This window comes from Arthrobacter alpinus (genome assembly GCF_900105965.1).
Taxonomy (GTDB): Bacteria; Actinomycetota; Actinomycetes; order Actinomycetales; family Micrococcaceae; genus Specibacter; species Specibacter alpinus.
Window position 1 is genome coordinate 1033322 of sequence record NZ_FNTV01000001.1, and the last position, 460017, is coordinate 1493338.

Here is a 460017-nt window from a genome sequence, read left to right on the forward strand (position 1 = left end):
GGTTGGACACTAAAAGAATACAAGTTTTGTTTGAGTAATGCCCGGATTGGCGGGGTCGCGCGCGTTGGCGGCCAAAAAGAGTGGACACTAGAACCGTTCCTGTGTAACAATAAACTGGACACAGCGGAACAGAAAGGGATACAGTGATTTCTACCAACACCGGCCTACTAGCGATTGGAGATCTCTGGATGGAACTCAGGGACCGAAAGATGCTGCAGCGGCTCATGATCGTCCAGGGGGTTTCGAATCGTAGCCTCGCCAAGATTGCTGGATGGAAATCACACAGCTACATGAACCGCCTCGTCAGTGGCGAAGCGAAGAACCTAGAGCCGGAGCCGGCTTTGCGCATAGCAAAGTTCCTGGGCGTCGGGGTGGAGGATCTTTTTTTGACCAAAGTGGAACACAATTCTGTACGAAGTGGATCGATATCCACTCCGTATGCGACAAAACACAAGAAGAAGGTGACGGCATGAGTCTGCAACTCGTTGATGATTTCCGGCCGATGTCTGGGCGGATGAAGCCGCGGCTGAATCCGGCGGAGGCGGCGGAAATTTCGCGCCGGCATCCGGTGACTGTGCGTAGGGCTTTGATAGCCGAGCAGCTGCACGGATCACAGTCAGGGCCCGGTGGTCGGTGGCTGATCCGTGAGGAGTGCTTGGACGCATGGATTGACGGCGTGAAGTGCGAGCACCACGTGAACGTAACGCCAATCCGTCGCCGTGTTGGCAAACAGCTCAAGGCTGTCACCCGCAAATAGAGATGCCCCCTCCTACGGGAATAGGAGAGGGCTGTCAGATTTCGCTGTAAAAACTCAATCTAAAGGAATGGTCTCATGAATGATTCCCCTAGGCCCAGCGCGCCCGCTGGCAACTCAGGTACTGCTGTCGAGGTAGAAATACCCGTCGACATGTTCTTCGACGCTCGCGACTACGCCCCGGTTGCGACGGCAGGCGCCAAACCGAAGAAGGACCAGGGAAACGTCTCTCTTGCCCGGTCTCGTCGGTTGACCGCGATTCACAAGAAGCTCGATCAGCTCACGATCGCTTTGAAGCATTTGCGAACCGCTGACGCTGTTGGCCTAGTGACGCAGTCAATGGACGTTCTTGTAGGCATCACTGACCAGTTTCACAAGCAGGTTCACGATCTGGCGAAGCAGGCCGATAACGCGGAGCTTCGCTACGAGGAGTACTTCGAGACTCCTCCTCTAGTACCGCCGGCGGCTGATGTTCCCCCAGCATCAGCCGCCGGTGCTTCAACCCAGTCAGTCGTCACTGTAGTAGTCGCCCCAAAGGTCCGCGGCCTCAATCACCCATCGAGCATGGCCGAGGCCATCAGCATGCGTAGCCAGGCGCTTGCGGCTAACCCAGCCCTCGCAGCCCAAATTGCCCGAGCTTCGGCCGCAGCCCGTATGGAGCAGCGATGAATCTCACTGTTGAGCAGTTGATGGCGCAGGCCATCAAGTTCTTGAAGACTGACCAGCCGAACATGGCGGCTCTCGACATGAAGAAAGCCCTTGAGCTCCTGAAGAAGGAGAAGGCCCATCGCGGGCTAGAGAAGGTATTCGCTTTCTTCGCTCAGATCCGGGACGTATTCATAGGAGCTTTCAACGCGGTTCGAGACGCTTGCTCACAAGCGTTCGCTGCGTTCTCAAGCCTTGCCGAGGCGTTCCAGTCTGACTTTGCTTTGGCGGCCGACCATGAGTAGCTACCGGACGAAGAAGCAGGCCGTGGTGAATTTCCCCAAGTCTGCGAAGTCGGATATCCCGATCTGTGATCTTGACTTCCGCAATGAAACGGAACTGAAGCGCCAGTTGGCCTTGCATGTGAAGCATTTCGGTGGCGGGCAGCGAGTCGAGATTGATACGTCCGCTAGCCAGATCTTGGTTGATGGCGTCCACAAATACAACTTTTCCCTGATGGACCCGCCTCGGCCGCGTCCGTCTGCTGCGGTGATGTTCTGATGGCCGCCGTGGTTCGCCCGTCTGAGCGGGTAGCGTCCCGGCGCCGTCGCGCTTTCCTCTGGCTGCCGTTACTTGTAGCCGGCGCCCTGGTCTCCCTCGCTGGTGGCCCAATGATCACAGTTTTCAATTCCCTTGACACAGCCGGCCTTGCCTTGATGGTGGGCGGCCTCGTCGGGTTCATCCGAGAGGTAGAGAAGTAATGACAACACGCTTTGAAGAAATAGCGATAGAGAAGGTCCGGGCGAACAAGGCCAATATCCGTGAGGACCTTGGTGACTTGGAGCGACTGACGGAGGAGATTCGCACGATGGGCGTTGTCTCGCCCGTGGTTGTGTACCCACATCCCGAGCTTGAAGGCGACTACCTGGTCAAGGATGGACACCGCCGCCGTCAGGCATCCATCAATGCCGGCAAGTCTTTCCTGCCCTGCATCGTTGAGGAAGCTTCGGCGCGGGGCGAGATGGACGACATCGAGGCCATGCTCACCACTGGCCGCAATCACCTCGCACTGTCCGTCTTGGAGGAAGCTCAGGGCTTCCAACGCCTGGACTTGGAGGGCGTAAAGAAGCTCCAAGAACTGGAGGACGCAGGCCAGCCGGGTTTGTATGACCGAGTGGTGGGGGACATCGGAAGCGGGGACAAGCGCTACACGCTGGATCTAGAGCGCACCATTGCCCGGGCCCAGCAGGAGCAGGCCAAGGCGGAGCTGCAGGAACGCATGGAATCACTCGGTGCCCCGGAAGCTCCGGATGATGCCACGTACTCAAACAAGTGGGACTGGGTCCGCGACGTCGAGGGCGAAGAACTGTCCGCCGAAGTTCACGTGACCGCTGGTCATTACTGGTCCATCGCAGGTTACGGGACGCCGGAGATCCGCTGGTACGCACCGTTGGCAGTGGCCAAGCCGGACATTTCGGAGGCGGAGAAGGAACACAAGAAGCAACTCCGAGCACTGAATGCGGAACTGGGGTTGAGCTACACGGTGCGCCGCCAATTCATAGCGAACCAGATCCGTTCCAAGGACGGCGCCGGCGAAGTCGCGGACCACGAGCTGTTGTTCGATCTGTTGTGGGGAGACATTCTCAAAATGGACGAGGAGACCCTGGGTGACATCAGCGGCATTCACAAGCCCTCTGATGCTGAGGGGTACGCCGAGGAGAACGCTTGGCGCGATCGGGTCAAGGTGGTCTTGCAGAAGATGACGTGGCGCCAGCTGGCCCGGGCGGCGACCTATGGCCAGCAGAAAGATACTGACCGGCAACTGCGATTCGCGAAAAACTTCGACCGCACCGTCTACGACTGGTCGAATCGTCGGTCTTGGCTGGAGCAAGCCCAGACGCACTTTGGATACCGGTTCGACCAGGCAGAGCAAGACGTCTTGGAACTGTTCAAGACCAAGGGTGGCAGTTACTCCAGCCGCAGCCTGACAGAGGGCACAAACCGGCGCGTCGAAGAAGACGTCACGGTCATCAAAGATGACGGAGCCGAGCAGTGAGCCCGGGCGCTAAGCAAAAGGAGCTGTTGGCCCTGAACCCGGCTCCGTTGCGGCACGCGGCTGCGGCGTTCCCCATCAAGACAAAGACGTGGATCGCCAAGGACCGTGCCTTTCCAAGGGCGGCGGTGCGCCTCCAGCCCGATGGCAAGTGGCTGCTGCAGCTTTGGCACACGCCAACAATGGTCCGAATGGACGAGAAACCTCTGACTTACAGAAACCGCCTCGCAGCGGTCTTCTCAGGCCAGATCCAAGTGCATGCGGCTAGGTCTCAAAAACACCCGGCCGGACAAATACACCTCCGCGGCATCTCAGGGATGTGGGCCGTATGAGCACTGACAACCCAGACATCAGCATGTTGAAGCGTGACCGCCCAGTACAACCACTGCGTTGCAATTCCTGCAATGCACCCATCAATCCACTCACGGCCGAGTGCCGCTGCAGCGACTAATCAAGGAGTTTTGACCATGAGCATAGAAGTTCTGAGTATTGCCCCAACCCAAGCGTTGACACAGGACCAGCCTGACCTTGTCATGACCGCCAAGGCGTCCGCATGGTTGGACGCTTTGAGGGCTGTCGGAGTCGCCATCGGCACTCGCCCACCCGTGCCGATCTGCGCCTACGTCCTCGTTCGATTCTCAGCCACCGGTGAAGGCGTGACCCTGACCGGAACGGACTACACCACCCGCGTCACCGCTCAAGTCGCCTCTGCCATCGGAACAGGCGCCAAGCAAGGAACAGCGGCAATCCCATACAACTGGCTCCAACGCACCATCCGCACCCTGACCAGGACAGACGCAACCGCTGACGTCACAGTCTCCACCATGGGCCTCATGGGCGAAAGGATGGCCACCGTCAAAGCAGCCGGCTACACCATCCCCCTAGTCACCGGACCAGTCAACGACTTCCCAGACGACGCAAGCCACGCAACCCTCGGCACATTCACCACCAACCTAGACAACTTCCGAGCCACCCTCGACCGCGTCGCCCACGCATCATCCACCGACGACACCCTGCCAATACTGACCAGCATCCACCTCAAAGGCAGCACCGCCGGCGTCCACGTCATGGCAACAGACCGCTACCGCCTCGCCTTCGACCTCCTCAAACTCGAAAACGGCGAAACAACACCAAACTTCAGCTTCAACCTGCGCTCGCAGGTGTGGGGCAAGTTGTCGAGGATTCTCCGAGGGGAAACGATCGGTATATCCGTGCTGGCCACGAGCGAGCGAAGCCGCGTCTTCCCGGGAGCCGGGATCGAAGCTTTGGAGATCCGCACCAAGGGCTTGACAGTGCAGATCGTGGCCACGGATGGCGAGTACCCGAAGATTCAGACCTTGACTCAGTACTCGGCCGGCGCCACGGCAGTGGTGAGCCGCAACGAGCTGCTGAGGCAGGCTCGAATAGCCGAGGAACTGTCGGCACGTAACCTCCCGGCCGAAGTGCACATATCTGCCTCGGGCTTGTCGGTTACTCCCGGACTCGACGACTTCCAGGAAGGGACTCGGGCACCTCGAATTCCTTCAACTTTCTGGGCCCACACCAACACCGTGAGCGACGTGGTGACGGCATTCAACCCCCGCTACTTCCTCGAGGCCGTAAAAGCGTTCGTTGGCGTCGAGGACCTAAAGATCACCCTGGGCGCCTCAGGTGACGGGGTGGCAGTAGCCAAGCCTGTCACCATCACGGCCGCCGACAAGAAACACGACGACGAAGCCACCTTCCGGACCATGGTCATGCCCGTCCGTCTCCCGAATACGGCGGTCTGATCATGAAGCCACGCACAGTCCTCGCCATGCACCTCACACTCGATCAGCGGGAAGCCTTCATTCACTGGTTGCAGGCCAACGGTTGCCGTTGGCAGGTCCCCGCCGAAGCTCGCATCATCACCACCGGCAACTACGTCATCGTGCCGTGCTGGAACATCCGGACCATCAAGCAAGCACGCACCCTCTGGCCCAAGAACATCCGCGACTGGCAGCCAACGGTAAAGGTCCGCCGGTTCAAGATCCGCCATCCTCTCAGTCAGGACTTCTCATGAGGCGCCAAGACGCCGCCGATATCCGCGAAGGCATCCGGATCGCAAAGAAGCACGGCATCACTGCGTTGAGTCGAGTCCGCGCCCAGGGGAACATCCTGACGCTTCGCGCCTACCTCAACACCATGGCCAAGAACGAAACGAAGCGGAGGAAGTTATGAGCTGCACTCATTCCTCGGACCGGGTTTGTGATCACTGCCCGCAGGAGCACCTAGACACCTTCTACCCGAATAGGACGTGAGCATGAGCTCTCAGCGCGACGAGCTGGCCCGGACTCTATCTGCGGCTTGGGGTTCGCAGGACGGCCAAGTCACCCGGGCGGATATGCACGCCGCAGACAGACTTCTCGAGACCGGGCACGGAGCGCTTTCAGCGGTCGATAGCGTTCCGGCGCACCCAACCAATAGCAGCCGTAGCAACGAACAGGATCGCAGCTATGGCAGCCAACCACAGCAACCCCTTCACAGCCACACCAACCACGGCCAAGATCAACCAAAGAGCAAGAAGAACAATCACCAAGGTAGCCATGCGCAGAGCCTACGCTCGACCCCGGACGAATGGAATGGCGCGGACGTAGTGATCGAGGCGCAGAAGTGAGCCAGAGAAAAGGGAGGTCCCGACCCTTCCGGTTCGGAACCTCCCCTGTGTGCAGCAATCAGGCTTTCTTGCGCGTCAACAAACCCCAAATAATCAGGACAATAAACGAACCGCCAATCGCGAGCAACCACGTCGATAGCGACCAGAACGAGTTGATACCAACGTCGAAAATCGCGCTACCAATCCAGCCACCCAAAATAGCGCCAACAACACCAAGCACCAAGGTAGCGAGCCAGCCGCCACCCTGCTCACCCGGTTTGATCGCTTTCGCGATAGCACCAGCAATCAGACCCAAAATAATCCAACCAATGAAACCCATGTCTTTTCTCCGTTCGGATGAAGGTTTTAGTCTCAGCATCAAATCAACGATGCACCCAGCAACCTTACTGAGCAGTAACGCGAACATCAAACCGAGAAGCCCCACGACACTGGGACAAGGAACGCAATGACCACCCCATCACCCGAAGCCGCAGCACGGGCAGAGTTCATCAAAACCGCTATGGAAGACCCTGAAGGCCGCCGCCTAGCGGACGCTGCCGTGGCGCTCGCCACCGATGACAGGAGCTGGACCATATGAGCCTGATCATCATGGCGCGATTACGGCTCCGTGTCCAAGCCCACGCGGCTGAGTTATCCCGCGCTGTTGTGAGTCAGACACCTTCCCAGATCCGTAACCGGCTCGCCTACTTGGTGGCTAATACCGAAGCGTTGTTGGACATCGTCGAAAACGAGGAAACATGAACCCGGATTGCCGCGATGTCAAACACCGCTCCTGTGCTGGTGACGGATGGGACGAAGCCACGGACGCCGCGGCGCCCTGCCCTTGTACCTGCCACGGCCTGACCGAATGGCAAGTCGAGTACTTCGCACGAGTCATGGGCATCACAACAGAAGAAGCCCGTGCGATTGCACACAAGATACTCAACCTCCCCGAAATCGAACCAGCCAAACCAGCGTTCTTGCTCACCAAACGAAGAACGGCACTCAAAGTCAAGACGGCGAGGGGTAAGGGCCCTCCGTCGTCTGAGAGCTGGCGGGGCAGGGCGCGTACTACGAAATTTAGGTCTCAATAATGAAAGCAGGGCTTGACTGGTGTCTTGGCTCAAACAGTCTGACGTCTCCGCGAATCATCCGATCACGCTGCGGGCCTTGGAGATGGAAGATGCGGACGATCGAATACTCAACGAGGTCTATGGCTGGGTGAATCGCTGCGCTACACAGTCCGCGGCACATGACCAGGACTACATAGTGACCAAAGGAACCGCCGTCGCCATGGCCGGCAGCTTCAGCCGGTTCGAGGCTCTGGCAGCGGCAGCGATATTCTGCGGCTACCTTACTGAAGTCATGATCACGGTGGAGGGCGAGAATCGCAAGGCCTTCAAACTTGTGGAGGAGGAAGACCTCTTCCACATGATCCTGAAGGCTGACAAGGACTGGACGCAGCAGCGTCAGGCGGATAACCGCGACTTGGCCAAGACCGGCCCGGTGCGGCTCCGCGACGGGGACGCCTGCAGGTATTGCGGTCGTGTGGTCGGCTGGGGCGCCGACAGGAAGTCCGTGCGCTGGGGCAGCATCGATCACGTTGTGCCTGGCGAACCGGGCACCGTGGCAACGATGGTGGTCTGCTGCGGTCAATGCAACTCCAAGCGCAAGAACGACCCGAACAGTATCTGGAAGACACTACCGATACCGTCCGAGCCGCACATTGGACCGGCCACAGCAGCCTGGCTGACCGATAAGTGCGGCATACCGACCAAACCCACCTACACGCGAATACCCACCGAATCTGTAACTCCTGCACCGGTCAACGGCCAGCAGGCAACTGAGGTACCGCCCGCCGTCGAGCAGCCCACTGTGGCAGTTCCGGTTGAGGACGAGGCAACGGAAGCACCATCCGGCCCGTCCAGCGACTCAGCAGCCAGCACCCCGGACCATGCAGTCGAGAACCTGGGGGAAACGGAGCAACAGCCGGCCCCAGAAATCAAATCAGAAATCAAAACGGATCACGGGTTAATCAGTGATGAGGAGTCTGGCAGATCTGGATATGCCGGGTCGGGTCGGGACGGGTCGGGTCAGGTTGGGTTGGGAGCCATGCTCCCCGCTCATCATGGCTCTGACGCTAAACAACTATCGTCACCCAACTCTTCAGAGCATCCTCAACCATCCGCTCAAAGGAAGAAGAACCGCCGTCGTGCCCGTCAACGTAACCGAAAGGGGAATCCCAATGTTTGATCTGGTGGAGCATGTCCCGATCAAGAGCAGCAAGGTCAAGATCCTGCTCCTTCAGGAGCGGGCAATGGATTCGGTGTGTGAGCGGGCGACGACGCTTCAGTACAGGATCGCAGGTGAGTTCACGTTTCGGGTGATCGAGTTGCCGCTGTCGTCGTATCTGGAGTGCCGTGTGCCTGTGATACCTGCGGAGGGTGGTGTCGATCTTGAGCGATGACCAGATAATGACTTGCACGGCGGATAACTGCCATCGGATCACGAGCCTGTATCTGTGCACCGATTGCATTATCGAGCTGGATGATTTGCTCAAGGATGTACCGGTACTTGTTCAGTTCATGGATGGGCCGATATTCCAGACGAGCGTGACTAAGTCACCTGGTGCCAGCGGGGGAGGGGGTGGCCATGCGAGTTCGAAGCCGCCGATCAACCTTGATGCGTTGCTGCTGAGGCAGTGGCTTTGCCAGCTACCTAGACGGGCTCACGGGGAAGCGATGGAGAACCCGGATGCCGGGCGAACTTTGTTCATGGCTCGGGAGTGGGTAGGACGTGGCCGTGATCTGGTGTGGGGGCCAGAGGACAAGCGAGTGTACGGCGAATGTGAGGAACCCTACTTCGATGGGGGAGACCTGCCATTGGAGGAAGGTGAAGAGCCGGCCCTTTGTTCGGGACGGCTCGCTGCACACCCTGATGACGTGTCGATCAAGTGCCAGGACTGCGGAATGGTTCATCACATCCCTGACTTGCTGTATCGAATAAGGGCCAGGGTTCGTGGTGAGCCGATGCCGCCTCGCGGTGTGAGGGACTACCTGCAGAGGAAGGCGCGGGCGTTCGTCCAGAAAAAGGACTTCGAGAACTGGGTGTACATGGGCATGGTGCCGTACGTCTTGGACAGGGTGAACACCGAGGGCAGGGCGCAGCGGCTCTACTATCCGGGGGATGTCCTCAAGGTATTTCAGGACATGCGTGCGAGGAGGAGAATCGGGGCGTGAAATGTAGTACCCTAAATCCGAGGGGATAGTTGTCTTCGCGAACTTATGCAAAGGCCTTGACGGGTTACCGTCAGGGCCTTTGTCATGTCCGAGGTGGTGGTCCTGCTGACGGCTTCGGGTATTTACAATCCGCCATGGTCCGGCCGCCGTGCGAAGAACGCGCTGGTCAGGGTCAAGGCGCAGGGGCGCAAGGACAAGACGCCATGTTGCATATGCCGCCAACCCATTGACTACTCGCTTGAGTATCCTCACCCGCAGACCTGCAGTGTTCAGCATGTGAGGTCTCAGAAGATGTATCCGCACTTGAGGTGGGACCCGAGTAACTGGGCTCCGTCTCACTTGGACTGTAATAAGTCGGCCGGGTACACCGCTGATACGGGCATGGGAGTGACGTCGGAGGATGGCTGATATCTCCCCGCACAGGATTGAACTCCAATAAAATCCAGCAAGTTGTTTTACGGGAAGGACTCCGCATTTTTTTTCCTCTCCCCCCGGAACTTTCCCCATGAAAATCCCCCAAGAACGTTGAATTGGCGGGGAAAATGAACCCATCTACTCTCCTGCATGGAGACTGTCCCAGGTTGCCGCTGGGGAAAACCCATCTACGGATGACGGACATTAGCCAAGGTTGCGAAATGACGCCGGAGGGTCAGTCTAAGAACGAGGCGCCGGTACGCGCCTACTCCATGCAGGAGCCACCAAACGCGAAAGGGTGAGTCAACGATGCCTCTCAAGATAATCAAGAAGATGATCGGCTCAGCGCTGGACATTGCGCCGTCTCCCGAGTTCGCAGCGAGACTCAAGCGGAACAAGCAATATCAAAAAGTGTTTGAGGCTCCGTCGTTGCTGGACGGCCCGGAACACGTCATCATTGGCGGCCGGCAAGAGGGTAAGACCACTCTGGCCGTGAAGTGGCTCATGGACTGCCCGGAGGGCGTTCAGCGTGTTCTGATTACCCTGAACAACGATATGGCCAAGTCAATCAAACAGGACCTCGGACTACCCGTTGGGGATCCCAGAGTGATCTCATACAAAACATTGTTCAACGGCAAGGTTCTCCCGGGTGTGGAGTACGGCATTGATGAGACCGTATCCATTCTCACGAAAATGCTCGGCCTGCGTGAATTGCCCCGCCTGGTCACAGTTCAGCATGCGGAAGCATGGCAAGGCGTAGGAGGCTCTGGGGTCTGACCACCGGGCACTGACAGCGGGAGGTGTGTCGTGCATGACCGCCCAGCGCTCCGGCTACTCCACGGTGAAGGCGAATCCATCCGAGGTATCGCCAAGGAGAAGCAAGCCTCTCGAAATGCTGTCCGCCGCGCGCTCCGCCCCGGCTCCCGTGACAATTACTACCGGCCGTCCGCGTCCGAGTCGGCCGAGCCGGCCGTTCGTGACGTTCTGGCCGACTATCCGGACATGGTGGTTGCCGACGTCGCCCTGTTGATCGACTGGCGGCACTCCCGCCGGACGCTCTCTGACCTTGTGGCGCGTCTACGTCCGATCTACCTTGATTCATCCCCGGGTCTTGATGCACGCCCGGACGAGACCATCAGGGCGGGCACACTGGCCGCTTCCAGCATCGAGTGCGGCACGCTGACAGTTCAGGAGGTGGCATGGTGAAGAAACGCCCAACCAACATCTCTGCCAGGAACACCGAACCGCCGACAGATCTGCCCGAAGCCGCCGCGACCGTATGGCGCGAGATCATGGCCAGCAGCGATTTAGCCGGCACCGTGGACAGGTCAGCCCTCGAGGCGTTCTGCACACTTATGGCCCGACTCCGAGAAGCCCGCCAGAGGGTCGAGGACGAAGGCATGGTGGTCAAGGATCCCCGCGGGCGCGTCATCCCTCACCCGGCGCTCGCCGTCGAACGCCAGACTGCAGAGCAGATCCGTGCATGGGGAGACCGCTTTGCCCCGCTGGTGAAGCCGGTCCGGAAACGCGGCTACATGGCGGACGCCACGGCAACCTCGATTGCCAACGCCACGCACCTCTCCGCAGCAAAATACGCCGGCCCCATTGCGGCCCTCAAAACTCTCGCCTGGATGATCGACGAAGCCCAGCGCGAAAGCATGGAAGCACTACAAAAAGCCATGACAACCACCGTCCCCAACTACCTCAAGGCGTGCACAGAACTGCAGATCACCCCCGCATCGATCCCCGCACTCGTGGGGGCCGAAACCCCCAAGGAATCAAAGGGCTCAACGGTGACGAACATGCGTGAGGCGGCAGAGAAGCGTCGTGCAGGCTAAGCGGGCCAAGCGTCCGGAACTCTTCGGAGATGAAAAGCCCCGAATCTTCACACCGCCACTGCAGCCGCTCGAACCGCGCTCGCCGGAGACGGAAAAGCGGACGCTTGGTTATGACGTCATTGACTTCGCAGAGAACGCGCTTCACCTGAAGTTGTTTCCCTGGCAGAAGTGGCTATTGATTCACATGCTCGAGCTGCTGCCCGAGGGTGGGCTGCGGTTCCGCACTGTCGTGGTGCTGATTGCCCGTCAGAACGGCAAGTCAACGCTCTCGCAGGTACTGGCGCTGTGGTTCATGATGGTCTGGGGCTGGCCCCTTGTCATGGGCACGGCGCAGGATTTGGAGACCGCCGAGGAAGTCTGGCAGGGCGCCGTTGACCTCGTAGAGGAAGACGACGAGCTGGCCACGCTCCTCAAGCGTGTGGTCAAGGTCAACGGAAAGAAAGCGCTCGAGCTTCATTCTGGCGCCCGCTACAAGGTCAAGGCGGCTAACCGTCGCGCTGGCCGTGGATTCACCGGCAACCTGATCATGCTCGATGAGCTTCGCGAGCATCAGAACTGGGAAGCCTGGGGAGCGATCACCAAGACCACCATGGCCCAGCTCGAGGCTTTGGTACTGGCTCTTTCAAACGCCGGCGACTTGACGTCAGTGGTGCTGAGCTACTTGCGGAAGATGGCTCACGAGGCGCTGGGTGACCCTGACGGGATCTGCGATGAACTGGCAGCTTCCGGACCTACCTTGCTCGACATTGAAGCTCTGGAAGAAGAGGGGGAATTCGACGATGACGATCTGGCCGACTTTGAGCAAGACGAAGACACGCTGGGCCTATTTGAGTGGTCCGCCCCGCCGGGCTGCGGCAAATGGGACCGGGCCGGGTGGGCGCAGGCCAACCCTTCTGTTGGCTGGAATCCGGGCTTCACGCAGCGCACCATTTCCGCGGCGTGCAAGACCGACCCCGAGTGGGTGTTCCGTACCGAGGTCCTTTGCCAGTGGTCAGCAGGAACGCTCACTGGCCCGTTCCCTCCTGGTTCTTGGGACAAGGGCAAGAACGTTCCTGAAGAGGGCCCGGACGGCAAGCCGAGAGTTGCCGAGGCAGACCGCCTCGTAGGCCCGGTATACGCCGGTGTCGACCAATCCCCGGACCGTTCCATGACTTATGTGGCCGTTAGCGGTCATCGAGCAGATGGTGTTGCCCAGGTTGAAATCTGGGCTGGCCGTTATGGCTCGGACTGGGTCAAGGGCTACCTGATGGACGACAAGCGCCGCGACCGGATCATTTCGGTTGCGGGGCAGTCCAAGGGTGCGCCGATTTCACCGCTGATGGAGTCATTGGCGGCGGATCCGGAGTTCACCGTCCCGGTGGTCGAGTGGTCAGGTAGTGATCTGACCGCCGGGTGGGCCGATGTCTTTGACTCGGTCCGTGACGAGACCGTACGGCACAACCCTCAGCCGGTGTTGGACGTTGCCGCGGCTACCGCCGTGATCAAAACGTTCGGCGGCGGAGCCTCCATTCCAGACCACGGGAAATCTCCTGCTGATATTGCCCCGCTCATGGCGTTTACGGCTGCCAAATGGCTGCTGGGGCGTCGAGCGGTGGCACCTCCTCCGCCCCCTCCGCCTCCGGAGGCGGTTCGCGCTTCCGAAGAGAGCGTTTCCGATGCTGACAACGTGGCCTATATGGGCTTCTGATGAAAGGAGCAATGAATGACTGTTCCGACGTCGGAAAAAGGATATGCGGACACCTCTAGTGGCTGGTGGACGGCCCTGGACGAAGAAGAGACACCGGAGCTGCAGTGGCCGAAGAACGTGAGTGTCTACGACAAGATGCGTCGTCAAGATGCTCAGGTCATTTCGGTGCTGCGAGCCGTGACGCTGCCAATTCGGCGCACGTCCTGGCGAATCGATCCCAACGGGGCCAAGCCCGAGGTAGCCCAGCAAGTAGCTGATGATCTTGGACTGGATCTGGTAGGTGATGACGCGAATCGCAAGGTCATCCGTACACGGGACCGGTTCTCGTGGGCGGAGCATTTGCGTCTGTCTCTTTTGATGCTCCCGTTTGGACATTCGGTGTTCGAGCAGGTGTACAGGATCGATGATTCTGGCCGGGCTCGCCTCCGGAAGCTCGCATGGCGTCCACCCAAGACCATTTCACGCATTGATGTCGCTGGTGACGGCGGTCTGGTGGCCATGCATCAGCACGGGTCCACCGGAGGCACCGGCAAGGCTGCGCCTCGCATGGGCGTAGAACAACTCGTGGTCTACGTCAATGACCGTGAGGGCGGGAACTGGCTCGGTCAGTCCTTGCTTCGGCCGGCCTATAAGTACTGGCTACTCAAGGACCGCTTGCTACGGGTCCAGGCACAGACCGTGGACCGCAACGGCCTCGGCATCCCGGTCTATGAGGGTTCCGCTGTTCCTGATTCTGTATCTGGTGAAGACCGGGTCGATCGTGAGAAAAAAGAGATCACCGAGGGGCTCAAGCTGGCCCGCGGTCTCCGCTCCGGTGACAATGCCGGTGCAGCGATCCCGAACTCGGCCAAGCTCACCATGAAGGGCGTCGAGGGAGACCTGCCGGACGCGGATATCCCGATCCGCTACTACGACGAGCAGATTGCCCGCGCCGTCCTGGCCCACTTCCTCAACCTTGGAACCGAGACAGGCTCTTGGGCGCTGGGATCCACATTCGCGGACTTCTTCACCCTGTCCTTGCAGACCGTGGCCATGCAAATTGCGGACACAGTCACCCAACACATCATCGAAGACCTCGTCGATCTGAACTGGGGTCCGGATGAGCCGGCGCCAAAGCTCGTCTTTGACGAGATCGGCTCCCGACACCCTGCAACCGCTGAAGCAATCAAGGCATTGATTGACTGCGGTGCCCTGACAGCTGACGGGGACCTTGAAACGCATCTCCGCACCATCTACGGGCTACCGTCCCTATCCCCGGGAGAGCGAACCAAGATCCGCACCGGAACACCGCTGAAGGCCGCGCCTGGCACAGCAGCAGAAACACCCACGAAAGGACAAACGGCATGACAGTTACCCAACCCGTCCGGCCTGCGGCCGCTGAGCCGGTGCAATGGTACCGAATGGAAGCGGACTCCGCTTCCAGCTCGGCCGAGGTATTCATCTACGGCGCCATCGGCGGCTGGTTTGGTGTCGACGCAACCCAGTTCGTTCGTGACATCGCCACCCTCGACGTCAAAGAGATCCAGCTGCGTGTCAACAGCCCCGGTGGTTCCGTCTACGACGGCGTGGCCATCATGAACGCGCTCAAGCGGCACAAAGCCAAGGTCGTAGCCTCCGTGGATGGTATCGCCGCCAGCGCGGCTTCCTTCATCATCATGGCAGCCGACGAAATCCAGATGGGCCCCGGCTCCGAGGTAATGATCCACGACGCATGGGCCTACACCGCGGGCAACGCCGGCGAACTTACCGACGAAGCCGCCCACCTGGACCGAATCTCCAACTCCATCGCGAGCCTCTACGCCAGCAGGGCAGGAGGCACCGCAGAAGAGTGGCGCGACGCCATGAAAGCCGAGTCCTGGTACTCAGCCAAAGAAGCCGTCGCAGCAGGGCTCGCCGACAGCGTCACGGGCGACACTGCGAACAAGGCCACAGACTCCGTTGACGCCTTCACGGAAGTCTCCAGATTCCTCCACACCGGCCGCGGAAACGCCCCAACACCGTGGATGCCACCAGGACAACAAACGGCCGACAGCGCCACACGCATGCCAGTCAGCGCCGTCGTACAAGAAGCCGCCGACTGGCTCAACACCACCAAGTCTCGTGCAGGGTTCCCTCCCGGCACGGAAAAGCTCGTCGCCGCTCTCGCCGACGAGCCCCACGAACCGAATGCACCGCAGACGGTCAACACCACCAACGCAGGGAAAGGAACTGACGACATGTCAGCAGAAGTAATCAAGGGGCTCCGCGAGCGGATCGGCATCCCCGCCGAAGCAACCCTCAACGACAACGAAATTCTCGCCGCCCTCGATGAAGCGCTCGCAGAGCAGGCAGAACCCACCAACGCAGTCACAGCAGCCGCTGCTGCCGGGACAGTCGTTCTGGACGAGGCCGCTTACAACGAGCTGAAGGACCAAGCTGCCCAGGGCAGTGCAGCCCGTAAGCAGCAGCTCGCAACGGATCGTGCCAATCTGGTCAACGCCGCCGTCAACGACGGACGCATTGCCCCTGCTCGGCGTGAGCACTGGGTGAACACGCTCGAAGCTGATCCGGGCATGGAAGCAGCCCTCGCCGGCCTCGCCAAGGGCCTCGTGCCCCTCGAGGCGGCCGGTTACACCGGTGGCGTCGATGAGGCCTCGGATGAGAATTCCACCTACAGCAAGATCTTCAACACCACGAAGGAGTCCTGACCATGGCTCAGTACCTGCCTGCATTCCGCCCCGGTGACACCGTCACTTTCGAGGTCACCGCAGCGGTGACCGGGGGCCACCCCGTTCAGGTTGGCACCGCAGATCGCTCTGTAGCGCCCGCCATCGCAGCATCCACCACGTATGTGGGAATTGCTGGCCACGACGCCGCTGTGGGCGACAAGGTCACCGTCGAACTAGGCAAGTCTGTCCACCTGCTGGTGGCACTCGGTGCCGTGGCTCGTGGGGCGAAGGTCGAAGCTGCCGGCAGCGGCAAGGTTCGAACCGCCACGACCGGCACGGCCATTGGCCTTGCACTCACCTCGGCCGGAGACGGTGCTCCCGTCCAGGTCCTCCAGTTCTGAGAAGGGAACAACAATGAAGATCTACCCCTACACCCCGAGCCAGCTCGCGGCGGCCAGCGCCACCGATCTGCTGGCCTTCGTCAAGTCCCCGACCCTGCTCGCACGCCGTTTGGGAGAAATCCTCACGGCTCAGCAGTTCATCGGAAACTCTCTCCTGCAGGGTCGATACACCCTGCAGGGCGGCGCTATCGCGGTTCCGTCGAACGAGAAGATCCGTACCGACCGCAGGGCCGAGACCGTAGCTCCCGGCGCCGAGTACAAGCTCACGCCTTTGAGTGCCGAGCAGTACGAGGTCTACACGGGATCCAAAGAAGGTATTGCCACGGAGGTCACGGACGAGGAGGTTGGTCGGAGCCTTCGCCAGCCCATCGATGACGCCATGCTGCTCCTGCAGACTGAGCTGGTGTTCAATGCCAACGAGCTGGCCTTGGGTGTCATCACGTCCTCTGTCACGCAGACGCTCGCAGGTGCTGCGTGGACGAATGGTAAGCAGATCCTCAAGGACGCTCTTCGCGCCGAGGCCACTATTCGCCGTCTGAAGTTGGGCTACTCCGTCGACACGGTAGTTCTCAACAGCCTTCAGTACGCCGAAGTGCTTCCGGAGCTGACGGATCTTCTGCCCAGCTCGGACACTTCGGCGATCACGGGCAATTGGCCGAAGATCAACGGTCTGACGTGGATTGCCAGCGACGACGACGAGATCTCTGATCCGTTGTTCGTGGACAGCCGCCGCCTCGGTGGCATCGCTCGTGAAAACATCCCCTCTCCGGAGTACCGCCCCGTGGGTGGCGATACCGGTGTGGAGATCGCGTCCATCCGTGAACCGCGTGCGGACAAGTCTCGCCTGCAGGCCCGCAACCCGCACGTGCCGGTGGTTACCAACCCCCTCGCTGGCATCTTCCTCACCGGAACAGGAGCATAACCATGGCTGATACATACGTAGCGAAAGCGAACGTCGTCAAGGTATCCGTCGGCCCAGCTGATGGCAATCGCGTGGCTCGCCTTGTCCGGGTCGGCGGGGTGATCCCCGAGGGCGTTGATGAGGAGACACTGAAGGGCCTCGCGAAGCGCGGCTTGATCGAACGAGTGAAGCCGGAATCCACGCAGACGGCAGCAGCAAAGGTTAAGGCCGAGGCCGAAGCAGCTGCCAAAGAAAAGGCCGCAGCCGAGGCGAAAGCCGCGGCTGACAAGGCCGCCGCCGAGAAGGCAGCAGCCAAGTAGCAGGAGGAAGGGGGCGCCATGGATAATCTTGCAGAAGTCGCGGATCTAGAAGGCGCGTGGCGTCCTCTCAACCCGACAGAGACGGCCCGAGCTACGTACTACCTTGGTGCGGTTTCCAGGTACATCCGGCGCCGTTGGAAAGACGTTGACCAGCGCATCACAGCGCAGACTTTGGGCGCTGATGATGTGAAGGATGTGGTGGTGCAGCTGGTGCTGCCGAAGCTGGAAATAGCTCCGGTTCTCAACGCCAAGTCGTGGTCCCAGGGTGCGGGCCCCTATTCACAGCAAGTTTCGTTAAAGACAGACACTCGCGAGATGTTCGAGCTTGAAGACTGGATGGTTTCTGTATTCGAAGGTTTGTCATCGACAGTTGCGCTGCCTGTTTTTCATGCTCCGCCGTCTGGTCGGTACGAGAGTGTGTTTATCTGGCCGGAAGGATGTGAGTAGGCATGTGGTCAATGTTCCCTCTGCCTCACGGTGAGACCATTACGAGGCTACGTCGCAAAATGGTTGAGGATCCGTACTCGGGAGAGCTGACTCAGGGCCGTTGGGAGGACGCTGACGAGCTTTCAATTGTGTGTGCTGCGGTCGCTGCGTCCTCGACCACTGAGCCAGCCTCGCCGAACCGACAAATGGTAATCACGTCCATGAGCGTCTACGGCCCACCTGACATGGACGTCCAGCCGGCGGATCGAATCAGGGACAGTCGTGGACTGTGGGAAGTCTCGGGTGAGAACGCGGCTTGGAAAAACCCGTTCACCGGGTGGCGCCCGGGCGATGAATTCCCACTGAAGAGGGTGGTGGGTTGATGAAATGGAATGAAGGATTCTTCTCTGAGATTCTCAATTCGGCCGATGTCGTGGGCATTGTGACCAACATCGCCAACCAGGTGGAGTCCGTTGCGAAGGCAAACGCCCCTGTGGATACGGGCGCCTACCGGGACACCATTCATGTCGTGGTCAAGCGCCGGGGTAAGCGGACGGTTGCTGCTGTGGTTGCCTCGAGCTCGCATTCAATGCTCGTCGAGTCCAGAACGGGCAATCTAGCCCGTGCACTGGGTCAGGTGGCCGGTGGTGGGTAGCCGGGTCCTGGACTCCGACCTTGAGTTGTTCCTGACTGGGTTCATTCGCGCGGAGTTGGCTCTCATTGGATCTCCGATTGCTCAGGGCGTTTTCGTTTCGAATGCTTTCCCGCCTACGGCCAAGCCCAAGACGGTGGTGGTGATGGATAATGGCGGCCCGTCGACGTCTGTCATTACTCGGCAGTCCCGTCTGGGGGTGACTGTCCTTGCGGGGGATGATCCTAGCCAAGGTGCTGACGCTAAGGAGTTGGCCCGGTTGGTGAAGATGATCATCAACGATTCAGCCCGTACTGATCCGGGCAATCCGGTGGCGGTCGTGGTGAATTCTGCAGGACCGTATCGGATCACCGAGGAAAGCGGCCAGCCGAGCTATTTCATGACGTTTGAGCTGGTCGTTGTCGGGAAGCCTTTCGATTAGCGTCACTGCCCCATCCAATTCGTTTCAAGCCATCCACACCGAGTGGGTGGCATTCCTATTTAGGAGGAAAAACAATGGCTAAAGATTCCAAAGGCAATGATGTTTCCGCCGTCGGTATTCCGGTCACGGGGCGCATGGGATTCGCCCCTGAAGGAACCGCCGGCCCGACCCCGTCCGAGGGTGCCGTAATTGGCTTCACTCTCGATCCGGCCTATCAGGTCCCGGGTCTGTTGACCGACGACGGCGGCCCTGAGTGGACGCTGGAGGCTGACGGTGACCCTGTCGAGTTCTGGCAGGAGGGCTACACGCTCCCGTCAGGGCTGGCTAAGGCTGAGGTTTCTCAGACCTATGCCCAGACGGACGAGACGGTCCGCTCGATCATCCGTGGCCAGGTCGCTGATGAGAACGGGTACATGACGATCGATGCTGGCGGCACCGATACGAAGTACTCGATGTTTTCTGAAGAGATCTTCAAGAACGGCACGATCCGGCGCCGTTGGGCCCCGGATGTGAACGTCCTTTCCGTGAAGGAAGTGAAGTCCAAGCGCGGTGACGTCATGGGCTACGAGACCACCTACAAGATCAACCGTTCTGACCTGGTCGGCGGCAAGCACTTCGGTGAGTGGCTGATCCTGCCCGGCGGTGTTGTCGTGTCCATTTCGACTGCGACTCCTGCGGATGCTGCGGCAGCGGCCACAGTCACGATCACCGGTACCGGCTTCACCGGGACCACCGCTGTCAAGTTCGGCGCGTCAAACGCGACGTCCTTCGCAGTCGTGTCGAATACCTCGATTACGGCCGTGATGCCTGCTGGTTCCGCGGGGTCGGCACAGATCACGGTCACAACCCCCTCCGGGAACGCGACCTTCGCATACAACCGCGGCTAAGTAGCCGCCCCACTAGACCTGATCCCGGCGTCCCTTTGATGGGTGGACGCCGGGGTCAGCACCAACCCATCTCCCACCCATCGTTGAAGGAGTACCACCATGACTACCAAGAATGCTTTGTCTCCCGCTGACCGCGTACCCAGCGACAACCCGCAGGAAGAGGCCCAGTCGCAGGGCTCGACAGCGCCGAAGGGCCGCCCCACGCCCAAGCGTGCCACTGCCAAACCCAAGAGTGCTGGTGCCAAACCGAAGTTCGTTGTTGTCGAGCACGCGTTGAAGTGCCAGACCAGTGAGGGCGAAGTGTCCCTGGATCTGCGATTGCCGCTAGCGGCCTTCGAGAAGCTCTCAGCCTTGGAGGGCATGTCGGAGAACGAATCTCTGCCTTTCATCCGCAATGAGATCATGCCGGCCGACGTCTCAGGGCCGATCATGGCACTCCGCGATGGTGTGGAGTCGATGGATCTGATCATGAAGTGGATTGAGGCCGTGGGCGAGCGGTTCGGTGCGTCCCTGGGGAAATTGGATGGCTCCTCCGCCTCGTAGAGGAGCACAAGACAGCCATCACCTACGACTTTCAAACCCGGTTCACCCTCGACGCTGACGGCATCGGCTCCACGATTGCGTGGGGCCGGGCCATCAGCTTGGTCAACGGGTTGCTGAATGAGCAAGGCACCCACCTGCACGCCTCGGTCAACGGCTGGCAGTACCCCATGTCCATGGACACGATGTTCGCCGGCGCCCTGTACGTGACCGTGCAGAACGCCGTCCTAGGCGAGGGCGAAACGCCCATCACGATGCCGTGGCCGTGGGATGTTCCCGAAGCCCCTCAAGAAGTCACAGCCGACGAGCTAGCAGCGGCGAAAACTACCCTCAACGCGAACTCCGCTTTCGGGCAGGTGCGTCCCCAGTAAGAAAGTGAGGCGTCCTCGATGTCACTAGCCGGTCAGGGTGAAGTTGAAATTGTCCCGGTAATGCCGGGATTCCGCTCCACCGTCAGTAAAGAAGTCGATGGCGCCGGCAAAGAGTCATCAAACCGCTTCGCGACCGCTTTCGGCAACGGCATCAAGGGCCTCGGGGCCTTCGTTGGCAAGTCCCTCGCTGTAGCTGGTGGCCTCGCCGCCACCGTGGCCGCTATCGCGGTCAAGGGTGGCATCAGCCGCCAGCTACAGATAGAAGAAGCCACAGCTAAGATGACGGGCCTGGGCAACTCCACGGACACCGTCAAAACGACCATGGACAACGCGCTCGCCGCAGTGAAGGGCACCGCCTTCGGTATGGGTGAGGCTGCGACGGTTGCATCCACCGCACTGGCCTCGGGCATCAAGCCCGGCCAAGAGATGACCAAGTACCTGACCCTAGTCGCTGACGCGGCCACCATTGCCGGAACAGGCATGGGCGAAATGGGCCAGATCATGGGCAAGGTCACCAACACCGGCAAGGTCACCAACGACGTCCTGAACCAGTTCGGTGACCGAGGCGTGGGCGTCCTGCAAATGCTCGCCAAGCACTACGGCGTGACCGCCGAGGAAATGACCTCCATGGTCTCCAAGGGAAAGGTCGACGCCGAAACCTTCAACAAGGTCCTCACAGAGAACCTTGGCGGAGCAGCCCAAAAATCAGGCAACACCACCAAAGGTGCCTGGAAGAACATGCTCGCCTCCCTCTCACGCGGTGGCGTCACCCTATCCAGCGGCTTCTTCCCGCTCATCAAATCAGTCTTCAACCAAGTAACACTCACCCTCGACGGCATGAACGACAAGATCAAGCCGGCCGCCGAGGCCTTCGGAAAATGGTTCCAAGGCAAAGCCGGACCCTCCATCGAGAACTTCTCCACCGTCGCGCTCGCAGCCTTTGACCGCTTGTATACCCGGATCACGTTGTTTGTGGCCGGGTTCCAACAGGGCATGTCCAACGTTGAAGCATCCGGGCCTATGGGTCGAGTCCAGCGCTTCGGAGAAATCGTAGGCAGCGCTTTCAAAGAAGCGCGCGGCGGGGTTATAGCGTTCGGCGCTGCATGGGCCGCGAATGACGGAGAAATTACCTCCAGCGGGTTCCCCGGGTTCATGGAGCGCCTCGCGAATGCGACGCGACCCATGGTTGATGCTTTGCGAGCATTGGACTTCTCTAGTTTCAGCGCTTTCACGGCCTCTTTGAGCAGTGCGGGTGGTAGTGCTGGAACGGCTCTGGGCAGTATTGGTGATTCGGTCAAGACGTTGTTGCCGGCGTTCAAGTCATTTGGTGAGCAGCTGCCCAACATTGGTGCGGCACTGGTCAAGCTGGGCGGCGTCAGCCTAAACATTCTCACCGCCTCGCTCGCGTTTCTGGCTCAGCATGTGGACACGATCATTGCTTGGATGCCGGCCATCGTTGCCGGGTACATAGCTTGGCGAATCGCGTCCAGTGCGCTGGGTCAGGCCCACCTCGCGTTGACGGCGGCTCAGGTCGCCATGACCCCGGTAAATCTGCTGAACAATGCGGCCCGCATTGTCGCCGTGACATTGGAAAACCAGCAGGCTAGGGCCATTGGAACGACGACCACGGCGCTCAACCTCAACGTCCTCACGATGGCCCGGGCGAGGGCCGCCATGATCGCCAAGGGTGTCGCTGACGCGGCAATGGCGGTCGGTACCAAGGCGGCTGCGGCTGCGCAGGTGGTTTTCAATGCTGTGATGTCGGCAAACCCAATCGGGCTGGTGATTATCGCTATTGTGGCGTTGATTGCCGGAATTATCCTGCTGGTGAAGAACTGGGATACGGTCGTTGCCTTCTTGAAGGGCGCATGGCAGGGATTCGTCACCTGGTTCCAAACCATCATGGCCGGGTTCCTCGGCTGGTGGGGCGGCGTCTGGCAAGGTTTCCTTGGATTTATCGCACCCGTATGGGCGGCGATTCAGCAAATTATCCAAGTCGCGTGGCAGGTCATCGTCACGGTCGTGACGACGTACATCAGCATGGTGCTGACCGTTATTCAGACGGTCTGGGCCGTGATCCAAGTGGTGTTCTCCACTGCGTGGAACATCATCCAAACCATTGTTGCCACTGCACTGGCGATCTTGATCGCCGTGTTCACCGGGAATTTCGGTGCTATTGGAGGGCTGATCGCTTCGGCGTGGGCGAAGATTCAGGGCTACTTCTCGGCAGCCTTCGCGGCCATTGCAGCCATCGTTACGGGTGCCTGGTCGAACCTGACCGGCATATTCACCGGGGCCGTCAATAAAATCGCCGGCCTTCTGTCTGGCGGTTGGAATGCCATGAGAGACACGGTCATGTCCGTGTGGAATGCAATCGTGGCATGGATTGCCGGGATCCCCGGCCGCGTCCTTGCCGGGATCATTGCCATTGCTCAGTTGCATATCCGGATGGGCCAGTGGATCGGCGATGTGAAGGACGCGGCGGTCAACAAGTTCCTCGAGCTCGTCTCTTGGGTCACTGGGCTGCCGGGCCGGATTCTTTCAGCCCTGGGCAACATGGGCAGCCTGCTTGTGGGTGCTGGTGGACAGATCATTCAAGGGTTCCTGAACGGCCTGACAGCCGGGTTTGAGAACGTGAAGAACTTCGTCGGTGGCATCGGCGATTGGATAGCCGCACACAAGGGCCCAGAAGCATACGACCGGGCATTGTTGGTCCCAGCCGGCGGCTGGATCATGGGAGGGCTCAATAAGTCGCTCCGAGCCGGGATTCCTGATCTGGAATCGACCCTGTCCCAGGTGTCAGCAGTGATCCGTACCGGAGTATCGGCCTCACCGTCGTCCAGACGGGCATCAACAACCGCTGGCAGCCAGCAGGCCGTGCAGGCCATGGCCGCGGGTGTGTCCGTGGTTGTCCAGGGCAATGTCGGGTGGGAGCCGGACAAGGTCGCAGACGAGTTGTACACAAAGATCCGGCGTTCCTCGTCATTGGCTAACTTGCGAAGGGTGGCGGTTGCAGTATGAGTGTGAATTTCGCCTATGGTGCCCCGTACGTCCCTCCCATCCCGGGGTTCTTTGTTCCTTGGCAGGGAATCAAGCACACGTGGACGGGATGGGACGGGTCGGTATGGGAGATCAGTGATCCGCGCTCAGGGGCCGCGCTGCTGGCCGATGGGATCGAGGGTCTCGGAATGCCGGAGATCCTCAACTACACCCACGATTCACCAGTGGTGCATGGGGTGGAGTGGGACGGGTGGTTGTCCACGGGCCGCAAGGTCTATTGGAACTTCATCATCTACTCCGGCTCTGCCTCCGACGATCAGCCAAGCTCAAAGGCATGGCTGGCCAGGCACAAGGCGTTCTGGAAGACGATGCGCCCGGGGACCTCTGGCGTGTGGACGGTGGAACTGCCGACGGGAACAGGCACGGTGGAGAAATTCTCACTCCGGCTGCGGTTCGCGTCCGACGGCGGACATTCCTACAGCACGGACCCGTCGAAGCGTGGATGGGAAGCCTACGGGATCGAGATGTTCGCTGAGCAGCCGTTCTGGGAGGGCGTGGAGGTAGTTCAGTCGTGGGATGCCGGGGAGCAAGTCGATTTCTTCGGCCCCACCGGGTTTGGTCCGGACTTCTTCGTTTCATCGTCTGCGCAACTCTCAACGGCAACGGTGACGAATCCGGGAGACGTCGAGTCATTCGCAACCTGGACGATTGTGGGCCCAGCTACAACAGCCGTCGTCGGCATCGGGGCAGACACAACAATCGTGCCGTTCCCAGTGCCGGATGGCTCCAAGCTCGTCATCGATACAGACCCGCGCCGGCTAACCGCAGAGCTTGATGGTGTGGACGTCATGGACCAGCTCACGGAATTCAACTACCCGGCCTTACCTCCGGGAACGGACGTGCAGTTGAACCTTTCCTTGGACGGTACTGGCGGGGTGGAAGCGAAATTCAAGACGTACTACCTGATGGGGGTGTGATGTGGCTGCTGCCCCGTTCAGGATCGATATCTACGATAAGAATTGTCAGTGGAAGGCACCGCTCGGTGATTTGAAGTCAATCAAGGGCACGGTCCGTCACAACGCGATCTCCGAAGCGACGCTCACGGTTGCGGCGAACCACAAACGCACGGACCTGCTGGGAGCACCAGGAGCACGGCTGGGTATCAAGTTGCGGGGCGAGCCGCTCATGACCGGCCCTATCCGGGCGCCCGTTGGCGCAGGACCGGGTGTGGCGGGTGATCTGGTTTACAGCGTGCAGTCCGATTTTAGGATTCTTCACAATGTGGCTGGCTGGCCCGCCCCAGCCAAGCTCATCACTCAGCAAGGCGACGAGGGCGCCTACTATTCGATCGGGCGCCAGCCGGCGGAAACGGTTCTCAAGGACGTGGTGGCGAAGAACGCCATCACCCGCTTAGGGTTCCCGCTGACGATCGCCCCGGATCTGGGCCGCGGTGCCGACATTGAAGCATCATTTCGGATGCACCCGCTCTATGACCGGCTATTCCCGGCAGTGGATACGGCAGGGATCGGCGTCAGCGTCATCATGGCCGGTGGCGGTTTGGTCTTGGACGTCTACGTCCCGAAGGTCTACCCCAACGTCTTGACGGAGCAATCCCGGGTCATTCAGAAATGGTCTTTCAGTGGCACCGCTCCGGACGCCACCCGCGTCGTCATTGGCGGGCAGGGTCAAGGAGACCTTCGCGTTTTCGAAACTCTCGCGGATATCGCGCGGGAAGACGAATGGGGAGACATTATCGAAGTGTTCCGGGATGCCCGAGACACTTCCGACGGCACAACCTACCTCATGCGAGCTCAAGAGACTCTGGACGAAACAGCAGCCCGCGGAACTCTCACCGTGGAGCTGGCCGAAACCGAACGCTTCCGCTACGGCGGGGTCAAGGGAATCCGTGTAGGAGACCTCGCCACGGCCAGCGTTGGCAACAACATCACTGTCACCGACGTCCTGCGAGAAATGGAATTCTCGTGGGACCGCCCCGGCGGCCTGAAACTTTCATCCACCATCGGGCCAAAAGATGACCCCATGGACCAACTCATGCAAGCCATCACCACCCTCGCCCGAGGCGTCCACGACCTGAAAGCAGGAACCTAATGGCCACCCCACCCACCAGCTACGGCTACCCCGGATCTATCAACGCCGCAGCCCTGGCAACCTGGCTACCCGCAGCGGCAGCGGCCCGCTTCTCCGTGGCAGGCGTTGACGATTGGCGCGTCACCACCCAAGGCGGACTGGACAGAGGGATTCGCATCAACGCGGGCACCGGCACTGGTGACGGCATCATGGACGTCACCGCCGAATATGAAACGATGGCCCTTCCCCTGGTCGAGTCCGGCTCCCAGTGGTTCCTGGTCGTCCGGCGCCGGAACTGGTCCGTCCCGGCCACGACCGTCCCGATGATTATCGCCGGTACGTCGGCAAAAGCCATTCCAGCCCGATCAAACACTCCCGGAGTGGAATCGGACCAGCCCCTAGCCTTGTGCCGGGTACAGGCCGGACAAACCGTCGTCCAAGAGATCATCGACCTGCGCTGCTGGGCAGGTAACGGCGGCGTGGTCATCGCGGACATTCTCGCCCGTGACTATCTAGCCCGCCCCGGAGCCGACGTCCTACTCGGCTCCACCACGTGGAGATACACGATCGGCGCACTCGGCGTCTGGACATGGGTAGACCAATCGCCTCTACTACTCCCATCGGCCCCGATCGCCGGAATAGCGAAACCAGACTGGGCCCCACCGAGAACGTGGACCGGGCTCGTCACCGTGTCCAAGGGCGCCGGCGGCGAGAACCGAGAAGCAACATCAGCCACGAACGCCCTAGGCGAAGGTGGCCTCTGGTTCGGGTACAACGGGATACCTTCCTTCTCCGGAATCTACGGCGTCCAACTAACCGGCAAGAGCGGAGACCCTACGTTCCTGCACGTCCCGGCGATCCTGGACGTCAGCGCCACCCGGATCAAGTTCAAGTCCCGCCGCAGCGACAACTCAAACTGGGCAAACGGCTACGGTGCCATCGCACTGGCTGTCACCGTCATCGGCTGGTAAACAACCCCACTTACCCCACCAAGGCCACCGCACGTCGGTGGCCTTTCCTATGCCAGGAGGCACCCATTGCCCGGACCCTACGCCCATGACCCAATCCTCGCCGCAGACCCCTCCAACCCATCACTGGTTGCAGCCAACGCAAGCGTCACCATTTTCGCCGTCGGTGACCCGACCAAGACTCCGGTCACCATCTGGGACCTCAGCCACACCACCCAACTTCCAAACCCGGTAACAACCAACCGGCTCGGATTTGGGCCACAGTTCTCACACGACACCATCCCTCAGCTGGCATGGGAAGGCGGAGGATTCTCCGGCACCTTCAAGTCTTTCAAAGGACTGTGGGAAGACGCCGAAGCAGCAAAAGGCGCAGCCCAAGGCTCCGCAACCTCATCCCAAGAATCAGCAGCATCCTCCGAACTCGCCGCCACCAACGCCGCGACTGGCGTTGCAACCGCACTCGCGGCCACGGTGGCTGAGGCGACGGCTGCCAAGCTGGCCGCACAGCAGGCGGCGGCGTTGGTGGGGGCTCCTGCTGATGTGTCTACGGCGGCCCTGGTCGGGAATCCGGCGACGCTGACAGGAACGGCTCTTTCTGCCGCTATTGGGCTGACTGGCGCGCCTCAAGCCAAAGACGGGCACGAGTACGTGTGGCTTGCGGGCGTGATTCGCAATCTTGGAGATGGCAGCGGCTGGCAGCTACTCCTTGAAGGGTCAAACCATCGGCCCATCGGAATCACTTCGATTGACACAGTCGATGACTCGACCGGTCCTTACGGATACATCCGGGTAAATTACCCTGGTGTTGTCGGCCCCTCGGGAATGACAGTCACCTTCATGGCGGTTCCAGATGAAACGCTTGCCCGCAACGGATTCTCTTGCGGCACTTCCGTCACGCAGACTTACACTGACATCCGCATCAGCCAAGCAGCCCCGGCTGCATCCGACTATGTGAGCTACAACGGTTCCGCGTGGGTTTCGCAAGACGGAAAGCTGACCCCAACATTTTCCGGCGGGATACTGACCCTAGCCCACGAGCCAGTTCCTGCATCGGCCCAGTACTCCATTAACGCAGTAGCGCGCACCGAGTTCTACAGCTTCAATGCGCCACGAGCTGCGGGGACGCTGGACACTGGCAAGTTTTCCCTTGAGGTCCGAGACAACTCGCCTAGAATCGCTGACTACGTTTCCTTTGACGGGACCAACTGGTCGTCACAAGACGGAAAATTTACCGGGTTTGCGTTCGACACCAGCACGGGTGTGTTGACGCTTACTCACGCTGCTATTCCACTGACGGCAACACAGCGAGTCTCGTTGAATCCTCGCGGTGCCACGCGCCCGGTAGTCACCAGCACGACAAGCCCTACTTCAACGACAACACTCAAGATTCAGTTCGTGAACAGTGCTGGAACTGTTTTGCTGACGCCGGACACCACTATGCGCGCATACGTTACCCACGGTGGCGGAACAGGTGAGCTGGTCACGGCCCCTGATGCAAACATGCGCGTCTTCGCATCCCACGGTGGCGGCAACAGGCAATGGAAGCCCAGCGCACTCAACACCATCGTGTACCCCGGCTCGAATATCTGGCTTCTGGGGTTCATGGGCAAAGCCCCTACAGGGTAGATCGTGTCCGGTATCCTTAGCGGGATGCGTCACCTCCTGAGTGGTGTGACACGGATGGGGAATACCTTGAACAAAGACAAGATCGCAGTATTGATAGCTGCCCACATTGGTCTGGCTCTATGCGGGATCTTAGTGGCCTTCGGCCAGCCGATTGCCGGAGTCCTTGCTTTGGTGGTGGTGACGGCAGCACCCTTGTGCTTCCGTATCGGGGTTGTCACTACTGCGGTATGTGTCGCGATCCTTCTCTACGGGGTAGTGGGGGCCATTGGCCTCTACGCGCCAGCAGTCGGCCCGCTTGTTCAAGTAAGCCTTATCGGGCTGTCTGCACTTGGGGCGTTCTGGGGATTGCGATTCGCCATGCAGACGAAGCTTCGCGGCGTCGCTCCGAAGCTAGCCGCAATCTACATGTTCTGCTGTGCCTTGGCGACGGTGGTTTCAGTTTTCGGCAGCGGGATAACATTCGGCCTGCGATCAGGGCTGGCTCTAGTATTCCCACTGCTCTGCGCATTCGCTGTCGCCGGCACTATCTCATCCGGAGCCACTGACTACACCCGGGGTCAAAGGCGGCTATCCATAGTGGCTACAGTCGTTGTCGTTGTCGTTGGAAATGCCGCATTCTCCCTCCGGCAGGCGACAATAGGATTCACCGGCGCTGAAATGGCGGAAATTACAGCGGGCCTCTCGACCTATGGCGTCGGCGACACGATTCGGACTATGGGGCTATTGCCCACGAACCAGGACTTTGGGCTGCTGGCCGCGTGCCTGACCCCCGCCTTGTTCATGTCCGCCGCTCACACCAAGGGCTGGTACCGGACATGGTTGCTTGTGGCTGGTGTTGCATTGGCTGCGGCGATGGCTCTGAGCTTGACGCGAACCTCGCTCATCGCCGCCGTTGCGGCCTTGGTGATCGCTCTAGCTTTGTGGGGCAATGGTGACTTGGTGAAGCGTCTGGCCAAGTATGGGTCAATAGCCGCGGTCTCCACGGTTGCGCTGATATTGATGGTTCAGGCAAGTGGCAACGAGCGAGTGATAACCGCCGTAGATCGCGCACTCACACTGACCGACCTGACCGGAGATCGATCGTTCAACGACCGCCTGGCAATCGTCTACCCTCGTGCCATCCAAGCAATGATCGAGAACCCGTTCGGCGCGGGGTCCGGCTCAGCAGGACCAATGTCGCAGATCCGTCCAGACATTGCGCCTCTTGGGGAGTTGACGACTGACAACGGCTTCCTGATGATTGGTGTCCAGCTCGGGTGGATCGGAATGGTTGTGTTCTTTGCCCTCCTTGTATCCGCGATGGCTTGGCTGGTCAAGAAGGATACGTTCTATGCGATCAGTGCCGCCACGGCTATCCTCGCGCTTATGATCGCAATGATCACTGCGCAGTACTGGACGCTGACAGCACCGGTATGCGTCATCGCAGCATGGGTTGGACTTGGTGTCTCATCGACCAGCAAGACCGCGGATCCGACGCTGCTTGTGAAGCCGAGAGAAAAGCTACTCGTCATCAAGTAACCATGACGAAAGGCCCTGCCAAATGGCGGGGCCTTTTCGTTTATAGAAGTTGTCGGTCGTTAGAACGTGTCGCGGAGTGCGTGGCGTTGGTGCACTGGCATTCGACTGCCGACCATGCAGCTACACCGTCCTCGTACATGGATGCACACCTAAACCGGCGTGGCTTCAATCTCATCCATTTATAGAGCGTGACTGCCCAGGTCTGACGGCTGCCGATTTCGTGGCCACACTCAGGACATACTTCTTCTTCGAAGCTTTCCAATGTTCCCCCAATAGATTATTTGAATCCATAGGATACCCCGAAACTTGAAGCTTCCACTAGCCAATTGGACTATGACTTCTTTGTGACTTGTCCAAATGGGCAGCGTCGGCAGTGGGGCGCGACAAGACCAGCTAAATTCCGAACCCTCCTGGCACATATTCCCCATGGGCTAGACGGTCGTTTTGGTCAAGGAAGGAGAGCTCAGGGCACGGGTCAATGGCCACAATATGTTTGACCACGAACTGGCGGAATGCATCATGTAGTCGTTTCATGCTCAGACACTAGAGCCGGGCGCTGATCACGGACAGAGTGGCCAGTACTCGACCTTGACTCGGAGGTACCTATGTCTGCTTAGTGCCGACGACAGCGGAGTGGCCTGCCTATGCAAGCGGTCTGCACAATCCGGTGGAATCTAAGCGAGGGCGTAGAGCGAAACTGCCACTGCCGCCACAACGAGCAGCCCAAGTCCGACGTACACGGCGATTTGCCTGCGCCTCCGGGATGCCATCTCGCGAACTTGGCGTTCCTGATGATCATATTTTTTCCCCATGTAGCCCACCATACGCACATACCAGGTTGCCCGGGCGAGGTTACGTTTTACACAGGCTGAGATCCGTTTTACGGGCTTGTATCGACCGGTTAAGTTCCCCACCCAAACCACCAGACACCTGGTGGTTTTTCTTTTGCCCGAAAGGGGCTGCAATGACCAAAAAACCCAAGCCGCGCTGGTCTATCATCAACGGCCGGAGGGGAGCGTTCCAAGTCCTGTTCGCCACCGTCTACACACTGGTGAGCGTTAGTTACCTACTGGTCCCTCCCAGCGCCGGCAGATCGTCCGCGCTGTCTTGGCTGCCAGGCGTGCATGTGCACTATCTGGGCTTCATCTGGGCTGTCGTCGCTGTCGTCGGTTTCGTCGGAGCTACATTGCCACGGCCGCGGGATCGGTTCTCATTCATCGGGTTGACGCTCGCCCCTACTATCTGGGGTTTTCTCTACCTCATTGGCTGGATGCTCGGAACTTCCAAGACTGGCTGGGTGACCACTTGCCTCTATTGGGCGATTGCCGGTGCGGTCATGGTGGTCTCAGGGATGCAGGGTCCAAGCGATCGAGACGAACGGATGGCCCGATGACCGTACAAGGATGGCTGACGATAGCTGGGATCGTCGTCACCGCAGTTTTCTCCTACGGCGCATCCCGGTACGCCGGGCGCGCTTCGGTAAAGGTGAAAGAAGTCGAGGTTGACGCCGCCGCCTATGAGCGGGCCGAATCAATCAACGCGGCGATGTTCAAACGGTTGCAGGAGGAGGTGAGTGCCCTCAAGGAAAGCCACGAGAAGCAGGGAGACAAACTGCGCCTACTGCGGGAGGACCTCGACAAGGTAACGCACGTCTTCCGGATCAGCATGAATTTCATTGAGCGGTTCCTGCTCTGGGCCCGTGACGGGTCCTTGCCGCCGATCCCCTCCATCCCGGAACAACTTCGGGAACACCTTGACCCCTCCCTGATTCGGGAGCATGGCAGACAACAAGAACAGAACGACCGACTCTAAGTCACCTAATCCGGGTGGCTTTCCTATTGCCCTAAGGAGGGCTCATGGCTTTCAGTCAAGCGGCAATGCAAGCTTTCGCTGACTACGCGGTAGCGAACTGCAATGGACGCACCCAGGACCTCGCCGGACGTGACCTAAACGTCGACCAGCGATACGGCTACCAGTGTATGGACCTGTGGATTTGGGCCCGGTATCGGCTCGGATTCACCGACAATCTGCCAACTCCGGACGCTGCAGCAGTGTGGGAGATGAACTGGACCGCGCCGACGAACCGCATGTGGGAATTCTTTGACGCGATCACTCCGGAGAAGACAGCGGTGGCCGGTGACTTCGGCATCATGAACCGCAGCTTCTTTGGCAACGGTGTCGGGCACATCTTCATGATCCTCGCCGACCTTGGCAACTCCATTCGGGTGCTCGAGCTGAATGGCCTAGGTGACGGGTTCGAAGACGACAACGGCGGCCAGCACGGCTCACCAGGGCGCATTCATGAGTGGCCCAAAACTTACCTCTACGGATACCTCCGCTGGATCGGCACCCCGCCAGCAGTGGCAGGCCAGACCAGCAACATCACAACAATCCCCACCTACACCGCCGATCAGCAATTCCTTGTTGACCTCGGTCTCGCACTCACTTAGGAGACAGCATGACACCTCAGCCATACCCCGGAAATCAGCAAGCCCTCAAGGACGTGTGGTGGATTTTGTGCCACGAAGACGGACGCAAGTACCTCGCGGATCTCATCGGCGGTACCGCTGCGGATAAGACCCTCAACACCACATTCGACCGCAAGGGTTCTGGTGCCGCCCTTGGTGGCAAGACCAGCCTCGCAGCTGAGGTGGCATGGAAGACAGACGGCACAATTCAGACGTTGAATGCGATTGCCGCCAAAGATGATGCCAGTGTCAAGGCAATCTCGGACACGGTCAAAACGGCACTGGCTGAGGGCGTCGTCAAGGTCGACATCAGCGTTGCCAGCGCACCCGCGGAGTTGAACAAGTGACCGGCCGGCGCGTGCTGACTGTGGACAAGGCTGACGCGCTGCAGCGTGCCCTCCGCACGTTGTGGCAGGGCTTCGGCATGGATGCGCTCATTGCCATCGGCGGCGGGCTGTTGCTGCTGCTCAACACGGGAGATGTAACGTCTCCGCTTTTCTGGGCCGCGGTTGGGGTGCTCGTCGTCAGATCCGTTCTCATGTCCCTGGCGGCGTACCTGCAGCGGCTTGGCAAAGCACCTAAGCCCTTACCTACCCCGCCGCTGCCGGAACCTGACGCGCTGTTGACTGACCAGTACCACGAAGCCGTGGCTCGTGACCGTCACGCTATCTACCCCGACGACGGCAAATAATAACTGACACAAGTAGGCCCCACCGTTTGGTGGGGGCCTACTTGTGTTTAAGAACTAGCCGAGGTCATCGGCCCACATGTCATTGTCGTACTTATCGAATTCGCCGGCTACCTGCTCTTGGTAGTCCCTCTTGTTCCCAGTTGCGGGGGATTCTTCGGGGGCTTCGGTCGGCTGAGGTGTTTCTGTGTCTGGATTCATGACCGTAGCCTAATGCTCTGGCCGGACGCTTACTAGCCGCACACCCTCAGGCAAGGTCCGATTGAGCTGCTGGAAGCCGGCCGCGTAGTCCTGGCATTCAACTCATGTGGTCTCGATGGCGCCCGTCGAGATGGTCTCGAGCATTGCGGTGATGATCATGAACTGATTGTCAGTGTCAGTGGGGGAGTGCATCATGGGTGGGTGAAGAAGCCTGACCAAAGTTTTGCGCACCTGCTGTGGATGGATCGTGTCCAAGCAAGTTGCCCAGATCACGGGCGCATCCAGTTCTTAGAGGGAGACGCACGGCGTTGGGTGAAGGTTGGGAGTATTTACGGGCTGGCCTGTGGATACACGCGATCACTTGTGTATGTGGAATGGACCTCGGCTCTGGTCGGGCATATGTCGGAGTGGTTCCCGGCGGTCGGCGTTCACGGTGTGCCTGACGATGAGTGGCACGGCCTTCCGTTGGTTGAGTGAGGGTTTGTCAGAATCTACACCTGCAGGCGAAATCGTGACTCTCAAGTCGTTGCCACGTTGGCTAGCAAGTTTCATAATTAGAGGGTGTTGACTGTGTGGGACGAGACCGCCAACGAACGGGCCGTCTTGAAGTTGAGCCACCAATGCCAACACAGTAAAGGTAGCCACCGACCCGGAGCAGAGTCGATGGCTACCCTCATGCAGGGAGAGACGGTGCCCACGGCGAGCACCAACACCTAATCGGGGTTCACTCTCACGCTGTGTCCTGGCTCTTGCATCACGGTGATGATCGCGTGTGCCGTAGCGGTGTTGAGGCCGTCTATTTCGATTTCATGGCCATAGAAGTTGTCGCAGTTCCTGCAGGTGTAGTCAACAAACCAAACCCCTGCATCGTTGCGTCGGCGGCGTCGTGCACTTTCAATGAGCACGTACTCATCTGTTTCGCATACATCGCACCAAATTTGGTCCATTTCGCCAGTCTGGATTCGCTCCAGGGCGTGGGGATCTGATGTGTTTTTGCTTTGCTTGAACATCACTTATCACCCTTCCGAAACAAGATTCTGAGACCATAGGGAAACTTAGTGGCACCAATTTTAGACACGCCCTTGTGGCCCGTCCAGTCTCAAATTCCTGCTTTCTGGCACTGAATTCGGATAAATGTGCACACAAGTAAAGCCCCCACCTTCTCGGGTGGGGGCTTTCTTTTCTTTACCGTTCTGGCCGTACACTCACCAGCCGTACACCCTCAGGAAGGGTCCGCTTGAGCTGCTCGAAGCCTGAAGTGTAGTCCTTGCAATCCACTGACGTGACCTCTAGGGCGCCCGTCTCAATAGTCTCCACCAATGCCGTGATAATCATGGGGTAACCATAGCCCGAGGGTGTGACAAACTCACGCCGCCACCGATTCCATGGACCGCACCGACCACGACGCACGGTCTTGGCCGAGCACTAGCTCGAAGGTGACGAGTGGAGACCGTGGGTTGTGTCCGATCCGGGCCTGCACTTGCCAGACCGCAACGTCGATTCGCAGCATCCCATCTTTGGGCGCACGGGTTGTTGTCTCCCACCACGGCACACGCTCAAACCACCGCACAGGCACCGCGCCCACATGCCACGTCCGGCCGTCACGGATGAACGACACAGGCGCACCCGACGCTGTCTCCACTTTCACAGTTTCCATGTCCAGCACAATATGGGCAGGCACTGACAAAGACGGCGGCATGGTTTAGCGTGGACGCATGTTGCGCTGGGATATCTCGTTACACCCGTCGTGGGATCGGATGTACAAGTCTGGGATGACCGTGCGCGAGATCTCCGATCTGACAGGCCGGCCGCTCTCGACCGTGCAACGTCACCTGCAGGTCAGGCAAATCTACGACGATGAGATCCGGCCCATTCATGATGCAGCCAACGCGGCACGCGGCCCAGGCTGGCCCACCACGCACTGGCAACGCCGATACAAAGACACCCAAATCTTCCTAGCCGCCCATGCTCGGCTACCCGCTGCCAGTGGCGATGAGGAAGAATCCTCGTTGGCCCGGTGGGTTGCCCACCAGCGCGCTCTGCATATCCGTGGCGAACTTCCCGACATTCAGATCACGCTGATGGACAAGCTGCCTGGCTGGACATACCGGGAACCCTCGGTGAATCGGGATGAGCACTGGCGAGAACGCCTCGCACAGCTTCACGCATTCGTCGAGGAGACAGGTGCGATGCCGCGCTACAAGCGCTACGACAGCGAAGAAGAGCATAGCCTCGGCGTTTGGCTCCACACCCAACACCAGGGCCGAGCAGAAGGACACCTAAAACAATGGCGGCTGGAAGCTCTCAACGAAGCACTGCCGGGCTGGCACAGCAGCATGTGACTGATTGAGGGGCGGCACCTCGAGCTGGCTGAGCGGAGTCCGCCTTCCGAAGTGACTTTGCACGGGCGGGGGAGTGTGGCACGTTTGTGGCACACTCCGTGATTTGACTTCAAAGTTCAGGCACGAAAAAGCCCTCCTGATCAGCGTTTGTGCTGGTCAGTAGGGCTTTTCTTTCAGGTGGGCGATACTGGGTTCGAACCAGCGACCTCTCCGGTGTGAACGGAACGCGCTACCACTGCGCCAATCGCCCAATGAAGTACTTTAATCCGCGATGCAAAATTAGCTGTACTCCGTGGTGCGTGTAAAACACTAGCTCAAAGATTCCCATGCTCATAATCGGCATTTTCGAATCCCCAGGCGATCGCAGGGGAGTGGTCGGCGTGCTGCGAAATGGTGTGGAAATTGGCCAGTGGGTAAGGGGCGAAAAGCTAAATGTGACGAGGGCCTCATGGGTGAATTTGGCGAAAATCGGCAAAAATGCCCCAAAACGGCACTCTAATGACATGGCTGTAATTCGAATGGTTGGCGAGTAAACCGCGCCAATTCAACGATCCAGGCATCAGGGAGGAGTGGGCCCCCATGCCAGGGCACCCACGATTTGGTGTTTGGGAATGTGCTCGGGTAATGTTTTCACCGCAGCAACACGGACTGCCGAAGCGGAAACGCGGAGGTGTGGAAATGAAGCTCAAGTGGTCGTAGCTCAGCTGGTAGAGCACCACCTTGCCAAGGTGGATGTCGCGAGTTCGAATCTCGTCGACCACTCGTAGGACACCGTTCAGCACTCACGGTGGGGTGGCCGAGAGGCGAGGCAACGGACTGCAAATCCGTGCACACGGGTTCGAATCCCGTTCCCACCTCCATTTGGCTGATCCAAGGTATTTTGCTGTATAGTTCAGCGGGATGCATTGGGCGATTGGCGCAGCGGTAGCGCGCTTCCCTGACACGGAAGAGGTCACTGGTTCGATCCCAGTATCGCCCACGAATGAACTTCATTGTTCGTTCTTTTGATGAAAATCAAACGGTGTAGTGCAGCAACACATGTGGTCGTAGCTCAGCTGGTAGAGCACCACCTTGCCAAGGTGGATGTCGCGAGTTCGAATCTCGTCGACCACTCGTAAGAATGCAGGAAATGCCGGAATCCCCAGGATTCCGGCATTTTCATGCGAGTCTTTTGAAAAAGTAAATATGGGCGATTGGCGCAGCGGTAGCGCGCTTCCCTGACACGGAAGAGGTCACTGGTTCGATCCCAGTATCGCCCACGAATGAATGTCACAGTTCATTTGATGTAGTTCCCTGTGGTCGTAGCTCAGCTGGTAGAGCACCACCTTGCCAAGGTGGATGTCGCGAGTTCGAATCTCGTCGACCACTCCAAATAAACATGAATGCCGAAACCCCCAGGGTTTCGGCATTTTTGTTATCCGGCCCTGTGGGCGCAAGCTCCTCGGCAGCCGGGCCAAGACTTATCCACAGTGGTCAGCCTCGCTGCTGCACACTGTCACACAGGAGTGGAATAGTAGAGGCATGACAGCACCAGCATTGGCACACAGTACCGAATTGGGGCGCATGTACGCCCGTTCCTTGCAAGATCCACCCAAGGTTCCTTCCATCACCACCGTGATCGGCCAACAGGCCACCACCCTGGATGGGTGGATTGGCTATATGGCGGCCACGGCCGTAGCCAAGCACCCTGACCTGGGAACCGCCGTGGGTAACCCCGGACAATTGCGTACGGTGGTTCGTGACAGCTCAAATGCGGCTGAACAATTCCGTGACGCCGCAGCGGCCCGCGGTGATCGCGTACACAACTATTGTGAACAGGTGGCACTACGCGCCCTGGACCGCCCGCATCAAATAGTTGAAGCCCGTGCGGCCCTTGCCGAAAATGGGGAAGAAAACTTTGCGCTTCGTTTTGATACTTGGTGGGACGAATTCCAGGTCAAGCCGATAGCTCCCGAAGTCACCGTCTGGAATGAAACATTGGGCTACGCCGGGACCCTGGACCTGGTCGCGACCATTGGCGGGAAACTGTGCATTATTGACTACAAAACCAAAGGCACGGATCGCAATGGACAGGTCAAAAGCCTGGACGCCAAGGTCGTGATGCAACTTGTTGCCGGAATGAAGGCGGAGGAATCCATTGTGGATGAAGCCGCAGGTACTTGGGAGCCATGGAAGTACGGTCAGGACCCGATCTTGCTCGGCGTGGCCATCGGCGAGACCGAAGTGCGAACCCTGCGCGCCAACCCGGAGGTTCTCAAAGCACATTGGTTTAAATTCGCCTCACTGCGCCGCGTGTGGCAAACGTCATTGGATGCGGCCGCAGCCGGGACACCTTTGCTCGATATTGCGCCGCCGGGGCGGTAACTGACAACTAGACTGGACGGGTAGCAGTTTTGCGATCCCTTTCCGTCTCGCGTCAATACCAAAGTGAGGTGCCCACCCGTGGCTATCCTGAGCATTCGCATCATCGGCGACCCTGTCCTGAGAACCGTTGCCGAAGAAGTGAAAACCTTCGGGCCTGAACTCGCCAAACTCATTGACGACATGCACCAAACCATGGCGGATGTTCGAGGCGCGGGCTTGGCGGCACCCCAGATTGGCGTGAACAAGCGAATCTTCACCTACTCCGTTGACGGCTATGAGGGCCATGTCATTAATCCGATCCTCGTGGCCAGTGACGACCTGGCCCCGGGTGAGCCGGAAGGGTGCCTCTCTGTGCCCGGACTCGGGTTCACCGTCAACCGTCACCGCTGGGTGCGGATCACCGGCGTGGACAAGCACGGCCACCCCATCGACATGGAAGCCACCGGAATGCTGGCCAAGTGCTTCCAACACGAAACCGATCACCTGGATGGAAAATTGTACGTAGACCGCCTCGAGGGCGATGACCGCAAGGAAGCGCTTCGCGCCATCCGCATGGCCGACTACCACGACGTCACTGCCGAAACCGTGGCAAAGCGTGCCCGCACAGTTGGCTCCGCATTTGGTGCAGGCGCCGCCCAATGAGGGTTCTCTTTGCCGGAACACCAGCCGTAGCACTGCCTTCCCTGGAAGCCTTGCGTGCCGCAGGACATGAGATCGTCGCCGTCCTGACTCGCCCGGACGCACCGCTGGGACGCAAACGCGTCATGACGCCGTCGCCCGTTGCCGCCCGGGCAGCCGAGTTGGGCCTGCCCATCATCAAGGCAGACAAGATCGACGCCGAGGCTTCCGCAGCCATTGCTGCCGCAGCGCCCGAGGTTGCCGGCATAGTGGCCTACGGCGCCCTGATTCCACCCAGCGCATTGAGCATTCCCGAGCACGGTTGGATCAATCTCCACTTTTCGCTCCTGCCTGCCTGGCGAGGTGCGGCACCGGTCCAGCACGCCGTTATTAATGGCGACGAGGTGACCGGAGCGTCCACATTCCTGCTGGAAAAAGGCTTGGACACCGGCCCCGTGTACGGAACCATGACCGAAGCCATCCGGCCCACCGACACCAGCGCGGAACTGCTGGAGCGGCTTTCCCACAGCGGCGCCACCCTACTGGCCCAGACCATCGACGGCTTGGGCGCCGGAAGACTGACGGGAGTTGTCCAGCAAGGCGAAATCTCGCTGGCTCCGAAGCTCACTTTGGAGGATGGCCACGTTCAATGGCGTGATCCTGCGTTGGCCATCAACCGTAGGATTCGTGGCGTGACCACCGAGCCAGGCGCCTGGACCATGCTGGCCGGCCAACGGTTTAAGCTTGGCCCCGTGGGCATGCGCACCGACATCACCGGACTTGCCCCCGCACAGCTGCATTTCGAGGCCAAGTCAGTGCTGGTTGGCACCGGCTCACACGCCGTAGAACTCGTGGACGTACAGCCCGCAGGCAAAAAACTAATGAAAGCTACTGACTGGGCACGAGGCCTGGGCAACAAGGAAGATGTGGTGTTTGAATGACCAGCGAGCAAGGCGGACGTTCGAGCCACCGCAACAACCAGCAGGGGAGCGGTTCGGGCCTAGGAGGTGTCCGGCGTCGTGACGATGCGGGACGCGAACGCAACCGCAGCACCGGCCGCAACCGCACCGAAACTGCGCCGGGTGAACGCACCCGTATTGCCGATCCCGCACGGTTGGTGGCCTTTGAAGTGCTGCGCGCCGTCTCTGCAGACGATGCCTACGCCAACCTTGTACTGCCCACCCGCATCCGTCGCCACGGGCTGGACCGCCGCGACGCAGGTTTCGCCACGGAACTGACCTACGGCGCCTTGCGTGCCCAAGGAACGTACGATGCCATCCTGGCCAAATGCGTGGACCGCCCGCTCAGCGAGCTGGACCCGGCCATCCTGGACGCGCTTCGCATCGGGGCCCACCAGCTCATGGCCATGCGCGTACCAACCCACGCCGCCCTGGATCAGACCGTTGGCCTGGCACGTGCCGTGATTGGCGCCGGTCCCTCCGGTCTGGTCAATGCTGTGCTGCGCAAGGTCGCCGCCAAGGAAATGCCCGAATGGTTGGCCGAGCTCACCGACGGTCTCAGCGACGACGTCAAGATTGCCTCGATCGAGCACTCGCACCCGGAATGGATTGTGCGGGCCCTGCGCCAGGCTCTCGTAGCCCACGGCCGTGACGTTTCTGAAATAACTGCCTTGCTGGAAGCCGACAACGCCGCTCCTGTCGTGAATCTCGTTGCCCTGCCCGGCTTGGGAGACCTCACCGAGGCCTTCGACGCCGGGTTCACTCCCGGTGAGCTGGTGAAGGATTCCGCGCTGTCCTCCGGTGGCGATTTGAGCCGACTGGAGAGCGTTCGTGATGGTTCTGTCCGTGTTCAGGACGCCGGCTCACAGCTGGTGGCCCGCGCCCTGGCCGCCGTCGAGATCACCTCAGAACTCGCCGACGGCGAAGAGCGCTGGCTTGACATGTGCGCCGGCCCGGGCGGCAAGGCAGCCCTGTTGGCGGCCCTCGCAGCCGAAAAGGGTGCCTGGATTCTTGCCAATGAGCCCTCTGCCCACCGTGCCAAATTGGTCTCGCAGGCACTCGTTGCCGTTCCGCAGGACACGTGGACGGTTCGCACCGGTGACGGCCGGGACATTGGCACGGAGCACCCGGGATCGTTTGACCGAATCCTGGTCGATGCACCGTGCACGGGTCTTGGTGCCCTGCGCCGCCGCCCCGAATCACGGTGGCGCCGCAAGCTCTCGGATGTTTCCGAGCTCGGTCCGCTGCAGCGAGAGTTGCTCACCTCTGCCCTTGATGCGCTCAAGCCCGGTGGCGTGGTGGCCTATGTGACCTGTTCGCCGCATGTGGCCGAAACCGTGGCAGTTGTTGAGGACGCCATGCGCAAGCGCACGGACGTTGAACTGCTCGACGCCGGTGCCGCCCTTGACGCTGTCAGCCTCAGTGGAGATCTGCGTGCCGGCAACCCGGAATCGCCCATCGCGGCACACCAGAAGATGGCTCAGCTGTGGCCGCACCTGCACAGCAGCGACGCCATGTTCATTGCGCTGATCCGCAAGAACTGACCCGCAGCACCTGATCTGCCCCGCCGGGCTGGGTGTCCCCAAGGCCTAACACTTTGAGGAACGCCCAGTCCGGACATCCCCGCACTGCCCGCACACCGAGAGGTTCCTTCATGACTAACCCAACGCCCACATGCTGCATCAACCCCAGCATTCTGTCCGCTGACTTCGTCAACCTTGAAGCAGAGCTGGGCAGGATCGCCAACGCTGACGCAGTTCACGTTGACGTCATGGACAATCATTTTGTGCCGAATCTAACCATTGGCCTTCCCGTGGTTGAGCGGATCCAGCAGATCAGCCCCGTGCCCCTGGACGCCCACCTGATGATTTCCGATGTGGACCGTTGGGCACCCCTGTACGCGGATGCCGGCCTCGCTTCGGTGACGTTCCACGTGGAAGCATCCAGCGCCCCCATCAAGCTGGCCCGGGAATTGCGGGCCAGGGGTTCCAAGGCGGGCATGGCCTTGCGCCCAGCCACACCCATCGAGCCTTACCTGGACCTTTTGGGCGAGCTGGACATGCTCTTGATCATGACAGTGGAACCAGGCTTCGGCGGCCAGGCCTTCCTCGACGTCACCCTGCCCAAGATCCGCCGCGCCCGCGCCGCGGTCGAAGGTAGCGGCCTCAACGTGGCCATTCAGGTGGATGGTGGCATTACCGAGGAAACCATCACCCGTGCCGCCGAGGCCGGCGCGAATGTTTTCGTTGCAGGTTCGGCCGTCTACGGAACTTCGTCACCGGCTGAGGCCATTGATTCACTCCGTGCCAAAGGCCAACTCGCCTTTCGCTAAAGGTGGCCGGAGGCGCGCGGGAATGAATTTGACCCGGCGCGCCTTACACATAAAGTAAACATTGAGTATGGCAGCTTCAAGGTGTCGTACCATTGACCAAAGCCCGCATCTGCGGGCTAAGAACAAGAAGTATCACGTGCTCCGGGGTCGGTGTAATTCCGAACCGGCGGTTATAGTCCGCGACCCGCGCGCAGCAAGCTGGAAACAGTTTGCCGCGAACGGTTGATCTGGTGAAATTCCGGAACCGACAGTTAAAGTCTGGATGGGAGAAGCACGAACAGTCATGGCCGTCAGGTCAGGGGTGCAGTAGTGGAGTCTTGAACTCTGCCTGGATCCTTGCTTTGAGGCGAGCCTCGCTGTACGTTACCCCCGGAGCCATCGCGGTCTTGAAAGGGTAAAGGTAACGATGGACTTTCTGCGATGGCTCTTTGACGCCAAGCTTGAATTCGCCGGTGGCGGGTTCCTCCTGTGGCGTGAAGTCATAGGCAATCTCTTCGGGCTCGCCAGCGCCCTCGGCGGTATGCGCCGTAAAATCTGGGCATGGCCTGTGGGCATCGTCGGCAACGTCCTGTTGTTCACAGTCTTCATGGGTTCCGTCTTCGGCTCGGCCGATCACGTCAACCTGCTGGGCCAGGCCGGCCGCCAAATCATGTTCATCGCGGTCTCCATCTACGGCTGGCATCGCTGGAACCAAACCCGCCACCAGAAGGGCGACGACGGCACTCACGTGGGCGAGGCGGTAGCCCCCCGCTGGGCCGGGACCCGCGTCCGCTGGCTACTGGTCGCCACCATGATCGCCGGAACGGCCATCCTCACCCCCATCTTCCGGGCCCTGGGATCCTATGAACCGGTGTGGGCCGATGCCTGGATCTTCATGGGATCACTGCTGGCCACGTACGGAATGGCCAAGGGCTGGGTTGAATTCTGGCTCATCTGGGTCGCAGTTGACCTAGTGGGCGTGCCCCTGCTCTTCAGCGCCGGCTATTTTGCCTCAGCCTTCATGTACATCTTCTACGGCGCCTTTACTCTGGCCGGATTCTTCGTATGGTGGAGGGTGCGGCACACCACCGATGCGCAAGCCCGCCGCGTTTCGGTCGACACCACCTTCCCTGACATCACTGTGGGCAATAGAAAGGCCAACTCATGAACTTCGGCAATTTGAACCACGGTTCCTTCGGAACAGACCCCTACAGTTCTGAGAATGAGCAATTTACTGCCGCAGAGATTCTGGGTATGGAAACGGCCCTGTCCGCAGCCCGCCAAGGCGTGCGCGGTTCCAATCCTTTGGTCGGTGCGGCCATCATCGACGCCGATGGCACCTTCCTCGCCATTGGTTACCACCGTGGCGCCGGAACTCCGCACGCCGAAGCCGACGTCATCAATCGCCTCCTGGGCACCGGCGTCAAGCGCGATCTCTCGGCGGCAACGCTAATCATTACGTTAGAGCCGTGCAGTCACTTGGGCCGCACCGGGCCCTGCACCCAGGCCATACTCGACGCCGGCATCGGCAACGTAGTTTTCGCTGTCCGGGATCCCCACCTGCCCGCCGCAGGAGGAGCCGAAATTCTCCACAACGAAGGCATCAACGTCCGCATGGGCCTCATGGCCGTGGAAGCCGAAGACTTGAACCGGCAGTGGTTTATTGCCGTCAAGGAAAAGCGTCCCTTCATCACGGCCAGGCTCGCCCAGACCGTTGACGGCCGCATCGCCGCAGCGGACGGCACCAGCCAATGGATCACCTCGGAAGAGTCCCGTCTGGACTCTCACGAACTGCGGGCCCGGGTCGATGCCATCGTGGTGGGGACGGAAACGGTCTTGGCAGACAATCCCCGCCTGACGGCGCGCGCGGCCGACGGGTCCGACGCCGAGCAGCAGCCCATCCGGGTAGTCATGGGCTTGCGGGAGATCCCGGCTGACGCCGCCGTCCGCGGCAGGGCTGGGACACCCAGCACCCCTGACCGGTTGGGTGCCGATGACTTCCTGGCCCTGCACACCCACGATCCAGCCGAGGTTGTGCACGAATTGCATGGGCGAGGCGTAGGCCACCTCATGATCGAGGGTGGTGCGAAGATCAATGCGGCGTTCCTGGCCAAGGGCCTGGTTGACGAGCTTGTGGTTTACCTTGCCCCAACCCTCCTCGGTGCCGGCATTCCTGCCCTGACCGATCTTGGCATTGGCACCCTTGCCGACGCTCAGCGATGGGAATGGGATGCCACAACATCCGGTCCCGTCGAGTTGCTGGGCCCCGATCTGAAATTGACGCTGATGCCGGCGAAGTCCTCCAGCGAAGAAGGAAACTGAATATGTTCACAGGAATTATTGAAGGCCGCGGAACCGTTGTTCGGATTGAACAACACCCGGAAACAGACAGCGCGGTACTTGCAGTTCAAGCCGGTGATGTGCTTGACGGTATGGACTTGGGCGGCTCGCTGGCCATCAACGGCGTCTGCCTGACCGCTGTGGCGTTGGCTGATGGAACCATCGAAGTCGATGTCATGGGTGAAACTCTCCTGCGCACCACCACCGGCGAATTGCGTGCCGGCGACGAGGTCAACCTGGAACGCTGCGTTGTCGCGGGTGGACGACTGGACGGGCACGTAGTCCAGGGGCACGTTGACGGTGTCGGTGCGCTCGTTGAACGTGAAAATCAAGGCAAGTGGGACAGACTGCGTTTTTCTGTTCCGCGTGAGTTGTCACCGTACATCGCCGAAAAAGGCTCCATCGCCATCGACGGAGTGTCTCTCACCGTGACAGCTGTGAGCCCGGCCAGCGAGCCGGAGCAGTGGTTCGAAGTGGGACTCATCCCTGTGACCTTGGCCAAGACCGGACTGGGTCAGAAGGCAGTGGGGGGCACGGTCAACCTAGAGGTGGATGTGCTGGCCAAGTACGCTCAGCGCCTGCTCGAGTTCAGCACCCTCAACGCCGCTCACACCGGGGGCGGTGCAGCATGAGCCGGGCCCTGACACTTCTGGACCCGGTATCGCTGGCCATCGAGGCCATTGCCCGCGGAGAAGCCGTGCTGGTTGTCGACGACGAGGACCGCGAAAACGAAGGCGACATCATCTTCGCCGCCGAACACAGCACGCCGGCGCTCATGGGCTGGACCATTCGCTACAGCTCAGGGGTCATCTGCGTCCCCATGGAACACTCCGACGCTGACCGGATGGCACTGCCACCCATGGTGGTGGACAACCAAGACGCCAAAGGCACCGCCTACACGGTAAGCTGCGATGCTGCCCAGGGTGTCACCACGGGCATTAGCGCCACAGACCGGTCCCTGACCGTGAAGGTCTTGGCGGACCCGCTCTCTACGCCCCGGAACGTGACCCGTCCCGGGCACATCTTCCCGTTGCGGGCCGTGGCAGGTGGAGTCAGGCAGCGCCCCGGGCACACAGAAGCGGCCGTTGACCTTTGCAAGCTGGCAGGGTGTGCGCCCGTGGGAGTCATCGCCGAAGTGGTGGATGACTCCGGTGAAATGGTGCGCCTGCACGGACTGCGAGAATTCGCTGACGAGCACGGTCTGGTGCTGATTTCCATCGAGGATCTGGTCGAATACAGGGCAGCACGCGAGGGAGAGTCCGCATGAGCAAGCCGGCAGGCGCCGTGACGGGTGGGCCTGTGGTGCAGCTGCCTACCCGCTTCGGAATGTTTGAGGCACAGGCCTGGATCGATGCCGAGACCGGCGCCGAACACCTCAGCCTCACGGCACCGGGTGAATCAGCCACCGGGCCAGGCGAAACAACCGACGCCGACGCACCTCTGGTTCGTCTGCACTCGGAATGCCTGACCGGGGATGTTTTTGGCTCCTACCGCTGTGACTGCGGCGAACAACTGGACTACGCCCTGTCGATGATCAATCGCCACGGTGGCACCCTGCTGTATTTGCGCGGACATGAGGGTCGCGGCATTGGGCTCGCAAACAAGATGCGTGCCTATAGTCTGCAGGAGGCCGGTGCCGACACCGTCGAGGCCAACGAGCAACTGGGCCTTCCTGTCGATGCACGCGACTACACGGCCGCTGCTGAAATTCTGCATTCCATGGGGCTGACCCGCATTGCCTTGTTGAGCAACAACCCGCTCAAGCAAGAAGATCTCGCAAAACACGGCATTGACGTTGCCCGCGTTGTGCCCACGGAAGTCCCTGCGCGGGCAGAGAATCTGCGGTACCTGAAAACCAAACGGGACCGCATGCGTCACGCCTTGTCCATCACCAACACCCCCACTACCTTAAACACTCGGAAAGGACCCACGACATGAGCGGTCACGGAGCACCAGTCATCGGTTTCAACTCGGAAGAAAAGTCACAGGCCGGATCCCTGAAACTGGCCATCGTTGCCGCCAGCTGGCACACGGAAATCATGGACGGTCTGCTGGCCGGTGCCCTGCGTGGTGCGGCCGACGCGGGCATTGAAAACCCGACAGTTGTGCGCGTCCCCGGAAGTTTTGAACTCCCCGTGGCGGCTGCACGGCTCGCGGCCAGCTACGACGCCGTCGTTGCCTTGGGTGTTGTCATTCGTGGCGGAACACCGCACTTTGACTATGTTTGCCAGGCTGCCACCATGGGCCTGACAGATGTCAGCGTCCGCACCGGCGTCCCGGTGGGCTTTGGCGTGCTGACCTGCGACACCGAGCAGCAGGGCCTGGACCGCGCGGGCCTGCCCGGTTCGGTCGAAGACAAGGGTCACGAGGCCGTGACAGCCGCCCTGGCCACCGCCGTGACGCTGGCTCAGCTGGGCGTCTAGAGGCATGTGGCCCAAAACCGTGCCTTGTCCGCTTATGCGAGGTTGCCCAACCACGTGTAAGCGGACAAGGTGCGGTTATGCACCAGATAGCGCTTCTTCGTGTTCACATCGTGGACTTAGGGTGTCTCAAAATCCGCGAACGCAGTAGGAAGCAAGTAAGGTGTAGTGCGTGAAGACCTTCGAATCCCTTTTTGAAGAGCTCAGTGAGAAAGCCGCAGCCCGGCCCGCTGGCTCCCGTACCGTTGCCGAAATTGATTCTGGCGTCCACGGTATCGGCAAGAAAGTGGTTGAGGAAGCCGCCGAGGTGTGGATGGCCGCCGAGTATGAATCGGAAGAAGCCTGCGCCGAGGAGATTTCCCAGCTGTTCTACCACCTGCAGGTCATGATGATCGCAAAAGGTTTGACCCTTCAGGACGTTTACAAGCATCTGTAGCCACATGCCGTGGCGTTTTGTTGTGACCCTGAAGTGGCACGCACTGCCGTGCCGAAACCTTTTGCTTGACCGATCTGAAAGATTTTTATCATGTTGCGTGTAGCCGTTCCCAACAAGGGTTCCCTGTCCGAAGCCGCCTCAGCGATGTTGACGGAGGCTGGTTACCGCCAGCGCCGCGATACCCGGGAGCTGGTCATGGTTGACGTTGATAACAACGTCGAATTCTTCTTCCTCCGCCCCCGCGATATCGCCATCTATGTTGGGGCAGGCACGCTGGATGTAGGCATCACGGGCCGTGACCTCCTCATGGATGCACAGGTCGACGCCGAGGAACTCCTGCCGCTGGGCTTCGCCAAGTCCACCTTTCGCTTCGCCGGTCCGGTAGGCGACTTCAGCAGTGCCGCCGAGCTCGAAGGCAAGCGCCTGGCCACCAGTTACGATGGTCTGCTGCGTGAATACCTGGCCGAGCTGGGCATCAAGGCCTCCGTGGTCCGCCTCGACGGCGCTGTGGAATCCTCGGTTCGTTTGGGTGTCGCCGATGCGATTGCCGACGTCGTCGAAACCGGAAGCACACTCAAGGCTGCCGGCATGGAAATCTTCGGTGAGCCCATCCTGAACTCCGAGGCCCTGCTGATCGGTCGCCGTGGGGTCACCCCGCCGGCGGGAGTGGAAGTTCTCATCCGCCGCCTGCACAGCGTTCTTGTGGCCCGCCAGTACGTCCTGTTGGACTACGACGTGCCGAAGAAGCTCATGGAGAAGGCCACCGCGCTGACGCCAGGGCTGGAATCACCCACCGTGTCACCTCTGCGCGACACCGACTGGGTTGCCGTGCGCTCCATGGTCCTGTCCAAGGACACCAACCGCATTATGGACGAGCTGTATGACCTTGGCGCCCGCGCCATCCTGGTCAGCAACATCCACGCCTGCCGCATCTAGGGGGAGACACCCATGAGTGTTGCCATCAGAGTCATTCCTTGCCTGGACGTCGACGCCGGCCGGGTGGTCAAGGGTGTCAAGTTCCAGAACCTGCGCGACGCCGGCGATCCGGTGGAACTGGCCAAGCGCTACGATTTGGCCGGTGCCGATGAGCTGACGTTCCTTGATGTGACGGCCTCCTCCGGAAATCGTGAGACCACCTTCGACGTTGTCTCGCGTGCCGCTGAGCAAATCTTCATCCCGCTGACGGTTGGCGGGGGAGTCCGCGAGGTCTCAGATGTGGACAAGCTGTTGCGTTTCGGCGCGGACAAGGCCTCGATCAACACCGCAGCCATTGCCCGCCCGGCCGTCATTGACGAGATCACCCACCGCTTCGGCTCGCAGGTCCTGGTGCTCAGCGTTGACGCGCGCCGAACCCAAGGCGGAAACACGCCGTCGGGCTTTGAAGTGACAACCCACGGTGGCCGCAAGGGCACCGGCATGGACGCCATCGAGTGGGCCAAGGAGGCCGCCGACCGTGGTGTGGGCGAAATCCTGCTGAACTCGATCGACGCCGACGGCACCAAGGAGGGCTTCGACCTGGAGCTCATCCGCCTGGTTCGCGCCGCCGTGCACATCCCGATCATCGCCTCCGGCGGTGCTGGCAAGCCGGAGCACTTCCCGCCGGCGGTTGCTGCCGGTGCCAATGCCGTGCTGGCCGCCTCGGTGTTCCACTTCGGCCCGGACAGTGCCATTGCCGATGTTAAGAAGGCCATTCGCGACGCAGGCTACGAGGTCCGCTAGCAGTCCAAACACAAGAAAACCACGCCTTCAATAATTTGGAGGCGTGGTTTTCTTTGTGTCTGGACTGCGAGAAAGCGCGGCTAAAATCCGACGTCGGCCGTCTGGAGAAGTGCCACGGCATCGGGTTGTCCTTCGAAAGAGACCAGAGCATGGCCGGTGCGGCCGTTGGCATGCATCAGGAGCTCCCCGGGGTCGCCGATGATGGCCACGGAGACCGGTGCGCGTTTGGCGACGTGGCGGGGCCCCTCCGGATTCACCAGCACAATGCCGAGATCTACGCTGCGGTACAAGATTGCCGCGCGCTTGACCAGATCCGCCCAGAGCACTTCTGAATAGGCGGCATCGAGAGTGCGTGGTGCCCAGCGGTCTGAGGCGCGGCGAACATCCTCGGTGTGGACGAAGAATTCAATGAGGTTTGCGCTGTGGTCAACTGCCTTCAAGGCGAAGGGTGACAACTTGGGCGGGCCGGCCCGGAACTTCGCCACAAGGGCGGCAAATGTTTCTGAGGTGCTTGATTCGGCAGCAAGCTTTGCAATGGCCTTGTCGGTGGCCTTCTTCCAGGGTTTCAAAACCATGCCCAACCCGGCGCGCGGGTTGTGTTCGCGCAGGTATAAGTGAGCGGCCAGTTCCTGGGTGCGCCACCCGTCGCAGAGCGTGTCGGCACCAGGCCCAGCTGCCAGCAGGGTCTCGGCGAGGACTTCACGGGAAGGTTCTACAAATCGCATCACTTGTGAAATTAGCATGTATTCGCCCGTCGTGGCACCTAGAACCGCCGCGAGGCGCCGCCTAGTTACCTAACCAACCCATCCAACACGACCGCAATTGCTTCGCATCGGGGCCCCGGATGGCTTTTGAAGGCCCGTCTGGCACTAGAATTGGTGGCGATGCCACAAAGCCCAGAACCCCAGTCAACTCCGGTGGAATCCGCCGGGCAGCCGCCCCTCGACCTGCCGGCCGATGTTGCCGCAAGGCTCAAGCACGATGCCGCCGGCCTGGTTGCAGCCATCATCCAGCAGCACGATTCCAAGGAAGTCTTGATGCTCGGCTGGATGGATGATGAGGCCCTGCGCCGCACGCTCAGCGAAGGTCGCGTCACGTTCTACTCACGCTCACGCCAGGAATATTGGCGCAAGGGCGATACCTCCGGCCACTTCCAGTTCGTCAAGTCCGTTGCCCTTGACTGCGATGGCGATGCACTGTTGATCAACGTCGACCAGGTGGGCGCGGCCTGCCACACCGGAACCACCACCTGCTTTGACGGCCGCGAGCTCGCCGCCGTCGTGGGCCATCGGGGCGCTTAGCCCGCACCGGCCCCTCGCTTCATCCACCGCTTGACTCAAGAAAGCCTTTCATTCCATGCAAGATTTAGGTGTCATCAGCCCCTCTCTGGCGGAATTCCGGGAGTTGGCTCGCAGCCGCCGGGTTGTTCCTGTCCATTTGAAAGTCCTTGCCGACGCCCAAACGCCCATTGGCCTGTACCGGTCCCTGGCGGCTGGCGCCCCTGGCACCTTCTTGATGGAATCGGCTGCCGCAGGTGGTGTGTGGTCGCGTTACTCGTTCATTGGCGTGCGTTCCAGCGCAACGCTCACAACCAACGACGGCGGGGCGTTCTGGCAGGGTGAGCCCCCGGCCGGCGTGCCCCTCGAGGGCAACCCCGTGGCCGCCATGGAGGCCACGCTGAAGTTGCTGGCTACCGAACGCTTGGCCGGCCTGCCGCCGTTTACCTCCGGCCTGGTTGGCTTTGTGGGATGGGAGTCCGTAAGGCACTGGGAGAAGCTGCCGACGCCTCCGCCCGATGACCTCCAGCTGCCCGAGCTGGCGTTGAACCTCGTTGCTGACATGGCTGTCCATGACAACAACGAGGGCACGCTCATGTTGATCGCCAACGCCATCAACGCCAACGGAACCGATGAGAACGTGGACGCGGCCTGGCACGACGCCGTGGGCCGGGTCCGCGGCATGGTGGACCAGCTGCGGATCCCGGTTGCCCAGCCCATGTCCGTCCTGGATGTTCCGGCCGCCAGCTTTGCCGACAGTGTTGAAGAACGCTGGGACCGTAATGAGTACCTCAAGGCCCTCGACAAGGCCAAGGTGGCCATAGTTGACGGCGAGGTGTTCCAAGTGGTGGTTTCGCGCCGCTTTGAAATGGTCTGCGAGGCATCCGCACTGGATGTGTACCGGGTCCTGCGCAACACAAACCCCAGCCCTTACATGTACCTCTACAGCTTCGAGGACGCCCAAGGGCAGCCGTACTCGATCGTAGGATCCTCCCCGGAGGCTCTCGTGAGCGTGCTCGGTGAGGAAGTCATCACGCACCCCATCGCCGGCTCACGCCCACGCGGTGGCACCACGGAGGAAGACATCTGGCTGGCCAAGGACTTGCTTGCAGATGAAAAGGAACGCTCCGAACACCTGATGCTCGTAGACCTCTCCCGCAACGATCTGTCCAAGGTCTGCGAACCTGGAACCGTGGACGTCACCCAGTTCATGGAGGTGGAACGTTTTAGCCACATCATGCACCTCGTCTCCACAGTGGTGGGCACACTCAGCCCGGACAAGAGCGCCTACGATGTGCTGGCCGCAACATTCCCGGCCGGCACCCTCTCCGGTGCCCCCAAGCCGCGCGCGTTGAGCCTCCTGGATGAACTTGAACCGCACCGACGCGGCATCTACGGGGGAGTTGTGGGTTACCTGGACTTCGCCGGAGACATGGACATGGCCATCGCCATCCGCTCGGCACTGCTGCGCAATGGCAAGGCCTATGTCCAGGCCGGTGGCGGTATCGTGGCAGATTCAGTCAACGAAACCGAGGCCATGGAAACCGTCAACAAGGCGGCAGCGCCTCTGCGGGCGGTTTATGCCGCCGCCTCACTGCGAGACCTCGATGAAAGCGCGGCTGCACAATCATGACCACGGAACTTCCGCACACAACTGCCAAGCGCGTACCGTTTTGGCAGCGCAAAGCAAGCCTGATCCTGCTGGCGATCCTCGCAGCGTTGGCAGTCTTTGGCACCACCACGCAGACCTGGATCCATGTTGCCATCGCCCAGGGCGAGGTGGCCCAGACAGATCTGGACATTCCCGGCAATAAGGCGGCCGTCGCCGTTTCCGCCCTCGCCATGGTGGCCCTTGCCGGTGCCGTGGCTACCTCCATCGCCGGAAAGGTGGCGCGGATCGTTACCAGCTGCATTGTCTTCCTCAGTGCGGCGGGAATTGTCGCCGTCGTTCTTGGCATTGTGCTGGATCCGGCGGCAGCGGCCATGACCGAGGTCGGTACCGCAACAGGCATTGAGGGCCAGCCCTCGGATGCGACGGCGACCATCTTCCCCGTGCTGGCCATTGTGGCGGCAGTTGTTCTTGGGCTGGCAACGCTCTTGGTTCTGTGGTTTGGCCGCAACTGGAAGGTACGCAGCAAATATGATGCCGCCAAGCAGGAAAGCGCCACCGAATCGGATGGCCCGATCGATGAGATTGACCATTGGGACCAGCTCAGTCGCGGCGAGGACCCCACCGCATAGGTGCGGCACACGTCCGCGGAGTGCGCACCTTTGCGCTTCCACGGACAAGTAATGGCAGAATGTATTTTTAGTATCCGCGTTAAATAGGGAGATTTACCAATGAGCAACAAGTCGGCTGCATCAGTATCCGTACAGGAACCCGTTGATCACAGCATTGAGATTGGTCATGGCAACAGCCCGGCAGCGTGGTCAAGCGTAGGCGTCATGCTGATTGGTGCCCTCGTGAGCTGCGTAGCTTTTGTTATCGGCGAGAGCGCAACCTTGTTGTTCTGGATCGGCGTGGGCGTCATTGTTGTTGGCGTCATCTTGGGCCCGGTCCTGCGTGCTGCAGGCTACGGCGTTGGTGGAAGCAAGCTGAAGAACACCGGCCACTAGCAGTGAGCGTATTGCTGGAGATCGTCGACGGCGTCCGCGAGGACATGCAGGCCCGCCAAGCCCAAGTCAGCCTGGCCGAGTTGCAGGAGCGCGTCAAGCATGTGGCTCCGGCGTTGGACGCCTGGACGGCACTGGGCGGACCCTTGCCTGATCGCAGCGACCTGAAGGTCATTGCAGAGGTCAAGCGCAAGAGCCCGTCCAAGGGTGAGCTAGCCGGGATCAGCGATCCTGCCGCACTGGCGAGTCTTTACCGTGACGGCGGGGCCTCCATCATCAGCGTACTTACCGAGGAGCGCCGCTTCGGCGGTTCCCTGGCGGACCTGGACGCCGTGAAGGCAGCCGTGGACATCCCCGTGCTCCGCAAGGACTTCACCTGCGATGAGTACATGATCTGGGAAGCCCGCGCCCACGGTGCCGATCTGGTGCTGTTGATTGTTGCAGCGCTCAGCGATGAGGAGCTGCGCAGCTACCTGGCCTTGACTCATGAGCTCGGGATGAACGCCGTGGTGGAAACCCACACCGCCGAGGAAATCAAGCGGGCGGTGGCCGTTGACGCCAAGATCATTGGCATCAACGTCCGCAACCTGAAAACCCTCGACGTGGACCGCGGAGTGTTTGCCGCCCTCGCTGGCAACATTCCCGCCGGAGCCATTGTGGTGGCCGAATCCGGCGTCCGCGACGCCTCCGATGTTGAGCATTACGGCGCCCACGGAGCCAACGCCATTTTGGTGGGCGAGGCGCTGGTTAAAGATTCCACACCGCGGGAGCGCATCGCCGAATTCAAGGCCGTAGGGGCTCAAGCAATCAGGACCCGCTGAACTACGCCTTCTCGCGTTGAAGATGCTTGTCTGGGAGGGCTTGTCCGGTAACGGGCAGGCCTTCCCCTTCATTAGGAACCGAAAGATTTTTCTGTAACACCGCGGGTAACCGGCAGCAGCTTGTCCGGCACAACCGCCAATAGATAAATAAGCGCACGATTATTCGTAGAACAGGACGGTGGAACTGATGGCTCATGTGCCAGCAGCTTCGTCTCAGGATCCCGCCGACATGGTGGATCCGGCAACAGCATTCTTGCAGGGCTCGGTCCCTGCCGAATCTACCCGGGAGCCGTCCCTGCGGCACGCTCCCGGACCGTACTTTGGCAGCTACGGCGGCCGTTGGATGCCTGAATCCCTCATCGCGGCACTGGATGAGATTGAGGAAACTTTTGAAAAAGCCAAGGTTGATCCCGAGTTCCTGGCTGAGATTGCCGAGCTGAACAAGAACTACTCCGGCCGCCCCTCACTGCTCACCGAGGCCAAGCGTTTCAGCGCACACGCAGGCGGGGCACGAGTTTTCCTCAAGCGCGAAGACCTCAACCACACCGGCTCACACAAGATCAACAACGTGTTGGGCCAGGCCCTGCTCGCCAAGCGCATGGGAAAGACCCGCATCATCGCCGAGACCGGTGCCGGCCAGCATGGCGTTGCCAGCGCCACGGCTGCGGCCTTGTTGGGCCTTGAATGCGTGGTGTACATGGGCGCAGAGGACTGCCGCCGCCAGGCGTTGAACGTGGCTCGTATGCAGTTGCTGGGCGCCACCGTGGTTCCCGTAACCAACGGGTCCCAGACACTTAAGGATGCCATCAACGATGCCCTGCGTGACTGGGTCGCCAACGTTGAAAACACCCACTACGTGCTCGGCACGGTGTCCGGTGCCCACCCGTTCCCGGCCATGGTCCGGTTCTTCCACGAAGTCATTGGCGAAGAAGCCCGTGGCCAGATCATTGAGCAAATTGGCCGTCTGCCGGACGCCGTCTGCGCATGCATCGGTGGCGGTTCCAACGCGATTGGTTTGTTCCACGGCTTCCTGGACGATGCTGCCGTGAAAATCTACGGCTTTGAAGCTGCCGGCGATGGTGTTGAGACTGGCCGCCATGCGGCCACCATCACCCTCGGCCGCCCCGGCGTCTTGCACGGTGCACGCTCCTACCTTATGCAAGATGAGGACGGCCAGACCATCGAGTCGCACTCCATCTCGGCAGGTCTGGACTACCCTGGCGTTGGGCCGGAGCACGCCTACCTGGCAGATCTTGGCCGCGTCACCTATGAAGCCATCACCGACGTCGAAGCCATGGACGCCTTCAAACTGTTGTGCCGTACAGAAGGCATCATCCCGGCCATCGAATCCTCACACGCCCTGGCTGGCGCACTTAAGGTTGGTCAGCGCCTTGTTGCCGACGCCGAAAACCCGGAAGACGTGGTTGTCATCGTGAACCTCTCCGGCCGCGGTGACAAGGATGTCCAGACGGCAGCCGATTGGTTTGGTTTGCTGGATGAGGACGGAAACGTCAAGGGCACCATGTTGTCCACGCGCACGGCCAAGGGCGCAGCCCATGGTGCCGGCGCAAGCACCGAAGCCACGACGGCAGAAGCCATGGATATCACCGCAGAGGATGCCAGCAATGAGTGAGAGCAACATCAGCCCGGACACCCCTGTGAGCGTTGTCAGCAAGTCTGCTGAAGCAATCGAACGGGCCCGGTCCGCAGGCCGCAAGGCACTCATTGCCTACCTGCCCGCAGGCTTCCCCGATAAGCAGACTTCCATTGACGCGGCCATTGCGCTGGCCCGCAACGGTGCCGACATCATTGAAATCGGTATCCCGTACTCGGACCCCGTTATGGACGGTTCGGTGATTCAGGCAGCAACCACGCAGGCGTTGAACAACGGCTTCCACGTTGCAGACGTTTTCGATGTGGTTGCAGCCATTACAGCCGAAACCGATGCAACCGTTCTGGTCATGACCTACTGGAACCCGGTGATGCGCATGGGCGTGGATGAATTCTCCCGCCGCTTGGCTGAGGCTGGGGGAGCCGGGCTCATTACTCCTGACCTGATTCCTGACGAGGCCGCCGAATGGTTCGCGGCATCGGACAAGTATGGACTTGACCGGGTCTTCTTGGTGGCACCGTCCTCCACGCCCGAACGCGTCGCCATGACCGTTGAGGCTACGCGCGGCTTTGTTTACGCCGTTTCCATCATGGGTGTCACGGGTGCTCGCACCGTGGTCTCCAGCGCCGCTGAAGCCGTGGTTGCCGCAGCTCACGCTGCCGGCGCCGAGCGCGCGTGCGTTGGCTTGGGTGTTTCCAAGGCCGCCCATGTTCGTGAAATTGCAGCCTATGCCGACGGTGTCATCGTCGGGACTGCCCTTGTGGCTGCGCTTCGCGATGGCGGCGTGCCCGCTGTCGCAGCCCTGGCTAAGGAACTAAGCACTGGTTTTGACGCAGCAACAACTGAAGCGGCAAGCGCATGATCGCCGCGTTGGTGCCGCAGGCCGCAGCCGCCGCCATCCCGGCCCCGTCCTGGTCGGGTTTTGATCTTGGCCCGCTGCGCATCCATGCTTACGCGTTGTGCATTCTTGCCGGCATCGTCGCCGCATTGTGGCTAACGGACCGTCGGTGGAAGCGCCGTGGCGGCCCGGAGGGATCCATCTGGGACATTGCCATCTGGGCCATTCCCTTCGGCATCATCGGCGGCCGGCTCTACCATGTGTTCTCCTCCCCGGAGGCTTACTTTGGTCCGGGCTTTGACGGCACGGGCGATCTGTCCCTGATTCCGCAGATCTGGCTTGGTGGTCTGGGTATTTGGGGTGCCGTTGTCCTGGGTGTGGTTGGCGCGTGGATCGGCTGCCGCCGTGCAAACGTGAAGATTTCGGCATTTATTGATGCCGCGGCACCTGGAATTCTTCTGGCCCAGGCCCTGGGCCGATGGGGCAACTACTTCAACCAGGAACTCTTCGGCGGTCCCACCACGCTTCCGTGGGGCTTGAGTGTCTCGCCGGAATTCGTGCCTGCCGGCTACAGCCCCGATACGCTGTTCCACCCCACGTTCCTCTATGAGTGCATCTGGAACCTGCTGGGCGTTGCCGCCCTGCTGCTGATCGACCGTAAGCTGCGTCTCCGCAGCGGACGCCTGTTCCTGCTGTATGCCATGATCTACACGGCAGGGCGCGTCTGGATTGAAATGCTGCGCATCGACACCGCCGAGCAGATCACGCTGTTCGGCATCACCACCCGCCTGAACGTCTGGACCAGCATTTTCGTGTTCCTTGCGGCACTGGTGGTCTTCCTGATTATCACCTTCTCCAACCGCGGCAAGGATCAGGAGTCCGTGTACCTGGCGGCCAAGGCGCCCGCTGCGGAGTCCGCCAAGGTCGACGACGGCGCCACCGCCTCAGCTGGTGCGGCACCGAGCGCCGTGGACGCGGCGGCTGACACTGCCACCGCGGAGCATGCTGCGGGCGACGACACCTCTAGCAAGGATGCTCCCGAAGGCAAGGTGCACGGAGGGAAGCCCTCCGCGGGCAAGTAACCCAAGATTCACCAGCATCTGGCGGCTCTTCTAGCCAGCGGCACTGAGAAGACAATAGAAAAAGGCGGCCCGGGACCACCCGGGCCGCCTTTTTCATGCCTGGCGCACATCGTGGGTGACCAGAAAAGGTACACAGGCGCCTCAAATGGCTCCCATTCGTAAGATTACGCACGATCCCGCACTTTTCCAGAAATCGAGTCTTCATAAATATTACTGATCATGCAGATTGTGTCAGATTCTAAGATACGTATATTTCCACGGTTCGCACGGCTATATAGTAAAAAACGCCGGACGGGAGTTGTGACCCAAATATCCCCCGGCGATTGTGCAAATGCCCTACGCAACACAAGCGGTCGGTTATACGCCACTCAACAGCAATACATCATCAGCAGTACATCAACACAGCAGCACCGTTGAGGAAGATCCGCTTTCCCAACGCACGGGCCAGCGTCGTCCCCACGAATCGCTCTAACAAGGGGAAGGACTAACACGTCGTGACTACGAATACAGCGCGTGACTCCCACAAGACACCGGCCGTATCGCCGTTCACCCGCTTCGCCGGCATGCCGGAGCAGGCGGGACTCTACCGCCCGGAGTCCGAGAAGGACGCTTGTGGTTTGGCCATCGTGGCCACCCTCCGTGGCACTCCGGAACATGACATTGTGCAGAAGGCCCTCGTTGCCCTGCGCAACCTTGAACACCGCGGGGCAGTCGGTGCCGACGAGGGAACCGGCGACGGTGCCGGCATCTTGATTCAGCTCCCCGACGAGTTCTTCCGCGCCGTAGTTGGCTTTGAGCTGCCACCCCTGGGCAGTTACGCCGTGGGTACAGCATTTTTGCCGGTTGAAGACGCTGAGCTCGCCGTAGCAAAATCCGGCATGGAGGCCTTGGCTGAAAGCGAAGGACTTCGTGTTCTTGGCTGGCGCGAGGTTCCCGTTGTCAGCGACATGGTCGGTGCCAGTGCCATCGCGTGCATGCCGTACTTCAGCCAGATGTTTGTAGCCTTGACCAAAGAGCCGGCTCAGCCGCTGGATGCCCGCAGCGCCAACGTCCTTGACGGCAAGGCCTTCCGTCTGCGCAAGCGTGCCCAGCAGAAGTTCGGCGTGTACTTCCCGTCGTTCTCCTCCAAAACCATTGTGTACAAGGGCATGCTGACAACTGCCCAGCTGGAGCCGTTCTACCCGGATCTGTCCGATCCGCGCTTCGCCACCAAGCTGGCCATTGTGCACTCCCGCTTCTCCACGAATACCTTCCCGTCCTGGCCGTTGGCCCAGCCGTTCCGCACCATTGCTCACAACGGTGAAATCAACACCGTGAAGGGCAACCGGAACTGGATGCGCGCCCGCCAGTCCACCATGGCGCACCCGCTGCTGGGGGATACCCCGAGGAACTCTTCCCCATTTGCACCCCCGGTGCATCGGACTCTGCTTCCTTTGATGAGGTTGCCGAGCTGTTGTGGCTCTCAGGGCGTCCCATCACCGAGGCTGTCATGATGATGATTCCCGAGGCGTGGGAAAACCATGCCACGATGGATCCGGCCCGCAAGGCGTTCTATGAGTACCACTCCCTCATGATGGAACCGTGGGACGGTCCGGCCGCCGTGTCCTTCACCGACGGCAACTTGGTTGGTGCCACGCTTGACCGCAACGGCCTGCGTCCGGCACGCTTCTGGGTCACCGATGATGGTTTGGTTGTTCTGGCGTCCGAGGTTGGCGTTCTGGAACTGGATCCGGCAACAATCGTGAAGAAGGGCCGTGTCTCTCCCGGCACCATGTTCCTGGTTGACACCGACAAGGGTGAGCTCATCAGTGATGAGACGGTCAAGGCTGAGATCGCCGCGGCGCACCCGTACGAGACCTGGGCCAAGGAAAACACCATCCAGCTTGCGGATCTGCCGGAGCGTGAGCACATTGTTCACACGAGTTCCTCAGTTCTGCACCGTCAGCGCACTTTTGGTTACACCACCGAAGAGCTGAAGATCATGTTGGGCCCCATGGCCAAGGCCGGCGCTGAGCCGCTTGGTGCCATGGGAACAGACACTCCCGTTGCCGTGCTGTCCGAGCGCCCGCGCCTGCTCTTTGATTACTTTGTGCAGCAGTTTGCACAGGTGACCAACCCGCCTCTGGATGCAATCCGCGAGGAACTGGTTACCTCCCTGCACAGCACGATCGGCCCCCAGGGAAACCTGCTCTCACGCAACAAGGTCACCGCGCCGCAGTTGGCGCTGAACTTCCCCGTGATCGACAACGACGATCTGGCCAAGATCGCCAACATGGAAACCCCGTTGGCAGCCGATGGCTCCGGCGGCGAAAAGATCTCCATGAAGGTCCGCGGCCTGTACAAGGTCGACGGTGGTGCGCCCGCCTTGCGCGCCCGCCTCTCCGAGATTGGTGAGCAAATCTCCGGCGCCATCAACCGCGGCGTGCAGTACATTGTGCTTTCCGACAGGGATTCCTCCGCTGTGTGGGCCCCCATCCCGTCACTGTTGCTCCTAAGTGCCGTGCACCACCACTTGTTGCGCAGCGCCAACCGCACCAAGGTTTCCCTGGTAGTTGAGGCCGGCGACGTCCGCGAGGTTCACCACGTAGCGGTTCTGGTTGGTTACGGTGCCGCCGCCGTCAACCCTTACCTGGCCATGGAATCGGTTGAGGAACTCATCCGCAATGAGGACGTCACCGGGGTCACCCCAAATGAGGGTGTCCGGAACCTGATCAAGGGCCTGGGCAAGGGCGTCTTGAAGATCATGTCCAAGATGGGCATCTCCACGGTAGCTTCTTACTGTGGTGCACAGACCTTTGAAGCCCTGGGTCTGTCCCAGGAACTCATCAACGAGTACTTCACCGGCACCGTGTCCCAGCTCGGCGGTGTAGGCCTTGACGTCATCGCCAAGGAAGTTTCCGCACGCCACATCCTTGCGTACCCCGTTGATGGTGTGGACGTTCCGCACCGTCCGCTCCTTGGTGGCGGCGAATACCAGTGGCGCCGTGACGGCGAACCGCACCTGTTCAACCCGGATACGGTGTTCCGCCTGCAGCACGCCACGCGTGAGCGCCGCTATGACATCTTCAAGAAGTACACGCTGGGCGTTGATGAGCAGTCCAACAAGCTCATGACCTTCCGCGGCCTGCTCACTTTCAAGGACGGACAGCGTCCGCCCGTGCCGCTGGACGAGGTTGAATCTGTCAGCAGCATTGTGAAGCGTTTCTCCACCGGTGCCATGAGCTATGGCTCCATCTCCCAGGAGGCTCACCAGACCCTCGCCATCGCCATGAACCGATTGGGCGCCAAGTCCAACACCGGTGAAGGCGGCGAGGACGTTGAGCGACTCCTGGACCCCGAGCGTCGCAGCGCCATCAAGCAGGTGGCCTCGGGCCGTTTCGGCGTCACCAGCTTGTACCTGACAAACGCCGAAGACATCCAGATCAAGATGGCCCAGGGCGCCAAGCCCGGCGAGGGCGGCCAGCTCATGGCCAAAAAGGTTTACCCGTGGATCGCCGAAACGCGTCACTCCACACCCGGTGTTGGCTTGATCTCGCCGCCGCCGCACCACGACATCTACTCGATCGAGGACCTGGCGCAGCTCATTTACGACTGCAAGCGCGCCAACCCGAGTGCCCGTGTTCACGTGAAGCTTGTCTCCGAAATGGGGATAGGCACGGTGGCTTCCGGCGTGACCAAGGCCAAGGCCGACGTCGTACTGGTTTCAGGGCACGACGGCGGAACCGGCGCCAGCCCGCTGAACTCCCTCAAGCATGCGGGCATGCCATGGGAGTTGGGCTTGGCCGAAACCCAGCAGACGCTGCGCCTGAACGGGCTGCGCGAGCGGGTCGTGGTTCAGGTTGACGGTCAGCTCAAGACCGGCCGCGACGTCATCATCGCGGCGCTGCTTGGTGCCGAGGAATACGGTTTCGCCACGGCACCGCTGGTGGTTTCCGGCTGTGTCATGATGCGTGTTTGCCACCTTGACACCTGCCCCGTCGGTGTTGCCACACAGAACCCCGAGCTTCGCCAGCGCTTCACCGGCAAGCCCGAATTCGTTGTCAACTTCTTCGAGTTCCTGGCGGAGGAAGTCCGCGAACTTCTGGCCGAACTCGGTTTCCGCAGCCTCGAGGAAGCAATTGGCCAGTCCAGTACGCTCGATATCAAGGCCGCGCTGAACCACTGGAAGACCGAGGGCCTGGACTTGAGCCCCATTCTCTCCGATGCTGGCGTGCCGGCAAGTGCTCCGGTGCGTCACCTGACGAACCAGAACCACGAGCTGGACAAGCACTTTGACCAGCAACTGATCACCATGAGTGCCGAGGCCCTGAGCGACCGTGCTCCGGTCAAGATCAGTGTCCCGGTCATCAACACAGACAGGTCCGTCGGTACCCTGTTGGGCCACCATGTGACCAAGACGTTCGGCATTGATGTGCTGGGTCCGGACACGATCGATGTGACACTGACGGGCCAGGCCGGCCAGTCATTGGGCGCGTTCCTGCCGGCCGGCATCACGCTGCGTCTGCTCGGCGATGCCAACGACTATGTTGGAAAGGGCCTTTCCGGTGGCCGGATCACCGTCCGCCCGGACCGCAGCAGCCCGTTCGTGGCAGCTGAGAACGTCATTGCCGGTAACGTGATTGGCTACGGTGCCACGAGTGGCGAGATGTTCCTTCGCGGAATTGTGGGGGAGCGGTTCTTGGTCCGCAACTCCGGCGCGACGGCCGTCGTTGAAGGTATTGGTGACCACGGTTGCGAGTACATGACAGGTGGCCGCACCTTGATCCTTGGCCCCACGGGACGTAACTTTGGTGCCGGCATGTCCGGTGGTACGGCTTTCGTTTTGGACCTGGTGCCCAGCCACGTCAACAAGGTCTCACTGGACTCCGGAGAACTCAAGCTGCTTGGGCTCGACGGCGCCGATCAGGAATTGGTCCGCTCGCTGTTGCAGCGCCATGTTGATGAGACGGAATCGGAGACCGCAGCAGCCTTGCTGGCGGACTTCCCGAAAACCGTGGCTCGTTTCACCAAGGTGCTTCCGCGCGATTACGCAGCAGTATTGGAAACCCGCTTGGCAGCAGCCGAGCTGGGCGAAGACCCGGACGGCGCAACCGTCTGGCAGAAAATTTTGGAGGTCACCGGTGGCTGATCCGCACGGTTTCTTGAACAATCGGGAACGCATCACCCAGACCCGCCGCCCCGTTCCGGTCCGCATCATGGACTGGAAGGAAGTCTACGAGGCACAGGAACAGGGCGTTTTGAAGTCCCAGGCCGGCCGCTGCATGGACTGTGGCGTACCGTTCTGCCACCAGGGCTGCCCTTTGGGGAATTTGATCCCCGAGTGGAACGACCTCACGTGGCGCGGCAAGGGCCAGGAGGCCATTGAGCGCCTGCACGCCACGAACAACTTCCCGGAATTCACCGGGCGTTTGTGCCCGGCTCCGTGCGAATCGGCGTGTGTGCTGGGGATCAACCAGCCTGCCGTGACCATCAAGCAGGTTGAGGTTTCCATCATCGATGAGGCCTTCAACCAGGACTGGGTGCACCCGTTGCCCCCGGCCCGCCTCACGGGCAAGACTGTCGCCGTCGTTGGTTCAGGACCGGCAGGGCTCGCAGCAGCCCAGCAGCTGACCCGCACCGGACACACGGTTGCCGTGTACGAGCGTGACGACCGGATCGGTGGCCTGCTGCGTTACGGCATCCCCGATTTCAAGCTGGAGAAGGAAAGCGTTGACCGCCGCGTGGAGCAGATGTCCGCAGAGGGCACCCGCTTCCGCACCGGCATTGAAGTCGGCAAGGACATTGGGTGGGACGAGCTGCGCCGACGCTATGACGCCGTGGTGGTTTGCACGGGGGCAACTGTGCCGCGTGACCTTCCCATCCCGGGCCGTGGACTCAACGGTGTGCACTTCGCCATGGATTACCTGGTTCAGGGCAACAAGGCTGTGGCAGGGGACGAGCTCGTGGGCCAAATCGATGCCCGTGGCAAGCACGTCGTAATCTTGGGTGGTGGCGACACCGGCGCGGACTGCATTGGTACGGCACACCGCCAGCAGGCCGCCTCGGTGACTACCTTGGCCATTGGCCAGCAGCCGCCGTCGGACCGTTCCGTAGACCAGCCTTGGCCCACCTTCCCGAACCTTTTCGAGGTGGCCAGTGCGCATGAGGAAGGCGGTGAGCGCAGCTACTTGGCGTCGACCGTTGAATTCTTGGGCGAAAATGGTGTCCTCACCGGACTGAAGATCGCAGAGACTGCGTTTGTTGGTGGCCGTCGTGTACCCAAGGAAGGTACCGAACGCGTCATTCCCGCCGATCTGGTGTTCCTGGCGCTCGGATTTACGGGTCCGGAATCGGCTGAATTGACACACCAGTTGCCCGTGACATTGGACTCCCGCTCAAATGTGAAACGAGATGGTTACTACATGTCGAGCCGCGAGGGCGTGTTTGTTGCGGGCGATGCAGGGCGCGGCCAGTCACTGATTGTGTGGGCCATTGCTGAGGGCCGGGCCTGTGCCGCGGCCGTCGATAAGTTCCTCATGGGAGAGACTTTCCTGCCGGCTCCTGTCTCACCCAGTGATTCGGCTATCCGGGTCTAGTAGCAAAAGCGATAGGCTGTCATTAGGCACCAAAGATTTCTGCTGAAACCACACACAAGGTAGGTACATTGAGACGCGCAAAAATTGTTGCGACTTTCGGGCCGGCAATCGCCAGCTATGAAAACACACTTGCGGTACTGGAGGCGGGCGTAAACGTAGCCCGCATGAACATGAGCCACGGCGACTACACCGTGCACCAGAACACGTACGACAACGTCCGTAAGGCAGCCGAGTCACTGGGCAAGCCTGTTGCCATCATGGCTGACCTGCAGGGTCCCAAGATCCGTTTGGGTCGCTTTGCCAATGGCGAGGGCTACGCCCTGGCCGTCGGTGATGTCTTCACGATCACCACCGACGATGTTCCTGGTACCAAGGACATCTGCTCCACCACCTTGAAGTCCCTCACCGAGGACGTCAAGGTTGGCGACATCATGTTGATCGACGACGGCAAGGTGTCCGTTCGGGCAACTGCCGTCGACGCCGTCAAGGTTGTCACCGAAGTAATCGTTCCGGGCAAGGTTTCCAACAACAAGGGCATTAACCTGCCTGGTGTTGCTGTCAACGTTCCTGCCTTGAGCGAAAAGGACGAGGACGATCTGCGTTGGGCGCTTGCGTGCGGCGTGGACCTGGTTGCACTGTCATTCGTGCGTGACGCTGCTGACATCAGCCGTGTTCACGAGATCATGGATGAAGAAGGCCGCCGCGTTCCCGTCATCGCCAAGATCGAGAAGCCGCAGGCCGTTGCGAACCTCGAGGCAATTGTTGATGCGTTTGACGCCATCATGGTTGCCCGTGGTGACCTCGGTGTGGAGCTTCCCTTGGAAGATGTCCCGCTGGTTCAGAAGAAGTGCGTTGAAATGGCACGCCGCTGGGCCAAGCCCGTTATCGTGGCAACCCAGGTTCTCGAATCCATGATCGAGAACCCGCGCCCCACCCGCGCAGAGGCTTCCGACTGTGCAAACGCAGTGCTCGACGGCGCAGATGCAGTTATGCTCTCCGGCGAGACAAGCGTTGGCGCTTTCCCGATCGAGACCGTCAAGGTCATGGCCCGGATCATCGAGGCTGCTGAAGCCGAAGATGGTATGAAGCTCATCCCGAAGCTGGCTTCCGAGCCGAAGACCCGTGGTGGGGTTATCACCGCGGCTGCCGTGCAGATCGCCAAGCAGTTGGATGCAAAGTACATTGCAACCTTCACGCAGTCCGGCGACTCGGCACACCGCCTGTCCCGCCTGCGCCCGGCCAAGCCGGTTTTGGCCTTCACACCTGTGGAGAGCGTACGCAACCAGCTGGCACTGGCATGGGGCATTGAGCCCGTGTTGGTTCCCATGGTTGCTCACACCGATGCCATGACCGAGCAGGTTGACGCAACCCTGTTGGAGAAGGGCTTGGTAGAGGAGGGCGACTTGGTTGTTATTGCTGCCGGTTCCCCTCCCGGACAGGCTGGTTCCACCAACCTGGTCAAGGTTCACAAGGTTGGCGACCTCGCCGACCTGGGCAAGGCTGCAAATGGCGACCGTGCCAACCGCGAAAAGATTGGCCCCTGGCCCACCGACTAGCAGTCGCGGCCCGTTAGGGAACGACGGCGGCACCCACCCTTCGCTTCATGCGTTGGGCGGGTGCCGCCGTCGTACTTTAAGGGAAAGTTTCCGCGGGAACGAAAAATGACACCGATTTCGCTTTCGGATCCTGAAATACCTGGATCCGACAGCGAAATCGGTGTCATTTTAGGCTGGCCGGCCTTGTGAGCCGGTGGTCAAGCCCGTGGAGACCTAGTTGACCTGGTTGATGATGGTCTCGGCGACCTCGCGCATGCTCAGGCGGCGGTCCATGGAGGTCTTCTGGATCCAGCGGAAGGCCTCGGGCTCAGTGAGACCCATCTTGGTGGTCAGGAGGCTCTTGGCGCGCTCCACAAGCTTGCGTGTGGCGAACTGTTCCTGAAGGTCGGAAACCTCATTCTCGAGTGCCTTGATTTCCTCGTGGCGTGAGAGAGCGATTTCCAGGGCCGGGATGAGGTCGGCCGGTGTGAACGGTTTGACAACGTAGGCCATGGCGCCGGCGTCGCGTGCGCGCTCAACTAGTTCCTTCTGGCTGAAGGCGGTCAAGAGCACAACGGGGGCAATGCGGGCCTTGACGATGATCTCAGCAGCCGTGATGCCGTCCATGACGGGCATTTTGACGTCCATGAGGACCAGATCGGGCTTGAGTTCTTTAGCGAGCTCCACGGCCTTCTCACCGTTGTCGGCCTCGCCGACGACGTCGTAGCCTTCGCCACGGAGAATTTCCATAATGTCCAAGCGGATCAAGGTTTCATCCTCGGCAACAATGACACGGCGTGCGGGGGAGGTGGAGGATGACTCCGTCTGTTCAGACACAAAAACTCCTAAGTATGAGGTGAAGTACACCACAATTGGTAAAAATTTGGCCCCTAGAGGGCTTCGATTCCACAAACTACCCTATCTCCATGTAGAGTAGTTGCGCGCACTCGTTCGGAAGCGATTCATGAACAAGAGCGTGATCTTCGTAACAGTGATCATTTGATCGCTTTTGCTAAGGCCCAAGTGGCGGAACGGCAGACGCGCTGCACTCAAAATGCAGTATCGAAAGGTGTGTGGGTTCGAATCCCACCTTGGGCACGCTTGACCCCCTGTTTACAGGGGGTTTTCGTGTTTAAGCGTTGACACGATGTTGACAGCTGTTGACCGGTTGCTCCCCTGAGGGGTCTTGTTATGCGGCGTCCTGGTAATCTAACGCCGATTTAGCTGTTTGTTATTGGCGGCTCCTTGTTGGATGCGTTGGGGATTTTCCCCTACACCTAGTTCATGGTCCGCCGAAGGCCTAACTACATGACTTGGGGTGGCAACCAGGTCAGAACACGAAGATTTCTTCTGTATACAGCCGTCACTGTTCATGCTGTGAGGGTGTCCCCGGCTCGAGACCATTGATTGTCCGAGTGCCGGTGACCAATGTGCGCGCTCACGAGTCCGTACTGGTCCACCCGAATAGTACGAGCAATCATATTGTGCTCATGAAACCGTCTCGCTACCAGAGGGCGCCAATAGACGGCCCCTAATTCCCAGGACGCTAGTAGGCAGAAACTCATGGCCCTTAGCTGGTGTCCACAAAAACAGGCGAGGAATAGACGAAAGCCCTGTCCTGAAGTGGAGGGTTTTTGTCAACGATGTCTCGCTACATCAGTCAACGGTGTCGCTACACATCAAAATTGTTCCTCAGGCGGGAATTGGGCCCACGACCACGAGATTAGAAGGGCAGGCATCCGGTGGCCCCGAGATTGAGGCTAGGAGGAGCGACTCACATGCTGCTGTGCCAGCCAGCCAGTGCTTCGTTGAGGGCTTCCATTCGCCATTGTTTTAAGCTTCCCTCTGCGCGTCTTTGGTGTTGGGTGTGCAGCCAAACCCCGAGGCTATACTCGTGTTCGCTGTCGTAGCGCTTGTATCGGGGGAGACTACCTGTCTCCGTGACGAATGCCTGTAGGTCTGCGAGGCGGTGTCGCCAGTGCTCGTCCCGATTTACTGAGGGCTCTCGGTATGTCCAGCCAGGCAGCATGTCCATGAGCGTGATCTGAATGTCGGGGAGTTCGCCACGGATATGTAGAGCGCGCTGGTGGGCGACCCACCGGGCCAACGAGGATTCTTCCTCATCACTACCGACAGCGGGTAGCCTGGCGTTCGCTGCAAGGAAGATTTGGGTGGCTTTGTAGCGTCGTTGCCAGTGCGTGGTGGGCCAGCCTGGGTCGCGTGCCGCGTTGGCCGCATCGTGAATGGATCGGATCTCATCGTCGTAGATTTGCCTGACCTGCAGGTGTCGGTGCACGGTCGAGAGTGGCCGGCCGGTTAGATCGGAGATCTCGCGCACGGTCATGCCCGACTTGTACATGCGATCCCACGACGGGTGCAACGAGATATCCCAGCGCAACATGCGTCCACGCTAAACCATGCCGTCGTCTTTGTCAGTGCCTGCCCATAGTGTGCTGGACATGGAGAGTGTGGAAGTGGAAACCGCACACGGCGCCCCTGTCTCATTCATCCGGGCTGGCCGGTCGTGGCATGCGGGCGCGCCGCCGGTGCGGTGGTTTGAGCGGGTGGCGTGGTGGGAGACAGCGCAGCGCGCACCCAAGGATGGCATGCTGCGGATCGACGCTGAGGTGTGGATGGTGCAGGCAAGGATCGGGCACAACCAACGCAGCCCCTTGGTCACCTTCGAGCTGATTCTCGGGCACGACCGCGAGTCGTGGTCGGTGCGGTCCATGGAGGCTGTGGCGGCGTGAGTTTGTCACACGCTCGGGCTATGGTTGCCCCATGATGATCACGGCATTGGTGGAGACTATTGAGACGGGCGCCCTGGAGGTCACGTCGGTGGAGTGTCAGGACTACACGCAGGGCTTTGAGCAGCTCAAGCGAACCCTACGTGAGGGTGTACGGCTGGTGAGTGTGCGGCCTGAGCGGTAGTTGGTAGCGACAGCAAGGCCCCACCCTTGAGAGTGGGGCCTTACGTATGTGCACGTTTGCACGATTCCCCATCACCGACGAGCCGACGGCGAACCTCGAACTCTTCAAGTCCCGCCAGGAACACGGCCAACCCAGGATCTCAGTAGTTCCAGCTTGTGGCATTGCCGAAACGGAACTCGTACCCATATCGATCCATGACTTGAGCCTAAACGCCACGTCACTGGGAAGCCCCGGAAACGACCGCGTTCGCCTCCACGTGCAGTGCCAAGATGGAGGAATTTGATGCTGGACGGGCCACAAGGGCGTGCCTAAAATTGGTGCCACACAGCTTCCCTATGGTCTCAGAATCTTGTTTCGAAAGGGTGATAAGTGATGTTCAAGCAAAGCAAAAACACATCAGATCCCCACGCCCTGGAGCGAATCCAGACCGGCGAAACGGACCAGATTTGGTGCGATGAATGCGAAACAGATGAGTACGTGCTCATTGAAAGTGCACGACGCCGCCGACGCAACGATGCAGGGGTTTGGGATGTTGACTACACCTGCATGAACTGCGACAATTTCTACGGCCATGAAATCGAAATAGACGACCTCAACACCGCCACGGCACACGCAATCATTACCGTTATGCAAGAGCCAGGACACAGCGCGAGAGTGAACCCCGACTAGGCCATGGGGCTCGCCGTGGACACTGTCTCTCCCTGCATGAGGGTAGCCATCGACTCTGCGCCGGGTCGGTGGCTACCTTTACTGTGTTGGCATTAGTGGCTCAACTTCAAGACGGCCCCGTTCATTGGCGGTCTCGTCCCACACAGTCAACACCCTTTAATTATGAAACTTGCCAACCAACGTGGCAACAAGCTGGAGGTCATGATTCCGACGTTCCCGAGCCCGCCGGGACTGAGGCCATTTAGCCGGTGAGGGAACTGCCTCGGCTCTTCTTGACGCCTTGACCTGCCCAAGGCTTAGTTGCCCATTTCAGGGAACCCGCTACGGGACGTTGCAAGGACCTATATATCCCGTCGTCAGCTTGTTACCTTTAGCTATGAATGGAGATAAGTTGCGGCAGTCATCAGTCGTGCAGGTGCGGGCGTTCAGGAATAATCGTTTCGTTTTAGCGGCAAGCTTCTTTATCTCCTCCTTTGTGCTCTTTGAACGGGACTCTTCTATCAAAACGTGGGTAGCTGTCGCTGCGCTGGCCCTTGGTAGCTTCTGCGTTTACCAAGCAATTCGGGCTTGGATGGAACTCAAAAGTCGGGAAGGAGACAGTCCAACAGGACAAGAGCACACCACCAACGAGCCGTGAGGAAAAACCAGCGAAGTTCTCTCCTGTGCCCGGAGATGGAACCGCCTGCGGGACAGGTAGTGCCTCCGGCTACCCTGACGCGGATGATGGCTCATGGAGGCGTGGGCGTCAATTCTTTGGATCGAGATTGGGCGTAGTTACAGCGTCGAAAATGGGGTCATCGTGGCGGATAGAGAACCGTCCGATTCCCGCTGCGGCTCCCACTATCCCACCGAGGGCAAGGTGGAATCCACCCAATGTGCCCGGGGATACGAGGAACGCGATAGCGATTCCGAACGCGCAGAAGCTGACGCCGAAGACCAGTACGTGTATCCACTGCCGGGCTACCGGACGAAGTACATATTCGACGAGCAGTGCAAGGGGTGTGCCGACCAGTACGGCGACAAAGAAGCTGCCCATCAGCATGATGGCCCATAGGCTCAAAACCCATGATGCAGTCGATGTGAGCGAATCAATCAAGGCAAGTGTTATGGAAACAAGAGACCAGAAGCCGAAGGCAACGACCCAACCTTTGACGAATGTACGACGCCCCAATCTGGCCCGGTGATGGCCCAGAGGTTCTTGACCCGGACGACGACGCGCCACGACGGCGTTGTTGCCTTGCCAAAAGAACTCGTCTTCATTCTTCTTTCCCCACATATTCACACGCTAGCCCGAAGCGTCCGAAAGTGGAACGTTCAGCGGGACTGTGTTGGGTGAGACGCTCAACGGAGTCCTGCTTTCGGCGTCCGATGCGACGTGAAGGCGAACTGGCTCAGAAATATTGAGCGTCACCCTGGGTTAGGCTCAGTCAATGGATTGGTTTTGGAACACCGTGCTCATAGTTGGCTTCGCCGGTGTCGTCATACGTTCGTTGGTCGCGTTCCAACGTCACCTTTCCAAGCCTGGCGGTCGCACAGGGACTGGTGGGGCAGCAGGCATCGGTTTGATGGAGAGCCTGTTCGCACCATCGAGCTATGAAGCTCGAATCGAGCTAGAACGACAGGGCCAAAAGCAAGCTCCGGCGCCCGTACCGGGGGACCCTTTGCGCACTCTCCAAGTTGCAGTGAACGATGAAGGTTTGCCCTCCCGCGTCGTTTTAGTGCCAACAATTCTCTGCTCTAAGACTCGATTTGTTCGACGGGAAACGGCACGCAAAACGTCCGCAGGGGAACCCCTTCGGGACATTCTGTTTTCGTTGAGCCCTTTGTAGATTTTCGTTGTGCTGTTCCTATTGCTCGGCACTCACGTTTGTTATCCCGGACGGGTTTGTCTGTGGCCAATGGGCCCGCTTGTTGAGGGGGAGTGCGCTATTGGGGGTTTGGATCATCTGAGATGATCGGCCAGCCCTTCTCGTCCACGGGAAAGCTTTCGATGACTTTCATCGTTGATGTGTCGATGATGACGACGGAATTCTTGGGCCAGGATGGATCTGGCACGACTTCAAAATGCACGTAGGAGATCAGTGTTGGCTGGCCGGCGTCGTTCTTGGCCCGGTTTGAGGCGTCAACGATCTGATTCGAGGTTGTATTCACGGCGACAGTTTCCTTTGGCAGGCCTGCCGAGCTTCCCTCCGAGGGCGTGCCATTCCACCATCCTTCGTAACCGCCGATTGCCATGGAATCTTGCGGCCGGTATGAATGATCCGCTGACGAGCCATGGAGACCGATCGCGGCAGCGGCGACAACGGCGACCGTGGATCCAGCGATTCCCAAAATTAGTTTCATTTTCTTCCCCCTTGATGAATGCGACAGCAGGATGCTCGCGCGGTGAACTAGTTCTTTGAATCTTGATGTCGCCGAAGAACGCAGAGCCGCGAGCAAGAGAGATGATCTTGAAATCCCTAGCTCCGGGCCATCGCGAAGATCGGCTCGCCATTGCTCTTCGCGGATGTGCCGCAACCGAGCTGGAGTAAGTGCCACACAAATGCCGAGGAGATATTCTCCGCGGTTCATACCTGGGCCCAGGAGTTGGTGCGCAGGGCCGCGGCGGGACGAGGAGCCGTTTTAGTATCCTTTGCCCGCTGCGTTTTTACATATGCCAGTGCCAGTGGCCGAGCCCCAGGTACCAGTCGGTAGTAGCGGCGACGGGGACCCTTGCGGGCTTCCTCGGTGTCCCATTCCCCATCGATCCACCCTGAAGATTCCAGACGTTCCAGGATTGGATAGATGGTCCCTGGTTTCTTGCCGGCTTCTTTCACGATCTGCAGCCCCCAAACTCTTTCCGCAGATAGAAGCGACTCAAGTACCAGTGCCGTCGCTGGTGTAACCCGACCAATATTCTTCATAGGACAAATCTAACTATATAGATTTAGATGTCAAGTCCTATGTCACTGTTGCCCACATATTTGAGTACCTGCGTCTAGCTGCGCCTAGCGCCAGGTAGGGCATCCTACTGAAAAGGATAAGGAACACTCTGTAACTCCGGGCGAGCAACACTTAGTTGGACTGTGTCGCGCATATTAGGATTCAGTGGTGGTGTTTGAGTCCGGCTCACCAAGCTGGAGATCAAGCATTGTGTCATCGAAGGTGACACCTTAGACCTTGCTTTCCCATACCCGTCAGAGCATCACTTGGCCGAGCGAAACTTGCCCGCGATCTGGGCTAACTACCGTGAACTTGGCTACCGGAGGATGATCTACACGAACACGGTTAGCGTCCGATTCACCCAAGAATTAGCGACAGCCATGGGAGATAGCCCGAGAATCAACGCCGTACTATTGACAGCCAACGACGAGACAAGTTCAGCCCGTTTACGTGGGTGCAGCCAGGGAACTTGAGCTGGCAACGCCACAGTGGGTTCATCGATGTTCCGCGGACAAACGCAGTGTCCAGGGCATCGCCGCCGAAATCCTGTCTCTCACCGGATGGGCTGCTAATCAGCAGCGATAAGGAATTCTCTCTTGGCATTCCGCAATGACGCCTGAGCGGACAGTCCAAGATTCCAATATCGCCTTTTTGGAATCAGAAGGGACGCTTAACAATTGTTATAACTTGCCTTGACGGAGAGAGGCCCCGGAGCCAACGGAATCATGCCCGAAATCCGGCTATGATCCGGACCTACCTCCGCTCCGGAGTCCTAGTTGTCAATCAGGAAACTCGAGGCATCAGCGGCATTTGATCTGTTGTTGCTCGACTCGACCAGCTCCGGTGGTCCCTGAAAAGGCGACTCCTCCGAATTCGACGGTATGTTGCGGTGTATTTTCCTGGCGCGACCTGAAGTTAAAAGCCTCATGGACGGTGAGTTCTCCGACATTTGAGTCCCAATCCAGTGTGTAGGAACCGGCTTCGATTGGTCGGTATCCATCGTCGGTGCTCCATGCGCCCGCCAGCTGGCCTATGCCGGCAGTACCAACGGTATATACCTCGCCCCCGCCTGCCATGAGGAAAGCGGACTCACGCACGACGAGCTGGCAGCCGTCCTGGCCACGGGGATCGAGCATGAAGTTATGCATACCCATATCGGCAAACGCACCCATTGAACTGCCCACCCCGACGGCGGCCACCAGTAAAAAAGTGACGATGGGGCGCGTCCAGCCCCATATTCCACCATTCGCACTGTCACTTCGACGTCTCTTGGCGCGGACCCACAGGAGTACCAGCGAGGCCACAAGTATCACGCAACTGACGATCCAGGTGCGGACGACATGCGAACCAATGACCAGGATCCATCCGTTGAATAAGGCTGTGACGACCCCGAGCCCGAGCAACAAGCAACAAATACTGGGCAAGTCCGCAAGAAATTTTGCTGACTGGTTCAGTTGCTCTTTGGTGTCCACAGATGGAGTCTATCGGGGTAGAGAGGACTCCTGCCGGAGTGGAAGTGATCTGAAACGGGTCAGGCCAGGACGCCTCGTACACCGTCTCGAAGGTGAGGCGGCATCGCTTGGCCCGCACCCCCTGATAGATGCTGCGCCAGCAGCAGGGGTTCGCAGGGGAACGTTTACCGGACACCGTGGACATCCATGGCAACCGTGTGACTACTATGGGCGACATGAGGTCTTGGATGAAGAAGCATCCGGTCGTTGTTGGTTGCATATGCGTGATTGTCGTTTTTGTCATTCAACTGACACTTCTGGTGGTTTGGCATAAGCCGTTAAAAGAGGCCGCACTGCAGGCATCCTTATGGACCGGTTTCATGGCGCTTTGGTGGTTTATCCCCCAGGGTATGCGACGACGGACAGCTCGTAACTTGGAAGCGAAAGGCCAATTCTTGGCCTACATTCGATACCCTCAAGCCCGCCCAGGATCTTTAGATTCTATCTGGGACCAAGGAATTCTCACCCCAAGTTTGGGAGCATTTAGATTTCAGCCCGCGCTTTACGACACCCTTGAGCCCTCCGGGGGTGCCAGAACGTTCACTGTTGTAGAAGTGTCTCGGGTACTCAGGAAACTCAAGAGGCACGATTCAACGTACATAGGAGTTCAGGGTTGCCGAGCCACGACCGTCACCACCGACCCGGAAGTCATCGATATAGCCGCGAGTCCGGCAGCGCTTCAGAAAATCATTGACCATGTTGCCCCGCTGAGGAAGTCCGACATTCCCTAGAACGTGCCCTTTGTCGAACCTTTAACGGGACACTATCGGCGAAGCTATCTCCAGCCGAATCCACTTCCGCAATGAAATCCTGCAATTTGATACGCAAACGGGCAGTGAAGCCGCTGGCGCCTTCGGGCGGATAAGGCCAGAACCCCATTTCCTCGTCGTACACGACGACTCGGAGAAGCAAGTCCGCACTAACGATCGTTGATGACGTGACCGGCTCGCCTTTCGTCGACACCACATCCGAATGGGTGCGCTCGAGCTCACCCGGAGTCAAGATCGCCTCAGGCGCTGGCCGTGCCGCGAGCAAGATCTCTTCCACGATCATCATGTGTAAATACTCGCGGACACCGCAGACCTGGGCCAGAGAGGCGTCTGATCAAGGAACCTCTTGCGTTACAGCGCTTCGGGAGGCAGGAAATTGTGACACCTAAGGTCCACGTCTTAGCAGAGCGTGCGGAGATCCTGACTGATGGATTCGGAACGTCAACGTCTGACGTTTCTCATCTACTTGATCGCCACTTCTTGTAGGCGCTGGGCAGGAAAATAAGGATCAAGACCACTATGGCGCTGCTCGGTACCAAGACACCCGGGTTGGGGTTGCCCGCGGACCCAAAGGCAACGAGCAGCAGGCTAACGATTCCGAGAACTAGTAGTGAGATGTGAATCCAGAACATGGCTCGCCAGAATCTCAAGTCGCTCTGTCGGCTGGCTGCTTCCCAGTCCACCATGACCCAACCCTAGAACGCCAGCAAGAATTTGGATAGCAGCGGAGTCCGTCCCGAAAGGGACGTCCCGTTTAGACGATGCCAAATCGTCCCGCAAGCCGGTCCGGCTCCGGGCGGTTGGATCGCCAAAAGCAATGACGGCGACGGGATAAATGGTGCTGTCCGCAGGGGAACGCTAAGCGGGAACGCCGTTAGGGGATGGGCTGAACTTGTATCCGCATTGAAGCCCCTGCCATGGTGCTCAATTCCCATCGCGCGCGTGTACAGGTTCTAGCGGCCCGAGTCTCTGTCATTGCGACTGCGTCGAATGACAAACAGAGCCAGGGCAGTTACCGAAACGGCCAACAGGATCCAGACGGGAATTAGCCTTGCCCAAGTGGGAGCCTCGACCAGTATCAGGACTACGTTTGCAGCTGCGAAGGCAAGCAAAAAAGCCCAAACGGCCACCACTTGATGGGCTTTCGCTGCTGAGAATCCATAGCTAGTCCTGTCGATTCCGGGGTCGAAAGTTGAATACCTGGTGACGACGGTTCTGGCTCAGACTGTAGCAGCTGCTCTGATTAGAAATGTCTCCCACAGCCTGTGCGTCACTTTTGAGTTGTCCCTGTTGGTCGTATGCCAGAAAGGAACCCTCTACCTGAAGCACGCACCACATCGCACGGTCCCTGCCAGAGGGCAGTCGATCGCTAGTCTTCTTCGGGAGAGAAGCCAAACAATTTCATCATGCGAGGAACTTGGATGATCTCGTAGTCAGGTGCCCTGAAAGAAGTTTCGAACCATTTCACGAAGAATTCCAATGGCCGGCCTGCAGCTTCGGCTTCTGCCCAGGCTATCGCCTCCCTGACCTCTGACGCGTTGGATATTTCGTACTCATCAACAGCCCGGGCGTAGCCAGGTTTAATGGGCCCAGACCAAATACGCGCCCTATATGTAGGGGCATCCGAATCTTCACCGACGTTGTGCTCGGGCATCCAGTGGACGTCCATCCCCTCACAGTAGGGCATCTCTCGATTGACGAGAATGGATCGTGGATGAACTATGCCCACTTTTAGAAGTCGGCGGCACAAATATCAGCACTCGTCTGCACGGCCTTACCGCCTGCGTAGGACGAACCCTTGGTCGGTCGCGATATGACTTTGGAGATTGTGAATACCGCTAGCGATTCAGTTGAGGCGATGGGAGACGACAGTGAGGCTTCGGGGAGTGGGGGTGCGGGGCGACCCCTTCCCAGGAATTGAGGCGGCTAGTACCCTCAGCTCATGGCCGAGGATGAGGTGCCCAAAAGATTACAACCGAAGATGACCCGGGGAGGCGTCCGCGTACAGTTCATTTGGTGGTCAATTTGGACAGCACTGCAATTAGTCATCATCGTCATGAAGCTGGTCTTTGAATCTGTCTGGGATCTGCCGGATTACCTGTTCGTCGCAGCAGTCATCCTAGGTTTGGTTGCATTGGGGTTCCTTTTGTATGTTCGTCATCACGACGGACATTTCTGGGATGCGGAGGACGCCACGAGAGATGATTGGGATCGGCGTGGTCGGGAACTATGACCTAACAGAACCACTGTGACCGGCTGTCTAGCTTTTGCCCAGCAGCCCGCAGTGTGGGCGCGAACTCTTACTCTGCGCGCATAACGTTCTTGCAAGCCGATCTGGCACCGGCAGTTGTATCGACTGATCTGCGGTTTTCAACGCTAAATGTCGCAATCCCAAACGCAATGACTCTCGGTTGACACTGTTTCGCAGGGGAACCTTATCCGGGACAGCGTTGGCGCTTAGTCACTACATCGGGGGTCTGTGAATTGAAACGGTTCTTGGTTTTCCGAAATATGACCCGATCGGCGATCTGAATACGGACCACCAACTGTGTTAGCGACTAGTTTGTGCCCGTGTTTTGACTTCCCCTCGATGTGGACGGCTTTCCTGTCTCCCCGTGGCCGGATGCACGGCACGTTATGTTGGCAAATCGGTGGTGCCGCTTTTGAGAAGAATCCAGTGGCGACGGCACCGGCCTCCATGCAGTGTCCGAGCTCCTCGGTAGGGTGGAATATGACTTGAATTTGGTCACGGGGCATTACTGATTGGTGTGCACTGACAAGCCAGAGCGTCGTTTGGGGGTTCATTTTGGACGAGCAGTTGGCACGGGCATTGGACCGTCACAGGGATGCCGTGGATCAGGCAATTCGCTCGGCAGGGTTGAACTGGGCCGACTGGCCCAACGTCGTTGCGGACGCACCCCTGACCTCCGAAATTCGACTGTCGGCCTTGCAATTCATCCTTTCTGCCGCGGACCGCGGGACAAGTAGCAATATTATCGACAGAGTTCGCAGGCGGCGGCTCCCGTGGAGCGCTGAAACGGCAACCCTGGCTTTGCGGATCGTTGCCGAGGAGCAAGGTTTCGAAGGGCAGCTCTGCCTGGTGGCGCTCCGCGGTGCCGAACAAGTGTGTTTGGCTGGCGGGGCCACCGAAGAATTGCTTGCCAGTGTAAGAGAGCTCAGAGCGGTTCTCGGCCGCCGTCAGTCGTCGTTGGAGAACCTCGGGCCCTTGGACGCCTGGCAGTTGCCCGAGACAGTGGCTTTCATCGAGAGGGTATCGGCGGCGGCAACACACCCCGACCTTCTGGACCTTTCCGTTGTACGCGATGGAGACTCTTGGGGACCGCGTGCCAAAGAGGCAGCCTCCGCATATCCGGCCAGTGACGTTGCCGCGATTGTTAGATCGTTGACGTCACGGGGACCGGCCAAGCCATCGAAGAAGTGGCTTCGGGAGGTAGCCGTTGCCTTGGAATCTCCAGGGGCTTGTGAGCTGTTGGGTTCGTGGCTCAAACTGGCTGCAGACGCTGACATTGTGCCTCCGGATGACCATGCCTCCCATGGCTTTGCTGGAGCCATGCTTTTTGCGCACGGCAATGACGACGTCGTTAGGGCATCGGTGTTCGCGGTCCAACTGTTGGCTGATGAGCAGTGGATGTCCAAAGTTCTGGGAGTTATTGCCCGACGGGCGGCAGCCAGCAGCGGTGTTCCCGGGATGACCGGGGCGCTCTCGTTGGGTGTGGCAACGGCGGCCGTTGAATCGTTGGCCGTTCGAAATGGTGCTGGTGACACGGTTGTATTGCGGGAACTCTTGGAGGATCTAAGCCGTCGGGACTTGATCCGTAGGGTTGGCAAGCACCTAGGGTTGGCCGAGGAGGAAATCTCCCGGCGAGACAACACAGTGCGTTTGGCCAAAGCGACTGCCGTTAGGCGCAGGGCCGATCCGGCCAATCGCGAAGCTAGGTCGTCATTGGACGCGTTGATAAGGCGGTATCTTGCCCCGATATTGAAGCAACACGGATTCACCGGCCAAGGGCGTACTTTCCGGCGCGAGTTTACCGACAGGGTTGATGTCATTGCTTTGGGGTCAGTGGGACTTGATCAACTTAGAGTCGAATACGGATCCCGTTTTGCTACGAGTTGGCCCTCATTTAACGCCGATGTGATAGTCGGGTCCGTCCTGGACATCAGGATTTCCGAGTACCACGGCGTTTCCCAACCTGAAATCGATACCGTGGCGTTGAGGTTAGCCACGCACATCATTCCATTCATGGATTCCATGGGACGCTATGAACTTGTAGCCGCTCTCGCGGAGCACCGGGCCGGCGTTCCCGAGGGGGCCAAATTAGAAATCGGAGCGCACAGCTCCGAGTCCTGGGGGTTTCTTGGCCTCTACGCTTTGTCAGTTGGTGACCGGAGCAGAGCCATAATTCTCCTGACCCGACAATGCGACTTCATACAAAGGCTTTCTGAAACACAACACCCATGTGGGGAAGAACTAGGGATGTGGCGGGCACGACTCAACGAAGCAAAAGACAGTGACTAATAGCCTCGGTTGGTGGCAAATCGCAGCCCTCATAGGAACCCTTACCGGGCACTGTTCTTCCGCTCCCATGGATGAGCGGCACAACTCCGGGTATGCCCTGTGAAATTGCGACACGGAATTGTAGGTTGATGAACATGCGCGCCATCCAAACAGATCACGCAGAGCCACGCTACTCCGAGGATTTCCCCTGCTATCGCGTCAACTTTTGGGTACAACCGCATCCCGGCTATGCGTGGAACTTAGACGCCTATGCGCTGCTTGGGGTCATGGACGTGTCCGAGGCGCTCCGGTGGGTAGACGAGCACGCGGACGGGCGCCTGTTCGAGCTATTTGCAGAGACGGACCTTGAGCCCGAGGGGTCATTTGGGACTCCGCGAAAAACTGGGCTCGTCCGCCTGCTAGGAAGCAGTCCCAATGCCGGTGAAACGGTTGAGATTATCCTCTTTCGATAAACATAATCGACCGTCGATCTGGAGGATCCACTCACCTTGTACGCCGGATATTCCTCGCCACTTTGCCGTCGCTTGTTGTGAGTCGCAGTGGGAAATGTTCCATCTCCTTAGGGCATTCCTATCGACCTGTCCTCTTCCAAAGGGGAACGGCATGCGGGACACTAGTGCGCCAGTTGCACGACGGGAACGGTGGCAGTGTTTCGTGACTGCCAACGATTGACTGTTTGATATCAAACAGTTAGAGTTCTAACTATGGATGAATTGCACGCACCCCCCTCCACCAGTCTCGACCTGTTTCGATGGGTTGGATGGGCATTGATGAAGGCGGGCGAAGACTGGATCCGTGAGCGGGAGCTTAGCCACGCGCAGAGTTTCGTCTTGGGCTATCTTGTGCAGAATCCGGGCGCCATTCAGCGTGATATTGCAAAGGTCTCCCGGACGACGGCGGCTAGTGTTTCGAGCCTTTTGCGGGGGCTTGAGGCCCGTGGACTCATCGAGCGCCGGAGCGAGATCGCCAATGAACGCAGCAAGAACGTCTATGCCACACCCGCTGGAGCAGCGCTGATCAGCGGTTTCGAGGCGGCGATGGCTGCCGCCGAGCAGATGATCCTTGCTCCCTTGGACCAGTCAGAGCAAGCCACGCTTCACTCCCTGTTGAGCAAGATCACGGACGAGCTGCCGCGGCCCACCAGGTAGCAGCCGGGGGCGCACCAGCCCCACATATCCACACAAATTCTTAGCCGTGCCGGCGATCGTCGGTGCGCGCTCGACCCTGCCCGGAAAGGGGACAGCAATGAGCGCAACATCAATCCAAGAGCCACCCGTCGGAGACGCCGACAGGAACCGGTGGTTCCTGTCCTCGGCCCCCATTGTCCGGTCCTTGATACATCTTTGTGTGCCCATGGCAGCGGCGATGATTGTCGGAGCGATCTACAACCTCATCAACGCCGGCGTCATCGGATCACTGCACATCACCGTATTGTTGGCGGCAATCACCCTGGGTTCGCCAATCCTTGGCCTGGTCATGGCGGTCGGCAACGTCTTCGGCGTCGGTGGTGGGGCCCGTATCTCGCGACTGCTGGGTGCGGCAGAGCACGACGCAACCGCCGCCAGCAACATCAAGCGTGTTTCAGCGTTCTCCTTCTGGGGAGCAGTTCTTGCAGGTGCCGCAATCGGTGCCATCGGGCTGCTGATGTTGGACCCCGTTGTGTCTCTTCTGGGCGCCAGCGGCGAAGCATTTACCGCAACCCGGGTATTCGTGGGAGTACTGCTGGCATTTGTGCCTGTACTCGCCGCGGCAGTGTGCCTTGAACAGCTGGTCCGTGCCGAAGGAGCCGCCCGCCAGGTCATGATCGGACTCATCGCCTCCACCATCACCAACCTGCTGTTCGACGTCTTGTTCATCATGGTGCTGCATTGGGGAGTCACGGGCGCAGCGCTGGCAACCGGTCTGGCAAATCTGGCCTTGGTTCTTTACTTTGCCTTTTGGCTGACCCGGAACAGTGAGCACGCAAGTCTTGCCCCGCGCTGGTTCACGCTCGCACCCTCTGTTGTGAAACCAGTGCTCGGCGTTGGGGTCAGCACGCTTCTGCAGTCCGCTTTTCTCATCGTCACGGCCCTGGTGCTCAACAACCTTGCGGCTAGCTACGGCGACGGGCCACTAGCGGCTATGGGGGTTGCTGTCCGCATCGCCCAGGTCCCGGAGTTCCTGCTGATGGGTGTAACGCTCGGGGTGTTGCCGCTGCTGGCCTACTCCTATGGCAAGGGGGACCGGAACCGCCTTTCAGAAGCGCTGCGAAAATCCGCCGTGACCGTTGGCGGTATCGCGCTGATCTCATCGGCGGTCATTTTCACGTTCCGTGACCAAGTGTTCGAAGCGTTTGTCTCCGATCCCTCCGTCTTGGCGATCGGCGTCGTGGTACTCACGGCCCAGCTCGTTGCGATGATTGCCAACGCCTTCACCGGCCTCATCACCTCACTGTTTCAGGCCACCGGACGCGCCCTCGCAGCCACTGTCATGTCAGTGACGCAAGGCATCCTGTTCATCCCGGTGGTGCTTCTCGGTAATCTCTGGTTCGGACTCTCTGGCATCATTTGGGCGCTGACAGCCACAGAAATTGCCGTTCTCTTTACCGGGTTGGTGATGTGGATTGCTTCCCGGCGCGCAATCGAAGGGGGATTGGCTGAAGGCAGTCCGGAGCGGGCTGAAGCTGTGCTTGAGGAGCAAGCGGCCTAGACGGCTTCGCCTAGTGCATCATTCCTCCCGCTCCCTGTTTTGCAAGCAGGGTCATCAGTTTGGTGAGATATGTGCTGTCGCAGGTACCGGCCCACCGAACGGCGGGGGCCGCAGTAGTTATCACCATGGGTGCCGCTCGATCTCCAGGGCAGCTTCGCCATTGTCTCTGTCGTGCTCAGACATCGACACTACAGAATTAGTCAGAAATGGTCGGCACTAGACTTCAGAAGCTGCCACGTCAGCACGACCCTGTCCGCACGTTAACCTTCTGGGGGACAGTGGATGGCAACAAGGACTTGGTCAGGTGGGATCCTCGTAGCGCAATAGCAGCACCGGCGGGGCGGGTGCCGGCTGGTAGGTTCGTTCAATGAGGATGTTCCGGTACGTATATGTAGCCACATTCCTTTTTGCTGTGGCAATCGCCTTCGTCGTGGACCTGCCTATGTGTGCGAAACTTGCTGTTCTTACCTGGACTGCGATCCCAGCTCTAATTCACGAGTACCAGTTAAGGAAGCGAGCCGCTGCTGCTGAGCGGGGTAATTGCTCCTCGAATGCTCTGCCGGATCAGATGCTGCACGCTTACAAAGAAAGTTCCTAGGCAGTGACCAATCGCCCGAAAAGGGAGCCTCCCATGGGACAGTTTTGCGGCGTCGCATGGTGAGAATTTGGGCAGTGTCCATCGAACTCGTCCGACGCGTTGTCGATCTGGGTTGACAAGATCTAGGGATTTGGAGTCCATGGCACGGACAGGGGCGCTCGACCTAGCCACCCCCAGCAATAGTTAGGAGAGGATGGTCGGTATGTCGAGGAATGAGTTTGCAGTCTTTATCAACGGTAGTTACGGCGTTGGGAAATCTTCAGCCTTGGATCATGTCGCGGATCTCATGGCAGCTGCCAAGCGGCCGTTCAGTGTGATGGATGTCGACTGGTTCCATCGATCGTGGCCGCCTGCAGCCGACGATCCGGCAAACATTCTTATCGAAGCCAAGAATATGTCGGCGGTTTGGCAGAATTATCGCGCGACCGGGATCCGGAATCTGGTTGTATCTGGTGTCATAGCCTCAATGGGGGACCACGCTAGGTATTCTGCGGCATTCGGTCTGCGGGTCCGTTCGGTCCGCCTTGTTGCTTCTGAGGAAGTTACTCGTGCGCGTCTCGCTGCTCGTTATAGCAGCGCCCAGGGTCTGAGTCTCGATTGGCATCTTGAGCGGTTCCAGGATTTGAGCGAGACCATAGCGCAAGCTGGGCTAGATGAAATTGTCATCGATACGTCGGTACTGAGTCCGGCGGCAGTGGCAGAGAGTATTTGTGAGCACTTCGATCTAGTGGGCCAAGTCAGTTGAGATTCTGTCCGGTTACTGGCCCTCGAGCGTGGCCACACGATCATTGCTGGCGGATGGTGAACGAGCTGGCTCAGTAACGCGTCTCACCTGACCAGCCCGCATACGAAACGTTGACCGGGCGCTGACAATGTTGTTTGCAGGCGCGTGTTCTACTCGTCGTATTCCACGTCAGCGAAGGCTCTGACTTCTTCACGAAGTTGCTCGGCGATACTGGCACCCTCCACGTTCCACGCTGTTTCGTTTGCAGGCGAGCTCCAACCGCCGTCGTACACGTTCTCCGCATCCCAGGCGTCGTACCATCTGCGAAGTCGAAGCGTGAGGCCCTGCGACAGCCCAAAGTCCGCGGGCTCCATTGTGTATTTCGTCGATCGCTCAGCAGTGCCGTTCTCCCACGGTGGCCACCGATGGCCGTAGTCAGGAAACAGGCGGATGACGCGACGGACGGATTTCTCTGCCATGACCGAAGCCTAAGCAGCAACGATTGATTTCCGCCGTATCTCGGGACAATGGCCCGACCTGAGAACGACGGGCCATTGTGCAAAGCTTGGTAGTTAGTTTGATGATGGCGGGAACGCGTGCCGCCGGCTCACAACCACGACCGCCAGCGCAATCACGATCAGCAATGCGGTTGCCCAAACCAGGGAGTCCGAACCCAGTGAGCCGAGCAGGACGCCGCCGAGGATTCCACCTGCGGCGATGCCAACGTTCCATCCGGTGACCATGACGCTCTGGGCGGCGTCCACGGCGGTATCGGCCACCTGCATCATGGCTGTCTGGAGAAGGCTTGCGGCTCCACCGAAGGCCAACCCCCAAGCTGCAGAGCCAACAAATACAGCAAATGGGGCCTCGGCCAGCAAGCCGAGGCTGATCATGGCGGCTCCGAAGAGGGACGTACTGGAAATCATCAAGGCACGCAGGTGGCGGTCGATCAAGGTTCCGGTGACCACAATGCTGATGAGCGAGCCGACACCAAACACGAGCAGGACTGCACTGACGGCATCACTCATACCCAAGGGGGCCAGGAATGAGGCGATGTAGGTGTAGAACAGGTTGTGGGCGGTGACGTAAAGAACTGCTGTGACGAGTACCGGCACCAACCCACGTAGCTTGAATACCTGCAGCAGAGGCGTTTGCTCCGCTTTGTCTTGTCCCGGCAGAACCGGCAGGACCGACAGCACCCAGACGATGAGAACGGCGGCGAAGAGAGCCATTGTCGCGAACGTGAAGCGCCACCCGATCAGTCCCGTCAGTAATGTAGCGGCCGGTGTACCCACGGCCAGGGCAATAGGTGTGCCGGCCAACGCGATCGTCAGGGCGCGGCCGCGATGTTCCTTGCTGACGATTCGACCCGCTATGCCTGCGATGATTCCCCATAGGACACCGGCAAACATGCCTGCAACGAAGCGCGCCCCGATCGCCACAGCGAAGGTCGGAGCCACCGCGACCGCCAGACTTGTCAGGACGTATCCAATGAGCGCAGCGACAAGCAGGTGACGCCTTGGGAACCGCATGGTTGCTCTGATGATCGGAATCGCTCCCACGATTGATCCGAGGGCATACACCGAGACGAATTGTCCGGCCGCCGATTCGGAGACCGATAGTCCTTGGCTGATTTGAGGAAGAATGCCAGCGGGCATGGTCTCCAACATGATGGTGAGGAAACCGCTGGCAGTCAGGGTCAAAATGTGCCAGATCGGGAAACGTGAAGACCGCTGCGTTTCTTCTAGGCCGTGTTGTACTTGAGTCATAACCTTACAATAAATGGTTGACATTAGTGTCAAGGTCAAGTTGAACGCCCAAGTCCTTTGGAAGGTGCACCGCATGAAAATCGGAGAACTGGCAAAGCTCTCAAATACCCCGACGAGGTCGCTGCGCTACTACGAGGAGCAAGGCCTGATCATCCCGCGCCGCCTAGAGAACGGGTATCGCGAATACGACGCCTATTTGATAGATCGCGCGATGCAGATCCGTGGACTGATCGACAGTGGTGTTCCCACCAAGATCATTGCCCTGATCCTGCCTTGCCTAGACAAACCCCGCGGCATCGTGCCGGAGGACATCGAACCGGAGCTACTGGCCATACTTGGCGATGAACGGGACAAGATGAATCAGCGTATCGACTTCCTCACCCGCAATCGCGATTCCATCGATACCTATATCGAAGCCGCAGAGAAGGCCCTTGCCCGGCGCGCGACACTTACCAACTGAAGGCGCTCCCGAAGGATTCAAACAGCTATCGTGGCATTGCCGCGTTCGCTGTCTACAAGCGGTCAATTCTGGCGCGCCTTCGAGAACTTTGATCACTCGCAGCGATGAGACTGTCCGCTCTGAGTGGCGACTAAGTCATTGTTGGGAATGGTATTCCGGTGTGCCGGTGCTACTTGTGGCTGTTGGCTTCTAGAGCTGCGATGACGGAGGGTAGGAAGCCGGGGTAGGCCTGTTCCATGTCCTCGATTCGCAGGAGGTTCATCCTGGAGGTGCCGATGTAGTACTGGTGCAGTACGCCGGCCTGGCGTAGGGCAGTGAAGTGGTGCGTTGCTGTGGATGCCTTGATGGGTAGTTCGATGGCTCCGCAGCTGAGTGCTTCCTCTGCGCCGGCGAGTTGCTTGAGGATGCTCATGCGTACGGGGTCTGCGACGGCGGCGAGGATGCGGGGGAAATCGAAGTCGGCGATGTCGGGTTCGTCCGTCATCTTCGTGGTTCTTGCCATGGTTGTCCTTCTCTCAGTTTTCGATCCTACTATTCGCCGCCGTCGGCCGGTTAGTTGACTTCGATGACGATCTTCCCGAACGCGCCGCGGGCGAGCTGCTCGTAGGCGGCGTGGGCTTCCTCGAAAGGGTAGACGGTGTCGATGACAGGGTGGATGGTGTGTTCGTCGAGGAATGTGACCAGCTCGCGGAAGGCGCGCAGGTGCCCGACCGCGATCCCTTGAATCTGGGCCTGGTGCCAGATGACGTCCATCAAATCCAAGGTGGTGCTCTGGCCCTGGAGGAAGCCGATGACCGCGACCAGGCCGTTGCCCTTGGTGGCGCGCACTGAATCACGTACGCCGTCGCCGCCGACTACGTCGAGTACGACGTCCACGCCCTGGCCGTCGGTCATCTCCAAGACGGCTGCGGCCAAGTCGGGGGTGGTGCGGTAGTTGATCGTGTCGGTCGCCCCCAGTTCTCGGGCACGCAGCAGCTTCTCATCGCTGCTCGAGGTCACGATGACCCGGGCCCCGAGGGCTGAGGCGAGCTGGATGGCGAAGATCGAGACGCCGCCGGTGCCCTGGATCAGGACAGTGTCGCCGGGCTTGACTTTGCGGTACTCCTGCAGGACGAACCATGGCGTGAGCGCGGCGATCGGCAGGGTTGAAGCTTCGACGTCGCTCATGTCCAGGGGAGTGGGGACGACGTTGTCCTCGCCGAGGATCTGGTATTCGGCAAGCCCTCCGTTGATGGGCCCGCCGGTCTGGAAGTCGGCGTATTCGTTCAGCCAGGGTCCGTCGTGCCAGGTGGAATAGAAGTGGGAGGTGACGCGGTCGCCGACCTTATATTTCGTCACTCCCGCGCCGACGGCGGCCACGACGCCGGCGGAGTCGGCCACCGGGATCAGTCCCTTGGGCATCTTTTCCGGCGCATAAATACCGTCTACCAGGGCCTTGTCCCGGTAGTTCAGCGAGACGGCCGAGACCTTGATGAGAAGTTCCCCGGTGGCCGGTTCGGGTGTTGGAATCTCGTGCAGGTTCAAGTTTTCGAGGCCGAAGTTATCTAGGGTCCAGGCGCGCATATGTGTCCTTTCGTGGGGCGGGGCACCGTGCATCGCCCCTTCTATCCTGAACGTTATTTCGATGTACGTCAAATATGATGATGGTCGAACAATAGTTGTTCCGCCGAATGGCCGGTCTTTATCGGCCTTGGCGGGCAGCTTGGGTAGGCGAACCATGATCCGCCGGGTCTGTATCCACCGATTTGCCCCCTGTAGCAGACTCGTCATCCCGCAAGGAGGTCTGTCCGGTTAGGCGTTCGGCAGCGTCCCGCAAGCCGGTCCCTCACCGGACAAACAGCTCGCTGACCTGCACCGCAATTATTACGCGCTCCAGGACGTCCCGTTTAGGGTGTCCGGTGATGGGGCGTCATACGGTACGGGCTAAATGGCTTTGCGTGATGTTCAGCCGGGCGGGGGAGTGGGCTGGGCATCAATGGTGTTCCGCGTTGGGTTTGGTAGGGCGAGAGTTTGCGCGCGTCGGTAGAAGGTTGCGCATGACATTCCGAGGTCGCGGGTGACTTGGGCCGTGGGTTCTCCGCTTTCTATGAGGCGGATGGCGTTGCGGATTTGGCTGTCGGTGATGCGGCGAGGTCGGCCGCCCAGGTCTTTGCCTGCTGCTCTGCGTATATTGATGGAGTCAGTGATGCGTTCGCTTTTAATTTCGTGTTCCATTTGTGCCAGGGCAGCCATGATGGTGAACAGCATCGATCCCATGGGGGTCGAGGTTTCGACGTCGCCGCCGCCAAGGTTGAGGACCCGCAGACCCGCGCCGCGCTTATTCAGCTCTTGCGCGAAGTTGAGCATGTTCTGGGTAGATCGCCCGAGTCGATCCAGTGTGGTGATGACCAGGGTAACTCCTGCAATCAGGGCATCGAGTGCCCGATCGAACTGGGGTCGCGACGCTCGTGCTCCAGAAGCGCCGTGGTCAATGTAGAGGTCATCGGCCCGGACGTCGGCGGCGAGTAGGTCAGCTTGTTGCCGGTCGGTGGATTGTTGTCGCGTTGGTACGCGCGCGTAGCTGATTAGTTTCGTCACGGGTAGCTCGAAGGTGTCTCGTAACTAATGATGAATACATCAATTCAACCAGTCCTTTAGTAAGGCGACGCGACGACTAGACGTGGCCGTCGTTCTGACTCATGCGTGGCTCTCCGGTTCGGCTCGAAGTGGCGGTTGCGGTACCAGCACTTGTTGGATGGCCGGGGCCAGGACGGCGATCAGTTCCTCGGTTCGTGCCGCGAGGAGTGTGGGTACGCCGATGATCTGCCGGCCAGTGACGACACCGACGAGCATGGATGAGGCGATGCCTGCCCGCAGCGCGGCATCCGTATCCGTGCGTTCGCGGGTTCCCTCGAGGAGTCGGGACTGGATGAAGCTGCGCAGCTGCTCGGCCGCGCTTTCGTTGACGATCGCACCGCGGAGCATCGCCATGAGGGGCTCCGACACTTCGTGCGCGCCCTCCCATGCGCTCAGGTAGGCCCGGACAACCCGCTCGCCCAGGTCGTCGTCGGGTCCTTCGAAGGCCGTATTGAACCGCTCAAGAGCCTCGGATGGAATGGCCATGACGGCCGCGAAGAGCTCGTCTTTGGAGCGGTAGAACTGCATCACCTGGGATGCATCAACAGAGGCGTCCGCGGCGACGAGTCGAATCGTGGTGGCGGCGAACCCGTCGTTCGCAAAACGTGCGCGGGCGGCCTCGAGTATGGCCTGGCGCGTGTTCGACGTTCCAGGCCGCCGCCCCCGGCGCGCCTTGTTTGCCGTGCCGTCCTTCATCGTCATGGTTCAAATCTAGTCCGACCCGACAGTTTTATCAACAGCTGTTGATTTAATGGACTGATACGGCGTAGGCTCGCATCGAATTAAGAGTTGTCCCAGGGTCACGAGCCAAAAGGAGTCCGTCATGAGCGAAGACCAGAAGATGTTCGTCCCATCCCATCCGTTGCCGGCTGCCCGCACCGGTCTGTTGACCGGGTTCGATCCGGGCACCCGAACGCTGGAGGCGGGCTTCCAGGTGGCGCCTCAGTTCCGGCCACTGCCGGTCGATGTCGTGTTCGAAAAGGATGCCGCTGTCCAGTTGCGGGACGGTGTGACGATCCACGTTGATGTGTTCCGTCCCGTCGGTGTTGAAAAGGTACCGGTCATCGTGGCGTGGAGCCCGTACGGCAAGGGCCAAGGGACCTCCGCCAGCGTGATGGGCGTCTTCGGCCTTGTAGGCCTGGACAACAGTGTCGTTTCAGGTCTGGAAAAGTTCGAGGCCCCGGACCCGGCCTATTGGTGCGCGCAAGGGTACGCGGTCTGCAACCCGGATATCCGCGGCGTGGTCGACTCCGGGGGCGACAGCGTACTCTGGGACCGCCAGGAAGGGCGCGACTGCTACGACCTGATCGAGTGGCTTGCGGAACAGCCCTGGTGCACCGGAAAGGTCGGCATGAGCGGAACGTCCTATCTGGCCGTTTCACAGTGGTTCACAGCGGCCGAGCAGCCACCCCACTTGGCGGCGATCAACCCTTGGGAGGGCGTGAGCGATGTCTACCGTGACCTTGTGATGCGCGGCGGCATGCCCGACACCGGCTTCGCTCAGCAACTGCAGGACGGCAGCTTCTTCGGCAAGAACCAGAAAGAGGACATCCTCGCCGAGGCGGAGCGTTACCCGCTGATGAACGAGTTGTGGGAGAACAAGATTCCCGCCTTTGACCGCATCACAGTACCGGCGTACATCGTGGCCAGCTACTCGAACACACTTCACACGGCGGGAACGTTCCGGGCCTGGCGCCGGATCGCTTCAGAGGAGAAATGGCTGCGGATCCACAACGGGCAGGAGTGGCCGGACTACTACGACGAGGCCAACGTAGAGGACCTGCGCCGATTCTTTGACCGCTACTTGAAGGATGAGGACAACGGCTGGGAAGCCACGCCGCGTGTGCGTTATTCAGTCCTCGATCTCGAAGGTGGCGACCGGGTCGGGGTGCCTGCGGACGCATTCCCGCCAAAGGACGTCGTGTCCACGAAGTTCTACCTCGACGCCCGCTCGCGCACCTTGACCACCGACGTGCCGGCCGAGGAGGCCAAGGCCGGCTACGCCGTGACCTCTAACCCGAACGCGGTGTCATTCCTGACCCGGTTCGATCAGGAGACGGTGATGGTCGGCTACCCGAAGGCACACCTCTGGGTCGAAGCGGACGGCGCCGACGACATGGACCTTTTCGTCCTGGTGCAGAAGTTGGACGCTTACGGTACCCCGCTGCAGGCATTCACCGTTCCCAACCAGAGCGCGATGGTGCACGACCTCACCGACCACGGAGCAACCATCCTGCGGTACAAGGGATCCGATGGGCGGCTTCGCGTGTCAGCGCGCCACCTGGACGAGACACTGACGAGCGATGACGTACCAGCGCTCAGCTTCGATCGGGTCCAGAAGCTCTCACCGGGGGAGATCGTCGAGATCGAAATTGATATCTTCCCAATCGGTCTCGCGTTCCACCCCGGCGAACAACTGCGCTTCATCATCAGCTCCCGGAACCTGCTCGGAACACTGATGCCGGGAATTCGCGAATACGTTGGAACCAACGCCGGCAAGCACGTCATCCACACCGGCGGAAACCGCGCCTCGTACCTGCAACTGCCCATTCAGCACATCAACCCGCAGCGAAATCGCTCAGAGGACGGAGCACGATGAACACCGACACGAACGCGCCCATGGAAACCGCTCCGGAGCACTGGGTGCGCCTGGTAAGTGAGGACACCGACGAGAGCATCGACGGCTTCGAACTGTTCTCCGCCCGCCGAGCACTGGGACTGCTGAAGGGGAAGCTCGGACGCGAACGTCTCCTGGAACTCCTGCACGACGAGATCGCGGCCGGCGACGCTTTCCTTCGGACCAGCGTCGAACGTTCCGACGGTCAGGAGAGGACCGGGACCACCAGGCTCCGCGCGCACGGCATTACGGCAGCGCAGTTCACTGCTTGGCTCGGACGCGCCTTCAGCCGTAACGATGTCATGCTGGCCGGACATCCGGAGCACTACTCGATCCACGCGCAGCCAGGTGGCACGGTGAACATCGTCGAGACGCTCGGGGAGTATGTCTGCTCGTTCTTCATGCGCGAGTGGGATGACAGCGTCCTGGTGAAGCGGCCGTCCGACACCAGCGCGAAACCGGCCGGCCGTCGATCCCAGTTGCTCCTTGAGGACGGCACCGTCGTCGGCTCGATCGAGAACGCGTTCGATGAGGAACTCGACGGGTTCACTGCGACGCTTTCGGTGACCTTGCCGGCCATCTGCGGGCCGGATGTGATCCGGCAGCACCTGGAGCACTTCGCGGTGGAGTTCAGGACGTGGATCCTTAGGGCGGCGGCCGCGCCAGCCGGTCCCGAGTCAGTGGTGTGGTGAGCCTCAGGCGCCGGGTCAGCGTTCAGCGCCCGGCGCCGAGGGCGTCGCGGTCGAGGTGCACCAGCCCCCGTCGGTGTTGTCGTCCAGGTGATCGATGCTGCTCGTCCCGGCATTAGGTGACTACGCCAACTAGCGCCGGCAGACCACCGCCACTTACCCCTGCGATTCACAAGACGTAGTTACGAGAACACCTGCCGGGAGGGACTTTGTTGAGATTTCGCGGGATTCGAAGCAGGTGCCGAAGGAGCTAGCCGAAGTCAACGAGATGTCTCATATCCCATGGCTTACAAGACCAAGCAAGCGGCGGCGTAGTCCATATTCTCAGTCCCCGGACACATCGGCGAGCCCTTACCGCCGGATACTGTTCCAATATTCGTCAAGGGCCCGATCGACGGGCCAGTCTCAGGGACCTTTTTCTCAGCCTCACATGTCCCGGGTCCAACTCAGCCAGATTCCACACACCCATCAGGGACATGGCCGAGTCCGTGCCCTTCTGCATGATGGCTAGCGCCAGCCAGTGCCACCACACCGCCTGCGAGACCGTACAGGTTCGCTCGACTGGCCAGTGTGGCATTTGCGTCCGGGACGGTGCCGGCGTTGCCCGGCTCCCTGAGCTGCCCCAAGGCACAGTTGTCAGCTACACCGTCAGCAACCCTCCAATAAGGGCGGCCGGTGTACGGCTGGAGACGCACGGAATGCCGGATACCGTGTCGGCAGGGACAGGTCCCAGGGACCTCTCCTACTGGGCCAATGCTTTCCTTAGATACGGGGCGGTTCGGCTCGTGCCGGCCGGGGCCACGTGTTCGGGCGTGCCGGCCACCATGACACGGCCGCCGTCGGCCCCGCCGGAAGGGCCCATATCAATGACCCAGTCTGCGGCAGCCACGACGTCCATGTCGTGTTCGACCACCACCACCGTGTTTCCGGCTTCCACGAGGCGGTTGAGCTGGTGCAGCAAGAGACGAACATCAGCAGGGTGAAGGCCGGTGGTTGGTTCGTCCAAAAGGTAAAGGGTGTGACCGCGGCGGGCCCGCTGAAGTTCGGTGGCCAATTTGATGCGTTGGGCTTCCCCTCCGGAGAGTTCGGTCGCGGGTTGGCCAAGGCGGAGGTAGCCGAGCCCAACCTCACGCAGGGTTGCCAGGCTGCGCGCGGCAGCCGGAATGTCTGCCAGGAACCCTGCTGCCGCATCCACGCTCAGCGCCAGGACCTGGGCGATGTTCCTGCCACGGTATTCCACAGCGAGTGTTTCGTGGTTAAATCGGGAACCGTGGCAGGCCGGGCAGGGACCGTAGCTGCCTGGCAGAAACAGCAGCTCCACTGCCACCGACCCTTCTCCCAGGCAGCTTTCACACCGTCCGCCGGCGACATTGAAGGAGAACTGTCCTGCGCCGAATCCCCGGACCCGGGCGCCGGGCGTTGCCGCGAATTCGCGGCGCACGGAGTCAAATAACCCGGTGTACGTTGCCAAATTGGACCGCGGAGTGCGCCCGATGGGTCGCTGGTCGACTTGAACCAGCCGTTCGACGGGATCGAGCCCGGCTATTTTGGCCACAACCGGTCCGCGCTGTCCTTCTTGGGGCTCCCGATCCGCAACCTCGCCATCTGCCGGCAGCGAAGCCGACCCAGCCGTGTGCAAATGGGCCTCTGCCGCCTTCGCCACGACCTGCAGCAAGCTTGACTTGCCGGACCCGGACACCCCGGTGACAGCGGTCAGGATCCCCAGCGGCACCTCGACATTAACATTTTGGAGGTTGTGCAAGGTCATGCCTTCCACCCGGACCCAACTGACTGGGGTCCGACGGCGGCGGGCAGTTTCCTTGCCCGCGCCGGCGACGGCGGTCGGTGACGGGGTCCCGAGCAGGAACGGACGGGTCACGGACTCTTCCACCTGCGCCAGGCCAGCCACCGGACCGCTGTAGAGGATTCGGCCGCCGTTCTCGCCTGCCTGGGGGCCCACATCAACCAACCAGTCAGCCCGTCGCACCACGTCCATGTTGTGTTCGACGACAAACACCGAATTGCCCGAGGACTTTAGCTTTTCCAATACCTCCAGCAGCGGTTCGGCATCGGCCGGGTGAAGGCCGGCTGAAGGCTCATCCAGCACATAAATGACCCCAAAAAGTCCGGACCGCAGTTGTGTGGCGATTCTCAGCCGCTGCATCTCACCGGGGGAGAGGGTGGGGGTGGAGCGGCCCAAGCTCAGGTAGCCAAGCCCAAGATCCAGCAGCACCCCCACACGCTGGAGCAGGTCCTGGGCAATAGCTGCCGCAACAGCTTCGCTGCTTCCATTGACAACGGGCACTGCGGCGCCGAGGCGCCGCAGTGCGGCCGCAAGGTCCGTCAGGGACAGGTCATTCATCGCGGCAATATTCGATCCCCCGACCGTGACGGCCAACGCGTCGGGTTTTAGCCCGCTGCCGCCACAGCGGGGGCAAGGTCCGGAGTGCATGAAGGCCAGTGCGCGTTCCCGCATCAGCTGGCTCTTGGAATCTGCGAGGGTGTGCAGGACGTGGCTGCGCGCGCTCCAGAACTTGCCCTTGTAGGGTTTTTCCACCCGGTCTCTTTGCGGGGTGACTTCCACGACGGGATGTTCCTCGGTAAAGAGGATCCATTCCCGTTGCTCCGGTGGCAGCTCGGTCCACGGGACGTCAACGTCATAGCCAAGATGGATGAGGATGTCCCGCAAATTCTTGCCCTGCCAGGCGCCCGGCCATGCCGCGACTGCGCCTTCCCGGATGGTGAGCTGCGGATCCGGCACAAGCAACTGTTCACTGACAGTGTGGGCGATGCCCAAGCCATGGCATTCCGGACAGGCCCCAGCGACCGTGTTGGGCGAGAAAGAATCCGAATACAGGATTTCGGCACCTTTCGGATAGTCGCCGGCACGGGAGAAAAGCATGCGCAAGGAATTCGACAACGTTGTCACTGTACCCACCGAGGACCGGGTGCTCGGCGCGCCGCGGCGCTGCTGCAAGGCAACAGCAGGCGGCAGGCCCGTGATCGCTTCCACCCGGGGGTTGTTGCCCTGCTGGATCAGCCGGCGAGCATACGGTGCGACTGACTCGAAATACCGGCGCTGGGCTTCGGCGAAGATGGTGCCGAAAGCCAGGGACGACTTCCCGCTGCCCGAGATGCCGGTAAAGGCGACAATCGCGTCACGGGGAACGTCAACGTCGACATTCCTGAGGTTGTTTTCCCGGGCACCGCGAACCCGGACATAACCGTCGGACGGTTCACCGAAGACGGGCAACTGTTGCATGGCGGGGTCAGGAGATAGCATTTTCACGACACTAGGCCATTAAGGTTCGCAGTGGAAGTTGTCCACACTTGCCTATGTTCCGCAGGTGGAGGAAGGAAAGGCCAGTCCGGGCGCATTTGCCAAGTCACAGGATAGTGTTGCCGAATTCAGTACAGCGATCTTCGATAGTCGCGAGGCTGCTGCCGCGCTGACTCCAGTTGCCGGCGTCGCACTTGATGTACAGAGGATTCTGGCTGCTCTGCGGCGTAGATTGCGCCCTGAAGACGCCGAGCACCCTGACTGAAACCACCAGGATTGAACGTAGGGTGCAGTGTTGCCCGCTCTGAAACTTTTTTGCTGAAGGTCGGAGGTGCCTCAGCGTCCATCGCAATGAGATCACTGGATAAGTAGGACTTAGGAACGGCTAGATTTTTTGCGGTCGACTCGCTAGCGTGGGGCCTAGTATGGGCGTTGAAGACCGTCGGGTTTGAGAGGAGTTCGAATGGTTTCCAAGAAAATTTCCACTGCAAATTTAGGCTCAGAACCTTCTTCTCGACGGCATAAACACTGCCAATACTGATTGTTCCAAAACCGCCACCTAAGGCCTGAGTAAGCCAAACCATCAAAACTGCACGGCGTCGACCGAACCCACTGGACTGACGGGTGCAGGGTACGGGACAGCGCCAGATGACATCAGTCAGGTGTCATAGCCGGAGTTGTCGCTAGGAAACTAAGACAGGAGCGTGGAAAATGTCGACCAAAGAATTTGCCGACGGTAAGTCTATAGGCGAAGAACCCGATGATCATGAGGGCGTTGAAACAGCTCCTCAATCAGGATCAAGAGATGTTGAATCGGACCCGGCCCTCAACGATGGCTTAGGTCAGGATTGGTCCGATGAAGGCGGTGCCACCCCTAGCGGGCCCGCAACGTCTTCTAACTAATAGTTCTGATCCGGAGCAAACCTGGCCACCTTGGTCCCACCAGTGGGAGTTGCGCCCGGCGGGCAAACAGAGTGTCCGGAATCGTCGGCGTGTATAGGCCAAAAGATCCTTGAGCCGGCACCTCTGCGGCCAAGAAGGGCGGGACGGGGGTCAACTTCGTTTTGGCCGTCAATAAGGCATCGGTGTTGTGGGCGGACAGTGCAAGGCCAGGAAGTGCAGCTTGCCGCCGCAAGATTCAGTCATCAGCTGCAAGTTGACGCCGTCATGGATTGTTTGGGAAGAAATTCCCTTTGGTGGTGCCGTGCAAGGGTAGGGCGCCTTTGACAACTTTGTGGATGGTTTCACGAAAGTTTCGCTCAAGCCGCACGGGGACATGGGAGGGCGCGTCACTCGTCACCGTGGAAAGGAAGTCCAATGGCCGTGCAACTGCACCGGGTCGAACCGGGCACCGGGGGGATTATCCGCAGGGTTGCCGGACGTGGCTTCAGTTACGTTTCCGCGCATGGCCAGAGAATCACCTCTGATGCGCTGCTGGATCGTATCGAAGCGCTGGCCATACCACCGGCGTGGACTCAGGTGTGGATTGCTTCGGACCCCTACTCCCACATCCAGGCCACCGGTGTTGACGCGGCCGGACGAACTCAATATATTTACCATCCGCGGTGGCGTGAGATGCGTGATGATGAAAAGTTCATCCATTCCTTGGCCTTCGCCCGGCGCCTTCCTGTCATGCGCCGGGCCGTCACGCGAGACCTGAAACAACTGAAGGACACCAGACGGCGAACTTTGGCTGCTGCTGTGCGTCTGATTGACCGTGCTGGGTTGCGCGTGGGAGGTGCCAGCTATGCCGAGGACAACGGATCTTTTGGCGCCACGACCTTGCAACGTCGGCACGTCCACTCGGGAGGGGAGAAGATTCACCTGGTCTTCCAAGGCAAATCGGCCGGAAGTTGGGATGTGAGTTTGGTCGACGGTTTACTGGGAACCTATTTCGCTTCCGTCCCAAGTACGCCGCGGAAGGGGCCGGCACTTAGCTACGCAGTGATATCGGGCCGGAGTAAACAGTGGCATGCGGTTTCCGATTCGGAGGTTAACAGCTATCTCGGCGAGGTGGCGGGGCTGGGCATTACAGCGAAGGACTTCCGCACGTGGCAAGGAACAGTGGTGGCTGCCATTTCCTTGGCAGAGTCACACCGGAAAGGGACCTCATCCACGACTGCGGTCACGGTGGCGATGCAAGACGCCGCCGCTTGGCTGCACAACACTGCGGCCATTGCCAAGGAGTCCTATGTCAATCCGCGGGTGATTGCGCTTTTTGAAATAGGAAATGTCGCTAACCTGAACCGCCAGCACGATAGCGCGGTTCTGAGACTGCTGGAGGCTGACGGTCCGAAACACTGACCTTCTCACGCCACATTGCCTCACCCACAGAGAGTATCCGGGATGGAACTGCAGAGCCGCTCCACGACATGATGGGCATTTGCAAGTGCAGTGAAAACCCAATGTGCGCGTTGGCAAAGCAGAAAGTCGAAGGCAATCGTGGCCGCCTTCGACTTAGAGGTCCCCAGGAACCAGGTGCCTCCTGACAAAAGGAAAACTGAACCGAGGGTTGGCGCCCATCACATGGCTGGTCGCCTCGCTTCAGATTGTCTTGGGGACAGAATAGTCAGTTGTTCCGTGGAAGGGTGGGCTGCTCCCAGAGGCAGACCACCCTTCCATCCTGGCTAAGGTTGGGGCTTAGCCAGCATCGAAAGTCTCACTTCCGCTTTCTTGGCCGTGGCCGTGGCCTGGTGCGGAGCTCTGCGCATGTGTGCCAGATCCATCCGGAAGGTCGTCACTGTCAGTGGGCTTATGGCCTGTCGATGGCTTGTCGTCGGTGTCGTCCGTGCCGTGGCTCATTGGCTCAGCTGTTGTGCGTTTCTCTTGCCGATCGTCCTCATTGTGTTTGGGCATTCGTGCTCCTATTGGTTCAGTCGGGTAGGTGTGTTGCAGCCGCGGTTGCTGCCGCATGGATCGGTCAGAATGGCATGGTTGGAACAGATGGGGCCGAGGAAGGTAATGAATTTATGTTTTCGGACCTTGAGCACGGCGCTCCATCGATGCCTTTGATGCTCACCCAGCAGGGAGAGCGCAGGGTGAGCTATGAGCTGCCTGCCGCGTCCTCATCCGATTCAGAGGAAAAAGATTCACGTTCGGTCCGAGTGGGACCCGAATTGCCTTCATCGAGCGGGGCATCCGTGGAAGGTGCCTCCAAGGGCGTCGGCTCGCTCGGGTCCTCGTCTACGGCTTCATCATCGGTACGGGCAGGTTCTTCGCGGTACTGGTCGTCTGTGCCACCGAGTCGACCCGCTCCGGGCTCTCCATCGCTTCCTGCATCTTCGTTTTCAAAGAAGTTCCGATCCGGGGCGCCCAAGCTTTCATCATCGCCCAGCGAGAGCTCATCGCTTTCCTGACCACGCAGGGTGGGATCTGGGGATCCCGGGTTTGTCGCTGACCCCTCTGGCATCTCATCTTCGGGAGTTGGAGAACCGTAGCCGGACTCGGCTGGTATCTGGTTACGTTCGGTGTTGGCTGGATCGTTGCTGTTCATGGTGCTCTCCTTATTGTTGTTTCCAGCGAGGAACTTTTTGTCAGAAGGCCTATCCACCAGAGACTCTGCCACAGGAAAGATGGATAGCACCGACCCGTGGATTTGCCGATGACAGGACCAGGTGCGTGGCCTGCCTTTCTCACTGTAGCTACATGTTGCTACTTGCGAAACCCCGCGGAATTGGCAACAGTAGGGAGAGGAACAGGACACCCTTCGTCAAGAAACTGGAGGCAATTCCATGAACGTCGTCATTAAAATTTTCAGTGTACTGGCCAGCGTGGCTGCTGGTGCTGCAGCACGCAAGGCGCTGGAGATGGGATGGAGAAAAGGCACCGGACATGAGCCGCCAAAGGATGCGGGAGACCTGCGAAATTCCCTTCCGGGTGTCCTGGTGTTTGCTCTGGTCACCGCAGCGTCAGGTGCCGTGATCCAAGTGGTAACTCAACGTCTGGGACGAAAAGCCACAGTTGGGCTGGAGCGATATCCGGAAGAAGTCTAGACAGTAAGACTGTCAGTTTCCGCTTCACCCGGTCTCGAAGGTGGTGCGAATCGATTAATTAAGGGCATTCCGGTCTCTGACTCAACCGAATGGGCAGGTGGGTCGCCGATTCCGTCAGGAAAACCTCCTTCGGGGGAACGCGTCGAGTTTTTGCAAATACTCGCCCGCGATTGAGAATGCCATATTCTGCGAAGAACCTGGTCTCGGAGGTTGCAGGGAGCAAAAGGCACAGCTCAAGCTCATATATCCGAGCCATTTCTGATGAAGTAGGAGGACGAGATGAATGACAACACGAATGAACCGGTGGAAATATCCACACGCATGGCGGAAGGGGAATGGACCCCTAAGTCACTCGCTGAACTACTTAGCTCTTATCAGGACAAGTTGCGCGAGATGGGTGCGCCGGAATCTGAAATCGAAACCGCCGTGGAGACTCCAGCGGACGGTTCGGCCATGGTTAAGGTCAGTTGGCGCCGTACCGGGTTGCGCACGTTCGCGGAGATGGGGCAAAGCACCCTGCGAGAGGTGGAAAATTCGCGTGGGCATGGTGAGGTGATTCCTCCAGGAGAGGCCACGGAGGATTCCAAGGGGCTCGGTGCCGTGTACGGGGATGCCGAACGGTCGGCCATTGATGATCCGCCCACGCGCCGCGCCATGGCTGCGCTCGAGGATCAGACTGATCCCGACCTCGTGGTTTTTACCACTGAGGAGGGAAAGACTTACGTCGAAGACGCAGGTCCTGCCAAGGAATGACACAAATTCTGGAAGCAGTCCAGCGGGCTAATTCCGGTGAAGTCAAGATCAAACACAACAGGAGGAATGCAATGGGTATCGCCGATAAGTTTGATGCAGCAAAGGACAAGGTCGCAGGAAAGGTCAAGGAAACCGTCGGGAAGGCCACCGACGATCAGTCCAAGGTGGTTGAAGGAAAGCTGGAGCAGGTCAAGGGTGCTGCGAAGGACAAGCTGGCAGACGCCAAGGCTCATCTGAAGGAGGATGCATCCGACCTCCATACCGATGATACCGAGGGCGGGGCCCAGGTCAGTCACAAGGAGTAAGGACCGCGACGAGGCGTAGACGAGGAGGGCGCTGGAGCCTGCCCTCCTCGTCTGCATTATTCATGTCTTCTCCACTGGCCGGCGACACGTGCGTAACATGTTGAAGAACTGAATAGTTTCTCCAGGCACAGATCAACGGATCGTTGTGGAGCACGTGCATTCGACGGTGCTCGTCATGGTGCTAAAAAGGTACCTAGTTCTCCCAACCCACGTCTTGGGCCGACTTGTCTGTGCGCCATTCTCGCCATGTTGGATGACGGAGCTTGCCGTCCTTGGTGATATTGGTATACCGGACTTCAGCTACGAACTTTGGTGTAACCCACACCATAATGCGGCGATCGGGCGGTGGAAGGCCGCTGATGGGCGGTGGCTAACATTCAAGCCTCTCCAATTTCGTGGCAATCCCTTCCAAGGTGCGGGCCGTAAGGCCCGTACCGAGTCGGCCAGCATAGTGCAGATACTCGCCGTCGCTGACGGCCGATAGCAATGATCCGAAGGTGTTTTTACGCGAACCTTCGCCATTGCGCCAACCGAAGTTGATGACGCTCGGTCTTGATCTTGATCCAACTGGGCCGCTCTTGCCGGTCTTGATGAGGTTGTCGGCGATTTCTGTGGGTCTGTTGCCTAATTCTTTTAGTGAGATGCCCCGATCGGTCAGCTGTGATGCTCAGTCCAGCAGCCCAGGATTGTCGTCGCCATTTCGTAGGCAAACTTGCTGGCTGTGACCTTGTGCGGCCCTACCGTTTCCGGGAAGGACGTGGCATCAACGTGAAGTGTCATATTGTCCTTGGCAAAAATGACGTTCCCGTCCTTGGACTGGTACCCGGGCAGGCCCAAATTGGCCAAGCCCTCAATGGGAGGTGCCTGCAGTGATCCGGCCAGCTGTTTTGCCAGTGTTGCCGCGTCGGCGTCGTTTGCGGATTCCGTCACTGTCATCACAAAGTCGCCAACAGCCAGCGGGTAGGTGCAGGAATACGTTGTTCCGTCCCAATGGTCACTTGTTTTTGGTGTTGCGGGCAACGCCAGGATCTCCGTGACGGTTTCTTTGGCTTCCTCGGCGCACACCATGGTGGCTGCCTGGGACGGCCCAGTTGCCGTTACTGTCAGAACCCCCTGCATGTCCCCGGCACCGCCATGGTAAGGGTATCTTCCGGGCTTCTTGGGAGCCGCAAAGCTAGCCGTGCCCCCGGCAGGGACACTGATATTGAAGCTGATGGTGTCATCTGAGATGACTTTCTGGACGGTGGAATCCATGTTCATGACAGTTACGGTGGAGCCCGCGGCCAAGGGCTCGGGATCCATGAATTTGCCGTCTTGAATATGGATCATCGACTCCATGGATCCGGTCCCGTGCCCCACCATTCCCGACGCCGTCGACGACGCAGAAGGTTCCGAAGCGCCGGGGGAGGTGGAGCCCGCCGTAGTCCCCGCACCACATGCCGACAAGGTAAGTATGGCGGCAATGGCCAGGCCTCCGGCTAGGCTGACTTTCTTGTTCATCATGGTCCAATCCCGTGCTCTAAGACTCCGTTGCGGTATCGTCTGGTGGCTATCCGCCGTGGCTGGACAGAAGATGCCCATAGACCACGGTGTTTTCGGTGAATTCGCCTGTGCTGGGCTCATAGCCGCCGCAGGTGATGAGCCGAATTTCGGCTCGTTGGGTATTGCCATAGACCGCCAGTGTAGGGAACGCGTCCTTCTTAAAGACTTCGCTTCTGTCCACGGCGAAGACGGCAACGCTCCCATCGGCCCGGGTGACCGAAAACGTTTCGCCCGGGGTGAGTTCATGGAGCCGGTAAAAAACGCCTTCGGCAATAGTGGTGGTGTTCACATGTCCCAAAATGACCGAGGGGCCCAGCTCGCCGGGAGTGGGGGAGTACTTGTACCAGCCAGCGGGGGAGCCAGCGTCGCCCGGTGGGACTTCGGCCTCGCCTTTTGCGTCCCGGCCCAAGGCCATCAAGTTTGTGGTTACGGCTATGTCTGGGATGGACAGTGTCACGGGTGCCGATTCTTGCAGGATCTCTCCCTGGATCTTCGGCGGGGCTGCCTGAGTTGGGGCTGGGACCGGGATTGTGGAAATGGACGACGGCGGCGCTTTCGTTGCTGCGGAAGGCGCGGCTGGCGGACTGCCCGTGGACTGGGCTGCCGGCGTCGTACCGGGGGAACCGGGGGCGGTTGCCGACCCGCATCCGGCAACACCAAAGGTGAGGGATGTCAGGAGCACCGCCGCCGTCGCGGACGCCATGAGGCGCCCGCGACGGCTGCTGGTGAATACCATGGGGAATCGGCCGCCGCTACTTTACAGCGAGCGTCTTTTTGCGGTTCATGACCAGGACTGCGCCGGCGGCCAGCACCAAAGCGCCCCCACCAGCAAGCCAGGCAACGTCAGGGGACGTTGAGGCGTTGCTCGAGGCCACCTGGGTTGTGACACCGGTGCCCGGAGCACCACCAGGCATGGCTGCCATCTGGGATACGGCCAACGTCCCACACAAAGCCGGCGACGTGGCCGCCAACGGCAGGGTCGGTACCAAATCACTCTTGGCGGCCTGGCCTGCTGCCGACAACGTGGCTGGATCCAAACCATGGACAACAACAACGCCCTTGCCAGCCTTCAGCGAGGCGATGGTCGCGGCGTTCATGGTGAAGGTCCGCTCGTACTTGTAGCTGGCCCCCATGCCGCCAACGGCCAGATCCAGCCCGGCCTTGTCGCTGGTGTCACCGCTGGTGGAAAGTGTGGTGCCGATCTTTCCGTACGACGCCCCACCCTCGGTTGTGCTAATAACCCCGTCACCATTGGTGTCGGCTGCGGGATCCGGGCAAACGCCCGCTCCCTCGATGTGGATGTGTTGGACGTGCGGGTAGGGTGCACCGTCGAAGGTGGCTGCCAGCCCACTGACGTTCTCAGTCACTGTTGCCTGGTCGCCTGTGAGGGAGATCCAGACTGAGCCGGTGGCATTGCTGCCGTTGAGGGCACCCAAGCTAGCTTCATAGGTGGAGGTTTCCCCGTCGGCGGCCATGGCGGCCCCTCCGGACATGGACAAAGCTGCCAGTGCGAGCACCGGCGCGATCAGTAAAGCAGATTTCTTATACACGATAATCCTCCTGATACAGGGGTGGGCGGTCCATCGTTGGGCACGTCCACAGTGTGATTCGGAACACTAGTGGTTTTTGGATTGGAAAGAGTTCAAACTGGGGCTCGGCGGCCAATGTGGAGACGGCTCTCGACGCTTCTTGGCTTCTGCCCTGAGCAACTGAGGATTTTCCGCCGCTGATGCGCATTCTTGGAAACGAGCGTGACGCAGAGACCGAATTCCTTGCACGCCCACTTTGGCTGTCCGCAGTGCCAACAGCCAGTGAAGCTCAGCGTAAACACTGGCGCCACGCCCGGTGGCAGAATTGCGCCGGAACCTGCACGGTTCCAGCCTCTTTTGGCAGCACAACCCGATACCGGTTCAATTGCGGTGGGGATCGTCAACTCAACAAAGGGTTCTACGCCGTCGCCTGGATAAGGATCCACTGGGACCAAACAACCAAGGAGTATGTTGCAAAATGAACGAGCCAAGGATGAACGAAGAAAGAGATCATCTCCCGCTTCAAACGTTACATAACCCGCCAAATCTTCTGAACTCTCGAAACGGCAGTTGCACAGCCTGCTCTCATGATGCATCAAGAACACGGCAACGCTATTCTCTTCGTCCTCCCGTCGGTGGAACCTTGAGTAGGGTAGTGAGTCACGCCAAACCGCGGCAGCCCATCCTTTCCGCGACCGGTCAGGGTTGGGCAGTATTTTGGGGCTCCATCTATTCGCCGCACGCTGTCGCGCCTGGCAGCAGCGGCCAGGGATGAATTTTCACCTGCTTACCGTTGGGTAGAGTGGCTATTGACTAGCTTCGTATCCTTCGCTATGTTCGCTCGTCCAACGATGACGAGGGACACCACTGGCCTCATGCAAGGGCCGGAGCCTTCGATGAACAAAGTCATGATTTCCTGCTTTGTGGCCCGCACCGTGAATGCGAGAAGAGCGCTGGGGTACGAATGGCTCATACCGCCAGGGGCAGCTAGTCAAGCTGCAATTTCGATCGGTAATGACAGCACCAGCCGACGGACGTCACTTGAACTGCCTCATGCCATAGAAAGGCCGACAGCGAAATGTCGTTTCAGAGTCTGCCCATCGAAGAGGCCAACGACCCCTTGGGGCGCTTCAGCGCATCAAATGGTAGTCCCGCAATTCCTGGGATTGAACTGGTCTACTCGGTTGATGGATTCAGGGCAGGAGTCGGGGAGACACTTACTTTCACAGCGGGGGTCCTTAACTCGAGGGATGAAGCATTGACCAATGTTTGCCTGATTCTCAGATCGTTGACGAATTCGCAGCTAGTTCCGTTGCAGTACACAACCCAGCCAACATCCGCAGCCGCAACCCAAAGAGATCTCGAACCTTACACATGCTTCACCTCATCGTTTACTGACGTGGTTGATCCCCAAGACGTGACACATCGGGGAGTGCTCATTAGTTCCCTTCAAGTAAGTCTGGTGTCTCCAAGTCAAGGTCAGCTCCACAGCGAATGCGATGCCATGGTTGCCATGGAAATTGCTCCATGAGGTCCTGATGCTGATCGGACCCGCCGAAAGCAACCATCCATCAGTCCCAGCCCTCGACAGTCTCACCAATCCGTAGTCACGGGACTATGCGGCAGCCGTCATGGTCTAGTTGAGTCTTTCCCGCAAGCCGAACGTTCAGCGGGACACTTTGACAGTCGTTTAGGCGGCCTTCATCCCTCGGCCAACTTCGGCCACCGCGGGAAGGATCCGCATTCGTCGCTGCCCGCCCGATTCCCTTGTTCGCTCGGAAGCCTCGGCGTTCGATGGGCTCGGTGCCATAACTCTATTGGCTGATGGCCGCTTTGGCCCGAAGCGGGGCGTCTGCGAAGCGAATGTGCCCCATGCCGACGCATTCGCGTGCCAGTTCGATCGTGTCGAAAAGCGTCTTCTTGTCAGGGCACCATGGCGATTTCGCCACGAGGCTTCCGTTGTCGGTGACCACCTTGAACCGAAAACCACGCTTTTCATCCGTGAAGACGATGAAATTTCCCGACATGTCGCCTGCCGCTCCTCTGCTGGTTGTGTCAGTTCTGACGCAACCCATGTGTCCCGCGCCACTTCGGCGCGCCTAACGATTTTGCACCAAGGCGCAGGCTACTACCAAGTAACCGACGCGGGCCCGCCATGCCGCGCGGGGCGCCGCGCGGGGCGCCGTGCGGGGCGCCGCACGGGCCGGATTCCGGGCATCCCCGGACGGCGCCGAGGACTGCTCCCTCCACGGGTGCCTGGAGCCAAGGTAACCCCCTGGCAGAGGCCATCGGGTCCGCCGGTTGTTGTCTGCCTCAGACTTCCCGTTTAGGGTTGGGGATGACTCCGGGTGACCCCCGGGTGGCCGCAGCGTCGAGGCCACCCGCCCCCGAACGGAAGAGGCAGCATGAACCATAAACTCCGGGTATTGGTACGCGTCGACTTCGACCAGCGTTGCGCCCGCGTCGAGGCCCGGGGGCATGTGACCGCCGGCAGCCTAATACCACCACCACATTTGGTGGGGGCGCCGCAGAAAACGGAAAATCGTACGCTAAGGGCGAGTTGAGCCAGGCACCTCCTGGACTACAGCTTGCCAATGGAAGCCACCCAGAGTCTGTCCACAGCGGGAACCTTGACCGGGCGCTGACAATGTTGTTTGCAGGCGCGTGTTCTACTCGTCGTATTCCACGTCAGCGAAGGCTCTGACTTCTTCACGAAGTTGCTCGGCGATACTGGCACCCTCCACGTTCCACGCTGTTTCGTTTGCAGGCGAGCTCCAACCGCCGTCGTACACGTTCTCCGCATCCCAGGCGTCGTACCATCTGCGAAGTCGAAGCGTGAGGCCCTGCGACAGCCCAAAGTCCGCGGGCTCCATTGTGTATTTCGTCGATCGCTCAGCAGTCCCGTTCTCCCACGGTGGCCACCGATGGCCGTAATCAGGAAACAGGCGGATGACGCGACGGACGGATTTCTCTGCCATGACCGAAGCCTAACCTCAAGTGGAACGGTCTGTGGGACAGTGTCGAACTCCAATCCGCCCAGCACTCTCTCCAAACGAAATTTGCCTGGAAAAGCAGGCAAAAAGGAAATTTTCGAGGGGGTGCCCTGATGAATGTCTTAATAATCTGTAGGCTTCCGATGCGTATACAAGCCGCCCATTTTTCGTAGAACCAAGCGTGAAAGCTGGTCTTGAACTGAGCCGTGCATTGCTAGATGATGGCTTTCTAGCTTGACGGGAAGGCTCGCTTGCGGCCGAAGGTGACTGCCAGGAGGGCGAAGGTGGAGAGTGCGATCATCGCGAGAGGGAGTGCTGTAGGCCCGCTGCCATCGACGAGGAGCGCGCCGATCGCCGCTCCGCCGAAGATGGCGAGGTTGAACGCGGTCGTGAGCATAGCGTTCGCAACATCGACGCTCTCACCCGCCGCGTCGCCGATCGCTGTCTGCAGCTGTGTCGCGGCGCCCCCGAATGCGACACCCCACAGTGCGACCGCAACGATCGTCACTGGCAGCGAAGCAGGGAAGGTCAGCAATAGGGCACCGGCGACGATGAAGGACGCCGTACTCACGAGGGCAAGGCGCCGAAGCGATCGGTCGATCAGGGTGCCGGTGATCCAGATGCCGACGAGTGCGGCGACGCCGAAGACAAATAGAGCTACATCGGGCCGAAGCCCGACCCCAGTGCCGTCGAGGTATGGTGCGATGTACGAGTAAAGCAGATTGTGGGCAAGCATCCATGCAAACACCACACCGAGGATCGCGGCCACGCCTGGGATTACGAGCACCCGGCCAAGGGGAACTCGGTTATCCGATCGCTGCCCTGGCGCGTTCGGCACACACGCGAGCACCAACAGCACAACGACCACGGTGAGTGCGGAGACGCCAGCAAAGGACCACCGCCAGCCGACCGTCGAGCCGAGCCAAGCGCCGAGCGGCGTCCCGATAGAGAGTGCGACCGGTGTGCCGGCCATCGCGATCGCGAGGGCGCGGCCTGCGTGTTCCGGGGCGGCGATGCGACGGGCATAGCCCGCGAGCATGCCCCAGATCAGGCCCGAGAACGCCCCGGCGATGAAGCGCACGACGAGCGCTATCACTAGTGTCGGCGAGATCGCCATGAGCGTGTTCGCGACGAAGAAGCCGAGCAGCCCTACGATGAGCAGCGGTTTGCGGGACGCGCTTCGCGTCATCGCGATCGTAGGGATCGCGGCGAGGACTGTGCCGAGTGCATAAGCGGTGATGAGCTGGCCCGCAGTGCCGTTGCTGACCTGAAATTCGATGGCGAGTTGTGGGAGCAGGCCGGCCGGAAGTGTCTCGGTCATGATGATGATGAACCCGCTTAGGGCCATTAGGACGAGTGCGAGGACGGGCAGGCTACGTTCGCGTTCCGGCCGTTTCGAGGCGGTCGATTCGAATGTTGAGACAGACACAGATGACTCTTCTCTATTTATGGAACGAACGTTCCTATAGTGACAAGTGCATGTCTGTGTGTCAAACTGGAACGAGCGATCCGAAAGGGCTTAGATGGCACAGCAGGGACGACCGAGGACCTTCGTCGAGCACGAGGTACTCGATGCCGCAATGCAGGTGTTTTGGCGGCACGGGTACGAGGCGTCGTCGATTACGCAGCTGCGTGCGGCAACCGGGCTCTCATCGGCGAGCCTTTATGGTGCCTTCGGGTCGAAAGAGGGCCTGTTCGAGCGTGCGATCGAGCACTACATCGCCGGGCCGGGCCAGGTGAGCGAACTCGTCGGCGACCTGACGCTGGACCCGCTGGAAGCCCTCGGCCTGATGCTTCACGGGACGATAGAGATGCAGTCCGAACCGACACATCCCGGTGGGTGTCTCGTCGCACTGTCGGCAACCGTCGGTGCAGGCGGAGACGATTACGTCGCAGCGCGGAGCATCGTTGCCGCACGTCGGGAGGAGGATCGTGAAGGCATTGAGGCGTGCATCCGTCGAGCTGTCGCTGGCGGCGTAATCCGTTCAGACTACGATCCTGCGGTATCAGCGATCCTGGTGCACACGTTTGTATTGGGAGTCTCCACGCAACTGCTTGACGGCGTGCCGCCCGCTGTGCTGCATACTGCTGCCGAGCTGCTCCTCAACGGTCTTCGCCCTTCAGCCGCGGCCATGGGTCAGGATGGCAGCGTCGAAGCCCGGACCAGCATCCTTAACAACGACAAGTAGGGCGACTCAGCATTCAGGGAAAGCCGCCAAACAGACGCAGGCTGCACAATTCAATGGCCACTTGAAGAATGTTGCCCGTTCAGGGTTCGGCGAATTCCATCGGTCGGCGCACCCGCGCTTTTCATAAGTTCCGGTAGTAGCTGTTCCATAGCTTGCGCGGGGGTTCTGACGCCCAGGACCTTGCGGGGCTGAGTGTTGAGCTCGGTGGCGACTTTCAGCAGCCAATTCGTGAATGCACAGAAAGCAACGAACCTGCCGGGCGGATGCGTTCCATGGGGCTATGCCGCAAGCCAGTACGATACCGGGACGTTGAACCTCTCAATTCAACAGTGTCCGCCGGATCGAAGACGCTGTCCGTAGGGGAAGCTCCTGCGGGACGGCGAGACCGACCAACGAGGGTGCTAGTCCAAAACATGGAGTACGAGCGGTGATGTTCCCAATTCGCGAACACGCTTGTAGTCTTCAACGCATGAGACCGTCTCCGCCTATGGTGACGCGGTACTCGGTGCCGTTCTTCAGGAATTCGCCTTGGAGACGACGTAGTTCGGGGTGGCGAAGATACGCATGGCAATTTCGGGGCCGGGATGGATGGCCGCGGCGACCCGGTGGAGAAACCGGCCAGGAGCAGACTGACCTCAAAATTCGGAAACACGCCAGGCAAGCACATGGTCACCATGCGAACCCATCCCAATCCGCAAGAGCTCGTGCCCCCGAGATCCCGGCATCTGCGGGACAAGGCGCGGCTCCGCCGGCGGCACCTGCGACTGTCGTGTCCGGGATTGACCACTATGTGTCCGCTCGAGAGTGATGCCCGGTCACGATGGGCGTCCAAGATTGAAGTGCACAACCGGCCCGTGGCAGCAGCCCGCCGAACGGGCCATCGCCCACACACGACAGGAGCACGCCATGAGCGTCAACAAAGAAGAGATCAGCCACACAATCATCGAGCTGGAGAAGTCCTTCAACGAACGGTGGAGCGCGGGCGACAGTCGCGGCTACCTCGACGCTTTCGCCGACGACGTCAGCTACTTCGACCCAATTCTAAAGAGCATTTTGGTCGGTCGCGAAAAGGTGATCGCCTGGATCGACTCCATCTACTCGAACCCGCACATCGTGCGTAGCGAGTATCTCAACCCTTCGGTGCATGTCAGCGATACCGGTGACCTCGCCGTACTTGGCTACAACTTGGATACCTTCGTTCTCGATGAGTATGGCGCCGAACAGCAGCTGCGTGCCTGGAATGCCACCCACGGTTACCAGCTGATCGACGGCCGGTGGCGGATCGTGCACTCGAACTGGGCGTTCGCGCAGACGGTAACCGAAGCAATCGCCTCCTGAGTGAAAGCCGTCGGCCCTGTTTCACTATCACGCCCGCTAGAAACATGGATGAATGAGCACTTCATCAAGGCGAACTGGAGACGTTCGGGCGGCTGCACATGGACGCGGCGATCGCCGGTGGGAAGTGAACGCCTAATCTGTGCAGCAGACCGCTCGTACTGGGGGAGAGCTTTGTCTTACAAGGGTGCCACGGGCAGTGCGTGAACGATCTGCCAATTGATGATCGATGAGGCAGACGGCAGCGTCCGCGCCGAGGGTTGGTATTTCGCTGCTCGTGTATACGGATGGGCTCGTGCCCTCGACTGATAGATGTCCGTTGTTGACGACTGGGCGTCCGTTGCTGAGTAAGTGGCGGGTCGCAGCGGGAGAGATGGTGGAGAAGTGCGGCAACTGCAGATCGCACACGTCGATAGATAGGAAATGTCATGACCCCTGAGGAACTCAAATCGCTCGTCGGGTTCGAGAAGTCCATTCAGTGGTGGTGGAGCTCGGGCGACCCGACAGGCTATATGGATGCGCTGGCCGAGGACGTGACTTACGGCGATCCACTGGCCGACTACCTTCTCGTCGGTCGTGAAGCCGTGCGTGAGCACTTCAAACGCATCCATGGGGATGCGGGCATCACCCGCCAAGAGCATTTGAATGAGGTCTCCCGCTCGATCAGCACCGATGCGGGCCTGCTTGCTTTCACGTTCAACACGTATCAGCAAGACGGCACCGGCGAGGAGACACTGTTCCTGTCGTGGAACATGTCGCTCATCTTCCGGAAGACCGACGGCACGTGGCTGATGACGCATGGGCACCTGTCCCTTCGCCATTCGTGGGATGTCGACAACATCCAAAAACTGCGCAATTCGTGGAATCTCGACAGCATCCGGAAGTAGAACCCCGCCCTCTCTGCTATCTGGCGCCGCAATGCGTCGCGATTGTTGAGGAGGCGCGGTGACGGAGTCTTCCGGATAAGACAGCTTGGGCAAAGGGTGTGAGAAGAAGGCCCAAGCTGGCCTCCGTCCAGGGCCGCGACCAGAGCGACGCTGTGCAGATGCTGGAAGAACGTCCTCCCACGCCAGCCACGCCGAGGTCCTGTTGGACGAGTTGCTTCGGCTCCTGAGCGAGTGTCGTCTTCGTCGAGGACGGCCACTGCATTGATCGCGAACGTCGGCTGCGTGCTCGACGTGCGATGTGATGGGCTGGCGGTCAGAAATTGAATTGCGACGGGTAGTCCCGAGCATCTGTGTGTGAGTACCGAGAGCGTGGCCGATCGGTGCCTGCACGACGCATGGGTTCGTAACGAGTCAGAGTCGTTCGATGGAGCTCAATCGCTGGATTCGGCCTCACGTGCGGCGAATGAAGCCGGAGTCAGGCCGACACGTGTGCGAAAAAAGCGCCCGAAGTTTGCTGGGTCGCTGAATCCCAGATGGACCGCAACGGCGTTGGCATCCCACCCTGCGCTAGTGAGCAGTCGACGAGCCTCGAGAAGTCGGCGCTCATCGATTACCTCACGCGTCCGCTTCCCGGTGGCCTCGTGCGTCGCGCGGCTAAGGGTGCGGACCGAGCAGCCGAGCAGTCGAGCATACTCGGAGGCGTGGTGGAGCTCGCGGAAGCGCAGTTCGAGTGCATCCACGAATTGCGGGTAGGTGTTCCCACCGGACGCTGCCGGGGGAGCGACATCGGGGGAGTTCGCCAGGCGCAGCAGCAGAGTTTCGAGCAGGCTGCGCCGGAGAGCATGATGTACGTTGAGCTGGCGTCGGCCTAGCGCGCGGTGTTCATCCAAGAGCTGATGCACTGTCTGCTGCAGCCCGGCGGCGTCCTGCGCATGTGGGGTAAGCACCGGCGGGGCCTCGTGGGCCGTCACCCGAGCGAGGAGTTGGGCCACATCGGGCGAGAGTACGTCCGGTTCGAATAGAATCAGCTGCCCAAGGGCGGGGCCCGGCGGGTGCCAGCTCTGCGCATGCCCAGGACGAACCCAAAGCCATTGACCGGCGGCCACGGTCTGAGTGACATAGTCAACGTCATGGACGAACTCGCCCTCCGTGACGTGCACCAAGTAGTGGAACGTAGCTCGGCCGGGTCTATTCGAGGCCCAGGGCCACGGATCGTATCTGGCGAAGAAATCCTCGAGCGTGGTGACTTCGATACGATGCGGGGTGCCAACCGGCGGTCGGAACCTATACAGCGGTACCGCGGCCCGACGCGCGCTGGAGGGGATTGTAGACCGGGATGATCGTTGTCTACTATTCACTGTGCGTCCTGAATACCTGGCCCGCGCCCGGGTAGGTCGGCCGTCTCAGCAGCGCTCACACCCGGGAGGATGCCTTCCTCGACATCGGCATTCTTGAGAAAGTTGTGCAAGGTCGCTGAGGAGATCCCGTAGTTTCTGGCGATCTGAGCGATCGGGGCTTCATGCTTGCGAAGCACGGTAATAAAATCGCGGCGTAACTCGGCGGGGAAAGGCTTGGACATATCAATATCCTTGCTGCAAGGAAGGTATCCTCACAAGTCAGGTGTCAAACCAAGTCGGGGCAGACCCGTCGCCGGAGTAGGTGGAGCCGATCGGTGGTGGGGTTCGGGTGTTCATGGCTGGGGCGTTGCTTGGGTGTTGGGATGATCGCGTCGGTTTGTTGGGTAGTCGGCGGTTAGCGGTGTGGGCTTGAAGCCTTTGACGATCAGCCAGATGCCGAGGGAGAGTTCGAACACGGCGACGGGCAGTGCGGCGAAAAGAGCGATTGACGATACCGCGGCATAGATGCCAAAGTAAATCGCGATGTCGGAGGCCAAGAGCAGCGGGGCTCCGATGAATGCAATGATCGGGAAAAAGCGGGGCACCAGGGCCGAGCGGTACAGCACGTAGCCCAGGAATAGGTCACATGCTACGGGCATCAGGCTCTGCGAGAGCAGGAACATCCAAGTGTAGTTTGCCACCAGGCCGTGGGCCATTGTGGCAAGTGTCGCCGGGTCCGCGTTTGCCGTTCCCGCGACGTCGTTGCGCAGTGTGATGATCGAGAGCAGGCTGACGACGCTGACAAGGATGAGACAGGTTTCGATAAGTCGGGCGGCCACGAACCCCAAGGCTGCGGTTTGACTGACCCGCTTTGCCACGGGGTATAGCACCAAGGCGGTGCCAATGCCGGCCAGGCCGACGATGACCTCGGACAGGGCACCCAACTGCACCCCGGTGGTGCTGCCAGCGCCCAGCACGAAGGCGCCTGCATCATCCTTCACCGCCTTGTAAAGCGCGAGGGTGGGGATGGAGACAAACGTCAGCACATACAGCACGCCGACGGTCAGGGAGACCCTTCTTATCGGTGGCATTCGGCGTCTCGAGCTTGAAGGGCTGAGGGGTGGGGTGGCGTGGATGTTGGTGGCCATGGTGTACTCCTTCGAGGTTGGGTTGGCCGGTTGAAATTAGTCGTGTGCTGCAGTGGGTGCGGGATCACGTCAGCTTTCTGGCAGCGGGTCCGGCCCGAGGCCGATGGGTGCGTCCGCGGATTGGGACACGTCCTGGCCTCCCATGTCGAGCCGGAGCGGCGGGTATTGGTTGGTCATTAGTGTTGCGTAGGTGCTGACTCGGAACACCCATCTGTTTAGTCCCATGATGAGGTCGAGTAGACCGCGGGGGTAGAGGCCAGCAAACAGCAGGACGATGGCGGCAATGAAGACCAGCAGGCCGATGAGACCACTGCCGTAGGCCCAGGCGTTGTTATCTCGCACCTGGCTGTAGCCGGCCAAAGCAGCACCGGTGAAGACACCGATGATCAGGTAGTGAGGCAGCGCGAGCAGCCACCACTTCACCAACACGAGCCCGCGTGAGAGCGACTGCGGGTGCTCCATGGACAGTCGTGCCGGGTAGTTCGGATCGTCGGCCAGACTGAACGGCGGATAGCGGTCGGTGCCCAGCGCGCTGTAGGGGTAGTAGCCCACCCGCCACGTCCAACGCTGCACGCCGACATTGAAGTCAAAGATCGCCCGCGGGTAGCGGGCCGTAACCAGAATCGTGAAGAACGCGAGCACCGACAGCACAAGGAATACGATCCACAAGAAGAACAGCACGACGACGTGGGGGGGTGACCAACAGCCACTTGACGAGCCACAGCCAACGGCTTGGATGCGGGGAAAACTCACCGTCGAGAACGGGAGGGCAGGGGAACTGTCGCTCCATGAGGAATCCTTCCATGCGCCAAGATGCCAGCCACTTTCACGTGGGCGACGCCAGCGTCCCAAATGAGGTTGGCGTCTCCAATCCGTTCAGATCCGCGACGCATGTCGGCGGGGAAGCCATTTAGTCGACATGCGCAACGATATGCTGCTATAAAAGACATGTCAATGGATGCATGTCCCTGATAGTAGATAGGGTGGATGACATGACTGAATGGGGTTTCCTGACGAATCACTTGCATGCGCTCTACTGCGTCGCGCTTCACCCCGGCATCCGGATCCGTGAGATCGCAGACAGCGTGGGAGTCCAGGAGCGGGCGGCACACCGGATCGTGGCGGACTTGGTCGCGGGCGGTTACCTGACCCGCCGCCGGGTAGGCAGTCGGAATTTCTACGAGCTGCATCCGAATCAACCGATACGCCGTGAGGGGCTAGATGAGGTTGCGGTCGGTGAGATTCTCGATGTGCTCCTCAGGCCGGAGGTGAAGCATTCCACAACGCCAGGTGCCGCCGTTGGGGCATCCGGGACTGTCAACGGCGGCGTCAGCTGACGAGAACTGTCCACTCGACACTGCCACAGTGAGGGCACTACGTGTGACATGTCTTGTTTGCGCTTCAGGGGGAACGTTTCCAGTCCAACCAAGTCGGTGCTCCGTTGCCTGAGGCGTATTGCGACGGTGTTGTCGTGGACTTGTTGCGAGGATTTCTTGGGCTTGCTGTTGGCGAAGTAGCAACCCGTCACCTAGTCCAATTCCGGCGCTGGCCCAACATGGATAGACGTGGCCGCGACCCCAGTAGGAGTCTTCATGAACGGCCGCATGACGGGCAGGAAAAGTCGTTGGACGACGCAGGGGTCCTCAGCCCCAAATGCCGTACTGACCCCTCCTGGGTGCAAAGCGTTGGCGGTGACTCGGCTGGCCTGGAACTTCTATGCCAATCCGTGGGTAAAGAGGACTGTGGCGAGTTTGGATTGACCGTAGGCGCGCGCACCGGAATAGTCCTGTTCGCCTTGGAGCTCGTCGAAATCGATGCGCCCCGGGCTTGCAATGGGGAGGACACAGCGACTTTGCACGAAGGGTGACATCTTCCGAAGGTGACTGCACTGAGTGTCCAAAGTCCTCTGTCCTGGGCTGGTGCGACTACCGATTGAATTAGCCGAACCTCGAACGGGACCTGGGGTGACTTGCCGTGACAATGGCACTCCCGCAGCTTCTGGCGCCGAGTACAGTCAACGGAAATGAGCGACGGGCGAGTCCTACGATTCAGTTTAGGCTCGTCAAATGGACGTCTTCGAAATCTCAGTTGATGACGAGCTGTTCCGTATCAGCGAGAGGTATCAGCCTGACGGGAGGCTCAGCTGCGACTATTCCTGGCTCAATGGTCCGGCGGTAGGAACGTACGGGTTCACGATCGGGCGTAGTGGTGGCGAGGCGGCGCCAAACGATTCAGACGGCGCTTCACGGATGTCCAGGGAAGCCCTGGTTGAGGAGGCTCGTTCCTTCCTAGATTCGTTCTATGCGGCCGGAGGCGTAGGCGAAGAAGACTTCCCAGATCATATTCCTACGCGGATCCATGGAAACATTGGTGGGTAATTGCTCGAATGCAGGCGGACCTCTCGATCGTAGAAAAGCCCACCAAAACCCCAGACGGGGAACGGTTTGTGAGACGGGTATATTCCTCTGCAGGTCCAACGAGTTATACCTGAACCTCAACTAGTGCTGGCTGAGTTTCCAGAGCTGGGAACCGAGCCCAGTGGCGAGTACGTGTGCTTGCACCAAGGGTAGCCACCAGCATTCCCAGGGTTCAGACGCGCCGCCGTGCGAGGGGTCTTGTTCTCCGGCGACCCAACGCCGTGAAAGATCTTGCTGGGGGACTCTTAGTTCTAGGAAATGCCGGTTTGCGATTTCATCTCGCATTGGCCGTACGTCGTAAGCCATCGTTCCCAGTTCGCGGCTGACGATGCCTTCTAACCCTGTCTCTTCAAAGAGTTCGCGCTGTGCGGCTTGGGTGGGAGTTTCGCCAGGTTTTATGGTTCCGGCAGGTACTTGGACTCCTGTGATGTGCATGGGGTGTTGTAAATGAGTGAAGACCAGTAGGCGATCATCCTGGACAACGTAGCAAACGGCTTCTTCTTTCACAATTGGCATTGATTGAGAGTATCAGCGGCACAGAGGGCGCTTTGGGTGATTCCAATTTCCGGAGGTGGCTGAACAGCGCACGGATGGCTGTCAGGGGAATGCTTACCGGGCAATCGCAGAGATTGCTGCGTGCGGGCGGCTACCGGAATCTTGGCGGGCTTCGGTATCGATCACCGCAAACCCGGCGGCATGCACCAGGGAACTCATCTGATCGACTGACCAGTAGTATGCCGGGGCAACAGCATGGTCGAACGGTTCTGCGGGCTCGCCATCGAAAAAGCCCACGAGCAGGTGGCCTTGAGGCGAAAGAACGCGAGCGAGCTCGGAGAGAACTGACGGTAGTTCTGCTGGCGGCAGGTGAATCAGTGAATACCAGGCGAGCACTCCATTTAGGCTGCCATCGGCTTCATCGAGGGTGCGGAGCGAGGAGACTCGGAATGATACATCGGGGAAGCGAAGGCGGGCGCTCTCAATGAATTCGGGCACCAGGTCAACGCCTGAGATGTCGGCACCCCGTTGGTGGAGAAAATCCGTCCAATGTCCTGGTCCGCATCCGGCGTCGATGATGCGGCCTCTAATCTGCTGAGCCCATTGCCCAATACGCTTCCGATCAAGCTCATGCATGTCATCGACGGTCCCAAGAATGGCTGTGTACTCGGATGCCCGTTCGGCATAGGCCTGTTGAACGTGAGAGTCAGTCATGCAAGCAAGTCTAAGGACCCACCAGCACGACCGTTGGCATGATCTCCTCCCTCGCTGAACCGTAAGGGGTGTCCAATTTAGACATCGCCAAAGTGTCCCGTTAGCCGGTCCGGGACCTGGACGTTGAATTTCTCACCTCAACAGTGGCCGCCGGATCGACGATGCAGTCCCGCGGGGAATCCTTGAGCGGACAAGGGCGTCGAATCGACGTACACTCGGGAGCCATTGGAATCACCCGCGGGAGCAGGATGAGATATCAGGATCCATCGTGGTGGCAGTTGGGGTGCCTTTACGCAATCAGCGGAACGATCCTTTTGCCGCCGCTACCCCTGGCTAGTGCTGTTGTCGAAATTGTCTCCGTGGCCATCACGACGACCTTCATGATCGTTAAGGTTGTCCGCAGTCGTTCGGCCGATAAACGCAAAGGCCCGGCATCATTTTAGGAAACCCACAGCTGAACGATCTGACGAATGAAAAGTCAGTTCTGCAAGACGAACGTTGAGCGGGAACGTTGCAGGTGCCTCAGTGCGGCGATGGCGAGACCCCTGCGTGTTTGGCTGGATCGTCCTTGTGGGCAGGTCGGGAGGCTTTTCGTGGGTTGTGTCAGAGGAGGTGGGTTGTGGCTGCCCACTGGAGGAGGATGACGGTTTTGCCGTCCACGATAGCGCCATTGGCTGTCATGGCCAGTGCTTCATCGAAAGGAATCTCGAGCACTTCGATGTCTTCGCCGTCCTCTGGCAGGCCACCTCCGGGGGTTGTTCGATCGTTCGGGCGGTACTGTGCGGCGTAGAAGTGGACGCGCTCCGTGACTGAGCCGGGGCTCATGTAGAGGTCGAATATGTGCTGCAGGTTCCCGAGGGTGACGCCGAGTTCTTCGCTGGCTTCCCGCCGGATGGCGACTTCAGGAGTATCGTCATCGAGCAGTCCCGCGGCCGTTTCGATGAGCATGCCATCGCTGTGCCCGTTGACGTAGGCCGGGAATCGAAACTGCCTTGTCAGCAAGACAGTTCTCCTGACGGGGTCGTAGACCAGGATTGTGGCACCGTTTCCCCGGTCATAGCTTTCTCGCGCCTCCAGGACCTGTTGCCCGTCCCGCCGGCGGTAGGTGAAGGTGGTTCGACGCAGAACATGCCACCCGTCCGAGGTAACCTCGACGTTGGCGATCCGGACGTTCGGGTTTCCATCCAGATCGGCACCTGCTCGGTTCAGTCCTGTTCGCCCTCGACTGTCAGGTATGTCTACGCCAAGCTGTCCAAGAAGGGGGCTCCCATTGGTGGCCATTACTGAACCGTGTCCACGAGCGGCGCTTCGACGCCGGGGATGTCGCCCAAATGGTCATAGACGGGTATCCCGCGGTCTCTGGCCAGTGCAACGTCCTGGTCGGCGCCGCGTGACTCGCCGGGCAGCCTCAAGACCGCGTCGCATCGCTGGAGGAGGCGTTCGGCGGCCGGATACATCACCTCACCGGCCAGTGGATCCGAGAGGTCAGTGACACCCGCACTTTCCAGTACGGGCAGGGCGACCCACTCGCCGATCATCGGCAAGTGTCCGGCTTGAAAGATAGGCCACGCCGCAGCCTCAAGCCGGTTGAGGTTCCGGCGCAGCAGTTCCGGGTCATCCCCCGTTCCGGAACGGTAGGGGCCGGCGATCAGAATCATTAGGGATTTGGTCATGGACGTTAGAATAGTGCATAAACATGCAAAAGCCGGAAGGAACATGAATGCTTGCTGCTGAACGACACACCCTCCTGCTGCATCGCTTGGCCAAGGACGGGAAACTTGTTGCCAAGGAAATCGCGGCCGAGCTGGGCTTATCCGACGACAGTGTCCGTCGTGATCTCCGCGAACTTGCCGCGGCAGGGCTGTGTCAACGCGTGTACGGCGGAGCCCTGCCCGTCTCGCCAGCAACAGCCGATTATGCCGCCCGCACCAGTGTTGAGCCGGACAGCAAGGACCGGGTTGCCCGCCGCGCCGCCCGCCTCATCGATCCAGGCGCTATCGTCATCCTCGACGGCGGGACCACAACTCTCGCCGTCGTGCGGGCCCTTCCTTCTTCGCTGAAGTGCACCATCATTACGCACAGCCCCACGATCGCCGCAGCACTTGTGCCCCATGAAGGCATCGAAGTCTTCCTCCTCGGTGGTCGACTGTTCAAGCATTCGGCCGTGACCTGTGGCGCCGCAGCAGTGGAGGCAGCGCAAACAATCTCTGCCGACATTTTCCTCCTCGGGGTGACCGGTGTGCATCCCTCAGAGGGACTGACCACAGGCGACGTTGACGAGGCAGCCATGAAGCGGGCACTGGCCAGCCGGGCCGGCGACACCTATGTCCTCGCAAGCGGCGAAAAGATCGGCGTCACCTCCCGCTACCAAGTCCTGCCCTTGAACAAGATCGCAGGAATCATCACGGACCGTCCCCATGACGACCCGACCCTCAAAGAGCTCCAACGAAACGGCACAACCCTCATCGCCACGCACGATTGAGCGCCACCAGTCGGACCCCCATCACTAAGGCGGTATTCAGCTGGCGCATTTCGAACTAGGTCACTCAGCGTCCGCTAGGCCGGTCCGGATCCAGGACGTTGAACCACCTAGCTCAACAGCCGCTGTGAGATCGATGGTGCTGTCCGCAGGGGAACCCGGAGCGGGAATTCGGAATACTTATGCGCTCAACCCGGACACGCCCAGCGTCCAGAGGGGGACAACAATGGCAGCGACACCCAGTGATGCCATGAGGCATCGCAGGACGATTAATTTTCGTTCTGATCCAATCACGGCACTGGCTGCCAGTAGTGCCGAGAAGAGACTAACGATGACTACAGTTCCCCATCCTGCGGGACTGAAAGGGGCATCCAGGCTGCAGCTGGCTGGTGCAGGGTAGATGGCCGGGCACATTGTGGGCAATTGTTGGGATGACCAAGTGAGCCACAGGGATGCACCGGTGACGACTGCTGCTCCTACGGTACTGCGCCACAGGGGACGGGGCCCGGGTGCAGTGGCAGGTTGCGTCATGGCTTCACCGTACCGGCTGATGCGGGTTGGTTCGTGCTGACGCGACAAGTACCCAACTACGTTTCACAGGGGCTCCCGGTTGGAACGGGGCAGGCCGTAACCGGAACGCTCTACGGGACACCGGCGCGTTGGAGTCGTTCCGGTGCCTGACAGGTGAGCGCATCCAGTGCGACCGGCGGGGATTGGAAGAGACTTTCACCGCGGGCGTTATGCAGTGCAGGCCACAAGCTCGCGGCCCAGGCAACCTCCTGCTCTTCGTCGGTAAACCGTCTATCACGCGCCTGCTGGTAGGCGTCAATGAAATTTCCCGAGCTTTCGATGGTTGACAGTGTTGGGGTGGCGGTGCTGGCAAAGGCGCCGGATGCTGCACCGACGATAGCCGCTTCCGGGAGGGCGACGAGGCTATCCCAATCGTGGACCGCCCATGGGAGGTCTCCTTGCCAGCGAAGATTTTGGCTTTCCCAGTCGCCGTGCCCAACAACTAGGGGTAAGACTCCTTGTGCCAGTCGTCGCGATACGGAACGGGCAATGTCATGCACGTGTCCAGGTACGAGGTCTTGGTTCATGGCGTCTACCACTGGATTTGTTGGCCACAAGCCACCTGTTGGCGGATTCCAGTGCATCCACGGAGGCGGTGCGCCAAGCCCGGTGGGGGACTGTGATTCAAGAATCTCCATCAGACCCGCCAAGAGTTTCGCGGACCGGGCGGCAAAGGAAACCTCTCCACCGGAGCGCATTTCACCGCCAGCAAGCCATGTCTCAGCACTGACCACCACACCCGGTTCGAGTAGGTCTGCTCTGGTCAATGGCCGGGCACACGGGAAGCCAGCATCCGCTGCAATGCGCTGAATTTGAAGGCATCGACTGATCCTGTCGGCGGAATCAGACCGGACCTTGACGGCAACAGTGCCTTGCTCATCGGAGTCGTAGCGGAACTGATGAGACATTTGACCGCCAGCTTCGGCACGCAACGACGTGAGAGTGCCGTGGCCGAGCACGCGAAAACACCACGCCTCAACTTCAACGAACATTGATCTCAACACCATCGTTCGATTCTACAAACAGGGAACCTGCGGCTAGTTCCACCATCGGCCATGACTCTCTGGTGTCGCATTCTCTACCGTGCCGCATGCGAAACCTTGAACGGGACGGTTTGCTACTCCTTGTGCCGCCTACGCAGTATTGACGTGCGAATCCGTGTGCTCGCGCTGGAGAAAGTCGCGAGGCAGGCTTTGCGGAACCCTGTTTCAGGTGCACCAATTTAGTGTTGAGGGGGTTAGTTGCATACGTCAGAATTTGATCTAGAGGCACTCTCACGAGGTTGGAGCGACTGGCTTCGCCTCGCCGAGGTCCTGCAACTATTTCGTGAAGCAGGATCGCCGGCGCCACGAGAAGACTCAATTTTGTGGGTGCTCAGATTTTGCAGCGAAGGTGTTCTGAAAGCAGGAAACTACGATATTCAGGGGCTCAACTAGTGGCCGGAACGTGGCCAAGAACTGGAGATCAGGATGCGTGAATGGCTTGTCCCTGACCCTCGTGATCCGTTGGGCGAAGTCATGAATCTCATGTTCGATCTCACAGCCATCGGTATGCAGTTAATCCCAGAAGATCTGCAATGCTGCCCCTAGGTCTGGCATGCAGGATTGTTCGCGGCAGCGCGAGAAATCCCCAAGAGGAATCCTCTACGGGCGATTTCACATACTTAACGATCGCGACAAACCCGCCACGCCGGCCTTCGAGGTAGAGCCTCAGAGTGGGTTCAGGCGTGCCTTGAGCAGGCAGAACTCATTGCCTTCGGGATCGGCCAGGACATGCCACTGTTCGTCCCCTGTCTGGCCGATGTCGGCCGGGAGCGCACCGAGCTTCAGAAGGCGTTCGAGTTCGGAGTCCTGATCGCGGTCGGTGGCGTTGACGTCGATGTGCAGTCGGGATTTTCCCTTCTCCGGCTCATCCCTGCGACTGAGGAAGATTGTCGGCTGTGGACCGCCGAACCCTTCGCGCGGCCCGATTTCTACCGAGCCGTCGTCCAGTCGATCGAGCACGACGAAGTCAAGGACCTCGCACCAGAACCGCGCCAATACCTCAGGGTCGCGACAACCGAGCACGAGCTCACCGATACGACATGCCATTAACGTAACCTGCTCTCTGTATGGGAACTGCCGAGGCGGCCAGACATGGAACTCATATGCTCCGAGCAGTGAAAACAATGCCTGAATTGTACTGGATATGGCGATGCGCGGGGGAAATAATTTCAGGGCCGCCCCTGCCTCGGCAGCCGGGCAGGCCCGTTGGTCATGCAGTGGGGAAACTGACTTTGAGAAACGACCAAGTGCCTGGCTCCCACCTTGCAGGAAGCGGGGGCTCCCTGCGCTTGACCGGGTACCAAGAGGGAACGGCGGATTCTGGCGGTCAATGCAACAGGAGGGGTTCGATCAGTTCGATCGGTTTCTTGGCCTCTAGTCGTTTGCGTGGTCTGTCGTTGAGTTCAGTGGCGACCCAGTCAAGATCCTGGGCACTGTGGATGCTCAAATCAGTGCCTTGGGGGAAATACTGACGTAAGAGTCCATTGAGTGCTCGTTGATGCCACGCTGCCAGGGCGAATGCGGGTCGCAAAAGTAGATCTCGATCCCGATATCCAGCTTCACCGTTTTCCAGTCCTGCATTTCGATGCCCTGGTCCCACATCAGCGAATGCCGCAGCGCTTGGGGGTGTTGATCTTCGCGGTCAACGCTTCACGCATCTGCTCGGCTTTGTAGCCATCGTGTAGGTGAACGAGCATCGTGTAGTTGGTAGTCCGCTGCACGAGTGTCCCAATAGCGCTCTGGTTACCTTTGCCGATGATGATGTCCCCTTCCCAGTGCCTTGGCACGGCACGGTCCTCTACCTCCGGCGGACGCTGGGAAATGTTGATCATTCCTAGGATCCGGTTCCTACGCTGCCCGGCCTTGTGGGACGGACGCCGCACAGCCCTCCCGGTGCGTAAACACGTAGCCAGATCCCGATTCAAGGCGCCCCGGGACTGGACATACAAGGACTGGTAAATCGTCTCCGGTGACACCCGCATCTCCTCATGGTCGGGGAACTGGACCCGCAATCGTCCTGCGATTTGTTCCGGTGAATACTTCTTGGCAAGGTGCTCTAACACTTTCGCACGCAAGAGCGTATTCCTGTGGAGTTTGGCCGGTTTCGGCCGGCTGGCACTCTCATAGGCGAGGATATGGGCAGAGGTTGCCCGATAGGCGGTGCCAGGTTTCTTGTTGCGCCCCAACTCCCGGGATACCGTCGACGCCGAACGGCCAATAACCTCCCCGATCACTCTCAAGGACTGACCTTGGGCGCGGAGAATCGCGATCTCTTCACGCTGGATGAACGCCAAGCACCGGCCCATCCAATTCCTGCCACGGCGAGGTCGGACGCCACCGGCAGCGGCCAAGACAGTGCGCCCCGTACGCCTACTGGTATTGATCTGAATCACAGCATCAATAGTGAAATCACCAGCCCGCATCCCTACCCAAAACACCTGTATTAAATCCGGCCGGAAAAGGATCAAATACTCCGCCATGACAACACTCATTCACTAAGTGTTGCAATCACCGCAAGAACCCAAGCAACTCTGAGCGGGACACAAAACATGAGGGTTCCATTCGGAGGACTCCACGGGGCCGAGCCTGCTTGGGCTGCCACCTCCATAGCCAGCGGAGGGCGTCTGGCAACAGGACACCGCCGTGGTTGGGGCTGTGGCCGCCGTCCCCGAGGACGAGGCGGAAGTCGTAGCCTGCCTCTGCAAGGGCCGCTGTGACGCGAAGGTTATTTGAAAGCCAGTTTCGGTCTGGTTCGTTCCAGTGCAGGTCACGGTGACCGGCCTGCATGAAGATGCGGAGCGGTTTGGTGGTCGTGTTCGGGATTAGTTCGGGGTATGGATTTCCGTTGGGTATCTGTGCAAAGCTCGGTAGGAATCCGATGACGCGGCGGAACTTGTCTGGGCGCAGCCACGCGGCAGTGAAGGCACAATTGCCCCCACTGCTCCCACCGCAAATTCCCCAGGTTTCTGGGTCTTCGGAGACGGAGTAGCGCTCGGTGACTTGCGGGATGATCTCGGTGAGTAGAAAGTCGACGTACCTGCCATCGAAAGCGTCATATTCAGTGTTGCGGTTCTTCGGCTGTTCCGACTCGGGGAAGATTCCCGGGTTGAGGAAGATACTGATGGTGACTGGGATGTCGCCGGAGTGGATGAGGTTGTCCAAGACAATTCCGCCACGGACCTCTCCCTCGGGATCGAGGTAGAGCCAACCGTCCTGGAACACCATCAGTGAAGTCGGCTCGCCCGGACAATACTGCTGCGGGACATGGACCCAGAACTTCCGAGAGGTGCCTGGGTAGAGCGTGCTGTGGTTCCATTCAAACTCGACGACGGTACCGACTGGGACTCCCTGCTGCTGAATTGAGTTCGGCCCATGTTGGTATCGCACGGAGGATTGGTCAATCGGCAGTGGTTGGTACGGCAGTTCGATAGTCACAGGTGGCAGTCTAGCGGTGGCTTGCGGACGTGGTCCCCAATGGGCCTGGCCTGTCCACGTGGCGGTGAGGTCACTGGACCTTTTCCTTTGAAGTGTCAGCTACAGGTGCGGGTTTGACCTTGTGGGAGGGATCCTCTCGTTGCTTCTTGACTGGTCGGAAGACCCCACCCAAACGGCCGCCGATCTAACCATGTTCGTTGAACGGATGCTGCCGGACTGGCTGAGGGACGAGCATGAGATAGAAGCCCCGGTGTTCATCGCGACGACCCCTTGGGCCACGCCCTACAAACGTGCCCGTAGCACTCGACGCCAGGCCATCGAAGTGGCCCACTTTACGACCGTCAATGGTGGCTCGGCCGCCTTAATTCGCCGGTCCTTCACGGGAGAATCCGGTGCCAGCCAGTGGTCTTGGTGCGGCTGCCCACAGTCTGTTCGTTTGGACCACGCCTGGGATGTGAGTCTTCTGTACTCGTAGTGAAGACGTCCAGCGCATCTTGCCGGAGAAGATGGCACGTGGATCATTTGTCCCCAGGTTCAGGGTGACGCGCGGCGGTGGATTGATTGGTTTCCCCCGGTTGGTCCAATCTCACCCACGGACGTGGGGCTCATCAATGGGAGACAGATGGAACTTCAGAACCACGTCAGTAGTGGCGTGTTCCAGTTGGGAACACTTTTCCTTTCGGACGGTTCCGGATCGCGTCGTATTGGGACGGAAATCTGCAGGAGCTCGCTGCTTCCCTCTGTTTTCGAGGGTCAATGTTTGGTTCGAATCCCACCATGGGCACTCGGCGCTCACGCTTGTTATCCCGGACAGGGTTATCTGTGGCCAATGGGCCCGCTTGCTGAGAGGGAGTGCGTTATAGAGGATTTGAATCCTTTGAGATGATCGGCCAGCCTTCTCGTCCACGGGAAGGCTTTCGATGACATGCTTCGTCGATGTTTCGATGATGACGACGGAATTCTTGACCCAGGTCGGGTCTGGCACGACTTCAAAACGAACGTCTGAGACCAGGTTTGGCTGTACGGCGTCGTTCTTGGCTCGGTTTAAGGCGTCAACGAGCTGGTTCGTGGTTGTGTTCACGGCAACTGTTTCTTTCGGCAGACGTGCCGAGTTTCCCTCGGCGGGAGTGCCATTCCACCGTCCGTCGCAACCCCACTCGTCATGGAATCTTGCGGTCGATCGTGATGGATCGGGGGTTGCCGGCCATTGAGGGCTTGGACGAACTGCAGCGGCTGCGCCGGAAAGGGGTCACCACCCTTGCCCTCGGCTCTCGGCGCTGATTCATCCCGCGGACCGGGTCGAGGCATTGGACCGGGGTGACGAAGCCTACTCGGACAAGCCCTGCGACATGGAAGACCTGCTGGCGCGGATCCGCCCGCTCCTGCGCCGTAACGCAGACACATCGGCCATCGGCGCTTCCCAAGGGTGTCTCGTGGATGTGTTGATCGCTAAAGGAATGGGCGTAAGGGGATGATGACGGATTCACTGAATCGTGCTATCCAGGGACGGGTGCTCCATTCCTCCAGCGTGAGTTCGTGGCTGTTGCGACTGTCAACGTCGAAGACGTCCTCCATGTTGGTGGCGAAGGCCTCGTCGTGGATTTCGAGATTGGTTTCGTAGTTGCCGGTCAAACTCAGGCGGTCAATATTTGCTGTGCCGATGGTTGACCACTGGCCGTCGATGGTGGCAGTTTTCGCGTGAATCATGGCGTCACGGTAGAGCAAGATCCGGACACCAGAATCTAACAAGGACCTGTAGAAGCCGCGCGACAGCCAGTCGGAAAGAACATGGTTGGAATCGCGGGGTAGGATCACTCGAACATCCACTCCGCGTTCGCTTGCTTCGAGTAGGGCCCTGAGGATCTGCTGGTCGGGAATGAAATAGGCCATCGTGATGTAAATATGTTTCTCGGCTCGGCCGATCGCGTCAAGGTAGATTCCCCGGATCGGGTATACCAGGCTTGCTGGAATATTGTTGATGGCTCGAATCCTGGACTCCCAGGTCCCGGGCGTCGTGTGGGGAATTTTCGGGTTTCGACCGGGAAATTGGCGGTTCCATACCGAGACGAAAGCGTTGCGGATATCCCATACGGATGTCCCGGTGACGCGGAGATGGGTATCGCGCCATTCGGTGGCATAGAGCGAGCCAATGTTGTAGCCGCCCACAAAACCTGTTTCGTCGTCGACAATGAGCAGCTTGCGGTGATCCAAACTTGTGGAGCGGATGGTGCCTAGCAGTAGCGAGGGTCGAAACATGGGGAATCCATAGACGTGGATGGCCGGATGGAACTTGAAAAACGCGCCAGGAACCACGAGGTTGGCAAAGACGTCATAGATGATGTAGACCTCTACGCCGCGCTCTGCAGCTTCGTTCAGTGCGTCCTTGAACTGGAGACCGGCTTCATCGTTTTTCCAGATGAAGGTTTCGATAAAAATCTGTTTCTTGGCACCGCGGATCGACTCGAGCATGTCGGTATATAGGTCAGCGCCGTAGGTGTACAGCTTGATGTTTGACTCGGCGATAGTGCTGTGAAAAGTGCCTGGATGGGGGAACCCGGTTCGTTTGGACCGGGACCGGCGCTTGACCGCATCCCAGACAACAAGGCCGGTTATCACGGTGCCTTGAACGGCTGCAACCGCAACGGCGGTCCTCAGGACGGTTTTTTTGGCTGCCTCTACGGCAGGACTGGGCGACGCTTGATCCATGACCACAGCCTAGCCCCCGTTCAGTCCTTAACTTGCAGATACTGGTTCGTGCCGATGTCGCGCCCGACCCTGGGCGCGCGCGTTTTATCAGCCTATTTTCCCGAGGCACTGACTGTGGGGTCGGGTGGGCAATAGGTTGCGCCCGTCCGCCGCGGTCGGCGGGCCACCTGACGAATCGCGGCGAGCTGACCATGAGGGATCAGGTATCCGTCCCAAAGGAGGCGGTTGTCGCCTGGCTGGAAAACCGTCTCGGGTGTGAACGTGCGCTGGCGGAGGCTACAGCCCACACCACGGATGCGTGGTTCCCCTCACGGGTATAGACGTATCTCTGGATCTCGATGCCGGCATGCCTGACCACCAACTTCGCGACCGTCGCCCGCGAATCAGCCGATGATCGGGAAAGAGTGGGCTCAACCTGAAACTGTGTGGACGGTTGCGTGGTTGTCGTCCGCACTATTTGGCCATCATGTCTTCAGCTGAGCACGCGGTCATCGAAGGTTCAGCTGATTTTCGATTGCCTGGGTCGTTGAGCGAATGTCCATTCCGGTGCAACGCCGCTACAATTGCCTGTTCGCGGCGTGCAAGGTCTGCGATCCGTCCGGGGTTGGTGGCAGTTCTATGTTCGTCCTCGGTCAGGGCCAGTTTCACAATAAGTTCTCGAACAGTCGCCTGGCCGAGATCGTCGTCCTCAGGCATGGGTCCGTTCATGGTTTGGGTTGCTTCCATTCCCGAAGCCTATTTCGCAGAGGGGGTTAACTTCTTCACCCCTAGGGGTGAACTTGCCTGCCCATTGTTGCCTTACAGTGAGGGGATGGAAAGCCTTCGCATCGCCCTGGTGGATGACTATGAAATTGTGCTTCGCGGGCTGGAGATGATGCTTCGTTCTTACGGGGACACGGTGGAGGTAGTCGAACTGGACCTCAACCGTAATGTGGATACACCTGTCCACCTCACGCTCTACGATACTTTTGCCGCGACCCCAGGAGACGGCGCGGACGTCCACGAACTGGCTAGCAATCCGCTGGCTGGCAAAGTCATTGTCTATTCCTGGGATCTCGATGAAACAAGGGTCCAAGCGGCACTGGCGAACGGAGCCAGCGGATATCTTTCTAAAGGCTTGCCCGCAGCCCGACTGGTCAGTGCACTCCACGAAATCCACCGGGGAGAAGGCAAGGTTTTCCCAGGACCCAGTGGCCAAGCGAAATCCAGCCTGGGCGATTGGCCAGGCCGCGAAGAAGGCCTCACTCAACGGGAGGCCGAGGTGCTGGCACTGATCACTCAAGGTTTGAATAATGCCGAGATCGCCGACAGGGCTCGGTTATCAATCAACACCGTCAAGACCTTCATCCGCAGCTGCTACCGCCGCATCGGGGTAACTGACCGCTCCAACGCCATCCTCTGGGGCCTTGAACACGGTTTCATTCCTGACCATAAACGCGTTAATCCGCGCGGATGAGTACCTGTCATTTTCCGAAGCCAGGTCCAAGAAAATAGGCGTTGTTTCCGTTCCCTCTGTTTTTGGCCGAATCGTTGGCATTCTACCGAAAGCTAGGCGTGCACATTGCGGATGATCAAGCTAACGCACCGCATGTCGATGGGAAACTGGACGACGGAACTGTCTTGGCGTGGGACACCGTAGAGACCATACGTGGCTTCGATGCCGCCTACATCTCACCCATCGGAGGCCACCACATCGCCTTGGCTTTCGACAAGGGCAGCCCTGCCGCTGTTGATACTGCTTTCGCGGAGCTGATCGAGGCTGGGTACACCTCGCATGTTGATCCGTGGGACGCGCATTGGGGGCAACACTACGCCACGCTTCTTGACCCCGACGGCAATTCCGTTGATCACTGCGCGGAGCTTGACAAGAACTGACCCGGGCTGACGCCGACTAGTCGCTGGAACTCTCGGGAGAGATGTGGCTGGTCGGCATACCCGGCAATCGCAGCGGCGTCGATCAGGCTGGATCCTTCTTTCAACAGCGCACACGCGCGTTTTGCACGATCAATGCGTGCCAGCGTTAGATAGGCATACCCAAATTCTTGGAGCATTCGGCGTGTGAACCTACGCTGCGACCAGTCCAGTAATTCGGCTACTCGCCACGGGTGTGTGCCCTCCTGGCGTGGCCGTGAATGAACGATGCCCACGGGCGACTTTGGCTTGATTGTGTGCTGAAAGCAGCGACAAGTTCTGGTGCATTCGGCCATGTTGCCCGAGCGCCTTGAAGACTTCCTCGTTCCGGAGGATCAGGTCGACACAGCCATCAGCTGGAATGATGGCCCCATTACTCCCTCTCGAACGCTAAATCGTGCGCCCTCCACCAAGAGCCAGTTCCGCATACATCTCACCAGCATCTCAGCCATCATTCCCTTTCCGCGTATGCGTGCCGTAGACCGGTTGCCAGATCATGACACGAAGAACTGAAGGTAGGTCATTCTTTTGTCCGTAAGGACCGTCTACGGGACAGCAGTTCATCTGGCCTGTTCAAGTTATGGTTACGAAATTTTGAACGGCATATGTGTCAATTGCGTGGTCCTGGATCAGTCAATGCCCGAGATGTCGCCGTGTTCGGCCGACTGTCGACGATGAATCTGACTCGACAGCTGAAACTCGACGATGTATGGAGCGATCCGCTGCCCTTCGCCTGCTCGCCAAGACGGCTCAATCGGGGGCTTCGATGAACCGACCTTTTTTGTGGAGAGACTCAAACGGGATGCCAAACTTTATGCCAAACCCGGACTCTGTGAAGCACTGCAAGCTGGCGGGGGAGAAACCACGCACTTACTCGGTTTGATCGGCAGGAATTAGTGCCAGCAGCCAACCCCTGAGGCGTCGAAGAACTCTGGCTGTCTGCTCCCACGACAAATTGTGGCGCGTGTTCTTGCTAGAACGGACATCGAAGTCCTGCCCCTAGTGGCCTCCGCCATTCATGCCCGACCACACGTTCAAATGGCAGAGGGTACCGACGCACTTGGCTTCATGTACTCTGATGCATCCATGATGGCAACGGACCAGTTGGCTCCACTGTGCGCACTTTCGAGAGTTTCAACCATCCCGCGATGTGAAAGCCCCAAAGTTCTCCAAGTTCATGCACCCAGGACCCTAAGCGGACGTTCCGGACACAGAAGTGCAAGCTGTCCTTGAGGACGGGGCGCCGAAGTCGTGTTCAGGGAGGAATCGATGGAAGAGGTCTTAGGCCTGCCATGCGGAATCATAGAAGGCCTAGGGCTCGCATGTTCCGTTGGTCCTCCAATTGGTTCGTCCTCGCCGGGTTTGGTCCAGGCCGCTCAAGTCCGGGCTTCGACTCGCGAACGTGTCAGTGCCCTCGGTCAGAGTCTCCGTCATGTTGGGCTACTGATCTGAGTTGTGTCTTGGGGGAAGTGCTCAACCCCGAACGTCTGTCAGGCTGGCCCTCGGAGTGGCACTTTCGCGTGGTACTCGTACTGACTCAAGGAAGAGGGGAATCAGCGGATCCTTGCTTTCCCTCAGCCACGCGGCTCCGATATTCCAGGTCGCTGATTCAAAATCGAGCGGAATCAACAGCACCCCTTCGGGAATGATCGCTGACGTACTGGCCGGGACCAGGGATGAACCCGCACCAGCAGCAACGAGCGCCAGCACGGTCAGCAAGTCGGATGTCTCGTACAAAAAACTCGGGCTGCAACCCAAATCGGCGAACAATTGTTTGATTTGGGATGCCAGACCGGGGCCACGCTCGGGTACAAGGCGGATCAGAGCACGGGAATCGAGCCAATTTCGCAGGGATTCGCGATTCAGCTTCGGATTTTCCTCGCCGATTGGGACTGCTAGAGCCAGTTGATCGCGGCGAATTGTGCGCGTCGCGATGGCCGGCGGTGCTGGCAGGCGAACAAATCCAATACTGAGGGTCCCGGCACTGATGGCAGCAAACTGCGCGGATGAGGACATGTCCTCGAGTCCGACGTCGATCCCGGGATGGCTGGCACGGAAGTCGGCCACCGCGCGGGGTGCAATGTCGATCGCCGACATGCCGAACCCCACATTCAGAACGCCCTCTGTTCCCGCCGCAATACGCATCATTCGATGATCCAGCGCATCTGCTCTGCGGACCAGTTCAAGTGCATCGACCAGCAACGCCTTCCCTGCCGGTGTCAATGCCGCACCATGACGACCTCGGGTAAAGAGAACGCTTCCTGTCTGCCGTTCCAAGACCTGAATTTGCTTGGTGAGGGACGGCTGGGTTGTCGACAGTGATCTCGCTGCGGCTCCGAAGTTCCGACTATCGGCAACAGCAATGAACGAGCGCAACAGTCGTAATTCCATTTATTCATTCTATCGAAGTAGCGCTAACCATTCACCAGTGTGATGCATCTGGTGCCCGAATCTGAACTTGCATCCATGCCCTTGTGGAATCGAAAGGCACTAAAGATTCATTGGACAGAATGGATAACAAACACAAGCATTGGAGGAAAATACTATCTAGGAGAATCCGATGCCCACCGATTCACTGCCCATTCTTCGAGCCTCTGTAGTCCAGTTCGAACCTGTCCCGGACCGGCCCGACCTTAACCTCAGGACAGTCCGAAGGTTGGCCATCAAGGCAGCAGGCGATGGTGCACAACTCGTCGCGTTTCCGGAAATGTCCTTGATTGGCTACTGGCACCTGCGCAATCATTCATCTGAACGATTGCTTGAGCTTGCAAAACCCGAAAGCGGCGCGCATGTCAGAGCTGTCAAGGACCTGGCCGTTGACCTGGGCGTGGGGATCGGCGTGGGATACCTGGAGGCCGGCAGCGACGGGATGTTGTACAACTCGTACACAATTTGCCTTCCTAACGGGGCGGTTCACACACACCGCAAGCTTCACGCTTTCGAGCACGACGCCATCGAGAGCGGATCGAACTTCACTGTCTTTGACACCCCGTGGGGCGTCCGGATTGGAATACTGATCTGTTGGGACAACAATATTGTTGAGAATGTCCGGGCAACGGCACTCTTGGGCGCTACAGTCCTCGTGGCTCCGCATCAGACTGGGGGAACGAACTCAGCAAGCCCGCGCGGGATGAAACCCATACCGGCTGAACTCTGGGAACGCCGCGCAGTCGACCCTGAGGCGATTCAGAATGCTTTCCGTGGACCCAACGGCCGCGAATGGCTCATGCGTTGGCTGCCGGCTCGTGCCCATGACAATGGGTTGTTCGTCCTGTTTAGCAACGGCGTTGGCCGCGACGACGACGAAATCCGGACAGGCAACGCCATGATTATCGACCCCTACGGAGCAGTTATCGCCGAAACTTGGGTTGCCGATGAGGCAATTGTTACGGCCAATCTCGACTTGGGTCTCGTACCTCTTTCAACCGGCAGGCGATGGCTCCGGGGACGCCGACCTGAGCTTTACGCCATTCTGGGCCAAACGCAGGGCAACGAGCTAGGTGCCCGTGCCGCGCGTTTCTCCCAATCTCCAGTCGACATCAATAGGTAATGGAAAAACCTTTCAGGTATTCTCCGCGGGCGCACTAAACCCCCTTCGTGCCAGGGCCCGGCCACGTTGCCACCAACCATCCATGATGGTTGGTGGCCCTGCTTTCGGTTGGCGTTAGCACTCCCGCCCGTTGAGCATAAGTGTTGATCGTTAGAAAGGTCGCCAAAGAGGACTTACAGCTGCTTCCGAGCTGGTGCCAAGCTAACGGTCAGGGTGTCGCTGTACTGTCTTAGTTGAAGTGGCCAACCGTCCCCCAATAGGTTGGCCACTTCATTTTTATGCTAGCGAGCAGTAGCCGGCCATCGGGCAATTTCCCCATGATCTGTAAGTGTTGGTGGTGGCTAGCCCCCGGCTGGCCACGTCTAACACTTGCAGCGGGTTCAGTCAACGACGATGGCACGGCATTTGGCATCTGAAACTAGTGAGTTCGTGATTGCAGGGAATGCAACCGAGTCACCGGTAACGTACCTCTTTGAAGTAGAAGTCACAGCAAGTTAGTAGCTACTGTTGTTGCGCCTGTTCCCCAAGAGCAACGGTCAAAGACCAAGTCTGGCAAGCCTAAAGAGTCCCTAGAGCCTACAGCTGGGATCTGCCATTCAAATCCCACCTTGGGCTTGGAATTCGCGGGATGAATGAGGACATGATTCCCCTCGACACCCTCGGCGATGGTGAAGTCCTAGTCGTGACCAAGCCGTGGTGGGGCGAGGAGCCTAGTCTTCAGCGGCGATCTCCTTGACCAAAAGACATGTTCACGTATTCATCAGCACGAGTGTCGCCGCCATAGACGGCAACGAGGGTTCTGTCCTGGGGCTGAAGATTGCGCCAGGAGTTCACGGTTCCTGGGTGGCAACTAAGTCCCTGAGCTCGGCCGATGCCGCAGTCAGGTCTTCGCCGGGATCTAAAGTGACTTCCGCCTTAATCGTCCATGTATCCGGTCGGTCGAAGTCCTCAAGCTCCAAACGGAGCCGGACATGTCCATCGTGCTTCGCGGACAACCTAAAAACTCCCTCTAGGGAGTGAAAATTCTTCTCCCCGTCCCAGCCGCGCCAACTGACTGCCAGCCCTTCGAAAAAGGACAAGAGCCCCGACCACCCGTCGAAATCGTAGATGCTCTTCTTGGCTCGAAGTCCTTCCAGTTCTGCGGCAACTGTGAGGTAGTTCGTTGTCCCAGACAGGTTGCGAGAGGTTCGTTCAACGTCGAATTTGGGCGCACGCTGATGTCCGATTTTCGCCGCATTCATGACCCAGTTCTCCATCAGAGGCTCGAATGGTTTGACCATTTATTGGGAGACTTCCTCCATGGGGTGCTAGACCATCGCCGGTACCCAGCCATCCAGCTTTGGCTTCACAAATTTGAGGCTGCCCCATCGGTCATGAGCAGCTTATTGGAAGGCGCCCGCGTGTAATCCGTGAGCGGCTCAACCAGATGGGGGTGTGAACTGGCTGGCGGTGAACTCTGCTCCCTGGGGGTCGCGGATCAGAGCTTCGCGAGTCCAGTAGGTTTCGTTTTGGCTTAGGACGTGGGCGCCGAGCCGTTCGGCATCGGCCACCGTTTGGTCCCGGTCCGCAACGGTGAATGTTACGTGCCAGTGCGGCGGTTCATTCGGGGTTGCGTCTGAGATCCAGGCGATCGCGTCCTCGAATCCGGATGGGGTGGCCACTGCGGCTTGCCGTGCCCTGATGCCGGGATCGGTTGTCGCTTCAAGATGGTCGCCGTAGCCGGGCTTGCGGATGAGTAGCCCGTAGCCGAGATCGTCGACCTGCCAACCGAACGCGTCCCGGTAGAACGCCATCGCGGCGCTGGGGTTGGAGGTGTGGAGGTCGCTGAAGTTCCAAGCCCCGGGAAGGTTGGCCACTTGTGATCCCTGACGCCGATTGGCCTGCCAGATGCGGAACTCTGTGCCCTCGGGATCGGCAAGGATGGCGCCGCGGCCGCCCTCGCCGACATCGGCGGGAGTTGACTGAATAGTGGCGCCGGCTGACGCTAGCCGCTGTGCGGAGGCGTCTGCGTCGTCGACTGCAATGTAGGTGTTCCACACCGCTGCGCCATTTCGGGTGCTGGACATTCCGCCGACATCCTGACCGTTGAGCTTGGCTGTCAGGTAGCGGCCTGGTGTCCCCGGGGGTATGGCGTCCTCGAATGTCCAGCCGAAGATTGCGCCGTAGAACTTCGTCGCAGCCTCGACGTCGGGCTGTTCGGTGTCGATCCAACACGGTACGCCTTGCGGGTAGGTCCGTTGGTTCATGGCTTGTTCCCCTCCATGAGCAAAGCATAGCGAGCCAGGGCCTGGCCGGGTACCCCGCGCGCCATCACTTTCGACCGGAATGGTCGTCCATAAGCAGGAATCCCTGCTGGACTGTGTCGATTGAGCCGCCCGCCGTGTTCCCACGTGATTCCCCTGAGCGGTCGTCTTATGAGGTGTGTTGTTTCTCCAACACCGATATAGCTGTTGGTTGTTGGCGACTCCTTTCTGCCTGATTCCGGACTACTTTCCCCTTCGACCTGTTTATGGTGCACGGGAGCCTCAACAACGCCAAATGGGGCGGTTTCCTCGTCAGATCGGCTCGATTCCACGCCGGCGACGTGATTCCCGGGCGGGCTTACTTCGGATTTCCACAGACAGCTGGCTTTTTTTGGTGGAGCTAGGCAACCTTTTCCTGCGTGTAGAGGTCTAGTGTGTAGACGGCCAGTTGGACTTTGGGGGCAGGGCGAGGCGTTTCCCTTTCCGGGCGCCGAACAAAGCCATATTTCACATAGAGTGCTTGCGCCCGGTGGTTGTCCACTGCCGTATCCAGGACCAGCCTGCGTGCGCCTGCTGCGGCTGCCAGGTCGGCCGAGTTCTTTAGCAGTTTCCAACCAAGCCCTGACCTCCGGGCGAGCGGGTGCACAGCCAAGAGACGTAACTCGTACTCGCCTGGTCTCGCCTGTCGTGACAGCTTTGACCCGGACCGAAGCAACGTCGCCGTGCCGACCAATATCCCACTGGATGGCTGCACGGCCACCAGCAGTATTCCTTCCCGGGCCCTGACCGCCGCGTCCAGCAAGAGTTCGGCCCTTTCAGGCGACGGGGCGTCGGCACCGGGCAGATGATGGTCAAACCCTTGGTAGGTGACTTCACCTACCTCCTTGAGCTCGGGTTCTTTGGCTTCGCGAATCAGGTACTCGTCGGAGGCCAGCGTCTTCGTAGCCATGAGGCTCCTAGTTTTCGTGTGTGGATTGTGGCCGGACGTGTCAGGGCGTCAGTCCCAAATGGGATTTGAGGGTGGTGCCGTAGTACTCGGTTCTGGCGAGTCCTTGTTCTTGCAAAAGCGGGATGACTCTTGATGCAAAGGCATCCAAATCATCCGGCAAGAGGGAAAACATGAGGTTGAAACCGTCCGCTGCACCAGCGGCGTGCCATCGAGCCAGCGACGCGGCGATCTTCTCGGGGCTTCCGATGAAGTCGTCATTGCGCTTGTCGCCGGTGAGGATTGAGTACAACTCCTTCAGGCTCACTTGATCTTCGCGGCCGCGAATTTGTTCGCTGGCAGATCGAAAGTCACTGCGCGGCGAGGTGAGGGCGGCGATGCCGGATTCGGACACAGTGCTGGATTCGTTGAATAAGGTGAAATCAATGACCCCGCCGAAGTACTCCGTCAGGAAATGTAGCACTTGCTCTGTTGTGATGAGGGCATCCAGTTCCCTGCTCCGGGCCTGTGCCTGTGCATCGCTGTCAGCAACCACAGGGGAAATTGCCTGATAGATAAAGATTTCGTCCGGATTGCGGCCAAAGCCGTGGGCCTGCATCCGGATGGCGTTGCGAAAGTCTTTGGCCTCGGCAATGTCCCTGTGGCTGGCAAAGATGGCGTTGGCGAACCGGGCTCCCAGTTTTTGCCCCGGCCCGGAGGAACCTGCCTGTGCCATCAAGGGGGAGTGTTGCGCGGATGGTGCAATATTGAGGGGGCCCGCAACTTGGAAGAACTCGCCCTGGTGGTTCAGCCGGCGCATTTTTTCGGGCTCGAAGAACGTGCCGGCGGCCTTGTCGTAGGGAAAAGCATCTGAATCCCAGGAATTCCACAAGCCATGTACTACTTCCACGAATTCCTCAGCGCGCCGGTAGCGGAGTTCGTGGTCGAGATGTCCTGTGGCACTGAAGTTGGCGCCAGTACTATTGGTCAGGTCCCGGGTGGTTACGACGTTCCACCCCACCCGGCCATTGCTGATGTGGTCCGCTGTCAGGGCAGCCCGGGCAAAGTTGTACGGCTCATCGTATGACGTCGAAGACGTGGCAATGAGGCCGATGTTGCTGGTGACGGCCCCCAAAGCCGTGGCCAGCCCCACCGGGTCAAAGCGGTTGAGGATTCCCGGATTTGAGGTTTCGTTGATCGCCAAGGAATCCCCAAGAAATACGGCGTCGAACTTCGCGGCCTCTGCAACCTTTACCAACCGCACCTGGTGATCAAAATCGATGCTTGCCGCCGGTTCGGCATGGGGATGGCGCCATGAAGCCAGATGAATTCCTGTGCCCACAAGGTAAGCGAAGAAGTGGATCTGGGATCTTTCACGTTCGAGCGATTGAGTCATGGCGGTTCGTCCTTCTGCAGCGGATCGGCCCCTGCCGGGGGTAAAGATCTGGTGCGGAGCCGGGTTGCTCCGCACCAATGGTTCTACTTTTTGATGTTGTCTTCTTCGGTGGTCAAAACTTTTTGAAGCTGCTCAGCCGTCCAATCCGCCTTGAACAGCAGGTTCCCGCCATTGAGCTTTGTCACCGCGGCCTCAACTTCAGGGGAGTGGTAGGCATCAACAATCTTCTGCCACCGCGGATCGTCTTTGTTTTCGGCCTTGATCACGAAAACGTTGATGTACGGGGCGAGTGCATCGGAGTTCAGGTCTTCCTTGAAGATGATTTTGTCATCGCCCAAGCCACCCTTTTGGGCTTGTGAATTATTGACGACGGCGGCATCCGTGGCGCCCTTGAGCGCGTTGACGGTTTGGTTCGAGTCAACAGGGGTTACCTTGATCTTGCTCGAGACGATTTCAGCCGGGGTGGACAGCGAATTTCCGCCGTCCTTCAACTCCAGGAGCCCAGCCGTTTGCAGGTTCAACAGGGCCCGTGCCTGGTTGGTGGGATTGTTGGGGATGGCCACCGAAGCATTGTCCGGGAGTTCCTCAACCGCCTTGTACTTCTCCGAGTACAAGGCCAGCGGGTAGACCGCCGTTGCGCCCACCGGAACCAGCGTGCCCTTGCTGTTGACATTGAACTGGGACAGGAACTTCAGGTGCTGGAAGAGGTTGATGTTCACTTGGTCTTGTTGGGTGGCTGAATTGATCTGGGCGCCGTCGGTAAAGTTCTTGACCTCAAGGTCGATCCCTTCGTCCTTCAGCTTGTCCTTGAGGATTACCCAATGCGCCTCCGCGCCATCGTCGACGCCGATAGTCACTTTGCTGTCCTCTGTCGAATCTGAACCGGAGGCTGCTCCTGCGCATGCAGAGAGGGAAAGAGCGGTGACAATTCCGACGGCGGCTACTAACAGGCGTTTCTTCATGACGATTCTCCGAATTGTTGCGAACGGTCTTTTGGGGGTGGGTGATGACCCAACCCATACGTTATGTGCGGTCACCAAGACCTCCCAGTCAGGCGCAACAGAGCTTCGCGTGCGGTCATGGAAAGCAACTTGGCGACACCGCGTGTCATCGCAATTGATTCGACGGAGACTGCACTGCTGCAATGGCAAGCACTACTTACCGGGTGCAACACCACCCGGCTTGACCACGTCACAGGAAGGCGCCATGAGCGCAATTGTCTCGTTGCACCACGTATCAAAGGAGTTCCCGGCGCAGGGCCGCTCAGGCCCAGCGGCCGTACGTGCCGTCGATGACGTAAGTCTCGACGTCGAACAGGGATCGGTGGTCGGCATCGTCGGCTATTCAGGGGCCGGCAAGTCCACCCTGGTCCGGCTCATCAACGGCCTGGAACGTGCCACTGCAGGAACGGTGCTGATCAAGGGCCAAGACATTACTGCCCTGTCCGAACGGGAACTACGCACCGTTCGAGCTGGGATCGGCATGATCTTCCAACAGTTCAACCTGCTCAAGTCCCGCACCGTCTACGGCAATGTTTCCTACCCTTTGAAAGTGGCGGGCTGGAAGAAGGCCGACATCAAGGCAAGGGTCCAGGAATTGCTCGAATTTGTCGGTATCGCCGACAAGAGTGGGCGCTATCCGCGCCGGCTTTCCGGGGGACAACAGCAGCGCGTGGGCATTGCCCGGGCGTTGGCGAACAACCCGGATATCCTGCTGGCAGATGAGGCCACCAGTGCCCTCGATCCCGAAACCACGAGGGAAGTTCTGCAGCTGCTGCGCCGCGTCAACAAGGAGCTGGGGACCACCGTCATTGTGATCACCCATGAAATGCATGTGGTCCGGGAGATTTGCGATGTTGTGGTCATGATGGAAAACGGACGTGTGGTGGAGTCTGGCGAGACCTACTCCGTGTTCGTCAACCCGCGGGCCGAATCAACCCGCAGGTTTGTTTCGACGGCAGTCCACGGCAGCCCTGGCCGCGAGACCCTGGACAGGTTGGCATCCGCACACCCGGGCAGGCTGGTATCCGTGGGAATCTCGGAGCACGCCTCGACGCCCAGAGTTGCCGAGATTTTCACTCGCCATGGGCTGGTTGCCGCCGTCGTTTTTGGTGGAGTGACGGAGATTCAAAACAGAATCCTGGGCAGCCTCACCTACGAACTCATTGGCAGCGAAACGGCCGTTAACGCGGCCTTGGCGGAACTCTCAGACCTTACAGCAGTTGAAGAACAGCCCACCTTGGCTCCGGACAGGCGGTCATCGGAGTTGGCATCCCTAGGAGGGAAATCATGACCGATTGGGAAACCCTGCTCCCGGTATTAGGGGAATCGTTTCGTCAGACAGTCTTCATGGTGTTCGTTACCGTGCTTCTGAGCGGCGCCGCAGGACTCATCCTCGGGGTGACGCTCTACGCCACCCGGCCCGGAAACCTCTTCGCCAACAAGGCCATTTTTTCGGTGCTGAACTTCATCGTGAACATCATCCGGCCCATTCCATTCATCATCTTCATCACCGCGATCGCCCCTCTCACCCTGGTGGTCATGGGGACAACCATCGGAACCACAGCGGCAATCCTGCCCATGGCGCTCATGGCTGGCGTTGTGATCGCCCGCGTCGTGGAACAAAACCTCGTGGCCTCAGACCCTGGCGTAGTTGAAGCAGCCCGCGCCATGGGGGATGGCAGGCTGCACATTCTTGCCGCCGTCGTAGTTCCCGAGGCCATGGCCCCCTTGATCCTTGGATACACGTTCATGATGATCGGCATCGTGGACATGTCTGCCATGGCCGGCTACATCGGAGGCGGCGGGCTGGGAAACTTCGCCATCATGTATGGCTACCAGCAGTTCAACTGGGAAGTCACGCTGGTCACGGTGGTCATCATCATCGTCATGGTCCAGGCACTCCAGCTGACCGGAAACTGGTTGGCGCAGCGCATCCTGCGGCGTTGATGCCCGGCTCACGATTGTGTCCGGTTTTTCCTGCTTGATCCAAGCACATTGACCACTATTTCAAATTAGAAGGAGGCCACAGTGCCAATTGAATTCCTGGGAATGGCCGCCGGCAACGACGCCACCGAGACGACGCCGGCCACCACCACAGCATTTGACCCCGCTTATGCAGCTCACATTGCCACGATCCATGAAGACAACAACTGGGATCACGTCTTGTTTGCCTACAACTCGGCCACGCAGGATCCGGCCGTCCACGCAGCGTGGGTGGCTGCAAAGACGGAGAAGATCCAGCTCCGTCTGGCCCATCGACCCAACGTTTCCCACCCAACTTTTGCCGCCAAGTCGTTCCTGACGTTGGACCACATCGCCCAGGGCAGGGTCACGGTCCATTTCATCACGGGTGGGAGCCAGGCTGACCAAGCCAAGGAAGGAGACTTCCTGTCAAAGGACGAGCGATACCGGCGGACCCAGGAGTACATGCAGATTGTCCGCCGCGTGTGGGAAGGCGGCGAGCCCTTTGACTGGGACGGAGAGTTCTATCAGTTCACGAACTTTGCCAGCGATCTGCAGCCATTCGACGCAAAACGTCCTGGCGTCTCCTTTGGCGGTTCTTCCGATGCCGCCTGGTCAGTCGGGGCGGCCGAGGCTGACATCTACGCACTGTTTGGTGAGCCGCTGGCTGATGCCGCACAGCAACAGCTCCAGATTCTTGCGCGGGCGGCTGAGCTTGGCCGGACTGATCCGCTGCGCTGGCAGATCGCCTTCAGGCCCATCGTGGCGGCCACCGATGAACTTGCCTGGGAAAAGGCACACTCCATCCTCGGGGTCCTGCAATCACGCCGGGCAAAGGGCGAGGTCATTGACAAGGTCCGGCACTACACGGACAAGCCGGAAGCGGCCGGCACCCAGCGTCTCTTGGCGGCAGCAGAGCGTGCCGACCACCATGACCGGGCACTGTGGACCGCCATCGCCAAAGCTGGAAGAGGCGGCGGGGGAAGTGCGACTGCCCTGGTGGGAAGCTACGAGACCGTGGCACAGGCACTTCTGGACTACTACGAGATGGGTTTTGAGATTTTTGGCCTGCGAGGATACGACTTTGTCCCGGACGCTGTCGAGTTCGGCACCCACGTGATCCCGGCACTCAAGGCTGAAGTGGCCCGCCGAGAGGCCGGTGTGACCCCCGCCGAGCTGCGGGAACGCCAAGCCAAGGCGCGCGAGCGGGCGCTGGCACGCCAACCGGGGGAGAATTCATCCAGCACCGCGGTGTAATTCGCGTCGCCGTCCTGCCTGCCAGCGAATGGGCAAGCGGCGATACGAAGCCCCGTCCCGGCTAAGGGGTTTCAACGCAATAAGAATCGCGGCAGTTTCCACGCCCAGTTTGTCGTGCACCTGCGGCATGTGCTGAGTCGCCGCAAGATCAATTCCGGTTGTCATCCGCGGCGTTTAGTTCGTGACCCTGCTCCGGGAGGAGTGTTGCTGCTGCGTCGACGGTGCCGGTGGCGTTGTCGGGCGTGAATGCTGACGGGTTGGATTTGAACCAGTCGCTGGCCAGATCGTACTGGTGGTTATCTCGGCGTAGCTGGCGCCGACGTGGCTGGCGAGGCTGTTGCCGATGCCTTGCAGGACGGGCGCGGCGCCACCGATGAGCTTGATGTCGCCACGATTGCCACGAGCCGCCCCGCTTGGCGCGTTCATGGAGTAGGACCAGAATTGGGTCTCCGGTGAGTTCGCTGGCGTAGCCGGCGAGCATCTCTATGGCGAATTCGCAGTCCTTCCGGGGCGAGTAGGTCAGTGAAGGTGGCTGCTTAGTCGCGCCGTTCCGGGTCATGGTCACTATCGCGGGGGATAGGCGTAGTGGCGGAGAAGGAGAGTCCTAGCGTTCCTAGGTCTGCCATGGTCTTGCGGAGTTCGGCACGGTCATGGCCCGCTCGGGATCAATGAGGGACTTCCGTGAGACGCCGGCTGCATCAGCCAACGCCTGTTTCAACCAGGCTCGACTCAGTCACTGGTGGCGGATCAAGGCCCCGGCCGCAGCCGGTCTGTCGATGTTGCTCTCAAATGTCATGGCGTCATCTCTTCCGCAATCCATTGAGTCGCCGTATGGTGGCTTTCGCATCCATGGCGCAGGAAACGGAGGAGGGTTTGGGCGTTAACGTCGTTCGTTGACACTGCCAACACTTTTCTTGTCGGACTGGCCCGGACTGCGTCGTATTGGGCCGTACTGCAGCGTTGGTTCGCTGCTTCCCTTTGAGGTGTACTACTGATGTTGGATAGTTGCTGAAAGGATTCTGTCCAAGTCTTCTCGGCCAACTTATTCCGATCAGTTCAAAGCTGATGCTGTCGCACTAGTTGATTCCTCGGGCCGCCCAGCAGCTCTCGTGGCAGCTGAGCTCGGTATCTCCCTGACTGCACTCAAGCGCTGGGTGAAGCTCGCCCACGAAATGCCAGGAAGCGCCGTTGTGAAGCCTGAGCAGCCGGTGGACGCTGCGAAATACAAGGCCCTGGAAGCCCACTTGAAAGGGGTTAAAAGGGAGAATGAGTTTCTGAAAAAAGTGTCGGCATTCTTAGCCAAAGAACAACGGTAGATACCAGCCACAGTCTTGTTCAACAGGAGGAGAACGCCGGAGATCAAGTGGCTTGGATGTGCCGACAACTACAAGTTGCACCTTCCTCGCAATACCGCTGGAAAGGAGTTCGAGCGACACCAACGAGTATCCGCCGTCGGGAGCTGACGGATCAGGTGCGGACCATCCACCAATTGTCGGACGGGATCTTCGGGAACCGCATGGTCGTGCCCAACCATCAAAACGAGTCCGACCACCACTGCAGCTCCACCAACCGCCAAGAAGCCAGGCGCGCAACCATGCGCTGCATCGGGGTCTTCTACAACCGTTGGAGGTCCCACACCCACAACCGAGGGCTACCGCCAACACCAGCAGCTACCCGCCGGTGCCTAACCCGTAAAACAAGACGAACTGTCCGCATGCTTGACACACCTCAAGCTATGTTCTCAGTCACAATGCGCCCTGTTAGGTGCGTTTGGTCGCATAGGCTGACGCTGTTGCCTCGAGGAAGAGGCAGCCGGAAATCAATCAAAGAAAGCAATGGCGCATGAACTTTGAATCCAATTCTCTGACCCTGAAGATCTGGGACCGCTCCACGATCGACCACACCTTGGAAATGGCGATTACCCACGTTTCCACTAAGTCCAACGCTCCGAGAGACCTAGTGAAGGTTACGCGAAGCGGGCCCAATCAGTTCACCGTAAGCGTGACCGAAGCATAATCGGCGACTGTTCGACCGGTCTCATTTGGATCCTGGCGTTCAGCTGGTTCAAAGCGAACCGTCTCGGAATCCATGTCACCGTCTTGTCGGCGACGACGTGGGTGTGCAGTCGTCATCATCGTTCGTCGTTGAGGGGAACACCTAGCCGGGAACCGTGGTGGTCGGATTGTTCCGGCCCGGAACACCTTTCCTTCCGGACTGAGTCGTTCTGGGCCGGAGATCTTCAGGGTGTCGGGACTTCTCTTTGTTTCCGGAGGCTAGAGTTTGGTTCGAATCCCATCTTGGGCACGGAAAAAAAGTTACATCTCGGTCTTCGGATCGGGGTGTTTCTTTTTTGCCTGATGGGCCCGGCCAGTAATCCAGGTGCAAGGTCTAGGGTCCCAACGGAGCACGCCGCGGGCATGGAACGGCCCGGTACCCGTCGCCTCGGGGCGTTCCAAGATTCCTGGTAGCCGCCACAAGGGGCGAATAGCTCCCTAGGCGGAAACGCTCAACCATTCCAGTAACCAAGTCCTGAGATTGCACAGCACCTTGAGCATGGTAAATCGCCTAGTCGCAGGGGGTTTTCGTGTATAAGTGTTCCCGCGATGTGTCGGCATTTTCGCAGCACCGCGCTAGATTTGTCCTAGTCCAACCCAGCTCACTTTGCTCGCGCTGGTGACGTGGCAACGGGCACTCCTACAAGAGGAGCTTCTCGATCAGCAAACGGCTGGTCTCATATGCGGCCGTACCGGGAGTGATAATTGCAAGATGATCCCCTGATGTCTCGTGTAGCTCGGCAGGGTCCCCGGCGGACACTGCGGCTGCAACGTAAGCCTGAGAGATCCCGAAAGGGACGCTCTCGTCTTCACTGCTGTGGACAGCATGGATGGGTACACCGACAGGCAAGTGGGCTATGGGGTCGGCTACGGTGTAGTGAGCCGCCTGCTCGGCAGGTGTTGACCCCATCAAGTTTTCAACGGCACCAGCGCTGAGGTTTAGTCTCCATGCAGCAGTGAAGTCCAGGAGCCCTGCTTGACTAACGACGCCTATGAGGGATGCTTTCGGGTTCGCCCCTGGAGCACCGTCCGGGAGGGTGCCCCGACCGGCAGCCCAGACTGCCAGGTGTCCGCCAGCGGAATGCCCGAGGGCCGCTATCTTGAGTTGGTTAAGACCATACTGATGGGCAATTCCTATCAGCGCGTCGATTCCTGATGCGACGTCCTCAAACGTCGCCGGCCACCCGCCTGCGCCTTCAGCCCCATCGGAGCCGGCACGCCGGTATTCCAAGTTCCACACGGCGAACCCACGGGCCATGAGGTCGAGGGCCACAGGGATGCCAAGCTCTGCGGTGTATCCCTCTCGCCAGTAACCTCCATGGATGACGACCACAATGCTAGGAACGCCACGATCTGTAGGCAGTCCTGGGAGAAACAGCTCACCCCACTGATCACTATGGGGCCCGTAGGCGATAACTTTTCGTAGCGCTCCCACGATGAGACCCGTCTGGTGAGATTTTTGATAGTACCGGCTGAACTCGCGGCAAAAGTGGCGTCAGCAGAATCCTATCGGCACCGCACCGGAAATTCAATACCTTGACGATCGTCGCATGGGTGATATTGTTTGTAAATGACAACCCCCAAAAGTACGCCGCGCACTGCTGTTAGGGACATAGAAGAATCAGTTCGGACTGACTTCAAAGACACCATGTCCTACGGTTGTTATTTGGGCCTCGACAGCCTACTCACTTCCCAACATCCGTTGAGCAAGCCGGAACACCATGATGAGCTATTGTTCATCATTCAGCACCAGACGAGCGAGCTGTGGTTGAAGCTCGTCTTGCACGAGCTTCTGGAGTCGCGCCGACTCATGGACCAATCCGATCTTGGCAAGGCATTGAAGTGTCTGGCCCGGGTCAAAGCGATTCAACGAACGATGACAGAACAGTGGTCGGTCCTGGGGACACTCACACCACGCGAGTATGCTCAGTTCCGGGGCGCCTTGGGGAGCTCGTCGGGATTTCAGTCGTACCAATACCGAGCGGTCGAGTTCATTCTCGGCAATAAGAACGCCAACATGCTCAAAGTCTTTGAGAGCGAGCCCGAAGCCCACAAACTGCTCTCTGGGCTGTTGGAGGAACCGACAATCTACGACGTTTTCCTGAGAGCCTTGGCCCGGGAAGGGTACGACATAAGTGCGGACATTCTTCATCGCGATGTCCGTTTACCCTGGGTCTTCCAGAAGTCCCTTGTTCCTGTTTTCAAAAAGATCTACGAATCGGATGAGACGCCCTGGGGATACTACGAGGCGTGCGAGGATCTGGTCGATCTTGAAGACAACTTCCAGGCTTGGCGCTTTCGCCATCTGCGGACGGTTCAACGGACCATCGGGTTTAAGGCGGGGACCGGCGGATCATCGGGCGTCGACTTCCTCCGACGTGCCTTGGACCTAACTTTTTTCCCAGAGCTGTACGCAGTTCGGACTGAAATCGGCAACTGAGGCTGCCCGGAAACGACTTACGGCAAAGAAAGATGACACGATGACTTCCACATCCGATCACACCGCAACCGCTGCATCCCTATTGGACGAGTCTGACCCCCTGCGGAGATACCGAGATTATTTTCTGGACTCCACGGAAGACAGGATCGTGGCCTACCTTGACGGAAACTCTCTGGGACGGCCCTTGGCTGCAACAAAGGGACGCATGGCCGACTTCATCGACAACGAGTGGGGAGCGCGGCTCATCCGTAGTTGGGATGAGCGATGGATGGACGAGCCAACCCAGGTCGGCGATAAGTTGGCCGATGCGGTACTTGGCGCCGCACCTGGTCAGACCGTCGTCGGAGACTCCACCTCCGTCCTGCTCTACAAACTCATCCGAGCAGCCTTGGACGGATCCATGCCGTCTGGCAGGGACGAGATAGTCCTTGATCGGGACAACTTTCCGACGGATCGTTTCATCGTCGAAGGCATTGCGGCCGAACGCGGAGCAACGATCCGATGGATTGAGCCAGACGCTGCCAGCGGTGTCCGCCCGGAGGACCTGCTAGGCCTCCTCGGACCCCGCACGGCCGTGGTCGTGCTCAGCCATGTGGCTTACCGTTCAGGCTTCCTCGCCGATGCACCGACCATCACTAAACTCGTCCAGGGCGCAGGCGCGTTGATGCTGTGGGACGTTTGCCACTCGGTCGGTTCGGTCCCAATGCACCTCGACGACTGGGGCGTGGATATAGCAGTCGGTTGCACCTACAAATACCTCAACGGGGGCCCTGGGGCGCCGGCGTTCGCCTACGTCAGGAGTGAGTTGCAAGATCGCCTCCAACAGCCGATCTGGGGCTGGATGGGCGCCAGCCAACCCTTCGGCATGTCACCAAATTATGAACCCGCGGCAGGAATTCGCAGGTTCATAACCGGCACCCCTCCGGTGCTCGCGATGCAGCCCCTAAAGCATATGCTGGAACTCATTGCCGAAGCCGGCATGCTTGCAATCCGAGCGAAGTCTGTAGCACTGACCGCCCACGCCGTCACGCTGGCCGACCAGTGGCTGGCACCACTCGGGGCTGAAATGGTCAGTCCTCGTGACCCTGCCGAGAGAGGGTCCCACATCACAATCAATCATCCAAAGTTCGCCGAGGTCACCGCGCGGCTTTGGGATGTGGGCGTCATCCCCGACTTCCGCCCACCACACGGTCTTCGCATTGGGTTATCACCCCTCAGCACCAGTTTTTCCGAACTGGAAGCAGGAATGTCCGCCATCCGCGATGTCCTCACCGAGGCCCTATAGTGTCCGTCCTGGATGATACCTTCTCGCGGCCGGGCAGCGTCGTTTCTCTGCTTCGAACAACAATAGGTCTCTACCTGCGCCAATGCGGTGGGTGGATGCCCGCCAAATCCCTGACAGATCTCATGGAGGTCCTGGACGTCCCAGTGGAACTCACGCGAACGGCGCTAACCCGCCTGAAGCAGAAGGGTGTTCTGATAGCGGAGGTCAAAGCAGGAACGAAGGGATTTGCACTCACAGACGCAGCAGACATGTTGTATTCCAGAGGGGATCGGAGGATCAACTTTCCCCGAAACATGCAGCCGGACGATTCCTGGTGCCTCATCTCATTTTCTGTACCGGAGGCCCAGCGGGAGCGCCGACATCAACTCAGACGCCAGCTCAGCTGGATTGGATGCGGGACAGTCGCCCCTGGACTTTGGGTATGCCCCGACTTCCTGCGAGAGGAAGTCAACGTGATACTGAAGGATCTCGACCTTCAGCGTCAAGCGGTTCTGTTCACCACACGGACACCAGAAGTAGCCGGAGACCTTCGGGAGATAGTCAGTGAATGGTGGGATCTAGACTACCTCGCCGGCCTTCACAAGGATTTTTGCACCGAATACGGTGCCGTGGAGACAGAATCGGTACCAGCCGACTCGGACACATTCGCCACGTACGTGAAGTGCATTGACCGGTGGCGGGTCATCCCCTACGTAGACCCAGGCCTTCCTGCGACCTGCCTCCCTAACGACTGGCCGGGTGGACGATGCATCGAACTATTCCTGGCCATCCGTAGATCACATGAGCGCCCCAGCCTGGCATTTGTGCAAACCATTCTGCAGGAGGATTCGGGTGTTGCCACCGAGGTTGGGATGGCAGTGACGTGATTGCTGATTAGGGGCGTGGCCACAAAATATGGATTCCGGCCGTAACGCGGGGTGCCATCAATGGCGCAGGTGACACCAGGTAATCGCTTGGTTTTAGATTTTTGTACCAATACGCCGGGGACCCTGGGCCCGACAACCAAAGCAGGGGACTGCCCTGGCCTTTGCTTGCCTCCTGGGCGAAAGAATTGCACTCAGAGCCACTTGGGTTCAGGACACGTTCTGAGTAGGAGTTGGGGTCTGAGTGCACTAACCCCGTCCAGAACGACTTTTCGCTCATCTGAGCTGAGTCGCGTGCCTGCCGATGTGTTTGCGGCTGCAGTGGATCCCCCGTTCGGGTCACTCTCCGCGATGGTGAGGCGCATGTCCTGATGTCGGAGAGCTCAGATCAGGCCCGCGTCTCGCTGTTGGAACTTGCTGCTCAGCTTGTCGCGGTGTCAACGAGCGCGGATGGAAGTCTTGCCACTCGCATGAGCGACCGCTTCCCGTCGTGGTGTGAAACGGCGATGGCTATCGCGGCGGGTCTTGGCAGGGAATCGGTGGAATGGCTCGGTGACACTGAAGCTGTGGACCATCTTTAGAGCATGTCAAGGATTGAGAAGGTTCAGCGGCCGGCAAAGAAAAACGAATACGACTTCGATTCGCATCTGTTCAGGCGGAGCGTGGCTGGACTGACCTGAAGGCTGTATCAGGAATTCCCTGGCTGATGCGGGGGACTATCAGACAAGAACGCCTCGTCGCAACACCTAACAGCTACCGCTTATGTGGGGAGCTGCGTGTTGGGACGAGGGATGGGTCTACCCATGAGCGGTGGTAACGCTGAGGTGTACTACTGGTGTGAGAGCACTCCTTTCGGTAGCTTTCTCGCATCAGTAGCACACTTCACGGCTCATCTGTTAGAAATTCCCGGGGTGTGAGACTGACAATAGCCGCCCCGCGAGCGATCGATGGTCTCCCGACGCCACCGCCATCTGAATCGCCTGTGCTGGTCGGAGCTGAACATTGAACTATCCAGTTTTCTCCCGGAACGGGATAGTACAGTTTCCCGGCTAGGCTGTTGCGGCTGAGTGTGCCTCGGCCGCTGCCCGTACGGCGATGGATAGCGGTGTTGAGGGGCGCCCGATCAGGGTCTGCAGCTCACCGCCGGTGACGAGCAAGTCGCCACGGGCGATGCCCAGGTCGCTGTCAGCCAGGATCTGCGCAAATTGCTCGGGGACTCCTGCCCCGACTAAAACCTGTGTGTAGTCTTCAGCCGGCAGTTGTTGGTAAGCGACATGTTGGCCGGTGGCCGCACTGACTGACTCGGCGAGCTCAGCAAGTGTGAAGGCGGCATCGCCGCCGAGCTCGTAGATCTTCCCTGCCTGGTCGTCGCCGAGTAGTACCGCTGCCGCAGCGTGTGCATAGTCTGCCCGGCTTGCGGCGCTGACCCGGCCTTCACCGGCGCTGCCAAGCACGGCGCCGTGATGGAGGAAGTTGCCAAGTTGCTCGGTGTAGTTCTCCAGATACCAGCCGTTACGCAGGAGAACGAAGGGCAGGCCGGACTCGCGCAGGGCAACTTCTGTGGCCTGGTGTTCTGCGGCCAGCGCCATGCCAGTCGTGTCAGCATTGGCGATGCTGGTATAGGCAATCAGGTCTACGCTGGCCTCCTTGGCGGCGGCGATGACGTTGAGGTGCTGCGGGAGCCGCTGGCCCACTTCGCTGCCGGAGACCAGCAGTACCTTTTTGGCGCCGGAAAACGCCTCGCGCAGGGATGCGGGGTCGTTGTAGTCGATCGAGCGAACCTGGACACCACGGTCCGCAAGGTCTTCAATCTTGGCCAGATCCCGGCCTGTGGCCACGAGCTGTCCTGCAGGAACGTTCTGTTCAAGGAGTGCTTCGACGACGAGGCGGCCAAGTTGGCCGGTTGCGCCGGTAATGACGATGGTCATGAGGGAATCCGTTCGTTGGTGGGTGTCTTTCACCTGTGCCAACATCATGTGTTCGGCATTTCTTCCGAAAGGAGAGTACGCACTTAAAGGTAAGGTGCATACATGAAAGTAAGTACGAGTCCATCCCCGCCGCCCGCCCTTGTCCGCGACGGCATCTTTCCGGCCGCCTGTCCGAGTAGGACGGTGCTCGATCATGTCTCAAGCAAATGGGGTGTGCTCATCCTTGTGGCCTTGGCCCAGGGCCCGCAGCGCTGGAGTGAATTACGCCGTCGAACCGAGGGCATCAGCGAAAAGATGCTCGCCCAAACTCTCAAAACGCTCGAAGGCGACGGGTTCATCCATAGAGACGCCCAACCGGTAATTCCACCCCGGGTCGACTACAGCCTGACTAGCCGCGGTCATGACCTCGTTGCGCTCCTCATCCCGTTAATGGACTGGATCAACCTGCATGCCGAGGAAATCGTCAACGGTCAATGACCCGCACCACTTCTGGTGGTTCCTAGGCCTTGAGTAGGCCTGTGGCGATGAACGCTTTACGGTAGATCTCTTTGATGACGAGTTCCTTGCGGGCGTTGTACTGCATGGAATGTTCGCCGGCGGCCCGTGACAAAGCTGCCGCCTCACGTTTTGTATTTGCGTAGAGAACGCGATCGAAAGGATTGGCGCGAAGCCAGTCGCGAAAGATTCGATGCTTGATTACTTCGGGACTGTCATAGCCAAAGACGTGCAGATGGCAAGCCGGCTCCGAGTGGCGCAGGACACGATGTCCAAACCACCAAGGTTCGCGAACCCGTAGTTCGAAACCGGCACGTTCAAGTGCCGGAACGTACAACGCCTCATCGTTTGGGTCGGCGACGATCAGGTCAATGTCGATAATCGGTTTGGCGGGGAGGCCTGGAACGGACGTCGATCCAACATGCTCGATGACTAGCGCGCGCCAGCCCAGAGCATCCTCGATCTCCTTGGCGAGCAATTCGAATTGCCCGGCCCATGCATCATTCCAATCGACTATGTCAAAATTCAGTGATGGTCCGGCGCCAGGAACATAGGGGGATTGCCCTTCGGGAACAGGCGGTTCGTGAAACGTTACGATGTCGTTGGGGTGCGGCATGGACCAATTCTGACTGATCCTGACCGCTTCCGAGCTGTGCAACACTCTTCTGGTGGAAAGCGCCCAGTAGGCCGGTCCTTCACCAGCGGAACCATGTGCTGGCCTGAACGTATGATTTGGCAGATCAGAGGATGTCGGTTTGACCCGTTCGGTGGCTTGTCGGGTGAGTGCACCGTCTATGGTGCACGGGCGCGTTGGCCTACTACGGTTCCCGTCGTTTCTGACGGTGTGCACCTATTGGCTCGGTGTATGGGCGTTAACCTCACGTTGCCGTCGACGATGAGGAGTTGCTCTCATGTCCTGGGTTCTGTGCGAAGCATGACCGTGGACTGGTTGGTCAGTCACCGGTTGGTACAACTCTGTCCACTGATTTGAGGGTTCACCACCGGGAGATGGATAGGACTTCCGAACCAAGGCCTTACCGGTTTGTTCCCCTGAAGGGTTTTGTCATGCGGCGTTTAGGAACTTCAATACCGATTCTGCTGCTTGTCTCTGGCGGCTCGTTCGTGGCTAGGCCGCGACATTTCCCCTTCACCCTGTTCATGGTGCGCAAGGCCCTTGACTACGTTTGGGGTCGGTTGCCCGGTTCGGTCGCCAGATGCTAGTGCGAAAGGCAGCCGTTCCTGTATCAGTCATGACTGTAGCGGCCCCAATTGAAAAGGGATTCACCGGCGACCTTGAAAGTGTCGCTTCGGCTGACAGGCTCTGTCGGACAACGTCTGACGCAATGCATGCCGGCTTTAGAGGCCCCGATAAAAAGAAGCACCAAGATTCACCTGAAGTCGGGCAGCCCGGTCCTCATCGGCACATTAAAAACGGCACGCTCAACCCAAGGACGCCCTAATTCGCTCGTCTAGCGGGGTGGTTTGTGTTGTTTTTGCCTGGAGTCCGCCAGTGTCCGGGTTTTAACAATGTGGTGGTGGGGCTTGGGGAGTCCGACCATTTTTTGTTGCTGGTGTGTTCTTGTTCGGTTGGGTGTTAGATCCAGGTGGGTGCTGTGGGTGTGTTGGTGATGGTGTCGCGGCCGGTGGCCCAGGCTGTGATTGTTGTCAGTGGTCCGGTGACGATGACGGCGTCGGGGTTGGTGGTGTCACCGTAGCGGGTTCCGGTGCCCTCGATTTCGATGATGAGTCCGGTGTCGGTGCCGCGGGTTTTCCAGGCGCCGGTGATGTCGGTCAGGAGCCGTTGCAGGATGGGTGCGGGGATGTCTGAGACGGTGGCGCCGTTGTTGAGGTCGACGGCGTGGAGCCAGACTTCGCGGGTGCGCATCCAGACCGTTTCCGATGCCGGAACGGTGCGTCCTTGGGCGGTCTTGACCTGATTGGACCACTTGTTATCGGGGAGGTCGCGCCATTCCACGCTCAGGTGCACGGCGGTGTGATCGGTCAGATTACGTAACGCGATAGGGGAGAGAGTCGCACCGAAGTCGATTTCCTGGTTCCTCGCGGTGGGTGAGGAATACATGGGAGTCTCCACCCCTGTGGCCGCCCATTCGATGAGGCGGGCGATCGCGCGGGCGTTGTAGCCGATGTGCGCGGCGATGTGGCGGCGGCTCCAGCCGGGCAGGAGTGAATCGCCGTCGAGCTGCTCATCGGAAAGCTCATTGAGTTTACGGGCGAAGAACGCCGTACCGCGCCGGGCCTGCAGGAGCGCTTCCTGCAGGCCCGGATCGGTGGTCAAATCATGGCGGGCAACCATCAGACTTCCTTGACTACCTTGTTAGTGAGCGTGCCCAGGCCCTCGATGGTGGTGAGAAGGATCTGGCCCTCGGCGAGGTAGCGCTGGGGATCGCGGGCATGTCCGACCCCGCCGGGGGTGCCGGTCGCGATAACGTCGCCCGGGTTCAGGGTGATGATGGTGGAGATGTAATGAACCAGGAATTCCGGGGTGAAGACCACATCGCCTGTCGGGGTCGACTGCATGATTTCCCCATCCACCGCGCTGGTCATGAGCGGGCCCGCGGTGAATTCATCGGTGGTGACCAAGGCGGGGCCGAACGGAGTGCTGTTCTCCCAGGTCTTACCCTGGAGCCACTGAATGGTGCGGAACTGGTAGTCGCGCATGGAGACATCGTTGAGCACGGCGTAACCGGCAATGTGATCGCCCGCGTCTGCTTCGGAGATCCGGCGACCGGGCTTGCCGATGATCACGGCGAGCTCTGCTTCCCAATCCACGGACTCTGACTCGGCCGGCAGGGCCAGGTCGTCGTTGGGGCCGATGAGGGATTCGGCGTACTTGGCGAACAAGGTCGGGTACTGGGGTACTTCGCGGCCCATTTCCTTGATGTGGTTGCGGTAGTTGTGGCCCACGCAGATGATCTTGCCCGGAGCAGGCACAACAGCGGCCAGATCGGCACCGTCGTAGGCGTGGGTAGCGCCGGTAGCGGCTGCCGCAACAGCCTTCCATTCCGGGTTCTTCAGCAATTCACCCACGGAGGCGTAACCATCAATCTCGGTCAGGGTCTCGCCGTCTTGACGGACGGCCTGGGTGGGTGTGGTGCCGTTGGGGGTGCGGAGGGTGAGTAGTTTCATGAGGTGGCGCGTCCTTCGGTGTAGCTGCGGTTGAGGTTAAGGCGTTCAATGATGGGGTGGTCACCGAACTGGAACAGATCAAATTCGGTTTCAGCGTGGATTGACCAGGCAGCCCAGGACGGGACAACGATGAGGTCGCCCTTTTCCAGAAGGTTCGTTTCGCCGTTGATGATGATCGAGCCGCGTCCTTCGAAGACCTGGTAAACGCTCGAGCCGACTTCCCGGACGGTGTCGGTGGAAGCTCCGGCACGTAGGCGGTGGAACTGGGCCCGGATCGTAGACATGACATCCCCACCGGTGGTCGGGTTCACGAAGCGTACCGCCGCATGACCCTGGGAAACGGTGGCCGGGTGGCCCTCATCCTCCAGCAAGAGTTGTTCGGTCAGGGCCCTATCGGTGTGTTCCCAGCGGTAGGCGGCGATGGGGGAGGAGATCGTGTTCTGCAGGCCCGAGAGGGGCCGCAGGCCCGGGTTGGCCCAGAGGCGTTCGGAGCGGGAAATGTCAGGGGTGGATTCATCCGTGACGCGCTCGGTGCCGAATTCAAAGAACGCTGTGTCGGTGTAGTGCACGAATGGGATATCCAGGCCGTCGATCCAGGCCATGGGCTGATCTGTTTCGTTGTGGTGGCCGTGGAAATTCCAACCCGGGGTCAGGAGGAAGTCGCCGCGGGACATGCGTACGGGGTCGCCGTTAACAACAGTCCAAACACCTTCGCCTTCAACGACGAAGCGGAAGGCGTTTTGGGAGTGGCGGTGCTCGGGCGCTGTTTCGTGACCGCCGAGGTACTGGATCGCGGCCCACAATGTTGGGGTGACGTAGGGTTTGCCGCCCAGACCCGGGTTCGCCAACGCAATCGCGCGGCGTTCCCCGCCACGACCAACCGGCACCAAATCACCGGATCGTTCAGCTAGGGGAAGCAATGTGTTCCAACGCCAGACATGCGGGACAGCTTTAGGCGTCGGTACCATCGGCATCAGATCAGCGATCTGCGTCCACAACGGGATCAGGTTCTCGGACTCAAAGTCCTGGTACAGCACCTCCAACGCGGCCACCTCTTCAGGCGTCGCCTCGGGCACGCCCTGCCCGGCCGCAACTGACTCATGCGTGATGTCATCGGCATTGATAGACACTTCTGGCCTCCTGCTTTGATCTGTGTTGATGGACAAGAATGTTGCTCTCGTCACAACAGTAGGTGGGGCGGGCCAATGCATCAAACTTATTCTGTCTGCCAGAATCTTTCTACAGGGCTTTACTGCCATCGGCCAGGCTTCGCGGAGCCGATTCGTCCCAGTTGACCTTCAGTTAGTCGCGGTTGGCGGGGTTGGCGGCAATGTCCAGCTCTAGCTGGCGCCTGGCCGCGGATAAGTGCTGCACCAGTCCGGCATCAAAGAGCGGGCGGAAGCGGGCGATGGGCGTGGCAACGCTGATGGCGCCAATCACGTCCCCGGCACCGTTGTGCAGTGCCATGCCCAAGGCGCTGATGCCTTCCTCGGTGCCTTCGAAGTTGGCGGCAAAACCATTGCGGCGTATGGCCTCTAGTTCGCGCGTGAAGGCCGGGAAGTCCGCTTCGTTAATGTGGTCTCCGCCGATCTCGGCACTGCTGCTGGAAAAGAGCTTGTGCACCATGCCCGGATCCAGTTCGGCAAGGATGGCCTTGCCGCCGGACGCCTTGTGGGCTGGCATGACGCTGCCCTGCCTGTCGCCAACACGAAGTGCGTTGCTTCCTTCAGCTGTGCTGAGAAATCTGACCTTGGTGCCCACTCGCACCATGAGGTTGACCGTCTCATTGAGTTGGCTGGAGAGCAGCTCCATGTGGGGTTGGGCCAGTTGTCTCAGCTGCCTTGTCCAGCCAAGACCTGCAGGACCCACGCCAATGGCCACTCCAGGAACGTAGTTCTTGTGCTCGTCCTGGACCGCGAATCCGCGGTAGACAAGCATCGCCAGCAGTCGGTGCGCCGTGGACGGGGCCACCCCCAGCTCGGCAGCGGCATCCTTGAGCCGCAGCTTGCCACCGTCGCGCAGGAGCTGCAACAGGAGCAGGGCGTTGTCCACGGCCTCGATTGGGTACATGGGCTTTTTTTGAAACTCGTTATTCTGCACAATAGAATTATATTGCCTCCCGGATGTGAAGTGGGCCACCCTTATGAGATGGATTACACAAACAACCCCGTCACGGCCGGCAAAACCGCCGGTGTGAGACGAACCAGGCCAGCAGCGCGGCCGGCCAAGTTCCCGCGTGCATCACTGATGGCCGTTCTGGTTTGCTGGCTGCTAGTGGTCTTTGATGGATACGACCTGATTGTCTATGGCACCGTCCAGTCCTCGCTGATCAACGACACCGGTTGGGGCCTGACCAAGGCAACCGCCGGCACCGTCGGTTCCCTGGCGTTTGCGGGCATGATGATTGGCGCTATTGTTGCCGGCCGACTCGCTGATGCCCTAGGACGCAGACGAACCATCCTGGCGTGCGCCATTGCTTTCTCGGTTCTGAGCGCTGCATGTGCCTTTGCTCCCAATGCCTACGTTTTTGGCGCACTCCGGCTACTCGCTGGCATTGGATTGGGCGGACTTGTGCCGTCGGCCAACGCACTCGTGGCCGAATTGGTGCCCGAGAAGTGGCGTTCCGCCATTGCCACCTTGATGATGTCCGGCGTCCCCATTGGCGGTACGTTGGCGGCAGTTGTTGGCATCCCGTTGATCCCACTCTTCGGCTGGCCAGTGATGTTCTTGGTCGCCGGCTTGGCCCTGGTCATCGTTGTTCCCTTGGGATTCAAATACCTGCCCAAGACTGCTGCTCCCCGGTTGACGGGTGAGCGCGGCGGCTTCGGCGCCTTGCTGAAGGCTCCTTATCTGGGTGCCAGTGTCTTGTTCGCGTTGGCCACCGTTGCCACCTTGTTTGCGTGGTACGGGCTGGGCACCTGGTTGCCCAATCTCATGCAGATGGCGGGGTACAACCTCGGTTCGGCTCTGACCTTTGCCATCGCCCTGAACCTGGGCGCCGTGGCTGGTTCCATCATCACGGCGTGGGCTGGTGGTCGATTTGGTCCCATCCGAACCGGAATCGTCGCAGCAGCTGTAGCCGCAGCAGCCTTGGCCGTCATCATGACCGGTCCACCCGTATTCCTTGTCTACGCCATGTTGGTCCTGGCCGGCGTGGGCACCCACGGCACGCAGTGCCTGATCATCGCCGCCGTCGCCACCCGTTACCCAAGCCACTTGCGCGGCACGGCACTTGGTTGGGCGCTCGGCGTCGGACGCATTGGTGCAGTGGCAGCCCCCCAGGCGGGAGGATTCCTGCTAGCAGCCGGACTTGGCGTGAACTCCAATTTCCTGGCTTTTGCAGGGGCTGCAGCCATTGCAGCGATCCTGCTGTGGGTCATCTCTGTCCGGGCCAAAGTCACTACCTCATCTACCTCATCATCGAATTCATCAACAAACGTAGGAAGCAGCCATGTCTAACTCATCTAGTTCCACCACTGAGACGATCAATACCACCCCGGCACAGGACGTTCTGGTGATTGGTGGCGGCATAGCCGGTCTGGCGGGTGCTCTCGCCCTGCGGGAAAATGGCGCCACTGTCACACTCGTGGAGAATGCGCCGGCGTTCGGCGAAGTGGGTGCCGGACTGCAGATGGCCCCTAACGCCTCGCGTGTTTTGAAGCGCTGGGGCTTGCTGGAAAAGGCCTTGGAAATCGGTGTGCAGCCCAAGCACTTGGTGTTCCGCGACGCCGTCACCGGCGAAGAGCTCACCCGCCAGTCGCTGGGGGAAGAATTTACAGAACGCTACGGTGCTCCTTACGTGGTGATCCACCGCAGCGACCTTCACCGAATCCTGCTGGAAGCCTGCCAAGAGTCCGGAGTGACGCTGCTCAACGGCGTCTTCGTTGAAAAGGTCGAGACCGAAGATGACAAAGCCCGCGCCTTTGCCGCCAACGGCGACGTTTATGAGGCCGACGCCGTTCTGGCCGCGGATGGTTTGAAGTCCACCCTGCGCAAGGCTGTTTCCGAGGATGTTCCGGTTCCGTCGTCGTATGTTGCCTACCGCGGCACGGTGCCCATCACGGACGCCACCCCGAAGGCTGACTTGGAAGACGTCATTGTCTACCTTGGCCCGAACTGCCACCTGGTCCAGTACCCGCTGCGCAAGGGTGAGCTGCTGAACACCGTTGCCGTTTTCAAGTCGCCGTCGTTTGAGCGTGGCGAGGAGCAGTACGGTGGCGTTGACGAGCTGGAAGAGGCCTACAAAGACTGTATTCCGGCTGTTCAGGAAGCCCTGAACAATCTGGCAACCGGCATCCGTTGGCCCATGTACGACAAGAACCCCATCGAGAACTGGGTCAGCGGCCGCATGACTTTGATTGGCGACGCCGCCCACCCCATGCTCCAGTACCTTGCCCAGGGTGCGTGCCAGGCGCTCGAAGATGCTGCCGTTTTGCAGGAAGTCACGCAGGGGACCGTCTTCACCGATACAGGTATCGACGCCAGGGCATGGGAAGGCGCCTTCAATGACTTCAACGAATCACGCGCCGGTCGCACGGCCCGCGTCCAGCGCACCGCTCGCGTCTGGGGAGAGTCATGGCACGTCTCCGGCTTGGCTCGCACGCTGCGAAACCTGTTGTTCAAGAGCCGCGGCGATGGCAACTACCAGTACAACGACTGGCTGTACGGCCAGGAAGGTGATGGCGTTCCGGCCGTTGAGTCCAAGGGCGCAAAGGCTCTGGCCAACTAAATGAGCTAACGAAGTGCCCGCCCCGATGCCGGTGCGGGCACGTTCTCATGCGAACCTTCTAATCGTCCGAGGGTTGCAATCCATTGCTTGAAGGGTTGTCCTGCCTGGACACATGCACTCATTGAACAGCCAGTCCGGAGGCTGGAGGTCTTCGGGAACAGCCGTGGCAGGTGCATGCGAAATGTAGTCTTCGTCCTGAAGCCGTGTCGAGGGGCGTCCCCTCGGCACGGCGATGCCTATCGGCACCATGAGGTTTCATGGTTGCCGACTTAGTTTCTGATGCCGTCATTTCCTCGTCACGCCGGTTACAGCACTCATATGGCGCGACCGCGAGCGCAAGGCTGTTTCCATGTGCCTGACTGCGTGCACGTATGACGGACTTGCTAGAAATTCACGGAAGCAAAGGTGCTCGTCCTGCCTGTATCAGACATGCGGCAGGCAGGGCTCCGCGAAGCCCCGGCCGCATGTCGGGCGGGGGATGCCTTGGGCGTCGTCAAGCTGGACCGCCTGACCCGTTCTGTCCAGGATGCCCATGAAATTGCGGATGACCCGCCGACCCAGTAGGCGAACTACGGTTCAACGTAGTGGCCATGATCTCAGGGCTCGAGGCAGACATAATCGGCCTGCGCGCGAAGGAATGAAGGTTGTCAAGCCCAAGGGCAGCTGCGGGGCACTAGTCGCGACCGTCCCTGATGCTCTGTGCAATGAACTTCTGACATTTTGTGCACTCGACTTCTGAAAATGAAACCTGAAGTCTCCGTTGGAGCGGCCAAGCTGTCTCATTGATTGTTCGCGTACATAACGCACGCCAACAATCGTTGCGTGGAGGTTTTTCCCTGGCGCTGCTTTCCTGCACAGTGGTCCCATACTCCGAAAGCGTAGGCTAAGGCGCAAGTGGTGATGGCGGGCTTGCAGGGATGTCACGCAGTGAACGTTCGCGTTGTAGACAACCCGATTAACTTTGCGATGCCGTCGAAGGGATCATCCTGAAGGATGTCCTCGATGAGAGTGTTGATGCGCTTTAGGTTCTTGCCTTTCTGAGGCTGCCAGTACAGATAATCTGCCCAACCCTCGGCTGTCCAAGCGAGAACGCGGCCATTCAAGGCTCTATGAGCCCATACTCAGGTAACCTGACCCCCGCGGGCCGATTCCAGGGCTGGCAGCAGACCGATCGCGTTCTTTGGGGAGCGCAGAAGGTAGCTGTTTCCACCGACGAGTCGTGTTCACCCTTGGACATCAGTTCCGCTGAGCTGCGCTTAGACGCGATCTCAACGTCAGTGTGGTCGAGATTGACGCGCTCCATGAGACCAAACAGGTCGCGTCGAGCTTCCGTCGCTGTTATAGCCACAATTTCCTCCTACATGTACCAAATGTGGTTCCACTTTGTCCGGATGGTTCACAGAAATATCACCACCCCTGACAGTTGGGCCAAACACAAAAAGTTGATCAAGATCCCGAGCAACTCTTCTCACTCCGCCTTGAGTGTTCCTGTTCCTGGGTTCCTTAGGGTCTTAAGACCCTGTGACGGACTCGGTGGGGGTGCAATACTGGCATTTTTGGGGGGAATGCCATGGCTGCACAATTCGAGATAATTCTTTACGCCGACGAGCGATACCGGTTCCGGCTGGCCTGCGCGGAGGGTAGAACCTTACTGCTCTCAGGGCCCTACGACACCAAGAGGGAGACCTTGATGGCGGTCCATGCCGCCCGGGAGGATGCCGCCATGGCCCACATCAAGGTCCTAACAAACAACACGGACCAAACGCGAGGGCTTGGACCGGTGGCGCCAAGCCTCCCCGTCCGGGCGGGTCACTTGGGCGAGGAGTTCTGCAACCCGGCCAGAGATCATCCCGCCGGTGAACCATTTCAGCCCTAGACGGGGACGTTGTAGGACAGCGAGGCCGGCACCGGCCCGCGTGTCCGCTGCCATCCCGGTTCCAAGAAACTGGACCACGCCCCTTGGCAGCGGTCGCGTCCGAACCTCGGTGGGTGTCCGTGCCTTGCCCTTTTTCTTAGAAAGTCCACCACAATCGCCGGTACACAGGATGCGGTGTCAGGGCAGGAAAAGGCCCCTGCCGACGTCGCAGTGGGACGGGCAGTATCGACCCGTCCGCGTTGCGGCGGCCGCCTGAATCCGCTGTTTGCGCCGGCGTAGTGCAATGTTGGGGACTGCCTCTCGATTTCTCAGTTGGGAGTCACCGCCATGTGCGCTCGCCGAATGGCTGGGCTGTTCCGACGAGGATGGACGCGGGCTTTTCAGTAATTCCTTGTGCAGAACCGCCTTCCCCATGCCGTTGTTTGCACCGAAACTTTCGATGCGGCTGTCGCACAGGAGACACATAATCGCCGAGCCTCGGGGTTGACCGACCACTATAGGGGTACGGTGAGGACATGAGGTCGAATCTGGGCCGAGTCCATCCTTGTGGGAACACCTCAGTTAGGGCGCAGCCATGCTGACCATCATTAGCTCTCTTCCTTCCAGTCCAGGCCTGCTCGTTTGCTCGTCCAGAGCGGCTATAGGGCTGCTTCTTGAACGCCAGGCGGTCGTTTCCCATGTGGCGTGAGGTTCTGAGGAATCGTGTTGAGGCCCTCCGTGAAGAGTTTCTCTCCACGGCCGAGGAGCTGCTTACCACCCAAGACCATGTCCAGGTGCTGCTGTCCGCCGTCGTTTCCATGGCGGAGGATAGCGGCTTGGACGCGGTCCTTGACCGAATCGTCTGCTCTGCATGTGAATTGGTGGGGGCACGATACGGTGCGTTGGGCGGCATGGATGGTGAGGAATCCCTAAGCCATTTCATCACCACCGAATTCGACCCGGAGCAAATTGGGGGTATCGAGGACCTGCCCACCGCCCAGGGGGTATTCGGAGACTTGATCGCTGTCCCTGCACACCACCCGTCCGTGAAGACTTTCCTGAGCATACCCCTCCGGGTTCGTGAGACTGTCCTCGGGAGCCTGTATCTGACAGAGAAGGTCGACGGCGGCGAATTCAGTGCCGAGGACGAGGCCCTGTGTACAGCCCTGGCTGCAGCTGCCGGCGTGGCAATTGAAAGCGCCCGCCTTTTTGAGGCCACCGCCCGCCGCCGCCAATGGCTTGAAGCCGGGGTCGAAGCCAACGAACGAATACTGGCTGGCAAGGACGACAGCAACGAACAAATTCTCGCGGTCATCGCCGGGCACGCGCTGGCAGCCGCCGATTCGGCCTTGGCGATCGTCGCCTTGATCACCCCGGATCGACAACGCCTCATCTGCCACACCACAGCCGGTGCCGGCACGTTCACGGCTGGGCAGGAAATAACTCTTCAACCACTCCTCACCAAGGTCCTCACCACGGGGGTCACAAGTGCCGTGCGCACCGCCGCTGAGGTATTCGGCCCCGGAGTCACGGCCCAGCTTGGACCCGCCCTGGTGGTGGGCCTGGATCTGGCAGATTTAGGCCCAGGTCTGCTCATCCTCGCACGCCCCGCGGGGGCGGTTGTCTATTCACAGGAGGATGCGGAAACCAGTATTCTCTTCAGCTCACGAGTTGCCCTGGCTGTTGAAATGGTCCACAACCGCCGGGAGAGGGAATCCCTATTAGTCTCCGAAGACCGGGACAGGATTGCCCGGGACCTGCACGACCGGGTCATCCAGAGGATCTTCGCGGCCGGACTGAGCCTGCAAAGTCTCCGCCAAGTCATCACCGATGAGCCTTCGCTTCGGCGTGTCACCTCGATCACCAGGGAGCTGGACGAATCGATTCGCGAACTCCGCGAAACCATCTATTCCCTCCACCATCCACAAAAGCTCCTGGAACCGCTCAGCCGCCGTGTCCTTTCCACCATTAGCCTGCTGACCCTCGACGCCAGCTTCAAACCCCGCATCGAGCTGGTTGGACCCCTCGACGGCGTGATCTCCGTGGCTGTGGCCGAAAGTTTGATAGCCGTGGTAACCGAAGGGCTCAGCAATGTGGTCAGGCATTCCGACGCCGTTGCCGTGGGTGTGAGCGTCAAAGTGGACCACACAATGGTGACACTGGAAATTACCGATAACGGCGACGGATTTGCCAACCCCGACCGCATGAGCGGTCTGGCCAACATGAAACACCGCGCCACAGCCTTGGGCGGGTCTTGCAGCATCGACAGCGTGTTGGGACAGGGTACTTCCCTGGCCTGGGCCGTGCCCCGCACCCAACCCACGTCCAGGGCTTCTTCATAGGCGCAAGCATTGATGGCCCACAATTGGTAGCCTGAGACCCCAGTGTGCCGAGATCGTGGTGGTTACTTCAACGTCACTTTCAAGGATGATTGCAAGAGTTCACAATGGGCGGTCTTCTCCGCAAAATGCCCGTCACATCAGTCATTGGAGCGAGACGGCATCAATTGCCACGCCATCCACCACGAGGGCCACGCCCGCTATGAGCTCAGCGATCCCCGCCCCTCCTTGGTGGACCCGTTGCGAGCACGGCAGATCTGCGCCGAATCACACGTCGAACAGGTGCTCCAGGCCCAAGATTGTGGTGCCGTTCAGTGAGTTCATCGGCGATGAACTTGTACCCGAATGCAGGATCGACAGCACGGACATACAACGCAGCATTGATCACGTGCACATCATCCCAGTTCCACTCCGTCACAGGGATTCCCAGACCGTCTTGGTCCGTGACCAGCGGATAGTTCATTGGGCGTTAACATCCCGAGCAAGATAAGCGGCCGCCCGCCCCGACACACCACATTCTTGCTCGAGCATGCCATTGCGATTCTTCAGTTCACGATCTCCGTGCCGTAGGCAGCAGGCGTGCTCAACACCCTTCCATGAGCGCCACCTCGCTGGGGCAAGGAGTCAAATAGCTCCGGGTAGACCCAAAGGAGCCGAGCTGCGGTAATGGACTTCAACGTTAGTTCCGCGCGGTTTGTTCACCGCAGCGGGCGGATCCGGCTTTGTTTGGCTCAGTCAGATGGCCTCTGGCGCGGCGAGGCGGACGTCGCCTAGGACGCGGGCACTCGTCCGCGCCAATGCTCGGCGAGAGAGCAAGCGACTGCTCAGAGCGGTGACGTGGTTGAGCCGGCCTGAGACGATGCTCGGGCGGCCGTTTGCCTTGTCGAGCTCCCGGATCGCTGTTTCGATCACTTGTGTGGGTGTCTGTTGTTTTCCGACGGATGCCTCATCAGTGCCGACGACATCGAAGAACTCCGTTTTTGTCGAGCCTGGGCTCACAGCGAGCACGCGAAGCCCTGTGCCCCGGGCCTCGGCCCAGAGTGCCTCGGTGAAACTCAGCACGAATGCCTTGGTTGCTCCGTAGACAGCCATGCCGGGCGTCGGTTGATAGGCCGCGGTGCTCGCTACCATGATGAGCGCGCCACGGCCCTGAAGCAACTGGGGCATGAAGGCTCGGGAGAGCTCGACGACGGCGCCCACGTTTAGCTGCATCTCACCGGCCATGCGTTCCGGGTCGGCCTGGTCGAACGCACCGTGGCTCGCGAAGCCGGCATTGTTGATCAGTGAGGTGATACGGATTTTGCGGTGTTCCAGTTCGTTGCGCAAGGCGACCGCGGCACCACTAATTCCGAGGTCGGCTGGAAGTACCTCGATGTGCACGTTCGTTGCGGCACGCAGTTCCGATGCGAGTTCCTCAAGTCGTTCGGCTCGTCGGGCGACGAGCACCAGGTTCGATCCGCGCGCTGCGAACCGCCGGGCAAATTCGGCACCGAGACCTGAACTCGCGCCGGTGATCAGTGTGGTTCCCTCGCTGAGGTCTAGTTTCATAGTGGACTCCTTTGGTCGAAGCAGGCAATGTTGTCAGTGACATCATTCTGTAGGGACTCGTCCTTGTTGTCAATGTCAACATCGAGGTAGGATCAGCAGGTGCGCATTGACTCTTATCATCACGGCGATCTCCGCCGCACCCTGTTGGAAGCGGCTGCGGCCAGCATCGAGACCAATGGTGTTGAAGCGCTCTCGCTGCGGCAGTTAGCCCGCGATGCCGGTGTCAGCCATGCTGCTCCGAGTCGGCACTTCCGCGACAAGCAGGCGCTCCTGGATGCCCTTGCGGAAGATGGTTTCAACCGTCTGGCCGCATCTCTCGACGAGGCAACCAGTGGTGCGGCGACCACGTCGGAGGAAGCTCGACGACGATTCGATGACCTGGCGCGCAGCTATGTTGGGTTCGCTCTCGCCCAGCCCACGCTCTTGTCGCTCATGTTCAGTCTGAAGCACGCACCCAGCGCCCGCACTGAGCTCCTTGCCGCAGGACACGCCTCGATGGAACTGACGATGCGCGTCGTCGTGGCGGCTCAGGAGATCGGCGCGATCGGCCCCGGAGACCCGCAGCGCATAGCACTCGTCGCCTTCGCGACCTTCCACGGTGTCGCGACACTCACCTCTGGAGGCCTCCTTGACGAAGTGCCGGCAGAGGATCTAGTCGCGACCGCGAGTGAGCTTTTCTGGAACGGCCTCCAACCATGACCAGCCCCGCTGGCGTGACGTTGGGCTCAGTCGACCCGTGATATGACTACTTTTAGGGCCTTGGTTGTGGCTGCATTTGAAAATGTTTCGTAGGCTTCCATCATCTGGTCAAGAGGGAAAAAATGCGTGGCGAACCGTTCAGCCGGGATCTTGTTTGAGGCAACCAACTTGAGCAGCATGGGCGTCGTATTTGCATTGACCAAGCCCATGGTGATGGAGATGTTACGAATCCACAGCTCCTCCAGATGCAGTTCGACCGCTTTGCCATGGACGCCAACGTTGGCTACATGGCCACCGGGGCGAACGGCGTCCAGGGCCATCTCAAATGTCTCGGGTACACCAACGGCCTCAATGGCGACATCCACTCCGGCGCCATCGGTCAGTGCAAGAACCTGTTCCTTCCAGTTCGATGCGCCCGACACGACAGTGTCTGTGGCACCAAATGCCTTGGCCTGCTCCAACCGCCCGTGGTCAACATCAATGGCAATGACCGTCGCCGCCCCACATAGCCCGGCTGTCATCATCGCTGCAAGACCCACCGGACCGGCACCGATAACCGCCACCACATCCCCAGGTTTAACCTGGCCAGACAGCACGCCGATTTCGAACCCCGTGGGCAGAATGTCGGAGAGCATGACCGCCTGGACGTCTGTCACGCCGTCGGGCAGTTTGTGCAGGGAGTTGTCTGCGTACGGCACGCGCACGTATTCTGCCTGCGTCCCGTCAATCAGGTGGCCAAAAATCCAACCGATCCCGGGCGCACCCTCTGCTCCGAGACAGTGTGAAGGCAAGCTGGTGCGGCAATTGACACAGTGTCCGCATGACTTGATGCAGGAGATAATGACGCGGTCACCGACCGCGAAATCCTTGACGCCTGTGCCGGTTTCCGAAATGGTGCCCACACCTTCATGGCCCAAAATCCGGCCAACTTGGACGGCAGGAACGTCTCCCTTGAGAATGTGCAGATCCGTTCCGCAAATGGTTGTGGTGTCTATGCGGACAATGACGTCACCAGAATTCAGCACTTGCGGCATCGGAACTTCCATCCACTGTTTGACTCCGGGGCCCTGATAAACCAATGCTTTCATGGTGCGTCCTTTCGAAAGGAGGGGATACGCGGTCACCAGCGGTTCGGATTGGGGTGCACGCGACGGTTAGGGCCATGGGGCCTGCATTCGCGGGACTAGTCACCCGGAACCTTGCGTCCTGCGCAGGGCGGCACTGCCGGGTGAACCATAGCGACGGGGACGGGTAGCCAGTGCGGGGAGGGCCGCTATTCCAGTCCGGCACGGATTGCGGCGGCCAGAGGAACATTCCAAGTCATGGAGGCATCCAAGGTAATGCGTCGGCCCGTCACGGTTTCCGGAACAATACGGATCAGGTGGGTTTTTCCGACGCCCTGCCAAGGAAACAAGCCGCGAACGGTGGAGTTCAACTCGAGGCTTTCTGGTGAGGCATGTTCAGCGCGTCCCTTGATGACCACGCTCCAGGCTATTCCAAATTCGGCGCTAATAGCATCCGCTTCCACGGCGACATTCGCGTCTTCATCGATCGCGTGCAGCTTTGTGCCATAACCTGTCCGGAAGATGAGTGATTCTCCGTCGATTTCGTAGTTGACCGGGAATACATCGGGGCGACCGTTTACGTTCACGGCGAGGCGGCCGACCGACGTCTCTCCTAAGAGCTTCCAGCATTGCTCGGCCGTCAGGATGTCTGCTTGGGGTGCCACTGTATGTTCTCTCATCTGAGCGATTCTACGGAGACGCAAGCAGGTGAAACTAGGGTCCAAAGGCCCAACTACAAGGGTTCCACTGAACGGGCAGGGCCGATCGTGGGGTCGCCGGTGGAGGCGCTTGCCATCCCATAGTCCTCGATCATGGGGCATTGTTGCCTTTCGTCTGCTGAGCTGCCGCGGCTGCTCCAAGAACGTCAACTGTTGTCCACAGTCCTATGTCGCAACGACTTGGGACCACCCCTGGCCAAGGACGCCAGGGGTGGGTGCTGGAGGCGGCAGCCGAACACCGGCTACGGAGCTCAAGTGTGGTGCCATCCAGACTCGACGGTTAGGGACTTTTGACCCTGTGCAGCAACCTTCGCCGGAGTCGATCATTGAGCTGGAGAGACTCTGAGAAAAGCGAATGCGTAAGAAAGATGGATCAAGCAATGGAAGAAAAGACAGTCCACGAGGGTTCGCGCATCGTGGTCGGTGTGGACGGATCACCTGAGTCCGTGCTGGGTCTAAAATGGGCGCAAACACTGGCGCACGCACTGGATGCAACCATCACAGCCGTTACCGCCTGGCACATGGAAACAGTTTTTGGCTCGTACATCGTCCCTGATTGGGACCCGGACGAGGGGGCGCGCCAGATTCTCAAGGATGCCGTGCAGGAGGCTTTTGGAGGCAACCAGCCCGAGGGATTCCGCGGGGTGTGTATTCGCGGCACGCCGGCCAAAGTGTTGATGGAGCAGAGCAAGTCCGCACAGATGCTCATTGTTGGCTCCCGTGGACACGGCGGATTCGCAGGGATGCTGCTGGGCTCGGTCAGTTCGGCCTGCGCCGAACACGCAGGCTGTCCAGTCCTGGTGGTTCATGGTGAGAGGGATGCATTGAAGGTGCCGGCAATGGTGGGTGTGGGCCATGAGGATGGCCATGATCCCGTCGGCAACAGCTGAGGCGGCGAAGCCATCACAACGCTCCATCACAGCAGAAGTCCACCTCAGCGTTGAGCACGTTCTGCTCGATCTTGGGTCCACGAAACGATGCCTTGGCAGTGACGAGGCGGCGCTGGGAACGTAACTTTACATTCCCATATGGATCTTTTTGTTCGTCACAGCAGGGCTGTCCTTGTTCTTTGGGGCTACCACAAATTCGGTTGTCGTTGCTGTGATTTTGTTGGTGATTGTCGGTTTGGGGTTCAGCAATGAATTTCGCGCCGAACGTGCTGCCGAGGCCCTTCGTTCACGCGTTACGCATACGGTTCTGGCCCCCAGGGAAGGAACTCCTGCCAAATCGACGTCGTGAATTTAGTGCCCGGCAACATGGTTCGCTTGGGGGTGGGTGCCATCATTCCTGCGGACATCACATTGCCCGATGCACAGGACCACTTGCGTGATGAGAGCATCGTACGGGGACAGTGCCTGCTGGCGGATAAAGTCGCTGCACAAACCATTGGGGGTGGTCCCCTGGGAGAGATGTATTGCTGTCTCCCTACTGGGGACCGTGGTGCAGCCCGGCAGCTACTCAGGAGTCGTGGCCACCACCGGCGGTCGTGCTGAGCTCGGCAAGACTGCGCTGGGCTTGGGGGAGCGCCCGCCGCAAACGCAATTCCACAACGACTTCAAGCCGTTCTCGTTCCTCCTCTTGCAGGTGGCTGTTGTCCTGGCAACACTGGTCTTCATCGCTCACACGCTGCCGGAGCTTCTGCCCTCCTCGGGCGCAGTTGATCGTGGATGAACAGTACGACGCCGGAGCGCGTGTTGTTGCTGTGGCCTCACGGCAGTTTGTGGGTTTGCGCGGGGGCTCGGATGGTTTATTGAATCCATCGCCACCAGAACCCGCCGCGTCAAGTTCTTGCGCAGCCGCCCCACACGCCGTCTCGTTCTCCTTGCTTCTCTTGGCCATGACTGCGGTGTATTTGGTCCAGTTGAGGGCGCCAAGGGGGTGGGTTTTCTCCCGGCCCCGCCAACAGGTCCCAGAGGTTCGCCACCGCGGAACCGAGCGCCATGATCGCCGCCGGGCCGCTCGCTTCAGTGTTCCGGACCCTCTCGTCTCACCATGGCAAGCCCGCCACGAGCAATCGACAGAGGTGAATTAGGGTCTTTCGACTCTCCACCCATCACGCGGCGGGCCCTAGCGTTGGAGGCAGCACCGCAATTCTTCAAGGGCATAGTTCATCTCCAATGACACGCCATGAACTTGCATAAACGTAGAAAGGTCGATGACCAATGGTCTTTGAACCTCAGATAATGGTGGGGGTGGATGGTTCCCCCGCCAGTCGCGCTGCCCTCGAATGGGCAGCGCACCGGGCCCAACAACAAGGGCGGCCCCTCCTGCTGGTCCACTCCGTGCCGGACTACCTGGTCTCGCCGGAAGGCGTTGACTACCAGACTTTCCGGGCTGGCCTCCAAGGAATGCTGGATAGTGAAGCCAACAGGGTGCGCGGGTTGGTCCCGGCCGTGGAGGTGCGCAGCAGCCTCCAGTTTGGTGAGCCGGCCCGAGTGTTGGCTGAACTTTCCGCTCGATCCGTCATGGTGGTGGTCGGGACAGACAGAACGGCCGATGTTCAGGGTGAGAGATTCGGCACGCTAAATTTCCAACTTGCCATGATCGGGCGATGCCCCGTGGCAGTCATCCCAGAACCCGAGAACTCCGTGAGTGCCGGCGTCGTGGTTGGTATTGATGGTTCCCCCGAGTCCATGGCCGCCGCGTATTTTGCCGCCGCGGAGGCTGTACGGACCCGGCAGGACCTCACCGTCGTTTGTGTCTCACAGTCCCCGGCAAGGTGGGTACATTCCAGTGCCGACGGATCAGTGAAAACCCGGCAGATTGGAACCCAGGGGCGCATGATCCTGGAAGCTGTTGTGGCCGCTGTGCGTGCCCGGCACACACACCTCACAGTTTTCGATCGATTCGAGCAGCACGATGCGGCGGCGCGGGTGCTGATCGAGGCAGGGAAAGGTGCCGCCATGCTCGTGGTGGGAAGCCGCGGCAGTGGAGCCGTGCACCACGCCGCCATGGGCTCCGTCACCCGGGAGTTGCTTTTGCATGTCCCGTGCCCCCTTGTCCTGACCCAACAGGAAGAAGCCGCCGTTGTGGGTGAACGCTACAAGGGCCACCGCGCAGGCCTGCACACGCTTGCGCCCGTGCAGATTTCCCCAGGGGGATTCTAAGCATGAGCCTTGGCTTGGCTGGCGGCGATGGAGGCTGGCAATGACAGTTCGCAGGCTTCCCACTGCCCTGCGTGGGACCTGGTTGCCGAAAGCCGGGGGGATGATTGTTCAGGATTCAGGATTCAGGATTCAGGATGCATTGGGGCACGGGGGCCTGCCCAAGGACGTTGTTGTGCTCGTCTCGCGGACTTTTGTGGATCCCATAAATCCATGCCTGTTGGTCCCCACGAAGGTCGTGGGATCACTCTGTGACGAGTCCAGCGCGCACTTTCTTGGGGCCATCATGAAAGTAAACGCAGGCACGGAGATTATCGGGCCGATTCCGGCTTCTTCCGGGTAGTCACGCTGGTCACCAAGTAGGCTGGCCAATCTATTCTGGCTAGGTGCTATTCGAAGGAAGCGCGCCGTGCATCGGACAAAGGTGTGTGCCAAATGTCAGGCCTTGTGACCTTGAATCGCCGGCCGCTGAGGTTCAGGGGCAGGATCCGCATCAGGTGGTTCTTGAGGCCGCCCTGCCATGGTTCCAGTGTTAGGCTTTCCGCCTCGGCAAGCGCGGCGCCAGCCCTGATCGCAAGGACCGTGCCCCGCAGCACCACACTCCACGCCTGCTCAGTTGAGGGGTTGTAGCCATCAATTTCAAAGGCAACGGGCGTGTTGTTCGTTGAACCGTAGAGTTTGGTGCCGGCGGCAGTCCGAAAGACCAGGGAGCCGTCGTCCACTGCATAGTTGATGGGAAAAATGTCGGGGTGATCATCGTCCACAACTGCCAGGCGCCCAATGACCTGTTCACGCAGCATTTCCCAGCATTGGTCCTTGGACAGTGACTCAATCTCCGGTGTGGTCCCTGACGGCGGCGTATTAGTAGTCATGAAATCGACTCTAGGGCCAATGATTCTGGGATCGTAGAGTCTAAAGTCCCCAGCTCCTGTGCCTGGACAGCCCTACCAATGCTCCCGTATGGGGACTTCAGGTTGGCAACGGGGGTAGCCTGTGAGTAATGGCCGGGATCTTGAGGCTTTTGACACAACGGCCGATGGTCGATCGAAGGTGGATCTGGTGCAGGATTCTGATGCGGACAAAGCGGTTCCGTTGTTGCCCGCCGCTGCGGGGACTCGGATTGAGGACTTACTGCGGGAGTTTGTGGACCGAGCGGGCGAACTGCTCTCCACACAAGAAAGGATGCGCGGCTTGCTGGCAGCCGTGGTTTCTGTGGCAGAGGATCTCAGCCTCGATGCGGTACTGGAGAGGGTGGTCAAATCAGCCTGCACGCTCCTGGACGCCCGCTACGCAGCGTTGGGAGTCATCAGTGAAAATCAGTCGTTGAGTCATTTCATTACCGTTGGCATAGATCAGGAACTCAAGACCGAAATAGGTCCCTTACCCACCGGACACGGTGTCCTAGGACTGCTGACCAGTGACCCGCACCCGTTGCGGCTGCATGATTTGCACGATCACCCCGCCTCTTATGGTTTCCCGGAACACCACCCGCCCATGGTGTCCTTTCTGGGTGTTCCAGTGCGAGTGAGAGGAAAGGTGTTTGGGAACCTGTATCTGACTGAAAAGGCAGGCGGTGAAGACTTCACGGCCGAGGATGAAGAGTTGGCTGTGGCCTTGGCGGCTGCTGCGGGGGTTGCCATTGAAAATGCTCGCTTGTTTGAAGACGCCAGGCGCCGTTCCCGTTGGCTGGAAGCGTGCATGGATGTCACAGGCAAGATGATGGATGATGAGCGCAACATCACTGAAAGCAGTCTGGACATGATTGCAGCCACTGCGTTGGCAGAATCAGACTCTTCCCTGACCATGATCGGAGTTTCCTCTGATCGTGGTCCTGAACTGTATGTGGCAGCGGCTGCGGGTGAACGGGCGCCTCTCTTGGCCGGCCGTTCCTTGGCTTTGGACTCCCCTGAGATCGCGGAGGTTTTGAGAACCGGTGTACCGACTGTCTTCGAGGACGCCACTGATCTGCTCGGCACTGAAGACGGGATTTCCTTTGGACCGATCATCGTTATTGCGTTGGGACCCCAAGGCCCGAACCAAGGCTTGTTGATCCTGGCACGCAGCCAAGGATCCGGGAGCTATTCCAAGATTGTGGTGGAGATGAGCGCCGTGTTCGGATCCCACGTGGCCTTGGCCTTGGAACTAGCCAGAACGCACAGACTCCGTGAGCAGATCATGGTTTTCACGGATCGGGACCGTATTGCAAAGGACTTGCACGATGTGGTCATTCAGCGCCTTTTCGCCGCAGGCCTGAGCATTCAGAGTTTGCAGCGGTTTATTACGGACAAGACGGCGTCCCAGAGAATTAGGGCTGTTACGACAGAACTTGACGAAACCATTCGGGACTTGCGCAATACGATTTATTCGTTGCGGGTCAGCTCAGGTGAAACTGAGCTGCTGAGCGACTTGATACTGAGGACAGTTCGCAATGCGGCGAAAACGCTCGCTTTCGCTCCCCGGTTGAATCTGGCAGGGCCCATAGACTCCGCGGTTTCCGAGGAAACGGCCAAGCATCTGTTAGCGGTGCTGTCCGAAGGGTTGAGCAATGCGGTGCGGCATTCTGACGCCGGGGCAATCGAGGTTTCCGTTGACGTCACGTCCGAGCTCGTGAGCGTCATTATTGACGACGACGGGATTGGGGTGGGCGATCTCGATCACCGAAGCGGGCTGCTCAACATGGAACAGCGCGCCGAGATTCTACACGGAACCTTTGACCTAGAGAGCGGCGAAAATTCTGGAACCCGATTGACCTGGAGTGTGCCCGCCGCAGATGCTCATTGACGGAAGTCAGGGGCCTTCCATCGTGTATCTGTAATGAAAATGGCAGCCTGCGTCCGCCGCTCAAAGCCCAGTTTTGCCAGCAGTGAGGACACGTAGTTCTTGACAGTCTTCTCGGCAAGAAACATTTCACTACCAATCTCTCGATTGGTCAATCCTCGTCCAATGAGTTTTAGGACGCGCCCTTCCTGCTGGGTCAAGGCGGAGATCCTTGGATCCGTCCGTTCAGGCTCTGCAAGCCCCTGAACAATTTTAGCCAAGACGTCGGGGTTGAAAAGTGTTTCACCCTTGGCGGTGCGACGCAGGGATGAAAGTAAATCCGTGCCGTCAATTTCCTTCAGCACATAGCCGGCGGCGCCGGCTAGTACAGCGCCACGCAGCGCCTGCTCATCGTCGTAGCTGGTGAGAATCAAGCATTGCAGGGTTGGATCCAACGACCGGACATCGCGGCAGACCTCTATGCCCGTGCCATCGGGCAGCCGGGCATCCAATACCGAAACGTCAGGATGCAGGGCCGGGATGCGTCTGGTTGCTTCCAGTGCGGAGCCGGTAGACCCAATAACTTTGAAGCCCTCACCTTCGAGCAGTTCCTTGAGTCCCCGCCTAACAAGTTCGTGATCGTCGAGGATAAAAACGGTGATCGGTGCCGTGGCGGTCTTTTGCGGGTCGGAGGCAACTAGCCCATTCATTGTCTTCGTTTCCCTTCATGGCTGTGGTTCCCGCTTGGGGAATCGTCCTGCTTATTGATCGGCAATGCATGATCCTGTTGCATCAACACTGACAGTCTGTCTTACTCACTTTCGACCAACAAGGGTACAAAGTCCTCAGGGGGCTCGCGTCATTTCAAGAACGAGCGACGTGAGGTACGGTGCTGCGCTCGAGGGTGCCCGTGGGCGGACGAACCCTCGCCCCATCTGAGTAGGCGCAATGCGTTGAAAATAGTGGCCGGATCCACCATTTCCTGGCTCAGGGCCCCGACCCACGCCCAGCAAAATGACCGCCAGTCGCCCCACCGCAAGAGGGTCAGTGATCATGAGATGGGTGCGAATGAAAGTCGTGGTCACTTTCGGATCCACGAGTTGAGCGCTGACTTGCAGGCCCATGACCAGAAGCATCATGGCCTCAGGTTCGCGAGGCTGGCGCAGCGGACCTCCATCGATGGGTCGCAGGCCTGAGGAGGGGAACTGTCATTCCGGGGCAGCATGTGGGGCCGTGGCGTGGGCAGTCCACCATTCCGCTGGATCGGCCACCGTGAATCTTCTGCCCGTGAGCGACGTTGGCGCTATACGGATAAACGTGTCCTTGTGTCCGGATTGCCAGGGGAAGAGCATGATCGAAAAACTGTCCACGACCTCGTCAATTGAGTCGACGCGTACTGCATTGCCTTTGGCCACAACGCTCCAGGCGACACCGCTGCCCGGATCAACTCCGTCGGCTTCAAACGCCACGGGGGTTTCGCCGAGGGCCGCCTCCAGCTTGGTCCCGAGACCCGTGCGGAACACCAGCGTTCCGTGGTCCACCGCGTAGTTTATAGGGAAGATGTCGGGATGGTCGGTGACCCAGACCGCTAGTCGTCCAACGGAAACGCCACGAAGAAAAGCCCAGCATTCATGGGCATCTAGTTCTTCGACAGGTGCATTTGCTGGTTTGTTCGTCATGGTCTGAGACTATGCTGGCGGAGGCCACGCCAATAGAGGCCAAAGACCCGCTGTGTGGGGACAACTCTGGCACCTCCGAAGCCAGGTCCATCGGGGAATTTTGTGGTTTTCCGTTCCTCCCGACGGGCCCCAGCCTGACTGGCGGAGCCAGAACCATCAGCACCGGGCCAATAATCACCGAGACCAGTCCCTTTGAGCAATAGAATTGTGGCCAACCGGGAAGGGACTGGAATTCTTGGTCCTGTGTTCGATGACAGGACCCAAGAAGTCTGCAAAACAGAGCACAGAGGCCCAGACCTTGGCTGTACTAGCGCTTGCCACCGCCACTGCGCCGTGCGGTCCACGCCAAGTAGCCGCCCAACGCCGTGACCACGCCAACACCGCCAGCAACCAAGGGGTTTCGCCATGCCATCAAGCGATCCTGGTCGGCTGCAGTTAGCTCCCCAATTCCTCGGACAAATGCTGCAACTATCATCCCTGCAACGAGGCGATTTCCGATGCGTTCAGCGCGGGTCACCAGAGGCGACAATTCCTCTGAGCGCAAATGAACTTCGACGCCGTCATCCAGTAGGTCAAGTAGCTTTCGCAGCTTTTCGGGCAGATCAGCGCCAAGGTCTGTGGCATCCAAACCCCATTGGGAGAGGTTGTGAAACAGAGCCAGTGGAGTTGCCCTGGCCAAGGCCAATCTTCTGGCATAGGGCTTAACCACTGTGCCGAGATTGAAGCTCGGATTGAGCCGTGCACCCAGTCCTTCTGTCATGAAGATCATTTTAGTCAGCATGGCTATTTCACTGGGCCGCTGAAGATGGTGATTGCGCAGAAGAGCCAGCATCTGGGTGACCAGGGGCGAGATTTCGATTTGGCCCAACGGGCGTCCTTGATAGAGACGCATGAAGCGCAGAATATCTTGCTGCAACCGGCCACGATCTGTGGTGGGTCGGTTGATCGAGAGTTCCAGCAGTGCCCTGGCTATGCGGTCGGGGTCGTCAACGCTGAATGCCAGCAATAGTTTCCCCAAGTGACCCTGGAGCTCGTTGTCGATTTCGCCCACCATTCCGAAATCGATCAACGCTATGCGTGAAGCCGATTCCACAAAGAGATTTCCGGGGTGGGGGTCGGCATGAAAGAAGCCGTCCTCAAAGATCATCTTGACTGCAGCCTTGGCTGCCAGATCTGCCAGGCGGGTTCGCTCGAGGTCTGACATGGCAAGAACCTCGACGTCGTCGATTTTCAGGCCAAAGATTCTTTCGATAGTCAGCACTCGGGAGGTGGTGGTGGACCAGAAGATTCTGGGAATGTGGATGCTGGGGTCGTTAGCAAAGTTTCTTGCAAATCGTTCCGCGTTGCGTCCCTCTTGCAGGTAGTCAAGTTCGGCCCGAAGCGTTGTGGCGAACTCGGCGGCAATGGCCTCAAGGTTGTAGTCCGCCACCGCCGTCCAGTTCCGGTTGGCCTGGTGGGCCAGGTTTTGAAGGATCTCCAGGTCTTCCTGAACCTGGGCAACAACCCCCGGCCGCCTGACCTTGACAACGACGGCGGTGCCGTCATGCAGTGTTGCTGCATGGGCCTGGCCAATCGAGGCGCTGGCCAGTGGAGTCGCACTAAAGGTTTGGAACAGTTCCTTGGCAGTTCCACCCAACTCCTGCTCGATGAGTGAGGTGATGACCTCCGCAGGAACTTCCGGCGCCCCGCTTTGAAGTTTGGACAGTGCGCCGAGGTAGTCCGGTGGAAGGATATCGGGCCTTGTGGAAAGCACCTGTCCGAGTTTTATGAAGGTTGGTCCCAGTTCCTCCAGTGCGTGCCTGAGCCGTTCGGGGTTGGAGAGATCATCAGGTAGCCACGGTCCTGAGCCCAGGTGGATCCGGCCAAGACCCAACTTCGCCAGGAGGGAACCGAAACCATGCCGCGCCAAGATTTCCGCTACCTCGGCGTACCGCTCAAAATGGTTGCCCATGGATGCAATCATCAATGGTGGTCCGCCCCGGCCGGCTCATCAGGGCCCTGATCCAAGCGGAACGGCGGGTACTCATCCCGCAGCAGGAGGGCATAGCTGGCGACGCGGTAGATCCACCGGTTGATGCCCATGATGAGATCAAAGAGCGGTCGTTGGTATCGCCCCGTGAACAAGAGTCCGACGGCGGCGATGAGCACCAGAATGCCCAGTAGGGAGAACCCGACCGTACGGCCGTAGTCGGATTGCCAGTGACCGCCCTGGCCCCACATGGACCACCCTGCGCTGGTGAATATGGCTACAACCAGTAGGTGGGGGAGCGCCAAGAGCCACGACTTGACCAGTACAAGTCCACGGGATAGTTGACGGGGGTAGTCAACTTCGAAGTCGGCGGGATACTCGCTGGCGGCAAGGGTGAATGGTGGGTACTTGTCGGTGGCCAACGCCGAGTAGGCGTAGAACGTCACCCGCCAGTTCCATCTCAGGACTCCGACATTGAAGTTGAACAGTGCTCGCGGGTAGCGGCCGGTGAACAGGATGGCGAAGGCGGCACAGATTGTGGTGATGACCACGGCGCACCACAGGAAAAACAAGACAAACATGTGCGGCAAAGCCAGAAGCCATTTGACCAACCACAGCCCTCGAGACAGCTGCGAGTCAAGCTGCCCAGTAAGTCTCGCTGGATAGCCTTTCGCGTAGGCAAGCTGGGCAGGGGATCCGCCGTCGCCTGGTGCCTGATTGCCAGGCGCTGGCCGCCGAGACGAAGGAGCCCGTCTGCCCAGGCCTACGGCACCCAAGACGATCAACCCGGCCCCGATGATCAAGGCGATCGCACCGCCAATCAACAATGCAGGTGTGATCGCTCCAAACAGCTCGGAGTGGAACCCGGCCGCCATGCTGACAGTGACTCCCGGGTTGGCATCGGCGTTCATGATCACCAGGATCCAGTCACCGCTGCGCAGGTCCATCATGACGTCCTGTGTGCCTGCCCCGGACGCTTGCACAGCCCAAAAACTCTGCTTCCCGGGCAGCTCGGGTTCTGCCTGACCGGGCACATCGCTGTAGCTCACCCGGAACGGCTGGGTTTCGACGCCGGTGATGACTGTTGTATGCACACCGTTGAGATAGTTGTCCACCTCCGCCTTGGGGCCAATGCCAATGAACACCTGGCCCCCGGGGGCAGTTGATGCGGCACTAATCCGGATGCTGCCAAGGTCCAAGGGAATCGACTCGACCCCAAGCTGGGCCGGGGGAGAGGAGAGAGCATGGGAAGTGGTGGAGAATTGACGCATCCCGGAACTGAAATAGCCCTCCGATCCCTGCTGGGAACCCACGACTGCCGAAGCGACGCCGCCGATGATCCCGCTGGCACCAAACAACGCCAGCAGCGTGCCGACTACCAAGGCCACCACAAATCCGGCGACTCCGCGTTGCGCGTTGCCCGAATGTTGATTCGTTTTGTCGACAGCCGAATTGCTCATCATGCAATCACTCCTCTTTCACCCTCTACCACTATGTGGCTTCCCCTGAGGCGTCACTAGAGGCTAAGGTCACGTGTGACATTGGCTCTGGCGGCACCGTCAGGGATGCTGATGGTATGGAGGCACCGGTAGATGCCATGGACATGACTGCGCCATTGATGCGTTGTGGCGCGAATGGGGCGATGAGAACCGGAGCCACAATCCCATGTCACGGATGAATCTTCTGATCCAGGCGGCATGGTCGTTGCTTCGGGCATCAACGTCTACGCGTCTTCACCGCCTCATTGCTGCCACCATGTGCGCCAGCGCATCCCCCACGTCGCTGACTTTGACGCAGTGAGCAGAAAAACCGTCACATTCCAGGCACGAGTAGCTTAGACCCACCGCCCCAGCATGGCCACATAAGCACGGAGCAACTGACTCTATGAGCAGAAAATGGCCAGTTCCGCACGCCTGGCACCACGGGCGCTCTACGGCTCCACAAAAAATCCCCAATTTTGCTATTTGAGTCATCGGGCTCCACCTTTCGGGCCAGTCCGGCTGTGTGGCTCGAATGAGACGCGTCAATGGGTCAAGCCTGGCTGGTAACTTCATCGTGGCAGCCACGCGTGAGGATCGACAGTGCCTTTCGTCCCTTCATCGCCCTCCGCAGCCACGGACCTTGTCTTCTACTCGTGCCAGCTGGAACCGGCCTGTAGCTGGAAGGAGGATTGGGCTGCCTGGGATTTGCTTGTCTCCTTGACCTGCCCCAAGGTTTGGTTACCCATGTCGGAGTGAATGTCAGGCCGATGGTTTTGGTTTCTTGGAGTGTGGCTCGTGTTCGATCGGGGTGCGATAGTCCAATCCGGAATGGCGGCACCGGCGATTGTAGAAGATCTCGACGTACTCAAATATTGCGTTGGCCAGATCGGTTCCGGTCAGCCACTTCTTCCGGTTCAGGAGCACGATCTGCATGGCCGACCGGAATGATTCTTGTCAATGGCATTCTCGTCGCCGTCCCCGACTTTACCGAATGACGGCATCATTGGTGCCGAACGGATCTTCTTGGTGAAAGCCCATGACGTGAATTGGACGCCGTGATCGGCGTGGACAATACTGCCCGGTGCCGGATCCTGGTCGGGCCCGTACAGAAGCCGCATTTGCGGCTTTGGCAGGCACTTTCCCTGTCCCTGCTTTGTCAGGGAGCGCCAATCGTCGCAGGCTCAATCGAGGAGTTGATCGCCAGCTAAACAGGGTTGTTTGCACTTTGGTTTTGATCCGCACGAATCGCGATCCAGCAATTAGGGAATACCTCGCAAACGGGTCAATCAAGGGCGAACCGAGAAGGGAATCATCCGCTTTTGAAGCGCCATATTTCCCATCAAATCTTCCGAGCACCTAGGGCCTCTGAAGGCTTGCAGTTCTCTCGCGAAGTTCCTGGCACTGCTGCGTCGGCCGCCTATGACTGCTCGGTAATTGGTTGGCAGCAGGCACAATCGAAGCCTTCTGTGCCCACCACCTTACTTGCGGGAGTTGGCTCGCAACAGTCGGCCCTGTCCCTGTCCGTGGCTGTGCCCGTGCTCGGTTGCAGGGGCGTGCAGCAGGTGTCGCCTCGCCATGCGTTGAGCCCTTCCTTTACCGCAATGCCAGCAATCACGAGCGCGGCAATGGGATCGGCCCAGGACCATCCCAGCACGCTGTTGAGCAGCAAGCCAACCAGGAGAACGGCCGATAGGTAGGTGCATAGAAGGGTCTGCTTTGAATCGGCTACGGCAGAGAGGGAGCCAAGTTCTCGCCCGGCCCGGCGTTGTGCCCAGGAAAGCACGGGCATGATCGCCAGGCTGACGGCTGCGAGGATGATGCCCACGCTGGAATGATCTGCTTCCCGTCCCGTAATCAATGAACCGAGCGCATCGGCGGTAACGAACGCTGCCAAGGCGAAGAAGGAAAACGCGATAATGCGCAGGGCCTTTTTCTCGCGGGTTTCGGGATCGCGGGCGCTGAATTGCCATGCCAGTGCGGCAGCCGAGGAAACTTCCACTACAGAGTCCAGGCCGAAGCCGATGAGAGCGCTGGAGGAAGCGCCCATGCCAGCCCCGAGGGCAATGATGGCCTCAATGACGTTGTAGGCAATTGTGGCACCAACAAAGTAGCGAATACGACGGTTCAGAACGCGTCGACGCTCAGCCGTGGGAAGCGCATTTTCAAGAAGATTGATAGTTGCCATCAGCAGCACTCTTCCGTCGCTGCGGCTGCGCAGTATTCCGGATCTATGGCAAGGACCACACTAAGGAGATCGGCGATCGCGTGGCCGATCTTGGCGTCTGCCAGCTCGTACCGTGTGCGCCGCCCTTCCGGTACGGCCACCACCAAGCCGCAACCGCGAAGGCACGCCAGATTGTTGGAGAGGCTTTGCCGACTAATACCCAACGCATCAGCCAGGTCTGACGGATAAGCCGGGGCGTCCCTTAGCGTCAAGAGGATTCGCGCCCTTTTAGGGTCCGATAGTGCATGCCCAAATCTACCCAGAACCGCCGAATGCGTTACAGTTTCCATGCCTCAATGCTACACAGAATGCTGTATACAAAAAATAGTGAACAGTCAAAAAGTGGATAGCTTCGTGCTCCAGGGTTGTTGCTGCGGCGTAGAGGGCGTTATCGACGACGATGAGATAGTTGTCGCGGGTGGCCGCGAGTGGGATGGAGTATTTTCCATAGTTAGTGAAGGCGAGGTGGACGGCGTCGGAGGCCATCTCAGCGTAGGCGGCGTCGATGCTCGCGGTGGGACGGTTGCCCATGCCTTGCACGATGGGTGCGGCGTCGCCGACAAGTTCGATGTCGCCATGGATGCCACGTGCGTACAGTCTGTTGGCGAGTTCATGGCGGCGTGCTCCTGCGGTGTTTCAGATTCCGTGAGTCGTTTCATGGGTCAGCGCACGATCCTGTAGGAGTTGGCAAGCATCAATGCCTAGTTCCGTGACCGGATGCGTCTGGACCATGCCGGGTGGCTTGGCCGAAGCTGCGTCCGGCGTAGTCCAGCCGTTCCAGGTCGTGCTCGCTGCCTCGGCGGATGGGGGGCGATGGAGAGGGATGGACCTAGGGCTGTTAGAACGGCCATGGTCTTGCCGACTTCGGCACGAGCATGGCCCGACTCGAGATCCATAAGGAATTTCCTTGAGACGCCGGCCTCGTCGGCCAACACCTGGTGCGTCCACCATGTTGCATCCGCTGGGCGCGGATGAATGCTCTGGCCGCCGCGGGTGTGTCGATGTTGCCCTCAAATGTCATGGCATCGCCCCTTCATCAAACCATTGAGTCACTGAAGGGTGACAATCGCATCTCCGATGGCGAAAGCGGTCGAGAACATGCGGGCCCACATGGTGTGGTGGCAACATCAACACGTTTCCCTCCGAACTGGTCCGGAAATCCGCAGAATATCGGGGCTTCCAAGTGCTCGCAAGGGTAAATGTCTGGTTCAAGCGTTGACAAGCTGTTGACAGGGTTTCTCCACAGGGGTCCTATTGTGCAGCGTTCGATTCGCAGGTGACGGTTTAGCTGGTGGTCTGTGGCGGCTCTCTGGTGACTGCTTCGGGGTATTCTCCCCTTCACCTTGTTCATGGTGCGCCGGAGGGCTAACGACGTGACCGGGGGCTGGTCTGTTGACGGAATTTGGGCCTGTTGAAGCCAATCCAGTTCCGGAACACTCAGTTTCACCGTTCGGGGTGGCAGTCTTGCGCGACCGCGTTCAGCCACGAGCCGTCACATCCCTTCGTGAGTGCCGACTCATGCGATGTTCGTGAAATCGGTTCGTTACTGGGCCGCACGTCAACCAAAACGGCAACAAAATTTCCGCGAATAGGGCACGGAACAATTACGCGGCCCGGGACCAGCCCACTCGCTCGCGCAATACGGTGGCGCCTGCCGGCCGATGGGCGCAGACAGATGACGCAGTCTTGGCGGGTCCGCGTCTGCAGGAGGTTAGGATGTGACCACAAGTTTTCGCTGAGGAGCGTAGCCATGGATGATTCACCTCGTCACGTGTACTTTCTGTCCGACGGGACGGGCATCACTGCGGAAACACTGGGCAGCACCCTGCTGACACAGTTTCCCCAGCGGAAGTTTTACCGGACGACCGTGCCGTTCATATCAACCATCGCCAAGGCCCGGTCGGTCGTCCGGGAGATTGATCAGGTGGCGTTGCGCGAGGAACGTCCCCTGGTTTTTTCCACCGCCGTCAATGAGGAGATCCGCAACGAGTTGGCCACGTGCAACGGCGTGCTGGTGGATCTGATTGGCCCCCACGTGCAGATGTTGGAGGAGGCGCTCAGCACCAAGGCCAGCCATCAGCCCGGGCAGGCCCATGGCCTGGGGAACGCTTTGCGATACCAATCACGGATGTTGGCGGTTGAGTACGCCATGGAGCACGATGACGGCCAGAGCCTGCGCGCGCTGGAAAAGGCGGAGGTGATACTGATTGCGCCGTCGCGGTGTGGAAAGACTCCCACCACCATGTACCTGGCGCTCCAGCATGGTGTTTACGCAGCCAATTTCCCGCTGGTGGACGAGGACTTTCCGGGCGACATGATGCCGGCCCCCATACGCGCATTTGCAGCCAAGTGCTTCGGCCTGACATCCAACCCCATGCGTTTGAGCCAGGTGCGGACCGAGCGCCGCCCCGGATCGGACTATGCCTCGCTGCGGCAGTGCGGCATAGAACTGCGCAGCGCGGAACGGCTATACGCCACACACGACATCCCCTACCTGAATTCCGCGAGCATGTCCGTCGAGGAGATTTCAGCGGTGATTCTAGAACGGATGGGATTGCGGCACTAGTACTTGCGCACCACCGGTCCCGAATGTCCCAGCAGGTGCGGGACCTCGAAATCTGAGAAAATCCATGGCCACGGCACCGGCGCCCTGAGAGGATGTAGTGACGCGGGCCTACCAGCCGCGATTTGACTGCAAGGAGCACTGACAATGACGACAGACATCCTATGGTTTTCAGAACTTGGCATCAAGGACCTGGACCGGGTGGGCGGCAAAAACGCTTCCCTCGGTGAAATGGTGGGGAACCTGACAAGCGCCGGGGTGAAAGTTCCGGACGGATTTGCCACGACCGCCGATGCCTACCGGCGCTTCCTGCGTGAGACCGGTGTTGAGGCGACGATCGCTGGAATCTTGGCGGATCTGGATACAGATGACGTCCGTGCCCTGGCCGAGGCCGGATCCGCCATCCGTCATGCGATTGTGGAGACACCCTTCCCAACGGACCTGGAGGCGCAGCTGCGTTCCGCCTACGAGACCCTCGTGAAAAAACATGGTGGATCGGCTGAGCTTTCCTGGGCTGTGCGCTCGAGCGCAACGGCCGAGGACCTGCCTGACGCGTCCTTTGCCGGGCAGCAGGAGACCTTCTTGAACATTCGGGGCATCGAAAACATTCTGGCAGCGGTCAAGGACGTGTTCGCGTCCCTCTACAACGACCGCGCCATCGCCTACCGGGTGCACCACAAGTTTGACCACTTGGAGGTGGCATTGTCGGCAGGGATCCAGCGGATGGTCCGTTCGGATGCCGGTGCATCAGGTGTCATGTTTACCATGGATACGGAGTCCGGTTTCCAGGGCGCAGTTTTCATTACCTCCTCCTATGGCCTGGGCGAGGCCGTGGTCCAGGGAGCCGTGAACCCGGACGAGTTCTATGTTTACAAGGAGGCTTTGAACGCCGGCCGCCCGGCCATCCTCAAGCGGGGCCTGGGTGACAAGGCGTTGACCATGGTGTACACGGACAATGAAGAAGTAGGCCGCACCATTGAATTGGTTGCCACCGATCCCGCGCTGCGAAGCCGCTTCAGCATTACCGATCACGACGTCGAGCAACTGGCGCGCCATGCCGTGTCCATTGAGCAACACTACGGACGCCCCATGGACATCGAGTGGGGCAAGGACGGCCTGGATGGAGAGCTGTACATCCTGCAGGCCCGGCCCGAAACGGTCGAGTCCCGCAGGTCCGTGGGCACGTTGTCGCGGTACAGGCTGGAAGAGTCCGGCCCCGTGCTTGCCGAGGGACGTGCGATCGGCCAGCGGATCGGTTCCGGACCCGTCCGTGTCCTGGCCTCCATCGACCAGATGGCTGACTTTGAGACCGGCGATGTTCTGGTGGCGGACATGACCGATCCTGACTGGGAACCGATCATGAAGCGCGCCTCCGCGATCGTCACCAACCGTGGCGGGCGGACGTGCCACGCTGCGATCATCGCACGGGAACTGGGCATCCCGGCAGTGGTGGGCACCGGGGACGCCACCGTGGCACTCGCCGACGGGACCAAAGTGACAGTTTCCTGCGCCGAAGGCGAGGCCGGTTTCATTTACGACGGGTTGCTGGATTTCAGGGTCGAAAACACTGAGTTGGACAGCCTGCCCGACGCCCCGGTCAAAATCATGATGAACGTCGGAACCCCGGAACAAGCATTCACATTCGCCCAGTTGCCTAACCACGGTGTTGGGTTGGCCCGGTTGGAATTCATCATCAACCGGCAAATCGGGATCCATCCCAAGGCCCTGTTGAATCTGGCGGACCAGCCCGCCGACGTCGCGGCAGTCATCCACGAGCGGATCGCAGCTTACAACGGCCCACTGGACTACTACGTCAAACGCCTGGCCGAAGGTGTTGCGACGATCGCGGCGGCCTTCGCGCCGCACCCGGTCATTGTTCGGATGTCCGACTTCAAATCCAACGAATACGCTAACCTCATCGGCGGCCCGGCCTACGAGCCGCACGAAGAGAACCCGATGATCGGCTTCCGCGGCGCCTCGCGCTACCTTGAGCCAATATTTCGCGACTGCTTTGACCTGGAGTGCCAGGCCCTGGCCCATGTGCGCAATGAAATGGGTTTGACCAACGTCAAGCTCATGATCCCCTTCGTCCGCACGCTGGAGGAAGGCCGCGGAGTTATCGACCTGTTGGCCCAGAACGGTCTTCGCCGGGGGGAAAACGGCCTGGAGGTGGTGATGATGTGCGAGATTCCCTCCAACGCACTTCTGGCCGACGAGTTCCTGGAAATCTTTGACGGCTTCTCCATTGGCTCCAATGACCTGACCCAACTCACCCTCGGCCTGGACCGGGACTCGGCGATTGTTGCGGCCAGCTTTGACGAACGAAACGCCGCCGTCAAGAAGCTCCTGAGCATGGCGATCAAGGCGTGCAAGGCCAAGGGCAGGTACGTGGGCATCTGCGGGCAGGGCCCCAGCGACCACCTCGACCTCGCCCAGTGGCTCGTTGCCGAGGGCATCGATTCGATCTCACTCAATCCGGACACCGTGGTGGACACCTGGCTGCAACTTGCCACCAATCCAAGGGGTTGATGATTCGCATAAACCAATAGTGGTCGTTCTTGATTACCGAGATGGAAGATACGTTGGTGGCTTGAATTGCCGGCAAACGGCGCAGTCGAACGATGGGACTCCGCCATGTTTCGCTTCTTGGCTAGGTCGAAGTCGTAACGGGGCCACGGCAGGGATCGGTCGGGGGATCGCTGAGATCCTGTGCGGTGCTGGTGCCCAAGGGGTGGTTGCTGACATCGACCTGCCGTGTTCCAAAACCGGGATCTTCCCACAAGCCACGATCGATGAAATGCCCGAAACGCAATGGGTCCGGATGACATACGTCAGCCTCAAGGGCATCTTCTTTATGGCATAGGCGGTCCTGCGGCCCATGCTGGAAACGAAATGCGGACGGATGCCATCACGTCCCAGACCACCGGCTCCATCATTGGATTCCCCGGCTGGGCGCATTACGGAGCGAGCAATACCGGTCAACAGGGATGCATGAGCAGCGCCGCACTGGAATGCGAGCGCGACGGCGTGACGATCAACGCTGTCGTGCCGGGAAACCTTCTTGCCGACGGACTGCGTGCCCAAGGAGAGGACTACTTGCGCACGATGGCGGCCAGCAATGGCAATGACTGATTTCGCCACGGAAAACCAGCAGCTACCCGCTGCTGTCTGGCCAAAACGAAACTAACCACCTGTCCAGCATCCTTGACACACCTCAGGGCTTGCGGACCGCTAACGACAACCCCTTCGGGATTCACCTTTGGCATAAAGCCGAGAAACTAAGGTCAATCCGCGACGCGGTTGGGGTCGTCAGTGTCCCTGCTTAGCCTTGGTACAGTGCTGACGTGGCGGTGGCAACGTCCCGCATCACCGCTTGGGCCTCGGGCGGGCTCGTTACGTGAAGGTTGGCGCCGAATTGCAGCAACTGGCGCACGGCTTCCACCTGGTCGTAGGCGATGGTGATCTCGACCCTGCCAGCGTCCAGCGGTTTGCTGCTGGTGAGCCGTGAGCCTAGGATCCGTCGGGCGAGGTCAACCCTGTCGAGCGACAGCAACGCAGTGACGGTGATACCACCGCGGTGCTCGACCGTTGCACTGAGGTGACGGCTTACGCTGGCCAGTGACTCACCCTGGCGCAGGCACCGGTCCTCCGCGAGGACCTCCCAGCTCTGCACCCTTTCCTGTGAATACAACCGTGGTGACCCGTCAATATCTGCCACGAGGTACCAACGGCCCGCCTTCGCCAGTAGGCCGTAAGGGTCCACGGTGCGCCACGAGGCGTCCCGCTCGGCGCTGCTCCGATAGAGAATCCGCAAACGCCGGCCAAATTGCAGGTCTTTGCCTAGATCGGCGACGCTGGCACCTTGTGTTTCGGGACTGAACCAGGGCATGTTGTCCACGTTGACCAACTCGGACAAGGGAACCAAGGAGTGGCCAGCCAATGGGCGGCGCGAGGCGAGCTTGCGGTGGGCGGTGCGAGTCGCTGCGTCTACGCCAAGCTGGCGTGCTTGACCAGGGTCCAGGCCTAGCAGTTTCAAGGCATCGAGCTCAACCATGCTGAGTTTGGATACGTCAAGTTGCGACCCTGGCAGCAGAACCACGCCGCCGTAGCGGCCACGTTCTGCGAACACCGGCACGTCGGCGTCCGCCAGGGTCGTCACATCCCGCAGGATTGTCCGCACTGACACGTCCAACTCGTCAGCCAAGTCTGCGGCGGTCATTTGGTGACGGGTCTGGAGCAGCAACATCATCGAGAGCAGGCGCTGGGACTTCATTTCATCATTATTGCCGAATACATGACATTAGGTGTCATGTATTGGTGTCAGGCTGGCTATGACCAAAGACCCCAACACAGGAGCTTGCCATGACAACACCGAACCTTTTCCTCATTTACGTCACCGACGTCGAGCGGGCCACCCGCTTTTACAGTGACCTGTTCGATATGGAGCCCGTGGCCGTCACACCCCGCTACATCCCCTATGAAGTCGCACCGGGCGTGATTTTTGCCTTGTGGTCCGGCCGCGGCGACACCGTCACTGGGACCACTCCTCGTACCAGCGAGATCGGACTCATGCTGTCAGGTTCCAAAGCTGCCGTAGACGACTGCTATTCAAAGTGGATGGCCAAGGGCGTCACGGTGGTCGAAGAACCACACGAAGACGTCTTTGGCCGCACCTTCGTCGTGGCTGATCCTGACGGAAATCTCATCCGCGTTTCACCGGTCGACTGACGGACTCCCAGGGGCCGTTCCATTCAGGGCGCTGCTGCCGGAGGTCCGGGCCGGGTCCTCGACCCGGCCCGGACAGCGGACGCTGTCCCACAGCCGGCCCCGCGAATCTGGCGGGCCCGCCTATCTCTCAGCCAACCGGCGTCGTCCTCGCGGGGGAGGAGACCCCCACCCGCGAGACAGCTTTATCAGCACCTCCGTCAGTTTGGCGCCGGCTGCGGGGCTTCCGGGCGGAATCAATGCTCGTTGCGTGAGTTCGCCACGGCCGCCTTCTCGGAATTCTTGCGTGCGCGCAATTCTTCAGCTTGGTGTTGCTCTTCAGCCTTTTCGTGATGAATCACCTCGGCCAAAAGTTTCTCCATCTCCTTGGCGACTCCGGCCGCGGACGCCGGGTTCTGGCCAGTGACGAGCCGGTCGTCCACCACGACTTGCTCTTCGAAGACATCAGCGGAGACGTGTGTGGCGCCTTGCTCTTCGAGCCGGTCGGCAAGGAAGAACGGGATGACCTTGTCCTTTCCCGCGGCCACTTCTTCATCGTTGGTGAACGCCGCCACCTTCCTGCTGTTGACGAGGTGGATCCCGTTCTCCAGCGTCACGTTGATCAGGCCCGCGGGGCCGTGGCAGACAGCACCGACCACGCCACCATTGTTGTAGACGCTGGCTACCAAACGCTGCAGTCCGTCGCTGTCGGGGAAGTCCCACATGGCGCCGTGGCCTCCCACGAGATAGACGGCGTCGTATTGTGCAGGGTCGACGACGTCGACGCGGGCTGTGTTGTACAGGCCGGCACGTGTGGTCTCGTCTTGGGTGAAGGCAACTTGAATGGGATCGTTTTGGTCCACTTCATCGCGCGGTGGCTGGCCGCCCTGAATGGACGCGAAGTCGACGAAATGCCCGGAGTCCTTGAAGACTTTCCAGGGATGTGCAGCCTCGGCCACGTTGTACCCCGTCTGCTCTGCCGTGTCGCCGATCGTGGAAACGCTGGTCAATACCATGAGAATTTTCTTCATGTAATAATCCTTTCGTCCACTTTCCACCATAGGCCGAAGCGAGGAGCCTGGCTAGGACCGGCCTCTGCGGCTGGCCCCAGCCCAGATAAGTAGAGTGGGCCACTTAGGCTGTGCGGTGTTAGCGGATTCCGGGGGTGACATGATCGAGCCCCGGCCGGTATGAGGAGAAATAGGATGAAAAGCAAGTCGCTGGAAAGTGGCCTTGATTGGCATTGCTCTCTTTCATGGCAATTCTGATCACTGGGCTTTGTGGGTGGCCTGACTTTGCTGTATTCCTTGCACCCGGGGTAGGTGGCACTGGAATATGTTGGGCATGTATGTAGGGTCTGGTGTATGGACTATTCAAAATCGTCGACGGGGTCTTCCTTGTCTGCAGTTGACTATGTGGACGCACCTGGGCCCGACGATGCTCGAAAGCCGCAGAAAGTCTCCGCGCTAAAGGGACAGGCTTGGAAATATGTGATTAGGCGCACGATCGCAAAATTTAGCGCTGATGGTTGTACTGACATGGCTGCGTCACTAACCTACTTCGGTGTCATGGCGTTATTTCCGGCGCTTCTAGCGCTGGTTTCAATCCTGGGTTTGGTGGGGCAGGCGGAACAAACCAGCGCAGCATTGCTGGATTTGATTGGCCAGCTCACGGACGATTCACTCGTGGGTACTTTGAGAGAGCCTGTAGAACAGTTGGCCAGCTCGCGGGCTGCCGGGTGGGCGTTCACTCTCGGGTTGCTCACGGCATTGTGGTCAGCTTCTGCGTACGTCGGGGGGTTTAGCCGTGCGATGAACAGGATCTACGGCACGGACGAGGGGCGCTCGATTTGGAAACTTCGCCCCACGCTGTTGCTGGTAACACTTGCATCCGTTGTGCTCGTTGCCTTCATTGCACTGCTACTGGTAATTTCTGGACCGATTGCCCGAGTGATTGGAGATGCGATCGGGTTAGGCTCTGAAGCAGTTTCCGTCTGGGAAATCGCCAAATGGCCGGTTGTTGGCGTTCTAGCCATAGCCTTGATCGCCGTGCTGTATTACTTCACTCCCAATGTGAAACAACCGAAGTTTCGATGGATCAGTGTAGGCGCGGGTGTCGCACTTGTATCAGCCGTCGTGGCCTCAGCCGGGTTCGGACTGTACGTGGCCAACTTTTCTAAGTATGAAAAAACGTATGGAACCATCGCCGGGGTGGTCGTCCTCCTATTGTGGTTGTGGATCGTGAACATCACACTGCTCTTTGGTGCGGAATTGGACGGCGAAATCGAGCGCGGTCGAGAACTTCAGGCAGGAATTAAAGCCGAAGAGCAACTACAGTTGCCTCCGCGAGACACGCGTGCCAGCCTAAAAAAGCGTGAAAAAGTGAACTCGATGATCTCCGAAGGGCGGCAACTCCGCAAGACACTTCCCCTTGCTGCTGAAGACGATGGTGCTAGCAACACATCGAAATTGAGGCCGTTGGCGCTGTTAGTTGGCGCCGGTGCCGTGGCCGCCGGCGTCCTAACATTCCGAAAATCCAGAAGAAGCCGCGCTGCACAGCGGGCGACCAAGAACGGATAGCATCATCCGGACCGTGCGCAATTGACAAACCCAATTGATGCGGATTGTCCGAGGGGCAACGCTGGTTGAAGCAGTCCAGTCACGCCCGTCAAATCTGGCAATCGGGATCTTGGCGGCATTGCCCACCGACTCCGGCGTGGGTGACAAGGGCGTCGGGGTTGCCGGCGCCATCGGTGAGGTAGGAGGAATGCATGCCGGTGCCGGTGCGCAGCATGAGGGGCTCGCCGATGACGGGGTCGGGCTCCATATGGGCGGCGCTTGGCCCGTTCTTTCACGGTGTCAGGTGGCCTGCGACTCGGCCGTTCCATGGAAAGAAACTTCGGGCTATTGGCAGTACATCACGCAAAGTGTCTGCAGGTCACTGATCTTCCAGGCAGCGGTAATCGATTGGAGCACCTGCAGTGGCAATGCGGTCAGGCCTGATCTGGCAAAACACGGACAAGTTCTCAGAGAGGCACAGGCTTATTGGCGTTGACCATTGGAGGCTGCGGCGATGGTCCGGAATTGTGGATTTGCTGCTGGGGGTGGGCAAACGCGATATGAAGGTGGATGATGAGGCCATGAGGGCGCAAGTGATTTGCTCTGCACTGTATAGGGGGTAGGTGACGACGCTACTGCGGCAATATGGGACGGAGATGAGTCGCCATGGACACAACGGCGTGGATTTGGATTGCCATAGCCATCATCGTGGTGTTGTTGGTTGTAGTTTTCCTGTTGAGACTCAGTCGAGGGCGGCGAATACGCCAGGCTGAGGAACTAAAGGATAGGGCCCGCGAACAAGCGAGCAGCTTGCGTGAGGATGCGACCGAATCCGGCCTCCTAGCACGGGAGAAGGAGGCAGTGGCGGCACGGACAGCGGCTGACGCGGAAGAAGCTGCGGTGGCTGCCGAACGGTTGAAGATCGAGGCGCAGAGGCAGCATTCGGCCGCTGCCGAAAGCGACTCCCGTTCGAAGGAGCAGCTCCATGAAGCATCGGTCATTGATCCGGACGTTGATGCAACAGAAAATGCAGGCACGCCACAGGACAGGGGAGTCGGCACATCCCGTGCTACTTCCACGCAGCACGTATCGGACCACGACGGAACGCCACCGGATGGCGTAAGTGATGGCCCAGACTCCACCCCCGACGACGAAGCAAGTGCGGGTGGGCGAGGTCGGCACAGTCAGGAGCCGGGCAACGCATAGCCAGTCTGGCTCATACTATTCGCTGTGAAACGGCTGCTGAGAAAAGGAAATGGGCATGAGTATTGGTGCTGGGGTTTTGCTGTTCGTTGTTGGTGCAATTCTTAGATTTGCGCTCACAGTTCAAGTGGCATGGATCGATTTGCTGCTCGTAGGTAACATCCTCATGGGTGCAGGCGTCGTCGTCTTCGTCCTGGGCCTGATTTTCACGTTCCGTAGACGGCATTCGGTGTCCAGGCGCCGCACAGTGGTCGCTCAGGAAGACGGTGGCAGCACAGTCAGACGGACGACCAATACCGACGACACGGGGCTCTGATACCAGACAGGACTGTTGGTACCGGGTACTCCGCGGGACATTGATTCGCCTGCTGTACTCATTGATGTCCCGGGTCGTCCGCCTGGCTAGACGTCCAAGCGACATAACGCTGAAAGTTGCCTTAACCATGGACCCCGACTCACCAACGGAGGGTGGTTGCCGGAGGGTATTGCTCTCAATCAGGCGGCGATCAGCGGTTCGAATGATGCTGCGGGGCGGCAGTTGTCCCAGACTGTTCCGGAGGGGCGCACGACGTCGTGGGTTTTTGATGGTGCCGGGCGCGAGCAGTCTGTCAGTGTTGACGGGGCCCTGGTATCCAGTGTTGACCGGGATGTGTTGAACAGGCGTGTGGTGGTCAATGACCACAGCAGCCCGGATGGGTTGATCACCGAGCATGAGCTGAGATTTGATCGTTGTGGCCGGTTGATCGGGCGTGCACGCGGGAATCAGTCACTGGCGTGGGTTTATGACGCCGATGGGAACCGTAGCAATTTCACCGACGCCAACGGATCAACCACCTCCTATGTGCGTGAAGGTGATGGCCGGGTCACCAGTATGAGCAACTCCTTGTTGGGGCGGGCAGAGTTCGGGTACGACGCGGCCGGGCATTTGGGCCGTTCCGTGATCGCAGACCTCGTTCAGGACTGGGTCTACCGTGGCGGGAAACTCACCGAACAGACCCCCCACCACTACTGGGGTGGGGCAGGATCCTGCTACGGCGATCACGTTGATCGACCATGATGGTCATGGGCGTATCGCGGCGATCACTAAGGACGGGCGGGTGACCCGGCATGGCTATGACGACGCCGGTCAACTCACCGCCGCAACCACCACATCTGACTCTGCCAGTGACAACACCGCGGGTCATGACACGGCTGTCGGTGCTGGGGTGCTCGAATGGAAGTATGACACCGCCGGGCGGCTGGTCCGCGAATCCACCCCGAGGGTGTGCGCGCTTATGGCTACACGGTTGCGGGGGAGCTGGAAACCGTCCATGATTCTGATGGTTCGGTGGCTCGGTACGTTTTTGATGGTTTGGGGCGTCGTGTTCGCCAGATCTGGGCGGATGGGTCATCGACGGAGTATGTGTGGGACCAACTCGGGCATTCGGGTGAAACGGTTACTCGTGATCCTGAAGGACAGAGTCTAACCACGCACTCAATGTGGGTTGATGCCTTAGGTGAGTTGGCCAGTGTTGATCGTGTTCCGCTGTGGTGGGACACCGCTGCACCGACCCGGACCAGGGTCGGGGGCGGTCAGGTTCTTTCCCTGCCCGGTGGGGTCACCGGTTTTGGTGAGGCCTGGTTGAACCCTGGTTGAACCCTGGTTGGCGTGGGGCACGGGCCACGGCCGTTGTTGATCCGTGGGTCAGCATCGGCGTGACGACCATCACCGAACCCGCCCCTGGCAGTAACGGGCTGGGCGGGGCTGCCCGGGGCTGGGGTTGTTCGTGGTGTTGTGTGTTCACTCCCTGTTGGTCTGGGGCTCCCGGCTACGGGCGGGCTCAGTGTTGCCGGGCTCGACTGGTTAGGAGCCCGCGCCCATGACCCGTCGAGTCGTGGATTCCTCAGCACCGACCCGCTCCCACACGTCGTGGGCGCCGGGTGGGACGGTAATCCGCACGCCTACGTAGGCAACAACCCGTTGGGCATGGTCGACCCAACCGGGTTGCGCCCCATCACCGACCAAGACCTCAAAGCATAGGATGTTTTCTGACACGGGGCGGTTTCCTCCGATACGGGTGGCAGCTGCGAGCAGGTTTCTGATTCTGTAGTTCTCGAAGTTGCGGAATCCGCGGGCGATCCGTGGGGCGGTTTCGATGACCGTTTCGGCGAAGATCGAAGTGTGCGAATTGTTGTTGTGGGTCGGATATGTCGACAGCGGCGACTGGCCCGTATTTTTGCCAGTCTTGATGAAGGTAAGCCCCTCAATGCAGGACGCCCCGTTGGGGGCGACCGTGCCGAGCGTCGGATTGGTCCTGTCCCGCGTCACAGTGATCACACCGGACCCGGCCTCGTGGATGGAGACCCGGTTCAGCACTCTAAAGCTGTCCAAATAATCCCACGGTGGATGATCGCATCCGCCGAATGGTTCATTCCAGAGCCAATCTGCGCCGGAACTCGGCGACAATCCTCAGTCGCCACGCTGGATCAAGACTGTTCGCGGTATCGGGTACCGGTTGGCCCAACAAGGCAACCAGAATAGAGGCAAACAAACGCCCTTTAGGAAGACACGATTCGAAGGGACGCCTGCAATGAGACAGATTGCCAATCCGCCATGTGCATTGTGAGTTCGCTCCAGGGCCCGGTTGAAGCCCGGTTTGTTGCGATTAAGCTTTTGTTGACGGATCCCCGCACAATTGTCCTGCAGTGTGGTTCAATGAACCTCAGATTCGCCAGTGGTTTTTGTCACTGTGGTCCAATCGGGCCAGCGGGTGGAACGGGGGACATTGTGGACCGTCGAAGACCTTAACTGATTATCCTTGCCAGCCCCGGAGCGCAGACTCCGGCGTTTGGATGCGCGGCGCCTACCAGGGCAACATAAGGCCTGGCCCGCCATCTTCCCTCGCTGCACAGGACAACCCCGAAGGTAACCATGCGAACCATCAAGACTTCATCCAAATACGATTCGGCTCGTGAGATCGCACCACGGACCAACAAACCAAGCGGCGGCCATCGCTTTCGAATGTGGGGCGCCTGGGCAATGGTCCTGCTTGTTCTGGGTGCCATGGCCTCAATTACAGTCATGCCCGCCCAAGCGGCCACGCCCAAGACGATCATCAGCCTCACCTTTGACGACGGCAATGCGGACCAAGCGGCAGCCGAGCAGGTTCTCAAGGCCAGCGGGCTGGTTGGCACTTTCTACATCACCACCAGCTGGATTGGCGACACTGGCTACTTGACTCAGGCGGACCTGCACAATTTTGTGGCAGACGGCAATGAGATCGGTGGGCATACGGTCACACACCCGGACCTCACACAGCTTTCCACTGCCGCCGCAACCAAGGAAATCTGTGACGGCAGAACCACCCTGCAAAGCTGGGGTTTCACCGTCGACAGTTTTGCGTACCCGTTCGCAGAGGAGAATGCCTCAGTTGAGAATGACGCCAAGAGCTGCGGTTACACCAGCGCCCGCGGCCTCGGCGACTTGCACTCCCCGGCCAGCTGCGCCGACTGCCCTTTTGCGGAGACGCTCCCGCCAGCCAAGCCGATGATCATCAGGGCACCTGACCAGGTGGACAGCACCTGGACCTTAAAGGATCTGCAGGATTCGGTGACCAACGCCGAAGCGAAGGGCGGCTGGGTTCAACTGACCTTCCACCGTATCGCCGTCGGAACGGATCCCACCCTGACCATTAGTCCCACGCTCTTCCAGCAGTTCGTCACGTGGTTGGCTGCGCGTACCGCCAACGGCACCACCTCGGTGCAGACCGTTGCCCAGGCCATGGGGGTCCAAACTGTACCTACGCCGACACCCACCCCGACGCCGTCACCCACCCCGACAGTTACACCAACGCCCACGTCATTTACCGACGTTCCAACGAGCTACCCGTTCTACAATGAGATCACCTGGCTGGCTGGGAACAATATCACCACGGGTTGGCCTGAAGCCGGCAATACCTGGACTTTCCGTCCCGTCCAGCCGATCGCGCGTGATGCGTTCGCGGCTTTCCTGTACCGGTTCAAGGGCAGTCCTGCGTTTACGCCACCTGCAGTTTCACCCTTCGAAGACGTTGCCACTACTGCGCCGTTTTACAAGGAGATCACCTGGCTGTACGCCAGCAAGATCACCACGGGGTACCTTTCTGGCAACGTCCGTACTTTCCAGCCCTCTGCGACGGTCAACCGGGACGCCGTGGCCGCGTTCCTGTACCGGATTCATGGCAGTCCCGCTGTGACCGGAGCCAGCAATTTCACTGACGTTTCCAGCACTAACATGTTCTACAAGGAGATCACCTGGCTGGCAGCCAATGGGATCACTTCAGGCTGGATCGAGCCGAACCAGACCGTGACATTCCGTCCGAACTTGTCCATTCAGCGCGATGCAATCGCGGCATTCCTCTACCGCTATGACAGCAAATTTGGAAGGAATTAGTGGTGACTTTTTCCTGATCCGCAGAGAGCTGTAGGTGCCCGCCACCAGTGGCGGGCACCTACAGCTCTCTGCTTTCACTCCTTCAGTACGATCATGAATCATTCGGTAGATTCATAAAGTTGGGCGAATTGCGGCGCCACTATTTGCAATGCCTCGATCGCGGAAAATCCCGGCAGTCCTGGCGCTGGCTGCCATTCTGGTGTCCGGTGCCCACCACGGTATCGGCGGGCAAAGAGAGCATCAGCGGCACAGGATCTGCAGATACTGGCGTCCACGCATCGCAGTTCAACGTCATTGCCATCCACTACAAAGGCCTCATGGACAAGAGTTCAGCAGCCCTTCTCCGGTCTAGCATGATAGATGGCCCGGAGCTTTTGGTAGCACTGCCAGGCAATGCTGACTTCATGGTTCGGGTCCTCCTTCCGTCCCAGGTGCCAGAGTGTGTCTTGGTCGAACCCGGGCTGGCGTGAAGCGCGAGCTACTAACCCGGTTGCCACTTCGCCCCGCATCGGATCTGCGTGCGCTCTACAGCCACCGGACCAAACCCGTACGCAAATCGCGCCTGGGCGTGCTGCTGCAGCCGTCTGCAGACTACGACGGCGAATTGTTGGGCGTGAGCCTTCCTCGCCGTGCGCCTGTGGACCGGCCCCCTGGAAGCGGATGTAGCTCCAGCCTGGGCAGCGCCAGAACGGCTGGGCGTGGTTCGGGCCCTCGCCCGAGCCGGCGCTTCACCAAGTGAATAAGGGGCAGCAGGTGACCTCACGGAGCCCAACTAGAATTAGCCACGAACTGCGGAGAGATTTTCTAACGTGTGTCCAACCGTCAGGTGAATTGATTGTTGGCTGGGGTTTATCTAGTCAACCGGTCTCGGAGTCTGCCAGTTTCACCGGCAATGACGGCTTGGGTATGGAAATGGCCGCGGCACGAGCAGGGGTGTTCTGAAACGGCGGACGCCCCCGCGGCCAAGTGCGCCCCGGCAAGTGGTTTGCCTGCTTCGCGGAGGTTGAGCTCTGCTGGGGAGTCATTCGGGGCATCTAACTGTGTTGGCGCCCATGGTTTTGCGATGATCCTCTTCGCATGGCCATGGAGGAACGCTTCCGACACCTCGATCGGTCGCCATGCCGGACATCTCGTGTTCACAGCTGTGTCTTGCATCGGCGCGCCGCATCCAGGACTTCCAATGGGTGGTGTTGGTGACTCGCAAGCGGCCCGCCAGCCAGATGAAGGAGCATGAACCAGAGACGTTATTCCAAATTCTCGGCAGTGTTAGCCTCCAGTTCACCGGGACGGTGGTTGGATAGAGGTATATGAGAGGAGTGTGGCAGCCGCCGCATCCAACCGACCATTAAGGCAGTCATGGACTTCATCGAGGCCGAACATCCCAGGCCGCGCCACTTCCTGCTTCATTTGAGCGACACCCACCTGCTGGGTGGCCCGGATCCCCTCTACGGGGCCGTGGACAGCGAGGAGCGGTTGCGCCAAATCTTCGCCGAAATCACGGCGTCGGGTGCCCGTCCGGAGGCGATCATTTTTACCGGCGACCTCACCGACAAAGGCGAACCCGAGGCCTACGCCAAGCTGCGCCGGATCGTGGAGCCCGCCTGCAAGGCCATGGGGGCCGAGGTTATTTGGGCAATGGGGAACCACGACCATCGCGGAAACTTCCGTGCCGGCTTGCTGGGGGAAGCTGCGCACAGCGCTCCCATAGACCACAGCTATTTCCTGAACGGGCTGCGGGTCATCACCCTGGACACCTCGGTGCCGGGGTTCCACCACGGTGAGCTCGGTGCGGACCAGCTCAAGTGGTTGGCCGAGGAACTGGCCACTCCCGCTCCGGACGGCACCATCCTGGCACTTCACCACCCGCCGGTTCCCAGCGTGTTGGACCTGGCCGTGCTGGTCGAGCTGCGCCGGCAATCAGAGCTGGCTGCCGTGTTGCGTGGCTCCGACGTACGCACCATTTTGGCCGGCCACCTGCACTATTCGACCACAGCCATGTTCGCCGGGATCCCTGTGTCCGTTGCCTCGGCCACGTGCTATACCCAGGATCTGAACGTGCCGGTCGGCGGCACCCGCGGCCGAGACGGCGGCCAGTCCTTCAACCTCGTCCACGTGTATGAGCACACCATTGTCCACTCAACGGTGCCGCTGGGGGCCGGCTCGACTGTCGGTGAGCAGGTTAGCGCCGAGGAAACACGCGTCCGTCTCAGTGCGGCCGGGGTGCGCATCCCCGACCACGCGCCGCGCACCACGGGTATCCCTATTCAGGCACGACCGCGAGGGCTGACGCCGCGCTAAACCCCATGAAACGTGCAGGCCAGCAGAGGTGGGCTACTTTTCCCAGGGCGCCGTGATCGGGAAGTACTTCTTCAGGAAGTCGGTGACTAATTCGGCTCGCTCCGCGGCGGGTACCTCGGGAAAGCTCCCGTCGTTGAGGCAGAAGAAGTCTGCGTTGCGCTTGGCCAGCAGTTTCGGCAGGTAGTTCAAGCCAGATCTCGCGGTCGTATCGATGTATCGCACCTTGGCCGCGGTTTGAACTGCGGCCCGGCCCGTGAGCAACCCGTAGTAGTGGTACAGCGAGTTGGTGACGGAAATGTTCTCCGCCGCGCGGAAGGTGCTGGCCGCCGTCGCACTGAATTCCGAAGGGAATTCGCGTTCCATCTGGGCCATGACGCTGCGGCGAAGGGGTGCTGCAGCGTGTTCCAGGTGACGGGTGGTGATCCTCCCGAACCGTTCCCACAACAGCTTCCTGTTCACCCGGGCGGCATTTTCGAAGCCGCTGCGTTCGGCGTCGTTCTCGCCGAGGCCAATCCTCGTCTCGGCTTCAATAAACTTCGTGATGCCGCCGGGCGTGAAGAACATGTCGGGGCTGACTGGACGGCCGAAGAACATGTCGTCATTGGAGTACAGGAAGTGCTCCGACAAGCCCTCGATGTGGTGCAGCTGGCATTCCACGGCCTGTGAATTGTGCGTGGGCAGTACCGACGGGTCGGCGAAGAAATCCTCGCTGCGAACCACGGTCACCGAGGGATGGTCGGCCAGCCAGGACGGGGCGGGGGAGTCGGTGGCGATGAAGATGCGGCGAATCCACGGCGCAAAGGTGTAGACGGAGCGCAGTGCATACTTCAGTTCGTCGATCTGCCGGAACCGCGCCTCATGGTCGTCGCCTTCGCCCACCACCACACCCTTCATCCGGGCGCGGCGGGCGGCAATGTATTCGGGTGAGCTGCCGTCAACCCAGGAGAAGACCAGGTCAATGTCGAAGCCGATATCGGAAGCATGGTCCGCGAACATGTTCTCAATGGTCGGCCAAACGTGACCGTAGCGTTCCACAGTGCCACGCACAGCATCCTGGGCCAGCAGCGTGCGCCGGGTCAGTGAGTTTTCCACCGGCAGAATCAATTGCTCGCCTTCAAAGCTCCACAGCTCGATCTGTACCCCAAGCGACGCGCCATAGCTGAGGCCGCCGTCGGGCTCCAACCGAGGCCGGTACAGTCGCAGGATTCGGGATTTGCGGTTCTTGGCCAGTGTTCCGTCAGCCACCAGCAACGCCGACTTCTTGCGCGCGTCCACCGTCATTGCGTAGAACGGTTCGTTGGCGCAGGCCGTCACGAGTGCCTTGCGTAGCTCGGCGCGATTCTTCCAATCAACGGAAATCACGGGGCGCTCGTCGTTGCCGCGCACCAGCAGATAGTCGAGTTTCGCGGCCTCCAATGCGGCGCGGATGAACAGCAGGTCATCCACCATGGCCTCGTTGGGCGTGCGGTCGCGGTTGATCAGGACGTACCTGCCGCGGTGACGAACGACGTCGGGCCGGTCCTTGAAGCGGGCGACGGCGGATCGCGGAGTTTCTTCTACGAGGTCAATGTCATCGTCGGTTGCAGGATTGCCGTAGAAGACATCATGTGCGGCGGTCACATCTGTCATGGGGCGCTCCAATGCTGTGTTGAAAAAGTGGGGTCTCTTTGAATAATAGACCTTGCGGGGCATGGGGCGGACCAAAATGGCAGGCGCAGCCGAACCAGCCTTGATCATTCATGAGGCAAGGGTGGTTCCGCGTCGGAAGGGGGAGTTGGTGCTGCCATGCGTCTGGGCTAGGAATAGCGGACAATAGGCCAAGGATGCGGTGGTTGAACAGAAAGCCTAAGGCGGGTTACCGCCGCAAGTCTGCGAGGCAGGTACTGGGAGTACCCTGATCGATGGGCACTGACACAGTTTTCTGTTCTGCTGTGGACTAGAGGTTATGGAAACAACCCTGAATGCCAAAGCGCCTGGCGGCCCCCAGGAAGCAGCTCCGCGCCACACCGGAATGATCCTGGCGATAGTCCTGGTCAGCTATTTCATGATCGTGCTGGATAACTCAATCATCTTTACTGGGTTGCCGCAGATCCAAGCCAGCATGGATCTCTCGCCTACAGCCATGGCCTGGGTTCAGAACGCTTACACCCTGGTGTTTGGCGGTCTACTTTTGTTGGGGGCGAGGGCCGGTGATCTGCTCGGTCGACAGCGTGTGTTCGTGGTGGGTCTGGTGGTGTTTGGGTTTGCGTCGTTCCTTGTGGGAACTGCCCAGAACGAGGCATGGATCATTAGTGCCCGTGCCTTTCAAGGGATTGGCGCCGCCATCGTGGCCCCGGCTTCGCTGTCATTGATCACCGCACTGTTTCCCGCTGGACCTGAACGCTCCCGCGCCATCGCAGCATATGGGACTACTGCAGGACTCGGTGCCAGCCTTGGACTCGTTGCAGGTGGCGCCTTGGCAGGTTGGCTCTCCTGGCGGGCCGGCTTTTTCATCAATGTCCCCATCGCGATCCTCATGATCATCGCTTCGTGGAAGTTCCTGCCAGCCTTTCCCGCAAGCCTCGGACGGTTCGACCTGGCCGGAGCCATCACCTCAACCCTGGGAATGGGAGCGCTTGTCTACGGTGTCATCAACGTTGCGGAGCAGGGATGGGCAGCACCTCTGACAGTTGGTTCAATAGTGCTCGGCACACTCATTCTGGCGATCTTCGTGATCAACGAGTGGCGTGCCCGGCAGCCAATCATGCCACTGCGCCTGTTTCGAAGCCGTGAACGCTCCGGTGCTGCGATTGCCCGACTCCTGTTCGCAGGCACCATGATCGGATTCTTTTTCTTCACAACCCAGTTCTTCCAAGGCGTCTACGGTTGGACCCCGCTTCAAGCGGGCCTTGGCTTCCTGCCCATGACGGTTCTTCAATTCGGCTCGTCCTTGTTTGTTTCCCGGCTGATCCGGCGATTCGGGAACGCGCCTTTGCTCGCCGTCGGTCTTGCCCTGGTATTGCTTGGCATGGTCTGGATCTCTCAACTCTCCGCGGACACGTCGTTTCTGGCCGGAGTGGCGGGACCGCTGCTGATCATCGGCCTCGGTCAGGGACTCGCCTTCGGACCCTTGACCGCGGCCGGCATTGCCGGAGCCAAACCCGAGGACGCCGGTGCGGCCTCCGGACTAGTCAACACAGCACATCAACTCGGCAGCACGCTCGGCGTGGCACTTCTGACATCCATTGCAGCAGGGGCCAGCACCCTGGAAGGACGGGTTGTGGACGCCTACGCGGGCGGCAGCGTGATGCTCGCAATCGCCTTGGCAGCCGTTCTTGTCCTGATCCTGCCAGCGGAACTAGTGCACCGCAATCGCACCGTTGCAGCTGAGAACTTGCTACCGAATCGAACACCCCAAAACATGAATGGAGACCTGCACTAATGGAAAACCCGAACCGCAGAACCATGTTCCACGCCGGATTTCTTGGCGGTGGGGCACTCATGGCGGCACTGGCAGGCTGCGCAACGGCAGAACCGATCCCGTCCACAACCACTTCGCAAGGACAACCAGCGATGACCACTGGGCCGAACTCCAAGACACTTCTGGTCTACTTCTCCCGTGCCGGGGAAAATTATCACGATGGTGGTCGCCGGGTCCTCACCAAGGGCAACACCGAGGTGTTGGCCGGGATGATCAGCGATCGGACCGCCTGTGACGTATACCGGATTGAGGAGACGAACCAGTACTCGAATTCCTACGATGAAACGGTTGCACGAAATGCCGACGAACAAAGGAACAACTCCCGCCCCGCCATCGCGAAGTCACTGCCGAACCTGGGACAGTACAACACCGTGCTCCTGGGCAGCCCTGTCTGGAACGTTCGGGCTCCAATGATCATGTCCACATTCCTTGACAGCGTTGACTTGGCCGGAAAGGTGGTCCGTCCCTTTGTCACCTATGCCGTCAGCGGCATGGGCAGCGTAGAACAGGACTACCGGGCCAGGCTCACCACGGCCGAGGTGCTTCCAGGGCTGGCCCTGCGGGGAGAAGACCTTGAGGCCGCCGGGACTGAACTTGACCACTGGTTGCAACAATCAGGGCTGGGTGTCTGACCGCTGGTGGATTCAAGTCCGGAGATGGAATTTGGCAGAACCTCAAAGCTTGCCTGCGACCCCAGTGGCCAGTACTTGGCTGGACTTCCACCGTGGACACGCACAACCCCTATTACAGGGGTTTTCGCTCTGCTCAGGGGCGATGTCACGAGTCGATAGGGAAATGGTCGAGGTGTTGAGTGCACGCGGGAACGCCCTGTGCATTTCCTCCCGACGGCTTATTGGCAACTGCCCCGGAGTTCACCCGTTGGGGGCCAACTTCCACTCTCGTGACTGTGTTTGCCGGCGCCACTGCCAAGACTGTGAGTGCTAAACCAATGATGCCCAGGCCGATCCAGCCCATGGTGCTGAGGCGTTCTTCGACGACGACGACGGCCAGGATTGCTGCGACGGCTGGCTCGCTCAAGGTGATGGTTGTGGCCGTGCTGGCGGAAACCTTCGATAGTCCATAGCCGAATAATAGATATCCAATGAACATTGGGATCAGCGCCATGTAGGAGGCAACCGCGAATGCCTGCGGGTTTGCCACCAGCGGTGCTCCTGTGAGAAATAGAACCGGCAGCAGCAGTGCGCCGCCTACTCCAAAGATCGATCCCATAGCGGCGGCTCGGTTGATGCCCTGGGACATGAGGCGTTGAGCGCACCAAGAGTAGGTGGCGTACGTGGCTCCGGCGACTAAACCCAGTGCGATTCCCGCAAGAGTTGATGCGGCGTCGCCGGTGTCATGGGTCATCTTGGACAGGCAGAGCAGAGTACTGCCACTGACGCCAAGGGATGCTGCCCACAGCCACCAGCGGCTCAGGGGGGAGCGATGGGCAAGCCATTCCAAGACGCCGGAAGCAAGTGGGGCTGAGGCTAGGGAAACTACGCTGCCGAGGGCAACCCCGGCCAGATGCATCGAACTGTAAAACGCCAGTGGGTAGATGGCGACCGCAGCCGCACCCAAACCCACGAGGCGCCAGTTGGAGCGTAGCTGTCCACGGCTGGCCTTAAGTGCGGGGATCGCTATGAGTGCTTGCAACAGGCCGCCGATTCCCAAAGCTGCGGCGCCGATTGCCAAGGGCCCAGCATCGGGTGCAAATGTTGCTGCGGTACCAGTGGTTCCCCAAAGGAGCGAGGTGACTGTGATCGCGCCAATCGCCATCAACCGGCTTCGGTTCACTGTGTTTCCATCAAGGAATTGGCGATCGCACGGGCATGGACCAACCGATCCGAAGTGCCCTCCAAACCAGCCCGTGCCACAGCTCCTTCGAGGATGAAGGACAACTGCTCAGCAAGGCTCGCTGCGCGGTCCGGATCGAGAATCTCCGCCAGGCCAGTGCTCAAGATCGCTTCAACCTCTTCCTTGTGCTCTCGCACGGCAACTCGCCCGGGTGCCCCAGCGGGTAGCTCGGCGGCAGCATTGAGGAGGCCGCAACCGCGAAAGCCATCGATGTAGGCGGCCTCTGCATGGTCAATATAGGCGTCAAACACAGCAAGTACCTGGTCGCGGCCGGACGCGGCCCCGGCCGATCGGTGTTCGTAAAGTCCCAGCCATTCCTGATGCCGGGCTTGGATGTAAGCGACTATCAGATCATCCTTGGACGCGAAATTGTTGTAAAGACTCTTCCGCGCCACTCCTGCCTTGTCGGTGATCGCGTCTATGCCAGTGGCTGTCATTCCGTGCGCATAAAACAACTCTGCGGCAGCGGCCATGAGACGCTCGCGGGCGGGACGTTTGCGGAGTTTCTCATTGGTCACGACATGCCTTTCGTAAGTAGGTAGCCCAGTCTACATACTCAAGATGGGAATGATCCACTTTAACGAGGGGGCTGATGGGCTCCTGAAAAATCTCACGCACGTTCGCTTGACATGGCCTGTGGCGACAATTACAGTTTTCCTAGTTCGGTTATACGCATAACTCAAGGAAGAGGCAAGGAATTCATGGCACGGAAACAGTCCACTACGGGGCCCACAATGCATGATGTGGCCCGCGAAGCCGGCGTTTCACAAGCCACCGTCTCTCTTGTCCTTAACGACGTCAGTGGATCGAGGTTTTCGGACGCCACCAAAGACCGCGTTAAGAAAGCGGTTGAAACCCTGGGGTACCGAACCAACGCCCACGCAAAAGTGTTGCGCGAGGGGGTGGCCGGCATGATCGGATTCATTGGTGATGCCGTTGCAACCTCGCCTTTCGCCGGAAAGATCATCGAAGGTGCACAAGAACGGGCCTGGGAGTCGGGACTGCTGTTGATCACCATCAACACTGGCGGCGACAAGGAGCTCGAACGGGCGTCACTGGAGACGATGCTGTCTTACAAAGTTGCCGGTGTTGTCTACGCGTCCATGTACCACCAAAGGGTTGACGTGCCGGCGGTTCTCCGGGAAGTGCCGACGGTGGTGCTGAACTCCGAGGACAAGGCTGGATACTTTCCCAGTGTCGCTCCGGATGAAGTTGCCGGTGGCTTCGAAGCGACCGCCCATCTTCTCGACGCCGGGCATCGCCGCGTTGCGATGATCAACATTGAAACGCTTGAAAGCCAGTTGCCCGGTGCTGTGGGACGTTTCGACGGCTACAAGAGGGCACTGGAAAGTGTCGGACTGACTCTGGATCCATCGCTCGTGAGGTTCGGCACGGGCGGCGAATCGGATGGCTTCAAATATGCGCTGGAACTTATGCAGCTGCCGAAACCGCCGACTGCCATCTTCTGTGCGAATGACAGAACCGCATGGGGCGCCTACCAGGCAATGGCAGAAATTGGCAAGAGAATTCCCCAAGACGTATCCATTATTGGATTCGACAACCAGGAGACTTTGGCGCCTCACCTGAGGCCCGGCCTTACAACCTTGGATCTCCCCTTTGAGCAGATGGGCCGGCGCGCAGTTGACCTCATCCTCGACGGGATCAAACCTCAAGGGCAACTCGAACTTATGACTTGCTCTCTCATCGAAAGAAACTCAGTGGAAATAATCAAGGAGTCCCAATGAGTCAGACCCTAAAAAAGCAGAGGGGTGAAAAACCCCTTCAGAGGCACATCCCGCTCTCGATGCGCCTCAAGCGTGTTTCGCGCGCGTGGCAGTTATACGTATTACTAACTCCCGCCCTCATCTACGTTGCCGTTTTCAAATACTGGCCGATGTATGGGGTGCAGATCGCATTCCGCAACTACAACCCGATTGACGGGTTTAGCGGAAGCCCCTGGGTGGGCTTGGACAACTTCGTCAGGTTCGTCCAGTCGTATCAATTCACCCAGGTCATTGGAAACACGTTGTGGATCGCCGTCTTGGGACTCCTGATCGCCTTTCCCGTGCCGATCGTCCTGGCCCTGATAGTCAACCAGCTGCAGAGTGAGCGATTCAAGAAGTTCACCCAAACAGTTCTGTATTCCCCGGCGTTCATCTCAACCGTTGTGGTGGTTGGCATCATGTTTGTGCTGCTGTCTCCCAGGTCCGGAATGGTCAACAACGTCATCAAGCTGACTGGGGGAGAGCCCATTTTCTTCATGGGCGCCCCCGAATGGTTCCGTCCGGTTTACGTGATTTCAGATATTTGGCAGAATGCCGGATTCTCCATGATCGTGTACCTGGCCGCCTTGGCCAGCATCGACCCTTCACTGCATGAGGCCGCCAAAGTTGACGGTGCATCAAAGTTCCAACGGGTCCGGCACATCGACCTTCCAGGAATCACTCCGGTGATCACCATTCTGTTCATCCTGGCCATCGGAAACCTCCTCAACGTTGGATTCGAAAAGGCTCTTCTAATGCAGACCGACCTGAACCTTTCGGCGTCGGAAATCATCCAGACTTACGTTTACCACGCAGGCCTGCAACAGGCCCAGTTCAGCTACTCAGCCGCAATTGGGCTCTTCAACTCCATCCTCAACCTGGCCCTCCTGCTGACTTTCAACTGGATCGCGCGCCGGACCCAACAAGCAAGTCTGTGGTGATGCCGCTGTGACTACTGAAATCAAAATGCGAGCCAACAAGGTGACGGAACCGAGCTCTCCGGCTCCACCTGATCGCCGACGCCGGCGACTGCGGGATAAGTTCGCTGACCCGGTCTTCAACACCCTCGCGGTCACCGTACTCTTGATTGCCATCGCGGCAGTTGTGTACCCCCTGTACTTTGTGGTCATTGCCTCCATCAGCGATCCCAACCAGATCTATGAAGGAAACGTGTGGTTCTTTCCCCGAGGAATCACCTTTGAAGGCTACGAGCGCATCTTCGCGGACGTTCGAATCTGGCAGGGCCTGGGCAACACGTTCCTCTACACCATTGTTGGTACGGCGATCAGCGTGACATCGATCCTGTGCGGAGCCTACGCCTTGTCCAGAAAGGACCTTCCGGGACGGAAAGTCCTGATGTTGATCTTCATCATCACCATGTTTTTCGACGGCGGCCTGATCACCAAGTACCTGGTGGTTCGTGACCTTGGCATGCTCGACACAATGTGGGCAGTGGTGCTTCCCGGCGCTGTTGGAGTGTGGAACTTGATCATTGCCCGATCATTCTTTGAACATTCCGTTCCCGATGAACTGCGTGAGGCTGCCCAGCTCGATGGGGCCAACGACTTCACGTTCTTCTTGAAGATGGTCCTTCCCCTGTCGAAGTCGCTGATCATGCTCATGATCATGATCCACGTGGTGGCGAACTGGAATTCCTTCTTTGACGCGTTGATCTTCCTCAACGATGACTCGAAGTACCCGCTTCAGCTAGTTCTGCGCAACATTCTGATCCAATCGGATATTTCCTCCACGGGAACCACGGGCGGCGATGTTGCCTCCTATGCCGCAGCGCAGCGGATCGCCGAACTGACCAAGTACGCCATGATCGTCGTTTCAAGCCTGCCGTTGATGATCGCACTTCCCTTTATGCAAAAACACTTCACCAAGGGCGCCCTCATCGGCGCCGTCAAAAGCTAAAACCACTACAAGTTGGGAATGAACCAATGATGATTTCACGCCGTAACTTTACCTCGCTCAGCGTTCTTGCCATAGGCACGCTCATGCTGAACGCCTGCTCGGGCAACTCAAAAGCACAAATCAACGACGCCTCCGCAGATTTCGGCTTGCAAAGCAGCGGGTACCCTGTCGTCACCAAGCCCCTGACGCTGGCCTTCTCCGGAACCAAGTCCGCGCTCGCGCCCGATTACAAGACCATGGCGCTGGTCCAGGAATGGCAGAAGACCACCAACATCACCGTTGACTGGAAGAACCTGCCGGACAACGTGTTCCAGGAGAAGAAGAACCTGATCCTGGCCAGTGGCGACCTGCCGGACGCCTTCTTCAACACGGGTCTGAGTGACTCCGAAGTTGCCACCTACGGCACCAACGGAACCTTGCTGGCGCTGGAAACCCTGATCGACAGCCATGCACCAAATATGAAGAAGATCCTTGACTCCCGTCCGGACATCAAGGCAGCCATCACTTCCTCCGACGGACACATCTACACCCTGCCGTCCGTGGAGGAACTAGGCCTGGTCCAGTTCCCGCACATGATCGCCATCAACAAGACGTGGCTGGACAAGCTGGGACTGGCGGTTCCGACCACGATTGATGAGTACCACGACGCCCTGCTGGCATTCAAGGAAAAGGACCTGGCCGGGGGCGGGAAAACCATTCCTCTCAGCTACGAACCCGGCACCTTTTGCGGCGACATCGTTGACTTGGTCGCGGCTTTGGGTGGGCTTCCCGACAACGCCGACCACAGAATTGTTCAGGATGGCAAGGTCATCTTCACGGCGACCCAACCTCAGTACAAGAAGGCCGTCACGGCGTTGAACTCCTGGTACAAGGAAGGCCTCATTGATCCTGAATCGTTCTCCCAAGATGACAAGTCCTACCTGGCCAAGGGCAAGACCACCACGCCGTCCCTTGGATCATTCGTTTGGTGGGAAATCAAGGAAATGGTGGGTGAGGAGCGGGCCAACGACTACGTTCTGGTACCCATCCTGACCGGTGTTGATGGCAAGAAGCTTGCCAGTGTCGCCAACAACCAGGAGATCAACCGCGGCGCATTCGCCATCACGCGCTCCAACAAGTACCCGGCAGCCACCATGCGCTGGGTTGACTACCTCTACGATCCGATCCAGTCGGCACAGGCCAACTGGGGGCCCATCGGTGTCACCCTGGAGAAGGATGACAAGGGAATCCTGGTGCAAATCCCGGCGGATGTCTCCACCAGCGAGGGGGAGCGCCGGCAGAAGGTTGCCCCGGGTGGTCCCAAGGTCATCACCAAGGAGGACTTCCTCACCGTCGTGGCGCCCGAGCCGCGTGCGGCCGAACGGGCCAAGATTGTCCAGGACATGTACCTGCCCCATGCCGCCAACAAGGCCTACCCGCCTGTTCCGCTGTCCAATGAGGAACTGCAGCAAATTTCCAGCATCCAGACCGACGTCACCTCGCTGACCAAGCAGAAGCTGGCCAAGTGGGTTGTCCAGGGTGGCATCGATGCCGAATGGGACGGGTATGTTGCCCAGCTCAAGACCATCGGTTTGGACCGAATGATGGAGACCTACCAGCAGGCCTACGACAGGTTCCAAGAGAACTCCTAGTCCTTCGGCGGCGGGGCTGGCCGGTGCAACAAGTACCGGCCTGCCCCGCCGCCAGCCACCGCGCACCACCGACGCCCACATTTTCTTACCAGCACAGAAACGAGAACAGCCCCCTCATGACTGCCTCGACAGCCACAACCGTCGAATCCTTTCGCCCTGCCCTGCATTTCGCAGCACGAAACACGTGGCTCAATGACCCGAACGGCCTGATCCACCACGGAGGCGTTTACCACCTCTACTACCAGAACAATCCGGTGGACAACGTTTGGGGAAACATGTCTTGGGGGCACGCCACCTCGCCGGACCTGCTGAACTGGACCGAGCACCCCGTCGCCATTGCGTGCGACGAACAGGAAGACATCTTCTCCGGCAGCATCGTTTTCGACCGCCACAACACCAGCGGATTCGGCACCGCAACCGCGGCCCCGCTGGTAGCCGCGTACACCAGCGCTTTCAAGGCCGGCTCCGCCCACCATGGCGTCCAAGCCCAGTCACTGGCCTACAGCCTTGACGGCGGCTACACCTGGACCAAGCATGCCAACAACCCGGTGCTGAACCGCGGTTCTGCCGAGTTCCGGGACCCGAAGGTGTTCCGTTATGAGGGAGCAGCGGGAAGCTATTGGGTCATGGTCGCCGTGGAAGCCACGGACTTCCACGTCGTTCTTTACAAGTCAGAGAACCTCAAAGACTGGGAATTGCTGAGCAGCTTCGGGCCGGCCAACGCAACCGGCGGCGTCTGGGAATGCCCCGACCTCTTCCCGCTTCCCGTGGATGGCGACCCGGAGAACGTCAAGTGGGTTCTCGTGGTGAACCTTAACCCGGGCGGCCCCAACAGCGGCTCCGCCGGGCAGTATTTTGTTGGTGACTTCGATGGCACCACGTTCACTTCTGACACCACCGTCACAGAAGGCTCCCAGGATCCTGACCGCCTCGGTGAATACCAGTGGCTGGACTGGGGCCGGGACTACTACGCCGCCGTTTCCTTCAGCGACGCACCCGACAACCGCCGGCTCATGATCAGCTGGATGAACAACTGGCAGTACGCCAACCAGATCCCCACCTCCCCTTGGCGCAGCCCCATGTCACTGGCCCGTGAAATCTCCCTGCACGCAGTTGACGGCAGGCTTCGCCTGGCGCAACGCGTTGCCGAAGACCCTGCCGCAGTGTCCGGCCTAAGCCCCGTGTTCGAGCTCGCAGAAGCCACCGTTTCCAACGAGACTCTGGTCCTCGACGGTGCTGCCGGCATGGTTCAACACATCAATCTCACCTTTACGCCGGGAACAGCGAAAGAGTTCGGCTTGGTGGTCCGCACCGACGGAACAGAGGGTACCCGCATCGGAATTCGGCCTGCTGGCGGACGCATCTTCGTTGACCGCCGTAACTCCGGGCTGACCGACTTTCACGAATCGTTCGCTTCAATCGACTCGGCTCCGCTTCTGCCCATCGACGGTTCCTACCAACTGAGCGTCTATGTGGATCATTGCTCCGTGGAGATCTTCGCTCAGGACGGGCTCGTCACCTTGACGGAGCTGATTTTCCCTTCGGCCACCAGCACCGATGTGGCCCTCTACGCCACCGGCGGCACGGCAACGGTGAGTGGCCTCAACCTCACGCGCTGGGCCTGACACCGGAACCCGAAAGAGAGAACTCATGAACCTCCCCAAGCATGATTGCCCATCCAGTGACGGCTTGGACGTGGTGGTCGTTGGCGAATCCCTCACCGACGTCGTCATCTCTTCGGACGGAACGAGCGAACACCCCGGCGGATCCCCAGCCAACGTGGCTTACGGGCTGGGTCGCCTAGGTGCCGCGACTGGCTTGCTGACGGCCCTGGGCAACGACGACCGCGGTGCGGCCATTGAGGCGCACCTGCGCAGCGTCGGGGTGACCCTGCTGCCCGGCTCCTACTCCCAAGATAGGACGTCCTCGGCCACGGCAACACGGGCTGAGGACGGATCAGCCAGCTACGACTTTGAGGTCGTCTGGGACTTGGCCCCGGTTGCCCCGGCATCTATTCCCAAGGTGCTCCACACAGGATCGATCGCCACATTCCTCGAACCTGGTGCTGATGCCGTCAAGACGCTCCTGCAGCAGTATCGTCACGACTGCACGATCACCTACGACCCCAATATTCGGCCTGCTCTGCTGGGCAGCCACACCGAAGCACTGTCGACGTTTGAGGAGCTCATTGACCTCACGGACATCGTCAAGTTGAGTGACGAGGATGCCACCTGGCTATACCCCCGCAAGGACCTGGATGAAATATCCACCCACCTTCTGGGGCTGGGCGCAGGACTGGCGGTCATCACTCAGGGCTCACAGGGGTCACTGCTGGCCACGCCCGAGACCCGGCTGACCATTCCTTCAGTGGAATCCGTCGTCGCAGACACTATCGGTGCTGGCGATTCGTACATGGCAGCCCTGATCATGGGACTGCTCTCCCTCGGCACCGACGGCCTTGCACCGGCTGTGCTGGACCAAATGGGCCGCACTGCCACGATGGCCGCTGCCATTACTGTCCGGCGCCCTGGGGCAAACCCTCCCACCGCCGAGGAGCTGCGGGACCACATGGTCGTGCCTGGGAAAATCTCAGGAGTCAGGACACGACCATGTGGTTCCGCGGTTGAACGTTCGATCGCACTTTGAGCCGTGGGTGCCAGCAGATCTCCATGACACCCGCAGGCCCGGCGGTTCACGCTACTTGATGCCTTGATCGCTGAGCGCGACTGACACAACCTGCGAAAGTCGCTGAACACCCTCGACGATCATGCTGGCAGGAAGTGCGCTGAATGCCAGGCGGAGTTGGTTCGATTGCCCGGGTGCCGGCAGAAAGACAGCACCCGGAAAGAAGGAAACATCGGACTCGAAGGCTTTGTAGACAAGGGCCTGGGTGTCGACCGACGGTGGCAGTGTTAGCCACATGAAGAAGCCACCCTCCGGTCTGGTCCAGGTCACCCCTGGTGGCATATGCGCGGCGAGGGCCATAAGCATGGCATCGCGGCGCTCCCGATATGCGCAGATGGCTCCTGCAAGGTGTCCCCGCCAGTCATGGTCCCGGAGATAGGCCGTGACAAGCATTTGGCTCAGGGCGGGAGGGCACAAGGTGCTCGAACCCCCAAGGATCAGGAACTTCTGCACCAGGTGCGGCGGCAGCAGCGCCCACCCAATTCTGAGCCCGGGAGCAAAAATCTTCGAGAACGAGCCCAGGTAAATCACGTCATCCGGATAACCCGCCCGGAGCGCCTGCAGGAAGTCTCCGCCAAAGCGCAATAGACCGTAGGGGTTGTCCTCCACCACCACGATGTTGGATTCCCGGCATATTTCCACAACTTTGTTGCGCCTTCCAGCCGCCAGTGTGATGCCTGTGGGGTTGTTGAAGTTGGGAATGATGTAAAGGAATTTGACGCGCTTCCCTGCCGCCTGCAGACTGGCGATGCTTCGTTCAAGTTCGTCCGGCACCAAGCCGTCGTCATCGCTGAGGACAGCTTGCACATCCGCCTGATACCCGGCGAACGTCCCGAGCGCGCCCATGTACGTGGCCCCATCGGTCAAGATGGTGTCGCCGGGGTTGCAAAGAATCTTGGTGACCGTGTCCAGCGCTGACTGGGAACCGATGGTGACGGCCACATTGCCGGGGGAGCCGTCGGTGATGCCTTCCAGTGCCATAAGCTCGCAAATCTGGTTGCGAAGTTCCTCGGTGCCTTGCCCCGCCCCGTATTGCAGCGCTTGCTGGCCCCGTTGGCAACAATCACATCAACGGACCTGCCCAATTCAGGCATGGGCAGGAAACTAAGATCCGGATTGCCTCCGGCCAGGGAGAGCATCCCTGGCCGGGCTGCCGCCGCAAAGATTTCCGCGACTGCCGTTGAAACGGGCCCGACGGCGCAGGCGGCCATTAGGTCTTCGTGCCTGCTAGCGGCGTCAGAACCGTCAATGAGGCCAAGGGCTGCGGAGAGCATCATGCACTCTCAGTGAGTGCAACGTCCGGCTCGAGAGCTCCTGCGCAAAGCTGTTGCAGCACTTCCGTCAACATGGCCAGCCCGGCCACGATGTCTTCGTCGGTGGTGTATTCGTGCTCATTGTGGGAAATGCCGTCCACGCTGGGCACGAAGAGCATTACGGTGGGTACCAAGTCCTTCATGTTGGTTGAGTCATGGCCGGCAAGCGTCATGACGGTCTTGTTGGACAGGCCCAAGTCGGCGGCCACCTTCGCCGCCAGCTCCACGCCCTCACGCTGGTAGGGCGTCACGGGCCAGGAATGAGAGTGGTTCTGCTCAATGGAAACACTGGCCAGCGCCGCAATCTCGGCGATGCGCTGGTGCAGCAACCTGTCGGCCTCGGCCAGCACAGCCTCGTCGGCGCTGCGCAGGTCCAACAACAAGTTCACGCGCGACGGAACCACCACGGGCGAGTTCGGGTACACGTTCAGCTGCCCCACCGAGGTGTGCAGCATGCCCGGGTATTGGTTGGCCAGTTCCCGCGCAGCCACCACCAGCATGGACGCCCCCAACAGCGCATCCTTGCGGTCCTCGATCACTGTGGAGCCGGTGTGGGCCTGCTCGCCGTGGACCACAAACTCGTATTTGTTCGCCGCCCAGTTCGAAGACACCAGCCCGATGGTGACCCCCTCGCGTTCCATGCTGCGGCCCTGTTCAATATGGATTTCGGCGCAGAAGGCCGCTTCTGGACCCGCGTAGTCTCCACGGCAGCCAATCGCATCCAAGGCCTCGCGGACGGAAACGCCCGCGGCGTCCGTAGTGGCAAGGGCCGTCTCCAGCTCCAGCTTGCCTGTGTACACGGAGGAACCCATCATGGAGGGCTTGAACCGGGAGCCTTCCTCGTTGAACCAATTGACGACGGCGATGTTGTACTTGGGTGTGCCGGCGCCGGATTCGGCCCATGCGGCCTTCAAACGGAACGCTGCATGTGCTGCGGCGAGGACGCCATAGGCGCCGTCGTACCGTCCAGCGGTTGGCTGGGAATCCATGTGCGATCCGGCCACAACGAACGGTGCGCCCGGGACCGGTTCGTACAGGCCCCACTGGTTTCCGGCGGCGTCGAATTTCACCGTGAAACCGTGCTGCTCCAGCAGGCCTTTGAGCCAATGCCGCTGTTCGCCGTCCGGGGCACTGGCGGCCTGGCGGTCAACGCCCCCATTGCTGGTGGCGCCAAAGCTGCTCATGGTGCGGAAATCCTCGACGAAGGCATTGTCCTGGTCGGTGAAGTTGGCAAGTGAAGTCATGGTTCTCCCCTTCGGGTGTTGATGAAGCGTTAGGAAGCGTGGGCGGGCACCGGCGTGGGGCGCCGGCTTGCCAGGATGTTGTGGCTGAAGCGGCCGCCCACGGCTGTGGCCAGCACCTCCAGCTCGCCAATGTCGACGGCGGTCAGCGGAGAGCCGGACAAAACCGTGAAGTCGGCGAACTTTCCGGCAGTCAGGGATCCCTTGACGGACTCGGTTCCGGTGGCCCGGGCGGCCCCGGTGGTGTACGCGGCGAGGGCTTGGCGGGGAGTGAGTCTCTCGTCAGGATTCCCAAACACGGTCCCCGAAGAGGTCTTGCGGTCCACGAAGGCCTGCATGCCGCGCAGTACATTGCCGTTGGCAACGGGCCTGTCCGAGCTGCCGGCCAGCGTGACACCCGCCGCCAGGAATGATGCCGCCCGGTACGCCCACGGCAGGCGGTCGGGGCCCAGGGAGACAGCCATGCCATCCCCGCCGTCGTGAAAGAAGCTGGCCTGGGGCGTGACGGCGATGCCGGCTGCAGCCATCTTGCCCAGCTGTTCAGGCCGAGTCATGGATGCGTGCTCAATCCGGTTCGGCATGGCGTGCCGGCCATATTTCCGCTCGCAACTGCCGATGATGTCGATGGCGAGGTCCACGGCACGGTCGCCAATGGCGTGGGCGGCAATGGACCAGCCGGCAGCATAGACGGACTCGATCTTCTCCTGCAGCTGTTCCGGGCTTGCCTGGAAATAGCCAATGTTCCCCGCATTGTCCCTGTGCCCGTGGCTGCAGTACTCCGCACTGACGGCGGCCGTCTCACCCATGAGGGACCCGTCAAGGAATACCTTGGCCGGTCCCAAGGAGAGCATGGCGTCGCCGAAACCGCTGGCAATACCCAGATCCAGTCCCGACGGCACGGACTGCTGCCCGCCGCCGTCGTCCGGGTGCCCGTCCAGGCGGTGGAGCACATCGAGGACGGGCATGACCTGCGCGCGGGCATGCAGCCTTCCCGTACTGGCAGCCCTTTGGTAGGCGGCAAGCTCGGCGGGACTGTGCCCGATCCAGCCGCCACCGGCCCCTGCTTCGGTGAAACTTGTAATCCCCTCGGCGGCGTAGTGCCGGGTGGCCCGCTCCAGCGCCGTCTCGATGTCACCAATGGAGTACGGCAGGATCAGCGCCTGAATCAGGGACTGGGCCGTTTCCTGCACCAGGCCCGTGGGCTGGCCGGCGGCATCGCGGACGATGACGCCGCCGTCGGGGTCCGTGAAGGACGGGGAGAGGGCGCCGGCCAGGCGGAGCGCGGCGGTGTTGACCACGGCCATGTGCCCGGAGTTATGCCGGATAAACAGCGGCCGGTCCCCGGTGACGGCATCTAGTGTCGCAATGGACGGGAACGCCCCCTGGTGGTGCTGGTCGCTGAAGCCTGTTGCCATGAGCCAGCCCGCGGTGACCCCGGAGCCTGCCTGGGAATCCACCTCACCTTGAATCAGCTCATATAGTTCCGCAAGCCCGCGGGCGCCGGACACATCGAGCTCGGCCAGGCCCAGCCCAAACCACACGGTGTGGCAGTGCGCGTCAATGAAGCCGGGGGTGATGGTGGCGCCGTCGAGGTCCAGGACCGTGGCGGCCTCCATGCCGTCAACGTCGAGGTCCAGGCCCACGATCCGGCCCTGCCAGACGCCTAGGGAGCTGGCCCGGGGCTGGGCCTCGTCCATGGTGATGATGTTGGCGTTTCGCAACAGTAAATCAAGTTTCATGGCCATGCCCTAGCGGTGGGAGGTGGTGACGGATTTGATGCGGGTGTAGTCCTCGAGCCCGTACACGGAGAGGTCCTTGCCTGTGCCGGAGTGCTTGAATCCGCCATGCGGGGCCTCGGCTGGGATCACCTGGTGGCAGTTGATCCACACCGAGCCAAAGTCCAGCTCGTTGGAGACCCGGGTGACAACGCCGTGGTTCTCGGACCAGACGCTGGAGGCCAGCGCATACTTGGTGGCGTTCGCCAGTTCGATCACCTCGGCCTCCGTAGCAAACGGCTGCACGGTGACCACGGGGCCGAAGATCTCCTCGCACACCACCTCGTCCTTTTGTACGACGCCGTCAATCACGGTGGGTGCAAAGTGGTAGCCGGTGCCGGTGCGCTTGCCGCCGGCGAGCACCCTGGCATTCTCCGGCAGGCGTGCCAGGAAGCCTTCCACTCGTTCCAGCTGGGCCTCGCTATTGAGCGGTCCCAGGTCGGCGTCGTCGCCGCCCACCGTCAGGGCGTCGGCAGCCGCGGCCAGGGCGGCGGCAAACTTGGCGTGGATGGATTCGTGAACCAGAACCCTCGTGACGGCGGTGCAGTCCTGGCCGGCATTGAAGAAGGCTGACAGGGCAACCTCGGCAGCGGTGCGGTCAATGTCAACGTCGGCGAAGACGATGGCCGGGGCCTTGCCGCCAAGCTCCAGGTGGACGTCCTTGAGCGTCTTGGCTGCGGCGGACATGACCTGCTCGCCGGCACGGGTGGAGCCGGTGATCGAAACCATCTCGGGAATCTCGTGGTCCACCATCGCTGCACCAGTCTCACGCCCACCGCACAGGATGTTCACGACGCCTGGCGGGAACACTTCCTGTGCCAGCTCGCCCAGAATGACGCTTGACCACGGGGTGGTGTCCGCCGGCTTTAAGACCAGGGTGTTCCCGGCGGCCAGGGCAGGGGCAATCTTCCAGATGGCCATCATGAACGGGTAGTTCCATGGCGTGATTTGGGCGACGACACCCAGTGGTTCACGCCGGATGGTGGAGGTGAAACCCTGGACGTATTCGGCGGAGGCTGTTCCGGAGACCACGCGGCAGGCGCCGGCGAAGAAGCGCAGCTGGTCGGCACCGCGCAGAATTTCCAGTTCCCGCGTGGCCGGGCGTGGCTTGCCCGTGCAGGCCACCTCGGCATCCACCAGACGGTCGGCGTTCGCCTCGATGAGGTCCGCGAACCGCAACAGGAGCGCCTGACGCTCTGCCGGCGTCGTCCTCTTGTAGCTTGCGAAGGCTTGCTGCGCGGCTTGAAAGGCGCGGTCGACGGCGGCGGCATCGCTGTCCGGCGCGGTGCCGATCTGTCCCCCGTTGCCGGGTCAAAGAATGGCAGCGTGTCAGCGGTTTCCACGGCCTGGCCGTTGATGATGTTGCTCAGCGTGATCATGAGGGGCTCCAGTTAGTTGCTCTTGGGGGAACGGGTGGCGGGGTCCTGGGGAAGGTGCAGTACGGCCGGCAAGCCGGAATCCACCGCACGGCGGAAAGCGGCGGCAAAGTCCTCAGCGCTTTCCACGCGCTCGCCGTATCCGCCGTAGGAGCGGGCCAGGGCGGCGAAATCGGGGTTCGTCATGTGTGTTCCCGAGGGGCGGCCCGGGTAGTGGTTTTCCTGGTGTTCCCGAATCGTGGCGAAGATGCCGTTGTCCACCACCAGTGCGATGAACGGGGCGTCGTAGGCCATGGCCGTGGCAATCTCCTGGCCGTTCATCATGAAGCAGCCATCTCCTGCCACGGAGATGACCTGCCGGCCGGGGAAGGCGAGCGAGGCGGCCACGGCTGCCGGGATTCCCATGCCCATGGCGCCGTTGCGGGGGGCCGCCAGCGAATTTGCACTGTTGTGCTGCAGGTAGCGGGCGGGCCAGAGTGTGTGGTTGCCGGCGCCGAAGGTGAGGACGGCGTCGTCGTTCATCTCCTGCTTGAGTATTTCCATGACCACGCCAAGGTCCACACCGGTTCCGCCGTCGGGGTGGGCGGTGGCGAACTTCAGCTGATCCGCACGTGCTCCGGAGAACCACCCGGCCGTGCTGTCCACGGCCGGGTCAGTCGCGGCCAGGGCCAGCGAGAATGCGGAGACGTCCGCGACGATGTGCTGGTCCAGCCGGCCAAAGTGGCCCAGGAGGTCCGTGTCCGAGTTGGCCACGACAGTTTCAGCGGTGAGTCCGCGCGAATAACCGTCTGAGAGGACGTCGCTGCGGACGCTTCCAATGAACAGCAGCAGGTCCGCGGCATCCAATCGGGCGGCGTTGGCGTCGCTGCGCCCATAGCCGAGGTAGCCGGCGTAGGCGTCGGAGCTGTGCGGGACGGCGTCGTAGGCCCGGAAATCGGCAAGGATCGGGATGCCGTGGCCTGCGGCCCAGCCAGCCAAAGCCGCCCCGGACTTCTGTGTCCAGCCTTCCCCGCCCACCACTATCAACGGCTTGGAGGCAGAGGCGAGGCGGGACTGCAGTTCGGCCAGGGCCGGTGCGGCTGGAGCAGTGCGCGAGACCGGCCGCGGTTCCACGGTGGCCGCGGCAATGGCATGGACCAGTACGTCTTCGGGGAGGCCAATCACCACGGGGCCGGGGCGTCCGCTCAAGGCGGTGAAGATGGCATCGTCCACCACCCGGGCGGCGGAGGCGGCGTCGTCGAGCGTGACCACCTTTTTTGCGGTGCTGCCAAACCAGGCGTTGATGTCGAATTCCTGGAAAGACTCGCGCCCGCGGTCAGCGACCGGGATGAGGCCAACGAACATGATCAGGGGAGTGGCATCCTGGTAGGCGGTATGGATGGCGATAAAGGCGTTGGCTGCGCCTGGGCCGCGCGTCACCATGGCAATGCCGGGCAACTCCGTGAGCCGGCCCTCGGCCAATGCCATGAATCCGGCGCCGCCTTCCTGGCGGGTCACCACGGTTTCAATGGAGGAATCGTGGAGTCCGTCAAGGACGTCCAGGTAGCTTTCACCCGGGACGCCGTAGACGCGTTTGACGCCGGCACGCTCAAGCTGGGCGACGATCAGGTGGCCTGCGGTAGTGGTGCTCACAGCTTCATTCCTTCTTCCTTGATGCTCAGTCCCGGCAGGAAGATGCCGGACAGAGCCGTTAATATTGAGACGACGACCAGGATGGCGGCGCCGGGCCAAAACGAGTTGCCATTGGCGGCCACCAGGGCGGTTGCAATCAACGGTACGAAGCCGGAGATGACGCCGGCCGTGTTTGAGGTGATGGCGACACCCGTGTACCGGACCTTGGTTGCAAACAGGGACGTCAGTGCCGCGCCGGAGACAGCGTACGGAACTGAGAGCACGGCAACACCGACCGTCATTCCGGCGATTACCAGTGCCGGGATGCGGCTGTCGATGGCCAGGAAGACGGGGACTGCCACCAGGGCTGAGGCGATGCCGCCCCAGAGGATGACCTTGCTGGGACCGAACTTTTCGCCCATGCGGCCGGCCCAGATGAGCGCCCCGATCTCCAGAACGGCGGCCAGCAGGGTGCCCATGAGCAGCAGGCCGTACGACAGGTGCAGCACCTTGGTGCCGTAAAAGACCACGAAACTGGTAATGAGGTAGAAGCCGCCGATGCCGAGCAGGGCCGAGCACATGCCAACCAGGATTTGGCGCCAGCTGTTTTTCAGCACGCCGCGGATGGGTGCATGTTCGGTTTCCCCGGATTCCATGAGGGCCGCAAATTCGGGTGATTCGCTGAGGCGGCCACGGATCCACAGTGAAATTGCCAGCAGCGGAATGGCGGCGATGAATGGAATGCGCCAGCCCCAGGCGTCGAAGTCATCCTGTCCCACCAGGTACAGCATGCCGAAGAAGCCGCCGGAGGAAAGGATGGTGCCGATGGGGGAACCAATCTGCGGCAAGGCCGCGTAACGGGCCCGCTTGGAGACCGGTGCGTTTTCGACGGCGATGATGACCGCGCCGCTCCACTCCCCGCCAACAGCGAGGCCTTGGATGATGCGCAGGGCCACCAAGAGTATGGGAGCTGCCAGACCAATGCTCATGTAGTTTGGCAGCAGTCCGATCAGGCCCGTAACAATGCCGATGCCGACTATTGTCACCATGAGGATTTTCTTACGGCCCACCTTGTCTCCGAGGGCGCCGAAGATGAAGCCACCGATGGGGCGTGCCACAAAGCCAACGGCCAGCGTTGCAAACGAGCCCATGGCCGCAATGAACGGATCATGCGAGACAAAGAACTGGGCGTTGAACACGAGAGCCGCGGCGGTGGTGAAGAGGAAAAAGTCGTACCACTCCAAGGCTGTCCCCACGAGGGCGGCCAGTGCCACCTTGCGCGTGACACTTTCATCTATTGCGGGCGATGCAGCAGGCTGGTGCGTGCTGGCTCTTGTTGCCATGATTGGGTACTCCGATGGAATCTAGACGAGCTTGGGGGCCATATTAGCGGTGCGGGTGTGTGATTGGGATCACCGCAGCTTTGATTCCATTTTGTCAGGAGATTTCCCCAAATGTACTGGGTCAGTGCCACGGGTTTAGGCACAGTTATTGTGTGATTTCACAATTAGTTGCCCGTCAGGCTGTTTTGGGGCTCGGACGGCCACATCGGAGGGGCGGGCATGTCCAAGCATTTGCCGTGCGGTCAGCAGCGGATAAGGTGGGCGAATGCACAACTTCATGGATGCGGGCAGCAGCGACAGGTGGAATTCGATCGTCAAGGATTTGGGCGACCGCATTGACGGGCTGGCCGAGCGGTTCCTGACCCGGGTGTCCAACGTGCCCAGCTATGCCACAGAAATGGTCGATCCGGCTGACGTGCGCAAAACAGCCCTGGAGTCCCTGCACCTGTTGGCTCAGAGCCTGGTGGACGGAACGGCCGGCCCGGAGCTCCTTGACTACGCGTCGGCGTTGGGTGAAAAGCGGGCGAGGCAGGGAATTCCTCCGGAGTCACTCATCACGGCGATCAGGCTTGACTTCAGTGTTGTGTGGACAGATCTCCTCGAGCACTGCGGCCCCGAAGATGCCGTCTTGCTGGCTGGGCAGGTCGAGCATGTTTGGCGCGTGGTGGACGAATACGCCACTCAAACCCATATGAGCTACCTTGCTGAACGGGTCCGCATGGCCCAGGAGGAGTCGAACTTCCGGCAGGAGTTCATTGCCAAGCTGTTCGGCCCGGCCGGCCAGACCGTCGACGTGATTGCTCGGGCAGCATCTGCCTTGGAAGTGGACCCGGACGGGGAATTTGAGATCGCAGCGGCAACGGGGCCGGCGGCACGTGCGCTTCAAAAGGAAGTGTCGGGGTTCCGGGTAAAGGGCCCCTTCATGTATCAGGGCGGCAATGTCACGTTCATGTTCTGGCAGCCGTTCAGCCGAACCCACCCCCGGGGCCGGCCATCTGACACTGGGGCAGGCTCGCCGGTGACTGCTTGTGGATTGGTGCAAGGCGTGTCGGGACTGCGGTCCCTTGTGGCGGCCGCGGCAACGGCTGCAGCGCTGGCGCAATTGCTGACCGATGAGGACGCGGCGCCCCTGACCATTGAAACCGGATGGCGCCGCCTGGCGCGCGAAAAGCTTCGGGATGCGGGCCTTGACCTGGAGCGCGAACTTGATGCACTGCTTGCGCAATGCCGGGAGGGGGAGCGGGCGCGGATGGAGGAGACGGTAAGGGCGTTTCTGCAAACGGGGAGCGTCGCAGAGACAGCCGCCGGGTTGTTTTGCCACCGCAACACCATCCTGAACCGTTTGGCACGGTTCAGGGAAGTCACTGGTTTTGACTTGGTGATTCCCGCGCAAGCGGCAAGGGTGGCCATCGCCTGGCCGAATTGACTCGTTAGTCAACGTTTAGCGGGGTGCGGCGGGCGAAATTGGGCACATGCCCAGTGTCTGGCGACAAAACCGGTGGCATCCGCCATTGAATTGTGATTGAGGACACACCAGAGTTGAGGGCAGGCGGTGACTCCACCGCAGAATTGTTCCCCTACCCCAATTGTTGGAGAGCTTCCATGCCCAATTTTCCAGATTCCGGCGGTGCGGTGTCACCAGGTCCGGTGACCAAGATGCGAAAGATCGCCGTGGCCAGCGTGATCGGCACCACCGTGGAGTGGTACGACTTGTTCCTTTTCGCCACCGCCTCGGCGCTCGTGTTCAACAAGATCTTCTTCCCCAGCTTTGATCCCCTCGTTGGCACCATGCTGGCTTTCGGCACATTTGCCGCCGCCTACGTGGCCCGGATCATCGGAGCAGCACTGTTCGGCCACTTCGGAGACCGCATGGGGCGCAAGTCCATGCTCCTGACGTCACTGCTGACGATGGGGGCCGCCACCTTTGCCATTGGTCTCCTCCCCGACTACGGCACAATCGGAATCGCAGCCCCCATCCTCTTGCTGGTGCTGCGAGTCGTTCAGGGTCTTGCCCTCGGCGGGGAATGGGGTGGTGCCGTGTTGATGGTGGTGGAACACGCGCCCAAGGAAAAGCGCGGGTTCTATGGATCGCTGGTCCAGATCGGCGTTCCCGGTGGAACCTTGATTGCCAACCTGGTCTTCTTGCTCGTTGCCGGGGTCATGCCAGAGGAAGCGCTGCTTTCCTGGGGCTGGCGAATTCCCTTCCTTGTGAGTGTGCTGCTGGTTGCCGTGGGACTTTACATCCGGCTCTCCCTTGAGGAAACGCCGTCTTTCCAGGCCGTCAAGGATGCTGGCGCCAAGGCCAAAATCCCACTCTTCGATTTGCTGCGCAAGTACTGGAAGCAGGTTATTCTCGGCGCCCTGGCCACCGTGTCGACGGGTACTGCATTCAACATCCTTGTTGCATTTGGCTTGACCTATGGAAAGACCGAGCTGGATTTTCACACGCACACCATGTTGTTGGCTGTGCTTGTCGCCTGCGTGGTTGGCCTCGTGATGCTGCCGGTGTTCGGCCGGCTGTCTGACAAATTTGGTCGCAAGCCGGTGATCATCGGCGGATTGCTTGCTGAGATTGTCTTCGCGTTCCCGCTGTTTTGGCTCATGGACACCCGCACCGTTGCCGGACTGCTCCTTGGCTACGTCCTCATGATGACGGCATTCTGCGCCAACTACGGACCCATAGCGACGTTCCTGGCCGAGCTGTTTGGCCCACGAGTCAGGTACTCCGGGCTGTCAGTGGCGTACATGCTGGCGGGACTTCTGGGCAGTGCCATTACGCCCGTTGTCACCACGGCACTGCTCAACGCGACAGGCGAGGGGTCATCCGTTGCCTGGTTCCTCATCGGCTCGGCGCTCGTGTCCCTGGTGGCACTTCTCCTGCTGACTGAGACGCTGCGAAAGAACATCAATGTGGTTGACGACGACGGCGCCAAAGCCACCACCAGCCTGCCGTCCGAAGCACAAGGGGTGAAAGTATGATCCGGCGAGTGGGCAGGGGCAACGGCACCTTGCTGACCGCCGGAGCGGCCTCCGAAGCCGTCATCGCCAATGGATTCGTGTTTGTCTCCGGACAAGTCCCGGACCATGTGACATCCGCGGCGGACCCAAGCGACTTTGGGGTGCAGGTCCGGCAAGCCTTGGCCAACCTTGAACAGACCCTGACGGCGGCCGGGTCCGGTATGGACCGGGTGGTCAAGGTGACAACCTTCCTCACCGACCCCAGGCTTGCCGACTACAACGTGATCTACGCCGAAGCATTTGGTTCCACTTTTCCGGCCCGGACCACTGTCATGGTTGCCGACAGTGACCATGCCATTGAGATCCAATGCATCGCCGTTGCGGGGGATGTGGAGCCCGCCGGGAGCATTCGGAGGATCGCCAATGTGGACGGCATGGCACCGGTGCTTGGCCCGTACTCGCAGGCCGTCGTCGCCAACGGCTTCGTCTTTACCTCCGGACAGACGCCGGCCATCACCAGCATGGCCGACCAGCCGGAGCGCTTCGGTGGAAAAGTGCGCCAAGTGCTGGCCAACCTGGACACTGTCCTGACGGCCGCGGGTTCAAGCATGGACCAGCTGGCCAAGGTGACAACGTACTTGACCGACCCGGGGCAATTGCTTGAATACAACGACATTTACGCCGAGACGATTGGTGCGGACCTGCCCGCGCGAACGTCATGCAGTGTGGATATTTGGGACATTGCCTTGGAAATTGAGTGCATTGCAGCCTTGGATTGTTCATCTCAAGAGGGGACCGCCATCAAGAGGTTCGCGACTTTCCCGGGACTGGCCGATTCAGTGGGCCCCTTTTCCCAGGCTGTGCTATCCAATGGTTTCATCTTTACAACCGGTCAAATCCCGCTGATTGGCAGCGTAGATGAGCGGCCGCATGATTTTGCCGGCAGTGTCCGGCAAGTGCTGTTGAACTTGAACACGGTGCTGGAGGGAGCCGGATCCAATCTGGAGTCGGTGGTCAATGTGACCACCTATCTGACCAGCCTTGATCAGAGGGACGTGTATGAGCGCATCTATGCCGAGGTGTTTGGTGAACAGCTTCCGGCGACGACGTCTGTGTGCGTGGGCATCTGGGATTTTACGTTTGAAATCCAGTGCATTGCGGTGGGGGTTGATGAATCGTGAGCGGAACTGCAGTGTGGGACGCCGAGCTGCTGACCCGGCTCCAATCCGTCAGCTTTCCGACCATTGGGCATTTTCTGGAGGACGGTTTCCTTGATTCCGGAATCCGTTCCATGCTGGAAAATGTGCACTTGGTGGGGCGCGCTGTCACCGTGAGGGTTGCGGGGGCCGACGCTTTTGCAACCAACCGTGGGCTGGCATTGCTGGGTCCTGGTGACGTCCTGGTCATCGAAACTGGGGGCGACATGAGGCACGCCCCTGTGGGGGCCGTGACAACATGTGCCGCCCAAACTGCCGGCGCCGCGGGCATTGTGGTCGACGGCGTCGTGACGGACCTGGTTGAGCTGCGCGAAGCCGGGCTGCCCGTCTTTGCGCGCGGCACCAGCGTGCTCACCACCAAACGACAGGCCGACCCCGGCAGCGCCGTCAACGTGCCCGTGGTCTGTGGAGGGGTGAGCGTAAACCCAGGCGATGTGGTCATGGCTGACGACAATGGAGTCCTGGTCCTGACGCCTGAGGCTGCCGCTGCCATCGTCGATCGGGCACTCGCCTCTGACGCGGCTGAGCCCGGAATACTGGCACGCATCCGCTCAGGGGAAGCGATAGCAAGCGTACTTCCAGTCGAGTGAGAGTTGGCCGTGTGAATCCCTAAGTCGGTATTTTCCTGCCAACGCTCAAGTCATCGAGTGCGCAAACGGAACTGAGGTGGGATTCGCCCCACAAGTCTCAAATGGCTGTGTTGGCAGCTGCCAACACAGCCATTCTTACGTGGGCGAAGCGCTGGTTCAAAAAAACGCCTTGGCGGGGAAAGTCGCGCAAGGAGCATTGGATTCCGGGCAGCATCCGCAGGCCGGGTGAGCCCTCCGGCCTGCTTAGAACAAAGCAGTCAATACACCTCCGTCAACGCGCACCGCTGATCCGTTCGTCGCGGATGCTGCCGGGCTTGCCAGGAAAGTCACCATGTTCGCGATCTCACGTGGTTCTATGAATCGTTCCAGCAGTGAAGTTTGGTTCGTCGCGATGATCGCCTTCTTCATATCGTCTACTGAAATGGCCGATTGACGAGCGAGCGCCTCGACAGTTTGAGCAACACCGTCGGAGTACGTAGGGCCGCCAAGCACCGAGTTCACAGTCACGCTGGTGCCCTTGGTGAGCTTGGACAGGCCGTTTCCAACGGCCAGCATTGCCGTCTTTGATGTGCCATAGTGGATCATTTCGGCCGGGATGTTGGCCCCTGACTCACTGCTCACGAAAATGATTCGACCCCACCCTCGGTCCAACATGGCCGGCATTGCGCTTCTGGCGAGTCGCACGCCGCTGAGCACATTCACCTCAAAGTACATCCGCCAGTCCTCATCCGAAATGAGGTCAAAAGGCTTCAACTCGAATAATCCGACATTGTTGATGAGAATGTCGACGCCGGCAAGGTCGGTGCATAGTCCCTCTACCTGGTCCGTGTCAGCGAAGTCGGCTGCGATGCCAGCAACGGATGCCCCGGGAACTTCTCGCCGCAGCGACTCCACGGCCGCGGATAGCTTTGCTGCGTCACGCCCGTTGAGCGTCACGTCCACGCCTTCTGTGGCCAACGCCTTCGCGATGGCATAGCCGATGCCTTGGGTCGAGCCGCTGATGAACGCCTTTTTGCCTCTGAGTTCCAGATCCATGTTTCGCTCCTTCTGGTCGCGTACCGTAACGGCGACCTCATCCGCCGCCGGAAATTCCGGTGGGCGGTTAATGTGAGAATTCCACACCCGGATCAGCCCGCGATCAGCGGACAACAATACGAACTAGGATGAGCCAATGAGTCAGCTCCGTATTCGCGTTCTAGGCCGGATCGGCGCGGAGATCGACGGCGAACCCCTTCACCTCTCCAAGTCACGGCATCGTGAGATCCTCAGCATTCTGGTAGCCGCTCATGGCAGGACCGTGTCAACGGGCAGGTTGGTCGATGAGTTGTGGGAGGACGCCCCTGTCGGCGCGGTGGGCGCCGTTCGCACTTTCATCGGCGAGCTGCGCCGCATTCTCGAACCGGAGCGTCTGCCTCGCACGCCGCCGGAGAATCTCGTCACCGTCGCTGACGGCTATGCGCTCAAACTCACGTCGACCGCCGTCGACCTTTGGCGGGCCGAACAGGCCGTTCAGACGGCGAAGGGAAGCAGCCCTGCGGCGCGCGAACCACTTTTGACCGGCGCGTTGGAAGAGTGGCGCGGGACTGCTTTCGAAGAGTTCATCACTCGACCCTGGGCCAAGAGTGAGAGGGCCTGGATTGCTGAACTCAGGGCAGGAGCGGTCGAGGACTTGGCAGAAGCCAGACTTGCGCTCGGTCAGCCAAAGGACGTTGTCGCGCTACTCGATGCGCACATCGTCGAACATCCTTGGCGTGAGGAAGGCTGGCGGCTTCTCGCACTCGCCTTATATCGGTCCGCACGCCCGGGAGATGCTCTGGCCGTAGTCTCCCAAGCCCGCTCCACCCTCATGCAAGACCTCGGGATCGATCCCAGTGATCGGCTCGCAGGGCTCGAACAAGGCATCATGCGTCGCGATCCTGCACTCGATCTCGCCGACGACGGCGGCTCGATCCTGTTGCGGACCGCCACCGCACGCACCGGTGTGCGTTCCCAACTCGAAAGCGTCACCGTACTCCTGCCTCTGCTCGCGGTGTCCGGGTCGGTCCAGTTCGCTGCGGACCAACGGATGTCCGCAATCGCTGCTGCCGAACAATTCGGCGACCCGGAATTGGCGGCGCGCGTCATCGGCGGGTTTGACGTGCCAGGCAGCTGGACTCGGTCGGCTGCGATCGTTGACGCCGCCCTGCGGACAATCTCGATCCTGCCAGCTGGGGCGTCGGACCGGGTACGGGCGAGGCTCCTCGCCACCGTTGCCATGGAATCACGTGGCACCGCCAACCGGCTGACCGAGGCCGCCGAAGCCGAACGAATCGCCAGGCGGCTGGGTGACCCCTCTCTGTTGTGCTTTGCGCTCAGTGCCCGCTATGTGCAGACTTTCGAGAAGGCCGGACACGCAAGATCACGCGAAACAATCGGCGCCGAGCTCATTGCCCTAGCCGTCGCAGCGGAGTTGCCGACCTTCGAGATCCAGGGACGGCTGATCACGATGCAGGCACTGTGTGCCCTGGAGAACATCTTGGCTGCTTCGGATGAGGCCGCAAAAATAGATGCTCTTGCCGCACGTTTCGACCGACCCCTCGCATCCGTCTTCACCGCCTGGTTCCGATGGGTCTTCACCCAGGGCCCTCCACCGCCAGAAGGAAGTGAGATGCCCGGATTCAGGATCGGGTTGCATGACCTGGCGAAGTTCACTGCGGCTGTTCGAGCTGGAGCTGAGCTCCAGGATGGGCATTTTGGGCCATACGAACCCTGGGTGCGCCCCTTGCTTCTTGCTAGGACGGGGCGCCAGAAGGAAGCCGCGATGGCTCTCGATAGTCTTGAAGTGCCACCACATGATCTGATGCTCGAGGTGTCATGGTTCCTGATCGGACTTGCTGCGATCGCCAGCGGAAACAAGGACGCGGGGCGGCGTTCCTACCACGCTCTCCTGCCAGCAGCAGGAGAGCGTGCAGGCGGCAGCGGCGCAGTCGACCTCGGCCCAATCTCGCCACTACTCAACGAACTTGTTCAATTTTGCGCTATGGGGGATCAATACTGACTCAAGTCCACGTGAAAGCGGCCAAGTGTCAGAGGGCTGCTGTGGCACAAGTGGAGAAGGCGTTCGCGGCCTCCCGAGCTTTCCGTACAACTTCTCGATTCGTGACCATGTAGGTGTCCGGGCCGCCGTCGTTGACCATTTCCTTGGCCGAAAGATGCACGGCTGACAGCCCGGCCCGGCCCATCGAGGCTATGTCTGCGACCCGGAGCCCACCACCGGCCATGATTTCAATCCGGCCAGCAGCACGATCATTCATCGCCGCCAAGGCGAATAGACCGTCTCCGGCAGTAGGTGCTCCTCCCGAGCTGAGAACGCGGGTGAAACCCAGCGAAATGAGTTTTTCAACAGCCACGACACCAGAAGTTGACGAATCGATGGCGCGGTGGAAGGTCAGCTGGGCGTCGGGATTAACGGCCAGGGCCGACTCGACGAATCGCCGGGAGGCCTGGCAATCTATGCCGCCCGAGGGCAGTAGCGCTCCGAATACCACGCCGTTCACTCCCCGTTTCAACAGGTCGGTGGCATCCCGGATCATGGTCTCCACTTCGAGCGTGGAGTAGACGAAATCGCCTGGACGGCATCGCACCAGTGGGTGAATTTCCAGTCGGTCGGCAACGCATTCGGCGCTTATCTCCAGTAGGCCCAAACTCGGCGTCAATCCTCCCAATTCCAAGCTGGTGCACAGCTCTATCCGGTCAGCGCCCTCTTCGGCCGCAATGGCCGCGCCTTGGGCGCTGACGACAGCAATCTCCAGCTTCATGATCGGACCCTCGAGATTCATCGCCCGACACCAGCAACTTGCGGACGTCCTGCAGGCGGTTGAAAGAGCTCCGTTCGGGTACTTGGAATGAGGGGATCCAAGGCATGGCCGACCTTGCCCGTCTTCTGCGGAATGGGAGCGGCCTCCCATGACGTAGAGACGGCACCGTTGTTCGGGTTCAACCGTGCAAAGAGGTCATCGGCCAGGTGGGAGCGGCCCGTGCGGCGCAGATGCTCCATGTAAATCTCGGGATCGTTGTACAGTGCAGGGCCCTCTTGCAGGGCGGTTTGCATGGGGTCGGGCGCCGATCCCGGCATGCCAGCATAACGATTCCACCATTCGGCCAGGCGCGAGCGCATCAGCACCACCATGGCAGGCTCCGCGTCTAGGAGGTTTTCCGTGAGGAAAGGGTCCTCCTTGACGTTGAACAGTGACTCCCACTCTGCCCTGAATGCGCCGGGGTGGTACGTACGGATGTAGAGGTGGTCCCGGTCGCGGACGGCCCGTTGGAAGGTGTGGGCGCCGTGTCCCATGACCAAGTATTCGCGGCTTTCAAAGTCCTCGCGGTGCAATACCTTGGCGAAGCTTGTCCCTTGCCATTTGCGGGGATGGGCAACCCCAGAAGATCGCAAAGCGTGGGCGCGTAGTCGATGTTGTAGAGCAGGGCGTCGCTTCGAATTTGCGCCGTGCCGTCGGTCAGCCCGGGCCACTTGATGATCATGGGCAAGTGGTGGACCGGCTCATTGGCCAGTCCGTGTTCAGCGTAGGACCCTTGTTCGCCGAATGACTCGCCGTGGTCGGCGCTGACGATGATCGCCACGTCCTCGCCAAGGCCCATGGCCCTGATGCCGTCCAGCAGGCGACCAAACTGGCTGTCCCAATACATGATGGCGCCGTCGTAGCCGTTGATGAGCCGCTCGTAATCGTCCCGAGTGCGAATTGCTTGGGGCGCGTTGTCGGGGGAGCGGTTTTCGATCATGCCGTCGGAATACATCAAATCCAGGGCTGAGCGTGGCCCGTACACTTCGGCATGGGCATCAATGGCGTTCTGGTCGGGCCAGGCGGGTGCGGGACCCGCGTCCTTGGCGCGGTTGGTCCATTCTTTTTCCTGCAGGTAGTCCATGTGCGGATCCCAGTAAGTCAGATGCAGGTACCAGTCGGGGTTTTCCTTGTGCCCGCCGATCCATTCCAGAGCCCTGTCGGTGATGATGTTGGCGGGCTCGTCGCCCACCTCGGGTGTGGCCCGCACCGTCTCGCGGAAGTTGCCCAGGAAATACCAAGCCCGGTGCCGCTCGGCAAAGGAGGAAATGCACGCAGTGAGATAGCCGTGGGCTCCCAGGTGTTGACCGAGCAGCGGCCGCCCCGGTTCCAGGCCGTGGCCGGCGTCGATCCTAAAGCGTGCAGCGCTTCCATGATGACCAACAACGCCGTTGGTTATGCCGAATTGGCCCGATGTCAGGGCCGTGCGTGAGGGTAGGCAAGGGGAGTCGGAGGCATAGTAGCTCTCAAGGACCGCTGCCCCCTCGGCAAAAGCATCCAACTGCGGAGTGATTCTCCGCCGGTAACCGTAAGGTCCTGTATGGTCGGGCCGTAAGGTGTCGACGTCAACGTAAATCACCCGCATTTTTCATCCTCTCCGCTCTTTTGTTCGTCCGTGTTGCTGTGGTCTTCTATGTAGGCCGCGAGGCGCGCATGGGCCATCTCCAGCCAGGAAAGATTCGATTGGCCCAGCAGGAATGAACGCTCCCCAACCATCCTGACCAGTTCGGCCTGCCAGTCCGCGTCCACCGGGACTGCCGCCTCACCCAGATCCGCTGGTGCTTCATAGGGGCGGCTTTCGGCCTGCTGACGGCGCCGGTACTTCAATTCCGTGTCCAGCACATCCATGGCGGCTTGTGGGCTGACCACCCCGCCGAGGAGCATCCGCATCTGGAAGTCAGCTTCCAGAGGGCGAATCGTGGGGGTGTGCTCGGACATGGCCCAGCCAACAAACGCGGCGACACCGGCGGATGTCAGCGTGTACACCTTGGCGTCGGGGCCCGAGCCGCGCTGGTCGACCGTGACCTCGACCCAGCCTTTCGTGTGGAAGTCGTTGAGCTGGCGGTAAATCTGCGGCGGCTTGGGGCTGTAGCCAAAGTAGGGCGCCTCCTTGGCCATCCATTTGTACAGGTCGTAGCCAGACATGGGGTTGGTTGCGAGCCGTCCCAAAATAATGCATTCAAGTTTCTTCACAATGTGTTGCCCCTCACGTATCTATGTGTTTATGATACTAGTGCAAGCCCGAGATAAAGGGCAAGACTTCTATATACTATGAACGGTTGAACATAGTTCCGGTAACCAAATGGGGAACTGCCGGAATCATGTGGGACCTAAGGAGCAATCGTGTTTTCACGTCGCAGTGTCTTACAAGGATTCGCAGTTGGAACTGTTTTGCTGGGAATAAGTGCCTGCAGCAGCAACAAGCCAGGCACCGTCGCCGCCGCCGGGGAAGCAACATTGACTCTAGGTGCCGGCGTCGAGCCTTTGTCTTTTGATCCCGCGCAGTCACGCGAAGCCCAGTTTGTCCAGTACTTTCAGCCCGTCTTCGACACCCTGATCCGCCGCATGCCTGACGGGCAGCCCAGCCCCATGCTGGCAAAATCTTGGAGCTACAACGCCGACAACACGGAGCTGACCTTCATGCTCCGTGACGACGTCAAGTTTAGCGATGGCGAAGCGTTTAACGCAGAAGCGGCCAAGGCCAACCTTGACCGCTTCAAAACCGCCGGCGGGCCGTTGCAGGCACAACTCGTCACGCTTGAGAGTGTCATGGCCAAGGACGCAACAACCCTCGTTCTGAAGCTAAGCACACAGGACCCCAGCCTGATCGTCAATCTCGGTGGCCCCAGCGGCTACATGCAGTCGCCCAAGCAGTTCACGAGCGCCAACATCAAGACCCAGCCGATAGGATCAGGGCCTTACAAACTTGACCGGTCCAAAACAACCCCCGGCGCCCTGTACACGTACGTCAAGAACGAGAACTACTGGAACAAGGAGCTCCAACAGTTCGCCACTATTGTCATCAAGCCAATGAAAGACGAGAATGCGCGCATCAACGCGCTCCGCTCGGGCCAGATTGACGGCATGATTGCAACGGCGAAGACGATTTCCGAGGCCAAGAAATCCAAGATCAACGTTCTTGAATACCCGGGCGATTGGCAGGGCCTGACCTTCTTGGACCGGGCAGGCACACTTGCCCCTGAACTCAAGGACCCCCGAGTTCGCCAGGCCATCAACTTTGCAATCGACAAAAAGACCATTCTAGAAAAAGTGGGCCTAGGGCTCGGCGAGGTCACCAGCCAAATCTTCAGCCCAAAATCGAGCGCCTTCGTCAAGGACCTTGACAGCGCTTACGACTTCGACATCGCCAAAGCCAAGTCGCTGCTGGCTGAGGCCGGTCTTGCCGATGGTTTCACCCTCACCATGCCGTCTTCCTCGAGCATGGATCCGGCCATGGCGCCTGCATTGCGAGACGGGCTGGCCCAGGTCGGCATCAAGGTTGACTGGGCCGACGTATCCGCCGCGGCTTACCAAGCGGAGCAACAGTCCGGCAAGTACCCGGCAGTCTTCGCGGGCTTCGGGCAGCCGGCCGTCGGATGGGGTGCCGTCACGCAGATCATTGCACCCAATGCCGCATGGAATGTCCTTAAGTCAACCGATCCCAAGATTGAAGCGTTGCTGGGAAAGATCAAGCTTGCCTCGGACGACGCCGCAGGGCCCGAATACCAGGAACTAAACAAGTACTTGGTTGACCAGGCCTGGTTTGCACCGTTCTTCCGCGTCACTCAGCCCTACTACACCAGCAGCAAGGTTTCCGTGGAGGCGCAATCTGGCCAGGCCGTTCCCTCGATTTACAATTTCACTCCTGCCAAGTGACATACGGCCACCACACCAGGACCATCAGGAGCTAGACCCATGATCCACTATGTTGCGCGCCGTTTGGGCGCCGGAGTTCTTCTTGTTATCACCGCATCTTTTGTGGTGTATTTGCTGATGCTTGTTAACAGCGCGCATATGGCCCAGATCCTACTGGGCCCGGACGCAACCCCGGACCTAGTGGCGCGCAAGACAGTTCAGCTCGGCTTGGACAAGCCGGGAATCGTCCAGTACGGGAACTGGCTGTCCCACGCAGTCCGCGGCGACCTGGGGAATTCCTGGAGCGACGGCGAATCTGTAGGCTTCCTGATTTTGAACCGAATTTCAGTGACGTTGTCCCTGGCCATCGGCACAATCATCGTTTCGGTCGCCGTGTCACTGGTAATCGGCATGGCGGCCGGCGTGCGTCGCGGCGTCCTCGACCGCGTGGTTCAGATCATCTCAGTTGGCGGACTGGTGTTCCCCGGATTCTGGTTGGCACTCGTCCTGGTGGTTTTCATTGCCATCAACCTGGGCATCCTCCCCGCCACGGGCTACATGCCGTTCACCCAGGATCCGGTGGGATGGTTCCTCAGCCTGGTCCTGCCGGTCTTCTCGTTGGCGTTGGGGGCAGTAGCCGGTTTGTCGCAACAAATTCGCAGCGCAACCATCGCCACGCTGGAAAAGGACTATGTCCGTACCTTGCGCAGCCGTGGCCTGCCGGAATGGTTGGTGCTGTTGCGGCACGTCCTGCGCAACGCGGCACCCCCCACGCTGACAATTGTCTCGTTGAACTTCATTGGCCTGATGAGCGGGGCGGTCATGATCGAGCAGATCTTCGCCCTGCCAGGTATCGGTTCCCTTGCAGTTACCTCAACCACCAGTGGCGACATTCCCGTGGTTATGGGAACAGTGATCATTGCGGTGATCATCGTAGTCCTCGTCAACATAGCCGTTGACTTGGTCAATGGCTGGCTCAATCCGAAGGTACGTCTCTCATGAGCACCATTTCTTTAACCAAAGCCTCCGCCACCATGGCCCGGCGCGGGACGTGGCACAGGCTCGTGCGTGCACCTCTCGCCCTGACGGCACTGATCCTCCTGTTCGTGATCGTTCTTGCCGCCTTGGCGGCCCCTCTGCTGACCGTCTACGACCCCAACGTTGGAATCCTGGCCGACGCACTCGCCACCCCGGGCCCTGCCCATTGGCTTGGTGCCGACAGCGCAGGCCGCGATATTTTCGCACGCCTGCTTTTCGGCGGCCGGGTAACTCTCGGCGCCGCTGCTCTGGCCTTGACGGTTGCCACTGTGGTTGGTGTCTTGACGGGTTTGTTTGCCGGCTTTTACGGCAAATGGTTTGACGTCTTGTCCGAGTGGACCACCAGCTTGGTGATGGCTCTGCCAACCATCATGCTCCTGTTGGCTGTCCGGGCCGCGGTTGGCAATATTCTTTGGATCAGCATGGTGGTCCTTGGCTTGCATTTGGCTCCCGGCTTCCACCGCTTGACTCGAACCATTGTGGTGGGTGTGCGCCACGAATTGTACGTTGATGCGGCACGGGTCTCTGGTCTGAGTGACATGCGAATAGTCCTTCGCCATGTCCTTGCCGCCGTTCGGGCGCCCATCATCATCAATGCTGCATTGACGGGTGTTGTTGCCATTGGTGTCCAGTCCGGCCTGGAATTTCTGGGGCTCGCCAACACCCAAATCGCCTCGTGGGGAACCATGCTCAACGAGGCCATGGTGAACCTCTACGTTGCACCGGCCCTGATGTTGTGGCCCGGCATTGCCTTGGGCATTGTGAACGTGGCGTTGATCCTCTTTGGCAACGGGCTTCGGGATGCTCTTGAAGACAGGCCGGCTGCCAAAGGTGGCAAGAAGCGCACGACGGCGGCCGCGTTGGCTGCCGCCGCGGCCCAGGACATGGCGGGCGAGAAAGTCTCGGCCGTGGTGCCCGATGCAGTCTTGCGCGTAGAAGGATTGCGCATCGGCTACCCCAGCGCAGACGGCATCACGACCGTAGTTCATGGTGTGGACCTGGCGGTGCGCCCCGGTGAAGTCTTGGGGCTTGTGGGTGAGTCGGGTTCCGGGAAAACACAAACAGCTTGGTCAGTTCTTGACCTGTTACCGCGAGAAGCCAAGATTCTGGGTGGATCCATTGTGCTTGACGGCCAGGACCGAGCAAAACTTCCGGCCGGACGGCGTCGGGCCTTGCTGGGGGACACCCTGGCCTACATTCCCCAAGAGCCGATGTCCAACCTCGACCCATCATTCACCGTGGGGCAACAGCTGACCCTGCCCCTGCGGCGCACTATGGGTTTGAACCGTATCGAGGCGAAAGCCAAGGCCCTGGCACTTCTGGAACGGGTCGGCATTGCTGATCCGGAACGGACGTTCAATTCATATCCACACCAGATTTCAGGCGGTATGGCTCAACGTGTCCTCATTGCCGGCGCCGTCTCCTGCGAGCCCAAGGTGCTGGTGGCCGATGAACCGACCACGGCCCTGGACGTAACAGTCCAGGCAGAGGTCCTTGACCTACTACGCAGCCTGCAGCAGGAACGCGGCATGGCGATGCTGCTGGTCACCCACAACTTTGGCGTGGTGGCCGACATCTGCGACCGGGTGGCAGTGATGCAGCATGGCCGCATTGTGGAAACCGGAGATGTCGCCGAAATCTTTGCGGCCCCGAAGCACCCCTACACCCGGATGTTGCTTGGTTCGCTGCTGCACGAGCGTGAACCGCGGACTCGACTAGTTGATTCGGTACAGCCGTTGGAGGCATCAGCGTGAGCGAAAAATTGTTGGAAATCAAAGACCTGGTGACCGAATTCCCGATGCGCGGATGGGGCAAGAAACCGTTCCGTGCGCTGAAGGGCATCAATCTGGAGGTGTCCAAGGGGGAGACCCTTGGCTTGGTCGGGGAATCGGGATCCGGTAAAACCACCCTTGGACGTGCCGTGTTGGGATTGGCTCCGGTGACCGAAGGGTCCATCCTTTTTGAGGGGCGAGATCTGGCCGTCATGAACCGGCAGCAGCGCCGAGAAATGTCCGATCAACTCCAGGTGGTCTTCCAAGACCCCTACACGTCCCTGAACCCTGCCATGAGCATCGAAGAGATCCTGGCCGAGCCTCTCCGGGTTCGTGGCACATCCAAGTCCGAAGCGAACACTCGCATTGCCCAGCTGCTCGACCGAGTCCAGTTGCCGGCAGACAGCGGCCAGCGCCTGCCCCGGGAATTTTCCGGGGGCCAGCGCCAACGCGTTGCGATTGCCAGGGCTCTCGCGTTGAACCCACGGCTCATTGTGTGCGATGAACCCGTCTCCGCCCTGGACCTATCAACTCAGGCAAGGATTCTTGACCTGTTCCTGGAACTTCAAGAAGATACCTCAGTGGCCTACCTGTTCATCTCGCATGACCTGGAGGTGGTCCGCCACATCAGCCACCGCGTTGCCGTCATGTATGGCGGCGAAATTGTTGAGTGCGGCGACGCTCGCCAGGTCACCGAGCGCCCTGAGCACCCTTACACGCGCCGACTGCTGATGGCATCACCGGTTCCCAACCCGGCGGAGCAAAAGAAGCGCCGTGAGGAACGGAAGCTGCTGACACTTTAGATAGATCCGCACGTTACGGTACACCTGCGTTACTTCCCGTTGGCAACGAAGCTTGAGGAGAAACACATGAAATTCCCCACCCGACGCGCAGTCTTGGCCGTTTTGGCCGCCGCTGCAGCGTTACAGATTGGCGTCGGCGGACAACTGGGCGGGGCAGGTGCCGCTATTGCTTCCCCTGGCAGCCCGCAGGCCTACTACGTGGATTGTTCCGCCACTGCCTCCGGAACGGGTGCACAGAGCTCCCCATTCAATTCCTTGACGCAGGCCAGCGCCCTCACCATGGGCCCCGGCGACCGCCTGCTCTTCAAGAAGGGAACAACCTGTGTAGGCACCTTTAAGCCACAAGGATCGGGAAGTTCGACTGCGCCGGTCGTCATTGGAGCCTACGGAAGCTCGACGGCGAAGGCAGTGATTGATGGCAACGGTGGCGCCACCGCAATTCACCTCTTCAACCAGCAATACATCACCCTGACGGACTTGGAGGTCACCAATGCGGCGAATCCAGGATCCAACCGTCGTGGAATTACTGTTGAGTTGGCGGACTTCGGCACAGGCAACGGCTATGTCCTAAGCAATCTCTACGTCCACGATGTGTGGGGCGACGACACCAAGGGGCCGACCGGCTCGCAGGGCATTGCGTTCATGGTCACGGGGGACACCGTACCCACCACCTTCAACGATGTGCGCGTCACCCACAACACGCTGGCCAACATTGACCGGCAGGCCCTGGTGCTCCAGCTCAGCACCTGGTCCTGCCGGGTGGAACTGGCCTGCACGGCCACGCCCAACTGGCTCCCGGCCCGCAATGTTGTGGTCAGTGACAATTCCCTAAGCAACATTGGCGGCGACGGCATCGTGCTGAACACCACCGAGAACGCCGTCGCGCAAAACAATGTCATCAAGGGATTCAACGTTCGCTCAAAGGCCTACAACGCCGGTCTGTGGAGCTTCAACAACAACGGATTCCTCGCCCAATTCAACGACGTCTCCGGCGGCAAGGGGCATCTGGATGGCATGGCCTACGACAGCGACGGCGGCAACGTCAATGCAACCTTCCAATACAACCTCAGCTACAACAACGAGGGCGGCTTTTTCCTGTTCTGCCCCTACGGGAACAACATCAACGAAGGCACCGTTGTGCGGTACAACATCAGCCAAAATGACAGCTACCGGGGCATCGAAAACTGTGACGGCACGGTGACCGGGGCCCAGGTCTACAACAACACCATCTACATCGGCGCAGGAGTCTCCCAGGTGGTGGTCAACGAAAACACCAGCAAGGTCCGCGACGTGAAGATGTACAACAACATCATTTACAAGGGCGGCAGCGGCACGGCCTCGTTCCACCTCACCGCGAACACCGCATACACCTTTGCCAACAACACCGTCTCGTCCTGGATCACCCAGAGCCCGGCCAACCCCGGCGGAACCACGGCCAACCCCCTCATGTGCAATGCCGGCAACGCCAGCAGCCTGGCCACGGCGACCGGCTACCGATTGCAGGCCGCCTCTGCGGCAATCCATACAGGAACACCCGTGCCAAACAACGGTGGCCGCGACTACTTCGGCAGCATCATCTCCAACCCACCCACCATCGGCGCCAGCGAGTCAATCGGCTGCTAGCCGCTAGGCTCCACCCAGTCCATTTCCCCTCCCCGAAAGTCGTTCACCATGAGCCTCAAGCGATACCTTGTCCCCGGCTTCAAACAGTTCACCCCAGGCGGCGGTTCCAGCACCCTTGGCGACCTTTTGCATTTTCGTGCGGCAGTCGGGGCTGAGGCGGCTGCGCGCACGCTTATGTCGGATCTTGCAGAGCTTCACGGAATTCAAGGGGTGCTGTCCGTCAGCGCCCCGGCCGACATACCAAGTCAAGGCGACGTGGTCGACGTCGTACTGAGCCTTGACCCTACGCTCACGGACTTTGCCACGATTGATGAACCTCTCCGCGCCGAAGCGTACAAATTGGAGGTGGGGGAGCGGATCATCCTGACTGCCGCCACGGAGCAGGGGCTCCAGTGGGCCAGCCGCAGCTTTTTGCAGTTGATTCAGTCCTGCGGTGATTCCAGGGCCCTGGAATCCGGAACGGCACTGGATTGGCCGGACTACCCTGTGCGCGGATTCCTCATTGATACCGGGCGCCGCTTCATGGCGCCGGAGTTTATCCGTGACTTGATCCGTACCTTGAACTGGCACAAGCTGAACACCCTGGTAATACACCTGAACGACAACGAGATCGCCAAGGACACCGGACGGAGCTGGGACGAGGCCCAACACGGCTTCCGGCTCCGTGCCGAATCGGGCGAGTTTGCCCCGCTTGCCAGCACCGACGGGTCCTATTCGCGCCAGGATTGGGACTCATTCGAGGACCTGGCCGCCGCCCGCGGAATCACGATCATTGCCGAAATTGATGCACCGGCCCACTCGCGGGCGTTCATTGCCCAACACCCCGAACTAGGGCGCAATAACGGCAATTCGGACATGCTGGATCTCGCGGGGGATCATGCCGTGAACTTCATGAAGCGGCTCTTTGACGAGTTCCTGCCGTGGTTCCGGGGGCCAGTGGTGCACTTCGGCGCTGACGAATACGAGCGGGGCCTCGACGAGGACTTCAAGCGCTATTTCAACCAGATGGCCGCCCACCTTCGCTCAGCCGGCAAGTCACCCATGGCTTGGGGATCCATCACCACCATGTCGGGCGGGGCAGGCGCTCCGGCACCCGAAGGTTATGACCGTGACGTGCTGATTTGCTCCTGGAACAACGGCTGGTACGGGCCCAAAGAAGCGGTGGCCGATGGTTACCGCATCCTCAACACCAACGACGAATGGCTTTACACGGTGCCCTACGCGGACTACTACTGTGGTGACGGTTTGCGTCTGGAGAAGCTCTGGAGCGATTGGGAACCCCACGTTTTTGGTGGGGATGAAGTTCTTGACAAGCAGCACCCGCAGCTCTTGGGATCACTCTCGGCCTGCTGGAACGATCTGGTGTTGATGGACTACAACGAGCACGATATTTTCCGCATGGTCTCACCGACGTTCCCCATGCTGGGGCAGAAAATGTGGGGTGGAACGCCAGAGGTAATGAGCTTCTGCGAGTTTAGTGAGCTGACGGATCGCATGGCAGATTGCCCGGGGCGGGAGTTCGTGAACTCACAGGTGGCCGCCGTCGGTGGTAAGGACTGAATCGCCGAGACGGGTGATCCATTCGATCGGGACCAAAGAATAATAATAACGTGCGCGCAGCTGCTGCCCCGAAGGCGTGTCATCCGTTAGCGGCTACTAGCCAGCCGCCGGCTCCTTCAGGGCAGCTTCGGAGGGTGCTGCTTCAGTCCGGGGGGCCTCAGTCGGTGCAGCCGAATTACTGGGAGGCGGCTCAGCTGGCGCAGCTCCAGTCGGTGCTCCCTCGCTGGGTGCAACCTGGACCGGAGCAGCCTCAGTCGGTGCAACACTGGTGGGGGCCACGGCGGATTGGCCCAATAGGGCCTCAGCCAGTGCGGCAGCATAACGCGGGGCCACCGTGTTGTGGCCGTCCGGGGAGAGGTGAATGTTGTCCCGGTACTTGGCCTTGAGGGTGGTTCCCCAGCCAGCTACCGAGACATGGCTGATGCCTTGGCGTTGCGCTTCTGCCATCACCAATGCATCAACTGCCCTGCGGCGGTTGTGATCAGCATCGGTTCTGGACATTACACCGTTGATGACCAGCTTGGAGTTGGGGTACATCTGTTTGATACGCAGGATCATACGGCGCAGGTCAGAGACGATCTGGGCATCGCTGTTCCCCTGAGTTGCGTCATTGCCACCAAGAGTCAGCATGACCAAGCCCGGATCGCCTTGGGGGAGGTTGACCCGGTTGGCGAACAACGCTTCGGTCACCGAAGAAGCCAGCACCCCGGCCCAGGCAGAGTATCCGCCTCCGCCGTAGTCACGCGAGATGATGTGGGTGTAGCCGTTGGCACGAGCACCCTGCTCGCTCCAACTGTCACCGTCACACTGTGAGTCACACAGCATCACCACGGTCTTGGCGCTTACAGGCTCTGCAGATGAGAGGACACCGTTCTGCCAGATGACCTCCAAATTCTGGAACTGCGTGTGGATGCCCTTGTCATCGACCCACATGTCCTTGGTTGGCCAGCCGTATTGCGAGAAATTGGACTTCCACACAGCGAAAGTATTCTTGTCCAGGTATTTGGCACCGATATTGGGAGCCCAGACCAACACTGCGTTCTCGAACTCCTGGTAGTAACCGGAAGAGAACCCCACCTTGTTGCCGACGGGCAGACCTAACATCCCATTCTCCGCCCCCAACTGATCGAAGCGGTTCTTGATGTCGCCGATCGTCATTGTGGAGACTCGGCCCGCACTGGCAGCCCAGTAAAGATTTCCACCCTTGAACCGTTGGGCCGAGCCGCCCTTGACGGCATGCTCGCCGCTGATGGGATGACCCAACCACGATGAGGCGCCACCGAGTGCCTGGTACAAACCCAACATGCCGCGAACCACGGGAGACCCACCTGTCGAACCGGACCAGTACATTACTCCGCCCTCGAAGTTCTGGGCAGCGCCGTCCTTCACCGCGTACTCACCGCCGGTCGGCTTGCCCAAGACGCCATTCTCGGCACCCTGAGCCAGATAGCTGGCAAAAATTCCGCCGAACACGTACTTCGGCGAGTTGTTGGTCCAGTAGATCCTGCCGTTTTGGAACTGTTGCATTGCACCACCGGAGCCGTCGCCGACTTCCTCGCTGATGGGATACCCCAGGGCCCCGTTTTCCCGGCCGGTGTTCGACCAGGTCGACCATAGACCGCTGTGCACAGCATGCGTACCGACCCAGGGATGGTAATAGATCCCGCCGTTGCGGAACTGCTGCCACTGGCCCGACTGCTTCAATCCCTGGATCTTGTCAGAAGCCGGCGCGCCCAAGCCGCCATTCTGGGCACCCAAGCGTTGGTAGACGGAGCGGATGTCGCCACCGAGGACCATCCTGGCGCCGGTCGAGGGAGACCAGATCACCTCCCCCTTCTGGAATGACTGTGAACAAACACCGCCTTCGCAGGTCTCAAAGTTCAGCGCTGTGCCCAAGCTATTCATATTTTGCGACCACTTGCGGCCGATGGCACCTGTAAGGTGAATCTTCGCCGAGCTCGGCGACGCCGTGGCTGCCTTGGAAAGTTGTGCAGTGACTGAACTGGCTGTCGTGTCTGCGGCCGCTGACCCCATGCCAGCCAGTCCCAACACCGGCAGAAGCAAAACCCCCAATGCGGCGTGTGTGCACGCCTTCTTGCCTGCTTCTTTCAATTTCCTACTCGATTCCTATTCCAGTAGACCTGCACAGTATGCCAGGGCCGGTGGTTCGCCATACATCTTGAATCGGTCCTGAGCGCTGGCTGATCTTACTCCCGATGGCCTTCCCCTCGTTGTGCAGTACGTCACACTGATCTGACCGGCCTTCACATTCACGGATTCTTGTTGGCACATTGCTTGAGACGCGCCATTTTGAGACTGCTTTCGTTGAGATTCCGCCACATGACGCCACCGCGAAAGGTAGGTCTGGCGTTCCTAGGAAAAGCAGGGTGGGGCGCAGCTGCAGACACGGCCGCTCCAAGTAGATAGCGTGGTTTGCGTAGCCCATCCGCCGGAACCTAACCCGTAGTGAGGAAGCACCAATGAGAATTGCAGTGACAGGTGGCAGCGGAAAGCTGGGGCGCCACGTTGTACGCAGGTTGACCGCGGACGGGCACCAAGTCCTGAACTTTGACCGTGTCGGGGAACGAGGTCCGGGGATGGTCGTCGTGGACCTGCGCAACTATGGCCAAGTTCTGGATGTGTTCCTGGGTCTGGACGACAGGCACAGCGGTTTCGATGCCGTAGTGCATCTGGGTGCCATTTCGGCGCCTGGCCTGCTTCCGGATGCTGAGACCTTCGAGAACAACATGCTGTCCACCTACAACGTGTTCCAGGCGGCCCGGCGTGCGGGCATCAAAAGGCTGGTGTATGCCTCCAGCGAGACGGTGCTCGGTTTGCCGTTCGAGACAGACCCTCCCTATATTCCGGTCGATGAAGAATATCCCGCCAGGCCGGAAAGCACCTATTCGCTCGTGAAGCATCTGGAAGAGCAGATGGCCGTCGAGCTGACGCGCTGGGATCCGGAGTTAAGCATTATTGCGCTTCGCTTCTCCAACGTTATGGACGTGGACGACTACGCCGACTTCCCGTCCTTCGACACTTCCGTCATGGCGCGCAAATGGAACCTCTGGGGATACATTGATGGCCGTGACGGCGCACAGGCCGTGGCCAGGGCCCTTGAAAACGGCCAACCAGGCTTTGACGCCTTCATCATTGCCAACGCCGACACCGTCATGGCTCGTTCCAGCGCGGCCCTCGCCGCAGAAGTATTCCCGAATGTTCAGGTGCGCAAGGACCTTGATGAGCACGAGACACTGCTTTCCATCGACAAGGCGAAACGACTCCTGGGGTACTTCCCCGAGCACAGCTGGAGGAACCACACCACCGGAATTGAGGACTGATTAGCATCATGAAATATGGCACATTAGGCAACAGCGGCGCAGTAGTCTCCAACTATGCGTTGGGCACCATGACGTTTGGGGCAGAGGCCACCGAGGAAACTTCCCACGCCATCCTCGACGACTATGCTGCTGCAGGTGGCAACTTCATTGACACCGCTGACGTGTACACCGCCGGGGCATCAGAGGAAATCATTGGCCGCTGGCTGGCCCAACGCCGGGGCATGCGGGATCAAATGGTACTCGCCTCCAAGGGCAGGTTTCCCATGGGCGTTGGACCGAACGACGTCGGCACCTCCCGCCGCCATCTGACGCGCGCCTTGGATGATTCTCTACGTCGCTTGGGGGTGGACCAGATCGACGTGTACCAAATGCATGCCTGGGATCCCATTACGCCCCTTGAGGAGACGCTGCGCTTCTTGCACGATTCTGTCAGCCAGGGAAAGATCGCCTACTACGGTTTTTCCAATTTTCTGGGGTGGCAGCTCACCAAGGCTGTCCACCTGGCTAAGGCCAATGGCTGGAGTGCACCGGTTACCCTCCAACCTCAGTACAGCCTGCTGGTCCGGGAGATCGAGCTGGAGATTGTCCCGGCTTCCCTGGACGCTGGGATCGGCCTGTTGCCGTGGTCCCCGTTGGGCGGCGGTTGGCTCTCCGGCAAGTACAAGCGCGGCATCCAGCCAGCTGGGGCAACCCGCCTGGGCGAGAATCCGCAGCGTGGCATGGAGGCATGGCAGCAACGCAATGATGACCCCATCACATGGGACGTGATCGGCGCGGTGGAAAGCATAGCGGAAAGTCATGGAGTAAGCGCCTCGCAGGTGGCGCTTGGGTGGCTGGCTGAGCGCCCTGCTGTGACCTCGGTGATACTTGGTGCAAGGACCACCGAGCAGTTGGCGCAGAACCTTGCTGCGGCGGAATTGGAACTGTCTGCAGAGGAACACCAGCGCCTCACTGACATTAGCCAGCCACGAGTCGGCGTGTACCCCTACGGCCCCATGGCTCAGGAACAGCGAAGTCGCAAGATCCAAGGAGGCCGATAGCGCGGGAAACCGGTGCCCGCTTCCAGAACGTGGAGTTTGGGGCGGGCACCGGGAGTTCATCCCTGGCAGGATCACTGCGCGGCGGTCAGGGGATCGGGGCAAGCATGAACTTCTCGAGGCCGAGCTCATGGATGCTGGGTTTGCCCGTCGAGGCAAGAGCAGCCGTGAGTCCGGCGGGGGCCCGAAGCCAGGCTATGTTTATCCCATGGAGGTCACCATGCATGGGGGCTTCGATCTTGGCAGACCAGTCATCAGGCGCCGAGAGGCCACGCTTTTCCGTGCCTACATGGAGGTTTAGCGGCTCCACAGCCAGCCCATGTCCGTGGACTTTCAGGGCAGCTTCCTTGGCCACCCACAACCGGATCCGAGATGCGACGCCGGAGCCGGCCATTTCCATTCGTTCCCTAGGTGTGAGTGAGAACTCGTCGAAGCCCGCATGCAGTTGTGCTGGTACTGCTTCCAAGTCGGCGCCAAGAGGCGTGCCGGCCGGGCCAGATGCAACCAGCACTGTCTCCCCGGCACGTGAGAGGCTCAAGCTGGTTCCTTCTATTTCTGGTTTTCCGTGCGGCCCGCCGCAGCTACGGCAATTGCGGTGGACAGCAAGCCCCGCCGCTTTGCCCAAGGGGAGGCCCAGTGTGTGTGCAGCCATAAGACGGAACAAAACATGCGCTCCAATGTAGGCTCTGCCGTCGCCTGGATTTCTGAAGCGCCCTGCGGCGTCGAGCTCGGTGCGCGGAAGCAGCGTGGCGGCTCCGCCCCAGAGCGCTGCATGGTCGAGGACCCGTTCGGCACTGGTGATCACAAAGTCAATGCCTGAAGGGCGGCTGCCCTGGGTCACCGCCTGCTGATTCGGACGTATTGAGAGATGGCCAAAGGCGCAAAGATCGCGATGATGGCCACACAGCAAAGTACTGCGTAAAGCAATGCGTGTTCCGCCGGCCAGCCGCTGGGCGCGGCAAAACCCTGAGGTTCGTTGTTGCCGAATAGTTCGCGAACGGATGTCGCAACGGCCGTTACAGGATTCCACTGTGCGAAGGTCAGCAAGGGACCCGGCATGGACTGGACTGAGACGAAAGCGCCGGAGATGAAAGTTACCGGGAACAGCCAGATCAGCCCCAGGCTTTGCGCCACCTCCACACTTCGTGCCGTTAGAGCGATCACTGCACCCACCCAGGAGACAGCAAATGTGAACAGCAATAGCAGCCCCATCGCCACCAAGGCGGGGCCGATGCCATTGGTCACGCGCCAGCCGATCGCCAGGCCGCACAAAAGCGTCACGGCAATGGAAAGCAGGCTGGTCACGAGGTCGGCCGAGGAACGGCCAAGAATGACGGCGCCCCGCGACATGGGTAGCGAACGGAACCTGTCGATCAGTCCCATCTGCAGGTCCTTGGCCAGATAGACCGCTGTAAATGAGGCGTTGAACGTGAGGGTTTGGGCCAGAATTCCCCCGATCAGGAAGGTGCGGTATTCGGCGCCTCCCAACGTGCCACCAAAGACAAACGCCAGGAGGAGGACAAACATGATGGGCTGGGCCACGCTGGTCACCATGGCGCCGGGGGTGCGGATGACGTTGCGAAGGTTGCGCCCGGTGATGACGGAACTGTCACGGAGGGCCGCGCTGAGACTGCTCATGATCGTAGTACCTCTTGGTTCTGGCTTACGCCGGCTGGTGGTCCATCCGTGGTGGCGACTGCCGCATCCCTGGGCCGCTGGCCGGTGAGCTGGAGGAAAACATCGTCCAGGGTTGGTCGGCGCAGAGCTGCCTCGACCACATGCAGTCGGGCCAGTTCAAGGTCGCCCAGGGCGCGAACGAGCATGTGGTGGCCGTCAGGGGCTGAAACGCTGACCTTGTTGGTCTGCCGGTCAATTTCCGGTGCCACCGAGGCGATCCTGCCCAGGATTGCTGCTGCATTGTCAACGCTGTCCGATTGAGCCAGAACAACGTCTATCCGTTCCGAACCAACACGAGACTTCAGTTCACTGGCGGTTCCCTCAGCAATGACTCTCCCGGCGTCAATCACAGCGATGTTGTCGGCCAACTGGTCAGCCTCCTCCAGATACTGGGTGGTTAGCAACACGGTGGTTCCATTGCCAACCAGCGAGGAGATCACCGCCCAGGTGTCCAGCCTTCCGCGAGGATCCAGCCCGGTAGTGGGCTCATCAAGGACAACAACCGGGGGCCGTGCCACCATGGCGCCAGCCAGGTCCAAACGTCGTCGCATGCCGCCGGAGTAGGCGCCGGACCGTTTGCCAGCGACGTCTGAAAGGCGGAACTCATCGAGCAGCTCCGTGGCCCGAACGGCCGAGGCCTTGCGGTTCATGCCGTACAACCGGGCCACCATGACAAGGTTTTCATATCCCGTTAGTTTTTCATCCACGGCCGCATATTGGCCGGACAACCCGATCGAACGTCGAACGCTGTCCGGGTCTGTGATGACGTTGTGGCCGGCGACGCTCACCTCGCCGGCGTCCGGGGCCAGGAGGGTGGTCAGGACCCTGACGGCGGTGGTTTTTCCGGCCCCGTTGGGTCCTAGCAGTCCAAGCACCTGCCCTGGGAGCACGTCTAAATTCAGCCCATCAAGGGCCCGAAATTCACCAAAGTTCTTGCATAGTCCGCGGACGCGGATCACTGTGAAGCCGCAAGTTCGGCAACCGTGCGAGGGGTCATGTCCGTCCAGCTGCGAGAGACGAAATCCAGGCACTCCTGCCTGCCGGCAGGGCCGTACATAACCATCCAGCCATTGGGCACGTCGGCAAAAGATGGCCACAACGAGTGTTGTTGTAGGTCATTGACCAATACGCGGAAGGTTGCGTTCGTGTCATCAAATGGGTTCGTCACGTAATTTCCCTCAGATTCCTTGCTGAATTTCAACTGTCGGTTGGAGGGGCTCGGCCGATTGCCAAAGCAATCATGCCGGGCTCCAACCGTTAACAGCTATTCGGTGCCCTCGCCCAACCGGATTGCCAGAACCGGCAAGATGTGAGTCAAGGCACCTTCACTGAGCATGTCCGAGTGTCTGGCTGGCACAGGGGTGTCGTGAATCTGGCCGCTGACATACGGCGTCCATGTTGCTGAGTCCGGCGACCCTTCCGGGACGCCGTCGGTGGCCCGGAAGATGTAGAGATCCCCGTCGAATCGCTGCACCTGGGCCTCGCGGATCATGCGGGCCAAGACGGGAAAGTTTTCCACCATGGCATTCAGTGACGCCAGCGGAATGCTGCCCAAGGCGTTGTGATTCTCTCGCAGTACCTCCAAGACCCGGGGGCCGTCCAGACTTGCTGCCTCATCCGCCCGCACAGGGAATCCGGCGGCGTACAAGTAGTTTTGCCACAATGCAGGGCCTGTGCCAACGTCGGCATTGTTTTCCTGCCGTGTCGGGAAGGCATCAAGGATGGCCAGGAATGCCACGTGGTGGCCCAATTCTTGGAGCCGTGTGGCCAGGTGGTGGACCAGATTGCCACCAAATGACCAGCCGATCAGGTGGTACGGACCTTCTGGCTGCACTTGGCGTATCTGGTCAATGTAGTCATCAGCAAGCTCGGTGAGCGTTTTTGCCCGTAGCTGACCGTCTACACCTGGGAGCATGCCCGGCATCTGCAGTCCGTACAGAGGCCGTTCCTTGTCCAGGTGCCGCAGCATGGCAGCGAAGCCCCAACTGACCCCGGTGGCCGGATGCACGGCAAAGAGCGGAGCCTTGCTGCCGGTGGTGCGTAATGGCAGTAGCTGTCGAAGGCTGTCGGCCACGTTTTCCGTGGCACCCTTGGACGCTTCGGCCAACAACTGTTCCACGCTTGGGGAGCGAAACAGCGATTGGACGGGCAGCTCGGTACCCAATGCGTCGTTGATCCTACTGACCAGCGGCTGTGCCAAGAAGGAATGCCCGCCCAGTTCAAAGAATGACTCGTCGATGCCGACCTGTGGAAGACCGAGCACCTGCGCGAAGATTGCGGAAACTGTGGTCTCCCAAGGAGTCCTGGGAGCCCTGCCCGCACTGCGCTCCTGCCAGGCCGGATCGGGCAGAATCGCAAAGTCCACCTTCCCGTTGGTTGTTAAGGGGATGTGAGCTATGACGACGACGACGGCCGGGACCATATAGCCGGGCAACACCTTCTGCAGCTGTGCGCGGGCGCGCTCCGGTAGCTGAGCTGCGTCAGCGGTTTTCTGCTCAATTTCCCCCTCAGCCACCACATAAGCCAATAGCCGGCTGGTATCCGAGTGTGCCGGATCCAGTGTTGTGTCACGGACCAGGGCCACGGCAGCCTCGACGCCGGGCACGTCTCGCAGGGCCCGTTCCACCTCGCCGAGCTCCACTCGGAAACCGCGAATCTTGACCTGCTGGTCGTTGCGGCCATGGAAAAGGACTTCGCCGGAGGCGCTTCTGGTGACCAGGTCACCCGTGCGGTACATCCGCTCGCCCGATGCACCGAACGGGTCGGCAATAAATCGTTCGCTGGTCAGGTCGGTCCGTCCACGATAGCCGCGGCCCAGCTGGGCGCCGGCCAAGTACAGTTCGCCGATGACTCCGGCAGGGACGTGCTGCAGGGAATCGTCCAAGACGTAGGCTCGTGAATTGCGGGCCGGCGAGCCAAGAACCGGATGTCCTGAGGCGCCCACGGGGGCAAGTAGCGAATCGACTGTCGCTTCCGTGGGGCCGTAGAGGTTCCAGGCCTGAACCGTCCCCATCGAAGACAGCTCCTCCCAGAGTCCGGCGTCGAAGGCCTCGCCGCCCAGAGCCAGCGTCAGTGTGGGCCCGCCGGCGCCTTCGCGTTCTCGAAGCATCGAGGAAAAGGCGGGTTCGGCAAGCAGCTGGCGCACATAGCCGGGAGTGGTCTCCCAAGCACCAATGCCGTGTTCAGCGAAGTAGCCTGCAAGCCGCTGGGGATCCAGGCGGACCTCATCGGTGATGAGGTGCAGTTCATGGCCATCCACCATCCACAGAATCGGGTCCCACGAGGCGTCAAAGCCGACGCCGGTTGTGTGAGCCACGCGAACCTGCACCCGGGCGGTCAGCTCAGTGGCGTCGGGAAAGAGAGTCTCTTGGTGCGAGGCCAGCAAATTGGCCAAGGCGCCGTGGCTGATTTCCACGCCCTTGGGCCGACCCGTGGAGCCGGAGGTGAACATGACATAAGCAAGTTCTGACGCTGTCGGCTCCGGCAAGTCCACCGGCACCGCGGAGGGAAGTTGCTCCATTCGGAGCAGATCGGTGTGGGCTAGGCTGGCAGCCGTCAGGCTCGCATCAAGTGCCGTTTCCAGGCCTGCCGTAGTGACAACGGCAGCGGGTCGGGCGTCTTCCAGAATGGCCGTCACCCGCTCGGCAGGGTAGTCGGCGTCTATGGGATTGTAGACCGCCCCGGCGCGCAGTACGCCGAGGGCCGCCACCACGGTGTCTACCGACCTCGGCAGGTACACGGATACCAGGTCTCCGGCCACTACGCCCTGTCCTTGAAGGGTGCCGGCCAGAGTGGCGGTAGCTGCGTCGAGGGCGGCAAAGGACAGCGAGTCCGCGCCGCACGTCACGGCCGTTTGCTCTGGCGTCCTGGCAACCGTTTTGGCAAAGACCTCCAGTACGCTCGGGGCTGGGCGCATGATGGCACCGGCAGTAGTGGCGGCCAGAGCTGCGGTTTCCGCTGGGGACTGGACGTCCATGCGGGAAAGGGGCAGGTCCGGGGACTGCACGGCCAAGCGAATAAATGTCTCCAGGCGAGCAATGAGGGTAGTGATCGCGTCGCCGGTGAACATGGCGGAGTTATAGGCCAAGGTGGCGGTCAGGCCCAGCTCGGGGCCTAGTTCGCGGAAAGTGAAGGACAAATCAAACTTTGCCTCCCCGGTGGCTGTCTCCGGTTCGGGCAAGACCTGAACGCCAGGAAGTTCGACGACGGCGCGATCCATGGTCTCCACGGCCAGCATGGTCTGGAAAACTGGGTGCCTTCCCAGTTGACGTGGCGGGTTCAGCGCTTCGACAAGCCGTTCGAAGGGCACATCGTCCTTGTCAAAGGAGTCCAAGACGCTGATCCGTGCGGTGGCGAGCAGTTCGCGGAAGGTGGGGTTGCCGGAGGCATCCAGGCGGATCGGGATGGTATTGACGAAAAAGCCGATCAATTCCGTCAGGGCCGGATCCGTTCGTCCGGCCGTCGGTGAACCGATCACCAGATCGTTCCCGGCCCCCATCCTGGCGAGGAAACCGCCCAATAGTGCGTGCAGGGCCATGAACAGGCTGGCGTTTTGGGCCCCGGCCAAAGCTGTCAGGGCGGTGGCGGTTTCGGCGCCAAGGGTGAAGGATTGCTGACCGCCGGGCTGACGGGCACCGGAGGAGCGTGAACCGGCATCTGGCAGGGTCAGTTCGGGCGGAGCACCGGCCAGGGCATCCTGCCAAGCACGCAACTTGGCCTCCAGCGCAGGTGCGGGTTCATCGGTTCCTCGTCCAGGGACAGCTTCGCCGGGCACAGTCGCAATGGATTCCACGGTGGATTCCGAAGTGCCTTCCAACAATTGCCGTTGCCATAGGGCGAAGTCCGCATATTGCAGCCCCAAGGGGCGCTGGAGGGGGCTGGCCCCACAGCATCGAGCCGAGTAGGCGGTGGAGATGTCCCGTGCCAGGGGTGCCAGAGATGCGCCATCGCTGGCAATATGGTGGATCACCAGCTGGAGCACCCATTCGTCATCGTCGAGGCGAATCAGTGCGGCGCGCAGGGGCAGCTCATGCACCAGGTCGAAGCCGCGTGATGCCCCCTCGGCTTGTAGGCGTGGCAACTCGCCATGGGCTCCGGCGTCCTTGAACTCCAGCAGCTTTGACACTGTGCAAGCCGGATGGATCACCTGTTCGGGAGTTCCTTCGGTAGCGGGGTAGCTGGTGCGCAGGACTTCATGGCGTGCCACCAGGTCATCGAGGGCCAGGGAGAGTGCCTCCGGATTCAGGGCACCGGTAAGCCGGACGGCGAGGACGATGTTGTAGTCGGCTGAGCCCGGGTCCAGCTGGTTGAGGAACCACAAGCGGGATTGGGCGTAGGAGAGGGAAATTCGATCCGGCCGATTGCCCTTGGTGGAGCGCATCCATGCATCCACAGGCTGGCGGGCCGCCCGACCGGTGCTCTTGGGGCCCTTGGCAGGGCTGGACCCCAAGGTCGCCAAGAGGGCTGAGGGGGTAGGGGACTCGAAGATGGTGCGCAGCGGCAGTTCTGCGCCGAATGCCTCGCGGAGGGCCGCAACCAACGCAACGGCCAACAAGGAATGGCCGCCCAGGCTAAAGAAATCGTCGTCCATCCGCACATCGTCCGCGCCCAGCACTGTGCCAAAGACGGCGCACATTTTTTCCTCTCGTGCCGTGGAGGGGACTCTGGAGCCTGGGTTGGAGGTGGCAGGAGCCGGCAGGGCGCGCTTGTCCAGCTTTCCATGAGGGGTCAGCGGGATCTCGGCCAATGGGACCAGTGCTTTGGGCATCATGTACTCGGGTAGGCGCGCGGCGGCAAAGTCACGCAGATCTGCCGGATCCGCAGTGCCGACGTAGTAGCCGATGATGCGCTCGGTGGCGCCGGACTCGACCATGACGGCGGCACGGTGTACTTGCTCGTGGCGGGCCAACACGCTCTCAATCTCACCCGGTTCCACCCGGAAACCTCGGATCTTGAGTTGGTCATCGGCGCGGGCCACAAATTGCAGCTCTCCGCCGGGAAGGCGCCGTACCAGATCACCGGTGCGGTACATCCTGGCGCCGTCGCCGTATGGATTGGCGACGAAGCGGTTGGCAGTCTCGGCGGCTCGGTTGACGTATCCGGTGGCCATTCCGGCCCCGGCCAGATAGAGCTCCCCGGTGACACCGTGCGGTACGGGTGACAGGAAATCGTCAAGGACGTAGCTTTCCACGTTGCGGATGGCACGGCCAATGCGGGGAAGGGTGCCGCTGATGCGGGTAAGTACCGAGTCAACAGTGAACTCGGTTGGACCGTAGAAGTTGTAGGCGGTGACTTGGTCGTTGCCGGCAAGTTCGCGCCACAGTCCAGCCGGGACACTTTCACCTCCCAGGGCCAGCACCAGCTGTGTGCTCCGTGGGATATCCAGAAGGCCGGATTCCAGCAGGGCACTGATATAAGACGGGGTGCTTTCCAGCACGGTAATGCCATTGGCCATACAGAACGCGACCAAGGCCTGGGCATCAGTGCGAATGTGATCGGGCACCATGTGCAACGTGGCACCGGCGACGAGCCAGAGCATCGGATCCCAAGCGGCATCGAATCCCAAGCCGGCGATGTGGGCGACGGCTGTACCCTCGCCGTCTCCGTTGCCGAAGGTGTCGGCGACCATCGTGTGCCTGTGATGCAGGAACAGGTTGGCCAGGGCGCCGTGAGTGACCTCCACACCCTTGGGAGTGCCGGTGGAGCCGGAAGTGTAGATCACGTAGGCCGGGTGGGCAGGGGCAATGCCGGTTAGGGCAACCGGGTGGTTTCCCAGCGTCCCGGCGGCCAGCAGTTCTTCCAGGTTTCCGGCGGCAATGGTGAGCCGTGGTGCGCTGTCGTCCAGGATCAGCCCGATTCTTTCGGACGGGTAGCTCAGGTCCACGGGCACATAGACGGCCCCGGTGCGGAGCACGGCGAGGGCAGCACAAACGACGTCATTGCCTCGAGGAAGTGCAACGGCTACGCGGTCGCCGGCGCACACACCGGCGGCGGCCAAGCCCGCTGACAGCAATTCGACGGCGGCATGCAGCTCGGCAAAGGTCAAAGTGGTATGCCCGTCGCTGACTGCTGTTCGGCCGGGACGGCGCGCTGCGGTGGCCGCGAATTCGGTCGGTATGGTGGCGCTCCCGTTCTCTGAGAGTGGCCCGCTTCCCAGCTCACGTATCTGTGCTGCCTCCTGGCGGGTCGTCACCTGCAGGCGGGAGAGAGGAGTGTGCGGATGGGCCACAAACTGTTCCACCATGTGCTTGAACCTGGCAGCGATCAGGGCAGCAGTTGCGGGTTCAAAGAGAGCAGGGTCAAACCCCAAAGAGCCGGTCATCCCCAATCCTGGCCCGTTTTCAGCCAAATCGAGGAGCAAATCAAATTTGGCGCCCCCGGGCTCTGCTGTCCTGTCCGCGACGACCTCCAGTCCTGCCATGGAGAGCTGCTCCGGTGCTGAGTTGGCGAGGCTGAGCATAACTTGGAAGAGGGGGTGGCGCTGCTGGGATCGGGCGGGGTTGAGTTCCTCCACGACCCGTTCAAACGGGGCGTCTTGATTGGCGTAGGCGCGCAGGTTGGTGAACCTGACTGCGTCGATCAACTCCCCTGCCGTGGGGTTGTTTGAGGTGTTGGTGCGCAGCACCAATGTGTTGACAAAGAATCCAACGAGCTCATCCAGTGCTGTGTCCGGACGGCCGGCCACAGGTGTGCCGAGTGGAATATCGGTCCCTGCCCCGAGCTTGGTGAGGAGGGCCGCGAAGGCGGCCTGCAGCACCATGAAGAGGCTGGCGTTGTGGTCCCTGGCAAGGGCAGAGAGTTTCTCATGGGTGGGACCGTCGATAGTCACGGGGACGGCGTCTGCGGCCCATTTGTCCGTTCGGGTACCACGGGCATGGTCGAAAGGCAGGGACAGCTCCTCAGGAGATCCATCCAGTTCTGCCTTCCAGAAGGCAAGCTGGCGGGCGAGCGGGCTCTGTGGTTCGTCTTCACTGCCCAGTTCTTCACGCTGCCAGAGGGCGTAGTCGGCATATTGGACCGGTAGCGGGGTGAATTCCGGCGGCGCATTGTTGGTGCGGGCCGAGTATGCCTTGGACAGGTCGCGTGCTAGCGGGGCAAGCGACCAGCCGTCGGCGGCGATGTGGTGCAGGGTCAACAACAACACATGTTCACGGGCGCCGAGCTGGAATAGTGCGGCACGCAGCGGCAATTCGTTGGTGAGTTCGAAGCCACGGCCCGATGTGGCACGCACTGCGTGGTCAAGGTGCTCCCGGGAGGTCTGCACTGCCGCAAGAGGGACTGCAGCGTCCTCCGGCGCCAGGATGAGTTGTTCCGGTTCACCATTGGCAAAGGTAAAGACGGTGCGCAGGCTTTCGTGGCGTGCCACGACATCGTTGATTGCGTGTTCGAGCGCAGCCACGTCCAACGGCCCGGACAAGTTCAGCACAATGGGAATGTTGTAGGCGCCGGAAGATGGGTCGAAGCGGTTCAGGAACCAGAGGCGGCGCTGGGCGAAGGAAAGCGGCAGCGGGTTGGGCCGGTCCTGGCGGGCAAGTGGGTGCCGTTGCGGTGCGGGTGCGTCCAAGGTCCCGGCGATTCCGGCCACTGTTGGCGATTCAAAGATCGTGCGCAGTGCGGGTGCGGATCCGATTCGTGACCGGAGCACCGCAACCAGGCGGGTTGCCAGCAGGGAATGGCCGCCGAGCTCAAAGAAGTCATCATCGCGACCAACCCTGTCCAAACCCAGCACTTCCGAGAATGCAGCTGCCACGGTCCGTTCTGCGTCGGTGCGAGGTGCCTGCGTGATGCTGGCGGTCTCCGGCTCCGGCAGCGCCTTGATGTCCAGCTTGCCGTTGGGGGTTAGGGGGATCTGGTGAATATGCACGATGGCCGAGGGGATCATGTAGTCCGGCAGGCTGTGACGCAGGTCAGCCCGGATAGCGGCCGTGTCCATCCCGTCCATGCCGGTGATGTAGGCCAGCAGCTGATCGTAGCCCGCCCTGTTTTTAGCGACGACGACGGCGGCAAGGTCTACGCCGTCGGTGGCGCGTAAGGCTCCTTCGATTTCTGCCGGTTCGATCCGGAATCCCCTGATCTTGACCTGCTGGTCGATCCGGCCGAGAAATTCGACTCCGGTATTGGCCAGACGCCGAACAACATCGCCGGTGCGGTACATGCGAGAACCATCGGAGGCAAACGGATCGGCGATGAATCGTTCGGAGCTGAGCTGCGGCTGGTCAAGATAGCCTCGGGCTACGTTGTGACCAGCCACATAAAGCTCACCTATGGCGCTACTGGGAACCGGATTCAGCCCCGAGTCCAAAATGTAGTGGCGGCTGTTGGCCACCGACGAGCCCAGATGTGGGGTGGATCCGGGTTCCATGACGGCCGTCATGCTGTCCACGGTGGTTTCGGTCGGGCCGTAGAAATTGTAGGCGGTGACACCCTTGGCCTGTGCCAACATTCCCCACAGGCTGGGGTCCACCGCCTCACCTCCCAACGCCACCACGGACGGGTGGAACTCGGCGTCGAACAGCCCTTCGGCCAGTAGAACCTTGGCGAACGACGGCGTGGTCTCGATGCTGTCGATCCGGCGCTCGGTCAGATAGCTTGCCAGGGCCTGTGGGTCACGGCGGGTGAGGTCGTCCACCAGATGAAGTTCGTGCCCGGCTATAAGCCACAAGATCGGGTCCCATGAAGCATCGAAGGATAGTCCGGCGGTGTGCGCCACGCGCAGGGTGCGCCCGAGCCTTGCCTCGGCGGGGCGGAAGATGTCCTCACGGTGGGAGGTGTACAGGTTTAGAAGGGCTCGATGTTCCACGCCCACGGCCTTGGGGCGGCCGGTGGAACCCGAAGTGAAGATGATATACGCCAGGTCATTCTGCCCCCGGCCACGTTCTCCAAACGGTGCCGGGGGAGCCTGGCCAGCGCTGCAGACATGGGCTCTCCATCAAGCACCACCTCTGGGCAGGGGTTCGCGATGTGTCGAGTTGATTGCGAGTCGTTCAGCCCGGCTGCGGTCAGCAGCAAAATCGGCTCGGCGTCTTCGAGCATGCCGCGTACACGGCCCGCAGGATAATCCGGATCGATCGGGACATAGGCGGCGCCCGACTTCAGGATGCCGAGGATGGCTACGCCCAAGTGCGTGCTGCGCTCAAGTCGAACGGCCACATTGGTGCCGGGCCCGGCACCGCGGCTCCGCAGGAAATGGGCCAATTGGTTGGATTGCTGGTCGAGTTCCATGAAGCTGAGGCGCCCGTCCCCGGCCACCAGTGCATGGGCATGGGGTGTGTGGGCCGCATGCGCCTCGAATTCTTCGACAATTGTGTGAGACGGGAGGCTTAGGGACTCGGCCCCGCCCATAGCCAGCAGCTCCAGATCCTCTTCGGACGTGGTGACTGTGAGATTGGCAACCGTGGCATTCTCGGCGCCGGTCACGCGGTCAAGTAGCAGGATGAAGCGGTACAGGTGATCCCGGACCGTCTCTCGAGTGTAGAGGTCGGCATTCGCCTCGAACTGGATCGTAACGGGAATCGCATCCCCCCTCTTTTGGTCCTGCCGCAGGCCGTGGATGATGATCGAGAGGTCATCGATGGGGCCAGTGGAGAGCACATGCATGGTCCCGGCCGAGGCACCGAAGACGATGTCATCAATGATGGGCAGAATGTTCACCGATGGCCCGATATAGCTTGGGCGTCCAGGCAAGCCTTCCTGGCGGAAGCGCTGGTGAATCAGTGCGTTGCGCAGTGCTCCACCAGCCATCATGACGGTACCTTCGACTGTGTCGTGGGGGTTGAGCTCAAATCGGACAGGGACGATGTTCGACAGCATCGACGGTACTGACTTCGCCAGCGAGCCGCGCCGGGCCGTGACCGGCAGCGCCAGGGTGATGTGCCGTTCGGCGGTCATCTTGTGCAGATAGAGGGCCGCCGTGGCAAGAATGACGGCGGGGGCACTGGCGGCGCCATCGGCCAGTCTGTGGACAACCTCTTGGGGGAGTTCGGCAGTGAGACGAACAAGCGCAGAGGCATTGCGGCTGGGCCGCCCAACCAAGCCAGCCGGTGGTTCCGCCACGGACCGTTCCCAAAAATCTTTGTCGAGGGCAGCTTGGCGGGAACCCAGATAACTCGACTCTTCCGCTAGCAGCACATCCAGTGACGGGAAGGGGGTTGAAGCCGCAGGGACGGAGAAGCTTTCCAGCATCTCGTTGTAGAGCAGGGCTATGCGTTTGAGCACCAAAACGGCAGAATAGCCATCCAGCATCAGGTGGTGGACTCGTTGGTAGAAGAAGAACCGGCTGTCAGTGAGCTGGAACAATTCCACCCGCAGCAGTGGCTCTAGCGCCACATCGCGAGCCGTGGCGAGATCCTTGTCCATCGCTGCACGTGCGTGCGCCTCGGGGGTTCCGGCGCCACCCTGCAATCCACGTAGATCGGTCACAGCCAGTTCCACCGACGACAGCTCGGTCACCTGGTATGGACCGTCGTCATCCTCGGTGAAGAGAACATTCAATGCATCCGTCTCAGCAATGGCCATCCGGACAGCGGTGCCCAACAGGCGGGCGTCAACGTCGCCGGTGATGTCCACAAACTGGGCGATCTGGTACATCGAATTTTCCGGGTCAAGATTTTGGGCATACCAAATACCGCGCTGAGCGGTAGTAAGTGCACGGTGGGCTCCGGTGGGGGGCGAAGACTGGAAATTAGGATGCTGTGGCATGGTCCTTCTCACAATGGCGGTGGTCCGGCAATGCGCCGGGGGGAGTGCTGCGGTTCCGTGCCGTTACTGAAACTGGCCCAATTGGAAGGGGCCGAATGGGACGGAAACGAGCGGGCCGTTGATGAGCGGGGCGTTCAGTAGCGGGCCTGAGATGAGAGTGCCATTGAGGAAAGAGATCGCGGGAAAGTTGACCGCCGACTCTGGAGCGGATGCGGATGCGGATGCGTCGGGGTTGGTGATGGTGGTTGCTGCGCTCGCAGGTACCGCCCCGGCGGCCAGTGCGCCAATGACCATGCCTGTTGCAATGGTGAGCGTTCCAAAGGTCTTGATTGACTTCTGCATAATTCATCTCCTGGTGTAGTCGTCACGTTTCCTGCGCTGCGAGCCTTGAACCGCTCGAGCGCGTTACTACTACATTCGGAGCCATCGCAGTTTTGGATGGGTGGGATAACTGTGGGCCGTGCCATTTCCTGTTCAGCGGATGGTCAGGTCTCCGTTGATCTCCTCGGCTGGCACGAATTTGGTTGCCAGTGTTTCGCTGCCCCGTGCCAACAGTGCGACGTCTGCGCCGACCAGGATGAAGTCGACGCCGATGCCCAGGTAGTGGCGGGCCGTGGCCTCGGCAAAGGCGTTGACACCCACGGGTTTGCCGGCTGCTTTGGCTGCCTTGATGCAAAGCTCGACGGCGGCCACCACCTTGGGGTGTTCCTGCTGACCCAGTACACCCAACGATGCGGCCAGATCTGATGGGCCCAGGAAGATGGCGTCGATCCCGTCAACAGCCAGAATCGCTTCCACGTTTTCCACGGCCTGGGTCGATTCGATCTGAACAATCATCGTGATGGTTTCGGCGGCGCGGGAGAGGTAGTCAGGGATACGGTTCCACCGGGCGGAACGGGCCAGGGCGGAGCCCACGCCTCGCACGCCCTGTGGTGGGTAGTGCGCGGCGGCCACGGCTGCAGTGGCGTCCTCGGCCGTGTTGACCATGGGGATCAGCAGCGACTGCGCACCAAGGTCAAGGTATTGCTTGATAAGTACGGTGTCGTTGGTTGGTGGGCGAACCACGGCCGTCACCGGGTAGCCGTTGACGGCCTGGAGCTGTGCGAGGATGCTCTCGAGACCGTTGGGGCTGTGTTCGGCGTCGAGGAGCAGCCAGTCAAGCCCGGCGCCCGCGCAGATCTCCGCCACGAGCGGGCTGCCGGAGCACACCCACATGCCGGCCAGCGGCCGCTGGGCCGCTGCCAAGGAGTCCTTGAGTGACGGATCCGGAGTTACACGAACTGACATGTGATGGTCCCCAGCTTTCCGTAGTCCGCAAAAACCGTGTCCCCTTCATTGACCCACATGGGGCGGGTGAAGGAGCCCGCCAGGATGAGCTCGCCGGCTCTGAGTGAGTCGCCGTGCGGAGCAATCTTGTTGGCGAGCCAGGCCACGCCCTGGGCCGGGTGGTTCAGCACGCCCGCAGCGACGCCGGTCTCTTCGATCGTTTGGTTCTTGAACAGTATGGCCGAGACCCAACGCAGATCCAGGGCGTCGGGCTTCACGGGCGTTCCACCCACCACCATTGCGCCCATGGCGGCATTGTCACTGATGGTGTCCACGATGGTCCGGCCCTCCATCTCGATCCGTGAATCCAGGATTTCCAGCGCCGGCACCACGTACTCCGTGGCGCGCAAAACATCGAAGATGGTGGCATCCGGGCCGCTGAGATCGTCATTAAGCAGGAACGCCAGCTCCACCTCGATCCGCGGATGCGAGTACTGCTTCCAGGCCACAGTGCAGCCGTTTTCGAGAATCACGTCCTTGAAAATAATCCCGTAGTCCGGCTCCGTGATACCCGTGGCGTCCTGCATGGCCTTGGAAGTCAGGCCGATCTTGTGCCCACCGAGCACCCGCCCGGACGCCTCACCGCGCCGACGCCACAGCGCCTGCACCCGGTAGGAATCCTCCACCGTCATCTCTGGATACCGCGCCGTCAGCCGAGGCACCGGAACTCTGCTTCGCCCAGCCTCAACGAGTTCGTCGGCTATGCGTGCAATCGTTTCGTCGTCAAGCATGATGTGTCTCCTATTTTCGAACGCCGAGAGCCCTGTGGCGATGGCATCTGAGGCCTAAAGTTGGTTGCCCATTTTGAAGCCCCGTTCCTCGCCGGGTTCTCGGGTGTAGGAAAACCCATCGGCGCCCACCGTGACAGCCATTTCGGAGGATTCGGTGCGCACAGTGATGGGCTGCGGGTTGCCGTCCAGGTCCAGGACCAGGGAGGCTTCGGTGTACCAGGACGGGACTACGGGGTTGCCCCACCAGTCGCGGCGTTGGTTGTCATGGACGTCCCAGGTGATGGTGGGGTTGTCCGGGTCCCCGGTGTAGTAATCCTGCGTGTAGATCTCGATCCGGTGGTCGTCCGGGTCAAGGATGTACAGGTAGAAGGCATTTGAAACACCGTGGCGGCCCGGGCCGCGTTCGATCCGGTCGGAGATGCGCAGGGCACCCATCTTGTCGCAGATTTGGATGATGTTGTGCTTCTCGTGGGTGGCAAAAGCCACGTGGTGCATGCGGGGTCCGTCACCACCGGTCAGGGCGGTGTCGTGAACAGTCTGCTTCCGGTGCATCCAGACTGCGTAGGTCATGCCGGCGGAGTCCTTGATGTCTTCTGAGACGCGGAAGCCCAGATCCTCGAGATATTTGCGGCCGCGGGGCACATCGGGGGTGACTTGGTTGAAGTGGTCCAGGCGGACCAGTTCACCGGCGGTGTACAGGTCATACCGCTGGGTGAGCCGCTCCACGTGCGTGGTTTCGTAGAAGAACTCGTAGGGAAAGCCCAGCGGGTCTTCCACCCGGACGGCGTCGCCGATGCCCTTGACGAAGCCTTCCCTGCGCCGCTCCGTGCGGCATCCCAGCTCCTTGTAATATGCTTCGGCGGCGTCCACTTCGGCGGAGGATTTCACGCGAAAAGCGGCAACGGCAATCGCGGCCACGGGTCCCTTGCGCAGCACCAAGTTGTGATGGATAAACTCCTCGAGGGAACGCAGGTAGATCGTGGTCTCGTCCTCGCAGGTCACGTGCAGCCCGAGTACCTCGACGTAGAACGCGCGTGACCTGGCGAGGTCGGTGACCACCAGTTCCAAGTAGGCGCTGCGAACAATGTCCGGAGCCGGGACGCTCGGGGTGGGGATGAAGTCTGTCAAGGGGCACTCCTCGTTGAGTGGGTGGTTACGTAGCGCTTGAGGCGCCAAATTTGGGAGTGTGGACCGTTCCGAGCGTGATGTGAACGGCTTGCTGGTCCGTGTAAAAATCGATCGAGCGAAAGCCGCCCTCATGTCCAAGGCCGGAGGCCTTGACCCCGCCGAAAGGGGTGCGGAGGTCCCGGACATTGTGACTGTTCAGCCACACCATGCCGGCCTCCACATTGTGGGCGAAGTTGTGCGCGCGGGTCAGGTTGTTCGTCCAGATGTAGGCGGCAAGGCCGTACTTGACGCCGTTCGCCAAAGCCAGCGCTTCGTCGTCGTTCTCAAAAGGTGTGATGGCCACAACGGGGCCGAAGATCTCCTCCTGAAAAATGCGGGCCGAGGGCGCAACATCGGCGAAAACCGTCGGGGCAACATAATTTCCCGTCGCCAGGCCCTCCGGGCGGCCGCCGCCAGCCAGCAGGCGGCCCTCGGTCTTCCCGATCTCCACATAGGACATGACCTTGGCATAGTGCTCGGGGTGAACCAGGGCGCCCACCTCTGTGGCGGGATCGTGGGGGTCACCCACCAGAATATTCTTGGCCCGGGCAGCAAACTTTTCACAAAATTCATCGTAGATTCCCCGCTCTACAAGGATGCGGGAGCCGGCCGTACAGCGTTCGCCATTGAGCGAGAAGACGCCGAATAGTGCGGAGTCGACCGCGGCGTCAAGGTCGGCGTCGGCAAAGACAACACAGGGACTTTTGCCGCCCAGTTCCATGGACAGGCCCTTGAGACTGGTGGCGGCATTGCGGAAGATGGTTTGGCCTGTGGTGGTCTCGCCGGTGAACGAAATGAGCGGGACATCAGGGTGCTTGACCAGCGCGTCACCGGCTTCCTCACCGAGGCCGTTGACCAGGTTGAACACTCCCCGGGGGAGTCCGGCCGCTTCGAAGATCGCGGCCCAGAGCGAGGCGGAGAGTGGCGTAAACTCGGCCGGCTTGAGCACCACTGTGCAGCCGGAGGCCAGCGCGGGGGCCAGCTTCCAGGATTCGAGCATAAATGGCGTGTTCCAGGGTGTTATGAGCCCGGCCACGCCGATCGGCTTGCGGTTCACATAGTTGATCTGGGAGCCGGGAACCTTCATGGCATCGTCGAACTGGGCCACGATCAAGTCCGCGAAGAAGCGGAAATTCTCCGCCGCCCGAAGTGCTTGACCGCGTGCCTGGGTGATCGGAAGGCCGGAGTCGAACGATTCCAGTTCGGCCAGCCGGACTTCTTGGGCTTCGACGGCGTCGGCGATCTTGTTCAGTACGCGGGCACGCTCGCGCGGCGTCAGTCGGGGCCATGGGCCGTCGGTGAACGCCTTGCTGGCGGCTGCTACGGCGAGGTCGACGTCGGCCTTTTGTCCGGCGGCGGCCGTTGCATAATTGCAGTTGGTGACCGGGTCCAGCACGTCGAAGGTTTCGCCGCCGGCGGAGTCGACAAATTTCCCATCGATGTAGTGCTGAATGTTGGTGGGCAGGTGCTCCGGAAGGTAGTGCTCAGCCATTGGGAAGCGTCCTTTCTTCAGGTGGTTCGGGCGTTTTTCGTGCCAAGTAGGCATCGATTGTGGCTGCGCGGTGTGCGCGCGCGGCACGTTCAACGTCCTCGGGTGGGGCTCCGCCTTCCAGAAGCTGCAGGAGCTGTTCGTGTTCAGCGACGGAATCCCGGGCACGTCCCGGGACATAGCTAAACGTGGAGGCACGAAGGGCCTTTAGCCGGTTCCAGCCGCGGTGAACCAGCTCGAGAAGGTGCGGATTGGGACATTTTTCAAACAACACACGGTGGAATTCCAGGTTCAGGGCCGTGAAGTGGACCGGGTCAAAATTCTGCAGGCATTGACGCATGGCGGCGTTGATCTCACGGGCTCGGCGAATGTCGGCGGCCGTGATTAGCGGTGTGGACAGCCCTGTGGCGGCACCCTCTACGATGCTGAGGGCTTGCATCGTGTAGAGATATTCCTTCGGGTCGATTCCAGCTACTGTGGCCCCGACATTTCGTTCAAACTTGACGAAATTCTCTGCCTCGAGACGGCGGATGGCTTCGCGTACCGGCACCACGCTGAAACCCAGGTCGTCGGCCAGCCTGGCAAGGACCAGCCGGTGCCCGGGGTTGAACTCGCCACCGAGAATCTTTTCCTTGATGGCACTGTAGGCACGCTCCGACTTACTGCCTGTTTCCTGGGCGGTCACAGCTGCGCCGCCGGGTTCGGATGGGCCATGACCCACTCGGCGAACTTCGCCTGCCACATCGCGTTCATCGGGTACAGGCCCTCAACGCTGTGACCCTCGGTCACCATCTGCGCGATGAACCGTTCTTCGTGCTCCTGGGCGATGGCGGCGTCGGCCACCTCCTGCACCAACGACGGCGGGATCACCAGTACGCCGTCGGCGTCGCCGACAATGATGTCGCCGGGTTGAACGGTGGCGCCACCGCAGGAAATGGTCAGATCCGTGTCCCAGGGAATGTGCTTGCGGCCCAAAACGGCCGGGTGGGCGCCGGTGAAGAAGGTGGGCATGTCCAGGGCCGCAACGGCCGCTACATCGCGAACACCGCCGTCGGTCACAATGGCCGCGGCCCCCTTGATTTGGGCGCGCAGGGCCAGAATGTCGCCAACCGTCCCCGTACCCGGCTCGCCTCGGGCCTCCATGACCAGCACGTCGCCTTCGTTGAGGGTGTTGATGATGCGCTTTTGGGCGTTGTAACCGCCGCCGTGGGTCTTGAACAGGTCCTCCCGGTTGGGTACGTACCGAAGGGTGCGGGCCGTGCCGGCGATCCGCACCTCCGGGCGTGTGCACTTGAGCCCATCGATGCTGACGTTGTTCAGGCCGCGCTGGCGCAACTGGGCGCTGAGGGTGGCCGTCCCCACGCTGGTCAACTTGCGTTTGAGCTCTGCACTGAGGCCCTTCGGAGCCAGGCCCGCTGCTTCGGCCGAACCCCAAGCGTCCTCCCTTTCGTTGTCGGTAATCCTGGGCCTGCTGCCAAAGTCCGCCATTTCCGCGGCACCTTGAACAACGACCGTCCGGAGCCGGCCGGTGCATTGACCGGTGCCGGGGGAGTCCACCTCAACTTCGAGGACATCACCGGGAACGGCAACCGAAGAACCGGCGGGAGTGCCTGTGAGGATCACGTCTCCAGGTTCCAGGGTCATCAACTGGGACAGGTCAGCCACGATCTGGCTGAAGGAGAAGATCAGCCCGGCAGAAGAGTCGTCCTGAACGAGCTCACCGTTGAGCCAGGTACGGACCCGCAGGGCAGCAGGGTCGAGCCCCGCCGCTGGGATGAGAGCCGGGCCAAACGGGGTGAAGCCGTCGCCCGACTTGGACCGAACGTTGGAGCCCTTGTCGGCGTATTTGAGGTCGTACACACCTAGGTCATTACTGGAAGTGACGTAACCAACATACTGCCAGGCCTCTTCCACGCCAACGCGCCGGGCTGCGCTGCCGATGACCAGGGCAATCTCGCCCTCGTAGGCAAGTAACTCACATCCAGCCGGTCGCTCGATCACTGAACCGCTCAGGCTCAGCGAGGAAGAAGCCTTCAAGAAGTACGACGGCGTGGCGGGTGTGCGTCCTCGTTGATCGGCCCGTGACTTGTATGACAAATGCACGGCGATGACCTTGCCCGCCTGCTTCACGGTGGCTGCGGTGACCTGTTCCACGGAACGCTCCTGGAAGGTGTTGATGACCTCTAGATGAGATATGAAATCGTATACAATCAACGTAGGTCAGTGAGCTGGATCACGTCAAGAGCCTGGTAAACCCGGCGTTAGCGGAGATTCGATCTCCTCACGGGCCGTGTAACCGGCAGGTGGGTTACGTAGCCACCCACCGTGCCGTTGTTGCGGACGCTTGTGTGCCGTTCCGCGTGCGTGATAGATTTTCCTCAATCGTGATCGACGAGCAGGAGGTGAGACCCATGAACGCAGTATCCGCAATGGGCGCTCCCTGCACTCCGCAATCGCTCGACTGAGTCAGTCGCCACTGGGAGCCCCGAACAGGCAATTCGCGAAAGGCGACTCCCATGAATTCAATACCTTTTTCAACTCGGCACATAACCTTGGCGACGGCCACCATTCACCCGGATTCCTTCCAGGACCAGCCACGCTTCAATGCCACGACGACGTTGGCCGCCGCCGGCGGTCGCGCATTGGTCCTCGGCGGTGGAGGGTCGACAGGAAACGCCTGGTTGATCGGCGTCACTGCTGGCCTCTTCGAAACAGGCGTGGATGTGACGGGCGCCGATCTCATCATCGGAACGTCAGCTGGATCGACAGCCGCAGCCCAGATAACGGGGGCAAGCCCAACCCAATTGTTTGCCGACACCCTGGCCGCCGTTTCCGTGGCGCAAAAAGCGCCACCTGGAACCGAGAAGGGGCAGGCTCCGGTCCTGCCAGTGGATCATCTGGGGAGGATCAAAAAGATCATCGCTGCCGCCCAGAACCCGGCTGAAATGCGGCACAGGTTGGGGGCTTCAGCGCTCGAGATGGAGTCGGCGCTGGATGGCTCATGGTCAACTCGGTGGCGCTCGACAGTGGCCGCCCGGCTGCCCTGCCAGGACTGGCCCGAACAGGAGGTGGTCATCACGGCGGTTGATGCCACGACGGGTGAGCCTGTGATGTTCGACCGCCACAGCGGCGTGGACTTGGCGGACGCCGTTGCCGCGAGCTGCTCCAGCGGGCTCCCCTACAGGATCGGGGACAACGCCTTCATCGATGGCGGCTACCGACGGTCCGGCGAGAACGCTGACCTGGCCGCCGGTTTTGAGCGGGTGCTGTTACTTTCGCCCTTCGGCGGAAAGTCTTTGCAGCCCTTGGCCTGGGGACTGCAACTCTCGGCGCAGCTCGAGGAACTTGACGCAGGCGGAAGCAGGGTCGAAACAATCTCCCCGGACACCAGTGCCGAGTACATGTTCGGGGCCAACGCCATGGATCTGTCGATGCGTCCGTCCGCCGCCAGGGCTGGTTACGAGCAAGGCAAAGCACTTGCCGAACGGCTGGGGGAATTCTGGCACTAACCCCATTCCCTAAGCCGCCTCGGTAGCAGAGATGCGCGGGGGCCAGCGGTTCGATTCCGGTGGCCCCTGGCTCCTTCGCCAGGTGACGGACGCCTGAAGGCCGGTGATTTCCCCGAAAGGTGAGCAGGTGAGACCTTCCCGGATGGGTCGTGCCCGGCCTCGGCCGCTGTCAGCCCTAACCTCGATGCAATCGGTTGCCATAAGCTAATGTTGATCTGGCATGCGCCGATTTCACCCATCAGAAGCTAGGGAATGCTTTCATGGCAGAGACATTTTTTCAGGTTGTTGTCCGCTACACGGTTAAGGCCGGAGAGGTCAGCACTGTCATGGCATTGCTGGGTGAGATGGCCGTCGCCACACGAGCCGAGGCTGGCAACATGGCTTACGATTTCTACCAAGGAGTCGAGGATCCGACGCAGATCGTCATCCTCGAACGCTACACCGATGCGGCTGGTTTCGCGGCCCATCGCGAGTATGAACACATCGAGCGGATTGGGGCCTTGCAGATTATTCCGCGACTTGCCAGCCGATCCATCCAGACGTTTGAGAACGCCTCTGATGCCTAGCCGGGATTTAGTTTAGCTCCCTGGGCTGCTCCTGGGATCGGTGGATGCCACTATTCGTGACTTGGCGGATCTAAGCACCCAGAGCGGCGCTGCCGATCCCGTACAGCTCCCGCACGTCGCAGAGCGTGGTGGAGAACTCCTCGCAGGAACGCCTCACGAACGCCTCCGGTGTGGATTGACCGTGCTGATCAACGGAATCAGGCAAAGAGCACGTGCTTCGGAAGCTACGAGAGGGATTCCTCAGTGGCTTCTTCATCGTGGGTATCGACTTGGGCCGGCGCTTCCGCCGGGCCGGACTCCAAATAAGAGCTGCGATGGCGGCGAGCCTCAGCCAACTTGAAGAGGCGTTCGGCGGCCACGCTGTCACCCTCCTGCTCCAGGAGTGAACCGGCAGCCATGAGGGCTTCGGCCGCTACAGCGTTTTCGCGGTAATCCAGAAAAGCTCGTGCGGCTGGCTCAGCGGTGATCTCGCTGATCTGGGCGCTGACCCGGCTGGCGTCCGCCAGCGAATAGCCGTGTCCCAGCTCGTACACCTCGTGATAGAGGACGCCATAGTTTTCTTCCCTAAAGTCCATGGATCGGTCCAGGCGTGCCTTCAGCTCGGTTTGTTCGGCGGGGGACAAATCATCGACCTCCAGCCCGAGCCGCTGAGCAAACTCACGCAGGTAGGCCACGCTGGCAAGGGGCATTTCGCTGTTCCGTGGAAGTGCCTCAGGCATTTCGGGGAACTGGCGGGGCGCGGCGGAAAAGAGGGCAAGGAATTTTTGGATCAGGGCGTTCAAGGTGTTCTCCATCGGTAAAAGCTGCCCTGTAATCATCCCAGTTTCTCCTGAGCGTTGCCCCTTATTTCCCAGTGATCCTCACCGCACTGGTGTGGCGGCCAACAGGGAACGGGTGTACGGATGCTGCGGATCGGTAAACACCTGTTCCGTTGCCCCGGCCTCAACAACTTCTCCCGCGCGCATCACCAGTACCTCATCACTCATATGTCTGATGACGGACAGGTCATGGGAGATAAACAGGTAGCTCAGCCCCAGGCGTTGCTGAAGTTCGTCGAGGAGATCAAGGACCTGCGCTTGAATGGAAACATCCAATGCCGAGACAGGCTCATCACAGATCAGGATCTTTGGATTCGGGGCAAGCGCTCGGGCAATGGCCAGGCGTTGACGTTGACCACCCGAGAGTGTGTTGGGATTGCGGCCGGCCAAACTGGCATCCAACCCCACCAGCTGCAGCAGCTCAGCAATACCTACAGTGTGGGCGCGTTGGCTTCTCGTTGCGCCAAAGCTCAAGGCGTCAGCCAAGAGAGATCCCACAGAAAGCCTGGGGTCGAAGGAGGAAAGCGGGTCTTGATAGATAGCGCCCAACGCCGAGCGGCGGCTTCGACGGGCCGGTTCAGGAATGTGGCTCCAGGGCTCGCCAAAAAGCTCCACGACGCCGGAGTCCGGAGTCAGCAGCCCCAAGGCCATCCGGGCAGTGGTGGTTTTACCGGATCCGGACTCGCCCACCACCCCCAAGGTGCGCCCCGGCAGGAGAGCAAAGTCAACACCCCGTACAGCTTTGAAATGGCCGGATCTCCCCAAGGGGAAGGTCTTGGAAACTCCGCGGGCGCTCAGCAGTGGCCGCACGGCGTCGGACTGCCCAACGTTAGGTGCAGCCGTCGAAACGGGTTCGCGGCCCGAAGAGGCCGGGACGTTGGCGGCGGGGGACAGCCGGGTGAAGCGTGGTTTCCCTGTCGGAACGGCAGCCAAGAGCTCACGAGTGTACGGGTGTTGCGGATCATTCAGGATCAATTCACGGGGGCCGCGCTCCACGATGCGCCCGTCCTTCATCACCGCAATCGAATCGGCAACTGTGGCCACCGTTGCAAGATCGTGGCTGATCAACAGCATGCCCGAACCCGCCTGACGCAAGTCACCCAGGAGCCCCATGACCGATGCCGCGATGGTTGCATCCAGGGCAGTGGTGGGTTCATCGGCAATGATGAGAGCAGGGTTCATGGCGATGGCCGAAGCAATCAGTGCCCGCTGACGCATACCACCCGAGAGTTCCCCGGATCGCTGGCCAGCCCTGCGGACAGGGTCATCGAGTCCCACGGCCTCGAGTAGTTCAATCACACGCGCGGCCCGTTCCGCTCCGGAACTTGAGGAGTGCAGACGCAGGGCGTCGTCGATTTCTTTGCCCACGGTTCTTAGCGGATCGAGGGAGGTCAACGCATCCTGCAGAATCAACCCCACGTGCTTGCCGCGGAGGGCGCGCCAACTTCGTTGCGAATAGTTCTTGGCATGGTGTCCGGCAACGTCCAGGGTATCCACGTGCACGCGCGAGTCGGGCCCGGCCAGGCCCATAAGGGATCTCGCGGTCACTGACTTGCCGGAGCCGGATTCACCCACCAGCGCCAAACATTCACCGGGGTACACCGTAAAGGAAACGCCGCTAACCACGCTGGTCCCGCCAAAGGAGACGTTGAGGTCCTCCACCTGCAGGATGGGAGAAATGTTCATCGAGACTCACCTGACTTCAATGATCTAGAGAGCACCGTGGAGGCCGCAGCCACCAGCACGATGGCCAGCCCGGGGAAAAACGTCATCCACCACGCCAACGAAAGATAGGTGCGTCCGGCAGAGAGCATGCTGCCCCATTCTGGTGCCGGTGGCGGTGTTCCGAGACCCAAGAAACTCAGCGAAGCCGCCCAGAGAATCGCCTGGCCCAATCCCAGCGTTGCAAGCACCCCCAAGGGAGCGAGGGCGTTGGGCAGGATGTGAACTGTGAGAATGCGGAAGCGGCTCCGTCCGAGTACCGTGGCGGCCTCGACCATGGATGAGGAACGCAGCGCGATGATCTGCGCGCGGATCATCCGGGCATAGCCGGGCGCGCTGGTCAACCCCACAGCTATGACTGTCGTGGTCACGCCGGGTCCAGCCAGTGCAATAAAGATCAGGGCCAGAAGAAGGCCGGGCAGGGCAAAAAGAACCTCTAGAATCCGACCGATCCCAAAGTCCAGCCACCGGCCACCAAAGCCGGCAATAGTTCCCAGCACCAAAGCCAATCCAAGCCCTGTGGCTGTGGCCGCCGCCCCAATGAGCAAGGAGGGCCGTGAACCGTGAACGATGCGTGAGTAGATATCGCGCCCGGATTCGTCGGTGCCCAGAAAGTGCCCGCCACCGGGGGCGGAGAAGGCATCTGCCGGGTTGATGGCCAGCGGGTCAACAGGCGCCAGAAAGCTCGGGGCGATGGCAGCAATGATAAAAAAGAGAAGGACGACGGCGGATGCCACCAGTGGAATCCGCGAGGCAAATCGCTTGAATGCGGTGGCGCCCGGGCGAGCCGTCCGAGCTGCATGGGGCATCAGCAGCGGGTCCCCTGCGGGCAGGCTCGATTCTCGTAGGCTCATGAACGTCCAATCCGGGGGTCGACGATGCGTTCGAGAACATCGGACAGGGCCATGATCACGATGTAGACGGTGGCAGAAAGCAGCGCCACGCCGGTAACTAGCGGGATATCCCTGGAGGTGACGGCGGAGAGTAACGACCGGCCGATGCCGGGGCGGGCAAAAATCGACTCAACAACAACTGCACCGGAGAGCAGCGACCCCAAAGCCCAGCCTGAAAGCGCAATGCCCGGCAGCGCCGCGTGGCGCAATGAATGACGCAACAAAACACCCGTCTCCGATTCGCCCCGGGCGCGGGCGGACAGAGCAAACTCCGAGCGTTGGGCCTGGGCCATGGTGTCGCGCATGACCTGGCCCAAGAATCCCGCCAACGGCAATGCCAAAGTAATGACTGGCAGTATCAGCCCGGCGGGGGAGTTGGAGCTGACAGGGGGAAGCCAGCCGAGCATGGAGGAAAAAACCATGATCAACACGCTGGCGAGCCAGAAATGTGGCACGGCGGCAGAAGCGATTTCCAATCCTGAGGCCAATGCTGAACCCACCACGCCGCCGCGGGAGGACAAAACAGCAAGGACAAGTGCCGTGACCCACGCGACCAGGAGGGCAAGCGCGGCGAGGATCAACGTTGCGGGAAGCAGTTCACCGAGAACCTCCGCCACGGGACTTTTCAGTGCATACGATGTGCCCAGATCTCCCGTTGCCAGCTGCCCCATCTGACGGACATATTGGACGGCCAAAGGCAGGTCCAGACCATACTGGGCACGGGCCGCTGCCAGGGCCTCGGGCGAGGCCTGGGAACCCGGTCCACCCATGATCGCTTCGGCCGGATCCCCGGGAATCATGCGGAGGCCAAAGAAGATGGCTGTGGCAACTGCCCACAGAACAAAGATGCCCCCAAGATTTTGCCCAGTATCCAACGGATGGATATTCGCACAAGTCGGGTCGGCTCGGAGTGAGACGGTGCGGTTCTGCTCATCGATAGGGGCATCTGGTGAACTTAAGCTAGTTGGCCAGCCAAGCGTCAAGGAATGTTGGTGTGGCCACCGCGGTGGTCGCTCCGACATTTTTGAGCTTCTCTGAATAAAGGAAATGGTTCTGCTGGTTGTAGAGCGGCAGCAGGTAATAACCCTCAAGGACCTTCTTTTGAGCCTTGGCATAGAGGTCTTTGCGCTCCGACTCATCCTTGGTGGATCCTGCGGTCTCCAGCAAGGCATCAAGATCGGGGTTCTTCACCTGGGAGAGGTTGGCAAAATAGCCCGAGGGAGCAGGAATCGTGGAATCTGAGTGGAACAGGATTGAAAGGACGCCCGGTCCAACTTTGGTGTAAGGGGCGGAGACCAGGTTGTAGTTGTTCTGGAACAGTTCCCCGTACCAGCTGGAGAGATCCAGGAGGTTGATCTTAATTTCAATCCCTGATTCCTTGGCCGTGGCCTGCATCTGCTCAAAGAGTGATTGCTCGGCAGGGATCGATTGACTGGTGCTGACGGGGAAGGTGAGCGAGAGCCGCTTGCCGTCCTTGACGCGGTATCCCTCGGAGTCACGTTCAGTCCAGCCAGCGGCATCCAGCAGTTCGCCGGCTTTGGCCGGATCGTAGCCAAAGAGCGATTCTTCGCCAAAAGCCATCGGCTCAACGCTGGAAAGGGGCGAGTAGGAGCGCTTGGCGGTACCGAAGAAGAGTGAATCAATGCTGGCGTTCACGTTTACGGCGTGGATAAACGCTTCCCGAACCTTAACATCGTTGAACGGTGCCTTGGAGGAATTGAGCTCAACACGATTGGCGGCCCCGGGGCGGGGGGCGTCCAGATGCTTGATCGTGGAGGTCTTGGCTGCTGCGGCGATCGTGTCCGGCTGGGCGTTGTCGATGATCTGAACCTCCCCGGCGGCAAGCGCCGCGTATCGGGTTGCGGCCTCGGGGATGAATCGCCACGTGATGGCATCCAAGTAGGCGGTTCCTGCGTGAACAGCATTCGGATCGGGAAGGACATAGCCATCGTTGCGCACCAGCTGAACGGAATCCTGCTTCTTCCAAGAATCCACCTTGAAGGGTCCGGTGCCGACGGGTGAGGCACAGTTTTCCACTTGGGGACGCTTCAGCGCCGTGGGGGATTCAATGGCCACCCACGGCATGGAAAAGGACTCGAGAAGGGAGTTGTCCGGCGTCTTGAGCCTGAGCTCAAGAGTGCTGGCATCCACAGCATTCATGGAGGCGATCTTGCCCAAGGCCAGGTATCCGGTGGAAGAGGCCGTGGCCGGATCCAACAGGTGTTCAAAGTTTGCCTTTACGGCTGCAGCGTCGAGCTTCGTTCCGTCGGTGAAGGAGATACCGTCGCGGATCTTCAGCGTCCGGGTCAGTCCATCCTCGGAAACGGTGGAATCCTCCGCCAACCAAGGGATCAGCTTGCCATCTGCGTCCTTGGTGTACAAGGTCTCCAGATATTGCGAGGCCACGAGGGCCTGCGGGTAGTTGCCGCCAACGTGCGGGTCCAGGCAGCTGGGTTCGGCATCGCCGGAGGCATAGACCAGGGTTCCACCGGTCACAGGAGTGCCAGCATCGGTGCCAGCGTCCGACGCCGAACCTCCCGGCGTGCAGCCAGCGAGGACAAGGGCCGTGGCCAGGGCCGTGACGGCCGGAAATAGTCTGGTGGCCAAGGGGCGAGCGAGCGTCATGAAGTTCTTCCTGCAAAACCTGTGAGGGGAGCGATGTATTGGGACCGCCGGTCCGTTCCGCCCAACCATGGCTGTGCGGCTCGCTCCGGCGGGCATCGCCATCAACTTTAGCCCGTCGGGCTCGCCGCACCCACGGACATGTGGGGCAGATCATAGGGTGTCGCCGCAACCTTCGCAGGCCGACGCCGTCGTTGACTGCCGAAGTGAGTCTGGATCCAGCCATTGCCACGCCTGCGGCTCTGTGTAAGCCTTGAAGGTGATCCCGGCGCCGCGGCGGCGGGCCACAAGAGCGGAGCGCAATCATGGGACTCATTCACATTGACCTGTTCACCACGCTCGACGGCGTGGCACAGGCACCCGGCGGGCCCGAGGAAGACGCCGAGGGCGGCTTCGCTTTTGGCGGGTGGCAGGCGCCGCTCATGGATCAGGAGGTGGGCGACGACGTCGACGCGGGCATGAAGGGGATGGATGCCCTGCTGCTGGGCCGGCGCACCTACGACATCTTCGCGTCCTACTGGCCACACCAGCAGGAGGGGCCAGACGGGAGCATCGCTGAGTTGTTCAACCGCATCCCAAAGTACGTGGCCTCCCGCGGCAGGCTGGACCCGAAGTGGGCCAACACCACCCAGCTGGGGGAGGATACCGCCTCGGCGATTGCCGAACTGCGCCAACGCCACGAGCACACCCACGTCATTGGCAGCATGGACTTTGTCCAGACGCTATTCGCCGGGCAGCTGTTTGACCGGCTCACGCTCTGGGTCTACCCCATCCTGCTGGGCAGCGGCAAAAAGGTGTTCGCTGACGGTGTGGTGCCCACCAATCTCAGGCTCCTCGGGCCGGCTCACTCCTCGCAAAAGGGCGCCATCCTCCAGCACTATGCCCGCGAGGACGGCGTGCCCGGGGTAGGTGACATGTCAGCCGGGTAGCTGCACAGCCGCCTGTGGGGGGAATCCTGGGCGAATCGGAGGTATTGCTGCCTCTGGCGGCCACCAAGTTGGCTTCCATGTGCCGGTACCGGTACCGGCGCTATGAGCGAAACTGACTTCTTTTCTCTGGAATTCTCCTCCTGCGGTGTGGGCGCGCCATCTCCCCTAGTATTGGAGCTGGCGTTCCTGCTCCCCGTGGCACACGGGTCCGTAGCGGGCCCATGACCTAAACGAGGGGGATTACCAGTGGCCAAGGCCCCAACCGTCTACGACGTCGCCGCCGACGCCGGAGTGTCGATCGCAACCGTGTCACGGGTGCTCAGGCGCCCCGCTGATGTTCGTGAATCCACCCGGGAACGTGTCATGGCTTCGGTGCGGGACCTCGGCTATGTACCTAGTGGCTCCGCCAGGGGGCTTGCGGCGCGGCGCACCGGCGCCCTGGGTCTCTATTTTCCTGGTTTTGATGCCATGGACGACTTGGGCGAACTCAGCGAGATATCCGCCGATGAGTTGCCGGGCTACTCGATTGTTGACGACGTTGGCGGTTCCCCGGAGTCACATCAGTTCAATCTCTACTTCGATGAGGTGCTGCGCGGTGCTGAACTGGAGGCGTGGCGCCGAGGATTTGCCCTCACGGTCGCCGTCGGCCGGGGCGGCCTGGCTGCTGATGCGGTTCGTGACATGGCCGGCCGTGTCGATGGACTGCTGGTTCTCGCTCAGAGCGTGCCCGATGCAGCTCTTGAACAGCTTGCCCGGCGAATTCCCATAGTTGTGCTGGCCAGCAAGGCCCACGATGGACCATTCGACAATGTGACGGTAAGCAACAACGAGGGAATGCACGCTCTCGCCGCCCACGTGATCGCGGGCCTGGACATCGGCGAGATTGCTTATGTAGCGGGACCGCTTGATTCGCCGGACGATATTGACCGCTGGGCCGGCTTTGAGTCGGCGCTGCGCGAGCGCGCCTTGGACCCGAATGACGCCAGGGTGATCCGCGGTGAATTCACCCGGGCATCTGGTCGCCGCGCTGGCGTCGATCTGCTCAACTCCGGGACCGTGCCCAAAGCTGTCATCTGCGCCAATGACCAGATGGGCCTCGGTGTGCTGGATGCCCTGACAGGCGCCGGCCTACGAATCCCAGGCGACGTTGTTGTCACGGGCTTTGACGGGATTGAGGCCGCCAACCTTTCATCCCCGCGACTGACCACTGTGCACCAGCCGATGGAGCTTGTAGGGCGTGCGGCCATTCAGCTGATGCAGCGCAGGCTCGATGATCCAGAGGCGGAACCGATGAGCATTCGGTTGCCGGTCAGGGTCCTCCTGCGCGAGAGCTCAGAGCGCTCGTAACACTGCGTGTCCAGGCAAGGGGGTCTTGCGGGACAGTAATGTATGCGCATACACTCGGTGGAGACCAGAGGGTGCCTGTGGCACTCCGGCGTAGCGCAGCCCGCAGGGGTTGCCTCGTGACAGTGAAGACATGAGGAAGCAAGAGTGTCAATGACGAGCTCGAAAACACGAACTAAACGATTATCGGTGATCGCCGGAATCTCAGCTGTTGTCATGCTCATCTCTGGATGCAGCATCCAGATTAAGAGCGAACCGGACCCCTCAATTCCGGATGACACCATGCTCATCGCCGCCGACAAGGGTTCGCCCATGTTCGAGAAGATCTTTAATCCGTATCTCTTCAACAAGCGCGTTGCGGCGAGCTACATCTACGAGCCACTCACCGCCGTCAACGTCCTCGATGGCACGCAAACTCCCTGGCTTGCCGAAAAGGTGTCGTTGACGGACGCTCGCACCATTGACTACACGATCCGCCAGGGCGTCACCTGGTCCGACGGCGAGAAGTTCACCCCGGAAGACGTCGCCTTCACCTTTGAGCTGATCAAGAAATACCCCACCCTGGACATCAAGGGGGCCTGGCAGCATATCGAGAGTGTCGACGTCGAAGGTGACCACGTCATTGTCCATCTCAAGGATGACGACGCCCCGGCCGCCGATGTCATCTCGCTGACGCTGATCGTGCCGGAGCACATTTGGAAAGACGTCGAGAGCCCGGATACGTGGCGTGATGAGAATCCAGTGGGCACGGGCCCCTTTACTGTTGGAAACTTTTCATCCCAGCAATACACCATGGACAAGAACCAGGACTATTGGCAGGCGGACAAGGTCGAAATTGAGCACCTAGTGCTGCCGGCCGCTACGAGCGAACTGGACATCGTGACCAAGGGCTTCGACTGGGCATACTCATTTATGAGCAACGTGGAGGGTACCTGGGGCGCGGCCAATGCCGACAACAAGAACTGGTTCCCGCCAGGCGGCGTGATCAGCCTGGTGCCCAACTTGGCAAAGGCCCCCTGGGACAACGCGGATCTGCGCAAGGGCATTGCCTTGGCCCTGGATAGGGACAGGATTGCCGACTCTGCGACGGAGGGTTATATGGGCAAGGCCGGCCAGACCGGCCTCATGCTGCCCAACCAGGAGTCCGAACTCAACCCAGACATCCCCAACGACGGCGTGATTGCCCAGGACACCGACGCGGCGCTGGCATCGTTGGAGAAAGCCGGATACACGCTGGTCAATGGCACCATGGTGGACGCCAATGGCAAGCCGTTCACCTTTTCCGTGACAACAGCCAATGGATACGCCGACTGGCTGCGTGCAATTCAAGAGGTGCGCAAGCAACTCAGTGCGATCGGCATCGACATGACGATCAAGCAGCCCCAACCGGCCGGCTACCAGCAGGCCATCCAGAACGGCGACTACGAGGTGGCGATGGGCGGCATGGGTGGCGGCAACGTCTTCCAGGCCTACAACAGCCTGCTCTCCAGCGAGTTCTACGTGAAGAACGGAGAGCTGGCGCCCAGCAACTTCCAGCGCTACAGCGACCCCCGGACCGACGCCCTCCTCACGCAGTACAAGGAGACCATCGATCCTGCCAAACAAATGGAGATCAGCCAACAGCTCCAGCAAATCGTCTACGACCAACTTCCCGTCATTGGCCTGTATTACGGCGGCTTGTGGGGGCTGTACAACACCTCCAAGTTCACCGGCTGGCCAACCGAGGAAGACCCTTATGCGCCGCCGCAAACCTACGACTCGAGCCCGCTGCTGATCTTCACCAAGCTCAAGCTCGCAAACAAGGACGGTGAATAGTCCATGATGTACGTACTTCGTCGAATCGGCTTTTTCCTGCTCACCTTGTGGGCAGCCATCACCTTGAATTTCCTGCTTCCCCGCATGATGCCCGGTTCCCCCACTGATGCAGCAATTGCCAAGCTTGCCCAGAATGGGCCGGTCACCGATGCGACCCGCAAAGCCATTGAGGCCCAGTTGGGTGTGCCGGACGGCAACATCTTCGAGCAGTATCTCGGCTACCTGCACCAGGTCATCACCCTGGACTTTGGTGTCTCGTATACCTTCTACCCGCAGTCGGTTTCTGAAATGATCTGGCAGGCGTTTCCTTACACAGTGGTTCTGGTGGGCCTGGTGACTGTCATTGCCTTCGTGCTCGGAACGCTCATAGGCGTCCTCACCGCATGGAAGCGCAACACCTGGCTCGACGCCCTGCCCACCCTGAGCGGCAGCTTTGCCAGCACCTTCCCGTACTTCTGGACAGCCCTGCTGCTGCTCTTCTTTGCCGGGTATGTCCTGCACCTGTTCCCGACCTCCGGCGCATTCGGACCAACGGCCACGCCGGCCCTGAGCTGGGACTTCTTCATGGACGTGCTTTACCACGCGGCGCTTCCTGCCCTCACCATCCTCATCACCTCGCTGGGCGGCTGGATCATTGGCATGCGCAACGCCATGATCAACACGCTGGGCGACGATTACGTGACATTCGCCGAGGCCAACGGCCTAAAGGGACGCACCGTGGCCATCCGCTACGCCGCACGCAACGCAATTCTGCCAAACCTCACCGGATTCGGGCTTGCCCTTGGTGGAGTTGTGGGCGGCTCGGTGCTCGTTGAGCAGGTGTTCGGCTATCCGGGCATCGGCTACCTCCTGTTTAACGCCGTCATTGGCCAGGACTATCCGCTGATGCAGGCACTGTTTCTGATGATCACCGTCAGTGTGCTCATCGCAAACTTCCTCGTGGACATCATGTACGGGGTACTCGACCCAAGGACACGACGATGACAACTGCACAGAACGTTTCGAAATCCATTGCGCCGTTGATCAAACCGCCGCGCAAATTCACCTTCATCACCCGATCGGCCGCCACGCTATGGGCCAACTGGAAGTCGCGTCTGGGACTCACCATTCTTGCGTGCTTCATCTTCGTGGCCATCTTCGCACCGCTGCTTGCACCGTATGGCGCCTCACAGGACGGCTTCGAGCGCAATGCCGACGCAAGTGCGGCGCATTGGTTTGGCACGACGGCGGCGGGCGAGGATGTGCTCAGCCAGCTGATCTACGGTTCACAGATCAGCGTGTCCGTGGGCTTCATCGCCGGTCTCCTGTCCACGCTCGTTGCGATTGTCATTGGCCTGAGCTGGGGATACATCCGCGGCTTCGGCGCCGATGTCATCAACTTCATCGTCAACTTGTTCCTGGTCATCCCCGGGCTGCCGCTCATGATTGTGATTGCCGCCTACCTGCAAAACGGCGGCCTGGTCATGATTGTTGCCGTCATCGTCATCACCGGATGGGCATGGGGCGCACGCGTGCTGCGAGCGCAAACCCAGACTCTGCGCTCCCGAGATTTTGTCACGGCAGCACGCTTCTCAGGTGAACCGGCTTGGCGCATCGTGTTCAAGGAGATCCTGCCGAACATGACCTCGATCATTGCCGGCGGCTTCTTCGGTGCAGCAACCAGCGCAATCCTCGCCGAGGCCGGACTTGAATTTCTGGGCCTGGGCGATTCGAGCATCGTCAGCTGGGGAACCATCCTCTATTGGGCACAGAACTCCAACGCACTCCTGACCGGACAGTGGATCCTGCTGTTCGCCCCGGGCCTGTGCATTGCCCTGCTCGCCCTGAGCCTTACGCTCATCAACTTCGGCGTCGATGCGATCAGCAATCCGCGCCTCCGTGAAGGGAAGTCACGATGAACCCCATCCTCGAGGTCAAGGACCTCTCAGTGGTCTACGAGTCCACCGGTTTCACCGCACTGCAGGCCGTTGACCACGTGTCATTCGCGCTCGAGGCCGGCGAGTTCGTCGGCCTGGTGGGCGAATCCGGATCCGGCAAGTCAACACTGGGGCTGGCCATCACCCGGTTGCAGAAGCCGCCGGCCCGCACGAACGGCGGCCAGATCCTCTTTCAGGGAAACGACATCCGCCTGCTCGACGACGAGACGCTGCGCCAGCAGCGACAGGGCGGCTTCGCCATGGTGCTGCAATCGGGCATGAACGCATTGAACCCGGTGCGCACCATCCGCAACCACTTCATTGACATCTTCCGCGCCCACGGCCACGTGGAAAAGTCACGCTGGGACGCCCGACAAATTGAACTCATCGAGAAGGTGGGACTCCCCAAGGAGACCCTGGCCAGGTTCCCGGGCGAACTCTCCGGTGGCATGCGCCAGCGAGTCTCCATAGCCTTGGCACTCTCATTGGAACCGCAGCTCATGGTCTTTGACGAGCCGACCACGGCCCTGGACGTGCTGGTGCAGCAGGCCATCATGGACACCATCAAGTCCCTGCAGAAGTCCGAGGGCTTCACCGCCGTGCTCATCAGCCACGACTTGGGTGTGGTGCTTGAGTCCACGCAGCGGGTCCTGGTCATGCACGAGGGACGCATAGTTGAAGATGCGCCAAGCAGCGACATCCTCAACAACCCGCAGGACGATTACACGCGTATGTTGCTGAGCCACTATGCCGACCCTCGGGCGGAAGTGGTTTCGCTGCCTGGCTTCACCGACAGGGCAAGCCGCGAGAACAACGGCGCCGGCAAGCGGACGGTCGCCGCCGCACGGGAGGGCCGCGCCGCCGATTCTGCGATCGTCGTCGAAAACGTCACCAAGGTCTATCCGCCGCCGCGCAGGGGCGAACAAGCCGTCACAGCAGTTGATAATGTTTCCTTCACGCTTGAACCGGGCCAGTCGCTGGCCCTGGTGGGCGCCTCCGGCAGCGGAAAGTCAACCATCGCCAAGCTGGTCACCGGCGTTGAGAAGCCGAGCTCCGGATCCGTCCGCTTTGGGGACCTCGACGTGCCCCGGCTCGGGCGCCGCCAGATTCGCGAGTTGCACAAGAACGTCCAGATGATCTTCCAGGACCCGTACTCAGCGCTGAACCCGCTGCACACCATTGAATACACGCTCACCCGTCCCGTGGTGAACTTTGGTGGGCTGCGCGGGCCGGAGGCCAGACGGCGGGTCTTCGAGCTGCTTGAAACCGTGGGCCTAGCGCCAGTGGAGCAGTTCGCCACCAAGTTGCCGCACCAGCTCTCCGGAGGGCAGCGGCAGCGCGTGGTGATTGCCCGTGCACTTGCCAGCAACCCGCAGGTGCTCATCGCCGACGAGCCAGTGTCAATGCTCGACGTGTCACTGCGTGCCGGCGTCTTGGCCTTGTTGGAGGAACTGCGCGAACAGTGGGGCGTGAGCATGCTCTACATCACCCACGACCTGCTCAGTGCACGGCTCGTGACCGACAACATCATGGTGCTCAACGGTGGACGAGTGGTGGAGCGTGGCAACACCGCCCACGTATTGCAACATCCCGAGGATGAATACACCATCCGCCTGCTGGATGCCGTGCCCAATCCTGCCCGGGCCAGGGGAGCGGCCGTATGACGCTGCCCCAACTCGACGCCTTCGGTGCGCCAGCCGTGCCCAGCGGGGTTGCCGTGCTGGGCATCCCGGCCAGCATCGGACAACTGACGGCCTATCACGCGCAAGCCGTGGGGGAGCCGCGCGGGACCGTGCTCTTTGTGCCCGGGTTCACCGGGTCAAAGGAGGACTTCCGTGATTTCCTGCCACTGCTGTCCGCCCTGGGCTGGGACGTATGGGCCTACAGCCAACGTGGCCAAGGGGATTCGGTGGGGCCTGTTGGCGCCGGGAATTACTCCCTGGAGCTCTTCGCCGCCGATGTTTTCGAGGTCGCGGCGATCGTCGGCAATGGTGCACCCGTGCACCTGCTTGGGCACAGCTTTGGCGGAATCGTTGCACCAGAGGCGGTGATCGCCCACCCCGAGGCGTTCCTGAGCCTCACCGTGCTCTGTTCCGGTCCGAACGGCTGGGCGGGCAGGCATGCAGAGACGAGCGAGATACTCGCCGAAGGCGGAAGCATGGGGCTGTGGAACCGCAACAACCCGCACACAGTCGGGCAGGCCGACGAGCTGTTGACCCCCGACATGGCCTTCCTGCGCCTTCGTGCGGCGCGCACCTCGAGTGACAACTTGCGCGCCGGTGCCTACATTCTGCGCACCCACGTCGACAGGAGTGTCGAGATTGCCGCCGCGGGGTTGCCTGTGCTCATTGCACACGGCGAGTTCGACGACGCGTGGCCCATCGAGGCGCAGCGTGCCATGGCCGTCCGCATCGGGGCCGACTACCAGGTGATTCCCGGCGGGGCACACTCTCCGCAGCTGGAAGCACCCGGGGCAACCGTCGCAATTCTTGACCGGTTTTGGGCGAACCACCAGCCTGCCATCGGCACAGCAGAACTTCAATCCACACAGCAATACAAGGAGTAACATGCTCACCTTTCCAGACGGATTTTTGTGGGGTGCTGCAACGGCGGCCCACCAGATCGAGGGCAACAACGTCAACAGCAACTGGTGGACCATGGAGCACGCCGCAGGCTCCAACATCGTGGAGCCGAGCGGCGACGCCATGGACAGCTACCACCGCTACCGTGAAGACATGCGTCTGCTGGCCGATGCCGGACTTAACTCCTACCGTTTCAGCATCGAGTGGGCGCGCATCGAGCCGGAGCGGGGCTTCGTGTCCAGGGCGGAGATTGACCACTATCGCCGCATGGTGGACGCCGCCCACGAGTTTGGGCTCAAGCCAACGGTCACGCTCATGCATTTCACCGTTCCACAGTGGATGCACAACGACGGCTTCTGGCGAGCCGACGACGCCGCGGATCTCTTTGCCCGCTACACCGAATCAATCCTGCCCATTGTTTCCGATGGTGTGGACCACGTCTGCACCATCAACGAACCGAACATCGCGGCCATGCTGGCCGGAGGAGAGGACGCGGCCAACCTCGTCGCCTACGGGCTGCCCAACCCCGATCTGGGGGTCGCGGACGCACTGCTCGAGTCGCACAAACGCTCACGCGAGGTTCTTTCAAGCGTCCCGGGCCTGAAAACAGGCTGGACCGTGGCCACGCAGGCCTTCCACTCCACCGGCGAGCCGGGTGCTGATGAGAAGTTGCACGACTACGGATACCCGCGCGACGACTGGTACCTCGAACAGTCCGCCGGGGATGACTTCGTCGGTGTGCAGGCGTATACGCGGACCTTCATCGGACCGAACGGCCCGCTTCCGGTTGCCGACGACGTCGAGACAACGCTCACCGGCTGGGAGTTCTTCCCCCAGGCACTCGAACTCGGCGTGCGCAGCGCGTGGGAACTGAGCGGGGGCGTGCCCGTGATCGTGACGGAGAACGGGATCGCCACCGCCGATGACACTCGCCGCATCGCGTACACGGATTGCGCGCTGCGCGGTCTGCATGCCGCCATGTCCGACGGCGTGGAGGTGCTGGGCTACCAGCATTGGAGTGCCCTGGACAACTACGAATGGGCGAGCGGCTTCCGCCCAACGTTCGGGCTCATCGCCGTCGACCGGGAAACTTTCGTGCGCACACCAAAGCCCAGCCTCGGCTGGCTGGGCAACGTGGCCAAGGCGAACGGACTGCCGGGCGCGTAGGCGGTTCTCTGGCTACGCTCTGTTGAGGTTCGAAATACACCAGCCTGAAGCCCCTTCCGGGGATGGCTAAGGGAACTGTCTACAGGCATTGAATCACCTGCCTTCCTGGATGATTCGGGCGCGCGCTATGTATACGATTCAAGAAGTTGTCCACAGGGCGTTTATCGGCACCGGCGCCACAACAAAGAACGAGCCTGCAGGTGGTGCCAAGGTGGTTCAAAAGTTACTTCGCATGGAACCAGGGAGGGCTGGAACTACGCGGCAGAGGGTCAGTGCAGGATTCACGTAACGTGCATCCAATGGCCGGCGGATCAGTTCAAAAAAGCTCCTGCAGCGTATTGACGAACTGGCAATACCGCCAGGATGGTCGGACGTCTGGATCGCTTCGCAAGGGAATGCACATATTCAGGCCGCGGGGTTGGACGCAGCTGGCCGGACGCAATATCTTTACCACCAGCAATGGAAAGATGACCGTGACCAGGAAAAATTCATACGTTCCCTTGCGTTCGCCCGGAGATTGCCAACAATCCGGCGCATAGTCACCCGCGACCTGAAACAGGCGGCGGACGGTCGACGGCGTGCCCTGGCTGCGGCAAGCCGCATCATTGACCGTGCAGGATTGCGTGTTGGGGGTGCTTCGTGCGCAGAAGAAAACGGCTCCTTCGGGGTAGCAACCCTGCAACGGCGTCACGTCATCGCCCACGACCACGGGGTTGAACCGTCGTTTCGGGGTAAATCGGGAGGGGACTGGGGCGTGCAGATCCCCGATGGGCTGCTGGGGGACCACCACGCCTTTATTCCACGATATCCGCGGGCAGGGCCGGCTCTCAGCGTAGAAATACATGAGGGCCGGTGCAAGTTCTGGGAACCCATTACCGACACTGAAATCAACACCTACCTAGGCAATATTGCCGGGCAAGGATTTACCGCCAAGGACTTCCGCACATGTCAAGGAACGGTTGTTGCGGCCATATCGCTGGCCCGGTCCCGGCAATCAGAACTCTCATCGGCCGAAGCCGTTGTGGCAGCCGTCGACACCGCTGCAACATGGCTTCACAACACTCCAAGCATTGCCCGGAGCTCCTAAGTTAATCCCCGCGTGATTGTCCTGTCCCGACAGGGAACCGTGGCAAGTCCCAAACGGCAGCCCGACAGTGGGGTGCCGGAGCGTTGTTCTGGACCTATGCTGTGGATCATGGGAACTTTCGCTCAGCAAGACAGCCCCGACGCCGACCATCGACGCGGGGAGGGGGTAAGCGATGCCACGGTGAAAGCATTGGGGAAACTTTCTGAAGCCCTCGAAGTGGTGGAGCATGCCAGGGGACTCCTTTATGGCTTTCATCGGTTGACGGGCAAAGCTGACCTGACGTTGGGTGAGGCCGTGACAATGCTTCGTGACGCTGGCCATGAACAGCAGGCCGAAGATCTCGAGCAACGCATCCTTGGCCGGAACGTCATTAGCGGGCGCTGGACCTTCCAGATAGTTGAAGACTATGACGATGGGTATTACGCCGAGTTCAAGGAAGCCGAGAATCAAGTGCGTCAAGTGCTTGCTGACGGCAAGCGCCACTTGTTTGAGGCGGAGATGAAAGAAGATAGAAGGACCCACGGGCTGGCCCACCATGAGGCGTTGCCAGCAGAGGACCCAGACCCATATGGAGGCTCTGATGTCAGCTCAATCGCTCCTATTGACCCTAAATTGGCATGATGCCAGCAACGCCTTGGCGTGGCTTTCTTAATGCATGGAACTTGCTAGGCTCGAGCTCCACACCCTTTTTTACTGGAAGCCTCAAATGCCACAGTGCACCACGGCAGAACTGGGAGAACGTAGATTGGCTAGTCAGGGAACGCTCACTCCATTTATCACTCCAACGGTTAAGATCAACCGCCTTTTTGAATCTCCCCATATCGAGATTTATGCCAAGCTTGATTTGCTCCAACTGGCCGGCAGCACCAAGGAGAGGACGGCGAACGGCCTGATTGAGGAGCTTTTTAGTTCGGGCAAGCTCCGAACCGGAGGCATGATTGTTGAATCGACCTCCGGGAATCTGGGCATAGCCTTGGCCCGACAGTGCGTAGTACGCGGAGTCAACTTCATTGCAGTGGTTGACGAGAATGCCAATCCGATTGCCTTGGAACTAATGCAGGCCTATGGGGCAACCATCAATCGTGTGGAGACACCCGCGGATGGGAATAAACTCGCCGCTCGCCGCCGTCGAGTCAACGAACTGCTGGAGCAGAATCTCGGATCCGTGACCACCAATCAATATGGATCCTTCGCCAATCCGCGCGCACACTGCAACTCCACCATGCCTGAGATTATCGCAGGATCCGGCGGCAACTTGGACTATCTTTTCGTTGCCACCAGCACCACCGGTACCCTCCTTGGCTGTCAGCAGTACATCCGTAAACATGGGCTGGATACCAAAATAGTTGCAGTGGACTCCGTGGGTTCGGTTTTGTTTGGTGGAACCGCTGGAACTCGGCACCTTCCGGGGCTCGGCGCCGGCATAGTCCCCGAACTTGCCGCAAGTGCGGAACCAGACCTGGTTGTCCAGATCGAAGAAATGGATATGGTGCGCGGTTGCAGGCTCCTTGCCCGCCGTGAGGGAATCCTGGCTGGCGCGTCAACAGGCGCCATTGTCTCCGCGATGGAAAAACTCCTGCCCAAGCTGAGAGAGGGATCCCGTCTTGCTTTCATGGTTCATGATTCGGGCGTGCCATATCTGCAAACTGTCTACAACGACCAGTGGGTCCGCACCAACTTGAACTCTGACTCAAATATGGAGACCCTCGTCGAAGTTGACGAGCTTTCGGATCAATGATTCGACTTGCCGTGATTGGCGGCGGGCCCAAAAGCCTGTTCGCCCTCCTTGCGCTCAATGACCTCCTGGATCCGACTGTTGCCGGACACATCACAGTGGACGTTTACGATCCCTTGCCACCAGGTTCTGGAAGTGTGTGGCGGAATGATCAACCCGACGCCCTCCGATTGAATGTCAACGCTGGCGCAGTAGATGCATCATCATCGATCAACAGCGAAAATTTCGCACAGTGGGTGAACCGCGTGGCGCCGGAAATGTCTAGGGACAAGTATCCGCCACGGGCGCTGGTGGGCCGGTACCTGCGCGAACAGTTCCAACTGCTGACTCGGTTTGGGAAGTTATCGGTTGCCCATGCCCCATTCGTTGTAAAGGGGGTAGTGCGAGAAGGCGCCCATTGGTGTGTCTGCGGACCATTCGGCACCCGCAACTACGATGAGGTGCTCTTAGCCACGGGACATGGACTATCCGGGGCTGTTCCGCGGGAACCGCTAGCCGGTGCGGTTAACAAGCAACCCCTTATCGGTGACTACGCCTCACTTTCACTGGCGGAGATACCCCCTGGGGCCACTGTTCGGATCCGCGGTGCCGCGCTGACAGCCTACGATGTGGCCCTGTTGCTCACTGAAGGCCGAGGCGGGTTCTGGCAACATGACAAGGGCCGTAGTCCGGAACAGCCGGATTTGCACTACATGGCCAGTGGGCGTGAGCCGAGGCGAATCACTCTTACCTCCAGAAGCGGAATCCTCATGGACCCCAAAAGCGAGAAGAATCCGGCGGAGATTTCTGCCAACCTGGAGCAATACAGGCAGGATCTGCGTAAGTGGGCCAGTCAGGTCCGAGAAAACCCGCACGACGACGGTGGCCTCTTAGGCATGTGGGCAATCCTGCTCCAATGCGCCCAAGAATGCGCCCGGCTCTTGGGCTCAACGGTGACCCCGCTTTCTCTGTGGCGCACAGCGTTGACGGGACTCTCCGTCAACGCTGTTTCCGGTAGTACAAATGCGCCCACGCAATCGGGAGCTGCCGCTGGCCTGAGGCATAGCCTTGCCGTAAACGGGCGCGATTCTCCGATCACTACGGGCTGGCTTTGGGCCAGAGTCTGGTCGGGGCTATATGCGGAGCTGGTCCATGCCTTGGACCGGTTGCCACGGAGCACCCGGGCGCGGCGACAATTCCTTCTGGTGGCCCGCAATCTCGAAAGGTTCGCCTTCGGACCCCCTGACCTGACCGCCCGAAAGTTGGTGGCCCTCTTCGACGCCGGCATTCTCCAACTTGATTCGTCGGCAGAGAATCGAGGAGATGAGATCCTCGTGGATGCCGTGACTCCGGGCCCCGGAGCGCTTTGGGCGGCCGGCGGCAACCCGAACAGTGATGTGCTCGCGGGACTCTTACAAGCCGGCCAAATCTCGGTTCGGCCCGGTGACCGTGGCCTCTTGACCGACCCAGACGGCACATGCGCGGCTCACGACGGCTCACGAAATGAATCACTTGCTGCGGTAGGACGACCAACCGAGGATCCGACGTTGGGCCACGACACGCTCAATCGTGACCTCCATGGAGAACATCGAAGGTGGGCCCATCGTGTAGCCGGCCGTGTCGTAAACAACGTCGTTGAACAACCTGATCTCGAGGGAGAATGATGCACGAGAAAATGTTTGGAAGTGCCCGGCTAACTGCACGGCTGGAGCCTTGGATGGAGGAGCTAGTCAACAGCCCGGCTCTCTGCCGTGAACTGGTCAGTACATATGGATCTCCCGTGAATCTTCATGAGTTCACCGCACTGGGACGCAACGTTCAGGAGTTGCGCACCGCGGCAGCGGAGCACCACATTGACTTCCAAATTTATTTCGCGCGCAAGGCGAATAAGACCATGGCTGCGATCGACCACGCCATCCGGGAGGGATGCGGCGTCGATGTTGCGAGTCTCAATGAGCTGCATCAATGCCTTGACCGTGGGGTCCCTGCTGACCGCATAATACTCACCGCGGCAGTGAAGTCAACGGAACTTCTGCAATTGGCCATAGCGTCGCAAGTCACCATCAGCGTGGATAACCGTGACGAGCTGCGCAACATCATTGACCTGGCCGTTGATTCCATCGACGACGTAACCGTGGCTCTGCGCCTCGCCGTTTCCCATCCTGCAATCCCGGCCACCCGCTTTGGGTTGATCGCATCCCAGTGGTTGGAAGCTCTGTCCGATGTCGAGATGGGAGCGCGTGTCAGAGTGGCTGGTGTTCACTTCCACTTGAACGGATACGATGCTGTGGCACGCGCCCATGGCATAACTGAGGCGCTCGGCTTGATTCAGGACTTACGCGACAAGGGCCAAGAACCAACATTTGTAGACATGGGAGGCGGCATACCCATGTCGTATTTGAGCCACGAATCGCAATGGGAGGATTTCTGGTCATCTCTGGAACAATTGCCGGTCGGTGATGAGACCCTAACCTGGAAATCAGACAGGCTCGGTTCATCTGGAGGATCTCCGACGGCCAGTGTTTACCCATACCATCAAGGTCTGGTCCGGGGCGAATGGCTGCGCCAGATACTTGACTTTGTGCCCGGATCCGGAACAACGTCGATTGGCTCTTCACTTCGGTCTGCTCAGATTCAGCTTCGCTGCGAGCCGGGCAGGTCACTGCTTGACGGGTGCGGGATGACTCTCGCGGAAGTCGCATTCACAAAGGACCGCAGCGACGGAGTGCCGTTGATTGGCCTTCACATGAATCGAACACAATGCCGGTCAACATCGGCTGACTTCTTGGTCGACCCTGTGCTGGTTCACGCGGAACATCCGCGCTGGGAGAGAAATTACGGTAGCGGATTTCTTGTGGGGGCATACTGCATCGAGGAGGAACTGCTCTTACGACGCCGCTTCGAATTTCCCGCCGGAGTCGGCGCCGGAGACTTTGTTGCCTTCCCGAACACTGCCGGATATCTGATGCATATTGTTGAGAGTGCCTCACACCAGCTGCCACTTGCGACAAATATCCAATGGGATGGTGAAGCGTGGAATGTCGACGACATCGACACAAGATAGTGCGATCTGTCGTTGAGCCACCCGTACCCAACTGTCCAACCCGGTAGGAGAATAGGCGTCTGACTCTGAAGTGAGGGAGATCTATGGAGGACCTGAAAAAGTGGGTGACATCCTCGGCGACCGGCCAACGGGCTTTGTTGGCTGCCAAGACCGCCTTGGCTGTCGGGATTTCCTGGGTCTTGGCCCCCCTCATGCCAGGAACTGTCGACGAATACCCCTATTACGCGCCGCTGGGGGTATTGGTCAGTATGTACCCCACCTTCATGGGTTCGGTGCGGTTGGGACTGCAGACACTAGCGAGCGTGCTGATCGGAATCGCCTTGGCCACGGGGGTGCTCTTGCTGGGCAGACCCAACATCCTCTCAATCTCCTTAGCCGTGGGGTTGGGGATGCTGTTGGCCGGTCTGCCCCGGTTGGGTGCCGGCAGAGACTATGTACCGGTAGCGACCTTGCTGGTTTTGATCATTGGGGGCCAGAACGCCGACACCTTCTCTCTGGGGTATGGGGTTCAAATGGCGCTCGGAGTTTTCGTGGGGCTGGCGGTGAACTTCACCATATTTCCTCCACTCAAGTCCGATGCCGCCCGTGATCGAATATCACTCGGCCGTAAGGTTCTCCTCACCCAACTTGAAGATGCGGCAAAGGCCCTCGTCGAGCATTGGCCACCCGAACATGAAGATTGGGCTGGCCGTCAACTTGAAATGGACCACGTCGTCGTCGAGATCCGCAGGGCTGTTGCCACGGCGGGGGAGAGCCACCGCGGAAACCCGCGAGCTTACAGGCGGTCGCGGCACAAAGTCGTTGCCCAATCGTTCGAAGACCTGGCCGTTCTGGAAAAAATCGCATACCACATTCGCGATTTGACGGAGGTGCTTGCCGCGACTATCTGGGATGGACCACTGGAGTTGCGCCTAGGTACCGAGCTGCGGCAACCGTTGAGCTTGTGCTTGGATGCTACGGCGGGGGTGTTGCGGGCCTGGGAGGAGGGAACCGCGATTCCTGCCAGTTTGGACAGGGCCGGGGACATCCTGAAGGCCTTCAACTCTGCGGTTTCTCACGGGCGCGGGAGCGAGGCGGAGGCATTCACCGCGGGTGCCGCCATTGGACTGGACCTGCAGCGGATTCTGGCTGCCCTGCGGCACGGATTGTGTTCTGGTGACGAGTCCGAACCCGATTCCTGACGCTGCTTTGGCCAAGAACGAAGCCACCTCGTTAAGTGCGGGAGTCTCTTGAAGGCAGGTCCGGGTCTTCCACAGTGAAGCCCCGGACCGGCCCAAAGACCTTGCGGGCAGTAGGCCCCGCAAGCAGTGTGCCTTGAGCTAAGCAGCCACTAGATCGTGCCACGGTGCCAGTGGCAGCCCGTGAGCGTCGCTCACAGAGGCATGCGTTACTTGCCCGGCCATAATGTTGAGCCCGGCAGCAAGAGCCAAATCCCTTTCCAGGGCTGACTTCAAGCCAAGGTTGGCCAGGGCGAGTGCATAGCGCAGGGTCACGTTTGTTAGGGCGTACGTTGACGTGTTCGGCACGGCTCCGGGCATATTGGCCACGCAGTAGAACAGGGTGTCGTGAACCTTGAATGTTGGGTCTTCGTGCGTGGTGGGCTTGCTGTCTTCGAAGCAGCCGCCCTGATCCACCGCAATATCCACCAACACCGATCCGGGCTTCATTCGGGATACCAGCTCATTGCTGACCAGCTTGGGAGCTTTGGCTCCGGGGATCAGAACTGATCCGATCACCAAATCGGCATCGAGCACGGACTTCTCAACCTCGTAGCCGTTGGAGGCCACAGTCTTGAGGCGGCCTTGATACTGGGCATCGAGCTCGCGCAGTCGGCCGATGTTGATATCCAGTATCGTGACATCGGCTCCCAATCCCATGGCCATGGCGGCCGCGTTGGTTCCGGCAACACCGGCTCCCAACACAACAACATTGGCCGGGCGGACTCCGGGTACGCCGCCGAGGAGAATGCCCTGGCCGCCGGCAGGTGCCATAAGGGAGGTCGCACCAACCTGCACTGCCAGTCGGCCAGCTACCTCTGACATCGGAGCCAAGAGTGGCAATGAGCGATTGGCCGCTTGAACAGTCTCATAGGCAATGGCCGTCACGCCGGCGTCGATGAGGGCCCGGGTAAGTTCAGGCTCAGCTGCCAGGTGGAGGTACGTAAAGAGGATGAGACCTTCGCGGAAGTGGCTGAACTCGGTGCTTACCGGTTCCTTGACCTTCATGACCATGTCGGCACGGGCCCAGAGCTCGCCGGTTTCGGCGAGAATTTGCGCACCGGCCACTGAGTATTCCTGGTCGCTGATGCCTGATCCGATTCCTGCCCCGGCCTCTACCAAAACCTGGTGACCGGCGGCTCGGAGTTCCTGAACGCCAGAGGCGGTGATGGCTACCCGGAACTCGTTATTCTTGATCTCTTTGGGAACTGAGATGATCATGGCTGCCTTTCGAAGAAGCGATACTTTTGTGTCCCAAGATTTACAGTTTCTACCAGTAGGCACCATAGTCTGCGTAGAATCTACGGAAGTGGTGAACTTATTGGAAGTTTTCTTCAGAAATTAGGAGGCGTAGACATGCTGGAACCGAAGAAACTGCGGCCGGAATTGGATGCAATCGATCACAAATTGCTTTCGCTCTTGACTGCCAACGCGCGCCAAACCAACCAGGCCCTCTCCGATGCCCTGGGGATAGCGCCTTCCACGTGCTTGGCACGCTTGAAGGCATTGCGGGATTCGGGAGTGATCCAGCGATTCACCATTGATGTAGACCCTGAGGCGCTCGGGCGGTCGCTGCAAGCCCTCATCAGCGTGAGGTTGCGTCCCGGAGCCAGGCACCTTATGAAGGCATTTGGTGAGGAACTCCGTGCAGTTCCGGAAATTTCCCAGTTCTTTGTGCTTGCCGGGGCAGATGATTTTCTCCTCCACGTCACGGCCCGCGATACCGAACACGTCCGGCAGTTCGTCCTGGAACACCTCTCCTCAAATCCGGCCGTAGCGGGTACGCAGACAAACCTCGTGTTTGAACATGTTCGGGGCAGGTCCTTGGGTTGAGGCCATGCCTCGTCATCTCGTTGCACAGGATATCTGTGCCGTGCCAATGTGGCATGGACAACAATCTGAAATCCGAGGCACAAGAAAGTAGCTGAATGCAGCCCACCATTAGCGAACTGCCGCCCCTGAGCTGGGAGCCAGCACCCGGTCACGCCACCTATGACGAATCCTCCAGGGTACTAAGGCTCACTGCCGCACCCGGCGTCGATTGGAGTAATGACTCCCTCGGCGGTGCGTCACAACACGCGGCTTCGGCACTGGGATTCATTGCACCGGAGGCGTTTTCACTCTCAGCCAAGGTGGGCGTCGAAACCTCGCGGACAACATTTGACGCAGGTGCAATCAGCCTTTGGTCCAGTCCACAACACTGGGCCAAACTCTGCTTTGAGTATTCCCCGCAAGGGCAGGCCATGGTTGTCAGTGTCGTAACAAATGGGTTCTCAGACGATTGCAATTCATCCATGGTCCTTGAGCGATGGAGCTACCTCCGCGTCAGTCGCGTTGGGCCGGGATGGGCATTCCATGCCTCCCAAGACGGCCAGCAGTGGTGGTTTGTTCGACTCTTCCGGTTGGATACAGACAAGTCCGTACATGTTGGCTTCCTGTCCCAGGCCCCCATGGGAGAAACGTGCGTGGCCACCTTCGAGGACATCACTTTGACCCTGACGGCTCCCGGTGACCTGCGTGACGGCAGCTGAGAGCCTTCCGGGCCTTCATGGGGAAACACACAGGATTGCCCGACGTCGTGGACGCTCCGGTGCCCGGGTGCGCACGAATCCACTTCGCCTATCAACCCGTGGCTCCCACCATGAGATTCTGTAGGCTGTGGAAATGACTGCACTCCAGATTTATGTCAGCTTCCCAGGTACGGCGCGTGAGGCGCTCAATTTCTATGCGGACGTTTTCGGAGGAACCGTCTCAATGTTCACGTATCAGGACTTTGGCCGTCTCGACGGGCCGCCCAACGCCATTGCCCATGGAACCTTGGATGGTGTCGTTGCTTTGGCGGGGTCGGATGCAGCTTCCGGTGAGAAAAGTGTCAGCCTGGAGGGCCTCAGGCTCTCGTTGCTGGGAACCGCCAAACCAGCCACCCTTCATGAGTGGTTCGACAAGCTCGCGGTTGACGGTGACGTTTTGGACCCCCTCTCCCCGAAGCCCTGGGGTGCCTCTGATGGGCAGGTGATTGATCGCCACGGGCTGCACTGGCTCATCGGGTATGAGCCAGAGCCCTGAAAAAGAATTGCCTGCCTTAGGCAATATGTACCGAGGACTACTGCAATAATTGTCGGGCGCCGGTCGAAGATGGGTGAATACCAACGAGTGGGCGTTCAGTTATTCTGGCTCATGCATGAGCCCCTGGACAACGTTCAACAATTCGATATCCGTCTCTGCAGAACGCAGCCCGGCAAAGCCGGCTCCAACGATTGCCGCCCCTTCGAAAAGTGTAACGATGGCGTTGGCCCTGGCTCGGCACACATTGGCCGTCATTTCAGGCTGCGCCCGCTTGACGATGTGTTCAACGTAGTGCGAATACTGCACGTAAAAGTCCCGAAGAACGGCCGCTGTCTCGGTGTCCGAGGCCGCCATTGCCCAGATTTCAACGTATAGCCGGACCGTAGCTGGCTCCTGCTGCTGTTGCATCATCGAGCCGAAGATCCTGCCACTTTCTTCGCGGGTAATGGGCCCCTCAGTGCCAACGCCGATGGCAACCCCAGTAGTCTCCTGCATCGACGCCAAGAATCGTTCCAGGACACGTTCCAACACTGCCTGCATGAGGGCGGATCGTGTGGGGAAATAGTGTTGTAAATGCCCAAGGCGAACGTCGGACTCCGCGGCGATATTTCGCATCGTGGCATTCGCATTGCCCAATGTGACAAGTACGTGCTCCGCGGCATCGAGTAGGGAAGCCCTTCGCAATTCACCCTTCGTGGCCGTCATGCCGCGAGTACCAATACATTGTGGACCTGCAACTGGGCAAGGGCGTCGGCAAGATCATCCCTGGATTCAGGGAAGAGCACCCCGGCAGCCGCCCCAGCCCCTAGAACTTGCTGAAGGCCAAGGTATCCGCCCAGTGCCGTCAAATGTGCCTGGCCCAAGGGATCGGCAATAGTCACCGATCGAGTTTCCTCAATGCCGTGGGCATCGATGCGGATAATCGCGCTCCCGCCCTGTCCCGGGGAATAGAGGAGTGAACGCCGCAGGCCGGTCCATCGCTCGCCACGGCCCCAGCGGAAGAATCCGAGTTTTCTGGCGGCGAGCAAGGCAGTGGTTGAGGCGTTGGAACTAAAGCCGATTCGAGTGGTCACTGATTCCACACCCAAAGTGAGCGGGAGGGTAAGCTGCTCCGGCGTATCCAGCCGGGCCACCTTGGTGCGGTATCCACCAATTTCAACCCAGCGAGCATCCGAGAGTGGGCTAACCATTGCGAGGGTCCCATTGCGACGCACCTCGTAGTCTTGCCCGAGTCTGTCGATGAAGTCCACCGAGTCGGCGCCCGCGCGGTCATCGACGTCGTACCTAATGGCGATATCCATGCTCTGGGCCCCGTCGAGTTCGCCGATAAGAGAAGCCGCCACAATATTTACGATGCCGCCCATCCACCCTGACGACAAGAGAACTGGTGCGCTCGGCCGCAGGAGCGTTGCCGCGGTAGCTGCTCGCGTCATTCGGCTTGTCCAGCGGGTGACATCGACGTAGGGAATGCCTGCACGCACTGCCGCCCCCAGGACTCGATCGTGGGGGTCGTTGACGGTGCTGATGACGGCTCTGGCCGAGGCGGAGAAAGGCGCTGGATCGTTGACATCCCAGCGTCTGAGCGTGGCTCCAAGCTCGGCGGCAAGATCTGCCCCGTTTGCCGGGTTTCGTCCGGTCAATAGCAAGGGCCATGCGGGCGCGCAAAGCCGTGCGAGGGCGCTGCCTACGGTGCCGTAGCCACCAACAATAAGAATGGGGCCGGTGGGCGAGTAGTTCAGAAGATCGGTCATGTCTTCAATTTAGGTCATTTGACCTATTAAGTCGAACTCGCATTTCCGTTCATGAACCCCTGTTGCACCGTCACTATTCGGTGTTACTATCTACTGGTAGTCAATACTACCAAGTAGTGAAAGGAGGGTTCCATGAGCAAGCAAAGAACGGAAATGCTCAAGGGGACACTTGAGGGCATCATCCTGGCCATTCTTGCGATCAAACCAGCGTACGGATATGAAATTACGGCCCGGCTGCGAGATCAAGGCTTCTCCGAGATCGTTGAGGGCACGGTATATGCCTTGCTTGTCAGGATCGAACAACGCGGTTTCGTGGACGTTGCGAAGGTTCCCTCAGAAAAGGGGCCGCCTCGAAAGGTCTATTCGCTAAACCCCGAAGGGAGCGAGTACCTCGAGGAATTCTGGAAGACGTGGAGCTTTCTCTCAGAACGCATTGACCATCTCCACGAGATCATCAAAAACACACAGGAAGAAGGAAAATGATCATGGCTGCAGAATGGATTGAAAAGCTCACCGGATCGTTCGAGGACAAGAAACGTTGGCGCCAATACAAGGCCCGCAAGGCAACACTTCCGGAAAACTACCGGACCACCATCGAGGGACTCGAGCGCTACTTCATGTATGCCGGGTCCATCGTCAAGGGCGACATTTTCATGCAGATGCTTGAGGACCTCATCGACCTCATTGAGCGCGCGGCTGCCGATGGCACCCCCATCAGGGAGATTGTCGGGGACGACCCGGTTGACTTTGCCGAAACTTTCATCGAGAACTATTCCGATGGCCAATGGATCAACAAGGAGCGCAAGCGCCTGACTGACACCATCGACGGCGCCGCAGACTAAGCGTAAAGACAAGAAGAGAGAAACTGACATGACCACAGACCAGGCCCTCGAACCCGCCATACGGGTGGAGGGCATCGAGAAGTCGTTCAAGGACCTGCACGTGCTGCGGGGCGTCGACTTCACCGTGCGAGCGGGCAGCATCTTTGCGCTGCTTGGCTCCAACGGGGCAGGCAAGACCACGCTGGTGCGCATCTTGTCGACCCTGCTCCAGGCCGATGCAGGCTCAGCTACCGTCAACGGCTTCAATTTCGCCACCAACCCAAGCGAAGTACGGCAATCCATCAGCTTGACCGGTCAGTTTGCGGCCGTTGATGAGGTACTCACGGGCAGGGAGAACTTGATCCTGATCGCACAGCTGCGGCACCTAAAGAATCCGGGTGACATTGCCGACCAGCTGCTGGCCCGGTTCTCACTCACCGAGGCAGGGAACCGCAAGGCTGGGAGCTACTCGGGTGGCATGAGACGCCGGCTCGATATTTCGATGAGTTTGATCGGCAACCCGCCAGTCATCTTCCTCGACGAACCGACCACCGGACTCGATCCGCAGGCTCGCATTGAGGTGTGGCAAACGGTCAAGGAACTTGCCAAGGGCGGGACTACGGTGCTGCTCACCACGCAGTACTTGGACGAGGCCGAACACTTGGCAGACCGGATAGCAATCCTGCATCAGGGCGCGATCATCCAAAACGGCACCCTCGCCGAACTCAAGCAACTCCTCCCGCCCGCCAAGGTTGAGTACGTCGAGAAGCAGCCCTCACTGGAGGAAGTCTTCCTGGCTCTCGTTTCGGACAAAGGGACCTCCGACGGCGGCACAGACTACCGCGCCGAAGGTTCAGTCCGCGCAGGAAAGGAAATACGATGAGCACCCACGTCATTGGTGACACCGCAGTACTCACCGGCCGCTCGCTGCGCCACATTCTGCGCAGCCCGGACACCATCATCACCACAGCCGTCACTCCCATTGCGCTCATGCTGCTATTCGTCTACGTGTTCGGGGGAGCGATCAACACGGGATCTGATGAGTCATATGTCAACTACATGCTTCCCGGAATCTTGCTGATTACCATCGCATCCGGTGTCGCATATACGGCCTATCGGTTGTTTCTTGACCTGCAAGGCGGCATCTTCGAACGGTTCCAATCCATGCCGATTGCGCGCTCGAGCGTACTCTGGGCCCATGTGTTGACCTCACTGGCCGCGAACGTGGTCTCGGTGGCGATCGTCATCGGCGTGGCCCTCATCATGGGCTTTCGCACCGGCGCGTCCCTGGCACTCTGGCTGGCGATTGCCGGCATCCTGGTCTTATTCACCTTGGCCCTGACCTGGATCGCGGTGATCGCCGGACTTTCTGCCAAGACGGTCGACGGCGCGAGTGCCTTCAGCTACCCGCTGATTTTCCTGCCGTTCATTAGCTCGGCGTTTGTGCCGACGGATTCAATGCCAGGACCGGTAGCGTGGTTCGCCGAAAACCAACCTGTGACAGCCGTCGTCGACACGCTCCGGGCAATGTTTGCCCAACAGCCCGTTGGCAGCGGAATCTGGATTGCATTGGCCTGGCTGGTTGGAATCCTGGCCGTGGCCTACGCCTTCGCGAACAGCATCTACCGCCGAAGGATCAGCTAGAGTTCGCAAGCCTTGTGCACAACCGCCCGGCGTGCCACCCTAGGAAGTGGGGCGGTACGCCGGGCCGTTTGGGCATCGGGCAGCCTCCGTGAGCCCGAGTACTAGAGTTCCGCCACGATTCTCACATCCCAAGCCTGCAGGTAAAGCTCCTCACCCGGCTCAAATGTTTCAGCGCTGACCAGGTCACGAACCTTGACCGGGACAGTGAAGGTGCTTGGCTCCCATGACCAGTTGTGGATAAAGCGTATTTTGGTTCCGCTGGCCGAGGTGGCACTGCTTGATGTCTGCGAGTCGATGGCAGGCTTCCAGTCCTTTGCTGCAGGCTGCGAGGACTTATTGACAGCCCAGGTCATGAATGACTTAGCCAGCGCAGCATCCGGCACGGTGCCCACATAGGAGACTCTGCCATTGCCGTGGGGGCGGGTGGTGATGGCCGGCCAGCGTTCAAAGTGCGGGTGTTTGTACGTTGCCAGAACCTGCGCATCAAGATTTTGCAGTCCGTCAATGTACCTGGTTGCGTTGCCTTCAAGGATCGCCTCTCCGGCGGACACGACGGGCAACGTGGTGTTGATGGTACTGAACTCGTCGTACCAAACTCCCGCGGCGTCAGAGAGAATCGCCGGCTTCCGGTCCGTCCGCGCCCGGGCTTCGTGATCCTCGTAACCGGTGCGGATACCCACGATTAGGTGCCCACCGGCGTCGGCATAATTTTCCAGCCACTCCAACTGCTTGTTGCTGGCAATGGAGAATCCAGCTGCGACGAGCACCGGGTGAGACGCGGCAAAAACCGCAGGCTGGTAACTCTCAGTGAGCTGGGAGCCGTGGATGATCCGGGTTTGAAGTCCGGCGTCGAAGGCGCCTTGATAGAAGGAGTCAAAGATGGATTGGAAGGACCTGCGGTCGGGTTCGCCGTCGTGATTGAGTTGTGGGAACTCCGAAAGCGCCCACTTTGAATCATTGGAATAGATGATGGCAACATCACTGTCCGGGGTCAGCGATGCAACCAATTCGCCGGCTGCGGCAAATTCTGCGCCGATCCGGGCCACCTCGGCGTAGACACGGCCGGGTTCTCCGCTGTGCGGCAGAACGCCGCCCCAATATGTTTCGGCGCCGAAGTGAAGAGTGTGCCAGTGCCAATATTCGATCATTGTCGCCCCGCGGGACACGAGCGCCCACGCAGTCTGGCGCCATTGGCCATCGAAGGCCGGTTCATTGTTCCACGGCATGCCGATGGCTTGGGCATTTGTTTCGGTGACAAGGAATGGTGACTGCTTTGAGGCAAACATTCGATCCGCTGTGGCGTACAGGGACCAAGTGCCCGAGGTTGTCCACGACTGGTTTCCATCGCTGGTGGCGGGAAGCGCAAGCTGGTCCTGCATGCGGTAGTAGGGATTGCCCGCAGTGACATCCAGGTGCTTGGTTAGTTCTTCGTCCTGGACCGCGGGCCGCTCGTAGGAGATGCACGTGGTCACGAATTGTTCATCGTTGGAATACTCACGCACAATGCCGGCCTGCCAGCTGATGAACGAGGTGGTGAGCTGGGCCTGGAATCGACGCCAGGCGAGGGCATATTGTGGTTGAGCGTTGGCATCAGGCGTCCAAAGGTCAGCCCACGTGGACAATCTGTGTGACCAGTAGGTGAGGCCCCATTCTTCGTTAAGGGCCTCAACGGTCCCGTACTGCTGGCGTAGGGCATCGGTAAATTGCTGGAAAACCCCGCGGTTGTAGAAGATCTCATTTCCGGGTTCGTTATCGACCTGAAAACCGATGACGGCAGGATGGTTGGCGTAACGTTCCATAATCTTGCGAATGATGCGTTCGGCGTGGAAGAGGAACGCCGGATGGGTGTAGTCAATTTCTTGGCGCACACCCCACCCCATGGGGGCTCCGGTGCGGCGGTCAACATTAATTTCCGGGTACAGCCGCGCCAGCCACGGAGGTGCGGCGTAGGTGGGCGTTCCGAGGATGACGCTGATGCCACGGGCATGGGCGCCATCGAGGACGGGCAAGAGCCAGTCGAGGTCAAAGACGCCGTTTTCGGGTTCCCACGTTGACCACACAGACTCGCCAACGCGGATGACGCTAAAGTGCGCCGCCTGCATCAAGTCGAGATCTCGTTCGAGTCGGGGAGTGGGCTGGTATTCGTGATAGTACGCCGCACCGAAGAGGACGCGGTCCTGATAAGTAGACATAAGGATTACTTGCCTTTCTTAGCCCTTGACTGCGCCTGCGGAGAGGCCATCAAGGAGTTGCTTGCGGAGGAGGAAGAAGACCAAAATGGTCGGTATTGAGGCGAGCACGGATCCTGCCAGGACCAGGTCAAAGGACCGGTTCTCGGCAGCGAAGAGGATGTTCAGCCCAAGGGGAAGCGTGTACTGGTTAGAGTCGGAGACCAAGACCAGCGGCCACAAGAAGCTGTTGTATGTCTGCAGAAAACTCCAAACTGCGAGTGCGCCAAGGGATGGCCGCAGCAGCGGAAGGACCAGCCGCCAGAAGATGCCAAATTCACTGTTGCCATCGATTCGGCCGGCCTCGATGATTTCGTCGGGAACGGCCTGAACAATGTACTGCTGCATCATGAAGATCCCGAAGGCGGGTGCTACCCAAGGAACAATCAAGGCGAACCACGGTTCAGACAGTCCAGTCTTGACGACAAGGATAAATAGCGGGACCAGGATCACGGCAAAGGGTACGGACAAGGAACTGAACATGATGTTGAACAGGATCCTTTTGCCCCGGAAATCGAACTTGGCGAACGCATACCCTGCCAAGGAACAGACAAAGACCGAAATGATGGTGGCAATGAGTGCTGTGCCAACGCTCATAAAGAACCAGTTCCAGAATGGTTGGGTATTCAGGAGCGTGGTGTAGTTTTCCACCGTGAATGGGTTGGGGATCAGACTTGGGGGAGAAGCAAAGATGTCCCCGCGATTTTTGAAGGATCCGCTCAGGGCCCAAAACAAGGGGGCCACGAACACAAGCAGGAGCGCGGTGAGGGTCAAGTACAGCAGGCCGCGGCGCGCAATGAATCCGCTCTTGCCAGGTTTTTTCCTCAGGCCATTGGCTGGTGCGGTGGAGGAATTTGGGGTCAGTGCAGAAGTTGTTGTCATGACGTTTTGCCGATCGACAGGGCGCGGTTAAGGATTTGGCTCACAGTGAAGACCAGGGCAAAGAGGATGATGCCGGCGGCAGCCGCATATCCAAATTGTTGGCGTTCGAACGCGGCGCGGAAGATAAACATGGCGACGCTCAAGGTTGATTCTCCGGGCCCACCCTTGGTGAGCAGATACGGCTCGTCGAACAGTTGCGCAGCGCTAATGAAGGACGTGACAACGACGAATGCTGTCACGGGGCGAAGTGCCGGCAGGGTGACGGTGGTGAATTTTCGCACCATGCCTGCGCCATCGAGCTCCGCTGCTTCATAGAGTTCGGCAGGTACTGATTGCAGTCCGGCCAGGAAGAAGATGGTTAGGTAACCCACCCAGCGCCAGAGCAGCACGAAGCTCACTGCCATTCGGGCAAGATCCGGGGTTCCCAACCAGTCAATATCGCCAACCCCGAAGAGTGCTTTCAAGACGGCGTTGAGAAGTCCATAGTTCGTATCTAGGAGCAAGGAAAAGACGAGGGCGATCACGATCGGGGACAGCACCATGGGCACAAAGAACGCCAAACGGAACATGTCCCGACCCTTGAGTCCTTTGGCATGCAGGGCTTGCGCAATCATGAGGGCTGCGGGGACCACAATGAAGACTGCCACCAGAACATAGACCAATGAATTGGTCAGGGCCGTGCCGAAACTGGTGTCCTGGAGGAGGTTGCTGTAGTTGCGTAGTCCAACCCAGGTGGGGGCTCCCAGGCCAACCCACGAGGTCAGGCTCAGTACCACCGCTGCCATGACGGGCACAATCATGAAGAGCAGGTATAGAAAGTAGAACGGAGCGATGAAGGCGTAGGGGGCGATGCGGCCACCGGCCTTGTAGGGGCGGCGCCGGCTGGAGGGAGACTCCGCGCGTCGGGCAAGTGGACGTTCCTTGGCAAGTGTTGACATGGGGGTGACCTTAGTTTCGAGTCTGGCCGCGGAAGTCCCGGGCTGCGGCTGTGAGTGCCTGTGAAGGAGTGAGGTCACCGTTGTAGGCACGCAACAGGTATCCGCTGAGAACTGTGTTGAGGATCATTTGATTGCCACTTTGGTAGATTTCGGGAACGTCATCGATGATGTCGCTGTAAACCTCGAAGAGTCGTTGTCCGCCGAAGTACTCGTTTCCAAGTGCATGCAGCTCTGGGTCGTCGAACACCGAGCGCAATGTGGGCAAATAGCCCAGCTGCTTATAGCGCTGAACTTGTTGCGCCTTGGAAAGGTAGGCGACCTTGATAAGTTCGACGGCGGCAACTGAGTTGGCCTTCCCTCGGACCGCCGCGAATCCGGTACCGCCACCAACGGATGTCCGCCCTCCGCCGCCGCTGAATTGTGGCAGGGCCCGGATCCTCCACTTTCCTGTCTGCTCCGGCACGTTGGGCACAATGCCGTAGGCGGCGTACCAGGATGGCATGGCCACGCCCAAGAGGTTGTTGGACTTCAAGGCGGCCTGCATGCCTGCACCGTAGTAATCAGAGACCGTGGTGTAGACGCCGGACTGCACCGATTTGGACAGGAAGCTTAGGACTTCTTCGGCTTCCGGAGTCTCAATGGTCAGCTCACCGTTCTTGTCGAAGAGGTTCCCTCCACGTTGAACGAGGGGGATCTGGAAGCTCTGAACCACTTGGGGCAAATCGGTTCCCGTGGCCAGGGCCCCGAAGGAAACCCCATGCTTCTTGTTCGCCTGGCCCGCCACTTGGGCCAGTTCTTCCCATGTGGCCAGATCCGTGGGAATGCCAAGTTCACGGAATCGGTCCTCTCGGTGGTAGTAGACAGCCAAGGGAGTGTCGGAGTCCAAGGCAAATAGTTTGCCGTTTTTTGAGAAGGGTGCGGTTCGAGCCTGGATCAGGTCGTTTCCGAATTCGGCGGCAACATCGGAAAGGTCCACGAGTAACTCATCGGCCAAGTCTCCGTTGAGAAGTCTGGCAAATTGGCCGATTTCCAGTCCGGCAACATCAGGTGTTCCGCGGCCGGCAACGGCTTGGGCAATCAATTTGGTGACAATGTCACTGGAACCGATCTTGGTGAAAGCCAAAGCGGTGGAAAACTTGCTGCCTGCATTGACTGCCGGCAGCGAGGATTCGAAGAATTTGATGTACCCGTCATCGTGGGTCCACATGGATAGGTCCACGGCGCCACCATTCACGGCCGCTGGGCTGGAATTTCCGCAGCCGCCCACGAGCGCTGCAAGAAGTGAAGAACCTCCCGCAATGGTCCCGATGCGAAGCAAGTCTCGACGGCTCAAATGGCTCTTTTTCATGCGTCTTCACCCATTTTGGGCATGTTTTTGGGCATGGTTGACTCCAGTGTCAGTAGTGGTGCTGAGAGGGAACGGCTCTTAGATGAGTCGCTTGATGGGAACGGCGGGGGAGCCGTCTAGATGGAACGGATGTGATGCCGTTCGGTTGACCGTCGGGCGGTTGACTCGCGGATGATGAGTTGCGCGGGGACGGATCGGTGCAAAGTAGTTGGTGGATGGCCTTCGATCGTGCGGATCAAGCGGTGCACGGCCAGGCGCGTTACTTCGTCAAAGTCTTGACGAATAGTGGTCAGTGGTGTGTGGAGAAATGCGGATTCGGGGCTGTCATCAAATCCAACGATGCTCACGTCCGCCGGAACCCTCAGCCCTGCCAGCTGAAAGGCGCGCATGGCTCCGACGGCCATGGTGTCATTGGCTGCAAAGATGGCCGTGACGTCAGGGCGGTTTAGCAGTGACTGCGCTGCGGCATAGCCCGACGCCGGAGACCAGTCCCCGTAGATGATGGCCGGTTCCGCCGCGCCAGCGTCACTCAACGCCTCCTGCCAGCCTTGAACTCGGCGCCGGGTTGCGGCCCAGTTCTCATCGCCGGCAATGTGCCACACGGTTTCATGCCCCAGTGCCAGCAGATGCTCTGTTGCGCTTCGTGCCGCTGCACTTTCATCCAGGCCGACCACCAGTTCGTGGTCACGGGCTATGGACGAGGGTTGATCGAAACTCAGGACAGGCAATCCCGCCGGGACATCCATGACCGGATGGCCAACGTCGATCGGTTCGGACAAGATGATTCCGTCCACTCCCTGTGTCACCAGTTGGTCGATGGCCTGCTGGATCTGGGCGGGTGTTCCATCGCTGGTGCGAACCACGCTGAGAAAGTATCCCGCAGACTTTGCCGCAGCTTCAACACCGCTAAGTATCGAAGACGGACCAAAGAGCGTGGTGCCGATGGTGACCATGCCAATTCGCTTGAAGCGTTGTGTCACAAGGGCGCGGGCTGCTGCATTGGGACGGAACCCAAGCTCGTCGATGGATTGCTGAACCTTGGCCTTTACATCAGGCGATACGTGGGCTTCTCCATTGACAACTCTGGAAACCGTCTTCTGTGAAACACCAGCATGGCGGGCAATATCCATCATGGACACACGCGACCCAGGTTTGGGTGATTGGTTCGCTGCTGCGCCGATGTGCTGCAAGATGTGCCTCCAGTGGTTTTGACTACGTAGTCAATCTATCTGACATGAATTCAATCACACCATTGACTACGTAGTCAACGGTAATCTTCGACGACGTTGGCGACGTGCGGAAAAGGTGATCGTCGAGCCATCCTCGCCGAGCATGGCGGCAGCTGGGGGTAGCTATCCGGGTTTAGTTAAAAAATGAGGGAGCCGGTCAGCGTGAACTGACCGGCTCCCTCTAGACCTTGGGACTTTGGCTTATGGGGCGACGGCCCGGGGAGAGCCCGCGGCCGCCCATGCGGCGATGACCGCCATAACGATTTCCGCCGAACGTTCAGCGGCGTCGTCCACGTGGACCAGGAAGTCGGCATCGGACGCGGGACCGCAGAGGTCGGAGATACCACGGATAGAGAGGAACGGAGCGCCGTAGACGTGGCAGGTCTGGGCGATCGCCGAGGACTCCATGTCCGTAGCCAGTACCTGATCAAAGAGGTCCTTGACCACCAAGGAACGTTCCTGGTCTACGAAAGAATCGCTGGAGAGCAGCAATCCTTGGTGCAAGGTCTCAGCTGAGCGATGCTCAGGCACCACGACCGAGCTAATCTCCAGCAGGACTTGCGGGACCGGGTAGGACACCGGCATGCCCGGGACCTGTCCGAGCTGATAACCGAAGGCGCGTGCATCGGCATTGGCGTTGATGTTGTCAGTTCCCACCACAACATCGCCCACCCTGACGGAATCACCCAAGCCACCGGCGGTGCCGGCGCTGATCACCAGCGGGCGGAGTGCTTCAGGGGAGTCTGGATTTGCCAGGAGGAGCGCGGACGTTGCCGCGCCAGCCGCGTTGACCAGACCGATCCCGCCTTGCACCAGTAACGTCTGCACGCCGTTGATAACCACGTTGCGGTGGATGGAGTTACCTACCTGAACGGGCTCGCCGACCGCCGTGGCCTTCTGAAGAAACGGTGCAATTTCTTCTTCCATGGCCGCAATAACAATGACTTCAGTGGTGCTTACTTCAATGGTGCTCAAGCCGAAACCTGCTCCCACTCGTCACGCTTCGCCAAGAAGTCCCGCGCCGCATCCTGAGCGGCACTGAGTGAGTGGTTTTCGCCCCACCCGCACTGAACCTCATTGGCGGCAGGCACCTCGGTGGCCTGCAAAACGTCCGTCAGTGTGGCCTCGATCAGGTCCAGTACGGAGGGGATGTTGGGCTCACCCTGGAGAATGAGGTAATACCCCGTCTGGCAACCCATGGGGGAGAAATCGATGACCGAACTTGAATGGTTTCGCGAGCATTCAGCAAACAGGTGTTCGAGCGAATGAATCGCTTTCATCTCCAGGTGGGCCACGTTCGGCTGGGTGAAACGTACGTCATATTTGGTAATGACGTCGCCGAGCGGAAGTTCCTTGCGATCGGCAACCCGCACGTATGGTGCTGCGACGGAGCGGTGATCGAGGTTGAACGACTCTACATTCATGCGTGAAGGATTCATGATTTTGCTTTCATGCTGGGGTGTCAAAGCGGGGCGTGCTCGCGGCCAATTCATGCCACATTCATAGTAGCGGCATTGCTGCCGGCGGCCGCGGATCAGAGTTGGCGGGATCTTGATTCGAGCAGCAGTCGGTTCCGGACATCGCCCTCCACATAGTCGGTGCCGGGTGCTAGCTCGTCGCGGTTGGCCTGGGCAAGATCGGGGCGGTCTGTGACGATCCCGTCGACGCCGGATCTCAGGAGCGCGCGCATGCTGAGCTCACCGTTGACCGTCCATGAGTACACGTCCTTGCCCTGCCCATGTGCGGCCTCGATCATCTCCGGGGTCAGGGACGCTTGCTCAATGACGTAGAAATCGCAGGGGGTGGTTGGCAGCTGGCCGTAGAGCAGGCCGATGGTCAGTCCCACCCTCAGATCGGGGCGTAGAATCTTGATCTTTTCGACGGCGGCCGGGTTCAGTGAGTGGAAAATGTTGCCATTGAAACCGTCCGCGGCGTCTAGTTCGGCAAGGAAGTCTTCAACGTAGCCGGGATTTTCATGGCCGGTCACCTTGAGCTCGATCAGCAGCGGCATACCAATTTCGCGCGCCTTTTGAACGTAGGCCGTCATGGTGGGAATCGTGCTGCTATGGCCCTTCATGGTCACGGTTGTTGCCGTGACTTCGGCCGCGGTCATTTCGTAGATGTTCTGGTTCTTTCCGGCCAGTACCAGGAGGTTCGTGTCATGACTGGCGACAAATTCGCCGTCGGAGGTTTGCTGGAAGTCAGCCTCGACCAGGTCCGTCTTCATCACGCCGGCAGCCACCAAACCACCGAGGGTATTCTCCACCCCACCGGAGTCATATCCACGATGCCCGATCACGAGCGCTTGTTCTTGGTCGCTCGAAGAAGGGGCTGTCTCGGAAACTTGGGTGGTTGCCACGGCTGGCTGGATCGCCGCGGCTCCCGTACTGCAGACAAGGACGATTACGACGGCCGTACGCAACGCGGAACGAACATCTGTGCCGCGAGCGAGGGGCGCGTGAACATTGAAGCCGGTGACGGTTGAAACAAACGGCATCTTGTAGAAAATGCGGGCTTCGCCGGCAAACAAGTTGGCAAAACCTTGGGCCGTAGCAAGAGACAAAAAGGTGAAGACCAACGTGGCTGCAGTGACTGCAAGTGTCGTGTGATCGAATCTGGAGTTCAAGGCATCTACGGCCTGACCGAGCAGCCAGGCGCCGCCGCGAGAGAGCAGGATTGCCCCCAGCGCGGCAACTGCGAAGGCCAGGGCCAGCCTGATGCCGCCTTGGCGAATGGCGCGCACGCTATCAATGAAGCTGCGTCCTAGAGTCTGATTCCGCACCAGGGCAAAGGGCATGGTGAGGATGGATGCATAGATAATCACAACGACAATCGCGGCGACAGAGATCAACAGCAGCGCCGAAAGCGGAGTCTTCATGTATTCACGGCCAATGAACGGCGGGATGCCGAGATTTCCGGTGACCGGGGCAAAGAGTGTGTAACCGACCAAAGGGGCGAGCAGAGCTAGCTCAGCGGCGATGATGAGGGCTCCGGGTCGATATCCCTTCTTGGCCAGCCGAAGGAGGCGCCTGGCAACCGCTGTGATTGAGGGCGGCTGCCCCGTGAACTGGAGATCAGCAATGATCAGCATTGTTGCAAAGGAAAGCAGGGTCGCAGCGGAGACAATGAGGAAGGTACCTGCCAGGATTCCAAGGGACACTGGCGAGGTAAATATCGTGCTCATCGTGCGATCCGTGACCGTATCCAGCCCGGCCTGATGGACGGCCGCCAACAGGAGTCGGGAAATGAGCGGGCTGACCCAAACAGCCAGAACGGTATACATGCTGCCAAGGAGAAACCAGTAGCGCAGGGGCAGGATGCATAACTGCCTGATTGAACGCCCCAGGAGTGCTGTCAGGGGCGGAAAAACACTTTTCGACATTATTCCAGTATTGCCACACAGCTGCAGGAATGCGCATTTTTCAGGGATGATCTTCGTCTCCTCACACCGGTCACGACGTGGGGTGGGCGTGGTTTCATATAGGTATCCACATTGTGGCCTGGGATCCAGATGGCGCCCAGTCGTCACGCGGGCAATGACGCCCCTTTAGTTGAAGGGTGAGAACATGCTCGGACTTGAGATCGTCGTCATTCTAGGGGTGACCATCATGGTGTGCAGCGGACTGTCCCGCCGCCTCCACATCGCACCGCCACTGCTGTTGTTGATCAGCGGGGTGCTGCTGGGCTTCGTTCCTGTTTTACGAGGGGTGTCTCTACCCCCGGAAGTGGTGCTCTTCCTGTTCCTGCCTGCACTTTTGTTTTGGGAAAGCTTAACCACGTCGCTGCGTGAAATCCGCGCAAACTTTCGTGGCATCCTGCTGAACAGCACGCTGTTGGTGGTGGTGACCGCGGGCGTACTGGCTGTCATTGCTCACCTATGTGGCGTGCCATGGGGTCCGGCGTGGGTTCTCGGCGCGGCACTGGCACCCACTGATGCGACGGCAGTGGGTGCCCTGACGCGGAACCTACCGCGCCGGCATGTAACGCTGTTGCGCGCCGAGAGCCTCGTCAACGATGGAACGGCCCTTGTCATTTACGGCATCGCCGTCACCTACACCCTCGGAACCGAAGCACTAGCGCCGTTGCACGTCACCTGGCTTGTTGTTCTTGCCTACGGGGGCGGCGTGTTGATCGGCACGGTCATTGCCTGGCTCGTGATCCGCCTGCGTGCCCGGCTTGATCATCCTTTGCAGGAGACGGTGCTGACGATCTTGACGCCTTTTGCCGCCTACCTGATGGCCGAGGCCATCGAAGCATCTGGCGTGCTTGCAGTTGTTACGGCCGGGCTGATCATGAGCCAAGCCGCACCGCGCCGGGGCCGGGCCGCAACCCGCCGGCAGTCACAGGGCTTCTGGAGTTTGTCGACATTTCTGCTCAACGCCTCCCTATTTGTTCTCGTAGGGCTCGAACTGCAGGTAGCTACCAGGGCCCTCGACGCCGGACTCATACTTCGCGGGTTGGGCTTGGTTGGCATCATCTCGATTGCGCTCATTGTGGTCCGCATTGCCTTCCTGTTTGCTGTTACACATGCCATCCGCCTGCTGGATCGCCGCCCGGCCCAGCGCCTGCGCCGAATGGGTGCCCGGGCGAGGATTGTGAGCGGTGTGGCTGGTTTCCGTGGGGCCGTTTCTCTGGCGGCCGCCCTCGGGGTCCCACTGCTCCTGGCCTCCGGGGAACCGTTCCCTGACCGCGACTTGATAGTTTTCGTCACTGCTGGTGTCATCGTGGTGACCAGCGTTGTGCAAGGGATGCTTCTGCCGATCGTGGTGCGGTGGGCGTCCCTGCCACACGATGCGGGCCTTGAGGAAGAGCGGCTGCTCGCTTTGACTGCCGCCACCGAGGAGGCTCTTGAAGCCCTCGACGCGGTTGCTGCTCGGCTTGGTACCGATGCCCCGGTGACAGGGCGACTCCGGGATGAGTACCTCGCCCATCTTTACGTGCTCCGTGCAGGCGGAAGCACCTCGGAGGATGTTGATGATGAGGTGCTCCGCGACCGGCAGTACACGGCGCTACGCCTGGAGATCCTGGAAACAAAACGTGCCACGGTGGTGCGCCTGCGCGATGAGGAACACATCGACGACACCGTGCTGCGCCAGATCCAAGCCAAATTGGATTCGGAAGAACTACGTCTGGTGCCGGAAGATCTCACTGATTGATCGCAGCAAGATGAAAATCTTCAAGTAACTTGATCAAGCTGGTTGTAGAGTTGCCCCATGGCCGATCATCCCCGCACCCAATCGTTCTCAACACGCGCTCTTCTCGACGTCTTGCGCCCACTGCTCCGCAAGCTTCAGGCCGAGCGCACCATTTCTTCCGGGAAGCTCGGCATTTTGCGCTACCTGGCCGATCAAGACAAGGCGACCACCTCAGAATTGGCACTCGCCATCCATGTGAGTCCGCAGGGTATTTCGCTGGCAGCCCGTGAATTGTTGGCGCTGCGCTTCGTTGAACGGACCCCGGATGAAGACGACCGGCGAAAGGTGTGGCTCCACCTAACGGATTCCGGGCGGCAAAAACTTGCCGAGGAACAGATGGCCGGCAATGTGTGGTTGAACCAGGCCGTCAGTGAGCAACTCACTCATCGTGAGCGAGAAATCCTTCAGGCCGCCATCCCGGTCCTGGCAAAGCTCGGGATGGAGAATCCCCATGAGTAGCCCCTCCGTCCGATTGGTGCCGGCACTTGTCTATGCGGCCCTGTCCACGGCCATTGTCAGTTCATTGGGAATGCTCTTGGTGCCGTCGATCGCGGTGGAAATGAACGTTCCCGTGAGCACGGCCCAGTGGATGCTCACCATCAACCTGCTGGCCGGAGCCATTGCCACACCGGTCATGGGCCGGCTCAGCGACGGGCCACATAAGAAGCAGCTCCTTCTGGTTGCGTTGTCGCTGATCCTGATCGGCTCCATCATCGCCGCAGTGGCGCCGAACTTCACCATTTTCCTGATTGGACGTGCCCTCCAAGGATTGAGCTATGGAATCGTACCGGTCACCATTTCACTGGCCCGCCGTTATGTCCCGGCAACAAAGGTGCAGGCCTCCATCTCAAGCCTGTCTGTCACAGTGGCCACTGGAATTGGGATCGGTTACCCACTGACAGGCATTATTGCCGGCCTCTTCGATTTCAGGTTTGCGTTCTGGTTTGCCGCCTTGTTCGTGGTGACGGCCATTGCTGTTGTTGTCCGCGTAGTGCCTCAAGGACCCGACATCCAGGCTCCGCGCGTACCCTTCGATGGCACCGGGGCGAGCCTCCTCGGACTGGGATTGGGAACCTTGTTGCTGGGCATCAGCGAGGGACCATCGTGGGGGTGGGGGGCACCCTGGACCATCGGCACCATAGTTTTCTCCGCCGTCGTTCTATGGGTTTGGGTACGGTGCGAACTGGGCTCAGAGCATCCCCTGATCAACCTTCGGGTCTTCAAAAACCCTGAGGTGCTCTTGGCCAACCTCACGGCGATCGGGCTCGGCGCCGCGCTGTACATTGGCTTGTCCATTTCCAGCCTTGTGGCACAAGCCCCGGCATCCACAGGCTACGGGATGGCCCTGCCCGTTTTTTGGGCCGGGTTTGTCATGTTTCCGTTGTCGGTGGGCAGCTTCGCTGCGAATCGTCTGGTGCGCCGCCTGGCTCGCCACATCTCGCTGACTACTCTGCTGCCCGTCGGTGCTGCCATCATGGCCATTGCCGGGACCATGCTGTGGCTCTTTCACGACGAGCTGTGGGAGATCTTGGTGGGCATGCTCGTCTTTGGGTTGGGCATGGGGGCCAGCTACGCGGCCATGCCAGCATTGATTGCCCGCAGCGTGGCTACAGAAGAGCTGGGCAGTTCGGTGAGCTTTAACCAAGTTCTGCGAACCATTGGAAGTTCCTTTGGTACCGCTGTTGCTGCGGCCATTCTCGCCGCCCACACCTCGGTAGATCTTCATGCCACCAACACTGGAATTACCCAGACCTTTGCCTTGGGTGCGGCACTATGCGTGATCGTGTGCGTAGCATTGTTCGCTCACGCCCTGAGCGGACGCTTTCGCGCCAAGGGCCGGTAGCACAAGCGGAACGGGGCTCTGACAGGGTCTCCCTTAAAATCCAGGCGCCGCCTACGCTCGAAATCTCGGAAGGAAATACCCGAGTCACCCAGCGTAGGAGAAGCCCCATGGCACCAAGTATTGAAGCAGTGAAGAACCATAGCGAAATGTTCCCGGGGCATATTTCCGCTCTGGAAAAGACCGATCCTGAGCTCATTGAATACTTCGACAACTTCGCTTTTGACCACGTCCTGGCCGAATCGAACATGGCGCCCAGGACTCGGCTTATGGTGCAACTGGCAGCCATGATCGCAGCGCAGGCGCAAAGTGAATTTCGTGTCATGGTTGGCGCAGCCTTGGCGGTCGGTGTGACGCCGGTGGAAATAAAGGAAATTGTTTATCAGGCGGTCCCCTATGCGGGCATGGCCAAGACCTTAGATTTCATCAACGCGAGCAACCAGATCCTCACCGAGAAGGGCATCAAACTGCCTTTGCCCGGTCAATCCACCACGACGCCTGAAACCCGGGCCCAAGCTGGGCTGGCGGTGCAAAAGTTCATCGTGGGACCCGAGCGTGTTGAAAGCCTGAATGCAGGGGCGCCGGCAGACCAGCAACACTTTCAGCAATTCCTCGCGGCGAATTGTTTCGGCGACCACTACACCCGCAATGGAATCGACGTGCCCACGCGCGAGCTGCTGACATTCGCCATGCTTGTCTCACTGGGCGGCTGCGAACCGCAGGTTGCAGGTCACGTCACGGCAAATCTGAGAGTCGGCAACACCCGCGCCATGCTCATCGACACACTCACCGCGCTGCTGCCATATATTGGCTACCCGCGGACCCTGAACGGCCTCCGCATGGTCAATGAAGGAACCACCCCCTAGCCGTTGCCGAGTGCGCAATCCGTGCGGGGTTCCACCAGTACCCCGATCAACAAGGACTCCCACAGTTTTGATTGCGGGTGTTGACTTGAAAGCAATTCACAACTGAGCAAAGGATTCCTGTAATGCGAGCAACATTGATCTACGGCGCCGGCGACGTGCGCGTGGAAAATGTCCCCAACCCCACCATCAAGGAACCCACCGATGCAATTGTCCGGATCGTGGCAGGCTGCATCTGCGGCAGCGACCTGTGGCCCTTCGCCTCCAAGCCTGCAACTGCTGACGGTGCACGGATCGGGCACGAGTTTGTCGGTGTCGTGACCGAACTTGGCCCGGCCGTGACCGGATTAACTGTGGGTGACTTTGTCATTGCCCCGTTTGTTGCCTCCTGTGGCCACTGCGATTTCTGCCTCGAAGGGTTGCAAACTTCCTGCCGCAACGGCGCCCACTGGGGCGGGACGGACGACGGCGGCCAAGGCGAGTATGCGCGTGTTCCCCAGGCTCAGGGCACCCTTGTGGGGGTTCCCGCGGGTTTCGATGAGACCCTGATCCCGTCGCTGCTGAGCCTTTCCGATGTCATGTCAACCGGATACCATGCAGCCAAGAAAGCCGCCATTGTGCCCGGCCAAAGCGTCACGGTGATCGGCGACGGCGCGGTGGGATTGTCGGCAGTGATCTCCGCGAAGCTTCTGGGTGCCGGACGCATCATTCTCATGGGCCGCCACGAAGCACGGACCAACCTGGGCCGGGAGTTCGGCGCCACGGACGTCGTGGCGCAGCGCGGCACTGAGGGTATCGCCAAGGTACTTGAACTCACCAACGGTGACGGCACGCACGTCGTCCTCGAGGCCGTTGGCCTCAAGTCCGCCATCGAAATGGCAGTGGGAGTGGTCCGTGATGGCGGTGTCATCAGCCGCGTTGGGGCGCCGCAATTCTCCGACGTCCCGCTGGGATTCGGCGAGTTCATGCGCAATATCACCCTCACCGGCGGCGTCGCTCCCGCCCGTGCGTACATTGAGGAACTCTTGCCGCTGGTGCTCGATGGAACCATCGACCCGGGCCGGGTATTCGACAGCACGATTGGCTTGGATGAGGTTCCGGCCGGTTATGAGGCCATGGCCAGCCGTCAGGCGATCAAAGTCCTCATCCGCCCGTAACCTACGAACCACAGAATCAGGAAAAAAACCATGAACATCACACTCAACAACGGCGTGACCATGCCCGCCATTGGGCTCGGCGTCTTCCAAACTCCGCCCGAGGTCACCACCGATGCCGTCGCAACGGCGCTGGAGACCGGCTACCGCCACATAGACACGGCCGCAGCCTACGCCAACGAACGCGAGGCAGGTGAAGGCATCCGCCGCTCCGGCATTGACCGCTCGGAGATCTTTATCGAAACCAAGGTATGGATCAGCGACTACGGCTACGAGGAAACCCTGCACGCCTTTGACAAGAGCGCAGGCAAGCTCGGGGTGGAGCAGCTGGACCTGTTCATCCTCCACCAGCCCCTCTCCACCGACTTCGAGAAGACCATCGCGGCGTACAAAGCCTTGGAAAAGCTGTTGGCCGACGGACTGGTGCGCGCCATCGGCGTCAGCAACTTCATGCCACAGCACCTCGGCGCGCTGCGCGAGCAGACCACAGTTGTTCCGGCGGTCAACCAGGTTGAGCTGCACCCCTATTTCACCCAACCGGAGGTGCAAAGCGCCAACCGTGACCTTGGCATCCTCACCCAGGCCTGGTCCCCGATCGGTGGCATCACCTCCTACCGTGGCGATCATGCCAAGAGCACCTTCAACGATCCGGCGATCCTCTCCATTGCCGAACAGCATGGCAAGAGCGCTGCTCAAGTCATGTTGCGCTGGCAACTGCAGCTTGGACACTCCGTGATTCCCAAATCCGTCCGGGCCGAGCGCATCGCCGAGAACTTCGACGTCTTTGATTTTGAACTGACAGCGGGGGAGATGGCCGCCCTGGCCGCACTGGATACCGGAGTGCGCGGAGGACCGGATCCCGACTCCATCACCTTGGCGGCCTTCGGCCGGGAAATCCCGGAAGCATGACCCGGGGCAGAAGCCTCACAAGAGGCAAAGGCACCGTACTGATCCTCGGGGCCACCGGTAGCGTGGGCCGGCATGCTGTCGCCGAAGCCGTCCGCCAGGGCTACGAAACGCGGGCCCTGGTCCGCAACCCGTCGCGGGCCAGCCGCCTTGACGCGGCCGCCATCCTGGTGGTGGGTGAGTTGACCCGCCCCGAAACCCTCACCGAAGCGCTCGACGGCGTTGATGCTGTCGTTTTCACACAGGGTTCGGCCTATGGCGATGCCGTCGCGGCCGAAGCTGTCGACTACGGAGCCGTGAAAAACGTGTTGGAGGCTCTTGGCGGCCGGCCAGTGCGGATGGCGCTGATGACCTCCATCGGTGTCACAGTGCCCGGAGGAACCCACGATTGGAAGCGGCGCGGGGAACGTCTGGTCCGAGCCAGCGGCAACGACTATACGATCGTGCGCCCCGGCTGGTTCGACTACAACGACGATGCGCAACTGGAAATCACGATGCTCCAGGGCGACAATCGTCGGGCGGGAGGCCCCTCCGACGGCGTCATTGCCCGGCACCAGATTGCCCGCGTCTTGGTAGATAGTCTGGCCTCCGACGACGCGAATCACCTGACATTTGAGCTGGTGGCCGAGCACGGTCCGGCCCAACCGAGCCTCGACCCAGTCTTTGCTGCCTTGGAGAAGGACACCGAAGGTTCAATCGACGGTGTGCGGGATCGGGCGAACATGCCCCCGAGCGCCGAACCCGACCGCGTCCGCCAGGACCTGAACGCACTGAGTACTTCAAAGACCTGAGCTTTCCAGACATAGAAGGAGCACACCATGGATTACCGCCTGTTGGGACGTACCGGAGTTGAGGTCAGCCCGTTGTGCTTGGGCACGATGATGTTCGGCGCATGGGGAAATACGGATGTGAACGATTCGATCCGGGTTATTCACCACGCCCTCGATGCCGGCATCAACTTCATCGACACGGCCGATGTTTACTCTGATGGGGAATCGGAGGAGATTCTCGGCAAGGCGCTCAAGGGCAGGCGTGATGACGTTGTCCTCGCCACGAAGTTTTTCATGCCCATGGGCAAGGAACCCAACCGCGGCGGTGGCTCCCGCAAATGGATCATGCAATCCGTGGAGGATTCCTTGCGCCGCCTCGGCACGGATTACCTTGATCTCTACCAGGTCCACCGGCCTAATGTGGGAATGGATGTTGCGGAGACTTTGGGGGCCCTGACCGACCTGGTCCGTCAAGGAAAGGTCCGTTACATCGGGTCTTCCTCGTATTCGGGGAGCCAGATCGTCGAGGCCCAGACGGCTGCACGGGATGGCAGGCTGGCCCGATTCGTCACCGAACAGCCGCCATACTCGATCCTTGTCCGCGGCATCGAGGAAGACGTCCTGCCCACCACTCAGCGGCACGGAATGGGAACGTTGACGTACAGCCCGCTGGCCGGAGGCTGGCTATCCGGAAAATGGCGCAAGGACGCCGCACCCGTCCCTGCCTCGGGGGCACGGCCGAAGGCCCGCTTCAACATGGAGAGCCCGGCAAACCAGCACAAGCTCGAGGTCGTGGACGCTTTGGCGCGTGTGGCCGATGATGCCGGGATCACCTTGATTGAGCTGGCGATCGCGTTTGTGATCAACCACCCGGGTGTCACCTCGGCGATCATTGGCCCGCGCACCATGGAACAACTTCTCTCCCAGCTGCCGGCCGCCACGATCAAGCTTTCAGTTGAAACCTTGGATCGGATCGATGAGATTGTGGCACCGGGGCGCACCTTGAATCCCGATGACAACAGCTACGGTGCCAACGAACTGGTCCCGGCGGCTCGCCGCCGCTAGAGGGCCGCAATCAACCACCACCCCAAGGAGGAGGGAGTCCAATCCATGTCCACCATGATGAAGGCCTGCGTAGCTGGCGGAAATCGGCCCATCAGGCTCGAAGACTGTCCGTCTCCAGTTCCAGGAACGGACCAGCTTCTTATCCGGACACGAGCCGTGGCGCTCAACAACGCCGACCTGACTCCACGCGACGAGGACCACATCGCCGGATATGAATTCAGCGGCGAGGTGGTCGCCGTGGGAAGCGGGGTTGACCCGGCCATAATAGGGGAGCGGGTCGCGGGCACTGCCCCGTCCGCTTTTGCCGAATTCGTGCTGGTTCACCACCGCCACGTGATCGTGATTCCTCGAGAACTCAGCTTTGAAGAAGCGGCACCCTTGCCCACGGCGCTCCTCACCGAGTTTGGTGCGTTGAGCCTGGCCGGAACCGGCCCCGGGGATTCGGTGCTCATTACTGCGGCAAGCTCGGGAATCGGACTCATCGGGGTCCAAATCGCCAAATTGATGGGTGCGATGCCCGTCATCGCAACTACACGCTCCGCTAGTAAGCGGGCAATGCTGGAGGGCCTGGGCGCTGACGTGGTCATCGTTACGAACTGCGCTGGACCCGGCGGCGCAGGCTGGGCGGCCCAGGTCTTGGAAGCGACAGATGGGCTAGGCGTCACCACGGTGCTGGACCACGTCGCCGGCGAGATGCTGAATGCGACCGTTCCAGCCACGCGTCGTGGCGGGCAAATTATCAGCGTGGGGCGCCTGAGCGGTGCGGTTGCACCCGTCAACCTCTACGGTTTGGCCGTCCGACAGACAAGCCTGCGCTCCGTCTCCTATGGCTTCAACCCGTCCGAAGTCATTGGGGATTTGCTTGCGGGCGTTAGCGAACAGATTCTTCCGGCAGTGGCAGATGGTCGCGTCCGGGCCGTGGTGGATGCGGTGTTCCCCTTTACACGGATGCCAGCCGCCGTGGAACGTCTGAGCAGCGGACAGGCCAAAGGCAAGATCGTGCTGAGCCTGCCATGGCCCGGCAGGTACTGGCAGGCCCTCCCTTGGTGTTCCGGTGCCGCGTAAAGTTGCTCTTTATGGAACCTCGCGATGAAATTAGGGAATTTTTGTCCTCGCGCCGAGCGAAAATCACGCCGGCCCAAGCCAAGCTGCCGGCCTACGGTGGCAACCGCCGCGTGGCAGGGCTTCGCCGCGAGGAGGTTGCCATGCTCGCTGGCGTGAGCGTGGACTACTACACCAAGCTTGAACGCGGCAATTTTGGCAGCGTCTCCGAGGGTGTCCTGCACGCCTTGGCTCGAGCATTGCAACTTGATGAAGCTGAACGGGAACATCTCTTTCACCTGGCCACGAGCACGGCGACCATTAAGCCGGGGCGACGCAGCACGCCGTCGCACAATGTTCGGGCGGCCGTGCAGCGAGTCGTCGACGGGCTCACGGATGCCCCAGCGTTTATCAGAAATAATCGCCGAGACCTGCTGGCGGCAAATGACCTGGGTCGGGCCCTTTATTCGGAGGTCTATGCCGACGCAGACAGCAATGGCACCGTGAATACCGTGCGGTACCTGTTCTTCAACGATGGAGCCCGAGAGTTCTTTAAGGACTGGGACAAGGCTGCAGCAGACATTGTCGCCAACCTTAGGACGGAGGTGGGCCGTGACCCCCATGATCGCGGCCTCCAGGATTTGATTGGCGAGTTGTCCACCAGAAGCCAAGAATTTTCCTCGCTGTGGGCTGCCCATGATGTGAGGTATCACGACACCGGATCCAAGGCTTTGCATCACCCCGTTGTGGGTGACCTGGAGTTGACCTTTGAGGTCATGGACCTGCCGGCCGATGTGGGGCAGTCGTTAATTGTCTACGGCGCCGAGCCGGGATCCGCCACGGAGGAAGCCCTGCACCTGCTGTCGATCTGGTCAGCCACCAACAAGGCACAGGCTACCGGTCAGGGCGTTTCTCTCACTTCCTAGTCATAGGACGGAGTCGCCACGCAGACGGTGCAGGAGCAGGGCCACATGCAACGAGGTGCGGGATTCGGCGTCTTCCAGCCCGGTGCCGAGAAGCCGTTCCAGCTGAGCCAACCTGGCGTACAGCGTTGGCCGGCTGAGATAGCCGCTGCGGGCCAGCGCGGCCTTGTTGCCGCCCGATTCAAGGTAGCGGCCCAACAAATCCAAAAGCCCGGTCCGCCCCTGTGCCTCGGCCTCGAGGATGCCGGCAAGTTCGGATTCGGCGAATTGCTGAACGCGGGGATCGTCGCGCAATAGTGCGAGCAGCCCCCTGAGCCGGACATCAGTACTCCGATAAAACAGCCGGGCCGGATCGGGGAGTGTCGCGGCTGTTTCCGCCACGTGCGCGGCTTCATCGATGCCGCCGGCCGCATCCAAGAGAGTTCCCCGCAGGCGCCCGACGCCGAGGGTCCACACCGTTGACCCCTCACCTGCGTGGGCGGCCACGGACTGCGCCAGCCGTTCCAAGGTGGCGTCCTCAAGCTGGCTGGCCGGCAGGGCAAGAATCATGCCGACGGACCCGGCTTGAATGCTCGCCGTCAGGGCACTGCCTGACATGGATTTCACCGAGAGGGCCAAGAGCTCAAGGAGGGCTCTTTCAGCCTGCTGGGCGGCCAGTGGGTCCCGCTGCACCTTTGCCTTGGCGGACCGGTCAGTTCCGAACTGTGCAGCGCGGAAAGCAACGGGAACGTAGAATGGCGAGCGTTTTAGCCCCAGTGACGCAGCACGGGCCACGGCTTCGGCTTCGCTGAGCCCTCGAGGATTGCGCAGCATGTTGAACAGGCCGGCCTGGGCTTGTTGGGAGAGTTCACGCTGGTCACGTTCGGCCAACCTGTTGATGGCCAGCGTCTGGGCCGCCCGCTCCAAGACCATTAGCGCCACAGTGACGTCCACCGGCGGCATCGGCACCACCAAACGCCCCCACAGCTGGTTTCGCACCCCTACTGGAACCTGCAGCCACTGTTCTGGGCCGGCGCCTCCCGAACCGGGGTGGGAAGGAGTGGTTCGAGAACGTCGTTCCCAGTCCTGGAGCAGCACGGACGTGCTCACGCCTTGGGCGGCGTGGGCCAGTGCCAGGTGGTGGAGATCTTCCAGGACCACGGGTGCGCCGATCATGGCGGCAGCCTGCTCCACGACCTCTTGCGTCCCGGCACTGTCCAAGCTGAGCTGGGTAAAGGCCTCGTGGATGTCACGGGATCGCTCAACCTGCTCCAGCTGTTCGGCCACGATCATGCGGTGCACTGTCTCAGTAATGGCGATGAATCTGACCCGGTGCTCGAGGACGATCACCGGAAATTTTGAGTCCTCAGCGGCGTCCCGCAGGGCAACAAGGCTGCGTGTGCGGTCACCCACGAGTTCAACAATGAGGCCGGCGGCACCCGCATGGGCCAGGGAACTCAGATACTCCGTGGCCAGATTGGGGTCCTTCTCAAGCTCCAGGCCGGTGGTCAGCACCAATTCGCCGCCCGAGAGCAGGTCAGTCACATCCAGCAGTTCGCTCACATGCACCCAGCGCACAGCGGAGTCCAAGGCGGCTGCGCCACCGAGGACAGATGGGGCTGCGGCTTGGAGAATAGTGAGCTCGAGAATGGAGCGAATGGTAGGCAGCATTTACACAGTGTAAATCAGGGATCGAATGTTCTTACAGGATGCTAATTATATTGCGTCGACCGGGGAGGAAGACTTGCCATGACGCAACAACCATTCCTTTCATTATTTACTCAAGGAGAAGCATTGAAGACGATCTCGCACTGGATCAATGGCGGCTATGTACCGGCGGGGGAGCGCAGAACGCACGTCACCAATCCGGCGACCGGCAAGGTCACTGCCGAGTTGGCCTTGGCCAGCGTCGAGGATGCTCAGGCCGCCGTGGCCGCGGCAACGACGGCCTACCCGGCATGGCGTGACACCTCGCTGACCCGCCGCACCCAAATCCTCTTCTCCTTCCGCGAGTTGCTCAACGCCCGCAAGGGTGAGCTGGCCGCCATTGTCACCGCCGAACACGGCAAGGTTTTTGACGATGCTTTGGGAGAAGTCAGCCGTGGTCTGGAAGTGGTTGAGTTTGCTTGTGGCATGCCTCACCTGATGAAGGGCAGCTATACGGAAAACGCGTCCACCCAGGTAGACATTCATTCCGTGCGGCAGGCCTTGGGTCCGGTTGCCATCATCAGCCCCTTCAATTTTCCGGCCATGGTGCCCATGTGGTTCTTCCCGCTGGCAATTGCGGCCGGCAACACTGTAATACTCAAGCCCAGCGAGAAAGTTCCGACGGCGGCCGGCTGGATGGCGGAGTTGTGGAAGGAAGCTGGGTTGCCCGATGGCGTGTTCAATGTCCTTCAGGGTGACAAAGTTGCCGTGGACACCCTGCTGACCCACCCGGATGTAAAAGCGGTCTCCTTTGTCGGATCTACGCCGATCGCCAAGTACGTGTACGAAACGGCAACTGCCAACGGCAAGCGTGTGCAAGCACTCGGTGGCGCGAAAAACCACATGATCGTCCTGCCTGATGCCGATCTTGATCTTGCCGCCGACGCCGCCATCAACGCCGGATTCGGTTCGGCCGGTGAACGGTGCATGGCCATCTCGGCGCTTCTGGCCGTGGGAGGGATCGCCGATGGGCTCGTCGCCAAGATTGCCCAGCGCGCCAATGCCCTCCGCACCGGCGATGGACTGCGCGGCTGCGACATGGGTCCCCTTGTCACATCTGCCCACCGGGACAAGGTCACCGGCTATGTCGACGCCGGTGAAGAGGCTGGCGCCACCTTGGTGGTTGACGGGCGGACCGTCACCCCGGACGCGGAAGGTGACGGCTACTTTATTGGCCCCACACTCTTTGACAACGTCACCACTGGCATGTCCATCTATCAGGATGAAATCTTCGGCCCGGTCCTCTCCGTCCTTCGTGTAGAGAGCTTTGATGCGGCACTTGCAGTGATCAACGCAAACCCTTACGGCAACGGCACTGCAGTTTTCACGAATGACGGCGGGGCGGCCCGCCGCTTCCAGAACGAGGTTGAGGTCGGCATGGTTGGCATCAACGTCCCCGTCCCTGTTCCCATGGCCTATTACTCCTTTGGCGGGTGGAAGAATTCACTGTTCGGTGACACGCACGCCCATGGAACCGAAGGCGTCAGCTTCTTCACCCGCGGCAAGGCTGTCACCACGCGTTGGGCAGACCCAAGCCACGGCGGCATCAACCTCGGATTCCCACAAAACGCGTGAACCACATCCCTTACGTTCAATCATTGGAGAAGGACATGACACTTAACGTGGCGAATCAGAACACACCCACCGAAGCTCCCGCGGTGGACGCCGCTGCAGCACGGAGAGCGTATGAGCTCGACCGTAAGCATGTATTCCATTCCTGGTCAGCTCAGGACCTGCTGGATCCCATGGTCATTGCGGCCGCTCAAGGATCGTGGGTGTGGGACGGGGATGGGAGAAAGTACCTGGACTTTTCCTCACAGCTGGTCAACACCAATATTGGCCACCAGCACCCGGCCGTGGTGGCGGCGATTTCCGCACAGGCAGCCAGGCTGTGCACCATCGCCCCAAGCTACGTCAATGAGGCCCGCTCCGAGGCTGCCCGGCTCATCGCCGAACGCACCCCGGGGGAGTTGAACAGGATCTTTTTCACCAATGGCGGCGCCGATGCCAACGAGCACGCCGTGCGCATGGCCCGATTGCATACCGGACGGCCCAAGGTTCTTTCGGCCTACCGTTCTTATCACGGTGGCACCCAGCTGGCGGTGAACATGACAGGTGACCCGAGGCGGTGGGCCAACGATTCGGCCAGCACCGGAACTGTGCATTTTTTCCCGCCCTATCTGTACCGGACCAGCTTCCATGCAACAACTGAGGAGGAAGAAAGTCAGCGCGCCCTTGAACATCTGGAACAGATGGTCGCTTTCGAAGGACCGGCAACCATCGCTGCCCTGATTCTGGAATCAATTCCTGGTTCGGCGGGGATCTACGTCCCGCCGGCAGGCTATATGCAGGGGGTGCGAGAACTGTGCACCAAATACGGAATCATGTTCATCGCTGACGAGGTCATGACAGGGTTCGGGCGGACAGGCAAGTGGTTTGCCGTTGACCATTTTGACGTTGTTCCTGATTTGCTGACCTTCGCCAAGGGCGTCAACTCCGGCTACGTGCCCCTGGGCGGCGTTGCCATGAGCCCGGACATCGCAGCCACGTTCGGCCAACGCGTCTATCCGGGTGGGCTGACTTACTCCGGGCACCCGCTGGCCACCGCCGCAGCCGTGGCCACCATCGATGCCATGGAATCCGAGGGCATGGTGGACCACGCCGCCAAGTTGGGTGCCGAGGTCATTGCTCCGGCACTGGCCGGCTTCGCCAAGCGTCATGTCTGCGTGGGTGAAGTGCGCGGAATGGGCGTTTTCTGGGCCATCGAATTGGTCAAGGACCGGGAAACTCGGGAACCGTTGGCCCCCTATGGATCTTCAAGCCCCGAGATGAACCAACTTATCGCAGCCTGCAAGGAGCGCGGCTTGTTGCCCTTCGCCAACTTCAACCGCATCCACGTGGTCCCGCCGTGCAACACCAGCATGGAGGACACCGCTGCTGGTTTGGCGATTCTCGACGAGGTGTTGGACCTCGCTGACGGGTTCGTCGGTCAACCCTAGCGGTGCAATGTTTTGCCGTGGGGCCCATCAACACTGTTGGTGGGCCCCACGGCATGGGTCGTTGCCTGGTGCGCGGGGCCTAGGCCGTTGCCGCGGCCTTGATTCCCTCCATGACAGACATGCCGGCCAGAAGCGGTTGATCCCCGGCGGCAAGTTCCTTCAGTGCCTCAGCTACGCGCTGACCAATTTCTTGGGTGTTTCCGCCCATGTCCGGGCCGCTCAACCCCTCCATGGTTCCCAGAATATTGACTGTGGCCGATTCCACTGCGAGAGCGGCTTTGTCTTCACCCAGGTGGGCCAGGCACATGGCTAGTGACAGGATCGCGCCCGCCGGATTGGCGTAGCCCTTGCCCGCAATGTCCGGGGCTGATCCGTGGATGGCCTCGAACATGCTGGGGGCGCTGTCATCGAGGTTGAGGTTGGCGCTCGAGGCTACACCCAGTCCGCCCTGGATGACCGCGCCAAGATCCGTGATGATGTCGCCAAAGAGGTTGTCCGTGACAACAACGTCGAAGCGTTCCGGGGCGATCGGCAGGTGGAAGCACATGGCGTCCACATGAACATAGTCGAGTTCAACATCAGGGTACTTTGCGGCCAAGTCATGCACGGTGTCTTGCCACAGTTTGCCGGCCTCGACAAGGATATTCGTCTTGTGGCAAAGGGTTAGTTTTTTGCGTCGGGCGGATGCCAGCCTGAAGGCGTAGTCCACCACGCGCTCAACTCCGGCGCGGGTGTTCACCGATTCTTGGACTGCTACCGCGTTGGGTGTTCCGGCATGCACCGTTGAGCCTCGGCCAACGTACGCGCCCTCGGTGTTTTCCCGGACAATGACCAGGTCGCAGCGATCGGGTGTCAGGCCTGCGATCGGCGTCTTGACACCTGGGTAAAGGCGAACTGGGCGGAGATTTACGGCCTGCTCAAAAGCCTGGCGCATGGTCAGGATGAATCCTCGCTCCAATATTCCGGGGGCTACGGAGGGATCACCCATGGAGCCAAACAGGATTGCGTCATTGGCGCGCAGCCGTTCTTCGATGCCGGGGCTGAAGAGCTCCCCGGTGGCTACGTAGTGTTTCGCGCCGGCGGCAATGTGATCACGTTCGGTGGTGAAACCGAATAGCTGCTCCGCCGCGTCCAGGACGGTGAGTGCGCTTTGGGTTACTTCCGGACCAATCCCGTCCCCTGGCACAACGGCCAAGCGATAGTGCCGCTGGTTGTGCGTCAAATTCGTTTTGCCCGTCATATCCATTGCCTCCGCCATGTTTCGCTAGTAGTCTGCTTATGTTACTGGTAAGACCACTCGATAGCTAGGATGAATCTCATCCTGTACCACCCCTCCGAACCACAACGGCGTTGGAAAGGAAGTGCGATGACCATCGCCAACCCGTCTCTTGAACTTCTCGGTCACAACCTGCCCATTGGCGAATCAGGCGTTGCGGCCTCGGCGCATGCGGACATTCGTTTTCCCTTCGACGGTTCCATCATTGGCACTGCTCCCGTGGGAGACGCCGCAAGTGCCGCACTGGCCATGAACGAGGCCGCCGCCGTCCTGCCTGCCATGGCGGCAGCGGGAACGGGTAAGCGGCGGGCGCTTCTGATGGGCATTCACGAAAAGTTGAACGCACGGTCCGAGGAATTTGTGCGCCTCCTGGTTTTGGAAACAGGTAAGCCAAGGGTGGACTGCGCAGTGGAGATGGCGCGCACCCTCACTACCTGGACGGCTGCCGCGGAGGAGGTCTCTCGGACAACGGGAGAGACCGTCCCCTTGGATCTGCAGCCCTTGGGCGAAGGTATGCTCGGCTATTACACTCGCCGACCGGCCGGCGTCGTGGTTGGAATTGCCGGCTTCAACTACCCAGTCCTGCTGGCCACCCACAAGATTGCCCCAGCGCTGGCTGCCGGCTGCCCCATTGTCGTGAAGCCTTCACCGGATACACCATTGGCAACGCTGCTGTTGGTGGAGCTCATTCGTGACGTCTTGACTACCCATGACCTGCCCCGCGCTGCCGTGCAAATGGTCAATGGCGGTGTGGAGGTGGGTGAGACCCTCGTGGGTGACTCGAGGGCCGCCGTTGTATCCTTCACCGGCTCCGCTGCAGTGGGACATCAAATCGCCCGGGCGGCTGCGCCCCGGAAAGCCGTCCTGGAACTCGGCTCCAATACCGGCCTCATTGTTGACAACGACGCCGATGTGGACGCGGCCGTGGACGCCGTCATCCGAGGTGGCTTCTATGCCAATGGACAGGCCTGCATCTCCGTCCAACGCGTGGTCCTGTTGTCCGGGATCACCGAAGAGTTCACAAACAAGCTCGCCAAGCGAATGCCCGAGGTTGTGGTGGGTGATCCGCGTGACATGGCCACGCGGGTTGCCCCGGTCATCAACCTGGCATCAGCGGCGCGGATCACTTCATGGGTGGCGCAGGCCCTTGCCGAGGGAGCCCGCATCGTGGCGCAGACCGCAGCTGTGGGAAGTGGCCTAGATGATCCAGGGGCTGACCCGGAGTCGCTGATTTATCCCACCGTGCTGACCAACGTGCCCCACACCTCGCCGCTCTGGTGCCAGGAAATCTTCGGTCCCGTTGTTGTCCTGGAGACGGTGAGCAGCATGGCGGTGGCCATCGAATTGGTCAATGAGTCCCGGTACGGACTTCAGGCGTCGGTGTACACCCGCTCCCTAAAATCTGCTTTCGAGGCCACCAATGGACTCGACGTGGGCGGAGTGGTGGTCAACGAAATTCCCGGATTCCGCTCCGACATCATGCCTTATGGGGGAGTGAAGGACTCCGGAGTTGGTAGGGAGGGTCCGCGCTGGGCCATCGAGGAATTCACCACTACCCGCATGGCCATGATCCGCCCGGCCTAGACCATCTTTTTTTGATTCGCACCGACCTTAGGAATGAACGTGAACTCAACCACCGACTACACCCAACTGTTCCGCCTCGATGGACGCCTCGCCATGGTGATTGGGGCCGGCAGCGGCATCGGCCGCGAGTCCACCCTTGCCCTGGCCGCCCAGGGGGCCACTGTCATCTGCGCGGACCGCAACGTTGAAGCCGCCCAGGAAAGTGCCGTGATGGCCGGCGGGGGCGCCACCGCCATTGCGTTGGATGTCACCGACGTGGACGCCGTCACGGCCGCCGCCGTGGCCTATCCCGAACTGGACGCCTTGGTTTTTACGGCGGCCACCAATGTCCGCAAACGGATAGCGGATTACACCATGGAGGAATTTGATCGCGTAGTGAACCTCAACTTGCGCGCCTCCTTCGCCCTGATCCGGGCCTTCGCTCCGCAGATGGCAGCTCGGGGCGGCGGCTCGATCACAGGATTTTCCTCGATTCGAGCCTCCGTGGTTGAGCCCGGCCAGGGCGCCTATGCCGCCACGAAGGCTGGTCTGGTTCAGTTGATCCGCACGGCCGCCGCGGAATTCGGGGAACAGGGCGTGCGTGTCAACGCGATTGCACCGGGCGTCGTCGAGACGCCGCTGACGGCCCAGATCAAGGCGAACCCGGAGTGGTACAACGCCTACGCAAACAAGAGTGCGTTGGGTCGCTGGTCCCGCCCGGAGGAACTGGCAGGCGCCGTGGTCTACCTGGCTTCGGATGCGGCCAGTTTTGTGACCGGATCGGTCTTGACCGTCGATGGCGGTTGGACCGCCATCGACGGTCGGTTCACCCCGCCAGCTTGAGCTCCGTGTGAGAGGAGGCGCGGGCCCAATCCGGGACCGTGTCTCCCCGCACCGTTTCAAACCATGCGGCCGCCGCCAATACCTTGTCATCGGAACCTACTGGGCCAGCCAACTGCAGCCCGATTGTCCGGCCGTCGGGCGAGAAGCCGCAGTTGACGGTGGCAGCAGGCTGGCCCGAGATGTTGTACGGCAAGGTAAATGAAATATGGGCCATCGGCAAGTCTGGATCATCCACAGGCATGGGCTGCTCCGCAGGAAACGCCACCATCGGCGCCACGGGGGATAGCACCAGGTCAAAACCGGCGGTAGCAAAGATCGTAGCCTGTTGTACCTGGGCGAAGCGGTGGTAGTGCTCCATGGTGGCAACGCCGTCGTAATCCTTACCTCCTGAACACCAGCGTGCAATGTAGGGCAGCACCTCATCACGCTGTTCCTCATTGAGTGCGCTGTAATCAGCCCAAGACCGGGTCCGCCAGAATGCGTCGATCCCGGCAAGTTGGGCCGGGGTCATGAACGGGGGAAGTTCCACAACGTGGGCACCGGCCGCGGCAAAAAGTTCCGCCGCGCGTTGCACGGCTGCGGCTACCTGCGGATCAACGCCAGCACCGGAGCCGGCGTCCAGTTGCACGGCGACCCGCAGTCCGGCGGGGTTGGCCGGGCCGGCGAACCAGTCCATGGCTGGGTAGGGACGCGCGGAATAGTCGCGGAGGTCAGGCCGCGCGATAAGGCTCATGAGTGCGGCCGAATCTGCGGCCGTGCGGGCCAACGGTCCTGCAGCCCTGCCAAGATAGGGCACGTTGAGCGGGACCAGTCCAGCGCTGGGTTTCAAGGTGGCCAAGCCAGACCAGGTCCCCGGAAGCCGGATGGAACCACCAATATCGGTGCCAACGTGCCACGGGCCGTACCCGGCTGCGGCTGCTGCGCCGGCTCCGGCGCTCGACCCTCCAGTTGTCAACGAAGGATCCAGCGCATTGCGGCTGATCCCATGCAGGGAAGACACACCCGAGGACAGCATTCCCCAGTCAGGCATCGTAGTGGAACCCAGAATGACGATTCCAGCCTCCAGCAGCCTGTCCGTGACGGGCGCGTTCTCTGTCGCAACAGGTGGGTTGGAAATGGCGGTTCCAGAGGGGACGGACACTCCGATTCGGGTGATGTTCTCCTTTACAGTGGCAGGGACGCCGTCGAACGCCGAAAGCTGCGTACCAGTGGCCCACCGTTTGGCCGAAGCCTCGGCATCACGACGAACCTGCTCCGGATCGTGGACGTAGAACGCGTTGAGGACCGGCTCAAGATCGGCAATCCGTGACAGCACCGACTCGGCAACCTCCCGAGGATCCAACCCCGAGGCGTAGGCGGCAGAGAGCTCACGTGCCGATAAATCGTGTTCAGGCTGGTTCATGACGGTCCTTTCATTGGTGTTTGCTAGTCGTTCTGCAGCGCCAGGGACTCCCTGGCGAGAACTTCGGTGCGAAGATTCATTGAACTCGCCACGAGTTTTTGCGTGTAAGGATGCTGTGGATTCTGATAAACACTTTCGGTTTCGCCGGCCTCCACAATCTCTCCCTTGCGCATGACCACCACCCGATCACACAGATGCCGCACCACCGCCAGGTCGTGAGAAACAAAAACGAGAGTCAACTGGTACTGGTCCACCAAGTCCGCCAGCAGGTTCAGGACCTGTGCCCGGACGGAGACGTCCAAGGCCGAAACGGGTTCGTCGGCCACCAACACCCGTGGCCGACAAATCAGGGCTCGGGCTATGGAAATGCGCTGGCGCTGGCCACCTGAGAACTGGTGCGGATACCGCTCAAGGGTTTCCGGGCCCAGCCCCACGGCATCAAGCATTGATACGGCCATGTCACGGCGCTGCGCGGCCGTCTCCGTGCGGCCAGGAACCAAGAGTGGCTCGGTGATGATGTCAAGCACCCGCATGCGCGGATTGAGGGAACCCATGGGGTCCTGGAAGACAATCTGCAGCTCCTGGCGCAATTGGACCAGGCTCCGCTCGGCGGCGCCGGCCACCTCGTTGCCGGCGACCACTGCGGAACCTGTTGTTGGTTGGTCAAGTCCTGCAAGGATCCGCAACAGGGTGGACTTTCCAGAGCCGGATTCACCAACAACGCCGAGGCGTTCGCCGGGCCGGACAACGAAGTTCACATCCTTGAGCGCATGCACCTCCGAGGCCTTGCCAAAGAGAGACGTTCGATCGCGCCGGTAGGTGCGGGTCAGCCCCGTCACGGAGATGACAGGAGGCACAACGTCCGCCTCAGGCTCCGGGGCGGGATCGACGTCGTCCTTAGCGGTTGCGGCACTCACGGCGGCTGCCGCCTTGGCTCGCAGGAGGGCCTCTTCCGGGCTGGGTGGCACATATGCGGCGGCTGAGGTGACGGTGAATAGGCGTCCGTCATTGTCCTTGGCTTCCATATCACTGGCCGCGAGCAGCCCCCGAGTGTAGCTGTGCTGGGGGCGAGTGAAGATATCTTCAGTGCGCCCCTCCTCAACCACGCTGCCGTTGTTCATGACGAGAACCCGGGTACACATATTGGCAACGACGGCCAGGTCATGGGTAATGAACAACAGCCCCGTGCCGCGTTCCTTCACAGACTCCAAAACCAAATCCAGGACTTGGCGCTGCACCGTGACGTCCAACGCCGTGGTGGGCTCATCGCACAACAACAAGGCAGGATCGTTGGCAAGCGCCATAGCCAGCATGACGCGTTGGCGCTGGCCGCCGGACAGCTGGTGGGGGTATGCGTGTGCCGCTTCGGCAGGATCAGGCAGCTTCACGGCGGCCAGCATCTCGATGGCCTTGGCCTTCGCCTCGCGGCGGGATCCGGCAGTCCCGTGCACCGTCATGATCTCTGCGACCTGGGCACCCACCCGCATCAGGGGATTCAGTGCGGTGAGTGGCTCCTGGAACACCATGGTCATGTCGCGGCCACGGATTTTGCGCATCGAAGCGTCCGTGGCTCCGATGAAGTTGTGACTGTGGCCATCCAGGTGCACTGCGCCACTGGCCTGCAAGCCCTCGGGCAACAGGCCCATAAGTGCTGTGGTGGTCAGTGACTTGCCGGAACCGGACTCGCCAATCAAGCCAATCCGCTCTCCACGGGCCATGGCAAACGAGACATCTCGGACCAGGCCGAAACCGCCATAGTTCACGGCGAGATTTTCAACGGTCAGCAGTGATGGTGCGGTGGTGTTCACGGGCGGTCTCCGTTCAGTTTGGGATCAAAGCGGTCCCGCAGTCCATCACCCAACATGTTGAAACCCATCACGGCAACCGCGATGGCCAGGCCGGGCCAGAAGGCAAGCAGCGGAAACGTGCCCAGAAATTGTTGAGACTCCTGAAGCATGCGTCCCCAGCTTGGAACCGGCGGCGGTGTGCCCAGCCCAAGGAAGGACAAGGCCGCCTCGGCCAAGACGGCCAGCGCAAAGGTTACCGAGCACTGCACCACCACCATGCCAATGATGTTGGGCAAAACATGCCGGCGGGCAATCCGAAGAGCCGGTTGGCTGGATGCCTTGGCGGCCTGGACATACTCGGTGCTCATGACCTGAAGCGTGCCTGACCGTGCCACCCGGGCGAAGCCGGGAACGGAACCAAGACCAATGGCGACCATGGCCGTTACGGTGCTGGCTCCGAAAATGGCGGAAAACATGATGGCCAGCAGAAGGGCCGGAAAAGCCAACAGGATGTCAGCAAAACGCATTGTCACTTCCTCCGTGGCGCCACGTTTCATGCCTGCAAGAATTCCCAGGGGGGTGCCCAAGAGCAATGCAATGCCTACCGAAACCATGCCAACGAGCAAAGTGATGCGGGCACCGTAAAGGATTCCAGAGAACACGTCCCGTCCATAACGGTCTGTCCCCATCAGGTGCGTCAGGCTTGGTCCCTGCAACCGGTCCAACGGATAGGCCTGAACCGGGTCAAAGGGCGTCCAAACGTAGGAAAGCAGGGCGGAGAGAACCACCACACCCACTAAGATTGCCCCCACGAGCATGGATCCGCGCCACGGGCGGCGCCGCTTCACGGGGCTGATGATCTTGATCTTTGTTGCCATGGCGAATCCCCTAAGCCGATTTCCGAATGCGCGGATCGAGGACGGTATAGAACACGTCCACCAGCAAATTGATGACCAAGGTGATCCCTACCAGCACCATCACCACGGATTGAACCGTGAGCAGGTCCCGGTTGCCAACGGCATCCAACAACATGGAGCCCAGTCCTGGGATCACAAAGACTCTCTCGATGACGACAGCGCCAATGATCAATGCGGCCAACTGGACCGAGGTGACAGTCAAGACGGGGATGGCGGCGTTCCGCAATCCGTGCTTGAGCAGCGCAGCAAGGGGCGACAACCCCTTGGCCCGCGCTGTCCGCAAGTAGTCTTCACTCATTACCTCTAGGACGGCCGAACGGACGTACCGGGTCAGAATTGCCGCCTGGACGGAGGCCAGCGCCAGCACGGGCAACGCCACCCGGGATAGGAATTGGCCAAAGTCCTGCCCCGGCGGGGTCCAGCCATTGGCGGGGAACCAGCCCAGGTTCAGGGCAAATATCACTACCAGCAGGATTCCGGCAAGGAAGCCGGGAATGGCAATGGCTAGCTGGCTGATGGCACTGATGAGCGCGCCCGAGGCCCTTCGATGCTTGACGGCGGCCAACGTTCCCATCGGAATGGCAATGACCAACGCCACCAGCATCGCCAGGACCACCAGAATCAGCGATACCTGGACACGATCGGCAACGAGTGGGCTGATGTTTTGGTGGGTCACGTAGGAAGTGCCGAATTCACCAAATGGCAGGCCCCGGGCCCACTCCAGGTACTGCACTATGAGTGGACGATCGGTTCCGAACTCAGCACGGGTTTGTGCAATCAGCTCCGGTGTTGCATCAACGCCAAGTGCGATCTGGGCCGGATCTCCCGGCACGGTGCGCATCACAAGGAATACCAGGACCGTGGCCGCCACAAAGGTTGCCACAAACCTGACCAGGTTGGTCAAAATACGCATCACCATGCCGGGATCCCATTCATTCGATCGTTCGATTCATCCGCACTGCCAGCCACACTCAGCGGACCTGACTACTTCCACCCCATGGAGCTTACGTCCAAGCCGGTTGACACGGCATTGGCTGGAATCCCGGTTACCTCGGACTTGGCCACCACAATGTTGGGGAAAAGGAACAAGACATCGGAACCGGCATCGTCAACGATGCTCTTGACAACCTTCTTCATACCGGAAACATAACCGGCTTCATCGGCGGTGTCGGCTGCCGCGGCGTCTTCCTTGATCTTTGAATTATCAAAGCCAATGTAGTAGTCCGGGTCATTGAACATGGTCAAAACATCGCGTGATTCAACAGCCAGAATGACGGACATTTGGTAGTCGTGCTTGGTGAAGACCTGGTCCAGCCAAACGGCCGGGAACTCTGTCGAGGCGATTTTTGCGTTGATGCCGACATCCTTGAGCTGCGAGACGACAATTTCCGATACCGCGGTGGCGTATGGGCGTGTGGGAACCGAGAACGTAATGTTCAGATTCTCAACACCTGCCTCCTTCAGCAACGCCCGGGCCTTCTCCGGGTTGAAGGGGTACACGTCGTTGAGGTCTTCGTAGTAGGGATCAGACGGCGGGACGGGTCCGCCGATCAGCGTTCCCATGCCGTTCCATGCGGTATCCATGACGGCTTTGCGGTCCACGGCGTACATAACGGCCTGTCGGACGCGCACATCATTGAAGGGTGCCGTCTTGTTATTCATCGACAAGACGATCTTGCCCGTGGATGTGCCCTCGAGAACCTGGTAGTCCTTGTTGTCTTTGAAGCTTGAAAGCAGTTCGGGGGACTGCATGTTGTAAACCACGTCGACGTCCCCGACTGGAGGGCATTGGTGGTGGCCGTGGCATCCGCAAAGTAGCGAAGGGTTGCGGTTTTCAGCGAAGGTGCCGTGCCCCAGTAGTCCGTGCGTGCAGCCAGTTCAAGGGCCTCGCCCGGCTTCCACGCGCTGACAGTAAAGGGCCCCGTTCCTACCGGCGTGGTGGCAAGGGCTGAAACTCCATTGGGATCGAACATGGCGCCGATAGGCGAGCCCATGTCGTAGAGCCATGCATTGCTGGGCTGGCTGAGCTCCACCTTTACTTCGGTATCGCTGACAACGGAGACGGCCTTAACAACATTCATCTTGTTCTTCAGGCTGGACTTCCAAGCATCGGACTTGACGCGTTCAATGCTGAACTTGACGTCCTCTGCCGTGAAGGCATCACCGGAAGAGAACGTCACGCCGGGGTGAAGTTTGAACGTGTAAGTCTTACGGTCTTCGCTCAGCTCCCAGGAGTCGGCAAGCAGTGGCTGCAATTTACCGTCCTGGTCTATGCGCACCAGACCCTGATAAATGTTTGCCATAAGTGCCTGGGGAATGGCGGCACCTGCCGTAGTGGTGAAATCGAGGTTTACCGGGGGACCGGTAAGGGCCACAGTCAGCGACGTCTTGGCCTCGGCGTCGTTGGTGCCCGACGACGAGCCTGCATTGCAAGCGGTTAGCGACAGCGAGGCTGCCAGCAGCAACACCATCGACCGGCTTATTTTGTTTGAGCGAAGCATGTGTACCCCATCGGTTGGAATCTAGTGTTCGATCGACTCTTCAATGTGACCTGTCCAACACCATTGAAGTTCATAAGCCACCATATTTCAATGGTCAGGCCAGTTATATTGTGTACATGTGTTGTTGAAATCTACGGGTCCATGCGAGCCACCGCTGCGAACCGGGTCAAAGATGACGTGCAATTGTGCAATGTGACCGCGCGGTCCCGTCCATGCTGCTGGATGGGACCGCACTCATTGCCTAAGATTCCCAACACCTCGGCACTGATGTGAAATCGGCAATGGTTGTATATTTCTAATCAGTTGGCTGGTCCTACCAGTTCAGCAACAGCTCGCACATCCATAGTTCCACCGACCTAAGGCACCGATGAAAACAGTCACCTTCACGCCAGCAGTCGCAACCCTCACTTATGAGCGGGTTGTCGAGCAGATTGAAACGGCCATCACCTCTGGAGCGATCGCTGCCGGTGATCATTTGCCCTCCGAACGAGAACTGATGGTTCAGTTTTCCGTGAGCAGGCCAACTGTCCGTGAGGCATTGCGGGTCCTGCAGTCCATGGGTTTGGTTGAATCCAAACCGGGCGGGCGCGGCGGACCCAAGGTTTTGGAACCCTCACCGGAATCAATGACCCGCTCCTTCGTCACCATGGCGCGCATGGACTCCTTGTCCATGTCGGAGCTGGTTCAGTTTCGGCTGGTCCTGGAATCATCTGCATGCCGCCTGGCTGCAGCACTGCACAACGCCGAGCAATTGGCGTCCATGAGTTCGGCCATAGAACGCATGGAGCAGGCCGTCGGTAAGGATGCTGAAGCCTTTGCCCGGGCTGACGTGGACTTTCACTTGGCTGTGTGGGAAGCCAGCGGCAATGCCTTGCTGACCATGTGTGGACGTGCTGTGGCGGAGGCAATCGTTGGGTTGATTACCCAGCAGCTCTCAGGTTCGGACGCGACCGAGAGAACCGAGGCCGCCTCGGCATCGTTGGACCGTGAGATCTTCGAGGACATTGCGGCCCGACGAGGAGTGGAAGCCGGTCGCCGGGCCCGCCAGGCCATCTACGACCGCTATGTTCCGTTGCTTCCGGAGGGCACAGTTCTTGGCATGGACGCCTTGCTGGATTAGGAGGCGTGTGGTTCACCCGTCCATGAGGGGCACCCGCAGGGACTCCCATGGCTGCAGCCCGCTGGCTAGGGTGGAGTCATGAACAATCGAGACGAAGTGCGTGAGTTTCTTTCCTCGCGCCGCGCCCAGGTGACACCCGAGCAAATCGGTCTTCCCGCCGGCACCAACAGGCGAGTCAAGGGGCTGCGTCGAAGCGAAGTTGCCACGGTGGCCGGGGTGAGCATCGAATATTACACCCGCATGGAACGCGGTTCCATCAGCGGCGCTTCCCCCGAGGTTCTCGACAGCGTCGCCAAAGCGCTTCGTCTTGACGACGCCGAACGAGCCCACCTCTTCGATCTGGCGCACGCGGCCAGCCCGGTCGCAAGACCACCACGGCGCCGAAATTCCAAGTCGTGGGTGGCGCACCCAAGTCTGCAATGGACGCTCGACGCCGTCACGGCAGGTCCCGCTTTTGTCCGCAACGGCCGCATGGACTTGTTGGCTGTGAACAACCTGGCTCGCGCCTTTTATCGGGACCTGTATGACATGCCGGGACACCACCCAAACATTGCTCGGTATACGTTCCTTGACGAACGGTCCCGTTCGTTCTACCCGGACTGGGAGCTGTTTGCCGAAGTGACGGTGGCAATTCTGCGCACCGAGGCTGCCCGGGACCCCCACAACAAGGAACTTCACGATCTTATTGGTGAGCTAAGCACCCGATCGGGGGAGTTCCGTCGGCGCTGGGGTGCGCACAACGTTCGGCATCATGGCACCGGCTCCAAGACCTTCCACCATCCCGTGGTTGGAGAACTCACCTTGGCCTACGAGGGCTTGGAAATGGCGGCCGAACCTGGGCTCACGCTGACGATCTACGCGGCCGAGCCAGGCTCGCCCTCCGAAGAAGCCCTCCACCTGCTGGCCTCGTGGGCCGCAACGGAATGTGGCCCGGAAGAAGTAAATGCAGTTGTGAAAAAGTCAGGCGACAGGAACCTGAGCTAAGCCACTATTTAGTGCACTGCAGCCTAGGGACGGGGCCGGCCGAGCGGGATCACGAGGGGGGTATGCGAAACTGGGTCCTCAATGATGCGGCACGGCATGCCAAAAACATGCTCCACGAGTTCCTCGGTGACCACATCGGCAGGGGCACCTTCGGCCACTACGGCTCCATCCTTCATGGCGATGATATTACTGGCGTAACGGCAAGCGTGATTGAGATCGTGCAATACGGCCACCAGGGTGCGTCCACTGCCTTCGTTGAGATCCCGGCAAAGATCAAGCAGTTCAATTTGATGTGCAATATCCAAGAACGTTGTTGGCTCATCAAGAAGCAGCACCGGTGTTTGTTGGGCCAACACCATGGCCACCCAGACACGCTGGCGCTGACCGCCGGACAGCTCATCCACGAGACGATGTGAGAGCGCTTCTACACCCGTTGCGGCCATGGCCTCGACAACGGCGGTCTCGTCGGCGGTGCCCCACTGGCGCAGCAGCTTCTGGTGCGGGTACCGTCCACGCGCTACCAGATCAGCAACCGTAATTCCCTCGGGAGCTATGGAGGATTGGGGGAGCAGTCCCAACTTCCGGGCCAATTCCTTGGCGGGGAAGCTGGCAACAGACCTGCCGTCGAGCAGGATCTGGCCTTCACTTGGTTTGATCAGCCGGGCGAGCGCCCTCAACAATGTTGATTTGCCGCAAGCATTGGGGCCCACGATGACGGTAAAGGATCCCTCGGGGATTTGCACGTTCAGGTTCGCCGAGATCACGCGCTGGTCATAACCGAGTGTCACTTCCTTGGCGTGAAGCCCAACATGGTCAGCTGTTGAAAGGCTCATGATTTCCTTGCTTCCCTGGCGAGTAGCCAGATGAGATAGATGCCGCCGATGCTGACGGTCACGACGCCCACCGGCAATTGGATCGGCGCGAAAAGTCGCTGGGCCGTGAGGTCGCTGGCCATGAGCAAGAAAGCTCCGACCACCGCGGAAGGCACCACCGTGATGCCTGTGTTCCTGCACAGGCGGCGCGCCAACTGTGGCGCGGCCAGCGCTACAAAGGCGATGGGACCGGCCACGGCCGTGGCCGCCGCCGTCAAGGCAACACCCAGGAGCAAAAGCAGCAGGCGCGTCGGCTCGCTGCGAACACCCAAGGCGCGCGCCGCGTCGTCGCCCAGTTCGAGCATCCGCATGCGTTGTGAGAGCGCCAGCGTTGCTACCGCCACTACAGTCACAACCGTCACGGCAGGAACGGCTTGAGACCAGGAAATTCCGTTGAGTGATCCTGCTCCCCACACAGCTGCGGTCATGGCAGTCTCCAGATCGGCCTGCAAGATGAGCCAATGATTAAACGCAGCGAGCATGGCGCTAATGCCGATGCCAACGATGATGAGTCGAAAGCCCTGTGAGCCGCGCCGAAAAGCCAAGAGATACACAACCAACGCAGTCAGAAGTCCGCCAAGAAGTGCCCCGCCGGCGATTTGCCAGTAGCTGCCACCCACGGCCAGAATCACCAGCAAGGCCCCTGTGTAGGCTCCCGTGTTGAAGCCGATGACATCGGGGCTGCCGAGAGGATTCCGCGTGATTGATTGGAAGATGGCCCCGCTCATGCCCAGGCTGGCGCCAAGGACCAAGGCCATCAAGACCCGGGGCAGCCGCCACTGCGTCACCACTGTGGTGGTCATGGCGTCTGCGTTGCCGGTGAGTGCTCGGACAGCTTCCGTCAGCGGCACGGCAAAGTCACCGGTTGCCAGCGCAACTATTGCGAGAAAAAACGCGGCAAGTGTGACCACGGCACAAACCGTGAACGTACGGGTTTGCATCCTGGCGCTGAAGCTGCCGGCTTTGCTGCGCATCACCAGCGTGCTGGGGCCGAAGTTAACATCTGGGCGTGAAATGCTCACAGTCCGCTCACTTTCTTGCGCCGGGCCAAGCCCACCAGAACGGGTGCGCCGATGAACGCTGTCACAACACCTACGGGCAACTCGCCCGGCACCACGACCCTGCCGACCACGTCAGAGAACAGGAGGAGCAAAGGGGAGAAGATGATGGTGGCGGCCATAATCCAGCGCTGGTCAGGCCCCATGATCCACCGGGCCACGTGGGGGATCATCAGCCCAACAAAGCCGATGGCTCCAACGGCTGCGGTTGCCGATCCGCTGAGAAGGGTTATAGCCACAACACCGAAGATTCGCGTGCGATTCACGTTACTGCCCAGCGACGTCGCCAAATCATCACCTAACGCCATGGCATTCAACCCGCCAACGGTGATAAGGGAAAACAATAGACCTGCGCCCATAAATGGCGCCACGGTCAACACCATTTCCATGGTCCGCTGATCCAGCGATCCAATATTCCAGGAACGCAAGTGATCGAAGGCCTTTGGATTCAAAAGCGTCAGCCCTGAGCCGATGCCTGTCAGGACTGCTCCGAGCGCAACTCCGGCAAGCGTCAACCGAATGGGATTCACAACGTTTCGTCCGGACGTACCGATGAGGTAAACGGCCACCGTGGCCAGGATGGCTCCGGCAAGGGCAAACCAGATGGATGCAGTGAGCGATGCGACGCCGAATGTGCCAACGGCCATGACCATGGCAAACGAAGCTCCGGCATTCACACCAAGAATTCCCGGATCGGCAAGGGGATTGCGGGTGATGGCTTGAATAAGTGCACCGGCAACGCCCAAGGAAATTCCTACCGCGATGCCCATCAAAGTCCGAGGCAGCCGGCTCTCCAGGATTATCGCGTGGTTGACCGTATCTTGGGGATCCAGGAAAGCGGTCAACACCTCCGCCGCGGGTATGAACTTTGCACCGACTCCCAGACTCAGAATCGTTGCCGCCATCAGCAGAACCGCGGCTGCGGCAAGAATGAGAATCCTCCCTGGGGAACTCTTGTTCAGCACCCTTGGAGGCTTGGTGGCTGGACCGGACTGCCCAATGCTTCGTGTTGTCACTTGGGACACTTTAGACGGCTCCATTGGTGCTTGAATAATTAGGAAACACCACATTTGTGACTGTCACCACTCCGGGACGAAATCCGTCCCTTATTAGGGTAGCCTTAGCGCGTGAAAAACGACGATTCCACTATTCAAACTCCCACCGCCCGCAGGGGCCGACGCCTTGTCTTGCAGGCACTTGGCGCAGTTGTAGCACTTGGCGTCCTGGCCGGCTGCACGACGGGGGCCAAGCAAAGTTCCGGTGCCGGAAATGCTGATGTGGCCATCGGCGGCTCCAAATTCACCACTGCCGACGAAGAGACCGCAAAGCTCGGCACCGACGCCGCTGCTGGAGTCTTCCCCCGCGTCATCAAGCACGCCAGCGGTGAAACAACCCTGGAAGCCAAGCCCGCTCGTGTAGTGGTTCTGGACACCGGCGAACTCGACGACGTGTTGTCTCTAGGCATCAAGCCGGTTGGCATGCCCACCACTGAGGGGGCCAATTCCATTCCCAGCTACCTTGCTGATGAAGTGGACGGAGTAGCCACCATTGGGACTATCCAAGATCTGAACCTTGAGGCCATCGCCGCGCTGAAGCCCGATCTCATTGTTGGCAGCAAGCTCCGGGCCGACAAGCTGTACTCCCAACTGTCCGCCATTGCGCCGACAGTCTTCAGCATCCGCCCGGGATTCCCGTGGAAGGAAAATTTCCTGCTGGTTGGCAAGGCTCTCGGCGAGGAAACAAAGGCCGTGGAGGTCCTCAACGAGTACCAGGAGCAGGCGCAACAACTCAAGGCAGATGTGAGCGGTGACCCGAAAATCTCGCTCGTACGCTTCATGCCAGGGAAGATCCGGCTTTACGGCAACAAGTCACTGATTGGTGTAATCCTCAAGGATGCGGGACTGGCCCGCCCGGAGAACCAGAACATAGACGACCTGGCTGTTGAAGTTTCTGCCGAGAACATTGAACAGGCCGATTCCGACTGGGTGTTTTACAGCAGCTACGGTGACCCTGCGACCACAGGAGAAACTTCCGTGGTGGCCGGTCCCATCTGGTCCAAGCTGGAGTCCGTTAAAGCTGGCAAGGCCCACGGAGTGAACGACGACGTTTGGTTCCTTGGCTTGGGCCCGGCCGGCGCCAAGTTGATCCTGGCCGACCTCAGGGAGCTCCTGGTGAAGTAGGCCCTGTGTCAATGCAATTCTGAAGCACAAACAAGATGAAGCCGCCGGGCACCAAGCGCCCGGCGGCTTCTCTGTTCTTGGAATCCGGAGCAGAAGTGCTGTGGAATTTTGCAGGGTCCAGTCTGGTGGTCATCTTGGGTTGTTTTGGCCTAGGGAGGGGTTTTCGAGTGCGTGTTGGATGGCTTCTTGGATGAGGGTTTCTTCCTCCTCGGCGTTGATTGGGAAGAGGCCGGGTGGGGGTTCGGGCATGCCTTCCGGTCCCCAGCTGCCGTCGTCTTCTGGCGTGTGCAGTAGTTCTTGTTCCCAGTGGTGTTCAGGTTGCTCTGCGAGCTTTTGTGCGAGCTTGGCGTCCATGCCCGCCTTGATCCACTTCGGGTAGGCGGGAGCTTGCTCGAGTTCCGGTTCCGGAGGGCAGTACCGTCCGGAGGGTGAGGTCCAGGAAACACGGCCGCCTTCTGCGCGTCTGGGTGTCCAGCCGCGCAGGTGGAGGTTGTGCCGTTCGGGTTCGTTGATGGATCGATAGTGGCCGTAGCGGTTTTTGTCGTCGTTGAAGTGCTTCATGTGGTGGTGGCGTTTGCAGAGATGTTCGAGGTTTGCTGGGGTGGTTTTGCCGCCTGCGTTGAAAGCTTGCATGTGGTCGACCTCTGAGGTGGAGGCTTTCGCGTTGCAGCCGGGGAATTGGCAGTATTCATCCCTGATGCGCAGCATGGTCCGCATGGACTTCGTGATCCTGTAACTATCCATGGCAGCCTCTAAGGGGTTGTTACTGATCGGGTCCACGAGTAGTCGGTACATGCTCGGTGCCGACTCTGTCATCCGCTTGGCTACCTCCATGCTGATGGGTCCGGCGCCTTCCATCCAGGCCGGCTCATTCGTCAGCCCCAGTAGTGAGAATACGGGAATTAGTACCACCGGTAGTGCCTGTGGCAGGGGCGGGTACGGGGTGTTGTGGCTCGTGTCGGGTCCGGTACCGGGCGGCGCCTCACCCGGGGCGGGGTCGAGGTGGATGACGTCTAGTTCTGGATGCCAGTACGGGGTGTTTGTGATATCTGGTTCCCTGAACCCGGGGGAGGAGTAATCGGGATCGTCAAAGGCCGGGACCAGGTCTCCTTCGAGGGTGAAGGCCCCTCGAGAGGGATCCGGGAACGGGTCACCGTGACAGGGCTCAGGCTCCCTGGGGCGGAACCAAGCATCCCCTGTGGCAGCACCCGCACCGGAGCTGGCACCTCCATCTCCAGCCCCACCTGCACCTGCGCTTGTACCGTTTCCGGGGCTGGTGCCGGTGCTGAGGGTGTTGTCGACGGTGTCCGTGGGGGCGGGGCGGTAGATGTGGTTCTGGGTCATGGTTTGGTTTAGGAGCAGGGCTGCGGCCACGTCGGCGCGGAGTTGGGTCAGGGTGCGGGTTTCGTGGGGGCCTTGGGCTGCGGTGGCGGTGAGGGTGCATTGGTCCCAGATCGCCTCGATCGCGGGGGAGGGTGCGTAGAGGCTGAGCCAGGACATGCCATCGAGGCTCCGACTCACCCCAAGCCGGCGGTCGGTGTAGGCGCGGCGGGTGCGGGCGGGGATGGTTTCCGGGTGGGAGCGTTCCCGCAGGCGACGTGCTTTCTCCTTGAATCTCCGCAGCGTGCTGCCCTCAGCCTTGTTCAGTAGTGCTTGTTCGAAGGCGGTGACTGTTTCTGTGTCGAGGCCGGTGGTGCGAAGCAGGTCTGATTCCTCGGCGATCACCACTGCGTAGTCCCAGCCCAGCTCCCCGGATTCCATGGCGGCCAGGGACTCGGGCAACTCACGAACGAGGGTGCTGGCGTGCCCCATGAGCCTGCCGGCCGCGCCTTCCGGGATGTGGAGGGTGATGGCGAGTTCGGCACGGACCTGGTTCAGGGAGTGGGTGCGTTGCCAGGGATCCAGCGTCAGCAACTTCCCTTCGATCAGGGTGGTTGATTCAAGTTGTTCCACGAGCGTGATCAGCAGTGCCGCGCACTGGTTTTGATGCCGGTGCAGGGCCGCGACGGCGTGCAAGCACTGATCCATCAGGGACCGGACCCCATCCAACTGCGAATACGAGGCAGGCCCGGTTGCTCGGGGGGCCGGACGTGGCGGCAGTTCGCGGAGGGCGTGGAGGCAGTGCTCCAGTGGCTCGACCCTGGGCAAGGGGAGCGCGGCAATCAGTTCCGCCACACTGGCTGTGGTGGATGAATCACCCCGAGACTCCGGGAAATCCGTTGAACTACCCATACCACAATTTTAGTCTATATTTTCTTGAAGGACTATAGTTGCTAGAAGTTTTATTCTATAAATTGTTCGTGGATGGTTTCATCGGCACGTGGACCGCATCTTCTGTCACGGACCAACGTACCGACACAGTGCGTCGGATGCGTGCCCGGTGGGTTGAGCCTGCCGAAACCCTTGATTTCAACACGCCCAACCCACCAAGCGCCACGCCAACCTACTTAGTCGTCTGAGACGGAAATGGTGACCTCAATGTTGCCGCGAGTTGCATTTGAATACGGGCACACCTGGTGAGCGGCGTCAGCGAGGGCCTGTGCCGTGGTGGCCTCGATGCCGGGCAAAACAACTTCCAAGGCAACGGCCAATTCGTAGCCACCTGCGCCGTTTGGGCCCAGGTGCACCTGGCCACCCACGGAAGAGTCAGAGATGTCGACCTTTTGCGTTCGGGCAACCAGCTGCAGTGCCGAGTGGAAGCAGGCAGCATAGCCGGCTGCGAACAGCTGTTCCGGGTTTGCCCCATCGCCCGATCCGCCCATGGCCTTGGGCATGGCAAGATTCAGGTCAAGTTCGCCATCAATGGTGCGGACCTTGCCGTTGCGGCCGGCTCCGGTAGCGAGTGCTTCGGCGGTGTAAAGGGGAGTCATGAGATACCTTCCAGATGCGTTGAATTCTTCGATGGTGAAGTGGACAGCTGACGCATGCCCTCGGTGATTCGATGAAGCTGATGGATAAGATCCCGTGCCTGCGCAGCTGATTCAAAGCCATACGCAGCGCGCAGGCCCTGCAAGGCGGTGAGCACGTCCTTCAACATGGTCCGCCCTTCGGAGGTGAGCGTCACGGTGACCACCCTTTCATCTTCCGATGAGCGTTGCCGCAGAACTAGCTGGCGTTGTTCGAGCCGGCGCAGCAGAGGGGAGAGCGTTCCGGAATCCAGGCTCATTCTGCTGCCCAAATCCCGAATGCTCAGCCCAGCCCCCGAGGTGCTCGTCTCCAGCAAGACGATGTATTGCGTGTAGGTTAGCCCCCACGGTTCGAGCGCTACACGGTGCGCCTTGGCCACGGCGTTCGACGCGGAATAGATTGCGAAGCAAACCATGGAATCAAGGTGATAATCGTTCTCCGTCATAGCTCAAGTGTACACAACTTAATTGCGCACAACCTAAATTCATGCCGAAGCCGGCCAGTCGTTAGCCGTACGGATAAGTGCCGAAAATCAACATAAAGGAGAAATTTCGCAGCAGGGGCGGCCAGGCGCTTCCCATTGGCGAGCTAGGTTCCCATTCCTGCGGGAAATCTATGGATATGCGTCCCGATTCTTGATATGTTGTTGATCACATCAAATAAGGCATGAACTAAGAGAACAAGGTGGTTCCCGTGACTGCGGAGCTGGATACAATCGAATGGAACTGGGCCGGAAATTACAGCTACGGAGCTAGCGACATTCACCGGCCGGAGTCTGTTGAAGATCTTCAGGCCTTGGTGGCCGCGGCCCCAAAGATTCGGGCACTGGGTTCACGCCATTCCTTCAATCCGCTGGCAGATTCCGAAGGTGTCCTGGTCAGCCTAGCGAATCTGGCACCGAATATTACCCTCGACGCCGAAAACCTCACGGTAAGTGTCAGCGCAGGAACCACGTATGGGGTGCTCGCCACAGAACTTTCGAAGCACGGCTTTGCGCTGCATAATCTGGCCTCACTGCCGCATATTTCCATTGCCGGCGCCATCGCGACCGGGACGCACGGTTCGGGGGACGGAAACGGAAATCTCGCCACATCCGTCGTGGGAATGACTTTCGTCGATGCACGTGGCGAGCTCGTCACTGTGAGCCGTGAAGACACGCCCGATTTCGCCGCTTATGTTGTGGGGCTGGGTGCGTTTGGCATTCTCACCGAGGTAACGTTGCGGATCGAAACGAGTTTCATGGTCGCTCAGCACGTGTACTCGTCTCTTCCCTGGGACACTGTTCTGGCCAACTTGGACACCATCACCTCCACGGCGTATTCGGTCAGCCTTTTCACGGACTGGAGCGGTGACACCGTGGGACAAGCTTGGTTCAAGCAACGTCAGGGCGACGGACTCACGAAGAACTTCCCGGAAGAGCTCTTTGGTGGCAGGGCAGCTACGACTGAACGCCACCCGCTGCCCAATGTATCGGCTGTGAACTGCACTCCGCAGCTGGGCTTGGCCGGAAACGCCTCTGACCGGCTCTCTCACTTCCGCATGGATTACCTGCCCAGCAATGGGGACGAGATTCAGAGCGAGTATCTGGTTCCACGGGAGCACGCGGTGGCGGCCATCAACGCAATGCGGCAGCTCACGAGCGTCATCACACCTTTGCTGTTGGTGGCAGAGATTCGCACCATTGCGGCAGATGACTTGTGGCTCAGCGGAAACTACGGCCGTGACGGCATTGGTCTGCACTTCACCTGGCGGCTGGATCAGACTGCCGTGGAGGACGTGCTGCCGTTGGTCGAAGAAGCATTGGCACCTTTCGGGGCAAGGCCGCACTGGGGCAAAGTCTTCACTCTTGATGCCGCCGCCATTGCCCCTCTGTACCCAAGGTTTGAAGATTTCAAGGCACTGGTTCGCCAGGCGGATCCACAAGGGAAGTTCGGCAATAAATTCCTTGAACGCGCTGTTTTCGCCGACTAAAAGCCGACTAAGAAGTGTGGCCTGCACTGGCTCAAGAGTCCGTGCAGGCAGCACACTAAAGGCCACCTTCGCAGTGCGTTCAGTCAACGCACTGCGAAGATGGCCTCTAGTTGTTTGCTGCTAGACGGATCCGGCGAGGGATTCGAGATGACCTAGGCGCGTTAGCGGGACAATGTCGGGGCGCAGGCACGTGCTGGCTACCTCCACGCGTTGACCCGTGTGGGCCGATTCCAAGACTGACTCCATAATCTCCAGTGCGTGGAAGGCGAGTGCGCCCCCGGCGCGCGGCTCTTGCCCTGGTGCGGTCGCGGCAAGATCGTGCAGCCCAATCCCACGGGCGCCGTCCACGTAGCCGGCCGAAACCGGCAGGGTCTCCCACGCGTCACCCCCGAGGCGGCGCAGTTTCACGTCGCCCTCGAACCTGTTTGGGTCCGGAACGATGAGCGATCCGCTTTCCCCGTGGATCTCGATGTTGGCGGCCTGCGTGGCCACAGCATCAAAGCTCATGACCAAAGTGGACAGCGTGCCGGACTCATGAATCAGCACACCGCTGACGTGGGTGTCCGTGGAGACCGGAATCTCCTCGCCGGCCCGCGGTCCGGAGCCGATGGTGCGGGAGTCCCGTGTGTGGCTGGCGGCGCCAATAACCGACTTCACCGGTCCCAACAACGTCACCAGGGCGGATACGTAGTACGGACCCATGTCCAGCAAAGGGCCACCGCCGGGAACATAGTAAAAGTCCGGATTGGGATGCCAGCGCTCGTGTCCGGGGCACATCATGGTGGCCGTCGCCGAGATTGGACGGCCAATCAGACCATCATCAATCGCACGCCGGGCAGTCTGTGTACCCGTGCCCAAAACCGTATCGGGAGCACACCCCACAGTGAGCCCGGCCACCGCCGCGGCGGCGAGGACTCCAGCAGCCTCTTCGGCCGTGGCAGCCAGCGGTTTTTCACCGTACACGTGCTTGCCGGCCGCAATCGCTTGCAGCGCCACCTGCGCGTGGGCGGCCGGGATGGTGAGGTTCAAGACCAGCTGCACCTCGTCGTCGTCCATGAGTTCTTGCACCGACAAGGCACGGACGCCGGGTAGATCAGCGGCCACCGCCTCGGCACGGGACACGTCCAGGTCAGCCACGGCAACGAGCCGAAGGGTGCCTAGTGAGGGCAGCGTGCTCAGGTACTGGGCAATGATATTTCCACAACCCACAATGCCAATATTCAAGATGTTTAGCGGCTCGCCCACAACATGCCCCTTTCGATGATGGTCTTTACGTTGGGATCTTCCAGAATTTCCACGCGATGGCCCGGGGTTGAGACGAAGATTCGGCCCTTGCCCCACTGGCGGGTCCAGATCGCGGGGGAGGTGACCTCACGATTCCAGGGATCCCACTCCCTGACCTTTTGGGTGGTTGTTGCCAGGACGTCGATGTAACTGTCGGCCAGGACCCAGTACTGTTCGGTGACAAGGTCAAAGTCGCCAATGCCTTCGGTGATGGGATGGTTGGCGGCCGCGGCGTTCATGCTGACCGTGTAAGGAACGTAGTTGTCTGATTGTTCGCCCGTGGCTTCGTCCGCGTGCTTGCCCGGGTGGCAGGCAAATTGCCCGCCGATTAAGTGCAGATAGTCGGAGTTGTTGCGGTAGGAATCGGCAATCCCACCGTGCCAACCTGCAAGTCCCGTGCCGTTCTCGACTGCGGCGCGCAGGCCCTTGAACTCTTCCGGCTCAATGGTGGTCATGGTGTTGCATTGCACGATCAAATCCACGGCGGCCATGTATTCGGCCTCGGCGTAGACGGCTGTGTTCTCCTCGACGCGAACGTCGAAGCCGTTGTCGCGGAGGTAGGGAATGAATAATTCGGTGGTCTCGACGGGCTGGTGTCCGTCCCAGCCGCCGCGCACAACGAGTGCGTTCTTCAAGGTTGTCATGGCGTTTCCTCAATATTGGTGGTGGTCCAGTGGCTGTTGTTGGTTGCGCTTTCCTCGACCGCGGCCAGGACCCGTTGAACGCCGAGTGCCTCGGCGAACGACGGCGTGGGCTGGGTTTTGTTGCCGAGCGCGGTCACGAGCTCCACTACTTGGTGGGTGAAGCCGTGTTCGTAGCCGAGTCCGTGACCTGTTGGCCACCAGTTGCCCACATAAGGGTGCTCGGGTTCGGTGACCATGATGCGATGGAAGCCACGCTCTCCAGCCGCGTCGCGCTCGTCGTAGTACTGCAGGAAGTTCATGTCCTCGAAGTCGAAGGCCAGCGAGCCCAGAGTGCCGTTAATCTCCAACCGCATTGCGTTCTTTCTGCCCAATGCCGCGCGGGTGGCCTCGAACACCCCGATGGGTCCGGCGTCGAACCTGGCGCTGAAGATGACGGCGTCATCCACCGTGACGGGACCCATCTCGGTGTTCTCATCAACCGTGCCGTTGCCGCCGAGTCCAACGTAGTCGCCGCCGGTGGGGCGTTGGGTGGTGAACGTTTCCATAATGGCCGAGACGCCGGTGATGCGTTGGCCAGTGACGAACTGGGCGGCGTCGATACTGTGGGCGCCGATATCACCCAGGGCTCCGGAGCCGGATTTTGCTTTGTCCATGCGCCACGTGAGTGGTGCGTTCTCATCGGAGAGCCAGTCCTGAAGGTACTGGGCGCGAACGTGGCGGATGGCCCCCACCTTGCCCTCTGCAACCATGCGTTTCATGAGCGCCAGGGCCGGGGTGCGCCGGTACGAGTACCCGCACATGGCAAAGACACCGTTCCTTGCAGCCTCCGCGGCAACGGCAGTCATCTCCTGCGCCTCTGCCACGCTGTTGGCGAGCGGTTTTTCGCACAGGACATGCTTGCCGGCCTTGAGCGCGGCGATGGCGATTTCCGCGTGGGTGTTTCCGGGGGTACAGATGTCGATCAGGTCGATGTCGTCACGTTCGATCAGGGCCCGCCAGTCGGTCTCCGTGGAGGCCCAGCCCATCTGCGTTGCGGCATGTTCGACGGCGGATTGGTTCCGTCCGGCGATCGCCGTCAGTTCCGGGATCAGTGGCAGGTCAAAGAAGCGGTGCGCACTGCGCCACGCATGGGAGTGGGCGGCACCCATGAACGCGTAGCCGGCCATGCCCACACGCAGGGCAGCTTTGTCCTTCGTCATATTATTAGGGTCCTTTCGAGGATTATTTGCTGAAGCCTGCGGTTAGGCCGCTGAGCAGTTGGCGGCGGCCTACGATGTAGAGAACCAGGACCGGAAGCGTGCTCAAGACAACCGAGGCCAGGACGGCTGGAATGTTGACGCTGAACTCGCCTTGGAAAGTCCACAGCCCCAGCGGCAGAACCCGAAGTTCCGGGCTCTGGGTCAGGATCAACGGCAGCAGGAAGCCATTCCACACGCCCAGGCCGTTGTAGATGCCCACGGTGACGATGGCCGGTTTGGTGAGTGGCAGCGCCAGGCGCCACATGGTTTGCCATTCGCTGCAGCCGTCCAGTCGCATGGACTCGAATAGTTCGTTGGGCACGTCCCGGATGAAGTTGCACATGATCAACACGCTGAGGGGAATGGCGAAGGCCACCGAGGGCAGGATGATGGCTAAGAGGCTGTCGTACAAATTCATCTTGATGATCATGAGGTAGACCGGGATGATGGTCGCCTGCAGGGGAATGGCCAGACCCATGAGGAAAAGCGCATTGACGCCCTTGAGGAACTTGCCGTTCCCGCGAACAATCGCAAAAGAGGCCATGAAGGCCACCACGAGCGTGGGGATCACCGCACCCACGGTGATGATGACGCTGTTGAGGAAATAGCGGGTGAAGTCTGCCTCAAGCACCATCTTGTAGTTTTCAAGCGTGGGCTCGGCCGGAATGGCCAGGGGATTTTGGCTAAAATAGCCGGCCTGGGTTTTCAGGCTCGTGATGACAATGTAGTAGATCGGAATGATGATGATGGCCAGCCACAGCCAGCCGGACGCCCCGCCCGCGAGGTTGAACCTGCCCCGGCGGAGATACTTTTGTCGCGGCTTTTGCATCTGCTGTTCCCATGGTTTCATAGCGGATCGAGTCAAGGTGGTGCTCATCTCACATGCCTTCCAGTTGGCTTCCGGTGCGGTCCTTGCCACCCAATCGCTGCAGGAACAAGGCCATGACGAGCCCAATCACCACAAGTATGACGGCCACAACGCTGGCCGGGCCCATCAGGTTGGCCCGGAATCCGGTCAAGTACATGTCAAGGGGCAAAATTCGGGTGGCATTGCCTGGTCCGCCCGAGGTGAGCACAAAGATCAGGTCGAAGTACGTCAATGCCCCAACCGTCATGAGCGTAGAGGAGGTGATGATGGTGTATTTCAGCTGGGGCACCGTGATGAAAAAGAACTGCTTGATCCGTCCCGCACCGTCAATCTCAGCCGCTTCATAGATGGAGCGGGGTATCTGGCGAACCCCGCCCTGATAGATGAGGGTATGGAAGGGCACAAACTGCCAGGCGATGACAAAGATTACGACCCCGAGAGCCAGGTTCGGGTTGCCCAGCCAGTCCTGCGCGAGGAACGGTAGGTGCAGGCCCGCGGCCAGGCCGAAGTTGGGATCCAGAAGCGCCTTGTAGGCGATGGCGATAGCGGCGGAGGAGAGCAGGAGAGGCAAGAAATACAGCACCGCCAAGACGGCCCGGTACTTTTGGCTGCCAGCTGTGAAGGTCCCCAGGAGGAGACTGATGGGAGTCTGGATCAGCCACGAAAGGATCATGACCACAAAGGTCAGCCACAGCGCGTGGTACATGCCAGGGTCGGCGAATACCTCCAACCAGTTGGCCATTCCGGCAGCCTTGATGGCTCCGATGCCATCCCAATGCGTAAAGCTGAGCACCAGTACGCCGGCCAGGGGGATGATGGCAAAGACGACGAAGAAGATCAAGGCCGGAACGGCCAGCCAGGCGAGCTGGCCGGTGCGTCCCTTGGAAACATCTGCCTCCTTGCTTTGCCGCCGGGGTGGCGCCGCCGTCGCTGTGAGGTTGTTCGCGCTCATTTGCCGATCGTCGCATTCATGTTTGCCGCAAACTTCTCGGGCGTGATGGAGCCGACGAACAATTGGTCAATGTTGTTCAGCAAGGCCTCAGCGGCCGTGGGGCTCAAGGCTTGGTCCCAGGACTGCTGGAAACTGGGCGCGTCCTTGCTGATCGTATAGACGTAGCTGAGGAAGTCCTTGTCATCGGAAGCATCGAACTTCGCCTCCAGCCCGTTGACCACGGGCACGGATCCCGAGGCAATGTACGCCTGCACTTCGTCGTCGGCCAGAAGCCCTTCAGCAAGGAACTTCTTCGCCGATTCCTTGGCGGTGTCGCTTGCCTTGGATGAGATGGAGAGGTAGTTGGAGGGATTGCCCACCACGTTCTTCGGGTCTCCCTTGCCGCCGTCCACGGCGGGGAAGTCAACCCACCCCAGCTTTCCGCCGGAAACGAAATCGCCGCCGTCGTTCTTCATGCCTCCGTAGGTCCAGGCACCATGGAGCATCATGGCAGCCTTGCCCGTGTATAGCAGGGCCTGGTCGGCATTGGAGTCGGCGGTGATTGAGGAGAAGCCCTTGATGAAGCCGTTGGCGTTGACGAGTTCCTGAATTTTCGTCAGCGCCTCAAGGGCTGCGGCGTTTGACCATGCGTCGGCCTTGTTGTTGAAGATGTCGGCGAAGACCTCGGGCCCTCCCACGCGGTCGAACATGTATTCAAGCCACATCATGGATGTCCAGCGGGACTGCCCGGCCAAGGAAATGGGTGCGATCCCCCGATCGTTAAAAGTCTTTGCCAGGGCGATGAGCTCATCCCAGGTCTTGGGCGGCTGGGCGCCGGCCTTGGTGAAGAGCTCCTTGTTGTAGTAGAAGACGATCGGTTGGACCGTCGTGGCGGGAATGGCGTAAATCTTGCCATTGACCGTCGCTGCACCGAAGGACGACGGGAAGAGCCTGTCCTTGACTTTGGGGTTGGCGGCAAACCAGTCGGTGAGGTCTTCCACCTGGGCGGCCTCCGCGTAGGACTTCAAGACGCCGCCGCCCCATCCGTAGATGATTGTGGGCGACTGGTCGGCACCTATCGCCGTCTTGATCTTGGTCTTGTAAGCGTCGTTCTGAAAGAACGTGACAGCTATTTCATTTCCTGAGTTGGCCTTCCCAAAGGCGTCCACCGAATTCTTGCGAATGGTCTCGTTGGGGTCGCCGCTGACAGACCACATGGATGCGCCGGACCCGGAGCTGCCACCCGGGCCCGAGGTGCCACAAGCGCTGAGGCCCCAGACGGCCAGGGGGGCCAGACCGGCAAGCGTGAGAAACGACCGGCGGGAAGTGGTGTTGTGTTCCATTCTTATCTCCATTGAAAAGAGCCAATACGTGGCTGCGTTGAATGCGGATGACGAATAAAAAGAATAAGGTCTTCGAAATATTTCGCAACTAATTCTATGACTGGATTGAACATAGTGGTGATTGGCGTCACATGTCAACCCTTCATCCTTTACATTTGACGCAACCACTGCCAATGTTGCAGACTTCGATGACTGAAACATTTCGGAAAGGCTGGATTTGGCATGAATCAACCGAGCTTGAAGGTCAAGCCAGTCCTGGCAACTGTTGCCGCCCTGGCGGGCGTTTCGGCGCCTACTGTGTCCAAGGTGATCAATGGACGCGACGATGTCGCCGAGGCCACCCGCTTGCGAGTCCAGGCTGCACTGTCGGAACTGGGCTACGAGTCTCCAATGCAGCGTCGGGCCAGGTCGGTGGGCCCGGTCATGGTTGACCTCGTCATAGACGGCACCAATACGCAATACTCCATGGAGCTGCTCACCGGAATCCTTGACTGTGCCGCCATCGAAGATGTTGATGTGGTGGTTGGCAATGTGACGCCAGCCAAGCTGCACCGGGCCAACCACGAGGAATGGGCTCAGCGCATGGTGGAATCGGGGCGCAAGGGATTAATTCTTGTCACCTCCGAACTCACCAGCCACCAACTCGGATCTTTTCAACAACGCAACATTCCAGTGGTGGTGATTGACCCCTTAAACCCGCCACGGCAGGGTTTTTCGAGCGTTGGTGCCACCAATTGGGCCGGAGGCAAGGAAGCGACTGAACACTTGATTGGCTTGGGGCACGAGCGCATCGCGTTCCTGGGTGGCCCCAACGCCGCCGAGTGCAGTGTCGCAAGGCTCCATGGCTACTTGGCCGCCCTCATGAGCCATGGGATTTCCTCGCGACCAGAATACATTTTGGCAGGGGAGTTCAATGCTCGCTTTGGCGTCGCGGGAACGAAGCAACTGCTTGCGTTGGACGAACCGCCGACGGCGATTTTTGCTGGCTCCGATGGCACGGCTCTCGGTGTCTTGGAGGAAGCCAGAAAACGTGGCCTCCGGGTACCTGACGACTTGAGCCTGGTGGGATTCGACGGCACACCCCTGACCGAACAGACCCTGCCGCGGCTGACGTCGGTAGCGCAGCCACTTCAGGAAATGGGAAGGGCAGCCTTGCGGGCGGTGCTTCGCCTGGTCAAGGGCGAGGAACTGGATTCGGCTCACATGGAACTCGCCACAGAGTTGGTCATTAGAGACTCGACGGCGCCTCCGCGTAAAAGTTAGAGGCAGATGGATCGCGTTCGACGTCGTGACGCGTGTCGTTGGAATGCGGCATGCGCCCGGTAGTGTGATGGTGTCATTGGCGCAGGGCCGAGGCATTGACGAAAAGGGGATCGATGCGGGCCACCGTCAAAGATGTTGCCGCACGTGCGGGAGTGTCTCCAAAAACTGTCTCCAACGTGGTCAACGGCTTGGTGCCTGTTAGTGAAGCAACCAAGGCAAAAGTTGAAGCGGCCATTGCGGAGCTTGACTACATCCCAAATCTCTCCGCGCGGGGCCTGCGTAACGGACGCTCAGGCGTCATAGCCTTGGCGCTCCCTGACCTGGGAACGCCGTACTCTGCCGAAGTGGCCCACCACATCGTGGAAGTGGCACATGAGCAAGGGTGGAGTGTTCAGCTTGAGGAGACCGGGCACGATTCGCAGCGCGAATTTGACCTCGTCTCAAAGGCCCGGGCGAACCTCATCGACGGGCTCATTCTCAATCCGGTGGCCCTGGACGAGAGTGCCATCCGAGTGGGCGGCAACCTGCCCCCTATGGTGATGATCGGCGAAGTTGTCCAACAACGCGTGGATCATGTGGGTGTCGACAACTTCAATGCTGCCCGTGAGATGACGCTGGCACTTGCGGCCGGCGGCAGGAAGCGCATAGCGATTCTGGGCGGCACTGAGAGGCGGCGCACGGACACGGCTGTCATCCGTACACGCGGATATCGTCAGGCACTGACCGAGCTGGGCATTGAACATGACCCTCTTCTTGAAATTCCATGCGATGAATGGACGCCAGGCGGTAGTGCTCGAGCCCTGCGGATTTTTCTTGGCAGCCACGACCTGCCCGAGGCCATTTTCTGCTTTACCGATTCGCTAGCCATCGGGGCCCTTAGCGTCTTGGCTGGGGCTGGGCATCGAGTGCCCCAGGATGTCCTCGTTTCCGGTTTCGATGACATTGACCACGGCAAGTTCGCCGTGCCGGCGCTGACAACAATTTCCTTTGATAAGCGAGTCCTCGCAGAGGAGGTCTTGCGGCTTCTGACCGGGCGCATGGCCGATAGCCGACGTGAACCCGTGGAGGTCACCCTGCCTTATCGCCTTGTGTCCCGCGCCAGCACGGAAGTCCGCTAACTTTCGAAGCCACGCGTTCGGGGCCGCTCCCAACGAGGGTCACAATCGCGTCGAATGCAGGGCCGGCCCGCTCCATTGTGGCGCCACCGGGTAGGAATTTGAGGGCCATTGCAGCCCTCGGGCCCCAGCACCCCTGACCCAAACGCCGTCGTAAAAGAAATATTGTTCACGCTCACAAAAATACTTGTGCCACGCATTACAACGATGTAATCTGTGGAGCAGATCACAATCACTGGTGTGTTTCCACTTCCGAGAGTCTCGGAAGATACAAGGCAATGACCAGATCTTGAAGTGCAATCGCATCCAAAGGAGTGAGCGATGAATCAAGTCAATAACTTCTCCCGCCGGCAATTGCTGCGCGGTGGGGGACTGGCCCTTTCGGCCATCGGCGTGGGCGGTTTGCTCTCCGCCTGTGGCGGTTCCGCCAATGCAGCGCAGAAAGAGCAACTGCGTTTCTGGCACCTGCTCTCGGGCGGGGATGGCATCAAAATGCAGGCCATGATTGATGCGGCCAACGCGTCGCAGCAGGAATTTCATGTCAATCCAACCGTCTTGGCCTGGGGACCCCCGTACTACACGAAGCTGGCCATGGCGTCGGCTGGAGGCAGGCCGCCGGAAGTGGCTGTCATGCACGCCTCTCGCGTTGCCGGCTACGCCCCAGGCGGGCTTCTGGACTCGTGGGATCTGGATCTACTGGCCAGCAAGGGTGTGTCCGAGCAGGACTTTGCGCCGCGAATCTGGGAAAACAGTCTGCAGGATGGGAAATTGTTCTCCATCGCCCTCGATTCACACCCGTTTATTCTCATGTACAACACCGAGGTGGCGGGGAAGGCAGGACTGCTCGGCGCAAATGGCCAGCTGGAATCCACGTACACCCCCGAGGGCTTCAAGGAAATGGCCGTAGAGATGGCCAAGGTTACTGGCAAGCACGGCCTCTCCTACGGCTATTTGGGCGACGGGGCGCAGATGTGGCGTTTGTTTTACACGCTGTATAAGCAGCATGCGGCACCCATGGAACTTGTCCAAGGTCAAAAAGCCGTGGTTGATCGGGACGTGGCGGTTGATGTACTCGAATACATCCATTCGCTTCTGGATGACACCATTGCAACGCCCAGCGGTGACGGCGGAACGGCCATTGCAGAGTTTGCCGCCCAGGACTCGGGCATGTTCATGAGTGGGGTCTGGGAGCTGCCCACCATGCAGACCGCCAAGGTCCCCTTTGATGCCATGCCCATTCCCACCTTGTTTGGTACACCGGCGGCCTACGCCGACTCGCATTCTTTTGTGCTGCCGCATCAATTGAACCTGGATTCTCGGAAGCGCGAACTTGTCTACTCATTCGTTGCGGACATCTTGAAGGGCTCATTCAGTTGGGCCCAGGCCGGCCACATCCCGGCCTACCAGCCGGTGGTGCAGTCGACCGAGTATGCGGAACTGCTTCCGCAATCGCACTATTCAGGTGCGGCGGACATCATCAACTACGATCCTCGGGCCTGGTTCACCGGTTCCGGATCAGACTTCCAGTCCTTCTTCGCCGAGAACGTCCAGAATGTTTTCCTTGGCCGAACCAAGGCCAAGGATGGCTGGGACTCATTCATTCGACGGCTGGACACCTTGTTGTCCAAGCCCAACCCGGTCTAGAGCCGGCCAAAACACTTCATAGGCATCGCAAGTCATCTTTGGGAGAGTCATTTTTGCGGCAAGGGAGCCAAAGCAATGAGTACGTCCACCGTTTCGAGCACGTCAGATATACCCGCGGTACGAGCACCGGAGAACAATCACGCCATCAAGTTGCGGCGGGACCGCAGACATGGATGGTCCTTCATGGCGCCATTTCTGGTGTTCTTTGGGGTCTTCCTCGTCTGGCCCTTGATTTACGGGCTCTACATGAGTTTCACCGGAAAATCACTCACGGGTGCCAATAGCGAATTCGTTGGTTTCGCCAACTACATCGAGGCCCTTGGTGATGCCGACATGTGGCATTCCATGGGCAACACGTTCTACTTCACCCTCATCAGCACTGTGCCACTTGTCCTTGTAGCCCTGGCGATGGCGGCCTTGGTCAACATGGGGTTGCCGGCGCAGTGGTTGTGGCGGCTGTCCTTCTTTGCGCCGTACCTGCTGGCATCCACAGTTGTTTCATTGTTCTTCGTGTGGATGTACAACCCACAGCTGGGCCTGATCAATGAGCTCCTCGCGAAAATCGGCATTGCCCCGATTGACTGGCTCAACAATCCGGATGTAGCCATGTGGTCGATAGTCATTGCCACCCTCTGGTGGACGGTTGGTTTCAACTTCCTCCTGTACCTGGCCGCCATTGGAAACATTCCCCAGGCTCACTTTGAGGCGGCCCAGCTGGACGGCGCCGGCGGATGGCGGCAGTTCTTCTCCATCACCTTGCCGCAGATCAAGGCCACAACGCTCATGATCGTCATCCTGCAGGTGCTGGCCTCGTTGAAGATTTTCGATCAGGTGTATCAGATGACGGCCGGAGGTCCGGCGGGATCCACCCGAACCGTTGTGCAGTACATCTTCGAGTCCGGCTTCACGGGGTATCGCTTGGGATATTCGGCAGCCATCTCCTACATCTTCTTCGCCATCATTGTCATCGTCTCGATTTCACAGTTCTTTGTCACTCGTAAGAGGAGCGCATAAGCCATGACTGCCTCGACACTCACACCAACCCATGAAAGCGCCGCTGGTGCGCGTCCAACGATCATCAAGCGACGCAGGAAGCGCATCAAGCCGAGCCGAATTCTCGCCACCGTCATCGTGGCGGTCCTGGCCGTCACCTGGCTGGTTCCCTTCGCATGGGCCACCATCACGGCGCTCAAGAGCGAGACCGAGGCGGCGGCATCGCCCATTACCCTGGTGCCCAAATCCGGGTTCACCTTCGATGCGTTCGCCAAGGTTCTGCAACAGGGAAACATTCCCCAGTGGACGGTGAACTCGCTTTTCACCGCGGCAGCCATCACCATCATCACCTTGGCCATCTCTACGCTGGCCGCCTATGCGCTGTCCAGGATTGACTTCAAGGGCCGGAAGGTCATGATGACAATCATCGTGGCATCACTCATTGTGCCGCCGCCGGTGCTGATCATTCCGTTGTTTTACCAGATGGTCTCATTTCACATGATTGACACGTACTGGGGCATCATCCTGCCGCAAGTCATTGCCCCGGCCATGGTGTTTGTGCTCAAGAAGTTCTTTGACCAGATCCCGCGCGAACTTGAAGATGCGGCGCTCGTGGATGGCGCCGGCCGGATTCGGATTTTCTGGCAGGTGGTGCTTCCGCTCTCACGGCCCATTCTTGCCGCGGTTGCCATCTTCGTTTTCATCGGCGCCTGGAACAACTTTCTCTGGCCCTTCATCGTCACCAATGAAAGTTCCATGCTGACCCTTCCGGTTGGCCTGCAAACCATCAAGAGCGCCTATGGCATCCAATACGCCCAGAACATGGCATCGGCCCTGTTGGCGGCGTTGCCATTGATTGTGGTGTTCCTCTTCTTCCAACGCCAAATCATCAAGGGCATTTCCACCACCGGCCTGGCCGGAACCTAATTTTTCCTTCACGTCAACAACGAAAACACAACAGGAGAACAGCATCATGTCCCGTGCACGGATCAGTATTGACCGCGATTTCACCATCTCAGAAGTACCGCACCGCCTCTTTGGTTCATTCGTCGAGCACATGGGCCGGTGTGTTTACACCGGCATCTACGAACCAGGCCATGCCGAAGCCGACGAGCAAGGCTTCCGCAAGGACGTCCTAGCCCTCACCAAGGAGCTCGGCGCCACGGTGATCCGCTACCCAGGCGGCAACTTTGTCTCGGGCTACAACTGGGAAGACGGGATTGGCCCCGTGGCCAACCGCCCGCGCCGACTCGATGGTGCGTGGCACACGCTGGAAACGAACGCTTTTGGTCTGCACGAGTTTGTAGATTGGTCCCGCAAGGCCGGGACCGAGATTATGGAGGCCATCAACTTGGGCACCCGGGGGGTGGATGCTGCCCGTGAGATCGTGGAGTACGCCAACCACCCCGGCGGCACATACCTTTCTGATCTGCGTGCCAAGAACGGTCACAAGGATCCCTTCGACATCAAACTCTGGTGCCTGGGAAATGAGATGGATGGCCCTTGGCAGATCGGCCACAAAACGGCGCAGGAGTATGGCCGGCTGGCACAGGAGGCCGGCAAGGCCATGCGCCTGGTTGACCCAACCATTGAATTGGTGGCCTGCGGCAGTTCCAGCTCGGCCATGCCCACCTTCGGTGAATGGGAGCAGACGGTCCTGACGCACGCTTACGAGGAGGTGGATTATGTCTCGCTGCATGCTTACTACCAGGAGCACGACGGCGATGCGGCCAGTTTCCTTGCCAGCGCTGTTGACATGGACTACTTCATCGAATCAGTGGTGGCCACCGCGGATTCGGTCGGAGCCAAGGGTAAGCACAAGAAGAAGATCAACCTGTCCTTCGACGAATGGAACGTCTGGTACCAGAGCGGGTTGGACACAGAAGACCAGCCCCACCGCGTCAACGCCTCGGGCTGGCGCGAACACCCGCGTGTGATCGAAGACAAATACAACGTCACCGACGCCGTCGTGGTGGGCACGCTCCTGAACTCACTGCTCCGTCATGGAGACCGGGTCAAGATCGCCAACCAGGCCCAGCTGGTCAACGTGATCGCCCCGATTCTGGCCGAGCCGAACGGGGCAGCCTGGCGTCAGAGCATTTTCTACCCGTTCTCCCGGATGGCAGAGCTGGCCAAGGGCCAGATCCTGCGAACCCAGGTGGACTCCGACAAGGTTGAAACGGCCAAGTTCGGTGATGCAGACCTGGTGGATGTCAGCGCAACGTGGGATGAAGAAAACGGCCGCATGGCACTGTTCTTCGCCAACAGGGGGCTCGATGAGGCGGCCGACGTCGAGGTGGCACTGCGTGGCTTCGATGCAGGCCGGGTAGTCCGGGCAGAGGTGCTGGCTGCTCCCGAGGGGCAGGACCGCTTCACTAAGAACACCGTGGATGCGCAGGATCAGATTGGCATGGCACCGCTGGCCGGCGTCAAGGCCTCCGGCGACGAGCTGCGACTCACGCTCCCTGCACTGTCCTGGGCGGTTGTGGAACTGGAAGTGGCCAAGAACTAGGAATCCAGGAAGGTGGGGTGCCGGCGCACGCGCAATGCCCGGTACCCCCACCGCGGTTAAGGCACTTACCGCGAGCCGGGAGCTCGAAAAATTTCCGGGGACTCAATGCCGTCGGCGAGATCAGCCAAAATCCGTCCAATGGCCGGAGTGAATTTGAAGCCGTGCCCGGAGAAGCCCGCGCCGAGCACGATGGGCCCGAATTTGTCCAGAATAAAGTTACCGGTATCCGTGGACGTATAGGTGCAACTGATGGGCTCGAAGGAATCCGCGTCCAGGCCCGGGAACCAATCGCTCACATAGCGGCGCAGGGCCTCCATCTGGGCGACGTCGGCCGTGAAGCTCCGCTCGTCGGGATCAACCACGGGTCCCACTCCGTGCCACCCAATCTTGATACCTTCGCCAGGGGTCAACATCCCATACGTGGGGCTGTACCAGTAGTCGTCATCGCCAGCGCCGGGGTCAGGATTGTGGTTGAAGCTCGGCCAGTCAAACGTTGAGCCGACGGGTTGGAAATGGGCTGGTTGCTCCTGGGTCACCACAAGCCGGGGGAGCTCCACTATTCCTTGGAGCAGCTTCCGTGTCCACGCTCCCGCCGTCACAATAACGCGCGTGGCCCGGTATTCGGTGGAGTCTGTGGATACAGACACGAGATCATCACCCAGAACGGCCAGATCCCGGACGGGCGTTTCGTAGAGGAACTGTGCACCCTTGGACTCGGCCGCCTGACGCAACGCCATGAGAGCATCCGCCGCCCGTACACGTCCCGACTCGGGAACGAAGAGGACATCTGAGCGAAAGCGCATACCCTGCCAGCGATCCATGGCTTCCTGAGGTCCCATGAAGGAACTTTTGATGCCAAATCCTTGGTGAGAATGATGAATTGCCTTAAGGACGTCCAAATGACCGTGGTTGACCAGGCCCACCAAATCCAACAATTGCACGCCAGTCTCAAGCGCAAGATCATCCCAGAGTGCACGCGCCTCGCTGACAAGGCGCAGATACTCCGGCCGTTGATAGGCAATGTTGAAGTTTCTCGTGGCGCCGTGAGAAGCACCCATGCTGTGGCCTGCAGCGAAACGTTCCAACAACACCACGGACTTCCCTCGGCGAGCAACGCTCAAGGCGGCCGCGGAACCCATGGCGCCGCCACCAATGACAACTACGTCGACGTTTGTAACCACGATTCCAACTCCACTTCCCGTCCGTGCCGTGCTGTGCCGGCTTGCCCGTCCATCATGCCACGAGGTGAAAGCGACATTAAAGGCGCTGTGCCCCCACCCGTTAGGGTCGGGGCACAGCATTGATCGCTACGAGCGACTAGTTCTTTGCAGCTACGGCGCGAATGCCTTCAAGCACGGCGGCAACCTGGCCAGCCACTTCGGCGTCGTCCTTCGGGTGAAGTTCGGCGAACCGCACTACCGAGTTGGGGATGGACAGCTTGATGTCATCGAGGACGTTGGCGCCAGCAATGCTGAGAGCCTTGCGGGCCTCATCCTGGGCCCAGACGCCGCCGAACTGGCCAAATGCGGTGCCGATGACAACAGCCGGCATGTCCTTGGCAACACTGTTGCCGAAGGGACGGGACAGCCAGTCAATGGCGTTCTTCAAGACCGCAGGCATGGTGCCGTTGTATTCGGGGGAGACCAGCAGCAGCGCGTCGGATTCGGCGGCGGCGGCACGCAGTTCGCGTGCTGCTTGGGGAACCTGGCCTTCAACGTCGGTGTCCTCGTTGTAGAACGGGATGTTCTCCAACCCGGAGAAAACGTTGACGGTGACGCCGTCGGGGGCGTTCAAGACCGTGGCCTCCGCCAACTGACGATTGGTGGAACCGTTACGCAAAGAACCTACAAGTGTGAGGACAGTAGTCATAAGGAGATCTCCCGTTGTTGAAGGAATGCGAATGAGCGCATCATGCACTCATCCAAGAAATTTCAAGCTTCAACTATTACTAACGGCATGTGGCCCTCGAAGATTCCATGAACCATGGGTGAGCTGGAACATACTGAGCATGGTTGATCTGTGGCAACGCTAGCCAACCACCGAGGTTTCACTCAGGGAATGCCAGGTCCGGTTGTGGTAGACCAGCGGGCGCGACGCCTGGGCCGTACGGCCCTGCTCGCCGGGAAGGTCAACCTGCAGGATCTGTACCGCAACAACGGTTGAGTCGCCAGCATCCATCTGATTGACAATCCGGCCGCGCATCCAGGCGTTCGACGTCGGCAGGTACGGTTCCCCCGTGATGAGGCGGGACCAGATTGTGGTGTCTTCGAAGCGGTCGATCCCGCTGGTGGCAAAGTTCTTTGCCAAGCCGATCTGGTCTGCGCCAAGGAGGTGGATGACCACCGTTTCCGCCCGCTTGACCGTCGGTGTTGAGGAAGACGCTGAGGACAGCGAGAAGACCACCAGTGGCGGGTTGGCCGAGACGGAAATGACGGATGTGGCGGTCAGCCCTACGGGACCTTCGCCGATGTCGGCGGTGATCACGGCAACGCCGGCCGGATGATTGCGGAAAGCAGACTTGAAGTCGTCGGCGCTGAGCATGTCGGCGAAGCCGTGATGCGCAGAGGAACTTGACTCGGCGATGGCGGTTGATTGCGACATGGTGACTCCTTCATTGCGGCCAGAGTTGGCCTGTGCAGCGGCTGCTGTCATGAATGAAAAATTACCACTGCCCGAACTAATGGACGATTTCCGGTTACGAAGTGTGGCCTCCTACAGCATTTGTTCCGGATAGTGACCATTTGTGACCATAAAATTTGGTGGTGGATGAGGTTATGAGGTCTAGTTATGAAGAAATATTTCTAGCGGCCAAGAGACCTGGAGCACTGAGGCCGCGGTATCCAGTTGTTGGCGGAGGCCCCTCGCTCCCGCTCATGCACTAGGGTGCGACCGCCAGGATTGATGGAGTTTTCATGAGTAGCACCACCCTTGCCCCCGATTCAGCCGCACCGCGATCAACTGCCGACCACCGGTCGGCGGATGATTCCGCCCGCGTGAACTTCTGGGTCGATCAAGCCCACCGGCTTGATTGGGCACAGCCCTGGCACACGGATCACACATTCGTGCCGGCTTTTGATCCCGCCAGTAGCGAACTTCGCGTCCCCGCGATCGAATGGTTCGCCGGCGGAAAAATCAATGCCGCAGTTAACTGCGTTGACCGTCATGTCACGGCCGGGCGCGGTGAAAAAGTTGCACTGTTCTGCGAGGGCGAACCGGGGGACCGCCGGGCCATTACGTATCGGGAATTGCAGGATGAGGTCTGCCGGGCGGCAAACGCGCTTCTTGCCTTGGGGATTGGCAAGGGCGACCGCGTGGTCATCTATTTGCCCGTCATTGCCGAAACCATCATCATCACGCTGGCCGTGGCCCGCATTGGAGCCATTCACTCATTAGTCTTTGGCGGCTTCTCTGCCGAGGCTTTGCAGTTCCGTGTCGAGGATACGGGCGCCAAACTCCTAGTGACCACCGACGGCCAGTTTCGCCGGGGCAAAGCCGTGCCGGTCAAGGCCAATGCGGATGTGGCTGTGTCCGGAGAGAACTCGATTGAGCACGTTTTGGTGGTCCGCCGTACTGGTTCAGAGATCGACTGGACCGAAGGTCGTGACATCTGGTGGCACGACGCCGTCGGCGGTGCAAGTACCGAGCACACTGCAGAGTACTTCGACGCCGAGACTCCGCTGTTTATCATGTACACCTCCGGAACCACGGGCCAGCCGAAGGGACTTGTCCACACAACCGGCGGTTACCTGACTCAGGCTTCCTCCAGCCACGAGCTGCTGTTCAGCAATCCTGATCCGACGCTGCGCGATGCTGATGTGCATTGGTGCACGGCTGACCTGGCGTGGGTTACGGCACATACCTACGAGATCTATGGCCCGCTTTCCAACGGCGTCAGCCAGGTGATCTTCGAGGGCACCCCCAACACCCCGCACCCGGGCCGCCACTTCGAGATCATCGAGCGCTACGGGGTGACAAGCTATTACACGGCACCAACCCTGGTTCGCTCACTCATGGGCTGGTTCCCGGACGGCGTACCCGCCCACCACGATCTCTCGTCGCTTCGGCTCCTGGGAACAGTTGGCGAGGCCGTCAATCCGCAAGCTTGGAGCTGGCTTCGTGACCAACTCGGCGGGGGAACCTTGCCCATGGTTGATACGTGGTGGCAGTCGGAAACCGGTGCCACGATCCTCTCGCCCCGACCCGGCGACACCACGTTCAAGCCCGGATGCGCCTCCCATGCCATGCCCGGGGTCAGCGTGCGGATCGTGGACGACGCCGGGACTGTAGTTAAGCCCGATGTGCAGGGCTTGATTGTGGTGGATGGAATAGGTCCGGCCATGGCCCGCACGGTCTGGGGAAACCCCCAGCGCTACCTCGATTCCTACTGGCGAAAGTTTGCCGAACAGGGTTACTTCCTGGCCGGCGACGGCGCCCGTTACGATGCGGACGGCCACATCTGGATTCTGGGTCGCATTGATGACGTCATCAATATTTCCGGTCACCGGCTTTCCACGATCGAGATTGAATCCGCGCTGGTGTCCCACCCGAGCGTGATCGAGGCCGGTGTGACTCCCGTTGCCGATTCGCTGACGGGGCATGCCGCCGTCGCGTTTGTGGTGGTCCACGGCGAGCCGGAACCCACCGCGTTGGAAGCCGAATTGCGTGCGCACGTGGCACTCAAGATCGGCCCCGTGGCCAAACCAGCAGCCGTCGTGGTGGTTCCTGATGTTCCCAAGACCCGCTCCGGGAAGATCATGCGCAGGCTCTTGGCCCAAATGTTTGAGGATTCGCCCCTGGGCGATACCACCTCGCTACAAAACGAAGAATCAATGGCCGGCATCGTCGCGGCCGTCACCCAGTACAAAAAGAAGGATCACTCATGACCAGCACGCCAGAGAATATTGCCGACTTCGCCACCCCGCTGAAGTTTGCCTACTGGGTTCCGAATGTTTCCGGCGGCCTGGTGGTCAGCACCATTGAGCAGCGCACCGACTGGAGCTTTGAGTACAACAAGAAATTGGCTCAGATTGCCGAGAACAGCGGCTTCGAGTACGCCCTGACCCAGACCCGCTACGCGGCCTCCTACGGCGCTGATCAGCAGCACGAGGCCACGAGCTTCTCGCTGGCCCTGCTCGGTGCAACGGAACGCCTGAAGGTCATCGCGGCCGTCCACCCGGGCATGTGGCACCCCGGTGTTCTAGCCAAGTTCATGATCACAGCCGATCATCTTTCCAACGGCCGCGCGGCCGTCAACATCGTCTCCGGCTGGCTCAAGGATGAGTTCGTCAACTTTGGTCTTGACTGGCTGGAACACGACGAGCGCTACGTCCGCACGGAGGAATTCATCCGAGTCCTGCGCGGACTGTGGACCGAGCAGGACTTCTCGCAAGCAGGCAAGTACTACAACATCAACGAGTTCACCCTTAAGCCGGCCCCCGTGGATGTGCCCGGCCGCGCCCACCCCGAGATCTTCTTCGGCGGCAACTCCACAGCCGCCCAGGCCACGGCTGGCCGAGTTGCCGACTGGTACTTCTCCAACGGCCGCACGCTGGAGGGCTACACCGAGAACGTCAACGGCGTCTTGGCCGCCGCTGCCGAATCCGGCCGCAAGCCGCGCTTTGGACTCAACGGCTTCGTGATCGCCCGCGATTCCGAGAAGGAAGCACGTGAGACGCTGCGTGAAATCGTCGCGAAGGCGCACCGTCCCGCCGTCGAAGGTTTCGCCGCTGCCGTGAAGGAAGCCGGCGCATCCACCAAGGACGGCAAGGGCATGTGGGCCGATTCCTCGTTCGAGGACCTCATACAGTACAACGACGGCTTCAAGACCCAGTTGATCGGCACCCCCGAGCAGGTTGCAACCCGGATCGTGGAGTACAAGAAGCGCGGTGTGAACTTGCTGTTGACCGGCTACCTGCACTTCCAGGAAGAGGTAGCGACCTTCGGCAAGGACGTCATGCCGATTGTTCGCGAACTTGAGGCGGATCTGGCCCGCAAGAACGGAACTGAACTGGACATCTCACTGTTGCCCGAAACCAACTTCGAAAAGGTGTCGATCTAATGACCGAGCATTCCTTTGGCTTTCGGACCCGCGCCTTGCACGCAGGTGGCACGCCCGACGCCGAACATGGCGCCCGTGCGGTGCCGATCTACCAGACCACCTCGTTCGTGTTCAAGAGCACCGACGACGCCGCCAACCTGTTTGCGCTGCAGAAGTACGGCAATATTTACTCCCGGATCGGCAATCCCACGGTCGCCGCATTCGAGGAGCGCATCGCCTCGCTTGAGGGCGGCATCGGGGCTGTTGCGACATCGTCGGGCATGGCAGCTGAGTTCATCACCTTCGCGGCACTGTGCGGGGCAGGTGACCATATAGTTGCCTCCTCAAAACTGTATGGCGGAACCATCACCCAGCTGGATGTAACCCTGCGCCGCTTCGGGGTGGAGACCACCTTCATCGATTCCACCGATCCGGCCGATTTTGCCGCGGCAATCCAGGACAACACGAAGGCCGTGTACACCGAGATCGTGGCCAACCCTTCGGGCGACATTGCCGATCTGGAAGGGCTGGCTGCTGTGGCCCACGAGGCTGGCGTTCCTCTGGTGGTTGACGCCACCTTGAGCACGCCGTACCTCATCAGGCCCATCGAATTTGGTGCCGACATCGTAATCCACTCCGCCACCAAATTCCTCGGCGGACACGGCACAACCCTCGGTGGTGTTGTGGTGGAATCAGGGCGTTTCAATTGGGGCAACGGTAAGTTCCCCACCATGACCGAGCCGGTGGCCTCTTACGGCAATGTGTCCTGGTGGGGAAACTTTGGCGAGTATGGCTTCTTGACGAAGCTGCGGTCCGAGCAACTCCGTGACATTGGTCCGTCCCTCTCGGCCCAGTCTGCTTTCACGCTCTTGCAAGGTGTGGAGACCTTGCCGCAGCGCATGGATGAGCACCTGCGCAACGCCGCCGCCGTGGCAGCCTGGCTCGAAGCGGACGAGCGAGTCTCGTGGGTCAAGTTCGCCGGACTGCCCAGCCACCCCGATTTTGAGCGCGGACGGCGGTACCTGCCCAAGGGTGTCGGCTCCGTTTTTGCTTTCGGTGTGAGCGGCGGCCGTGCTGCCGGGAAGACTTTCATCGACGCCCTCCAGTTGGCCAGCCACCTGGCCAATATTGGTGACTCCCGAACCTTGGTGCTTCACCCGGCGTCCACCACGCACCAGCAACTCACGGCCGATCAGCTCGATGCGTCAGGCGTCCCCGAGGACTTGATTCGGATTTCCGTGGGACTCGAAGACTTGGCCGATATCCTGTGGGATCTTGACCAGGCGTTGACCATTGCTCAGGAATCCACAGAAGACGATGCGGCCCCGTCCTGCACGATCGGAGCAAACGCATGAGCACCACCGAACGCATCTGGGTAGGTCCCTCGGCTCCGGAACGGCTGGCGATCTTGCGAAGGACCCAGTCCATCGCCATTGTTGGAGCCTCGGACAAGCCCTCCCGCGCAAGCTATTTTGTGGCAACGTACTTGCTGTCCTCCAGCCGATACCGCGTGTATTTTGTGAACCCGGTAGCCACGGAGATCTTGGGCCAACCCGTGTACAAGTCACTCGCCGATTTGCCCGAAGTCCCGGATCTGGTGGATGTATTCCGCCGTCATGACGATCTGCCAAGTGTTTTGGCGGAGACCTTGGCCGTGGGCGCCAAGACGTTGTGGCTCCAGCTGGGTTCCTGGCATGAAGAGGTCGCAGCGCGGGCTGAGGCCGCAGGACTTGAAGTGGTCATGGACCGCTGCGTCAAGATTGAGCACGCCCGTTTCCACGGCGGTCTGCACCTGGCCGGCTTTGACACTGGCGTCATCTCCTCCAAACGCCAAGTTCTGGCGTAAGGATTCAAAAGTCAGGAAGGCCCCCGCGGTGCTGGGGCCTTCCTGACTTTCGTACCGTCACACCTCTTCGGCGCCCGCCGCTCCGGTCGGTTCGGTCTGATTGGTCGGCTCCGGCAGGCCGAGCAACGCATTTTCCACAAGCTCGGACAGTGCCGGATGGATCCAGTACTGCTTGTTGGCCACGTCATGGGCGGTTTGGCCAAAATGCATGGCCTGGATCAACGGTTGAATAACGGTGGCCGCCTCCGGACCAAGAGCATGGGCTCCCAGCAACAACCCTGTGGCAGGGTCGGCCAGGACCTTCAGGAAGTGCCTCGAATCCTCCCGCGCCCAGCCGGCAGCAATGTCACCATACTTTTGCACCTTCACGGCATGGGCAATGCCGGCCTTGATGGCGTGATCTTCGGTGATGCCCACGGAGGCAATCTGCGGGTCCGTGAAGACGGCGGCAGGAACGAACCGGTGGTCCGAGCTCTTCGGTGCTTCCGGCTTGGCCAAGTTGTGTTTGACCACCTTGGCTTCGTGGTTGGCGACGTGCTTGAGCTGGTAGTGGGAGGAAACATCCCCGAGGGCAAAGATTCCCTCAACACGCGTGCGCTGGAACTTGTCCACCACAACTCGTCCGTGGCCATCAAGCTCCACGCCCGTCTTCTCCACTTCAAGGCCGGCACCGTTGGGGCGGCGTCCCGTGGCAACCAGGAGAACATCCGCCCTCAGGGTGCGGAGGCCGGTGGGGCCATTCACCACAAGTTCGACGCCGTCGCCGGCTCGGGCTGCGTTGCTCACGGTTGTCTCCAACAGGACGTTGTAGCGCGCCGCGGCCTCCTGCGTGAACTGGGCAGAAACGTCCGCGTCCTGCGACTTGAGTAGACGTTTTCCGCGAGCTATTTGTGTCACTTTCACACCGAAGGAGGAAAATACGTGGGCGAACTCTGCCGCAATGTAGCCGCCACCCAGAATCACCATGCTGGCTGGAAGGTGTGCCAAGCGCATGATGGTGTCCGAGGTATGGAAGGGAGCTCCGCCATCCCCTCGCCCATCAGGGGCGGGCGCTTCACCCGGGACCGCGGCAAGACCAGGCACAGAGGGAACAACGGCGTGCGAACCTGCGGCCAGCACAAATCGGTCCGCCGTCACCTGGGCCGTCCCGCCGTCGTGCAGGTCAACGTGCACGGTCTTGGCTGCGGTGAAGCGCCCACGGCCGGAGAATACGGTTATGTTGGGGCACTCGGGGCCTTCTCGGTAGGCCCGCCCACCGGCTTCGATAGCGTCAATTCGAGCAAAGATCCGGTCCCGAATACCCGGCCAATCCACCGATTTCAGCTCGGCGTCAATGCCCAGAGGGGCCCCATGCCGCCCGGCATCGGCCAACTCGGCCGGGTGGACGAACATTTTCGTGGGGATACACCCCACGTTGAGGCAGGTCCCGCCAAACAACCCATCCTCAATGATCGCGATACTCCAGGTCTCGAACTCCGGTCCCGGGATTGAGTTGCCGGATCCTGTACCGATGATGACCAGATCGAAGTGGGGCATTGTCTTCGCTTTCCATGGATGAGTGGGGCTTGCCCCGGATTACTTCAAGGCTACCTTTCAGTGCATCCCATTCCGGCACCGTCACGGTCTCTACCCACGCCCTGCACATGTGGTTAGTCTGGGTTCTGTGAAGGCGTGCTGCCGTGCCGCTCCGGTCACGGCGCCAATGCCGTCCGCGGCCCTCTGGGCCACCTGGGTCCTGGAAAGGGAGCACATTGGCCGACGTGGGCGATGAACACAAGCCTGGAAACGAACCACCTGCCGAGATGGTTGAGCGCAGCCGCTTCGGAGTAACCGGACGCCGCAAAGCGCGCGAGGAGTCGGACAGGCGTCCACCCGTGACCAGCACCGAGTTGCTGATCAAGGGGCCGGCAGAAATGCGGACCGCTCCCGGTCCTCGGGTCAATTGGCGGGTGCTGATCATTTCCGCCGCCATTGTCTTAGCGTTCTCGATTTGGGCCATGGCCATGCCGGTGGAGGCGAAGGCCACCATGCACGCCGTGGTGATCTGGATTGCGACGAATCTTGGCTGGTACTACGTCCTCACCATTACCCTGGTGGTTCTCTTTGTCCTGTGGGTGGCGTTTTCCAAGGAGGGCAGGGTTCGGCTGGGGCCGGACCATTCGCGACCCCAATATAATCTTTTCACCTGGGTAGCCATGCTTTTTGCAGCTGGTGTGGGCATCGACATGCTCTTTTACTCGGTGACCGGACCAATTACCCAATTCATTGCGCCGCCGTCCGGAACGCCCGAGTCTGCTGAGGCAGCCAAGGACGCCGTGGTCTGGACAATGTTCCACTACGGCATTGCCGGGTGGTCGGTTTATGCACTCCTTGGCATGGCCATGGGCTACTTTTCCTACCGGTGGGGCATGCCGCTCTCCATCCGGGCCGCACTTTACCCATTGCTGGGCAAACGCGTCCGCGGGGCGATCGGCGATACCATCGACATTTTTACGTTGGTCGGCACCGTTTTTGGCGTGGCGACCTCCATGGGCATTGGCGTTGTTCTCCTCAACGTCGGTTTCGCCTGGCTTTTTGGTTTGCAGGAAGGGCTGGCCCTGCAGATCGCGCTGGTGGTGGTTGCCGTCATCATGACCATCGCAGCGTGCACCTCAGGGGTGGATAAGGGAATCCGTGTCATATCCGAACTCAACCTGTGGTCAGCCGGAGCCATGATTTTGTACATCCTGATCACCGGAAACACCTCATTTCTGCTCAACGCCATGGTGGAGAACATTGGTCGCTTCATCTTCACTCTGCCCGAACGAACCCTGCAAACCTTCGCCTACGAGCCCGGCGGCGCCGATTGGATGGCTGGCTGGACCCTGTTCTTCTGGGCGTTCTGGTTGGCCTGGGGTCCCTTTGTGGGGCTCTTTCTGGCCCGCATCTCCCGAGGCAGGACGCTGAGGGAATTTGTCATTGCAGCCATCACGGCGCCGGTCCTCTGTGACTTCTTCATCGTCTCCATCTTCGGCAACAGTGCGCTGCGCGAAGTCTTGGATGGGAACACGGAGTTTGCCAAGCTCGCCATCGACAGCCCCGAACACGGCTGGTACGCGCTGTTGGAGATGTTCCCGGGTGCCCCCTTCTTGATTGGCCTGGCAACTCTCTCAGGTCTGCTGTTTTATCTGACCAGCGCCAATTCTGGGGCCATGGTGATGTCCAACTTCTCTTCCTCTATCCCTGACCCGGCCGTTGACGGGGCAAAATGGCTGCGCATTTTCTGGGCGCTTCTTACAGCAGTGCTGACGGTTTCCATGCTGGTGGCCGGCGGCGTGGCCACCATGGAATACGCAACCCTGATCTTCGCCCTGCCGGTCACTGTCATTGCCTATCTGGTCATGGCGTCATTCTCCAAGGTGCTGCGAATGGAGCGTGCCGACCGGGAGGGTCAGGTGACGCGCAGGCGCTCGGCAGCCGTCACCGGCGGCCTTGCTCCCGAGAAGACGTGGCGGCAGCGTTTGGCCCACTTGCGGGCATACCCGTCCAATAAGTCGGTGGCCCAATTCGTGGAAAAGGTGGTGGGGCCAGCGCTTGCGGACGTTGCCGGCGAGTTCAAACAGCTCGGCTACGACGCCACTCTCACGGTCCTCCCGAACCCCGCGACCGGCATCCACGAACATCTGCTGGTGGTCAACATGGACGCCCAGCGTCACTTCCACTACCGGGTCGCGGCGGTAGAAGCACCAGTACCAATGTTTGGCAGCCGCAGCATGCAACGCGAGATCGATGTTTACTTCCGACTGGAAGTGTTCACACAAACCGGGTCAGAAGGCTACGACCTGATGGGGCTAACTCAACAACAAGTCATCAACGATGTTCTGGACCGGTACGAGGCCCACCTGTCATTTCTGCAGTATTCCACGGAACACGATTACCCGTCCGTCATCACGCCGCCGGTTCCACCGGAAGGGGAGTGAACCTTCTCAGTTTGCGGTGCACCAACGCCGGAGATGCCATGATGAGTGATCTACCTACCGGGTGGCCTGGGCTAGTCTGATACTGCAAATCGGACCAACCACAGCTGCGCCGTGGCTCCTTGAGAAAGCGTTATGTCATGAACCCCTCAAACACCACTCCGGAAAGAGAAACTCTCGCCGGTCTCCCACTCGCAATGGACTGGCTCACGGAGACATACAAGCAATTGCACCGTCATCCTGAACTGAGCTTTCAGGAGCATCAGACAAGCGCCCTGGTAAGCGAGCAGCTCACCAACTTTGGATACTCCGTGCAGCACATCGGCGGCACCGGGGTGGTTGGCGTGCTCGCCAATGGGCTTGGGCCAACCGTAATGTCCCGCGCCGACATGGATGCCCTCCCCGTCACGGAGGCCACCGGACTGCCCTATGCCTCCGAGACTGAAGGCGTCATGCACGCCTGCGGCCATGACGTCCACGTGGCGGCTTTGCTCGGTGCCGCAAGACTCATGGCGGAGAGCCCAAATGCGTGGTCAGGGACCTTTATTGCCGTTTTTCAACCTGCGGAGGAGGCCGGAGGGGGATCACGCGTCATGGTCGGGGACGGCCTCGTCGGAAAGGTGCCCAGGCCCGACGTCGTCCTTGGCCAGCACGTTATGCCACTGCCCGCTGGCACCTTGGCCACGGCGGCCGGGCCTGTGCTGTCCGCAGCGGACTCGATGAAAATTACAGTTCACGGAAAGGGTTCACATGGGTCCATGCCACACATGTCTGTGGACCCCGTGGTTCTGGCCGCCTCGATTGTCCTGAAGCTGCAGACGATTGTTTCGCGCGAGACCAGGCCGGGGGAGTTCGCGGTGGTGACGGTGGGCGCCTTGAATGCAGGCACCAAGTCCAACATCATCCCGGACCGCGCCACCTTGCTGCTGAACATCCGCAACTATGATGACGCCGTGCGCACGCGCGTCCTGGCTGCCATCAAGCGCATTGTCGAGGGCGAATGCGCCGCCGCGGGGTCGCCAAGGAAACCGGAGTTTGAGTTTTACGATCAGTTCCCGCTGACGAGCAACGACACCAGTGTCACGGAGCTAATCACGGACGCTTTTGCGTCCCATTTTGGTCAGGCTTCCGTGCAGCAAGCAGACCGGCAGACCGCGTCGGAGGACTTCAGCGCCATTGCCGACGCCTTTGGGGCACCTTACAGTTACTGGTTCCTTGGTGGCAGCGATCCGCAGGCATACCAGGCGGCAGTGAAGAACGGAACGGTTGATGCAGACATCCCGGCCAACCATTCGCCGTATTTTGCCCCGGTCATACATCCCACTCTCACCGTGGGCGTCCAGGCTCATGTGGTCGCAGCAATGGCCTATTTGGGCGGACGGATGCCCTCGATTAGCAACTGAAGTGCACGCTGGCCGGTTACGGGCCAGCCGGACTCCTTGACGGGCGCGGCTGCGTTGGCCATGGCCGACATCAAGAGGACGTCAGTTGGTTCAAAATCGCTCCGGACCGTGTGTTGGACCTTGGCCCGGTCAACAAGTTGTTCGAGTTGCTTCGTTACGCGTCGTTCCAGGGTATCCAAGGCCTGAATCAGTTCCCGGTGGGACGAGCCCCTGGCCCAGCCGACACCGCCAACGTAGCCGCCAAGAATCAATTCGCGCATACCGCGATCGGCCATGAACTGGTCCGTGCTCCGGCTCAAAAAGTATACGAGCCCTTCCCATGCTTCGGGATACTCGTTTGCCTCAACGGATAGTTTCTCGGCATACGCCATGTGTTCACGGTAGACGTCCAGGATCAAGACATCCTTGTCGCGGTAGCGGCGGTACAGGGTGGCTACACCGATGCCTGCTGCCTTGGCCACGTCAGCCAGGGGGACCCCAAGTCCTTTGCTCGAAAATAGCTCGTGGGCCGCCTGATGCAGCTGCCGATCACGTGCGCTGGCAAGGTCAGGTTCAGCTTGCGCCTGGGCAGGCACGACGGCGTTGCCCTCGTCGGCGCTCTGGCGGGCGGGCGTGTGGTTCGTCAATGATGGCGTCAACGGCATGCGGGCGAAGCTTCCGGTGGTAGGGGGGCGTAATCGATGTCAACTCAAGTCTAGCGCTTAATTTTCTTCAGCGGAATAGTTGTTCCGTATGTTGTAGACTTTGTGGAATAGCTATTCCGGTGGAATGGCTTCATCAGTCACAAGAGGCAAAGGTTTATGAGTACTGCAACGCAATCGAACCAGTTCAAAACGGTCAACCAGGTCCCACCTTCCACGCCGGATTCAAAATGGAAGGCCCTACGCTGGTGGTCGATGCTTGCCATCGGCATGTCCCAGCTCATGGTGGTGTTGGATGCAACCATCATGAACGTGGCACTGCCCAGCGCCCAGATTGACCTGGGGTTTTCCGATACGCTCCGCCCGTGGGTTATCACGGCCTACGCACTGGCCTTTGGAGGCCTTCTTCTCCTGGGCGGCCGCATCGCCGATCTCATGGGGCGCAAGCAGATCTTCCTCATTGGTCTGGTTGGCTTTGCTGTGGCCTCCGCCTTGGGTGGCGCGGCACCAACCTTTGGCGTGCTGCTCGCCGCCCGAGTGCTTCAAGGCATCTTCGCAGCCTTACTGGCACCGGCAGCTTTGTCGCTACTCACCACCACGTTCACCGATCCGGCCGAACGTGGAAAGGCCTTTGGCATCTATGGGGCCCTCGCTGGTGCCGGGGGCGCCGTAGGCCTGTTGCTTGGCGGAGTCCTCACGGAATTCATGACGTGGCGCTGGACCCTCTACGTGAACATCGCCTTTGCCGCCGTCGCCTTCATTGTTGGCGTCATTGCCATTGCTCCGACCGTGCGCGAGCGTGGAGTCAAACTGGATGTGCCGGGCGCTGTGTTCGCCACCTTGGGCTTCTTCGCCCTGGTCTTTGGCTTCACCAACGCCGAGGAACACGGCTTTTCAAGCAGCAGCACCTGGGGATTCCTTGCTGCCGGTGTGGTGTTGCTGATGGTCTTTGTCATGATTCAACGCAAGGGCAAGTCACCTCTGCTACCGCTTCACATCGTGGTGCACCGCGATCGCGGCGCCTCCATGCTGGCCATCTTTGTTGCCGGCGCTGTCATCTTCGGTGTCAACCTGTATTTGGTCTACTACCTGCAGATCGTTCTGGGCTTCACGCCTCTGCAAACGGGCCTTGCTGTGTTGCCCCTGTGCCTGGGCATCATGATCTCCGCAATGCTTTCAACATCGGTCCTCATGTCCAAGCTCGGAGCCAAGGTATTGGTTCCAGCCGGAATGTCGGTCTCCGCGATCGGCTCGGTTCTGCTCATGCTTGCCAAGGCGGACAGCAGCTACGCACTGCATGTAGCGGTTCCCATGTTCATCGTGGCCGTAGGTCTGGGTGCCATTATTTCATCGGCCCTGAGCGTCGGCACGTTGGGCGTTGACCGGCACCACGCCGGCGCTGCATCTGCGGCCGTGAACGCCTCGCAGCAACTTGGCGGTTCCATTGGCCTGGCAGTTCTGAACACCCTGGTGGCCGGAGCCACCATCACCGCCGTTGGCTCCGGCGAAGGGCAGCTTGAGTCCCTCGTTAGCGGCTACCAGCAGGCCTACCTTGTCTGCGCCGCACTTCTGGTCGTTGGTGCCATGGTGACGGCCCTGATGTACCGCAGTCGCGAACACACCGCAGTGACAAGCAGTGAGGCTGCCGTGCACATGTAAGTGGAGACCGGCAGGCCCATGCTTCGACATGCGAAAGGCGCTATCCGCCCTGAAACCTCCAACGCGGATAGCGTCTCTGCCGTGTTTCGAAGCGTTCTGGCCTGAAGGCCATGTCAGCTGTTCAATCGGCGAAGGGCCGCTTTCGCAGGGACTTGGTGGTTGAGCGCTGCGACTTGGCAGCTTGATGACGCCGTTTGGAGCCGCGGGTGGGTTTGGTGGCACGGCGCGCCGGTCCTGCCGGAGCCAGCCCGGTGGCGATGATTTCGGCCATCTTGGCGAGGGCAATCTCGCGGTTGCGCAATTGGGAACGTTGCTCGGATGCCACCACGGTAAGAACCCCCGCCACCATCCGGCGCCCCAACCGTTCTGTGAGCAGGATCCGCTGCTCATCGCTCAGGACGGCCGAACCCAGCGGATTCCAGAACAGTTCAACCCGGCTGTCGGAGGTATTAACATGCTGACCGCCCGGTCCCGAAGATCGCGAGAACCGCCATCCCAGCTCCGACGCCGGAATGGTCAGCTGTGGTGTTACCTCCAGATCCATGATCTAAGTCTTGCATGCCGACCCATGTCCAAGCGTTGGCATAGGAATTCCCGGCAACGCACGTTTCGTCGTCGGACTTTAGCGGGTGGGGACGCCTGAAACGCCCGTGTAGGTGGCGTAGTCTGCAGTTCCGGTGACCTCGTAGCTCTGGAGGGCCAGCCCGCCGGGCGTGGTTTGGCTGGAGATCAGGCGAAGGCCCGTGGGCGTGGCACCTTCGGGGAAGAGGCGGCGGCCACTGCCCACCACGACGGGTGCTACCACCAGTCGGACTTCATCGATCAGCCCTGCGGCAAAAAGTGACTGAGCCAGAATGGAGCTTCCATGGATCTGGATTTCTCGGCCGGGTGATTCCTTGAGCTTCGCTATGGCACTGGCAGCGTCTCCGGAAAGGACTGTGGTGGGATTCCATGAACCGTGTGTCAGCGAGTCGGAGGCGACGAATTTGGGCAAGCTGTTCATGCGCGAGGTAAAGGGATCATTGGGATCGTCAATCTGTGGCCAGTCGCGTGCGAAGGCTTCATAGGTGTGTCGTCCAAGCAGCAGCGCATCGGCCCGTTCAAGCCAATTTGATGCTTGGTCAATGAAACTCTGGTCCATGTGGGGCACCAACCAACCGCCCCGCGTGAATCCGCCGCTGGTATCTTCCTGGGGCGATCCTGGGCCTTGAGAAACGCCGTCGAGACTCACAAATTCCGTCAATGCCAGTTTCACAATTTTTCCCCTGCGTTTGTTGGTTCTTGACTACTGGGCCAGCGGTGCAAATCGCGTCATCGAGTTGCCAGAATCAAAAGTTGCCGTGTCAAGCATTGAGAATTGGGCGGGTGTGAACTCGTGATCGAAGGCCCGAAGCCCTGAACCAATGATGACGGGGTATCGCTTGATAATGAGCTCATCAATGTCAGGGAGCAGTGCTGCCGCCAATTGCCCGCCGCCGGCGAGATAGATATCGAAGCGGGAGTCTTCATTCTTGAGGCCCCGAATGACCTCGCGCGGATCCGCTGCCGTGACGTTCACCTGCGGGTCGGGCGAGGCGAGGGTCCGTGAAAACACCACCTGTTGAAGATGAGAGTAGGGACTCGTAATTCCCATCTGGAGGGCAGGGTCATAGGTCCGCCGGCCCATGACCACCGTGTCGAAGCGAGTCAGGGGTTGATCTGACATCCCAAGTTGCACACGTGCATGATGCGGCATCAGGTCCGAGTAAGTGGTGACCATGTATTGCACGTAGTCATCTGATCCGGCAAAGAAATCAACTTGATCTTCAGGGCCAGCAATGAAGCCGTCCAGTGAGAGCGAAATGAAGTAGACCAATTTGCGCACAGTTCAGTTACCCTTCGACGGCTGGTGGTCCCTTCACGCTAAGTGAAGGGTTGGAACTGGGTCAAGGGCATCGGTCCGCCGTCGAATCAAGGCGGGCATGGACGGAAGCGCCCGTGAGGAAGGAAAATGGAGCATGAGATACACACTTCTTTTGCATTATCCGGAGATGGACACCGCTTCCCTGGGCCCGGAGGCCATGGCAGAGGGGCAACGTGCCTTCAGTAAATACGCCAAGGACCTCCAAGACGCCGGGGTTCTTGTGAGCGCGGAGGTGCTTCAGCCGTCGTCGAACACCACCACCCTGACCCTTGCCGAGGGTACGCCGGTGCTCGTGGCCGGGCCGTTCGCCAACGATCCTGTCCGACTGGGTGGGATCGTTGTGATCGATGTTCCGGATCTGGACACAGCCATCGAATGGGGAAAATCCGCGCCGGCTCTTGCCTGGGGCGCCATCGAAGTTCGGCCGGGTGCCCTGTTCACGCTCGACGGCGAATGGACCCCCAATACCTAAAGGCGGCCAGGCGGCAATGCGGAACAGACGGTCACATTCTTGGTGGCAGGACAATAACGTTATCTAATTACTGCATGGCTATAGATAACAGGGCTGCCGAGATTGCCGACATGCTCAAACTCCAGGCAACGTCGATGCGGGCAGGGGACAAGCTGCCCTCGGTGCGCGAGCTGTCCAAGACGTACGGGGCAAGTCCGGTGACCATTACACAGGCAATCACCACCTTGTCTGCCCTCGGAATTGTGCGTGCCGAACCCGGCCGGGGTACCTTCGTGGCGAAGCTGAAGGAACAAACCGAGCCCGATTACGCGTGGCAGTCTTCCGCCTTGGGCCGGTCAAGGGTGGAGCCTGGCCGTGTCAGCAGGCCCGGTAGCCACGGGCTCGAAGACGTGCAACTTTCCTGGGGTTATTTGGCACCCGAACTTCAACCATTCGATGAACTGCGCACTCTGGGGGTGCGGGCTGCAAAGAGCCATCGAGCCTGGACCATGGCACCACCCATGGGACTGCCGGAATTGCGTCGTGCCTTCGCCACGGACTTTAGTGCCGATGTCCAGGACATGCTCATCATGCCTGGCGGCCAGCAATCCCTGGTGTTTGCCATGCGCACCCTCGCCGATCCGGGCAGCACACTGATCACGGAAAGCCCCAGCTATCCCGGAGCTACTATCGCCGCACAGGCTGCCGGATTGGGCTTGGCGGCCGTACCGTCCGACGCCGAGGGGATCCTGCCTGACAAACTCGCCGATGCCCTGGAGCGAACCCACGCGAAGCTCATTTACCTTCAGCCTTGTTACGCCAACCCGACGGGTGCCATTTTGAGCCCCGGACGCCGGGTCGAGGTGTTGGCACTGGCCAAGAGCCACGGAGCCTTCATCATTGAGGACGATTGGGCCAGGAACTTGTCTCTCGACGGAGCCGCCCCGCCGCCGCTTTTCACCCAAGACCCGGATGGGCATGTGGTCTCGATTGCGACGCTGTCCAAGCCTGCCGCTCCTGGCCTGCGCGTCGGCGCCATTGCTGCACGTGGCCCTGCTGGCGAGCGGCTGCGCAGCGCTCGCATTGCCGATGACATGTGCGTCCCACCGCTTGCTCAGGAAATTGCCCTCGGATTGCTCACCTCAAGTGCGTGGCCACGCCACGTCAAACGACTTCGTTCGGGGCTGCTCGAGCGACGCGACGCCATGGTGGCCCAGATCCGCGAGTCAATGCCCGGTGCGCGTGTGGTCAACATTCCTACCGGAGGCATCCATCTCTGGGTGAGACTTCCTGAAGGAATCGACTCCACTGCTCTCACAGCGGCGGCTCAAAGTGCCGGGGTCCTCATTGGAGATGGGAAGCATTACTACGTGGATGAACCCGCAGCACCGCATATCCGGTTGTCCTTCAGCGCTGCCTCCATCGCGCAAATTCAGGCAGGAGTGCGCCGGATCGCGACGCTAATCTAAAGCTGCAGGCGAGTTTGCTTGTGCGCCCCGCAGGCTCAACTAGCTACACGTGTTGGTCCACGATGACCGGATTGCCATCCGGGTCCACAACAATAAAGCTGGCCGGCCCGGTGGTCGATTCATCGGCCTCAGCCATGAATTCCATTCCCTTTTCCCGGAGTTGGCGTTGAACTTCACGGACATCGGTGAACTGGGAAACCCCTTGGGCGTCCTGGTTCCAACCTGGATTGAAGGTCAGGGCGTTCTTCTCGAACATCCCTTGGAAAAGGCCAATGACAGCATCGCCGTTCTTGAGCACGATCCAATTCTGGCTGACATCTCCCACATGGTGGGTGAAGCCAAGCTTTTCGTAGAAGGCCAAAGACGCGTGGATGTCCTTTACCGTGAGACTTACCGAAAATGCACCGAGTTGCATGGGGGGCTCCGCTCAAGAGTGGTGGTTGTTCTGTGATCCTACCTGTGTTGACCGGCTCCGTCCCCGCAGTGGTGAAAATCCTTCCCTGCACTGGTGAAAAAGGGTTGAAGAGATCATGATGGAGGCAGGTGGACGCTCGGAGAACTCTCCCGTTACGGCGTTCCGCCACCGGACCGGTAGTACGATCCTTGACCAAGGAGCTGACTCGTCATGGACATGATGGGACTTGCTGTTGCCATTGCAGTCATTGTTGTTGTCACCATTATTTTGGGCCTCATCGCCACCCACGGAACAAAGCGGCGCCCGGGCCACTAACTTACTTCGCGCACGGAATCGAGCCCAAGCGCGGAAAATGATGCTGCCACCAGCCCGGTCCAGCCGGGCGCCGGTGGCAGCAGCCGAATCCTCCCAGATGCAGGTGAATGCGCTGGCCGGCGAGGTCCTCCATGATGGACGACGCCGGACCCTCCAACATGTTCGGCCCGCCGCTTTGCCGTTCCCGGCAGCGGCGGGCCGAACTTGTCCCTGGCTCTGCCACTGGCGAGGGGGCCTCGGAGTGGGTTCAGCTACAGCACGTGCGGTGCCGCCAACTACCCGACCAGGGGGACCAGGGCGGGCATCTCTGCCAGCGGGACCGTGACGGGTTTCCCGGCCGCGACGGACACCACAGTGTCCCGGACCTTCAGCTGGAGCGGCGTGCCGGCGTCGTACGTGAACGTGATTCCGGCATGGGTGAGGGAGACGCCCAACAGTCCGCCACGGATCTTCAACGTGAACTCGAGGCTGTCCCAATCGGCAGGCAGGCGGGGGTCGAAGTTGAGCATGACACCTTGGTCTCGCATGCCGGCAAAACCTGACACGAGCGAGCTCCAGATGCCGCCGGTGGAGGCGATGTGGACGCCGTCGATCGTGTTGTTGTGAGAGTTGTCCAGGTCGATGAACAAGGCCTCGGTGAAGTGGGCCATGGCCTGCACCGGGTGGCCCACCTCGGCGGCCATGATGCCCTGCACGCATGCCGACAGGGTGGAGTCGCCGGTGGTGATGGGGTCGTAGAAATCAAAGGCCCGCCGTTTTTCCTCGGCCGTGAAATCCTGCCACTGCAGGAACATTGCCAGAACCGTGTCGGCCTGCTTGAGCACCTGGTGGCGGTAGATGACCAGCGGGTGGAAGTGCAGCAGCAGCGGGTACTTGTCCCGCGGGGTGTCCCAGTCCCACGCCTCAAGCGTCATGAAGTCATTGTCCTGGGAGTAGATGTTGAACTCCCGGGAGAAGGGCAGGTGCATGCGGTCGGCGGCTGCCCGCCACACGGCCCGTTCCTCGTCAGTGACTCCGGGGTGCGGGCAGGCTGCGGCCGCGCGCAGGTTGAAGCGGGCCATGACGTTGGTGTAGAGGTTGTCGTTGACCACGGCGGTGTACTCGTCCGGGCCTGTCACCCCGTGAATGTGGAAGGAGCCGTCGGCGCCAAAGAAGCCCAGCGACACCCACATGCGCGCCGTCTCCACGAGCAGGTCCGCCCCCTGGTGGTCGCGGAAGTCGGCGTCGGCGCTGGCCCACGTGTACCGGTTGGCGGCGAAGGCCACGGCTGCGGCAATGTGGAACTGCGCGGTGCCCGCGGCGTAGTACGCACTGGATTCCAGCCCGTTGATGGTCCGCCAGGGGAACAACGCGCCGTCAACACTTAGCTCCGCGGCACGTTCCTTGGCCAGCGGCAACAGGTCGTGGCGGAACTGCAGGACGGCACGGGCCGCCTCCGGTTTGTTGTAGGTCAAATAGGGCAGGAGGTAAATTTCCTGGTCCCAGAAGTAGTGCCCCTCGTAGCCTGAGCCGGAGACACCCTTGGCAGGAATGCCCGCCACGTCCGCGCGGGCTGTGGCCGCGGCGAGCTGGAACAGGTTCCACCGCACTGCCTGCTGCAGTTCCGGCATGGCACCCACAACAATGTCGCTCGTGGCCCAGTATCGGGCGTAGTGAGCGGTGCTGTCGGCGAAAATCGCCGGCACCGGACGCAGCTCGGCTGCGGCCACGGCACGTACATCCTTGTCCTGCCCCTGGTCGGCCACCGCGTAGCTCACGGATTTCTCCAGTGTGAGAGTTTCCCCGGCGACTACTGCCACGACGTACCGGACGGTGCTGAGGTCCTGGTCCACCACTGTCTCCACGGGCAGCTCTTGCGTGGACAGGACGTGGTCGACGGCGACACCCACCCGTTGGTGTGACTCGGCAGTTTGCCAGGACATGCGCAGCGATCCGCCGGCACCCTCCAAATCCAGCGGCAGCAAAACTCGGCCGGCATGGCGGCCCGAGCGGCGCGGGTCCGAGATGGTGTGGTCCTCCACCGGCTGGTCCTGCCGGTTTACAATCGTGGAGGTGATCTCGGCGGAGACTGGCCGGTCGCTGCTCAGCGACAGGGACAGCCCAAGGTTGCTGCGCACCTCAAAGCCCACAGCCCGGCGCTCCGTGGTCTTGACCACGGCACCGGAACGGCACGCCCAGGTGATGTCAGCAGTGTAAATGCCTGTGGCGAAGTCCACTGAGCGCCGGTAGTCCAGGACTGTGGAACTGTGCAAGGAGAGTTCCTCGCCGTCAATGACCACAGTGAAGTTGTTGGCGTCAGGCACATAGAGGATGCGTTGGCCCGTGCGTGCAAAACCAAACGCATTCTCGGCATGCTTGATCTCCCACGTTTCGTGGAAGCCGTTGATGAACGTTCCGGGCAGTTCGGTGTCCGCGGGGGAGAAGTGGGCGCCGCGGATGCCCAGGTGGCCATTGCCGATGCTGAAGTTGGTCTCCAGCGCACCCGCCTGTCCGGGGGCGTGCGTTGTTTCCAGCAGCTTCCACGGGTCTACGGGAAAGCGGGTTCGATCTGATGAAATAAGTGCCATAACGGTTGGCGGTCCTTGTTTCTAGTGGTGGGAGAGTAGTGGATCTGGTGAAGCGGTGCGGCGGCAACCGCGGCCGGAATGAGCCGCACGTGCGGCCGTGTTCAGCCGTGGGGAGTCACAGCAAGTCGGCGAGGTCATCGACCACATAGCTGGCTCCGGCGTCGAGCAGCGTTTGGGTGCCGGCTCCGCGGTTGACGCCGATGACCGAGTGGAAGTCGCCGGCCGCCCCGGCTTGCACACCTGAGACGGCGTCCTCCACAACGATGCAGGTGTTGGTGGGCAGTCCCAGCAGTTCTGCGGCATAGCTGTAGGTTGCGTGGTGGGGCTTCCCCGGCAGGTGTTTGGCGTTGGCCACCACCCCGTCCACCACGATGGGGAAATGCTTTTCCAGCCCTGCGGCCTTGAGGACCGCCGGGGCGTTCCTGGAGGAAGAGACGACGGCGAGGATCAGGCCGCGTGCTTCGGCTTCGGCAATGAACCGGACAGACCCCGGGTAGGGGGCCACGCCGCGGGAGGAGACGATGTCGTTAAACACCTTGTTCTTCCTGTTGCCCAGACCGTGGACGGTGTTCAACGACGGGTCATCGCTCAGCCCACCCTCGGGCAGTGTGATGCTGCGTGAGGAAAGAAAGTCGCGGACCCCGTCAAAACGGGGCTTGCCGTCGATGTGTTCAAAGTAGTCGCCGCCGCGGTAGTGCTCCGTGGAACCGATGTGGGCCAGGTAGCCGTCAAAGAGTTCCTTCCACGCGGTTTCGTGGACTTCGGCGGTGGGTGTGAGCACCCCGTCCAGGTCAAAAAGGATGGCCTTGGCGCCGAACCAGGGGTCGCTGGGGGAGTTTGCGTTCACGGGGTGTCCTTTCAGACGTGTGGGGTGCCGCGGCCTTGCAGGTGCAGGGCATGATGCGACGGGGAAAGTTCAGGAACTGTCAATCGGGGCGGACTGGACTACCGCTTGCGCCGGGTGCTTTTGCGGGTGAGCAAGGTGGTGGGCAGCACATGATGTGCCGGTTCAAACTCGGCGTCCGGGTTTTGCAGCCTTTCCTCGAGCAAGTTCGCCGCAAAGGCGCCTTGGTCGGCAACGGGCTGCTGCACGGTGCTCAGGCCCATGAACCTGCTCATTGGATGTTCGTCCAGGCCAATGATGGAGACGTTCCTTGGTGCGGAAAGACCATGTTCACGCAGCGCCGTCAGGGCGCCGAAGGCAGTTTCGTCGCAGCCGGCAAAAATGGCGCTCGGAAGACGCCGGTTCTCAATGAGCTCATTCATGGCCTGCTGCCCGCGTTCAATGCTGGAGCCGGCGTCAACCATCAGATCCGGATCCACCATGAGGTCCCTGTCGGCAAGGGCCAGTTCAAAGCCGTGCTGCCGTTCGGTGGCAGTGAGTACCGAACGGTTGCCACTTTCGCGGTCGGACAGGATGGCCAGGTCCCAATGGCCCAGGTCCAGCAGGTGTTCGGTGGCCGTGCGGGCTGCCGCGACATTGTCGATGCCCACGTTGTCCCAGGGGACGTTGTGCATGCCCACACTGACCACAGCCAGGGGTGATGCGGCCAGTGCGTCGATTTCCGCATCTGACAACTCAATGTTGAGCAGCAGCACACCGTCCACTTTTTGGGCCAATGCGGCCAGATCACCAAAGAGGCGTTGGTGCACGTCCTTGTTGTTGCGCAGGCTGATGATCATGGTGTCGTGCCCGCTGGCGGCAAAAACCTCCTCGGCCGACTCCGCAGCATGGGCAAAGAACCATGCGGTAGTGGTGGGGGCGATGATGGCGATGGAGCCGGTGCTGCCGCCGGCAAGGCGGGAGGCGGCGGACGACGCCACGTACCCAAGCTTGGCCGCAGCATCAGCGACCTTGGCATGGGATGTTTCTGAAACGTTGGGGAGCCCCCGCAGTGCCCGTGAAACAGTGCATATGGACAATCCCGACAGCATGGCGACATCTTGAATTGTCGCACGGTGGAGCTTACCCATCTAACACGGCCTCAGCCCTTTCCTTAAACAGACGCAGTGGTCAATATGTGGTTCTTGCCAGTGCTCGCAAATGAAGATTTGCCAGCTCAAGCAGGCGTCAAAACCAGGGTGTTGGCCATGAGGTTCACCTGCAAGGGAAAGAGCAGGGATTATGGGTAATCACGCACTCACGGCAACAAGTGTAAGCGCTTATAATTGATGTTTGCAACGGCTCCCCGGAGCCGGATTATTCGCTGGCGCAGGAGGTCCCGGAACAAGGTGGGGCAGTCAACACTCCGCGGAGGGTTTATGCCAGGGGTGTTGTGCCGTCGAAACCTCCCGGGGCAGCAGGGCGCCACACCCAACTGCGCTCGCCAGCCGCCCCGGTCCCTGTTAGTTCGCCCTAGTTCGCCCAGAAGGGATAGTCGGTGTAGCCGGCTGCGCCCTCGGTGTAGAAGGTGCTGTGGTCCGGTTCGTTCAACGGAAGGTTCTCGGCCCAGCGCCGAACCAGGTCCGGGTTGGCCAGGGCGGGACGGCCCACCACCACGGCGTCGGCCCAATCGGCAGTGGCGCGCGCGTCGGCGAGGGTTGTGACGGTTTCAAACCCCGTGTTCAGCAGAACTGGGCCGCCAAACCGGGTGCGCAGCGTCTGGACCAGGTGGCCGGAGGGGTCTTTGTGCAGGATGCTCAGTCCGGCGAGTCCGAGCGGCGCAATGCCGTCCACAAGTGCCGTGTACGTGGCCTCGGTTTCGGCCGGGTCCGTTTCGAGCGCGCCCTGGACGTTGTGCTCGGGGGAGACTCGCAACCATGTCTTGTCTGCACCGATGGCCTCCGCCACCGCTTTCACGGTGTCGATGACGAAGCGGGCACGGTTTTCCGGGCTGCCGCCAAAAGCGTCGCTGCGCTGGTTGGCGCTCGGGGCCAGGAATTCATGGAGCAGGTACCCATTGGCGCCGTGAAGTTCCACGCCGTCAAAGCCGGCGGCGATGGCATTGTGGGAGCCCTGGACGAATTCGTCGATGACGCCGGCCAGTTCGTCCGCCTCCAGCGCGTGTGGAACGGGGTAGGGCGCCTTGCCTTCGTAGGTGCGGGTGACGCCGTCGATCGCGATGGCGCTGGGGGCCACCACCTGGCGCCCACCGTTCGTGTCCGGGTGCGTGACGCGCCCCGAGTGCATGACCTGGGCAATGATGCGGCCGCCGTCAGCATGCACGGCGTCCGTGACATGCTTCCAGCCAGCGATCTGTGCATCGCTCACCAGACCCGGCTGCCGGACGAACGCCTGCCCTGCGTAGCTGGGGTAGACACCCTCACTGGTCAGCAGGCCCATGGAAGCGCGTTGGCGGTAATATTCGACGACGAGGTCCCCGGGCACTCCGTCACGGCCAGAACGCGAGCGCGTTAGCGGGGCCATGACCAGCCGGTTGGGAAGTTCCAGGTCGCCGAAGGTTACGGGTGAGAACAGTTTCAAGGACATCTCCAAAGTTTTGTTGGGCGTACCCTTGCGGCAACCCCCGGTGCCGGGCACCTTATTCCTCAAGGTGGTGTTCTGCCGCCCACAGCACGACTGCGTCGGCTAACTTCGGCGGACTCGTTGTCTCGTTGCAACACTCCCGATTCTTAGGCCCTCAAGAGCAGGTCACGCATGCGCTCGGCCGAGGTGCTCCAGTCGCGCCTTTTGCGTGGATGTGCGTTGAGTTCCCGGCGGCGCGTTCGAGGTCTTCGGGGCCGTCGATGCGTGGCACTGACGGGTCAGGGGGTGCCTCATTCCCCGCATGGAGCAAGCTCGCGGCGACTCGGGGCGGAAGCCTTGCCCCACGCTCATCCAAGGCAGGGTTCATAGCCAACGCCACGGCCTTAAAGGGCGCCCGCGTCCACATGGTGAGCAAGTCTTGCAAAATGTCCGTAGACTTGCCGCGTGCAAAAACTTCAACCCGTGACCGTATCCATTGCTCGCACCGTCCAGCCCGGCCATCACCGCCAATTTGCTGCGTGGGCTCATGCCGGCCAGGAGTTGGCCCGGGAATGGCCCGGCTATCTTGGCTCGGGCTGGGTGCGGACCGATCTTGACTCCGATGAATGGCACGTCATGTACCGATTCTCGACGGTGGAAACATTGCGCGACTGGGACAATTCCCACGAACGCCAATGGTGGATGGAAAGCGGCGGTGGGCTCATGGAGATCACCCGCGTTGAGCACCGCACCGGAATCGAGGGTTGGTTTGATCAACCCGGCGATGTCTCCATCACCGTCCCGGAAACCGTTGTTCCACCGCGGTGGAAGCAAGCCGTGAGCATCTTTTTGCCCTTCTTCCCCATGAGCTTGCTGGCCAATATTTTCCTCCGGCCAGTTACGGAACAGTGGCCCTTGGTCCTCTCCGTGCTCCTCAACATAGCCATCCTGACGCCCATCATGACGTACCTGATGCTGCCCTTGAGTACCCGCATCCTCAAGCCTTGGCTCCAGGCACCACGGAAATTCAAAAGCTAAAACAATTCTTTCGCCTGGCGAAGGGTGGGAATCCCGGGGCGATCGCGCCATTTACGTCCCGAAAATGTACGGATTTCGGCCGATTTACTCCAGAGATTCATCTCTGATAACCTAGCCATATTCCACGGACCTCCCGGCGCAATCGCTTGCCGGTTGCAGATAACGGGTGGACACTTGAATCCGTTAGTTCTTTGAGGAGGAATATATGCATTTGACGCCCCGTGAGCAGGAAAAACTCATGATCGTCGTCGCCGCAGATTTGGCTAGGCGCAGGCAAGCCCGCAGTTTGAAGCTGAACCACCCCGAAGCAGTTGCCATTCTCAGCTATGAGTTGATCGAGGGCGCACGCGACGGCCGGACAGTGGCGGACCTCATGGGTTGGGGGAGTACCATCCTTTCCCGCTCCGACGTCATGGAGGGGGTGGCCGACATGATCAAGGACGTTCAAATCGAGGCGACTTTCCCCGACGGTACCAAGCTCGTCACAGTGCACAATCCCATCCGCTAAACATCCCCGCGCGCCAAAAGGAGTCCTCCCATGAAACCTGGGGAATACGTTTTGCGTGAAGAGCCTGTGCAGTGCAACGCCGGCTCCGAAGCCATCTCACTCAAAGTCATCAACCGTGGCGACCGGCCCATTCAGGTCGGATCCCATTACCACTTTGCAGAAGTCAACGACGCCATGGATTTCGACCGCGAGGCCGCCCGCGGCCGTCGCTTGGACATCCCGGCGGGCACCGCCGTGCGCTTTGAGCCCGGCGACGCGAAGACTGTGCACCTTATCAATTACGCCGGCAACCGCCAGGTGTTCGGCTTCCGCGATCGCGTCAATGGCATGCTCGACGCCGGATCCGCCAACCCGGGTGCCGGACAGGCCTCCGCAGCAGAAAAGGACGGAAAATGAGCTTCGAACTCAGCCGCAAGCAATATTCCGACCTCTACGGCCCCACTACCGGCGATGCCATCCGCCTGGCAGACACCGAACTCTTCCTCGAAATTGAAAAGGACCACACCACCTATGGTGAGGAAGTGGTCTACGGCGGCGGAAAGGTCATCCGCGATGGCATGGGCCAGAACGGCCAGCGCACCCGCGATGAAGACATCCCGGACACCGTCATCACCAATGTGATCGTCCTGGACTACACCGGCATCTACAAGGCCGACGTGGCCCTGCGCGATGGCCATATCTTCAAGATCGGCAAGGCCGGCAACCCGGACATTTCCGACGGCGTGAACATCACCATCGGCGTGGCCACTGACATCATTGCCGGCGAAGGCAAGATCATGACCGCCGGCGGCATCGACACCCACGTTCACTTCGTCAGCCCCGACCAGGTCCCCGTGGCTCTGGCAAGTGGAGTCACCACGCTGATTGGCGGCGGCACCGGCCCGTCCGAGGCCAGCAAGGCCACCACCGTCACGCCCGGCCCCTGGCACATTTCCCGCATGCTGCAGGCGGTGGACAACCTGCCAATCAATGTTGGCCTGCTGGGCAAGGGCCACGCCAGCGCCCGCGAACCGCTCGCCGAGCAGGTCCGTGCCGGCGTCATCGGTCTGAAGGTCCACGAGGATTGGGGCGCCACGCACTCCTCGATCGACATGTCCCTGCAGGTTGCCGATGAATTTGATGTCCAGGTGGCCATCCACTCCGACACCCTCAATGAGTTCGGCTTTGTGGAGGACACCATTAAGGCCATCGACGGCCGCGTCATCCACACCTTCCACACCGAAGGTGCCGGTGGAGGCCATGCCCCTGACATCATCAAGATCGCCGCGCTCTCCAACGTTTTGCCGGCGTCCACCAACCCGACGCTGCCCTTTACCGTCAACACGGTCGATGAACACCTTGACATGCTCATGGTCTGCCACCACCTGAGCCCGGACATCCCGGAGGACGTGGCCTTCGCCGACTCCCGCATCCGCAAGGAGACCATCGCCGCCGAGGACGTGCTCCACGACATGGGCATCTTCTCCATCACCTCCTCCGATTCCCAGGCCATGGGCCGTGTGGGCGAGGTGGTGCTGCGCACCTGGCAGGTGGCCGATGCCATGAAGCGCCAGCGCGGCAAGTTCAGCGACGACCCCGAGTTGGGCGACAACGCCCGGCTCAAGCGCTATGTCGCGAAATACACGATCAACCCGGCCATTGCTCACGGCATCGCGGATTACGTTGGCAGCATTGAGGAAGGCAAATTTGCTGACCTTGTCCTGTGGGAACCGGCATTCTTTGGTGTGAAACCGGAGATGGTGATCAAGGGCGGGCAGATGGTCATGAGCATTATGGGTGACCCCAACGGCTCCATCCCCACCCCGCAGCCGCGAACATTCCGCGCCAACTTCGCCACGCTCGGCAAGACGGTACATTCCACCTCCATCACGTTCATGTCCCAGGCAGCCCTCGACGCCGGTGTTCCCGCCGAGCTTGGCCTGCAGCACGAGGTGCGTGCCTGCCATGGCATCCGCAACCTCACCAAGGCGGACATGAAACTCAACGGCGAAATGCCGGACATCCAGGTGGACCCCGAAACCTATGAGGTTCGCGTCGACGGTGTGGTCGCCACGGCCGAACCCTCCAGCGTACTGCCCATGGCGCAGCGCTACTTCCTGTTCTAAAAGGAGAACCCTTGATTATTGAAGCCATTCTTGGCAACAAGTTTGACGCCGCCACCGATGACTTTGACCCGTCAGCACTGGAAAAACTGCACGAGGAACGCGTTGTGCTGCCCTCGGCCCTGCTGGTCAAGCGCATCCAGCGCGTCACCACAGACCACGGCCGCGAGCTGGGCATCCGCCTGAGCGGTGATTCCGTGGCCGATCTCCGCGACGGCGACGTCCTCTTCATGGATGGGAAGGATGCCATCGTCATTTCCGTGGAGCACAGCGACGTCCTGGTGATTGCGCCGGGCTCCATCAAGGAAATGGGCGTCGTGGCACACAACCTCGGCAACCGGCACATGCAGGCCCAGTTCTTCGGCGAGGACAGCGAGTACGCAACCCAGGTCATGGTGTTGGCCTACGACCATACGGTTGAGGACTACCTCAAGCACGTTGGAGTGCCGTACTCGCGGCAAGAGCGGGTCATGCCCGTGCCGTTCCGCCACGCAGAACACACGCACTAGCATGGGGGCCGCACCCAGCTACCTGCTGCCTCTGCTGCAGCTGAGCGACTCGGCCCTGCCCACCGGGGCCTTCAGCCACTCGCTGGGACTGGAAAGCCACTTGCACGAGGGAATCGTCCATGACGAGGCCACGTTTGCAAACTGGCTTACCCAGTTCATCCGCATCCAGCTGGTCCACTCGGACGGGCTCGCCATCCGCTTCGCCTATGAAGCGCATACCCAAACTGAACTTTTCCAGGTGGATAGGGAGTTGCACGCTGCCGCCCTGCCCCGGGAAATCCGCGAGGCCGGGGTCAAGATGGGTGCGCGCATGCTGGACATTGCGGGCTCCGTTTTCCCCTGCGAGGAACTATCGGGCTATGCAGCTGCCGTGAAGGCGGGGGAATGCTCGGGCCACCCGGCACTGGCGTTCGCCATAGCGGGCAAGAACCTGGGCGTGCCATTTGGGGAACTGCTCACCACGTACTTGTTTTCCACTGTCACCTCGCTGACGCAGAACGCGATCCGCGGGATACCGATCGGCCAGAGTGCCGGCCAGCGCGTCCTGGCCGCCGCGCACCGGGAGGTCGGTGACGCCGTCGTGCTTGTCCAGGAGCTGGGGCGCGAAGACTTTGGCATCACGGCACCGGGGCTGGAAATTGCCCAGATGCAACATGAGCGCCAACGCGCACGCATGTTCATGTCTTAACTTACGAATTGAAGGAGATTCACATGAAGCCGATCAAAATTGGCATTGGTGGCCCCGTCGGTGCCGGCAAGACCCAACTGGTGGAACGCCTGACCCGCGCCCTGGACGGGGAAGTGTCCAGCGCTGCCATCACGAACGACATTTACACCATCGAGGATGCGAAGATTCTGGCCGCCAACGGCGTGCTGCCGCTGGACCGCATCATTGGCATCGAGACCGGAGGGTGTCCGCACACCGCGATCCGTGAGGACACCTCGATGAATTCGGCCGCGGTGGCCGAGCTCGAGGCTCGGCACCCGGACCTTCAGGTCATCTTTATTGAGTCGGGCGGAGATAACCTCTCGGCCACGTTCAGCCCGGAGCTGGTGGATTTCTCCATCTACATCATTGACGTGGCACAGGGGGAGAAGATCCCGCGCAAGGCCGGGCAGGGCATGATCAAGTCGGATCTCTTCATCATCAACAAGACGGACCTGGCCCCCTACGTGGGTGCGGACCTGTCCGTCATGGAGGCCGACACCCTGGAATTCCGCGGCCCCAAGCCGTACTGCTTCACCAACCTGAAGACCGACGACGGCCTGGAACACGTGCTGAGCTGGCTCCGGCGGGACGTGCTGATGCTCGACCTGGAAGCGCGGTGACCCAAACCGCGTCTATAAGTGAAGGCGGACCGGCCTTCACTCCGCTGCCTTCGGGCCAATCGGCCGCGGGCGGCCTCGGCCTCCCTGGCGCAGCCTCCGGGAAACCCGGATCCGCCTCCGTGGGGCGCCTGGGGGCACCGCTGAAGTGGGCCGGCACTCTCTCGTTGTCCATTGACCGGCGCGAGGGACGCAACATCGCTGTCAAGCAGTTCCACGATGGCGCGCTCCGGATTCTGCGCCCACACTACCTGGATGATTCGGGGCAGGTTTGCTACGTCATGATCAATCCAGGCGGCGCGTTCCTGGGCGGCGACAAATACCTGATCGAGGTCTCGTTGGCCGACGGAGCCGACCTGCTGCTGACCACGCAGTCGGCCACCAAGGTGTACCGGACACCGGGAAACCGGGCGGAGCAGCACATGCGCATCACTCTGGGTGCCGGTGCACGGCTGGAACTGCTGCCCGATCCGTTGATCGCTTACCGCGAGGCGACGTACGGGCAGGTGACGCAGGTGGAGCTGGATCCGACTGCGTCGCTGGTCATGGCCGAGGTGGTGACACCTGGCTGGTCGCCGGACGGCGAGCTGTTCCGTTTCGACGAAATCCGCATGCGCAACGAGATCTCCACCAGCGGGCGCCTCATGGTCCTGGACAACCTGCTGATCCGGCCCGGCAAGGGGTCGCCCGTGGACAGCAGCTGCTTCATGCGTGAATACACGCATCTAGGTTCGCTGCTGGTGGTGGATGCTCGTGTGGAGCCGGGCCTCGCGGATGAACTGCACGCCCTGATGGCACCGTTGGACCCAGACGGCCAGCTCGGAATCACGCTGTTGGACGGTCCTGGGCTTGCCGTGCGGGCCCTGTCCCACTCGTCCGAGGCTTTGAATGAAATGCTTGCTGCCGCCGTGGACCTGCTCCGCGGGCGGTGGTACGGCCAAGGTCCTCTGAACTTAAGGAAATACTGATGACTGCCACTGCCCGCCTTGGATATCTGGACCGTGAAAAGCTCCCGGTCGCCCGAAGGATGGGGGTCACCTTTCTGGCCGTGGCACTGCTGCACATCATGGTTGTTGGACTGCTCGTATTTTCTCTGCTGCGCGATGTCAACCCACTGGCAATTGGCCTGGTGATCACGGCGTATTTGGCTGGTGTTAAGCACAGCTACGACTGGGATCACATTGCCGCCATAGATAATTCGAGCAGGAAGTTTGCGGCGCAGGGACGAGGGCCGGTGAGTGTCGGGTTCGCGTTCAGTATGGGCCATAGCTCCGTGGTCATGCTCGCTGGCATCCTCGTAGTCAGTGGTGCCAGCATCATGAGTTCCGTGTTGGATGAAAATTCTGCCGCGAACATGGCACTGGCCTTGTTCGGCGCAAGCGTTTCTGCGCTGTTCCTGCTGGCCATCGGCCTGTTCAACGGTTCAGCATTCCTGAAGGCCAACGTCCTCTACCGCCGCGTCCGTGCGGGTGGGACCGTTGACGACGCTGAGCTCGCTCCGACCGGCCTGGTGGCCCGCCTCATGGACAAGCCGCTTTCGAAGGTCAAGCGCCCCCGCGACATCTACGTCTTGGGGTTCCTGTTCGGTCTTGGCTTCGACACCGCTTCCACCATTGCTTTCCTGTTGCTGACAGCCTCGGCGGCATTGGCGGGCATATCCCCGCTTGCACTCCTGGCTTTGCCCTTGGCGTTCACGGCAGCCATGACCCTGTGCGATACGGCCAATGGCATGGCCATGATGAAGATGTACCGTTCGGCGGTGATAAACCCGGCACGGCGCATTGGGTTCAACATGGTGGTTACGGGTTTGTCGGCAACCTCTGCGCTCTTCATCTCGCTTCTGACGTTGACCACGATCTTGCATGACGCTTTTGGTCTCACCGACCCCTTCACTACCTGGCTGTCCAACGTGGACCTTGGCCACGCCGGTCTCGTCCTGGTGGGACTGTTCCTGCTGTTCTGGGCAGTTGCAGCCTGGGGATGGCGGCGAAATGCACGCTCCCTTTAAAGCACTAGAATTGATGGTTGCAAAGAACCTTGGTGGCAGCTATTGGCTGCCCCGCATCTTGATCATCTAGATAGGCCCATGAAGAAATTTATTCAGTTTTCCGTCCTTGCAATGGTGGTTGCCGGACTCGCTGCATGCAGCACCAACGTGCCAACCACAATCCCGGACGCCGCACCCAGTGCTTCAGCTACATCCACTGCATCGAAGCGTCCCGTTCCCGATGTTGTCGGGCTGAGCTACAAGGAAGCCTACGAAACTCTGGTCAAGGACGATTTCTACGCCCAGCTCGTAGATGAAACTGGATCCACGTGGACTACGGGAAGCCCCTGGAACGATGTAAAAGTGGCATCAACGGATCCCGCGGCCGGCACAATTACCGATGTGTCATACGTGAACGTACAACTGGAAATCACCCAGGCTGAGTACGCCGAACAGACAAAGGCTGCCAAGTAAGATTCATTGGCGAACGCAGGAAGTGGCCAGTTCCGCCTTCCACCCGCCAGGGTCGCTTCGCAATGCCTCCAGGGCGTCAACAGTAATCATCATCCAATGGACGGGCCCAAAAACTCCCATGAGCAATCTAACTGCAGAAACTAAAAACCAACCGTCATCGCAGGGGAGTCCCATCGATTCAATCGAGGGTGGGGACCGCCCGGGATCACCGAAGAACGAACTCAAGCGCGGGCTGAGCAGCCGCCACCTCCAGATGATTGCGATTGGCGGTGCCATTGGCACCGGGCTGTTCGTCGCCTCCGGCGGCACCATCTCGCAGGCTGGTCCCGGCGGGGCTTTGGCTGCCTACGCCCTGGTGGGTCTGATGGTTTTCCTGCTGATGCAGTCGCTGGGGGAGATGTCGGCCAAGATTCCCGTGGCCGGTTCCTTCCAGACCTACGCAACCCGCTTCGTGTCGCCGTCGTTCGGTTTTGCCATTGGCTGGAACTACTGGTTCAACTGGGCCATCACGGTGGCTGCCGAGCTGGTCGCCGCGGGCATCATCATGGACTTCTGGTTCCCCGATGTTCCCGGATGGGTCTGGGCCGGCGGCTTCCTGGCCCTGCTCACCGCAATCAACGCGCTGTCCGCCAGGGCATTCGGGGAGAGCGAATTTTGGTTGTCGTCGATCAAGGTGGTGGCCGTTATCCTGTTCCTGGTGGCTGGCGTGCTGATGATCTTCGGCATTCTGGGAGACAACTCCCCGGGGCTCAGCAACTGGCAAAACCGGGAGGACGTTTTCCACGGCGGCTGGGTTTCCATCATCTCCGTTTTCATGATTGCCGGTTTCTCCTTCCAGGGCACCGAGCTGGTTGGCGTTGCTGCGGGTGAGGCAAAGAACCCCCGACGAGAGGTGCCGCGCGCCATCCGCTCAGTTTTCTGGCGCATCATGATCTTCTACATCGGCGCCATCTTCGTCATCGGCTGCCTCGTTTCCTTCAATGACCCGAGCCTGCTGGCATCCGGCGAGGCCGACATTGCTGCCTCGCCCTTCACCCTGGTCTTTGAACGGGCAGGCATTGCCTTCGCGGCGGGCCTGATGAACGCCGTCATTCTTACCGCCATTCTTTCGGCAGGAAACTCCGGCCTCTACGCCTCGACCCGCATGCTCTACGCCATGGCGCATGACGGCATGGCCCCCAAGGTCTTCGGCCGCACGAACTCCCGTGGCGTCCCCATTGCTGCGTTGCTGGCGACGGCCGCCGTCGGACTCTTTGGATTCCTGAGCGCCATTGTCGGCCAGGGCACGGCCTACTCGTGGCTGCTCAACGTCTCAGGCCTGTGTGGATTCATTGTCTGGGCTGGCATCGCAATATCGCATTACCGCTTCCGGCGGGCATTCCTGGCCCAGGGCAACAAGGTCAGCGAGCTGCCGTACAAGGCATCGTTCTTCCCCGTTGGGCCGCTGCTGGCCTTCGCCGTGCTCATCCTGGTCATCGCCGGGCAGAACTATGAGGCTGTCCTGGCCGGCCGGGGTACAGAAGTCCTCTCCTCCTACATCGGGGTCCCGATGTTCCTCGGACTGTGGATGGTTCACCGTTTCGTCACCAAGTCCAAGTCGGTGCCGCTGCTGGAGATGGACCTGACAGGGCCAAGCGACGTGGAGGACTCGGACGGGACCCACTAGCGGCCCACGTTCGGTGCCGTCCGATTCCTTGACTGCGCGCTCCCGCCAACTACAGTAATTGGATACGGGAACCACGCTTGAAGGAGCATCGATGACTGTCCGCGCCGACCTGAACATCTCCCTTGACGGGTACGCCACAACTACTGACCAAACATCCGAGCATCCGTTCGGCCTCGACTGGGGACGACTCGTCGGCGACTACACCGCGACCAAGACGTTCCGCGAGCGGGTGTTGCACGATCAGAGCGGCGAGGGGACAACCGGCGTCGACGACCGCTACGCACAGGCCTACTTCGCCAAGGTCGGGGCCGAGATCATGGGGGCCGGGATGTTCGGCCTCCACAATTTCCCAGACGACCCCGACTGGAAGGGGTGGTGGGGCGAGGAGCCGCCATTCCGGGTGCCGGTCTTTGTGCTCACCCATGTTGAGCGTCCGCCGATCGTGATGGCGGGCGGCACAACGTTTGAGTTTCTCTCCGCCACACCTGTCGACGTGCTCAAACGGGCACAGGACGCGGCCGGGGGTGCAGATGTAAGGATCGGTGGCGGGGCAACCGTGGTTCGCGACTTCCTCAAGGCAGGACTCATTGACCAACTCCATGTCGCCATCACCCCGATCCTGCTGGGCCGGGGCATCCAACTCTGGGACGGGCTCCGCGAACTCGAATCCGGCTACGCCGTGGGTACCGAGGTTGCGGAAAGCGGCATAGTCCATGTAACTTTCCGCAGGATGTCCTGAGCAAGGTGCGCTGAGACAGCACTGTCACCATGCAGGCCAATACCTGCCGTCCGGGGACAGCCAAACTGGGAAAAAGCCTAGCGGACCAAGGTTCGAAGCCGGTCTTCGGGGACCGGGAAATCCAGCGTGTAGTAGATCTGAGGGGCGGTCATGTCGCCCCAATCGTCCTTCTTCACGCGGATTAGGCCCGATGAAACCTCGGCAATGCGCACCCTCAGCCAGTCGCCGCCGTCGAGCCGCAACTCGTGGGGGTCGGCCAGGTAGCTCAGTCCGAGCTCGTCGAGCGCCTCTTCGGCAATCATCCAGTCCACCACATCAGTCCTGCGGCGACCCAAAAGATCCATGGCAACAAACCCCTGGCCGGTGGGCTTTATCCACCCCACCAGCTCTTTGTCCTCGGCCCTGCGATGTTCAATCCAGTCAGTCTCCATTTCCCTAGGATATCGGCCGCACAATGAGGGTATGCGGAACTTTAACGAGCGGGCGAACGACATCGAAGGGCAGAGTCCTTTCGTTGTGGAGGCCATGGCCTCCACAGCACCCTTGTTGGCCGAGTAGGCCCCGTAGTTGGGGAACCGCAGCTGTATGGACAACTGGACATCCAGCCTCCCGGAGCACTGAGCCAACATCCCCAAAGAGCCACCAAACCACCCCCGTTCAGCTTGTCTATACATGAACAACACGCCAACGAATGTTCACCAGCAGGTGCACTTGAGTTGGTCAAGCGTTAGCAAGCGAACCATAGCCTTCTTGAGGCCGGTCCAGGGAAGACCCCTCCGGCGTATAGACCTTGCAGACCTTGAAAGGCTCCATCACCTCATGAAACTCTCACGCCGCTCTGTCTCCACAGCACTGCTGAGCATGGCGCTCCTCACCGGAACCCTGGCCGGGTGCTCCACTCCCACCGACAACGCCAACTCCGATGTCAACGCAGGAGCATCGAGTGGGAAGTTTGCCGTTGACGCAAACACCCTCGTCTTTGGTGTTGTCCCCGACTCGGTAGACACCGAGACAAACTACACACCCTTGATGGACTACATCTCCAAGCAGACCGGCAAGAAGGTCCAGTACCACGAGTCCACCGACTACGCCGCACTGATCGAGGCCGCCAACGCCGGCAAGATCGACGTCGCCTCCTTCTCCGGCTTCACCTACGTGACCGCGAAGAACCATGGCGCCAAGCTGACCCCCATCTCCTCCATCGTGACCAAGGCGGGCGAAGAGCCCGGCTACTTCTCCCAGGCCATCGCCCCCAAGGGCAGCAGCATCAAGAGCTACGCGGACATGAAGGGCAAGAAGATCTGCTTCGTTGACCCGTCCTCCACCTCCGGCTACCTGTTCCCGAGCTACAACCTGCTCAAGGCAGGCGTTGACCCCGCGAAGGACATCACCCCGGTGTTCGCAGGCAAGCACGATGTCAGCGTCCAGAAGACCGCCGAAGGCGTCGAGTGTGAGGCAGGCTTCGCCGAAGACAGCGAAGTGGTCAAGAGCGACAAGGTCCAGGTCATCGGTGAGACAAAGGTTCCCGGCGCGCCGGTCGTCATGTCTGCCGAGCTCCCCGCGGACCTGCAGACCAAGCTGACAGAAACCCTCAAGGAAGTCACGATCGATGCGATCATCGCGGCCGGCATCAAGAACGCCGACTCCGAGGCATTTCGCAGCGTCTTCCACGAGACCAAGCCCGTCACGGATGGCTACTACGACACCATCCGCGACATCTGCAAGACCACCAACGCCAAGCAGTGCCAGTAATAGCCAACACCGCGATTTCTGGACATAAGGAGCAACACCATGGGACACACCCAAAGCATGCCAACACCAGCCACTGTCGGCATTGAACGCGACAGCACAGTAAAAGTAGCCAACATCGTCAAGCGCTTCGGGGACAACCCGGCACTCGACGGCGTCAGCTTCGAGGCAGGCCGCGGGGAACTCGTGGTGTTGCTGGGCCGCTCGGGCTCCGGCAAGTCAACCCTCCTGCGGCACCTGAACGGCCTGGAAGTTCCAACTTCCGGCGCCGTCCAGGTGCTGGGGGAGGACCTGGCCGCCCTGAACGGTGCCTCACTTCGCCGGCTGCGAAGCCGGGTCGGCTTCATCTTCCAGCAGTTCGAACTGGTGCCCTCCCTGACGGTGCTGGAAAATGTTCTGACCGGCTCGCTCGCGGTGGTCCGCGGACCCCGCCTGGGGCTCTTTGGCTACGGCAAGGTTCGCCGACTCCGTGCCCTGGAGCACCTGGAAACCGTGGGCCTGCTTCAGATGGCATACCAGCGTGCCGACATCCTTTCCGGCGGCCAGCAACAGCGCGTCGCCATTGCCCGTGCCCTCATGCAGGAACCGGAAATTCTTCTCGCCGACGAACCCGTGGCCTCACTTGACCCCGAGTCAAGCGACCAGGTCATGAACCTCATCCGCGATATAGCCCGCGACAAGGGCCTCACCGTGGTGTGCAGCCTCCACCAGGTGGACCTGGCCTTGTCTTGGGCCGACCGCATCGTTGGCCTGCGCCACGGCAAGGTTGTGCTGAACACCGTCACCGAGGACATGACGCGTGAAGAAGCCATGGGCATCTACGGCCAGGTTGAGGTTGCCACCATCACCAGCGAGTTTGCAGCCATCGCCGAGGAACTGGACACCCCCGGCCACCGCGAGCGCATTGCCCGCGACCTCGCCGCAGCCCAGGAGAAGGCAGCTGCCGGGACGGGGACCGAGGCGCCGTGAGCACCGCAGCACTGACTCCGGGCACGCGTGCCCCCCAAAAAAGCATCGAGTCCCGAGCCCCCAAACGCAAGGCTTCCCCCGAGCGCATCAGCGCCACCATCACGCTCGTCGTCTTGTTCCTGTTGGCCATCCAGGCTTTGCAGGGCATTGGCATCTCCCCCACTGCAATGCTCGAGAGCAGTGAAAACGCCGAACGCTTCTTTGCCCGCGTTGGCGGCGTCACCTTTGCGCCACTGGGCGAACTGCTCCAGCTGACCGCCCTCACGGTGGGCTTGGTGCTGTGCGGCACGCTCCTGGCCGCCTTCATCTCGGTGCCGGTGGCGATCATCTCCGCCTCCAACACCACCCCCGGCCCGGCCTGGCGCATGGTTGGTCGATTCATCGGCGTACTCACCCGCGCCATCCCCGATGTTGTCCTGGCCATGGTCTTCGTCCTCATGTTTTCGCTGGGGGCCGTGCCCGGCATCATGGCCATCGGCATCCACTCCATCGGCATGATCTCCAAGATGTTCGCCGACGCCATCGAGCAGGTGGATGAGGGCCCCCGCCTGGCCATCCGCGCCACCGGCGGCACCAAGACCCAGGAGTTCGTCTCCGGCATCCTCCCGCAGGTCCTGCCCTCCTGGGTGGCCACCGTGCTCCACCGCAACGACATCAACCTGCGCGGCTCCGTCATTCTTGGCTACGTGGGCATCGTCGGCCTTGGCCGCGAAATGTCCTACGCCTTCAAGGCCATGGACTATTCCCTGGGCACGGGCTACGCCATCGTCATCTTCGCCCTCTGCGTGCTGATGGAAATCATCTCCAGCGCCGTGCGCTCCGCCATGCTGGGCCACACACCCACCGGCCGCGGCATTGGCGACCGGCTGGTCCGCCGCTTTGGCAAGAAGACCGCCCAGGCCACCATGGCCGACGTCGTCCGCTTTGCAACGCCCCAGGCGGCCATGCACCGTCCATGGAACCATGCACGACGACGCACTGCAGTTTGGGGGGCCGCCGCGGTTCTGGTGGTGGTTGGCAGCGTCTTCATCAGCGAGATCCAGTGGCGCGACTTCCTCACAGTGTGGGGCAAGATCCCCGCCGTGGCCATGCAGTTCTGGCCGCCGAGCTTTGGCAATTACGACTACACCACCATGCTGGAAGCCATGTGGCAGACAGTGGCCATTGCGCTGGCGGCAACGCTGCTGACGCTCGTTGCATCGGTAGTCATCGGTTCCCTCGCCGCCCGGAACGTGGCCCCCAACGGGCTGGTCCGCGGTTCCTCACGCCTGTTCTTGGTCGTCATCCGAGGCATTCCCGAGATCATCCTGGCCATCGTGCTGATTGTCATCACTGGCCTGGGCGGGCAGGCGGGCACACTGGCGCTGGCCATCTGCGGCGTCGGGCTGCTCGGCAAACTCATCGCCGACTCCTTCGAAGAGGTGAACCCCGGTCCCGAGCGTGCGCTTTCGGCCACTGGTGCCACCCGCCTTCAGGTGTTCTTCGGGGCGACGTTCCCGCAGGGCGTGCGGTCCCTGATCGGCCACACGTTCTACATGCTCGACACCAACATTCGTGCCGCAACCATCCTGGGCATCGTAGGCGGCGGCGGCATCGGCTACTACCTGCTCAACGCCGGGCAGGGCTCCAAGTATGGCGTGGTCACGGCAATTGTATTGATGATCTTGGTGACGGTCCTTGTGGTTGAAGGCCTGGCCATGTGGATGCGAAAGGTATTCAAATGAGTGTTACCCCTATTATTCAGGATTCCCCGGGCAAAGAAGCCGTGTCGGCCTCGGCGCCGCCGCGGCCCAGCGCACGGATCACTCTCTCACCGCCGCCCACGGCCATGGCGTGGATGAAGGTTGGCGTCCCGCACGAGCTCATGGCCGTGCCGGAGGTTTGCCTGGCCCCAGGCGACGCCCTCGTGGAGATCGAATTCGCCACGGTGTGCGGATCAGACCTCCACACTGTTTCCGGCCGCCGCTCGGCGCCCGTGCCGCTGGTCCTGGGCCATGAGCAAGTTGGCCGGGTGGTGGCCCTGGGCGACGGTGCCGTCCGGACCGACGGCACACCGCTGCGTGTGGGCGAGAGGGTTATCTGGTCCATTATGGTCTCGTGTGCCGAATGTGACCGCTGCCTCAGGAGTCTGCCGCAGAAGTGTCGCACACTGGCCAAGTATGGGCACGAGCAGGTCCGGCATGGATGGGAACTCAGCGGCGGTTTCGCCAGCCATGCGCACCTTCGGGCAGGGACGGCGATCGTCCCCGTGGCCGAATCCATGCCGCGGGAAATTGCCGCACCGCTGTCCTGTGCCTCCGCCACCGCGATGGCTGCGGTCGAGGCAGCGGCTGCCGTCACGGAACTGAAAGGTGCCAACGTGCTGGTCACGGGCGCCGGACTGGTGGGGCTAACAGTTACGGCCATTGCCGCCGACAGAGGCGCCCGCGTCATCGTTTCTGACCCGGACCCCCAGCGCCGTGCCACGGCCCTGCGTTTTGGTGCCGTGGCGGCGGTGGACCCCCTGCTTCCTGCCGGCTCACCGACCGCATTGCCTGCTGTGCTGACATCGCTGAGTCTGGACGACGGTCTGGACGTAGCCATCGAGGCCTCCGGTTCGGCCCCGGCCGTGGCGCAGGCCATCGCCTGCTTGGACATTGGGGGAGTAGCCGTGCTGGTGGGCAGCGTCCACCCCGTGGGGCGCGTTCCGATGGACCCGGAGGCCATGGTCCGCGGGCTCAAGACGATCCGCGGTGTCCACAACTACACGCCGCGCCACCTGGCCGACGCCGTGGCCTACCTGGAGGAACGCCATAACGCGTACCCCTTTGCCATGCTGGTGAGCACCACCTTTCCGTTGTCCGAGCTCGACGCGGCCATCGCGGAGGCGGCAACGGGCGGACACGTCCGGGTGGGCATCATCCCTTAGGACCCAGGACTCCTGAGCCGTGCAGCCGGGCACCTTCGCGAACACGTAATGGTTGCCCCCAAGCTCGAGTTTGGGGGCAACTATTGCGTGTTGACATCATTCGGTTCCTTGACGTGGTGATGCCTCGGCCGTGTAATGGGGACATGATCAAGCCCGCAGTGGCCGAAGCTGCCCAGCTCATGGCCCGGGTTTCAGCATGACCATCATCGTCCGCCCGGCCACGCCCGAGCGGTGGGACGACGTGGCCACCGTGTTTGGAACCCGTGGCAATCCGTCCTGGTGTGCCTGCCAATACTTCATCGATCCAGAATGGAACCGCGGAGGGGAAGCCAACATGCAATCCCTCCGCGAGCAGGTGGACTCCGCCAGACCCGCCCCGGGCCTAATCGCCTATCAGGACGGCGATCCGGTGGGCTGGATTCAGGTGAGCCCCAGTTCCCGATTCCCCAGGTTCAAGCCCCGCGGGCATGAACCCGACGACGGCGTCTGGGCTGTGACCTGCTTTGTGGTCCGCGTTGGCCACAGGGGAACGGGCGTGGCCACGGCCCTCCTGCACGGAGCCTTGGACCACGCCCGCGGCCACGGTGCCAGCATGATCCGGGCCCGCCCCTCGGACACCACCGTGGCCGACAAGAGCAACGCGGACCTGTTCACGGGCATTCTGAGCACTTTCGCCGCCGCCGGATTCACAGAGCTCAACCGCAATCGCAGCCGGGTCCTTGTGGAACTGAAACTGCCGTGACCGGCCCGGGCCCTTCGGCAATCCGACGCCAGGGGGCAGGAGCGATCCTCTGGTCACTTCTGGCAGTCCTGTCAATCGTGCTGAAGGTCAGGGGCCTTTTCATTTCAACGTTCATCCTGTTTGTCCGGGACCCCGTGTTTTATGAGGAAACACGCGTGGGGGATCAGCACATCCTGGCCGCCATTGCTGCACTGCCAACCGCAGCTGCGCGAATTGCCGGCGGCCTCGTGGACCGCGGCGACCGGCGGATTCGCTAGCTCCGTTCCCTGTCAGACGAGGGTGCACCCCCTTTGAACGTGGCTCCCCTGCGGCCCCCTCTTCCCCGTGTGAACCGCCACCCAACGCGAGCCGTCCCGATTGTTTAGCTTGCCCAAAAGAACGGTCATGTGTTCATTTAATGTTCATTTGAGCATTTTTACTGGACAGCCAGAGGGTGACTTGGGCCATACTGCTGGAGAACGCTTTCCCCTTCGATGGGGCATTCAATCCGAACATTGCTGGTCGGGGAGCCGCAACATCAGGAGCGCTGAATTGATCCAGCGCACGAATGGCGTCGGGCAGCCAAGGCCTCCAAGCAAAGGAAATTCAATGCAGAATTCATTTTATTCACGCCGCACAGTCATCAGGGCAGGCGGCACTGCCGGATTGGCAGCATTGCTGGCCGCGGGAACCGCAGGGTCCGCGCCGGCCCAAGCACTTACGGGGTCCAGCCCCGCCGAGGACGGGACCACCGTGGTGGACCTTGGTCCGGCCATTGTCCAGTTCTCCCTGATGAGTGGCCAATTGGTCGGCAACACGCTCTACATTGGTTCACGCAACGTGGAACCGGCACGCATTATCGCCCTGGATGTTGCAACCGGCCTTGTGGTGGCCCAAACAGAACTGGCCACGGGCCATTCCGTTCAAACGCTCACAGTTGATGCCGAGGGCAACACGCTCTATGCAGGCATGCTGCAGAAGAGTTCCGGCCCCAGGCCAATGTGTATAGCTGGGACCTGAGGGATTTGGGTAAGCCCGCCACAGGGTTCGGCACCATTGCGGACCGCGATGTACGCGACATCAGCGTTGCCCCGGATGGCACCGTATTTGCCGTGGGCGGGGGTTCAGCCACTGCCCCGGCCCTGTGGGAATTCGATTCGGCAGCGGGCAAGTTTGTCAGCCGAGGCATCCCGGAACCCGGAGCAACGCTGGCCAGGGCAGTGGCTGCCACCAATGACACCGTCTTCTTTGGCGCCGGCAGCACCCTCAATGGCGGCGGCAGCGCAAGCCGCGCCTGCCTTTTTGCCTACAATCGGGCCACAGGTCAGTTCACCCGGGTGACACCGCCGGAACTGGAAACAGATCCCAGCATCCGTGAACTGGCCGTCTTCGGAGACCAGCTCATCGTTGGAACGGCAGCCTCCACCGAACAATCCAAGATGGCAGTCCTGGAGCTGGCCAACGTGTCCACCTACCGCGTTGCCACCTCCGTCGGCATCACCGCCAAAGCCTTCGCCCGCATCGGTGACGTAGTCTACTTCGCCAATGAGATTGGCCTGCTCCAGTACAACCTGACCAGCAATGCCGTCTCCCCGGTTTCCTTCGACGGCCCGGAACTGGGCGAGATTTGGGGCGTGGACGCCTTGTCCGGAAAGGTTGTTGTCACCTCGGCCTACGGTTTCATAGCGACCATTGACCCCATCGCCGGCCAGTGTTCGGTCACCGACCTTGCCGCCGCCGGCGCGCCAGTCCAGGCGCAAACCGCAATGGGCATGGCTGCCGGGGGCGGCTACATCTACGTGGGCGGCAACGGCTCCATTGCCCGCCACTCCGTGACCGGGGGACCGGTCGCCTACCTGCGCGCACCTGGCGAGGCCAAGGACGCCATCATGGTCGGCAACACCTTGTATGCGGGGATGTACAGCGGCCAAGGCATCTGGAAATACAACCCCGAGGACGGCTTGCCGATCACCCAGGCAGCAGCCTTCCCCAAAGCACAAAACAGACCCCTCGACGTAACCTGGGACGCCACCAACGGACTTGTCCTAGTCGGCGCACAATCGGACACGGAGGCTGGCGGTTCGCTCTGGTCCCATGATCCAGCGACCGGCGCCTCAAAGCACTTCATCAACCCGATCGACAATACCCAGCTGCTGCGGGCCGTGGTAGCCCAGGACGGTGTGGCGTACCTGGGCGGCGGAGGGCCCCAGATTCCCGACGGCGGCACCATCGTTGCGTTCAACCCAGTCACAGGAACCGAGCTGTGGCGCATTGCTCCGCAGGACGCCGGCACGGCGGCCCTGGCCGTTCAGGGCCACAACCTGTACGCCCTATCCCGCAAGGGCACCATCACTGTCATCGATGTTCGCACCCGGCAAACCATCCACCAGGCCAGCATCAAGGCCCTGTCCTACGGCTTTGGCGCCATGGTCACCAACAACGGCGTTGTCTACGGCGTCTCCGACACCAGCCTATTTCACTTCGACCCATTCACCTTCGCCGTGGGGACTGTGCTGGCCGACACCGCCGGCGGCTGGTACAGCGGCTCGCACCTGACTAATGATGAAGCTGGCAACATCTACTCCCTGCGCGGCCGCAACCTGGTCCGGCTCGAGGTTCCGTCCTTCCCCCAGTCGGCTGTCCAGGTAGCCACGCGGTCAATCGGGCGCAACACTAAGCTGCAGGTGACCGCAACGAACACCGAGTCCGTGCCGGCCACCATCACCATCGTCACCCCGTATGGCCACAAGCGCTTCACCGACATCCTGCCCGGCGCCAACGCCTACCACCCCTTCACGGTCCGCGCCCAGGACATCCCCGCCGGCGAGGTCACGCTCACCTCCACCGTGCAGGTTGGTGGCCGGCCCGTGACGAGCACCAAGACCGTCACCTACTCGGCCAACTAGCCGCCAATCCAGAGCCGAAGGAAAGATGTGAAGAAGTCAACAACCACCCGCCTTGCGCTCACAGCCGAGGGCACGCTTCTACTCGCAGGTCGTGCCGGAGCGGCCATCGCTGAGGGGGAGATTCCCCAGGGTGCCGCCTAGATTCCTCCACCGGGTTCACGGGCGACGCCGGCCAGCCGGACCTGGGTGCCGACAACCTGGGTTGGGCGCCGCGCTTGGTGGGCGGGGACTGCGCCGTCGGCCCGGGGTCGCTTCCCGAAGGATCCAAAGTCGCTGCATTTCAAGGTCGCTCCCACACATGGCACCGCAGTCTTTTGGACCCAAACAAGAGAAGCCGAGGACTCTCGCTCCCAGTAGACGGGAAACCTCGCAATGGACGGCGGACCTTGGCAGACGGGTGAGATTACCCTTCCACCGTGGGGTGCTCGGCTGCTAGCTGGGAAAAACCCTGCTCGATGGCAGAGCGCAGCATCCACTTTGGCCAAGGAAGCTGAACCGCGTCCAAAGCATCTTCGATGCCAACCCCTGCCGTCCAGGCGCCACGGATTGCCTGTGCCACGGCGGCCAGAGCCCTCGCCTGTCGAATCGCGAACTCACGGTCAACTACCTGACCATGGCCCGGAACGATTACGTCTGTCGGACACACCTTGAGCAAAAGCTCCTCCAATGACGTGGCCCAGTCCAGGGGCCAACTTCCTGAGCCGAACATCGGCGGACCCGCTTCTTCGATCACATCGCCGAGCATCCAAACCCTCGCATCGGGTACGTGAATGGCCAGATCCGTATCGGTATGGCCCTGGGCGATCGGCAGACAGGTGATTACACGCCCACCTGCAGTGAACTCCATCGGTTGATGAATAAGGACGGAAGGCTGGGCCAATACAACACCTGCCCAATCCTTGTCGGGTTCAAGCGTGGGGTCGGCGCGCCAGGCATCCAGTCGGGGACCCTCGAATGCGCCAAAGTGTGCGGGAATACGGTGATGTCCCATGACTGGAACGCCGTTTGCCTCAAACACGGCGTTGCCGAAGCAGTGATCGTAGTGGGCGTGGGTATTGATGGCACCAATGATCGGCATACCGAAACGCTTCTTCAACTCGGTGACGATCTCGTGCGCTTCCGCAGGAGAGCCGCCGGTGTCGACAACCGTCACTCCCGTCGGCCCGACAATCGCGATCACGTTCATCTCATCTGAGCCAAACGGCTTCACGAAAATGCCAGACGCTGCTTCTGCCCACGACATGCTTCTAACGGTACTCCGACCCGACAAACTATCTGTGGTGGCTCGGTATAGCGACAGATTCCACAGCCGCGAATAGCGTTGAGTGTGTGGACGGTTTGAGTTGCCCACCAGGGCCCGACTCACCGGTAATTTGCCCCAGAACGGTGGCGCCATGCATGGCCACGGGCTCCCTTTCTTCCCACTGTGGCATGAGTTCATCTTTGGTCTCTCGGATCTAGGTGTGGGTACACCCGGGGGATCCAGGCGGAAGTTGACTTGCCAGATTTCAACGCCGCGTTCAAGAGCGTCAATGTGTCAAACAAACCGGTCAGTGGAGTCGAAGGGCGTCGTCTTCGTGGTTCGGCTATGTTCCCCAAGGTCGATCTGCAGGCTCTGCAGGGGTGTTTTCACCTCAATGAAAGTTTTCCCATCAACCAAGAAATCCAGTCGTGAATCTCCCAGCTTTTTCTCTCGCTCGACAAGGGTTGGCGTCACAATCCCAGGAAGCAAATGGGCACTGAGCACGCGCCCAACAAGCCTGTTGGCAGCGTTCTGGTTGATGCCAATCCACAAGCGGTCATCATCAGCGCGTTCCGGCGGATCCACGCTGATTGCTTCCACCGTAAATGGCGTCTTTCGTTGAGGGTTGCGGCTGAGGGATAGCAAGCCTTGCAAATCATCCAAGACCAAGTTGCCAATGCGGCCGGTCGTCGGGCAGTGACAGGAGAACTGTTCACCGTTGATCTCGGCAGCGATGATGAAGCGATTGGGCCGACGAATGATGGTGCCGAAAAGCAGTTCTTCGGGAAAGGCAATCGTGTTGTCGATCATGGGAAGTTCGGGATATATGAGATCTTTCGGTGGGGGACTATTAGGTGAATCAATGAATACTTGACACAAGCTGTCAAGTATTCATTGGAGAATTCGATTGTGCGCCCAGACCGGCTCTTATCCATGCTGCTGTTACGCCAGACCCACGGGACGATGGCTGCACCGAGGCTGGCTGCAGAGCTAGAAGTATCGGTACGCACCGTGTATCGCGACATGGAATCCTTGTCATCGGCCGGTGTGCCGGTCTATGCAGAGCGCGGACGTAACGGCGGAATCAGCATCCTTCCTGACTTCCGGACGGATATTAGTGGCATGACTCCCGAAGAAGCCCAGGCACTGTTCGTCCTGCTGGACGATACGGCCCACACTGCTCTGGGCTTTGGCGAGTCTCTCCGCTCAGCCCTGCGCAAACTCATGACCGCCCTACCTACATCCCATCGTGACCAGGCCACCCGAGTGAGTCAGTGGATTCTCGTGCACCCAAGTCCCAGGTGACGCAGACCTGCACTCTTTGAAGTCTGGCGCGATCTGGATGCCCAGTCCCTGCTGGCCTTTGGAACCGACGTCGAAGTCCTCAGCCCCGAACCGCTCATCACCCACCTGGCCTCCATCATTGATCAGCTCCATCAACGAAGCGCCGGCCCACCAAACTAGGGCGAGTCGAGGCTTCAAAGAGGGGCGGTACTAGCTCCCACTCCCCGAATTGGGATTCGCGAATGGGGCCATGTCCCAGATGAAGACAACATGGGAGATATCCCGTTATGGAACAATGCGGGCGAGCTGTCGTCGCCGTAAGCGCCAACCAAGTCGAAGCGCGAATACATCCGGCCGACGTTCTCCCATAAGGCGCGGAATGCTTGGGCGCCTTCGACCGGTCCTTCCGGGCTGAAAGCCGTCACGTCCTCGGTGACCTTACTCATCAACGTATCCAAGTCACCCTTCGCCCCTGCCTCAAAGCAGGTCATCGCAATCTGGGCCGGTGTTGTTGAAATACTCATATGGCTCATTCCACTCGTCGCATTCACTTGCATATGGATTCTGCCCCCCAATACTTGACACCATTCGTCAGGTATTAAAAGAAGTGGTGGAAACTATTGGATCTGCCCGACGAAAATTAGCCGATTAACCTCCTTGGGCATATGCCCGCGTTCACACCACATCGGGGTGGCTTCGTCACTGGAATAGAGAATCTTGCCCGGAACAACCGTCGCGTTTCATACATGCACCTACACGTCGTAGTCGCGGCAGATTCTGGGCCTGCTTCCGTGACAGCAGGAGTACGATCACCTCATGAGCTCGGAAGTCAGCACATATCTCAGCACGATCGAGGGCGCCGATCGCGCCGCACTGGAACGCATCTACGCGATTGCGCGCGAAATGGTGCCCGAGGCGGAGGAAGGCACAAGCTACTCCATGGCAGCGCTCATTTACCGCGGCAAGGCCCTCATCGCAACCGTGCAGGCAAAGAAGTTTCTGGCACTCTACCCATACAGTGGCGCAGTGGTGGCAGCCAATCTCCACGTGCTGACCAATTTCGAGACGACGACCGGGAGCATTCACTATTCTGCGGAGCATCAACTACCGGAAGTTGCCGTGCGGCGCATTGTTCAGACTCGGCGGGCCGAGATCGACGCGTCAAGCCGCGACGCAAAGGTTGCTGGCTAAACCTTCAACAAAACCTTGGGAAGGCCTATATGTTGCGGTGAGTGAGCGGGACACGGCAGGATGAGCCAATGACTATCGAAGAACTGTACCGCGACCTGCACGCCCATCCGGAACTCTCCTTCGAGGAGACACGCACGGCCGCGATCGCCGCCGTCGAACTTCGTTCTGCGGGGTTCGACGTCATCGAGGGGATCGGGATTACAGGGGTAGCTGGAGTCCTTCGCAATGGTGACGGACCGACTGTATTGTTGCGGGCTGACATGGATGCACTGCCCGTGACGGAGGACACCGGCCTCGCGTATGCGAGCACCGTGCCTGGCATTATGCACGCATGCGGGCACGATGTGCACGTCACGTGCCTGATCGGCGCGATCCGGGAGCTGGCCACCACACGGGCGGAATGGGTTGGCACGGTTGTCGCCGTGTTCCAGCCGGCTGAGGAAGCCGGCGGCGGCGCACAAGCAATGCTCGACGCCGGGTTGTATGAGAAAGTGCCGGTGCCGGATGTGGTGCTCGGCCAGCATGTCGGTCCCGCGCCCGCCGGGATGCTCGGCGCTCACTCCGGCGCGGCCTTTGCCTCGGCCGACAGCATCGACATCACGGTGCGTGGACGCGGTGGCCACGGGTCGCGGCCCGAGACCACTATCGATCCGATCGTGATCGCGGCGGCCGTCGTGGGCCGGCTGCAGACGATCGTCTCCCGCGAGATCGCAGCGCAGGACACCTCCGTTGTGACGGTCGGACGGATGAGCGCCGGCACAAAGAACAACATCATCCCGGAGACCGCCGAACTCGGACTGAGCATACGTGCCTACAGCGAGGAAGTGCGGCTGCGTATGATCGCCGCGATCGAGCGGATCGTTCGCGCCGAGTCCGCGGCGTCGGGCGCGCCCGAGCCAGTCGTCGAATTCGCCGAATCATTTCCGGTAACTGTCAACGACGGCGATGCCACCGGGCGCACGATGGCCGCATTCCGGTCGGCGTTCGGCGAAGAAGCGGTCATAGACCCAGGCCCCGTCTCCGGCAGCGAAGACGTTGGCCTGCTCGCGACGGCGGCTGGCGCACCCCTGGTCTACTGGATACTCGGAGGCGCACACCCGGAAAAATACCTCGCCGCCGCGAATGCGGGGACCATCGACCGCGACATCCCGTCGAACCATTCGCCCTCCTTCGCTCCGGAAATCCAACCGACGCTTGATCGTGGGGTCGCGGCACTTGTCACCGCCTGCCGTGAGTGGCTGCGCTCATGAGGCCGGGTGGAGGGCTGAACGTGAGCTGACCGCTGGAGGTGCCGGCAAAGTGGACGGTCGCAGTGGTGCCATAGCGCGGCGTTCGCCACGTCGACCACCGCGCGGCTGTCATGTTCTCCGTAACATCCTTGACCGGATGAGGCTGGTGCGCTTTAGTTCATAATGAACAAGAGAACATTAATAAACACCGAGGGGATGGCTGCATGCTGACCGACGACCGCCACGCACTGATTTTGCGGGAGCTCCAGCACAGAGGATCATTGAACGTCTCCGAGTTGGCCGCACGCATAGGGGTTTCGGGCATGACCCTGCGGCGCGATCTGGCCGCGCTGGAAGACCAGGGTTCGCTGCAGCGTGTCCACGGCGGAGCCGTGTCCGTTGCCGCAGCGACTGTCGAGGGAAATTCACAGCATCATGGAGGTCCCGGGGGAGCGCTCCAACAGCAGCGTGCCCGGGGCAGGGGGAGGACTGGCCCGGGGGTTCGCACGCCCATTGCCACGATCGGCATGGTGGTGCCCAGCGCCAGCTATTACTTCCCCTCAGTCATCCGCGGCGCGGAAGCTGCCGCCCGAGATTTGGGTGTGCGGCTGGTGCTGGCCATCTCGAACTACTCCCAGACGGAGGAGCAGCGACAAATTGAGCGCCTCCTGGCCAACGGCGTGGACGGCCTGCTTGTGACCCCCAGCGGTGAATCTTTGGCGAACGGCAACACGCTCAAGGCGCTTTCCCTGGCCAACGTCCCGGTGGTCATCGCCGAGCGCCCCATTGACGACGTGCTTGACGACGTCGCATTGGAATCGGTGCGCAGTGACCATGTCAGAGGTGCTGAGATTGCCATCAACCACTTGATTGGCCTGGGGCATCAAGACATTGGACTCTGCGTGCGCCAGAGCAGCCCCACGGCGGTTCGCGTGCTCAAGGGCTACCGACTGGCGCTTGAGCGCGCCGGCATGGAGCACCGGGACAGCAGCGCACGCTTCATCACCGTGGACCGCGACCAGCCTGAGGCGCTGCGGGAACAAATTGAGGAACTTGTCGACTGGGTTGCGGTTTCCAAATTCACGGCCATGCTAGTCCTCAACGATGAGGACGCGCTGACCTTTGTGGATTGCTGCCACGAACGGGGCATCTCCATTCCCGGCGACCTGGCCGTTGTGGCCTACGACGACGAGATTGCCTCCATGGGTGCCGTACCCCTGACTGCCGTGGCCCCGCCCAAATTCGATGTGGGCTACCAGGCGCTGCAGATGTGCCTGAACCGTATTGGCCCCCACTTTGGGAATGCGACGGCACTGCAGCAGGTCAGCCTGTCGCCGTCACTCATGGTCAGGGAGTCCTCGGCACCTCAGTAAGAGCCATCGGGCGGGCTTTCGGGCCACGCCAACACTACTTATGTTCACTCTTGTTCATTTGGCCGTTTGTGTTCACGTTTGGGTGTTTCATTGATGTAGCGCATGTGTTGTGGGGCACATGAAAACGTTCATCAGGGAATTCAAAGGAGAACACAATGAAGCGTCGCACACTACTCATCGGAGCAGCCGGACTGCTCGGAACCGGCCTGTTGGCGACCGCCTGCGGCACCTCAGAGAAGCCGGCCGCCAACGTTGGCCCGGTCGCGGCACCCAAGGGCGATGTCACTTTCTGGTCAGCACTGGCCGGCATGGACAAGGTCTCGGAGGCATTCAACACCAGCCAGAGTGACATCAAGGTCAAGTTCGAACCCATCCCCGACGGTTCCAATGGCGGCTACGCCAAGTTGTCAACGGCCATTACGGCCGGCAACGGTCCGGACGTTTCCACAGTTGAGTACCCCCAGCTCCCGCAGTTTGTCAGCAATGGCCAGGTGGTTCCGCTTAACGAGCTGATCGACAAAGGCGCAAGTATCGACAAGTACTCGAAGCAGATTCGTGGAATGGTCGAGTTTGGTGGAAACATTTACGGGCTGCCCTACGACGCCGCCGCGCAAATTTTCTGGGTCCGCAAGGATCTCCTGGATGAAGCCGGCGCCGCAGTTCCAACCACATGGGAAGAGTTCGAAGAAGCTGGCAAGAAGCTCAAGACGATCAGTCCCGATCGCTACCTCGCAAGCTTTAACCCCAATGAAGTGCCCATCACGGCGGCTCTCTCATGGCAGGGTGGCGCAAAATGGTTCAACTCCGAGAATGACCAGTGGAAAATCGGCATCAACGATGAGGCGACCATGAAGGTTGCCGCCTTCTGGCAGAAGATGATCGATGCAAAGATCGTCAAAGTTCAGCAGGCCGCCAGCGATGAGTGGGGCATGGATCTGGCTCAGGGCAACGTTGCAGGCGTACTTGGTGCCAGCTGGACTGCCAGGGGACTGCAGAAGCGCGTGGAAAAAGCGGGCCAGAAGGGCGCATGGGTTGCCGCGCAGATGCCCACATGGGGAGAGCCTGCCGGCGCGTTCTACGGCGGTTCCAGCTTCAACGTCACCAAGGGCAGCAAGAACCCCGCGGCCGCGGCAAAGTTCATCCAGTACCTGACCACCGATCCGAAAGCCATTGAGGCCCGCGGCAACGGCGGTGCTGCAGTCATCGCATTCCCCGGCTTGACGGCCGTGGCGCAGAAAGCCTTCGACTCGAGCTTCTTTGGCAACGACATCTATACAGTCTTCGCAGCAGCCTCAAAGAATGTCACCCCCGGATGGCAGTGGGGCCCCAACTGGGAAATCACCAAGACCGCCATCGGGGACGCCTACGGCAAACTCACCACTGGGGGCACCGTTGGCGAGGCCATCACCTCGGCGCAGAAGGCAACCGTTGAGGGCTTGAAGCAGTCTGGCCTGTCCGTTTCTGAGTAGCAGCACGGCGGGCTGATCCCTCCACACAGGGGAGCGGCCCGCCGCAAGAGGAGAACATCATGGCCACACAGGCACCAGCAGTACCTAGGCGCAGGAAGCGCACAGCTACGGGAAACAGCGGCAGAACCGCCGCCCTGTTTCTCACCCCCTTTTTCGCCGTCTTTGCCGTGGCCATGGTTGCCCCGGTTTTCTACTCGATTTGGCTGGGCTTCTTCAGCGAGCGAAAATCCGGGCTCGGATTCGGCGACCCCGTCACCACCTTCGTTGGCCTTGAAAACTACGTGCAGGTCTTACAGTCAGAGAGTTTCGTCCGTGGCCTGCTGCGCCTTGCCATGTACTGCGCAATGTACATTCCGGCCATGGTGGGCGGTGCCGTCATCTTTGCACTTCTCCTTGATGCCAGCGTTGCGAAGGCCAAGAAGATGTTCCAACTGCTTGTCTTCCTGCCGCACGCCGTACCCGGCGTCATCGCGGCCTTGATCTGGGCTTACCTTTACACCCCGGGCATCAGTCCGTTGGTTCAGGCCCTGGAATCCGGCAGCATACAGATCAATTTCCTGGACGCCCACATGGTGCTCCCCTCGGTGGTGAACATTGCCGTATGGGAATGGACCGGCTACAACGTCATCATCCTGTTCACCGCCTTGCAAGCAGTTCCCCGCGAGATCTTGGAGGCCGCCCGCGTTGACGGCGCCAGCGAGGTCCGCTTGTCCCTGGCCATCAAGTTCCCCTTGGTCCTGCCAGCGCTCAGCGTCATCATGCTCTTCACCATGATCGGGACCTTGCAACTGTTCACCGAGCCAATGATTCTGGCCAAGGCCACATCGTCAATCACCACAACGTGGGTGCCCAACATGTGGGCCTACGATGCCGCTTTCAACAAGCACAACCTTAACCAGGCGGCGGCAGCCTCAATCATCATCGCGTTGTTGGCGGCAGTCCTGTCCTTCGTCGTCACACGCTCCAGCAACAAGGCGGGCAAATCATGAGCACCGAAACTATCCTTCGCCCGAAGGTCTCACGAAGGCAGCAGGAATCTCCCCATCAAAAGAGTTCCAAACGCGACGGCGGTTTAGCCAGCAAGTTCACCGTCAACGGCCTGTTGGTGTTGGGCTGTGCCTACATGGTCATCCCCGTAGTCTGGCTGCTTTTCGCCTCCACCAAGAACACTGCCGATCTTTACGGCACCAGCGCCTTTGCCTTCGGCGACTTTGCCCTCTTTGACAACATTGCCAACATTGCCAGGCAGGATGGCGGCGTCTTCTTCCGTTGGATGGCAAACTCCATCATTTACGCCGGATTCGGGGCGGTGTTTGGTGGACTGATTGCCGTCATGGCTGGCTACGCCTTTGACAAGTTCAACTTCCGCTGGAAAGAATCCTTTTTCGGCGTGGTCCTGATTGGCGTTCTGGTGCCCAACACGGCCACCGTGCTGCCAATGTACCTGCTGGCATCTGAAGTTGGTTTGACCAATACCATGTGGGCCGTTCTCATCCCCGTGCTGTGCAACCCCTTCGGCGTGTATCTGGCCAGGGTATACAGTGCCGGATACATTCCGGCGGAGACTCTCGAAGCCGCACGCGTTGACGGTGCCGGACCCATCCGTTCCTTCTTCTCCGTTGGCCTGCCCATGATGGTTCCAGGCTTCGTCACCATCGGCCTTTTTCAATTTGTTGGCGTGTGGAACAACTTCATGCTGCCCCTGGTGATGTTGCAGAACCAGCAACTGCTGCCGGTGAGCGTTGGCATTTCCATCTGGCAGGGCCACACGGTTCAGCTGCCGGACTACGCCCCCTTGGTCATCACGGGATCTTTTCTCTCCATCATTCCGCTGCTCATCGCCTTCATCATGTTGCAGCGTTTTTGGAAGTCTGGCCTCACAGCAGGGAGCGTCAAATGAGCCACCCCGCACCGTTGCCGAACGTGGCACTGGCCATGCCGGCAGCCACAGCCAACAGGCTGTTCACTGCCCGGCTGCTCGATGCCCTGGCCGACGGGGTCAACCTGCTCAGCCGCGAGCCGCTGGAAGACTTCTCCTCCGCGGCGGCCCTGGCAGTTCTCGCCAATACTGACATTCTCATCACTGGGTGGGGATGCCAACAGATCGATGCGGATGTACTCGACGCCGCACCTCGCCTGCGATACATTCTCCACGCAGCCGGAACCGTCAAGAATCATGTCACCGAGGCTTGTTGGGACCGCGGCATCCAGGTCAGCACGGCCGCTGACGCCAACGCCCTGCCTGTTGCCGAGTACACCCTGGCCATGATCTTGCTGGCCAACAAGAACATTCTGCAACTTGGCCAACTAGTGCATTCGCGTCATTCGCCTGTCAGCCCGGAGGCAGAGTTCCCGTCGATGGGCAATTACCGCAAACGAGTGGGAATCATTGGAGCCTCCAAAATTGGCCGGCACGTGATTCGACTATTGCGGCCCTTTGATGTGGACGTGGTGGTTGCCGATCCCTTCCTTGACGATGCCGAGGCAACCGTTTTGGGGACCGCTCTGGTAACGCTGGAGGAACTGGCCAGCACATCCGACGTCGTCAGTCTGCATGCACCATCCTTGCCATCCACGCTGAACCTCATTAGCAAAGAAATCATTGCCAGCTTCGGCCCGGGCACCACGTTCATCAACACCGCCCGCGGCGAGCTCGTGGATCAGGATGCCCTTCTGGACCGGCTCCAACAGGGTGATTTGTACGCGGTGCTCGACGTGACAACGCCTTGGGAACTTCCACCAGACTCCGGGTTCTACACAAACCCCAATGTGCTGTTGACACCACATATTGCCGGTTCCCTGGGCACCGAGTTGGAGCGGCTGGCGGCCACCGTGGTGGCGGAAGCACATCGTGTCGCGAAGGGCGAGCCGCTGCGCCATGCCCTCCCTGCTGAACAACTCTCGATAACCGCCTAGCGGCTACTCGGAGCCGCTTCATCCCCGGCATGGGAAACAAAGAAGCGTGGCGTTCGGCGTCGTGAAAAACAACGTCGAACGCCACGCTTGGCAGGCTGGCGGGGAACCTTTAGTGAACCGGCATGGAATCCTTCGCCGGTGCCGGCGAGTCATGGCCAGTTTCGGCGGGGGCTTTGCCCATGAATGCGGCAATCACCACGATGCCCAGGGATACGCAGGCGGCAACCATGAAGCCGTTGCTGAATCCGCTGGCTTGGGCCGCGATCTCGTCCTTGCCGGCCGCAGCAGCGGCAACTGTCCCGGCGGACATGACGCCTACCAACAAGGCAGTGCCGGCGGCGCCACCAAGCTGTTGAAGCGTGGAGAGCACTGCAGAACCGTGCGAGTGCAGCGAATGCGGCAACGGGTTCAGTCCCGCCGTAAAGGCCGGGGTAAAGATAAACGCCAACGCGATCGACATCAGCAGGTGCAGGCCAATGATCATGGGCAGCGCCGTGTTCTGATCAAGCTGGGTGTAACTGAAGAGGATCACCGAGAGCAAAATACCGCCCGGGATCAACAGCGGGCGCGGGCCCACCTTGTCGAACAATTTGCCTACCCAGGGGGCCAGCAAACCCATCATCAGACCACCCGGAAGCATCAGCAGTCCGGTGGTCAAGACGTCAAGCCCACGCACGTTCTGCAGGTACATGGGTAGCAAAATGATCACACCGAACAGCGCCACCATGGCCATCACCATCAGTGCCAGCGCCAACGTGAATTGCCGGTGCAGGAACGGACGCATGTCCAGCAGTGCCGCATCCGTCCGTTGCAGTCGCAGCTGCAGGAGGACAAAGCTGATCAGGAACACAAGGGAAACTCCAAGCGCCACAGTGGCGATCAGGTGAGTCTGTGCATCGGGGGATCCGATCCCACTGAGCCCGTACACCAAGCCGCCAAAGGCCGGAATGGACAGCAGAACGGAGGGGATGGACAGCTTGGAAGAGGATCGCTTGGTATCGCGAGGCAGGAGGCGCGAGCCAAGGACCAACGCGACCACGGCGATGGGCAGGACAAAGAGGAACATGAATCGCCATGACAACGAATGCAAGATAAGTCCGGAAAGCGTGGGGCCAATGGCCGGAGCCACGGCAATCACGATCGAGACGTTGCCCATGACGGCGCCGCGACGGTTGGAGGGTACCAAGTCCAAAATTGTGGTCATCAGCAGCGGCATCATGATCGCCGTACCGGAAGCCTGCACCACGCGGGCCAACAGCAGCACCTCAAACCCGGGCGCCACACCCGCTAGCAAGGTGCCAACGGAGAACAAGCCCATGGCCAGAATGAACACCGTTCGGATGGGCATGCGGGTCAGAAGGTAGCCCGTTGCCGGGATCACCACGGACATGGTGAGCATGAAGGCCGTTGCCAGCCACTGAATCGCCGAGGGTGAGACCTGGAATTCGTGCATGAGGCGAGGCAGGGCCACGTTCATGATGGTTTCGTTCAAAATGACGACAAACGCGGAAACCAGTAGCACCGTAATGGTGGTGCGGTCCCGCGCCGAGAGCCTGTCAGGGGCATCAAGGTGAGAAATAGACATAAGGGGTCCTGAATCCAAGAGAAAAAACATGTGGGTTGCCGGGACTGTTTACGCAAGGGCCGGCGCCCGTGAAAGCAGAAGTCACATGTGAAAGCGTCGAACATGGCGTATCTATTCCCAGTTTTCCCTCAGGATTGGAAGAATATTCGACGTCGGCGCCCGGCATCCAGGGGTGAATCCGGCGGGCATTCTCCGGGTTGCCCGGGGTTGAAACCGGGGGTTTCCCCTATAGTGCCGCACAAGGTTTTGAAAGTAGCGTTGGCACTATGAGAATCAACGCATTTCCAGGTGAGCTCCGTTGACCGCGTTGCTGCTTGAGGCAGCCGGCCAGCCGTGGATTTATGCCGCCGTGGTGCTGGGGTGTTTGATCGACGGCTTCTTCCCTCCCATCCCGAGCGAGGCGCTTGTTGTGGGGATGGCGTCGCTGGCTGCCGCCCACGGCGGGCATGGCTTGTGGCTCTTATTGCTGGCCGCCCTCCTTGGTGCGTTCCTCGGCGACAATGCCGCCTACATTCTTGGCCGGCGCTTGGGTACGAGCCGATTCAAGTGGATGCGACGTCCGCTGATGCAGCGTTCCTTCGCCAAAGCTGGCCAAGGATTGGAGAGCAGGGCCGTATCCATGATTTTGGTGGCAAGGTTTCTTCCCGGAGCGAGGGTTGCCGTGAACCTCACGGCCGGCGCAACAGGCTTTCAGAGAAGGAAATTTATTGCCATCTCAGCCTTTTCAGCATTTCTCTGGGCAAGTTATTCGGTGCTGATTGGGGCGTTGGCGGGTGTCTGGCTACGCGAACATCCAATCCTTGGATTTGTTGCGGCCATCATTCTTGCCGCCAGCCTTGGGCTGGCTCTTGACCTGGTCATCACCAAGTTCCGGGCTCGTTCACGCAACGGCAGTACAAAGCGGGGCGTAGGACCGCTTGACCCGGCCACGGCGATTGACGAAGGTGCCCAGCACCCGTCAACACGCGAGTCGGTGGTGGCCGCTGGTTCGTAGCAGTCCCCAGTCAGGAGTCCGCAGTCAGGAGTCCGCAGCCACGGGGATCGTGGAATATTACGGTATTCCGGCAAGCCTTATGTTGATATTTAGGGGCACCTAAACTATTCTCGTGTCATGCCAAACTTCCATGCGCCGCCAATGAAGCCGCTCCGCCGAAGCATCTCCGCCTGCCTAGCCACCTGCGCGTTCATCGCGCTCACCTTGACCTCTTGCGACTCCGCCGCCAATTCTGCTGGCACCGAGGGAACGGACAACCGGCCGGTGGTTCTAACCACGTTCACTGTTTTGGCCGATATCGCCCAGAACGTGGCGGGAGACAAGCTTCGCGTTGAATCCATCACCAAGGTGGGCGCCGAAATTCACGGCTACGAGCCAACTCCCGGAGACATACGCAAGGCGGGCAAGGCGGATCTTATTCTCGACAACGGCATGCATCTTGAGGCCTGGTTCGATAAATTCGTTCAGGACCTAAAGGCTCCACATGCCGTCATGACCGAGGGCGTTGAGGCAATAAATATCGCCGAGGACGCTTACAAGGACATGCCCAATCCGCACGCCTGGATGTCGCCCGCCAACGTACAAATCTATGTTGACAATATGGTGGCCGCATTCTCGGAGTTGGATCCGGCCAACGCAGCCATCTATGAAAGCAACGGGGCCACGTACAACGCCTCCCTGCAAGGAGTGCAGGACGAGCTCGTGAGCAGGCTCTCGGTGTTGCCGAAGAATCAACGGGCACTTGTCAGTTGCGAGGGCGCCTTTTCCTATCTGGCCCGCGATGCTGGATTGACGGAGAAATACATCTGGGCCGTCAATGCCGAACAGCAAGCCACCCCGCAGCAAATTGCCAGCGCCATTGAGTTTGTCCGGAGCAATCAAGTCCCGGCGGTCTTCTGCGAGTCGACCGTTTCAGCGGCTCCGATGGAACAGGTGGTCGAGGCCACGGGTGCCGCGTTTGGCGGAACCCTGTACGTTGATTCGCTCTCTGAGAAGGATGGTCCCGTACCCACGTATCTGGACCTGATTCGCCATGACGCCACGATAATTGCCGACGCATTGACGGCGGGTGCGCCGTGAACGCGGCCATCGATGTCGACGCAGTAACAGTGCACTATGGCCAAGTTCTGGCCCTGGACGCAGCTTCGCTGAAGGTCGAAAAAGGGCTGATCTGCGGTCTGGTGGGCATGAATGGTTCGGGCAAGTCCACGTTGTTCAAGGCCATCATGGGACTTGTGAAGCCCGACGCCGGAAAGGTCACGATCGCCGGTGACTCGCCCGTGAGTGCGCGGCAGTTGGGGGCCATCAGCTACGTTCCCCAAAGCGAGGACGTTGATTGGCAGTTTCCGCTCTCGGTTCAGGACGTGGTCATGATGGGACGTTACGGCCATATGGGCATGGCCAGGCGGCCCCGAAAAGCTGACAAGCTTGCCGTGGCTGATGCACTCGAGCGCGTGGAGCTTTCAGAATTTGCACAGCGGCAAATCGGTCAGTTGTCCGGGGGTCAAAAGAAGCGCGCATTCGTGGCGCGGGGGATCGCACAGGGTGCCACCACGCTCCTCTTGGATGAACCGTTTGCTGGCGTGGACAAGCGCTCCGAGGCCACGATCTGCGCACTGTTGAAGCAGCTGGCGCATGAGGGCGCAACCATTTTGGTTTCCACTCATGATCTTCACGCGCTCCCGGACCTGGCTGACGAGGCTGTCCTGCTCATGCGTCGGGTATTGATGCATGGCACGCCGCAGGAAGTCCTGCAACCAGAAAATTTGGCACGGGCTTTTGGCTTGGACGTCATCAACCGAGGCGAGGACGCCCTGTGAGTATTTTTGAGTTTCTCCTTGAGCCCTTCGATTACGTCTTCATGCAACGCGCCTTGGCCGTAACGGTTGTGGCCTCCGTGGTGTGCGCCGTACTTTCTTGTTGGCTCGTGCTGATCGGCTGGTCTCTCATGGGCGACGCCGTCTCTCACGCGGTGCTGCCTGGCGTTGCCTTGGCATACATCGTTGGTGCCCCCTTCGCCGTAGGAGCGGTTTTGTTCGGGTTCCTTGCGGTGGCCTTGATCGGCGCCGTGCGTGGCACCAGCAGGGTCAAGGAGGACGCCGCCATCGGAATCGTGTTCACTACGCTCTTTGCTTTGGGGCTTGTGCTCATCTCCGTCACGCCCAGTCAGACGGATCTTTCGCACATCATTTTCGGCAACTTGTTGGGCCTTGGCCAGGGCGACTTGATTCAGGTCGTGGCGCTCGGGGCCATCACATTCGCCATCCTCATCTTCAAACGGCGGGACTTCACCCTTTACGCCTTCGACCCAACACATGCCCACGCCATTGGCCTGAACCCACGGATGCTAGGCGCCTTCTTGTTGGGATTGCTGGCCCTGACATCCGTGGTTGCTCTCCAGGCGGTGGGGGTTGTGCTTGTGGTGGCCATGCTCATCATTCCCGGAGCCACCGCATACCTTCTGACCGATCGCTTTAGCCGGATGCTGGTCTTGGCGCCAGCTATTTCTGTCGGCTGCGCCATTGTGGGCCTGTATGCCAGCTACTATCTGGATGCAGCCTCCGGCGGCATGGTGGTCCTAACCCAGGGTGCGGCGTTTACACTGGTCTACCTGTTTAGCCCTCGTCATGGCCTTGTCGTTGCCCGCCTCAATGCCGCACGACGCCGGAAGCTGGCTGCTGCTTGATCCCTGCGGCTATCTCAGAGCCAGCCTGGACTGGGTTTGCGCTGCGCCGCCTTCAGTTTTGAGGCGTCGCAGCAATTGATCCAGGGCCCTGGTGTTGGGCACAACGGCATGCAGGATGTAGTCGTATGGTCCGGTCACATGGACCGCGTCACGGACGGCCGGCGCCGCCATGGCCCACGCCAGGAAAACGCCAGAGTCTGCCTCGGGCTTCAGTCGAATGTCGATGAAGACTTCCAGGTTGGGGCCGGTCCCGGCGATACTGTCGGCGAGAATGGCTTGGTAGCCCAGGATGACGCCATCGTCCTCCAGGCGCCGGACACGGGCGGATGCGGCATTGGTACTCAGACCAATCCGCCGGCCCAGGTCACTGAAGGAAATTCGCGCTTCTCTGGCGAGAATATTGAGAATAGCGCTGTCAGTGGCATCCATGCTGCGATTCTATCCGTAGATCTGCACGATTCGCAGTACGTGCTCGCGGGCCGGTACAGCATGGATCCATGGATATTCATATGGCGCTGGGCGTAGGACTCCTTGCCGGTTTCGGGCTGGCCGCACCCTTGGGCGCTATTGGAATTCTGTTGATCCGAGAAGGCATGGCTTGGGGCTTTAAGGACGCATCGCCGGCGGCGGCAGCTGTAGCCACGGTAGATACCATCTATTGCATTGTGGCCGTCGCCCTGGGGGTGGCAGCCGCGCCACTCGTGTCGTCATGGGGAGCTTGGCCGGGGCTGATGGGTGGCCTGATCCTTGTCTTGATCGGAGCCATCGGCGTCAGCAAGGCATTCGGCAGTGCTCAGGTTCCTGTGAATGAGCCGGAACCACAACGACGCGGCCGGGCGGGGCGGTTCATGCTCTTCACAGGGCTGACTGCCATCAACCCCACCACCCTGCTCTACTTCGTGGCGCTGTTGACGGCCGTAGCCCGGCCCTTGGGATCCTTCTCAAGCTCCGTGGCCTTCGTGACTGGTGTTGGCGCCGCGTCACTAGTGTGGCAACTGGGACTGGTATTTGTTGGCCGGATGTTTCGTGCAAGGGCTGCCGCCAAGGCCCGGCGGCGCCTCAACACGATCGGCTTCTCCCTGGTGGTTGTGCTCGGCCTGGCGGCAATCCTCCAAAGGCTTTGATGCTGGGCCTCCGGGTCGAGTCAAGCAGGGCATGCAAGGATGGTTCCATGAAAGCCACTACAGCCAGCGCCTGGGCCTTGGCCGCAATGCTAGGCGCCAGCGCCGTCAACCATCTGAGAAACCCCAAGTTCTACTACCCGGTTGTGCCGCCGTCGTTGTGCAGCGACCGCGGCGGCGCCTTGGGATTGATGACGCGCCACCAGTGGGTGATTGCCTCGACGGCGCCGGAAGCTCTTGCCGCATTGGGGCTGCTCCACCCGAGCACGCGCAAGGCAGCAGCAACTGCCACTACCGTCATGTTCGCAGGATTCACCGCCGGGCACATTTCCGCGTTGAAGCGGGCCTGGGGACCCGACGGAACTCCGCAGTCACGGCGGGTGCACGCAGTGCGACTGCCGTTGCAGATACCTCTTATTGCCTGGGCATGGAGTGCCCGCCGGTCGTAGTTTCCCGCGAGATGACCCTTACGAACAACACGAGTGATCTTGGAGCAGACACGTTTTGAGCTGGACAACAACACGACCCATCCCCGCCGTATTTGTCAGGGGAGCGCTCGAGCTGGAAACCACCCACCGGGGGATGCTTCCGCACCGGCTGCCTGCTTGGGCTCGGGCCCAGGCCGGTGGGGACGCGCAGCTCTTGATGGTGGAATCTCAGCCCTCAGGGGTCAAGATCGCCTTCCGCACCGAGGCGACGGAGCTCGAACTGGATACGCTCCGAACCCGAATCATGTATCGCGGCGCACCACCTCGCCCCGATGGCATCATTGAGCTGCTGGTCAATGGCGACCTTGTGGACAGCGCCGTGACTCACGGTGGGGATGCCACAGTCATTGACATGGCCACCGGATCCATGAGCCAGGACCAGGGGCCCGTCTGCACCAGCCGCTTCGCTCAACTCCGTTCAGGCATGAAGAACATCGAGATCTGGCTACCACACAGTGAGGTCACCGAGCTCGTGGAGCTGCGCAGCAATGCCGAGGTGGAACCGCCGGCGCCGGTGAGCCGGCCCAGGTGGCTGCACCACGGCAGTTCCATCAGCCATGGGTCCAACGCCACACGGCCGACCGCGATCTGGCCGGCCATTGCGGCCAAGGCAGGCAATGTTGAGCTAACCAACTTGGGATTTGGCGGGAGTGCACTGTTGGATCCATTCATGGCGCGGACCATGCGAGATACGCCGGCCCAGTTCATCAGCGTGAAGATGGGCATCAATCTGGTGAACCTGGACCTCATGCGAAGGCGGGCCCTTGGCCCAGCGGTTCACGGATTCCTTGACACGATCCGTGAAGGTCACCCGGAGACTCCGTTGCTGGTCATCTCGCCAATTTTCTGCGGCATCCACGAAGAGACCCCCGGCCCTGGCGCCTTCGATATGGATGCCCTCGCGGCAGGATCGATGCAATTCGTGGCAACCGGCGATCCAGCCGAGATTGCCGCTGGGAAGCTTACACTTCGAGTGATTCGTGACGAGCTGCAAAAGATTGTTGCCCAACGTGCCGCCGATGATGCCAACTTGTATTACCTCGACGGCTTGGACCTCTATGGTGAGGCGGACTCCGGCGAACATCCCCTCCCTGATGCGTTGCATCCGGACACAGCAACGCACCAGCTCATAGGGGAACGGTTCGCCAGCATGGCCTTCGGCGCCGGAGGCCCGCTGAGCTAAAGCGTGATTTGCTGTGCACCAACCACTTTGGCTATGAACAGATGGAACTCATTCAGCCAGCCCCGCAGGAACTCTTCGGTGGATGCAACCGTGACATTGCCGTCGTCGTCAATGAGGCCCTCGGTGAAGTGGATGTAGCATTCGGGATTGGCCAGCTCGGGTGAATTCACGAAGGAGAGGATGCTCCGCAGATGTTGCTGCGCCACGGCCGTACTGATGTGGCCGGGGGAGGTACCCGTGACAGCCGAGGGCTTTTTGGCAAAGGAATTGCTTCCCCACGGGCGTGACCCCCAGTCGATTGCATTCTTCAGGACACCAGGTACGCTGCGGTTGTACTCCGGGGTGACGAACAAGAGGGCGTCCACGGCAGCAACAGCCTCCTTGAATGCACGACCCTCTGGCGGGAAATCGGCGTCGAAATCACGGTTGTAGAGCGGCAGGTTGCCAATGGGGATATCCACCAGATCCATGCCGTCCGGTGCCAACTTAAACAAGGCCTTGGCAAGCTTCCGGTTGATCGAATCCTGTGCCAGGCTTCCAACAAACACTCCCACTGAATAGCTCATGGGTTTCTCCTCCATCACCGTTGATGCGGGGCTGCTGCCTCCGAGATCAATGTAGTCCCACTCCACACATCCATCAATGGTTGATTCCTTTCACCACGGGACCCACCGGTGAATCCACAGGGCACTGAGAGAGCCGAGCACCTTCTGACGAGGTTCCCGGCTCTCTCAATGAACTTCGTGATTTAGTGTCTGGTACGTCGACGTCGATCACCTTGGCCGCCGTGTTGCCCCGCAGTTGGGGTTCAACTCTGGAGGCGGTGGCCGTCGTGGTTCTTTACAATGCTTTCAATCGATTGCTCCCTTACATCCCTTGGACCGCAAGAGGCATCCGTTTGGGTTGATTTACTGGGTGATGAAACGTTCGACGGCGGTGACCGGTCGCACGCGTTCGCCTTCAGGAATGTCCCCGGCAAACGCCAGCCACTGGCCAAATTTGTCGCCCCTGGCATTGAGCTGGTGGTACATGGCCCGGCGCATGGTGGCCACCTGCTCGCGATAGAACGGGACGTTGATGGCGTTGATGAGTTCGTCCGGATCGGCGATCATGTCGTAAAACTCGTCAATGCCCTCAGGATTGGCGATGTACTTGACCTCCTTGTTGCGGATCATGCGCTGGGCATACGGGAAATGATGTCCATGGAATTCACACAGGATGTCCTCACGCCAGCCCTCAACGTCCTCCCCGTGTGCCAGCGGCAGGAGGCTGCGGCCGCGAACACCGGAGGCATCCGCCCCGGCGATCTCATGGAATGTTGCTGTGAAGTCCAGCAGGCTGATAAACCGGTCTTCCCGCCGTTCTTGTTCTCCGGGGAGGGCAAGGATCGCCGGAATTCTGTAGATGTCCTCATACATGGCCGGACCCTTGTCATTGAGCCGGTGTGCACCCGTGAACTCGCCGTGGTCTGCGGTAAACATGACGGCCGTGGAATCGTTCAGCCCCAGTTCATCCAACACCTCAAGGATGCGCCCCACTTCGTGATCGATCATGGATACGTAGCCCCAGTAGACGGCCGTGAGTTTCTTCCACTCTTCCACCGTGAAGCAGTCAGTGGACCAATACTCGGCATAGGCCTGCTGCACCATGGGCTTGCCGTGGAACGTCTCGGCAAAGGAACCGGGCAATTCGATGGTGGAGGGATCCACCATGTCGTACCACTGTTGTGGAATCAGATAGGGCAGATGTGGGCCAAAGATGTGGCAGGAAAGGAAGAACGGCTGCGCGTCCTCCTGCGCCAGCGCTCCTGCAGCGAATTCCCGCAGTTTTGCGATGGTCTGATCCGCGAGGAATGCCTCGAAGGTAGCTTCCGTGGGCTGGTCCGTAACACCAGCAATCAGGTGGCCCTGGCTGCCGTCCGCCCGCGTGGTGTACACGGGGCTGGAGATGTGGAAGTCCGGATGGTTGTTTGCCGCCAGCCAGCCCTCGTAGCCGGGATCGTCGAAGACGTTCAATGCGCCAGGCAGGTGAATTCCTTCGAAACCATAGTGTTCGGGCCCCCGGTCCTTGCCAACGTGCCACTTGCCAACGTGGCCCAGCCGGTAGCCCTGGTCCAACAAGGCTGCCGAAAACGTGGGCAGACCGTCTGGAAGCTCCTCGCGGTGCCCCGAGTTCCATTCATAATTGGCCAGCAGGCCGTGTTCAAAAGGTTGTAAACCCGTGAGCAGGCTGGCCCGCGCCGGTGTGCAGATAGCCGTGGGCGTGTAGGCGCGGTCGAAGGTGGTGCCCCGGGCCGCCAAGCGGTCAAGGTTGGGTGTGTGTTGGGACGTATTCCCGTAGCATCCCAAGGTGTCGATACGTTGCTGGTCCGTCATCAGGAACAGCATGTTCTGGCGTTGTGCAGATTGCGTTGCAGAAGTCATTGAGGTCTCAGGCCGCCGGGGCGCTGACGTAGAGCTCCGAGTTGTAGAACGTCTTCGGATCAACAACAACGGGGATCTTCTCAGCAGCCTTGAACTGTTCCTGGAGCGCAGTCAACCAGGTGTCAATGGTGCCTTCGGCGGAAAGCCCTTCAAGTTCCTTGGAGGTGAACAGCTTGGCGACGCTGGCCTGCGAGGCCATATCCGCATCCTTCAGCTTGAGGAATGTGGCCGTGGCTGAAATGGTCGTTTCTTGATTTGCCAGGCGGTAATCGTTGGCGGCCTTGATCACGGAAATGAAACTTGTGGCCAACTCCTTGTCCTTGGCTGCGCGTCCTGGACCGGCAACAAAAGTTGACGGGAACGTGAACTGGTCAATGAAGTCCTCATTTGAGAACAACTCCACCAGGTCCGGCTTGCCCTTCTTGGCACTGTCGATGAGCGGGTACCAGAGTGCTGCGCCGTCGATCTGGCCTGCGGCAAAGGCCGCGACGATGGCCGGCGGTTCCATGGCGGTCACCTCGAAATCGTCACGGGTCAGGCCTTCCTTCTCCAAAGCCAGGGTGAACAGCTGGTCTCCGGAGGTTCCCGTGGGCACGGCAAGCTTCTTACCCTTGAGGTCCGCCAAGGAGTTGATTCCGGCCTGGGCAATAATGCGGTCGGCATTGGACACAGAGTTGACAGCCCAAATCTCGGCCTTGCCTGAGGCGGGCAACCACAACGCCCCGGAGCCAATGTAGGCCACATCAACGTTGTTCGTGCCCAGCGCCTGGATAGCCAAGGGGCCGTTGGTGAAGGGCAGGTACTTGGGCGCCAGGCCTGCCTTGGCCCACAACCCTTCTTGGTCCGCCACGGCCATCAACGCAGCCCCGTTGTAATCGGCGATGTATCCAACCTTGATCTCCACCGCTTCCTTGCCAGCGGCTCCGGCGGCCTTCGCGCCGTCGTCCTTGGCACTGCAGGCGGCCAATAGTGAAATGGCGGCTGCACCCAAGGAAAGTTGAAGTACGTTGCGGCGTGAGAATGACGTGGACATGGGTCCTCCTGATTGTGTGCACAGGGCACTGTTTGAACGGTGAGGGGAGCTATAAAGGGTGAAGCGGTGTGACTTTATTGGTGCGCTTCGGCAACACCCGGCTGGTGGTACACGGCGGCCCATACCTCGGAGCGAAGTTTGGCGAACTCATCGGAAAGGCGCATCTCTTCCGTGCGGGGATAGGGCAGATCGACCTTGATTTCCTTGAAAATTCGCCCCGGACGTGCGGCCATGACAATCACGCGTGATGCCAGGAACACGGATTCGTCCACGTCGTGGGTGACGAACATGACTGTGCGGCGTTCCTTGGTCCAGGTCTCCAGCAGTTGCTCCTGCATGTGCACCCGGGTCAGCGCGTCCAAGGCACCAAAGGGTTCATCCATGAGCAGGATTTCGGGGTTCACGGCGTAGGCACGCGCGATGGCGCACCGCTGCTTCATGCCACCCGACAGCTCCTTGGGCAGGGCCTCGGCGAAGCGGGTCAGGCCGACCAGCTCCAGGTAGTGGTCCACAATCACGCGACGTTCCTTTGTGGGAACCTTCTTGAGTTCCAAACCGAACTCAACGTTCTTGCGGACGGTGAGCCACGGGAAGAGCGCATATTGCTGGAAGATGACCCCTGTACGCGTACTCGGCCCCTGCACCTGCCGGTCGTCGACCAGAACTTGGCCACTGGTGGGTTGAATCAGTCCGGCTGCCGCGTTGAGCATGGTGGACTTGCCGCAGCCCGACGGGCCAACCACGGTCACGAATTCGCCGTCCGCAATGTCGAGATTCACGCCGTCGAGGGCCGTGAAAGTAGTGCCCGTAAGAGTGAATTCCTGGCGGAGATCCTGAAAGCGGATCATGGCCTTCTGAGTATTGCTTGTCATGGGAAAAGTCCTTAGCGGCGTTCTTGCCAGCGGGTCAGGTGGGCTTCGATCATCAGGAGCAGGCGGTCCATGACCAGACCTAGGATTCCGATGACGATTACGTTGACGAGGATGGTTGGCATGTCATAGAACTGCTGAGCTTGCTGCATGCGCATGCCGAGTCCGTTGGGAGCCGCGAGGAGCTCGGCTGCAACCACGGTTGCCCAGCCGGCGCCGAGTCCAATCCGCATGCCCACCAGGATGAAGGGTGAGGACGCTGGAACCACTACACGCATGAAGATCACGTAGCTGTTGGCACCGAGCACGCGGGCGGCGTTGATGAGGGTGTTGTCCACGCTGACCACGCCTTGATATGTGGAGATCACGCAGGAGAGGAATGCGGCAAGGAAGATCACGAAGATCTTTGGGGTTTCACCGATTCCCATGGTGACCATGACGAGGGGGAGCAGGGCCAGGGGAGGAATGGTCCTGAAGAACTGGACCCAGGGTTCGATGATGGCCCGGCCCACCTGATACCAGCCCATGAGGAATCCCACGGGGACGGCCAGCAAGCTGCCAATCAAGAATCCGCTGAGAACGCGGGCCAGGGAGGCACCGGTATCTTCGGCCAGCGTGCCATCGGCCAGGACTTCCCCGCCGCGGACAAGTACCTCGAGAGGTCCGGGCAGTCCAACCATGCCCGTGGCTGCCAACGCGGCCCACAGGGCCAGACCGGCCGCAACAGAAACAACATTGATTGCAAGCAGTGCCTTGCGGCTGAGCTTGCGGGTGCGTGCTTCGCTCTTGGCTTTGGCGATCTTGGGAGAGTCCGCACCACGGGGGCCGGACGAGGAAACGGTGTCGCGGGAAGGTGGGGTGCAGACCGAGGTGACGGTGTCTTTTGTTGCCATGGCACCAAGTTATGACACGGATCACGTAATGTCAACGCTCTTTACATAAATAGACTTTGCGTGACGCAATGTGCCCTTTTTTGCTTTAAGTGACGATCTCGGGCCGCTACTGGCCGGACGTCATGGCCCAACGACTGAGGGCCATCCGTGCCGCTCCATCACTGCCAGCAGTCGGCGCAAATGGGGCCACGCCAATGTCCATGACTCGCGAACCAAGATCCAAGTGTTGTTCAGCCAGGGCGCGCCGAAGGGGCGCCAGGAGAGGCTCCCCGAACTGTGAAAGCTCACCGGCAATCACCACACGGCCCGGATCGAGCAGGACGGTCGCCCCAACCATGGCGCGTGCCAGCAACTCACCAGCCCAGTCAACGATGTTGGCGGCAATGCCGTTGCCCTCAGCCGCCGCCTCTGCCAATGCGGCAATGGAAGGGAATGACTGGCCGCGGTGGGCAGCTTCGGCAAGCACGTTCGCTTCATTGATGAAGCTTTCCAAGCAACCGTGCCGCCCACACCAACACCGTGGACCGGAAAAATCGACACTAACGTGCCCCAGTTCTCCTGCGATGCCGTTTCCACCGCGAAGCAGGGTCCCGTTTGTCACGATGGCTGAACTGACGCCAGCGGAAAGCACCACGTACAACAGCTCATCACTGTCCCGGCCATAAGCCATGGCCGCTAGGCGAATATTGTTATCCCACAAGAGGGGGCCAGGCAGGACGGCGCGCAGCGCATCAAGCGTTGCCCCTTGAGGGTCAAGTTGATGATTTTCGCCGTCGAAGAGGGACGCTGGATTGGCGTGGCGGCTGGCGATGCCAATGCCGGTGCCAATAATGGCTTCCGGTTTGATCCGTCCCGCGGCAATAAGTTCGCGAATCATTTCCGCAGCCAGTTCCACCTTGGAATCCAACCCCAGCGAGCTCGGGATGTCACGGAGTTCGTTGGTCACGGGGGAGCCGTCGAAGCCTTGAACCGAGATGCCAATGCGGCGACGCCCCAGCTCAATACCTACGACCGCACCCGCGTTGGGGTCCAGGGAGAGAGTCTTGGTGGGCCGCCCATTGCGTCCTCCCGGCACGACTTCCTGATCGCGCTCACTGATGACGCCGCGGTGCCGCAGATCGCTGACGATGGCAGACAGGGTGGTGCGTGAGAGTCTGGTGTCGCTCTCAAGTTCTCGCCGCGTTCGATTTCCGTGGGCAATGAGCGACTCCAAGACACGCAATTCGTGTCGCCGCCGCACCGCCTGCAATGCGCCCTCGTCAGGTGTAAGCACGTCCCCTCGCTTTCCATGATGGCAACTCTTCGTTGATATTTTCAAGAGGCCCCTGGATCTCACCAAGAGAGTCATGGGCATGTTTATGTAAAGTCTATTATCCTTAATCGCCGGCCGCCCGCGACACTTTCACAGGCACATGAAGCACTGCAGCCCGCCGGGCTGGCTAGCCTGCAGGCAAGGAGGGCTGGTGACGCGCAGCGTGGATGAAATCCCGGATGAGCTGGGAGTCCTTGACGCCTCGGCGCGATTCCACGCCGCTTGAGACATCCACGCCCGTGGGTGAAAGTGCGTGAACCAGACTGGCAACATTGGCAGGGTTCAGGCCACCGGCGAGGAGCCAGAATCCCTGGGGCCCCCCGTTCTCAAGTGAGCTGGCGTCAAAGGCAATGCCGGCTCCGGGCTCGACGGCGTCGAGCAGGATCCGCTCCGCTGCCCAACTGAGCCTTTGGCCGTCATCGAGGGCGTTGTACGCATCAACGGAGAATGCGCGGAGGGTGCGGAAGCCTGCCCCGTGAAGTGCTTGCATGTCGGCGAGGGATTCATCGCCGTGGAGCTGGACCGTGGTTACGCCGGCAGTGCGGGCCATGTCAATGACCTCGTCGATATCTTGATTGCGAAAAACCCCCACCGTCTCAACATCCTGGGGTACCTGGCGCACCAGTTCTGACGCCGTTTCAGCGCTAATTGTGCGGGGACTACCCGGTGCAAAGATAAAGCCAATGGCGTCAGCTCCTGCTTGGACGGCCGCATCAACGGTTTCGGCAGTCTGCAAACCGCAAATCTTCACGTACAAGGCTGACATCGGTTCTGGATTCCCGTCTGGCTATTTCCCTAAAGGCTGCGCTGGCATGCTGCCGCTATGGCCATATTAACAGTTGGGGATGCCTGCACTCAGGAAAACACGGCATCCGCTATGGCCCAGATGACATAGCCACTGAGGGGGACCAGCAAGAGCCACTCCCTGACCGATCCCGCGTTGCCCAAGATGGGCAGTGCAATGTTGCCGCTGGGGCGCCAGAATTTTTTCACGAGCGGCACCTTCCGCAGGAAGCGCGGCGGTCGGATTCGTAGTGGCCAGAGCAAATTGCACCCGCCCGTTGTCAGCATGTCGCCAACTATGTGCGTGGCAACACCAAGTGCCATCGTCATCGGGAACCAGTAGGGTTCCTGCGGGGCGAAGAACGTCACGAATGCCCCGACGGCCAGTCCCAAAACCCAGGGAAATTTCCGCATCGTATCCGGAATGATCTTGAGTGATTTTGCCGCGAAAGAAGCCAAAAGCACGGCGAGGATTCCCGCACCTGGGTAGATGGTGCCAAAATCTGTCAGCTCGACTCGCCACATACCTGCGAGCGCGGCAATGGCAACGAAGACGGCCAGCCCCAAGATTGAATGTGTCCCGTGTCGGTGCCCTCCGGATAGCCGGCCGACTTGAATGCACATCATGTTCGAGAGCGGCGGTAGCGAGTGCGCGATCGTCGCGTGACGGTGATCCGCGTCCGGTACCAGTGCGGCGCCGGCCGCGACCAAGGCTCCTGCGACGACGCCTGCGGGGGAGACGTCCATGAGTCCCATGCCCAGCGTGATGTGTTCTGGGACCGCCGGGAACACCCTCACGACGGGAGTCAGGTCGACGTCGAACGTGGTGGTAAGAGCCAGCCATACGGCTGCTCCGCTGGCGGCGTGATGGGCACCCATCATGGGGATACGTCCTTGCATTCTCGGGTTCTTCGTTCTGATCCCGCAATACGTGGACAAAACCTGCTTGTTCAACCCTATGTGCCGCCGCCGACATTCCCGGACGGGGGTGATCTGGCCCACGCGTTGGCACCCTCCAAGGGGCTCTCACGTTGAGAATTGGGTAAGAATGGGATTTCCATCCCGCATCACTGAAAGGAAGTACCTAGTGACGAGTCCTGGTACCACCGAGTTTCCACCATCCATTGGTAAACCTGCCATGCGTGCACTTGAGCTGGCCGGGTTCACCCGATTCGATCAACTTGCACTGGTCAGCGCCGCGGAGTTGTTGCGCCTGCATGGGATTGGCCCCAAATCCATCCGAATCTTGCAAGCGGAACTGGAGCAGCGCGGGTCGGGCTTCGCTGAACCCACACCATAGCGTGCTCAGATGCATTATTTGCTGAGTTGGAGCAGCATTTCGATCGCCCCTGCATCCTCCACCTTCACAAAGCCAAGGTTCGGTGCCGCAATCCCGAAATCGGTGAACGTGATGGGAATGGATCCCTGAACCTCCACACCATTGCTGGTGGTCTGAGCTTGCATATCAACCGTGACTGATTTTGTGGTCCCCGCGATCGTCAGGTCGCCTACTGCCTTGACGCTGGCAATTCCGCTGCCAACCGCGGCAATGTCAACCGGCTCAGTTAGCGTGAACGTTGCGGTGGGAAACTCCGAGGTCTTGAGGATGCCCAGGAACTGGCTGTCACGGCTGCTGTTGTCCGTGGTGACACCCGTGAGATCAACGCTCACCTTCGCCGCCGTGAGGCTCGTACCCTCAATCGCGGCAGTTCCTTCAACGCTGTCGGTGCGGCCAACAACTGTAACGTCGGCTCCGTTGAGAACTTCCTTGACTCGGTAGCCCGCCTGGGAGCCGTCGGCGATGTTCCACTCGCCAGCTAGATTGCCAGCGTCGGCGGTGGCCTGCGCGGTGTCATTGGCGCCGCCCGAGGACTGTCCGGTTGCAGTTGCGTTCGCGGTAGGCGTTGACAGGGTGAGCTGGTCGGGCGCTTTGCTGTTTTCCAGGCTGGCATAAATAGCTGTGCCGCCCCACAGGCCACCAATGATGACCAGAACAGCAACTACTGAGATGATGATCCACTTCTTGCGCATGGTGCCTGCCCCTCGATTGGTTTCACTTGTCAAAATGATATTTTCAGCGCGTCCTGTGGAAACACTGTGAAGCTCGCAGGACGCCCCTGTACGGGCGCTACAACGCAAACGACCGCGCTGACACATCCGCAATTCGAAGATATATTCGAATTTAATTTCGGGCCTGGCTATTCCTGCTGGGATATCATCGCAGCGCACGTAGGTAACGTCGGCGCACAATTCTTTGAGCAAGCAGGAGTAAAGGAAATAGACCACGCCAAGGCTGCTGCGGAGCGGCACGCGTGAGGGAGCGCAGGGTCAGGCGCACCTCCCGGCCAACTCGGTGGACAATAAACGCTTCTTCGCCGCTTACCGGGTGTCCGGGCAACGTGCGGTAGGCAAAGCCAACGCGTGCATCATTCTGAACAACTGCTACAACTTCTACCGGCTCCACAACGGTTACACCCAGAGCAGTGACCGTGACCGTCACGCGCTCGCCGGCCACCACCGGACCCGTTGAATCCACACGAAATCCGCTGCGCGTCTTGACTTTCCAGCGGAGTACGTCCTCCGCTGCGCGCTTCCAGGCATCATCGCCGTAACCTACGACGGCGGTGATCTCGAATGGCCGCCGGCTTCCGTCCGGCGGGGTCCAGCTGAGACTGGCAGGCTCAGTCATGCCTCATGCCCCGATTCCGCAGTGGATTCCATACTGGCCGCAGCGCTCCACAGGCCCTCCCGGTCTCGCTCCCATGCCTGCCGTGTGCCGGGAATGGGTTCTACATCCCGGAGCCAATACGTGGTGTCCGGGTCCCAGCCGGTAAGTACGGCAGCAAAGCCCTCGCTGACAGGGATGGCTTGTCCCGCAGTTCTCAGGTACCCGCCCACGGAGAGGTGAACGCCGTCGTACGTTCTTTGCAGGCGCGACCAGTCGGGCATGACCCACGCACCGGAGCGACCCGTGGTGCGGCACCAGTCGTGGCGTTTGGAGCAGGTGACAGTGATTGGCTGCTCGCGGCACAGCTGCGCCCACGCATCAGGGGAGTCAATCTCATAGACGTGAGGGCGGGTTGGCGCGTCGAGCCTTTCGATTGTCGCCGCCCGCTCACCCATGCCGTCTTCAACGAGCCTTAGGCCAAGGGGGCCCTGCCCTGGCATTGCGCTGGTGCTGCCGGTAACGCCTTCGGGTCGTGACCACCACGTTTCACTCCAATTCGCTGTGGGATCGGCGGGGCGGTCCCGGGCAGCGGTGAATTCTTCCAAGATCAGGTTCAGCCTGGCCTGCTCCAGCGCCTCGGCGGCAGGCCCGGATTCCGGCCGTGGGCGAGGAGGCTCCTCCGTGAGGGTGACGATCCACTGCCCGTCTACCACTACAGGGTCGGTCCACCTGGACGCGTGGGGCGATTCAACGATTGCCTGAGCAAAGCGGATGAGCGCCCGCCGCATCTCGGGGGTCGCCGCGAGCTTGTACCCGCCGTCCGGCTCCCGCCAGTAGCGGGCGGTACTGGCGGTCTCCACGAGGGCCTGCAGCAGGACATTCCCAGGGGGAGTGGAGAGCGACACAGCATCCAAGAGGGCCACCACTTCGGCGGACGTAAATTTGGGCTGCGCGGCATCACCGCCCACTAGGACTACCGACTGCCCTCGTCCCGGGTCCAGCTCGCAGGCTACGTAAGACCTGGCATGGGCGAAGCCACCCTCCCACGATTCCACCGCATCCAGTGCGGCAGTAAGTCCGGCAAATTCCAGACACAGGCGCCTGCCGCGCGGACCGGAGAGGAGGTCGGCAGCGGTCAATGCCGGGCGAGTTGGTGACATGGGGCCAGCCTAGCGCGCCGCGCCTGGGGTGAAGGAGGTTAGGGCTTGCGGGCCGCCCACGCCGTCCGATGCCCGCGCACCACAATGTCCCGACGACGCTCCACGGACTCGGGACCAGCACCCAACAAAACTTCCAGGGAGGCCAGATCAGCAGGGGACACCGTTCCTTCCAGCGCGGAAGCCATCCGCCCCAGGAAGGAGCGGGCATAGCGGGAGGCAAGTTCCGGCGTCGAACTACCCAGAGTTGGGAAGTGGCGCCGCTCGACGGCGAATCCGGCACGTTCCAGCCCTGACGTCCACTCCGGGTACTGGTTCCAGCCACTACCTGCCAAGGCGGCATGCAAGCGACCTTCAACGCCAGGGGCGACGGCGGATCCCTCGGGCATCGATTCGGGCAAAAAGCTGGGCAGGCCGTCCATCTCAATGACAATCAGCACGCCTCCGGGATTCAGGGCGGCGAACATCTCCGCCATGGTGCGCTCCGGGTCGGCCAACTCATGGAGAGACGAAGACGCCCACATGAGATCTGCCGAGGCGCTCGCAGGCCATGCCACGTTGAGGTCCACTTCGATCGTGTCCACGCGCCCAGCAACGCCGAAGTCCCGTGCGGCGTCAAGGGTCTTCGCCAGCATGCCCGCAGACCTGTCCAGTGCCGTGACGCTCGCCTGAGGGAAGCGGCGCGCCAGGGCTAGGGTACCGGCACCCGAACCCGCCCCAACGTCAATAATGCTGGACGAGTCTGGAGCCAATTCTGCGGCCCAATCAGTAGCAGCCTCCAGGTAAGACCCGAGAATGAGGGCGTCGAGGTCTAGAATTTCGGCCAGTTCCGCGTCAGTAGTGTGCGCGTGGTTATTGCTGTGTCCGTGATGGTGTGAATGTTCGCTCATGTTTCCACGCTAGCGCTCCTGTGCGTTTGGCGCATAAACTTTTGCGTATGACGCAAGAAGCAGATCTGGACGCCATTATCCGACAACGCATCCGCGGACTGCGCCTTGCGCGGGGCTGGTCATTGGACAACCTTGCGGCCCGTTGCCAACTGAGCCCATCAACATTGAGCAGGATCGAAACCGGTCACCGCAGGATTGCGCTGGATCAACTACTGCCGATCGCGCGAGCTTTTGAAACGACCCTTGATGCTCTCGTGGAATCCGGGGGAGAGGGAGAGGTTGTCATCCGGCCGCGCCCTGGCCACTCGCAGGGGCTGACAACATGGATTCTCGCTAGTGACGACGGCATCCACGGAAAGACGGTTGCCAAGTTGCGCATCACCCCTGAAAGACCGGATGAACGCGGCGTCCACCCCGGCCGGGACTGGTTCACGGTGCTTTCCGGGATCGTCCGGTTGGAACTGGGGGAGCGGACCATTCTGGTGCATCCCGGCGAGGTGGCCGAATTCTCCACCATGGTCCCGCACGCCATCTGCGCCCATCAAGGTCCCGCGGAGATCCTCAGCATCCTCAACCACGACGGCGAACAAGCCCACCTGCACGGGGCGGCGGCAAGCGAGGGTTAAGCACGTTGACCCAGGGTGACAATTCCAAGGGCGCCGTGTTCCCAAAACATTGTAATGATACATTGATACAAAGGCCGATCAAAGGAGCGTCATGGCACTGGATTCCACGTTTAACTGGATCTTTATCTGCGTCGTCACGTTTCTCGTCCTCGTGCGGATCATTCTCGAGCAAACAAGCCGGCTTCAGGAGAAGCGGGTGTTCCAATTTTGGCAACGAGTTGGGCTGCCCATGGGAACAGAACAGATTCACGATTCTCTCCGAAGCAGGCTACATCGAAGCTCCATGGCTGCGCTGGTCGGCGGGATTGCAGGAGCTTTGGTTGCCACGAGCCTGCTCGTCTTCCAAGAGGCCTCTGTTGTGAGCTTCACCTTTAGTTGGCTGGTCGCACTCCCGGCCATCTTCATTGGATTGACGTTGTCTGACGTAGTCCAAACGCTGCGCGATACCCTTTTTGGGAGTCCCTCGAATCTCCCGCGCATGGCCCGCGCGCATGCAGTTACCCTTGGCGATTACATCAGTCCTTGGAGATTGCGTACCGCGCCACTCTTGTTGCTCATTGCCTTGTTTCTCGCAGCCGGTGGCCTGGTACTTGGCCAAAGCGGAGTCATCAATATGGGCAGCTTCCTCAAGGGAATGAGCCTGCCGTTTTTGCTGGTCGCGATCATTGTCTGTGGGATATGTGCGGTGGCGGCCAAAAAGGTCTTGGAGAAGTCGCAACCCGTCGCTGACGCCCTTGAACTTGCATGGGACGACGCCGTCCGGGCTGACACTATTCGCAAACTGGCGCAGCTGGCAGTGCTGACCGCTTGGCTTGCTTCCTCGGCGATCGTCATCGCCATTTTGGAGGGATTGCAGGATGGGCGAGAGCCAATGTTGCTTGTAGCAATGGGTCAACCGCTTGCGATGGTGGGTTATTCCGTTGTCGTGATGATGTTTAGCTACGGAAATTCGTATAGCTACTTTCGCCATCGCCTCTGGCCCGATTTCACGCCCTACGGGCTCGCTTCAAAGCAAGGCGCCTAGGCGTGTTGTTCGTCGATCCCCGCTCTGCGGTTCCGCCGTTCGAGCAAATTCGAGTCCAAGTCCTGGACCTCATTCAGCACGGCGACCTCGACCCCGGAACCAGATTGCCCACGGTCCGAAAGTTGGCGGCTGATCTGGCTCTCGCGCCCAATACAGTTGCCCGTGCTTACCGTGAATTGGAGCTCAACGGAGCTGTTGAATCCCGGGGCCGCCACGGCACTTTCGTTTCCGCCCACAATAGTCCCGTCCTGCTGCAGGCCCAGAAGGCTGCCGAAGAGTATGCACATCGAATCCGCACGCTTGGACTCGACGCCGAAGATGCCATGAAACTCATCGGTGACGCCTTGCAACTCGGCGCGCCGGTGCGCCAGGACAGCGTCGAGGTCCAGAAAGCCAGGCCGGGTTCCTGACCCTCCTGCGAACGCCGCCGTCGGGCAATGCATGAACCAGGCACGTTCACCTGCTGTTTCCCTGCCGGCCAAACCACGTTGTCACCTCGGACCATGTGGGGCCCTATTCTCTCTGGGGATCGCGTCCCGAAAGGGGGATGTGACGGCGATGAGAGGCAGTTATGACGGAGAACATCAGCCAGGCGAAATTCAGCCGACGGGCCGCCCTGGCCACGGCAGGAACCCTGGGTGCGCTGGGCATCACCATGGCCACGGGGGTTGCAGGCAACGCGGCCCCTGGCGTCAAGGCGCCCAAGCCGAGCCTGGCATTTCGCCCTGACGGGACCTTCAAGGTGATCCAGTTCAACGACACCCAGGACGACGAGCAAACCGACCGCCGCACTGTTGAGCTGATGGAAAAGGCTCTCGATGCTGAAAAGCCTGATTTTGTGGTCATCAACGGTGATGTCATCAATGGTGGCTGTGACACCGAGCTTGAAGTTCAGCAGGCGCTCAACCATGTGGTGTTGCCCATGGAGACCCGTCAGATTCCGTGGGCCGTGACGTTCGGCAACCATGACGAGGACTCCGCAGCCCGGTCCACAATGACCGAGGCCAAGATGCTCGCGTTCCTCCAGAGCTACGCGTTCAACGTCAACGCGGACAATACTCCTGGTGTCACGGGAACCTCCAACACGCAACTGCTCGTAAAATCTGCTCAGTCCAAGAACCCGGCTTTTGGCCTCTGGCTCATCGATACCGGTCGCTATGCCCCGGACAGCATCAACGGACAGGACTTCTCCGGCTACCCGGATTGGGACTGGGTACGCATGGACCAGGTCAGCTGGTACCGGGATCTTTCAAAGGCCACCGAGACCAAATATGGAAAGAAGATTCCCTCACTCATGTGGGGCCATATTGCACTCCACGAGCATCGGAACATGTGGTTTGCCAGCATCGACTCCCGCACGCCGGCGGATCACGCCCGTGGACTCACCAAGCACAAGATTGTCGGTGAGCGCAACGAGGACGAATGCCCGGGCCCCTTCAACTCAGGACTCTTCAGCGCATTCCTGGAGCGCGGCGACGTCATGGGCTACTTTGTAGGCCACGACCACGTCAACAGCTACGTTGGCAACTACTACGGTGTACAGCTTGGCTACGCTCCAGGATCCGGATTCGGCGCCTACGGTTTGAGCGGCGCCGAAAGGAACCGCCTGCGTGGTGCCCGGGTCTTCGAGCTGGATGAAAACCACCCCGGGATCTACAAGGACACCCGGGTCGTCTTTGCGAAGGACTATGGAATCGATTTGACCGCCAACCGGCAGTCGATCGTCCCACCCAAGCCCATCCCGGCTACAAAGCCCGGCAAGAAGTAGTGTTCAAAGCCGGAACACCCGCCGATTCTTCGGCGGGTGTTCCGCGTTCCAAGTTGCTGGCGTAGTCTCTTGTACGGCAACGATGCAGACCCGAACGTGAGGATACCCATGACGACCCTTCCCAACCGCCCAAAGACCGCACTGGTGATAGTCGATGTCCAGAACGACGTCGTCGCCGAGGCCTATGAACGCACTCCCGTGGTGGCCAACATTCAAACCCTGGTGGCCGAAGCCCGCAAGTCAGACACGCAGATCATTTGGGTCCAGCACTCCGATGAGGACCTCCCCAAAGGCTCCGCCGGGTGGGAATACGTTCCCGAACTGGTAAGGCTGGAGCAGGAGCCGCTGGTGCACAAGTCTTTTGGTGACTCCTTCGAAGGCACAGATCTCGAGGACGTTCTCGCCGAGGGCAACATTGGCAAGCTGGTGGTTGCCGGCGCCGAGACTGACGCGTGCATCCGCTCCACGATTCATGGCGCCTTCACCCGCGGCTACGATGTCACGCTGGTTGGCGACGCGCACACCGCGGCGGATAAGACCCAGTGGGGCGCCCCTGCCGTTCCCGAGGTCATCGCGCACACCAACCTCTATTGGCAGTTTCAGGACGCTCCGGGCCGCACGGCATCGGTTGTTGCGACCGCGGATATGCGGTTCGGGGATTAAATACGACACCGTCTCGCGCCTGGGCGCCTCGGCTCAGGTGGCGGGGGAGGCGGAGTTGACGAGCTCAAAGTGTTCCACCACGGGGAACGGCTCGTAAAACTCGTGCAACAGGCTTTTCCACTGTTGGTAGCTGGCCGAAGTCCGGAAGCCCACGGTGTGGTCTTCGAGTCGTTCCCATTCAACCAACAGCAGGTACTCGTTCCGCGATTCCATGGACCTGGACAGTGTCAGGCTGCGGAATCCGGGCATGGCGGAAATAATGTGGCGCGCATGTTCAAAGGCAGCCTCAAATTCGGACTCCCGGCCGGAAATAACCGACAGGATCGCGTGTTCGGTGATCATGGCTCCATCCTGCCAAAAGGCGTCCTTGGAGAGAGAATTTCGCCCGTTATGTGGACTCAGTTCGCACGATAGTTGCGGTCTCGGCACTCGGTTGGGCTAATGCCATACCGGCGCTTGAATGCCGTGCTGAACGCAAACGGGCTGGCGTATCCAACGGCCGTGGCAATCGTTGCGGTTGTCACCTTTGGGTCTGCGAGCATCTCACTGGCCAGCAGCATTCGCCAATTCGTCAGGTAGCTTATGGGTGGCTCTCCAACAGCGGACCGGAATCTGCTGGCCAGTGTTGCGCGTGAGATGTTCAGGCTCTGGGCCACAGAGGCAAGGGTCCAACCAGTCTCCGGGCGCGAATGAAAGAGTTCCAGTGCGCCGGAGGATACCGGGTCTGCACTTCCGGCCAGCCAACCCCGCCTCGTGTCCGGGTGGAGTTGCGCCCACGCCCTGACAGTGTGAACCAGGAGGACATCGAGCAACCTGTCTGCGGCGCTGCCATGACCGGGTGCATCGGTGGTGATCTCGTGTTCCAGCAGCATCACCAGATCCACCGAAACGTGTTCGGCAGGAACAACCGCCACGCGTGGTAGACCTTGGGTAACCGCGGCCGTGACCTCGGCATCTGATTCGTACGTGCCGACAAGCATGGTGTTCTCGCCGTTGGCTGCGTTGCCCCACCTGCGAATTCCATGGCTCATGTCCAGGACTGGATCTTTCCCCGTGGCTGAGGTGCATATCTGGCCGGGATGGATGATCACATCCGTGGAGCTTGATGGATCATCGGAGAGTGAGTATGGATTGGGGCCCCGGACCAATGCCACATCGCCGGGGGACAGCTCGTGGTTTTTTCCGTCTGCGGTCAACCACGCATGCCCGGTCATCATGGCGACAACGGTCAGCGGGGCTTTGTCCTGAACATCGATTGACCAGCTCCCGGACATCACAACCCGGAGCGTAAATGCACGGCGGGCTCGCGGTCCGTCGAGCAGGTGCGTGAGAGGATCCATGCATCCAATCTAGACGAATGCGCATGAAGTATGCGATTTTGCATATTCAAATCTCTGGGCATTCGGTGTTCACTTGAGTTATGACACCCACAGCGATCGCAGCAATCACCACAACATCCCTTGTCTTCACGGGGCTTGCCGGAGGGGTCTATCTGGCTTTCTCAGCGATCGTTATGCCAGCCCTGCGAACCCTGCCGTCGAAGCACGCCATTGCCACCATGCAACGCATCAACGTCAGCGCCGTCAGGCCTCCGTTCATGATTGTCTTCTTTGGCGGTGCAGCGGCCTCGGCCGTGCTGGCCATTATGGAACTTGCTCCGGGCACGTTGAATTTCCCGTCTGTAGCCAGGATTTCAGGTGCCGTGCTTGCCCTGACCTCATTTGGCATCACCATCTTGCGCAATGTTCCCTTGAACAATGCCCTCGCCGCCATGGGTTCCAGCGCCGCTGACTCACAGGAGACGTGGAAGCGCTTTGACGGCCCATGGTCAACGGCCAACTTTGTTCGCGGAATCGCCGCCGTTGCAGCGACAGGGGTTCTGGCCCTCAGTCTTGCCTGACCTTTGACCCCCTCATGGCGACTTAGGTGAAGCACCCAAACCCGATGGCATTGATTCTTGGCCTTGTTCACGGAGCAAGAAATAGTTTGACGTTTTGGGGAGTGGCATGCCGGTTTGGACTGGCCAGAATTGGCAGTTGGTTGATGGGGCCGGAAGGCAGCCAGTCATCGGCGTTTCGTTTGGCATCGGCCTTTTGGACCTTGCCTTCCAGCAAGCGTCAACAAGGGCGCCTCATCGCTATTTGATGATTCGCTGGGTATATCGCCCACCACGAACAGCCGTGTTCTGTTCTCCGCAGTGGTGCCCCGATCAGCGTCGGGCATCATCGCAGCCGAATTGCTCTGTCGTCAGCTGTCCACCATTGCCGGCGCTTCCATCGGCAACAAGGAGGGAATGCGATTGGCATTGTGCGGAGCTGGCGAGGCGGCCTATGTGGTGGTGTCCTAAGAATCGGTCATTAAGGGACCTGCACGGCACGAGTTGTTGGCCGAGGCTGGCAAGTCACTGGGGTTGATTCCGGATTCATGGATTGCAGATGCACTGGCCGAGCCTCGCCGGACTTTGACTCCCCGGCTTGAGCGCGACCGCCGACTCAGGGCCTCTCCGCCGGTGAAGGCATGTCGGCTGCGCGGCTGCGATCCGCCATCAGAAGGGCCATCAACAGTGTGCACCTGAACCTTGTCCCCGCCTCTGCTGGTCTGGACAGTGCCAAAAAGGCCGATGACCACGTATAGGAGCAGGGCCGCAAGCGGGTCTTCAAGAGCCGCGTCGGGCGGATCGCCAAGGAAGCCGTGTGGATACATGGGAACCTACCGCGCCGCAGTCGTGGATTTCTTCGTTGATTGTTGACCAGCGCAGCATCCGCATCGGCGGATTGCAGCCGGGGCACGGCAAGCGATGCAAGATCACCGAGGGAGTTCACACGGCACCCGCGGTGGCAGTCCTTGAGGATCAGGCAGACACCTTGGTCATTGTCGATGACCAGCTCAGAACGTTGAGCGTCCAGCCCGAACTGTTTCGGCGGCATGAGGGCTGGCCGCTAGGAGCGCCAATTGACTCGAGGGCTGAGGACTAAGTCATGACTTCGCGAATCATGTTGCCTCACCTTGGCTTGATGCCGAGCAGCGCTGAAGCAGTAGCGGGACGCCCGGGCCGGAAAGTTCTTGGCAATATGCGCCGCGGCCAGCCATTGCCATAGTCAAGGCAATGGTGGTTCCCGTAGCAAGGGGCCCGGTACCTGTCTCAAACGGACCGTCCGTTGCTTCGAGTCTCAGCCCGTGGATGGCCGCTTTGCTATCAACCGTGAAACCCTTTTCGGCGTAGAAATTAGCAACCGTTGTGGCCACATCCAGCGGAATTGCGCGGACTAGCCCCAAGGGGCGGCGGATATCCCCACTGTGCACAACCACCTCGCCCAACCACGCGACGGCTGGACCGAGGGGAGAGGTTGTGCTCGTCACGACGTCGCCAAAGCGCCTGAGGGTGTCCGCGGGCGTGGGGCCAAGGTGTTCCATGAGGCGTCTATCATTGTGCAGGTCAAAATTGAACTTGGCGCCGAATACACTGCCGAGCCAACGGATGGGACCGATGCTTGCGGCGGCCGTGAGATGTGCCAGGACTTGTTCGACGTTCCACTGCTCGCAGAGGGACGGGCACGACCACTGCTCATCGTCGATGAGTGCAAGGTCGGCAGCGAGAGCAGCACGTTCTACGTGGGCGGCAGCCCAGAGCTGTTTGGCTGACTTAATCGCTGGCATTGGCGTTTCCGCGTTTCACTAGTACTTGGAACTCGACAGCACGCAAAGTAATTGGATCGTTTGCATGTTAGACCGGGGGATGTTCCGCTACGCAGAACAGATTCCCTTCGGGATCAGCCAAGGTGGTCCATTTTACGTGCGCAAACTCCTCCAAGACATCCCATTTATATGTTGCACCCAGGCCGATGATTCGCTCTACTTCGGCTTCCCGAGTTCCCCAACTGACTGTCAGGTCCATGTGAGCTGCCTGGTGCGCGGCCCGGGGACCCGATTCAGCCTGGAAGAACATTCCGAATCCGATTGGACCATTCGGGGCCAGGTAAACGCTGTCGCCATTTACATTCATTGTGGCTCCGGTGACGGCCGCCCAAAAGTCCGCGAGGCCAATTGGATCGGCCGCTTCCATATTGATGGCGCCAAGGGTGATTGGGGAGTTTGTCATGGTTGCGATTCTAACTGGCGCCTCTGACATTGCCTCGATGGGCGTATTCCTCGCGCAGAATCGAAAATAGCATGGAGTCACGCCGGGTTCCCCGGACGGCGCGATGGGATCGAAGCCGGCCTTCGAAGGTGAATCCGTTCTTTTCCAGAACCCTGATTGAGCCCATGTTGTCCGGATGGCATATGGCACCGATGCGTTCGAGCTTGAGCGTGTTGAAGCCCAGTCTCAAAAGTTCGCCGACGGATTCAGTGGCGTAGCCCTTTCCCCAATGGGCTCGGTGAAAGGTATAGCCAAGCTCGCCGTTTCGATTTGAGAAATCCTTGGTCCATACGGCAAGTGACCCGATCACGTTGTCGTTCAGGACGGCTGCGAGTGAATATCCAGTTCGGATTTCTCCGATGACCTCCGCCGCTGCCTCAACGAAGGGAGCTGTTTGTTCCAGTGTGTTGGGACCCCATGTTGACCAGCGAGTGACCAATGGATCCGAGGCGTACTCGTGAACTGCCGCAATGTCAGCACGGGTAAAGTCCCGGAATTGAAGGCTCGTCTCCGAGCTGTCGCGCACTGAGGGAACCATTGTCCACCTGTCCATTCTCACTAAAGATCCGTTGACCAGCCTTCACCGTAAGGACATTATCCTGATGACGTTCATCAGGGTTCCTGTTGGACGGACGTCAGGGGTTCGTCGAGGCCTGCGATGATGTTGACTATGAATATTACGGAAGCAGACGAGCTAGATAGTACATGGGAGCAGCACGATTCCGTTTTCCGGGTCTATTTCGCACAGGGAATCGAAAGATCAATCACCACCTTCGACGTTTCCGGCGCCACGTTCAGTGAGGTTCAGAAGTGGGCCAAAGAAACGGCGTCAGTAGACACGATCATGGCGATCGCCCTTGTCAGTCTCGATTCCCGCGGGTTGAAGGGATTGACCTGGCTGTTTGGTATGGATCCGAACGATCATCCGGCTGCTGACATCGAGATTCGAATGCACGCGGAGATGATGACCATTAAATCGGCAGCAGAGGCCGGGGGAGTGGCGTAGACCTGCAGTGATTTCTGGACCCGACCTGGTCAAGTGAAAGTTGATACGGCCTACATGAATTGGGCAACGGAGAGATTAGTGGGCACGGAACCTTCCCAGGTGTGGATCATTCAGTGATGCCCAGCTTGGCCAAACAATGGCCCTGACGGAAAGCACGCCGAACTAATTCAACGACCGAGGGCTGGTGAGCGTGCCAAGACAATCCTGCAAGGCTAGATTTAGGTCGACTGTGGCTGGCACATCACTAAGATGGTGCGTTCCCGACAACAACCAGGATGCGGAAACAATGCTGCCAATTGGGGGCCATGCACCAGCCCCTTCCGGACCCGGATTCACTTTACTTGACATAATGTAGATTATCGGCGCAACAGAAAGGGTTGACTTTAGGGGACTGGCGGCACCTTTTGGGTCACATTCAGAAAACCCCGCAGAGCATTCATCCACGCCTCAAATTGGTCCAGATGGGCGTCGTGGCTGGCGTTCTGCAGATCGACGCGAATAGTTCCAGGCCTCCGACTTGGCGAATTCCTGCTTCTGCGCCTCGGTGAACATTCCACCGTCGGCGTACACCACCAGCGCCCTGGACTGCACGGAAATCCATTCATCCCAGCGGGGCTGCATGACGTAACGGATACAGCGTTCCATGACGTCCGCATCAAATCGGGGCCAAAGTCCGTTGCCACGCATCTGCATGGATTTCACCCAGGCGGACGCCACTGGTGAATCTCCCAGAAACGCCAACGCGGCAGCCGCATCGGCAAATGGCACGGGCCAACTGGCGAAAAACGCCCCGAGGTTCGCGGCGTCCTCCAGCGAACCTGACCCGGCATCACTCTCAAGCAACACCAGCGAATCGATCAGATCCGGGCGCGCCGCAGCAACCAACATGGCCGCGTGAGCCCCCATGGATTGCCCTGCAAGATGAACCGGCGCACCCGGGCTGACGTAAGCAATGAGCGCAACAACATCCTGCACAAACGCATCCCTGGAAACATCCAACGGCCCACGTGTGCTGCGCCCGTGACCCCGCTGGTCCACCGCCACCACGCGATACTGCTGCGCCAAGGCGGCCATGGTGGGCGCAAACTCCCCCGACTCCCCCGCCAATCCGTGCAGAATTACCATCACTGGACCAGCACCACAAACCACAAACCACAAATGCCAGATCAGTCCCGTCCCGGGTGATCAAGGACCACTGAAAAGTGACATCGCCTGGGGCTGACTCCCCCGAATTAATCGAATTAATGTTCGAACAATTCGCTAGGCACCCACGTAGGCAGCAAGGTGCTGGCCCGTCAGTGTTTCCTGGGAAGCCACCAGCTCGGTCGGCGTTCCCTCGAAGACCACGGTTCCGCCGTCGTGCCCGGCACCGGGGCCAATGTCGATGATCCAATCGGCATGCGCCATGACGGCCTGGTGATGTTCGATCACGATGACAGACTTCCCCGATTCCACGAGCCGGTCCAGCAACCCCAGCAGCTTCTCCACATCAGCCAGGTGCAGGCCCGTGGTGGGCTCGTCCAGAACGTAGATGCCGCCCTTCTCCCCCAGGTGTGTGGCCAGTTTGATGCGCTGGCGCTCACCGCCTGACAGGGTTGTCAGCGGCTGGCCCAGCGTTAAATACCCGAGTCCGACGTCGGACAGGCGGCTGAGGATCTTGTGCGCGGCAGGCAACTTGGCCTCCCCATCGCGGAAGAACTCCTCAGCGTGGTCCACGGACATGGTCAGCACCTCGCTGATGTTCTTCCCGCCAAGGTGGTATTCGAGGACGGCGGCCTGGAAACGCCGACCCTCGCATTCCTCGCAGACAGTGGAGACACCAGCCATCATGCCCAGATCCGTGTAAATAACGCCGGCACCATTGCATGTGGGGCAGGCCCCCTCTGAGTTGGCACTGAACAGGGCAGGCTTGACGCCGTTCACCTTTGCGAAGGCCTTCCGAATAGGCTCCAGCAAACCCGTGTACGTTGCGGGATTGCTGCGCCGAGAACCACGAATGGCGCCTTGATCCACCGTGACTACGCCTTCGCGGCCAGACACCGAGCCGTGGATCAGTGAACTCTTGCCCGAGCCAGCAACACCCGTAACCACTGTAAGGACACCGAGGGGAATGTCGACGTCAACATTCTTGAGGTTGTTCTCGGTTGCCCCGCGAACCTCTAGCACCCCAGAGCCCTTTCGCGGCGTCGTCTTGAGCGAAATCCGGTCGTCGAGGTGCTTGCCGGTGAGGGTGTCGCTGGCGCGTAGCCCTGCCACCGTGCCCTCGAACACCACTTGTCCACCAAGCGTTCCCGCGCGAGGGCCAAGGTCGATCACATGGTCCGCGATGGCAATGGCCTCTGGTTTGTGCTCCACAACCAACACGGTGTTTCCCTTGTCACGCAGCTGCAACAGAAGCTTGTTCATCCGTGCAATATCGTGCGGATGCAGGCCAATCGTCGGCTCATCGAAGACGTATGTGATGTCGGTAAGAGAGGAGCCCAGGTGGCGGATCATCTTGGTCCGCTGAGCCTCACCACCGGAGAGCGTTCCTGACGGCCGCTCCAGCGACAGGTAGCCCAGGCCAATGTCAACGAACGAGTCCAGGGTCTCCCCCAGCGCCTCCAACAACGGCGCCACTGACGGCTCGTGCAGGGACCTCACCCATGCCGCCAAGTCACTGATCTGCATGGCGCATGCATCCGAGATGCTGACGCCCTCAATCCTGGAGTTTCGTGCATGTTCTGCAAGGCGTGTACCTGCACACTCCGGGCAGGTGGTGAAGACGACGGCGCGTTCAACGAAGGCGCGAATGTGCGGCTGCATTGCGTCCACGTCCTTGGCCAGCATGGACTTCTGCATCTTGGGGATGATGCCCTCATAGGTGAGGTTGATGCCCTCGACCTTGACCTTGGTGGGCTCCCGGTACAAAAGATCGTGCAGTTCCTTCTTCGTGAACTTACCCAGCTTCTTGTCCATGTCGAAGAAGCCGGTCCCGCCGAAGATGCGCCCGTACCAGCCGTCCATGCTGTAGCCGGGCACGGTGAGGGCGCCTTCGGAAAGTGACTTCTCGGCGTCGAACAACGCCTCTAAATTGAAGTCGTTGACCTTGCCCATACCCTCGCAGCGGGGGCACATGCCACCGGTGATGGAGAAGCTGCGGCGCTCCTTGACCTTCTCCCCCGCCTTTTCAATCGTGATGGCGCCTGCGCCGGAAACCGAGGCCACGTTGAAGGAGTAGGCCTGTGGGGATCCAATGTGCGGCTGCGCGAGGCGGCTAAAGACGATGCGCAGCATGGCGTTGGCATCCGTGACCGTGCCAACGGTGGAGCGCGGGTTGGCACCCATGCGCTCCTGATCCACCAAGATGGCTGTGGTCAGGCCTTCCAGCACGTCGACGTCGGGCCGGGCCAGGGTTGGCATGAAGCCCTGCACGAACGCGCTATAGGTTTCGTTGATCATCCGCTGCGATTCGGCGGCGATGGTGCCGAACACCAACGAGCTCTTGCCCGAGCCGGAAACTCCGGTGAAAACCGTCAGGCGGCGTTTGGGAATCTCAACACTGATGTCCTTGAGGTTGTTTACGCGCGCTCCCTGAACCCGAATTAGGTCATGCCTGTCAGCGGCGTGAAGCGCTGTCACATGGTTTTCAGTTCCGGTGTCCGTGGTCATGGTCTCTCAATTCTGTAGGGCATCATCACCTGGTTGGCCAAGCAGCTGTAGCGGCAGCCAACGTCAACTGTATCCCCAAGGCGTGACACCTTCGCGGCAGTTATTGCGTTCAATAATAGGCGTCGAAGCACATCAGTTACTTCTTGAATTCTGCTCGCATGAGAATCCCGCATCCGCCAGCAAATGTGGTTCCGTGAAATTCGGCAGCCCGTGTCACTTCCGTGAAACTCCACTGGTGGTGCAAAAGGATGGACGCCTGATTGGCTGCATTCACCACGTACCACGCGCAGCTGGAGCGCTTCCTGATCCAGTCGAGCCGGGCCTGGGTCAATTCCGTTGCCACCCCCTGCCTGCGCCACAGGGGGTTGACCGTGATGCCCCCGAGATACTGGCCGGCCGGAGCCGGTCTGTCCGCGTGATCCCAAAAGTGTGTCTTTGCCCAGGCAATAACGGCCTCACCTGACGTTGCGACAAGTACCAGCCTGCCCTCATCCGAGATGGCGCGGCGCATGGACTCCACGGTGCTGCCGGACCGGCCCGCCAGAGCATTGATATCCAGGATTTGTGGAACATCCTCCATCGCAGCTGGGCGAACAGCTGCTCTTTCACCAGGGCCTGGATCAGCCATGGCCAAGCACTTCGGTGAGGTACGCGGCGTCGCGCACATACATCTCCGCGTCGTCGTTCAGCCCGGGTTTGCCCAACTCCGCGGCCTTCTCGCGAGATAGTTCAGCCAGGTCAAAAAGCCGGATGACCGCCACTCGCAGAACATCGAACCAACCGTGCTGTGAACCGTAGGCGTCGAGGATGATCTGCACCCGGGCACGGGCCTGATCCATGTCAGGAGCACCGGCGGGCGTATCCCGCGTGAGAGGTACGGCGCGGGTGGCGAAGTAGGCGATGTCCCAAAGCCGTGGCCCGGGTGAACACATATCAAAGTCGATGGCCCCCACCATGCGTCCGCCCTCGAAGGCTAAGTTGTGAGGCGCATAGTCGTTGTGGCAGATGACTTCGGCAGGGATCTTGGACGGTGACTGCCACAGTGCGGCATCGAGACTAAAACCTGCGCTGGCGTCATGGAGTCGGCGCAGTTGCCTGGCCCCGTCAACAAGGACAACCTCATTCCACACCCACTCGGGGAGAGGATAGAGGGGCACCTCTCCTGCGACAAACGTCAATCGTTCCCGGTGTCCCTCAATCCCCAAGGGCTGTGGAATCCAGTCGATCCCGGCCCGGTCCAAATACTGCAGATATCGGTGAACCGTAGGCGTCCACGGTCCTGCATTGCGCAGCACCGTTTCGGCATCTCGTTCAACCGCGTTCATATTGCCGCCTGGCATGGGACCGTCCACGGAGCCTCCTGTCATGACCTTGCCCGAACAAAGGCCTGGATTAGGGCTCCAGTGACGGGTTTTTCACAAGGAACAACTCACACTTGGCGTTGTAGTACTTCTTGGACTGTCCCAGGTGTTCCATGCCGATCCGGCGGCACACGCTCTGCGAAGCCTCGTTTGCGGGGTTGGTCACCGCCACAACCTGCTCAATGCCTGAGGCAAAGGCGTGCTCCAGGACAGCGGCGGCTGCCTCAGCAGCAAAGCCATTGCCCCAGTGGTCGGGATGGAAGTGCCATCCAATCTCCACATCATCGGAAGGTTGCAACGGCTCTTCACCCGACGCCGGAATCGGTTTGAGCAGCAGCGTCCCCACGGGCAGGCCGTCCTCCTTGCGCGTCACGGCCCAAATACCGTGCACGGGGTGGTCGAGGTCCTGGAATCGGCGCACTCTCTCCTCGGCTTCTGCACGGCTTTCCATAACAGCGGGCTCGGTGCCGATGAAGCGTTGCACCACCCACCGGGAGTACAGATCGTAGACAAAATCGACGTCGGAATCTTCCCAAGGACGCAGGGCTAGGCGTTCGGTATTAATTACAGAGGTCATGCGACCATTATGCACGGTCACTCGATTTCGCACTTTTAGGGAGTCGGCATCGTCCCAAGCTCCTGTGACGAGATGCCAGCAGGGATTACTTGGCACAATGGTAGGGACAGCTCCAGAACTTATGAGGATCCCCATGCCCAACACACCCCTGATTGACGACTCCTACCTTCAGCAGGCCGTCGCCACCGTCCTTGAAAGCGGCTCGCTGCCCCAGATAGTGCAGGCCGGCCATCCCGTGTTGCGCACCCAAGCTCGCCCCTTTACGGGACAGCTCAGCGCCCATGATCTCGCGGCACTCATCGCGATCATGACCGAGACCATGCGCGCCGCCCCGGGCGTTGGCCTCGCCGCACCCCAGATAGGGATCCCGCTTCAGCTCGCCGTCCTTGAAGACCAATATGAGGTAACGCCAGAAAACGCCATGGTGCGTCGCCGCGAACCTCTCGAGCTTTTCGCCATCCTCAATCCCCACTACACGCCTGTGGGGCATGAGTTGGCTTCACATTACGAAGGGTGCCTGTCGATGTCGGGATGGCAGGGTGTGGTTGACCGGCACGCCGCGGTCGATCTGGCGTACAACGACGAACACGGCTCCGCGCGCACCGCCCGGTTCACGGGGTGGCAGGCAAGAATCGTTCAGCACGAGACTGACCACCTCTCCGGCACACTGTATATAGACAAGGCCTACACACGGTCCTTGGCCAGCAACGTCAACTACAGCGAGTTCTGGGCCAATCCAGACGTGACGGACGCCAAGGCTGGACTCAACTTCTAAGCTTCCTTCAAGAGCGTCGAATACACTCGCCGCCCACCGGTTCCTACCAACAGGTCCGGGCGGGCCAAGCAGCACTCCGTCGCAACCTAAGATTGACACTATGGAAATCGCTGCCGTCAACGCCCTGTTGTGCCCTCATTGCGGACTCAGCTTCAACACTCCGGCACCCGGGGACAACGCCCTGGTCTGCGCCAGTGGCCACACCTTTGACATCGCCCGGCAGGGCTACCTGAACCTACTCACCGGCCACGGCACTAAATTTGTCCCTGACACCGCGGACATGGTGGGCGCCCGCGACGCTTTCCTTGACGCCGGCCACTACCAGGGCCTCGGCGACGCGCTCGCAGCAAGGGTCCAAGCCCATCTAGCATCCACGAGCGAACCGGCACTCGTTGTCGATGCAGGCACGGGAACCGGCTGGTATTTGCAACAAGTCTTGGCGGCCACGAGCGCCAGGGGTCCGGCCGCGATTGGATTGGACATCTCCAAGTTTGCTTTGCGCCGGGCAGCCAGACGCAATCCCCTCGCCGCGAACATCGTGTGGGATCTCTGGCGCGAGCTGCCGCTGGGAGCCGGCACAGCCGACGTCGTGCTTGTCATCTTTGCCCCGCGCAACGCGGCCGAGTTTGCCCGCATCCTCAAGCCGGGCGGCATGTTGATGGTTGTCACTCCCCTGCCAAGTCATTTAGCCGACATTGCCCAGGAAGCCGGCATGCTGGGCATCCAGGAAGACAAGGAAGCAGCCCTGGTCCAGTCCATGGCTGGCGATTTCCAACTCGTGGATAGTCAGGAACTCTTGGTCCCTCTTGAGCTATCCCCGGCCGACGTTGGAAATGTTGCCCTCATGGGACCGGCCGGACATCACGTTGACGCGCTCGAGTTGGGTCGCAAACTCGCCCACATGCCAGATATGACGCATGCAACGGCCGCATTTAGGATCTCCGTCTTCGCGCCGAGGACCCGCGCCTAGTCCCGTGCGCTAGTCCTGGGAAACTGGGTCGAGGGGTGCTGAAATGTCCACCATGGCGCTCTTGCGGTTGGTGGCGTGGAGGTCAACGCGCAGCCATCGCAACGTCACTTGCGTCAATGGCCCCACTCCGAGAGCGAAGGCTGCCGTGCCGGCACCCACGACTCCCCCGAGGAAGAATCCAACCACTACGACGCTGAGTTCGATTCCTGTACGGATGAGCCACACCGGCTTGCCACTGACTCGGACCAGGCCCGTCATCAATCCATCTCGCGGGCCGGGCCCCAAGCCGGCGCCAATGTACAACGCCGTGGCAAAGGCCAACAGGAATAGGCCCGCCGCAAAGACGGCGATCTGCAGTGCAAGGTGATTGGCCTGCGGGATTAGTGCCAATCCCACATCGGCAAAGAGGCCAACGAGCAGCGCATTGGCTACCGTGCCAAATCCTGGCTTTTGCTTCAGCGGGATCCAGAAGAGCAGAACCACGCCGCTAATGATGATGGTGCACATTCCGAACGAGATTCCGGTGGATCGCGAGAGGCCTTGCGAAAAAACGTCCCATGGGGACGCGCCAATATTTCCCCGGATCATGAGGGCTATGGCCACGCCGTACAGGGCCAGGCCCAGGAAGAGCCGGGTCACGCGGGCTGGAAGGTTTCGAGTTGTCAGAAAGAGGCGCATGCGTCAATTCTACTAAAACTGGACTTACGCAAAAGGGCCAATTCCACTAATGTGGATTTATGAACTCTTTTGTCACCGGCCGCCGGCTAGCACGCGAATTGGGCGAATGGCGCAGCGCGGCCCCGGCCTATCGAGCCCTGGCCGAGCGTATCCGGGTCCTGCTCTTGGACGGACGGCTGTCCAGCGGCGCCAAACTCCCCGCCGAGCGAGAGCTGAGTCAGGCGTTGGACCTGAGCCGCACAACCGTTGCGGCTGCGTATTCCAAACTGCGTGACGACGGGTTCCTTGAAAGCGTGCGGGGATCCGGCAGCACCTTGCAATTGCCTGGCCGGATCCGCGGGGAGCATGCCCTCCACCACGGACTGGCCCTGGACTTCACCAAGGCCACGGCTCCGGCCTATCCTGGCATCCAAAACGCCTTTGCGGCCGCGTTGGAGGAGTTACCTACCTACCTGGGCCATGACGGTTTCGATCTGGTGGGCCTGCCCGATCTGCGTGAAGCCATCGCTCAAAATTATCGGGATCGGGGCCTGCCAACGTCGCCGGATCAGATCATGGTGACGATCGGCGCGCAGCACGGCCTCAACCTCATCACCCGGACCCTCTACTCCCCCGGCGAACGCATCCTGGTGGAGCAGCCCACGTATCCGCACGCGCTGGACACCTTCGCCGCGGTCGGCGCACGCGTCATCGCATTCCCGGTCCGTCAGGACGGCGGATGGGATTTACCAGAAGCGCTGCTGCAGATTCGGCGGGCAGCACCTACCTTGGCGTACCTCATGCCGGATTTTCACAATCCCACAGGCATGAGCATGTCAATCCACGAACGCGAGTACCTTGCCGCCGCCGCAGCACGTGAGGGCACGGTGCTGGTGGTGGATGAAACTACCGCCCTACTGGATATTGACCGTGGCCCCATGCCTCCCATGGCTGCCTTTTCCTCCAACATCCTCACCCTGGGGTCGCTGGGCAAAATCGCATGGGGCGGGCTGCGGGTGGGATGGATTCGCGGCTCCCGTGAAATTCTGGCCCAGCTCCTACGCAACCGTCCCGGCGTCGACCTTGGCACGCCGCTCGTGGAACAGCTCGTAGCGGCGAAGCTGATTCAGGACATGCCGTCCATGATGGCCAGCCGCAGCCTTGATCTTCGCCGCGGCAGGGACACGGCCATCAAGCTGCTGCGCGAGCAGCTGCCCCAGTGGCAGGTACAGGTCCCGGATGGTGGCCTATGCCTGTGGATCAACACCGAAACCGTTTCCAGCTCGGCCCTGGCCTTGGCCGCACGGTCGGAGGGGATGGGCCTTGTCCCGGGTCCCAGATTCGGCATCGACGGAGCTTTTGAACGGTACCTGCGCCTACCCTTTAGCTACAGCGACGAGCAGTTGCACGATGGCATAGCGATCCTGGGCCGCATCAGCGGCGAGGTCGGCTCCGATCCATTGAGAATGCCCCTTCAGGCAGTCATCTAGCCGGATTTTCCCGGCTCTACGTAGTAGTGTCATACATACGGAATTAAGTCTCTAAGGGGGACGAAATGCTCGAATGGATTAATGATTTTGGCTGGATCATCTGGCTGACAGTATTTCTGCTGTTGGCCGTGGCTGAGATGTTGACGCTGAACCTATACTTCATCTTGATGTCGGTGGGGGCGTTAGCCGCTCTGGTGGCCTTCCTGTTCAATGCAGAACTGTGGCTGCAGATTGTGATCTTCTGCGTCGTAGCCCTCGCCACCACTGTCCTGATCAGGCCCTTGGCGCTAGCCCATCTGCACCGCGGCCCCGCCGACCAACTCTCCAATGTTGACCGCCTCATTGGTCACAAGGCTGTGGTTCTTGAGACCGTAGGCATGGGCGGCGGCTTGGTGAAGATTGGCGGAGACATTTGGACTGCACGGATCAATGGCGGCAGTGAGATTCCCGTTGGAGCGGCCGTGGAAGTTGAATCCATCGACGGCGCCACCGCCATCATCAGCCAACCTTCGGCCCATAAATCGGCCGGACCTGCCACAACAACTGCTTAAACACCGCTGTTGCGCCGCCGGTTCACGCCCAGTGTGCCACAGGGCGTCAAGCGCATAGATTCTTCGCGGCGTATTGATTCTTTACACAGAAAAGAGGGGATTTCATGGGAGACGGAGCCGGCACAGTTGTGTGGCTATTTGTAGTTTTAGTCCTACTGATATTTGTAGTAATTGTCCTTGTTCGATCAGTGCGCATCATTCCACAGGCTCGCGCGGGCGTTGTGGAGCGGCTGGGTAAATACCAGCGCACGCTCAATCCAGGTTTGACGGTTCTCATTCCATTCGTGGACCGCCTTCTGCCGCTGCTCGATCTGCGTGAACAGGTGGTGTCCTTCCCGCCGCAGCCTGTCATCACGGAGGACAACCTGGTTGTCTCGATTGACACGGTGGTGTACTTCCAGGTGACCGATCCCCGTGCGGCGACGTACGAGATCGCGAACTACATTCAGGCTGTTGAACAGCTGACAACCACCACCTTGCGTAACGTAGTGGGTGGTTTGAACCTTGAAGAGGCGCTGACCTCGCGTGACCAGATCAATGGTCAGTTGCGCGGTGTGCTCGATGAGGCCACCGGCCGCTGGGGCATTCGCGTCAGCCGCGTTGAGCTCAAGGCCATTGATCCGCCCTTGTCCATCCAGGACTCGATGGAAAAGCAGATGCGCGCCGAGCGTGACCGCCGTGCGGCCATTCTGACGGCCGAAGGAACCAAGCAGTCCGCCATTCTGACAGCCGAAGGTGAGCGCCAGTCCTCCATCTTGAAGGCTGAAGGTGACGCCAAGGCCGCGATTCTACGCGCCGATGGTGAATCTCAGGCCATTCAGAAGGTCTTCAGTGCTATTCACAAGGGCAATCCCACGCAAAAGTTGCTGGCGTACCAGTACCTGCAGACCCTGCCCAAGATCGCCTCGGGTACCTCCAACAAGTTGTGGATTATTCCCAGTGAAGTTGGCGAAGCCCTGAAGGGAATCGGCAACGTTTTGGGCAACACGGCAACTGACGCGGACGACGCCGTCGACCTCGCCAAGGCCCCCGAAGCCTAACCGACGAGGCATATGCACCACCTTCCGGCGGGGAAGAAACGCAAAGCGCGGCTAGGCACGTATAATGGGTGCTTGGCCGCGTGGCGTTTTGCCCGGCCACACTTTTCGCACCCTGACCCCGCAGGAACAATTGCAGGACATGGTGCGTTGAAATTAATGTCGAAAATCCTTGGACGCCAGCGCCAGCCGCTGAAATCCTTGGTAAGCACGCTTGCCTCATGAATGTCGTGGAGCAAGAGAACAACTTGAGGGAGAAGTCATGAGCGATCGCAGCCTGCGTGGCATGCGCTTGGGCGCACAGAGCATGGAGACGGAATCCGGTGTAGAGCCTGCGCCCCGCCAAAGCGTGGAGTACCGTTGCGCCGATGGCGAGCAGGTCTTTGTCACTTTCTCATCTGAAGCTGAGATCCCGGCAACCTGGATGTCCAAGACGGGCAAGGAGGCTCTGCTGGTCAACGGCGAGGCTCCTGACACCTCCAACGACAAGCCTGTCCGTACTCACTGGGACATGCTCCTTGAGCGCCGGACACTCCCCGAACTGGAGACCATCTTGGCTGACCGGTTGACCATCCTGCGCGAACGCCGCGGCGAAAAAGTCTAAGGAACCTTTCCAGGCAGAGACTTTTGCTTCTGCGCTGAGAAGTTTTTGAACCAAAAAATGGTGGGCGCCCATAACTGGGTGCCCACCATTTTTGTATCTACCCCACCGAGGACCAATCAGTTGGTCCTCAGTGGCAACTGAAAACTACTTGTTGCGACCTGTCAGTTTGGCCCAGCGTGAGCTCAAACCCCATTTGGTCACGTTCAGCATGGCTTCCTGAACAATGTTGCCGCTCATCTTGGAGGCACCAAATTCACGCTCAACGAAGGTGATGGGCACCTCGACCACTTTGCACCCCATCTGCCAGACACGCCACAGCATGTCCACCTGGAAACCGTAGCCAACTGATTCAACTGCCTTGAAATCCAGTGCTTCAAGCGTGGTTCGGCGAAATGCCCGGTAACCGCCGGTGACGTCGCGGACCGGAATGCCCAGCAACACACGGGAGTAAAGGCTGCCGCAGGTGGAGATCAGCTTCCGGTGCAGCGGCCAGTTGACTACTTTTCCGCCCGGGACCCAGCGCGAACCCAACACCAGGTCTGCTCCCTGATCGACAGCGTCCAACAGCAGTGGCAACTGCTCGGGCTGGTGTGATCCATCGGCGTCCATTTCCACCAGGACGTCATACCCGGCTTCCAGTCCCCAAGTAAATCCGGCGAGGTAGGCAGCTCCAAGGCCTTCTTTCCCGGCACGGTGCAAGACGTGAACTTGGGGATCATTGGCGGCAAATTCGTCGGCCCACGCCCCGGTGCCATCGGGGCTGTTGTCGTCAGCCACGAGAACATCGCTGTGTGGAACTGCAGCGCGCAACCGGGCCAGGGTCTTTGGCAGCGATTCGATCTCGTTGTACGTGGGAATGATCGTCAGGACACGCAACAATTGGTGCCTTTCCGTGGTGAAAGTGAAGTGGAAGGCCCTGGGCCGCAACCGCTGGTGTCTGGTCAAGGCAAGTCATCACGGCGATTGGCGGCTAAGGCCAAAACACCAGTATAGGTGAGGTGGCTGGGGAAAAGATAAGTCCACGCGCCTTCGGACCAATTCGGCACAGGCCAAAGGCACTGCACTTTATTGTTTTCTACTGGCGCGTGAACTTATCCCCCAAGCGTCGGCTGGACGGTTTCCCGTTCCGACCGGGACCCTCCCTGAAGGAGGTTCTCCGCTCCCCTAAAACTAATTGCCGCCGCAGCCGCTGTCAACACGGTGCTGACCTGCACCGATACGCATCGGTGCAGGTCAGCGCGATATTACCCAAATGGACTATTCCCGGCAGGCGCTTTCCCAGGCATGGATTTTATGCATGCTCGGCCATGCTGTTGAAATCTTCGCTGGCGTACAGTTCTCGCCCCAGATGGACCGTCTGAAGGCAGCGGGGATCGTTGTCACCATCAAGCGCAGGCAACAGCGGCGTCCTGGCACGGGGGTCGGTTGACCATGACTGCACCCTTTCATCGGCGACCTGAACCATGAGCTGTTCCACATCCCAAATGGCGAAACTGGCCGGCGCACCCGGAGCCAACTGACCGTGGAAGGGGTTCTCGGACTTGGCGGCGCGCCAACCGGCGCGGGTATGGGCAATGAACGCTGCACGCGCGGAAATCCGTGAGGATTCTTCATGGTGGTTCAACGCGGCACGCACACTGGCCCAGGGGTTCAGGGGCGTGACGGGAGCGTCAGAACCGAAGAACGCTGGAACACCGGCGCCATAGAATCGCGCCAGCGGATTTAGCGCAAGCGCGCGCTGTACACCCAATCGTTGGGCATACATTCCGGAGCTTCCACCCCATGCGGCATCAAAGGCTGGCTGCACAGAAACCCCAACGGCGTGGTGGGCCAGAGCCGCAAGGGCCGCATCGTCCACCATCTCGGCGTGTTCCAGCCGGTGCCCTGCCGCGCGAATCTTGTCTATGCCCACCATTTTGGTGGCTTCCTCAAGCCCGGCAACGGCAATGTCCATGCCGCCGTCACCAATGACATGGAAGCCGCCTGTCAGCCCCAATTCAGACGTGGCCGCCAGGTGCTTGACTACCTGCTCGACCGTCAGCTGTGCCTTGCCCCAAGTCTCTGGGGCGTCCGCGTAGGGCTGGCGGAGCAGTGCTGAGCGCGATCCCAGCGAACCATCAATGTTCAGGTCCCCGGCCAATCCCAGCACATCAACGCCAAGACCAGCCAAGTGCGCCAGCACGTCGCGAGCCTCGTCGGCACTGCCAACCAGCTGCCCCCAGTATGGCAATACCTGAGGAAACGCCTGTCCCATGGACATGAGCTGGGCAAGGTCCTCCCCCGAACCAACATGCGGAGCACTCATCTCAGCCAAGGCCACATAGCCATTGGCCGCCGCATGTCGCAGGGCTCGCTCCTGTACCGTGGCACGACGCTCCGGCGTAAGCGTGCGGGCCGCATCCCGGGCGGTTGTGTGCGCGACGCCGCTCACCAGGCCGTCACCGTCCCAACCAGGCATGGCTGCCAGCCCACAGCGCTGGGCCAGACTTGCCGAGACCAGAGCCGAATGTACGTCAACGCGGGCAAGATACACTTCACGCCCGCCGGCTGCTCGTTCCAACTCAGCGGCACCGGGAAGGCGAGGGTCTTCCCATAGGGCGTTGTCCCACCCGTGGCCAAGAAGCAAGCCACCTGCGGCAAGACTCGCAGCCGCCAAGGCCACGCTGTCCAGCATCGCCGTGGCGGAAGCCGCGCCGCCAAGGTCCAACGATTCCAGGGCAAGGCCGGTTTCGGTGACATGGACGTGCGAGTCCACAAATCCCGGAGCAACGAGGGCCCCACGCAGATCCACTTCACGCATGCGGGAGTCCAAGAGGGAGGTCGCCGCGTGTTCGGAGCCAACCCACGCAACTACATCACCGTCCACCAGCATGGCCGTCGCAAAGGGATCGGCGGCGCTGTAGACGGAGCCGTTTCGGTACATGGTTAATGACATGGGAAGAGTCAATCCTTTCAACAAAAACATTCACAAAAACTTGGGACAGGCAGTGATCTGAAACCGCCGGAAAAGCGCTAGTCCACCACGGCCGTGTACGCCACAACTCCTCGCCGCACCAGATCCATGGCCTGCCTGCAGACAGGTGAAAATCCAGCCGGTAGCGAGGGTACCTGGGAGAGCTGGCCTAGGAGGTCAATGACCTGTTTCGTCCAGCGGACAAAGTCACCGGCGGCCAGATCAGTTCCATGCAGTGAATCCTGCAGACTGCGACCCTTGGCCCACTTGTACATGGGCCACACCAATCCCAGTTCGGGCTCGCTGGTCAGGGGCAGTCTGTGGGATTCTTCGGCATCCTGCAGTCTGGACCACAGCACCACCACGTCCTCGACAGCCTGCTCCAGGCTCACGCTTGGCATCCGAGGTCGCGAACCCTCGGCGTCCCGCTTGGACTGGTAGACCAGCGAGGTGACAAAAGCGGCCAGCTCGGGTGCGTCGAGATCGGAGAAGGCGCCCTGTCGCAAAGCCAAGGCAATCAGCAGATCCTTTTCGCCGTACACACGACGCAGGCGCTGGCCATCCTCGCTGGGACGCAAGTTCCCGGCGTCGTCCGCCACCACGAATCCGTAGCCTGCCAGCAGGTCGATGACCCGGTCAAAGGTCCGCGCAATGGTGTTGGTGCGTGCTTGGATGGCGCGCACAATCCCATCGGTCTCCTTGCGCAGCTTCCACCATCGCTCGGACCAGCGCGCATGGTCCTCGCGTTCGCTGCAGCCATGGCAGGGGTGGGCGCGCAGGTTCCGGCGCAGGGTGGCGGTCGCCTCATTCTCGCTCTCCGAGTCGGCATAGCCGAAGGCGGCAGAGCGATGTGGACGCTGTTGTGAGGGTTCATTCAGCTTCGCTTCCACGGCGGCCAACAGATTGCGTTTGTCCTTGGGAACCTTCGGGTTGAAACCCTTGGGGACGCGTACCTGTGCCAGTGCCTCCACGGGTCCGGAAAAATCGTGGATGCTCAATCGCCGGTATTCCCTGTCGATGCCCAGAATCCCAGGGCGCGGTACCCGGGCATTTGCGTCGGCCTCAAGTACCACGGCGTATCCGGCGTTGCGCCCGCCCTGCACCATGATGACGTCGCCCGGGCGAAGGCTGGCAACGGAATCAACCACGGAGTCCCTGCGTTGCTTCGCCTTCGACTTTGAGGCGCCGGATTCATGGTCAGAGAGTTCACGGCGCAGCTTGGCGTACTCATTGAAATCGCCCAGATGACACGTCATTGACTTTTCATACCCGGCCAAGGACTCTTCCCTGGACCGGACTTGGCGCGCCAGGTCAACCACGGAACGGTCTGCCTGAAACTGGGCAAAGGAAGATTCGAGAATATCGCGGGTGCGAGCACGGCCAAATTGCGCCACGAGGTTGATGCTCATGTTGTAGGTGGGGCGGAAACTGGAGTTGAGCGGATAGGTGCGCTTGGAGGCCAGACCTCCCACCGCTGCAGGGTCTGTGCCAGGCTGCCACAGCACGACGGCGTGGCCTTCAACGTCGATCCCGCGACGTCCTGCACGGCCCGTCAGCTGGGTGTACTCCCCTGCAGTGATGCCCACGTGCGCTTCACCGTTGTACTTTTCCAGTTTCTCCAGGATGACCGTTCGGGCAGGCATGTTGATGCCGAGTGCGAGGGTTTCCGTGGCGAAAACTGCGCGCACCAGTCCATCGGCAAAGAGATCCTCAACCACTTCCTTGAAGCTGGGCAACATTCCGGCATGGTGGGCCGCCAATCCGCGCAGCAGTCCGTCGCGCCACCCCCAGAAGCCGAGGACGTCCCTGTCGGAGTCGGGCAGCTCGGCGCACGCCGTGTCAACGCGACGGGCGATTTCGGCCTGTTCATCGGAAGAGGTGAGCCACAAGCCGGCGGCTGCGCATTGCTGCACCGCCGCATCGCACGCGGCCCGCGAAAAAATGAAGGTGATGGCAGGAAGTAGATCTTGGCTGTCGAGGGCGCGAATAACCTGTGGACGGGAAGCCGCCTTGGCCCAACCCTGACTTGCGCCTTGATTCTGATTTCCGCGCTGCCCGCCTCGCTCATCGTGGGCGCTGGACGGTTGCTGGTATCCGCGGCCGCGTGAACCGCCGCCTCCGCGCCGGCCGTGGCTGGTTCCCCGGCCGATGCTGACGGATTCTGAACGCGCCAGCTTGAGGAGTTCCGGGTTGATCTTTGGTGTTTTGGAACCAGCGTTATTGTTGGTCCCAGCGGACTTGCCTACCCTGGACGTGGCCGTGTTTTCCGGGCTACCTGCAATCTCGTCGAAAGCTACGTTCTCCGCAAAGAGATCCACCAAATCACGACGCACCATGACGTGCTGCCAGAGCGGAACGGGCCGGTGCTCGGAAACAACCACGGCGGTATCTCCACGGACCGTACCGAGCCAGGACCCAAATTCTTCGGCGTTGGAGACGGTCGCGCTGAGCGAAATAACTGACACCTCGCTGGGCAGGTGAATGATGACCTCTTCCCAGACGGCGCCTCGAAAACGGTCGGCGAGGTAGTGGACCTCGTCCATGACCACATAGGCCAAACCAGCCAGTGTGTGGGAGTCGGCATAAAGCATGTTCCGCAGAACTTCGGTGGTCATGACCACAACGGGAGCCTCGGAGTTGATGCTGGTGTCACCCGTGAGGAGACCAACGTTTTCGGCCCCATACTTCTGCGCCAATTCCTGAAACTTTTGGTTGCTCAACGCCTTGATGGGCGTAGTGTAAAACGCCTTGTGTCCACGTTTAAGGGCCAGGTAAACGGAGAACTCGCCGACAATGGTCTTACCGGCACCGGTTGGAGCAGCAACTAAAACACCGCGACCGGCCTCAACGGCACGGCACGCGGTGTCTTGAAAATCATCCAATGCAAAAGCCAGAGTTGCCCTGAACTCTTCCAAATCAGTTCCCTGATCGGCAACGCGGTTCTTGGCCGCCAGGTAACGTTCGGAGGGGCTGATATTTTCTGAGGCAGGCATGTCTCCAGCCTACGTTAGATCACAGTATTTCCAGATCCTTTGAGGGCGTGGCCACATCTGCCGTGGACTCGGATTCCTTGACTTTTTTTGCGTCCCTGCGGTCGCGACGCTTGTCATTGAGAATGCACAAACCGATTGCGCCGAAGTACAGGATCAACAACGGTGCGGCGAGGAAGAACATGCTCATGACGTCTGAGCCGGGGGCTGCCATCGCCGAGACGATCGTGACACCAAGAATCGTAAAGCGCCAAGCCTTCAAGTAGGTCTTGCCCCGAACAATGCCAACAGCGTTGAGAGCAAAGAGCAGCACCGGTACCAGGAAGGCCGCACCCATGAACAGCATGAGCTGCATGGCAAATTGCAGGTATTCCAGGGCCGTGATGATGTTCGCGGCCTCACTACCCGCAGGGGTGAACGAGGTCAGCGCCTTCACAATATTTGGCCAGATCAACCAACCGGCATAAATGCCCGCCAAGAACAGTGGCACCGAGGCGAACATGTAGGAAAGCGTGTAACGGCGTTCCTTCTTCGTCAGGCCGGGGGTGATGAATGCCCAGAGTTGATAAATCCATACCGGCGAAGCAATGATCAGCCCCAGGATCAAGGCGATCTGGATTTTCAAGTCAAAGGACGTGGTGACACCCTGAAAGTTCAGGGTGGCAACAATGTTGCGTTCGTGGCTGATATCGCGCAGGGGCTGTGTGAGGGCAAAGAGCAGCGGATCATAAATAATCCAGCCCAGAATCACACCTGGGATCATGGCCAGGGCGCTCTTGAAAAGCCGGTTGCGGGCCTCAATCAGGTGCGCCTTAAGCGGCATCCGTCCTTCGGGGTTGGCTTTACGGCCTTTTGTAGCGCCCACCGGCTCATCAACCTTTTCTATGACTGAGCGCCGGTACCGGTTCCGGTACCCTCGCCCGAGGTGTTGCCCTGCGTCGGGTTGTTGACGATCTTGCCTTCAACGGGAGCCTCAGGCGCAGCGGGGGCTGCAGAAGCAGTCGGTGCCGCTGTTGGAGCATCATCCTTGCCGTCGTTCTTCATTTCCTTGACTTCGGACTTGATAATCCGCATGGACTGGCCAAGGCTGCGAGCCATTCCGGGCAACTTCGGGGCTGCGAAGAGCAGCAGAACAACGATGATGATGATGGTGATAGCCCAGGGGCTCTCAAAAAGTCTTCCCACGGTAACGCCTTTCCTTTTGGTTCATCCTACGTCTTGTAATGCTTCAATGTCGCGCAAGGATTGGAGCTGTCCGCGTTCTTTCCTGCGGGCGACGCGCCGTTGAAGGCGGGCGAAACGCCGTTCCTCCTTGGCAGCTACGTAATCATCCTTCATTTCTTCAGGTGTTGCAAAAATCGCACTGCCGGGAACCGTCGTGCGCGGTTCTGTGACGTGCCGCACCTTGGCGCGCTCCAGACTTTGATCCCAGTAAGCTGCTCGCCCAGCGGAAACATCATTGAAGGTACGTGCCGTTGCACTGACGTCGCGCCAGATGCGCCAGCCCAACAGAGCAACAAAAAGCAGGGACAACGCTACTAGCGCTATCCATATCAAGATCCATGACCACCAAGGCATTTTTTGAGTCTATCCGTCGGTGCTGGGAACTGCCGGGGTGGTTTCGCCCACAGCGTCACAGCTTTCCGCGGCAGCTATCAACCAATCAGCTGTGGCCTGGCGAACGGCCTGCGGCTCCACCACCCGCGCGCGTCCGCCAAGGCGTGCCATGAGCGGTGACAGCGTGGCCGTATCACCCACGAGCAGGCGCAGGCCAACCATGTCGGCACCGAGGTCGAAGAGTATGGCGTTGTAGGCAGGGGCCAGTCGCAGTGCTGTGGTGGGTTCGGCGATGAGCTGCACCTGAACATCGTTGCTGCCGGGATCGTAAACCCCTGGGGTGGGCTGCCACGGAGTGAGAGAGGCGTGCAGGTTCTCCTGAGCCCCGGCGTCGGCCAAGTCCTTGATGTGGTCGAGCCTGAAGCTGCGCAATTCCTCTGTCTTACGGCACCAGGCGCGTACATACCAGGCCGCATCGACGGAAAACAGTTTGCGCGGCTCAATGGTGCGTTGGCTGAGTTCGTCGCGAGAGCGCACGAGATAGGTGATGGCACACGCCCGGCCTTTGGCGATGGCGTCCTGCAGGGCCGCAATGGTTCCCATCTCTTGACCCGAGACCAGCTCAAGTCCGACGGCGTCGGCAAGCCACGCATCGTTCCCCGCCACCGTGGTGAGCGATGAAATCGCTTGCTCGAGGGC

Annotated in this window: 440 protein-coding genes, 8 tRNA genes, 6 pseudogenes and 1 riboswitch (1 of these 455 running past the window's edge); of the genes and pseudogenes, 263 read left to right on the forward strand and 191 right to left on the reverse strand. The window is 60.2% G+C overall.

The genetic code is table 11. The annotated features are described in order from the left end of the window. The first annotated feature begins 143 nt into the window (after positions 1–143). From BLV41_RS04745 to BLV41_RS21980, 10 genes are all read left to right on the forward strand, one after another. On the forward strand, positions 144–473 hold the full coding sequence (locus BLV41_RS04745) for a helix-turn-helix domain-containing protein (protein ID WP_211481602.1): 330 nt from the start codon (positions 144–146) through the stop codon (positions 471–473). Next, entirely contained in the window at positions 470–757 is a 288-nt protein-coding gene (locus BLV41_RS04750) for a helix-turn-helix domain-containing protein (protein WP_074710802.1), read from the forward strand. Before BLV41_RS04745 ends, BLV41_RS04750 begins: the two co-directional genes overlap by 4 nt. A 75-nt stretch (positions 758–832) precedes the next feature. Then, complete coding sequence (locus BLV41_RS04755) at positions 833–1423, forward strand: hypothetical protein (RefSeq protein WP_074710803.1); 591 nt, start codon at positions 833–835, stop codon at positions 1421–1423. Further along, positions 1420–1704 carry a hypothetical protein gene (locus BLV41_RS04760; protein WP_074710804.1) on the forward strand — a complete coding sequence of 95 codons (285 nt, stop codon included), beginning with the start codon at positions 1420–1422 and terminating at the stop codon, positions 1702–1704. Before BLV41_RS04755 ends, BLV41_RS04760 begins: the two co-directional genes overlap by 4 nt. A 22-nt stretch (positions 1705–1726) precedes the next feature. Next, positions 1727–1960, forward strand: coding sequence for a hypothetical protein (locus BLV41_RS04765; RefSeq protein ID WP_139244206.1), 234 nt, complete (start codon positions 1727–1729; stop codon positions 1958–1960). Next, entirely contained in the window at positions 1960–2160 is a 201-nt protein-coding gene (locus tag BLV41_RS22985; protein ID WP_425284254.1) for a DUF7322 domain-containing protein, read from the forward strand. Before BLV41_RS04765 ends, BLV41_RS22985 begins: the two co-directional genes overlap by 1 nt. After that, positions 2160–3455, forward strand: a complete 1296-nt coding sequence (locus BLV41_RS04770) for a ParB/RepB/Spo0J family partition protein (RefSeq protein ID WP_074710806.1) — start codon at positions 2160–2162, stop codon at positions 3453–3455. The genes BLV41_RS22985 and BLV41_RS04770 overlap by 1 nt, the downstream gene beginning before the upstream one ends. A 464-nt stretch (positions 3456–3919) precedes the next feature. After that, entirely contained in the window at positions 3920–5221 is a 1302-nt protein-coding gene (locus BLV41_RS04780; protein ID WP_074710808.1) for a DNA polymerase III subunit beta, read from the forward strand. A 2-nt stretch (positions 5222–5223) separates the two neighbouring features. Continuing rightward, a complete protein-coding gene (locus BLV41_RS04785) occupies positions 5224–5493 on the forward strand; it encodes a hypothetical protein (RefSeq protein WP_139244208.1) in 270 nt (89 codons plus the stop codon). Beyond that, entirely contained in the window at positions 5490–5651 is a 162-nt protein-coding gene (locus BLV41_RS21980; protein ID WP_170835421.1) for a hypothetical protein, read from the forward strand. Before BLV41_RS04785 ends, BLV41_RS21980 begins: the two co-directional genes overlap by 4 nt. A 208-nt stretch (positions 5652–5859) precedes the next feature. Here the strand turns inward: BLV41_RS21980 and BLV41_RS21985 are convergent, their stop codons facing one another. Together BLV41_RS21985 and BLV41_RS04790 are read right to left on the reverse strand one after the other, a co-directional pair. Then, complete coding sequence (locus tag BLV41_RS21985) at positions 5860–6018, reverse strand: hypothetical protein (RefSeq protein WP_170835422.1); 159 nt, start codon at positions 6016–6018, stop codon at positions 5860–5862. 127 nt (positions 6019–6145) lie between these two features. Further along, complete coding sequence (locus BLV41_RS04790; RefSeq protein WP_074710810.1) at positions 6146–6406, reverse strand: GlsB/YeaQ/YmgE family stress response membrane protein; 261 nt, start codon at positions 6404–6406, stop codon at positions 6146–6148. A gap of 126 nt (positions 6407–6532) precedes the next feature. On the opposite strand from BLV41_RS04790, the gene BLV41_RS22750 reads away from it, so the two are divergent. From BLV41_RS22750 to BLV41_RS21995, 26 genes are all read left to right on the forward strand, one after another. Then, the gene (locus tag BLV41_RS22750) at positions 6533–6664 is read left to right on the forward strand and encodes a hypothetical protein (RefSeq protein WP_280138576.1); all 132 of its coding nucleotides are present in this window, start codon (positions 6533–6535) and stop codon (positions 6662–6664) included. 515 nt (positions 6665–7179) lie between these two features. Continuing rightward, on the forward strand, positions 7180–8319 hold the full coding sequence (locus tag BLV41_RS04795; RefSeq protein WP_074710811.1) for an HNH endonuclease: 1140 nt from the start codon (positions 7180–7182) through the stop codon (positions 8317–8319). Beyond that, the gene (locus BLV41_RS04800) at positions 8312–8533 is read left to right on the forward strand and encodes a hypothetical protein (RefSeq protein ID WP_074710812.1); all 222 of its coding nucleotides are present in this window, start codon (positions 8312–8314) and stop codon (positions 8531–8533) included. The genes BLV41_RS04795 and BLV41_RS04800 overlap by 8 nt, the downstream gene beginning before the upstream one ends. Then, the gene (locus BLV41_RS04805) at positions 8523–9305 is read left to right on the forward strand and encodes a hypothetical protein (protein ID WP_139244209.1); all 783 of its coding nucleotides are present in this window, start codon (positions 8523–8525) and stop codon (positions 9303–9305) included. Before BLV41_RS04800 ends, BLV41_RS04805 begins: the two co-directional genes overlap by 11 nt. Positions 9306–10028: 723 nt before the next feature. After that, a complete protein-coding gene (locus BLV41_RS04815; protein ID WP_074710814.1) occupies positions 10029–10496 on the forward strand; it encodes a hypothetical protein in 468 nt (155 codons plus the stop codon). Positions 10497–10526: 30 nt separating this feature from the next. After that, a complete protein-coding gene (locus tag BLV41_RS04820) occupies positions 10527–10925 on the forward strand; it encodes a hypothetical protein (RefSeq protein ID WP_074710815.1) in 399 nt (132 codons plus the stop codon). Further along, a complete protein-coding gene (locus BLV41_RS04825) occupies positions 10919–11557 on the forward strand; it encodes a terminase small subunit (RefSeq protein ID WP_074710816.1) in 639 nt (212 codons plus the stop codon). The genes BLV41_RS04820 and BLV41_RS04825 overlap by 7 nt, the downstream gene beginning before the upstream one ends. Then, a complete protein-coding gene (locus BLV41_RS04830; RefSeq protein WP_074710817.1) occupies positions 11547–13244 on the forward strand; it encodes a hypothetical protein in 1698 nt (565 codons plus the stop codon). Before BLV41_RS04825 ends, BLV41_RS04830 begins: the two co-directional genes overlap by 11 nt. A 15-nt stretch (positions 13245–13259) precedes the next feature. Further along, positions 13260–14591 (forward strand): phage portal protein family protein, encoded by a 1332-nt coding sequence (locus tag BLV41_RS04835; protein ID WP_074710818.1) that lies wholly within the window; start codon positions 13260–13262, stop codon positions 14589–14591. Then, a complete protein-coding gene (locus BLV41_RS04840) occupies positions 14588–15931 on the forward strand; it encodes a head maturation protease, ClpP-related (RefSeq protein ID WP_074710819.1) in 1344 nt (447 codons plus the stop codon). Before BLV41_RS04835 ends, BLV41_RS04840 begins: the two co-directional genes overlap by 4 nt. 2 nt (positions 15932–15933) lie before the next feature. Beyond that, positions 15934–16293: a capsid cement protein gene (locus BLV41_RS04845; RefSeq protein WP_074710820.1), complete on the forward strand. Its 360-nt coding sequence runs from the start codon at positions 15934–15936 to the stop codon at positions 16291–16293. A gap of 13 nt (positions 16294–16306) precedes the next feature. Beyond that, the gene (locus tag BLV41_RS04850; protein ID WP_074710821.1) at positions 16307–17215 is read left to right on the forward strand and encodes a phage major capsid protein; all 909 of its coding nucleotides are present in this window, start codon (positions 16307–16309) and stop codon (positions 17213–17215) included. Between the two features lie 2 nt (positions 17216–17217). Beyond that, on the forward strand, positions 17218–17514 hold the full coding sequence (locus tag BLV41_RS22265) for a hypothetical protein (RefSeq protein ID WP_074710822.1): 297 nt from the start codon (positions 17218–17220) through the stop codon (positions 17512–17514). Between the two features lie 18 nt (positions 17515–17532). Then, complete coding sequence (locus BLV41_RS04860; RefSeq protein ID WP_074710823.1) at positions 17533–17961, forward strand: Gp19/Gp15/Gp42 family protein; 429 nt, start codon at positions 17533–17535, stop codon at positions 17959–17961. A gap of 59 nt (positions 17962–18020) precedes the next feature. Further along, the gene (locus tag BLV41_RS04865) at positions 18021–18323 is read left to right on the forward strand and encodes a hypothetical protein (protein WP_139244210.1); all 303 of its coding nucleotides are present in this window, start codon (positions 18021–18023) and stop codon (positions 18321–18323) included. Continuing rightward, the gene (locus tag BLV41_RS04870; protein WP_074710825.1) at positions 18323–18595 is read left to right on the forward strand and encodes an HK97 gp10 family phage protein; all 273 of its coding nucleotides are present in this window, start codon (positions 18323–18325) and stop codon (positions 18593–18595) included. The genes BLV41_RS04865 and BLV41_RS04870 overlap by 1 nt, the downstream gene beginning before the upstream one ends. A gap of 256 nt (positions 18596–18851) precedes the next feature. Beyond that, a complete protein-coding gene (locus tag BLV41_RS21990) occupies positions 18852–19013 on the forward strand; it encodes a hypothetical protein (protein WP_170835423.1) in 162 nt (53 codons plus the stop codon). Positions 19014–19087: 74 nt separating this feature from the next. Further along, complete coding sequence (locus BLV41_RS04880) at positions 19088–19900, forward strand: IPT/TIG domain-containing protein (protein ID WP_074710827.1); 813 nt, start codon at positions 19088–19090, stop codon at positions 19898–19900. A gap of 99 nt (positions 19901–19999) precedes the next feature. Beyond that, the gene (locus BLV41_RS04885) at positions 20000–20443 is read left to right on the forward strand and encodes a hypothetical protein (protein ID WP_074710828.1); all 444 of its coding nucleotides are present in this window, start codon (positions 20000–20002) and stop codon (positions 20441–20443) included. Positions 20444–20553: 110 nt separating this feature from the next. Further along, positions 20554–20811 (forward strand): hypothetical protein, encoded by a 258-nt coding sequence (locus BLV41_RS04890; protein ID WP_139244211.1) that lies wholly within the window; start codon positions 20554–20556, stop codon positions 20809–20811. 18 nt (positions 20812–20829) lie between these two features. Beyond that, the gene (locus BLV41_RS04895; RefSeq protein WP_074710830.1) at positions 20830–23832 is read left to right on the forward strand and encodes a tape measure protein; all 3003 of its coding nucleotides are present in this window, start codon (positions 20830–20832) and stop codon (positions 23830–23832) included. Beyond that, positions 23829–24788, forward strand: coding sequence for a phage tail family protein (locus BLV41_RS04900; RefSeq protein WP_139244212.1), 960 nt, complete (start codon positions 23829–23831; stop codon positions 24786–24788). The genes BLV41_RS04895 and BLV41_RS04900 overlap by 4 nt, the downstream gene beginning before the upstream one ends. 1 nt (position 24789) lies before the next feature. Next, positions 24790–25920 (forward strand): Gp37-like protein, encoded by a 1131-nt coding sequence (locus BLV41_RS04905; RefSeq protein WP_074710832.1) that lies wholly within the window; start codon positions 24790–24792, stop codon positions 25918–25920. Further along, complete coding sequence (locus BLV41_RS04910) at positions 25920–26870, forward strand: hypothetical protein (protein WP_074710833.1); 951 nt, start codon at positions 25920–25922, stop codon at positions 26868–26870. Before BLV41_RS04905 ends, BLV41_RS04910 begins: the two co-directional genes overlap by 1 nt. A 66-nt stretch (positions 26871–26936) precedes the next feature. Continuing rightward, positions 26937–28493, forward strand: a complete 1557-nt coding sequence (locus tag BLV41_RS04915; protein WP_074710834.1) for a hypothetical protein — start codon at positions 26937–26939, stop codon at positions 28491–28493. Between the two features lie 576 nt (positions 28494–29069). Next, positions 29070–30011, forward strand: a complete 942-nt coding sequence (locus BLV41_RS21995) for an O-antigen ligase family protein (RefSeq protein WP_170835424.1) — start codon at positions 29070–29072, stop codon at positions 30009–30011. A gap of 393 nt (positions 30012–30404) precedes the next feature. Here the strand turns inward: BLV41_RS21995 and BLV41_RS22000 are convergent, their stop codons facing one another. Further along, positions 30405–30545, reverse strand: coding sequence for a hypothetical protein (locus tag BLV41_RS22000; RefSeq protein ID WP_170835425.1), 141 nt, complete (start codon positions 30543–30545; stop codon positions 30405–30407). A 140-nt stretch (positions 30546–30685) separates the two neighbouring features. Beyond that, positions 30686–30823, reverse strand: a complete 138-nt coding sequence (locus BLV41_RS22005; protein ID WP_170835426.1) for a hypothetical protein — start codon at positions 30821–30823, stop codon at positions 30686–30688. Between the two features lie 152 nt (positions 30824–30975). On the opposite strand from BLV41_RS22005, the gene BLV41_RS04925 reads away from it, so the two are divergent. From BLV41_RS04925 to BLV41_RS04945, 5 genes are read left to right on the forward strand one after another with little or no spacing between them, the layout of a single operon-like run. Beyond that, complete coding sequence (locus BLV41_RS04925; protein ID WP_074710836.1) at positions 30976–31404, forward strand: hypothetical protein; 429 nt, start codon at positions 30976–30978, stop codon at positions 31402–31404. Then, complete coding sequence (locus tag BLV41_RS04930) at positions 31401–31823, forward strand: hypothetical protein (protein ID WP_074710837.1); 423 nt, start codon at positions 31401–31403, stop codon at positions 31821–31823. Before BLV41_RS04925 ends, BLV41_RS04930 begins: the two co-directional genes overlap by 4 nt. Before the next feature lie 44 nt (positions 31824–31867). Then, positions 31868–32461, forward strand: a complete 594-nt coding sequence (locus tag BLV41_RS04935; protein WP_074710838.1) for a hypothetical protein — start codon at positions 31868–31870, stop codon at positions 32459–32461. 8 nt (positions 32462–32469) lie between these two features. Next, on the forward strand, positions 32470–32826 hold the full coding sequence (locus BLV41_RS04940; RefSeq protein WP_074710699.1) for a hypothetical protein: 357 nt from the start codon (positions 32470–32472) through the stop codon (positions 32824–32826). Continuing rightward, positions 32823–33170 (forward strand): hypothetical protein, encoded by a 348-nt coding sequence (locus tag BLV41_RS04945; RefSeq protein WP_074710839.1) that lies wholly within the window; start codon positions 32823–32825, stop codon positions 33168–33170. Before BLV41_RS04940 ends, BLV41_RS04945 begins: the two co-directional genes overlap by 4 nt. 54 nt (positions 33171–33224) lie before the next feature. On the opposite strand, the gene BLV41_RS22010 is transcribed toward BLV41_RS04945, so the two are convergent. From BLV41_RS22010 to BLV41_RS04960, 4 genes are all read right to left on the reverse strand, one after another. Continuing rightward, positions 33225–33368, reverse strand: coding sequence for a hypothetical protein (locus BLV41_RS22010; protein ID WP_170835427.1), 144 nt, complete (start codon positions 33366–33368; stop codon positions 33225–33227). A 713-nt stretch (positions 33369–34081) separates the two neighbouring features. After that, entirely contained in the window at positions 34082–34381 is a 300-nt protein-coding gene (locus tag BLV41_RS04955) for a hypothetical protein (RefSeq protein WP_139244214.1), read from the reverse strand. A 172-nt stretch (positions 34382–34553) separates the two neighbouring features. Then, positions 34554–34703 carry a hypothetical protein gene (locus tag BLV41_RS22015; protein WP_170835428.1) on the reverse strand — a complete coding sequence of 50 codons (150 nt, stop codon included), beginning with the start codon at positions 34701–34703 and terminating at the stop codon, positions 34554–34556. A 31-nt stretch (positions 34704–34734) separates the two neighbouring features. Further along, positions 34735–35025, reverse strand: coding sequence for a hypothetical protein (locus BLV41_RS04960; RefSeq protein ID WP_074710841.1), 291 nt, complete (start codon positions 35023–35025; stop codon positions 34735–34737). A 58-nt stretch (positions 35026–35083) separates the two neighbouring features. Between BLV41_RS04960 and BLV41_RS04965 the strand changes: the two genes are divergently transcribed. Further along, positions 35084–35710, forward strand: coding sequence for a Helicase associated domain protein (locus BLV41_RS04965; RefSeq protein ID WP_083360604.1), 627 nt, complete (start codon positions 35084–35086; stop codon positions 35708–35710). Between the two features lie 178 nt (positions 35711–35888). On the opposite strand, the gene BLV41_RS04970 is transcribed toward BLV41_RS04965, so the two are convergent. Continuing rightward, a tRNA-Val gene (locus BLV41_RS04970) sits at positions 35889–35960 on the reverse strand. A gap of 439 nt (positions 35961–36399) precedes the next feature. Here BLV41_RS04970 and BLV41_RS04980 point away from each other — a divergent pair. From BLV41_RS04980 to hisF, 20 genes are all read left to right on the forward strand, one after another. Next, positions 36400–36472, forward strand: a tRNA-Gly gene (locus tag BLV41_RS04980). A 24-nt stretch (positions 36473–36496) separates the two neighbouring features. Further along, positions 36497–36570: transfer RNA gene (locus tag BLV41_RS04985), tRNA-Cys, on the forward strand. Between the two features lie 47 nt (positions 36571–36617). Then, positions 36618–36689 (forward strand) — tRNA-Val (locus BLV41_RS04990). 61 nt (positions 36690–36750) lie between these two features. Further along, positions 36751–36823 (forward strand) — tRNA-Gly (locus BLV41_RS04995). Positions 36824–36897: 74 nt separating this feature from the next. Beyond that, positions 36898–36969: transfer RNA gene (locus tag BLV41_RS05000), tRNA-Val, on the forward strand. A 36-nt stretch (positions 36970–37005) separates the two neighbouring features. Next, positions 37006–37081: transfer RNA gene (locus BLV41_RS05005), tRNA-Gly, on the forward strand. 150 nt (positions 37082–37231) lie between these two features. Continuing rightward, complete coding sequence (locus BLV41_RS05010) at positions 37232–38074, forward strand: PD-(D/E)XK nuclease family protein (RefSeq protein WP_074710844.1); 843 nt, start codon at positions 37232–37234, stop codon at positions 38072–38074. A 78-nt stretch (positions 38075–38152) separates the two neighbouring features. Further along, positions 38153–38716, forward strand: coding sequence for a peptide deformylase (gene def / locus BLV41_RS05015; RefSeq protein ID WP_074710845.1), 564 nt, complete (start codon positions 38153–38155; stop codon positions 38714–38716). Continuing rightward, positions 38713–39633, forward strand: coding sequence for a methionyl-tRNA formyltransferase (locus BLV41_RS05020; RefSeq protein ID WP_074710846.1), 921 nt, complete (start codon positions 38713–38715; stop codon positions 39631–39633). Before def ends, BLV41_RS05020 begins: the two co-directional genes overlap by 4 nt. Next, positions 39630–41195 (forward strand): RsmB/NOP family class I SAM-dependent RNA methyltransferase, encoded by a 1566-nt coding sequence (locus BLV41_RS05025; RefSeq protein WP_074710847.1) that lies wholly within the window; start codon positions 39630–39632, stop codon positions 41193–41195. Before BLV41_RS05020 ends, BLV41_RS05025 begins: the two co-directional genes overlap by 4 nt. Positions 41196–41305: 110 nt before the next feature. Further along, on the forward strand, positions 41306–41983 hold the full coding sequence (rpe, locus tag BLV41_RS05030) for a ribulose-phosphate 3-epimerase (protein ID WP_074710848.1): 678 nt from the start codon (positions 41306–41308) through the stop codon (positions 41981–41983). A 133-nt stretch (positions 41984–42116) separates the two neighbouring features. Further along, a riboswitch (FMN riboswitch) is annotated at positions 42117–42261 on the forward strand. 128 nt (positions 42262–42389) lie between these two features. Then, complete coding sequence (gene pnuC, locus BLV41_RS05035; RefSeq protein WP_074710849.1) at positions 42390–43130, forward strand: nicotinamide riboside transporter PnuC; 741 nt, start codon at positions 42390–42392, stop codon at positions 43128–43130. Next, positions 43127–44284 carry a bifunctional diaminohydroxyphosphoribosylaminopyrimidine deaminase/5-amino-6-(5-phosphoribosylamino)uracil reductase RibD gene (gene ribD / locus BLV41_RS05040; RefSeq protein WP_083360605.1) on the forward strand — a complete coding sequence of 386 codons (1158 nt, stop codon included), beginning with the start codon at positions 43127–43129 and terminating at the stop codon, positions 44282–44284. The genes pnuC and ribD overlap by 4 nt, the downstream gene beginning before the upstream one ends. A gap of 2 nt (positions 44285–44286) precedes the next feature. Then, positions 44287–44934: a riboflavin synthase gene (locus BLV41_RS05045; RefSeq protein WP_074710850.1), complete on the forward strand. Its 648-nt coding sequence runs from the start codon at positions 44287–44289 to the stop codon at positions 44932–44934. Then, positions 44931–45569, forward strand: a complete 639-nt coding sequence (gene ribB / locus BLV41_RS05050) for a 3,4-dihydroxy-2-butanone-4-phosphate synthase (RefSeq protein WP_074710851.1) — start codon at positions 44931–44933, stop codon at positions 45567–45569. The genes BLV41_RS05045 and ribB overlap by 4 nt, the downstream gene beginning before the upstream one ends. Beyond that, on the forward strand, positions 45566–46240 hold the full coding sequence (locus BLV41_RS05055; protein WP_074710852.1) for a GTP cyclohydrolase II: 675 nt from the start codon (positions 45566–45568) through the stop codon (positions 46238–46240). The genes ribB and BLV41_RS05055 overlap by 4 nt, the downstream gene beginning before the upstream one ends. Continuing rightward, on the forward strand, positions 46237–46725 hold the full coding sequence (gene ribH / locus BLV41_RS05060) for a 6,7-dimethyl-8-ribityllumazine synthase (protein ID WP_074710853.1): 489 nt from the start codon (positions 46237–46239) through the stop codon (positions 46723–46725). Before BLV41_RS05055 ends, ribH begins: the two co-directional genes overlap by 4 nt. A gap of 169 nt (positions 46726–46894) precedes the next feature. Next, a complete protein-coding gene (locus BLV41_RS05065) occupies positions 46895–47158 on the forward strand; it encodes a phosphoribosyl-ATP diphosphatase (RefSeq protein ID WP_044570795.1) in 264 nt (87 codons plus the stop codon). Positions 47159–47248: 90 nt separating this feature from the next. Beyond that, positions 47249–48094: an ATP phosphoribosyltransferase gene (gene hisG / locus BLV41_RS05070; RefSeq protein WP_074710854.1), complete on the forward strand. Its 846-nt coding sequence runs from the start codon at positions 47249–47251 to the stop codon at positions 48092–48094. 12 nt (positions 48095–48106) lie between these two features. Next, positions 48107–48877 carry an imidazole glycerol phosphate synthase subunit HisF gene (hisF, locus tag BLV41_RS05075; protein WP_074710855.1) on the forward strand — a complete coding sequence of 257 codons (771 nt, stop codon included), beginning with the start codon at positions 48107–48109 and terminating at the stop codon, positions 48875–48877. Between the two features lie 80 nt (positions 48878–48957). On the opposite strand, the gene BLV41_RS05080 is transcribed toward hisF, so the two are convergent. Next, on the reverse strand, positions 48958–49602 hold the full coding sequence (locus BLV41_RS05080; RefSeq protein WP_044570868.1) for a TIGR03085 family metal-binding protein: 645 nt from the start codon (positions 49600–49602) through the stop codon (positions 48958–48960). Positions 49603–49761: 159 nt separating this feature from the next. On the opposite strand from BLV41_RS05080, the gene hisI reads away from it, so the two are divergent. The 11 genes and pseudogenes from hisI (at position 49762) to pyk (ending at position 65251) form a co-directional block, all read left to right on the forward strand. After that, a complete protein-coding gene (gene hisI / locus BLV41_RS05085; protein ID WP_074710856.1) occupies positions 49762–50178 on the forward strand; it encodes a phosphoribosyl-AMP cyclohydrolase in 417 nt (138 codons plus the stop codon). Between the two features lie 55 nt (positions 50179–50233). Next, the gene (locus tag BLV41_RS05090; protein WP_074710857.1) at positions 50234–51787 is read left to right on the forward strand and encodes an anthranilate synthase component I; all 1554 of its coding nucleotides are present in this window, start codon (positions 50234–50236) and stop codon (positions 51785–51787) included. Further along, on the forward strand, positions 51784–52395 hold the full coding sequence (locus BLV41_RS05095; protein ID WP_074710858.1) for a Trp biosynthesis-associated membrane protein: 612 nt from the start codon (positions 51784–51786) through the stop codon (positions 52393–52395). The genes BLV41_RS05090 and BLV41_RS05095 overlap by 4 nt, the downstream gene beginning before the upstream one ends. Positions 52396–52494: 99 nt before the next feature. Next, positions 52495–52770 (forward strand): HGxxPAAW family protein, encoded by a 276-nt coding sequence (locus tag BLV41_RS05100; RefSeq protein ID WP_044570810.1) that lies wholly within the window; start codon positions 52495–52497, stop codon positions 52768–52770. 2 nt (positions 52771–52772) lie between these two features. Continuing rightward, entirely contained in the window at positions 52773–53588 is an 816-nt protein-coding gene (gene trpC / locus BLV41_RS05105; RefSeq protein ID WP_074710859.1) for an indole-3-glycerol phosphate synthase TrpC, read from the forward strand. A gap of 187 nt (positions 53589–53775) precedes the next feature. Further along, on the forward strand, positions 53776–55221 hold the full coding sequence (trpB, locus tag BLV41_RS05110) for a tryptophan synthase subunit beta (protein WP_074710860.1): 1446 nt from the start codon (positions 53776–53778) through the stop codon (positions 55219–55221). After that, positions 55214–56062: a tryptophan synthase subunit alpha gene (gene trpA / locus BLV41_RS05115; RefSeq protein WP_074710861.1), complete on the forward strand. Its 849-nt coding sequence runs from the start codon at positions 55214–55216 to the stop codon at positions 56060–56062. Before trpB ends, trpA begins: the two co-directional genes overlap by 8 nt. After that, complete coding sequence (lgt, locus tag BLV41_RS05120) at positions 56059–57120, forward strand: prolipoprotein diacylglyceryl transferase (protein WP_074710862.1); 1062 nt, start codon at positions 56059–56061, stop codon at positions 57118–57120. The genes trpA and lgt overlap by 4 nt, the downstream gene beginning before the upstream one ends. Positions 57121–57683: 563 nt before the next feature. Continuing rightward, positions 57684–62248 (forward strand): annotated as a pseudogene (gene gltB, locus BLV41_RS05125) (glutamate synthase large subunit). After that, the gene (locus tag BLV41_RS05130) at positions 62241–63695 is read left to right on the forward strand and encodes a glutamate synthase subunit beta (protein WP_074710863.1); all 1455 of its coding nucleotides are present in this window, start codon (positions 62241–62243) and stop codon (positions 63693–63695) included. The pseudogene gltB and the gene BLV41_RS05130 overlap by 8 nt, the downstream one beginning before the upstream one ends. Before the next feature lie 68 nt (positions 63696–63763). After that, positions 63764–65251, forward strand: coding sequence for a pyruvate kinase (pyk, locus tag BLV41_RS05135; protein WP_044570819.1), 1488 nt, complete (start codon positions 63764–63766; stop codon positions 65249–65251). Positions 65252–65464: 213 nt separating this feature from the next. Here the strand turns inward: pyk and BLV41_RS05140 are convergent, their stop codons facing one another. Next, a complete protein-coding gene (locus tag BLV41_RS05140; RefSeq protein ID WP_044570822.1) occupies positions 65465–66067 on the reverse strand; it encodes an ANTAR domain-containing response regulator in 603 nt (200 codons plus the stop codon). A gap of 180 nt (positions 66068–66247) precedes the next feature. Between BLV41_RS05140 and BLV41_RS05145 the strand changes: the two genes are divergently transcribed. Then, positions 66248–66328, forward strand: a tRNA-Leu gene (locus BLV41_RS05145). Positions 66329–67004: 676 nt separating this feature from the next. Here BLV41_RS05145 and BLV41_RS05150 read toward each other — a convergent pair. Continuing rightward, the gene (locus tag BLV41_RS05150) at positions 67005–67631 is read right to left on the reverse strand and encodes a Helicase associated domain protein (RefSeq protein WP_074710864.1); all 627 of its coding nucleotides are present in this window, start codon (positions 67629–67631) and stop codon (positions 67005–67007) included. A 58-nt stretch (positions 67632–67689) separates the two neighbouring features. Between BLV41_RS05150 and BLV41_RS05155 the strand changes: the two genes are divergently transcribed. The 3 genes from BLV41_RS05155 (at position 67690) to BLV41_RS05165 (ending at position 68830) form a co-directional block, all read left to right on the forward strand. Next, a complete protein-coding gene (locus tag BLV41_RS05155; RefSeq protein ID WP_074710865.1) occupies positions 67690–67980 on the forward strand; it encodes a hypothetical protein in 291 nt (96 codons plus the stop codon). Positions 67981–68011: 31 nt separating this feature from the next. Then, entirely contained in the window at positions 68012–68161 is a 150-nt protein-coding gene (locus BLV41_RS22020; RefSeq protein ID WP_170835429.1) for a hypothetical protein, read from the forward strand. A 369-nt stretch (positions 68162–68530) separates the two neighbouring features. Beyond that, positions 68531–68830 carry a hypothetical protein gene (locus BLV41_RS05165; protein ID WP_139244215.1) on the forward strand — a complete coding sequence of 100 codons (300 nt, stop codon included), beginning with the start codon at positions 68531–68533 and terminating at the stop codon, positions 68828–68830. Positions 68831–69575: 745 nt separating this feature from the next. Here BLV41_RS05165 and BLV41_RS21570 read toward each other — a convergent pair. The 7 genes from BLV41_RS21570 to BLV41_RS05210 all read right to left on the reverse strand — a co-directional run bounded on the left by BLV41_RS21570 (position 69576) and on the right by BLV41_RS05210 (position 75687). After that, positions 69576–70106, reverse strand: a complete 531-nt coding sequence (locus BLV41_RS21570) for a hypothetical protein (protein ID WP_139244216.1) — start codon at positions 70104–70106, stop codon at positions 69576–69578. A gap of 650 nt (positions 70107–70756) precedes the next feature. Then, complete coding sequence (locus BLV41_RS05175; protein ID WP_074710869.1) at positions 70757–71173, reverse strand: hypothetical protein; 417 nt, start codon at positions 71171–71173, stop codon at positions 70757–70759. 224 nt (positions 71174–71397) lie between these two features. Further along, a complete protein-coding gene (locus BLV41_RS05180) occupies positions 71398–71733 on the reverse strand; it encodes a PadR family transcriptional regulator (protein WP_074710870.1) in 336 nt (111 codons plus the stop codon). Between the two features lie 819 nt (positions 71734–72552). After that, positions 72553–73224, reverse strand: coding sequence for a hypothetical protein (locus tag BLV41_RS05190; RefSeq protein WP_074710871.1), 672 nt, complete (start codon positions 73222–73224; stop codon positions 72553–72555). 726 nt (positions 73225–73950) lie between these two features. Beyond that, positions 73951–74319, reverse strand: a complete 369-nt coding sequence (locus BLV41_RS21575) for a hypothetical protein (protein WP_139244217.1) — start codon at positions 74317–74319, stop codon at positions 73951–73953. Positions 74320–74491: 172 nt separating this feature from the next. Further along, on the reverse strand, positions 74492–74719 hold the full coding sequence (locus tag BLV41_RS05200) for a hypothetical protein (protein WP_074710873.1): 228 nt from the start codon (positions 74717–74719) through the stop codon (positions 74492–74494). Positions 74720–75402: 683 nt separating this feature from the next. After that, positions 75403–75687, reverse strand: a complete 285-nt coding sequence (locus BLV41_RS05210) for a hypothetical protein (RefSeq protein ID WP_074710875.1) — start codon at positions 75685–75687, stop codon at positions 75403–75405. A gap of 288 nt (positions 75688–75975) precedes the next feature. Between BLV41_RS05210 and BLV41_RS05215 the strand changes: the two genes are divergently transcribed. From BLV41_RS05215 to BLV41_RS05245, 5 genes are all read left to right on the forward strand, one after another. Continuing rightward, positions 75976–76266, forward strand: coding sequence for a hypothetical protein (locus BLV41_RS05215; protein ID WP_074710876.1), 291 nt, complete (start codon positions 75976–75978; stop codon positions 76264–76266). 618 nt (positions 76267–76884) lie between these two features. Next, positions 76885–78573: a hypothetical protein gene (locus tag BLV41_RS05220; RefSeq protein ID WP_139244218.1), complete on the forward strand. Its 1689-nt coding sequence runs from the start codon at positions 76885–76887 to the stop codon at positions 78571–78573. Positions 78574–79277: 704 nt separating this feature from the next. Beyond that, positions 79278–79721, forward strand: coding sequence for a MarR family winged helix-turn-helix transcriptional regulator (locus BLV41_RS05230; protein ID WP_074710878.1), 444 nt, complete (start codon positions 79278–79280; stop codon positions 79719–79721). A gap of 97 nt (positions 79722–79818) precedes the next feature. Continuing rightward, the gene (locus tag BLV41_RS05235; RefSeq protein WP_074710879.1) at positions 79819–81261 is read left to right on the forward strand and encodes an MATE family efflux transporter; all 1443 of its coding nucleotides are present in this window, start codon (positions 79819–79821) and stop codon (positions 81259–81261) included. A gap of 800 nt (positions 81262–82061) precedes the next feature. Next, positions 82062–82604, forward strand: a complete 543-nt coding sequence (locus BLV41_RS05245; protein WP_139244219.1) for a P-loop NTPase family protein — start codon at positions 82062–82064, stop codon at positions 82602–82604. A gap of 149 nt (positions 82605–82753) precedes the next feature. On the opposite strand, the gene BLV41_RS05250 is transcribed toward BLV41_RS05245, so the two are convergent. Both BLV41_RS05250 and BLV41_RS05255 read right to left on the reverse strand, forming a co-directional pair. Then, complete coding sequence (locus tag BLV41_RS05250; RefSeq protein WP_074710882.1) at positions 82754–83062, reverse strand: hypothetical protein; 309 nt, start codon at positions 83060–83062, stop codon at positions 82754–82756. A 93-nt stretch (positions 83063–83155) separates the two neighbouring features. After that, positions 83156–84352, reverse strand: a complete 1197-nt coding sequence (locus tag BLV41_RS05255; RefSeq protein WP_074710883.1) for an MFS transporter — start codon at positions 84350–84352, stop codon at positions 83156–83158. A gap of 73 nt (positions 84353–84425) precedes the next feature. On the opposite strand from BLV41_RS05255, the gene BLV41_RS05260 reads away from it, so the two are divergent. Further along, positions 84426–84812 carry a MerR family transcriptional regulator gene (locus BLV41_RS05260; RefSeq protein WP_074713113.1) on the forward strand — a complete coding sequence of 129 codons (387 nt, stop codon included), beginning with the start codon at positions 84426–84428 and terminating at the stop codon, positions 84810–84812. A 169-nt stretch (positions 84813–84981) separates the two neighbouring features. Here the strand turns inward: BLV41_RS05260 and BLV41_RS05265 are convergent, their stop codons facing one another. The 4 genes from BLV41_RS05265 to BLV41_RS05280 form a co-directional block, all read right to left on the reverse strand. After that, on the reverse strand, positions 84982–85314 hold the full coding sequence (locus tag BLV41_RS05265) for an ArsR/SmtB family transcription factor (protein WP_074710884.1): 333 nt from the start codon (positions 85312–85314) through the stop codon (positions 84982–84984). A 50-nt stretch (positions 85315–85364) separates the two neighbouring features. Continuing rightward, entirely contained in the window at positions 85365–86375 is a 1011-nt protein-coding gene (locus BLV41_RS05270) for a zinc-dependent alcohol dehydrogenase family protein (protein WP_074710885.1), read from the reverse strand. A 381-nt stretch (positions 86376–86756) separates the two neighbouring features. Continuing rightward, on the reverse strand, positions 86757–87389 hold the full coding sequence (locus tag BLV41_RS05275; RefSeq protein ID WP_074710886.1) for a recombinase family protein: 633 nt from the start codon (positions 87387–87389) through the stop codon (positions 86757–86759). A 99-nt stretch (positions 87390–87488) separates the two neighbouring features. Then, on the reverse strand, positions 87489–88130 hold the full coding sequence (locus tag BLV41_RS05280; RefSeq protein WP_211481603.1) for a TetR/AcrR family transcriptional regulator: 642 nt from the start codon (positions 88128–88130) through the stop codon (positions 87489–87491). Between the two features lie 121 nt (positions 88131–88251). Here BLV41_RS05280 and BLV41_RS05285 point away from each other — a divergent pair, with 121 nt between their 5' ends. Beyond that, positions 88252–90027 (forward strand): CocE/NonD family hydrolase, encoded by a 1776-nt coding sequence (locus BLV41_RS05285; RefSeq protein ID WP_074710888.1) that lies wholly within the window; start codon positions 88252–88254, stop codon positions 90025–90027. Further along, on the forward strand, positions 90024–90737 hold the full coding sequence (locus tag BLV41_RS05290) for a hypothetical protein (protein ID WP_083360606.1): 714 nt from the start codon (positions 90024–90026) through the stop codon (positions 90735–90737). Before BLV41_RS05285 ends, BLV41_RS05290 begins: the two co-directional genes overlap by 4 nt. Positions 90738–91476: 739 nt before the next feature. Here BLV41_RS05290 and BLV41_RS05295 read toward each other — a convergent pair. Next, a complete protein-coding gene (locus BLV41_RS05295) occupies positions 91477–94017 on the reverse strand; it encodes an excinuclease ABC subunit UvrA (protein ID WP_074710889.1) in 2541 nt (846 codons plus the stop codon). A gap of 37 nt (positions 94018–94054) precedes the next feature. Here BLV41_RS05295 and BLV41_RS05300 point away from each other — a divergent pair, with 37 nt between their 5' ends. Both BLV41_RS05300 and BLV41_RS05310 read left to right on the forward strand, forming a co-directional pair. Then, a complete protein-coding gene (locus BLV41_RS05300; protein WP_074710890.1) occupies positions 94055–94279 on the forward strand; it encodes a hypothetical protein in 225 nt (74 codons plus the stop codon). 1052 nt (positions 94280–95331) lie between these two features. Next, positions 95332–96318, forward strand: coding sequence for a DNA topoisomerase IB (locus BLV41_RS05310; protein ID WP_074710892.1), 987 nt, complete (start codon positions 95332–95334; stop codon positions 96316–96318). Positions 96319–97057: 739 nt separating this feature from the next. Here BLV41_RS05310 and BLV41_RS05320 read toward each other — a convergent pair. Then, a complete protein-coding gene (locus tag BLV41_RS05320; protein ID WP_074710894.1) occupies positions 97058–97507 on the reverse strand; it encodes a hypothetical protein in 450 nt (149 codons plus the stop codon). A gap of 238 nt (positions 97508–97745) precedes the next feature. Between BLV41_RS05320 and BLV41_RS05325 the strand changes: the two genes are divergently transcribed. The 3 genes from BLV41_RS05325 (at position 97746) to BLV41_RS05335 (ending at position 99064) form a co-directional block, all read left to right on the forward strand. Further along, positions 97746–98006, forward strand: coding sequence for a DUF4235 domain-containing protein (locus BLV41_RS05325; RefSeq protein WP_074710895.1), 261 nt, complete (start codon positions 97746–97748; stop codon positions 98004–98006). Between the two features lie 279 nt (positions 98007–98285). Then, complete coding sequence (locus BLV41_RS22270) at positions 98286–98759, forward strand: hypothetical protein (protein ID WP_074710896.1); 474 nt, start codon at positions 98286–98288, stop codon at positions 98757–98759. A 71-nt stretch (positions 98760–98830) separates the two neighbouring features. Beyond that, a complete protein-coding gene (locus BLV41_RS05335; protein ID WP_044571469.1) occupies positions 98831–99064 on the forward strand; it encodes a CsbD family protein in 234 nt (77 codons plus the stop codon). 193 nt (positions 99065–99257) lie between these two features. On the opposite strand, the pseudogene BLV41_RS22990 reads toward BLV41_RS05335, so the two are convergent. The 4 genes and pseudogenes from BLV41_RS22990 to BLV41_RS05355 form a co-directional block, all read right to left on the reverse strand. Further along, positions 99258–99722, reverse strand: a pseudogene (locus BLV41_RS22990) (ATP dependent DNA ligase). Further along, positions 99719–100567: a cupredoxin domain-containing protein gene (locus tag BLV41_RS05345; protein ID WP_139244220.1), complete on the reverse strand. Its 849-nt coding sequence runs from the start codon at positions 100565–100567 to the stop codon at positions 99719–99721. The pseudogene BLV41_RS22990 and the gene BLV41_RS05345 overlap by 4 nt, the downstream one beginning before the upstream one ends. 46 nt (positions 100568–100613) lie before the next feature. Beyond that, entirely contained in the window at positions 100614–101342 is a 729-nt protein-coding gene (locus BLV41_RS21580; protein ID WP_074710898.1) for a class F sortase, read from the reverse strand. A 16-nt stretch (positions 101343–101358) separates the two neighbouring features. Further along, positions 101359–102156: a hypothetical protein gene (locus BLV41_RS05355; RefSeq protein WP_239437434.1), complete on the reverse strand. Its 798-nt coding sequence runs from the start codon at positions 102154–102156 to the stop codon at positions 101359–101361. Positions 102157–102335: 179 nt separating this feature from the next. Between BLV41_RS05355 and BLV41_RS22995 the strand changes: the two genes are divergently transcribed. After that, on the forward strand, positions 102336–102617 hold the full coding sequence (locus BLV41_RS22995) for a transposase (RefSeq protein ID WP_425284256.1): 282 nt from the start codon (positions 102336–102338) through the stop codon (positions 102615–102617). A 1332-nt stretch (positions 102618–103949) separates the two neighbouring features. Here BLV41_RS22995 and BLV41_RS05360 read toward each other — a convergent pair. The 3 genes from BLV41_RS05360 to BLV41_RS05370 form a co-directional block, all read right to left on the reverse strand. Continuing rightward, a complete protein-coding gene (locus BLV41_RS05360) occupies positions 103950–104162 on the reverse strand; it encodes a hypothetical protein (RefSeq protein WP_074710899.1) in 213 nt (70 codons plus the stop codon). A gap of 642 nt (positions 104163–104804) precedes the next feature. Then, positions 104805–105113, reverse strand: a complete 309-nt coding sequence (locus tag BLV41_RS05365) for a hypothetical protein (protein ID WP_074710882.1) — start codon at positions 105111–105113, stop codon at positions 104805–104807. A gap of 244 nt (positions 105114–105357) precedes the next feature. Then, a complete protein-coding gene (locus tag BLV41_RS05370; protein ID WP_074710900.1) occupies positions 105358–106557 on the reverse strand; it encodes an MFS transporter in 1200 nt (399 codons plus the stop codon). 94 nt (positions 106558–106651) lie between these two features. Between BLV41_RS05370 and BLV41_RS05375 the strand changes: the two genes are divergently transcribed. The 3 genes from BLV41_RS05375 to BLV41_RS05385 all read left to right on the forward strand — a co-directional run bounded on the left by BLV41_RS05375 (position 106652) and on the right by BLV41_RS05385 (position 109539). Continuing rightward, positions 106652–107317 (forward strand): TetR/AcrR family transcriptional regulator, encoded by a 666-nt coding sequence (locus BLV41_RS05375; RefSeq protein ID WP_074710901.1) that lies wholly within the window; start codon positions 106652–106654, stop codon positions 107315–107317. Positions 107318–108223: 906 nt separating this feature from the next. Next, the gene (locus BLV41_RS05380; protein ID WP_074710902.1) at positions 108224–108655 is read left to right on the forward strand and encodes a YybH family protein; all 432 of its coding nucleotides are present in this window, start codon (positions 108224–108226) and stop codon (positions 108653–108655) included. A 425-nt stretch (positions 108656–109080) separates the two neighbouring features. Then, on the forward strand, positions 109081–109539 hold the full coding sequence (locus BLV41_RS05385) for a YybH family protein (RefSeq protein ID WP_074710903.1): 459 nt from the start codon (positions 109081–109083) through the stop codon (positions 109537–109539). A 431-nt stretch (positions 109540–109970) separates the two neighbouring features. Here the strand turns inward: BLV41_RS05385 and BLV41_RS05390 are convergent, their stop codons facing one another. From BLV41_RS05390 to BLV41_RS05405, 4 genes are all read right to left on the reverse strand, one after another. Beyond that, the gene (locus tag BLV41_RS05390; RefSeq protein WP_244516987.1) at positions 109971–110699 is read right to left on the reverse strand and encodes a helix-turn-helix domain-containing protein; all 729 of its coding nucleotides are present in this window, start codon (positions 110697–110699) and stop codon (positions 109971–109973) included. 194 nt (positions 110700–110893) lie between these two features. Next, a complete protein-coding gene (locus BLV41_RS05395; protein WP_074710904.1) occupies positions 110894–111118 on the reverse strand; it encodes a hypothetical protein in 225 nt (74 codons plus the stop codon). A 111-nt stretch (positions 111119–111229) separates the two neighbouring features. Further along, a complete protein-coding gene (locus BLV41_RS05400) occupies positions 111230–112024 on the reverse strand; it encodes a DUF4386 domain-containing protein (protein ID WP_083360608.1) in 795 nt (264 codons plus the stop codon). A gap of 69 nt (positions 112025–112093) precedes the next feature. Further along, on the reverse strand, positions 112094–112705 hold the full coding sequence (locus BLV41_RS05405; protein WP_211481605.1) for a DUF4389 domain-containing protein: 612 nt from the start codon (positions 112703–112705) through the stop codon (positions 112094–112096). 311 nt (positions 112706–113016) lie between these two features. Between BLV41_RS05405 and BLV41_RS05410 the strand changes: the two genes are divergently transcribed. Beyond that, a complete protein-coding gene (locus BLV41_RS05410; protein ID WP_074713117.1) occupies positions 113017–113361 on the forward strand; it encodes a helix-turn-helix transcriptional regulator in 345 nt (114 codons plus the stop codon). Between the two features lie 729 nt (positions 113362–114090). Next, on the forward strand, positions 114091–114402 hold the full coding sequence (locus BLV41_RS05420) for a hypothetical protein (protein WP_074710906.1): 312 nt from the start codon (positions 114091–114093) through the stop codon (positions 114400–114402). Positions 114403–114522: 120 nt separating this feature from the next. Here BLV41_RS05420 and BLV41_RS05425 read toward each other — a convergent pair whose 3' ends face one another. The 4 genes from BLV41_RS05425 to BLV41_RS05440 form a co-directional block, all read right to left on the reverse strand. After that, positions 114523–114957: an NUDIX domain-containing protein gene (locus BLV41_RS05425; protein WP_074710907.1), complete on the reverse strand. Its 435-nt coding sequence runs from the start codon at positions 114955–114957 to the stop codon at positions 114523–114525. A gap of 93 nt (positions 114958–115050) precedes the next feature. Beyond that, on the reverse strand, positions 115051–115650 hold the full coding sequence (locus BLV41_RS05430; RefSeq protein WP_074710908.1) for a class I SAM-dependent methyltransferase: 600 nt from the start codon (positions 115648–115650) through the stop codon (positions 115051–115053). Between the two features lie 603 nt (positions 115651–116253). Further along, complete coding sequence (locus BLV41_RS05435) at positions 116254–116931, reverse strand: NUDIX domain-containing protein (RefSeq protein WP_074710909.1); 678 nt, start codon at positions 116929–116931, stop codon at positions 116254–116256. After that, complete coding sequence (locus BLV41_RS05440; protein ID WP_244516738.1) at positions 116931–117323, reverse strand: DUF4406 domain-containing protein; 393 nt, start codon at positions 117321–117323, stop codon at positions 116931–116933. Before BLV41_RS05440 ends, BLV41_RS05435 begins: the two co-directional genes overlap by 1 nt. A gap of 47 nt (positions 117324–117370) precedes the next feature. Here BLV41_RS05440 and BLV41_RS05445 point away from each other — a divergent pair, with 47 nt between their 5' ends. Then, a complete protein-coding gene (locus BLV41_RS05445; protein WP_074710911.1) occupies positions 117371–118132 on the forward strand; it encodes a DeoR/GlpR family DNA-binding transcription regulator in 762 nt (253 codons plus the stop codon). Between the two features lie 177 nt (positions 118133–118309). On the opposite strand, the gene BLV41_RS21585 is transcribed toward BLV41_RS05445, so the two are convergent. The 5 genes and pseudogenes from BLV41_RS21585 to BLV41_RS05465 all read right to left on the reverse strand — a co-directional run bounded on the left by BLV41_RS21585 (position 118310) and on the right by BLV41_RS05465 (position 123177). Further along, positions 118310–118660, reverse strand: coding sequence for a hypothetical protein (locus BLV41_RS21585; RefSeq protein WP_139244221.1), 351 nt, complete (start codon positions 118658–118660; stop codon positions 118310–118312). Positions 118661–118770: 110 nt separating this feature from the next. Further along, positions 118771–119706, reverse strand: a complete 936-nt coding sequence (locus BLV41_RS05450) for a phosphotransferase (protein WP_211481607.1) — start codon at positions 119704–119706, stop codon at positions 118771–118773. A gap of 702 nt (positions 119707–120408) precedes the next feature. Then, entirely contained in the window at positions 120409–120789 is a 381-nt protein-coding gene (locus BLV41_RS05455) for a VOC family protein (RefSeq protein ID WP_074710912.1), read from the reverse strand. A 280-nt stretch (positions 120790–121069) separates the two neighbouring features. Beyond that, positions 121070–122234 (reverse strand): annotated as a pseudogene (locus BLV41_RS05460) (IS30 family transposase). Between the two features lie 16 nt (positions 122235–122250). Then, on the reverse strand, positions 122251–123177 hold the full coding sequence (locus BLV41_RS05465; protein WP_083360610.1) for an alpha/beta hydrolase: 927 nt from the start codon (positions 123175–123177) through the stop codon (positions 122251–122253). A gap of 139 nt (positions 123178–123316) precedes the next feature. Between BLV41_RS05465 and BLV41_RS05470 the strand changes: the two genes are divergently transcribed. Next, positions 123317–123652 (forward strand): hypothetical protein, encoded by a 336-nt coding sequence (locus BLV41_RS05470; protein WP_139244222.1) that lies wholly within the window; start codon positions 123317–123319, stop codon positions 123650–123652. A gap of 974 nt (positions 123653–124626) precedes the next feature. On the opposite strand, the gene BLV41_RS05480 is transcribed toward BLV41_RS05470, so the two are convergent. Both BLV41_RS05480 and BLV41_RS05485 read right to left on the reverse strand, forming a co-directional pair. Beyond that, positions 124627–125883 (reverse strand): phospholipase D-like domain-containing protein, encoded by a 1257-nt coding sequence (locus tag BLV41_RS05480; protein WP_074710915.1) that lies wholly within the window; start codon positions 125881–125883, stop codon positions 124627–124629. A 453-nt stretch (positions 125884–126336) separates the two neighbouring features. Further along, a complete protein-coding gene (locus BLV41_RS05485) occupies positions 126337–126609 on the reverse strand; it encodes a hypothetical protein (RefSeq protein ID WP_139244223.1) in 273 nt (90 codons plus the stop codon). 85 nt (positions 126610–126694) lie between these two features. On the opposite strand from BLV41_RS05485, the gene BLV41_RS05490 reads away from it, so the two are divergent. Together BLV41_RS05490 and BLV41_RS05495 are read left to right on the forward strand one after the other, a co-directional pair. Beyond that, positions 126695–127339 carry a response regulator transcription factor gene (locus tag BLV41_RS05490; RefSeq protein ID WP_074713119.1) on the forward strand — a complete coding sequence of 215 codons (645 nt, stop codon included), beginning with the start codon at positions 126695–126697 and terminating at the stop codon, positions 127337–127339. A 74-nt stretch (positions 127340–127413) separates the two neighbouring features. After that, the gene (locus tag BLV41_RS05495; RefSeq protein ID WP_425284257.1) at positions 127414–127758 is read left to right on the forward strand and encodes a VOC family protein; all 345 of its coding nucleotides are present in this window, start codon (positions 127414–127416) and stop codon (positions 127756–127758) included. Here BLV41_RS05495 and BLV41_RS23000 read toward each other — a convergent pair. Together BLV41_RS23000 and BLV41_RS05510 are read right to left on the reverse strand one after the other, a co-directional pair. Continuing rightward, complete coding sequence (locus BLV41_RS23000) at positions 127731–128090, reverse strand: helix-turn-helix transcriptional regulator (protein WP_074710918.1); 360 nt, start codon at positions 128088–128090, stop codon at positions 127731–127733. The two genes, BLV41_RS05495 and BLV41_RS23000, sit on opposite strands and share 28 nt — an antisense overlap. Before the next feature lie 1177 nt (positions 128091–129267). Beyond that, the gene (locus BLV41_RS05510; RefSeq protein WP_074710920.1) at positions 129268–130185 is read right to left on the reverse strand and encodes a LysR family transcriptional regulator; all 918 of its coding nucleotides are present in this window, start codon (positions 130183–130185) and stop codon (positions 129268–129270) included. Between the two features lie 169 nt (positions 130186–130354). Between BLV41_RS05510 and BLV41_RS05515 the strand changes: the two genes are divergently transcribed. After that, positions 130355–131344, forward strand: coding sequence for a nitrilase-related carbon-nitrogen hydrolase (locus BLV41_RS05515; RefSeq protein WP_083360611.1), 990 nt, complete (start codon positions 130355–130357; stop codon positions 131342–131344). 830 nt (positions 131345–132174) lie between these two features. On the opposite strand, the gene BLV41_RS05520 is transcribed toward BLV41_RS05515, so the two are convergent. The 5 genes from BLV41_RS05520 to BLV41_RS05540 all read right to left on the reverse strand — a co-directional run bounded on the left by BLV41_RS05520 (position 132175) and on the right by BLV41_RS05540 (position 136870). After that, positions 132175–132624, reverse strand: a complete 450-nt coding sequence (locus BLV41_RS05520) for a DUF6228 family protein (protein ID WP_074710921.1) — start codon at positions 132622–132624, stop codon at positions 132175–132177. Positions 132625–132762: 138 nt separating this feature from the next. After that, positions 132763–133590 carry a VOC family protein gene (locus tag BLV41_RS05525; protein WP_074710922.1) on the reverse strand — a complete coding sequence of 276 codons (828 nt, stop codon included), beginning with the start codon at positions 133588–133590 and terminating at the stop codon, positions 132763–132765. Positions 133591–133987: 397 nt separating this feature from the next. Next, entirely contained in the window at positions 133988–134536 is a 549-nt protein-coding gene (locus BLV41_RS05530; protein ID WP_083360612.1) for a GNAT family N-acetyltransferase, read from the reverse strand. A gap of 40 nt (positions 134537–134576) precedes the next feature. Then, complete coding sequence (locus BLV41_RS05535; RefSeq protein WP_074710923.1) at positions 134577–135908, reverse strand: LLM class flavin-dependent oxidoreductase; 1332 nt, start codon at positions 135906–135908, stop codon at positions 134577–134579. Positions 135909–135991: 83 nt separating this feature from the next. Then, entirely contained in the window at positions 135992–136870 is an 879-nt protein-coding gene (locus tag BLV41_RS05540; RefSeq protein WP_074710924.1) for a MetQ/NlpA family ABC transporter substrate-binding protein, read from the reverse strand. 244 nt (positions 136871–137114) lie between these two features. Between BLV41_RS05540 and BLV41_RS05545 the strand changes: the two genes are divergently transcribed. From BLV41_RS05545 to BLV41_RS05555, 3 genes are all read left to right on the forward strand, one after another. Next, positions 137115–138200 (forward strand): methionine ABC transporter ATP-binding protein, encoded by a 1086-nt coding sequence (locus BLV41_RS05545; RefSeq protein ID WP_074710925.1) that lies wholly within the window; start codon positions 137115–137117, stop codon positions 138198–138200. After that, positions 138197–138856, forward strand: a complete 660-nt coding sequence (locus BLV41_RS05550; RefSeq protein ID WP_044573296.1) for a methionine ABC transporter permease — start codon at positions 138197–138199, stop codon at positions 138854–138856. The genes BLV41_RS05545 and BLV41_RS05550 overlap by 4 nt, the downstream gene beginning before the upstream one ends. An 81-nt stretch (positions 138857–138937) precedes the next feature. Next, complete coding sequence (locus BLV41_RS05555; RefSeq protein ID WP_074710926.1) at positions 138938–140128, forward strand: LLM class flavin-dependent oxidoreductase; 1191 nt, start codon at positions 138938–138940, stop codon at positions 140126–140128. Positions 140129–140276: 148 nt separating this feature from the next. Here the strand turns inward: BLV41_RS05555 and BLV41_RS21590 are convergent, their stop codons facing one another. Then, positions 140277–140687 carry a hypothetical protein gene (locus tag BLV41_RS21590; protein WP_139244224.1) on the reverse strand — a complete coding sequence of 137 codons (411 nt, stop codon included), beginning with the start codon at positions 140685–140687 and terminating at the stop codon, positions 140277–140279. Between the two features lie 460 nt (positions 140688–141147). Here BLV41_RS21590 and BLV41_RS05560 point away from each other — a divergent pair, with 460 nt between their 5' ends. Together BLV41_RS05560 and BLV41_RS22025 are read left to right on the forward strand one after the other, a co-directional pair. After that, entirely contained in the window at positions 141148–141444 is a 297-nt protein-coding gene (locus BLV41_RS05560; RefSeq protein ID WP_244516988.1) for a transposase, read from the forward strand. 526 nt (positions 141445–141970) lie between these two features. Continuing rightward, positions 141971–142144 (forward strand): hypothetical protein, encoded by a 174-nt coding sequence (locus BLV41_RS22025; RefSeq protein ID WP_170835430.1) that lies wholly within the window; start codon positions 141971–141973, stop codon positions 142142–142144. A 678-nt stretch (positions 142145–142822) separates the two neighbouring features. On the opposite strand, the gene BLV41_RS05565 is transcribed toward BLV41_RS22025, so the two are convergent. Further along, positions 142823–143515: an alpha/beta hydrolase gene (locus BLV41_RS05565; protein ID WP_244516742.1), complete on the reverse strand. Its 693-nt coding sequence runs from the start codon at positions 143513–143515 to the stop codon at positions 142823–142825. A gap of 237 nt (positions 143516–143752) precedes the next feature. On the opposite strand from BLV41_RS05565, the gene kynA reads away from it, so the two are divergent. From kynA to BLV41_RS22400, 4 genes are all read left to right on the forward strand, one after another. Next, the gene (gene kynA / locus BLV41_RS05570; RefSeq protein ID WP_074710929.1) at positions 143753–144622 is read left to right on the forward strand and encodes a tryptophan 2,3-dioxygenase; all 870 of its coding nucleotides are present in this window, start codon (positions 143753–143755) and stop codon (positions 144620–144622) included. Between the two features lie 40 nt (positions 144623–144662). Continuing rightward, positions 144663–145907: a kynureninase gene (locus tag BLV41_RS05575; RefSeq protein WP_074710930.1), complete on the forward strand. Its 1245-nt coding sequence runs from the start codon at positions 144663–144665 to the stop codon at positions 145905–145907. Continuing rightward, positions 145907–146773: a PaaX family transcriptional regulator gene (locus BLV41_RS22920; RefSeq protein WP_342028176.1), complete on the forward strand. Its 867-nt coding sequence runs from the start codon at positions 145907–145909 to the stop codon at positions 146771–146773. Before BLV41_RS05575 ends, BLV41_RS22920 begins: the two co-directional genes overlap by 1 nt. Positions 146774–147141: 368 nt before the next feature. Further along, a complete protein-coding gene (locus BLV41_RS22400; RefSeq protein WP_244516744.1) occupies positions 147142–147351 on the forward strand; it encodes a hypothetical protein in 210 nt (69 codons plus the stop codon). 468 nt (positions 147352–147819) lie between these two features. Here the strand turns inward: BLV41_RS22400 and BLV41_RS05590 are convergent, their stop codons facing one another. Then, positions 147820–148698, reverse strand: coding sequence for an SDR family oxidoreductase (locus BLV41_RS05590; RefSeq protein WP_074713123.1), 879 nt, complete (start codon positions 148696–148698; stop codon positions 147820–147822). A 102-nt stretch (positions 148699–148800) separates the two neighbouring features. Here BLV41_RS05590 and BLV41_RS05595 point away from each other — a divergent pair, with 102 nt between their 5' ends. Continuing rightward, positions 148801–149175: a winged helix-turn-helix transcriptional regulator gene (locus BLV41_RS05595; RefSeq protein ID WP_074710931.1), complete on the forward strand. Its 375-nt coding sequence runs from the start codon at positions 148801–148803 to the stop codon at positions 149173–149175. 22 nt (positions 149176–149197) lie between these two features. On the opposite strand, the gene BLV41_RS05600 is transcribed toward BLV41_RS05595, so the two are convergent. The 5 genes from BLV41_RS05600 to BLV41_RS05620 form a co-directional block, all read right to left on the reverse strand. After that, on the reverse strand, positions 149198–149809 hold the full coding sequence (locus BLV41_RS05600; RefSeq protein WP_074710932.1) for a GrpB family protein: 612 nt from the start codon (positions 149807–149809) through the stop codon (positions 149198–149200). Between the two features lie 978 nt (positions 149810–150787). Next, entirely contained in the window at positions 150788–151507 is a 720-nt protein-coding gene (locus tag BLV41_RS05605; RefSeq protein ID WP_074710933.1) for a maleylpyruvate isomerase family mycothiol-dependent enzyme, read from the reverse strand. Continuing rightward, the gene (locus BLV41_RS05610; protein ID WP_074710934.1) at positions 151507–152340 is read right to left on the reverse strand and encodes a fumarylacetoacetate hydrolase family protein; all 834 of its coding nucleotides are present in this window, start codon (positions 152338–152340) and stop codon (positions 151507–151509) included. Before BLV41_RS05610 ends, BLV41_RS05605 begins: the two co-directional genes overlap by 1 nt. After that, positions 152337–153470, reverse strand: a complete 1134-nt coding sequence (locus BLV41_RS05615) for a cupin domain-containing protein (protein WP_074710935.1) — start codon at positions 153468–153470, stop codon at positions 152337–152339. The genes BLV41_RS05610 and BLV41_RS05615 overlap by 4 nt, the downstream gene beginning before the upstream one ends. Before the next feature lie 172 nt (positions 153471–153642). Further along, a complete protein-coding gene (locus tag BLV41_RS05620; RefSeq protein ID WP_170835431.1) occupies positions 153643–154410 on the reverse strand; it encodes an IclR family transcriptional regulator in 768 nt (255 codons plus the stop codon). Positions 154411–154488: 78 nt separating this feature from the next. Between BLV41_RS05620 and BLV41_RS05625 the strand changes: the two genes are divergently transcribed. The 3 genes from BLV41_RS05625 to BLV41_RS22405 all read left to right on the forward strand — a co-directional run bounded on the left by BLV41_RS05625 (position 154489) and on the right by BLV41_RS22405 (position 157633). Further along, a complete protein-coding gene (locus tag BLV41_RS05625) occupies positions 154489–155799 on the forward strand; it encodes an MFS transporter (protein ID WP_083360614.1) in 1311 nt (436 codons plus the stop codon). Then, the gene (locus tag BLV41_RS05630; RefSeq protein ID WP_074710936.1) at positions 155792–157069 is read left to right on the forward strand and encodes an FAD-dependent oxidoreductase; all 1278 of its coding nucleotides are present in this window, start codon (positions 155792–155794) and stop codon (positions 157067–157069) included. The genes BLV41_RS05625 and BLV41_RS05630 overlap by 8 nt, the downstream gene beginning before the upstream one ends. Positions 157070–157498: 429 nt before the next feature. Further along, complete coding sequence (locus BLV41_RS22405; RefSeq protein WP_244516989.1) at positions 157499–157633, forward strand: recombinase family protein; 135 nt, start codon at positions 157499–157501, stop codon at positions 157631–157633. Positions 157634–157989: 356 nt separating this feature from the next. On the opposite strand, the gene BLV41_RS23005 is transcribed toward BLV41_RS22405, so the two are convergent. After that, positions 157990–158172, reverse strand: a complete 183-nt coding sequence (locus tag BLV41_RS23005) for a type II toxin-antitoxin system YoeB family toxin (RefSeq protein ID WP_074710937.1) — start codon at positions 158170–158172, stop codon at positions 157990–157992. After that, positions 158169–158372, reverse strand: coding sequence for a hypothetical protein (locus tag BLV41_RS05640; protein WP_244516990.1), 204 nt, complete (start codon positions 158370–158372; stop codon positions 158169–158171). The genes BLV41_RS23005 and BLV41_RS05640 overlap by 4 nt, the downstream gene beginning before the upstream one ends. A gap of 267 nt (positions 158373–158639) precedes the next feature. On the opposite strand from BLV41_RS05640, the gene BLV41_RS05645 reads away from it, so the two are divergent. Next, positions 158640–158945, forward strand: coding sequence for a YegP family protein (locus BLV41_RS05645; RefSeq protein ID WP_074710938.1), 306 nt, complete (start codon positions 158640–158642; stop codon positions 158943–158945). A 677-nt stretch (positions 158946–159622) separates the two neighbouring features. Next, positions 159623–161266, forward strand: coding sequence for a sensor histidine kinase (locus tag BLV41_RS05650; RefSeq protein WP_074710939.1), 1644 nt, complete (start codon positions 159623–159625; stop codon positions 161264–161266). A gap of 732 nt (positions 161267–161998) precedes the next feature. Here BLV41_RS05650 and BLV41_RS05660 read toward each other — a convergent pair. Further along, complete coding sequence (locus BLV41_RS05660) at positions 161999–162811, reverse strand: SDR family NAD(P)-dependent oxidoreductase (protein WP_074710941.1); 813 nt, start codon at positions 162809–162811, stop codon at positions 161999–162001. Between the two features lie 99 nt (positions 162812–162910). Between BLV41_RS05660 and BLV41_RS05665 the strand changes: the two genes are divergently transcribed. Next, on the forward strand, positions 162911–163510 hold the full coding sequence (locus BLV41_RS05665; RefSeq protein ID WP_074710942.1) for a TetR/AcrR family transcriptional regulator: 600 nt from the start codon (positions 162911–162913) through the stop codon (positions 163508–163510). Between the two features lie 26 nt (positions 163511–163536). On the opposite strand, the gene BLV41_RS05670 is transcribed toward BLV41_RS05665, so the two are convergent. Together BLV41_RS05670 and BLV41_RS05675 are read right to left on the reverse strand one after the other, a co-directional pair. Beyond that, positions 163537–164598 carry a zinc-dependent alcohol dehydrogenase family protein gene (locus BLV41_RS05670; protein ID WP_074710943.1) on the reverse strand — a complete coding sequence of 354 codons (1062 nt, stop codon included), beginning with the start codon at positions 164596–164598 and terminating at the stop codon, positions 163537–163539. Between the two features lie 185 nt (positions 164599–164783). Then, the gene (locus BLV41_RS05675; RefSeq protein WP_074710944.1) at positions 164784–165254 is read right to left on the reverse strand and encodes a pyridoxamine 5'-phosphate oxidase family protein; all 471 of its coding nucleotides are present in this window, start codon (positions 165252–165254) and stop codon (positions 164784–164786) included. Between the two features lie 419 nt (positions 165255–165673). On the opposite strand from BLV41_RS05675, the gene BLV41_RS05680 reads away from it, so the two are divergent. The 4 genes from BLV41_RS05680 to BLV41_RS05695 all read left to right on the forward strand — a co-directional run bounded on the left by BLV41_RS05680 (position 165674) and on the right by BLV41_RS05695 (position 168400). Further along, positions 165674–166183, forward strand: a complete 510-nt coding sequence (locus BLV41_RS05680; protein ID WP_074710945.1) for a universal stress protein — start codon at positions 165674–165676, stop codon at positions 166181–166183. Positions 166184–166519: 336 nt separating this feature from the next. Next, the gene (locus tag BLV41_RS23165) at positions 166520–166786 is read left to right on the forward strand and encodes a P-type ATPase actuator domain-containing protein (protein WP_483073313.1); all 267 of its coding nucleotides are present in this window, start codon (positions 166520–166522) and stop codon (positions 166784–166786) included. Continuing rightward, entirely contained in the window at positions 166761–166964 is a 204-nt protein-coding gene (locus BLV41_RS05690; RefSeq protein WP_074710947.1) for a hypothetical protein, read from the forward strand. The genes BLV41_RS23165 and BLV41_RS05690 overlap by 26 nt, the downstream gene beginning before the upstream one ends. Before the next feature lie 491 nt (positions 166965–167455). Further along, positions 167456–168400, forward strand: a complete 945-nt coding sequence (locus tag BLV41_RS05695; protein WP_044573225.1) for a universal stress protein — start codon at positions 167456–167458, stop codon at positions 168398–168400. Positions 168401–168786: 386 nt separating this feature from the next. On the opposite strand, the gene BLV41_RS05705 is transcribed toward BLV41_RS05695, so the two are convergent. Next, positions 168787–169269, reverse strand: coding sequence for a pyridoxamine 5'-phosphate oxidase family protein (locus tag BLV41_RS05705; protein ID WP_074710949.1), 483 nt, complete (start codon positions 169267–169269; stop codon positions 168787–168789). Positions 169270–169390: 121 nt separating this feature from the next. On the opposite strand from BLV41_RS05705, the gene BLV41_RS05710 reads away from it, so the two are divergent. Further along, entirely contained in the window at positions 169391–171178 is a 1788-nt protein-coding gene (locus tag BLV41_RS05710) for a GAF domain-containing sensor histidine kinase (RefSeq protein ID WP_342028177.1), read from the forward strand. Here BLV41_RS05710 and BLV41_RS05715 read toward each other — a convergent pair. From BLV41_RS05715 to BLV41_RS22415, 5 genes and pseudogenes are all read right to left on the reverse strand, one after another. Beyond that, positions 171172–171864 carry a response regulator gene (locus BLV41_RS05715; RefSeq protein WP_044573219.1) on the reverse strand — a complete coding sequence of 231 codons (693 nt, stop codon included), beginning with the start codon at positions 171862–171864 and terminating at the stop codon, positions 171172–171174. The genes BLV41_RS05710 and BLV41_RS05715 overlap by 7 nt on opposite strands. A 498-nt stretch (positions 171865–172362) precedes the next feature. Next, entirely contained in the window at positions 172363–172833 is a 471-nt protein-coding gene (locus BLV41_RS05725; RefSeq protein ID WP_074710951.1) for a pyridoxamine 5'-phosphate oxidase family protein, read from the reverse strand. Positions 172834–173140: 307 nt separating this feature from the next. After that, positions 173141–174784 carry an ABC1 kinase family protein gene (locus BLV41_RS05730; RefSeq protein ID WP_074713126.1) on the reverse strand — a complete coding sequence of 548 codons (1644 nt, stop codon included), beginning with the start codon at positions 174782–174784 and terminating at the stop codon, positions 173141–173143. Between the two features lie 11 nt (positions 174785–174795). After that, a complete protein-coding gene (locus BLV41_RS05735) occupies positions 174796–176265 on the reverse strand; it encodes a DUF4389 domain-containing protein (protein ID WP_244516746.1) in 1470 nt (489 codons plus the stop codon). Between the two features lie 777 nt (positions 176266–177042). Continuing rightward, positions 177043–177377: pseudogene (locus BLV41_RS22415) on the reverse strand (integrase core domain-containing protein); the annotation flags it as partial. Between BLV41_RS22415 and BLV41_RS23010 the strand changes: the two are divergent. Continuing rightward, positions 177365–177643, forward strand: a complete 279-nt coding sequence (locus BLV41_RS23010) for a transposase (protein WP_074710952.1) — start codon at positions 177365–177367, stop codon at positions 177641–177643. The pseudogene BLV41_RS22415 and the gene BLV41_RS23010 sit on opposite strands and share 13 nt — an antisense overlap. A gap of 57 nt (positions 177644–177700) precedes the next feature. Here BLV41_RS23010 and BLV41_RS05745 read toward each other — a convergent pair whose 3' ends face one another. Together BLV41_RS05745 and BLV41_RS05750 are read right to left on the reverse strand one after the other, a co-directional pair. Then, the gene (locus BLV41_RS05745) at positions 177701–178468 is read right to left on the reverse strand and encodes a cation efflux transmembrane domain-containing protein (RefSeq protein WP_074713128.1); all 768 of its coding nucleotides are present in this window, start codon (positions 178466–178468) and stop codon (positions 177701–177703) included. Next, positions 178468–178797 carry an ArsR/SmtB family transcription factor gene (locus tag BLV41_RS05750; protein ID WP_074710953.1) on the reverse strand — a complete coding sequence of 110 codons (330 nt, stop codon included), beginning with the start codon at positions 178795–178797 and terminating at the stop codon, positions 178468–178470. Before BLV41_RS05750 ends, BLV41_RS05745 begins: the two co-directional genes overlap by 1 nt. Positions 178798–178849: 52 nt before the next feature. On the opposite strand from BLV41_RS05750, the gene BLV41_RS05755 reads away from it, so the two are divergent. From BLV41_RS05755 to BLV41_RS05770, 4 genes are all read left to right on the forward strand, one after another. Continuing rightward, on the forward strand, positions 178850–179188 hold the full coding sequence (locus BLV41_RS05755) for a hypothetical protein (RefSeq protein ID WP_139244227.1): 339 nt from the start codon (positions 178850–178852) through the stop codon (positions 179186–179188). A gap of 1069 nt (positions 179189–180257) precedes the next feature. Continuing rightward, a complete protein-coding gene (locus BLV41_RS05760; protein ID WP_074710955.1) occupies positions 180258–181073 on the forward strand; it encodes a pyruvate, water dikinase regulatory protein in 816 nt (271 codons plus the stop codon). A 144-nt stretch (positions 181074–181217) separates the two neighbouring features. After that, positions 181218–183599 carry a phosphoenolpyruvate synthase gene (gene ppsA, locus BLV41_RS05765; protein ID WP_074710956.1) on the forward strand — a complete coding sequence of 794 codons (2382 nt, stop codon included), beginning with the start codon at positions 181218–181220 and terminating at the stop codon, positions 183597–183599. A gap of 363 nt (positions 183600–183962) precedes the next feature. After that, on the forward strand, positions 183963–184202 hold the full coding sequence (locus BLV41_RS05770; protein WP_074710957.1) for an SDR family NAD(P)-dependent oxidoreductase: 240 nt from the start codon (positions 183963–183965) through the stop codon (positions 184200–184202). A gap of 190 nt (positions 184203–184392) precedes the next feature. Here BLV41_RS05770 and BLV41_RS05775 read toward each other — a convergent pair whose 3' ends face one another. Continuing rightward, positions 184393–185343: a helix-turn-helix transcriptional regulator gene (locus BLV41_RS05775; protein WP_074710958.1), complete on the reverse strand. Its 951-nt coding sequence runs from the start codon at positions 185341–185343 to the stop codon at positions 184393–184395. Positions 185344–185432: 89 nt separating this feature from the next. Between BLV41_RS05775 and BLV41_RS05780 the strand changes: the two genes are divergently transcribed. Next, positions 185433–185798, forward strand: a complete 366-nt coding sequence (locus BLV41_RS05780) for a VOC family protein (RefSeq protein ID WP_074710959.1) — start codon at positions 185433–185435, stop codon at positions 185796–185798. 233 nt (positions 185799–186031) lie between these two features. On the opposite strand, the gene BLV41_RS05785 is transcribed toward BLV41_RS05780, so the two are convergent. Further along, positions 186032–186805: a type 1 glutamine amidotransferase domain-containing protein gene (locus BLV41_RS05785; RefSeq protein WP_044573187.1), complete on the reverse strand. Its 774-nt coding sequence runs from the start codon at positions 186803–186805 to the stop codon at positions 186032–186034. Between the two features lie 333 nt (positions 186806–187138). Here BLV41_RS05785 and BLV41_RS05790 point away from each other — a divergent pair, with 333 nt between their 5' ends. After that, positions 187139–188353, forward strand: a complete 1215-nt coding sequence (locus tag BLV41_RS05790) for a YihY/virulence factor BrkB family protein (protein WP_083360616.1) — start codon at positions 187139–187141, stop codon at positions 188351–188353. 88 nt (positions 188354–188441) lie between these two features. Here the strand turns inward: BLV41_RS05790 and BLV41_RS22030 are convergent, their stop codons facing one another. After that, a complete protein-coding gene (locus BLV41_RS22030; RefSeq protein ID WP_170835432.1) occupies positions 188442–188600 on the reverse strand; it encodes a hypothetical protein in 159 nt (52 codons plus the stop codon). A 398-nt stretch (positions 188601–188998) separates the two neighbouring features. On the opposite strand from BLV41_RS22030, the gene BLV41_RS05800 reads away from it, so the two are divergent. The 6 genes from BLV41_RS05800 (at position 188999) to BLV41_RS05845 (ending at position 196244) form a co-directional block, all read left to right on the forward strand. Continuing rightward, positions 188999–189538 carry a hypothetical protein gene (locus BLV41_RS05800; protein WP_074710962.1) on the forward strand — a complete coding sequence of 180 codons (540 nt, stop codon included), beginning with the start codon at positions 188999–189001 and terminating at the stop codon, positions 189536–189538. Positions 189539–189593: 55 nt separating this feature from the next. Continuing rightward, positions 189594–189851 carry a DUF6458 family protein gene (locus tag BLV41_RS05805; protein WP_074710963.1) on the forward strand — a complete coding sequence of 86 codons (258 nt, stop codon included), beginning with the start codon at positions 189594–189596 and terminating at the stop codon, positions 189849–189851. Positions 189852–190007: 156 nt separating this feature from the next. Then, positions 190008–190592: an RHS repeat protein gene (locus tag BLV41_RS05810; RefSeq protein WP_074710964.1), complete on the forward strand. Its 585-nt coding sequence runs from the start codon at positions 190008–190010 to the stop codon at positions 190590–190592. A gap of 717 nt (positions 190593–191309) precedes the next feature. Then, on the forward strand, positions 191310–191555 hold the full coding sequence (locus BLV41_RS23015) for an RHS repeat-associated core domain-containing protein (RefSeq protein ID WP_074710966.1): 246 nt from the start codon (positions 191310–191312) through the stop codon (positions 191553–191555). A gap of 891 nt (positions 191556–192446) precedes the next feature. Then, on the forward strand, positions 192447–193946 hold the full coding sequence (locus BLV41_RS05830) for a polysaccharide deacetylase family protein (protein ID WP_074710968.1): 1500 nt from the start codon (positions 192447–192449) through the stop codon (positions 193944–193946). Between the two features lie 1356 nt (positions 193947–195302). Then, on the forward strand, positions 195303–196244 hold the full coding sequence (locus tag BLV41_RS05845) for a phosphodiesterase (protein WP_074710971.1): 942 nt from the start codon (positions 195303–195305) through the stop codon (positions 196242–196244). A gap of 33 nt (positions 196245–196277) precedes the next feature. On the opposite strand, the gene BLV41_RS05850 is transcribed toward BLV41_RS05845, so the two are convergent. After that, positions 196278–197873, reverse strand: a complete 1596-nt coding sequence (locus BLV41_RS05850) for a stealth family protein (protein WP_083360916.1) — start codon at positions 197871–197873, stop codon at positions 196278–196280. Between the two features lie 316 nt (positions 197874–198189). On the opposite strand from BLV41_RS05850, the gene BLV41_RS05855 reads away from it, so the two are divergent. Beyond that, positions 198190–199665: an MFS transporter gene (locus BLV41_RS05855; protein ID WP_074710972.1), complete on the forward strand. Its 1476-nt coding sequence runs from the start codon at positions 198190–198192 to the stop codon at positions 199663–199665. After that, complete coding sequence (locus tag BLV41_RS05860) at positions 199665–200336, forward strand: flavodoxin (protein WP_244516750.1); 672 nt, start codon at positions 199665–199667, stop codon at positions 200334–200336. The genes BLV41_RS05855 and BLV41_RS05860 overlap by 1 nt, the downstream gene beginning before the upstream one ends. Before the next feature lie 145 nt (positions 200337–200481). Here the strand turns inward: BLV41_RS05860 and BLV41_RS05865 are convergent, their stop codons facing one another. Both BLV41_RS05865 and BLV41_RS05870 read right to left on the reverse strand, forming a co-directional pair. Next, entirely contained in the window at positions 200482–201498 is a 1017-nt protein-coding gene (locus tag BLV41_RS05865; protein ID WP_074710973.1) for a DMT family transporter, read from the reverse strand. Then, positions 201495–202031 carry a TetR/AcrR family transcriptional regulator gene (locus BLV41_RS05870; RefSeq protein WP_083360619.1) on the reverse strand — a complete coding sequence of 179 codons (537 nt, stop codon included), beginning with the start codon at positions 202029–202031 and terminating at the stop codon, positions 201495–201497. Before BLV41_RS05870 ends, BLV41_RS05865 begins: the two co-directional genes overlap by 4 nt. Before the next feature lie 228 nt (positions 202032–202259). Between BLV41_RS05870 and BLV41_RS05875 the strand changes: the two genes are divergently transcribed. The 6 genes from BLV41_RS05875 to BLV41_RS05900 all read left to right on the forward strand — a co-directional run bounded on the left by BLV41_RS05875 (position 202260) and on the right by BLV41_RS05900 (position 209515). After that, positions 202260–203303: a LacI family DNA-binding transcriptional regulator gene (locus BLV41_RS05875; RefSeq protein ID WP_244516751.1), complete on the forward strand. Its 1044-nt coding sequence runs from the start codon at positions 202260–202262 to the stop codon at positions 203301–203303. Beyond that, positions 203300–204262 carry an ABC transporter permease gene (locus BLV41_RS05880; RefSeq protein WP_074710975.1) on the forward strand — a complete coding sequence of 321 codons (963 nt, stop codon included), beginning with the start codon at positions 203300–203302 and terminating at the stop codon, positions 204260–204262. Before BLV41_RS05875 ends, BLV41_RS05880 begins: the two co-directional genes overlap by 4 nt. 7 nt (positions 204263–204269) lie before the next feature. Then, a complete protein-coding gene (locus BLV41_RS05885) occupies positions 204270–205238 on the forward strand; it encodes a carbohydrate ABC transporter permease (RefSeq protein WP_244516753.1) in 969 nt (322 codons plus the stop codon). Between the two features lie 26 nt (positions 205239–205264). Continuing rightward, positions 205265–206869 carry an ABC transporter substrate-binding protein gene (locus BLV41_RS05890; protein ID WP_074710976.1) on the forward strand — a complete coding sequence of 535 codons (1605 nt, stop codon included), beginning with the start codon at positions 205265–205267 and terminating at the stop codon, positions 206867–206869. A gap of 116 nt (positions 206870–206985) precedes the next feature. Next, entirely contained in the window at positions 206986–208494 is a 1509-nt protein-coding gene (locus BLV41_RS05895) for a glycoside hydrolase family 32 protein (protein ID WP_074710977.1), read from the forward strand. Between the two features lie 25 nt (positions 208495–208519). Then, entirely contained in the window at positions 208520–209515 is a 996-nt protein-coding gene (locus BLV41_RS05900; RefSeq protein ID WP_074710978.1) for a carbohydrate kinase family protein, read from the forward strand. 51 nt (positions 209516–209566) lie between these two features. Here the strand turns inward: BLV41_RS05900 and BLV41_RS05905 are convergent, their stop codons facing one another. From BLV41_RS05905 to BLV41_RS05930, 6 genes and pseudogenes are all read right to left on the reverse strand, one after another. After that, positions 209567–210592 (reverse strand): aminotransferase-like domain-containing protein, encoded by a 1026-nt coding sequence (locus BLV41_RS05905; protein WP_342028214.1) that lies wholly within the window; start codon positions 210590–210592, stop codon positions 209567–209569. 235 nt (positions 210593–210827) lie between these two features. Next, positions 210828–212111: a M20 family metallo-hydrolase gene (locus BLV41_RS05910; protein WP_074710979.1), complete on the reverse strand. Its 1284-nt coding sequence runs from the start codon at positions 212109–212111 to the stop codon at positions 210828–210830. 29 nt (positions 212112–212140) lie between these two features. After that, positions 212141–213847, reverse strand: a complete 1707-nt coding sequence (locus BLV41_RS05915) for an amidohydrolase (RefSeq protein ID WP_074710980.1) — start codon at positions 213845–213847, stop codon at positions 212141–212143. 9 nt (positions 213848–213856) lie between these two features. Next, positions 213857–215262, reverse strand: a pseudogene (locus tag BLV41_RS05920) (gamma-aminobutyraldehyde dehydrogenase). A gap of 12 nt (positions 215263–215274) precedes the next feature. Further along, positions 215275–216891, reverse strand: a complete 1617-nt coding sequence (locus BLV41_RS05925) for a thiamine pyrophosphate-dependent enzyme (protein WP_074710981.1) — start codon at positions 216889–216891, stop codon at positions 215275–215277. Beyond that, positions 216888–218213 carry an MFS transporter gene (locus BLV41_RS05930; RefSeq protein ID WP_074710982.1) on the reverse strand — a complete coding sequence of 442 codons (1326 nt, stop codon included), beginning with the start codon at positions 218211–218213 and terminating at the stop codon, positions 216888–216890. Before BLV41_RS05930 ends, BLV41_RS05925 begins: the two co-directional genes overlap by 4 nt. Before the next feature lie 265 nt (positions 218214–218478). Here BLV41_RS05930 and BLV41_RS05935 point away from each other — a divergent pair, with 265 nt between their 5' ends. From BLV41_RS05935 to BLV41_RS05960, 4 genes are all read left to right on the forward strand, one after another. Continuing rightward, complete coding sequence (locus BLV41_RS05935) at positions 218479–219639, forward strand: helix-turn-helix domain-containing protein (RefSeq protein WP_074710983.1); 1161 nt, start codon at positions 218479–218481, stop codon at positions 219637–219639. Between the two features lie 176 nt (positions 219640–219815). Next, positions 219816–221192 (forward strand): MFS transporter, encoded by a 1377-nt coding sequence (locus BLV41_RS05940; RefSeq protein ID WP_074710984.1) that lies wholly within the window; start codon positions 219816–219818, stop codon positions 221190–221192. Further along, on the forward strand, positions 221189–222352 hold the full coding sequence (locus tag BLV41_RS22435; protein WP_244516757.1) for a RidA family protein: 1164 nt from the start codon (positions 221189–221191) through the stop codon (positions 222350–222352). The genes BLV41_RS05940 and BLV41_RS22435 overlap by 4 nt, the downstream gene beginning before the upstream one ends. Further along, entirely contained in the window at positions 222349–222978 is a 630-nt protein-coding gene (locus BLV41_RS05960; protein ID WP_244516758.1) for an RraA family protein, read from the forward strand. Before BLV41_RS22435 ends, BLV41_RS05960 begins: the two co-directional genes overlap by 4 nt. Before the next feature lie 243 nt (positions 222979–223221). Here BLV41_RS05960 and BLV41_RS05965 read toward each other — a convergent pair whose 3' ends face one another. Next, positions 223222–224013: an SDR family NAD(P)-dependent oxidoreductase gene (locus tag BLV41_RS05965; RefSeq protein WP_074710985.1), complete on the reverse strand. Its 792-nt coding sequence runs from the start codon at positions 224011–224013 to the stop codon at positions 223222–223224. Positions 224014–224149: 136 nt separating this feature from the next. Here BLV41_RS05965 and BLV41_RS05970 point away from each other — a divergent pair, with 136 nt between their 5' ends. Next, a complete protein-coding gene (locus BLV41_RS05970) occupies positions 224150–226015 on the forward strand; it encodes an AfsR/SARP family transcriptional regulator (RefSeq protein ID WP_074710986.1) in 1866 nt (621 codons plus the stop codon). Positions 226016–226043: 28 nt separating this feature from the next. Here the strand turns inward: BLV41_RS05970 and BLV41_RS05975 are convergent, their stop codons facing one another. Genes BLV41_RS05975 through BLV41_RS05990 form a run of 4 tightly spaced genes read right to left on the reverse strand, consistent with a single transcriptional unit; the run spans position 226044 to position 229007 of the window. Continuing rightward, complete coding sequence (locus BLV41_RS05975) at positions 226044–226775, reverse strand: copper homeostasis protein CutC (protein WP_083360919.1); 732 nt, start codon at positions 226773–226775, stop codon at positions 226044–226046. 17 nt (positions 226776–226792) lie between these two features. Then, a complete protein-coding gene (locus BLV41_RS22280; protein ID WP_074710988.1) occupies positions 226793–227146 on the reverse strand; it encodes a hypothetical protein in 354 nt (117 codons plus the stop codon). Positions 227147–227160: 14 nt separating this feature from the next. Then, entirely contained in the window at positions 227161–228399 is a 1239-nt protein-coding gene (locus BLV41_RS05985) for a sulfatase (protein WP_074710989.1), read from the reverse strand. Next, positions 228390–229007: a PadR family transcriptional regulator gene (locus BLV41_RS05990; RefSeq protein ID WP_074710990.1), complete on the reverse strand. Its 618-nt coding sequence runs from the start codon at positions 229005–229007 to the stop codon at positions 228390–228392. The genes BLV41_RS05985 and BLV41_RS05990 overlap by 10 nt, the downstream gene beginning before the upstream one ends. A gap of 150 nt (positions 229008–229157) precedes the next feature. On the opposite strand from BLV41_RS05990, the gene BLV41_RS05995 reads away from it, so the two are divergent. The 6 genes from BLV41_RS05995 (at position 229158) to BLV41_RS06020 (ending at position 237465) form a co-directional block, all read left to right on the forward strand. Further along, entirely contained in the window at positions 229158–230690 is a 1533-nt protein-coding gene (locus BLV41_RS05995; RefSeq protein WP_074710991.1) for an ABC transporter substrate-binding protein, read from the forward strand. A 39-nt stretch (positions 230691–230729) separates the two neighbouring features. Continuing rightward, the gene (locus tag BLV41_RS06000; RefSeq protein ID WP_074710992.1) at positions 230730–231671 is read left to right on the forward strand and encodes an ABC transporter permease; all 942 of its coding nucleotides are present in this window, start codon (positions 230730–230732) and stop codon (positions 231669–231671) included. Next, the gene (locus BLV41_RS06005; protein ID WP_211481609.1) at positions 231668–233461 is read left to right on the forward strand and encodes a dipeptide/oligopeptide/nickel ABC transporter permease/ATP-binding protein; all 1794 of its coding nucleotides are present in this window, start codon (positions 231668–231670) and stop codon (positions 233459–233461) included. The genes BLV41_RS06000 and BLV41_RS06005 overlap by 4 nt, the downstream gene beginning before the upstream one ends. Next, on the forward strand, positions 233458–234282 hold the full coding sequence (locus tag BLV41_RS06010) for an ATP-binding cassette domain-containing protein (protein WP_074710993.1): 825 nt from the start codon (positions 233458–233460) through the stop codon (positions 234280–234282). Before BLV41_RS06005 ends, BLV41_RS06010 begins: the two co-directional genes overlap by 4 nt. Positions 234283–234348: 66 nt before the next feature. Continuing rightward, complete coding sequence (locus BLV41_RS06015) at positions 234349–235905, forward strand: right-handed parallel beta-helix repeat-containing protein (RefSeq protein WP_074710994.1); 1557 nt, start codon at positions 234349–234351, stop codon at positions 235903–235905. A 48-nt stretch (positions 235906–235953) separates the two neighbouring features. Then, entirely contained in the window at positions 235954–237465 is a 1512-nt protein-coding gene (locus BLV41_RS06020) for a beta-N-acetylhexosaminidase (protein ID WP_074710995.1), read from the forward strand. 96 nt (positions 237466–237561) lie between these two features. Here BLV41_RS06020 and BLV41_RS06025 read toward each other — a convergent pair whose 3' ends face one another. Continuing rightward, positions 237562–239577, reverse strand: coding sequence for an SGNH/GDSL hydrolase family protein (locus BLV41_RS06025; RefSeq protein ID WP_074710996.1), 2016 nt, complete (start codon positions 239575–239577; stop codon positions 237562–237564). A gap of 368 nt (positions 239578–239945) precedes the next feature. Here BLV41_RS06025 and BLV41_RS06030 point away from each other — a divergent pair, with 368 nt between their 5' ends. Next, positions 239946–240806 (forward strand): NAD-dependent epimerase/dehydratase family protein, encoded by an 861-nt coding sequence (locus tag BLV41_RS06030; RefSeq protein WP_074710997.1) that lies wholly within the window; start codon positions 239946–239948, stop codon positions 240804–240806. 8 nt (positions 240807–240814) lie between these two features. Further along, the gene (locus tag BLV41_RS06035; protein ID WP_074710998.1) at positions 240815–241846 is read left to right on the forward strand and encodes an aldo/keto reductase; all 1032 of its coding nucleotides are present in this window, start codon (positions 240815–240817) and stop codon (positions 241844–241846) included. A gap of 85 nt (positions 241847–241931) precedes the next feature. Here the strand turns inward: BLV41_RS06035 and BLV41_RS06040 are convergent, their stop codons facing one another. The 13 genes from BLV41_RS06040 to BLV41_RS06100 all read right to left on the reverse strand — a co-directional run bounded on the left by BLV41_RS06040 (position 241932) and on the right by BLV41_RS06100 (position 262084). After that, positions 241932–242684 (reverse strand): 4'-phosphopantetheinyl transferase family protein, encoded by a 753-nt coding sequence (locus BLV41_RS06040; RefSeq protein WP_074710999.1) that lies wholly within the window; start codon positions 242682–242684, stop codon positions 241932–241934. Further along, a complete protein-coding gene (locus BLV41_RS06045; protein WP_074711000.1) occupies positions 242681–243481 on the reverse strand; it encodes an ABC transporter permease in 801 nt (266 codons plus the stop codon). The genes BLV41_RS06040 and BLV41_RS06045 overlap by 4 nt, the downstream gene beginning before the upstream one ends. Further along, positions 243478–244479, reverse strand: a complete 1002-nt coding sequence (locus tag BLV41_RS06050) for an ATP-binding cassette domain-containing protein (protein ID WP_074711001.1) — start codon at positions 244477–244479, stop codon at positions 243478–243480. Before BLV41_RS06050 ends, BLV41_RS06045 begins: the two co-directional genes overlap by 4 nt. After that, the gene (locus tag BLV41_RS06055) at positions 244476–244688 is read right to left on the reverse strand and encodes an MbtH family protein (RefSeq protein WP_044577322.1); all 213 of its coding nucleotides are present in this window, start codon (positions 244686–244688) and stop codon (positions 244476–244478) included. Before BLV41_RS06055 ends, BLV41_RS06050 begins: the two co-directional genes overlap by 4 nt. A gap of 96 nt (positions 244689–244784) precedes the next feature. Next, entirely contained in the window at positions 244785–253325 is an 8541-nt protein-coding gene (locus BLV41_RS06060) for a non-ribosomal peptide synthetase (RefSeq protein WP_074711002.1), read from the reverse strand. Continuing rightward, positions 253298–255217, reverse strand: a complete 1920-nt coding sequence (locus BLV41_RS22440; RefSeq protein WP_074711003.1) for a condensation domain-containing protein — start codon at positions 255215–255217, stop codon at positions 253298–253300. The genes BLV41_RS06060 and BLV41_RS22440 overlap by 28 nt, the downstream gene beginning before the upstream one ends. Positions 255218–255280: 63 nt before the next feature. Continuing rightward, complete coding sequence (locus BLV41_RS06070) at positions 255281–255559, reverse strand: hypothetical protein (RefSeq protein WP_074711004.1); 279 nt, start codon at positions 255557–255559, stop codon at positions 255281–255283. 132 nt (positions 255560–255691) lie between these two features. Next, on the reverse strand, positions 255692–256504 hold the full coding sequence (locus tag BLV41_RS06075; protein WP_170835433.1) for an HpcH/HpaI aldolase family protein: 813 nt from the start codon (positions 256502–256504) through the stop codon (positions 255692–255694). Beyond that, a complete protein-coding gene (gene hpaH, locus BLV41_RS06080; RefSeq protein ID WP_074711005.1) occupies positions 256489–257274 on the reverse strand; it encodes a 2-oxo-hept-4-ene-1,7-dioate hydratase in 786 nt (261 codons plus the stop codon). Before hpaH ends, BLV41_RS06075 begins: the two co-directional genes overlap by 16 nt. 54 nt (positions 257275–257328) lie before the next feature. Then, positions 257329–258402 carry a 3,4-dihydroxyphenylacetate 2,3-dioxygenase gene (gene hpaD, locus BLV41_RS06085; protein ID WP_074711006.1) on the reverse strand — a complete coding sequence of 358 codons (1074 nt, stop codon included), beginning with the start codon at positions 258400–258402 and terminating at the stop codon, positions 257329–257331. Positions 258403–258427: 25 nt separating this feature from the next. Beyond that, positions 258428–259933 carry a 5-carboxymethyl-2-hydroxymuconate semialdehyde dehydrogenase gene (gene hpaE, locus BLV41_RS06090; protein ID WP_074711007.1) on the reverse strand — a complete coding sequence of 502 codons (1506 nt, stop codon included), beginning with the start codon at positions 259931–259933 and terminating at the stop codon, positions 258428–258430. Continuing rightward, positions 259926–260615: a GntR family transcriptional regulator gene (locus BLV41_RS06095; RefSeq protein WP_074713137.1), complete on the reverse strand. Its 690-nt coding sequence runs from the start codon at positions 260613–260615 to the stop codon at positions 259926–259928. Before BLV41_RS06095 ends, hpaE begins: the two co-directional genes overlap by 8 nt. Further along, positions 260612–262084, reverse strand: coding sequence for a fumarylacetoacetate hydrolase family protein (locus BLV41_RS06100; RefSeq protein ID WP_074711008.1), 1473 nt, complete (start codon positions 262082–262084; stop codon positions 260612–260614). The genes BLV41_RS06095 and BLV41_RS06100 overlap by 4 nt, the downstream gene beginning before the upstream one ends. A gap of 362 nt (positions 262085–262446) precedes the next feature. Between BLV41_RS06100 and BLV41_RS06110 the strand changes: the two genes are divergently transcribed. Both BLV41_RS06110 and BLV41_RS06115 read left to right on the forward strand, forming a co-directional pair. Continuing rightward, positions 262447–263439, forward strand: coding sequence for a patatin-like phospholipase family protein (locus BLV41_RS06110; protein WP_244516759.1), 993 nt, complete (start codon positions 262447–262449; stop codon positions 263437–263439). Positions 263440–263699: 260 nt separating this feature from the next. Beyond that, complete coding sequence (locus tag BLV41_RS06115) at positions 263700–264005, forward strand: putative quinol monooxygenase (RefSeq protein ID WP_074711010.1); 306 nt, start codon at positions 263700–263702, stop codon at positions 264003–264005. A gap of 224 nt (positions 264006–264229) precedes the next feature. Here BLV41_RS06115 and BLV41_RS06120 read toward each other — a convergent pair whose 3' ends face one another. From BLV41_RS06120 to BLV41_RS06140, 5 genes are all read right to left on the reverse strand, one after another. Then, positions 264230–264799, reverse strand: coding sequence for a hypothetical protein (locus BLV41_RS06120; RefSeq protein WP_074711011.1), 570 nt, complete (start codon positions 264797–264799; stop codon positions 264230–264232). Positions 264800–264865: 66 nt separating this feature from the next. Beyond that, positions 264866–266509 carry a dipeptide ABC transporter ATP-binding protein gene (locus BLV41_RS06125; RefSeq protein WP_074711012.1) on the reverse strand — a complete coding sequence of 548 codons (1644 nt, stop codon included), beginning with the start codon at positions 266507–266509 and terminating at the stop codon, positions 264866–264868. Next, positions 266506–267399, reverse strand: a complete 894-nt coding sequence (locus tag BLV41_RS06130; RefSeq protein WP_074711013.1) for an ABC transporter permease — start codon at positions 267397–267399, stop codon at positions 266506–266508. The genes BLV41_RS06125 and BLV41_RS06130 overlap by 4 nt, the downstream gene beginning before the upstream one ends. Beyond that, positions 267396–268313, reverse strand: a complete 918-nt coding sequence (locus BLV41_RS06135; RefSeq protein ID WP_244516761.1) for an ABC transporter permease — start codon at positions 268311–268313, stop codon at positions 267396–267398. The genes BLV41_RS06130 and BLV41_RS06135 overlap by 4 nt, the downstream gene beginning before the upstream one ends. A gap of 85 nt (positions 268314–268398) precedes the next feature. After that, positions 268399–270063, reverse strand: coding sequence for an ABC transporter substrate-binding protein (locus BLV41_RS06140; protein ID WP_074711014.1), 1665 nt, complete (start codon positions 270061–270063; stop codon positions 268399–268401). Between the two features lie 302 nt (positions 270064–270365). Between BLV41_RS06140 and BLV41_RS06145 the strand changes: the two genes are divergently transcribed. From BLV41_RS06145 to BLV41_RS06210, 14 genes are all read left to right on the forward strand, one after another. Beyond that, positions 270366–270989, forward strand: coding sequence for a dihydrofolate reductase family protein (locus BLV41_RS06145; RefSeq protein WP_074711015.1), 624 nt, complete (start codon positions 270366–270368; stop codon positions 270987–270989). Positions 270990–271235: 246 nt separating this feature from the next. Further along, complete coding sequence (locus BLV41_RS06150; RefSeq protein ID WP_074711016.1) at positions 271236–272336, forward strand: LacI family DNA-binding transcriptional regulator; 1101 nt, start codon at positions 271236–271238, stop codon at positions 272334–272336. A gap of 150 nt (positions 272337–272486) precedes the next feature. Continuing rightward, positions 272487–274148, forward strand: a complete 1662-nt coding sequence (locus BLV41_RS06155) for an ABC transporter substrate-binding protein (protein WP_044577296.1) — start codon at positions 272487–272489, stop codon at positions 274146–274148. 3 nt (positions 274149–274151) lie between these two features. After that, complete coding sequence (locus tag BLV41_RS06160; protein ID WP_044577292.1) at positions 274152–275132, forward strand: ABC transporter permease; 981 nt, start codon at positions 274152–274154, stop codon at positions 275130–275132. Continuing rightward, positions 275129–276046: an ABC transporter permease gene (locus tag BLV41_RS06165; protein ID WP_074711017.1), complete on the forward strand. Its 918-nt coding sequence runs from the start codon at positions 275129–275131 to the stop codon at positions 276044–276046. Before BLV41_RS06160 ends, BLV41_RS06165 begins: the two co-directional genes overlap by 4 nt. After that, positions 276043–277728 (forward strand): ABC transporter ATP-binding protein, encoded by a 1686-nt coding sequence (locus tag BLV41_RS06170; RefSeq protein ID WP_074711018.1) that lies wholly within the window; start codon positions 276043–276045, stop codon positions 277726–277728. The genes BLV41_RS06165 and BLV41_RS06170 overlap by 4 nt, the downstream gene beginning before the upstream one ends. Next, entirely contained in the window at positions 277725–278630 is a 906-nt protein-coding gene (locus BLV41_RS06175) for an alpha/beta fold hydrolase (RefSeq protein ID WP_074711019.1), read from the forward strand. Before BLV41_RS06170 ends, BLV41_RS06175 begins: the two co-directional genes overlap by 4 nt. 1 nt (position 278631) lies before the next feature. Further along, positions 278632–279813 (forward strand): glycoside hydrolase family 1 protein, encoded by a 1182-nt coding sequence (locus tag BLV41_RS06180; protein ID WP_074711020.1) that lies wholly within the window; start codon positions 278632–278634, stop codon positions 279811–279813. Positions 279814–280165: 352 nt separating this feature from the next. After that, entirely contained in the window at positions 280166–280900 is a 735-nt protein-coding gene (locus tag BLV41_RS22445) for a DNA topoisomerase IB (protein ID WP_342028215.1), read from the forward strand. Between the two features lie 108 nt (positions 280901–281008). Then, positions 281009–281521 carry a hypothetical protein gene (locus BLV41_RS06190; protein WP_074713139.1) on the forward strand — a complete coding sequence of 171 codons (513 nt, stop codon included), beginning with the start codon at positions 281009–281011 and terminating at the stop codon, positions 281519–281521. 124 nt (positions 281522–281645) lie between these two features. After that, positions 281646–282638, forward strand: a complete 993-nt coding sequence (locus BLV41_RS06195; protein ID WP_074713140.1) for a pyridoxal-phosphate dependent enzyme — start codon at positions 281646–281648, stop codon at positions 282636–282638. After that, positions 282635–284278, forward strand: a complete 1644-nt coding sequence (locus tag BLV41_RS06200) for an FAD/NAD(P)-binding protein (RefSeq protein WP_074711022.1) — start codon at positions 282635–282637, stop codon at positions 284276–284278. The genes BLV41_RS06195 and BLV41_RS06200 overlap by 4 nt, the downstream gene beginning before the upstream one ends. A 116-nt stretch (positions 284279–284394) precedes the next feature. After that, positions 284395–285678: an alanine racemase gene (locus BLV41_RS06205; protein ID WP_211481610.1), complete on the forward strand. Its 1284-nt coding sequence runs from the start codon at positions 284395–284397 to the stop codon at positions 285676–285678. Positions 285679–285761: 83 nt separating this feature from the next. Beyond that, positions 285762–286859 carry an FUSC family protein gene (locus tag BLV41_RS06210; protein ID WP_074711024.1) on the forward strand — a complete coding sequence of 366 codons (1098 nt, stop codon included), beginning with the start codon at positions 285762–285764 and terminating at the stop codon, positions 286857–286859. A 138-nt stretch (positions 286860–286997) separates the two neighbouring features. Here BLV41_RS06210 and ald read toward each other — a convergent pair whose 3' ends face one another. Next, positions 286998–288116 (reverse strand): alanine dehydrogenase, encoded by a 1119-nt coding sequence (ald, locus tag BLV41_RS06215; protein WP_074711025.1) that lies wholly within the window; start codon positions 288114–288116, stop codon positions 286998–287000. Positions 288117–288251: 135 nt separating this feature from the next. Between ald and BLV41_RS06220 the strand changes: the two genes are divergently transcribed. The 3 genes from BLV41_RS06220 (at position 288252) to BLV41_RS06230 (ending at position 289961) form a co-directional block, all read left to right on the forward strand. Continuing rightward, complete coding sequence (locus BLV41_RS06220) at positions 288252–288728, forward strand: Lrp/AsnC family transcriptional regulator (RefSeq protein ID WP_074711026.1); 477 nt, start codon at positions 288252–288254, stop codon at positions 288726–288728. Positions 288729–288823: 95 nt separating this feature from the next. Next, the gene (locus BLV41_RS06225) at positions 288824–289426 is read left to right on the forward strand and encodes a DUF1349 domain-containing protein (RefSeq protein WP_074711027.1); all 603 of its coding nucleotides are present in this window, start codon (positions 288824–288826) and stop codon (positions 289424–289426) included. A gap of 133 nt (positions 289427–289559) precedes the next feature. Continuing rightward, positions 289560–289961 carry a VOC family protein gene (locus tag BLV41_RS06230; protein WP_074711028.1) on the forward strand — a complete coding sequence of 134 codons (402 nt, stop codon included), beginning with the start codon at positions 289560–289562 and terminating at the stop codon, positions 289959–289961. A 99-nt stretch (positions 289962–290060) separates the two neighbouring features. On the opposite strand, the gene BLV41_RS06235 is transcribed toward BLV41_RS06230, so the two are convergent. After that, positions 290061–290666, reverse strand: coding sequence for a TetR/AcrR family transcriptional regulator (locus BLV41_RS06235; RefSeq protein ID WP_074711029.1), 606 nt, complete (start codon positions 290664–290666; stop codon positions 290061–290063). Next, the gene (locus BLV41_RS06240) at positions 290663–291712 is read right to left on the reverse strand and encodes a saccharopine dehydrogenase family protein (protein ID WP_074711030.1); all 1050 of its coding nucleotides are present in this window, start codon (positions 291710–291712) and stop codon (positions 290663–290665) included. Before BLV41_RS06240 ends, BLV41_RS06235 begins: the two co-directional genes overlap by 4 nt. A gap of 132 nt (positions 291713–291844) precedes the next feature. On the opposite strand from BLV41_RS06240, the gene BLV41_RS06245 reads away from it, so the two are divergent. The 4 genes from BLV41_RS06245 to BLV41_RS06260 are packed head-to-tail and all read left to right on the forward strand — an operon-like array spanning position 291845 to position 294177. Then, positions 291845–292195, forward strand: a complete 351-nt coding sequence (locus BLV41_RS06245) for a PadR family transcriptional regulator (RefSeq protein WP_074711031.1) — start codon at positions 291845–291847, stop codon at positions 292193–292195. A 2-nt stretch (positions 292196–292197) separates the two neighbouring features. Then, positions 292198–292554 carry a DUF1048 domain-containing protein gene (locus BLV41_RS06250; protein WP_074713141.1) on the forward strand — a complete coding sequence of 119 codons (357 nt, stop codon included), beginning with the start codon at positions 292198–292200 and terminating at the stop codon, positions 292552–292554. Between the two features lie 28 nt (positions 292555–292582). Next, complete coding sequence (locus BLV41_RS06255; RefSeq protein ID WP_074711032.1) at positions 292583–293416, forward strand: ABC transporter ATP-binding protein; 834 nt, start codon at positions 292583–292585, stop codon at positions 293414–293416. After that, a complete protein-coding gene (locus BLV41_RS06260) occupies positions 293413–294177 on the forward strand; it encodes an ABC transporter permease (protein WP_044570166.1) in 765 nt (254 codons plus the stop codon). The genes BLV41_RS06255 and BLV41_RS06260 overlap by 4 nt, the downstream gene beginning before the upstream one ends. A gap of 101 nt (positions 294178–294278) precedes the next feature. Here the strand turns inward: BLV41_RS06260 and BLV41_RS06265 are convergent, their stop codons facing one another. The 8 genes from BLV41_RS06265 to BLV41_RS06300 form a co-directional block, all read right to left on the reverse strand. Continuing rightward, positions 294279–296369: a beta-galactosidase gene (locus BLV41_RS06265; protein WP_074711033.1), complete on the reverse strand. Its 2091-nt coding sequence runs from the start codon at positions 296367–296369 to the stop codon at positions 294279–294281. A gap of 18 nt (positions 296370–296387) precedes the next feature. Continuing rightward, positions 296388–297287 (reverse strand): carbohydrate ABC transporter permease, encoded by a 900-nt coding sequence (locus tag BLV41_RS06270; protein WP_074711034.1) that lies wholly within the window; start codon positions 297285–297287, stop codon positions 296388–296390. After that, positions 297284–298225, reverse strand: coding sequence for a carbohydrate ABC transporter permease (locus tag BLV41_RS06275; protein ID WP_074711035.1), 942 nt, complete (start codon positions 298223–298225; stop codon positions 297284–297286). Before BLV41_RS06275 ends, BLV41_RS06270 begins: the two co-directional genes overlap by 4 nt. Before the next feature lie 10 nt (positions 298226–298235). Further along, complete coding sequence (locus tag BLV41_RS06280) at positions 298236–299573, reverse strand: ABC transporter substrate-binding protein (RefSeq protein ID WP_074711036.1); 1338 nt, start codon at positions 299571–299573, stop codon at positions 298236–298238. Positions 299574–299689: 116 nt separating this feature from the next. Next, a complete protein-coding gene (locus BLV41_RS06285) occupies positions 299690–300706 on the reverse strand; it encodes a LacI family DNA-binding transcriptional regulator (RefSeq protein WP_139244232.1) in 1017 nt (338 codons plus the stop codon). Between the two features lie 297 nt (positions 300707–301003). Further along, entirely contained in the window at positions 301004–301777 is a 774-nt protein-coding gene (gene mtnN, locus BLV41_RS06290) for a 5'-methylthioadenosine/S-adenosylhomocysteine nucleosidase (RefSeq protein WP_244516765.1), read from the reverse strand. Next, on the reverse strand, positions 301774–302226 hold the full coding sequence (locus tag BLV41_RS06295) for an S-ribosylhomocysteine lyase (protein ID WP_425284258.1): 453 nt from the start codon (positions 302224–302226) through the stop codon (positions 301774–301776). The genes mtnN and BLV41_RS06295 overlap by 4 nt, the downstream gene beginning before the upstream one ends. 110 nt (positions 302227–302336) lie before the next feature. Continuing rightward, the gene (locus BLV41_RS06300; protein WP_074711038.1) at positions 302337–304184 is read right to left on the reverse strand and encodes a glycerophosphodiester phosphodiesterase; all 1848 of its coding nucleotides are present in this window, start codon (positions 304182–304184) and stop codon (positions 302337–302339) included. A gap of 184 nt (positions 304185–304368) precedes the next feature. On the opposite strand from BLV41_RS06300, the gene BLV41_RS06305 reads away from it, so the two are divergent. The 10 genes from BLV41_RS06305 (at position 304369) to BLV41_RS06350 (ending at position 314562) form a co-directional block, all read left to right on the forward strand. Further along, positions 304369–305958: a Na+/H+ antiporter gene (locus BLV41_RS06305; RefSeq protein ID WP_074713143.1), complete on the forward strand. Its 1590-nt coding sequence runs from the start codon at positions 304369–304371 to the stop codon at positions 305956–305958. Between the two features lie 57 nt (positions 305959–306015). Then, positions 306016–306456, forward strand: coding sequence for a MarR family winged helix-turn-helix transcriptional regulator (locus tag BLV41_RS06310; protein WP_074711039.1), 441 nt, complete (start codon positions 306016–306018; stop codon positions 306454–306456). Further along, positions 306449–307840: an MFS transporter gene (locus BLV41_RS06315; protein ID WP_139244233.1), complete on the forward strand. Its 1392-nt coding sequence runs from the start codon at positions 306449–306451 to the stop codon at positions 307838–307840. Before BLV41_RS06310 ends, BLV41_RS06315 begins: the two co-directional genes overlap by 8 nt. A gap of 107 nt (positions 307841–307947) precedes the next feature. Continuing rightward, complete coding sequence (locus BLV41_RS06320) at positions 307948–308703, forward strand: carboxymuconolactone decarboxylase family protein (protein ID WP_074711040.1); 756 nt, start codon at positions 307948–307950, stop codon at positions 308701–308703. Positions 308704–308825: 122 nt separating this feature from the next. Beyond that, positions 308826–309857 carry an alcohol dehydrogenase catalytic domain-containing protein gene (locus BLV41_RS06325; protein WP_074711041.1) on the forward strand — a complete coding sequence of 344 codons (1032 nt, stop codon included), beginning with the start codon at positions 308826–308828 and terminating at the stop codon, positions 309855–309857. A gap of 30 nt (positions 309858–309887) precedes the next feature. Then, complete coding sequence (locus tag BLV41_RS06330) at positions 309888–310763, forward strand: aldo/keto reductase (protein WP_074711042.1); 876 nt, start codon at positions 309888–309890, stop codon at positions 310761–310763. Beyond that, a complete protein-coding gene (locus BLV41_RS06335; protein WP_074711043.1) occupies positions 310760–311551 on the forward strand; it encodes an SDR family oxidoreductase in 792 nt (263 codons plus the stop codon). The genes BLV41_RS06330 and BLV41_RS06335 overlap by 4 nt, the downstream gene beginning before the upstream one ends. A gap of 27 nt (positions 311552–311578) precedes the next feature. Further along, positions 311579–312595, forward strand: a complete 1017-nt coding sequence (locus BLV41_RS06340; protein WP_074711044.1) for an aldo/keto reductase — start codon at positions 311579–311581, stop codon at positions 312593–312595. 45 nt (positions 312596–312640) lie between these two features. Continuing rightward, complete coding sequence (locus BLV41_RS06345; protein ID WP_074711045.1) at positions 312641–313660, forward strand: quinone oxidoreductase family protein; 1020 nt, start codon at positions 312641–312643, stop codon at positions 313658–313660. 11 nt (positions 313661–313671) lie between these two features. Continuing rightward, on the forward strand, positions 313672–314562 hold the full coding sequence (locus tag BLV41_RS06350; protein WP_074713145.1) for a helix-turn-helix transcriptional regulator: 891 nt from the start codon (positions 313672–313674) through the stop codon (positions 314560–314562). On the opposite strand, the gene BLV41_RS06355 is transcribed toward BLV41_RS06350, so the two are convergent. Continuing rightward, a complete protein-coding gene (locus BLV41_RS06355; RefSeq protein ID WP_074711046.1) occupies positions 314563–316209 on the reverse strand; it encodes a PucR family transcriptional regulator in 1647 nt (548 codons plus the stop codon). 123 nt (positions 316210–316332) lie between these two features. Between BLV41_RS06355 and BLV41_RS06360 the strand changes: the two genes are divergently transcribed. Further along, positions 316333–317820: a CoA-acylating methylmalonate-semialdehyde dehydrogenase gene (locus BLV41_RS06360; protein ID WP_074711047.1), complete on the forward strand. Its 1488-nt coding sequence runs from the start codon at positions 316333–316335 to the stop codon at positions 317818–317820. Positions 317821–317855: 35 nt separating this feature from the next. Beyond that, positions 317856–319244 (forward strand): aspartate aminotransferase family protein, encoded by a 1389-nt coding sequence (locus tag BLV41_RS06365; RefSeq protein WP_074711048.1) that lies wholly within the window; start codon positions 317856–317858, stop codon positions 319242–319244. A 79-nt stretch (positions 319245–319323) separates the two neighbouring features. On the opposite strand, the gene BLV41_RS06370 is transcribed toward BLV41_RS06365, so the two are convergent. After that, on the reverse strand, positions 319324–320484 hold the full coding sequence (locus BLV41_RS06370) for a 3-isopropylmalate dehydrogenase (protein ID WP_139244235.1): 1161 nt from the start codon (positions 320482–320484) through the stop codon (positions 319324–319326). Positions 320485–320610: 126 nt separating this feature from the next. On the opposite strand from BLV41_RS06370, the gene BLV41_RS06375 reads away from it, so the two are divergent. Then, a complete protein-coding gene (locus tag BLV41_RS06375; RefSeq protein WP_074711050.1) occupies positions 320611–322104 on the forward strand; it encodes an aldehyde dehydrogenase family protein in 1494 nt (497 codons plus the stop codon). Positions 322105–322197: 93 nt separating this feature from the next. Further along, complete coding sequence (locus tag BLV41_RS06380) at positions 322198–322926, forward strand: SDR family NAD(P)-dependent oxidoreductase (protein ID WP_425284286.1); 729 nt, start codon at positions 322198–322200, stop codon at positions 322924–322926. On the opposite strand, the gene BLV41_RS06385 is transcribed toward BLV41_RS06380, so the two are convergent. From BLV41_RS06385 to BLV41_RS23020, 5 genes and pseudogenes are all read right to left on the reverse strand, one after another. Beyond that, positions 322910–324328, reverse strand: a complete 1419-nt coding sequence (locus BLV41_RS06385; protein WP_074711052.1) for an amidase — start codon at positions 324326–324328, stop codon at positions 322910–322912. The two genes, BLV41_RS06380 and BLV41_RS06385, sit on opposite strands and share 17 nt — an antisense overlap. Before the next feature lie 23 nt (positions 324329–324351). Next, positions 324352–326136 (reverse strand): ABC transporter ATP-binding protein, encoded by a 1785-nt coding sequence (locus BLV41_RS06390; protein ID WP_074711053.1) that lies wholly within the window; start codon positions 326134–326136, stop codon positions 324352–324354. Further along, positions 326133–326993 carry an ABC transporter permease gene (locus BLV41_RS06395; protein WP_074711054.1) on the reverse strand — a complete coding sequence of 287 codons (861 nt, stop codon included), beginning with the start codon at positions 326991–326993 and terminating at the stop codon, positions 326133–326135. Before BLV41_RS06395 ends, BLV41_RS06390 begins: the two co-directional genes overlap by 4 nt. 10 nt (positions 326994–327003) lie before the next feature. Then, a complete protein-coding gene (locus BLV41_RS06400; protein WP_074711055.1) occupies positions 327004–327951 on the reverse strand; it encodes an ABC transporter permease in 948 nt (315 codons plus the stop codon). 65 nt (positions 327952–328016) lie between these two features. Continuing rightward, positions 328017–329533, reverse strand: a pseudogene (locus tag BLV41_RS23020) (ABC transporter substrate-binding protein). A gap of 367 nt (positions 329534–329900) precedes the next feature. Here BLV41_RS23020 and BLV41_RS06410 point away from each other — a divergent pair. Both BLV41_RS06410 and BLV41_RS06415 read left to right on the forward strand, forming a co-directional pair. Next, positions 329901–330653, forward strand: coding sequence for a FadR/GntR family transcriptional regulator (locus BLV41_RS06410; protein ID WP_074711056.1), 753 nt, complete (start codon positions 329901–329903; stop codon positions 330651–330653). 78 nt (positions 330654–330731) lie between these two features. Beyond that, entirely contained in the window at positions 330732–331637 is a 906-nt protein-coding gene (locus BLV41_RS06415; RefSeq protein ID WP_074711057.1) for a helix-turn-helix transcriptional regulator, read from the forward strand. Positions 331638–331660: 23 nt separating this feature from the next. On the opposite strand, the gene BLV41_RS06420 is transcribed toward BLV41_RS06415, so the two are convergent. Genes BLV41_RS06420 through BLV41_RS06430 form a run of 3 tightly spaced genes read right to left on the reverse strand, consistent with a single transcriptional unit; the run spans position 331661 to position 334607 of the window. Next, the gene (locus BLV41_RS06420; RefSeq protein WP_074711058.1) at positions 331661–332470 is read right to left on the reverse strand and encodes an ABC transporter ATP-binding protein; all 810 of its coding nucleotides are present in this window, start codon (positions 332468–332470) and stop codon (positions 331661–331663) included. Continuing rightward, positions 332467–333483: an iron-enterobactin ABC transporter permease gene (fepG, locus tag BLV41_RS06425; protein WP_074713146.1), complete on the reverse strand. Its 1017-nt coding sequence runs from the start codon at positions 333481–333483 to the stop codon at positions 332467–332469. Before fepG ends, BLV41_RS06420 begins: the two co-directional genes overlap by 4 nt. Positions 333484–333527: 44 nt before the next feature. After that, on the reverse strand, positions 333528–334607 hold the full coding sequence (locus tag BLV41_RS06430) for an iron chelate uptake ABC transporter family permease subunit (RefSeq protein ID WP_170835434.1): 1080 nt from the start codon (positions 334605–334607) through the stop codon (positions 333528–333530). An 87-nt stretch (positions 334608–334694) separates the two neighbouring features. Here BLV41_RS06430 and BLV41_RS06435 point away from each other — a divergent pair, with 87 nt between their 5' ends. Then, positions 334695–335747 (forward strand): ABC transporter substrate-binding protein, encoded by a 1053-nt coding sequence (locus BLV41_RS06435; RefSeq protein ID WP_483073312.1) that lies wholly within the window; start codon positions 334695–334697, stop codon positions 335745–335747. Between the two features lie 129 nt (positions 335748–335876). Here the strand turns inward: BLV41_RS06435 and BLV41_RS06440 are convergent, their stop codons facing one another. The 3 genes from BLV41_RS06440 to BLV41_RS06450 all read right to left on the reverse strand — a co-directional run bounded on the left by BLV41_RS06440 (position 335877) and on the right by BLV41_RS06450 (position 339099). Then, positions 335877–337979, reverse strand: coding sequence for an HNH endonuclease signature motif containing protein (locus BLV41_RS06440; RefSeq protein ID WP_074711060.1), 2103 nt, complete (start codon positions 337977–337979; stop codon positions 335877–335879). A 215-nt stretch (positions 337980–338194) separates the two neighbouring features. Then, positions 338195–338617, reverse strand: coding sequence for an organic hydroperoxide resistance protein (locus BLV41_RS06445; protein ID WP_044570275.1), 423 nt, complete (start codon positions 338615–338617; stop codon positions 338195–338197). Beyond that, positions 338614–339099: a MarR family winged helix-turn-helix transcriptional regulator gene (locus BLV41_RS06450; protein ID WP_083360624.1), complete on the reverse strand. Its 486-nt coding sequence runs from the start codon at positions 339097–339099 to the stop codon at positions 338614–338616. Before BLV41_RS06450 ends, BLV41_RS06445 begins: the two co-directional genes overlap by 4 nt. A 248-nt stretch (positions 339100–339347) precedes the next feature. On the opposite strand from BLV41_RS06450, the gene BLV41_RS06455 reads away from it, so the two are divergent. Further along, positions 339348–340625, forward strand: coding sequence for an FAD-binding protein (locus tag BLV41_RS06455; RefSeq protein WP_074713149.1), 1278 nt, complete (start codon positions 339348–339350; stop codon positions 340623–340625). A 120-nt stretch (positions 340626–340745) separates the two neighbouring features. On the opposite strand, the gene BLV41_RS06460 is transcribed toward BLV41_RS06455, so the two are convergent. The 6 genes from BLV41_RS06460 to BLV41_RS06485 are packed head-to-tail and all read right to left on the reverse strand — an operon-like array spanning position 340746 to position 346933. Further along, a complete protein-coding gene (locus tag BLV41_RS06460) occupies positions 340746–341870 on the reverse strand; it encodes a Gfo/Idh/MocA family protein (protein ID WP_074711061.1) in 1125 nt (374 codons plus the stop codon). Further along, positions 341855–342553, reverse strand: a complete 699-nt coding sequence (locus tag BLV41_RS06465) for a ThuA domain-containing protein (RefSeq protein ID WP_074711062.1) — start codon at positions 342551–342553, stop codon at positions 341855–341857. The genes BLV41_RS06460 and BLV41_RS06465 overlap by 16 nt, the downstream gene beginning before the upstream one ends. Continuing rightward, positions 342550–343752 (reverse strand): Gfo/Idh/MocA family protein, encoded by a 1203-nt coding sequence (locus BLV41_RS06470; protein ID WP_074711063.1) that lies wholly within the window; start codon positions 343750–343752, stop codon positions 342550–342552. The genes BLV41_RS06465 and BLV41_RS06470 overlap by 4 nt, the downstream gene beginning before the upstream one ends. Positions 343753–343774: 22 nt before the next feature. Beyond that, positions 343775–344620 (reverse strand): carbohydrate ABC transporter permease, encoded by an 846-nt coding sequence (locus BLV41_RS06475; RefSeq protein ID WP_425284288.1) that lies wholly within the window; start codon positions 344618–344620, stop codon positions 343775–343777. A 49-nt stretch (positions 344621–344669) separates the two neighbouring features. Beyond that, positions 344670–345611 (reverse strand): carbohydrate ABC transporter permease, encoded by a 942-nt coding sequence (locus BLV41_RS06480; RefSeq protein ID WP_074711065.1) that lies wholly within the window; start codon positions 345609–345611, stop codon positions 344670–344672. Further along, positions 345608–346933, reverse strand: coding sequence for an extracellular solute-binding protein (locus BLV41_RS06485; protein ID WP_074711066.1), 1326 nt, complete (start codon positions 346931–346933; stop codon positions 345608–345610). The genes BLV41_RS06480 and BLV41_RS06485 overlap by 4 nt, the downstream gene beginning before the upstream one ends. Positions 346934–347155: 222 nt before the next feature. Between BLV41_RS06485 and BLV41_RS06490 the strand changes: the two genes are divergently transcribed. From BLV41_RS06490 to arfA, 6 genes are all read left to right on the forward strand, one after another. Then, entirely contained in the window at positions 347156–348196 is a 1041-nt protein-coding gene (locus BLV41_RS06490) for a LacI family DNA-binding transcriptional regulator (protein WP_074711067.1), read from the forward strand. 113 nt (positions 348197–348309) lie between these two features. After that, positions 348310–349314: a LacI family DNA-binding transcriptional regulator gene (locus tag BLV41_RS06495; RefSeq protein ID WP_074711068.1), complete on the forward strand. Its 1005-nt coding sequence runs from the start codon at positions 348310–348312 to the stop codon at positions 349312–349314. Between the two features lie 318 nt (positions 349315–349632). After that, positions 349633–350955: an extracellular solute-binding protein gene (locus BLV41_RS06500; protein ID WP_074711069.1), complete on the forward strand. Its 1323-nt coding sequence runs from the start codon at positions 349633–349635 to the stop codon at positions 350953–350955. 75 nt (positions 350956–351030) lie between these two features. Then, the gene (locus BLV41_RS06505) at positions 351031–351969 is read left to right on the forward strand and encodes a carbohydrate ABC transporter permease (RefSeq protein ID WP_074711070.1); all 939 of its coding nucleotides are present in this window, start codon (positions 351031–351033) and stop codon (positions 351967–351969) included. A gap of 3 nt (positions 351970–351972) precedes the next feature. Beyond that, a complete protein-coding gene (locus BLV41_RS06510; protein WP_074711071.1) occupies positions 351973–352875 on the forward strand; it encodes a carbohydrate ABC transporter permease in 903 nt (300 codons plus the stop codon). Positions 352876–352921: 46 nt separating this feature from the next. Beyond that, positions 352922–354460 (forward strand): arabinosylfuranosidase ArfA, encoded by a 1539-nt coding sequence (gene arfA / locus BLV41_RS06515; RefSeq protein ID WP_074711072.1) that lies wholly within the window; start codon positions 352922–352924, stop codon positions 354458–354460. Between the two features lie 65 nt (positions 354461–354525). Here the strand turns inward: arfA and BLV41_RS06520 are convergent, their stop codons facing one another. The 3 genes from BLV41_RS06520 to BLV41_RS06530 form a co-directional block, all read right to left on the reverse strand. After that, entirely contained in the window at positions 354526–355641 is a 1116-nt protein-coding gene (locus BLV41_RS06520; RefSeq protein ID WP_074711073.1) for an FAD-dependent oxidoreductase, read from the reverse strand. A 136-nt stretch (positions 355642–355777) separates the two neighbouring features. Further along, positions 355778–356329 (reverse strand): NAD(P)H-dependent oxidoreductase, encoded by a 552-nt coding sequence (locus BLV41_RS06525; RefSeq protein ID WP_044570523.1) that lies wholly within the window; start codon positions 356327–356329, stop codon positions 355778–355780. A gap of 159 nt (positions 356330–356488) precedes the next feature. Continuing rightward, positions 356489–357061: a flavin reductase family protein gene (locus BLV41_RS06530; RefSeq protein ID WP_074711074.1), complete on the reverse strand. Its 573-nt coding sequence runs from the start codon at positions 357059–357061 to the stop codon at positions 356489–356491. A 311-nt stretch (positions 357062–357372) separates the two neighbouring features. Here BLV41_RS06530 and acs point away from each other — a divergent pair, with 311 nt between their 5' ends. The 4 genes from acs to BLV41_RS06550 are packed head-to-tail and all read left to right on the forward strand — an operon-like array spanning position 357373 to position 362343. Next, the gene (acs, locus tag BLV41_RS06535) at positions 357373–359343 is read left to right on the forward strand and encodes an acetate--CoA ligase (RefSeq protein WP_074711075.1); all 1971 of its coding nucleotides are present in this window, start codon (positions 357373–357375) and stop codon (positions 359341–359343) included. Next, positions 359340–360518, forward strand: coding sequence for a dimethylsulfone monooxygenase SfnG (gene sfnG / locus BLV41_RS06540; RefSeq protein ID WP_074711076.1), 1179 nt, complete (start codon positions 359340–359342; stop codon positions 360516–360518). The genes acs and sfnG overlap by 4 nt, the downstream gene beginning before the upstream one ends. Then, a complete protein-coding gene (locus BLV41_RS06545) occupies positions 360518–361852 on the forward strand; it encodes an O-acetylhomoserine aminocarboxypropyltransferase/cysteine synthase family protein (protein ID WP_074711077.1) in 1335 nt (444 codons plus the stop codon). The genes sfnG and BLV41_RS06545 overlap by 1 nt, the downstream gene beginning before the upstream one ends. Further along, entirely contained in the window at positions 361849–362343 is a 495-nt protein-coding gene (locus BLV41_RS06550) for a CoA-binding protein (RefSeq protein WP_074711078.1), read from the forward strand. The genes BLV41_RS06545 and BLV41_RS06550 overlap by 4 nt, the downstream gene beginning before the upstream one ends. Before the next feature lie 57 nt (positions 362344–362400). Here the strand turns inward: BLV41_RS06550 and BLV41_RS06555 are convergent, their stop codons facing one another. Beyond that, positions 362401–363879, reverse strand: a complete 1479-nt coding sequence (locus tag BLV41_RS06555; RefSeq protein WP_074711079.1) for a mycothione reductase — start codon at positions 363877–363879, stop codon at positions 362401–362403. Positions 363880–364145: 266 nt separating this feature from the next. Between BLV41_RS06555 and betT the strand changes: the two genes are divergently transcribed. Both betT and BLV41_RS06565 read left to right on the forward strand, forming a co-directional pair. Further along, complete coding sequence (gene betT / locus BLV41_RS06560) at positions 364146–366302, forward strand: choline BCCT transporter BetT (protein ID WP_074713150.1); 2157 nt, start codon at positions 364146–364148, stop codon at positions 366300–366302. Between the two features lie 137 nt (positions 366303–366439). Beyond that, positions 366440–367702: an amidohydrolase gene (locus BLV41_RS06565; RefSeq protein ID WP_074711080.1), complete on the forward strand. Its 1263-nt coding sequence runs from the start codon at positions 366440–366442 to the stop codon at positions 367700–367702. Here the strand turns inward: BLV41_RS06565 and BLV41_RS06570 are convergent. Then, positions 367666–368346 carry a TetR/AcrR family transcriptional regulator gene (locus tag BLV41_RS06570; protein ID WP_074711081.1) on the reverse strand — a complete coding sequence of 227 codons (681 nt, stop codon included), beginning with the start codon at positions 368344–368346 and terminating at the stop codon, positions 367666–367668. The two genes, BLV41_RS06565 and BLV41_RS06570, sit on opposite strands and share 37 nt — an antisense overlap. Before the next feature lie 156 nt (positions 368347–368502). Between BLV41_RS06570 and BLV41_RS06575 the strand changes: the two genes are divergently transcribed. Continuing rightward, complete coding sequence (locus BLV41_RS06575) at positions 368503–370002, forward strand: MFS transporter (RefSeq protein ID WP_074711082.1); 1500 nt, start codon at positions 368503–368505, stop codon at positions 370000–370002. Positions 370003–370123: 121 nt separating this feature from the next. Here the strand turns inward: BLV41_RS06575 and arfB are convergent, their stop codons facing one another. From arfB to BLV41_RS06590, 3 genes are all read right to left on the reverse strand, one after another. After that, complete coding sequence (gene arfB / locus BLV41_RS06580; RefSeq protein ID WP_074711083.1) at positions 370124–370546, reverse strand: alternative ribosome rescue aminoacyl-tRNA hydrolase ArfB; 423 nt, start codon at positions 370544–370546, stop codon at positions 370124–370126. Positions 370547–370624: 78 nt separating this feature from the next. Further along, a complete protein-coding gene (locus BLV41_RS06585; protein WP_074711084.1) occupies positions 370625–371257 on the reverse strand; it encodes a dihydrofolate reductase family protein in 633 nt (210 codons plus the stop codon). Between the two features lie 30 nt (positions 371258–371287). Continuing rightward, complete coding sequence (locus tag BLV41_RS06590; RefSeq protein WP_074711085.1) at positions 371288–371866, reverse strand: dihydrofolate reductase family protein; 579 nt, start codon at positions 371864–371866, stop codon at positions 371288–371290. 133 nt (positions 371867–371999) lie between these two features. Between BLV41_RS06590 and BLV41_RS06595 the strand changes: the two genes are divergently transcribed. Together BLV41_RS06595 and BLV41_RS06600 are read left to right on the forward strand one after the other, a co-directional pair. Then, positions 372000–372377, forward strand: a complete 378-nt coding sequence (locus BLV41_RS06595) for a YciI family protein (protein ID WP_074711086.1) — start codon at positions 372000–372002, stop codon at positions 372375–372377. 74 nt (positions 372378–372451) lie between these two features. After that, a complete protein-coding gene (locus tag BLV41_RS06600; RefSeq protein ID WP_083360626.1) occupies positions 372452–373825 on the forward strand; it encodes an aminotransferase-like domain-containing protein in 1374 nt (457 codons plus the stop codon). A gap of 43 nt (positions 373826–373868) precedes the next feature. Here the strand turns inward: BLV41_RS06600 and BLV41_RS06605 are convergent, their stop codons facing one another. The 5 genes from BLV41_RS06605 to BLV41_RS06625 form a co-directional block, all read right to left on the reverse strand. Then, positions 373869–374240 carry a VOC family protein gene (locus BLV41_RS06605; RefSeq protein ID WP_074711087.1) on the reverse strand — a complete coding sequence of 124 codons (372 nt, stop codon included), beginning with the start codon at positions 374238–374240 and terminating at the stop codon, positions 373869–373871. 590 nt (positions 374241–374830) lie between these two features. Next, positions 374831–377122 carry a glycoside hydrolase family 65 protein gene (locus tag BLV41_RS06610; protein WP_074711088.1) on the reverse strand — a complete coding sequence of 764 codons (2292 nt, stop codon included), beginning with the start codon at positions 377120–377122 and terminating at the stop codon, positions 374831–374833. 115 nt (positions 377123–377237) lie between these two features. Continuing rightward, entirely contained in the window at positions 377238–377969 is a 732-nt protein-coding gene (locus BLV41_RS06615) for an HAD family hydrolase (RefSeq protein ID WP_074711089.1), read from the reverse strand. Positions 377970–378067: 98 nt separating this feature from the next. Beyond that, positions 378068–379096 (reverse strand): LacI family DNA-binding transcriptional regulator, encoded by a 1029-nt coding sequence (locus BLV41_RS06620; RefSeq protein WP_074711090.1) that lies wholly within the window; start codon positions 379094–379096, stop codon positions 378068–378070. 382 nt (positions 379097–379478) lie between these two features. Further along, positions 379479–380552: an alkene reductase gene (locus tag BLV41_RS06625; RefSeq protein WP_139244236.1), complete on the reverse strand. Its 1074-nt coding sequence runs from the start codon at positions 380550–380552 to the stop codon at positions 379479–379481. 441 nt (positions 380553–380993) lie between these two features. Between BLV41_RS06625 and BLV41_RS06630 the strand changes: the two genes are divergently transcribed. The 12 genes from BLV41_RS06630 to BLV41_RS06685 all read left to right on the forward strand — a co-directional run bounded on the left by BLV41_RS06630 (position 380994) and on the right by BLV41_RS06685 (position 390877). Next, positions 380994–381566 carry an antibiotic biosynthesis monooxygenase gene (locus tag BLV41_RS06630; protein ID WP_074711091.1) on the forward strand — a complete coding sequence of 191 codons (573 nt, stop codon included), beginning with the start codon at positions 380994–380996 and terminating at the stop codon, positions 381564–381566. 205 nt (positions 381567–381771) lie between these two features. Continuing rightward, positions 381772–382074, forward strand: a complete 303-nt coding sequence (locus tag BLV41_RS06635; protein WP_074711092.1) for an urease subunit gamma — start codon at positions 381772–381774, stop codon at positions 382072–382074. Positions 382075–382104: 30 nt separating this feature from the next. Continuing rightward, on the forward strand, positions 382105–382470 hold the full coding sequence (locus BLV41_RS06640) for an urease subunit beta (protein WP_074711093.1): 366 nt from the start codon (positions 382105–382107) through the stop codon (positions 382468–382470). Next, positions 382467–384179: an urease subunit alpha gene (gene ureC, locus BLV41_RS06645; protein WP_044570363.1), complete on the forward strand. Its 1713-nt coding sequence runs from the start codon at positions 382467–382469 to the stop codon at positions 384177–384179. Before BLV41_RS06640 ends, ureC begins: the two co-directional genes overlap by 4 nt. Before the next feature lie 11 nt (positions 384180–384190). Beyond that, the gene (gene ureE / locus BLV41_RS06650) at positions 384191–384685 is read left to right on the forward strand and encodes an urease accessory protein UreE (protein WP_074711094.1); all 495 of its coding nucleotides are present in this window, start codon (positions 384191–384193) and stop codon (positions 384683–384685) included. A 1-nt stretch (position 384686) separates the two neighbouring features. After that, positions 384687–385373 (forward strand): urease accessory protein UreF, encoded by a 687-nt coding sequence (locus BLV41_RS06655; protein WP_074711095.1) that lies wholly within the window; start codon positions 384687–384689, stop codon positions 385371–385373. Between the two features lie 23 nt (positions 385374–385396). After that, positions 385397–386014 (forward strand): urease accessory protein UreG, encoded by a 618-nt coding sequence (gene ureG, locus BLV41_RS06660; protein ID WP_074711096.1) that lies wholly within the window; start codon positions 385397–385399, stop codon positions 386012–386014. Further along, on the forward strand, positions 386011–386979 hold the full coding sequence (locus BLV41_RS06665; RefSeq protein ID WP_244516771.1) for an urease accessory protein UreD: 969 nt from the start codon (positions 386011–386013) through the stop codon (positions 386977–386979). The genes ureG and BLV41_RS06665 overlap by 4 nt, the downstream gene beginning before the upstream one ends. Next, on the forward strand, positions 386979–388019 hold the full coding sequence (locus BLV41_RS06670) for a HoxN/HupN/NixA family nickel/cobalt transporter (protein ID WP_074711097.1): 1041 nt from the start codon (positions 386979–386981) through the stop codon (positions 388017–388019). Before BLV41_RS06665 ends, BLV41_RS06670 begins: the two co-directional genes overlap by 1 nt. Before the next feature lie 78 nt (positions 388020–388097). Continuing rightward, positions 388098–388472, forward strand: a complete 375-nt coding sequence (locus BLV41_RS06675; RefSeq protein ID WP_074711098.1) for a PASTA domain-containing protein — start codon at positions 388098–388100, stop codon at positions 388470–388472. 118 nt (positions 388473–388590) lie between these two features. Next, positions 388591–390138: an amino acid permease gene (locus tag BLV41_RS06680; RefSeq protein WP_074711099.1), complete on the forward strand. Its 1548-nt coding sequence runs from the start codon at positions 388591–388593 to the stop codon at positions 390136–390138. Between the two features lie 91 nt (positions 390139–390229). After that, on the forward strand, positions 390230–390877 hold the full coding sequence (locus BLV41_RS06685; RefSeq protein WP_074711100.1) for a dihydrofolate reductase family protein: 648 nt from the start codon (positions 390230–390232) through the stop codon (positions 390875–390877). 77 nt (positions 390878–390954) lie between these two features. Here the strand turns inward: BLV41_RS06685 and BLV41_RS06690 are convergent, their stop codons facing one another. Beyond that, a complete protein-coding gene (locus BLV41_RS06690) occupies positions 390955–391308 on the reverse strand; it encodes a P-loop NTPase family protein (protein ID WP_074713154.1) in 354 nt (117 codons plus the stop codon). 388 nt (positions 391309–391696) lie between these two features. Here BLV41_RS06690 and BLV41_RS06695 point away from each other — a divergent pair, with 388 nt between their 5' ends. From BLV41_RS06695 to BLV41_RS06730, 8 genes are all read left to right on the forward strand, one after another. After that, positions 391697–392629, forward strand: coding sequence for a phosphate/phosphite/phosphonate ABC transporter substrate-binding protein (locus BLV41_RS06695; protein WP_074711101.1), 933 nt, complete (start codon positions 391697–391699; stop codon positions 392627–392629). Between the two features lie 39 nt (positions 392630–392668). Continuing rightward, complete coding sequence (phnC, locus tag BLV41_RS06700) at positions 392669–393595, forward strand: phosphonate ABC transporter ATP-binding protein (protein WP_083360627.1); 927 nt, start codon at positions 392669–392671, stop codon at positions 393593–393595. Continuing rightward, positions 393592–395319 (forward strand): phosphonate ABC transporter, permease protein PhnE, encoded by a 1728-nt coding sequence (gene phnE, locus BLV41_RS06705; RefSeq protein WP_139244237.1) that lies wholly within the window; start codon positions 393592–393594, stop codon positions 395317–395319. The genes phnC and phnE overlap by 4 nt, the downstream gene beginning before the upstream one ends. Further along, complete coding sequence (locus tag BLV41_RS06710; RefSeq protein WP_083360628.1) at positions 395316–396503, forward strand: zinc-binding dehydrogenase; 1188 nt, start codon at positions 395316–395318, stop codon at positions 396501–396503. The genes phnE and BLV41_RS06710 overlap by 4 nt, the downstream gene beginning before the upstream one ends. A gap of 196 nt (positions 396504–396699) precedes the next feature. Further along, positions 396700–397245, forward strand: coding sequence for a GNAT family N-acetyltransferase (locus BLV41_RS06715; RefSeq protein WP_074711102.1), 546 nt, complete (start codon positions 396700–396702; stop codon positions 397243–397245). Next, positions 397242–397502 (forward strand): hypothetical protein, encoded by a 261-nt coding sequence (locus BLV41_RS06720; protein WP_074711103.1) that lies wholly within the window; start codon positions 397242–397244, stop codon positions 397500–397502. The genes BLV41_RS06715 and BLV41_RS06720 overlap by 4 nt, the downstream gene beginning before the upstream one ends. Before the next feature lie 331 nt (positions 397503–397833). Then, positions 397834–398244, forward strand: coding sequence for a hypothetical protein (locus BLV41_RS22450; protein WP_074711104.1), 411 nt, complete (start codon positions 397834–397836; stop codon positions 398242–398244). A 5-nt stretch (positions 398245–398249) separates the two neighbouring features. Then, positions 398250–400130, forward strand: a complete 1881-nt coding sequence (locus BLV41_RS06730; protein ID WP_074711105.1) for an outer membrane protein assembly factor BamB family protein — start codon at positions 398250–398252, stop codon at positions 400128–400130. 403 nt (positions 400131–400533) lie between these two features. On the opposite strand, the gene BLV41_RS21630 is transcribed toward BLV41_RS06730, so the two are convergent. Further along, complete coding sequence (locus tag BLV41_RS21630) at positions 400534–401316, reverse strand: MBL fold metallo-hydrolase (RefSeq protein ID WP_211481611.1); 783 nt, start codon at positions 401314–401316, stop codon at positions 400534–400536. A 351-nt stretch (positions 401317–401667) separates the two neighbouring features. Beyond that, complete coding sequence (locus BLV41_RS21635) at positions 401668–402183, reverse strand: DNA/RNA nuclease SfsA (RefSeq protein WP_074711107.1); 516 nt, start codon at positions 402181–402183, stop codon at positions 401668–401670. A 60-nt stretch (positions 402184–402243) separates the two neighbouring features. Between BLV41_RS21635 and BLV41_RS06745 the strand changes: the two genes are divergently transcribed. From BLV41_RS06745 to BLV41_RS06785, 8 genes are all read left to right on the forward strand, one after another. After that, entirely contained in the window at positions 402244–402678 is a 435-nt protein-coding gene (locus tag BLV41_RS06745) for a helix-turn-helix transcriptional regulator (protein WP_074711108.1), read from the forward strand. A 795-nt stretch (positions 402679–403473) separates the two neighbouring features. Beyond that, entirely contained in the window at positions 403474–403848 is a 375-nt protein-coding gene (locus tag BLV41_RS06755) for an iron chaperone (protein WP_074711110.1), read from the forward strand. Between the two features lie 68 nt (positions 403849–403916). After that, complete coding sequence (locus BLV41_RS06760) at positions 403917–405098, forward strand: amidohydrolase (RefSeq protein WP_074711111.1); 1182 nt, start codon at positions 403917–403919, stop codon at positions 405096–405098. A 203-nt stretch (positions 405099–405301) separates the two neighbouring features. Further along, a complete protein-coding gene (locus BLV41_RS06765) occupies positions 405302–406450 on the forward strand; it encodes a substrate-binding domain-containing protein (protein ID WP_074711112.1) in 1149 nt (382 codons plus the stop codon). A 155-nt stretch (positions 406451–406605) separates the two neighbouring features. Continuing rightward, positions 406606–407919 carry an ABC transporter substrate-binding protein gene (locus BLV41_RS06770; RefSeq protein ID WP_074711113.1) on the forward strand — a complete coding sequence of 438 codons (1314 nt, stop codon included), beginning with the start codon at positions 406606–406608 and terminating at the stop codon, positions 407917–407919. Between the two features lie 59 nt (positions 407920–407978). Then, positions 407979–408908 carry a carbohydrate ABC transporter permease gene (locus BLV41_RS06775; protein WP_074711114.1) on the forward strand — a complete coding sequence of 310 codons (930 nt, stop codon included), beginning with the start codon at positions 407979–407981 and terminating at the stop codon, positions 408906–408908. After that, on the forward strand, positions 408905–409819 hold the full coding sequence (locus tag BLV41_RS06780) for a carbohydrate ABC transporter permease (RefSeq protein ID WP_074711115.1): 915 nt from the start codon (positions 408905–408907) through the stop codon (positions 409817–409819). The genes BLV41_RS06775 and BLV41_RS06780 overlap by 4 nt, the downstream gene beginning before the upstream one ends. Next, the gene (locus BLV41_RS06785; RefSeq protein WP_074711116.1) at positions 409816–410835 is read left to right on the forward strand and encodes a hydroxyacid dehydrogenase; all 1020 of its coding nucleotides are present in this window, start codon (positions 409816–409818) and stop codon (positions 410833–410835) included. Before BLV41_RS06780 ends, BLV41_RS06785 begins: the two co-directional genes overlap by 4 nt. A 109-nt stretch (positions 410836–410944) precedes the next feature. Here the strand turns inward: BLV41_RS06785 and BLV41_RS06790 are convergent, their stop codons facing one another. Further along, positions 410945–412420 carry an MDR family MFS transporter gene (locus tag BLV41_RS06790; RefSeq protein WP_074711117.1) on the reverse strand — a complete coding sequence of 492 codons (1476 nt, stop codon included), beginning with the start codon at positions 412418–412420 and terminating at the stop codon, positions 410945–410947. A gap of 298 nt (positions 412421–412718) precedes the next feature. Between BLV41_RS06790 and BLV41_RS06795 the strand changes: the two genes are divergently transcribed. The 4 genes from BLV41_RS06795 (at position 412719) to BLV41_RS06810 (ending at position 416100) form a co-directional block, all read left to right on the forward strand. Then, complete coding sequence (locus tag BLV41_RS06795) at positions 412719–413414, forward strand: DedA family protein (protein ID WP_074711118.1); 696 nt, start codon at positions 412719–412721, stop codon at positions 413412–413414. A 117-nt stretch (positions 413415–413531) separates the two neighbouring features. Beyond that, the gene (locus tag BLV41_RS06800; RefSeq protein WP_074711119.1) at positions 413532–414494 is read left to right on the forward strand and encodes a metal ABC transporter substrate-binding protein; all 963 of its coding nucleotides are present in this window, start codon (positions 413532–413534) and stop codon (positions 414492–414494) included. Further along, positions 414491–415234, forward strand: a complete 744-nt coding sequence (locus tag BLV41_RS06805; protein ID WP_074711120.1) for a metal ABC transporter ATP-binding protein — start codon at positions 414491–414493, stop codon at positions 415232–415234. Before BLV41_RS06800 ends, BLV41_RS06805 begins: the two co-directional genes overlap by 4 nt. Positions 415235–415275: 41 nt before the next feature. Next, positions 415276–416100, forward strand: a complete 825-nt coding sequence (locus BLV41_RS06810; RefSeq protein WP_211481655.1) for a metal ABC transporter permease — start codon at positions 415276–415278, stop codon at positions 416098–416100. Between the two features lie 9 nt (positions 416101–416109). Here BLV41_RS06810 and BLV41_RS06815 read toward each other — a convergent pair whose 3' ends face one another. Next, on the reverse strand, positions 416110–416529 hold the full coding sequence (locus BLV41_RS06815; protein WP_074711122.1) for an Lrp/AsnC family transcriptional regulator: 420 nt from the start codon (positions 416527–416529) through the stop codon (positions 416110–416112). A gap of 68 nt (positions 416530–416597) precedes the next feature. Between BLV41_RS06815 and BLV41_RS06820 the strand changes: the two genes are divergently transcribed. From BLV41_RS06820 to BLV41_RS06830, 3 genes are read left to right on the forward strand one after another with little or no spacing between them, the layout of a single operon-like run. Beyond that, complete coding sequence (locus BLV41_RS06820) at positions 416598–417224, forward strand: LysE family transporter (protein WP_074711123.1); 627 nt, start codon at positions 416598–416600, stop codon at positions 417222–417224. Positions 417225–417271: 47 nt separating this feature from the next. Continuing rightward, positions 417272–417670, forward strand: coding sequence for a DoxX family protein (locus BLV41_RS06825; RefSeq protein ID WP_074711124.1), 399 nt, complete (start codon positions 417272–417274; stop codon positions 417668–417670). Between the two features lie 55 nt (positions 417671–417725). Continuing rightward, positions 417726–418892 carry an SGNH/GDSL hydrolase family protein gene (locus BLV41_RS06830; protein ID WP_074711125.1) on the forward strand — a complete coding sequence of 389 codons (1167 nt, stop codon included), beginning with the start codon at positions 417726–417728 and terminating at the stop codon, positions 418890–418892. Here BLV41_RS06830 and BLV41_RS06835 read toward each other — a convergent pair. The 8 genes from BLV41_RS06835 to BLV41_RS06870 form a co-directional block, all read right to left on the reverse strand. Beyond that, a complete protein-coding gene (locus tag BLV41_RS06835; RefSeq protein WP_044570552.1) occupies positions 418889–419458 on the reverse strand; it encodes an NADPH-dependent FMN reductase in 570 nt (189 codons plus the stop codon). The two genes, BLV41_RS06830 and BLV41_RS06835, sit on opposite strands and share 4 nt — an antisense overlap. A gap of 342 nt (positions 419459–419800) precedes the next feature. Beyond that, complete coding sequence (locus tag BLV41_RS06840; protein ID WP_074711126.1) at positions 419801–421315, reverse strand: sulfatase family protein; 1515 nt, start codon at positions 421313–421315, stop codon at positions 419801–419803. Between the two features lie 7 nt (positions 421316–421322). Continuing rightward, positions 421323–422348 (reverse strand): aliphatic sulfonate ABC transporter substrate-binding protein, encoded by a 1026-nt coding sequence (locus BLV41_RS06845; RefSeq protein WP_074711127.1) that lies wholly within the window; start codon positions 422346–422348, stop codon positions 421323–421325. A 74-nt stretch (positions 422349–422422) separates the two neighbouring features. Beyond that, the gene (locus BLV41_RS06850; protein ID WP_074711128.1) at positions 422423–423220 is read right to left on the reverse strand and encodes an ABC transporter ATP-binding protein; all 798 of its coding nucleotides are present in this window, start codon (positions 423218–423220) and stop codon (positions 422423–422425) included. An 11-nt stretch (positions 423221–423231) separates the two neighbouring features. Beyond that, positions 423232–424110, reverse strand: coding sequence for an ABC transporter permease (locus BLV41_RS06855; protein WP_083360630.1), 879 nt, complete (start codon positions 424108–424110; stop codon positions 423232–423234). A 106-nt stretch (positions 424111–424216) separates the two neighbouring features. Next, entirely contained in the window at positions 424217–425383 is a 1167-nt protein-coding gene (locus tag BLV41_RS06860; protein ID WP_074711129.1) for an ROK family transcriptional regulator, read from the reverse strand. Between the two features lie 166 nt (positions 425384–425549). Further along, positions 425550–426188, reverse strand: coding sequence for a phosphoribosylanthranilate isomerase (locus BLV41_RS06865; protein ID WP_074711130.1), 639 nt, complete (start codon positions 426186–426188; stop codon positions 425550–425552). A gap of 89 nt (positions 426189–426277) precedes the next feature. Continuing rightward, complete coding sequence (locus tag BLV41_RS06870) at positions 426278–427087, reverse strand: metal-dependent hydrolase (protein ID WP_074711131.1); 810 nt, start codon at positions 427085–427087, stop codon at positions 426278–426280. A 205-nt stretch (positions 427088–427292) separates the two neighbouring features. Between BLV41_RS06870 and BLV41_RS06875 the strand changes: the two genes are divergently transcribed. After that, positions 427293–427505, forward strand: coding sequence for a helix-hairpin-helix domain-containing protein (locus BLV41_RS06875; protein WP_244516773.1), 213 nt, complete (start codon positions 427293–427295; stop codon positions 427503–427505). 14 nt (positions 427506–427519) lie between these two features. Here BLV41_RS06875 and BLV41_RS06880 read toward each other — a convergent pair whose 3' ends face one another. The 4 genes from BLV41_RS06880 to BLV41_RS06895 form a co-directional block, all read right to left on the reverse strand. Next, entirely contained in the window at positions 427520–428269 is a 750-nt protein-coding gene (locus tag BLV41_RS06880; protein ID WP_083360632.1) for a YceI family protein, read from the reverse strand. A 151-nt stretch (positions 428270–428420) separates the two neighbouring features. Continuing rightward, the gene (locus BLV41_RS06885) at positions 428421–428894 is read right to left on the reverse strand and encodes a DUF1990 family protein (RefSeq protein ID WP_074711134.1); all 474 of its coding nucleotides are present in this window, start codon (positions 428892–428894) and stop codon (positions 428421–428423) included. Further along, a complete protein-coding gene (locus tag BLV41_RS06890) occupies positions 428891–430033 on the reverse strand; it encodes a hypothetical protein (protein ID WP_139244238.1) in 1143 nt (380 codons plus the stop codon). The genes BLV41_RS06885 and BLV41_RS06890 overlap by 4 nt, the downstream gene beginning before the upstream one ends. A 38-nt stretch (positions 430034–430071) precedes the next feature. After that, positions 430072–430920 (reverse strand): class I SAM-dependent methyltransferase, encoded by an 849-nt coding sequence (locus BLV41_RS06895; protein WP_074711136.1) that lies wholly within the window; start codon positions 430918–430920, stop codon positions 430072–430074. Positions 430921–430967: 47 nt separating this feature from the next. Here BLV41_RS06895 and BLV41_RS06900 point away from each other — a divergent pair, with 47 nt between their 5' ends. From BLV41_RS06900 to BLV41_RS06920, 5 genes are all read left to right on the forward strand, one after another. Beyond that, entirely contained in the window at positions 430968–431546 is a 579-nt protein-coding gene (locus BLV41_RS06900) for a helix-turn-helix domain-containing protein (RefSeq protein WP_074711137.1), read from the forward strand. A gap of 91 nt (positions 431547–431637) precedes the next feature. After that, the gene (locus tag BLV41_RS06905; protein WP_074711138.1) at positions 431638–432570 is read left to right on the forward strand and encodes a hypothetical protein; all 933 of its coding nucleotides are present in this window, start codon (positions 431638–431640) and stop codon (positions 432568–432570) included. Between the two features lie 2 nt (positions 432571–432572). Then, positions 432573–432980 (forward strand): GntR family transcriptional regulator, encoded by a 408-nt coding sequence (locus tag BLV41_RS06910; protein WP_074711139.1) that lies wholly within the window; start codon positions 432573–432575, stop codon positions 432978–432980. 161 nt (positions 432981–433141) lie between these two features. Next, a complete protein-coding gene (locus BLV41_RS06915; protein WP_074711140.1) occupies positions 433142–434338 on the forward strand; it encodes a metallophosphoesterase family protein in 1197 nt (398 codons plus the stop codon). 108 nt (positions 434339–434446) lie between these two features. Continuing rightward, positions 434447–435001: an isochorismatase family protein gene (locus BLV41_RS06920; protein ID WP_074711141.1), complete on the forward strand. Its 555-nt coding sequence runs from the start codon at positions 434447–434449 to the stop codon at positions 434999–435001. 33 nt (positions 435002–435034) lie between these two features. On the opposite strand, the gene BLV41_RS06925 is transcribed toward BLV41_RS06920, so the two are convergent. Then, on the reverse strand, positions 435035–435343 hold the full coding sequence (locus BLV41_RS06925; protein WP_074711142.1) for an antibiotic biosynthesis monooxygenase family protein: 309 nt from the start codon (positions 435341–435343) through the stop codon (positions 435035–435037). 56 nt (positions 435344–435399) lie between these two features. Further along, positions 435400–436341 (reverse strand): AraC family transcriptional regulator, encoded by a 942-nt coding sequence (locus BLV41_RS22760; RefSeq protein WP_074711143.1) that lies wholly within the window; start codon positions 436339–436341, stop codon positions 435400–435402. A gap of 80 nt (positions 436342–436421) precedes the next feature. On the opposite strand from BLV41_RS22760, the gene BLV41_RS06935 reads away from it, so the two are divergent. The 3 genes from BLV41_RS06935 (at position 436422) to BLV41_RS06940 (ending at position 437976) form a co-directional block, all read left to right on the forward strand. Beyond that, complete coding sequence (locus tag BLV41_RS06935) at positions 436422–436901, forward strand: anthrone oxygenase family protein (protein ID WP_139244239.1); 480 nt, start codon at positions 436422–436424, stop codon at positions 436899–436901. Between the two features lie 297 nt (positions 436902–437198). Beyond that, entirely contained in the window at positions 437199–437348 is a 150-nt protein-coding gene (locus BLV41_RS22035) for a hypothetical protein (RefSeq protein WP_170835435.1), read from the forward strand. A 346-nt stretch (positions 437349–437694) separates the two neighbouring features. After that, on the forward strand, positions 437695–437976 hold the full coding sequence (locus tag BLV41_RS06940; protein ID WP_074711144.1) for a hypothetical protein: 282 nt from the start codon (positions 437695–437697) through the stop codon (positions 437974–437976). Between the two features lie 16 nt (positions 437977–437992). On the opposite strand, the gene BLV41_RS06945 is transcribed toward BLV41_RS06940, so the two are convergent. The 3 genes from BLV41_RS06945 to BLV41_RS06955 all read right to left on the reverse strand — a co-directional run bounded on the left by BLV41_RS06945 (position 437993) and on the right by BLV41_RS06955 (position 439677). Further along, positions 437993–438658, reverse strand: a complete 666-nt coding sequence (locus BLV41_RS06945) for a maleylpyruvate isomerase family mycothiol-dependent enzyme (RefSeq protein ID WP_074711145.1) — start codon at positions 438656–438658, stop codon at positions 437993–437995. Between the two features lie 67 nt (positions 438659–438725). Beyond that, entirely contained in the window at positions 438726–439100 is a 375-nt protein-coding gene (locus BLV41_RS06950) for a VOC family protein (protein WP_074711146.1), read from the reverse strand. A gap of 10 nt (positions 439101–439110) precedes the next feature. Then, on the reverse strand, positions 439111–439677 hold the full coding sequence (locus BLV41_RS06955; protein ID WP_074711147.1) for a GNAT family N-acetyltransferase: 567 nt from the start codon (positions 439675–439677) through the stop codon (positions 439111–439113). A 132-nt stretch (positions 439678–439809) separates the two neighbouring features. On the opposite strand from BLV41_RS06955, the gene BLV41_RS06960 reads away from it, so the two are divergent. Continuing rightward, positions 439810–440145 carry a hypothetical protein gene (locus BLV41_RS06960; protein WP_139244240.1) on the forward strand — a complete coding sequence of 112 codons (336 nt, stop codon included), beginning with the start codon at positions 439810–439812 and terminating at the stop codon, positions 440143–440145. Between the two features lie 447 nt (positions 440146–440592). Here BLV41_RS06960 and BLV41_RS06965 read toward each other — a convergent pair whose 3' ends face one another. The 5 genes from BLV41_RS06965 to BLV41_RS06985 all read right to left on the reverse strand — a co-directional run bounded on the left by BLV41_RS06965 (position 440593) and on the right by BLV41_RS06985 (position 445734). Continuing rightward, positions 440593–441270: an alpha/beta fold hydrolase gene (locus tag BLV41_RS06965; RefSeq protein ID WP_244516996.1), complete on the reverse strand. Its 678-nt coding sequence runs from the start codon at positions 441268–441270 to the stop codon at positions 440593–440595. Positions 441271–441405: 135 nt separating this feature from the next. Beyond that, positions 441406–443796 carry an ATP-binding cassette domain-containing protein gene (locus tag BLV41_RS06970; RefSeq protein WP_074711149.1) on the reverse strand — a complete coding sequence of 797 codons (2391 nt, stop codon included), beginning with the start codon at positions 443794–443796 and terminating at the stop codon, positions 441406–441408. A 136-nt stretch (positions 443797–443932) separates the two neighbouring features. Next, positions 443933–444424 carry a GNAT family N-acetyltransferase gene (locus BLV41_RS06975; protein ID WP_083360633.1) on the reverse strand — a complete coding sequence of 164 codons (492 nt, stop codon included), beginning with the start codon at positions 444422–444424 and terminating at the stop codon, positions 443933–443935. Then, positions 444417–445148, reverse strand: a complete 732-nt coding sequence (locus tag BLV41_RS06980; RefSeq protein ID WP_074713159.1) for a phosphotransferase — start codon at positions 445146–445148, stop codon at positions 444417–444419. The genes BLV41_RS06975 and BLV41_RS06980 overlap by 8 nt, the downstream gene beginning before the upstream one ends. 40 nt (positions 445149–445188) lie before the next feature. Further along, entirely contained in the window at positions 445189–445734 is a 546-nt protein-coding gene (locus BLV41_RS06985; RefSeq protein ID WP_074711151.1) for a GNAT family N-acetyltransferase, read from the reverse strand. A gap of 133 nt (positions 445735–445867) precedes the next feature. Between BLV41_RS06985 and BLV41_RS06990 the strand changes: the two genes are divergently transcribed. Further along, positions 445868–446509 (forward strand): peptide deformylase, encoded by a 642-nt coding sequence (locus tag BLV41_RS06990; RefSeq protein ID WP_244516775.1) that lies wholly within the window; start codon positions 445868–445870, stop codon positions 446507–446509. A gap of 100 nt (positions 446510–446609) precedes the next feature. Further along, the gene (locus BLV41_RS06995; RefSeq protein WP_074711153.1) at positions 446610–447479 is read left to right on the forward strand and encodes a putative RNA methyltransferase; all 870 of its coding nucleotides are present in this window, start codon (positions 446610–446612) and stop codon (positions 447477–447479) included. Positions 447480–447488: 9 nt separating this feature from the next. Here the strand turns inward: BLV41_RS06995 and yczE are convergent, their stop codons facing one another. Next, entirely contained in the window at positions 447489–448157 is a 669-nt protein-coding gene (gene yczE, locus BLV41_RS07000) for a membrane protein YczE (protein ID WP_074711154.1), read from the reverse strand. A 59-nt stretch (positions 448158–448216) separates the two neighbouring features. On the opposite strand from yczE, the gene yczR reads away from it, so the two are divergent. The 4 genes from yczR (at position 448217) to BLV41_RS07020 (ending at position 451818) form a co-directional block, all read left to right on the forward strand. After that, complete coding sequence (gene yczR / locus BLV41_RS07005) at positions 448217–449626, forward strand: MocR-like transcription factor YczR (RefSeq protein ID WP_074711155.1); 1410 nt, start codon at positions 448217–448219, stop codon at positions 449624–449626. Positions 449627–449691: 65 nt separating this feature from the next. Further along, complete coding sequence (locus tag BLV41_RS07010; protein ID WP_044575928.1) at positions 449692–450177, forward strand: NfeD family protein; 486 nt, start codon at positions 449692–449694, stop codon at positions 450175–450177. A gap of 104 nt (positions 450178–450281) precedes the next feature. Further along, positions 450282–451217: an SPFH domain-containing protein gene (locus BLV41_RS07015; protein ID WP_044575927.1), complete on the forward strand. Its 936-nt coding sequence runs from the start codon at positions 450282–450284 to the stop codon at positions 451215–451217. A 259-nt stretch (positions 451218–451476) separates the two neighbouring features. Continuing rightward, the gene (locus tag BLV41_RS07020; RefSeq protein WP_044575923.1) at positions 451477–451818 is read left to right on the forward strand and encodes an RNA polymerase-binding protein RbpA; all 342 of its coding nucleotides are present in this window, start codon (positions 451477–451479) and stop codon (positions 451816–451818) included. A 144-nt stretch (positions 451819–451962) separates the two neighbouring features. Here the strand turns inward: BLV41_RS07020 and BLV41_RS07025 are convergent, their stop codons facing one another. The 7 genes from BLV41_RS07025 to BLV41_RS07055 all read right to left on the reverse strand — a co-directional run. Then, the gene (locus BLV41_RS07025; protein WP_044575970.1) at positions 451963–452694 is read right to left on the reverse strand and encodes a polyprenol monophosphomannose synthase; all 732 of its coding nucleotides are present in this window, start codon (positions 452692–452694) and stop codon (positions 451963–451965) included. A 415-nt stretch (positions 452695–453109) separates the two neighbouring features. Continuing rightward, positions 453110–454753 carry an amidohydrolase gene (locus tag BLV41_RS07030; protein WP_083360634.1) on the reverse strand — a complete coding sequence of 548 codons (1644 nt, stop codon included), beginning with the start codon at positions 454751–454753 and terminating at the stop codon, positions 453110–453112. Positions 454754–454830: 77 nt separating this feature from the next. Then, positions 454831–457764 carry a DEAD/DEAH box helicase gene (locus tag BLV41_RS07035; protein ID WP_074711157.1) on the reverse strand — a complete coding sequence of 978 codons (2934 nt, stop codon included), beginning with the start codon at positions 457762–457764 and terminating at the stop codon, positions 454831–454833. 19 nt (positions 457765–457783) lie between these two features. Next, positions 457784–458584 (reverse strand): twin-arginine translocase subunit TatC, encoded by an 801-nt coding sequence (gene tatC, locus BLV41_RS07040; RefSeq protein WP_044575912.1) that lies wholly within the window; start codon positions 458582–458584, stop codon positions 457784–457786. 59 nt (positions 458585–458643) lie between these two features. Then, positions 458644–458946, reverse strand: a complete 303-nt coding sequence (gene tatA / locus BLV41_RS07045; protein ID WP_044575908.1) for a Sec-independent protein translocase subunit TatA — start codon at positions 458944–458946, stop codon at positions 458644–458646. A 21-nt stretch (positions 458947–458967) separates the two neighbouring features. Beyond that, positions 458968–459339, reverse strand: a complete 372-nt coding sequence (locus tag BLV41_RS07050) for a hypothetical protein (protein WP_074711158.1) — start codon at positions 459337–459339, stop codon at positions 458968–458970. A 9-nt stretch (positions 459340–459348) separates the two neighbouring features. Next, positions 459349–460017 carry the end of a helix-turn-helix transcriptional regulator gene (locus BLV41_RS07055; protein WP_170835436.1) on the reverse strand. 1392 nt of this gene lie beyond the right edge of the window, so the window shows 669 of its 2061 coding nt (coding positions 1393–2061); its start codon lies beyond the right edge, outside the window; its stop codon occupies positions 459349–459351.

Bases quoted from the DNA above. Each gene is read 5' to 3' on its own strand.
- BLV41_RS04750 (WP_074710802.1), top strand. From the start codon at position 470: ATGAGTCTGCAACTCGTTGATGATTTCCGGCCGATGTCTGGGCGGATG.
- BLV41_RS04755 (WP_074710803.1), top strand. From the start codon at position 833: ATGAATGATTCCCCTAGGCCCAGCGCGCCCGCTGGCAACTCAGGTACT.
- BLV41_RS04760 (WP_074710804.1), top strand. From the start codon at position 1,420: ATGAATCTCACTGTTGAGCAGTTGATGGCGCAGGCCATCAAGTTCTTG.
- BLV41_RS22985 (WP_425284254.1), top strand. From the start codon at position 1,960: ATGGCCGCCGTGGTTCGCCCGTCTGAGCGGGTAGCGTCCCGGCGCCGT.
- BLV41_RS04770 (WP_074710806.1), top strand. From the start codon at position 2,160: ATGACAACACGCTTTGAAGAAATAGCGATAGAGAAGGTCCGGGCGAAC.
- BLV41_RS04780 (WP_074710808.1), top strand. From the start codon at position 3,920: ATGAGCATAGAAGTTCTGAGTATTGCCCCAACCCAAGCGTTGACACAG.
- BLV41_RS04785 (WP_139244208.1), top strand. From the start codon at position 5,224: ATGAAGCCACGCACAGTCCTCGCCATGCACCTCACACTCGATCAGCGG.
- BLV41_RS21980 (WP_170835421.1), top strand. From the start codon at position 5,490: ATGAGGCGCCAAGACGCCGCCGATATCCGCGAAGGCATCCGGATCGCA.
- BLV41_RS21985 (WP_170835422.1), bottom strand. From the start codon at position 6,018: ATGGCTACCTTGGTGATTGTTCTTCTTGCTCTTTGGTTGATCTTGGCC.
- BLV41_RS04790 (WP_074710810.1), bottom strand. From the start codon at position 6,406: ATGGGTTTCATTGGTTGGATTATTTTGGGTCTGATTGCTGGTGCTATC.
- BLV41_RS22750 (WP_280138576.1), top strand. From the start codon at position 6,533: ATGACCACCCCATCACCCGAAGCCGCAGCACGGGCAGAGTTCATCAAA.
- BLV41_RS04800 (WP_074710812.1), top strand. From the start codon at position 8,312: ATGTTTGATCTGGTGGAGCATGTCCCGATCAAGAGCAGCAAGGTCAAG.
- BLV41_RS04815 (WP_074710814.1), top strand. From the start codon at position 10,029: ATGCCTCTCAAGATAATCAAGAAGATGATCGGCTCAGCGCTGGACATT.
- BLV41_RS04825 (WP_074710816.1), top strand. From the start codon at position 10,919: ATGGTGAAGAAACGCCCAACCAACATCTCTGCCAGGAACACCGAACCG.
- BLV41_RS04835 (WP_074710818.1), top strand. From the start codon at position 13,260: ATGACTGTTCCGACGTCGGAAAAAGGATATGCGGACACCTCTAGTGGC.
- BLV41_RS04840 (WP_074710819.1), top strand. From the start codon at position 14,588: ATGACAGTTACCCAACCCGTCCGGCCTGCGGCCGCTGAGCCGGTGCAA.
- BLV41_RS04845 (WP_074710820.1), top strand. From the start codon at position 15,934: ATGGCTCAGTACCTGCCTGCATTCCGCCCCGGTGACACCGTCACTTTC.
- BLV41_RS04850 (WP_074710821.1), top strand. From the start codon at position 16,307: ATGAAGATCTACCCCTACACCCCGAGCCAGCTCGCGGCGGCCAGCGCC.
- BLV41_RS22265 (WP_074710822.1), top strand. From the start codon at position 17,218: ATGGCTGATACATACGTAGCGAAAGCGAACGTCGTCAAGGTATCCGTC.
- BLV41_RS04860 (WP_074710823.1), top strand. From the start codon at position 17,533: ATGGATAATCTTGCAGAAGTCGCGGATCTAGAAGGCGCGTGGCGTCCT.
- BLV41_RS04865 (WP_139244210.1), top strand. From the start codon at position 18,021: ATGGTTGAGGATCCGTACTCGGGAGAGCTGACTCAGGGCCGTTGGGAG.
- BLV41_RS04870 (WP_074710825.1), top strand. From the start codon at position 18,323: ATGAAATGGAATGAAGGATTCTTCTCTGAGATTCTCAATTCGGCCGAT.
- BLV41_RS04880 (WP_074710827.1), top strand. From the start codon at position 19,088: ATGGCTAAAGATTCCAAAGGCAATGATGTTTCCGCCGTCGGTATTCCG.
- BLV41_RS04885 (WP_074710828.1), top strand. From the start codon at position 20,000: ATGACTACCAAGAATGCTTTGTCTCCCGCTGACCGCGTACCCAGCGAC.
- BLV41_RS04895 (WP_074710830.1), top strand. From the start codon at position 20,830: ATGTCACTAGCCGGTCAGGGTGAAGTTGAAATTGTCCCGGTAATGCCG.
- BLV41_RS04900 (WP_139244212.1), top strand. From the start codon at position 23,829: ATGAGTGTGAATTTCGCCTATGGTGCCCCGTACGTCCCTCCCATCCCG.
- BLV41_RS04910 (WP_074710833.1), top strand. From the start codon at position 25,920: ATGGCCACCCCACCCACCAGCTACGGCTACCCCGGATCTATCAACGCC.
- BLV41_RS22000 (WP_170835425.1), bottom strand. From the start codon at position 30,545: ATGAAACGACTACATGATGCATTCCGCCAGTTCGTGGTCAAACATATT.
- BLV41_RS22005 (WP_170835426.1), bottom strand. From the start codon at position 30,823: ATGGGGAAAAAATATGATCATCAGGAACGCCAAGTTCGCGAGATGGCA.
- BLV41_RS04925 (WP_074710836.1), top strand. From the start codon at position 30,976: ATGACCAAAAAACCCAAGCCGCGCTGGTCTATCATCAACGGCCGGAGG.
- BLV41_RS04930 (WP_074710837.1), top strand. From the start codon at position 31,401: ATGACCGTACAAGGATGGCTGACGATAGCTGGGATCGTCGTCACCGCA.
- BLV41_RS04935 (WP_074710838.1), top strand. From the start codon at position 31,868: ATGGCTTTCAGTCAAGCGGCAATGCAAGCTTTCGCTGACTACGCGGTA.
- BLV41_RS04940 (WP_074710699.1), top strand. From the start codon at position 32,470: ATGACACCTCAGCCATACCCCGGAAATCAGCAAGCCCTCAAGGACGTG.
- BLV41_RS22010 (WP_170835427.1), bottom strand. From the start codon at position 33,368: ATGAATCCAGACACAGAAACACCTCAGCCGACCGAAGCCCCCGAAGAA.
- BLV41_RS22015 (WP_170835428.1), bottom strand. From the start codon at position 34,703: ATGATTATCACGGCATTGGTGGAGACTATTGAGACGGGCGCCCTAGAG.
- BLV41_RS04960 (WP_074710841.1), bottom strand. From the start codon at position 35,025: ATGGAAACTGTGAAAGTGGAGACAGCGTCGGGTGCGCCTGTGTCGTTC.
- BLV41_RS04965 (WP_083360604.1), top strand. From the start codon at position 35,084: ATGTTGCGCTGGGATATCTCGTTACACCCGTCGTGGGATCGGATGTAC.
- BLV41_RS05010 (WP_074710844.1), top strand. From the start codon at position 37,232: ATGACAGCACCAGCATTGGCACACAGTACCGAATTGGGGCGCATGTAC.
- BLV41_RS05020 (WP_074710846.1), top strand. From the start codon at position 38,713: ATGAGGGTTCTCTTTGCCGGAACACCAGCCGTAGCACTGCCTTCCCTG.
- BLV41_RS05025 (WP_074710847.1), top strand. From the start codon at position 39,630: ATGACCAGCGAGCAAGGCGGACGTTCGAGCCACCGCAACAACCAGCAG.
- rpe (WP_074710848.1), top strand. From the start codon at position 41,306: ATGACTAACCCAACGCCCACATGCTGCATCAACCCCAGCATTCTGTCC.
- pnuC (WP_074710849.1), top strand. From the start codon at position 42,390: ATGGACTTTCTGCGATGGCTCTTTGACGCCAAGCTTGAATTCGCCGGT.
- ribD (WP_083360605.1), top strand. From the start codon at position 43,127: ATGAACTTCGGCAATTTGAACCACGGTTCCTTCGGAACAGACCCCTAC.
- BLV41_RS05045 (WP_074710850.1), top strand. From the start codon at position 44,287: ATGTTCACAGGAATTATTGAAGGCCGCGGAACCGTTGTTCGGATTGAA.
- ribB (WP_074710851.1), top strand. From the start codon at position 44,931: ATGAGCCGGGCCCTGACACTTCTGGACCCGGTATCGCTGGCCATCGAG.
- BLV41_RS05055 (WP_074710852.1), top strand. From the start codon at position 45,566: ATGAGCAAGCCGGCAGGCGCCGTGACGGGTGGGCCTGTGGTGCAGCTG.
- ribH (WP_074710853.1), top strand. From the start codon at position 46,237: ATGAGCGGTCACGGAGCACCAGTCATCGGTTTCAACTCGGAAGAAAAG.
- hisG (WP_074710854.1), top strand. From the start codon at position 47,249: ATGTTGCGTGTAGCCGTTCCCAACAAGGGTTCCCTGTCCGAAGCCGCC.
- hisF (WP_074710855.1), top strand. From the start codon at position 48,107: ATGAGTGTTGCCATCAGAGTCATTCCTTGCCTGGACGTCGACGCCGGC.
- BLV41_RS05080 (WP_044570868.1), bottom strand. From the start codon at position 49,602: ATGCGATTTGTAGAACCTTCCCGTGAAGTCCTCGCCGAGACCCTGCTG.
- hisI (WP_074710856.1), top strand. From the start codon at position 49,762: ATGCCACAAAGCCCAGAACCCCAGTCAACTCCGGTGGAATCCGCCGGG.
- BLV41_RS05090 (WP_074710857.1), top strand. From the start codon at position 50,234: ATGCAAGATTTAGGTGTCATCAGCCCCTCTCTGGCGGAATTCCGGGAG.
- BLV41_RS05095 (WP_074710858.1), top strand. From the start codon at position 51,784: ATGACCACGGAACTTCCGCACACAACTGCCAAGCGCGTACCGTTTTGG.
- BLV41_RS05100 (WP_044570810.1), top strand. From the start codon at position 52,495: ATGAGCAACAAGTCGGCTGCATCAGTATCCGTACAGGAACCCGTTGAT.
- trpB (WP_074710860.1), top strand. From the start codon at position 53,776: ATGGCTCATGTGCCAGCAGCTTCGTCTCAGGATCCCGCCGACATGGTG.
- trpA (WP_074710861.1), top strand. From the start codon at position 55,214: ATGAGTGAGAGCAACATCAGCCCGGACACCCCTGTGAGCGTTGTCAGC.
- lgt (WP_074710862.1), top strand. From the start codon at position 56,059: ATGATCGCCGCGTTGGTGCCGCAGGCCGCAGCCGCCGCCATCCCGGCC.
- BLV41_RS05150 (WP_074710864.1), bottom strand. From the start codon at position 67,631: ATGTTGCGCTGGGATATCTCGTTGCACCCGTCGTGGGATCGCATGTAC.
- BLV41_RS05155 (WP_074710865.1), top strand. From the start codon at position 67,690: ATGGAGAGTGTGGAAGTGGAAACCGCACACGGCGCCCCTGTCTCATTC.
- BLV41_RS22020 (WP_170835429.1), top strand. From the start codon at position 68,012: ATGATGATCACGGCATTGGTGGAGACTATTGAGACGGGCGCCCTGGAG.
- BLV41_RS21570 (WP_139244216.1), bottom strand. From the start codon at position 70,106: ATGTGGGGAAAGAAGAATGAAGACGAGTTCTTTTGGCAAGGCAACAAC.
- BLV41_RS05175 (WP_074710869.1), bottom strand. From the start codon at position 71,173: ATGAAACTAATTTTGGGAATCGCTGGATCCACGGTCGCCGTTGTCGCC.
- BLV41_RS05180 (WP_074710870.1), bottom strand. From the start codon at position 71,733: ATGAAGAATATTGGTCGGGTTACACCAGCGACGGCACTGGTACTTGAG.
- BLV41_RS21575 (WP_139244217.1), bottom strand. From the start codon at position 74,319: ATGATGATCGTGGAAGAGATCTTGCTCGCGGCACGGCCAGCGCCTGAG.
- BLV41_RS05200 (WP_074710873.1), bottom strand. From the start codon at position 74,719: ATGGTGGACTGGGAAGCAGCCAGCCGACAGAGCGACTTGAGATTCTGG.
- BLV41_RS05210 (WP_074710875.1), bottom strand. From the start codon at position 75,687: ATGCCCGAGCACAACGTCGGTGAAGATTCGGATGCCCCTACATATAGG.
- BLV41_RS05215 (WP_074710876.1), top strand. From the start codon at position 75,976: ATGGCCGAGGATGAGGTGCCCAAAAGATTACAACCGAAGATGACCCGG.
- BLV41_RS05230 (WP_074710878.1), top strand. From the start codon at position 79,278: ATGGATGAATTGCACGCACCCCCCTCCACCAGTCTCGACCTGTTTCGA.
- BLV41_RS05235 (WP_074710879.1), top strand. From the start codon at position 79,819: ATGAGCGCAACATCAATCCAAGAGCCACCCGTCGGAGACGCCGACAGG.
- BLV41_RS05245 (WP_139244219.1), top strand. From the start codon at position 82,062: ATGTCGAGGAATGAGTTTGCAGTCTTTATCAACGGTAGTTACGGCGTT.
- BLV41_RS05250 (WP_074710882.1), bottom strand. From the start codon at position 83,062: ATGGCAGAGAAATCCGTCCGTCGCGTCATCCGCCTGTTTCCTGACTAC.
- BLV41_RS05255 (WP_074710883.1), bottom strand. From the start codon at position 84,352: ATGACTCAAGTACAACACGGCCTAGAAGAAACGCAGCGGTCTTCACGT.
- BLV41_RS05260 (WP_074713113.1), top strand. From the start codon at position 84,426: ATGAAAATCGGAGAACTGGCAAAGCTCTCAAATACCCCGACGAGGTCG.
- BLV41_RS05265 (WP_074710884.1), bottom strand. From the start codon at position 85,314: ATGGCAAGAACCACGAAGATGACGGACGAACCCGACATCGCCGACTTC.
- BLV41_RS05270 (WP_074710885.1), bottom strand. From the start codon at position 86,375: ATGCGCGCCTGGACCCTAGATAACTTCGGCCTCGAAAACTTGAACCTG.
- BLV41_RS05280 (WP_211481603.1), bottom strand. From the start codon at position 88,130: ATGACGATGAAGGACGGCACGGCAAACAAGGCGCGCCGGGGGCGGCGG.
- BLV41_RS05285 (WP_074710888.1), top strand. From the start codon at position 88,252: ATGAGCGAAGACCAGAAGATGTTCGTCCCATCCCATCCGTTGCCGGCT.
- BLV41_RS05290 (WP_083360606.1), top strand. From the start codon at position 90,024: ATGAACACCGACACGAACGCGCCCATGGAAACCGCTCCGGAGCACTGG.
- BLV41_RS05295 (WP_074710889.1), bottom strand. From the start codon at position 94,017: ATGCTATCTCCTGACCCCGCCATGCAACAGTTGCCCGTCTTCGGTGAA.
- BLV41_RS05310 (WP_074710892.1), top strand. From the start codon at position 95,332: ATGGCCGTGCAACTGCACCGGGTCGAACCGGGCACCGGGGGGATTATC.
- BLV41_RS05320 (WP_074710894.1), bottom strand. From the start codon at position 97,507: ATGAACAGCAACGATCCAGCCAACACCGAACGTAACCAGATACCAGCC.
- BLV41_RS05325 (WP_074710895.1), top strand. From the start codon at position 97,746: ATGAACGTCGTCATTAAAATTTTCAGTGTACTGGCCAGCGTGGCTGCT.
- BLV41_RS22270 (WP_074710896.1), top strand. From the start codon at position 98,286: ATGAATGACAACACGAATGAACCGGTGGAAATATCCACACGCATGGCG.
- BLV41_RS05335 (WP_044571469.1), top strand. From the start codon at position 98,831: ATGGGTATCGCCGATAAGTTTGATGCAGCAAAGGACAAGGTCGCAGGA.
- BLV41_RS05345 (WP_139244220.1), bottom strand. From the start codon at position 100,567: ATGATGAACAAGAAAGTCAGCCTAGCCGGAGGCCTGGCCATTGCCGCC.
- BLV41_RS21580 (WP_074710898.1), bottom strand. From the start codon at position 101,342: ATGGTATTCACCAGCAGCCGTCGCGGGCGCCTCATGGCGTCCGCGACG.
- BLV41_RS22995 (WP_425284256.1), top strand. From the start codon at position 102,336: ATGCGCATTCTTGGAAACGAGCGTGACGCAGAGACCGAATTCCTTGCA.
- BLV41_RS05360 (WP_074710899.1), bottom strand. From the start codon at position 104,162: ATGTCGGGAAATTTCATCGTCTTCACGGATGAAAAGCGTGGTTTTCGG.
- BLV41_RS05365 (WP_074710882.1), bottom strand. From the start codon at position 105,113: ATGGCAGAGAAATCCGTCCGTCGCGTCATCCGCCTGTTTCCTGATTAC.
- BLV41_RS05375 (WP_074710901.1), top strand. From the start codon at position 106,652: ATGGCACAGCAGGGACGACCGAGGACCTTCGTCGAGCACGAGGTACTC.
- BLV41_RS05380 (WP_074710902.1), top strand. From the start codon at position 108,224: ATGAGCGTCAACAAAGAAGAGATCAGCCACACAATCATCGAGCTGGAG.
- BLV41_RS05385 (WP_074710903.1), top strand. From the start codon at position 109,081: ATGACCCCTGAGGAACTCAAATCGCTCGTCGGGTTCGAGAAGTCCATT.
- BLV41_RS05395 (WP_074710904.1), bottom strand. From the start codon at position 111,118: ATGTCCAAGCCTTTCCCCGCCGAGTTACGCCGCGATTTTATTACCGTG.
- BLV41_RS05400 (WP_083360608.1), bottom strand. From the start codon at position 112,024: ATGGCCACCAACATCCACGCCACCCCACCCCTCAGCCCTTCAAGCTCG.
- BLV41_RS05410 (WP_074713117.1), top strand. From the start codon at position 113,017: ATGACTGAATGGGGTTTCCTGACGAATCACTTGCATGCGCTCTACTGC.
- BLV41_RS05420 (WP_074710906.1), top strand. From the start codon at position 114,091: ATGGACGTCTTCGAAATCTCAGTTGATGACGAGCTGTTCCGTATCAGC.
- BLV41_RS05425 (WP_074710907.1), bottom strand. From the start codon at position 114,957: ATGCCAATTGTGAAAGAAGAAGCCGTTTGCTACGTTGTCCAGGATGAT.
- BLV41_RS05430 (WP_074710908.1), bottom strand. From the start codon at position 115,650: ATGACTGACTCTCACGTTCAACAGGCCTATGCCGAACGGGCATCCGAG.
- BLV41_RS05435 (WP_074710909.1), bottom strand. From the start codon at position 116,931: ATGGCCACCAATGGGAGCCCCCTTCTTGGACAGCTTGGCGTAGACATA.
- BLV41_RS05440 (WP_244516738.1), bottom strand. From the start codon at position 117,323: ATGACCAAATCCCTAATGATTCTGATCGCCGGCCCCTACCGTTCCGGA.
- BLV41_RS05445 (WP_074710911.1), top strand. From the start codon at position 117,371: ATGCTTGCTGCTGAACGACACACCCTCCTGCTGCATCGCTTGGCCAAG.
- BLV41_RS21585 (WP_139244221.1), bottom strand. From the start codon at position 118,660: ATGACGCAACCTGCCACTGCACCCGGGCCCCGTCCCCTGTGGCGCAGT.
- BLV41_RS05450 (WP_211481607.1), bottom strand. From the start codon at position 119,706: ATGGTGTTGAGATCAATGTTCGTTGAAGTTGAGGCGTGGTGTTTTCGC.
- BLV41_RS05455 (WP_074710912.1), bottom strand. From the start codon at position 120,789: ATGGCATGTCGTATCGGTGAGCTCGTGCTCGGTTGTCGCGACCCTGAG.
- BLV41_RS05480 (WP_074710915.1), bottom strand. From the start codon at position 125,883: ATGGATCAAGCGTCGCCCAGTCCTGCCGTAGAGGCAGCCAAAAAAACC.
- BLV41_RS05485 (WP_139244223.1), bottom strand. From the start codon at position 126,609: ATGGAAGCAACCCAAACCATGAACGGACCCATGCCTGAGGACGACGAT.
- BLV41_RS05490 (WP_074713119.1), top strand. From the start codon at position 126,695: ATGGAAAGCCTTCGCATCGCCCTGGTGGATGACTATGAAATTGTGCTT.
- BLV41_RS23000 (WP_074710918.1), bottom strand. From the start codon at position 128,090: ATGGCCGAATGCACCAGAACTTGTCGCTGCTTTCAGCACACAATCAAG.
- BLV41_RS05510 (WP_074710920.1), bottom strand. From the start codon at position 130,185: ATGGAATTACGACTGTTGCGCTCGTTCATTGCTGTTGCCGATAGTCGG.
- BLV41_RS05515 (WP_083360611.1), top strand. From the start codon at position 130,355: ATGCCCACCGATTCACTGCCCATTCTTCGAGCCTCTGTAGTCCAGTTC.
- BLV41_RS05520 (WP_074710921.1), bottom strand. From the start codon at position 132,624: ATGGTCAAACCATTCGAGCCTCTGATGGAGAACTGGGTCATGAATGCG.
- BLV41_RS05525 (WP_074710922.1), bottom strand. From the start codon at position 133,590: ATGAACCAACGGACCTACCCGCAAGGCGTACCGTGTTGGATCGACACC.
- BLV41_RS05530 (WP_083360612.1), bottom strand. From the start codon at position 134,536: ATGGCTACGAAGACGCTGGCCTCCGACGAGTACCTGATTCGCGAAGCC.
- BLV41_RS05535 (WP_074710923.1), bottom strand. From the start codon at position 135,908: ATGACTCAATCGCTCGAACGTGAAAGATCCCAGATCCACTTCTTCGCT.
- BLV41_RS05540 (WP_074710924.1), bottom strand. From the start codon at position 136,870: ATGAAGAAACGCCTGTTAGTAGCCGCCGTCGGAATTGTCACCGCTCTT.
- BLV41_RS05545 (WP_074710925.1), top strand. From the start codon at position 137,115: ATGAGCGCAATTGTCTCGTTGCACCACGTATCAAAGGAGTTCCCGGCG.
- BLV41_RS05550 (WP_044573296.1), top strand. From the start codon at position 138,197: ATGACCGATTGGGAAACCCTGCTCCCGGTATTAGGGGAATCGTTTCGT.
- BLV41_RS21590 (WP_139244224.1), bottom strand. From the start codon at position 140,687: ATGACCCGGAACGGCGCGACTAAGCAGCCACCTTCACTGACCTACTCG.
- BLV41_RS22025 (WP_170835430.1), top strand. From the start codon at position 141,971: ATGAACTTTGAATCCAATTCTCTGACCCTGAAGATCTGGGACCGCTCC.
- kynA (WP_074710929.1), top strand. From the start codon at position 143,753: ATGACAACCCCCAAAAGTACGCCGCGCACTGCTGTTAGGGACATAGAA.
- BLV41_RS05575 (WP_074710930.1), top strand. From the start codon at position 144,663: ATGACTTCCACATCCGATCACACCGCAACCGCTGCATCCCTATTGGAC.
- BLV41_RS22400 (WP_244516744.1), top strand. From the start codon at position 147,142: ATGTCGGAGAGCTCAGATCAGGCCCGCGTCTCGCTGTTGGAACTTGCT.
- BLV41_RS05590 (WP_074713123.1), bottom strand. From the start codon at position 148,698: ATGACCATCGTCATTACCGGCGCAACCGGCCAACTTGGCCGCCTCGTC.
- BLV41_RS05595 (WP_074710931.1), top strand. From the start codon at position 148,801: ATGAAAGTAAGTACGAGTCCATCCCCGCCGCCCGCCCTTGTCCGCGAC.
- BLV41_RS05600 (WP_074710932.1), bottom strand. From the start codon at position 149,809: ATGCCGCACCCCAACGACATCGTAACGTTTCACGAACCGCCTGTTCCC.
- BLV41_RS05605 (WP_074710933.1), bottom strand. From the start codon at position 151,507: ATGGTTGCCCGCCATGATTTGACCACCGATCCGGGCCTGCAGGAAGCG.
- BLV41_RS05610 (WP_074710934.1), bottom strand. From the start codon at position 152,340: ATGAAACTACTCACCCTCCGCACCCCCAACGGCACCACACCCACCCAG.
- BLV41_RS05620 (WP_170835431.1), bottom strand. From the start codon at position 154,410: ATGTACCCAATCGAGGCCGTGGACAACGCCCTGCTCCTGTTGCAGCTC.
- BLV41_RS05625 (WP_083360614.1), top strand. From the start codon at position 154,489: ATGGATTACACAAACAACCCCGTCACGGCCGGCAAAACCGCCGGTGTG.
- BLV41_RS05630 (WP_074710936.1), top strand. From the start codon at position 155,792: ATGTCTAACTCATCTAGTTCCACCACTGAGACGATCAATACCACCCCG.
- BLV41_RS22405 (WP_244516989.1), top strand. From the start codon at position 157,499: ATGCGGCAGGCAGGGCTCCGCGAAGCCCCGGCCGCATGTCGGGCGGGG.
- BLV41_RS05640 (WP_244516990.1), bottom strand. From the start codon at position 158,372: ATGGAGCGCGTCAATCTCGACCACACTGACGTTGAGATCGCGTCTAAG.
- BLV41_RS05645 (WP_074710938.1), top strand. From the start codon at position 158,640: ATGGCTGCACAATTCGAGATAATTCTTTACGCCGACGAGCGATACCGG.
- BLV41_RS05650 (WP_074710939.1), top strand. From the start codon at position 159,623: ATGTGGCGTGAGGTTCTGAGGAATCGTGTTGAGGCCCTCCGTGAAGAG.
- BLV41_RS05660 (WP_074710941.1), bottom strand. From the start codon at position 162,811: ATGAAACTAGACCTCAGCGAGGGAACCACACTGATCACCGGCGCGAGT.
- BLV41_RS05670 (WP_074710943.1), bottom strand. From the start codon at position 164,598: ATGAAAGCATTGGTTTATCAGGGCCCCGGAGTCAAACAGTGGATGGAA.
- BLV41_RS05675 (WP_074710944.1), bottom strand. From the start codon at position 165,254: ATGAGAGAACATACAGTGGCACCCCAAGCAGACATCCTGACGGCCGAG.
- BLV41_RS05680 (WP_074710945.1), top strand. From the start codon at position 165,674: ATGGAAGAAAAGACAGTCCACGAGGGTTCGCGCATCGTGGTCGGTGTG.
- BLV41_RS05695 (WP_044573225.1), top strand. From the start codon at position 167,456: ATGGTCTTTGAACCTCAGATAATGGTGGGGGTGGATGGTTCCCCCGCC.
- BLV41_RS05705 (WP_074710949.1), bottom strand. From the start codon at position 169,269: ATGACTACTAATACGCCGCCGTCAGGGACCACACCGGAGATTGAGTCA.
- BLV41_RS05715 (WP_044573219.1), bottom strand. From the start codon at position 171,864: ATGAATGGGCTAGTTGCCTCCGACCCGCAAAAGACCGCCACGGCACCG.
- BLV41_RS05725 (WP_074710951.1), bottom strand. From the start codon at position 172,833: ATGACGAACAAACCAGCAAATGCACCTGTCGAAGAACTAGATGCCCAT.
- BLV41_RS05730 (WP_074713126.1), bottom strand. From the start codon at position 174,784: ATGGGCAACCATTTTGAGCGGTACGCCGAGGTAGCGGAAATCTTGGCG.
- BLV41_RS05735 (WP_244516746.1), bottom strand. From the start codon at position 176,265: ATGATGAGCAATTCGGCTGTCGACAAAACGAATCAACATTCGGGCAAC.
- BLV41_RS05745 (WP_074713128.1), bottom strand. From the start codon at position 178,468: ATGGCAACTATCAATCTTCTTGAAAATGCGCTTCCCACGGCTGAGCGT.
- BLV41_RS05750 (WP_074710953.1), bottom strand. From the start codon at position 178,797: ATGGAAACTGTAACGCATTCGGCGGTTCTGGGTAGATTTGGGCATGCA.
- BLV41_RS05760 (WP_074710955.1), top strand. From the start codon at position 180,258: ATGGATGATTCACCTCGTCACGTGTACTTTCTGTCCGACGGGACGGGC.
- ppsA (WP_074710956.1), top strand. From the start codon at position 181,218: ATGACGACAGACATCCTATGGTTTTCAGAACTTGGCATCAAGGACCTG.
- BLV41_RS05770 (WP_074710957.1), top strand. From the start codon at position 183,963: ATGCGGACGGATGCCATCACGTCCCAGACCACCGGCTCCATCATTGGA.
- BLV41_RS05775 (WP_074710958.1), bottom strand. From the start codon at position 185,343: ATGAAGTCCCAGCGCCTGCTCTCGATGATGTTGCTGCTCCAGACCCGT.
- BLV41_RS05780 (WP_074710959.1), top strand. From the start codon at position 185,433: ATGACAACACCGAACCTTTTCCTCATTTACGTCACCGACGTCGAGCGG.
- BLV41_RS05785 (WP_044573187.1), bottom strand. From the start codon at position 186,805: ATGAAGAAAATTCTCATGGTATTGACCAGCGTTTCCACGATCGGCGAC.
- BLV41_RS05790 (WP_083360616.1), top strand. From the start codon at position 187,139: ATGGACTATTCAAAATCGTCGACGGGGTCTTCCTTGTCTGCAGTTGAC.
- BLV41_RS22030 (WP_170835432.1), bottom strand. From the start codon at position 188,600: ATGGAGCCCGACCCCGTCATCGGCGAGCCCCTCATGCTGCGCACCGGC.
- BLV41_RS05800 (WP_074710962.1), top strand. From the start codon at position 188,999: ATGGACACAACGGCGTGGATTTGGATTGCCATAGCCATCATCGTGGTG.
- BLV41_RS05805 (WP_074710963.1), top strand. From the start codon at position 189,594: ATGAGTATTGGTGCTGGGGTTTTGCTGTTCGTTGTTGGTGCAATTCTT.
- BLV41_RS05830 (WP_074710968.1), top strand. From the start codon at position 192,447: ATGCGAACCATCAAGACTTCATCCAAATACGATTCGGCTCGTGAGATC.
- BLV41_RS05845 (WP_074710971.1), top strand. From the start codon at position 195,303: ATGGACTTCATCGAGGCCGAACATCCCAGGCCGCGCCACTTCCTGCTT.
- BLV41_RS05850 (WP_083360916.1), bottom strand. From the start codon at position 197,873: ATGACAGATGTGACCGCCGCACATGATGTCTTCTACGGCAATCCTGCA.
- BLV41_RS05855 (WP_074710972.1), top strand. From the start codon at position 198,190: ATGGAAACAACCCTGAATGCCAAAGCGCCTGGCGGCCCCCAGGAAGCA.
- BLV41_RS05860 (WP_244516750.1), top strand. From the start codon at position 199,665: ATGGAAAACCCGAACCGCAGAACCATGTTCCACGCCGGATTTCTTGGC.
- BLV41_RS05870 (WP_083360619.1), bottom strand. From the start codon at position 202,031: ATGGCCGCTGCCGCAGAGTTGTTTTATGCGCACGGAATGACAGCCACT.
- BLV41_RS05875 (WP_244516751.1), top strand. From the start codon at position 202,260: ATGGCACGGAAACAGTCCACTACGGGGCCCACAATGCATGATGTGGCC.
- BLV41_RS05880 (WP_074710975.1), top strand. From the start codon at position 203,300: ATGAGTCAGACCCTAAAAAAGCAGAGGGGTGAAAAACCCCTTCAGAGG.
- BLV41_RS05890 (WP_074710976.1), top strand. From the start codon at position 205,265: ATGATGATTTCACGCCGTAACTTTACCTCGCTCAGCGTTCTTGCCATA.
- BLV41_RS05895 (WP_074710977.1), top strand. From the start codon at position 206,986: ATGACTGCCTCGACAGCCACAACCGTCGAATCCTTTCGCCCTGCCCTG.
- BLV41_RS05900 (WP_074710978.1), top strand. From the start codon at position 208,520: ATGAACCTCCCCAAGCATGATTGCCCATCCAGTGACGGCTTGGACGTG.
- BLV41_RS05910 (WP_074710979.1), bottom strand. From the start codon at position 212,111: ATGACTTCACTTGCCAACTTCACCGACCAGGACAATGCCTTCGTCGAG.
- BLV41_RS05915 (WP_074710980.1), bottom strand. From the start codon at position 213,847: ATGAAACTTGATTTACTGTTGCGAAACGCCAACATCATCACCATGGAC.
- BLV41_RS05930 (WP_074710982.1), bottom strand. From the start codon at position 218,213: ATGGCAACAAGAGCCAGCACGCACCAGCCTGCTGCATCGCCCGCAATA.
- BLV41_RS05935 (WP_074710983.1), top strand. From the start codon at position 218,479: ATGCACAACTTCATGGATGCGGGCAGCAGCGACAGGTGGAATTCGATC.
- BLV41_RS05940 (WP_074710984.1), top strand. From the start codon at position 219,816: ATGCCCAATTTTCCAGATTCCGGCGGTGCGGTGTCACCAGGTCCGGTG.
- BLV41_RS22435 (WP_244516757.1), top strand. From the start codon at position 221,189: ATGATCCGGCGAGTGGGCAGGGGCAACGGCACCTTGCTGACCGCCGGA.
- BLV41_RS05965 (WP_074710985.1), bottom strand. From the start codon at position 224,013: ATGGATCTGGAACTCAGAGGCAAAAAGGCGTTCATCAGCGGCTCGACC.
- BLV41_RS05970 (WP_074710986.1), top strand. From the start codon at position 224,150: ATGAGTCAGCTCCGTATTCGCGTTCTAGGCCGGATCGGCGCGGAGATC.
- BLV41_RS05975 (WP_083360919.1), bottom strand. From the start codon at position 226,775: ATGAAGCTGGAGATTGCTGTCGTCAGCGCCCAAGGCGCGGCCATTGCG.
- BLV41_RS22280 (WP_074710988.1), bottom strand. From the start codon at position 227,146: ATGGTGGTGCTGATGCGCTCGCGCCTGGCCGAATGGTGGAATCGTTAT.
- BLV41_RS05985 (WP_074710989.1), bottom strand. From the start codon at position 228,399: ATGCGGGTGATTTACGTTGACGTCGACACCTTACGGCCCGACCATACA.
- BLV41_RS06000 (WP_074710992.1), top strand. From the start codon at position 230,730: ATGATCCACTATGTTGCGCGCCGTTTGGGCGCCGGAGTTCTTCTTGTT.
- BLV41_RS06005 (WP_211481609.1), top strand. From the start codon at position 231,668: ATGAGCACCATTTCTTTAACCAAAGCCTCCGCCACCATGGCCCGGCGC.
- BLV41_RS06015 (WP_074710994.1), top strand. From the start codon at position 234,349: ATGAAATTCCCCACCCGACGCGCAGTCTTGGCCGTTTTGGCCGCCGCT.
- BLV41_RS06020 (WP_074710995.1), top strand. From the start codon at position 235,954: ATGAGCCTCAAGCGATACCTTGTCCCCGGCTTCAAACAGTTCACCCCA.
- BLV41_RS06030 (WP_074710997.1), top strand. From the start codon at position 239,946: ATGAGAATTGCAGTGACAGGTGGCAGCGGAAAGCTGGGGCGCCACGTT.
- BLV41_RS06035 (WP_074710998.1), top strand. From the start codon at position 240,815: ATGAAATATGGCACATTAGGCAACAGCGGCGCAGTAGTCTCCAACTAT.
- BLV41_RS06045 (WP_074711000.1), bottom strand. From the start codon at position 243,481: ATGAGCAGTCTCAGCGCGGCCCTCCGTGACAGTTCCGTCATCACCGGG.
- BLV41_RS22440 (WP_074711003.1), bottom strand. From the start codon at position 255,217: ATGCCACAGCATCCTAATTTCCAGTCTTCGCCCCCCACCGGAGCCCAC.
- BLV41_RS06070 (WP_074711004.1), bottom strand. From the start codon at position 255,559: ATGCAGAAGTCAATCAAGACCTTTGGAACGCTCACCATTGCAACAGGC.
- BLV41_RS06075 (WP_170835433.1), bottom strand. From the start codon at position 256,504: ATGTCAGTTCGTGTAACTCCGGATCCGTCACTCAAGGACTCCTTGGCA.
- hpaH (WP_074711005.1), bottom strand. From the start codon at position 257,274: ATGCTTGACGACGAAACGATTGCACGCATAGCCGACGAACTCGTTGAG.
- hpaE (WP_074711007.1), bottom strand. From the start codon at position 259,933: ATGGCTGAGCACTACCTTCCGGAGCACCTGCCCACCAACATTCAGCAC.
- BLV41_RS06110 (WP_244516759.1), top strand. From the start codon at position 262,447: ATGAATTCAATACCTTTTTCAACTCGGCACATAACCTTGGCGACGGCC.
- BLV41_RS06115 (WP_074711010.1), top strand. From the start codon at position 263,700: ATGGCAGAGACATTTTTTCAGGTTGTTGTCCGCTACACGGTTAAGGCC.
- BLV41_RS06120 (WP_074711011.1), bottom strand. From the start codon at position 264,799: ATGGAGAACACCTTGAACGCCCTGATCCAAAAATTCCTTGCCCTCTTT.
- BLV41_RS06125 (WP_074711012.1), bottom strand. From the start codon at position 266,509: ATGAACATTTCTCCCATCCTGCAGGTGGAGGACCTCAACGTCTCCTTT.
- BLV41_RS06130 (WP_074711013.1), bottom strand. From the start codon at position 267,399: ATGAGCCTACGAGAATCGAGCCTGCCCGCAGGGGACCCGCTGCTGATG.
- BLV41_RS06140 (WP_074711014.1), bottom strand. From the start codon at position 270,063: ATGACGCTCGCTCGCCCCTTGGCCACCAGACTATTTCCGGCCGTCACG.
- BLV41_RS06145 (WP_074711015.1), top strand. From the start codon at position 270,366: ATGGGACTCATTCACATTGACCTGTTCACCACGCTCGACGGCGTGGCA.
- BLV41_RS06155 (WP_044577296.1), top strand. From the start codon at position 272,487: ATGACGAGCTCGAAAACACGAACTAAACGATTATCGGTGATCGCCGGA.
- BLV41_RS06160 (WP_044577292.1), top strand. From the start codon at position 274,152: ATGATGTACGTACTTCGTCGAATCGGCTTTTTCCTGCTCACCTTGTGG.
- BLV41_RS06165 (WP_074711017.1), top strand. From the start codon at position 275,129: ATGACAACTGCACAGAACGTTTCGAAATCCATTGCGCCGTTGATCAAA.
- BLV41_RS06170 (WP_074711018.1), top strand. From the start codon at position 276,043: ATGAACCCCATCCTCGAGGTCAAGGACCTCTCAGTGGTCTACGAGTCC.
- BLV41_RS06175 (WP_074711019.1), top strand. From the start codon at position 277,725: ATGACGCTGCCCCAACTCGACGCCTTCGGTGCGCCAGCCGTGCCCAGC.
- BLV41_RS06180 (WP_074711020.1), top strand. From the start codon at position 278,632: ATGCTCACCTTTCCAGACGGATTTTTGTGGGGTGCTGCAACGGCGGCC.
- BLV41_RS06190 (WP_074713139.1), top strand. From the start codon at position 281,009: ATGGGAACTTTCGCTCAGCAAGACAGCCCCGACGCCGACCATCGACGC.
- BLV41_RS06200 (WP_074711022.1), top strand. From the start codon at position 282,635: ATGATTCGACTTGCCGTGATTGGCGGCGGGCCCAAAAGCCTGTTCGCC.
- BLV41_RS06210 (WP_074711024.1), top strand. From the start codon at position 285,762: ATGGAGGACCTGAAAAAGTGGGTGACATCCTCGGCGACCGGCCAACGG.
- ald (WP_074711025.1), bottom strand. From the start codon at position 288,116: ATGATCATCTCAGTTCCCAAAGAGATCAAGAATAACGAGTTCCGGGTA.
- BLV41_RS06220 (WP_074711026.1), top strand. From the start codon at position 288,252: ATGCTGGAACCGAAGAAACTGCGGCCGGAATTGGATGCAATCGATCAC.
- BLV41_RS06225 (WP_074711027.1), top strand. From the start codon at position 288,824: ATGCAGCCCACCATTAGCGAACTGCCGCCCCTGAGCTGGGAGCCAGCA.
- BLV41_RS06230 (WP_074711028.1), top strand. From the start codon at position 289,560: ATGACTGCACTCCAGATTTATGTCAGCTTCCCAGGTACGGCGCGTGAG.
- BLV41_RS06235 (WP_074711029.1), bottom strand. From the start codon at position 290,666: ATGACGGCCACGAAGGGTGAATTGCGAAGGGCTTCCCTACTCGATGCC.
- BLV41_RS06240 (WP_074711030.1), bottom strand. From the start codon at position 291,712: ATGACCGATCTTCTGAACTACTCGCCCACCGGCCCCATTCTTATTGTT.
- BLV41_RS06245 (WP_074711031.1), top strand. From the start codon at position 291,845: ATGAGCAAGCAAAGAACGGAAATGCTCAAGGGGACACTTGAGGGCATC.
- BLV41_RS06250 (WP_074713141.1), top strand. From the start codon at position 292,198: ATGGCTGCAGAATGGATTGAAAAGCTCACCGGATCGTTCGAGGACAAG.
- BLV41_RS06255 (WP_074711032.1), top strand. From the start codon at position 292,583: ATGACCACAGACCAGGCCCTCGAACCCGCCATACGGGTGGAGGGCATC.
- BLV41_RS06260 (WP_044570166.1), top strand. From the start codon at position 293,413: ATGAGCACCCACGTCATTGGTGACACCGCAGTACTCACCGGCCGCTCG.
- BLV41_RS06265 (WP_074711033.1), bottom strand. From the start codon at position 296,369: ATGTCTACTTATCAGGACCGCGTCCTCTTCGGTGCGGCGTACTATCAC.
- BLV41_RS06270 (WP_074711034.1), bottom strand. From the start codon at position 297,287: ATGACAACAACTTCTGCACTGACCCCAAATTCCTCCACCGCACCAGCC.
- BLV41_RS06275 (WP_074711035.1), bottom strand. From the start codon at position 298,225: ATGTCAACACTTGCCAAGGAACGTCCACTTGCCCGACGCGCGGAGTCT.
- BLV41_RS06280 (WP_074711036.1), bottom strand. From the start codon at position 299,573: ATGAAAAAGAGCCATTTGAGCCGTCGAGACTTGCTTCGCATCGGGACC.
- BLV41_RS06285 (WP_139244232.1), bottom strand. From the start codon at position 300,706: ATGATGGATATTGCCCGCCATGCTGGTGTTTCACAGAAGACGGTTTCC.
- BLV41_RS06295 (WP_425284258.1), bottom strand. From the start codon at position 302,226: ATGAATGTAGAGTCGTTCAACCTCGATCACCGCTCCGTCGCAGCACCA.
- BLV41_RS06300 (WP_074711038.1), bottom strand. From the start codon at position 304,184: ATGTCGAAAAGTGTTTTTCCGCCCCTGACAGCACTCCTGGGGCGTTCA.
- BLV41_RS06305 (WP_074713143.1), top strand. From the start codon at position 304,369: ATGCTCGGACTTGAGATCGTCGTCATTCTAGGGGTGACCATCATGGTG.
- BLV41_RS06310 (WP_074711039.1), top strand. From the start codon at position 306,016: ATGGCCGATCATCCCCGCACCCAATCGTTCTCAACACGCGCTCTTCTC.
- BLV41_RS06315 (WP_139244233.1), top strand. From the start codon at position 306,449: ATGAGTAGCCCCTCCGTCCGATTGGTGCCGGCACTTGTCTATGCGGCC.
- BLV41_RS06320 (WP_074711040.1), top strand. From the start codon at position 307,948: ATGGCACCAAGTATTGAAGCAGTGAAGAACCATAGCGAAATGTTCCCG.
- BLV41_RS06325 (WP_074711041.1), top strand. From the start codon at position 308,826: ATGCGAGCAACATTGATCTACGGCGCCGGCGACGTGCGCGTGGAAAAT.
- BLV41_RS06330 (WP_074711042.1), top strand. From the start codon at position 309,888: ATGAACATCACACTCAACAACGGCGTGACCATGCCCGCCATTGGGCTC.
- BLV41_RS06335 (WP_074711043.1), top strand. From the start codon at position 310,760: ATGACCCGGGGCAGAAGCCTCACAAGAGGCAAAGGCACCGTACTGATC.
- BLV41_RS06340 (WP_074711044.1), top strand. From the start codon at position 311,579: ATGGATTACCGCCTGTTGGGACGTACCGGAGTTGAGGTCAGCCCGTTG.
- BLV41_RS06345 (WP_074711045.1), top strand. From the start codon at position 312,641: ATGTCCACCATGATGAAGGCCTGCGTAGCTGGCGGAAATCGGCCCATC.
- BLV41_RS06350 (WP_074713145.1), top strand. From the start codon at position 313,672: ATGGAACCTCGCGATGAAATTAGGGAATTTTTGTCCTCGCGCCGAGCG.
- BLV41_RS06355 (WP_074711046.1), bottom strand. From the start codon at position 316,209: ATGCTGCCTACCATTCGCTCCATTCTCGAGCTCACTATTCTCCAAGCC.
- BLV41_RS06365 (WP_074711048.1), top strand. From the start codon at position 317,856: ATGACACTTAACGTGGCGAATCAGAACACACCCACCGAAGCTCCCGCG.
- BLV41_RS06370 (WP_139244235.1), bottom strand. From the start codon at position 320,484: ATGACGGGCAAAACGAATTTGACGCACAACCAGCGGCACTATCGCTTG.
- BLV41_RS06375 (WP_074711050.1), top strand. From the start codon at position 320,611: ATGACCATCGCCAACCCGTCTCTTGAACTTCTCGGTCACAACCTGCCC.
- BLV41_RS06380 (WP_425284286.1), top strand. From the start codon at position 322,198: ATGGTGATTGGGGCCGGCAGCGGCATCGGCCGCGAGTCCACCCTTGCC.
- BLV41_RS06385 (WP_074711052.1), bottom strand. From the start codon at position 324,328: ATGAACCAGCCTGAACACGATTTATCGGCACGTGAGCTCTCTGCCGCC.
- BLV41_RS06395 (WP_074711054.1), bottom strand. From the start codon at position 326,993: ATGGCAACAAAGATCAAGATCATCAGCCCCGTGAAGCGGCGCCGCCCG.
- BLV41_RS06400 (WP_074711055.1), bottom strand. From the start codon at position 327,951: ATGGTGATGCGTATTTTGACCAACCTGGTCAGGTTTGTGGCAACCTTT.
- BLV41_RS06410 (WP_074711056.1), top strand. From the start codon at position 329,901: ATGAAAACAGTCACCTTCACGCCAGCAGTCGCAACCCTCACTTATGAG.
- BLV41_RS06415 (WP_074711057.1), top strand. From the start codon at position 330,732: ATGAACAATCGAGACGAAGTGCGTGAGTTTCTTTCCTCGCGCCGCGCC.
- BLV41_RS06420 (WP_074711058.1), bottom strand. From the start codon at position 332,470: ATGAGCCTTTCAACAGCTGACCATGTTGGGCTTCACGCCAAGGAAGTG.
- fepG (WP_074713146.1), bottom strand. From the start codon at position 333,483: ATGCGCAGCAAAGCCGGCAGCTTCAGCGCCAGGATGCAAACCCGTACG.
- BLV41_RS06430 (WP_170835434.1), bottom strand. From the start codon at position 334,607: ATGGAGCCGTCTAAAGTGTCCCAAGTGACAACACGAAGCATTGGGCAG.
- BLV41_RS06440 (WP_074711060.1), bottom strand. From the start codon at position 337,979: ATGGGTAGTTCAACGGATTTCCCGGAGTCTCGGGGTGATTCATCCACC.
- BLV41_RS06445 (WP_044570275.1), bottom strand. From the start codon at position 338,617: ATGACTCCCCTTTACACCGCCGAAGCACTCGCTACCGGAGCCGGCCGC.
- BLV41_RS06450 (WP_083360624.1), bottom strand. From the start codon at position 339,099: ATGACGGAGAACGATTATCACCTTGATTCCATGGTTTGCTTCGCAATC.
- BLV41_RS06465 (WP_074711062.1), bottom strand. From the start codon at position 342,553: ATGACAACCTTGAAGAACGCACTCGTTGTGCGCGGCGGCTGGGACGGA.
- BLV41_RS06470 (WP_074711063.1), bottom strand. From the start codon at position 343,752: ATGACGAAGGACAAAGCTGCCCTGCGTGTGGGCATGGCCGGCTACGCG.
- BLV41_RS06475 (WP_425284288.1), bottom strand. From the start codon at position 344,620: ATGCAAAAGCCGCGACAAAAGTATCTCCGCCGGGGCAGGTTCAACCTC.
- BLV41_RS06480 (WP_074711065.1), bottom strand. From the start codon at position 345,611: ATGAGCGCGAACAACCTCACAGCGACGGCGGCGCCACCCCGGCGGCAA.
- BLV41_RS06485 (WP_074711066.1), bottom strand. From the start codon at position 346,933: ATGGAACACAACACCACTTCCCGCCGGTCGTTTCTCACGCTTGCCGGT.
- BLV41_RS06490 (WP_074711067.1), top strand. From the start codon at position 347,156: ATGAATCAACCGAGCTTGAAGGTCAAGCCAGTCCTGGCAACTGTTGCC.
- BLV41_RS06495 (WP_074711068.1), top strand. From the start codon at position 348,310: ATGCGGGCCACCGTCAAAGATGTTGCCGCACGTGCGGGAGTGTCTCCA.
- BLV41_RS06500 (WP_074711069.1), top strand. From the start codon at position 349,633: ATGAATCAAGTCAATAACTTCTCCCGCCGGCAATTGCTGCGCGGTGGG.
- BLV41_RS06505 (WP_074711070.1), top strand. From the start codon at position 351,031: ATGAGTACGTCCACCGTTTCGAGCACGTCAGATATACCCGCGGTACGA.
- BLV41_RS06510 (WP_074711071.1), top strand. From the start codon at position 351,973: ATGACTGCCTCGACACTCACACCAACCCATGAAAGCGCCGCTGGTGCG.
- arfA (WP_074711072.1), top strand. From the start codon at position 352,922: ATGTCCCGTGCACGGATCAGTATTGACCGCGATTTCACCATCTCAGAA.
- BLV41_RS06525 (WP_044570523.1), bottom strand. From the start codon at position 356,329: ATGACTACTGTCCTCACACTTGTAGGTTCTTTGCGTAACGGTTCCACC.
- BLV41_RS06530 (WP_074711074.1), bottom strand. From the start codon at position 357,061: ATGTCGCAATCAACCGCCATCGCCGAGTCAAGTTCCTCTGCGCATCAC.
- acs (WP_074711075.1), top strand. From the start codon at position 357,373: ATGAGTAGCACCACCCTTGCCCCCGATTCAGCCGCACCGCGATCAACT.
- sfnG (WP_074711076.1), top strand. From the start codon at position 359,340: ATGACCAGCACGCCAGAGAATATTGCCGACTTCGCCACCCCGCTGAAG.
- BLV41_RS06545 (WP_074711077.1), top strand. From the start codon at position 360,518: ATGACCGAGCATTCCTTTGGCTTTCGGACCCGCGCCTTGCACGCAGGT.
- BLV41_RS06550 (WP_074711078.1), top strand. From the start codon at position 361,849: ATGAGCACCACCGAACGCATCTGGGTAGGTCCCTCGGCTCCGGAACGG.
- BLV41_RS06555 (WP_074711079.1), bottom strand. From the start codon at position 363,879: ATGCCCCACTTCGATCTGGTCATCATCGGTACAGGATCCGGCAACTCA.
- betT (WP_074713150.1), top strand. From the start codon at position 364,146: ATGGTTGAGCGCAGCCGCTTCGGAGTAACCGGACGCCGCAAAGCGCGC.
- BLV41_RS06565 (WP_074711080.1), top strand. From the start codon at position 366,440: ATGAACCCCTCAAACACCACTCCGGAAAGAGAAACTCTCGCCGGTCTC.
- BLV41_RS06570 (WP_074711081.1), bottom strand. From the start codon at position 368,346: ATGCCGTTGACGCCATCATTGACGAACCACACGCCCGCCCGCCAGAGC.
- BLV41_RS06575 (WP_074711082.1), top strand. From the start codon at position 368,503: ATGAGTACTGCAACGCAATCGAACCAGTTCAAAACGGTCAACCAGGTC.
- arfB (WP_074711083.1), bottom strand. From the start codon at position 370,546: ATGGATCTGGAGGTAACACCACAGCTGACCATTCCGGCGTCGGAGCTG.
- BLV41_RS06595 (WP_074711086.1), top strand. From the start codon at position 372,000: ATGAGATACACACTTCTTTTGCATTATCCGGAGATGGACACCGCTTCC.
- BLV41_RS06600 (WP_083360626.1), top strand. From the start codon at position 372,452: ATGGCTATAGATAACAGGGCTGCCGAGATTGCCGACATGCTCAAACTC.
- BLV41_RS06605 (WP_074711087.1), bottom strand. From the start codon at position 374,240: ATGCAACTCGGTGCATTTTCGGTAAGTCTCACGGTAAAGGACATCCAC.
- BLV41_RS06610 (WP_074711088.1), bottom strand. From the start codon at position 377,122: ATGGCACTTATTTCATCAGATCGAACCCGCTTTCCCGTAGACCCGTGG.
- BLV41_RS06620 (WP_074711090.1), bottom strand. From the start codon at position 379,096: ATGGGTAAGCTCCACCGTGCGACAATTCAAGATGTCGCCATGCTGTCG.
- BLV41_RS06625 (WP_139244236.1), bottom strand. From the start codon at position 380,552: ATGTCCTTGAAACTGTTCTCACCCGTAACCTTCGGCGACCTGGAACTT.
- BLV41_RS06635 (WP_074711092.1), top strand. From the start codon at position 381,772: ATGCATTTGACGCCCCGTGAGCAGGAAAAACTCATGATCGTCGTCGCC.
- BLV41_RS06640 (WP_074711093.1), top strand. From the start codon at position 382,105: ATGAAACCTGGGGAATACGTTTTGCGTGAAGAGCCTGTGCAGTGCAAC.
- ureC (WP_044570363.1), top strand. From the start codon at position 382,467: ATGAGCTTCGAACTCAGCCGCAAGCAATATTCCGACCTCTACGGCCCC.
- BLV41_RS06655 (WP_074711095.1), top strand. From the start codon at position 384,687: ATGGGGGCCGCACCCAGCTACCTGCTGCCTCTGCTGCAGCTGAGCGAC.
- ureG (WP_074711096.1), top strand. From the start codon at position 385,397: ATGAAGCCGATCAAAATTGGCATTGGTGGCCCCGTCGGTGCCGGCAAG.
- BLV41_RS06670 (WP_074711097.1), top strand. From the start codon at position 386,979: ATGACTGCCACTGCCCGCCTTGGATATCTGGACCGTGAAAAGCTCCCG.
- BLV41_RS06675 (WP_074711098.1), top strand. From the start codon at position 388,098: ATGAAGAAATTTATTCAGTTTTCCGTCCTTGCAATGGTGGTTGCCGGA.
- BLV41_RS06680 (WP_074711099.1), top strand. From the start codon at position 388,591: ATGAGCAATCTAACTGCAGAAACTAAAAACCAACCGTCATCGCAGGGG.
- BLV41_RS06685 (WP_074711100.1), top strand. From the start codon at position 390,230: ATGACTGTCCGCGCCGACCTGAACATCTCCCTTGACGGGTACGCCACA.
- BLV41_RS06690 (WP_074713154.1), bottom strand. From the start codon at position 391,308: ATGGAGACTGACTGGATTGAACATCGCAGGGCCGAGGACAAAGAGCTG.
- BLV41_RS06695 (WP_074711101.1), top strand. From the start codon at position 391,697: ATGAAACTCTCACGCCGCTCTGTCTCCACAGCACTGCTGAGCATGGCG.
- phnC (WP_083360627.1), top strand. From the start codon at position 392,669: ATGGGACACACCCAAAGCATGCCAACACCAGCCACTGTCGGCATTGAA.
- BLV41_RS06710 (WP_083360628.1), top strand. From the start codon at position 395,316: ATGAGTGTTACCCCTATTATTCAGGATTCCCCGGGCAAAGAAGCCGTG.
- BLV41_RS06715 (WP_074711102.1), top strand. From the start codon at position 396,700: ATGACCATCATCGTCCGCCCGGCCACGCCCGAGCGGTGGGACGACGTG.
- BLV41_RS22450 (WP_074711104.1), top strand. From the start codon at position 397,834: ATGCAGAATTCATTTTATTCACGCCGCACAGTCATCAGGGCAGGCGGC.
- BLV41_RS21630 (WP_211481611.1), bottom strand. From the start codon at position 401,316: ATGAACGTGATCGCGATTGTCGGGCCGACGGGAGTGACGGTTGTCGAC.
- BLV41_RS21635 (WP_074711107.1), bottom strand. From the start codon at position 402,183: ATGATCGACAACACGATTGCCTTTCCCGAAGAACTGCTTTTCGGCACC.
- BLV41_RS06755 (WP_074711110.1), top strand. From the start codon at position 403,474: ATGAGCTCGGAAGTCAGCACATATCTCAGCACGATCGAGGGCGCCGAT.
- BLV41_RS06760 (WP_074711111.1), top strand. From the start codon at position 403,917: ATGACTATCGAAGAACTGTACCGCGACCTGCACGCCCATCCGGAACTC.
- BLV41_RS06765 (WP_074711112.1), top strand. From the start codon at position 405,302: ATGCTGACCGACGACCGCCACGCACTGATTTTGCGGGAGCTCCAGCAC.
- BLV41_RS06770 (WP_074711113.1), top strand. From the start codon at position 406,606: ATGAAGCGTCGCACACTACTCATCGGAGCAGCCGGACTGCTCGGAACC.
- BLV41_RS06775 (WP_074711114.1), top strand. From the start codon at position 407,979: ATGGCCACACAGGCACCAGCAGTACCTAGGCGCAGGAAGCGCACAGCT.
- BLV41_RS06780 (WP_074711115.1), top strand. From the start codon at position 408,905: ATGAGCACCGAAACTATCCTTCGCCCGAAGGTCTCACGAAGGCAGCAG.
- BLV41_RS06785 (WP_074711116.1), top strand. From the start codon at position 409,816: ATGAGCCACCCCGCACCGTTGCCGAACGTGGCACTGGCCATGCCGGCA.
- BLV41_RS06790 (WP_074711117.1), bottom strand. From the start codon at position 412,420: ATGTCTATTTCTCACCTTGATGCCCCTGACAGGCTCTCGGCGCGGGAC.
- BLV41_RS06800 (WP_074711119.1), top strand. From the start codon at position 413,532: ATGCCAAACTTCCATGCGCCGCCAATGAAGCCGCTCCGCCGAAGCATC.
- BLV41_RS06810 (WP_211481655.1), top strand. From the start codon at position 415,276: ATGCAACGCGCCTTGGCCGTAACGGTTGTGGCCTCCGTGGTGTGCGCC.
- BLV41_RS06815 (WP_074711122.1), bottom strand. From the start codon at position 416,529: ATGGATGCCACTGACAGCGCTATTCTCAATATTCTCGCCAGAGAAGCG.
- BLV41_RS06820 (WP_074711123.1), top strand. From the start codon at position 416,598: ATGGATATTCATATGGCGCTGGGCGTAGGACTCCTTGCCGGTTTCGGG.
- BLV41_RS06825 (WP_074711124.1), top strand. From the start codon at position 417,272: ATGAAAGCCACTACAGCCAGCGCCTGGGCCTTGGCCGCAATGCTAGGC.
- BLV41_RS06835 (WP_044570552.1), bottom strand. From the start codon at position 419,458: ATGAGCTATTCAGTGGGAGTGTTTGTTGGAAGCCTGGCACAGGATTCG.
- BLV41_RS06840 (WP_074711126.1), bottom strand. From the start codon at position 421,315: ATGACTTCTGCAACGCAATCTGCACAACGCCAGAACATGCTGTTCCTG.
- BLV41_RS06845 (WP_074711127.1), bottom strand. From the start codon at position 422,348: ATGTCCACGTCATTCTCACGCCGCAACGTACTTCAACTTTCCTTGGGT.
- BLV41_RS06850 (WP_074711128.1), bottom strand. From the start codon at position 423,220: ATGACAAGCAATACTCAGAAGGCCATGATCCGCTTTCAGGATCTCCGC.
- BLV41_RS06855 (WP_083360630.1), bottom strand. From the start codon at position 424,110: ATGGCAACAAAAGACACCGTCACCTCGGTCTGCACCCCACCTTCCCGC.
- BLV41_RS06865 (WP_074711130.1), bottom strand. From the start codon at position 426,188: ATGTCAGCCTTGTACGTGAAGATTTGCGGTTTGCAGACTGCCGAAACC.
- BLV41_RS06870 (WP_074711131.1), bottom strand. From the start codon at position 427,087: ATGATGGGTGCCCATCACGCCGCCAGCGGAGCAGCCGTATGGCTGGCT.
- BLV41_RS06885 (WP_074711134.1), bottom strand. From the start codon at position 428,894: ATGACTGAGCCTGCCAGTCTCAGCTGGACCCCGCCGGACGGAAGCCGG.
- BLV41_RS06890 (WP_139244238.1), bottom strand. From the start codon at position 430,033: ATGTCACCAACTCGCCCGGCATTGACCGCTGCCGACCTCCTCTCCGGT.
- BLV41_RS06895 (WP_074711136.1), bottom strand. From the start codon at position 430,920: ATGAGCGAACATTCACACCATCACGGACACAGCAATAACCACGCGCAC.
- BLV41_RS06900 (WP_074711137.1), top strand. From the start codon at position 430,968: ATGACGCAAGAAGCAGATCTGGACGCCATTATCCGACAACGCATCCGC.
- BLV41_RS06905 (WP_074711138.1), top strand. From the start codon at position 431,638: ATGGCACTGGATTCCACGTTTAACTGGATCTTTATCTGCGTCGTCACG.
- BLV41_RS06915 (WP_074711140.1), top strand. From the start codon at position 433,142: ATGACGGAGAACATCAGCCAGGCGAAATTCAGCCGACGGGCCGCCCTG.
- BLV41_RS06920 (WP_074711141.1), top strand. From the start codon at position 434,447: ATGACGACCCTTCCCAACCGCCCAAAGACCGCACTGGTGATAGTCGAT.
- BLV41_RS06925 (WP_074711142.1), bottom strand. From the start codon at position 435,343: ATGATCACCGAACACGCGATCCTGTCGGTTATTTCCGGCCGGGAGTCC.
- BLV41_RS22760 (WP_074711143.1), bottom strand. From the start codon at position 436,341: ATGGATCCTCTCACGCACCTGCTCGACGGACCGCGAGCCCGCCGTGCA.
- BLV41_RS06935 (WP_139244239.1), top strand. From the start codon at position 436,422: ATGACACCCACAGCGATCGCAGCAATCACCACAACATCCCTTGTCTTC.
- BLV41_RS06945 (WP_074711145.1), bottom strand. From the start codon at position 438,658: ATGCCAGCGATTAAGTCAGCCAAACAGCTCTGGGCTGCCGCCCACGTA.
- BLV41_RS06950 (WP_074711146.1), bottom strand. From the start codon at position 439,100: ATGACAAACTCCCCAATCACCCTTGGCGCCATCAATATGGAAGCGGCC.
- BLV41_RS06955 (WP_074711147.1), bottom strand. From the start codon at position 439,677: ATGGTTCCCTCAGTGCGCGACAGCTCGGAGACGAGCCTTCAATTCCGG.
- BLV41_RS06960 (WP_139244240.1), top strand. From the start codon at position 439,810: ATGAATATTACGGAAGCAGACGAGCTAGATAGTACATGGGAGCAGCAC.
- BLV41_RS06965 (WP_244516996.1), bottom strand. From the start codon at position 441,270: ATGGTAATTCTGCACGGATTGGCGGGGGAGTCGGGGGAGTTTGCGCCC.
- BLV41_RS06970 (WP_074711149.1), bottom strand. From the start codon at position 443,796: ATGACCACGGACACCGGAACTGAAAACCATGTGACAGCGCTTCACGCC.
- BLV41_RS06975 (WP_083360633.1), bottom strand. From the start codon at position 444,424: ATGGCTGATCCAGGCCCTGGTGAAAGAGCAGCTGTTCGCCCAGCTGCG.
- BLV41_RS06985 (WP_074711151.1), bottom strand. From the start codon at position 445,734: ATGACCTCTGTAATTAATACCGAACGCCTAGCCCTGCGTCCTTGGGAA.
- BLV41_RS06990 (WP_244516775.1), top strand. From the start codon at position 445,868: ATGCCCAACACACCCCTGATTGACGACTCCTACCTTCAGCAGGCCGTC.
- BLV41_RS06995 (WP_074711153.1), top strand. From the start codon at position 446,610: ATGGAAATCGCTGCCGTCAACGCCCTGTTGTGCCCTCATTGCGGACTC.
- yczE (WP_074711154.1), bottom strand. From the start codon at position 448,157: ATGCGCCTCTTTCTGACAACTCGAAACCTTCCAGCCCGCGTGACCCGG.
- yczR (WP_074711155.1), top strand. From the start codon at position 448,217: ATGAACTCTTTTGTCACCGGCCGCCGGCTAGCACGCGAATTGGGCGAA.
- BLV41_RS07010 (WP_044575928.1), top strand. From the start codon at position 449,692: ATGCTCGAATGGATTAATGATTTTGGCTGGATCATCTGGCTGACAGTA.
- BLV41_RS07015 (WP_044575927.1), top strand. From the start codon at position 450,282: ATGGGAGACGGAGCCGGCACAGTTGTGTGGCTATTTGTAGTTTTAGTC.
- BLV41_RS07020 (WP_044575923.1), top strand. From the start codon at position 451,477: ATGAGCGATCGCAGCCTGCGTGGCATGCGCTTGGGCGCACAGAGCATG.
- BLV41_RS07030 (WP_083360634.1), bottom strand. From the start codon at position 454,753: ATGTCATTAACCATGTACCGAAACGGCTCCGTCTACAGCGCCGCCGAT.
- BLV41_RS07035 (WP_074711157.1), bottom strand. From the start codon at position 457,764: ATGCCTGCCTCAGAAAATATCAGCCCCTCCGAACGTTACCTGGCGGCC.
- tatC (WP_044575912.1), bottom strand. From the start codon at position 458,584: ATGCCGCTTAAGGCGCACCTGATTGAGGCCCGCAACCGGCTTTTCAAG.
- BLV41_RS07050 (WP_074711158.1), bottom strand. From the start codon at position 459,339: ATGCCTTGGTGGTCATGGATCTTGATATGGATAGCGCTAGTAGCGTTG.